388 protein-coding genes (1 of these 388 running past the window's edge) are annotated in these 461,373 nt (G+C 42.9%); 160 read left to right on the top strand and 228 right to left on the bottom strand.

Translation table 11 applies throughout. The annotated features are described in order from the left end of the window. Positions 1-388: the final stretch of a hypothetical protein gene (locus J0L83_07415; protein MBN8664381.1), read on the top strand. Its footprint begins 422 nt before the window's first position; 388 of the gene's 810 nt are visible here — the last part of the coding sequence; the start codon falls outside the window, past its left edge; the stop codon is at positions 386-388. A 48-nt stretch (positions 389-436) separates the two neighbouring features. Here the strand turns inward: J0L83_07415 and J0L83_07420 are convergent, their stop codons facing one another. From J0L83_07420 to J0L83_07430, 3 genes are all read right to left on the bottom strand, one after another. Further along, complete coding sequence (locus tag J0L83_07420; protein MBN8664382.1) at positions 437-733, bottom strand: cell division protein ZapA; 297 nt, start codon at positions 731-733, stop codon at positions 437-439. Between the two features lies 1 nt (position 734). Then, positions 735-1,025 (bottom strand): hypothetical protein, encoded by a 291-nt coding sequence (locus tag J0L83_07425; GenBank protein ID MBN8664383.1) that lies wholly within the window; start codon positions 1,023-1,025, stop codon positions 735-737. A gap of 62 nt (positions 1,026-1,087) precedes the next feature. Beyond that, positions 1,088-3,508, bottom strand: a complete 2,421-nt coding sequence (locus tag J0L83_07430; GenBank protein MBN8664384.1) for a phenylalanine--tRNA ligase subunit beta — start codon at positions 3,506-3,508, stop codon at positions 1,088-1,090. A 344-nt stretch (positions 3,509-3,852) separates the two neighbouring features. Between J0L83_07430 and dnaB the strand changes: the two genes are divergently transcribed. The 7 genes from dnaB (at position 3,853) to J0L83_07465 (ending at position 12,672) form a co-directional block, all read left to right on the top strand. Next, positions 3,853-5,421: a replicative DNA helicase gene (gene dnaB, locus J0L83_07435; GenBank protein MBN8664385.1), complete on the top strand. Its 1,569-nt coding sequence runs from the start codon at positions 3,853-3,855 to the stop codon at positions 5,419-5,421. A gap of 50 nt (positions 5,422-5,471) precedes the next feature. Beyond that, entirely contained in the window at positions 5,472-6,788 is a 1,317-nt protein-coding gene (locus J0L83_07440) for an alpha/beta fold hydrolase (protein ID MBN8664386.1), read from the top strand. A gap of 16 nt (positions 6,789-6,804) precedes the next feature. Beyond that, positions 6,805-7,503, top strand: coding sequence for a 16S rRNA (uracil(1498)-N(3))-methyltransferase (locus J0L83_07445; GenBank protein ID MBN8664387.1), 699 nt, complete (start codon positions 6,805-6,807; stop codon positions 7,501-7,503). 27 nt (positions 7,504-7,530) lie between these two features. After that, positions 7,531-9,135 (top strand): L,D-transpeptidase family protein, encoded by a 1,605-nt coding sequence (locus J0L83_07450; GenBank protein ID MBN8664388.1) that lies wholly within the window; start codon positions 7,531-7,533, stop codon positions 9,133-9,135. A 21-nt stretch (positions 9,136-9,156) separates the two neighbouring features. Further along, positions 9,157-10,332, top strand: a complete 1,176-nt coding sequence (locus J0L83_07455; GenBank protein MBN8664389.1) for a hypothetical protein — start codon at positions 9,157-9,159, stop codon at positions 10,330-10,332. Positions 10,333-10,409: 77 nt separating this feature from the next. Further along, positions 10,410-12,236: a DNA polymerase III subunit gamma/tau gene (locus J0L83_07460; protein ID MBN8664390.1), complete on the top strand. Its 1,827-nt coding sequence runs from the start codon at positions 10,410-10,412 to the stop codon at positions 12,234-12,236. Position 12,237: 1 nt separating this feature from the next. Further along, positions 12,238-12,672, top strand: coding sequence for a (4Fe-4S)-binding protein (locus J0L83_07465; GenBank protein ID MBN8664391.1), 435 nt, complete (start codon positions 12,238-12,240; stop codon positions 12,670-12,672). A gap of 1 nt (position 12,673) precedes the next feature. Here J0L83_07465 and J0L83_07470 read toward each other — a convergent pair whose 3' ends face one another. From J0L83_07470 to J0L83_07480, 3 genes are all read right to left on the bottom strand, one after another. Continuing rightward, the gene (locus J0L83_07470) at positions 12,674-13,024 is read right to left on the bottom strand and encodes a translation initiation factor (protein ID MBN8664392.1); all 351 of its coding nucleotides are present in this window, start codon (positions 13,022-13,024) and stop codon (positions 12,674-12,676) included. 9 nt (positions 13,025-13,033) lie between these two features. Beyond that, positions 13,034-13,897 (bottom strand): carboxylating nicotinate-nucleotide diphosphorylase, encoded by an 864-nt coding sequence (gene nadC / locus J0L83_07475; protein ID MBN8664393.1) that lies wholly within the window; start codon positions 13,895-13,897, stop codon positions 13,034-13,036. A 70-nt stretch (positions 13,898-13,967) separates the two neighbouring features. Then, complete coding sequence (locus J0L83_07480) at positions 13,968-14,351, bottom strand: DUF4783 domain-containing protein (GenBank protein MBN8664394.1); 384 nt, start codon at positions 14,349-14,351, stop codon at positions 13,968-13,970. Between the two features lie 110 nt (positions 14,352-14,461). Here J0L83_07480 and J0L83_07485 point away from each other — a divergent pair, with 110 nt between their 5' ends. The 6 genes from J0L83_07485 (at position 14,462) to J0L83_07510 (ending at position 20,468) form a co-directional block, all read left to right on the top strand. Continuing rightward, positions 14,462-15,976, top strand: coding sequence for a 2,3-bisphosphoglycerate-independent phosphoglycerate mutase (locus J0L83_07485; protein ID MBN8664395.1), 1,515 nt, complete (start codon positions 14,462-14,464; stop codon positions 15,974-15,976). Continuing rightward, complete coding sequence (locus J0L83_07490) at positions 15,973-16,515, top strand: DinB family protein (GenBank protein MBN8664396.1); 543 nt, start codon at positions 15,973-15,975, stop codon at positions 16,513-16,515. The genes J0L83_07485 and J0L83_07490 overlap by 4 nt, the downstream gene beginning before the upstream one ends. Continuing rightward, positions 16,512-17,009: a heme-binding domain-containing protein gene (locus J0L83_07495; GenBank protein ID MBN8664397.1), complete on the top strand. Its 498-nt coding sequence runs from the start codon at positions 16,512-16,514 to the stop codon at positions 17,007-17,009. Before J0L83_07490 ends, J0L83_07495 begins: the two co-directional genes overlap by 4 nt. A gap of 63 nt (positions 17,010-17,072) precedes the next feature. After that, positions 17,073-17,519 carry a hypothetical protein gene (locus J0L83_07500; protein MBN8664398.1) on the top strand — a complete coding sequence of 149 codons (447 nt, stop codon included), beginning with the start codon at positions 17,073-17,075 and terminating at the stop codon, positions 17,517-17,519. A 42-nt stretch (positions 17,520-17,561) separates the two neighbouring features. Then, on the top strand, positions 17,562-19,766 hold the full coding sequence (locus J0L83_07505) for a TonB-dependent receptor (GenBank protein ID MBN8664399.1): 2,205 nt from the start codon (positions 17,562-17,564) through the stop codon (positions 19,764-19,766). A 63-nt stretch (positions 19,767-19,829) separates the two neighbouring features. Then, on the top strand, positions 19,830-20,468 hold the full coding sequence (locus J0L83_07510) for a YihA family ribosome biogenesis GTP-binding protein (GenBank protein MBN8664400.1): 639 nt from the start codon (positions 19,830-19,832) through the stop codon (positions 20,466-20,468). Positions 20,469-20,510: 42 nt separating this feature from the next. Here the strand turns inward: J0L83_07510 and J0L83_07515 are convergent, their stop codons facing one another. From J0L83_07515 to ffh, 7 genes are all read right to left on the bottom strand, one after another. Continuing rightward, a complete protein-coding gene (locus J0L83_07515; GenBank protein MBN8664401.1) occupies positions 20,511-20,984 on the bottom strand; it encodes a ribonuclease H-like YkuK family protein in 474 nt (157 codons plus the stop codon). Positions 20,985-21,061: 77 nt separating this feature from the next. Then, positions 21,062-21,577 (bottom strand): 16S rRNA processing protein RimM, encoded by a 516-nt coding sequence (rimM, locus tag J0L83_07520; GenBank protein ID MBN8664402.1) that lies wholly within the window; start codon positions 21,575-21,577, stop codon positions 21,062-21,064. A 204-nt stretch (positions 21,578-21,781) separates the two neighbouring features. After that, positions 21,782-22,240 carry a 30S ribosomal protein S16 gene (gene rpsP / locus J0L83_07525; protein MBN8664403.1) on the bottom strand — a complete coding sequence of 153 codons (459 nt, stop codon included), beginning with the start codon at positions 22,238-22,240 and terminating at the stop codon, positions 21,782-21,784. Positions 22,241-22,406: 166 nt separating this feature from the next. Beyond that, positions 22,407-22,847, bottom strand: coding sequence for a hypothetical protein (locus tag J0L83_07530; protein MBN8664404.1), 441 nt, complete (start codon positions 22,845-22,847; stop codon positions 22,407-22,409). Between the two features lie 123 nt (positions 22,848-22,970). Further along, on the bottom strand, positions 22,971-23,375 hold the full coding sequence (locus J0L83_07535) for a hypothetical protein (protein MBN8664405.1): 405 nt from the start codon (positions 23,373-23,375) through the stop codon (positions 22,971-22,973). Between the two features lie 61 nt (positions 23,376-23,436). Then, entirely contained in the window at positions 23,437-23,913 is a 477-nt protein-coding gene (locus J0L83_07540) for a hypothetical protein (protein ID MBN8664406.1), read from the bottom strand. A gap of 81 nt (positions 23,914-23,994) precedes the next feature. Then, entirely contained in the window at positions 23,995-25,329 is a 1,335-nt protein-coding gene (ffh, locus tag J0L83_07545; protein ID MBN8664407.1) for a signal recognition particle protein, read from the bottom strand. A 515-nt stretch (positions 25,330-25,844) separates the two neighbouring features. Here ffh and J0L83_07550 point away from each other — a divergent pair. Beyond that, on the top strand, positions 25,845-26,228 hold the full coding sequence (locus J0L83_07550; GenBank protein MBN8664408.1) for an ATPase: 384 nt from the start codon (positions 25,845-25,847) through the stop codon (positions 26,226-26,228). Here J0L83_07550 and J0L83_07555 read toward each other — a convergent pair. Then, positions 26,217-26,801 (bottom strand): hypothetical protein, encoded by a 585-nt coding sequence (locus J0L83_07555; protein MBN8664409.1) that lies wholly within the window; start codon positions 26,799-26,801, stop codon positions 26,217-26,219. The two genes, J0L83_07550 and J0L83_07555, sit on opposite strands and share 12 nt — an antisense overlap. A 27-nt stretch (positions 26,802-26,828) precedes the next feature. Here J0L83_07555 and J0L83_07560 point away from each other — a divergent pair, with 27 nt between their 5' ends. From J0L83_07560 to J0L83_07610, 11 genes are all read left to right on the top strand, one after another. Then, positions 26,829-28,307: an LptF/LptG family permease gene (locus J0L83_07560; GenBank protein MBN8664410.1), complete on the top strand. Its 1,479-nt coding sequence runs from the start codon at positions 26,829-26,831 to the stop codon at positions 28,305-28,307. Further along, positions 28,291-29,016, top strand: coding sequence for a superoxide dismutase (locus J0L83_07565; protein MBN8664411.1), 726 nt, complete (start codon positions 28,291-28,293; stop codon positions 29,014-29,016). The genes J0L83_07560 and J0L83_07565 overlap by 17 nt, the downstream gene beginning before the upstream one ends. A 69-nt stretch (positions 29,017-29,085) precedes the next feature. Continuing rightward, complete coding sequence (locus J0L83_07570; protein MBN8664412.1) at positions 29,086-29,496, top strand: OsmC family protein; 411 nt, start codon at positions 29,086-29,088, stop codon at positions 29,494-29,496. Further along, positions 29,497-30,138, top strand: a complete 642-nt coding sequence (locus J0L83_07575) for a DsbA family protein (protein ID MBN8664413.1) — start codon at positions 29,497-29,499, stop codon at positions 30,136-30,138. Positions 30,139-30,174: 36 nt separating this feature from the next. After that, a complete protein-coding gene (locus J0L83_07580; GenBank protein MBN8664414.1) occupies positions 30,175-31,182 on the top strand; it encodes a cation transporter in 1,008 nt (335 codons plus the stop codon). Between the two features lie 58 nt (positions 31,183-31,240). Further along, the gene (locus J0L83_07585; protein ID MBN8664415.1) at positions 31,241-32,605 is read left to right on the top strand and encodes a dipeptidase; all 1,365 of its coding nucleotides are present in this window, start codon (positions 31,241-31,243) and stop codon (positions 32,603-32,605) included. Positions 32,606-32,607: 2 nt separating this feature from the next. Continuing rightward, positions 32,608-32,997: an RNA-binding S4 domain-containing protein gene (locus J0L83_07590; GenBank protein MBN8664416.1), complete on the top strand. Its 390-nt coding sequence runs from the start codon at positions 32,608-32,610 to the stop codon at positions 32,995-32,997. A 6-nt stretch (positions 32,998-33,003) separates the two neighbouring features. Continuing rightward, the gene (locus J0L83_07595; GenBank protein ID MBN8664417.1) at positions 33,004-33,411 is read left to right on the top strand and encodes a hypothetical protein; all 408 of its coding nucleotides are present in this window, start codon (positions 33,004-33,006) and stop codon (positions 33,409-33,411) included. Between the two features lie 9 nt (positions 33,412-33,420). Continuing rightward, on the top strand, positions 33,421-34,104 hold the full coding sequence (gene trmD / locus J0L83_07600; protein ID MBN8664418.1) for a tRNA (guanosine(37)-N1)-methyltransferase TrmD: 684 nt from the start codon (positions 33,421-33,423) through the stop codon (positions 34,102-34,104). Positions 34,105-34,167: 63 nt separating this feature from the next. Beyond that, positions 34,168-36,387 (top strand): carbohydrate binding family 9 domain-containing protein, encoded by a 2,220-nt coding sequence (locus J0L83_07605; protein MBN8664419.1) that lies wholly within the window; start codon positions 34,168-34,170, stop codon positions 36,385-36,387. Positions 36,388-36,429: 42 nt separating this feature from the next. Continuing rightward, entirely contained in the window at positions 36,430-37,026 is a 597-nt protein-coding gene (locus tag J0L83_07610) for a hypothetical protein (GenBank protein ID MBN8664420.1), read from the top strand. A 60-nt stretch (positions 37,027-37,086) separates the two neighbouring features. Here the strand turns inward: J0L83_07610 and J0L83_07615 are convergent, their stop codons facing one another. Beyond that, complete coding sequence (locus J0L83_07615) at positions 37,087-40,242, bottom strand: hypothetical protein (protein ID MBN8664421.1); 3,156 nt, start codon at positions 40,240-40,242, stop codon at positions 37,087-37,089. A gap of 71 nt (positions 40,243-40,313) precedes the next feature. Then, the gene (locus tag J0L83_07620) at positions 40,314-42,758 is read right to left on the bottom strand and encodes a glycoside hydrolase family 31 protein (GenBank protein MBN8664422.1); all 2,445 of its coding nucleotides are present in this window, start codon (positions 42,756-42,758) and stop codon (positions 40,314-40,316) included. Here J0L83_07620 and ade point away from each other — a divergent pair. Beyond that, positions 42,739-44,382 (top strand): adenine deaminase, encoded by a 1,644-nt coding sequence (ade, locus tag J0L83_07625; GenBank protein MBN8664423.1) that lies wholly within the window; start codon positions 42,739-42,741, stop codon positions 44,380-44,382. The genes J0L83_07620 and ade overlap by 20 nt on opposite strands. A gap of 103 nt (positions 44,383-44,485) precedes the next feature. Here the strand turns inward: ade and J0L83_07630 are convergent, their stop codons facing one another. Beyond that, positions 44,486-45,574, bottom strand: a complete 1,089-nt coding sequence (locus J0L83_07630; GenBank protein MBN8664424.1) for an anhydro-N-acetylmuramic acid kinase — start codon at positions 45,572-45,574, stop codon at positions 44,486-44,488. A gap of 68 nt (positions 45,575-45,642) precedes the next feature. Here J0L83_07630 and upp point away from each other — a divergent pair, with 68 nt between their 5' ends. Both upp and J0L83_07640 read left to right on the top strand, forming a co-directional pair. Continuing rightward, positions 45,643-46,296 carry a uracil phosphoribosyltransferase gene (upp, locus tag J0L83_07635; protein ID MBN8664425.1) on the top strand — a complete coding sequence of 218 codons (654 nt, stop codon included), beginning with the start codon at positions 45,643-45,645 and terminating at the stop codon, positions 46,294-46,296. Between the two features lie 76 nt (positions 46,297-46,372). Further along, positions 46,373-47,383: a PorP/SprF family type IX secretion system membrane protein gene (locus J0L83_07640; GenBank protein ID MBN8664426.1), complete on the top strand. Its 1,011-nt coding sequence runs from the start codon at positions 46,373-46,375 to the stop codon at positions 47,381-47,383. Here the strand turns inward: J0L83_07640 and J0L83_07645 are convergent. Further along, positions 47,373-48,008 carry a DNA-3-methyladenine glycosylase gene (locus tag J0L83_07645; protein ID MBN8664427.1) on the bottom strand — a complete coding sequence of 212 codons (636 nt, stop codon included), beginning with the start codon at positions 48,006-48,008 and terminating at the stop codon, positions 47,373-47,375. The two genes, J0L83_07640 and J0L83_07645, sit on opposite strands and share 11 nt — an antisense overlap. A 46-nt stretch (positions 48,009-48,054) precedes the next feature. Here J0L83_07645 and J0L83_07650 point away from each other — a divergent pair, with 46 nt between their 5' ends. After that, complete coding sequence (locus tag J0L83_07650) at positions 48,055-48,822, top strand: EI24 domain-containing protein (protein MBN8664428.1); 768 nt, start codon at positions 48,055-48,057, stop codon at positions 48,820-48,822. After that, the gene (locus J0L83_07655) at positions 48,815-49,519 is read left to right on the top strand and encodes an SAM-dependent methyltransferase (protein MBN8664429.1); all 705 of its coding nucleotides are present in this window, start codon (positions 48,815-48,817) and stop codon (positions 49,517-49,519) included. The genes J0L83_07650 and J0L83_07655 overlap by 8 nt, the downstream gene beginning before the upstream one ends. Here the strand turns inward: J0L83_07655 and J0L83_07660 are convergent, their stop codons facing one another. Further along, positions 49,520-49,912 carry a hypothetical protein gene (locus J0L83_07660; GenBank protein ID MBN8664430.1) on the bottom strand — a complete coding sequence of 131 codons (393 nt, stop codon included), beginning with the start codon at positions 49,910-49,912 and terminating at the stop codon, positions 49,520-49,522. Beyond that, positions 49,912-51,273, bottom strand: a complete 1,362-nt coding sequence (locus J0L83_07665) for a M20/M25/M40 family metallo-hydrolase (GenBank protein ID MBN8664431.1) — start codon at positions 51,271-51,273, stop codon at positions 49,912-49,914. The genes J0L83_07660 and J0L83_07665 overlap by 1 nt, the downstream gene beginning before the upstream one ends. A gap of 103 nt (positions 51,274-51,376) precedes the next feature. On the opposite strand from J0L83_07665, the gene bshA reads away from it, so the two are divergent. Next, positions 51,377-52,516 (top strand): N-acetyl-alpha-D-glucosaminyl L-malate synthase BshA, encoded by a 1,140-nt coding sequence (gene bshA, locus J0L83_07670; protein MBN8664432.1) that lies wholly within the window; start codon positions 51,377-51,379, stop codon positions 52,514-52,516. On the opposite strand, the gene J0L83_07675 is transcribed toward bshA, so the two are convergent. Beyond that, complete coding sequence (locus J0L83_07675; GenBank protein MBN8664433.1) at positions 52,513-53,694, bottom strand: aspartate aminotransferase family protein; 1,182 nt, start codon at positions 53,692-53,694, stop codon at positions 52,513-52,515. The two genes, bshA and J0L83_07675, sit on opposite strands and share 4 nt — an antisense overlap. Positions 53,695-53,754: 60 nt before the next feature. On the opposite strand from J0L83_07675, the gene J0L83_07680 reads away from it, so the two are divergent. After that, positions 53,755-54,297: a gamma carbonic anhydrase family protein gene (locus J0L83_07680; protein MBN8664434.1), complete on the top strand. Its 543-nt coding sequence runs from the start codon at positions 53,755-53,757 to the stop codon at positions 54,295-54,297. Continuing rightward, positions 54,294-54,491 (top strand): hypothetical protein, encoded by a 198-nt coding sequence (locus J0L83_07685; protein ID MBN8664435.1) that lies wholly within the window; start codon positions 54,294-54,296, stop codon positions 54,489-54,491. The genes J0L83_07680 and J0L83_07685 overlap by 4 nt, the downstream gene beginning before the upstream one ends. On the opposite strand, the gene rsgA is transcribed toward J0L83_07685, so the two are convergent. Further along, positions 54,492-55,418, bottom strand: coding sequence for a ribosome small subunit-dependent GTPase A (gene rsgA / locus J0L83_07690; protein ID MBN8664436.1), 927 nt, complete (start codon positions 55,416-55,418; stop codon positions 54,492-54,494). An 89-nt stretch (positions 55,419-55,507) separates the two neighbouring features. Between rsgA and ubiE the strand changes: the two genes are divergently transcribed. Continuing rightward, the gene (ubiE, locus tag J0L83_07695; GenBank protein ID MBN8664437.1) at positions 55,508-56,269 is read left to right on the top strand and encodes a bifunctional demethylmenaquinone methyltransferase/2-methoxy-6-polyprenyl-1,4-benzoquinol methylase UbiE; all 762 of its coding nucleotides are present in this window, start codon (positions 55,508-55,510) and stop codon (positions 56,267-56,269) included. After that, positions 56,224-56,958: an outer membrane beta-barrel protein gene (locus J0L83_07700; protein MBN8664438.1), complete on the top strand. Its 735-nt coding sequence runs from the start codon at positions 56,224-56,226 to the stop codon at positions 56,956-56,958. Before ubiE ends, J0L83_07700 begins: the two co-directional genes overlap by 46 nt. Here the strand turns inward: J0L83_07700 and J0L83_07705 are convergent, their stop codons facing one another. Then, positions 56,959-58,635, bottom strand: a complete 1,677-nt coding sequence (locus tag J0L83_07705; GenBank protein MBN8664439.1) for a hypothetical protein — start codon at positions 58,633-58,635, stop codon at positions 56,959-56,961. 40 nt (positions 58,636-58,675) lie between these two features. Here J0L83_07705 and J0L83_07710 point away from each other — a divergent pair, with 40 nt between their 5' ends. From J0L83_07710 to J0L83_07725, 4 genes are all read left to right on the top strand, one after another. Beyond that, positions 58,676-60,016, top strand: a complete 1,341-nt coding sequence (locus J0L83_07710; GenBank protein MBN8664440.1) for a dihydroorotase — start codon at positions 58,676-58,678, stop codon at positions 60,014-60,016. Between the two features lie 48 nt (positions 60,017-60,064). Next, positions 60,065-61,381: a DNA mismatch repair protein MutS gene (locus J0L83_07715; protein MBN8664441.1), complete on the top strand. Its 1,317-nt coding sequence runs from the start codon at positions 60,065-60,067 to the stop codon at positions 61,379-61,381. 91 nt (positions 61,382-61,472) lie between these two features. Then, on the top strand, positions 61,473-63,014 hold the full coding sequence (locus J0L83_07720) for a YifB family Mg chelatase-like AAA ATPase (GenBank protein ID MBN8664442.1): 1,542 nt from the start codon (positions 61,473-61,475) through the stop codon (positions 63,012-63,014). A 95-nt stretch (positions 63,015-63,109) separates the two neighbouring features. Next, positions 63,110-63,808: a response regulator transcription factor gene (locus tag J0L83_07725; protein MBN8664443.1), complete on the top strand. Its 699-nt coding sequence runs from the start codon at positions 63,110-63,112 to the stop codon at positions 63,806-63,808. 65 nt (positions 63,809-63,873) lie between these two features. On the opposite strand, the gene ruvB is transcribed toward J0L83_07725, so the two are convergent. The 3 genes from ruvB to J0L83_07740 all read right to left on the bottom strand — a co-directional run bounded on the left by ruvB (position 63,874) and on the right by J0L83_07740 (position 65,932). Next, positions 63,874-64,905, bottom strand: coding sequence for a Holliday junction branch migration DNA helicase RuvB (gene ruvB, locus J0L83_07730; protein MBN8664444.1), 1,032 nt, complete (start codon positions 64,903-64,905; stop codon positions 63,874-63,876). Positions 64,906-65,006: 101 nt separating this feature from the next. Next, positions 65,007-65,198: a hypothetical protein gene (locus J0L83_07735; GenBank protein MBN8664445.1), complete on the bottom strand. Its 192-nt coding sequence runs from the start codon at positions 65,196-65,198 to the stop codon at positions 65,007-65,009. Positions 65,199-65,230: 32 nt separating this feature from the next. Further along, on the bottom strand, positions 65,231-65,932 hold the full coding sequence (locus J0L83_07740; GenBank protein MBN8664446.1) for a peptidoglycan DD-metalloendopeptidase family protein: 702 nt from the start codon (positions 65,930-65,932) through the stop codon (positions 65,231-65,233). Between the two features lie 45 nt (positions 65,933-65,977). Between J0L83_07740 and J0L83_07745 the strand changes: the two genes are divergently transcribed. Continuing rightward, positions 65,978-69,196, top strand: a complete 3,219-nt coding sequence (locus J0L83_07745) for a PD40 domain-containing protein (protein MBN8664447.1) — start codon at positions 65,978-65,980, stop codon at positions 69,194-69,196. 110 nt (positions 69,197-69,306) lie between these two features. Next, entirely contained in the window at positions 69,307-69,906 is a 600-nt protein-coding gene (locus tag J0L83_07750) for a PorT family protein (GenBank protein MBN8664448.1), read from the top strand. Between the two features lie 51 nt (positions 69,907-69,957). Here J0L83_07750 and J0L83_07755 read toward each other — a convergent pair whose 3' ends face one another. The 4 genes from J0L83_07755 to J0L83_07770 form a co-directional block, all read right to left on the bottom strand. After that, positions 69,958-72,120, bottom strand: a complete 2,163-nt coding sequence (locus J0L83_07755; protein MBN8664449.1) for a S9 family peptidase — start codon at positions 72,118-72,120, stop codon at positions 69,958-69,960. A 72-nt stretch (positions 72,121-72,192) separates the two neighbouring features. After that, on the bottom strand, positions 72,193-74,349 hold the full coding sequence (locus J0L83_07760; GenBank protein MBN8664450.1) for a TonB-dependent receptor: 2,157 nt from the start codon (positions 74,347-74,349) through the stop codon (positions 72,193-72,195). A 129-nt stretch (positions 74,350-74,478) separates the two neighbouring features. Further along, on the bottom strand, positions 74,479-75,675 hold the full coding sequence (locus J0L83_07765; protein MBN8664451.1) for a helix-turn-helix transcriptional regulator: 1,197 nt from the start codon (positions 75,673-75,675) through the stop codon (positions 74,479-74,481). Positions 75,676-75,728: 53 nt separating this feature from the next. After that, positions 75,729-78,500 (bottom strand): leucine--tRNA ligase, encoded by a 2,772-nt coding sequence (locus J0L83_07770; GenBank protein ID MBN8664452.1) that lies wholly within the window; start codon positions 78,498-78,500, stop codon positions 75,729-75,731. A gap of 267 nt (positions 78,501-78,767) precedes the next feature. Here J0L83_07770 and J0L83_07775 point away from each other — a divergent pair, with 267 nt between their 5' ends. From J0L83_07775 to J0L83_07795, 5 genes are all read left to right on the top strand, one after another. Continuing rightward, the gene (locus J0L83_07775; protein ID MBN8664453.1) at positions 78,768-79,643 is read left to right on the top strand and encodes a hypothetical protein; all 876 of its coding nucleotides are present in this window, start codon (positions 78,768-78,770) and stop codon (positions 79,641-79,643) included. A gap of 79 nt (positions 79,644-79,722) precedes the next feature. After that, positions 79,723-79,959, top strand: coding sequence for a DUF3098 domain-containing protein (locus J0L83_07780; protein MBN8664454.1), 237 nt, complete (start codon positions 79,723-79,725; stop codon positions 79,957-79,959). 59 nt (positions 79,960-80,018) lie between these two features. After that, positions 80,019-80,816 carry an undecaprenyl-diphosphate phosphatase gene (locus J0L83_07785; protein MBN8664455.1) on the top strand — a complete coding sequence of 266 codons (798 nt, stop codon included), beginning with the start codon at positions 80,019-80,021 and terminating at the stop codon, positions 80,814-80,816. Positions 80,817-80,856: 40 nt separating this feature from the next. Further along, entirely contained in the window at positions 80,857-82,173 is a 1,317-nt protein-coding gene (locus J0L83_07790; GenBank protein MBN8664456.1) for an MFS transporter, read from the top strand. 10 nt (positions 82,174-82,183) lie between these two features. Next, positions 82,184-83,038, top strand: coding sequence for an MBL fold metallo-hydrolase (locus tag J0L83_07795; GenBank protein MBN8664457.1), 855 nt, complete (start codon positions 82,184-82,186; stop codon positions 83,036-83,038). On the opposite strand, the gene J0L83_07800 is transcribed toward J0L83_07795, so the two are convergent. Together J0L83_07800 and J0L83_07805 are read right to left on the bottom strand one after the other, a co-directional pair. Further along, on the bottom strand, positions 83,039-83,830 hold the full coding sequence (locus J0L83_07800; GenBank protein MBN8664458.1) for a DUF3108 domain-containing protein: 792 nt from the start codon (positions 83,828-83,830) through the stop codon (positions 83,039-83,041). A 1-nt stretch (position 83,831) separates the two neighbouring features. After that, positions 83,832-84,797, bottom strand: a complete 966-nt coding sequence (locus J0L83_07805; GenBank protein ID MBN8664459.1) for a flippase-like domain-containing protein — start codon at positions 84,795-84,797, stop codon at positions 83,832-83,834. A gap of 103 nt (positions 84,798-84,900) precedes the next feature. On the opposite strand from J0L83_07805, the gene ruvC reads away from it, so the two are divergent. Together ruvC and J0L83_07815 are read left to right on the top strand one after the other, a co-directional pair. Continuing rightward, on the top strand, positions 84,901-85,461 hold the full coding sequence (gene ruvC / locus J0L83_07810; protein MBN8664460.1) for a crossover junction endodeoxyribonuclease RuvC: 561 nt from the start codon (positions 84,901-84,903) through the stop codon (positions 85,459-85,461). Positions 85,462-85,500: 39 nt separating this feature from the next. Next, positions 85,501-87,009, top strand: a complete 1,509-nt coding sequence (locus tag J0L83_07815; protein ID MBN8664461.1) for a glutamate--tRNA ligase — start codon at positions 85,501-85,503, stop codon at positions 87,007-87,009. A 1-nt stretch (position 87,010) separates the two neighbouring features. On the opposite strand, the gene J0L83_07820 is transcribed toward J0L83_07815, so the two are convergent. Next, positions 87,011-88,006, bottom strand: a complete 996-nt coding sequence (locus J0L83_07820) for an aldo/keto reductase (protein MBN8664462.1) — start codon at positions 88,004-88,006, stop codon at positions 87,011-87,013. An 87-nt stretch (positions 88,007-88,093) separates the two neighbouring features. Between J0L83_07820 and J0L83_07825 the strand changes: the two genes are divergently transcribed. Next, positions 88,094-88,510 (top strand): cobalamin B12-binding domain-containing protein, encoded by a 417-nt coding sequence (locus J0L83_07825; GenBank protein MBN8664463.1) that lies wholly within the window; start codon positions 88,094-88,096, stop codon positions 88,508-88,510. Here the strand turns inward: J0L83_07825 and J0L83_07830 are convergent. Beyond that, the gene (locus J0L83_07830; GenBank protein MBN8664464.1) at positions 88,507-89,109 is read right to left on the bottom strand and encodes a trimeric intracellular cation channel family protein; all 603 of its coding nucleotides are present in this window, start codon (positions 89,107-89,109) and stop codon (positions 88,507-88,509) included. The genes J0L83_07825 and J0L83_07830 overlap by 4 nt on opposite strands. A gap of 49 nt (positions 89,110-89,158) precedes the next feature. Here J0L83_07830 and J0L83_07835 point away from each other — a divergent pair, with 49 nt between their 5' ends. Further along, positions 89,159-89,938, top strand: a complete 780-nt coding sequence (locus J0L83_07835) for an enoyl-CoA hydratase/isomerase family protein (protein ID MBN8664465.1) — start codon at positions 89,159-89,161, stop codon at positions 89,936-89,938. Between the two features lie 43 nt (positions 89,939-89,981). Here the strand turns inward: J0L83_07835 and J0L83_07840 are convergent, their stop codons facing one another. Continuing rightward, positions 89,982-92,915 carry an insulinase family protein gene (locus tag J0L83_07840; protein MBN8664466.1) on the bottom strand — a complete coding sequence of 978 codons (2,934 nt, stop codon included), beginning with the start codon at positions 92,913-92,915 and terminating at the stop codon, positions 89,982-89,984. A gap of 85 nt (positions 92,916-93,000) precedes the next feature. Between J0L83_07840 and fumC the strand changes: the two genes are divergently transcribed. The 3 genes from fumC (at position 93,001) to J0L83_07855 (ending at position 96,566) form a co-directional block, all read left to right on the top strand. Further along, positions 93,001-94,404 (top strand): class II fumarate hydratase, encoded by a 1,404-nt coding sequence (fumC, locus tag J0L83_07845; GenBank protein ID MBN8664467.1) that lies wholly within the window; start codon positions 93,001-93,003, stop codon positions 94,402-94,404. A 70-nt stretch (positions 94,405-94,474) separates the two neighbouring features. Further along, a complete protein-coding gene (locus J0L83_07850; GenBank protein ID MBN8664468.1) occupies positions 94,475-95,479 on the top strand; it encodes a 2-hydroxyacid dehydrogenase in 1,005 nt (334 codons plus the stop codon). Positions 95,480-95,507: 28 nt separating this feature from the next. Beyond that, entirely contained in the window at positions 95,508-96,566 is a 1,059-nt protein-coding gene (locus J0L83_07855; protein MBN8664469.1) for a hypothetical protein, read from the top strand. On the opposite strand, the gene J0L83_07860 is transcribed toward J0L83_07855, so the two are convergent. The 8 genes from J0L83_07860 to J0L83_07895 form a co-directional block, all read right to left on the bottom strand. Continuing rightward, positions 96,563-97,240 carry a lipoprotein signal peptidase gene (locus J0L83_07860; protein ID MBN8664470.1) on the bottom strand — a complete coding sequence of 226 codons (678 nt, stop codon included), beginning with the start codon at positions 97,238-97,240 and terminating at the stop codon, positions 96,563-96,565. The genes J0L83_07855 and J0L83_07860 overlap by 4 nt on opposite strands. A 53-nt stretch (positions 97,241-97,293) precedes the next feature. Continuing rightward, on the bottom strand, positions 97,294-99,765 hold the full coding sequence (locus J0L83_07865) for a bifunctional UDP-N-acetylmuramoyl-tripeptide:D-alanyl-D-alanine ligase/alanine racemase (protein ID MBN8664471.1): 2,472 nt from the start codon (positions 99,763-99,765) through the stop codon (positions 97,294-97,296). After that, entirely contained in the window at positions 99,766-100,737 is a 972-nt protein-coding gene (locus tag J0L83_07870; protein ID MBN8664472.1) for a TerC/Alx family metal homeostasis membrane protein, read from the bottom strand. It abuts the gene before it with no gap. Between the two features lie 12 nt (positions 100,738-100,749). Then, positions 100,750-102,504 carry a gliding motility-associated ABC transporter substrate-binding protein GldG gene (gldG, locus tag J0L83_07875; protein MBN8664473.1) on the bottom strand — a complete coding sequence of 585 codons (1,755 nt, stop codon included), beginning with the start codon at positions 102,502-102,504 and terminating at the stop codon, positions 100,750-100,752. Then, positions 102,504-103,226: an ABC transporter permease gene (locus J0L83_07880; GenBank protein ID MBN8664474.1), complete on the bottom strand. Its 723-nt coding sequence runs from the start codon at positions 103,224-103,226 to the stop codon at positions 102,504-102,506. The genes gldG and J0L83_07880 overlap by 1 nt, the downstream gene beginning before the upstream one ends. A 130-nt stretch (positions 103,227-103,356) precedes the next feature. Beyond that, a complete protein-coding gene (locus tag J0L83_07885; GenBank protein ID MBN8664475.1) occupies positions 103,357-103,713 on the bottom strand; it encodes an iron-sulfur cluster assembly accessory protein in 357 nt (118 codons plus the stop codon). Next, entirely contained in the window at positions 103,713-104,132 is a 420-nt protein-coding gene (gene iscU / locus J0L83_07890; GenBank protein MBN8664476.1) for a Fe-S cluster assembly scaffold IscU, read from the bottom strand. The genes J0L83_07885 and iscU overlap by 1 nt, the downstream gene beginning before the upstream one ends. A 45-nt stretch (positions 104,133-104,177) precedes the next feature. Beyond that, positions 104,178-105,395 (bottom strand): IscS subfamily cysteine desulfurase, encoded by a 1,218-nt coding sequence (locus J0L83_07895; GenBank protein ID MBN8664477.1) that lies wholly within the window; start codon positions 105,393-105,395, stop codon positions 104,178-104,180. A gap of 119 nt (positions 105,396-105,514) precedes the next feature. On the opposite strand from J0L83_07895, the gene mce reads away from it, so the two are divergent. Beyond that, entirely contained in the window at positions 105,515-105,916 is a 402-nt protein-coding gene (mce, locus tag J0L83_07900) for a methylmalonyl-CoA epimerase (GenBank protein ID MBN8664478.1), read from the top strand. A gap of 9 nt (positions 105,917-105,925) precedes the next feature. Next, positions 105,926-107,056, top strand: coding sequence for a sorbosone dehydrogenase family protein (locus J0L83_07905; GenBank protein MBN8664479.1), 1,131 nt, complete (start codon positions 105,926-105,928; stop codon positions 107,054-107,056). A 3-nt stretch (positions 107,057-107,059) separates the two neighbouring features. Here J0L83_07905 and rnc read toward each other — a convergent pair whose 3' ends face one another. From rnc to J0L83_07920, 3 genes are all read right to left on the bottom strand, one after another. After that, complete coding sequence (rnc, locus tag J0L83_07910; GenBank protein ID MBN8664480.1) at positions 107,060-107,764, bottom strand: ribonuclease III; 705 nt, start codon at positions 107,762-107,764, stop codon at positions 107,060-107,062. A 4-nt stretch (positions 107,765-107,768) separates the two neighbouring features. After that, positions 107,769-109,016 carry a beta-ketoacyl-ACP synthase II gene (gene fabF / locus J0L83_07915; protein MBN8664481.1) on the bottom strand — a complete coding sequence of 416 codons (1,248 nt, stop codon included), beginning with the start codon at positions 109,014-109,016 and terminating at the stop codon, positions 107,769-107,771. A gap of 101 nt (positions 109,017-109,117) precedes the next feature. Next, positions 109,118-109,354, bottom strand: a complete 237-nt coding sequence (locus J0L83_07920; protein ID MBN8664482.1) for an acyl carrier protein — start codon at positions 109,352-109,354, stop codon at positions 109,118-109,120. A gap of 169 nt (positions 109,355-109,523) precedes the next feature. On the opposite strand from J0L83_07920, the gene J0L83_07925 reads away from it, so the two are divergent. After that, a complete protein-coding gene (locus J0L83_07925) occupies positions 109,524-109,952 on the top strand; it encodes a GNAT family N-acetyltransferase (protein MBN8664483.1) in 429 nt (142 codons plus the stop codon). Here the strand turns inward: J0L83_07925 and J0L83_07930 are convergent. The 5 genes from J0L83_07930 to J0L83_07950 are packed head-to-tail and all read right to left on the bottom strand — an operon-like array spanning position 109,949 to position 114,754. Further along, positions 109,949-110,428: a YcxB family protein gene (locus tag J0L83_07930; protein ID MBN8664484.1), complete on the bottom strand. Its 480-nt coding sequence runs from the start codon at positions 110,426-110,428 to the stop codon at positions 109,949-109,951. The genes J0L83_07925 and J0L83_07930 overlap by 4 nt on opposite strands. A gap of 12 nt (positions 110,429-110,440) precedes the next feature. Continuing rightward, complete coding sequence (locus J0L83_07935) at positions 110,441-111,799, bottom strand: alkaline phosphatase D family protein (protein ID MBN8664485.1); 1,359 nt, start codon at positions 111,797-111,799, stop codon at positions 110,441-110,443. 43 nt (positions 111,800-111,842) lie between these two features. Beyond that, positions 111,843-112,769, bottom strand: a complete 927-nt coding sequence (locus J0L83_07940; protein MBN8664486.1) for a hypothetical protein — start codon at positions 112,767-112,769, stop codon at positions 111,843-111,845. After that, complete coding sequence (locus tag J0L83_07945; GenBank protein ID MBN8664487.1) at positions 112,766-113,983, bottom strand: hypothetical protein; 1,218 nt, start codon at positions 113,981-113,983, stop codon at positions 112,766-112,768. The genes J0L83_07940 and J0L83_07945 overlap by 4 nt, the downstream gene beginning before the upstream one ends. Before the next feature lie 18 nt (positions 113,984-114,001). After that, positions 114,002-114,754, bottom strand: coding sequence for a response regulator transcription factor (locus J0L83_07950; GenBank protein MBN8664488.1), 753 nt, complete (start codon positions 114,752-114,754; stop codon positions 114,002-114,004). Positions 114,755-114,975: 221 nt separating this feature from the next. Between J0L83_07950 and J0L83_07955 the strand changes: the two genes are divergently transcribed. Together J0L83_07955 and J0L83_07960 are read left to right on the top strand one after the other, a co-directional pair. After that, the gene (locus J0L83_07955; GenBank protein MBN8664489.1) at positions 114,976-115,875 is read left to right on the top strand and encodes a hypothetical protein; all 900 of its coding nucleotides are present in this window, start codon (positions 114,976-114,978) and stop codon (positions 115,873-115,875) included. Positions 115,876-115,878: 3 nt separating this feature from the next. Continuing rightward, a complete protein-coding gene (locus tag J0L83_07960; protein ID MBN8664490.1) occupies positions 115,879-116,826 on the top strand; it encodes a hypothetical protein in 948 nt (315 codons plus the stop codon). 54 nt (positions 116,827-116,880) lie between these two features. Here J0L83_07960 and J0L83_07965 read toward each other — a convergent pair whose 3' ends face one another. From J0L83_07965 to J0L83_07995, 7 genes are all read right to left on the bottom strand, one after another. Continuing rightward, positions 116,881-118,371: a glycoside hydrolase family 32 protein gene (locus J0L83_07965; protein MBN8664491.1), complete on the bottom strand. Its 1,491-nt coding sequence runs from the start codon at positions 118,369-118,371 to the stop codon at positions 116,881-116,883. 7 nt (positions 118,372-118,378) lie between these two features. Then, positions 118,379-119,752 (bottom strand): tRNA uridine-5-carboxymethylaminomethyl(34) synthesis GTPase MnmE, encoded by a 1,374-nt coding sequence (gene mnmE, locus J0L83_07970; protein ID MBN8664492.1) that lies wholly within the window; start codon positions 119,750-119,752, stop codon positions 118,379-118,381. 83 nt (positions 119,753-119,835) lie between these two features. After that, positions 119,836-120,669, bottom strand: a complete 834-nt coding sequence (locus J0L83_07975; GenBank protein MBN8664493.1) for an energy transducer TonB — start codon at positions 120,667-120,669, stop codon at positions 119,836-119,838. A gap of 161 nt (positions 120,670-120,830) precedes the next feature. Beyond that, on the bottom strand, positions 120,831-121,661 hold the full coding sequence (locus tag J0L83_07980; protein MBN8664494.1) for an energy transducer TonB: 831 nt from the start codon (positions 121,659-121,661) through the stop codon (positions 120,831-120,833). A gap of 49 nt (positions 121,662-121,710) precedes the next feature. Continuing rightward, positions 121,711-122,259: a biopolymer transporter ExbD gene (locus tag J0L83_07985; GenBank protein MBN8664495.1), complete on the bottom strand. Its 549-nt coding sequence runs from the start codon at positions 122,257-122,259 to the stop codon at positions 121,711-121,713. A 34-nt stretch (positions 122,260-122,293) separates the two neighbouring features. Further along, positions 122,294-122,941, bottom strand: coding sequence for a biopolymer transporter ExbD (locus J0L83_07990; protein ID MBN8664496.1), 648 nt, complete (start codon positions 122,939-122,941; stop codon positions 122,294-122,296). 65 nt (positions 122,942-123,006) lie between these two features. After that, a complete protein-coding gene (locus J0L83_07995; protein MBN8664497.1) occupies positions 123,007-123,879 on the bottom strand; it encodes a MotA/TolQ/ExbB proton channel family protein in 873 nt (290 codons plus the stop codon). A 346-nt stretch (positions 123,880-124,225) separates the two neighbouring features. Between J0L83_07995 and J0L83_08000 the strand changes: the two genes are divergently transcribed. Continuing rightward, positions 124,226-126,814 carry a zinc-dependent metalloprotease gene (locus J0L83_08000; protein ID MBN8664498.1) on the top strand — a complete coding sequence of 863 codons (2,589 nt, stop codon included), beginning with the start codon at positions 124,226-124,228 and terminating at the stop codon, positions 126,812-126,814. A gap of 81 nt (positions 126,815-126,895) precedes the next feature. Continuing rightward, entirely contained in the window at positions 126,896-127,609 is a 714-nt protein-coding gene (locus J0L83_08005) for a hypothetical protein (protein ID MBN8664499.1), read from the top strand. On the opposite strand, the gene J0L83_08010 is transcribed toward J0L83_08005, so the two are convergent. The 19 genes from J0L83_08010 to J0L83_08100 form a co-directional block, all read right to left on the bottom strand. After that, positions 127,610-128,881, bottom strand: coding sequence for an ABC transporter permease (locus J0L83_08010; GenBank protein ID MBN8664500.1), 1,272 nt, complete (start codon positions 128,879-128,881; stop codon positions 127,610-127,612). It abuts the gene before it with no gap. 99 nt (positions 128,882-128,980) lie between these two features. Then, entirely contained in the window at positions 128,981-130,360 is a 1,380-nt protein-coding gene (locus J0L83_08015) for an NADH-quinone oxidoreductase subunit N (protein ID MBN8664501.1), read from the bottom strand. Positions 130,361-130,378: 18 nt separating this feature from the next. Then, a complete protein-coding gene (locus J0L83_08020) occupies positions 130,379-131,809 on the bottom strand; it encodes an NADH-quinone oxidoreductase subunit M (protein MBN8664502.1) in 1,431 nt (476 codons plus the stop codon). Positions 131,810-131,829: 20 nt separating this feature from the next. After that, positions 131,830-133,749, bottom strand: a complete 1,920-nt coding sequence (gene nuoL / locus J0L83_08025) for an NADH-quinone oxidoreductase subunit L (protein MBN8664503.1) — start codon at positions 133,747-133,749, stop codon at positions 131,830-131,832. Positions 133,750-133,777: 28 nt separating this feature from the next. Then, positions 133,778-134,113: an NADH-quinone oxidoreductase subunit NuoK gene (gene nuoK / locus J0L83_08030; GenBank protein MBN8664504.1), complete on the bottom strand. Its 336-nt coding sequence runs from the start codon at positions 134,111-134,113 to the stop codon at positions 133,778-133,780. Between the two features lie 28 nt (positions 134,114-134,141). Continuing rightward, positions 134,142-134,645 carry an NADH-quinone oxidoreductase subunit J gene (locus tag J0L83_08035; GenBank protein ID MBN8664505.1) on the bottom strand — a complete coding sequence of 168 codons (504 nt, stop codon included), beginning with the start codon at positions 134,643-134,645 and terminating at the stop codon, positions 134,142-134,144. Positions 134,646-134,667: 22 nt separating this feature from the next. Beyond that, positions 134,668-135,207: an NADH-quinone oxidoreductase subunit NuoI gene (nuoI, locus tag J0L83_08040; GenBank protein ID MBN8664506.1), complete on the bottom strand. Its 540-nt coding sequence runs from the start codon at positions 135,205-135,207 to the stop codon at positions 134,668-134,670. Between the two features lie 130 nt (positions 135,208-135,337). Beyond that, positions 135,338-136,381: an NADH-quinone oxidoreductase subunit NuoH gene (gene nuoH / locus J0L83_08045; GenBank protein MBN8664507.1), complete on the bottom strand. Its 1,044-nt coding sequence runs from the start codon at positions 136,379-136,381 to the stop codon at positions 135,338-135,340. Between the two features lie 19 nt (positions 136,382-136,400). Then, positions 136,401-137,498, bottom strand: coding sequence for a (2Fe-2S)-binding protein (locus J0L83_08050; GenBank protein ID MBN8664508.1), 1,098 nt, complete (start codon positions 137,496-137,498; stop codon positions 136,401-136,403). 43 nt (positions 137,499-137,541) lie between these two features. Next, complete coding sequence (gene nuoF / locus J0L83_08055) at positions 137,542-138,894, bottom strand: NADH-quinone oxidoreductase subunit NuoF (GenBank protein MBN8664509.1); 1,353 nt, start codon at positions 138,892-138,894, stop codon at positions 137,542-137,544. A gap of 31 nt (positions 138,895-138,925) precedes the next feature. Next, positions 138,926-139,426, bottom strand: coding sequence for an NAD(P)H-dependent oxidoreductase subunit E (locus J0L83_08060; protein MBN8664510.1), 501 nt, complete (start codon positions 139,424-139,426; stop codon positions 138,926-138,928). A gap of 47 nt (positions 139,427-139,473) precedes the next feature. Then, complete coding sequence (locus J0L83_08065) at positions 139,474-140,703, bottom strand: NADH-quinone oxidoreductase subunit D (GenBank protein ID MBN8664511.1); 1,230 nt, start codon at positions 140,701-140,703, stop codon at positions 139,474-139,476. 48 nt (positions 140,704-140,751) lie between these two features. Continuing rightward, positions 140,752-141,270: an NADH-quinone oxidoreductase subunit C gene (locus J0L83_08070; GenBank protein MBN8664512.1), complete on the bottom strand. Its 519-nt coding sequence runs from the start codon at positions 141,268-141,270 to the stop codon at positions 140,752-140,754. Positions 141,271-141,294: 24 nt separating this feature from the next. Next, complete coding sequence (locus tag J0L83_08075) at positions 141,295-141,897, bottom strand: NADH-quinone oxidoreductase subunit B (protein MBN8664513.1); 603 nt, start codon at positions 141,895-141,897, stop codon at positions 141,295-141,297. A 77-nt stretch (positions 141,898-141,974) separates the two neighbouring features. Continuing rightward, positions 141,975-142,376 carry an NADH-quinone oxidoreductase subunit A gene (locus tag J0L83_08080; protein ID MBN8664514.1) on the bottom strand — a complete coding sequence of 134 codons (402 nt, stop codon included), beginning with the start codon at positions 142,374-142,376 and terminating at the stop codon, positions 141,975-141,977. Between the two features lie 86 nt (positions 142,377-142,462). Next, a complete protein-coding gene (locus J0L83_08085) occupies positions 142,463-144,262 on the bottom strand; it encodes a tetratricopeptide repeat protein (protein MBN8664515.1) in 1,800 nt (599 codons plus the stop codon). Positions 144,263-144,285: 23 nt separating this feature from the next. After that, on the bottom strand, positions 144,286-145,209 hold the full coding sequence (locus tag J0L83_08090) for a substrate-binding domain-containing protein (GenBank protein ID MBN8664516.1): 924 nt from the start codon (positions 145,207-145,209) through the stop codon (positions 144,286-144,288). A 1-nt stretch (position 145,210) separates the two neighbouring features. Further along, positions 145,211-145,444, bottom strand: coding sequence for a hypothetical protein (locus J0L83_08095; protein MBN8664517.1), 234 nt, complete (start codon positions 145,442-145,444; stop codon positions 145,211-145,213). Between the two features lie 42 nt (positions 145,445-145,486). After that, complete coding sequence (locus J0L83_08100; protein ID MBN8664518.1) at positions 145,487-146,296, bottom strand: energy transducer TonB; 810 nt, start codon at positions 146,294-146,296, stop codon at positions 145,487-145,489. Positions 146,297-146,420: 124 nt separating this feature from the next. Between J0L83_08100 and J0L83_08105 the strand changes: the two genes are divergently transcribed. Then, positions 146,421-146,876, top strand: coding sequence for a low molecular weight phosphotyrosine protein phosphatase (locus J0L83_08105; GenBank protein ID MBN8664519.1), 456 nt, complete (start codon positions 146,421-146,423; stop codon positions 146,874-146,876). A 5-nt stretch (positions 146,877-146,881) separates the two neighbouring features. Here the strand turns inward: J0L83_08105 and J0L83_08110 are convergent, their stop codons facing one another. After that, positions 146,882-147,073 (bottom strand): hypothetical protein, encoded by a 192-nt coding sequence (locus J0L83_08110; GenBank protein MBN8664520.1) that lies wholly within the window; start codon positions 147,071-147,073, stop codon positions 146,882-146,884. Here J0L83_08110 and J0L83_08115 point away from each other — a divergent pair. Both J0L83_08115 and J0L83_08120 read left to right on the top strand, forming a co-directional pair. Further along, entirely contained in the window at positions 147,050-148,411 is a 1,362-nt protein-coding gene (locus J0L83_08115; protein ID MBN8664521.1) for a histidine--tRNA ligase, read from the top strand. The two genes, J0L83_08110 and J0L83_08115, sit on opposite strands and share 24 nt — an antisense overlap. A gap of 58 nt (positions 148,412-148,469) precedes the next feature. After that, entirely contained in the window at positions 148,470-149,555 is a 1,086-nt protein-coding gene (locus tag J0L83_08120; GenBank protein MBN8664522.1) for an acyloxyacyl hydrolase, read from the top strand. Here J0L83_08120 and J0L83_08125 read toward each other — a convergent pair. From J0L83_08125 to J0L83_08140, 4 genes are all read right to left on the bottom strand, one after another. Then, on the bottom strand, positions 149,552-150,493 hold the full coding sequence (locus tag J0L83_08125) for a DMT family transporter (GenBank protein ID MBN8664523.1): 942 nt from the start codon (positions 150,491-150,493) through the stop codon (positions 149,552-149,554). The genes J0L83_08120 and J0L83_08125 overlap by 4 nt on opposite strands. 76 nt (positions 150,494-150,569) lie before the next feature. After that, positions 150,570-150,947 (bottom strand): hypothetical protein, encoded by a 378-nt coding sequence (locus J0L83_08130; GenBank protein MBN8664524.1) that lies wholly within the window; start codon positions 150,945-150,947, stop codon positions 150,570-150,572. Positions 150,948-151,087: 140 nt separating this feature from the next. Then, complete coding sequence (locus J0L83_08135; GenBank protein ID MBN8664525.1) at positions 151,088-152,146, bottom strand: hypothetical protein; 1,059 nt, start codon at positions 152,144-152,146, stop codon at positions 151,088-151,090. A 376-nt stretch (positions 152,147-152,522) separates the two neighbouring features. Then, positions 152,523-153,719, bottom strand: coding sequence for an acetyl-CoA C-acyltransferase (locus J0L83_08140; protein ID MBN8664526.1), 1,197 nt, complete (start codon positions 153,717-153,719; stop codon positions 152,523-152,525). A gap of 76 nt (positions 153,720-153,795) precedes the next feature. On the opposite strand from J0L83_08140, the gene rlmN reads away from it, so the two are divergent. The 6 genes from rlmN to J0L83_08170 all read left to right on the top strand — a co-directional run bounded on the left by rlmN (position 153,796) and on the right by J0L83_08170 (position 160,117). Next, positions 153,796-154,839 (top strand): 23S rRNA (adenine(2503)-C(2))-methyltransferase RlmN, encoded by a 1,044-nt coding sequence (gene rlmN / locus J0L83_08145; protein MBN8664527.1) that lies wholly within the window; start codon positions 153,796-153,798, stop codon positions 154,837-154,839. A 68-nt stretch (positions 154,840-154,907) separates the two neighbouring features. Then, positions 154,908-155,540: a hypothetical protein gene (locus J0L83_08150; protein MBN8664528.1), complete on the top strand. Its 633-nt coding sequence runs from the start codon at positions 154,908-154,910 to the stop codon at positions 155,538-155,540. A gap of 103 nt (positions 155,541-155,643) precedes the next feature. Continuing rightward, entirely contained in the window at positions 155,644-156,675 is a 1,032-nt protein-coding gene (locus J0L83_08155; GenBank protein ID MBN8664529.1) for an rRNA pseudouridine synthase, read from the top strand. A gap of 1 nt (position 156,676) precedes the next feature. Continuing rightward, positions 156,677-157,399, top strand: coding sequence for an RluA family pseudouridine synthase (locus J0L83_08160; protein ID MBN8664530.1), 723 nt, complete (start codon positions 156,677-156,679; stop codon positions 157,397-157,399). Positions 157,400-157,451: 52 nt separating this feature from the next. Further along, complete coding sequence (locus J0L83_08165; GenBank protein ID MBN8664531.1) at positions 157,452-158,588, top strand: FIST C-terminal domain-containing protein; 1,137 nt, start codon at positions 157,452-157,454, stop codon at positions 158,586-158,588. Beyond that, positions 158,588-160,117, top strand: a complete 1,530-nt coding sequence (locus tag J0L83_08170) for a response regulator (GenBank protein ID MBN8664532.1) — start codon at positions 158,588-158,590, stop codon at positions 160,115-160,117. Before J0L83_08165 ends, J0L83_08170 begins: the two co-directional genes overlap by 1 nt. On the opposite strand, the gene J0L83_08175 is transcribed toward J0L83_08170, so the two are convergent. Both J0L83_08175 and J0L83_08180 read right to left on the bottom strand, forming a co-directional pair. After that, a complete protein-coding gene (locus J0L83_08175) occupies positions 160,114-161,385 on the bottom strand; it encodes an amidohydrolase family protein (protein ID MBN8664533.1) in 1,272 nt (423 codons plus the stop codon). The two genes, J0L83_08170 and J0L83_08175, sit on opposite strands and share 4 nt — an antisense overlap. 89 nt (positions 161,386-161,474) lie before the next feature. Further along, positions 161,475-162,113, bottom strand: a complete 639-nt coding sequence (locus tag J0L83_08180; protein MBN8664534.1) for a peroxiredoxin — start codon at positions 162,111-162,113, stop codon at positions 161,475-161,477. Between the two features lie 116 nt (positions 162,114-162,229). On the opposite strand from J0L83_08180, the gene J0L83_08185 reads away from it, so the two are divergent. Beyond that, on the top strand, positions 162,230-162,643 hold the full coding sequence (locus tag J0L83_08185) for an Rrf2 family transcriptional regulator (protein MBN8664535.1): 414 nt from the start codon (positions 162,230-162,232) through the stop codon (positions 162,641-162,643). Positions 162,644-162,647: 4 nt separating this feature from the next. Here the strand turns inward: J0L83_08185 and dinB are convergent, their stop codons facing one another. Together dinB and J0L83_08195 are read right to left on the bottom strand one after the other, a co-directional pair. After that, positions 162,648-163,793, bottom strand: a complete 1,146-nt coding sequence (gene dinB, locus J0L83_08190) for a DNA polymerase IV (protein MBN8664536.1) — start codon at positions 163,791-163,793, stop codon at positions 162,648-162,650. Between the two features lie 9 nt (positions 163,794-163,802). Further along, positions 163,803-164,168: a CoA-binding protein gene (locus J0L83_08195; protein MBN8664537.1), complete on the bottom strand. Its 366-nt coding sequence runs from the start codon at positions 164,166-164,168 to the stop codon at positions 163,803-163,805. A gap of 144 nt (positions 164,169-164,312) precedes the next feature. Between J0L83_08195 and J0L83_08200 the strand changes: the two genes are divergently transcribed. From J0L83_08200 to J0L83_08215, 4 genes are all read left to right on the top strand, one after another. Further along, entirely contained in the window at positions 164,313-164,759 is a 447-nt protein-coding gene (locus J0L83_08200; GenBank protein MBN8664538.1) for a hypothetical protein, read from the top strand. A gap of 84 nt (positions 164,760-164,843) precedes the next feature. Then, on the top strand, positions 164,844-167,246 hold the full coding sequence (locus tag J0L83_08205) for a zinc-dependent metalloprotease (protein ID MBN8664539.1): 2,403 nt from the start codon (positions 164,844-164,846) through the stop codon (positions 167,244-167,246). A 99-nt stretch (positions 167,247-167,345) separates the two neighbouring features. Next, entirely contained in the window at positions 167,346-171,245 is a 3,900-nt protein-coding gene (locus tag J0L83_08210; GenBank protein MBN8664540.1) for a PAS domain S-box protein, read from the top strand. A gap of 10 nt (positions 171,246-171,255) precedes the next feature. After that, positions 171,256-171,813: a DUF4136 domain-containing protein gene (locus tag J0L83_08215; GenBank protein MBN8664541.1), complete on the top strand. Its 558-nt coding sequence runs from the start codon at positions 171,256-171,258 to the stop codon at positions 171,811-171,813. A 49-nt stretch (positions 171,814-171,862) separates the two neighbouring features. On the opposite strand, the gene J0L83_08220 is transcribed toward J0L83_08215, so the two are convergent. Both J0L83_08220 and J0L83_08225 read right to left on the bottom strand, forming a co-directional pair. Next, positions 171,863-173,506 carry a pyruvate dehydrogenase complex dihydrolipoamide acetyltransferase gene (locus J0L83_08220; protein MBN8664542.1) on the bottom strand — a complete coding sequence of 548 codons (1,644 nt, stop codon included), beginning with the start codon at positions 173,504-173,506 and terminating at the stop codon, positions 171,863-171,865. A gap of 159 nt (positions 173,507-173,665) precedes the next feature. Beyond that, positions 173,666-175,120 (bottom strand): NADP-dependent isocitrate dehydrogenase, encoded by a 1,455-nt coding sequence (locus J0L83_08225; protein ID MBN8664543.1) that lies wholly within the window; start codon positions 175,118-175,120, stop codon positions 173,666-173,668. Positions 175,121-175,305: 185 nt separating this feature from the next. On the opposite strand from J0L83_08225, the gene apaG reads away from it, so the two are divergent. Then, positions 175,306-175,692, top strand: coding sequence for a Co2+/Mg2+ efflux protein ApaG (apaG, locus tag J0L83_08230; protein MBN8664544.1), 387 nt, complete (start codon positions 175,306-175,308; stop codon positions 175,690-175,692). Here apaG and J0L83_08235 read toward each other — a convergent pair. Then, positions 175,689-176,696: a hypothetical protein gene (locus J0L83_08235; GenBank protein ID MBN8664545.1), complete on the bottom strand. Its 1,008-nt coding sequence runs from the start codon at positions 176,694-176,696 to the stop codon at positions 175,689-175,691. The two genes, apaG and J0L83_08235, sit on opposite strands and share 4 nt — an antisense overlap. A 76-nt stretch (positions 176,697-176,772) precedes the next feature. Here J0L83_08235 and J0L83_08240 point away from each other — a divergent pair, with 76 nt between their 5' ends. After that, positions 176,773-178,455: an NAD+ synthase gene (locus tag J0L83_08240; protein MBN8664546.1), complete on the top strand. Its 1,683-nt coding sequence runs from the start codon at positions 176,773-176,775 to the stop codon at positions 178,453-178,455. A gap of 107 nt (positions 178,456-178,562) precedes the next feature. Continuing rightward, positions 178,563-178,802, top strand: a complete 240-nt coding sequence (locus tag J0L83_08245; GenBank protein ID MBN8664547.1) for a hypothetical protein — start codon at positions 178,563-178,565, stop codon at positions 178,800-178,802. 34 nt (positions 178,803-178,836) lie between these two features. Here J0L83_08245 and J0L83_08250 read toward each other — a convergent pair whose 3' ends face one another. Next, complete coding sequence (locus J0L83_08250; GenBank protein ID MBN8664548.1) at positions 178,837-179,667, bottom strand: universal stress protein; 831 nt, start codon at positions 179,665-179,667, stop codon at positions 178,837-178,839. A 65-nt stretch (positions 179,668-179,732) separates the two neighbouring features. After that, the gene (locus J0L83_08255) at positions 179,733-180,734 is read right to left on the bottom strand and encodes a zinc-binding dehydrogenase (GenBank protein ID MBN8664549.1); all 1,002 of its coding nucleotides are present in this window, start codon (positions 180,732-180,734) and stop codon (positions 179,733-179,735) included. Between the two features lie 63 nt (positions 180,735-180,797). Between J0L83_08255 and J0L83_08260 the strand changes: the two genes are divergently transcribed. Next, positions 180,798-181,466, top strand: coding sequence for a hypothetical protein (locus tag J0L83_08260; protein MBN8664550.1), 669 nt, complete (start codon positions 180,798-180,800; stop codon positions 181,464-181,466). A 164-nt stretch (positions 181,467-181,630) separates the two neighbouring features. Here J0L83_08260 and J0L83_08265 read toward each other — a convergent pair whose 3' ends face one another. The 4 genes from J0L83_08265 to J0L83_08280 form a co-directional block, all read right to left on the bottom strand. Further along, positions 181,631-181,942, bottom strand: a complete 312-nt coding sequence (locus J0L83_08265) for a hypothetical protein (GenBank protein MBN8664551.1) — start codon at positions 181,940-181,942, stop codon at positions 181,631-181,633. After that, entirely contained in the window at positions 181,939-182,862 is a 924-nt protein-coding gene (locus tag J0L83_08270) for a zeta toxin family protein (protein ID MBN8664552.1), read from the bottom strand. The genes J0L83_08265 and J0L83_08270 overlap by 4 nt, the downstream gene beginning before the upstream one ends. Before the next feature lie 206 nt (positions 182,863-183,068). After that, positions 183,069-183,701: a hypothetical protein gene (locus tag J0L83_08275; GenBank protein ID MBN8664553.1), complete on the bottom strand. Its 633-nt coding sequence runs from the start codon at positions 183,699-183,701 to the stop codon at positions 183,069-183,071. 90 nt (positions 183,702-183,791) lie between these two features. Further along, positions 183,792-184,967 carry an acetyl-CoA C-acyltransferase gene (locus J0L83_08280; protein ID MBN8664554.1) on the bottom strand — a complete coding sequence of 392 codons (1,176 nt, stop codon included), beginning with the start codon at positions 184,965-184,967 and terminating at the stop codon, positions 183,792-183,794. Positions 184,968-185,064: 97 nt separating this feature from the next. Here J0L83_08280 and J0L83_08285 point away from each other — a divergent pair, with 97 nt between their 5' ends. Continuing rightward, positions 185,065-186,102, top strand: coding sequence for a quinone-dependent dihydroorotate dehydrogenase (locus tag J0L83_08285; GenBank protein ID MBN8664555.1), 1,038 nt, complete (start codon positions 185,065-185,067; stop codon positions 186,100-186,102). Positions 186,103-186,143: 41 nt separating this feature from the next. Further along, positions 186,144-186,926 carry a TerC family protein gene (locus J0L83_08290; GenBank protein ID MBN8664556.1) on the top strand — a complete coding sequence of 261 codons (783 nt, stop codon included), beginning with the start codon at positions 186,144-186,146 and terminating at the stop codon, positions 186,924-186,926. Here J0L83_08290 and J0L83_08295 read toward each other — a convergent pair whose 3' ends face one another. Both J0L83_08295 and J0L83_08300 read right to left on the bottom strand, forming a co-directional pair. Next, positions 186,927-189,416, bottom strand: a complete 2,490-nt coding sequence (locus J0L83_08295) for a carboxypeptidase-like regulatory domain-containing protein (GenBank protein ID MBN8664557.1) — start codon at positions 189,414-189,416, stop codon at positions 186,927-186,929. It lies immediately after the preceding gene. Positions 189,417-189,509: 93 nt separating this feature from the next. Next, a complete protein-coding gene (locus J0L83_08300) occupies positions 189,510-192,896 on the bottom strand; it encodes a hypothetical protein (protein ID MBN8664558.1) in 3,387 nt (1,128 codons plus the stop codon). A 126-nt stretch (positions 192,897-193,022) separates the two neighbouring features. Between J0L83_08300 and J0L83_08305 the strand changes: the two genes are divergently transcribed. Then, positions 193,023-193,664, top strand: coding sequence for an MBL fold metallo-hydrolase (locus J0L83_08305; GenBank protein ID MBN8664559.1), 642 nt, complete (start codon positions 193,023-193,025; stop codon positions 193,662-193,664). Here J0L83_08305 and J0L83_08310 read toward each other — a convergent pair. Then, positions 193,655-195,847 carry a hypothetical protein gene (locus tag J0L83_08310; protein MBN8664560.1) on the bottom strand — a complete coding sequence of 731 codons (2,193 nt, stop codon included), beginning with the start codon at positions 195,845-195,847 and terminating at the stop codon, positions 193,655-193,657. The genes J0L83_08305 and J0L83_08310 overlap by 10 nt on opposite strands. A 103-nt stretch (positions 195,848-195,950) precedes the next feature. On the opposite strand from J0L83_08310, the gene J0L83_08315 reads away from it, so the two are divergent. Continuing rightward, a complete protein-coding gene (locus tag J0L83_08315) occupies positions 195,951-196,637 on the top strand; it encodes a response regulator transcription factor (protein MBN8664561.1) in 687 nt (228 codons plus the stop codon). 47 nt (positions 196,638-196,684) lie between these two features. Continuing rightward, complete coding sequence (locus tag J0L83_08320; GenBank protein ID MBN8664562.1) at positions 196,685-197,740, top strand: sensor histidine kinase; 1,056 nt, start codon at positions 196,685-196,687, stop codon at positions 197,738-197,740. A 224-nt stretch (positions 197,741-197,964) separates the two neighbouring features. On the opposite strand, the gene J0L83_08325 is transcribed toward J0L83_08320, so the two are convergent. The 3 genes from J0L83_08325 to J0L83_08335 all read right to left on the bottom strand — a co-directional run bounded on the left by J0L83_08325 (position 197,965) and on the right by J0L83_08335 (position 202,753). Next, complete coding sequence (locus tag J0L83_08325; GenBank protein ID MBN8664563.1) at positions 197,965-198,423, bottom strand: hypothetical protein; 459 nt, start codon at positions 198,421-198,423, stop codon at positions 197,965-197,967. Between the two features lie 70 nt (positions 198,424-198,493). Then, positions 198,494-199,858, bottom strand: a complete 1,365-nt coding sequence (locus tag J0L83_08330; GenBank protein MBN8664564.1) for a hypothetical protein — start codon at positions 199,856-199,858, stop codon at positions 198,494-198,496. 78 nt (positions 199,859-199,936) lie between these two features. Continuing rightward, positions 199,937-202,753 (bottom strand): TonB-dependent receptor, encoded by a 2,817-nt coding sequence (locus J0L83_08335; GenBank protein ID MBN8664565.1) that lies wholly within the window; start codon positions 202,751-202,753, stop codon positions 199,937-199,939. A 188-nt stretch (positions 202,754-202,941) separates the two neighbouring features. Here J0L83_08335 and J0L83_08340 point away from each other — a divergent pair, with 188 nt between their 5' ends. Genes J0L83_08340 through galE form a run of 3 tightly spaced genes read left to right on the top strand, consistent with a single transcriptional unit; the run spans position 202,942 to position 205,751 of the window. Further along, a complete protein-coding gene (locus J0L83_08340; GenBank protein MBN8664566.1) occupies positions 202,942-203,589 on the top strand; it encodes a DUF47 domain-containing protein in 648 nt (215 codons plus the stop codon). A 25-nt stretch (positions 203,590-203,614) separates the two neighbouring features. Then, a complete protein-coding gene (locus tag J0L83_08345; GenBank protein ID MBN8664567.1) occupies positions 203,615-204,679 on the top strand; it encodes an inorganic phosphate transporter in 1,065 nt (354 codons plus the stop codon). Between the two features lie 46 nt (positions 204,680-204,725). Beyond that, positions 204,726-205,751 carry a UDP-glucose 4-epimerase GalE gene (gene galE, locus J0L83_08350; GenBank protein ID MBN8664568.1) on the top strand — a complete coding sequence of 342 codons (1,026 nt, stop codon included), beginning with the start codon at positions 204,726-204,728 and terminating at the stop codon, positions 205,749-205,751. Here galE and J0L83_08355 read toward each other — a convergent pair. Beyond that, complete coding sequence (locus J0L83_08355; protein MBN8664569.1) at positions 205,748-206,398, bottom strand: hypothetical protein; 651 nt, start codon at positions 206,396-206,398, stop codon at positions 205,748-205,750. The genes galE and J0L83_08355 overlap by 4 nt on opposite strands. 12 nt (positions 206,399-206,410) lie before the next feature. After that, positions 206,411-207,472 carry a peptide chain release factor 1 gene (gene prfA, locus J0L83_08360; GenBank protein MBN8664570.1) on the bottom strand — a complete coding sequence of 354 codons (1,062 nt, stop codon included), beginning with the start codon at positions 207,470-207,472 and terminating at the stop codon, positions 206,411-206,413. A gap of 114 nt (positions 207,473-207,586) precedes the next feature. Between prfA and J0L83_08365 the strand changes: the two genes are divergently transcribed. Together J0L83_08365 and J0L83_08370 are read left to right on the top strand one after the other, a co-directional pair. Beyond that, positions 207,587-209,137, top strand: coding sequence for a D-aminoacylase (locus tag J0L83_08365; protein ID MBN8664571.1), 1,551 nt, complete (start codon positions 207,587-207,589; stop codon positions 209,135-209,137). A gap of 17 nt (positions 209,138-209,154) precedes the next feature. Next, positions 209,155-210,264 (top strand): beta-lactamase family protein, encoded by a 1,110-nt coding sequence (locus J0L83_08370; GenBank protein ID MBN8664572.1) that lies wholly within the window; start codon positions 209,155-209,157, stop codon positions 210,262-210,264. Here J0L83_08370 and J0L83_08375 read toward each other — a convergent pair. Together J0L83_08375 and J0L83_08380 are read right to left on the bottom strand one after the other, a co-directional pair. Then, positions 210,243-212,459: a xanthine dehydrogenase family protein molybdopterin-binding subunit gene (locus J0L83_08375; protein MBN8664573.1), complete on the bottom strand. Its 2,217-nt coding sequence runs from the start codon at positions 212,457-212,459 to the stop codon at positions 210,243-210,245. The genes J0L83_08370 and J0L83_08375 overlap by 22 nt on opposite strands. A 9-nt stretch (positions 212,460-212,468) precedes the next feature. After that, positions 212,469-212,936, bottom strand: coding sequence for a (2Fe-2S)-binding protein (locus J0L83_08380; GenBank protein MBN8664574.1), 468 nt, complete (start codon positions 212,934-212,936; stop codon positions 212,469-212,471). A 74-nt stretch (positions 212,937-213,010) separates the two neighbouring features. Between J0L83_08380 and J0L83_08385 the strand changes: the two genes are divergently transcribed. The 4 genes from J0L83_08385 (at position 213,011) to J0L83_08400 (ending at position 218,230) form a co-directional block, all read left to right on the top strand. Continuing rightward, positions 213,011-214,180 (top strand): dipeptidase, encoded by a 1,170-nt coding sequence (locus J0L83_08385; GenBank protein MBN8664575.1) that lies wholly within the window; start codon positions 213,011-213,013, stop codon positions 214,178-214,180. Continuing rightward, entirely contained in the window at positions 214,177-216,348 is a 2,172-nt protein-coding gene (locus J0L83_08390) for a penicillin acylase family protein (protein ID MBN8664576.1), read from the top strand. Before J0L83_08385 ends, J0L83_08390 begins: the two co-directional genes overlap by 4 nt. A gap of 115 nt (positions 216,349-216,463) precedes the next feature. Then, the gene (locus J0L83_08395) at positions 216,464-217,285 is read left to right on the top strand and encodes a hypothetical protein (GenBank protein ID MBN8664577.1); all 822 of its coding nucleotides are present in this window, start codon (positions 216,464-216,466) and stop codon (positions 217,283-217,285) included. 123 nt (positions 217,286-217,408) lie between these two features. After that, complete coding sequence (locus J0L83_08400) at positions 217,409-218,230, top strand: hypothetical protein (GenBank protein ID MBN8664578.1); 822 nt, start codon at positions 217,409-217,411, stop codon at positions 218,228-218,230. A gap of 67 nt (positions 218,231-218,297) precedes the next feature. Here the strand turns inward: J0L83_08400 and J0L83_08405 are convergent, their stop codons facing one another. From J0L83_08405 to J0L83_08420, 4 genes are all read right to left on the bottom strand, one after another. Next, positions 218,298-218,687: an acyl-CoA thioesterase gene (locus tag J0L83_08405; GenBank protein MBN8664579.1), complete on the bottom strand. Its 390-nt coding sequence runs from the start codon at positions 218,685-218,687 to the stop codon at positions 218,298-218,300. Next, positions 218,688-220,673 (bottom strand): dehydrogenase E1 component subunit alpha/beta, encoded by a 1,986-nt coding sequence (locus J0L83_08410; GenBank protein MBN8664580.1) that lies wholly within the window; start codon positions 220,671-220,673, stop codon positions 218,688-218,690. Between the two features lie 273 nt (positions 220,674-220,946). Next, positions 220,947-221,393, bottom strand: a complete 447-nt coding sequence (tnpA, locus tag J0L83_08415; GenBank protein ID MBN8664581.1) for an IS200/IS605 family transposase — start codon at positions 221,391-221,393, stop codon at positions 220,947-220,949. Between the two features lie 359 nt (positions 221,394-221,752). Then, on the bottom strand, positions 221,753-222,526 hold the full coding sequence (locus J0L83_08420) for a Bax inhibitor-1/YccA family protein (GenBank protein MBN8664582.1): 774 nt from the start codon (positions 222,524-222,526) through the stop codon (positions 221,753-221,755). 274 nt (positions 222,527-222,800) lie between these two features. On the opposite strand from J0L83_08420, the gene J0L83_08425 reads away from it, so the two are divergent. Beyond that, a complete protein-coding gene (locus tag J0L83_08425) occupies positions 222,801-224,648 on the top strand; it encodes a 2-oxoacid:acceptor oxidoreductase subunit alpha (protein MBN8664583.1) in 1,848 nt (615 codons plus the stop codon). Positions 224,649-224,718: 70 nt separating this feature from the next. Then, complete coding sequence (locus J0L83_08430; protein ID MBN8664584.1) at positions 224,719-225,057, top strand: MmcQ/YjbR family DNA-binding protein; 339 nt, start codon at positions 224,719-224,721, stop codon at positions 225,055-225,057. Positions 225,058-225,088: 31 nt separating this feature from the next. Here J0L83_08430 and J0L83_08435 read toward each other — a convergent pair whose 3' ends face one another. The 13 genes from J0L83_08435 to J0L83_08495 form a co-directional block, all read right to left on the bottom strand. Further along, positions 225,089-225,535, bottom strand: coding sequence for a pyridoxamine 5'-phosphate oxidase family protein (locus J0L83_08435; protein ID MBN8664585.1), 447 nt, complete (start codon positions 225,533-225,535; stop codon positions 225,089-225,091). 68 nt (positions 225,536-225,603) lie between these two features. Further along, positions 225,604-226,251: an endonuclease III gene (gene nth, locus J0L83_08440; protein MBN8664586.1), complete on the bottom strand. Its 648-nt coding sequence runs from the start codon at positions 226,249-226,251 to the stop codon at positions 225,604-225,606. 24 nt (positions 226,252-226,275) lie between these two features. Continuing rightward, entirely contained in the window at positions 226,276-226,518 is a 243-nt protein-coding gene (locus J0L83_08445) for a hypothetical protein (protein ID MBN8664587.1), read from the bottom strand. 64 nt (positions 226,519-226,582) lie between these two features. Then, the gene (locus tag J0L83_08450; GenBank protein MBN8664588.1) at positions 226,583-226,882 is read right to left on the bottom strand and encodes a septum formation initiator family protein; all 300 of its coding nucleotides are present in this window, start codon (positions 226,880-226,882) and stop codon (positions 226,583-226,585) included. 98 nt (positions 226,883-226,980) lie between these two features. Next, positions 226,981-228,270 (bottom strand): phosphopyruvate hydratase, encoded by a 1,290-nt coding sequence (eno, locus tag J0L83_08455; protein MBN8664589.1) that lies wholly within the window; start codon positions 228,268-228,270, stop codon positions 226,981-226,983. Between the two features lie 87 nt (positions 228,271-228,357). After that, positions 228,358-229,263, bottom strand: coding sequence for a gliding motility-associated ABC transporter ATP-binding subunit GldA (gldA, locus tag J0L83_08460; GenBank protein MBN8664590.1), 906 nt, complete (start codon positions 229,261-229,263; stop codon positions 228,358-228,360). Between the two features lie 68 nt (positions 229,264-229,331). Further along, on the bottom strand, positions 229,332-231,635 hold the full coding sequence (locus J0L83_08465) for an acetate--CoA ligase (GenBank protein MBN8664591.1): 2,304 nt from the start codon (positions 231,633-231,635) through the stop codon (positions 229,332-229,334). 10 nt (positions 231,636-231,645) lie between these two features. Further along, a complete protein-coding gene (locus J0L83_08470) occupies positions 231,646-234,345 on the bottom strand; it encodes a hypothetical protein (GenBank protein ID MBN8664592.1) in 2,700 nt (899 codons plus the stop codon). Then, the gene (locus J0L83_08475; protein ID MBN8664593.1) at positions 234,338-234,550 is read right to left on the bottom strand and encodes a hypothetical protein; all 213 of its coding nucleotides are present in this window, start codon (positions 234,548-234,550) and stop codon (positions 234,338-234,340) included. Before J0L83_08475 ends, J0L83_08470 begins: the two co-directional genes overlap by 8 nt. A gap of 81 nt (positions 234,551-234,631) precedes the next feature. Then, positions 234,632-234,868, bottom strand: a complete 237-nt coding sequence (locus J0L83_08480; protein ID MBN8664594.1) for a hypothetical protein — start codon at positions 234,866-234,868, stop codon at positions 234,632-234,634. Between the two features lie 26 nt (positions 234,869-234,894). Beyond that, positions 234,895-236,517, bottom strand: a complete 1,623-nt coding sequence (locus tag J0L83_08485; GenBank protein ID MBN8664595.1) for an MHS family MFS transporter — start codon at positions 236,515-236,517, stop codon at positions 234,895-234,897. Between the two features lie 32 nt (positions 236,518-236,549). After that, on the bottom strand, positions 236,550-237,947 hold the full coding sequence (locus J0L83_08490; GenBank protein MBN8664596.1) for a hypothetical protein: 1,398 nt from the start codon (positions 237,945-237,947) through the stop codon (positions 236,550-236,552). 114 nt (positions 237,948-238,061) lie between these two features. Then, positions 238,062-238,484, bottom strand: a complete 423-nt coding sequence (locus J0L83_08495; GenBank protein MBN8664597.1) for an IS1 family transposase — start codon at positions 238,482-238,484, stop codon at positions 238,062-238,064. 126 nt (positions 238,485-238,610) lie between these two features. On the opposite strand from J0L83_08495, the gene acs reads away from it, so the two are divergent. Continuing rightward, a complete protein-coding gene (gene acs / locus J0L83_08500; GenBank protein MBN8664598.1) occupies positions 238,611-240,548 on the top strand; it encodes an acetate--CoA ligase in 1,938 nt (645 codons plus the stop codon). 63 nt (positions 240,549-240,611) lie between these two features. On the opposite strand, the gene J0L83_08505 is transcribed toward acs, so the two are convergent. From J0L83_08505 to J0L83_08515, 3 genes are all read right to left on the bottom strand, one after another. Further along, on the bottom strand, positions 240,612-241,433 hold the full coding sequence (locus J0L83_08505) for a hypothetical protein (GenBank protein MBN8664599.1): 822 nt from the start codon (positions 241,431-241,433) through the stop codon (positions 240,612-240,614). Between the two features lie 37 nt (positions 241,434-241,470). Then, positions 241,471-242,514 carry a hypothetical protein gene (locus J0L83_08510; protein ID MBN8664600.1) on the bottom strand — a complete coding sequence of 348 codons (1,044 nt, stop codon included), beginning with the start codon at positions 242,512-242,514 and terminating at the stop codon, positions 241,471-241,473. 65 nt (positions 242,515-242,579) lie between these two features. Then, complete coding sequence (locus tag J0L83_08515) at positions 242,580-243,245, bottom strand: response regulator transcription factor (GenBank protein MBN8664601.1); 666 nt, start codon at positions 243,243-243,245, stop codon at positions 242,580-242,582. A gap of 92 nt (positions 243,246-243,337) precedes the next feature. Between J0L83_08515 and J0L83_08520 the strand changes: the two genes are divergently transcribed. Continuing rightward, positions 243,338-246,259 carry a hypothetical protein gene (locus J0L83_08520; GenBank protein MBN8664602.1) on the top strand — a complete coding sequence of 974 codons (2,922 nt, stop codon included), beginning with the start codon at positions 243,338-243,340 and terminating at the stop codon, positions 246,257-246,259. On the opposite strand, the gene J0L83_08525 is transcribed toward J0L83_08520, so the two are convergent. The 3 genes from J0L83_08525 to J0L83_08535 form a co-directional block, all read right to left on the bottom strand. Beyond that, complete coding sequence (locus tag J0L83_08525) at positions 246,260-247,312, bottom strand: alkane 1-monooxygenase (GenBank protein MBN8664603.1); 1,053 nt, start codon at positions 247,310-247,312, stop codon at positions 246,260-246,262. Positions 247,313-247,322: 10 nt separating this feature from the next. Then, positions 247,323-249,365: an OPT/YSL family transporter gene (locus tag J0L83_08530; protein MBN8664604.1), complete on the bottom strand. Its 2,043-nt coding sequence runs from the start codon at positions 249,363-249,365 to the stop codon at positions 247,323-247,325. 86 nt (positions 249,366-249,451) lie between these two features. Then, a complete protein-coding gene (locus J0L83_08535; protein ID MBN8664605.1) occupies positions 249,452-250,951 on the bottom strand; it encodes a peptide MFS transporter in 1,500 nt (499 codons plus the stop codon). 107 nt (positions 250,952-251,058) lie between these two features. Between J0L83_08535 and purD the strand changes: the two genes are divergently transcribed. The 7 genes from purD (at position 251,059) to J0L83_08570 (ending at position 259,282) form a co-directional block, all read left to right on the top strand. Beyond that, positions 251,059-252,336, top strand: coding sequence for a phosphoribosylamine--glycine ligase (gene purD / locus J0L83_08540; GenBank protein MBN8664606.1), 1,278 nt, complete (start codon positions 251,059-251,061; stop codon positions 252,334-252,336). Between the two features lie 184 nt (positions 252,337-252,520). Next, on the top strand, positions 252,521-253,546 hold the full coding sequence (locus tag J0L83_08545; GenBank protein ID MBN8664607.1) for a rod shape-determining protein: 1,026 nt from the start codon (positions 252,521-252,523) through the stop codon (positions 253,544-253,546). Positions 253,547-253,589: 43 nt separating this feature from the next. Continuing rightward, positions 253,590-254,441, top strand: coding sequence for a rod shape-determining protein MreC (gene mreC, locus J0L83_08550; GenBank protein MBN8664608.1), 852 nt, complete (start codon positions 253,590-253,592; stop codon positions 254,439-254,441). Beyond that, on the top strand, positions 254,438-254,971 hold the full coding sequence (locus tag J0L83_08555) for a rod shape-determining protein MreD (protein ID MBN8664609.1): 534 nt from the start codon (positions 254,438-254,440) through the stop codon (positions 254,969-254,971). The genes mreC and J0L83_08555 overlap by 4 nt, the downstream gene beginning before the upstream one ends. Before the next feature lie 106 nt (positions 254,972-255,077). After that, a complete protein-coding gene (gene mrdA, locus J0L83_08560) occupies positions 255,078-257,174 on the top strand; it encodes a penicillin-binding protein 2 (GenBank protein MBN8664610.1) in 2,097 nt (698 codons plus the stop codon). Beyond that, positions 257,171-258,508 (top strand): rod shape-determining protein RodA, encoded by a 1,338-nt coding sequence (locus tag J0L83_08565; protein MBN8664611.1) that lies wholly within the window; start codon positions 257,171-257,173, stop codon positions 258,506-258,508. The genes mrdA and J0L83_08565 overlap by 4 nt, the downstream gene beginning before the upstream one ends. 27 nt (positions 258,509-258,535) lie before the next feature. Then, complete coding sequence (locus J0L83_08570) at positions 258,536-259,282, top strand: MBL fold metallo-hydrolase (protein MBN8664612.1); 747 nt, start codon at positions 258,536-258,538, stop codon at positions 259,280-259,282. 56 nt (positions 259,283-259,338) lie between these two features. On the opposite strand, the gene J0L83_08575 is transcribed toward J0L83_08570, so the two are convergent. From J0L83_08575 to J0L83_08595, 5 genes are read right to left on the bottom strand one after another with little or no spacing between them, the layout of a single operon-like run. After that, positions 259,339-259,791 (bottom strand): hypothetical protein, encoded by a 453-nt coding sequence (locus tag J0L83_08575; protein ID MBN8664613.1) that lies wholly within the window; start codon positions 259,789-259,791, stop codon positions 259,339-259,341. A 10-nt stretch (positions 259,792-259,801) separates the two neighbouring features. Next, a complete protein-coding gene (locus tag J0L83_08580) occupies positions 259,802-260,488 on the bottom strand; it encodes a hypothetical protein (protein ID MBN8664614.1) in 687 nt (228 codons plus the stop codon). Between the two features lie 40 nt (positions 260,489-260,528). Beyond that, positions 260,529-261,074 (bottom strand): RNA polymerase sigma factor, encoded by a 546-nt coding sequence (locus J0L83_08585; protein MBN8664615.1) that lies wholly within the window; start codon positions 261,072-261,074, stop codon positions 260,529-260,531. Between the two features lie 50 nt (positions 261,075-261,124). After that, entirely contained in the window at positions 261,125-261,442 is a 318-nt protein-coding gene (locus J0L83_08590; GenBank protein ID MBN8664616.1) for a heavy metal-binding domain-containing protein, read from the bottom strand. Between the two features lie 10 nt (positions 261,443-261,452). Further along, positions 261,453-262,514: a glycoside hydrolase family 18 protein gene (locus tag J0L83_08595; protein ID MBN8664617.1), complete on the bottom strand. Its 1,062-nt coding sequence runs from the start codon at positions 262,512-262,514 to the stop codon at positions 261,453-261,455. A 117-nt stretch (positions 262,515-262,631) separates the two neighbouring features. Between J0L83_08595 and J0L83_08600 the strand changes: the two genes are divergently transcribed. Together J0L83_08600 and J0L83_08605 are read left to right on the top strand one after the other, a co-directional pair. Then, a complete protein-coding gene (locus J0L83_08600) occupies positions 262,632-264,794 on the top strand; it encodes a S46 family peptidase (GenBank protein ID MBN8664618.1) in 2,163 nt (720 codons plus the stop codon). 173 nt (positions 264,795-264,967) lie between these two features. Beyond that, complete coding sequence (locus J0L83_08605; protein ID MBN8664619.1) at positions 264,968-265,504, top strand: response regulator transcription factor; 537 nt, start codon at positions 264,968-264,970, stop codon at positions 265,502-265,504. 5 nt (positions 265,505-265,509) lie between these two features. On the opposite strand, the gene J0L83_08610 is transcribed toward J0L83_08605, so the two are convergent. Then, on the bottom strand, positions 265,510-266,106 hold the full coding sequence (locus tag J0L83_08610) for a DNA-3-methyladenine glycosylase 2 family protein (GenBank protein ID MBN8664620.1): 597 nt from the start codon (positions 266,104-266,106) through the stop codon (positions 265,510-265,512). 26 nt (positions 266,107-266,132) lie between these two features. On the opposite strand from J0L83_08610, the gene mnmD reads away from it, so the two are divergent. Genes mnmD through J0L83_08625 form a run of 3 tightly spaced genes read left to right on the top strand, consistent with a single transcriptional unit; the run spans position 266,133 to position 268,193 of the window. Then, positions 266,133-266,786 (top strand): tRNA (5-methylaminomethyl-2-thiouridine)(34)-methyltransferase MnmD, encoded by a 654-nt coding sequence (gene mnmD / locus J0L83_08615; protein ID MBN8664621.1) that lies wholly within the window; start codon positions 266,133-266,135, stop codon positions 266,784-266,786. Positions 266,787-266,803: 17 nt separating this feature from the next. Then, positions 266,804-267,229, top strand: a complete 426-nt coding sequence (locus J0L83_08620) for a DUF4440 domain-containing protein (protein ID MBN8664622.1) — start codon at positions 266,804-266,806, stop codon at positions 267,227-267,229. 52 nt (positions 267,230-267,281) lie between these two features. After that, positions 267,282-268,193 carry a prohibitin family protein gene (locus J0L83_08625; GenBank protein MBN8664623.1) on the top strand — a complete coding sequence of 304 codons (912 nt, stop codon included), beginning with the start codon at positions 267,282-267,284 and terminating at the stop codon, positions 268,191-268,193. A 49-nt stretch (positions 268,194-268,242) separates the two neighbouring features. Here the strand turns inward: J0L83_08625 and J0L83_08630 are convergent, their stop codons facing one another. The 3 genes from J0L83_08630 to J0L83_08640 form a co-directional block, all read right to left on the bottom strand. Beyond that, positions 268,243-268,638, bottom strand: a complete 396-nt coding sequence (locus J0L83_08630) for a hypothetical protein (protein ID MBN8664624.1) — start codon at positions 268,636-268,638, stop codon at positions 268,243-268,245. Between the two features lie 95 nt (positions 268,639-268,733). Continuing rightward, positions 268,734-268,922, bottom strand: coding sequence for a hypothetical protein (locus J0L83_08635; GenBank protein MBN8664625.1), 189 nt, complete (start codon positions 268,920-268,922; stop codon positions 268,734-268,736). Positions 268,923-269,010: 88 nt separating this feature from the next. Continuing rightward, the gene (locus tag J0L83_08640; protein ID MBN8664626.1) at positions 269,011-269,982 is read right to left on the bottom strand and encodes a peptidoglycan DD-metalloendopeptidase family protein; all 972 of its coding nucleotides are present in this window, start codon (positions 269,980-269,982) and stop codon (positions 269,011-269,013) included. Between the two features lie 121 nt (positions 269,983-270,103). Here J0L83_08640 and alaS point away from each other — a divergent pair, with 121 nt between their 5' ends. From alaS to J0L83_08660, 4 genes are all read left to right on the top strand, one after another. Next, on the top strand, positions 270,104-272,797 hold the full coding sequence (gene alaS / locus J0L83_08645) for an alanine--tRNA ligase (GenBank protein MBN8664627.1): 2,694 nt from the start codon (positions 270,104-270,106) through the stop codon (positions 272,795-272,797). Between the two features lie 126 nt (positions 272,798-272,923). Beyond that, entirely contained in the window at positions 272,924-273,856 is a 933-nt protein-coding gene (locus J0L83_08650) for a PDZ domain-containing protein (GenBank protein ID MBN8664628.1), read from the top strand. A 104-nt stretch (positions 273,857-273,960) separates the two neighbouring features. Beyond that, positions 273,961-275,385 carry an Asp-tRNA(Asn)/Glu-tRNA(Gln) amidotransferase subunit GatB gene (gatB, locus tag J0L83_08655; GenBank protein ID MBN8664629.1) on the top strand — a complete coding sequence of 475 codons (1,425 nt, stop codon included), beginning with the start codon at positions 273,961-273,963 and terminating at the stop codon, positions 275,383-275,385. Positions 275,386-275,707: 322 nt separating this feature from the next. Continuing rightward, on the top strand, positions 275,708-276,532 hold the full coding sequence (locus J0L83_08660; GenBank protein MBN8664630.1) for a TlpA family protein disulfide reductase: 825 nt from the start codon (positions 275,708-275,710) through the stop codon (positions 276,530-276,532). Positions 276,533-276,602: 70 nt separating this feature from the next. Here J0L83_08660 and J0L83_08665 read toward each other — a convergent pair whose 3' ends face one another. From J0L83_08665 to J0L83_08715, 11 genes are all read right to left on the bottom strand, one after another. Beyond that, entirely contained in the window at positions 276,603-277,052 is a 450-nt protein-coding gene (locus J0L83_08665) for a hypothetical protein (GenBank protein MBN8664631.1), read from the bottom strand. A 17-nt stretch (positions 277,053-277,069) separates the two neighbouring features. Continuing rightward, positions 277,070-278,512, bottom strand: a complete 1,443-nt coding sequence (locus tag J0L83_08670) for a RagB/SusD family nutrient uptake outer membrane protein (protein MBN8664632.1) — start codon at positions 278,510-278,512, stop codon at positions 277,070-277,072. Between the two features lie 18 nt (positions 278,513-278,530). Next, positions 278,531-281,554, bottom strand: a complete 3,024-nt coding sequence (locus J0L83_08675) for a TonB-dependent receptor (protein ID MBN8664633.1) — start codon at positions 281,552-281,554, stop codon at positions 278,531-278,533. A 179-nt stretch (positions 281,555-281,733) separates the two neighbouring features. Beyond that, positions 281,734-283,173 (bottom strand): RagB/SusD family nutrient uptake outer membrane protein, encoded by a 1,440-nt coding sequence (locus tag J0L83_08680; GenBank protein MBN8664634.1) that lies wholly within the window; start codon positions 283,171-283,173, stop codon positions 281,734-281,736. Positions 283,174-283,194: 21 nt separating this feature from the next. Continuing rightward, entirely contained in the window at positions 283,195-286,326 is a 3,132-nt protein-coding gene (locus J0L83_08685) for a SusC/RagA family TonB-linked outer membrane protein (GenBank protein ID MBN8664635.1), read from the bottom strand. Between the two features lie 344 nt (positions 286,327-286,670). Continuing rightward, complete coding sequence (locus J0L83_08690; GenBank protein ID MBN8664636.1) at positions 286,671-287,411, bottom strand: DUF4397 domain-containing protein; 741 nt, start codon at positions 287,409-287,411, stop codon at positions 286,671-286,673. Positions 287,412-287,428: 17 nt separating this feature from the next. Continuing rightward, complete coding sequence (locus J0L83_08695) at positions 287,429-288,850, bottom strand: RagB/SusD family nutrient uptake outer membrane protein (GenBank protein MBN8664637.1); 1,422 nt, start codon at positions 288,848-288,850, stop codon at positions 287,429-287,431. A 9-nt stretch (positions 288,851-288,859) separates the two neighbouring features. After that, positions 288,860-291,901: a SusC/RagA family TonB-linked outer membrane protein gene (locus J0L83_08700; protein ID MBN8664638.1), complete on the bottom strand. Its 3,042-nt coding sequence runs from the start codon at positions 291,899-291,901 to the stop codon at positions 288,860-288,862. A gap of 181 nt (positions 291,902-292,082) precedes the next feature. After that, positions 292,083-293,561 carry a RagB/SusD family nutrient uptake outer membrane protein gene (locus tag J0L83_08705; GenBank protein MBN8664639.1) on the bottom strand — a complete coding sequence of 493 codons (1,479 nt, stop codon included), beginning with the start codon at positions 293,559-293,561 and terminating at the stop codon, positions 292,083-292,085. Positions 293,562-293,586: 25 nt separating this feature from the next. Continuing rightward, a complete protein-coding gene (locus J0L83_08710) occupies positions 293,587-296,718 on the bottom strand; it encodes a SusC/RagA family TonB-linked outer membrane protein (protein MBN8664640.1) in 3,132 nt (1,043 codons plus the stop codon). A gap of 82 nt (positions 296,719-296,800) precedes the next feature. Further along, positions 296,801-299,122 (bottom strand): MMPL family transporter, encoded by a 2,322-nt coding sequence (locus tag J0L83_08715; protein ID MBN8664641.1) that lies wholly within the window; start codon positions 299,120-299,122, stop codon positions 296,801-296,803. 134 nt (positions 299,123-299,256) lie between these two features. Here J0L83_08715 and J0L83_08720 point away from each other — a divergent pair, with 134 nt between their 5' ends. Genes J0L83_08720 through J0L83_08730 form a run of 3 tightly spaced genes read left to right on the top strand, consistent with a single transcriptional unit; the run spans position 299,257 to position 309,032 of the window. Beyond that, positions 299,257-306,933: a PKD domain-containing protein gene (locus J0L83_08720; protein ID MBN8664642.1), complete on the top strand. Its 7,677-nt coding sequence runs from the start codon at positions 299,257-299,259 to the stop codon at positions 306,931-306,933. Continuing rightward, positions 306,933-307,961 (top strand): PorP/SprF family type IX secretion system membrane protein, encoded by a 1,029-nt coding sequence (locus J0L83_08725; GenBank protein ID MBN8664643.1) that lies wholly within the window; start codon positions 306,933-306,935, stop codon positions 307,959-307,961. Before J0L83_08720 ends, J0L83_08725 begins: the two co-directional genes overlap by 1 nt. Before the next feature lie 21 nt (positions 307,962-307,982). Then, positions 307,983-309,032: an AI-2E family transporter gene (locus tag J0L83_08730; GenBank protein MBN8664644.1), complete on the top strand. Its 1,050-nt coding sequence runs from the start codon at positions 307,983-307,985 to the stop codon at positions 309,030-309,032. On the opposite strand, the gene J0L83_08735 is transcribed toward J0L83_08730, so the two are convergent. Further along, positions 309,006-309,653: a hypothetical protein gene (locus tag J0L83_08735; GenBank protein ID MBN8664645.1), complete on the bottom strand. Its 648-nt coding sequence runs from the start codon at positions 309,651-309,653 to the stop codon at positions 309,006-309,008. The two genes, J0L83_08730 and J0L83_08735, sit on opposite strands and share 27 nt — an antisense overlap. After that, positions 309,653-311,137, bottom strand: a complete 1,485-nt coding sequence (gene rpoN / locus J0L83_08740; protein ID MBN8664646.1) for an RNA polymerase factor sigma-54 — start codon at positions 311,135-311,137, stop codon at positions 309,653-309,655. Before rpoN ends, J0L83_08735 begins: the two co-directional genes overlap by 1 nt. 40 nt (positions 311,138-311,177) lie before the next feature. Here rpoN and J0L83_08745 point away from each other — a divergent pair, with 40 nt between their 5' ends. Beyond that, positions 311,178-311,471, top strand: coding sequence for a hypothetical protein (locus tag J0L83_08745; protein MBN8664647.1), 294 nt, complete (start codon positions 311,178-311,180; stop codon positions 311,469-311,471). Positions 311,472-311,475: 4 nt separating this feature from the next. Here J0L83_08745 and J0L83_08750 read toward each other — a convergent pair whose 3' ends face one another. Then, positions 311,476-312,675: a DegT/DnrJ/EryC1/StrS family aminotransferase gene (locus J0L83_08750; GenBank protein MBN8664648.1), complete on the bottom strand. Its 1,200-nt coding sequence runs from the start codon at positions 312,673-312,675 to the stop codon at positions 311,476-311,478. A 149-nt stretch (positions 312,676-312,824) separates the two neighbouring features. Here J0L83_08750 and J0L83_08755 point away from each other — a divergent pair, with 149 nt between their 5' ends. The 7 genes from J0L83_08755 (at position 312,825) to J0L83_08785 (ending at position 323,318) form a co-directional block, all read left to right on the top strand. Further along, complete coding sequence (locus tag J0L83_08755) at positions 312,825-313,235, top strand: DUF5606 domain-containing protein (protein ID MBN8664649.1); 411 nt, start codon at positions 312,825-312,827, stop codon at positions 313,233-313,235. 81 nt (positions 313,236-313,316) lie between these two features. Next, positions 313,317-316,232 (top strand): serine hydrolase, encoded by a 2,916-nt coding sequence (locus J0L83_08760; GenBank protein MBN8664650.1) that lies wholly within the window; start codon positions 313,317-313,319, stop codon positions 316,230-316,232. Positions 316,233-316,237: 5 nt separating this feature from the next. Further along, complete coding sequence (locus tag J0L83_08765; protein ID MBN8664651.1) at positions 316,238-317,920, top strand: DUF4836 family protein; 1,683 nt, start codon at positions 316,238-316,240, stop codon at positions 317,918-317,920. A 23-nt stretch (positions 317,921-317,943) separates the two neighbouring features. Further along, on the top strand, positions 317,944-318,564 hold the full coding sequence (locus J0L83_08770) for an ATP-binding cassette domain-containing protein (GenBank protein MBN8664652.1): 621 nt from the start codon (positions 317,944-317,946) through the stop codon (positions 318,562-318,564). Next, the gene (locus J0L83_08775) at positions 318,564-319,754 is read left to right on the top strand and encodes a hypothetical protein (protein ID MBN8664653.1); all 1,191 of its coding nucleotides are present in this window, start codon (positions 318,564-318,566) and stop codon (positions 319,752-319,754) included. The genes J0L83_08770 and J0L83_08775 overlap by 1 nt, the downstream gene beginning before the upstream one ends. A gap of 21 nt (positions 319,755-319,775) precedes the next feature. Next, on the top strand, positions 319,776-322,073 hold the full coding sequence (locus J0L83_08780; GenBank protein ID MBN8664654.1) for a hypothetical protein: 2,298 nt from the start codon (positions 319,776-319,778) through the stop codon (positions 322,071-322,073). Between the two features lie 54 nt (positions 322,074-322,127). Then, complete coding sequence (locus tag J0L83_08785) at positions 322,128-323,318, top strand: ATP-grasp domain-containing protein (GenBank protein MBN8664655.1); 1,191 nt, start codon at positions 322,128-322,130, stop codon at positions 323,316-323,318. A gap of 34 nt (positions 323,319-323,352) precedes the next feature. Here J0L83_08785 and J0L83_08790 read toward each other — a convergent pair whose 3' ends face one another. The 3 genes from J0L83_08790 to J0L83_08800 form a co-directional block, all read right to left on the bottom strand. After that, complete coding sequence (locus J0L83_08790; protein ID MBN8664656.1) at positions 323,353-324,024, bottom strand: response regulator transcription factor; 672 nt, start codon at positions 324,022-324,024, stop codon at positions 323,353-323,355. 9 nt (positions 324,025-324,033) lie between these two features. After that, positions 324,034-324,837, bottom strand: coding sequence for a sensor histidine kinase (locus J0L83_08795; GenBank protein ID MBN8664657.1), 804 nt, complete (start codon positions 324,835-324,837; stop codon positions 324,034-324,036). 704 nt (positions 324,838-325,541) lie between these two features. Then, positions 325,542-326,024: a hypothetical protein gene (locus J0L83_08800; GenBank protein MBN8664658.1), complete on the bottom strand. Its 483-nt coding sequence runs from the start codon at positions 326,022-326,024 to the stop codon at positions 325,542-325,544. A gap of 471 nt (positions 326,025-326,495) precedes the next feature. On the opposite strand from J0L83_08800, the gene J0L83_08805 reads away from it, so the two are divergent. Genes J0L83_08805 through J0L83_08815 form a run of 3 tightly spaced genes read left to right on the top strand, consistent with a single transcriptional unit; the run spans position 326,496 to position 331,022 of the window. Next, positions 326,496-328,571 (top strand): ComEC family competence protein, encoded by a 2,076-nt coding sequence (locus J0L83_08805; GenBank protein MBN8664659.1) that lies wholly within the window; start codon positions 326,496-326,498, stop codon positions 328,569-328,571. 25 nt (positions 328,572-328,596) lie between these two features. Continuing rightward, positions 328,597-330,117, top strand: a complete 1,521-nt coding sequence (gene purH / locus J0L83_08810) for a bifunctional phosphoribosylaminoimidazolecarboxamide formyltransferase/IMP cyclohydrolase (GenBank protein MBN8664660.1) — start codon at positions 328,597-328,599, stop codon at positions 330,115-330,117. A gap of 5 nt (positions 330,118-330,122) precedes the next feature. Then, positions 330,123-331,022, top strand: a complete 900-nt coding sequence (locus J0L83_08815; protein ID MBN8664661.1) for an EamA family transporter — start codon at positions 330,123-330,125, stop codon at positions 331,020-331,022. Here J0L83_08815 and J0L83_08820 read toward each other — a convergent pair. The 7 genes from J0L83_08820 to mutY all read right to left on the bottom strand — a co-directional run bounded on the left by J0L83_08820 (position 331,009) and on the right by mutY (position 338,005). After that, positions 331,009-332,238 carry a hypothetical protein gene (locus tag J0L83_08820; GenBank protein ID MBN8664662.1) on the bottom strand — a complete coding sequence of 410 codons (1,230 nt, stop codon included), beginning with the start codon at positions 332,236-332,238 and terminating at the stop codon, positions 331,009-331,011. The two genes, J0L83_08815 and J0L83_08820, sit on opposite strands and share 14 nt — an antisense overlap. A gap of 43 nt (positions 332,239-332,281) precedes the next feature. After that, positions 332,282-333,661 carry an iron-sulfur cluster-binding protein gene (locus tag J0L83_08825; protein ID MBN8664663.1) on the bottom strand — a complete coding sequence of 460 codons (1,380 nt, stop codon included), beginning with the start codon at positions 333,659-333,661 and terminating at the stop codon, positions 332,282-332,284. Between the two features lie 4 nt (positions 333,662-333,665). Further along, on the bottom strand, positions 333,666-334,247 hold the full coding sequence (locus J0L83_08830; protein MBN8664664.1) for a DUF3109 family protein: 582 nt from the start codon (positions 334,245-334,247) through the stop codon (positions 333,666-333,668). Positions 334,248-334,422: 175 nt separating this feature from the next. Continuing rightward, positions 334,423-335,016, bottom strand: coding sequence for a hypothetical protein (locus tag J0L83_08835; protein ID MBN8664665.1), 594 nt, complete (start codon positions 335,014-335,016; stop codon positions 334,423-334,425). Continuing rightward, positions 335,013-336,281: a gliding motility-associated protein GldE gene (gldE, locus tag J0L83_08840; protein ID MBN8664666.1), complete on the bottom strand. Its 1,269-nt coding sequence runs from the start codon at positions 336,279-336,281 to the stop codon at positions 335,013-335,015. The genes J0L83_08835 and gldE overlap by 4 nt, the downstream gene beginning before the upstream one ends. Positions 336,282-336,412: 131 nt before the next feature. After that, complete coding sequence (gene ssb, locus J0L83_08845) at positions 336,413-336,844, bottom strand: single-stranded DNA-binding protein (GenBank protein MBN8664667.1); 432 nt, start codon at positions 336,842-336,844, stop codon at positions 336,413-336,415. 90 nt (positions 336,845-336,934) lie between these two features. After that, positions 336,935-338,005, bottom strand: coding sequence for an A/G-specific adenine glycosylase (mutY, locus tag J0L83_08850; GenBank protein MBN8664668.1), 1,071 nt, complete (start codon positions 338,003-338,005; stop codon positions 336,935-336,937). A gap of 228 nt (positions 338,006-338,233) precedes the next feature. On the opposite strand from mutY, the gene J0L83_08855 reads away from it, so the two are divergent. The 3 genes from J0L83_08855 to J0L83_08865 all read left to right on the top strand — a co-directional run bounded on the left by J0L83_08855 (position 338,234) and on the right by J0L83_08865 (position 341,277). Next, on the top strand, positions 338,234-338,524 hold the full coding sequence (locus J0L83_08855) for an integration host factor subunit beta (protein MBN8664669.1): 291 nt from the start codon (positions 338,234-338,236) through the stop codon (positions 338,522-338,524). Positions 338,525-338,564: 40 nt separating this feature from the next. Then, a complete protein-coding gene (locus J0L83_08860) occupies positions 338,565-339,395 on the top strand; it encodes a hypothetical protein (protein ID MBN8664670.1) in 831 nt (276 codons plus the stop codon). 331 nt (positions 339,396-339,726) lie between these two features. Continuing rightward, entirely contained in the window at positions 339,727-341,277 is a 1,551-nt protein-coding gene (locus tag J0L83_08865; GenBank protein MBN8664671.1) for an Rne/Rng family ribonuclease, read from the top strand. A 65-nt stretch (positions 341,278-341,342) separates the two neighbouring features. Here J0L83_08865 and J0L83_08870 read toward each other — a convergent pair whose 3' ends face one another. The 6 genes from J0L83_08870 to J0L83_08895 all read right to left on the bottom strand — a co-directional run bounded on the left by J0L83_08870 (position 341,343) and on the right by J0L83_08895 (position 352,868). Next, on the bottom strand, positions 341,343-342,818 hold the full coding sequence (locus J0L83_08870) for a RagB/SusD family nutrient uptake outer membrane protein (protein ID MBN8664672.1): 1,476 nt from the start codon (positions 342,816-342,818) through the stop codon (positions 341,343-341,345). A gap of 33 nt (positions 342,819-342,851) precedes the next feature. Further along, complete coding sequence (locus J0L83_08875; protein MBN8664673.1) at positions 342,852-345,851, bottom strand: SusC/RagA family TonB-linked outer membrane protein; 3,000 nt, start codon at positions 345,849-345,851, stop codon at positions 342,852-342,854. A 268-nt stretch (positions 345,852-346,119) separates the two neighbouring features. After that, entirely contained in the window at positions 346,120-347,004 is an 885-nt protein-coding gene (locus tag J0L83_08880) for a hypothetical protein (protein MBN8664674.1), read from the bottom strand. A 27-nt stretch (positions 347,005-347,031) separates the two neighbouring features. Further along, complete coding sequence (locus tag J0L83_08885) at positions 347,032-348,714, bottom strand: SusD/RagB family nutrient-binding outer membrane lipoprotein (protein MBN8664675.1); 1,683 nt, start codon at positions 348,712-348,714, stop codon at positions 347,032-347,034. Between the two features lie 20 nt (positions 348,715-348,734). Next, positions 348,735-351,902: a SusC/RagA family TonB-linked outer membrane protein gene (locus J0L83_08890; GenBank protein ID MBN8664676.1), complete on the bottom strand. Its 3,168-nt coding sequence runs from the start codon at positions 351,900-351,902 to the stop codon at positions 348,735-348,737. A 279-nt stretch (positions 351,903-352,181) separates the two neighbouring features. Then, positions 352,182-352,868, bottom strand: a complete 687-nt coding sequence (locus tag J0L83_08895; GenBank protein ID MBN8664677.1) for a zinc metallopeptidase — start codon at positions 352,866-352,868, stop codon at positions 352,182-352,184. A gap of 338 nt (positions 352,869-353,206) precedes the next feature. On the opposite strand from J0L83_08895, the gene radA reads away from it, so the two are divergent. The 8 genes from radA (at position 353,207) to J0L83_08935 (ending at position 361,981) form a co-directional block, all read left to right on the top strand. Then, positions 353,207-354,577 carry a DNA repair protein RadA gene (gene radA / locus J0L83_08900; GenBank protein MBN8664678.1) on the top strand — a complete coding sequence of 457 codons (1,371 nt, stop codon included), beginning with the start codon at positions 353,207-353,209 and terminating at the stop codon, positions 354,575-354,577. 40 nt (positions 354,578-354,617) lie between these two features. Continuing rightward, a complete protein-coding gene (locus J0L83_08905; GenBank protein ID MBN8664679.1) occupies positions 354,618-355,310 on the top strand; it encodes a ComF family protein in 693 nt (230 codons plus the stop codon). 59 nt (positions 355,311-355,369) lie between these two features. After that, the gene (locus tag J0L83_08910; protein ID MBN8664680.1) at positions 355,370-355,912 is read left to right on the top strand and encodes a glutathione peroxidase; all 543 of its coding nucleotides are present in this window, start codon (positions 355,370-355,372) and stop codon (positions 355,910-355,912) included. Between the two features lie 185 nt (positions 355,913-356,097). Next, positions 356,098-357,273, top strand: a complete 1,176-nt coding sequence (locus J0L83_08915; protein ID MBN8664681.1) for a DUF2029 domain-containing protein — start codon at positions 356,098-356,100, stop codon at positions 357,271-357,273. Then, positions 357,266-358,189, top strand: a complete 924-nt coding sequence (locus tag J0L83_08920) for a glycosyltransferase family 2 protein (protein MBN8664682.1) — start codon at positions 357,266-357,268, stop codon at positions 358,187-358,189. The genes J0L83_08915 and J0L83_08920 overlap by 8 nt, the downstream gene beginning before the upstream one ends. Beyond that, positions 358,186-358,965 carry a DUF3473 domain-containing protein gene (locus tag J0L83_08925; protein MBN8664683.1) on the top strand — a complete coding sequence of 260 codons (780 nt, stop codon included), beginning with the start codon at positions 358,186-358,188 and terminating at the stop codon, positions 358,963-358,965. The genes J0L83_08920 and J0L83_08925 overlap by 4 nt, the downstream gene beginning before the upstream one ends. Before the next feature lie 227 nt (positions 358,966-359,192). Continuing rightward, positions 359,193-360,410 carry a hypothetical protein gene (locus J0L83_08930; protein MBN8664684.1) on the top strand — a complete coding sequence of 406 codons (1,218 nt, stop codon included), beginning with the start codon at positions 359,193-359,195 and terminating at the stop codon, positions 360,408-360,410. A gap of 215 nt (positions 360,411-360,625) precedes the next feature. After that, positions 360,626-361,981, top strand: a complete 1,356-nt coding sequence (locus J0L83_08935; GenBank protein ID MBN8664685.1) for a hypothetical protein — start codon at positions 360,626-360,628, stop codon at positions 361,979-361,981. Positions 361,982-362,014: 33 nt separating this feature from the next. Here the strand turns inward: J0L83_08935 and J0L83_08940 are convergent, their stop codons facing one another. Together J0L83_08940 and J0L83_08945 are read right to left on the bottom strand one after the other, a co-directional pair. Continuing rightward, positions 362,015-363,733, bottom strand: a complete 1,719-nt coding sequence (locus J0L83_08940; GenBank protein MBN8664686.1) for a M3 family oligoendopeptidase — start codon at positions 363,731-363,733, stop codon at positions 362,015-362,017. An 84-nt stretch (positions 363,734-363,817) separates the two neighbouring features. Then, the gene (locus tag J0L83_08945; protein MBN8664687.1) at positions 363,818-364,390 is read right to left on the bottom strand and encodes a hypothetical protein; all 573 of its coding nucleotides are present in this window, start codon (positions 364,388-364,390) and stop codon (positions 363,818-363,820) included. A gap of 97 nt (positions 364,391-364,487) precedes the next feature. On the opposite strand from J0L83_08945, the gene mutL reads away from it, so the two are divergent. Continuing rightward, positions 364,488-366,326, top strand: a complete 1,839-nt coding sequence (gene mutL / locus J0L83_08950; GenBank protein ID MBN8664688.1) for a DNA mismatch repair endonuclease MutL — start codon at positions 364,488-364,490, stop codon at positions 366,324-366,326. Here the strand turns inward: mutL and J0L83_08955 are convergent, their stop codons facing one another. From J0L83_08955 to J0L83_09005, 11 genes are all read right to left on the bottom strand, one after another. Next, positions 366,327-367,637, bottom strand: coding sequence for a D-alanyl-D-alanine carboxypeptidase (locus J0L83_08955; protein MBN8664689.1), 1,311 nt, complete (start codon positions 367,635-367,637; stop codon positions 366,327-366,329). A 23-nt stretch (positions 367,638-367,660) separates the two neighbouring features. Continuing rightward, positions 367,661-368,794, bottom strand: coding sequence for an arginase family protein (locus J0L83_08960; GenBank protein ID MBN8664690.1), 1,134 nt, complete (start codon positions 368,792-368,794; stop codon positions 367,661-367,663). A 60-nt stretch (positions 368,795-368,854) separates the two neighbouring features. Continuing rightward, entirely contained in the window at positions 368,855-369,559 is a 705-nt protein-coding gene (locus J0L83_08965) for a response regulator transcription factor (GenBank protein MBN8664691.1), read from the bottom strand. Beyond that, a complete protein-coding gene (locus tag J0L83_08970; protein MBN8664692.1) occupies positions 369,556-370,530 on the bottom strand; it encodes a two-component sensor histidine kinase in 975 nt (324 codons plus the stop codon). The genes J0L83_08965 and J0L83_08970 overlap by 4 nt, the downstream gene beginning before the upstream one ends. After that, positions 370,527-370,994 (bottom strand): gliding motility lipoprotein GldH, encoded by a 468-nt coding sequence (locus J0L83_08975; protein MBN8664693.1) that lies wholly within the window; start codon positions 370,992-370,994, stop codon positions 370,527-370,529. The genes J0L83_08970 and J0L83_08975 overlap by 4 nt, the downstream gene beginning before the upstream one ends. Positions 370,995-370,998: 4 nt before the next feature. Then, the gene (locus J0L83_08980) at positions 370,999-371,874 is read right to left on the bottom strand and encodes a YicC family protein (GenBank protein MBN8664694.1); all 876 of its coding nucleotides are present in this window, start codon (positions 371,872-371,874) and stop codon (positions 370,999-371,001) included. 107 nt (positions 371,875-371,981) lie between these two features. Next, entirely contained in the window at positions 371,982-373,160 is a 1,179-nt protein-coding gene (locus J0L83_08985) for a SusE domain-containing protein (protein MBN8664695.1), read from the bottom strand. An 18-nt stretch (positions 373,161-373,178) separates the two neighbouring features. Beyond that, complete coding sequence (locus J0L83_08990; GenBank protein ID MBN8664696.1) at positions 373,179-374,021, bottom strand: SusE domain-containing protein; 843 nt, start codon at positions 374,019-374,021, stop codon at positions 373,179-373,181. 18 nt (positions 374,022-374,039) lie between these two features. Continuing rightward, the gene (locus J0L83_08995) at positions 374,040-375,635 is read right to left on the bottom strand and encodes a RagB/SusD family nutrient uptake outer membrane protein (GenBank protein ID MBN8664697.1); all 1,596 of its coding nucleotides are present in this window, start codon (positions 375,633-375,635) and stop codon (positions 374,040-374,042) included. A gap of 21 nt (positions 375,636-375,656) precedes the next feature. Then, on the bottom strand, positions 375,657-378,620 hold the full coding sequence (locus J0L83_09000) for a SusC/RagA family TonB-linked outer membrane protein (GenBank protein ID MBN8664698.1): 2,964 nt from the start codon (positions 378,618-378,620) through the stop codon (positions 375,657-375,659). An 89-nt stretch (positions 378,621-378,709) separates the two neighbouring features. Next, entirely contained in the window at positions 378,710-381,601 is a 2,892-nt protein-coding gene (locus J0L83_09005) for a T9SS type A sorting domain-containing protein (protein MBN8664699.1), read from the bottom strand. 233 nt (positions 381,602-381,834) lie between these two features. Between J0L83_09005 and J0L83_09010 the strand changes: the two genes are divergently transcribed. Genes J0L83_09010 through J0L83_09020 form a run of 3 tightly spaced genes read left to right on the top strand, consistent with a single transcriptional unit; the run spans position 381,835 to position 386,059 of the window. Continuing rightward, positions 381,835-383,169 carry an MFS transporter gene (locus tag J0L83_09010; GenBank protein ID MBN8664700.1) on the top strand — a complete coding sequence of 445 codons (1,335 nt, stop codon included), beginning with the start codon at positions 381,835-381,837 and terminating at the stop codon, positions 383,167-383,169. A gap of 10 nt (positions 383,170-383,179) precedes the next feature. Beyond that, a complete protein-coding gene (locus J0L83_09015) occupies positions 383,180-384,133 on the top strand; it encodes a carbohydrate kinase (GenBank protein ID MBN8664701.1) in 954 nt (317 codons plus the stop codon). Positions 384,134-384,139: 6 nt separating this feature from the next. Next, positions 384,140-386,059, top strand: coding sequence for a hypothetical protein (locus tag J0L83_09020; GenBank protein MBN8664702.1), 1,920 nt, complete (start codon positions 384,140-384,142; stop codon positions 386,057-386,059). On the opposite strand, the gene treA is transcribed toward J0L83_09020, so the two are convergent. From treA to J0L83_09055, 7 genes are all read right to left on the bottom strand, one after another. Next, positions 386,056-387,630, bottom strand: a complete 1,575-nt coding sequence (treA, locus tag J0L83_09025; protein MBN8664703.1) for an alpha,alpha-trehalase TreA — start codon at positions 387,628-387,630, stop codon at positions 386,056-386,058. The genes J0L83_09020 and treA overlap by 4 nt on opposite strands. Before the next feature lie 68 nt (positions 387,631-387,698). Then, positions 387,699-389,255, bottom strand: coding sequence for a phosphatase PAP2 family protein (locus tag J0L83_09030; protein ID MBN8664704.1), 1,557 nt, complete (start codon positions 389,253-389,255; stop codon positions 387,699-387,701). Positions 389,256-389,257: 2 nt separating this feature from the next. After that, positions 389,258-390,247 (bottom strand): hypothetical protein, encoded by a 990-nt coding sequence (locus J0L83_09035; protein MBN8664705.1) that lies wholly within the window; start codon positions 390,245-390,247, stop codon positions 389,258-389,260. Positions 390,248-390,271: 24 nt separating this feature from the next. Next, positions 390,272-391,597, bottom strand: a complete 1,326-nt coding sequence (locus J0L83_09040) for a vanadium-dependent haloperoxidase (GenBank protein MBN8664706.1) — start codon at positions 391,595-391,597, stop codon at positions 390,272-390,274. A gap of 99 nt (positions 391,598-391,696) precedes the next feature. Continuing rightward, positions 391,697-392,260, bottom strand: coding sequence for a hypothetical protein (locus tag J0L83_09045; protein MBN8664707.1), 564 nt, complete (start codon positions 392,258-392,260; stop codon positions 391,697-391,699). A gap of 20 nt (positions 392,261-392,280) precedes the next feature. Continuing rightward, positions 392,281-394,179: a glycoside hydrolase family 65 protein gene (locus J0L83_09050; GenBank protein MBN8664708.1), complete on the bottom strand. Its 1,899-nt coding sequence runs from the start codon at positions 394,177-394,179 to the stop codon at positions 392,281-392,283. 162 nt (positions 394,180-394,341) lie between these two features. Next, positions 394,342-397,653 (bottom strand): VCBS repeat-containing protein, encoded by a 3,312-nt coding sequence (locus tag J0L83_09055; GenBank protein ID MBN8664709.1) that lies wholly within the window; start codon positions 397,651-397,653, stop codon positions 394,342-394,344. 110 nt (positions 397,654-397,763) lie between these two features. Between J0L83_09055 and J0L83_09060 the strand changes: the two genes are divergently transcribed. Next, positions 397,764-398,684, top strand: coding sequence for a hypothetical protein (locus J0L83_09060; protein MBN8664710.1), 921 nt, complete (start codon positions 397,764-397,766; stop codon positions 398,682-398,684). Positions 398,685-398,690: 6 nt separating this feature from the next. On the opposite strand, the gene J0L83_09065 is transcribed toward J0L83_09060, so the two are convergent. The 4 genes from J0L83_09065 to J0L83_09080 form a co-directional block, all read right to left on the bottom strand. Further along, on the bottom strand, positions 398,691-402,047 hold the full coding sequence (locus J0L83_09065) for a VCBS repeat-containing protein (protein ID MBN8664711.1): 3,357 nt from the start codon (positions 402,045-402,047) through the stop codon (positions 398,691-398,693). Further along, positions 402,044-405,352, bottom strand: coding sequence for a VCBS repeat-containing protein (locus J0L83_09070; protein MBN8664712.1), 3,309 nt, complete (start codon positions 405,350-405,352; stop codon positions 402,044-402,046). The genes J0L83_09065 and J0L83_09070 overlap by 4 nt, the downstream gene beginning before the upstream one ends. A gap of 109 nt (positions 405,353-405,461) precedes the next feature. Next, entirely contained in the window at positions 405,462-407,069 is a 1,608-nt protein-coding gene (locus J0L83_09075; protein MBN8664713.1) for a RagB/SusD family nutrient uptake outer membrane protein, read from the bottom strand. Positions 407,070-407,093: 24 nt separating this feature from the next. Further along, the gene (locus J0L83_09080) at positions 407,094-410,165 is read right to left on the bottom strand and encodes a SusC/RagA family TonB-linked outer membrane protein (protein ID MBN8664714.1); all 3,072 of its coding nucleotides are present in this window, start codon (positions 410,163-410,165) and stop codon (positions 407,094-407,096) included. Positions 410,166-410,492: 327 nt separating this feature from the next. Between J0L83_09080 and J0L83_09085 the strand changes: the two genes are divergently transcribed. After that, entirely contained in the window at positions 410,493-411,485 is a 993-nt protein-coding gene (locus J0L83_09085; GenBank protein MBN8664715.1) for a LacI family DNA-binding transcriptional regulator, read from the top strand. Between the two features lie 2 nt (positions 411,486-411,487). Here J0L83_09085 and J0L83_09090 read toward each other — a convergent pair whose 3' ends face one another. Then, positions 411,488-412,198: an NUDIX hydrolase gene (locus J0L83_09090; protein MBN8664716.1), complete on the bottom strand. Its 711-nt coding sequence runs from the start codon at positions 412,196-412,198 to the stop codon at positions 411,488-411,490. 133 nt (positions 412,199-412,331) lie between these two features. Here J0L83_09090 and ligA point away from each other — a divergent pair, with 133 nt between their 5' ends. Further along, positions 412,332-414,425, top strand: coding sequence for an NAD-dependent DNA ligase LigA (gene ligA, locus J0L83_09095; protein ID MBN8664717.1), 2,094 nt, complete (start codon positions 412,332-412,334; stop codon positions 414,423-414,425). Position 414,426: 1 nt separating this feature from the next. Continuing rightward, positions 414,427-415,095, top strand: coding sequence for a DUF2461 domain-containing protein (locus J0L83_09100; GenBank protein MBN8664718.1), 669 nt, complete (start codon positions 414,427-414,429; stop codon positions 415,093-415,095). Between the two features lie 49 nt (positions 415,096-415,144). On the opposite strand, the gene J0L83_09105 is transcribed toward J0L83_09100, so the two are convergent. Both J0L83_09105 and J0L83_09110 read right to left on the bottom strand, forming a co-directional pair. Beyond that, positions 415,145-416,134 carry an aspartate-semialdehyde dehydrogenase gene (locus J0L83_09105; GenBank protein MBN8664719.1) on the bottom strand — a complete coding sequence of 330 codons (990 nt, stop codon included), beginning with the start codon at positions 416,132-416,134 and terminating at the stop codon, positions 415,145-415,147. A 182-nt stretch (positions 416,135-416,316) separates the two neighbouring features. Next, entirely contained in the window at positions 416,317-417,240 is a 924-nt protein-coding gene (locus tag J0L83_09110) for a bifunctional hydroxymethylpyrimidine kinase/phosphomethylpyrimidine kinase (protein MBN8664720.1), read from the bottom strand. A gap of 135 nt (positions 417,241-417,375) precedes the next feature. On the opposite strand from J0L83_09110, the gene J0L83_09115 reads away from it, so the two are divergent. Further along, positions 417,376-417,984: a threonylcarbamoyl-AMP synthase gene (locus tag J0L83_09115; GenBank protein ID MBN8664721.1), complete on the top strand. Its 609-nt coding sequence runs from the start codon at positions 417,376-417,378 to the stop codon at positions 417,982-417,984. Here J0L83_09115 and J0L83_09120 read toward each other — a convergent pair. After that, positions 417,976-418,572, bottom strand: coding sequence for a ribonuclease HII (locus J0L83_09120; protein ID MBN8664722.1), 597 nt, complete (start codon positions 418,570-418,572; stop codon positions 417,976-417,978). The genes J0L83_09115 and J0L83_09120 overlap by 9 nt on opposite strands. A gap of 85 nt (positions 418,573-418,657) precedes the next feature. On the opposite strand from J0L83_09120, the gene J0L83_09125 reads away from it, so the two are divergent. Further along, entirely contained in the window at positions 418,658-419,710 is a 1,053-nt protein-coding gene (locus J0L83_09125; GenBank protein ID MBN8664723.1) for a COX15/CtaA family protein, read from the top strand. Positions 419,711-419,758: 48 nt separating this feature from the next. Next, positions 419,759-422,008, top strand: coding sequence for a patatin-like phospholipase family protein (locus tag J0L83_09130; GenBank protein ID MBN8664724.1), 2,250 nt, complete (start codon positions 419,759-419,761; stop codon positions 422,006-422,008). Here J0L83_09130 and J0L83_09135 read toward each other — a convergent pair. The 7 genes from J0L83_09135 to J0L83_09165 all read right to left on the bottom strand — a co-directional run bounded on the left by J0L83_09135 (position 421,997) and on the right by J0L83_09165 (position 427,987). Continuing rightward, positions 421,997-422,470, bottom strand: a complete 474-nt coding sequence (locus J0L83_09135) for a RidA family protein (protein MBN8664725.1) — start codon at positions 422,468-422,470, stop codon at positions 421,997-421,999. The two genes, J0L83_09130 and J0L83_09135, sit on opposite strands and share 12 nt — an antisense overlap. A 19-nt stretch (positions 422,471-422,489) precedes the next feature. Then, positions 422,490-423,539, bottom strand: coding sequence for a ketoacyl-ACP synthase III (locus J0L83_09140; protein MBN8664726.1), 1,050 nt, complete (start codon positions 423,537-423,539; stop codon positions 422,490-422,492). A gap of 33 nt (positions 423,540-423,572) precedes the next feature. Further along, positions 423,573-424,586: an alpha/beta hydrolase gene (locus tag J0L83_09145; GenBank protein ID MBN8664727.1), complete on the bottom strand. Its 1,014-nt coding sequence runs from the start codon at positions 424,584-424,586 to the stop codon at positions 423,573-423,575. Positions 424,587-424,625: 39 nt separating this feature from the next. Continuing rightward, entirely contained in the window at positions 424,626-426,395 is a 1,770-nt protein-coding gene (locus J0L83_09150) for a histidine kinase (protein MBN8664728.1), read from the bottom strand. A 103-nt stretch (positions 426,396-426,498) separates the two neighbouring features. Then, positions 426,499-426,864, bottom strand: coding sequence for a hypothetical protein (locus J0L83_09155; protein MBN8664729.1), 366 nt, complete (start codon positions 426,862-426,864; stop codon positions 426,499-426,501). 1 nt (position 426,865) lies between these two features. Continuing rightward, positions 426,866-427,267: a hypothetical protein gene (locus J0L83_09160; protein MBN8664730.1), complete on the bottom strand. Its 402-nt coding sequence runs from the start codon at positions 427,265-427,267 to the stop codon at positions 426,866-426,868. Positions 427,268-427,294: 27 nt separating this feature from the next. Further along, a complete protein-coding gene (locus J0L83_09165) occupies positions 427,295-427,987 on the bottom strand; it encodes a phosphatase PAP2 family protein (GenBank protein MBN8664731.1) in 693 nt (230 codons plus the stop codon). A 194-nt stretch (positions 427,988-428,181) separates the two neighbouring features. On the opposite strand from J0L83_09165, the gene typA reads away from it, so the two are divergent. Then, positions 428,182-429,993, top strand: a complete 1,812-nt coding sequence (gene typA / locus J0L83_09170; protein MBN8664732.1) for a translational GTPase TypA — start codon at positions 428,182-428,184, stop codon at positions 429,991-429,993. A 33-nt stretch (positions 429,994-430,026) separates the two neighbouring features. On the opposite strand, the gene J0L83_09175 is transcribed toward typA, so the two are convergent. Next, positions 430,027-430,419 carry a hypothetical protein gene (locus J0L83_09175; protein MBN8664733.1) on the bottom strand — a complete coding sequence of 131 codons (393 nt, stop codon included), beginning with the start codon at positions 430,417-430,419 and terminating at the stop codon, positions 430,027-430,029. Between the two features lie 86 nt (positions 430,420-430,505). Here J0L83_09175 and J0L83_09180 point away from each other — a divergent pair, with 86 nt between their 5' ends. Beyond that, a complete protein-coding gene (locus J0L83_09180) occupies positions 430,506-432,476 on the top strand; it encodes a hypothetical protein (protein MBN8664734.1) in 1,971 nt (656 codons plus the stop codon). Positions 432,477-432,478: 2 nt separating this feature from the next. On the opposite strand, the gene J0L83_09185 is transcribed toward J0L83_09180, so the two are convergent. From J0L83_09185 to J0L83_09205, 5 genes are read right to left on the bottom strand one after another with little or no spacing between them, the layout of a single operon-like run. Then, on the bottom strand, positions 432,479-432,934 hold the full coding sequence (locus J0L83_09185; protein MBN8664735.1) for a DUF1801 domain-containing protein: 456 nt from the start codon (positions 432,932-432,934) through the stop codon (positions 432,479-432,481). 14 nt (positions 432,935-432,948) lie between these two features. After that, a complete protein-coding gene (locus J0L83_09190) occupies positions 432,949-433,377 on the bottom strand; it encodes a hypothetical protein (protein MBN8664736.1) in 429 nt (142 codons plus the stop codon). A gap of 33 nt (positions 433,378-433,410) precedes the next feature. After that, a complete protein-coding gene (locus tag J0L83_09195) occupies positions 433,411-434,022 on the bottom strand; it encodes a hypothetical protein (protein MBN8664737.1) in 612 nt (203 codons plus the stop codon). Positions 434,023-434,045: 23 nt separating this feature from the next. Further along, positions 434,046-435,296, bottom strand: a complete 1,251-nt coding sequence (locus J0L83_09200; GenBank protein MBN8664738.1) for a hypothetical protein — start codon at positions 435,294-435,296, stop codon at positions 434,046-434,048. 53 nt (positions 435,297-435,349) lie between these two features. Then, positions 435,350-435,577, bottom strand: a complete 228-nt coding sequence (locus J0L83_09205; protein ID MBN8664739.1) for a hypothetical protein — start codon at positions 435,575-435,577, stop codon at positions 435,350-435,352. A 79-nt stretch (positions 435,578-435,656) separates the two neighbouring features. Between J0L83_09205 and J0L83_09210 the strand changes: the two genes are divergently transcribed. Further along, entirely contained in the window at positions 435,657-436,190 is a 534-nt protein-coding gene (locus J0L83_09210) for a hypothetical protein (protein MBN8664740.1), read from the top strand. 18 nt (positions 436,191-436,208) lie between these two features. Here J0L83_09210 and J0L83_09215 read toward each other — a convergent pair whose 3' ends face one another. From J0L83_09215 to J0L83_09225, 3 genes are all read right to left on the bottom strand, one after another. Further along, positions 436,209-436,610 (bottom strand): hypothetical protein, encoded by a 402-nt coding sequence (locus tag J0L83_09215; protein MBN8664741.1) that lies wholly within the window; start codon positions 436,608-436,610, stop codon positions 436,209-436,211. 187 nt (positions 436,611-436,797) lie between these two features. Beyond that, positions 436,798-437,802: a GTPase ObgE gene (obgE, locus tag J0L83_09220; protein ID MBN8664742.1), complete on the bottom strand. Its 1,005-nt coding sequence runs from the start codon at positions 437,800-437,802 to the stop codon at positions 436,798-436,800. A 92-nt stretch (positions 437,803-437,894) separates the two neighbouring features. Continuing rightward, entirely contained in the window at positions 437,895-438,494 is a 600-nt protein-coding gene (locus J0L83_09225; GenBank protein MBN8664743.1) for a transferase hexapeptide repeat family protein, read from the bottom strand. Between the two features lie 89 nt (positions 438,495-438,583). On the opposite strand from J0L83_09225, the gene J0L83_09230 reads away from it, so the two are divergent. After that, complete coding sequence (locus J0L83_09230; protein ID MBN8664744.1) at positions 438,584-438,913, top strand: antibiotic biosynthesis monooxygenase; 330 nt, start codon at positions 438,584-438,586, stop codon at positions 438,911-438,913. 122 nt (positions 438,914-439,035) lie between these two features. On the opposite strand, the gene J0L83_09235 is transcribed toward J0L83_09230, so the two are convergent. Both J0L83_09235 and J0L83_09240 read right to left on the bottom strand, forming a co-directional pair. After that, positions 439,036-439,455, bottom strand: a complete 420-nt coding sequence (locus J0L83_09235) for a hotdog fold thioesterase (GenBank protein ID MBN8664745.1) — start codon at positions 439,453-439,455, stop codon at positions 439,036-439,038. 5 nt (positions 439,456-439,460) lie between these two features. After that, complete coding sequence (locus J0L83_09240; protein MBN8664746.1) at positions 439,461-440,237, bottom strand: enoyl-CoA hydratase/isomerase family protein; 777 nt, start codon at positions 440,235-440,237, stop codon at positions 439,461-439,463. An 87-nt stretch (positions 440,238-440,324) separates the two neighbouring features. On the opposite strand from J0L83_09240, the gene J0L83_09245 reads away from it, so the two are divergent. Further along, a complete protein-coding gene (locus J0L83_09245) occupies positions 440,325-441,353 on the top strand; it encodes a DUF4421 family protein (GenBank protein ID MBN8664747.1) in 1,029 nt (342 codons plus the stop codon). On the opposite strand, the gene paaJ is transcribed toward J0L83_09245, so the two are convergent. The 6 genes from paaJ to J0L83_09275 form a co-directional block, all read right to left on the bottom strand. Beyond that, positions 441,354-441,842, bottom strand: coding sequence for a phenylacetate-CoA oxygenase subunit PaaJ (paaJ, locus tag J0L83_09250; GenBank protein MBN8664748.1), 489 nt, complete (start codon positions 441,840-441,842; stop codon positions 441,354-441,356). Then, positions 441,836-442,612, bottom strand: a complete 777-nt coding sequence (paaC, locus tag J0L83_09255) for a phenylacetate-CoA oxygenase subunit PaaC (protein MBN8664749.1) — start codon at positions 442,610-442,612, stop codon at positions 441,836-441,838. Before paaC ends, paaJ begins: the two co-directional genes overlap by 7 nt. A gap of 118 nt (positions 442,613-442,730) precedes the next feature. Then, a complete protein-coding gene (gene paaB / locus J0L83_09260) occupies positions 442,731-443,096 on the bottom strand; it encodes a 1,2-phenylacetyl-CoA epoxidase subunit B (protein ID MBN8664750.1) in 366 nt (121 codons plus the stop codon). Positions 443,097-443,108: 12 nt separating this feature from the next. Continuing rightward, a complete protein-coding gene (paaA, locus tag J0L83_09265) occupies positions 443,109-444,056 on the bottom strand; it encodes a 1,2-phenylacetyl-CoA epoxidase subunit A (protein MBN8664751.1) in 948 nt (315 codons plus the stop codon). A gap of 50 nt (positions 444,057-444,106) precedes the next feature. After that, complete coding sequence (paaK, locus tag J0L83_09270) at positions 444,107-445,186, bottom strand: phenylacetate-CoA oxygenase/reductase subunit PaaK (protein ID MBN8664752.1); 1,080 nt, start codon at positions 445,184-445,186, stop codon at positions 444,107-444,109. Between the two features lie 5 nt (positions 445,187-445,191). Continuing rightward, entirely contained in the window at positions 445,192-445,782 is a 591-nt protein-coding gene (locus tag J0L83_09275; GenBank protein ID MBN8664753.1) for a TetR family transcriptional regulator, read from the bottom strand. Positions 445,783-446,093: 311 nt separating this feature from the next. On the opposite strand from J0L83_09275, the gene J0L83_09280 reads away from it, so the two are divergent. Beyond that, positions 446,094-446,804, top strand: coding sequence for a hypothetical protein (locus J0L83_09280; GenBank protein MBN8664754.1), 711 nt, complete (start codon positions 446,094-446,096; stop codon positions 446,802-446,804). Continuing rightward, positions 446,801-447,454 (top strand): response regulator transcription factor, encoded by a 654-nt coding sequence (locus J0L83_09285; protein MBN8664755.1) that lies wholly within the window; start codon positions 446,801-446,803, stop codon positions 447,452-447,454. The genes J0L83_09280 and J0L83_09285 overlap by 4 nt, the downstream gene beginning before the upstream one ends. Here J0L83_09285 and J0L83_09290 read toward each other — a convergent pair whose 3' ends face one another. Together J0L83_09290 and J0L83_09295 are read right to left on the bottom strand one after the other, a co-directional pair. After that, positions 447,455-448,492 carry a 2-oxoacid:ferredoxin oxidoreductase subunit beta gene (locus J0L83_09290; protein ID MBN8664756.1) on the bottom strand — a complete coding sequence of 346 codons (1,038 nt, stop codon included), beginning with the start codon at positions 448,490-448,492 and terminating at the stop codon, positions 447,455-447,457. Between the two features lie 87 nt (positions 448,493-448,579). Beyond that, positions 448,580-448,924 (bottom strand): carboxymuconolactone decarboxylase family protein, encoded by a 345-nt coding sequence (locus J0L83_09295; GenBank protein ID MBN8664757.1) that lies wholly within the window; start codon positions 448,922-448,924, stop codon positions 448,580-448,582. Between the two features lie 83 nt (positions 448,925-449,007). On the opposite strand from J0L83_09295, the gene J0L83_09300 reads away from it, so the two are divergent. Next, complete coding sequence (locus J0L83_09300; GenBank protein MBN8664758.1) at positions 449,008-451,146, top strand: S9 family peptidase; 2,139 nt, start codon at positions 449,008-449,010, stop codon at positions 451,144-451,146. A gap of 41 nt (positions 451,147-451,187) precedes the next feature. Here J0L83_09300 and J0L83_09305 read toward each other — a convergent pair whose 3' ends face one another. The 4 genes from J0L83_09305 to J0L83_09320 form a co-directional block, all read right to left on the bottom strand. Continuing rightward, positions 451,188-451,472, bottom strand: coding sequence for a hypothetical protein (locus J0L83_09305; protein MBN8664759.1), 285 nt, complete (start codon positions 451,470-451,472; stop codon positions 451,188-451,190). 42 nt (positions 451,473-451,514) lie between these two features. After that, entirely contained in the window at positions 451,515-452,690 is a 1,176-nt protein-coding gene (locus J0L83_09310) for an N-acetylmuramoyl-L-alanine amidase (protein MBN8664760.1), read from the bottom strand. A gap of 85 nt (positions 452,691-452,775) precedes the next feature. After that, positions 452,776-454,566 (bottom strand): acyl-CoA dehydrogenase family protein, encoded by a 1,791-nt coding sequence (locus J0L83_09315; GenBank protein MBN8664761.1) that lies wholly within the window; start codon positions 454,564-454,566, stop codon positions 452,776-452,778. A gap of 21 nt (positions 454,567-454,587) precedes the next feature. Then, a complete protein-coding gene (locus J0L83_09320; GenBank protein ID MBN8664762.1) occupies positions 454,588-455,028 on the bottom strand; it encodes a MarR family transcriptional regulator in 441 nt (146 codons plus the stop codon). 90 nt (positions 455,029-455,118) lie between these two features. Between J0L83_09320 and J0L83_09325 the strand changes: the two genes are divergently transcribed. The 3 genes from J0L83_09325 to J0L83_09335 are packed head-to-tail and all read left to right on the top strand — an operon-like array spanning position 455,119 to position 458,194. After that, positions 455,119-455,925 carry an alpha/beta hydrolase gene (locus tag J0L83_09325; GenBank protein MBN8664763.1) on the top strand — a complete coding sequence of 269 codons (807 nt, stop codon included), beginning with the start codon at positions 455,119-455,121 and terminating at the stop codon, positions 455,923-455,925. A gap of 15 nt (positions 455,926-455,940) precedes the next feature. Continuing rightward, a complete protein-coding gene (locus tag J0L83_09330; protein ID MBN8664764.1) occupies positions 455,941-457,089 on the top strand; it encodes a glycosyltransferase in 1,149 nt (382 codons plus the stop codon). Between the two features lie 31 nt (positions 457,090-457,120). Beyond that, positions 457,121-458,194, top strand: coding sequence for an ABC transporter permease (locus J0L83_09335; GenBank protein MBN8664765.1), 1,074 nt, complete (start codon positions 457,121-457,123; stop codon positions 458,192-458,194). On the opposite strand, the gene J0L83_09340 is transcribed toward J0L83_09335, so the two are convergent. Genes J0L83_09340 through J0L83_09350 form a run of 3 tightly spaced genes read right to left on the bottom strand, consistent with a single transcriptional unit; the run spans position 458,191 to position 460,992 of the window. Beyond that, positions 458,191-459,630, bottom strand: coding sequence for an O-antigen ligase family protein (locus J0L83_09340; protein ID MBN8664766.1), 1,440 nt, complete (start codon positions 459,628-459,630; stop codon positions 458,191-458,193). The genes J0L83_09335 and J0L83_09340 overlap by 4 nt on opposite strands. After that, a complete protein-coding gene (locus tag J0L83_09345) occupies positions 459,627-460,490 on the bottom strand; it encodes a hypothetical protein (protein ID MBN8664767.1) in 864 nt (287 codons plus the stop codon). The genes J0L83_09340 and J0L83_09345 overlap by 4 nt, the downstream gene beginning before the upstream one ends. Before the next feature lie 22 nt (positions 460,491-460,512). Then, positions 460,513-460,992 (bottom strand): Lrp/AsnC ligand binding domain-containing protein, encoded by a 480-nt coding sequence (locus J0L83_09350; protein ID MBN8664768.1) that lies wholly within the window; start codon positions 460,990-460,992, stop codon positions 460,513-460,515. Positions 460,993-461,373: the final 381 nt, after the last annotated feature.

Here is a 461,373-nt window from a genome sequence, read left to right on the forward strand (position 1 = left end):
GGCTGGTGATGTTGCAAAAGGTGAAGCCATGCCAGGCTTTATTGCAATACCCGCTGGCATAAAAGCTGGCGATAGTTTTTCTATAACAGGAGCCGATGGCGATAATAAAACAATTGCAAACTATACAGTTGTTTCTGTTAACGGAAAAGAAGTAGCACTAAAAATGAACATCACTGCTAATAAAACAAATACGGTGAATCAAATGGGTATGGATATGTTGATGACCTTGAAGATGACCACTACTGGTAACGCAACTGTTGATGTTGCATCGGGCTTCATGTTAAGCGCTTCCACTGAGACAACAACAGATGGAACAATTAACGTAATGGGACAGTCAGTGCCTATGACCATTAAGACAACCAGCACCATTACTGGTAAGAAATTATAAGTTGAACTTTTCCCAATAAATAATCCCGCAGTTGCGGGATTATTTTGTTTATGCTTGTAATGCTTTTGTAAGCAATCCGTCTAGTTTGGATAAGCCTTCCAGAATTTCTTGTCGCTCTAACTCAGGCATCACACCACCGGAACTGTGTTGCTCTGTGGCAAACCACAGCAAAACCATTGACACATAATCCTGCATATCCTTGCCTGCGAAATTGGTTTTGAATTCGAGGATTTTATCGTTGATGAGCTTCACTGTTTTACGCACCATTTCCTCGTCTGCAGGTTCAATACGCAGGCGGTAGTTTCTATCTGCAATCACCACATTTACAGGTATCAGTTCTGCCATATCAATGTTGGTTGAGTAATGATAAACATTGATCAATTTCTTTCAGGTAAGCATCAATGCGTTTCTGCATGGCCTGCTTGTCTTCCTGTGTCCAGGAAACCTGCCCCATGCGCAAAGCATCAGATTGCTGTTGCATGGCTTGCAGTGCTGCGGACTTGCTGCTCAATTGTTCCTGCGCAGCAGTCAGTTCTTTCTGGAGTCGCTGATTATCCTTCTCCAATTGCTGTTGCTTGCGCAATAACTCTTGCAGCTTCTCTTGTATCTCCTGTATTTTCGACTGGATCAACTCCATACTTAAAAATAACTATTCAAGGCGGCCAGACTATTTTAACGGGTGTATACTTATGCACATCCCTATTTACGGATTTCTGCACCCAGCTCTTTTTCAAAAGCCTGAATCAGTTTGCCTACCATTGTATCAATCTCTTTATCGGTCATGGTTTTTTCTTCATCTAAGAAAGTAAAACTAATGGCCATAGATTTTTTATCTGCACCCAGCTTATCGCTTTCAAACACATCAAATAAACGCATGTCGGTCAGACGGCTAATCTTGGTTTGCTTCACTACCTGCTCCAATGCAGCATAGGTCGTTGAACGATTCACCACCATGGCTAAATCGCGCTGTACCGCTGGGAATTTGGATACTTCTGCATAAGTGATTTTGTGCTTAGCAGCCAGCTTGAACAGCAGGGCCAAATCAATATCCAGGAAATACACTTGCTGACGAATATCAAAGCCCTTCAATACAGCACCAGAAACAATGGATAGTTTACCCAACACTTGCTTACCTGCACACAAATCAAAATCATGACCCTGCTCGGCTGCTTTCACTGCAACATCGCTGATGCCCGCTAAAGCAGGAATAGCAGCTGCCAAACCTTTCAAACGATAGAAATCATGGGCTGCCGCTTTCTCATGCCAATTGTCTTCGTGATTATTACCAGTGATGTAAACAGCCAGATGCGCTGTTTCACTGTAGTCGCCGGGACCATTGGTAGCATAGGTCTTACCAAACTCAAACAATTGCAGATTGGTATTCTTACGATTGATATTATATGCAATACACTCCAACCCACTTTGCAACATGGATGGTCTCAATACATCCAGATCAGCACTGAGGTTATTGAGCATCTTCACGGTTGTACCCAATGTGGCTTCATCAAAATACTTGCTATTGGTAATGGAGTTGGTGAGTATCTCATGAAAACCCTGACCAGTTAAATAACCGGCAATCTTTTCTTTCAGGCTTTCTTTCCAGCCATGTGCTTCCACTGATGGTGAAATAGTGATGCTGACAGGAATGTCAATGCTATCTAAACCATCTATACGCAGAATCTCTTCTACGATATCAGCAGGCAAACTAATGTCTGGTTTATGATACGGCACGGTGAGGCGAATCTCATCCATACCCTCTTTCGCAATCTCAAAACCTAAGCTGGTAAGAATACGCTTTACTGCATCTGGGTGATAATTCTTACCACTCAGCTTTTTCAGAAAATGATATTTCAGTGCAACTTCTGTTTTTTCTTTTGGCGTAGGATATACATCCACTACATCTGAACTGATATTACCACCCGCTACCTCTTTGATCAATAAAGCAGCGCGCTTCAACACATTCACTGTATTAGAAATATCCACGCCTTTTTCAAAACGTGTGGCAGCATCTGTACGTAATCCATGTCTCATGGAACTCTTACGAATACTTACCGGATGAAACCATGCACTCTCTAAGAAGATTGCTGTAGTGGTATCCTGCACACCGCTCTTAGCACCACCAAATACACCACCGATACACATGGGTGTGTTGTTACCATCGCAAATCATCAAATCCTCTGCACTCAGCTTTCTTTCTTTATCATCTAAAGTGATGAAAGCCGTACATTCTTCCAAACAACGCACGATAACCTGATTACCGGTGATAGCTGCAGCATCAAAAGCATGCAAGGGCTGTCCAGTTTCATGCAGGATATAATTCGTAACGTCTACTATATTGTTGATTGGTCTTACACCAATAGCTTGCAATTTGTTTTTCAACCAAGCTGGTGAAGGTTGTACAGTAACGCCAGAAATACTTACACCCGCATAACGAGCACAAGCTTCCGGATTATCAATACGCACTGCAATGGGCAAATCGGTTGTATCTGCCTTGAAACCATTCGCATAAGTTTGCTTAGGTCTGGTCTCCTGTTTGTTATGGTGTGTAAGATAAGCGCATACATCGCGTGCCACTCCCAAATGACTCATGGCATCCATACGGTTAGGTGTGAGGCCGATTTCATATACCCAATCCTGATAGACTTCAAAATACTCCGCAGCTGGTGTACCGGGCACCAAAGTATCCGGTAAGACCATAATACCTGCGTGACTGCTACCCAAACCCAATTCATCTTCGGCGCAGATCATACCATGACTTTCTACTCCTCGAATCTTGGCCACTTTCATCGTGAGTGGTTCGCCTTCTGTTGGATAAATCGTGGTGCCAACAGTTGCTACCGCCACTTTTTGTCCGGCAGCCACATTTGCTGCGCCACAAACAACCTGCAATGGCGCATCAGCACCAATATTTACAGTGGTAATTTTGAGCTTATCTGCATTGGGATGTTGCTCGCAGGTGAGCACTTCACCAATCACTACACCCTTTAGTCCGCCACGGATGCTCTCATAAGCTTCCATACTTTCCACTTCCAATCCAATGGATGTTAGGATGCGGGATAACCGCTCCGGCTCTATCTGCTCGGGCAAAAATTCACTTAACCAATGATAGCTGATCGTCATTTCGGTTGCGCTTAAATGGCGCCAAAGATAACCAAATGCACCCGTTGAAATGCATGTAGAATCTTTCAAAAAGCAGGATTCAACAGTTTCCTCGTCCAAAAAGGACATGTGCATTACTCTGTGTAGAAAAGCTGCATAAAAAGTGTAGCTTGTGGATAAGCACCATTCCTCCTGTTCATAAGCCTTAGCGAAAAATGTGCATTACGTTGTGAAGAGCTGGCTATTAAGTTTCCAGCACAAATGCCACAGGTGAGTGGTCTGCCCTTTATATTCGCATCCCTTTCGCCGTAACATTGGCTTAACATCGGTGGAAGATTGTGCTAAACCCCTAAAGGCTGAAGAAGATGGATCTTACCGGACTCAATAAAGACAGAAAGACGAGAAGAAAAGCAGGCGTTGATCTTAGTACCATGGTGTATGGTAAAGTACCGCCCCAGGCAAAGGAATTGGAAGAAGCCGTACTGGGTGCCATCATGCTGGAGAAAAGTGCTTTTGATACAGTTACTGAAATCCTGAAGCCGGAATGTTTTTACGTTGAAGCCAACCAACTTATTTACCGAGCCATGCAGGGCCTGCAGCAAAAAAGCATGCCCATCGATATCCTTACTGTTGTTGAGGAACTGAAAATGCGTGAGCAACTGGATATGGTGGGCGGCCCTTACTATGTTACCAAGCTCACCAATGCGGTTGTATCTACTGCCAATATTGATGCCCACGCACGTATTGTGTTGCAGAAATTCATACAGCGTGAACTGATCCGTATCAGCGGTGAAATCATTGGCGATGCATATGAAGACAGCACCGATGTATTCGATTTGCTGGATGAAAGTGAGGGTAAGATGTTCAATATCACCAACAATTACCTGAAGAAGAACTTTGAGGATATTGGTAATGTATTGGCAAAAACCATTAACCGTATTGATGAACTGCGTAACCGCAAGGAAGACATCTCCGGTGTTACCAGTGGTTTTGCTTCTATGGATCGTGTGACTTATGGCTGGCAGCGTACCGACTTAATCATTCTCGCTGCACGTCCTGCCGTGGGTAAAACTGCATTTGCGCTGAACCTCGCACGTAACGCGGCATTAAATCCGATAAAGCCTACACCTGTTGGTTTCTTCTCTTTGGAAATGAGTGCTGCACAGTTGGTACAACGTATCCTGAGTGCAGAGAGTGAGATACTAATGGAAAAAATTTCGCGTGGTAAACTGGAAGATTACGAATACCAGCAATTGCATACCAAGGGTATCAAACGCTTGGAACAAGCCCCACTCTATATTGATGATACTGCGGCTTTGAACATTTTTGAATTCCGTGCCAAAGCCAGGCGATTGGTGAACAAACACAATGTAGGTTTAATCATCATCGACTATCTGCAATTAATGAGTGGCTCTGGCGAACGTAATATGAACCGTGAACAGGAAATCAGTAATATCTCTCGTTCACTAAAAGCCTTGGCCAAAGAATTGAATATCCCCATCATAGCATTGAGCCAGTTGAGCCGTGCAGTAGAAACCAGAAAGGAAAGCAAGATGCCGCAATTGAGTGACCTCCGTGAATCGGGTGCCATTGAACAGGATGCGGATATGGTGATGTTCATTTATCGTCCTGAATACTACGAAATTGGTACCAATGAAATGGGCGAAAGTACCAAGGGCGAAACCCACGTACGTATTGCCAAGCACCGTAATGGTGGCTTGGAAACCATTAAGTTCAAAGCCAATCTGGCCATTCAAAAATTCGATGAATGGGATGAAGGTCCGGGTAATCTCGGTCCCGGTAGCTGGAAACCCGTTGGTCCATCAGCCACACCCGGTGCAGGTAATGAAGGCGGTCGCTTCTTCATTCAGAGCAGTAAGATGAATGGTGGCGAGTTCGACGATGGCATGGATAACGAAGTACCACCCTTCTAATCGTACAAATAACAATAACTTTGAGCGCCCCACATTGGGGCGTTTTTCTTATGCGTACACTCTTCATCATTTTAGGCTTAGCTTTTTTTGTGCAGACAAGTCATGCGCAACAATTCCCATGTAATAACAAAAACCTGCCGGTGATTTTCATCCATGGCTTTTTGGGCGGTGGTGATAACTGGACTTCTCTTTATCAGGATTTTCTGGCCAATGGTTATTGTCACCAGCAATTGGAAGTCTTTGATTGGAACTCCATTGGTGGTGATGCACAGAAAAATATCCAGCGCCTTGACAGCACTATTGATGCAGTGATGAAACGCAACAACAGTAGCAAAGTCCATTTAATTGCTCACTCAGCAGGTGGTGGTTTGAGCTATCAATATTGTAGCGATAAAGAGCGCGCCAAAAAAGTAGCTAAGTATGTACACATTGGTAGTAGCAAACAAAAAAATACCATCGGCAGAAGAATTGATATGCTGAACATTTATTCATCTGCAGATTTGATTGCCCGACAAGCGGGTGATATTGATGGTGCTATCAATATCGCGTTTACGCATGCAGATCATTTTCAACTAGTCACCGATGGCAATACAGCACGCGCAGTCATTCATTTCATCATGGATGAAAGCATCGAGCCGCAACAACTCAAACCCATCAAGACTTTACAATACCATGAAAATCTTGTCATCAGTGGTAAAGCCTGTACGTTTGGCGACAATCAACCAATAGAAAAAGCAAAGATTGAAATCTACGCCATCAATCACCTTACTGGTCAGCGTTTGAAGAAAAAAGCAGACACTGTTTTTGTGAGTGATGTGAACGGACGCTGGGGACCATTCAAAGCGAAAGCATTTACCAGTTATGAAATGGTGTTAAAGCCTGCAGATACTGCCATGCGTACCGTGTATTATTTCCGCGATATTTTTATTGCACAGAACCCACTTGTGTACTTGCGTGCAATACCCAAGAGTGGCATGACGGCCTTTCTGCTGGGCGGTGTTCCCAAAGACGAACAGCAAGCAGCGGTAGCTATTTTCTCTGCTAGCCGAGGGGTGGTTGCAGGAAGAGACAGTGTCACCGTGAATGGTGTTTCAATCGCCACAAATGCTTTCGCGCCTGCCAAGAAAAATGCCATTGCTTTTTTCTTGTATGATGATGGAGATCAACAAACCAGTGGCAATGGATTGCCTGCTTTTGGTGCTACCCCTTTCCTTTCAGGTATAGACATGTTCATCAACGCAAAGGAAACCAAGGTGAAAAAGAAAGTAACACCACCCGCACCCATTGCTTTATACTACAACACACGCAAGCTGGTGCTTCCAGCACGCAGGAGTAAAGAAGGTGTATTGGTAGCCGTATTTGAATGATGCGTAAATTTCCACCATGGCAGCACCTTATTTCTATGAACCCCTGATCAGCAGCAATCACACCAGTTTTGAACTGAGTGAGGAAAGCAGCAAACATGCTGTTCAGGTCTTGCGCATGGAAGCAGGTGAAACAATTCAACTTACGAACGGACAAGGTGGCTTGTTTACTGCAACAATCACACTTGCACATAAAAAACATTGCCAGGTAAGCGTTGCAACGGCAACACAAATACCAATGCCTGAAAAGCAACATGCAATTGCAGTCTCACCCTTAAAAAATAATAGCCGGATTGAATGGTTTCTGGAAAAAGCAACTGAACTGGGTATTCATCGCATCATACCATTGATCTGCCAGCGTACCGAAAAACAAGTGGTAAAGCAGGAAAGATGGCAACAGATATTGATCGCTGCCATGCTGCAAAGTCAGCAAGCCTGGTTACCCATACTAGACGCACCTACAAAATTTGCTGATACCATTCAAGCTTCTTATACAGGCAACAAGTTGATTGCACATTGCTTACCAAATGAAAAAAAACCACTCAATGCATTTGCTGCAGAAAACAGCCTGATCCTGATTGGCCCTGAGGGCGATTTTACCGAGTCAGAAATTGAGCTTGCACTTTCAGCCGGATTTCAACCCGTAAGTTTGGGCAGTACCCGCTTACGCACGGAGACCGCAGCTTTAACCGCCGCTGTGGTTTTACAGCAATTCTGATGTATATTCCATATCAGATTTCAACCTATGCACCCTACAAGAATCATCCTACTTGCAGGTATTTGCTTTTTGGCAGCCTGTAGTTATCTGGAAGAAGAGAAAAAAATCATCCGAGATACCAGTATCAACGAACGCACTTCTTTCAACAATATCTTTTTCGATAGCATTGCTATTGATAATTTTCTAAGCAGAGAAACTGAACTAAAAACTTTTGCAGACCAGTTTCAGGATTTTTATCTCGCCAGAAACTACACCTATGCTTGGTTCGACAGCAGTGGGCTTGCTGAACAAGCACATAATTTCATGAACCTGCTAAGCAACAGCATTACTCAGTTAAACGACAGCTCACTATATGATCCAACTTTATTCAAAGATTATGAACGCATGTTGATTGATAGTGGTAAAAGCCTGACACCTGCACAGAAGCTACAGACAGAACTGCGTTTCACCGGACAGTTTTTTCAATATGCTGCCAAGACTTATAAAGGCAGTGATATTGATGTGGCAGAGCTAGGTTGGTTTATCCCTAGAAAAAAAATTGATCTGACAGCTTTGCTGGATTCCAGTCTGCGCAATAAAGCCATCGAGCCGGAACGTTTTGCCCCACTGAATTCGCAGTACAAAAAACTAGAGCAGGCTCTGCAACAGTTTGTGCAATTGCAAGCTGCAATAGATAGCACAGATACCATTGCACATGTACAACAGCCCCTTAAAAAGGGCATGGAAGATGCACGCATTTATGCCATCAAATCCAGACTAATCGCTTATGGTGATTTGGAAATGCATGACAGTAGTGAGCTGTATAACGACAGCTGTGTTGCAGCTGTCAAACGCTTTCAGCGCAGAACAGGTTTGGCTGCAGACGGACAAATCGGTAACCGACTCATTGAAGAACTCAATACACCCATCGCAAAACGTATCCAGCAATTATTGGTGAATATGGAGAGAGCAAGATGGTTGCCTCCAGAGAGTGATTCCAATTATGTAGTGGTGAATATTCCTGAGTTCAAATTACATGTATATGATAGTGGCAAACTGCAATACGACATGAATGTAATTGTGGGTTCAGCCACCAACAACACGGTTATCTTCAACGGCAACCTGAAGTATGTAGTGTTTAGTCCATACTGGAATGTGCCTTCCAGCATTGTGCAGAAAGAGATTTTGCCTGCTATGAACCGCAACCCTGCCTATCTTGATAAAAACCACATGGAGATTACAGGAGGTAGCAAGAATAGTCCGAGCATACGACAGAAACCGGGCCCGTGGAATTCATTGGGTTTGGTGAAATTTCTCTTTCCCAATAGTTACAGTATTTATTTCCATGATACACCCAACCGCAGCCTGTTCTCAGCCAATAACAGAAGCCTGAGCCATGGTTGTATCCGCCTTGGCGAACCCAAGAAATTTGCCCAATATCTTTTGCGGAATGATACTACTTACTGGACTAGCAAGCGCATTGATAGTTGTATGAATTTGCCCAAGGAAAAATGGGTAACGCTGAATAAACCACTACCAGTGTTTATTTTGTACATGACGGCATGGGTAGATAAAAATGGCTTGTTAAATTTCCGCAGGGATATTTATGGTCACGACCGTAAAATGACCGACAAGTTATTCGTGAAAAACTAAACCCTACTTTCGCAGCAGGTTATGAACATCAGGTTAGTACAGACAGCAGCAGATATTCGAGCATTTCTGGAGATAGCACCGGAACTGAACAGGCATAACAAAGCCTATATCCGTCCGCTTAACAAAGACATAGAAGAAATTTTCAATAAACAGAAGAACAAAGCATTTCGTTTCGGCGAAGCGAGAAGATGGATTTTGCTGAATGATAGCGGCAAGACCATTGGTCGTATTGCTGCCTTCACCAATAGTAAATATGTAAACAAGGGAACGGATTATCCTGTAGGCTGTTGCGGCTTCTTTGAATGCATTAATGATCAGGAAGCAGCCAAGCTACTTTTTGATACTGCTAAAAAATGGTTGCAATCCATGGGCATGGAAGCCATGGATGGTCCTGTAAATTTTGGGGATAGAGATAAATGGTGGGGATTGATGGTAGAAGGTTTTCATGATGAGCCTGTGTATGGCATGCCTTTTACACCAGATTATTACCCTGCTTTGTTTGAAGCATACGGTTTTCAGAATTATTACAACCAGTACTGGTATCGCATGAGTGTAGATGACGACTTACCACCTCGTTTTCAGGAGCGTTATAACAAGTTTGCCAATAAGCCCGGCTATAGTGCAAGGCATATGGATGTAAAACATATGGAACGCTATGCGCAGGATTTTGCTACAGTTTACAATGCAGCATGGGCGCAACATGGCGAGGCCAAAGAGATTACCAAGGAGCAGGTGATGAAAATATTCAACACCATGAAGCCTATCATGGATCCCCGTGTAATCTGGTTTGCTTACTACAAGGAAGAGCCCATTGCCATGTTCATCAATATTCCGGATGTTAACCAGTATTTCAAGCATTTCAATGGAAAGCTTGGTCTGCTGGAAAAACTCCGATTGGTATGGATGAAATACACTGGTCAGTGTAAAAAACTCACCGGCTTGGCATTTGGCGTAGTACCAAAATATCAATCGCTGGGCATCGACAGTTATCTCATTCAATCATGCGGCTACCTAATTCAGAACAAAGGTTGGTACCGCAACTATGAAATGGGTTGGGCGGGCGACTGGAACCCGCGTATGGTGAATATTTACAAGAGTTTAGGCGGTAGTCAGAACAGACGCATGGTAACCTATCGCTATATCTTCGACAATAAGCATCCTTTCGAGCGCCATCCAGTAATGGAATACGGCAGCTAACCACTGTATTTTGTTGAAAACTAAGCCGGGACCCTGTTACGGAAATAGGGCTCAAATCCTATCTTGCAGCTACGTATATGGATAAGTTTATTGTTTCGGCACGTAAGTACAGACCACAGAATTTCAATACCGTGGTTGGGCAGGCGCATATTACCACCACCCTGAAGAATGCAATCCGCAATAACCAATTGGCCCATGCATTTTTGTTTTGCGGTCCGCGTGGTGTAGGTAAAACTACCTGTGCACGTATTTTGGCCAAAACCATCAACTGTGAAAACCTGCAACCTGACGGCGAAGCTTGCAATACCTGTAACAGTTGCAAATCTTTCAACGATGGTGCTTCACTCAATATCCATGAACTGGATGCGGCCAGTAACAACTCTGTGGATGATATCCGTTCACTCGTAGAACAGGTTCGTTTTGCACCACAGGCTGGTAAGTACAAAGTGTATATCGTGGATGAGGTACACATGCTGAGTACCAGTGCCTTCAACGCATTTTTGAAAACACTGGAAGAGCCCCCCTCCTACGCTATTTTCATTCTCGCAACAACTGAGAAACACAAAATTCTGCCAACCATTTTGTCGCGTTGCCAGATTTTCGATTTCAAACGTATTACTACTAACGATACGGTTGAACATATTCAGGAGATTGTAGACAAGGAATCTATACAGGCAGAAAAAGCTGCACTACAATTGATTGCGCAGAAGAGCGAAGGCTGTATGCGTGATGCGCTGAGTATTCTGGATAAGATTGTGAGCTTTACCAATGGTGAAGTTTCCTATCAGAATACATTGGAGCATCTGAATATTCTTGACCACGATTATTATTTCCGCATACTCGAAGCATTACAACAACAGGATCTGGCAACAGCCATGTTACTGTATGATGAAATCAACCGCAAAGGTTTTGAAGGTGACTTGGTACTGAATGGCTTTGCTGAATTTATCCGTAACCTGCTGGTATGTAAAGATGAAAGAGCAGCAGCACTCCTAGATGTAGTGGAAGGCATGCAAGGTAAATATGTACAGACTGCCAAAGCAGCAGACACTGCTTATCTGGTGAGCGCACTCAATATTCTGAATGAAGCCGAGATCAATTTCAAAATGGCGCGTAACAAGCGTTTGCATGTTGAACTCACATTGATCAAGCTGAACTTTCTGCAACAAGCCATTGAACTGAGTGCCGGAGAAAACGGTAGCCTGGTTAAAAAAAAACGACTTGACGGACCGATAGCCATACGGCAGAAACCCATTCCAGCTTTACAAATCAAAGCAGCACCGTCAAGTGCTACAGTGCCTGAAGCCAAGTTGTATATTGAACAACCTGCACCTGCGCCAACCCAAACCAGTGCACCATCGCCAAAACCAACTGCTCCCCTAGCTGCACAGCCAGCTACTGCAAAACCTGCTGCAACCAGACCTACAAGCGCAGCTGGTCAAAGCGGTCCAAAGAAAAATTTACTAGAAGCTTTACGGGATAAGTATGGCAATCAATACATGATTCAGGAAGTGAAAGAAGCACAGAACCTGAACATAGAAGCATTGCAAGCCTGTTGGAATGTTTACGCAGAGACGCTCAACCAACAGCAAAAACATTCATCTGCTGCTACATTTAAAATTGCCCGCCTGGAGATCATCGATGAAATTCATTTCATTGTTAAAGTAGGCGCTTTAACAGCACAGAAATTTATTGAGCAGGAGCGCATGGTGCTGATTGATCATATTCAGCAACACTTCAACAACAGGGCCATCACTTTCAAGATATTGGTAGAAGCCGGCGAAAAAGAGGATGTGCCTTTGCACATGCGTTTGAACAGTAAGGAGAAATTTGAACACCTGGCCCAGCAATACCCCCAATTGCGTGAGCTGAAGGATAAACTCAAACTGGAAATAGATTTCTGATATGCCCAAACAAACACATCGCTACACCAATGGAGAGGTTACCGTAATCTGGAAACCCGAGCAATGTATTCATAGCAAGATATGTTGGACACAACTGCGTGATGTGTTTGATCCTGCCAAGAGACCCTGGGTGAATATGTCCGGTGCTGATACCCAAGCGATCATTGATCAGGTAAAGAAATGCCCCAGCGGTGCATTGAGTTTTGAAATGAATGAAACTAAGGAAGCTGCTGTTCAGTCGGCCAGCGCCAGTATAACCAATATTGAAATTCTACCCAACGGCCCGATTCTCATCAAGACCAATTGCCAGATTAGTTTTGGTAATGGAGAAACAACGGTGAAGGAGGGCGTTACTGCTTTATGCCGCTGTGGTGCATCCAATAACAAACCTTATTGTGATGGCAGCCACAATCGTATTGGCTTTGCTGCTGATTGATTTAACCGCCTGCTTTTTTGGTATTGTTATAGCCCTTCTTTAAAAGCCATTGCAAAACTTTATCACGCTGATCGCCCTGTACCAAAATTTCACCATCCTTGGCTGAACCGCCGGTACCGCAAAAGTTCTTTAACTGCTTGCCTAAATCTTGCAGATCATCTTCAGTACCAATAAAACCAGTTATCAGTGTTACTGTTTTACCACCACGCATTTTATTATCTAGTCTAACACGCAACTGTTGTTGACCCGGTGAGAGGGTTTGTTGTTCCTCGGTATGCTCAGGTTCAAACTGAAAATTAGGATCAGTGCTGAAAACAAAGCCGTTTTTATCAGAACGATTTTTCTTGCTCATAGACAGTTATTAAATGGTCACAGCTTTCAGGCTAAGATCGAGACTCTGCGCCTGATGAATCAATCCGCCCACACTCACATAATCCACCCCAGCAGCAGCATAGGCTTGAATATTTTCTTTGTTGATACCACCACTGGCTTCTGTTTCCATACGGCCATTAATCAGCACAACTGCTGCTTTCACTTGCTCGGGTGTGAAATTGTCCAGCATAATACGGAAGACTTTACCAGCGCCATGTTCCAGCACCAAAGCCACATCCTCTAAAGAGCGGGTTTCTACTTCAATCTTGAGGTTTGGCTGCACACGTTGCACATAATCACTTGCAGCGGAAATGGCTTGCGGAATACCACCTGCATAATCAATATGGTTATCCTTCAGCATGATCATATCATACAAACCAAAACGATGATTCACGCCTCCGCCAATACGCACCGCTTCTTTCTCTAACAAACGAAAATTAGGTGTGGTCTTTCTTGTATCCAACAATTTGGTGCGATACCCTTTCAATAAATCTGTATATGATTTGGTGAGTGTAGCAATACCACTCATGCGTTGCATACAGTTCAACACCAGTCTTTCACATTGTAAAATGGTATGCACTTTCGCCTTCACCTCAAAAGCCACTTCACCCACTTGCATGGCATCGCCATCTTGTTTGATTGCAGTGAAGACAGCATCTGGTTCTACAAGCTGAAAAATTGTAGCTGCCACTTCCATACCGGCGAGAACACCTGCTTGCTTAATGCGCAATACTGCTTTACCCTGTTGCTGGCTAGGAATACTGCTAAGGGTGGAATGATCACCTTCACCAATATCTTCTTGTAAGGCAGATCGTATGAGTTGATGGAGTGCTTGCTGCTGTGTGTCCAACATGGCGCAAAGCTACAGTTTGCGCATAAAAAATCCCCCACGATATCGTGAGGGATCAAAATATTGGCATTGTTTAGGAAATCCTTATTGTAATGATCTGGTGTTTGTTGTTCTTCACCTTAAGCATGAGCGTAATATTATACCCCTTACCACTGTTGCGCAGTTTACCAGTCATATACATGGTACTGCCTATTTCCCGATCAGATACTTTATCAAAACCTTTGATACCCTGCTCGCTGAAAAAAGCTTTTAGGGCAAGGCCTGCCTGATTCTTACCCATATTCTTCACTTCGTCTTTATCCAAGAGTTTCAGATCGAGAAAATCATCAAAATGCTCTGTCAGCGCACTTACATCTGCTGCTTTCAGCGACTGTACAATAGCGTCTACATCTGACTGTGCACTGGCCGAAAACTGTACTGTAAATAAAGCCACCAACAAGACCAATAATTGCTTCATACTCCGTTGTTTCATGTATTCTACCGCTAAAAATATGCCAAACACAGCTTACCTGCTGCAGGATAAAGTTAAAGCCTGTGTCTCAATGAGAAATGCGCTAATTTCAGGCCATGAAAAAACGTGCAATTCTGATCATTATGGATGGCTGGGGACTGGGTAAAGTGGCTTCAGCCGATGCCATTCAACATGCGAAAACGCCTTTTGTGAGTGGTTTATATAACCAATACCCCCATACCACTTTGGTTACATGCGGCGAAGCAGTTGGTTTGCCGGATGGACAGATGGGCAATAGCGAAGTAGGTCACTTGAATCTGGGCGCAGGCCGCATTGTGTACCAGGAATTACAACGCATCAATGTAGCCATACGCAGTGGTGAGTTAGCTGCCAATCCGCAATTACTTGCTGCTATTCAATATGCCAAGGATAATCAAAAACCTTTGCACCTGATTGGCTTGGTAAGTGATGGCGGCGTGCACTCGCATATCAATCACCTGAAAGCTATTACCGATATCTGTAAAGCTCAGGGTTTATCCAATGTATTCATTCATGCCTTTACAGATGGACGTGATACTGATCCCAAAAGCGGATTGGGCTTCTTACAAGAATTAACACAACACCTGACACAAAGTGTGGGCGTGATTGCCAGTGTAACCGGCAGATATTATGCAATGGACCGCGACAAACGCTGGGAAAGAGTGAAGTTGGCTTATGACGGATTGGTCAATGGTATCGGTCTTGCTACGGATGATGTCTTGGCAGCAGTGCGTGCATCCTATGCAGCAGATGTTACAGATGAATTCATCAAGCCTATCATCAATACAAAAGCCGGTAATGCAAGCATCCAAAATGGCGATGCTGTGCTTTGCTTCAATTTCCGCACAGACCGTTGCAGAGAAATTACACAAGTGCTGAGCCAGACAGATATGCCTGATCATGGCATGCACAAGTTACAACTACACTATACCACCATCACAGAGTATGACAATACTTTCCAAAACGTGCATGTGGTATTTGAGAACGATAATTTGAACAATACTTTAGGCGAAGTTTTGGAAGCCAACGGTAAGAAACAAATTCGCATTGCAGAGACGGAAAAATATCCGCACGTTACTTTCTTCTTCAGCGGTGGCCGCGAACAACCTTTTGAAGGCGAACAACGCATCATGGTGCCTTCACCCAAAGTAGCTACCTATGATTTACAACCTGAGATGAGTGCTGTTGGTATTACCGATCAACTCATCCCCGAGATTGAAAACGAAACAGCTGATTTTATTTGCTTGAATTATGCCAATGCAGATATGGTTGGCCATACTGGTGTATTCAGCGCAGCCATCAAAGCAGTAGAAACTGTGGATGCCTGTGTGCAACGCGTAGTAACTGCTGCATTGCAACATGGCTATACCATTTTCTTAACTGCTGATCATGGCAATGCAGATTTCATGATCAATGAAGATGGCTCGCCCAATACCGCACATACGTTGAATCTGGTTCCTTTCTTTGTGATTGATCAACAATGGAAGGGCACTGTTAAGCCAGGTAAACTCGGAGATATGGCGCCAACTATTCTGCATATGATGGATTTACCCATTCCTAAAGAAATGACCGGATCAATCCTAACTGCATGAATAAAGCCGAACTGATACAATTACTGGAGACCAACCACCAAGCATTCATTCAATTGATGGAAAGCTTGTCTGCAGCTGATTTTGAGAAACAGGTTGCAGGCAAATGGACACCCGGTCAGCAGTTGGAACATATTCTCAGAAGTGTTTCGCCTGTGAGCCTGGCTTTGAGCCTACCCGGATTCTTTTTGAGACTAGTATTCGGGAAGGCCAACAGACCATCACGTAGCTATGAAGAACTGGTAGCCAAGTACCATGCAGCACTCAGTAAGGGTGGGCGCGCAAGCGGCAGGTTTGATGTAAAAAAACAGGTACCTGTTGCGCACAGAAATAGTTTGTTGACTGCTTTGCGAAGAACCGTCTTGCAGTTAACCAGACTCAGCACACAGCTATCAGATGCCGAGCTGGACAAATACATCTTACCACATCCGCTCCTTGGTAAACTAACGCTGCGTGAAATGTTGTATTTTACGGCATACCATGTACTGCATCATCAGTGTTCAGTACAAGAAATTGTCTCAACCCAAACCGAAACAGCATGAAACCATTCTTAAAAAAAGCTGGTATTGCATTATTGATCGTATTGGCCATTATACAGTTTTTCCGTCCTGAAAAAAATGTATCTGCTCAACCCAGTGACCAGCATATCAGCAAAGTACAACCTGTACCTGCTGACGTGGATGCCATTCTGAAAAAAGCCTGTAACGATTGTCATAGTAACAATACGGTTTATCCATGGTATAATAATATTCAACCTGTAGCTTGGTGGTTGAATGATCATGTGCAGGATGGTAAAAAGCATTTGAACTTTGATGTGTACAGCAGCTATAACCTGCGCAGACAATTCCACAAAATGGAGGAAATTGAAGAACAAGTAAAAGAGGGTGAAATGCCGATGCAATCCTATACCTGGATACATAGTGATGCCAAGCTCACAGAAGCCGAAAAGAATACCCTCATCAACTGGAGTATTGCTTTTCGTGATACCATGAAAGCACACTACCCTATTGATAGTCTGATCAGACCAAAGAAATAATCAACCGCACTGAAGCAAATAGTTAAATACCTGGTTCTATGCATTGCTGCCATACCAGCAACAATGTCTGTTCTATTTCTACTGGCGCAGTGGCAATACAAGCACGAGCGATGGGAGAAACTGGAGCATGCAGCAGCCATCCGAATTGAAATACCTATACATGAACTGCATTGGGTAAAAGCTAAGAAGGAGATTCGTATAAACGGGCAGTACTTTGATGTTTTTTCTTATCGATACACAAATGCACAAACAGTCGTACTAACAGGCATCTACGACGATACAGAACATGCATTGGAAAAACAATTTCACCAGCAAACCAACCAAGAGTCACAAAAAAGAAGCGGGCAGGTTACACAATTTTTACAACAGCTTTTTTTCATTGATCAACAAACGATATGGAGAACGAATCTTTCCTGCAGCTTAATATCCACAGAAAATAATACAATTCATTCTATTTTACCGAGTATATTTCTTGCAGTTTCAACGCCGCCTCCGGATAAGATGATCTGATTCTATAAGCATTGATTTTTTGATCATCTAATACAAGAAACTATGAATCGACTATGGTTCTATGGTTTCCTGTTCAGCTTTGGCATATCAGCTGCACGTGCGCAAAAAGATACCATGCCTCAGCAGGAACTGGAAGCTGTAACCGTTTATTATAATCGTTGGGAAAGACAAGTCAATGAAGTACCCAACAGAATTGCTAAGATTAACCTGAAACAATTAAGGCTGCAAAATCCACAGACCATGGCGGATGCATTGGCAGCATCGGGTGAAGTATTCATTCAAAAAAGTCAGATGGGCGGTGGAAGCCCTATGATTCGCGGCTTTGCTACCAACAGAGTATTGATGGTAGTAGATGGTGTTCGTATGAATAATGCCATCTACAGAAGTGGCAATATTCAGAATGTGATTTCTTTTGATCCACTCGCCTTGGAAGATGCTGAAGTAATCTTCGGACCAGGTTCGCTCATGTATGGTAGTGATGCGATTGGTGGTGTCATGGATTTTCATACACTTAGTCCAAACTTGGCCAATAAAGGCACGCTGGTTCGAGGAAATGCTTTTGCACGTTACGCTTCTGCCAATGGCGAAAGAACCATTCATACAGATGCGAATCTTGGTGGAGAAAACCTCTCTTGGCTGATAAGCTTTACCAATAGTCGTTTTGGTGATTTACGCATGGGTCGCTTTGGTGGACCAGATAGTTACTTACGCAGACAATACATAGAGCGTATCAATGGTGTTGATCAGGTCATTAACAATGGAGACCCTTTAATCCAAAAGCAGAGTGGTTATCAACAACAAAACTTCATGACAAAGTTTCGCTGGAAACCCGGCACCAATTGGGATATTGAATACGGGTTCCATTATTCTGGTACAGGCAATGTGCCACGCTATGATCGTTTGATAGAATACGCAGGCAATAATCTTCGCTTTGCTGAATGGTACTATGGTCCGCAGCTCTGGAAAATGCATAACCTGCAAATCAGACACAAACAAGCAAAGGGCTGGTACAACGAAGCCAGGCTCATCATTGCGCGTCAGGATTATGAGGAAAGTCGCAACGACCGCAGAAGGGGCAGTAACAATTTGCGTAATCAAACAGAAAATGTTGGGGCTTGGTCGGCAAACCTCGATTTTACTAAAGCGTTTTCTGAAAAAGCTGAACTCTACTATGGTGCCGAATGGGTAGATAACCAAGTGGGCTCTTACGCACGATCCACCAATATTGTAAACGGTGCTAGTGTGCCTACAGCCACACGTTATCCCAATGGTTCCAGTTGGCGTTCACTTGCTGCTTATATCAGCTATCATGCTGAGCTGAGTTCCAAACTCAATTTTACAGGCGGACTTCGGTATAACCACAATAACCTGCTGGCAAATTTTGATACCAGCTTTTTCAAATTCCCTTTTACCAGCACAAGTTTGAAGAAAGGTAATCTTACCGGCAATCTCGGTATTGTGTATAAAGCATCCAACAGATGGCAGTTCAGTGCGCTTGCATCAAGTGGTTTCCGTATGCCCAATATTGATGATATCGGTAAAGTATTTGAATCAGCACCCGGCTTTGTGGTGGTTCCTAACCCTACATTGCAATCAGAATATGCGTGGAATCTGGAACTGGGTACCAAATATGCGATTGATCAACAATTCAACGCATTCGCGAATGTGTTTTATACTTTACTCGACAATGCACTTTCGCGCAGGCCATTTCAATTTAATGGACAAGACTCCATTGTATTTGATGGTGTCAAGAGCAAAGTAGAAGCCATCCAGAACGTAGCACAGGCAAGGGTTTGGGGGCTACAACTAGGTTGGGAATGGTGGTTGAGTAAAACAGTTCGCTGGCAGACAAGACTCAACTGGATTAAAGGGAATGAAACTGATGATACAAAAGATGTACAGGTTCCATTACGCCATGCACCACCATTCTATGGCAGCACGGCTTTACAGTACCAGCATAGTAAATGGCTGATTGAACTGAATGCACAATACAATAGTGAAATCAGCAATGCAAATCTTGCACCAAGCGAGCAGGCCAAACCGGCCATCTATGCTGTAGATGCCAATGGCAAACCTTACTGCCCTGCCTGGTACACCTTAAACTTGAAAGCAGGTTATCAGGTAAGTGAAAAAATCACTGCCAATATTGGTTGGGAAAACATTACCGATCAGCGTTACCGCCCTTACTCAAGCGGTATTGTTGCACCCGGCAGCAATGTGATCCTAAGTTTGCGCGTGCAGTTTTAAGCAACAATCAATACTATCATAAAAGACAGGCTGAATGCGGCCTGTCTTTTGTTTCTTTGCACTATGCGTATTCATGAAGCAACATACCTGGTATCCAGTCCTAGTTTCGACAAATGTCCCAAAGCCGAGCTACCGGAATATGCATTTATCGGCAGAAGTAATGTAGGCAAGTCTTCATTGATCAATATGCTGTGTAACCAGCAGCATCTTGCTAAGACATCAGCCAATCCTGGTAAGACGCAGCTCATCAACCATTTTGTGGTAACCGGTGCCAATGCCAAAAACGTAAAGACCAAATGGTACTTGGTGGATTTACCGGGTTATGGTTATGCGAAGATTGCACAGAGCACGCGCAGAAGATGGGAGCAGATGATTGAGAACTATCTGCGCAAGCGCGAAAACCTGGTGAATGTTTTTGTACTGATTGATGTGCGCCACAAGCCACAAAAAATTGATCTGGCGTTCATCAATCAATTAGGCGATTGGCAGATTCCCTTTACCCTCATCTTTACCAAAGCAGATAAAGAGAAACCCGGTGCAGTGAAAAATAATGTGCAAGCATTTTTAGATGCTATGCGCGAGACCTGGCAATTCTTACCCAGACATTTTGTAAGCAGTGCTGTTGAAAAAATGGGCAGAGAAGAAATCCTCTCTTTTATTGAAACCTGTAATCAGGAAATTTTAGGGGAGACAAAGCCTTGAGCCGTATCAACCAGCTGTTAGCAAATTAATCGGCTTAGCAAATCAGTTCACTACCTTATCCGCGCAGCAACTGCTGGCAAAAGCTTCCGGCTTGGCTTTGAAAGCAAAGCCCATACCCAGAATATAGCCCATGGCTTCCTTGAGCGCATCATTGCTTTTGAAATGCGGATTGGTGTTGATGTCTGCATGCACTTCCATATCCACTTTGTGCGCAATAAAAAGGTCGCATAGTTCATATGCAACCTCAATACTTTTCGCCACTTCAACCAGCATCCTTTCTTTGATGTGGTATTGTTGCCGTGTTTTGTCGTTGTGGATGTACATGAATCCGCCGTTGTGTTCGCGCAGAAAAACAATCACTGTGGCAAATTCTGTTTCCGCGCCTTTTACCTGGCTGTCGGTACCGATGCAGACTTTCAGCTTAACGCCTTTTTCTGTTTCTCTTTTGATGGCTTCTTCCACTGCTTGCTTAATGGGCAATTGAATGGTTTCGCCATTGAATTTTCTCCAACGCATACATGATTGGGTTTACTGAATGTACACCCGAAACCATATATACCCCATTATCTTATTATTAACAGGGGTGGAAAAACCTAGCGATAGAGATCGAGTAAACCCTCGGGTAATTGCACGTGTACTTCTTTGCGCTTTTGATCAATCTTGAGCAGACTTTCTTCGTGCAGGGGAATCAGGGCCTCGTTGCCATTCAAATCAACCTCCAATAAAATCTGGTGTGGCTGTTCGTTTACGCCGGTGATGGGACCGATATTCTCACCATCGGCAATCACACTGAACCCAATCAGGGCCAGGGGCGATTGCGCGGCAGCCAGCTTGCGGAAATCGGCTTCCAGCAGCCATACTTTTTTCTGCACCAGGGTATGTGCAGCTTCTCTGGAATGAAGGCCTTCCAACTTTACTACAATCTCATCCACGGTGCGGCCCTTACTCTGTTCTACAAAATAAGGCAGGTAAGAACCTTTGAGGTTTTCAACGAAAATGGCTTCCACATTTTTCAAAGGGGTTTTCTTACCCAATACATGTTGCAGGATGAGTTCACCTTGCACACCAAATGTGGCTACTAGTTTACCGATATGGATGTATTCGTTCATGTGTTTACCCAAATTTTGCTTTGCAAAATTTGCCTCCGGCTGACGCAAAATGTCTGTACATTTTGGTCAGGGTTAACCCCGATAAAGCCATTTGGCTTTCGTCGGCCCTGCGGGCAGGTTTTGCAGCTTTACAGCAAAACCTGGGTTAAAAGAAAAATCCCATCCCGGTTGATCGGGACGGGATTTACAGGGAATTTGTATGCATTAAGCTTCAGCTTCGCCTTCTGCAGGTGCAGCTTCAGCAGGTGCTTCAACTTTCTTCACAACAGGCGTTGCCTTGCGAGCAGTTCTTGCCTTTCTGTGGTCATCTGTTCTGCGCTTGATATTGGCTTCATGCTCTTCGTGCCACTTCTGGAATTTCACCATAGCAGTTGCTTCGTCGAACAGACCCAATTTTACACCGCGCAACAGGTGCTTGAGGAACAATACTCCCTTGAAAGAGAGAATACGGCGAACTGTATCCGTGGGTTGCGCACCCTTGTGCAGCCAATCGAGGGCCTTCTGGCGATCGAGTTGAATGGTTGCAGGAACAGTCAGCGGGTTGTAAGTACCAATCTTTTGGATGAACTTACCATCTCTTGGTGCACGTGCGTCTGCTACTACGATAAAGTAGAAGGGGCGCTTTTTACTGCCGTGCCTTTGCAGTCTCATTTTTACGGCCATTGTAAATAGAAATTTTAACGGCGTTAGGAAATAGGGTTTTAAAAATATGGACGGCAAATGTAAACCGATACCCCCAATTTTCCAAAGCCGGCCGGGACGAAAGGTTTAAAACCCTGATTTTCAGCAGAAAATTAACATTCGAAGCCAAGTTTGCCCAAATAAGCAATTATTGGACTACCCTTTTATGATTTTTTTTCTTGTTGCTGGTCAAATTCTTCCTTTTGAAAACAGCCGGCTCTGGCATCATATATTCTGTTATGCTTAGGGTTGTTTTATTGACTCCATTAATCTCATAGCAGGTAATTTCTCTTGTTTCAAGGTCTTTTAACTCTAAGAAACTAATCAGCTGATTCTTCATATTCACCTTTGTAAGCTTGCCGCAATAGGAGTCAGCAGGGGTGATTTTATACAAATACTTCGCTTGAATTTGCTTGGCATAGTATTCTTTACAGATAGAATCGTTTTCAAACACCAGCGTTAAATCATTGTCAGCGGATATCCATGTTCCGATGATCAACTTTTTTTCAAGTTGAGTTGTCTGACCAAATCCTTTAATACAAAATGAGGTTAAATAAACGAGACAAAGAATTACAATACTGTTTTTCATTCAACGGATTTTACGCTAAAATAATGCCTTTCTCTTCCAAACAAATCCGGCCAAGTCTGGGATATTCTGAAAACCATAGTGTCTACTCAAAATAGAAATAAGCTGCTGGGAATTAAAAGGGCTTTATCTTTTTTTTAGGGTTGTATGACTTGGAATATAAAACACTCCCTTGGGTTTAGTTATGATCTCCCACTCAATAGTTGAATCATTCATCTTAGTGATTTTGGCACTTCCCTTCTTTTGGGAAAACTGACTTGTAAAAGTTACAGTAACTGTGGATGAATTTCCGACAATACCAGTTATAGAAATGTCTGTATCATCTAAAACACAGTCGGTTTTATTACCCCCATTTTGCACTGAACAATGCGATCCACGCAAGGCATTTTTGTTTTGCGTAAGATCCAGATCGAATGATGCATTTGCTGATTCAGTATGCCATTTACCGGTAAAGTTGGGCACTGTGTTGCCCGATTTAAAAGCCAATAGAAAAGCAACAAGACAGAAATAAGCTACTGATTTCAGTTTCACATTGAAAGATTTTAGAACCGTAGCATCTTCTTATAATCAAAAATGCTACGGAAAAAAATCATTAATTAATGATAGGTTCTTTTAAATAAGAAACAATAATACAATCAACCATAACCCCCTTGCTTCTTAAACTAGTACGCAGTCTATCTGCATCAAAGTAAGATTTAACAGGGTTACCAAAATCACTTTCCCCTGTAAACAAAATAAGCATGGGGATGATCACTACCTGTCCGGCATGATATTCAAACCATGCTTTATCCAGCTTGTAAAAAGCCTGCTTGATATCCTTGAAATTACACCACAATGGATTATTCCAACTCTCTACTTTTACAAGCTTAGCAGCACTATCAATATGTAGTTCAAAGAAAAGTAAAGTACTCTCGTTAGGCCTAATTGAGTCTTCGGGACAGGTCCAGCGTACATGCTTGAAAAAGAGCTTAAGATGCTTGCTATCAATATCATCTTGCTTTTGTGAAAAAGCGATTGTTGATACCAATATCAATAGTACGCTTGTGTAAAATCTTTTATCAATACGCACTTAAGATGAGTTTAAATTTTTATCAGGCTCCTCACATGAACATGCTGATCAGCGATGGCTTATCAAGCTTCGACGACAAATCTATCGCTTCCCCATCAATCCACCCATACCGGGCATACCGCGCATGGGCATATTGTTCATCATCTTCATCATCTGCTTCATCTGCTCAAACTGCTTCATAAACGCATTCACTTCCTGCAGATCCTTACCACTGCCTTTGGCAATACGCACACGACGCTGTGGTGTAATGATATCGGGATTGGCACGCTCTTCAGGTGTCATGGATTTGATCATGGCTTCAATGCCTTTGAATGCATCATCACTGATGTCTACATCCTTAATGGCTTTGCCCACACCGGGTATCATACCCATCAAATCTTTCAGGTTACCCATTTTCTTGATCTGTTGCAACTGATCCAGAAAATCCTGAAAATCGAACTGGTTCTTGCGAATTTTTTTCTCCAGCTTCTTGGCCTGCTCTTCATCAAACTGCGCCTGCGCTTTCTCCACGAGTGAAGCAATATCACCCATACCCAAAATACGCTGAGCCATACGATCCGGATGGAAAACATCCAGTGTATCCATCTTCTCGCCACTGCTCACAAACTTAATCGGTTTGTTTACCGTGTACTGAATCGAGAGTGCCGCACCACCACGGGTATCACCATCTAATTTGGTTAAAACAACGCCGTTGAAATCGAGTCGGTCATTGAAAGCTTTCGCTGTGTTCACCGCATCCTGACCCGTCATGGAATCCACCACAAACAAAATCTCGGTAGGGTTAACTGCTGCTTTGATATTGGCCACTTCCGTCATCATCACTTCATCTACTGCCAAACGACCGGCTGTATCGATGATGACTACATTTTTATTTTTTGCTTTGGCTTCTTTGATCGCATTCTGCGCGATCGCTACTGCATCTTTGTTCTCGCGCTCTGCGTAAATATCTACGCCTATTTGTCCGGCCAAAACCGTTAACTGATCAATGGCCGCAGGACGATAAATGTCCGCTGCTACTACCAAGGGCGACTTACCCTTTTGTGTTTTCAAGTAATTGGCCAGCTTGCCTGTGAAAGTCGTTTTACCACTACCCTGCAAACCTGCAATCAAAATCACCGCAGGATTACCGCTGATGCTAAAATCAGCCGCAGTACCACCCATGAGTTCCGTTAACTCATCCTGCACAATCTTCACCATCAACTGGCCGGGACTCACAGAAGTAAGCACTTTCTCACCCAGTGCTTTGTCTTTCACTTTATCGGTGAATTCCTTGGCGATTTTATAGTTTACGTCGGCATCCACCAATGCGCGGCGGATATCTTTAATGGTATTGGCAATATTGAGGTCAGAAATTCGGGCTTCTCCCTTCAGGTGCTTAAACGCCGATTCGAGCCTTTCAGACAGATTTTGAAACATAGTTATTGCAGTTTTCCGCGAAAAAAAAGTGAACCTGAGGTTCACTTAAGCGAGGCAAATATAGTTGATGGAGTTCGATCAAAAGAAAACCCGAAGGGGATAAAGACCAGCTGGGGTAGCTTCCACAGGATATTATTGGACCTTCGGGGATGTAGCAGTGGTTTTTCCAGGATATGCTGCCACTCTTTTCATTGGATATTGGACAATGAAACTACAACAGAATCTGCAGGGGTATGCCGAGTTTATTGTGCTTTAATGGAAATTTAAGGTCGTTTACAGTGCATACCCTGCAAAAAGCTGCAATTAGCTTGATCAAAGCCAATCAGTATTCAATCCAGCGCAGATAGCGAATGGTCATATCTACATAAAACTTAATTCACTGATTATCAGTGGATGATTCCTTTAAATTCTAACACTTACAACCAGTAGTCATTACCCGCCCAAAAAACATTTGGCGGCTATGGATTAATTCATATAATTGCAGCCCCTGCAATGCAGGAAAATCAAATTTTCGAATGAGTAAGAGGCAGTTATTTACACTAGAGTTTCCGGTACGTTGTTCACCAGCTATCTTATACGAATTCCTGAGCACACCAGCTGGGCTGCAGGAATGGTTTGCAGATAAGGTTGATGAGTGGGAAGGCGTGTATAGTTTTTCATGGAACGGCGGCAAGCCCGATAAGGCTGAATTGCTGGATCTTGAGCAGGATAAGTTTGTTCGCTTCCGTTGGTTACATACCGATAAGCATGAATATTTTGAATTCCGTATTGAGAAGACGGAAATCTCTAATCAGACCATCCTGATCGTAAAGGATTTTGCAGAAAAGAATGAAATCAAGGATCAGAGCCAATTGTGGGAATACCAAATTAAGGAACTCTTCCACCGCTTAGGTAGTTAAGACCTGATTGAAGTATTGATACTGATTCATCAAAAATGATTCGATACGATCCCACTCGCTGAGTGGGATTTTTGTTGCAATACGAAAATAACTCCGTTCCTGCCATACACTTGCAGGAACCTGCTGAATTGGCTGAAAGTCTGCATGCCCTAGATCATTATTCCATTCGTCTTGTCCTGCATCAAAAAGCATTGCTTCGCCCCAAGGATTGGCAGCCAATCTTACCCGATGTTTATCCAAATAGTCACCTTTCAGATGCAAGACCAGGCTAACGTAGTTCCCCCACCAGAAAAAACAGCGGATGGCCAGCACATGCTGATTGCTAAACAATCTTGGATAGTCCAGCATCACCCAAGGCAATTCCTGGTATTGCTCTCCTTTGGAAATCTTTGGGCCTATGGCCTGCACATCCGGCAAATCTTTTAATAGGCCTACTGAGAGCGTGTCCTGAGCAGCGGCACTAACCTGACCAAACAGCTCCATGACTTTTTGAATGATCCGGTTCTTTGTTAAAATCAGTTCCGCATTGGTGACCATTTCCAGTTCGGTATGGGAAAGCATTACATTTGCCATGCATCAAATATCCGCACAAGCAGGCAGGTGGTCAAAAAACTGGACATACTCATTATTCGCGCATTCCTCGGCCCCTTTGTGGCCACATTTATTATCTCGCTGTTTGTGCTCATCATGCAGTTCTTCTGGCTCTATATTGATGACCTGGTGGGCAAGGGTCTGGATATGGTAACACTGGCTAAACTGACTGGCCTTGTTGCCATCGGATGGATTCCACTGGCATTGCCGCTAGCACTGCTGCTCTCATCCATCATGACTTTTGGCAATCTGGGTGAAACATTTGAAATCGTTGCCATCAAATCTGCTGGTATTTCGCTGGCGCGATTCATGCGCCCACTTTTGTTGGTTACCATCTTATTGAGCGGATTGGCTTTTCTGTTTTCGAATAATATCATTCCCGTTGCGCAGTTAAAACTGGCTTCACTCAAATATGACATCATCGTTTCCAAGCCTGCTTTCGAAATCAAAGAAGGCGTTTTCTTCGATAAGATTGAAGGCTTTGTGATTAAAATTGGCAAGAAAGAGAAAAACGATAGTATCATCCACAATGTGGTGATTTATGAACGCAACTATCAGCTGCAGGATAATATGATTGTAGCCAATGATGGCGTGATGCGTGTAACACCAGATAAAAAATTCTTAGAGTTTACTTTGAAGAATGGCTGGCGCTACGAAGAAAGAGGTCCACGCATCAGCACGAATACGGAGTATATCCGTATGGGCTTTAAAGAGTATAAAAAAGTACTCGACCTGCGGAGCTTTAAGATGAGTAAGACTGAAGACAGTGCTTTCCGGTATGATCCAAAAATGCTGAGTATACGACAGCTGAATCATTCTATCGATTCTTTGGTAAAAGGCGATTCTGTTTACAAGAAAAGAGCATTAGCAGACATCATGCCTTATCTGGTTTTCATTCGCTACAGAGACTCCATCTGGACTTCAGCAGATTCATTAAAATCATTCAAAGCCATCGGTAAACAAGGTTTTGCAGGATCTATACCAGACTCCATCAAAGTGCGCGTTATAGAAAGGGCACACAGTCAATTGGTAAGTGCACAAAATGCTGCGAAAAACCTGGCTACCGATTATAAATTCAAATCAGCCGGTGTGCGCTTGCATGAAATTGAATGGCATAGAAAATTCACTTTATCTGCAGCTTGTATTGTCCTGTTCTTGATTGGCGCACCATTGGGAGCCATCATTCGTAAAGGTGGATTAGGTACTCCACTAGTTTTTGCCATTATCTTCTTCGTGCTCTTTCACCTAATGAATACAGTTGGAGAGAAAATTGTGAAAGAATCTGTAACCACTGCTTTTGCAGGCATGTGGTTATCTACTGCTGTATTGATACCAATTGGTTTCTTCCTGACGTACAAGGCTATGCGCGACTCACAGCTCTTCAACAAAGAGTTTTACTATCGCTCCTACGTTCAGTTGAAAAAGATATTTACTAACTTGAATAAGACAGGCAAACAAAAGCCTGATGATTATGGCCAACCCGCTTAGCAGAAGAGCATTCATCAGTAACACCGGTAAAGCTGCAGCAGCTATTGGTTTAAGCGCAACTGTATTGCCCGCCTTTGCAACAACACCTCCTGCATTTGGATATGCACAAGCACCCCTGCCTTATGGCTATAATGCGTTAGAGCCGGTGATTGATGCCATGACCATGGAAATTCACTATACCAAACATGCAGCTACCTATACCAAAAATTTAGTTGATGCCTGTGCTGCAGAGAAAGTGAATACCAATGCTGTTTCGCTGGAACAACTGCTGGGCAGCATATCGAAATATTCTGCCAAAATGCGTAACAACGGTGGTGGTCATTATAACCACGAATTATTCTGGCAATGCATGCAGCCGGGTGCCAATGGCAAACCTTCTGGCAAACTAGCTGCAGCCATCGATAGTAGTTTTGGTTCTTTCGAAGCGTTCAAAACACAATTCAGTGATGCAGCCAAAAACCGTTTTGGTAGTGGCTGGGCATGGCTGGTACTCAACAACGATAAGAAACTCATCATTGGTTCTACACCCAATCAGGATAACCCCTTAATGGATGTGAGTGAAATCAAAGGCTTGCCCTTGCTGGGATTGGATGTATGGGAACATGCTTATTACCTCAAATACCAAAATAAGCGTGCAGATTATGTCACCAACTGGTGGAATGTGGTGAACTGGAACTATGTACAGCAGCGTTTTGAGGCAGCTATATAATTTCCGGAATCGATAATCTTTACCGCTTTCACGGCAAAGTGGTTTACTACCTTTGCACAAATTCTTTCTATGCATACAACTGTAAAATGGGTGGAAGCCCTGGCTTTTGATGCTGTTGCAGACAGCGGCCATATTGCCCGATTAGATACAACAGTAGAAGGTGGAGGACTTAATAGTGGCATGAGCCCCAAACGCATGCTGTTAGCATCCGTATGTGGCTGTACTGGTATTGATGTAGTTGAGATGCTGCAGAAAATGCGGGTGATTTTCAGCAAGCTGGAAATCCATGCTGAGGCAGAACAAACAGAAGAAATACCAAAGGTTTTTACACATATCAATCTTACTTATCGCATCAATGCTGCACCGGAAGATTTGGATAAAGTAAAACGTGCTGTAGATCTTTCACAGGAGAAGTATTGTGGTGTCAGCATCATGATTAAAAAGCATTGCCCGGTTAACTATACCATTGAACTAATCTAAATGAAAGGCAAACTACTCTACGTGTATGATGCACTCTGTGGCTGGTGCTATGGTTTTGGTCCGGTCATGCATCAAATAGCGGATACTTATAAAGATCAGTTCACCGTAGAAGTGATCAGTGGTGGCATGGTGGTGGGCGCCAGAGAAGGCATAATGGATGAACAGATGGCCAACTATATTCTGCAAGCCATTCCGCGCTTAGAGGAGTATACAGGAGTTACCATTGGCAAAGCATACAAAGCAAAACTGCGCAGCGGTGGATTGTATCAATCGTCTGTAAAACCATCCATTGCCCTCAGTTTATTCAAAGCACATTATCCAGAACAGTCATTAGCATTTGCTTCTGCCATTCAGCGGGCCCAATTTGCAGCAGCCAAAGACTTACAGGATGATGCAACGTATGCTGAAATCTTGCAAGCTTATCCCTCGCTGGATGCGGCAGATTTTCTGCAACAAATGTCCACAGATGAGCAACGTTATGCGGCAGAACAAGATTTTCAATATGCAGCAGCCATGGGCATCACAGGCTACCCTGCACTGGTTGCCTTGGTTGATGAAAAATACTATCTCCTAAGCAAGGGCTATCAACCTTTTGATTCGTTGAACCAAACCATGCAACAATTTCTGCAGTCATTGGCCTAGGGATAACAAAGCCGTACATTTACAGAAACAAGACCCTTGGAAACTGCCAAACAAAATTTTCGTGTACAGCTTTGGATATCAATCCTGAGTGTAGTACTGCTGGCAGGCAAACTCATCGCTTATTTCTTCACGCATTCTTTATCTATTCTTACCGATGCGTTAGAAAGCATCGTAAATGTATTAGCCGGTGTAATTGGTTTATATAGTTTGTATATCGCTGCAAAGCCGCGCGATAAAGAACATCCTTATGGGCATGGCAAAGCGGAATTCATTTCTGCAGCTGTTGAAGGTACATTGATTGTGTTGGCCGGTGTACTCATCATGTACGAAACCGTACGCAGCGTATTGGATGATGCGCAAGTACACAAACTCGATACCGGCTTAATATTGGTAGGCATCACTGCATTATTGAATTATATCGCAGGAACTGTATGTATCCGTATTGGGAAGAAAAATCAATCGCTTGCTTTACAAGCCAGTGGTAAACATTTGCAAACAGATACCTACTCTACCCTTGCCATTATTCTTGGCTTGTTGCTAATGTTGTTTACAGGTTTAGCATGGATTGATAAAGCACTTGCTGCTGTGATGAGCATCTATATTATGTACAATGGTTATCAGATTGTACGTGCTTCACTAGCCGGCATTATGGATGAAGCGGATATGGCTTTGTTACAAAGATTTGTGGATGTACTAAATGCCAATCGACAGGAAAACTGGATCGACCTCCATAATCTGCGCGTCATCAAATATGGTATTACCCTGCATATAGATTGTCATTTAACCGTGCCCTGGTACCTCAATATCCATGAAGCACATCAGGAAATTGATCAGCTGGGGGCCATTATTCGCCAGGAATTTGGGGATGCCATCGAATTATTCGTACATACAGACGGCTGCCTTCCGTTCAGTTGCCGTATTTGCAGTAAAACCCAGTGTGAGAAGCGATTGCATCCCAAAGAGGAAACGCTTAGCTGGAACCTTAACAACCTGCTGTCCAATGCCAAACACCAGAGCAGCAGAGAATCAGCAGCCAAAGCATAAATATGCTGCTGTAAGGCAATAACTGACTAATTTCGTAGCCCATTTTAAAATACCGATTATGGAAGCTTGGAAGCAATATCAGGAAGCCAATAAAGACCGTTTTCTAGAAGAACTGCTGGACCTGTTGAGAATACCCAGTGTGAGTGCAAGAAGTGAGCATAAAGCAGATATGATTCGTTGTGCGGAAGCGGTGGAAGCTCACCTGAAAAAAGCAGGTGCAGATACCACAAAAATTTATGCTACACCAGGCCATCCAATTGTCTATGGCGAGAAAAATGTAGATCCTTCCAAACCAACAGTGTTGGTCTATGGCCACTACGATGTACAGCCACCTGATCCATTGGAGCTCTGGCATAGCGGTCCGTTTGAGCCGGTAATCAAAGACGGAAAAATCTATGCACGAGGTGCATGTGATGATAAAGGCCAATTCTTCATGCATGTGAAAGCATTGGAGGTAATGAACAATAGCGGCAGCTTCCCATGTAATATCAAATTCCTGATTGAAGGCGAGGAAGAAGTGGGCAGTCCTAACCTGGCCACATTCGTACAAGAGAATAAAGATTTATTGAAAGCCGATGTAATCCTAATCAGTGATACTTCTATGCTGAGTATGGATACACCTTCTATTGATGTGGGTGTACGCGGACTAAGTTATATTGAAGTAGAAGTAACCGGACCAAACCGTGATTTACACAGCGGCGTTTACGGTGGTGCTGTTGCCAACCCCATCACCATGCTGGCTAAAATGATTGCTTCTTGTCATGATGAAAACAACCATATCACCATACCCGGTTTCTATGATGATGTGGTAGAAGCTACGCCAGAAGAAAGAGCCAAAATGGCCAAAGCACCTTTCAATGAAGCTGCTTATAAACAAGACCTTGGCGTTACAGAACTCTGGGGTGAAAAAGGATATGCTACTAATGAAAGAACAGGTATCCGTCCAACACTGGAGTTGAATGGTATCTGGGGCGGTTATACCGGTGAAGGTGCAAAGACCGTTCTGCCTTCCAAAGCCTATGCAAAGATTTCTGCACGCTTGGTGCCTAATCAGTCTTCTGCGAAAATTACTGAGAAGCTCCTGAATTATTTTCAAAGCATCGCACCTGCTGGTGTAACTGTAAAAGCATCAGAGCATCATGGTGGTGAACCCTATATGACGCCGATTGATTCAAAAGAATATCAGGCAGCTGCCAAAGCCATTCAGACCACTTTTGGTAAGGAGCCTATTCCTGTGCGTGGTGGCGGTAGTATTCCCATCTGTGCTTTGTTTGAAAAAGAACTGGGCCTGAAGATTGTATTCATGGGCTTTGGTTTGGATAGCGATAACCTGCATAGTCCGAATGAGAAATACGATCTGTTCAATTTCTACAAGGGCATTGAAACCATTCCTTATTTCCATCAGTACTATGCGAACAAGTAATCATGGCTGAGGCGAAAGAGAAACTGAGACTGGATAAATACTTATGGTCGATACGCCTGTTTAAAACCCGCTCACAGGCGGCCGAAGCCTGTGAAAAAGGAAAAGTAAAGTTTCAGGGTGCTGCAGCCAAAGCTGCCAAAACAGTGCATGTTGGTGATGAATATGAAGTGAAGACTGAAGCCAAACGCTGGGTGATTAAAGTAACAGGCTTATTGGATCATCGTGTACAATACAGCGAAGCAATACAGCATTACTTAGACCTTACACCCGCTGAAGAGATTGAACGGATGAAAGTGGTTGCAGCTTCTTTTCATACCGGTAAACGTTTGAGTAAGATTGGCCGACCAACCAAGCGTGAGCGAAGAGACTTAGATGACTTCATGGAAAACTAATTCGATATGAAACAAGCATTCTTGTTACTTGCATTCTTTAGCCTATTATCAATAGCGAGAGCACAAGAGCCAGTTGATACGGCGAATATCTATTATGGTAAACCCACAGAATTTGCTGAGTTCAAGGGTAAGTTGAATGGCTGGCTTAGATTTCTTGAAAACAATTTAGACAGAGACGTTCTCGACCGAAACAGTGCGCCGGCAGGATCTTACACCGTAATAGTAGATTTTGTACTTTCTGAAAAGGGTGAAGTCTTGTTTGTGAAATCTGATACAGATCCAGGTTATGGCGCTAAAGAAGCTGCCATGCAGGTAATTTGGAAATCCAGCAAAAACTGGATTCCTGCAAAACTAAATGGCACCCCTGTGCGCATTTGGAGCAGACAAACCATCACTTTGCATCAGCATGATTAATTGAATACAATGACCATCGACATCATCAGTGTATTACCCGAACTATTAGAAAGTCCACTTTCGCACAGCATCATGAAACGTGCGCAGGATAAGGGCCTGCTGGAAGTGAGGGTGCATCATTTGCGTAAATGGGCAGTGAATGCCTATGGACAGATTGATGATTACCAATACGGAGGCGGCGCAGGTATGGTGATGATGTGCGAACCTTTGGCCAAAGCTATAGACGAGTTGCAAGAACAGTATGGCAAGTACGATGCCATCATCTATATGACACCTGATGGTGAACGGTTTGAACAAAAGATAGCCAATCGCTTATCCCTAAAAGAGAAACTGCTCATCATCTGCGGCCATTATAAGGGCATTGATGAGCGTATTCGCCAGCAGTATGTCACCATGGAAATTTCCATTGGTGATTATGTACTCAGCGGCGGAGAGTTGGCAGCAGCGGTGGTGGTAGATGCCATAGGGCGTTTATTGCCGGGCGTGCTGAATGATGAAACCTCTGCCCTATTTGATTCTTTTCAGGATCAATTACTGGCCCCACCAGTATATACAAGGCCCGTAGATTTCCGGGGCATGCTGGTACCGGATGTTTTGCTGAGTGGTGATCCCAAAAAAGTGGCTGATTGGCGACACGAACATGCACTCGAAAGAACCAAAACAAGGAGACCCGACTTGCTGAATGGAGAGTGACGAAATAAAGCTATCTTTAGCGCCTGTGCAGCTTTCAAGCTGTTGTTAATGTCATAACCCGCCGTGTACAACCAACGTTGTTTCTTAATAACCCTGCTGCTGCTATTTTCGCAGGCCTTTGCCCAGCAAAGAGATGGTATCACGTTTCAGAAAGATTACCAATTACCTATACGTAAAGCGCAGACTACCATCAAGATTGATGGAGAATTTGCCGAACAGGATTGGCAGCTTGCCAAAACCACCAGCCCATTCTGGATGAAATTTCCAACAGATGAAGGCAAGCCCAAACGTAAAACAGAAGTGAAAGCATTGTACGATGAACGCTTTATCTACTTTTCTGTAACCGCTTACGATTCAGGCAAAGCATTCATCACCAGCCTAAAAAGAGATGTAGGTCATGATGGCAATGATGGATTTGGGATTGTACTTGATCCAGTGAATCAAAGAACCAATGGTTATTTCTTTGTGGTGAATGCATTCAATGCACAATCTGAATCACTCATCAATACAAGCAGTGATTTAGACCCCAGCTGGGATAATAAATGGTATTCAGCCACCAAGCAATATGCAGATAAGTGGACTGCTGAAATAGCTATCCCATTTAAATCGCTGCGCTACAGTGCAGATAAAACTACGTGGGGCATCAATTTTGTGCGGATTGATACGAAGAGCAATGAATATTCAGTCTGGACGCATGTGCCGGTGAATTTTCGCTCTTATGATATTGGTTATACCGGTGCACTGGTCTGGGATCAACTTCCGCCACAATCCAAAAGCAATGTGGTATTTATCCCATACTCCACAGGCGGCATTAACAGCGATAAAGAAAACAACCAACCTGGCAAAGGCGAGTTCAATGCGGGCTTTGATGCCAAAGTAGCACTGAACTCATCATTGAATCTGGATATTACAGTTAATCCAGACTTTTCACAAATTGAGGTTGACAGACAGGTAACCAATCTTACTCGCTTCAATATCTTTTTTCCAGAGCGCAGAAACTTCTTTTTAGAAAACGCTGATCTCTATTCTGAATATGGTATCCCATTAATCAGACCTTTCTATTCAAGAAGAATTGGCTTGGATAAGTTTGCCAACAGGATTCCTATCCTTGGTGGTGTTCGTTTAACAGGCAATCTGGATAAACGAACCAGAATTGGTGTGATGAACATGCAGACTGGCAGAAAGGATGATTATGCTCCTGAAAACTATTCTGCTGTATCCGTAAAGCACCAAGTGTTTAAACGCTCCAGCTTTAATACTTACTTCCTCAATCGTCAGGCATTCATGACTGCTGATGAACTGAAGCAGCAGCCCTTGGATGAATATGGTAGAAACCTGGGAGGCGAATTCAACTATTCAGATATTCAAGGCAAGTGGAATGCATGGTCGGCTTACCACAAAAGCTATAAGCCGGGTATAAAGGGTGAAGACATGTTTACGGATTTTGGAGGCTTATACAATGGCAGAAATCTCAATGTGTTGATCGATTATGCAACTGTGGGCACGAACTACTACGCCGACATGGGTTTTATCCAGAGAATTGAAAACTATGATGCCGATAAAGACTCCATTATCAGGCTTGGCTTCAAACAATTCTACTCAGAAGCAGGCTATCGCATCTTTCCGAAGAAAAGTATTTTCAACCAGCACTATATTGTGCTCAGTCATTTGCTCATCAACAACCCTAATAATAGTTTCAACGAAAGAAATATCAACCTGCGCTACAACATGCAGTTCAGGAATACGTCGAACCTGTTTATGCGTGGAGGTTTGAATGAGGTGGATTTACTTTTCCCAACAAGTTTTACAGGAGCCACCCCAATACCCAAAGGCTATTATCGCTACAAAGACTTCTTTGTAGAATATGAATCTGATTTCAGAAAAACATTCAGTTACCGAATTGGTGCAGGTGGTGGTGAATTCTACAATGGTACCAGTAAGCAAGTGAGTGCCATGATTAATTACCGTAATCAGCCGCACCTGAATATTGCCTTACAAGCAGATTATTATGATTTGCGATTCCCGGGTATTTATGGCAAAACAGAACTGCTACTGATTGCTCCCCGTGTAGAAATTAATTTCAATACCAGCATGTTCTGGACTACTTTTCTACAATACAATACCCAGAACAATAATTTCAATATCAACAGCCGTTTTCAGTGGCGTTACAAGCCTATGAGCGACTTGTTCCTGGTTTACACAGACAATTACCTCACCACTCCTGTGCTCAAAAACAGAAACCGGGCCATTGTTTTCAAGCTGAATTACTGGCTGAATTTATAGATGAACAACAGATTTCCGTAAATTCAGTTCAAATAACTTGCCATGCGTATCTGCTTATCAGGATTAGGTATCCTACTTTTTTCCTTTGTTGGAACAGCACAACAAACCAGTATCAGCTTTGATGTTTTGATGAAAGGCAAAGACATCGGAGACGTGATAGCAACTGAACAAAAGACCAATACTAGGTCGATAAAAGACATCAAAACCAATTGTGACAATAAAGTCCTTATGGTTTCAGTGCACGTAGAGTCTGAATTAACCACCACCCATGAAAACGGTAGCCTTATCAAAGGAACAGCCTATCGCCATGCCAACCGTGGCTCCTCCGATGTGCATGCAGAAACAATCCGTACAGCTCCAAAGCAATACAGCATTGAAAGAAATGGAACAAAAACAAGTATTGCTAATCAAGAAATACAATTCTGTGTTGCGGATCTATACTTCAAAGAACCCAAAGGCCTGAGTAGTATTTTTTCGAATATGTGGGGCGCTAATGTAACGGTTGCCGCTCTTGGTGGAGGAAAGTATAAAATAACCAACCCAGATGGAAAATCCAGTACATATACTTACCAGAATGGTAGCTTAATACAAATGGAAGTAGACACACCAATTGGTACGGTTATTACGAAAAGAAAATAAAAAATCCCCGCTGTCCGAAAATTCGGTATGCGGGGATTTTTATGTCATGTAGTCTTATCATCAGTTTCTCAAACCAATCACCGGTAACTGCTTTTCCCGGATCAACTGATTGAGCTTAGGTAGTTCTTCTCGTTTAATTTTTTCGAACTTTTCAAACTCTTTTGAACACTGACGAGCCAATTCTCCAAAAACCTCAAAGGCTTGTCTACTTGGACGCATATTACCACTGGATACTACGTCAAACAAACCACTTATTTTATCATTCAAGCGAATGGGGAAATTTAATGGATCCTGACCGCTCTTTGATTTAGTCTGATACAAGGTTTCTTCAATGACAGTCAACTGTTTATTGATGGCATCGGCCTGATCCTTGAACTCTTGAGGTGTTTCCTTACCCCATCGGCTAGAGAGCTCATTGATCTGTGTACGTAGGGTTCTGATATCTTTTATATGACTTTGAACTTTGTTAAACAACTCTGTTGTATTTAGCAAGAAATCTCTTTGCTCCTCATAATCAGCATTCGTCATCTTATAAACAGGATCTGCAACAACATCAAACTCTACCCTAACAGAGTCTTTACCTACTTTTATCTTGGCGTAATATTTACCTGGTGCTGCTAGAATTGGACCAGGTGTACCATTCCATAAAATCATACCCTCTGCCCTATCAGCAGGTGGGTATAACAAATCCCAAACAAACTGATTCATACCTTGAGTGATCTCTATTTTATACCCAGGATCTTTTGCATCAGTGCTAAATGTTTTAATAGGTCCCGAATCCTTACCGTACACGGTAATGCTGGCTTTTGTTGAATCAGTAACATTTTTTGCATAAAAATTAATGACCGCACCTATGGGTGGATTGGTACCCATGTTTTGAGCAGTGCCACCCATCATACGCTCAAAGCGGCCACCGGCACGCTGCATACGCAAAGCAGGCTTTACTTCAAATACATAGAGTCTATTTTGTAAAATTTCTTGTTTAGCCTCCTGAAACAAAGTAAGATCATCCATGATCCATACTGAACGACCCTGGGTAGCCACGATCAAATCATTGTCCTTAATCGTTAAATCAGTAATGGGCACTACAGGCAGATTCAATTGGAAGGGCTTCCAAATGGCACCATCATCATAACTGATATACATACCATATTCTGTACCTGCATACAATAAACCCGGACGTTTTCTATCTGCACGCATGGCTCTGGTAAAATGCATTTTATCAATACCGGTCGTAATCAACTTCCAGGTCTTACCATAATCTTCCGTCTTGTAGATATATGGCGTGTAATCATCTACTTTATAACGGGTACCTACAAAATATGCTGCACCTTTTTTGAAAGGATCCACTTCTACACTATTCCACATCATCCACTTAGGTGCATCTTTAGGTGTAACATTCTCCCAATTCTTACCACCATCGCGGCTCACGCTTATAATACCATCATCGCTACCCGTCCACAACAAATCTTTCTCTACCCAGCTTTCTGTTGCAGTGAAAATGGTGCAATAGTATTCAACGGAAGTATTGTCCTTCGTAATCGGACCACCACTTGGACCTTGCTTAGTTTTATCATTTGTTGTTAAGTCGGGAGAGAGTGCAGTCCAGCTAGCACCTTCATTCTCTGTTGCAAACAACACATTCGCTGCGCAATACAGTTTCTTAGGATTGTGTGGCGAGAAGAAGATGGGGAAATTCCATTGGAAGCGATACTTCAACACATCTGCACCAGCACCCATCGGATTATCAGGCCAAACATTGATGGCACGGTTCTCTCCCGTTCTGTGATCCAAGCGAGATAAATAACCACCATAATTACCACCGTAGACAATTTCAGGATTCAATGGATCTGCAACCACATAACCACTTTCACTACCTGCTGTTACATCCCAATCGCGCTCAGTAATACCTGCTCCTGCTGTTCTATGACGAATACGCAATGTGCTGTTATCTTGCTGCGCTACGAGGATGCGATAAGGAAATGCGTTATCAGTTGACACACGATAGAGCTGCGCAGTAGGTTGGTTCATCATAGTGCTCCAGTTATTGGCACCATCAAAAGACACTTGTGCACCACCATCATCAGCCACAATCATACGGTTGCCATCTTCAGGATCGATCCACAAATCGTGGTGATCACCATGTGGTGTAGGCACACTCTGGAATGTTCTGCCACCATCGCGGCTACGCATAAAGCCTACGTTGGGGCAATACACCAAGTTCTCATTCTTAGGATCGACAAATACTTTGGTATAATACCATGCACGCTGACGAATATTGTTATCACTGCTGGCCAATGACCAAGACTCACCGGCATCATTGCTGTAATACAATCCGCCATTGGCATTTTCAACAATCGCATACAACTTATCAGGATTAGATGGCGCAACTGCAACGCCTACAATACCCCAAACACCTTTGGGTAAACCTTTCTTAGCCGAGATATTTGTCCAAGTATCACCACCATCAGTGCTCTTCCACAAACCGCTGCCTTCACCTCCACTTTCTAATGAATATGGTGTACGAATCACGCGCCACAATCCTGCATACAATACAGATGGATTTCCCGGCTCCATCACCAGATCACTCGCACCAGTTTGATTATTGACATAGAGTACACGCTTCCATGATTTACCACCATCTGTGGTTTTATAGACACCACGCTCTTCGTTAGGGCCAAACAAGTGACCTACAACAGCAGCCCATACCGTATTGGGATCGCGCGGATGAATCACCAAACGAATGATGTGGCGACCATCTTTCAAACCAATATTCTTCCAAGTGCGGCCTGCATCATCACTACGCCATACGCCACCAAGGCCTTCACTTACGTTACCACGCATGGTGTTTTCGCCTTCACCTACATACACGATATTATCATCGCTAGGGGCTACCGCAACAGCACCGATGGAGCTACCAAAATATTTGTCAGAAACATTCTTCCAGTTATTACCGCCGTCAGTTGTTTTCCAAACACCACCACCGGTACCACCAAAGTAAAAAGTGTTCTTACTCTTGTAAGCACCTGCAACAGCTGCACTTCTGCCACCTCGGAAGGGGCCTACCAAACGATACTTTTTCTTCGCAGTAATTTCTGATTCCGCATTCACCGTTACTTCAGGAACGGGTGCAGCGCCAGATGTGTTGACTCTCTTTTTTTGGGCAAATGTTGTTAAAGCTGTACAAGCAGCGAACAACAGCAATAGTTTTCTCATATGCGTTGAATTGGGCAAGTAATTTACAACTCAGCGCACGGAGAAAAAAATAGATTATACCAGTGGTGGCACTAACGAACCGATACTTGCAACGCCGATTTTGTCTTTAGCTGTGTAACCACTGTCAACATTCGGGTATCTGGATAATATACGGCATAGCCTTTCTGTAAGATTGTCTTCCTGCCTTTGGTATAGACTTGCAGCTTGTATGCTTGTCCGTTTACCATTACTGATTGCGGCTTCTTAGCCAGATCAGCTACATAGAGACGCAGATTACGTACTTCGGGCTGGCCTTTGAAATTTCCACCCGTTGAGGCAATACTGATTTTTGTACTTGCAGCCAATTGCTGGCCATTGAATTCAATGAGTTCAAAAGCGCCTTTTTCCCAACTCTTATTGGTTAATCCATCGTCGTCATACATGGTATAACTAGTTGCTTTTGCTGATGGGAAATAGACCACATTTAAGTCCTTTGTATGATAGTCTTCTAAATTCGTGAAACCCCAGACTGTTGGCACAAAACTGCCTTCTCTGGCAAATACAGCAAGCTCGTTTAGGGCAACTGAATCAGTAATCCAAGCACCACCTGTGTAGGATTTGTTGCGCATCCAATCATACCACTTGCCTTCGGGGAAATAAATCTGTTTGGTGACTGCTCCTTTTTCAATCACAGGTGCCACCAGTATAGCATCGCCCCACATAAATTGTTGCTCGGCCTTGTATGCATTACTGTCAGTTGGGTTACTATAGAACATCGGACGGATCAAAGGTTTTCCATTAACAGCCTGCTCGTATGCGAGGGTATAATTGTATGGCGTTAAATCGTAACGGAAACGAATTACGTTTCTGGCTGCTTTTTTATAAGGCTCGGGATAGAAAGTGGGCTCTGATGGAACAGATTTAGTGTTCGGAGGTGTAATGTCTTCCAATGCTGTACCATGCGGCCGAAACACAGGTGTAAATGCAGCAAACTGCAACCAACGCAAGTACAATTCAGGATCATCCTGATTCACCATCGCAAAGCCACCGGCATCTGAGTGGATATAGGGTACACCACTCAAACTCATACCCAACAGGATGGGCATTTGTGCTTTAAAGCCTTCCCAGGTTCGGGAGATATCACCTGTCCAAGGGAAAATACTGTAGCGCTGTGATCCTGCATAACCAGATCGATTCAAATGGAACAAACGTGTATCAGGAAAATGCTTCGCGTACTGTTCAAACAACATCTTATTCCAATAATGACCATACATATTGTGTACCTCATCAGCACCAAAAAGTCGGTTGAATCCAAGATCACGCAAATCATGCTGCACACCTGACGGATGTTTCTCCGGCTCGCCCAAATCTGTCCACCAGGCTTTGGCCCCATTGCCAATCTGCTTGGCATAATGCTGCCACATCCATTCCTGAGCGTCCTTACGGAAAACATCCAGTAAACCGCCATAGCCAAAATAAAAATCGGTGAGCATGAAAGGCTTACCGGAGCTGTCTTTTGCGAGATACGGCAATGCACTGTTGAAATTGCGTGTGTCTTTCAAAATGAAAGGCTCGGTGATTAGAATCGGATTGATTTTTTGTGCTGACAAATCAGTGAGCAAACGTTTAGGATCAGGCCAGGCTTTGCGATTCACCCAATCCAGATTACCCAATGTATGTTGAATGCTATCACCAAACCAGAACAAATCAAAGACCAATGCATCCATAGGGAATTTGTCTTTTTTCATACGTGCTACCACATCGCGCACTTGCGCATCACTTCTATAGCCAAACCTGCTCACGAAATTGCCAAAAGCCCATCTGGGCGGGATAGGTTGCGTACCTGTGAGTTGATGATATTGCTGTAAGATGGAAGGGTAGGTTTTACCAAGGATGACATAACAGTTTACTTCTCCTGACGATGCACCATACTCCAATACATCCGTATTGGTTTTTCCAATATCCAAATAACCGCGTGCAGGATTATCAAACAATACTGCATAGCCTTCTGAAGAAAGTATAAAAGGTACAGAGAAGTTGAGGTTCTCTGCACCAAAAGCGTATCCATACCAAGGATTGTTATTCAGATCTAAGCGATAGCCTCTTCGGTTTTGTGGAATAGCTCTCTCGCCTGCGCCAAATATGCGCTCTTCCTTACCTAATCGCAAACGCAAACCACGCTGCTGATTGGTATTGATCAATCCGCTTAATCTAAAAGCACCAATCGCAATATGATCTGCATTACGCACCACATCAGACATCCCGTATGGCTTGGGTGTAGCAATCACTGCATTGCTGATATTCTCCTGATGTGTGAGTCCGTGCAACTGCACACGTACATGATAAACAGATTCATTAAACTGATATACACGAACAACACCTTCGGGCAATTCCTGCGTTAAAACAAGTTTCTCCGTATTGACAGGTTGGGCAAAAACAGAAAAACAAGAGAAAATACTGCAAAGCAGTCCTAAACGAATCAACATATTGGTAATTTGGTGCTTTAAAATTACAACAATGGCTGCGGAGAAAAGCATACAGGGACAATTTGTAGACATCTGGAAAGAGCAGGTTTATCCTGCAAGTATTACCATTGCCGATGGTAAGATTCTTCGTGTTGAGGCTTTGTCGAGCTTAGCACCCGATGCGCCCTATATCATTCCCGGCTTTATCGACAGCCATGTGCATGTGGAAAGCAGTATGCTGGTACCCAGCGAATTTGCGCGTTTGGCAGTCGTGCATGGCACGGTAGGTACGGTAAGCGATCCACACGAGATTGCCAATGTCTGTGGTATGGAAGGTGTGCGCTTCATGATTAATAATGGTAAGCAAACCCCTTTCAAATTTTTCTTTGGCGCACCCAGTTGTGTACCGGCCACTGTATTTGAAACAGCAGGCGCCAGCTTGAATAGCACTGAAGTAGCTACGCTGTTAAATGAGCCGGATATTCTCTACCTGAGTGAGATGATGAATTTCCCCGGCGTACTCTTCAAAGACCCCGAAGTAATGGAAAAAATTGCTGCAGCACATGCAGCAGGAAAACCTGTGGACGGACATGCACCGGGCTTGCGCGGTGAACAGGCCAAACAATATATTGACGCAGGCATCTCTACCGATCATGAATGCTTTACCAAAGAAGAAGCTTTGGATAAACTGCAATACGGCATGAAGATCATCATCCGTGAAGGCAGTGCGGCCAAGAATTTTGAAGCATTGATTGATTTGCTGCATGAATATCCTGATCATATTCTTTTCTGTAGTGATGATAAACATCCGGATAGTTTGGCTGTATCACACATCAATGCACTTTGCGCACGCGCAGTTACGAAAGGAATTGATATATTCAAAGTATTGAAAGCAGCTTGCGTGAATCCGGTACTGCATTACAAATTACCAGTTGGCTTATTGCGGGAAGGCGATGCGGCAGATCTGGTATTGGTGAAAGATCTTCAATCATTTGAAGTGACTGCCACTTACATCAATGGCCAGTTGGTTGCTGAAAAGGGACAAAGCTTTATTCCCTCCGTTCCCGTTACGCCCATCAATCAGTTTGATTGCATGCCGATCACGGATGAAGACTTAGTATTACCTGCGGATCAATATCCGCAACAAGATGGATTGATACCGGTGATGGAAGCATTAGACGGACAGCTCATCACCAATAAGCTTTGGTTAGCATCAAAAGCGCAAGACGGCATATTATTAGCACAACCGGAAAAAGATATCCTTAAAATGGTGGTGGTGAACAGATACAAGCAAGCACCGGTGGCCAAATGCTTTATTAAAAACTTTGGTTTAACACAAGGCGCACTCGCATCTTCTGTAGCGCACGACAGCCATAATATTGTGGCTGTTGGCGTGGATGATGCGAGTCTGGCCAAAGCCATTAATGCAGTGATTGCAGCCAAAGGCGGCGTAAGCGCTGTTGATGCTACCCATACACATTGTGTAGCATTACCTGTTGCAGGATTGATGAGTGATGATGATGGCTATGCTATTGCTGCTGCTTATTCCAATATTGATGCATTTAGTAAAAATGCACTGGGCAGTACTTTACAATCGCCCTTCATGACATTAAGCTTTATGGCTTTATTGGTAATCCCACATTTAAAACTGAGTGATCTGGGTTTGTTTGATGGAGATAGCTTCAGTTTTCTGTAGAGCAGTAAGCTAAAGGCATAACAACCAGTTTTACCTTTTTGCTTTCCCCTGCCTACGCCGAGGCTTCGGCAGGCAGGCTTTTGAATTTTGCCTTTTCACTTACCTACGCTTCTTGCCCCATCCACACCGCACCGCCAATACTGCTGCGCGTTGCTCCGGTTACAGTATGCAGCACAGTATTTTCTTCGCGCCAGCGTAAGACTGCCAGTAAACCCATCACCAATGCTTCTTTGTAATTGATGAGTTTGACATCAGGCACCACCACTTCTATCTGCAACGGTGATAATGCTGCTTGAATTCTTTGAATGAGGAAATGATTATGTGCACCGCCACCTGTTGCCAATAATTGTGCTGGTTGATTACCCGCATGCAAACCTGCTATGCTATAACCTAATTGTAAAGCGATATGCTCCGTATACGTACGCAAAGCATCAGGTATGGACAATCCTGCTGATTGTATCAACGGAAAAACAATATCTGTTCCATAATCATTGGCCAAAGATTTGGGGAAGGGCTGCTGATAATAATCCAATGCATTCAGCTTTGTAAGTAATGCTGTATTCAATTGTCCGGATGCTGCAATTGTACCACCATCATCATACGCATGGCCCAATTGATTCACCAACATGTTCAATACGCGGTTGGCGGGACAAACATCAAAAGCCACATAATTTTCGCCCTGGCGGGAAATATTCGCGATACCGCCTAGGTTCAGCAGAAATGGATATTGCGCAAGTAATAATTTCTCACCCATGGGTACTATCGGCGCTCCTTGTCCGCCCAAAGCCACATCCATTGCGCGCAAATCACTCACCACATTGATACCGGTTACAGCAGCAATTGTGGCACCATCACCAATCTGACCTGTCATGCCCAAATGCGGTACATGAAAAGTGGTATGTCCGTGCGAGCCGATCAACTGCACTTTATGTTCCAACTGATGCGCTTGAATAAATTGATTGACCTGCTCACCAACATATCGGCCAAAATCAGTGTGCAAGAGCATATAATCATAAGCATTCAGGTGAATGGCTGCTTGTAATCGGTTCATCCACTGCTCACTATACGCATAACAATCAGCAGCAAGAATATTGTACTGCCATTTGCCGCCATATTCTTCATATTCAGCGAATACGATGTCTAATCCGTCTAAACTGCTGCCACTCATGAGTCCGATAGCCCTGTAGAACATAAATTTCTGATTGCAGGTAAGAGATTTTAGCTTTGCCCTCCAAAGCTAACTGAATCCACCCATTCATCATGATCATCAACCTGAGTGAACAGCACAGCCTGGTTAGCAACTGGGTAGCTGAATTGAGAGACATCGACGTGCAGAAAGACAGAATGCGTTTTCGCCGCAATCTGGAACGCATTGGCGAGATTGCTGCGTATGAGATCAGCAAACTGCTGCCCAATCAGGTAAAAGAAACCCAGACGCCTTTGGGTATTCATGAAAGCAAGGTATTGGCTGAACAACCCATTCTGGCAACGATTCTACGTGCAGGTTTGCCATTGCATCAGGGCATGTTGAATTATCTGGACAAAGCAGACAATGCATTCATTTCTGCTTATAGAAAACACCATCGAGACGGTTCTTTTGAAATTAGCTTAGAATACATGAGCTGTCCGTCTTTAGAGAATCGTATCGTCATCATTAGTGATCCTATGTTGGCAACTGGTGCTTCTTTGGTGAAGACAGTACAATACATGCAGGAAGAAGGCACACCTAAAGAAATTCATCTGGTATGTGCTATTGCGGCTACCAGCGGACTGGAATATGTACAACGCGAACTGGGTACAGGCATCCGCATCTGGTGTGGTGATATTGATGAGGAACTGACAGCAAAGGGCTATATCGTACCAGGTTTGGGTGATGCTGGTGATCTGGCTTTTGGCACCAAGAACCAATCATAAGCCGTTTTTAACAGTCATTCATCCCCTTTTTTCAGGCAGGAGGCAACGAAAACGGTATATTTATCGTCCTCCTCTTATGTGGATATTGCGAAATAGGCTGATCGCGACAATACTGCTGCTGCACTGCTGTTACTTTCTGACAGCACAGGATCCGCATTTCTCACAGTTCTTCGCTTCTCCACTCACATTAAATCCTGCTTTTACAGGTAAGTTTCATGGCACTTATCGCATTGCCCTCAACAACAGAGATCAATGGCCCACCATTAATCAAGCTTTCCGCACATCAACCCTTGCTGCTGATTTCAAACCTTTGGGAGAGGATAGAAACAATATCTGGGGTGTTGGCGTGATGGGTTTGGCAGATCAAAGCGCAGCCGGCGCATTGAAGTTTAACTATGTGTCATTATCAACAGCGTATCACATCACTTTGGACGATAACGGATATCATCAACTTGGTTTGGGTTTTCAAGGCACTTTTGCCAACATGATCTTGAATACCGCTTTACTGAGTTTCGAAGATCAATTAACTGTTGATGGCTTTACTGGTGTTAGTGGAGAAACATTCAATAATGCCACCCTGAAATCAAGATACTTTGATTTAAATAGCGGTATACTCTACACAGGCAGCACCAATGGTAGCAATTTCTTTTATGCGGGTGTAAGCATGTATCATGTAAACCGACCTAAACAAAGTTTTACAGGTGTTGCTACAGAATTAAAGCCCAGAACAACCGTACAAGCAGGTGGATTTTTCCCATTTAGCGATCATGCGAGTTTGCACTTAAGTGCATTACAAAGTTTTCAGGCAGGTGTACGCGAAACTGTTGCTGGTGGTGCTGTGCAGCTCATTGCAAATCCACTGGATGAAAAGCCAACCAGTTTGTATGTAGGTGCATGGACAAGATTCAAAGATGCATTGATACCTTATCTCGGTGTTGAATTTGGCGATTTGCGTTTGGGTGCCAGTTATGATGTAAATACTTCTGCACTCCGAACAGCTTCCAGTGGTGCAGGTGGTATTGAAATATCACTCATTTATACTAGAAGACCTTCTACAGACAGGCCAGTGCTTTGTCCTAAATTTTAACTGTTTTTTTCCCACTTACAGCGGGATGCCCTGCAACAATAAACCGATACGGTAGTAACGCATCAGCACCGGCATAATCAACACCTATGCGTGGTGTTGCAATGACTTGTTTTCTGGGTATCCGATGTCCATCATCAGCGATAAATAAATTATCTGTTTGTAATGAAGTGCCGGTGAGTGTGGTGGTAATGCCCAATGCTTTACTCAGATTACCCGGCCCCTTACCGAAACGATGCTCCATCTTAATAGCTTGATAACGATGCTGCACAACAGATTCGCCCAATACAATTTCGCCAGCCCTGATCAATACGGCATGAGGTATATCCTCTTGATTGGTAACAACATTGAAGAGATGGTGCATTCCATAACAGAGATACACATAAGCTTGCCCGCCCTTTCCAAACATCACTTCTGTTCTGGTGGTTCTTCTATTATTGTAAGCGTGAGAAGCCTTATCTACAGCGCCTGCATATGCTTCTGTTTCAATAATTCGCGCAGCAACCAACTGCCCCTCTTGTACAGAAACTAACAGCTTACCTATTAAGTCTTGCGCAATCTGTAACACATTTTTGCGCAGGTAAAAAGCTTCCGGCAATTTTTGCTGAAAAAGGGCGTTTTCATCCATACAGCCAAGGTAATATGAAAGCTTTAACTTCGTCAAAAATCCCCCATTGTTCAAAGAGATACTGATAGCATTACAAGCTTATGGCAAAGCACATCAATTCATCAAGCAGCACAAACTGCTGAAATGGATTCTGATTCCCGGCTTGCTCTACCTGATCTTGTTCATGATCAGTATGTACTACTTTGGCAAGACATCCAATTTGTTTATCGAATGGCTGAGCCTGAAAACAGGTTTAAAAGCTTGGCTGGACGGCATGAATGATGGTTTTCTTGGCTTTCTCTTCACTATTGGTGGTTTCTTTTTGTGGATCATTCAAATGCTGTTTTACTTCTCGCTGTTCAAATATGTTTGGTTGATTCTTGGCTCACCTGTATTTGCTTACCTCAGCGAGAAAACTGCAGCCATTATAGAAGGCAAAGATTATCCCTTCAGTTTTCAACAACTTGGGAAAGACATCATCCGAGGTATCAAATTGGCCTTGCGTAATTCACTCTGGCAAACAGTATACGCTTTGTCTATCTTGTTTTTAAGTGTAATTCCTGTGATTGGTTGGATGACACCCATTCTTGCCATTTTAGTGGAATGTTATTACTATGGCTTCTCTATGCTGGATTACAGTATGGAAAGACACAAGAAGTCAGCAGCAGAAAGTATTTACTATATCGGCCAGCATAAAGGCCTCGCGATTGGCAATGGCTTGGTTTTCTATATCATGCACATGGTGCCTTTTATTGGCTGGGTCTTTGCACCTGCTTATGCTGTAGTAGCAGCAACTTTGAGTATCTATCCGCTGAAACAAAGCACCAATGAATAAGGCAGGTCAAGTTGTATTGATTCCTACTTTTCTGGATGAAGCGCATCTGGAACCGATTCCCGCATACGTAACCGCAGCAGTCAAAACTTGCACGGTCTTTTTTGTAGAGAATGAGAAATCAGCCAGAAGATACCTGAAGCAATTATGGCGTGAGATGGTGATTGATGATTACAAGTGGTATGCCATACACAAAGCAGAAGACCAAATGAAGCAAGCATTGCTGCAACATTTGCGCAACGGAGATACCATCGGCATTATCAGCGAAGCAGGATGCCCGGGCATTGCTGATCCCGGACAAATACTCATAGCCGCTGCACAAGAAAATGGCTTTGCGGTAAAACCTTTGACTGGTCCCAGTTCTATTCTATTGGCTTTAATGGCCAGTGGCATGAATGGACAACGATTTCAGTTTCATGGCTATTTACCTATTGATGCCATCGAAAGAAAAAAAGTATTGAAAGAGCTGGAAGCAGATTCACGCAAAAGAAACTGCACACAGATTTTTATTGAAACACCTTATCGCAACAATCAATTGATTGCTGATGTGCTACAGGCTTGTCAGCCCAACACCTTGTTCTGCATTGCAGTTGATATTACTGGTGATGCAGAATCTATTCGCACACAACCCATCAAAGCATGGGCACAAAAAAAGCCGGACATCCATAAATGTCCGGCCATATTCTTGCTACAAGGGTAATTATTTCGGGCTGATAATCGTTTCTCCAACTGTTCCTCTAATCGCATACACACTGTCTACAATATAGCTCTGCGCACCACGCCAAGGCAAAGCGCCCAGATAACGTTTGTAATGCAGCTCCATTTCCCTACCAGCATTCTCCATCAGAATCCTGGCAACACGTTCTTTGGTTACACTGAACTCAAATTCATTACTCTGTACATTGGCTTTAAAACCACTTTGGATAATCTTACCCTCGTATGTTTTAAATAAAAATCCTTTTTTCTGGAAAGTATTCAGCGCACCCGCTTTGGTACCTTCTGAGTACACAAAAAAGAATTTCCAGTATACAACAATACCGAGTATGATTAATAAGATACCGAGAAACCAACTGAAGATTTTTCCTTTTTTCATCAGAGACCGTATTTATCTACAAGATAAATTAATGCTGCCATATTCAGCGCACCCAAGTGTAATTCGCGCTTGTTCACATTTTCGAACACGTCATTGTGGGTGTGGTGTACATCAAAATAGCGCTGACTATCGGGCTGAAGACCAGCGAGTACAGTACCCAAGCTTCTGAGTGGACCAATATCCGCACCGCCGCCACCAGCTTCCAGATCACCAATACCGTATGGCTTCAACAAGGGTAACCAAGCTTTGATTTTTGCCAATTGCTCTGGTGAAGCAGTAAAGCCAAAACCCCTTGGTGTAAAACCACCTGCATCGCTTTCCAAAGCAAACAAATGCTTCTCACCTTTCGCCTTCGCTTCTTCTGCGTATTTCTGTCCGCCCCTTAAACCATTCTCCTCATTTGCAAACAAAACAAAGCGAATGCTATAGCGAGGTTGATAACCCAACTGCTTGAATGCGCGCAGAATTTCCATAGTCTGCACAATACCTGCACCGTCATCATGGGCACCTTCACCTACATCCCAGCTGTCTAAGTGACCACCGATGGTGATATAAGTGTCTGGAAATTGACTACCGCGTAATTCAGCAATCACGTTATGGTTAATCGTATCAGGATTGAATTTTCCACTAGTCGTTAAAGACACGGTAACATCCGTATGTCTTGTCATATCCCACAAAAAATCTGCATCGCGCAGACCAATAGCTGCAGCCGGAATCTTAGGCAGCGAATCATTATATGCCATGCTACCTGTGTGCGCAAAATTATCTGTGCCACCACCGAGTGAACGAATCAAAGTACCTACCGCACCATATTTAGCAGCCCTGCTGGCGCCATTTCTGCGGTACTGACCCATTTCGCCATAAGCACGGAAAGTTTGTACATGACGCTGATCGAATGCAGCATTGTAATAGACAATCTTACCTTTTACTTCATCCTTTCTTTTCTCCAACTCATTGAAATCCTGTACAGCCAACACTTTGGCAACAACAGGTTTACCGCTGCCCAAAGAATTACCCAGTCCAAGCGCATTGAGTTTACGCTTTTGCTTGCGTCCATCCATCTCAGCGATAAACACTTCTTCGCCACCTCGCTTCCAGTTAGGCACCAGACATTCCTGCAACCAAGCTTTATCTGCACCCATTTTCTCCATTTCAGTTTTGCCCCAAACAGCAGCTTTGTTGTACTGAGGCGAGCCTGATAGACGATGACCAATATTCTTGGTTAAATCGCGCAGTAAATCATGTGCTTTACCATTCACCAGCACTTCATCTGCCAGTTTGCGGATGAATGCTGCATCTTCTTCTGTTTGAGCTGCTACACAAAATGGCAGTGCAGCCAGCAAAAAGAGTAATTTTTTCATGTGGCTAAAGATAAATGAAGAATTGGTCAAATTTTTGACGCTTTGACCATCGGTAATAACCATTTGAATTATTAGTTGTTATTTAGATACGCAAAACAACTTCATGAAAATAGGCATTGTGTGCTATCCCACCTATGGCGGTAGCGGTGTATTGGCAACGGAATTAGGTAAGGCGCTGGCCGATAAGGGCCATCAGGTACATTTTATCACCTACCAACAGCCGGTGAGACTAAATGAGTTCAATACCAATATCTTTTACCATGAAGTAAGGGTAAACTCTTATCCATTATTTGATTATCCCCCTTATGAGTTGGCATTGGCCAGTATGATGGTGGATGTGATCATCAACCACGATCTGGATCTCTTACACGTGCATTATGCCATTCCGCACGCATCAGCAGCTTATTTAGCCAAACAAATCGTGAAACAGAAGAAAGGTAGAGATGTACCTGTGATTACCACTTTACATGGAACAGATATCACGCTTGTAGGTAAGGACAAAACTTATGAGCCTGTGGTTACTTTTTCTATCAATGAAAGTGATGCCATCACGGCTGTATCACAAAATCTGAAAGAAGAAACCTATAAATATTTTCAGATCACCAAGGACATTGAAGTGATCTACAATTTTGTGGACCTTACCCGCTTTAGTAAAAAGCCAATCGATGCTTTTCGTCAGGTAATAGCACCCAAGGGTGAAAAAATTCTGATGCATGCATCTAATTTCAGAAAAGTGAAGCGCGTGGGCGATGTGTTGAAAGTCTTTGCAGCGGTTCGTTTACGTATGCCTGCTAAATTATTGATGGTGGGCGACGGACCAGAACGTTTTGCGATGGAAGAATTGGCCCGTGAATTACACATTGATGAGGATGTGCGCTTTGTAGGTAAGCAAGAACAGATGGAGGATATTCTTGCTGTAAGTGATGTCTTCTTATTGCCTTCTGAATATGAAAGTTTTGGTTTAGCAGCATTGGAAGCAATGGCTGCGCGATCAGTCGTGATTAGCACAAACGCTGGTGGATTGAGTGAAATCAATATTCAAGGTGAAACAGGCTTTATGGCTGATGTAGGCGATGTGGCAGCCATGAGTGAATATGCAATTGGTTTATTGAGTGATGATGCCAAACTGGAAGCCATGAAAGAAAAAGCTTACGAACAAGCCAAGCGTTTCGATATTCACAATATCATTCCTGTGTACGAAAAACTCTATAGTCGGTTCTGCAGATTAGAGTGCGAAGCTTAAGCGTTCAATACTTCCAATAGTTTTTTGGTAATTGTTTGTATCTCTTCGCTGGTGATGCAGAGCGGTGGTGCAATACGCATGCAATTCGGTGCGAATAAAAACCAGTCTGTAATTAAGCCGTGTTTTACCGCACGATGAATGATGGATTGTGCAGTTGCATCGTCTGCAAACTCCACAGCCATCCAAGCACCAAAAAGATGCACACGCTGCACCAAAGGATGTTGCAATAATGCTTCTCCAAGCTCAGTTACTAAATTCGGTGCAGTCGCCATCCAATCGCTAGCTAATAAGACTTCAAAAGCCGCTTTACCGGCAGCACAAGAAACTGGGTGACCGCCAAACGTAGTGATATGTCCCAGCACGGGATCATGTGTGAGCGTGGATAACAATCGTTGATCTGCAATAAAAGCACCCAGCGGCATACCTCCACCTAATGCTTTTCCTAACAACAAGATATCAGGTACAATACCAAAATGTTCAAAAGCCCAGAGCTTACCTGTTCTACCAAAGCCAGATTGAATTTCATCCAGTATCAATAACACACAGTGCTCATCACATTTTTTCCTGACTGATTGTATCCATGCTGCATCAGGTGCGTTCACACCGGCCTCTGCCTGCACGGTTTCCATAATCACACAAGCAACCGTATGATCAATTGCCTCCAATGCTTCCGCACTACCATAGTTCAGATGTAACACATCCGGCAATAGAGGCCTGAATGCATTGCGCCAGTATTCACCACCCATCACACTCAACGCACCCTGGGTACTACCATGATAACTATTGTTGAAACTAATGATGCGTGTTCTGCCTGTTACACGTTTGGCCAGCTTCATCGCTCCTTCTGTTGCCTCAGTGCCACTGTTGGTGAAATAGACACAGTTAAGTGACGCAGGTAAATGCTCCGTTAACAACTTCGCATAAGCTACTTGTGGCTGTTGAATAAACTCACCATACACAATGAGGTGCATGTATTCAGCAGCCTGTGTTTGCACAGCTTTCACAACAGCAGGATGAGAATGACCAATGTTCGCAACGCTAAAACCTGCAATCAAATCGATATACTGTTGTCCATCCGCTCCATACAAATAGACACCCTCCGCCTTCACCATCTCAATACCGATTGGTGCTTGTGAAGTTTGCGCCACATGCCTGAGAAAAAGTTCCTTATGAGAAATTGCTGCCATTTGTATCAATTCTTCTGTCAAACTGCGACATTTGAACAGAAATTCGAAGTTATGGCACTAATCCTTCCTGTAGAAAACAAACATCCACAATTCGGGCAGGACTGTTTTGTTGCGCCGAATGCTACAATTGTAGGTGATGTAACCATGGGTGATCAATGCAGCGTTTGGTTCAATGCAGTGGTGCGGGGAGATGTACACTATATCCGCATGGGTAATAAAGTGAATGTACAGGACGGCGCGGTCATTCATTGTACTTACCAGAAACATCCCACCAATATCGGCAACCATGTGTCCATTGGCCACAATGCCATCGTACATGGCTGCACCATTCATGATCATGTGTTGATTGGCATGGGCGCTATTGTAATGGACCGCTGCGAAGTGCATAGCAATTCTATCATCGCTGCAGGTGCAGTTGTATTAGAAGGCACTATCGTTGAAGCCGGAACCATTTACGCAGGTGTGCCCGCTAAAAAGGTAAAGAATATTCCACCGGAACTCATCAGCGGAGAAATAGAACGTATTGCCAATAACTATACCCACTATGCATCCTGGTTTGATGCACACAACCAAGCACCAACATCCAACTTATGAAAAAACAACTCTTTCTGCTCGTTTTCATCAGCTGCATGCTGAGCTCCTGCGGATTATACTATCGCGTTTTCGGGTCAAGAGAGCCTAAAAAGGGTTGTCCAACCAATGGCAAAAACATTGGCGCAGAAAAGCTTGCCGCAGGCGATCCTCAGGCCATGAAAGCAGCACGAAAAGCCAAGAAGTTTAAAGTGTAATTAGTACTGATTCTCTTCAATAGAATCGTATAAACCAAGATAACTGATATACCTGTTCTCATGAATTAGCCCTTCAGCAACGGCATTTTTTACAGCACATCCTGGCTCATTGATGTGTGAGCAATTGTTGAACTGACAATCATTGATATACTGCCGCATTTCCGGATAATAATGCGATAGCTCCTGCTTACTGATATCCACCAAACCCAACTCGCGAATACCGGGCGTATCAATAATACTGCCGCCTCCGGGTATATCAAACATTTCAGCAAAAGTGGTGGTATGCATCCCCTTTCCACTCCAGCCACTCACTTCCTGCGTACGCAAACCCATTTCAGGAAATACTGCATTGATAAAGCTGGATTTACCTACGCCACTATGTCCACTTAAGAGCGTCGTCTTATGCTGTAACAAACTACGCACTTCATCCATACCCATGCTTTCCAGTACACTGGTAAGCAGAACGGTATAGCCAATAGCAGTGTACATCTCCTTCCATTCTTCAAACAAAGCCAATTCTTTTTTGCGGTAGATATCTGCTTTGTTGACGATGAGGATAGCCGGTATATGATAGGCTTCACAAGAGATTAAGAATCGATCTACAAAACCCTGTGAAGTGCGTGGTTCTTTCAAGGTAATAAAAAGCAAACTCTGATCCAGATTGGAAGCAATAATATGGTGCTGCCAGCGGGTATGTGGAGAAGCGCGGATCACATAGTTTTTACGATCATGAATCTCAGTGATGACAGCCGATTGCTCCGTCTCCAGCTCCTCCTCAATTTCCACTTCATCGCCTACAGCAATGGGGTTGGTAGAGGAGATATCTTCTGTCTTGAAAACACCCTTCAGGCGTGCATTATAGCGGCTACCGGCATCACTTTTTACCTGATACCAGCTACCTGTTGATTTATACACCCGTGCACGCATGCAGCGAAGATAGGCGCAAAAGCCTGATTTGCTGGTTTGTGCAGTTCCACAAAAAGACAGTAGGCAGGGAAATTCAATATCTTCGCGCCATGGGTCAATTTGCACACGACGAAGTAGTTCCTTTTGGCGATAGTCAACTGGAGAAAAAGGCGCAAGTAGCACAGATGTTCGATAAGATCGCTTTTCGCTACGATTTTCTGAATCGTTTCCTGAGCGGTGGTTCAGATATTGTATGGCGTAAAAAAGCGATTAAAGAATTGGGTAAAACCAACCCTAAGCTGATTCTCGATGTAGCCACCGGTACAGGTGATGTGGCCATCATGACTTGGAAGCAATTGCGACCCGAAAAAATCATCGGCGTAGATATTTCTAAAGGCATGTTAGATCTGGGCCGCAAAAAGATCAAAGACCTGGGTTTAAGTCATGCGATTGAGCTCCAACAGGGCGATAGCGAGCACTTACAGTTTGCAGATGGTCATTTTGATGCGATTTCTGTGGCTTTTGGGGTAAGAAACTTCGAAAACCTTGTTAAAGGACTCAAAGAAATGCATCGTGTATTGAAGCCGGGCGGTAATTTAGTGGTGTTGGAATTTTCTAAACCCAGACAAATTGGCTTCAAAGGGATTTATGATTTGTACATGACCCATATTGCCCCTGTGTTGGTTCAGTTGTTTTCCAGCAATAAACAAGCTTATCAATACCTGAATAAAAGCGTTCAGGCCTTTCCAGAGGGACAGGATTTCTTAAACATTATGCATGAAGCAGGATTTACCCAAACGTATTTGAAAAAACTGAGCCTGGGCATATGCACCATCTACTGTGGTACAAAGTCTGCTTCCGCAAACCATTGATCCTGCTAATTGCAGGTATCTTGTTATGTGCTTCACTCAAAGCACAACAAATCTATCGTGCTGATCATGATGACTGGACCTATTACTTCGGTCTAACTTTAGGCTATAACAGCGCTTACTTGCATCATACAAAATCAACCAGGTTTATGCAGAATGATTCTGTACTAACGGTTGAACCAGGATCAAGCGGTGGTATTGTCATGGGCTTATTGGCAACAGCACGCATCAGCGATCGTTTACAAATTCGCACCAACCCACAACTGATTATCGGTGGAGCTAAATACTTCAATTATACATTAGGCAGCCGACAGGCTTTTGAACAACCCACGGTGAAACAAACTTTGCCTGCTACTTTGGTGAGCTTTCCTGTGCACATGAAATTGAATTCTGACCGCATTGGTAATTTCAGAATGTATTTGTTGGGCGGACTTCGATACGATATGGATTTAAGCAGCAATTCTTCTGCACGAAATGCAGAAGACCTGATTAAACTCAAACGAAACGATTACCTGATTGAAACCGGATTGGGTTTTAATTTCTATTTACCGTTTGTAACTATCTCCCCTGAAATAAAGTTCAGCAGAGGTATCACCAATATGCATCAAACAGATCCTGCACTGAAATATTCCAGTGTCATTGATAAAATACAATCGCGCATGATTGTATTCTCCCTGCATTTTGAAGATTAGTTAGAAATCGAAATCACGCCGGCCGATATTCCATCGCACACCTGCTGAAAAAACAGTTGTATTGCTTGCGCCTTTTAGTTGGGTGGAATAATTTCTTTGCAGATAATTGACATCAATGAAAAGATTCTCAAACAATTCATAAGATGCCAGCAAATTGACCATCAATCCTTCTGCTTTATCGCCACTGCCTACATACCAGGCATATTCACGTGGCCTTGATTTATTATTGATTAACGGATTGGCTCCCATATTGATGCCCAAAGAATCAATTCCTTGTGTGAATACAATTGCCTTGGCTTGAAGATATAACCGCTTGGTAGGCTGGGCTTTCAACACTGCAATGTATTCCTGAAAATTTGAACCCAATGGATGTGCAAATGGTTGATTATAATGCGTCCAATTGGCAGCAGTATCAAAATGCGAATACATATATGGACGCACGCGATTCATTTCCAATTGCAGATCCACGTTCTTCACACCCAGCACATCCACATACTTCATCCCAAGCTGATAGCCATATTTGTTGCCCCACCAATCTTTACGTGAAAACAATTGCTCTGTCCAGAATTCATCAAAATTGATCTTACCATAGACTTGAATTCTTTTGAGCAGGTTCATCTTCATATCAATACCCACCATCGAGTTATCTGCACTGCCAATTTGTTGTTGCTGTGGTAGTACAAACATCACCGGAATCATGTACATAAAATCAAAATGATTCACACGGCCAAACATCGCGGCATCAAACAAGCCCACATTCAACCACTTGGTCACATTCACGCTCAGGTGATTCATGCGGAAATACTTGCGTGGATAATTCTGATTGCCTGTATTGAATACTGCCTGCTGCGGAATCAATTCCATAAACAGGTTCTCGTAATTGAATTTCCAGATGCGTGTATTGATTTTAAGAAACAGATTATTGTTACTGAAATCACTGAGATACAAGCTACGCAAACCGTTACCTATGAAATTTTTATCGTAACCAAATTGCATTTCAATTGCCTTAGCCACCTGCCAACTGATAGATCCTCTTACATCAAAATAATCATATCCTTCGGGTATTGATAAAGCTTTATAAAATCCGGCCCCAGGCACACCCCTTCCATTACGCACCCATTGCTGCACATAGCGAGGTGTGCGTTCTTGATTTTCGGTGAAGTATATATGAAAGCCCAGCCTCTTGCCAATCAATCCTCGGGCAACCGCTCCGCGTGTGTTTTGGAAAATAGGTCTGTCGTAACCGGTTTCTTGTCCTTGATGATAACTGATAATGGGGTTCACCGCCAGAAAAAAATCCTTATCCTGCACTTCCAGCAGATTACCCTTGGTGGTATAAAATGTTTTCAAAATCGGCTTCTGAGAAAAATAGCTTGCACGTGGTGCAGACCACTCACTGTTATTCATCAGAAAACGCTGCATATTGTATTGATCGATCTTGGATAAGCGATCAGCTTGATAATCCTTGATCTGAACCAGGCTGTCAATAGCTTCCACTTCCTTGGTTACCCATTTTCTGTTATAGGGCTTGATGATGGAGAAATTCAGTCCGGGCCGCTGCATTTTAATCTCCAGCCTGTCGAGCATTTGCTGATCCTTCATCCCCATCTGGAGATAGCTAGATTGGGCCGATAACAAAAAAGGCAGGAAAAGGGATAGACACCCGATGTATTTGATAAATTGCGTGCGATACCTGTTCAATTCAAACTGATTCATCATGTCAAAATACGTCATTAAAGATACATGCATTGTTAACGAGGGACAAAGAATTTACGGTGATCTGCTGATTGCAGATGGTCGTATAGAAAAAATCGGCGGAACCATCAGCGATAGCAATGCTAAAGAGATACCTGCTAATGGTCAGCTGTTGCTTCCCGGCGTCATTGATGATCAGGTTCATTTCAGAGAACCCGGCCTAACCCATAAAGCCACCATTGGCACAGAAGCCAAAGCAGCAGTTGCTGGGGGCGTTACCAGCTTTATGGAAATGCCCAATACCATGCCACCGGCATTTACTTTGGACTTACTTGAGAACAAATACAAAATCGCTGCGCAATCTTCACTGGCCAACTATTCTTTTTTCATGGGCACTTCTAACAATAACCTGGAAGAAGTAGTGAAAGTAAATCAGCACAAAAATGATATCTGTGGCGTAAAAATTTTCATGGGTGCATCTACAGGAAACTTACTGGTAGATGATCCTCTGCAATTAAACGGCTTATTTGAGCGCGTAGAAGTATTGATAGCAACGCATTGCGAAGACGAAGCCATGATTCGCCATAATCTGGAGCAAGCAAAAGCATCCGGTAGAACCTTGACAGCAAAAGACCATCCTATCATCCGAGATGTGGATGCCTGCTTTGAATGTTCACTGCGTGCGGTACAGCTGGCTAAGAAACATGGTACACGTTTGCACATACTGCATATCACAACAGAAAAAGAATTGCAGCTCTTCAGCAATATGCTGCCATTAGAAGAAAAGCGCATTACTAGTGAGGTTTGTGTGCATCACCTCCATTTTACTGATCAGGATTATGAACGATTAGGCAATCAGATCAAATGCAATCCTGCTATCAAAGCGCCGCACAATAGAGAAGCATTGTGGAAAGCGCTGAATGATGATGTGATTGATGTGATTGCCACCGACCATGCCCCACATACCTGGGCCGAGAAGGATGAAGATTATTTACATGCCCACGCCGGACTACCACTCGTGCAGCATCCGTTACTGATGATGTTGCATTATGTGCAGGAAGGACGCATCACATTGGAGAAAGTGGTGGAGAAAATGAGCCATGCAGTAGCCAGATGCTTTCAGATCAAAGACAGGGGTTTTATCCGCGAAGGGTATTTTGCCGATCTGGTATTGGTTGACATGCAGCAACCATATACGGTTACCAAAGAGAATATTCTGTACAAATGTGGCTGGAGTCCGCTGGAAGGTTTCCAGTTTCCGGCAACAGTTACCCATACTTTCGTAAACGGACATCTGGTTTATGGAAATGGGGTGTGGGATGCATCACAATATGGCCAGCGTTTACAGTTTAATCGCGATTAAGTCAGGTTCAACTGTTTTTGCTATTTTACTGATCAAACCAAGACCCGCATGCAGGCAGACAAGACTACCCTGTCAGACTTATCCATATTCAGCTCAGAAGAAGACCACTCGGTCTTTCACGCATTGAACTTTACTGAAACCAATGGAGGCAGGGACTATCTGCGACAAATACTGGCGCGCCCACTGAGTTCTACCAAAGAAATCAGGGATACGCAGAAAACCATTCAGCATTTATTGCAAATACTGCCCAGATGGAATAGCCGTATTTCCAATGGCACCATCATGGTGGCTGAAAAGTTTTATGAAACGCAGATCACCAGCATGCCCAAAGGCGCGAATATCTATTCTGCGTATATCTATAAATGGCTAAATGCTTCCGATTTTAGTATCTGCCGGTATTCAGTGGAACATTTTGTACACCTACTGCAGGGCATGCAGGAAATACATGATCTCTTATACGGTACCGATAGCAGTATTCAAATCAGCTTATGGTTGCAGCGTATCAGCATGCTACTGAATAAACCAGGCGTGCATGATATCCTGCGTATAGACAATCCTAAAAAGATCAGCATCATCCAGATATTGGATATCGCATCCTTCATGCATGGGCATTACAAACAAGCCGCTTTTGAACTGATTGATATCTTCAGCAAGATAGATGCTTACCTCAGCTTAGCCAAAGCTTGCCAGCATTTCCAGCTTTGTTTTCCTGAAGTAACAGATGCTGAAGAACCTTCCATTATTGCTGAACAACTCTATCACTTGTTGTTACCAACACCGGTGTCGTATGATGTTCAATTGAACAGAGCCAGCAACTTCCTATTTCTTACTGGCGCCAATATGGCGGGTAAGAGCACTTTTATCAAAGCTGTGGGTGTAGGTGTGTATCTGGCACAATTGGGTATGGGTGTGCCCGCTAAAAGCATGCGCATTAGTTTCTTTGATGGACTGCTCAGCAATATCCATGTGATGGATAATATTGTTAAGGGAGAGAGTTATTTCTTCAATGAAGTGCAACGCATTCGCAAGACCATTGAAAAAATCAGTGATGGCAAAAAATGGCTGATCCTGATTGATGAATTGTTCAAAGGAACCAATGTGCAAGATGCCATGAAGTGCAGCACAACCGTGATTGAAGGCTTGCGCAGGATGCAAAATGCTGTATTCATTCTTTCGACACACTTATACGAAATAGGCGAACCACTGCAACAATACCCCAATATCCAATTCCGCTATTTTGAAACCCATGTACAGGACGACCAGCTGGCTTTTAGCTATCAACTGAAAGAGGGTATCAGTAATGACCGATTGGGCTACCTGATTCTGAAAAGAGAAGGTGTAGTAGAGCTGCTGAACAAACTCTAGGAAAGCATTTTATTTTCTCCCTATCTTTATAGCATCCTCAATGAAACCCGGCATTCGCCGGTGTCATTACATCAATTATAAATGAATTTGTATGCTGGTGAAAACCTTTGGCAGCGCCGTGTATGGCGTGGAAGCCATCACCATTACCATTGAGGTGAGTGTGTCTAACGGACAAAATTATTTCATCGTTGGGCTACCGGATAGTGCCGTCAAAGAAAGTATTCAACGCATTGAAAGCGCCATCAAGAGTAACGAATACCACATGCCGCGCACCAAGATTATTGTGAATCTCGCACCAGCTGATATTCGCAAATCTGGCTCTGCATTTGATTTACCCATAGCTGTTGCAGTGTTAGGCGCCAGTGAGCAAATTGAAGAACCTGAAAGACTCAAGGATTATGTGATCATGGGTGAGTTGAGTCTGGACGGCACTGTGCAACCGATCAAAGGCGCCCTACCTATTGCCATACAAGCCAGAAAAGAAGGCTACAAAGGCTTGATTGTACCCAAAGAAAATGTGCGTGAAGCGGGTATGGTAAATCAATTAGATGTGTATGGTGTATCTCATCTAACAGAAGTCATCGATTTCTTTCGCGATGAACAAAGTATGCAGCCGGAGATCGTTCATACACGGGATGAATTCTTTGCATCACAATATGATTTTGATACCGACTTCACCGATGTAAAAGGACAAGAACATATCAAACGCGCATTAGAGATCGCCGCAGCAGGCGGACACAATGCCATCTTAATCGGCCCACCGGGCGCCGGTAAAACCATGCTAGCGAAAAGATTGCCGACCATTCTACCACCACTCAGTTTACAAGAAGCACTAGAGACCACCAAGATTCATAGCGTGGCGGGTAAACTGCAAGGTGGAACGGCTCTCATCAGCAAAAGACCTTTTCGTTCGCCGCATCATACTATTTCAGATGTGGCATTGGTGGGTGGTGGTGGTATTCCCCAGCCCGGTGAAATTTCACTCGCACACAACGGTGTTTTATTCTTAGATGAATTACCTGAATTCAAGAGAACGGTATTGGAAGTGATGCGCCAACCCATGGAAGAAAGAAGAGTGACGATTTCACGAGCGAAAGTGGCTTTGGATTTTCCTGCCAATTTCATGCTCATTGCTTCTATGAACCCCTGTCCTTGTGGCTTTTACAATCATCCCGAGAAAGAATGCACTTGCGCCCCCGGTGTAGTACAGAAATACCTCAACAAAGTGTCCGGGCCCTTGCTCGACAGAATAGACTTGCATGTAGAAGTAACACCTGTTCCTTTCAGCGAACTCAGCAATCAGCAAAACGGCGAATCATCGGCACATATCCGCGAACGCGTGATACAAGCCAGGGAGATTCAAGCAGAACGATATCAAGCATACCCGGGCATTTATGCCAATGCACAAATGAGCAGCAAACAGCTCCGTGAGATTTGTGTGATTGATGGCGTAGGTGAAGCATTGCTGAAAAAAGCCATGGAAAGATTGAACCTGAGTGCGCGGGCTTATGACCGAATTCTGAAAGTGAGCAGGACCATTGCAGACCTTGCCAATAGCACCCATATCAGACCAGAACACCTGGCAGAAGCCATACAATACCGAAGCCTGGACAGAGAGGGCTGGGCAGGGTAATGCCGTGCTGAAAATTCATTTTAACAAAAGATTGCGCGGGCTTGGCGCAGTTTTGGTATTCATTTAACTTTATTTGACTCAACAAACGCCACAACATGGAAGACAAAAAGAAATACCGCATTCTTCTTTGCGAAGACGACCAGAATCTGGGCATGGTATTGAAGAACTATTTAGAGCTGAACGATTACGACGTAACACTGGAAAGAGACGGTCGTTTGGGCTTGGCTGCTTTTCAGCGCGAGAAGCCGGATATCTGTTTGTTAGATGTGATGATGCCAAATATGGATGGCTTTACATTGGCTGAAGAAATTCGTGATGTAGATCCAGATATTCCTTTGTTTTTCCTGAGTGCCAAGACCATGAAGGATGATATCATTCAAGGTTATAAACTTGGTGCCGATGATTATATCACCAAGCCTTTTGACAGCGAAGTATTGCTGCTGAAGATCAAAGCTATTCTGAAGCGTAATGAAGAGCAGAATGTGGTGAATGAAAATATTGAGTTTGATCTTGGCGGTTACCATTTCAACCCCAAACTGCGCGAATTAAGCTTTGCTGGTAAGATGCAAACCTTATCGCCCAAAGAAAATGAACTGCTGAAAATGCTGGCAGAACATAAAAATGATTTGCTGCCACGCGAACGTGCACTGAAAAAGATTTGGGGTAGCGATACCTATTTCAACGGCCGCAGCATGGATGTATACATTGCTAAGCTGCGTAAATACCTGAAGGAAGACAGCAATATCGAAATCGTGAATATTCACGGTAACGGTTTCCGTCTGGTAGCACCATAATAGATTTGATTGAGATGACGATAAACCCTCGCAGTCCCGAGCATTCGGGATGCGGGGGTTTTGTTTTAGAATAAACCCGGCTGCAATCCGCCCCTGTTGGGCTGTTTGCCTAAATGCTCGTAAGCTTTTGCAGTTACTTCTCTGCCTCTTGGCGTACGCTGAATAAATCCTTCTTGAATTAAGAAAGGTTCATACACTTCTTCCAAAGTGCCCGGCTCTTCTCCTACTGCTGTAGCAATGGTGGTAATACCTACCGGACCACCTTTGAATTTTTCAATGATGGTGGCGAGTATCCGGTTATCCATTTCATCCAATCCATGCTCATCCACATTCAATGCTTTGAGTGCATGTTTGGTGATACCAATATCAATTTGTCCATCATTCAATACCTGTGCAAAATCGCGTACTCGACGTAACAAACCATTGGCAATACGCGGCGTGCCTCTGCTGCGCCCTGCAATTTCTGCTGCAGCATCAATGGTAATCGGCGTTGTGAGAATACCTGCACTTCTTTCAATAATACGTTGCAAAGTGCCGGCATTGTAATATTCCAATCTTGACTTGATACCAAAACGTGACAACAAAGGCGCCGTAAGCAAACCACTACGTGTGGTGGCACCAATCAAGGTGAAGGGATTCAGATTTATCTGAATGCTTCGCGCACTAGGGCCGCTATCGATCATGATATCAATACGGAAATCTTCCATCGCTGCATAGAGATATTCTTCTACGACGGTACTTAGGCGATGGATCTCATCAATAAACAACACATCATTGGGTTCCAGATTGGTAAGCAAACCTGCGAGATCTCCCGGCTTTTCAATCACCGGACCGGAGGTTTCTTTGATGTTCACCCCTAACTCATTCGCTACGATTCTGGAAAGTGTGGTTTTACCCAATCCCGGAGGGCCATGAAACAAAATATGATCCAGTGCATCGCCACGCATTTTGGCTGCACGGATAAAGATGGTAAGGTTTTCGATGATTTGTGCTTGGCCCGAAAACTCATCCATCCCTTTCGGGCGAATACTGTTCTCGAACTCTTTGTCACCGCTGTTCAGCAATTCCTTATCACTGTTCAGATTGGGATTGGCCATGGCGTAAATTTAGTTCACCCAATGCAGGGAGCTGAAAATATTTTTAAGCGCCTACATCCTGTAAACAAAATCCCCCCACAAAAATGTGAGGGGAAAATGTATTAATGTTTTGCATCGTGCCCGCCGCCAGCTTTATGCTGCTCAGTAGTGGCATGTGCTTCTCCACCGGGATGGAAAGGTCCATGACAGGTAGACATCAGAAACAGCAATGAACCAACTAAAACGAAAGCCAGCAAAGCTGTACCAGTATAATTTTTTGTGACACCGTTTTCGTGCGGATGATCGTGTGACATGGGTTTGGTTTTTGTGCCGCTAAAGTAAGTAATCAACTACGAATTGCCAATGGCATCCAATGAAAGAGCAAATCAGGGTCAGGACAATTCTGCAAGTATTTTTCCCGCTCAGAAAATTTACAAACACCCGGATAATCGCCCCTCTTTCCCTCCATGTCTAAGATCAATTGAAAATGCAGGTGTGGCGGCCAATGACCATTTTCATGCGCCTCACCAAAATGAGCCAATAGTTGACCTGCTGCAATAGGCGCACCCTCTTGCAAGGAGGCGATATCTTTCAAGGCTAGATGTCCATACAAACTATAAAACTTTCCACCTTCTACTTGATGCTCCAGAATAATAGTGGCACCGTAATCTCCAAATGCATCATTGAAAGCAAAGCTGTGCACAGTACCATCGAGCGGCGCATAAACAGGCGTGTCGGCCGGCCCCCAGATATCCAGTCCTAAATGCAATCTTCGGGGCTCTTCACCACCAAACAAATCGCTACGACCATACATGGTGCGCAATTCATTATACCCACCAATACCATAATCTGCGCCATTTTTTGCAAGAAATTGCTGCATATAGGCAGAAAAAGCAGCTGTATCAGCCATCAGGGCTTCAGATAAGTCTGAGTTGGAAGCCGTAAGATTCACCACAGCAAAAACGGTACTTGCCGCATTGAAAGGCACTACAGCCTGAAAACTATTCACCCCTGATTGTATCCACTCTTCAAATTCTGCTGCTTGCATGCGCATACATGATTAACTTTAAAGACATTGTTTAAACCGCAACTTATGAAGAAAATTGGCTTAAGCCTGCTGGGCAGTTTGATTGCACTGATCAGCATAGCGCAAACCGACGCACTCTGGATGCGCTACCCTGCCATCTCACCTGATGGTAAAGAGATAGTTTTCAGCTACAAGGGTGATCTGTACAAAGTAAGTAGTAATGGCGGACAAGCAACGCCTTTAACCATGCATGAAGCGCATGACTATATGCCTGTATGGAGCCACGATGGCAAACAAATTGCTTTTGCCAGTGATCGCTTTGGCAATTTCGATGTATTTGTGATGGATGCCAATGGTGGTGAACCCAAAAGACTCACTTATCACTCCGCACCGGATTATCCTTTTGATTTTACCAAAGACAACCAACAAGTATTATTCGGCTCTGCCCGACACACAGTTAACACCAATGTGCGCTTCCCAAGAGGCGGTTTGTTTCTGCAAACCTATCTGGTACCAGCCAAAGGGGGACGAAGTGTACTCATCTCTGCAACAGGCATGGAACACGCACAATACAATAGTAAGGGCGATGTCTTGGTCTATCAAGATAGAAAAGGAACAGAAGATGCCTGGCGCAAACACCATACTTCTTCCCTCACAAGAGATATCTGGTTGCACGATACCAAGTCTGGTAGCTATACCAAGATCAGTGATTATGAAGGGGAAGATCGTGAGCCTGTATTCAGTGCAGATGATCAATCGGTTTATTACCTGAGTGAAAAACCAGGTACACAAAATTTATTCAAGCGCGAACTCAATAGCCAGAAAGAAACACAACTCACGAAATTCAAAGATCATCCTGTAAGACATCTTACGCGTGCAGCAGATAATACACTTTGCTTTAGCTGGAATGGAGAAATCTATCTGGTAAAGAATGATGGCAATCCCAAAAAAATTGCTGTTACTGTTACAACTGATATGAAAGCCAATAATGAAAGGGTTGTTCCGGTAAGTGGTGGGAATGGCAATGATGTAGCTATTTCACCTAACGGAAAAGAACTGGCTTTCATCTTCAGAGGAGAAGTGTTCGTGACCTCTGTAGAAGGCGGTATTACCAAGCGCATTACCAATACGCCTGAGCAAGAAAGAGACCTGAGCTTTAGCAAGGATGGCAGAACATTGTTCTATTCTACTGAAAGAAATGATAGCTGGGATATTTATCAAACCAGTATCAGCAGAAAAGAAGAACCTTATTTCTATGCTGCCACTATTCTGAAAGAAGAAGCTGTTATCGCAACACCCAAAGAAGAATTTCAACCTGCAGTTTCGCCGGATGGCAAATCCATTGCTTATCTGGAAGAGCGCAATAGTTTACGTGTGTTCAACTTAGAAAAGAAAACAAGCACCACCATTATCCCTTTAGGCGTAAACTTTTCTTATCGTGATGGTGATCAGGAATATGATTGGAGTCCCGACAGCAAATGGCTGGCAGTAAGAAGTAACCAGGGGCGCTACGGTTCCAGCGATGTGGTCTTACACAAAGCAGATGGTTCTACGCCAAAGGGTTATGATATTACCCAGAGTGGTTTTCAGGATGGCGGCATTGAATGGGCATTTGAGGGAAAAGCCGTGCTATGGGTGACAGATAAACTGGGTAGAAAATCTTTGGCTTTACAAGGTTCAAGAGAGACCGATGTATTCATTGCTTTCTTTGATCAGGAAGCTTATGATAAATTCAGACTGAGTAAAGAAGATTATGCCTTGCTCAAAGAGAGAGAAGATAAAATCAAGAAAGACAGTGCCTGGAAGAAAAAAGACTCACTGGCTAAACTCAACTGGGTACCTGATCTAAACAGAACAGATCAGCGGAAAATCAGGTTAACACCAGCTTCCATGACGCTCGGTAGTTATGTACTGGCACCTGCTGGAGATAAACTTTGGTACACTGCTTTTAATGAACGTACAACAGAACTCTGGCAACTGGATTTGCGTACACGAGAAACAAAAGTGATCACCAAACTAAGCGGCAGCGATATCCGCCTCTCACCAGATGGCAAATGGCTGTTGCTGCAAGCAGGTGGCGGCTTCGCCAAATTAGAACCGGAAAGTGGCAGAATAACACCTATTGGTGTGCGTAGTGAAATGACGCTGAACCCTGCGGGTGAACGCAATTATATCTTCCATCATGCATGGCGTCAAGTGAAGAAGAAATTCTATGACCCCAAACTGCATGGTGTGAATTGGGAATTGTATAAAACAGCTTATGCGAAGTTCTTACCGCATATCAACAATAATTATGATTTTCAGGAATTGCTGAGTGAGATGTTGGGTGAACTCAATGCCTCACATACTGGTGGTCGTTACTCGCCGCAAAATCCCAATGGTGATCAGACTGCATCACTAGGCTTATTCTATGATGAATTCAGTGGTGGTAATGGATTAGTCATCACAGAAGTAATTGAAGGCGGACCCGTTGACATTGCAGTCAGCAGAATCAGGGACGGACATATTATTGAACAGATTGATGGTACAGCCATCACCGCTGATGCAGATTGGGCAAAACTGCTGAACAGAAAAGCGGGAGCCAATGTACTGCTCACCGTTTTTGATCCGGTGAAGAAAGAACGTTATGAAGAAAGTATCAAGCCAATTGCAAACGAACAAGGACTGCTGTATGATCGATGGGTAAACACCATGCGCAAAATGGTAGAAAAACTTAGTGATGGAAAAGTGGGCTATGTACATGTTCAGGGGATGAATGATGGTAGCTATAGAACAGTGTATGAAGAAGTGCTGGGGCGTAATGCCGGCAAACAAGCATTGATTGTAGATACCCGCTTCAATGGCGGCGGTTGGCTGCATGAGGATTTGTCTAATTTCCTTGCAGGCAAAAACTATATCACTTTCAAACCTTATGGCTTTAATGCAGAAGGCGGAGAACCACAGGGCAAATGGTATAAACCAAGTTGTGTGGTAATGAGTGAAGCCAACTATAGTGATGCACATACATTCCCTTATGCTTATCGTGCGAAAGGTATTGGTAAACTGATTGGCATGCCTGTTCCGGGAACCAGTACATCTGTGTGGTGGGAAACCCAGATTGATCCTACGATGGTATTTGGTATTCCCATGATTGGCAACTATGGCGTAAAAGAGCAGAGACTGTTAGAAAACTTCCAACTTGAACCAGATATTCGTGTAACACTACCTTATGATGCGTTCATCAAAGGCAAGGACACACAAATAGAAGCAGCAGTAGCAGAAATGCTGAAGAGCATCAAACAATAAAACAAGCTGTTGATCCTCAGTTGATAAAGCCCGTCAAACCACTGACGGGCTTTATCATGCCCACATATTCACAAAAGCAGCTATTTTAGCAGTACATAAAAACTATCTGCATGAAAAAAATGCTCATCCTGATCAGCGCAACGCTTATCGGCTTTGGTGCTCAGGCGCAAAAGAAAAAAGGAGAAATTGGCCTGTTGGCCGGTCTTGTTACCAATAATGTAAACACATCCGGTACACTCGCACCCAATTTTGATAAAAGCAATGCCGTTGGTGGTGCTTTCTACTTTAACTCACGCCTTGTAGGCAATTTCATCTCCTTGAGAACAGAGTTGGGTTATTATCCCAAGGGTGGAACACGTTATAACGGTACAACTGCAATTGAGCAAGACCTGCAATACATTGCTGCTCCCGCATTGATGCTACAGGTGAAACTGGCTATGCTGAAAGCCTATGCTGGTCCTCAACTGAGCTGGATGATTTCTGCAAAAGAAAAAACAGGCAATACTGTTACAGATGTTCAAAACTCATTTAAGAAATCTGAATGGAGCGGCGTAATGGGTGCTGAACTGAATCTGCCACTGCGCTTATTAGCTGGTATTCGCTACAGCTTTGGTATCACCAATATTCAGGATGCAAGCACCATTGCAAATAACTATGAGGCTAAGAACGGTACTTTTATGTTGTATGCCGGTATTCGCCTGAGAAAATAATTGCACAATAGCACGCATAAAAAACCCCGCACATAGTGCGGGGTTTTCTTTTTATCGAAGTATGCCTTGTGGCACCGGCTTAGTCAATAAGTGTTTGTAAATAAACTTTGTCTTCAGGTTATTGAAGTGAACGCCCTTGGCACCCCCCCATCCATGACGACCATTAGGATATAACATAAATTCAAACTCTTTGCCTTTATCCTGTAAAGCACTGATCAACTGAATACTATTCTGCATGTGCACATTATCATCCATGGTACCATGTACAATCTGCAACATGCCTTTGTACTTATCAACGTAGTTGAGCACATTACCTTGCTTATAGCCCTCGGGATTTTCCTGCGGTGTATCCATGAATTTCTCTGTGTAATGGCTATCGTACAATTCCCATCTGATCACAGAACCACCGGCCATACCGTGTGTGAATACATCTGCTCCCATGGTTAATGCGAGGCTACTCATATAACCACCATAGCTGAAGCCGGTAATACAAATCTTAGAAGCATCAGCATAACCTTTCTCAATAAACCATTTCGCCATGGTCATATAATCTTTCATTTCCCACTTGCCTAAGTTGCGGTGCATATAAGCTACACCTTGCTTACCAAATTGTCCGCTAGCACGGTGATCGAATGCCACCTGAATCAATCCTTCTTTTGCATACCACTGGCGATTCATATTCCAGTTCCAACGATCCCATACCGTACCTGCATTGGGGCCACCATAAATACTGATCAGCATTGGATATTTTTTATTGGGATCCATATTCATCGGCCAGGTAACTACCGCAGGCAGCTCAAACAAACCATCTTCACTCTTGATGCGAATCACTTCTGTCTTAGCCATATTATAGCTATCCATCTCAGCACCTTTAGCACTGCCCAGCTGGCGAATTTGCTTGCCCTTATTGTCTAACAGACTCATGGCTGCAGGTGTAGCTACATTGCTGTAAGTAGTGATGAAATATTTCGCGGTTGGAGATACGTTCACATTGTGATCGAATTCACCAAAGCTCAAACGCTTGAGCTCAGTTCCATTCAACTTTGCACTGTAATAATCAATACGTGCAGAGTTCTCTTTACAACGTGCAGTGAAATACACTTGTCCACTCTTCTCATCGATATATTTCACATCCAGGACAGTGAAAGCACCATTGGTGATGGCGTTCTTCAAACTACCATCTGCATTATGCAGATAGAGATGATTCCAACCTGTTTTATCACTGCTCAGAATAAAATCCTTTCCATTGGATAAGAAAGTAATTCTTCCGCCGGCACCATCTTCTAAATCAACCCAGCTGTTTTGCTTTTCTTCATACATCAATTTTTTGCTACCACTAGCAGGTGCTACATCAAATATCTTCAAGTGATCTTGTCCGCGGTTAATCCACTGCACCAACAAAGTACTTCCATCAGGACGCCAGATAGGCCAACCGAAATACTGATCTTCCTTATCGTTGAAATCTGCCCAAACAGTTGCACCACCATCAGGCTGAACAAAGCCCAGCTTTACTTCCGGATTCTTGTCACCCGCTTTTGGATAACGTGTTTCTTCTATAAAGCCATGTTGTCCTTCACTGCTATAGATGGGGAACATAGGCACCATGCTTTCATCAAAACGCATGTAAGCAATCTGCTTGCTATCAGGACTCCACCAGAATGCACGAAAACGTGTTGGTCTGCCAAAAATCTCTTCCCAATACACCCAGCTGGCATAACCATTCAGGATTACATTGCTGCCATCTTTGGTTAACTGCACTTCTTTACCTGCAGCGATATTGTAGCAATACAAATTGTTGTCCTTGGTATAAGCGATATAATTACTGTCGGGAGAGAACATGGGGTTCTTCTCTTCAGCCTTATCATTCGTGATGCGCTTTTCTTCACTACCATTCCTATAGTACAAATCACCATTACGCACGGCTACCTGTTTGGTAGGTGGTGTTGTGCCTTTCAGCATATCTGCTGTTGGCTCACTCATTTTACCACTCTTTACATCCATCAACCAATTTTTAGCAGCTGAATCTGGATGCGCTTTGGTAAACAGAATCACACGCTCATCATCTACCCATTTTACCACATTAGGTAGTTGATTGTAGAAGTTCTTTGGGGTGCGACCTGCCATTAGGTCTTTGTCGTCAAAATCCTTTTTCTGGGCAATGACAGCCGTGCTATATAAACAGGCAACAGCAATCAGCACACGGTATTGTTTCATGGTCAGTTTTTTACTGACGGAAAGATACAGGCTGACAAACATTTTTCCCGATTTTTTACAGGAACATTGGCTTTACTTGCTCTTGATCCTATTGAGTTCATCTTCGGCACCTGTTTCACGGTTTCTTGCTTCACGAATTTTATTATTGCCAAAGCGATAGCTAAAGCTGAGGGTGAGGTTACGGCTCTCCCATTTACGATAGGTGCGCATTTGCAAATAATCGGTTTCCACACGCTGCAACCAGCGTTGCGTATTGAACACATCATTCACCACCAGCTTCACTGTGGCCTGCTTTTTTAAGAAACTTTTCTGCACACCGATATTCATACTACCCAGTGGCTGAGAACGATAAATAGTTGTCGCATTCTGATAATTAAACCAAGCACTGATTTCTGCACGCCAGTTATTTTTCAAAGTAAACCAGTTACCCAAATACCCATTAAAACCCCAGCTCTGTTGTCTGGTTTGACCGCTAAAGCCGAATCCATTCAGCGTTGTTGCATACTGCTGCCAAAATGGTTCTGCATAAAAATATCCTTCCCACCATTTATTAATTGGCAAGGGACTGCTGATATTAATATTAACCGTTTTTCGCGTACCTGCATTCTGTGGTATCAGGATGGTATTATTGCCTGACTGATACGTCAATTGTTCAATATAGTTGCTGGTAAATGCATAACGAATTTTAATAGAAGCTGCTTCTTTGTATACATAGCCCAGTTCAGCACCATTACTCATTTGCGGAAAGAGATAAGGATTACCTACTTCACTATTGAATGCATCCAACACATAAATAAACGGATTCTGATCCTGATAGCCGGGGCGATCGATGCGTCTGCCGTAATTGAATGTAATGGCATGATCTTTTGCCAATTGATATTTGACAAACACCGTAGGAAACAGATTGAGATACGCCGTATCCGGCTTGCGTTGCTGCAGCCCTTTCAAATCTGTAGAAACACCATACACACTGGTGTGCTCTGCACGCAGTCCCAATTGCCAGCTCCACTTTTTGTGCTGCTTGGCATAGTTGGCATAAGCAGCGGTAATCTGTTCATCAAATACAAAGCGGTTGGTCTTGCCCGTATCTGCCACCCAAGCGGTTGTTCCATTGTACACCGACAATTGATTATTGGTAGCTGTTTGCACCCATTTTGCACCGGCTTCTAATTTACCGCCACCTAGCTTCAAACTATAATCAGCACGAACACTGGCAATCCGAATAGCCACTTCTGTATTGTTGCGAATACCCTGTGCAACTGCATTGCCTGATAGCTGTGGGAATTTATTCTCTACCACATTATCTACACCCGCATTGAACCAGCTTTGATCAAGATCAATATTTAGCGTTTGTTGATCACTGTTATAAGCATAGTTCAAATTCAATTGATTGCGCTTTGTGGTAAAAGGAGAAACACTTCTGGTATCAATGAGTGTGTCTGTTAAACCCTTTCCGGAAACTAATGTAAAGCCGCGATTGTCCATACCTGTGTATCTGGTGCTGGGCATCCACAATACACCAACAGTCTTTTGTTTGCTCAATTGATAATCGATTCCTGTTCTGATATTGTAACTATGAAATGCATCGCCTTCCAGCATGCGTTGCGTGAACTGTTTGGTGCCTGTAGTTCTGTCGTTATCTGCAATCGTTACCTGATACCCATTGTTACCACCCGCATTCAAAAACCAATTGAACTTTCTGTTGCGATAATTCAATGCAGCACTGGCATTCTGTCGCGCATGGGTACTTTGCTGCCTGCTGGCAGATGCATTGCCATTCCAGCCGCGCACCATACTCTTTTTTAATTTGATATTGATGATGCCCGCATTGCCTGCTGCATCGAAGCGCGAAGATGGATTGGTGATCAGCTCAATCTCTTTCACATTATCTGCTTCAATACTCTTGAGCAATTGCGCCAGATCATTTCCAGTAACACCGGCTGGTCTGCCATCCAGTAATACCTGTACGCCGTTCTTACCCCCCATTTGAATATTCTCATTTGCATCTACCACAACACCCGGCGCTTGTTTCAGAGCTTCCAAAGCATTATTGCCCGCAACAGAAGGGCGGTTCTCCAGATTCATCACCACCTTATCAGCCAGGGTTTGAATGAATGGTTTTTTACTGGTAACGGTAACACTATCTGTCTTTTTGGAATAGAGGGTATCTGTTTGTGCAAAGGCAAGACTGCATACACAAGTGAAGATGGCGAGAAGGCTTTTGTACATGGCGATTGATTTTGTACCGGCAAATTGCTGCGGGTACAACGGCCTGCCGCCTCAAAGGATGATTTGAAACCATTGAGTCTGGTTTCAAATCTTGTAAAGGAAGTTGCAAATCATCTAAGCTGCTGATAATCAACCTTGCATATAATCGCTGGGATTCTTACCGGTGAACTTTCTGAACGCTCGGTTGAAAGTGGCTTTGGAGTTAAAGCCGGCATCATAAGCCATACTCATGATGGTAAATTGTGCTTGATCACCCTTCTCGAGTCGGGCAACCACTTCTGCTACTCGCTGTTGGTTGATATAATCATTGAAATTCATCCCAAAGCCCTGATTGATGATGCGGGACAAAAAGGAGGGATTGGTATTGAGTTCTCGCGCTAATTGAGACAAGCTCAATTCAGGATCCTGATAGAGGTATTGATCTGCCACAAGCGCAGCAACTTTAGAACGCCATTCCTTCAGTTCATCCGATGCTTTCACGGTTGATTCCACCACCTCATGCGTGGCATCCTCCACCGGTGCTAGCGGTGCCATCAACTGAGGCTGATAACGCAAAAAATCCAATTCAAATACTTTGCGGGTTTCTACCGAATTGCTGTAGGCATTGATGGCGATATAATAAAAGGTTAAAGCAAAAAGCAAGAAATACCACCATGAACCGGTATAATTTAAACCGTCGTAGAAAATATTGAGTATTTCCATCCCAATAGTCATCAGAAAATATGCAAGACAGGCTAATAGAAAATTACGTACCCACTGAAAACTGATGGCATCAGCAAAGGACAATTCCTGCACAATGAATTGTCGGTATTGATTATAAAAACGCAAACTCATAAAGAGATATACCATGAAACTAATCAGTCCTGCTGCCTGATACCAAGTTTGAAAATCCGGATCATTCTGGCCATCCATGAGAAAATAGGTTTTCAGCACCACCCTGTCTGTTACTGCCACAATGATGCTCCACAACACATAGAGTATTCCGGGCAACAGATGCAAGAATGATTTCCGCGTGAATACAAATTTTGGCTCCAGCCTGGTACGTACATAGAAATACACCACAGGCCCCATCAACAAAGTATGCTGCGTAGGCATGTAGAACAAAAAGTTTCTGCATTCTAAACAATACCTGCCATCATACCAACCGGCAAAGCCCAGCATCCACGGACAGATATACAAGATGCACAAAACTAGATATAGCCCTATCCAGCCATCGCTTGCCGACTGGTTCTGCCAAGCTTTTCTGAAGAATAAAAAAGCATAGACAAAACCATGCACAAAAAAGATGAGCAGCAGCGAGGAATAGAAATTGAATTCAAAAGGCATGATAGTAAAATACAAAAATCCTCCGGTAAACGGAGGATTCGGTTATTTGTTCATCAGATCACCACATTAATCATTTTGCCTTTCACATAAATGATCTTTTTCGGCGGCTTACCCTCTAACCATTTCTGCACTACATCATTGGCCAGCACACCTGCTTCAACCGTTGCCTGATCAGCATCCAGGGCAAATGACAAACTGGTTCTCACTTTACCATTGATACTTACCGGATACTCTTTGGAAGATTCCACCAGATATTTCGGTTCAAATACCGGGAATGCAGCATCCAATACTGAACCCGCATTACCCAATGCATGCCAAAGCTCTTCTGCAATATGTGGCGCATAAGGTGTCATCAAAATACACAATGGTTCCAGTATCGCACGCTTGTTGCATTTCAAATCGCTGAGTTCATTCACACAAATCATGAAAGCACTCACAGCAGTATTGAAACTAAAACGCTCAGTATCTTCTTCAATCTTCTTAATGGCTTTGTGCAATGATTTATACTCTGCATCTGTTGGTGCATCATTGTTCCAAACTGCACCTTTCTGCTCGTCAAAGAACAAACGCCAGAACTTTTTCAGGAAACGGTGTACGCCTTCAATACCCTTGGTATCCCATGGTTTACTTTGTTCAATTGGGCCAAGGAACATTTCATACATACGGAAAGTATCAGCGCCGTATTTGTCCACCAACATATCCGGATTCACCGTATTGAATTTGGACTTGGACATTTTCTCTACTTCTGCACCGCAGAGGTATTTACCATCTTCCAAAATAAACTCCGCATTGGCATACTCACCATTGCGCCATTTTTTGAAAGCTTCAATGTCCAACTCATAGCCATCCACAAAATTCACATCGGCATGCAATGCATCTGTTTCATATTGATCTTTCAAGCCAGCAGAAACAAACACATTGGTTCCACGCTTTCTATACACAAACCGACTACTCCCCTGAATCATTCCCTGATTCACGAGCTTCTTGAAAGGTTCATCAAAACTCAGGTGACCCAAATCATACAGCGCTTTGGTCCACATACGCGAATAGAGCAAATGTCCCACTGCATGTTCCGTTCCACCAATGTATACATCAACCTGATTCCAATAATCAGTGGCTTGTCGGCTCGCAAACGCAGCATCATTTCCCGGATCCATGTAACGCAGGAAATACCAACTACTACCTGCATAACCGGGCATGGTATTGGTTTCTAATTGTCGGTCTGTCCACTCAGGAATATTCGCCAAAGGCCCCTGTCCTTCCGGACCGGGAGAATAACTCTCTACTTCAGGTAATAACAAAGGCAGTTCAGACTCAGGCAAAGCATAAGCAGTATTGCCTACCCAAACAATTGGGAAGGGTTCACCCCAATAACGCTGTCTGCTGAAAGCAGCATCGCGCATTCTGTAATTGGTCTTTCGCGTACCAATACCCAGCGCTTCCAGTTTATCAATCACTTCATCAATGGCTTTGCGCATCACCATGCCATTCAGGAAATCACTGTTTTCCAAAACAGCATCCTTGGTTGGGTTGGCTTCTTGTCCATTGTATGCATCACCAATGATATTGGTAATTGGAATATTAAAATGCTGCGCAAACTTATGATCACGTTCATCGCCGCAAGGCACAGCCATAATCGCACCTGTACCATAACCAGCCAACACATATTCAGAAATCCAAATAGGAATGGCACGACCGCTAAACGGATTAATAGCATAAGCACCGGTAAAACAACCGGTGATTTTTTTCTCTGCCATACGCTCACGCTCGCTTCTGCTGTTCACATAATCGAGGTATTGTTCAACAGCAGTTTTTTGTTCAGCAGTTGTAATCTTCGCTACCACTTCATGCTCTGGTGCAACTACCATAAAGTCGACACCAAAAATGGTATCAGGGCGAGTGGTGTAGACGCGCAATTTCTCATCAGCAACTGCATCGTTTACTTGAATCTGGAAATCAATCTCCGCACCGGAACTCTTACCAATCCAGTTGGTTTGCATTTCCTTCATCGCATCACTCCACTCCAGTTTCTGCAAATCATTTTGCAAACGATCTGCATATTCTGTTATGCGCAGGTACCACTGACGCAGTTTCTTCTTCACCACAGGATGACCACCACGCTCACTCACACCATTCACCACTTCATCATTGGCCAATACCGTACCCAATGCTTCGCACCAATTCACTTCACCCTCACCACAATACGCCAAACGATATTCCATCAGAATAGCCTGCTTGGTGGTTTCATCAAAACCAGCCCATTCATCAGCATTGAATGATGCAGTATGAAAACTGCTGTCGGGCATTGGATGTGCTGCATTGCCTGCTATTTCAAAAGCAGCAATCAACTCACTGATGGGTTGTGCTTTTTGCAGGGTTCTGTTGTAAAAACTATTGAAGAGTTGCAGAAAAATCCATTGCGTCCATTTATAATAATTTGGCTCGCACGTACGCACTTCTCTATCCCAATCGTAACAAAAACCAATATTGTCTAACTGCTTGCGAAAATTATCAATGTTCTGTTTGGTAGAGACTGCAGGATGCACGCCATGCTCAATTGCATACTGCTCTGCAGGCAAACCAAATGCATCATAGCCCATCGGGTGCAATACATTAAAACCCTTCAATCTTTTAAATCGACTATAAATATCACTAGCGATATACCCCAAAGGATGGCCTACATGCAAACCCGCACCACTTGGGTAAGGAAACATATCCAACACATAACACTTCGGTTTATCGCTGATATTCGATACACGATACGCATGGTTCTCCTGCCAATGCTTTTGCCATTTTTTTTCAATACTTCTGAACTGATATTCCATGTTCTCCAATCTTTTTTGGTTACCGGCCATTGTATAAAGCCCGGCACCGGTTGTGTCACTCACTGCAGCGCCTGTACAAGGCCCTGCAATGATTAATTTTTTCTACTGGCTGATGCCCTTTCAAGACTAACAAATCTTTAACCCGATAAATTATCCGGCTGCTATACTTTCAGGGCAGGTTTCGTCGTTAGAGTGGTTGCAAATGTACAGATTCAGGGCCTGAAAACCCTACATTTGCGGCCTTCAAGAACTGCAAAAAAGGATCCAATGGCAACAGTAGGAAAAGCATCCCTGAAACGTGGCAAACCCAATTATATCTACAGCATTGTAGGCGTGGCACTCGTGTTGCTGATTATGGGTATTATGGGATGGTTCTTCCTGAATATCCGTCAGGTGGGTAATGCATTCAAAGAAGACATCCGCATCAGTGCCTATCTGCGTACGATGAATAAGGATACCATCGGTCAAATTCAGCAATTCATTGCCACCCAGCCTTATGCCAAGAATGTGCAGTATATCGATAAGGAAACAGCCAAAGCCATCTGGAACAAGGAAAACAGCGAAGACTGGGCCAAGATCCTGAGCGTAAACCCACTGCCCGAGAGCATTGATTTCTATGCCAAGGCTGATTATGTAAATCCTGACAGCCTGAACAAGATATCCAGCACCATCATGGGTGCATATGGTAATCAGATTACCGATGTACAATACCCCAAAATGCTGGTGAGCAGCCTGAATGAAAGAGCATCCAAAATTGGCTTGATCTTCCTGGTTGTGGCCATTATCCTTTGTTTACTGGTTATCGTGAGCATCGATAATACCATTCGCTTGGCTATGTATAGCAACCGCTTCCTCATCAAAACAATGCAGATGGTGGGTGCTACACGATGGTTTATTGCCAAACCCATGGACTTAAAAGCCGTAATCAACGGCCTAGTGAGTGCGTTAATTGCTATTGCACTCTTGTTTACCATGATTCAATGGGCAGAAAGCCAGTTTCCGCAGCTCAAAGCCATCCGCGATACCTCACTTACCATCAGTCTCTTTGGCGGGTTAATCCTGGTAGGTGTGGGCATTTCTCTCTTCAGTACCCACCGCAGTGTGCTCAAGTACCTGAAGATGAAGCTGGACGACCTATATTAATCAGGACCCATTCTGGCCAAACCAATTAACAAAAGGAATTCGCTGAATCCCCTATATTGCAGGCGCTAAAAAGCAGATTATGAGCGAAAACAAGCAGACCCTGTTTGGAAAACAAAACTATACCTGGATGCTGATTGGTGCAGCCATTATTGCACTCGGTATGTTCCTGATGGCAGGTGGCAAAAGTGCTGATCCTAAAGTGTTTGATTACAAAGAAGTGTATAGCACTACTCGTGTAACCATTGCACCTATTTTGATTGTGTTGGGACTACTGGTGGAGATTTATGCCATCTTCAAGAAACCCAATGCAGCCTGATAAGATTAACTAAATGATAGCGGTGCTTGTTCACCGCTTTTTTATTGAAGCAAGTAACCATGACCATCACCGAAGCCATTATCATCGCCATTGTAGAAGGCATTACTGAGTTTCTGCCTATCTCTTCTACCGGCCACATGATCATTGCAGAAAGTCTGCTCAAAGTACCCAAGGACGATTTCACCAAACTCTTTACAGTAGCCATTCAATTGGGTGCTATTCTTTCGGTCTTAGTACTGTATTGGAAAAGATTCTTCCCACTCAATAGATGGAATTTCTATCTCAAACTGCTCATCGCAGTAATACCCGCACTGGCATTGGGCGCCTTGTTCTCTGATAAAATTGATGCATTGCTGGAAAGCCCGCTCACCGTTGCCATTACCATGCTGGCCGGTGGTTTTGTATTGCTATTTATCGATCAACTCTTTAAAACGCATACCATTCAAGAAGAGCAAGAAATCAGCTTCACGCGTGCATTCCTGATTGGTTGCTGGCAATGTGTGGCCATGATTCCCGGTGTTAGCAGAAGTGCTGCCAGCATCATTGGAGGTATGCAGCAAAAACTTACCAGAAATTTGGCTGCAGAGTTTTCTTTTTTCTTGGCCATCCCCACCATGGCAGCGGCTACCGGTTATAAACTGCTAAAGGCATTCAAAGAAACACCTGAAGTAATGCAGAACAGCGATAATATCACCGCTTTGGTGGTAGGCAATATTGTTGCATTTATTGTTGCTATGCTGGCCATCAAATTCTTCATCGGTTATTTACAAAAACACGGATTCCGTTTGTTTGGCTGGTACCGCATCATTATGGGTATCATTTTGCTGATTTTGATTCAGTTCGGCATACTGGCATAATGGGCAAATTGCCTATCTTACCACTACCGAAACCAAGCTTATGCAAACTGCCCCTAAGAAAGTCTTGCGCGGCTGGGCCATGTACGATTGGGCCAACAGCGTGTACAACCTGGTCATCACCACTACTTTTTTTCCAGTTTATTATGCTGGCGTAACCAAAGCTGCATATGGAGAAGACAGTGTACCATTTATCGGACGCATCTTCAAAAACTCTGCACTCTATAATTACACAGTAGCCGTAGCTTATTTGCTTATTGCTATCCTGCTCCCCATCTTATCTTCTATTGCCGATAGTAGAGGTAATAAGAAAAGATTCATGCAGTTCTTCTGCTACTTGGGCGGCCTAGGCTGCAGCGGTTTGTTCTTCTTTAAAGGCGAACAACCCAATATGTGGATTGGCTTGGGTTGCTTTATGCTGGCAGCCATTGGTTATATCGGCAGTCTGGTTTTTTACAATTCTTACTTGCCTGAAATTGCCGCACCTCAAGACCGCGACCGCATCAGTGCGCGTGGTTATGCTATGGGCTATATCGGTAGTGTGATTATGCAAATGGTGGGCTTTGCACTAGTGGTCTATTTCTCTGGTAAGGGCGATAATACCAGCGGACCGCTCTACACATTTTTATTGGTGGGCTTATGGTGGATTGGTTTTGCACAAATCACCTTCAGAAGATTGCCTCCATCACAACCAAGCGTAAGAGTACAGCACAATATTTTCACGGATGGTTTTAAAGAACTGAACAAGGTTTGGAATCAGCTCAAACATATGCCGGTGATGCGTAGCTATCTGGGTAGTTTCTTTTTCTATAGCATGGGCGTACAAACAGTGATGCTGGCTGCCACTATTTTTGGCGATCGTGTATTGGGCCTGCCTGCTGACAAACTGATTATTACTGTTGTACTGATTCAGCTAGTAGCCATTGCCGGTGCCTTCCTGATGTCTAAACTCTCTGAGAAAATGGGCAATATACAAGTACTGCTCGGTGTGGTTGTTTTCTGGATTCTGGTCTGCATCAGCGCATGGTATGTAGCCGGGGTAAAAGAAAGTGGTGCCAATGTAGAATACCATTTTTACGGACTAGCCTGCGCAGTAGGTTTGGTGATGGGTGGTATTCAATCGCTCAGCAGAAGTACTTACAGTAAGCTGATGCCAGAAACAAAGGACACTGCTTCCTTCTTTAGCTTTTATGATGTAACAGAAAAGATAGCCATCGTGATTGGCATGTTCACTTTTGCTTACATAGATGAGATACTGGATATGAAGCATTCTATCTTATCATTAATCGTTTTCTTTGCACTCGGCTTTGCTGGTCTGCTCGTAACACTTAACAGACAGCAAAAAGCCCGAACTGCTTAAACTGCTTGTCATGCAACTCTACTCAATTGATACCGGCTTTTTTAAACTGGATGGTGGTGCGATGTTTGGTGTGGTACCCAAAACCATGTGGAACAAATTGGTACCATCAGACGAAAATAATCTTTGCACCTGGGCCATGCGTTGCCTATTGGTGCAAGATGGCAACAGACTGATATTAATTGATAACGGTATCGGCGATAAGCAAGACGCCAAATTCTTTGGCCATTACCATTTGCATGGCGATGCAACTTTAGCAACTTCGCTAGCCAAACATGGCTTTCATAAAGATGATATTACTGATGTGTGGTTAACACATTTGCATTTCGATCATTGCGGTGGTAGCATCCAACGCGAGGGCGATAAACTGGTACCTGCATTCAAGAATGCCCGCTACTGGAGTAATGAGCGACACTGGCATTGGGCAACAAAACCCAACGACCGAGAGAAAGCATCCTTCTTAAAAGAAAATATTCTGCCCATTCAGGAAAGCGGACAATTACAATTCATTCCTGTGGAAGATGGCACACATGCACAGGCGTCTGGCATTACGCCCAACCTGAAAGTGCGCTTCATGCATGGCCACACAGATGCGATGATGTTACCACAAATGGATTACAAAGGCAGAACCATTGTGTATATGGCAGACTTATTGCCTTCTGTTGCACACTTGCCTATACCCTATGTAATGGCCTATGATACCAGACCATTGCAAACGATGGTAGAGAAAAAAGCTTTCTTACAAGAAGCTGCTGAAAAAGACCTCGTCTTCTTCTTTGAACATGATGCTGTGAATGAATGCTGCAGTCTGCAGTTAACAGAGAAAGGAGTAAGACAGAAAGAATGTTTCCCGTTGAGTGCTTTGTAATCAGCGCTTGCTGATCAATGCAGTCATTGGGTAACGCAGTCCTTTGTAGCCCATCATATCTACTTTCACACTGCCTACTACAATTGGGCTTTCAATACGAATGGGTATTTTATTGGCATCATCTGTAACCCATACGGTCATCTTTTCGCCGCCTTCAAAAATGGTTCCTTTGATCAACAGGGGTTTGAATTTGATGGCATTGAATCTGCCGTATTTGGTTTTGATAACTTCTCTGCCCTCGTATTTAATGTAGAGATTATGCACTTCATTATCCAAGACCATTGTAAATGGAATTTTATCTCCTGGCTTGGTTTTAGAGAAGTCGATATTTCTGGCGTAATAGATAGAACTCAATACATCCTGCGTACAATCAGGTATTTTCAACGTACTCTTTGGTGTGGTTGCTGTATTGTTCTGCTGGTTAAAATTGATTGTCTCGACAATTTTGTATCCACCCTCATCTACGTTACGATAAAACTTATAGGGCTGAAGACTACCTGTGTCTATATAGCTTTCATAACGATCGCGCACTTTAAAAATCCAGTCGTAGTTGGGATTAGATGAACCCAATCCAACTACATGGTAAGCCGGCTTATTATTGAAACTGGTTTGTTCAACTGTAAAGCTTGCAGAACCAGCGTTAACAAATAATCCGATCACAGAATAATAGACAGTGTAACTGATATTCTCACCATCCTGAAAAGCTCTGTTTTTGATCAAACATTGCTCAGTACCGGCGGGATAGGTCCAGGCAGTAGCAAGTATGATTAGTACTACAAGAAATTTCTTCACATCAAACCTTTTTAAATAATCGAATGCCCAGTATAAAGATACTACCTGCCAGCGCAGGAATTACCAGATTAATTAACCAGATACCTGCAGCTGTTGCAATTATCCCTACCTGATTTACACTTAAGAGCCCAATTAACTGCAAACTAACCTTACCACGTAAGCCCAGTTCAGCCAAAGCAATCGTTGGTACGATTGCCAATACCAAAAACATAACCCCAATCACCGCAGCCCCATCCAACATACGCACATCTACTTCAAACACATGCAGCATGATTAAGTATTGAACGATAAAGACCATGTAACGGCTAAGCGAGATGCTTAAAATTCTTGTTAATTCCTTCCAGTGCAGGTCTTCCAGCTTATCTATGAAAAAACTGTACTTCGCCACCAATGGAATTTTCTCTACAAGTTTGGTAATCAGGGAAAGCTTGTAATACAATATGAGACAAACCATTACACCTGTACTCAATGCATACATGAGTCCATCCAACCAGAACACACTCAAACCCTGCAAATGGTGCGTATCATCCAAAATTGATACACGTAAGTACACCAAAGACAATAGACCCATCAACATGGTAACAATGAGCTGACTAAAACTACCTGCCACAGATAAAGCAATCGATCTTAAACGATTACCTTCCTGCAGATAGACCATGCGGCCCAAATACTCACCAACTCGATTTACCGTGTTTAAAGCAAATGACTGACCAGTGAAAATCGCGCGATACGCGCGCCAGAAACTAATTGACTCAATACCCTGCATCAGTAATTGCCATTTTCTGGCTTCCAAACCCCAATTCACGAACATGAGGGCGAAAACCAGCAAAAGCCATTTCCATTGCCCTTGCACCACCGTATCTACAATATGCTGCCAGGAGGTTTGTAAATCCTGTTGCTCGCTAACCTGCTTATAGATAGAGAAAGCCAGCCAAACAAATAAAACCGGCCCAATAAACCAGTTCAAAAATATTTTCAGTTGTTTGTTCAGGTACTTGTGATTTGGCTACAAAGAACGGTCATCAAGTGCATTTAGAAAAGTGAGGCTTGAAAAACCTAATTTCACGGCATTGAAACAGGCAGATATCATACTCGGTATTGACCCCGGAACACAGCTAATGGGTTATGCCCTGCTCAAACGTCAGGGTAACGATTGTACTGTCTTATTAATGGATACACTCAAACTCACCAGCGAGAAAGATATCTATCAGCGACTAGAGAAAATCCATACCAAGGTTTGCGAACTCATCAAGCTCTACAGACCCAACTCATTTGCCATTGAAGCCCCTTTCTTCGGTAAGAACGTACAAAGTATGCTGAAACTGGGGCGGGCCCAGGGCGTGGCCATTGCTGCTGCCATGCAGGCCGGATTATCGGTTACAGAATACTCACCCAAAAAAGTGAAACAATCCATTACCGGTAATGGCAATGCGGATAAGGATCAAGTGTGGAAGATGCTGCAACGCATTCTGCAAATTGATGAGCAACCTAAATACTATGATGCTACCGATGCTTTAGCGGTAGCCCTATGCCATCACTATCAAACCAGTCGCGCTGTAACCACTTCCGGCAAAGCCGTGAAATCCTGGGATGATTTCATCAAAAAGAACCCCGGCAGGGTAAAGTCCTGACGATTTTACCGAAGGCTATACAGCCTGTATCTTTGCGCCATGACTGATCAACGTGTACGAGTAAGATTTGCCCCCTCACCTACGGGTGGATTGCATTTGGGCGGTGTAAGAACGGTGCTGTTCAATTACCTCTTTGCCAAAAAACATGGCGGTGATTTTATTCTGCGTATTGAGGATACCGACCAAACCCGATTTGTACCCGGTGCAGAAGAATATATTTTCCAATGCTTAGAATGGTGTGGTTTGGTACCAGATGAGAGCCCAAAACATGGCGGCCCCTTTGGCCCTTACAGACAGAGCGAAAGAAAATCTTTGTACAAGCAATATGCAGACAAACTGGTGGCTGCCGGACAAGCCTATTATGCATTCGATACGCCACAAGAATTGGAAGCCAAGCGTGCTGCTATACCCAATTTTCAATACAATCAGCAGAGCAGACAATCCATGCGTAACTCCTTAACGCTGGATGAAGCTACTGTTGCACAATTGCTCAGCGAAGGTCAGCCACATGTAGTGCGCATCAAAATGCCGGAGCAGGAAACCATCACGTTTACGGATATGATCCGCGGTGAAGTGAGTTTCGATACCACGCAGGTGGATGATAAAGTTTTGTTGAAAGCAGATGGCATGCCTACCTATCACCTTGCTGTGGTAGTGGATGATCACTTGATGCAGATATCTCATGCTTTCCGTGGTGAAGAATGGCTACCAAGTGCACCAGTACATATTCTGTTATGGAAATATTTGTTCGGACTGGAGCAAATGCCGCAATGGGCACACCTGCCATTGATCCTGAAACCTGATGGCAATGGTAAGCTGAGTAAGCGTGATGGAGATCGGCTGGGCTTTCCGGTATTTGCTATGGACTGGACAGATCCCAAAACCAATGAAACCACAGTTGGTTTCCGTGAAAGAGGTTTTTTACCACAAGCATTTGTGAACCTGCTAGCCATGCTGGGCTGGAATGATGGTACAGATAAGGAAATCTTCACCATCGAAGAATTGATCGCAGCATTCAGTATGGACCGTGTGCACAAAGGCGGCGCCAAATTTGATTTTGAAAAAGCAAAGTGGTTCAATCAGGAGTGGATTAAACAAACAGATGCGAAAACATTATTACCTGAAGTGAAAAAAGTTTTGGGTGATAGCGCTACAGATGAAACTTTCACTACGCAAGTGATCAACTTAGTAAAAGATCGTTGTGTGTTGCTCAGTGATTTTGCACAACAAGCTGGTTACTTCTTCAATCATCCAACTATCATTGATATTGCTGCTATCAAACCCAAATGGGAAGATAAGAAAACTTTATTTTTCACAGAACTGATGCGCACATACGAAACAGAACAATTCTGGCAAGTAGCTGATTTAGAAAAAGCCTTTAAAGAAATTGCTGCCGTGAACGAATTGAAACCGGGCGAACTTATGCTTCCCTTCCGCATCATGTTGGTTGGCGGCAAATTCGGTCCGGGTGTATTTGATATTGCTGCACTCATTGGCAAAGACGCAACCATTGCGCGCATCAAACACACATTGAGTCTGCTGCAATAGATTAACCTCTTTGCTGCATCATATCCAGCACGGGCAACCAATCCGACTCGTAAAGCGATTGCAGATAGATTTTATCAGCATCGTCCAATTGCACCAGATGCTGGGTATTCCATGCTACATGATGTGGCACACGAATACCCGGAATTACCGTAGAGATTTCCGGATAACTGAGTATATAACTCAATGCCAGCGCTGCAGGATTGGTATCATATTTCTTACATAGATGCCAAACCTTGGTATCCAATACTTGCAGTGTAGCCTCAATGATATCATCTGTTAAACGGAAACTGCGGTGATCATCCTTATCAAAGCTCGCACCTTTTAGAATCTTCCCACTCAATAAGCCGAACTGTAATGGCATTCTGGCAATCACACCATAACCGGCAGCGGCCGCTTGCTGTATGATGGGTAAGGCTTTTTGATTGATGAGATTAAACACAAGTTGAAACCCATCACCCAAATGATTGCTAAAAAAGAAATCTGCTTCAGGAAAAGGATTGAATGTGAGTAATGAAATACCCCAATAACGAATCTTACCCTCCTTTTGCAGTTGTTGCATCGCTTCTATACATGCGCCATGCTGCAAGTGCTCCAGGCGTGCCACATGCAGGTGATGAAAATCGATACAATCGCGCTTCAATCTTTTCAAACTCAGCTCGCAAGCATTCAACACATGTTCCTTGGAATAATCAATCGCGATTTTCCCATCAGTACCTACTTTTTGGCCCACTTTACTGGCTATGACCACATCTTTTCTGTTACCAAGCGTTTGTCCCAGCAAGGTTTCAGCATGGCCTAATCCGTAAAAATCAGCCGTATCAAAGAAATTGATACCAGCATCCAATGCTGTATGAATCGCTTGAATGGATTCTGCATCATCTGTTGGTCCCCAACCAATAGGCATACCGCCTACATTGGCAGCGCCGCCAATAGCCCAAGTACCAAAACCAATTTCAGAAACCCGCAAATCTGTACGTCCAAACTGCCTGTATTGCATAGCTGATGATTGTCATGGGGAAAGAATCGCACAAAACCTACCTTCACAGTGCACAAGTTATTATTTTTACCATCTAAAAGATCTGGTATGGTAAATGCTGCAAGACCAATACGTGTGTTGGTTGCAAAAGTTGGGCTGGATGGGCACGACAGAGGCGCTAAAGTTATTGCCACTGCATTGCGTGATGCTGGCATGGAAGTGATATACACCGGTCTCAGACAAACACCAGAAATGGTGGTGAATGCTGCATTGCAGGAAGATGTGGATGCTATTGGCATTAGCATTCTTTCAGGCGCACACATGACAGTCTTTCCAAAGGTTAAGCAACTGATGAATGAAAAAGGCCTCACCGACGTATTACTCACCGGTGGTGGTATTATTCCTGATGAAGATATTCATGCATTGAACGAATTGGGCGTAGGCAAACTATTCCACCCCGGCACCAATACACACGAGATTGCCGATTATATCAATAACTGGGTAAAAGAAAACAGAAGTTTCTAAATATCCGGTAAGCGCAAGCGCTTCCATTTTGATACTACGCGAATGGTAACAACTACCAACACGCATATTAGCAGACTAATACCTGCATCAATCGGGGTATGTCTGAGTCCGATATAACAGAAAGCCCCAATCAAACAAGCTGTGGCATACAATTCGCCGCGCTTTAATAATGCGGGTACTTCATTGCTGAGAATATCTGCCAACAATCCTCCGAATGTGGCACTGATCACACCCATAATGATGGCATAGACTTCATTTACACCAGCCTGCAAACTAATTTGAATACCACCTGCCGTAAACAGTCCGATACCAACTGCATCTGTATAAAATATGAAGCGCCTGAATTCGCGCAGATTACTTTTGAATAAAAATGTAATGATTACCGCACTTAGTACAAGCATCAAAGCCAGGTAATCATTGACCCAGTTTACGGGCCTGATGCCAATCAGCAGATCACGAATGGTACCTCCACCATAAGCCGTGGCAAATGCCAATACTGCGCCACCAAAAATATCCATCTGGTGGGTACGGGCTTTTAATGCCCCGGTAACGGCAAAGACAAACGTTCCTAAATAGATGACAGCTTGAACCCATTGCATGGTATGAAGATAAAACCTTCACCTATCTTCGCTGCGAAAAATCATTGCCATGTCATACGAAACTTTATTAACCAGCCTCGATAATGGAATTTTCACCATTACTATCAACCGCCCCGATAAACTAAATGCGCTCAATAAAACAGTGATGCAGGAACTGGATCAGGTGATGGATGAAGTCTACAGCAATGCAGCTATTCAATCGGTGATTTTAACTGGTGCTGGCCCCAAAAGTTTTGTAGCAGGAGCCGATATTAGTGAATTTGTGGGCTTATCTACCGAGCAGGGACAAGCGCTTGCAAAAAAAGGACAGGATATTTTCTTCAAAATAGAGCGCAGTCCCAAACCAGTGGTAGCCTGTGTGAACGGTTTTGCACTGGGTGGCGGATGCGAATTAGCCATGAGCTGTCATTTCCGTATCGCCAGTGAGAATGCCAAATTCGGCCAGCCAGAAGTAAATCTTGGCTTGATACCCGGCTACGGTGGTACGCAGCGTCTGGTGCAATTGATTGGCAAGGGCCGCGCATTAGAACTGCTGATGAGTGCAGGTATGATTGATGCCAACACTGCTTTACAATACGGCTTAGTGAATTATGTAGTACCTCAGGAAGAATTATTGAATAAAGCTGTGGGCATTCTGCAAGTCATCAACAGCAAAGCACCTTTAGCCGTTGCCGGTTGTATTGCTGCTGCCAATGCTGTTTGGGACGAATCCAAAGATGGTTATGCTACTGAAGTAAGCGCTTTCGGCACTTGCTTTGGCACAGAAGATATGAAAGAAGGCACCAGTGCTTTTCTGGAAAAAAGAAAAGCTGTCTTTACAGGAAAATAAACGCATGAAAAAAGGGAACCAATTGGTTCCCTTTTTTTTAGTACTAGTATCCAAACAATTCTTCAAGACTTACCCGCTTCACTTCGCCAAACTTGGCCAACTCATTCATATCAATCTTCTTATCAGAAGCCAATACATAATAAGACCATGGCTTATTACTCAGATTAGTTCCATGATATTGTACCAGATCCTGCGGTTGTAATTGTTGATAGCGTGCATAGAAAGCTTTGCGTGGATCTTCCTGCCAACCTTTTTTTCGTGCAGCCCAAAAACTGAACAGAATATTGTCTTTGTCAATTCGCTCAGTCTCCATATCCTTCATCAGGCTACTCATGGTATTATTGAAGTTCTGCTGATTCATTGGCAGTACATTCAATAACTCATTCATACTTGTCAGACTTTCCTTCATCTTATCTGCTTGCGTACCCACATAAGCTATGGCCATAAACTGATCATCTTTCTTCTGTGGTGCTTGTACACTTGCATAAGTTGAATAAGCCAATGCCTTTGATTCACGTATAGTTTGGAATACAATGGCGCCCATACCTGTGCCAAAATAGGTATTGAAAGCATTCATCACCGCCTCATTATTTGGGTCGTATGTATCCAAGTTTCTCAGCCAATACAATTCGGCCTGAACCATATCGTATTGTGCAAAATATACCTCATTCTTATCCTGTTTTGTTCTAGCAAACTGCTGTGCTGCAGGAATGGATTTATTGACAGCGGATACATCATGCAGTTTGGCCAGACTTGCTTTACACTGATCCAATGTTTCCGGACCATAATACATGATTGAATGCGTGTAATTGAACAGGTCATGTAATACCTGCACCAGATCACTTGCTTTCAATGCAGCCAGCTCAGCATCGCTCAATGTATAATTGAAAGGATTCTTGGCTCCATACTGCGCATAGCTTCTCAGCGCACTTGTAATAACCTGTCTGTTCAATTTATTGTTTGAACGCTGACGTGCAAGTCGGTTTTTAAAAGCAGCCAGTGCCTGCTCATCTGCCTGACCGTTTCTGATCAGGTTTTCCAATAAGCCGAGTGCAGCACCAAAGTTCTGTTGCAAACCAGTAAGTGATACAGTTGTTTCATCTCCACCTGCTTGCGCGCTGAAAGAGCAAGCAAGTTGATAAAACTGCTGGCTGATTTGCTCTGCACTCATTTTATCAGTACCAATAAACTGCAGGTATTGCAAAGCAATCGGCAACAACTTGTTATTCCACGAACCCATTGGGAAACGGAAATACAAGCGGAAAATACTGTTGGTGGAATTAGGCGTATACAACAACTCCTGGTTACCCAATTTCGACTGCTGCATGTCCTTACTAAAATCAAGCCATACAGGTGCAATTTTGCCTTGTGGCTTCGCCATAAATGCTTGTACAAATGGCGATTGCTTACCTGCATTGGTTTCTACCGGTGTAATAGCAGGCTTCTCTACTTTCACAATATTCTTGTCCTCTCCTTTGCGCTTGTAGACGATAACATAATTATTGTCAGTGAAAAATGCCTTTGCAAAAGCAATCAATTCCTGCTTAGTAACCGAAGCCAACATATCCGTTTGTGCTACATCCAGGTTCCATTTTTCACCTTTGTGCTTAATGAAGCCATCTACCAATGCAGCTACGCGGTTATAGTTGTTTTCCAGACCTTGTTGTTCTGCCAGTTTTTCATTTGCTGCAATGGCTGCAATCAATCCATCATCAAACTTTCCTTCCTTCAATAAGGCAATTTGCTCTAATAATAATTGTTTGGCATCATCCAATGTTTGTCCTTGTTTAGGTGTGGCATTCATCACAAACATGCCATAATCCTTAAACTGATTCACAAAAGCAACAGCAGCTTGTAATTTTTGCTGCTTATTCAAATTCAGATCAAGCAAACCTGCTTTACCATTGTACAGAATCTTAGATGCCAGTAAAGCCAGCATGGCTTCACGACTATGATTCGCAGGAATACGCCAGCCCATTCTTAAAAGTTCCGCACTTGGCCCAAAGACTTCTTTGACAACCGGCCCGCTAATTGGTGATTCCTTTGGACCAGCATATTCCTGTACCGGTTTAGGCTTCATGTAGGCGAATTTTGTTTCGATAAGTTTTACCACTTTATCGAAATCAAAATCACCACTCATTACAATAGCGATATTATTAGGTACATAATATTTGTTGTAGTAATTCCTGATGGCAACCAAAGAGGGATTTTTCAAGTGCTCGATGGTACCGATCGTTGTTTGCTGTCCATAATTATGGGTTGGGAAGATGGCAGCCATAGCCGCCTCCTGCACTTTCCAACCGTCGTTATCGAGGCTTCTGTTTTTCTCCTCATACACCGCTTCTAATTCTGTATGGAAGATGCGTAGAATAGGATTGCGAAAACGCTCTGCCTGCACATCCATAAATTTTTCCAGTGCATTTGCAGGAATATCTTCTTCATAAACAGTTTCTTCCACATAAGTATGCGCATTGGTTCCCTGAGAACCGATTGCCGCCATCATTTTATCATACTCATTGGCAATAGAGAACTTGGCAGCAGCACCGGATACACGGTCAATTTCCTTGTAGATTTCCTTTCTCATTGCAGCATCAATAGTGGTATTGTATCGCTCATATAAGGCATCAATACTATCAAGGCGCTTTTTTTCCTCTGCCCAGTTGAGGGTGCCGAATTTATCCGTACCCTTAAACAGCATATGCTCCAGATAGTGAGCCAAACCCGTATGTGTAGCAGGATCTGTATTACTACCCGCCCTTACTGCAATTTGTACAGCAATGCGCGGCTCTTTTTTGTTCACGGTTAGAATCAGGCTAAGCCCATTTTTCAGCTTGTAAAACCGGGTTTTGGTGGGGTCGTTGGCGACTGTTTTGTAGCTGTATCCCCCAGAACTGGCTGTTTGCCAGTTATACTTGGTTTGTGCAATTGCAAATACCAACCAGAATGTGGTTATTACCAGCAGCAGGATTTTTTTCATATGTAAAATTTTCAGTAGATGAAAGTATGATTTTTACACTTTCCCTGAAAGAAAGCGGGTAACTTTGCGGCACAAAATAAGCCGTATGGAGTATCGTATAGAAAAAGACACGATGGGTGAGGTACAGGTACCTGCTCATGTTTACTGGGGCGCACAGACGCAACGCAGTATCGACAATTTTCGCATTGCGCAGGACATCAATAAAATGCCTAAAGAAATCATTGCAGCATTTGCTTATCTGAAAAAAGCAGCAGCAATGGCCAACAATGAACTGGGTGTTTTGCCTGATGAAAAGAAAGCGGCTATTGCCACAGTGTGTGATGAAATTCTGGAAGGCAAATTGAATGATCAATTTCCACTTGTGGTTTGGCAAACCGGTAGTGGTACACAAAGCAATATGAACGTGAATGAAGTAGTTGCTTACCGCGCACACGTATTGCATGGTGGTGTGTTAACAGATAAGGATAAGTTTTTGCATCCGAATGATGACGTGAACAAATCACAATCATCTAACGATACCTTCCCTACAGCCATGCACATTGCTGCATACAAGATTCTGGTGGAAACAACCATTCCGGGTATCGAGAAGTTGCGTGATACACTTGCCGCTAAAAGCAAGGAATTTATGAACGTGGTGAAGATTGGTCGTACCCACTTCATGGATGCTACACCACTCACACTGGGACAGGAATTTAGTGGTTATGTTTCTCAATTAGACCATGGTCTGCGTGCGATTAAAAATACATTGGCACACCTGAGCGAATTAGCGCTGGGTGGTACTGCCGTTGGTACAGGTATCAACACACCAAAAGGATACGACGTTGTTGTTGCCAAGCACATTGCTGCATTAACCGGTTTACCATTTGTTACTGCAGAAAACAAATTTGAAGCATTGGCAGCACATGATGCGATTGTGGAAGCACATGGTGCACTCAAGACAGTTGCTGTTAGCTTGATGAAGATTGCGAATGATATCCGCATGTTATCATCCGGACCAAGAAGCGGTATTGGTGAAATATTCATCCCAGATAATGAGCCTGGTTCTTCTATCATGCCGGGTAAAGTAAACCCCACACAGTGTGAAGCATTAACGATGATTGCTGCACAGGTGATGGGTAATGATGTTGCCATCAATATTGGCGGTGCTACTGGTCATTTTGAGTTGAACGTGTTCAAGCCGGTGATGATTTATAACTTCTTACACAGTGCTCGCTTGATTGGGGATGGTTGTGTCAGCTTCAATGATAAGTGTGCCGTAGGTATTGAACCTTTACATGACAATATCAACAAGCATGTCAACAATTCACTGATGCTAGTAACCGCTTTGAATACCAAGATTGGTTATTACAAAGCAGCTGAGATTGCGCAGAAAGCACACAAGGAAGGCACTACCCTGAAAGAAATGGCTGTAAAACTTGGCTATCTCACACCTGAAGAGTTTGATCAGTGGGTGATTCCAGCCAACATGGTAGGTGAATTGCCGAAATAATCTCTACAAATGATTCCACAACAGCCCCGAGTTATTCGGGGCTGTTTTATTTTTACCCAAAATGAGCAAGATGCCGAATAAGCTGACTTTTTTCTCAAGCAAACCATACGATAAAACGGCCTTCCAACAAACCAATGCAGCTTATGGATTGGAACTGGAATTTTTTGAAACACATCTGGGGCCACATATTGTGAATGCAATCGATCATACCGATGCAGTTTGTGTTTTTGTGAATGATAAGGTGAATGCAGAAGTGATTGCTGCATTAGCAGCCAAGCAAGTGAAAGTGATTGCGCTTCGTTGCGCAGGTTTCAACAACGTGGATCTTGAAGCTGCAAAGCAACAAGGCATCAAGGTTTGTCGGGTACCGGCTTATTCTCCTGAAGCCGTTGCAGAACATGCGGTAGCCATGATCATGACACTGAACAGAAAAACACACAAAGCCTATAACCGCGTACGTGAGCAAAATTTTTCACTCAACGGTTTGATGGGTTTTGATCTGCATGGTAAAACAGTAGGCTTAATTGGTACAGGTAATATTGGTAAAGCTTTTGCCAAGATCATGATCGGTTTTGGCTGTCGGGTTCTGGCGTTTGACCTAATTGCCAATAAAGAATTAGAAGCCTTAGGCGTGGAATACTTACCCTTACTAGAAATATTGCAACAAGCCGATATTGTTTCATTGCATTGTCCTTTGAATGAACAAACACATCACCTCATCAATGCAGACACCTTATCAATCATGAAGCAAGGTGTGATGCTCATCAATACCAGCCGAGGTGGATTGATTGACACCAAATCAGTGATTCAAGCATTGAAAACAGGCAAACTGGGTTATCTGGGTATTGACGTTTACGAGCAGGAGGATAAACTCTTTTTCAAAGACTTATCAGATACCATTATTCAAGATGATTTAATTCAAAGATTAATGGGCTTTCCCAATGTACTGGTAACAGCACATCAGGCATTTTTCACGGCCGAAGCCATGAGCCAGATCGCCAACACAACGTTAAACAACGTAAAGACCCTGCTGGAAGGCGGAAATATTCCCCCGCAGGCAGCATTGAATCTCTGATAAATATCTGATATTCGTAAAGCCTTGTATGAAGCAGTTTAGCAACAAATCATTACTATCAACCCTACTGGCCATCATTTTATTTGTTGCCTGTAGCAAGGAACTCAGTTTTGAAACAGGTGCTGCGGGCGCTGTAGCGGCCGGCACACTGAAAGATACGCTTGGCGCTTGCCAAGAAATTGAAGTAAAAGGCCGCTATGTGGTTGATTCTGCTCTCACTGACAGCAACTACCTGCTTGTAAAAGTAAATTTCACCTCTGCAGGAAGATATAAAATCAAGTCGGACACGATTAATGGTATGTGGTTCACTGATTCCGGTTTTGCAGCTACAACAGGCTTACAGGTTTTAAAAGTAAAAGGCCAGGGGAAACCCATCCTACCTGTAGAAGTAACCGGCTTTTTGACTATGGCCAATTCATTTTGCTCATTCAGCATCAAAACCTCCGTACCTGGTGGTTCAGGGGGTGGCGGTGGCAACTTGCTTGACAGCACTTACTTCCCAATGACTGCAGGTTCATTCTGGGCATATGATTTCTTCTTCAATACCAACTCAACCCGTACGATTGATTCCCTGACAGTGAATAGTTATGGCGATAGCGCTATTATCAACGGCACTACTTTCCAGATTTTTGAGACAAGTGATGGCTTTGAGTACTATTTCCGTAAAGACAAAAGGGGTAATTATTTTACCTACAGCACAGTTGATTTCGACTATGTAACCATCTTTGATTCTGTTAAGGACTTTATTGAATACCGCTTCCTTACTGACACAGCAAAAGCGGGCTATACCTGGGAATCTCCTGAAATGGATGTGAAGATTGATGCAGACTGGGGTAAGACAAAAGCAGTTTTCACCATCATGCAGAGAGATGGTTCCTATGTGGCGGCCAACCAGCTATTTTCCAAAGTGATTACCATAAAACGTACTATCTACTTCAAACCAAATACCCCTTCCAATATTGACTACTTCAAGATTCTGGAAGGCAATAGTTACTACGCCAAAGATTATGGCTTATTAGATCAGGACATCATTTTCAGCGCATCAGACAACCTGAAGACAACACTGAAACGGTTTAAAGTCAATTAATTTATCTGCGTATCATCACTCACTTCAGCCTTCGTCTCTACCAATGGATGACGAACGGGTTCTTCTTTGTCGAAGAATTTATTTTGAAAGATGAGTATGGTGATCACACCAATGGAGATTGATGCATCAGCAATATTGAATACCGGGCGAAAGAATTCAAATGGCTCACCTGCCCAGAATGGAAACCAGGATGGATAATGCGCATCTCTGATGATAGGGAAATAGAGCATATCCACCACTTTCCCATGGAGGAAGCCTGCATAACCCTTGCCCAACTGCGCAAAGCCTGCCACATTCTGTACAAAAGGATCGCTGGCATCGAAAATGATACCGTAGAACATGCTATCGATCAGATTACCTAATGCACCTGCATAGATCAAAGAAGCGCAAATAATAAAGCCCTTATGATAGTTTTTCTGGATAAAGCCTTTGATAAGGAATGTACCCCAGATAACAGCAACCAGTCTGAACAGGGTCAGGGCTATCTTACCAAAATCACCACCAAATTTCCAACCCCAGGCCATACCCTCATTCTCTACAAAATGGAGACGGAACCATTGGCCAAGAACCAGGTGCTCTTCACCCGCATAATAGTTGAGCTTGATGTATAGTTTAAGGGCCTGGTCGCCTAATATAATCAGTGCAATCAAAAAGATAACTTGTCTGGCTTTCACAACACCTGTTTTGCCGCAAAGATAGGGGGATGGATAGGAGAAATCCGTTAAAACTACTCAGCGATGTAAATCCGCTTTACGCGCTGGCCAACACCGGTAAGTACTTCATATGCAATGGTATCTGCCCAGCGGGCAATTTGCTGAACTGGGAGATTGGGCCCAAAAACTTCTACCTCCTGCCCTTCTCTTACATTGGGAATACCGGTTATATCCAGCATGGTCATATCCATACAAACATTACCAACAACTGGCGCAGGATGCCCGTTTACCAACATATATGCCTTGCCATTACCGAGTTTTCTGGAATACCCATCTGCATAACCAATACGTACGGTTGCAATCAAACTATCTCGTTCCAACTTACCAGCACGACCATAACCAACCGTCTCTGTTGCAGCAACTTGTCTGATCTGGGCAATAGTGGTTTTAAGTGTAGCAACCGTCTGCAGCCCAATGGGATTGATCTCCTGATCCACTCCATATAAACCAATGCCTAAACGCACCAGCTCATACTGAAGTTGGGGGTAATGCGCGATAGCAGCTGTATTAGCCAGATGTCGGGAGAATGAATAGGGCAAGACCGAAGCAAGCGTAGCAGCAGCTTGCTCAAAGGAAGCAGCCTGTTGCAAAGTAAACTCTTTGAATGCCGGGTTCTCACTAGCTACCAGATGACTAAAGACTGTTCTCACCACAATTTCCTGATGCTGCAGCAGGTATTTTGCCAATTCTACAGCTTCAGCAGTTTCAAAACCTAGCCGATTCATCCCAGTATTGAACTTAATATGCACTGGGAACTGTTGTACAGCTTGATTTTGCAGATACTGCAGAAAGGATTGCAAAATGGAAAAGCTATAGAGCTCTGGCTCCAGATTGTAGTTTAGCAGGCTATCGAAATTACCCGGCTCTGGATTCATGACCATGATGGGTAAACCGATACCGGCTTTACGCAGTTCCACACCCTCATCAGCATAAGCTACTGCGAGATAATGCACTTTATGAAATTCTAAGACACGAGCAATTTCAGCACCACCGCTGCCATAGCCAAATGCTTTCACCATGGCCATCAGCTTTACATCCTTGCCAAGCTTGGATTGATACAATTTCAGGTTATGTGCTAAAGCTGACAAGTTAATCTCCATACTGGTCTGATGTAATTGCTGCTCTAACCAGTGACTTACCCTTTCAAACTCAAACACACGGGCACCTTTCAATAAAATATACTGATCGCGCAAAGGCATTTGCTGCAATTGCTTTAACAAGTCCTCTGTTGATGCACAATGCAGAATACTGCCTTGAAAGTATTGCTGAATCAAATGCTGATGACGCTGCATTTCCGGACCAACGGCAATCAACATACCAAAACCCCTGTGCTGCAATTCACTGGCGATCCGCTGATAATGCATGGCCGGTTCGTTCCCTACTTGCAAAAGATCAGACACAATAGCTGTCTTTGCTGCACCGCCTGCTTGTTGATCTAAATAATCCAGCGCTACTGATAATCCATTCAAATCATAACTGTAACTATCGTTCAGCAGAAAACAATTATTGATGGCCCTACGCAGCTGCATGCGCATATCTACAGCCTGAAGCAAGCGCATTCTATCCGCTATATAAGATTGCGAATATCCCATTACCAGACAAACAGCCCAACAAGTAATTGCATTGTCAATGGATGCATGATCGGTAAAAGGAATTGTGATTTGAATACTTGTATCCTGATAGCGTGCATGCACTGTAGTCATACCCGACTGCACAGACTCTTCAATAACCGTTAAATCTGCTTGCTGTTTTCTACTCCAACAAAACAATTGCTGATCAGCATGTATAAGCCGCAATTGAAACGAAGCTGGTAATTGATCCATCCCAACTACTATCTTACCTGCATAACCAAACAACAGTGCTTTTTCATTCGCTTTTGCAATATGATCAACAAAGCCTTCATTGTGCGCTTCGCCGATATTCGTCAACACAGCGATATCTGGTTGAATCATGTCTGATAAAGCCTGCATCTCACCTTTCTGAGAAATACCTGCTTCAAAAATACCCAGACTGTGTTGGGTATTCATCTGCCACAAACTAAGCGGCACACCAATCTGTGAATTATAACTACGCGGACTTCTAACAATGTTTTCCTTTTCCTGCAATAATTGATATAACCATTCTTTCACAATGGTTTTGCCGTTACTACCCGTAATACCAATAACAGGATAATGAAACTGTTTACGATGATAGGCAGCTAACCGCTGCAATGCTTGCTTAACATCTGCAACAAGCAGGATTATCGCGCCGGGATAATTGGTTTCATCAATAGCTTCTTCTACAACAAAACAACGAACACCTTTTGCATATAGCTCAGAAATAAAGCTATGCCCATGTCTTCTTGGGCCTGGTAATGCAAAAAACAATGTTCGCTCAGGAAACAAAAGTTTTCTGCTATCAGTAAGGAGGTATTCAATAGAAATATTTGCAGTGGTACTGGCTGCACCAATTATACGGGCAATATCTTGTACCAGATAGAGGGCCATTTATCCAATTTGTGAAGCATCGCCCTGATCTCTGGGCAATCCTTTTTTCTGCATGAAGATGGAATAGAAAATTGAACCACTGATGCACACCAGAATCATACCCAAAGATATCGCCACCATGATTGTCTTCGGAATCCATTGACTGATATAGTGTTCGCCAAGCATTTTTATACCAATAAACACCAATACAATGGCAATACCTTGTTGCAAATAATCAAATCTGGAAACTGCACCACGAAGTAGGAAAAACAGTGAGCGCAATCCCAGCACTGCAAAGATGTTTGAAGTATAGATAACTAAGTTATCTCTGGAAATACCCATTACAGCGGGAATAGAATCCAAGGCAAAGACAAGATCAATTGCAGCAAGCATCATCACTACTACAAATAAAGTGGTATATGCAGGTTTACCGTTCTCTCTGATCACATATTTACCGTCACCATCGTGAGGCACCAATGGCAGGAACTTCTGCATAAACCGATAAATCTTACTCTCACGGGGATTGAATGCCTCTTCATCATTCGCAGTAAACATTTTATAACCTGTATACACCAGAAATACACCAAAAATGTACAGGAGCCATTCAAATCTTTGCACCAAAGCAACTCCTACAGTAATAAAAATAACCCTGAAGATGATGGCCATCAGAATACCAATCAATAAAACCCTAGAGTAATGCTTTTCTTTAACCTGAAAAGAAGAGAAAATTAGAATGAATACAAAGATATTATCAATACTAAGACTCCATTCCATGAGGTAAGCACTCAGGTATTCTAATGCTAGTGCTTGCCCCTCTTCTATCCACATGAAAACAAAGAAAGCCAATGCAAGTGCTACCCAAAAAATAGTTTGGCGCAAAGCTGCTTTGATGCTGATAACCGTATTCTTTTTGCTTAAGATGCCAAGATCTACCGTTAATGCCAATACCAAGACAATACCAAAGACAGTATATACAATTTGATGGGGCGTCATGCTATTTCTTTATTATGCAAATAACTGCTTTCTTCTCCAGTTAATAAAAAGACCTATTAAAACAATCATCAGAACCGGAATGCCGATTCCGATAAACTGCCACATACCTCTGTCCCGAGCTACTTTCTCTTTATCCAGCAGGCGTAAGATGAAATCCTTATTTCTACTCTCATACAAAGCCCGATCACTAACTAAATAATCCACACAGTTTAACATGAACTCCCGATTGGCAAAACGGTAATTCTCCAATGGAATCATACCCATGGGCATTGTGCCCTGAGTTTGCGATACCATATTGGTTACAATATCCCCATCTGCTACCACAATTTGCTTACCCGGCTTTACAGACTGAGTTATGAATGGCTTTCCAGTACTGCGTTGCAATGAATCAAGTACTTCCTGACTCAACCTGTAAGCGAAGGGTGATTGAAAACGGCCTTCTAATAAAACTGCAATTGGGATATAGCTTTTTTGAAAGCTGGCAAAATCTTCATCCGTTCTAACACTATTCAAACTAACCATCGCTGGTGTTTGCAGTTTACGGCTATTGGTATCAGTTGCCAACAAAATCGTCTTGCTGATACCCGGTGCTTTAACCGTATCAATTGATGAGGGAAAAATAGGTAATACCCTGTCCAGATTTCTCGAAACAGGATTAGGCTGATGTCCGGAAAGAAAGGGATAGTATGGCCAAGGAATACGTTGCATGCGCGGACTACCATCTGCATTCTGCCCAATAACCATCGGAATCTTAGAGCAGTTCAGGTCTTGCACCAAATCACTATTAATGCGCACTCCATACTTGAATAAAAGATCATCAATGTTCAGTCCACGATCGTATGCAACAAAGTCTTGCTGACTACGCATCAGGCTATCCATCTCTGCGTACAGTTTATCAATCATCCAGATCACCTTACCACCATTGAGGATATATTGATCTATTTTCAGTTTGTCTTCATCTGTAAATGGCTTCGTGGGCTTTACCATGAGCAATGCATCAATCTGCGTGGGATCAGGATAGGATTGTTTTAAATCAAAAATACCCAGGCGATATTCATTCTTAAGTGTGTTCACCAAATCAGTTACACGTGGGTAGTCTGGCTGTCCATTGCCAATCACATATGCAACTACCGGTGCTTTTGATCTGGTTAATTTATCAATGGCATTAGCAAATTTGTATTCCAACAAAGCTTCAGCAGCGTTGCGTGTTGCTTCCACATCTTCCTGCGGCACATCATTAATCACATTAAACTGGCGAAAGATTTTCCTACTGCTTCTCAGATCAATTGCAATAGGTAGTTTATTTCCGTATTGCACTAATGCGCTTGGAATAATCAGTCTGGAAGTGGCTGCATCCTTATTCGTAGAAACTTCTTCTGCATTTTCAAATACAACACCCATTCGTGCCAGACTATCGTATAAAGCCAAGCGGGAAGTATCATCCAAAGATTCACCCGGCTTTTCAAATTTTACGGTAATCATACCGCCAGAACGCTGTTTGAAATTGCTGAGCAGCTCTTCCGTAGACGCGCGTAGTTTCCGGTAGTCAGCAGGTAAATCCCCATCCAGCATCACCGTGATATTAATACCTCCTTCCGACAAAGTATCCAGATCTTGTAACAACTGAACTGTAGAATTACTAAACGTATAACGCTTTTCAGCAGTTAAGTCGTAACGCAGATAGAGATTAGATAAGCCATAAGTTAATACGACCAGTAGCCCAATGCCCATCAACCAACGCATGTATTGTTGTTTCTTCATGGGCATTAACGTTGTTGGATATTTTGTTTTGTGAAATACATGAAGAGACTAACAAGGACAACAAAATAGAGTATGTCGCGCAAATCAATGACACCGCGGCTGATACTTCTGTAATGAAAATTAATACCAATCATTTCAATATAATAATCCAAGCCACCTGCAAACACTGGCAGTTTACTCAAGGCTTCGAAACCATTGTATAAAAGAAAAGCAGCAAATGCACCAATGATGAATGCCACAACCGTATTATTGGTGGCACTGCTGGCCAATATGCCTATCGCCGTGAATACGGCTCCCAGCAGAAAAAGACCAATATAACTACCAATAGTGGCACCCACATCAATACCGCCTGTGACACTCAGGCTTTGAATAGCAAATGCATAAGCGATTGTCGGCAAGAGAGCAATACAAACAATCAACCAGGCGCCGAGGAACTTACCCCATACAATTTGCGTTGCTTTTAAAGGCAGGGTTTTGAGTAATTCAAACGTGCCCGACTTGTACTCATCTGCCATGCTGCGCATGGTGACAACCGGAACAAGAAATAATAAAATGAAGGGACAACGATCAAAGAATGGAGCCAAAGAAGCATAGCCAAAATCCAAGATATTGGTTTCAGGAAACACGAATAAAAAGAGTCCGTTCAGTAGTAAGAAAACCACCACCGCGAGATAGCCGGTAAGACCACTGAAAAACTGATTCAATTCTTTCTTGCAGATCATCCACATGTGCTCAAAACTACTGGATATTGCGCAATCGCTTCTTGATTGCAGAAATTTTAGAAACGCTTTATGCTTTTCAAACAAAAAGGGATCGGTTGCCCGATCCCTGTTGTCTTATTTTGCAATTTTACTATGTCTAAACAGCGAAACTTTCACCACATCCGCAGCTACGGCTCGCATTGGGGTTATTAAAGTAAAAACCTTTTCCGTTCAGACCATCAGAGAAATCCAATTCAGTGTTCACGAGGTATAAGAAACTCTTGAGGTCAGTTACAATTTTCACGCCATTGTCTTCAAATACCTGATCCATTGGCTTCTGCTCATTGTCGAAATCCAGCTTATAGCTGAGACCAGAACAACCGCCGCCTACTACACTTACGCGCAGAAAATAGCTGGTATCATTGGCGATACCTGCATCTTCCATCAGCTGGGCCACTTTTTTCTTGGCCTTGTCACTCACATAAATGGCGTTATCTGTTGCAACAGTACTCATTAGTGCACACCTTTTTCTTCAAATACCAGTTCTTCCAAACCATTCTTCTTTCTGTAATCATTGATTGCTGCTTTGATGGCATCTTCAGCCAGTACAGAGCAGTGAATTTTTACAGGAGGCAGGTTCAGCTCTTCAACGATGTCCATGTTGTCGATTGCCAAAGCCTGATCAACAGTTTTACCTTTCAGCCACTCAGTTGCGAGTGAAGAAGAAGCAATAGCAGAGCCGCAACCGAAGGTCTTGAACTTTGCATCAGTGATGACACCATTGGCTTCGTCCACCTCAATTTGCAAACGCATTACGTCGCCGCACTCAGGTGCACCTACCAGGCCGGTACCAACATTTTTCTTACCCTTATCCAGTGTACCCACGTTCTTGGGGTTCTGATAATGATCGATTACTTTTTCTGAATATGCCATTGTGTATCAGTTTTGTGGTTATAAGTCTAAATTAGTGGAATTGAATTAATGGTGCGCCCATTCAATCGTGTTCAAATCGATACCCTCTTTGTACATTTCCCAAAGTGGGCTCATCTCGCGCAGCTTCAACACTGTTTTAGAAACATGCTCGATAGTATAATCGATTTGCTCTTCAGTAGTGAATCTACCCAGACCAAAACGCAATGAGCTGTGTGCGAGATCATCGCCCAGACCCAAAGCCTTCAGTACGTAAGAAGGTTCCAGCGAAGCAGAAGTACAAGCAGAACCTGAACTTACTGCGATGTTCTTATTAAAGCCCATCATCAAACCTTCACCTTCTACATATTTGAAAGAGATATTGCTCACATGCGGCAAACGGTGCTCAGGTGTTCCGTTTACATATGCTTCTTCGAGTTGCATTAAAGCATTCTCCAGCTTATCACGCAATTTGCTCAAACGCTCAGCATCCTGTGCCATTTCATTCATAGCCAGCTCAGCAGCTTTACCAAAGCCTACGATACCGGGTACGTTCAAAGTACCGCTACGCATACCGCGCTCATGACCACCACCGTCTAACTGGGCAGTAACTTTTACGCGTGGATTCTTACGACGCACATATAAAGCACCAATACCTTTTGGACCGTACATCTTGTGTGCAGTAAATGCCATCAGGTCTATACCATCTTTGTTTACATCTACTGGAATCTTACCTACTGCCTGTACCGCATCGCTGAAGAAAAGTACACCATGCTTTTTAGCAATAGCGCTGATTTCTTTCACGGGCTGAATCACACCAATCTCATTGTTGGCATACATGATGGCAATCAGGATAGTCGTTGGCTTGATAGCTGCTTCCAGCTCAGCCAGATCGATACGACCATCTGCTTTCACATCCAGGTAGGTAACTTCACCACCTGCTTTCTCAATATGCTTACAGGTATCCAATACAGCTTTGTGCTCAGTATTGGCAGTGATGATATGGTTACCCTTGCTGGCATACATATCAAACACACCCTTGATAGCGAGGTTATCGCCTTCAGTGGCACCTGAAGTAAAAATGATTTCCTTAGGATCAGCGCCTATCAGCTTGGCAACCTGCTCACGAGCATAGTCAACTGCTTCTTCTGCAGCCCAACCAAAAGGGTGGTTACGGCTGGCAGCATTACCAAAATTCTCTACAAAATAGGGCAACATGGCCTCCAGCACGCGGGGATCCATGGGTGTTGTGGCGTTATTGTCCAGATAAATAGGCAGCTTGAGCATACTTGTTTAATTTTTAATCTCTTGAAGAACACAAAAATAGTTGAATAGGTTCTCTAATTTTGAGGAGAAAGTCCCGCCAAACCTGATTTTCCTCTTTTCGTAAGCAAAAAAATTATTATATGAACAAGATTGAACACATTGGTATCGCCGTAAAAAGTTTTGAAACAGCCATACCCTTGTTTGAACAACTCCTCAATACCACTTGCTATAAACAAGAATCTGTTGATTCTGAACATGTTAATACGGCTTTTTTCCAGCAAGGCCCCAATAAGATTGAATTATTGGAAAGTTCCACACCCGATGGGGTAATAGCCAAGTATATTGAGAAGAAGGGCGAAGGCATTCACCACATAGCTTTTGATGTGGATGATATCCATGCGGAGATGGAGCGGCTCAAAGCAGCAGGTTTTCAACTCTTGAACGAAACACCAAAAAAAGGTGCGGATAATAAGCTGGTTTGCTTTCTGCATCCCAAAGGAACCAATGGCGTATTGATCGAACTCTGTCAGGAGATTCGCTAATTTCAACTTATGCAAAAGTTCCTCTTTCTGATTGCAGCAACTGCACTGCTTAGCTGCCAGCAAAACAAGTCTACCGACAATACATCGTTGAAACCTCCAACAGATAGTTTGGATTATGTTCAATTGCCCGAAGGCTTTCGCATGAGTGTGTTTGCAGAAGTGCCTGATGCGAGAAGTATGTGCTGGGGCGAGCAAGGCACTTTGTTCGTTGGTAACAGAAAAGAAGACAAAGTTTATGCGCTGCGCGATGAAGATGGTGATGGCTTTGCGGAAAAGCGTTATGTGATTGCAGAAAAGCTGAACACACCAAATGGTGTGGCATTTCGAAAAGGAAGTTTATACGTTGCGGAGATCAATCGCATTCTGCGCTTCGATGATATTGAAAACAAACTGAGTAATCCGCCCAAGTATACAGTGGTGAATGATTTGTTTCCGGATAAAACCTGGCATGGTTGGAAATTCATTGCATTCGGACCCGATGATAAACTCTATGTACCTGTTGGTGCACCATGCAATGTGTGTGATGAAAAGGATTCTGTCTTTGCCAGTATCTCCCGCATAAATCCTGATGGCAGTGGCGGCGAATTATATGCACGTGGCGTACGCAACTCTGTTGGTTTTACCTGGCATCCTCTAACCAAGGAAATGTGGTTTACCGATAATGGCCGAGATATGTTGGGTGATGATATCCCTTACTGCGAATTAAACCATGCACCTGCAAAAGGAATGCACTTTGGATTTCCATATATCCACCAAGGTGATATTCCTGATCCTGAATTTGGTAAAGGAAAAAAAGCAGCCGACTATACCGCTCCAGCATGGAAGATTGGTCCGCACGTAGCACCACTGGGACTTCGCTTTTACACCGGTAAACAGTTTCCCGATAGTTTCCGAAACAAACTCTTTATAGCTGAACATGGCAGCTGGAATAGAAGCAAGCCAATTGGTTATCGCGTAGGCATAGCCACATTTGACAATACCGCACAAAAAGTATTGCGTTACGAGTATTTTGCACATGGTTGGCTGGATGCAAACGGTAATGTGAAAGGAAGACCTGTTGATATTGAAATTGCACCCGATGGCGCATTATTGGTGAGTGATGATTATGCAGGAAAAATTTACCGCATCACTTACAAGTAATCATTACAACTGTAATTTTTCAACAGCCTGCTGCGCAGCTACCTGAGAAGCATCTTTTTTATTGTAGCCCTTACCGAGCGCAATTACTTCACCATCTAACACTGCATGGATGGTGAACACACGACGATTACCTTCGAGTTTTTCTTCTGCTAACTCAAAGCTGAGTGATTTACCATTTCTACTAGCCCAGCCAATGAGTTTGTTTTTGAGATTGATATCGATCTGTTCCAAATCATCTACAAACATGTGCGGGATGACAATCTGTTTCAACACCCACCGCTGTGTTTTGGTATAGCCCTTATCAATATATACAGCACCAACAACAGCTTCCAGTGTATTACCAAAAATCTGGCTGCCCTTTAATGAGTTATCAAACTTATTGAACAGGGTAATTTTTTTCAGGCCCATCTTCAGCGCAATATCATTCAGCTGCTGACGGTTCACCATCTTACTGCGCATCTCTGTAAGAAAGCCTTCGCCTTTGTAGGGATAACGTTTGAAGAGATAATCGGCAACAATGGCACTCAACACTGCATCACCAAGATATTCAAGACGCTCATTGTTCTCATTGGGTGTATCCTTTACGGAACGATGGCTTAGCGCTGTGGTGTACAGCGTTAAATTACCGGGACGAAGACCCAGCACATTCGTGATCTGCTTTTCGAAAGAAGTCTGCGCTGGTTTAAATAATTGCCTGATGATTTGCACAGACTCAAGCTACATATTTTTTCACAATCACGCAGGCATTGTGGCCACCAAAACCGAAAGTATTGCTAAGTGCAGCACGTACAGTTCTTTGTTGCGCTTTGTTGAAAGTGAAATTCAGTTTAGGGTCCAATTCAGGATCATCTGTAAAGTGGTTGATGGTTGGCGGACAAATATCATTGATCACAGCCTGAATGCTTGCAATGGCCTCTAATACACCGGCAGCACCAAGGCAGTGGCCTGTCATACTCTTGGTAGAAGAGATATTCAATTTATATGCATGCTCACCAAATACTTCTGTTATGGCTTTGGCTTCTGCACCATCGCCAAGCGGCGTTGAAGTACCATGTGTATTGATGTAATCAATATCGGTTGGTTGCATACCTGCATCTTTCAGTGCAGCCAACATTACATTGCGTGCACCCAATCCATCCGGATGCGGCGCAGTCATATGATAAGCATCAGCAGTAGCGCCACCGCCTGCAATCTCGCAGTAGATTTTTGCACCACGCTTGATGGCATGCTCATAATCTTCGAGGATCAACGCACCTGCACCTTCACCCATCACAAAACCATCACGGTCTTTGTCATAAGGGCGACTGGCAGTTGTTGGATCATCATTTCTTTCGCTCAGTGCTTTCATGGCATTAAAACCACCTACACCAGCTTCGCTGATCACTGCTTCAGAACCACCTGTTAGAACGATATCTGCTTTACCTAAACGAATGGTATCAAAAGCATCGATTATGGCATTGGTAGAAGAAGCACAAGCACTTACGACAGCATAGTTAGGTCCACGGAAACCATGGCGCATAGAGATATGCCCCGCAGCAATATCCAGAATCATCTTCGGAATGAAGAAGGGGTTGAAGCGTGGCGTACCATCGCCTCTTGCATAGTCTTTCACTTCTTCCTGAAAAGTGGTTAAGCCACCAATACCGCTGGCGAAGATCACACCCACACGGTCAACATCCACATTCTCTTTGCTGATACCCGCATCCGCTACAGCCGCATCGCTTACCGCAATGGCCAACTGTGCAAAACGATCCAGCTTACGCGCTTCCTTCCTATCCATGAAATTGGTAGGATCAAAGCCCTTGATCTCGCATGCAAAACGTGTCTTAAACTTGGTTGCATCAAATAAAGTGATGGGCCCAGCACCAGATACACCATTGATCAGGCCATTCCAGTAATCCTGAAGGTTATTACCCAAAGGAGTAATTGTGCCTATTCCGGTTACAACAACACGTTTCATATGGAAAATTTATGGACTTTTTTAATGAGAGAATCCGCCCTACTGTTGGCCAAAGCCGCAAGAAAGGCGGATTAAATTATTCCTTTTCAGGGAGTTAGATCTTACTTGGCATGCTCTTCCAGGTAAGCTACAGCCTGACCTACAGTAGTAATGGTTTCAGCTTGCTCATCAGGGATAGAGATATTGAATTCTTTTTCGAATTCCATGATCAGTTCAACGGTATCCAAAGAATCGGCACCGAGGTCGTTGGTGAAAGAAGCCTCATTGGTTACTTCAGCCTCATCAACACCTAACTTGTCGACAATGATTTTCTTAACTCTTGTTGCGATGTCTGACATTGTAAAAGGTTTTGTTACAGGCGCAAAAATATAGTTTTTGTTCAATTCGCAAGGGTTTACCCAATTTTTGTTTGCACACCTTGAACACTAACAAATATTAGCTTTTCTATGCCATTTTGGCCTGTTTTTTATAAATCATCATTATCTTACAAATCCCTAAACCCAAGCTATGGCCCTTAAGATCATCGAACACGGCAGTAAAGAATACCGCCAGATGGTTGACCTGCGTTTTCAGCTGCTCAGAAAGCCGCTGGGATTGGATTATACGGCCGAGGACCTGGAAAAAGAAAAAGAGGATATCCTGATTGGCATTTTTGATGAGGATTTGCTCGAAGGCTGCTGTATTTTAACCAAAATCGCTCCCCAAACCGTAAAACTCCGGCAAATGGCCGTTAGCTCTGGTTTGCAAGGAAAGGGCATTGGACGCGTACTCATGATGTTTGCTGAAAACGTTGCCCGGGATAGAGGCATGCGCCGGATGGTGATGCATGCACGTAAATCAGCTGTCGGGTTTTATGAAAAACTCGGGTACAATATCTGTAGTGAAGAATTCCAGGAAGTAACCATTCCGCACTACGAAATGGAGAAAGCCCTCTAATCTTTCTGATCTATTTTCTGTCTCAGCAGGGCCCGCAACTCATGGCGGAATGCCTCGCTCATGCCCTCTTTAGGTACCAAAAAGAAGGACTTGTCATCAAAATACAGGTGGAAGAAATGCGGACTTTCGAACCACTTGCTGAATTTACCCCAGCCCCAGTTGATATAGCCACGCTCATTTTCTAGTACCATTTCATGATCCCCAAAAAAAGCGATAAACCGATCCTGAAATGTAGATGAACGCCTGTAAATGGTATTGGGCAGGATAAACCAAAATGCAGCTACCATCAATAACCAAATAAGTGAGCCCAGCAAAAAAGGTTCCGGCCTGATCTTCTGCATGTAAAACAAGACTGCAGAAACAATGGCAAATACATTCACCAGAATAATCAGAACGCGTATCTCAGGTCTTTGTATAAAATGATAACGCAAAGCCTGTAAGACTTTGCGTTTATCGTATTGAAAGCTGTGTTGCATGATGCAACAAAATTAGTTGTTTGACAGCTCTTTCCAGCTCACTGACCATTGATTAATCAAATCGCCCTTCAAGCCAAGAAACTCCACTTTCAGGGTTCTGTTAATGCCAGTACCGGAAAAAGAAATACGGGCATAATTCTGCAACTTATCTACACCTACTACACGATACGGGTTATCTTTTTCCGGACCACCGAAACTATGCGTACCCGATGTGAGCGGCGAAGCCGTGATATCATACAGCGGATAACTACCGGGTCTGTTCACTTTGATGATCTCGCTATGGTGACGATCACCTGTCAGGAATACTACCCCATTGATTTTATTATCGGTTAAGAATTGAATGAACTCATTGTACTCGGCAGGAAATCTGCGGAAGCAGTCATAAGGACTAGCAGGGTTTAATACCTGTGAGCCCGTAGCAATGATGCGGAATCGGATATTGGCATTGGTTTTACTTTGCAACAAAGCATTTTTCAACCATGTGATTTGCTCTTTACCAAACATCTGCTTTTCTGGATTGGGTTTGCCATTCACACTATCAGCCATATCATCGTTGCTGCGGTATGAACGATCATCCAAGAGAAAAACATCCACATCATTCCAAGTGAACTTTGAATAAATGCCCTCGCCGTTATTCCCATAAGAAGGATTCAGCCAAAAACTCTTGAATACTTCTCTGCTTTGCTTTTTGAAAGGATAACTCATATCGCCGTCATTCCAGCCATAATCATGATCATCCCAGATGGCATAGTGTGGCATGGCTTTCCATAAATCCTGCAGCACAGGCATGCTTCTATCACGCGATGCACGTTTGTGTAAACCCCACTCGCTATAATAATCCACTTCACGCGTATACCAGTTATCACCCAGCCAGAGCATGAAAGCTGATTTTTCTTTCGCCATTGTTTGGAAGATGGAGGAGTCTCCACCATAAGGTCTGCCAGGTCTATCGTAAGGTGGTTCATTGAAATAAGCACAACTGCCTGCAAGGAATGAAAAATCAGGGGCCGGACCTCTCCACTGCCAAAGCGTTTGTGTCGTAACATCCCCTGTAGCGATGATCTGTCTGTCTTCAGATACCAGATCGTAGGTATAGGTAGTACCCGGCTTCAGGTCGTTGAGTTCATAATAAGCAATATTGAAGTATGGATTCTGACCAGGATACACAAAAGCCACTTCTTTTTCAGTACGTGTACCTTTCTCTCTGTAGAGTACCATCACATTTCTAACTTCTGGCTTAAACTCAACCCAGATTTTCGCTGAACGCAATTCTGTGTGCCCTACCATGGGGCCAGAAACAATGTATCGGTCGCGCTGCGCCAATAAACCTATATTCAGCAAGAGCAGCATCCAAAGCAATAGAACACGCATAAAAAAGTTTTAGAGACTAAAGTTAGCGACTAAACACGAGGGTCTACCTGCTTAATAAAAACATCATAGGAATATCCAGTCTTGCCGCCCATGCTTTTTCCGAATGATCGGTTCCCGGGAAAACACGGCTCATCCAGTTTCGCTTCGACCATCCCTTATTACGCATTAGCACATCTACCCTAACCTGATGAATCGCGTAGAGACTATCCAATGTAGTGGTACCATGATCAAAATAGAGCTTATGCTTGCGCTTATCCGGCAGATTTGTTTGCAGATAAGCTATAAATGCATCAGGAATGGGGTTCATATGGTTGTTAAATATGCCTGGCCAATGCGTAGATAAACAGGCTGCACCGCCAAACACATCAGGATATTCACAGATCGCATACATGGAAATCAATCCACCCATACTAGAACCTGCAATGAAGGTATTACTGATATCTTTTTTCGTCACATATTGCGCATCCACATAAGGCTTTAGTTCCTTCACCAAAAATTTGAGGTATTCATCAGAACGAATACGCATACCATTGAAAACAGACGCACCACTGGGTCTGTTCTTTCCATACAATGTATCCTGAATAGCTTGAGGCAAAGACTCAAATGGTTTTTGCGGAAAATAGTCCACATGTCTGCTTGCACCACCATTCCATACACCAACAACAATTGTATTACGAATTTTTCCTTCCTGCATCAACTGGTGTAATGTTTCATCTACACGCCAGTCTTGTTTATTCCAGGTAGCATTGGAATCAAACAACATTTGCCCGTCATGCATGTAGAGCACTGCATGCGGTGTTTTTCCATCATAAGTGCTCGGTAACCAGATATCAACTTTTCTGGCACCCATATACTGAGAAGGAAAACTATCTATGCGAATAAGTCTGCCGGCAACTACTTTTGGCAGTTGCGCTTCAGCAAAAAAATGCATGTACAGCAAACATGCGCTTATCCAAAAAAACTTCTTCATACTGATTTGCTTTCCACCTGTTTCAAGGCCAATGCAGCAATAGCCAGATACCAGAAAACTGGTGTATAATAAAGATAGAGATAAGGCACATCAACCAGCGTATAAAAAACCGTTATGGCCAGCGTGGCTATAGCCAACTCCATATTCGCGATTGTTTGTTTCCGGTAAAACCAATACATCTGCACTGAAAAAAGCAAGGGCATGCCAAAACCAAGTATCAGCAAAAGCTGGTGTTGCAGTACAATTTTATCCGGACCAAATACTGCGGCCATTCCTGGTGTATAACTGAAGTATTCCGGATGTTCCTGCCAAACACGCGCGGCATGCTGTATATAGGTGCCCGGTATGTGCAGCATTTGCTCAAATGGTGCAAGACCAAAACAACAAATGGTGAGCAAACAACAAATCAATACTGTTAATGCAGTTCGAATTAAAACTTGCCACTCTTTTTGCAGTACCCACCAAAGTAATACTGCGGGCACAGCTGTAATGAGGACGTACCTACTCAATAAACATGCACTAATAGCAAGACCTAACCAGACAGGTCTTCGATAAACGATAGCAAGAACAAGTAAAACATGGTATGCAATTACCACCCCTTCTTCTGTAAGTCGAAAAAGATTATTACGCTCCTCTGTGTGTAACCACCAGAGTAAAACAGAGAGTACTGCTAATACCAACCAGATACTGATGCTGCGAAAACGACCCGACTGCAAGACAATCACAATAACCCCAATCCAAACGCCACCAACAGTTACCCAACGCAAATCAAAATGAAAAATGTCTGCCAGTGTAAAGGGCAACCACATGGCGGGCAGATAAATTGGTTGAATGCCATTCCATATCTCGGCAATTGGCGTATACACTTCTTGCCAATGACCTGCCAGAAAGCGTTTACCCATTACATGAATAATGGGCAGCATATCTGCATGCTCAATAGAAAGCGGCGTCTTATTTAAAATAGTTCTAGCTAATTGATATGAATAAACCATTCCTGCGAACAAGAGCACCCATTTCCATGGATTCATCCAGACACGGGGATTGGTGTGTATACTCAATGCTGGTTGTTGTACCAATAGGGCGGTAAACAAAAGCCCATTGAGGCAGAATAACACTGGTATTCCTGCTGACCATGGTAACCAAAGTGCATAGGTAGTAAGGCAGATCTGTGTGGCTGCAATCAACAATAAAAGCCATGGTCGGAATTTCCCCATGGAGTGAAATTACAGCAATCAGGGCCTGCTTTCCAAAGTGTGCATGACAAAGTCTTTGCGCCGCTGGCTGATGGGAATACTAAAACCACCCTCCAGGATAAGGGCACCCCCATCTGTTTTATCGTACAACTGGATATGCAGTGGGTTTACGAGATAAGAATGATGGGTTCTGATAAAGCCCATAGGGGTAAGCATTTCTTCATACTCTTTCAGGTTCTTCGAAATCAGGATAGGATCATTCTGTTTTGAAAAGAATCTTGTGTATGGACCCTCGGCCTCACAAAATAAAATATCTGCAATACGCAGGAAATAAGTTGATTGCTTATCATTCAGCACCAGTCTTCTGTCTGCATCACGGTTACCCGAAATCATTTGCATCATTACACCAATCTGTGCCTGCAAATCTGCATGCTGTGCTTTTTCACTTGCTTTCTGTATGGCTGCGCGAAGTTCATCCAGATCAATAGGCTTTAATAAATAATCCAATGCACTGAACTTGATGGCCTGTAGCGCATACTGATCATGAGCAGTGGTAAAGATCAATTGAAAAGTAGGTGCTGCTATTTGCTTGAGTAAATCAAACCCGGTTCCATCATCCATTTCAATATCCAGCAAAACAATATCCGGCTGCGCTTGATGAATCACCTCTAACCCTGCCTGTACACCATCAGCTTCCAGAATTTTTGTTCCGGGTGTACACACGGTTTCAAGCATGGTTCTAAGTCCTTTTCGCAGAGCAGCTTCATTTTCAACAATTAGTACTGTAAGCATAGCATCAAATATGCCCTGAAAATACTGATTGTACCGGCTGAGCTTATAAATCTTTTCAATTACTACTTGCGCCTGAATAAGTGATGCAAAAAAGCCAATAACTGAAATTGATTTGCTGCAGTTATGGACGTAAAAGGGCTTAATGTTCAGGCAGCATAGCAAACCGTTAAAATACACATTCCAGCAAGTCATGAACCAATAATTTCATTAAAAACACCAGCATGCGCATGACATTATTGTTACTGGCAGGAATCATTGCCAGCGTTTCTTTATCTGCTCAATCAGGTGGCAGAAACGGAATGAGTAGAGAAACCTTGATGGACGGATCGAAAACAATTAGCGAGTTACTTGAGAAACCCATCTTATTCACCAAGGGTAAATTTCAATTAGCAGGAAATGATGCCAACAATGATAAAGCAGCTTTGGCAGCGCTTGCCCAAAGTGATGCAGTAATCAAGGAGTATCAAGGGAAAATGGATGTATTTCTTAAAGAAAAAGCACCCAGTATGCTTTTGAAGAATGCGTACAATAAAGTCATCAGCAATGTAAAGGGCGCTGCGTTTGCTATTAAAGATGCTGCATCTGGCATACAGACAGGACAAAACTATGCATACTTACTTTATGTACAGGATTTATACCTGTATCAAGCTTATATCAGCAATATGGTGAAAGTATTTCCAGAATCCATTGAATTGCAGGATCAACTGGAAAATATCAATAGCGCCGTGCAACAATATGGTAATAAGCAGGCTTTCATGGCGAAAATGCAACAGAACAAATTAGACTACCTCAAAAGTCTCAAACTGTCAAAAGCCGGCATGACTGATGCCAAACTGGAGAAAACCATTAAGGAGCAATACGAGAAATGGTTTGAGAATGCCAAACTCACTGTTACCAAAGTGGTGATTACTTCAACCGTGTGGACATTGGAAAAAAATGTACTGGATATTCCTTTACACAGAGAAATCACCGCCCAGTTGGCGATTAAAAATGCAGATGGAAGTTGCGGCATTGCCAGCACCTACGTTCGGGAAACTTATATGGGTGGCGGACAATACAGTGCGCCAACCGTAATCATGCCAAACAGTCCAACTGTAATTCCTTGTGAAAACCTCAAATAAGTAATGATGCTACTAAAATACTTTGCTCTACTGATTTTATTGCTAACCAGCCATATTGCAAGTGCGCAATTTGAAACGCGCGGCGGAAGCAATAAAAGCAGTCCTGATTTTAACCCTTACGCTAAAGCACTTGGCGAGGAAAATGTTACCAAGCGTACTTGGAATTTCATGCGCTTATTCACCAAACCTGAGCTCAACTTACAGCAATTTGAATTACCTCCTTGCGGTGATTATGTAACTTTATCGAATACTCGCATCGGCCAATTCAATGCCTTTGTAGATGAATTTATCAAAGGCCCAAAAGATGACAAGAAGATAAAAACGGACCAGCCCTTGGTATATAAGCTAGTCAGAAATTTTACCGATGAAATGCAGTACTCCATCAAAAGATTGGAGAGCATGGGTGCGCCAACAACAGGCATGGAAGCACCTTTGGAGCAGGATGTCTGCAGAGCTAAGGGACTTATTCAACAGATCAAATCTGTACAAGCCTACTTGGCAGCTGTACAAAAAGTTTACCCGGATTCCAAAGGCATAGACGAAGTACTGGCTTCAGCCGAACCTGTATTGCAACAGTTAAAAGATGATAAAGCAGTTCTGGCACATGTACGCAAAAACAGAAATGCTAATCTTGTTGATGTACTTATGCCAGCAGCAGTTGGTAACAATCCTGAATGGGAGAAGCTTTTCAAAGAACATTTTCAGAAAAAATATCCGGGTTATACCTATATCAAACAAGCATTAACCAGTGCTGATTGGTTTGTCAAGAAAAATGAAATCTCTAACCAACCGGAATATAGACAAACAGGTACCATTATCGCTGCTAAGGCACCGGATGGTAAATGCAAACTTATCACCATTGATCTCTATCAATACTTTCAGCAGGGAAAGTACGCGCATATCGACTTTGAACAGAAGGATGAAAAACCGATCCTATGTGAAAAGCTATAGTCGCAATCCCCCAAGCAGATGTGCGCATAGGAGTCCTTCTGGACTCCTTTTTAATTACTTGAAATAACGTACCTGCATTTTTTTAACTGCAGTTATCCCTTGCTGATGAATATGCAGTTTTTGTAATGGTTCATGCGGAAAAAATATTTGTGTCATACTGGTTAATCCATCATCAGCAAATAACTCCACTGAAGCCTGATCAAAGATGAGTTGAATCTCTGTTTGGCCTGTTTGCACAAACCGGGGCGCTATTGCTTTTATGGGAAAGTCCTGATGAAATGCTGTTTCACCGGTCTTTCCTCTGTCGAGATAAAATAGTTGCTTACCTGCATCATACCCTATTAACAGGGTATCATTTGCCGCAGAGCTCAGACTGATCTGCCAATCCTCTTTGGCTGATGCAGCAATATCCAACTGAAATGTATTTCTGTTAAGCATTATTGGCTTTCCCTTTTTAAAAGAAGGCAGCAGATCAACAGGCTTATCTGCGTATTGCAGCAAATTTTGAACAGGTGTATTCGCTACATACCAACGGCCCTGCACCTGTTTAAGTGCTAAGTTCCTCGGAATGGTCATGGCACTTCGCCAGGTAGTTGTAGGGACTATATTAGCATAAGACCAGTTACTCATCCAGCCGATGAAGATTCTTTCTTTTCCTGTGTTAGACCAGGTAACACCTGCATATTCATCGGGGCCATAATCCAGCCACCTGGTGATGGTATCATATGGCTGAAAATCTTGCCCGTTGAAACTGCCCACAAAATACTGTGTCGCTGACCCTTTGTTTGGCCCACCGGGGTTCAGGTTCACCAATAAGACCCAGTGTGTTCTTCCAGCGTGCTCCATCGGAAAAAGATCAGGACATTCCCATACCCCACCATGTGCACCCATTGTTTTCCCAAACTCAGACAGCTTATGCCACTCCTTCAAATTCTTTGATGCATAGAATCCAATATGATCTTGTACAGCCAAGGCCATGATCCATTGCTTTGTATGCCGGTGCCAAATAACTTTAGGATCGCGGAAATCACGGATGCCCGGACTCCTTAAAACTGGATTTCCGGAATACTTAGTCCACGTTATGCCATTATCCAAACTATAGGCCAAAGCCTGATGCTGAAAACTGGCGCTGCCGGCTTTTTCTGCTTGGTCATCATGATAAGTATAGATGGCAACAATTGGTATTTGTCCATGCTTACCAAAGCCGCTTGTATTCATGCTATCCACCACAGCACTGCCGGAGAAGATCATACCCAATGAATCCGGATACAAAGCAATGGGTTGATGTTGCCAGCGAATCAGGTCTTTGCTGGTTGCATGCCCCCAATGCATGGGGCCCCAGACAGCAGCTTCTGGATTATGTTGATAGAATAAGTGATAGACACCATTGGCATAAAACATACCGTTGGGGTCATTCATCCATTTGGCAGGAGGCGTAAAATGAAATTTTGGACGATAGTTAGTATCGCGCTGCGCGAACACATTTATTGACAATAACGCTGCACATAGAACCAGCAATGAAGCAAGTCTTTTTGTGTATTGCATAGTCCGATTATTTTCCGATACAAAACTTACTAAAGATATAATCCAACTGATCTTCGTGTGTAATCTCTCCGGTGATTTCACCCAGATAGTGAAGCGCCCTTCTGATATCCAAAGCCAGCAGATCGCCTGGCAGCTGATCGTCCAGCCCTTGCAACACTTCATTCAAAGCAGTGTATAGTTTTTTTAATGCATCTAGGTGTCGTGCATTGGTTACCACTGTATCATCCATGCTGACTGAGCCATCTAAAACTGTATCCACAAGGGCTTTCTTCAACGCAGTAATACCTTTACTGGTTTTTGCAGCAATAGACAAAACAGTTTGTTGATAGGCAGTTGCCTGAATATCAGTTTTATTGGCCACCAGTAAATACTGAATGGATTTTGCATCCAGATCGGCAACAACCGTATTTAATTCAGCTTGTGTTGTTTCAGCTGCATCAAACAAGTAGATTACCAAATCTGCCTGTTGCATTTTCTCCAGACTTCGCTCCACTCCAATGGTTTCAATCACATCGCTGGTATGTTGTCTGATACCTGCTGTATCAATCAGCCTGAAGAGAATACCATCTATATTCAATACTTCTTCAATCGTATCGCGAGTAGTGCCGGAAATATCACTCACAATGGCTCGCTGTTCATTCAGTAAAGCATTGAGTAAAGTAGATTTACCCGCATTGGGTTTACCAATGATGGCCACACTTACACCCTGCTTGATCACATTACCTAATTTAAATGAATCAATCAGCTGGGTAGTTGTTGTACTCAACTGCTGAATGAGTTGATATAATTGGCTACGATCAGCAAATGCCACATCTTCCTGAGAAAAATCCAGCTCTAATTCAATTAATGCTGAGAATTGAATTAACTGATCGCGCAACACTGCAAGTGTATTTGAGAAACCACCACGCATGTGTTTGATAGCATGTTGTCTGCTAGCTTCTGTATTACTAGCGATCAAATCAGCAACGGCTTCCGCCTGTGCCAAATCCATTTTCCCTTTCAAAAAAGCACGCTGCGTAAACTCACCGGGCTTGGCCATTCTGGCACCGCCATCAATAATAGCCTGCATCACTTGCTCCTGTACAAAAGGAGAACCGTGGCAACTGATTTCCACCACATCTTCACCCGTATAAGACTTTGGTGATTTGTATAATGACACCACCACCTCATCCAATAAAAGATTGTCCTTCTTCAGCAATCCTACATGTAAAGTATGCGATGCTTGTGCAGCAAGATTCTTAGATGGAAAAAGTGTATTGACAATATCAATGGCCTTTGCACCACTTACACGCAGTACACCAATAGCACCGATACCGGGAGGTGTTGCTAGTGCCACAATGGTATCATCCCATCCGCCGAGTTTATGTGCCAGGCTATTCATGGGCTCAAAAGTAAACAAAATGCCCGCCCAACGACGGGGCAGGCATGTTCTGCTTACATCTTACATCATCACTAAAAACTATTTTATTCCTGAACCACCATAAAGATGATGTTCTGCTTATTGCGGAAGATCACATTACGGCCGTTCTGGATAGCAGGCTTCCAATTGGGTCCTTTGGCAATGATGCGCACAGCTTCTTCAGCTGTACCATAGCCCGGATCATTTTCGGCTTTTACCTGACTAATATTGCCATGTTTATCTACGATAAATGATACAACAACTACATATTTACCGGGAGGTGCACCATTTTCAATAGGCAGGTCACGGTTTAGGTTACGTTCCAGATAACGATTCCATGCATCAAAACCACCAGGAAATTCAGCGGGAATCTGTACGGATGTAAACACCTGATCATAATCTTCTTCTTTCGCTTGGGGTGCTTCAACAATACCAGTTCCTTTTTCAATGGGTGGAGCAACAATACCGTCGTCTTTCGCACCTTCCTGATTAATGGTACCGATCTTGGTATCTTCCAGCTTCGCTACTTCTCTGATTTCGTCTTGCTCCTGCACTTCTTCATCTTTCACGATAACCGGTGGTGTAAACTTGGTGATTTCAACTTTAGGGGGCTCTTGCTTGGGTGGAGGCGGAGGTGGCAATTCCGGCTTTTTCTCTTCCTGCTTCAGGTCTTGCAATTCAACGTCCTGCACATACAGTTGGGCTTCATTCTTGATGAGCATATTTTTAGGTATACTGTTGATGCCCACAACCAGTAAGCAAACCATAACGGTTGATACCAAAGCGCGAGTAAGTCTTCTTTCGTAAGTGGCTCTTAGTTCGTAGGCGCCATACTCTTTATTCCTGCCATCAAAGATGATGTCCAGGAGATTGGCGTTCATAATTTTGTTGGCTTCCATGATGATGTAAGTTTAAAAATGCCGGAAGCCTGCGAAAACATGGTTTGTCGTGTTACGGCAAGCTTCCGTTAACGATGTTTCGCACTGTAAAATGACAAAATCCCTTCCTGTTATGGAAGGGATTTCATCATTGACAATTCAATTCTTTTTCCTTATATTTCTTAGTCTTCAGAAACTACGAAAGTGATACTTTGTTTGTGGCGGTAAATTACGTTACGACCATTCTGAACGGCTGGTTTCCAGGCTGGGCCTTTTTTCACCACACGAACAGCTTCTTCTGAAGTACCATAACCCGGATCATTATCAGCTTTTACATCACTGATACCACCGTTTTTATCAACGATGAATGATACGATTACAGTGTATTTGCCGGGAGGTGCACCGTTTTCAACAGGCAAATCGCGGTTCAGGTTACGCTCAAGGTATCTAGTCCAACCCTGCAGACCTCCGGGGAATTCAGCAGGAATCTGTACAACTGTAAATACCTTATCGTAATCTTCTTCCACTTTTGGTGCTTCAACTACACCGGTACCTGTTTCAACAGGAGGAGCAACAATACCTTCATCCTTAGTACCTTCCTGGTTGATGGTACCAATCTTGGTATCTTCCAGTTTCTCCACTTCCTTGATTTCTTCATCTTCCTTCACTTCCTCATCTTTTACGATTTTAGGAGGGGTGAATTTGGTGATTTCCACCTTAGGTGGTTCCTGCTTAGGCGGAGGAGGTGGTGGTGGTGGTTCAGGCTTTTTCTCGTCCTGCTTGATATCCTGCAACTCCATGTCTTGAACCAAAATCTCAGCTTTGCCTTTCTTGGCAGCACCAGAGATAAAGGAACTCAGCAGGAGCAACAGACAGATGATCACGGTACCGATCAGCGCATAAGTAATCCGCTTGTTGTAGGTTTTACGGAGCTGGTAAGCGCCATAATCCTTATGCTTGCCCTCGAAAATGATATCGAGGATGTCGGCGGTGAGGATCTTATTTGTTTCCATGTACTTTGTTGATTTTTACTAAGATGCGGGCTCGCAATAATTCCACAAATTAATTTGCTGCTATCCCCGCCGCTTGTGTTTTTTCGATCAAAACGCTTTCAATATCTGAGATATCCACCAATGCGTATTTTTTACATACGTTGATCGTCATCTCATCCAGTATATCCACCACATTTCTGTAGGTGCAATCCTTATTAGGCTTGATGATCACGACGAAATCCTTTTCGTTGGTACGGGATTTCTTATCCATGATCACAGAACGTATTTCCTTGAAATTGGAAGTCTTGAAGTTATTAGCATCTACTGCCAACTGACCTTCATAATAGAATACGTTATTATCTGCGCCCAATAAGAGGGTGAGTACTCCAGATTCTTTCGCTTTGTTCTGATCCTCGGGCTTATCAGCATCCTTTGGCAGGAAAAGCTTCATAGCCGTAGGCTGGCTCATCGTAGTGGTGAAGATGAAGAAAGTAATCAGCAGGAAACCCAGATCCACCATTGGGGTAAGGTCTACCCTGGTAGAGAGTTTTTTCGCTTTTTTGACCCCTGGTCCTTTCTTATGTCCACCCCCACTCGACGAGGTATCCATTTCTGCCATAGCGGTAAGTTTTTTTCGTGAATAATCAGTTTACTTATTCTTCTCTCTTTTCACCAGACATGCTGCGTTTCCACAGTTCAGAACCGGTTGGTACACTTTCAGGATTGGTAATCATCTGAAACTTCAGGAAGTCGTTCTTCTTGAATGCATCAATGACATTTTTGAAAGCAGGATACTTGGCCATGTTATCACCTTTCAATAACAGGTTCATTTTCTGACCCTGATAAGATGAATTCACCAGTTGCATCCATTCTACTAACTCATTCTGGGTGCTGTCTTTACAGGGGATACCTGGGAGGTTTCCGCCTTTACGCTGCTCTTCTGGAAGAGAGAGAAACTGTGCCAAACCGCTGAAAGGAGCACCGAAGAAACCAGCTTTCTTGAAAGCCTGTACATTCAGGTTAAGTCCTTTTGTTTGGTTCAGGGTGTTGGCGATAAATTCCTTTTTCTCTTCGTCGTCCATCGTCAGGAATACCTTACCATCTTTATCGATAGTGATCAACACGAGGTCCTTTTCAGGGGCTACTTTGGCCGCAACAGAGTTGGGCGTAGTAACCGCGATTGCTTCAGCCGGCTTGAACTTGGTTGTCAAGATAAAGAATGACAACAGCAGGAAAGCCACGTCGCACATCGCCGTCATGTCGATATTGGTACTCTTGCGAGGTAGTTGCGCTCTACCCATTATTGTTCGTTTTAGATTTCATTAATTAGATTCAGATTCTGCTTAATTCCACAAAAAGCCTTGGCTTATTTGTAGTTAGCAGCGAAGCTCTGAGTCAAAGTGAAACCTGATTCATCAATACCGTAAGTGATTTCGTCGATACGAGTAGTGAACACGTTGTACATGATGATCGCAACAGCAGAAGTACCGATACCCAAAGCTGTGTTATACAGGGCTTCAGAGATACCTTTTGATAATTCACGTGCTGCTTCACCACCGCCTTCGTCACCGAGTTTAGAGAATGAACGAATCATACCCAATACGGTACCGAACAGACCCAACAGGGTTGCTACTGAAGCGATAGTAGACAGGAACACCAGGTTCTTCTGCAGCATAGGCAGTTCAAGCGCTGTTGCTTCTTCTACTTCTTTTTGAATATTCAATACTTTTTGTTCTGTAGTCAGTTCTGTGTTAGAGATCATCTCTTTGTACTTACGCAGACCGCTCTTCATTACATTACCTACAGAGCCACGCTGCTTATCGCACTCAGCAATTGCTTTCTCTACATCCTTGTTAGCAAGGTGGAATTGTACTTTGCGGATGAACTCAGCATTGTTGCCTTTACCGGCAGCTTTTGAAATGGTGAGGATACGCTCAATTACGAAAGTTACTACTACCAGGAAGTTGGCAATCAATACAGGTACAACGATACCACCTTCATACATCTTGTTGAATGCACCTTTAGGACCCTGGTGGTTAGGCCAAAAACCGCCTTTAGGATCAGGATTCGTAAATTCAGCAGGATTACCCAGCACAAATCTCCAGATTACATAGCCTAATACGATACAGGCAATCGGGGCAATCGTAGCAATCAGGTTACTGCTCTTCTTAGGTTGAGCGTGTGCAGAAGAAGCACTCTTGGTTGCAGCTGCAGGAGCAGTTGGTTTTGTTTCAGCCATTTCAGTTGATTTTAGTTTTTAAAATTCTGAGTGTTTAAAAAATAAAGTCCGCAATTCTACTGAAAAAAACAATCTGGAAACACAGTCTGCCAAACGAATTTTTCCATCGAAAGGGGCTCCCAAATTAGGTATTTTCCTGAAAGCAGCAAATTTGATTTGATGATTTGATTGATATCAAATCGCTTTAGCGGAAATTTCAGGCAAACAGCTTAATTTCAAACGTTTGCAAGGTGGGATAGCCTTTAGCTATTTACCGTTTATCAAAAGATGGGATAAGCACAACCTTTAAGGGACTGACCTGTTTATCTTTATCCAATTCATCACATTCAAAAAAATAAAACTGCGTATGAAAAAGATGCTTGTAGCAGCTGCGATGGCCGTTTCTGCCTACGCTTTTGCTCAACAGCCTCCTAGAAACCCTCAGCCACAAACGCCAGCACCAGCTCCAGCCGGAGGTGCTAACGGCGCTCCAAACCTGAGCAATTTTGCCAATATGCTGGGCGGTCAAAGATCAGCAAGCCCAAGACCTTTCAAAGAGGTAATTACAGATAAGGCAAAGACACAAAAGGGACTTTTTACAGTCCATAAGGTTGACGATAAATTTTATTTTGAAATTGCTGACTCATTGCTCGGCAGAGAAGTACTTGCAGTAACACGTTTTGCCAAAGTACCAACTGGTGCAGGTTATGGCGGTGAACTGGCTAATCAGCAAACCATCACTTTCGAGAAAGGTCCAAGCAACAACATCTTCATGCGTGTGGTAACACTGGTGAATGTTGCAGAAGAAGATCAGCAAATTTTCAAAGCAGTTTCTAACTCTAACGTTAATGCAATTGCTGCTGCATTCCCTATTGCTGCTTTCGGTAAGGATTCAACAAGTACAGTTATTGATGTTACTGAATTTTTCAAAAGCGATAACCAGGCTGTCAGCATTAACCCTCGTGCCAAGCGTAACTATAGCTTGAACGCTATTGCACAAGACAGATCGTATATCTCCAAAATTTCTACCTACCCCATCAATACAGAAATCCGTACAGTGAAGACCTATACTTCTTCACCTTCTATCGGCGGCATCAGTATTCCTGGCTTACCTGGTGGCCCTGGTGGTGCCAGCTTGCCTGCAGCAAATGATGCAGGTGCTGTAACGATGGAAATCAATACTTCACTGTTATTATTGCCTAAGAAGCCAATGGAGCGCCGTATCTACGATCGTCGTGTTGGTTTCTTTGCTGATGATTTCACACGCTTCAGTGATGAGCAGCAGAAAGTTGAACGCGTTCAATTTGCTGTTCGTTGGAGACTAGAGCCTAAAGATGGTGAGTGGGACAAATGGACAAGAGGTGAATTGGTAGAACCTAAGAAGCCAATCATTTATTATATCGATCCTGCTACACCTAAGCAGTGGCGCAAGCACCTGATTGCTGGTATCAATGACTGGCAAGCAGCTTTCGAAAAAGCTGGTTTCAAAAATGCCATCATGGGTAAAGAGTGGCCAGAGAACGACAGCACCATGAGCATGGAAGATGCACGTTATTCTGTGGTTCGCTATTTCGCTTCTGATATTGAGAACGCTTACGGTCCTAACGTACACGATCCACGCAGTGGTGAAATTCTGGAAAGCCATATTGGTTGGTACCACAACGTTATGAAACTGGTACACGACTGGTATATGGTACAGACTGCAGCAGTTGACCCAGGTGCACGTAAAATGAAATATGATGATGAACTGATGGGCGATTTGATTCGCTTTGTATCCTCACATGAAGTTGGCCATACTTTAGGTTTGGCACACAACATGGGTAACAGCTCTAAGACACCTGTTGAAAAACTGCGTGACAAAGCTTGGGTTGAAGCCAATGGTCATACTGGTTCTATCATGGACTATGCACGTTTCAACTATGTAGCACAACCTGAAGATAATATCAGCCGTAAAGGTTTGTATCCACGCATTGGCGACTACGATAAGTGGGCCATTAAGTGGGGCTATGGTTATATCCCGGGTAGCAACGAAGAAGAGACTGAAAAGAACAGCAGCAAAATGGTGACTGCAGCACTGAAAGAAAATCCACGTCATTGGTTTGGTACTTATGAGCGTGGTAACAGAGCTGATCCACGTAGCCAGAGCGAAGACCTGTCTGATAATGCAGTAAAAGCTAGCGAGTATGGTATCAAGAACTTGCAGCGTATTATCAAAGGTTTACCTGAGTGGACTAAAGAAGAAGCTGATCAGTATGAGAACCTGGGTACTATGTATGTTCAGTTGCTCGGTCAGTTCCGTCGCTATGTTGGCCACGTAACTGCTAACGTAGGTGGTGTGTATGAAACATTCAAGACAGCTGATGAAAACGAAGCAGTATATGAAATCACACCTAAGAGCAGACAAAAAGAAGCTGTTGCATTCCTGAATAAGCAGGTGTTTGAAACACCAACTTGGTTGATTGATAAGAATATCTGGAATAAAATCAACAACCCAATTGCCAACGATCCTGTTGTTGGTTTGCAGGAAGGCGCAATGTCTGGCTTAGTAAGTGCAGACAGATTAAATCGTATGCAAATCAGTGCTGAGCGTTTCGGTCTTGACAAAGGTTATACACCAATGGAAATGCTGAACGATGTTGAGAAAGGTATCTTCAGTGAACTGAGCAGCAAGAAGCCAATCGACTTCTACCGCCGTTTAGTACAGAAGAGCTATGTAGACAAGCTGGTTAACATCCTTACTCCTGCTGCTGCTCAAACTGTTTCAGTACCTGGTTTTGGTACCTTAACAGTGGGCACAGATACCCGTAAGAGTGATGTACCTGCAATCGTACGTGCTCAACTGGTAGGCCTGCGCAACCAAATCAACGCAGCTGCTGCCGGCACAACAGATAAGATGAGCAAAGTGCATCTGCAAGACCTGTCTGAGAAAATCAAGCAGGCTTTGGATCCTAAATAAATTCATCGGTTGAATTGTTAAAAAGCTCCGGTTTCTTGCCGGAGCTTTTTTATTGATGCATCTTGCAATAGCAATTGTACTATGAGAAAATACCTACTTCTATCCCTTTTGATATTTGTCTGTATTACAGGCAATACACAAGCCAGAATTATTTACGGTTATCTGAAAGACAGCCTTAGTGGAAAGCCTGTTGCACTAGCCAGTATCACCAATACGGTAACCAAACAAACTGTGGTAAGTAATCAGGATGGTAAATTCCGCATCAATGCAAGTGCAGGACATATACTTTCATTCGCAGCGGTTGGCTATGGATTTGACACAACCTTACTGGGCTTAGATTTTAAAGACACGATTTATGTTCGGATGCAAACCTTGGGCAGACAATTGGCTGATGTAACTGTTGTAGCCAATAAAAAATGGAGCCGCTATCAATTAGACAGCATACAACGCAGGGCAGAATTTTTGCAAGCTGTAGGTGGTGATTATAAGATTCCCACTTTTGCTTTATCGAATTCCGGCGCAGGTCTGGGTTTTAATCTCGATCGATTTTCTAAACATGAAAAGCGGAAGCGAAAAGCATTTGAATTCTTTGAAGACCAAGAACAGGAAGCGTATATCAACTACTATTTCACAAAGGAAATTGTACAACAATACACGGGACTAACAGACGAGAAATTACATGCATTTATGCAAACACACAGACCCTCGTATAAGTGGTTAAGAAAATTTCATACAGAGGAAGATCTCAAGTATTACCTGAATGATCAGCTGAAAATATTCTTCGGCAGAAAATAATTATTCGTAACGCAGGGCTACAATCGGATTGAGCTTAGCCGCTTTCATTGCAGGATATAGACCAGCCAGCAAACCTACAACCGTACAGATGATAATACCAGTTACTACCCATCCCCAAGGGATAAGGAAGCCCGTACCTAATACTATACCAAAGAGATTGCCGACCAATACACCGAGAATGATACCAAAAATTGCACCCAGCAAACTAATGATCATACTCTCGAATAAGAATTGCTGACGCACATTACTGCGCTTGCCACCAATAGCTTTAATCAACCCTACTTCTTTGGTTCTTTCATTTACCGCTACAAGCATGATATTCATCAAACCGATAGCTGCACCAATCAAAGTAATCAAACCAATCGCACCTGCAGAACCCGTAATACTGCTTAAAAAGCCAATAAAGAGTTCAGCGAACTTATCACTCTTCTCTATTACGAAATTATCATCATCAATTGGTTGCAATTTGCGCACTGCTCTGAACGCCGCAGTAGCTTCACCAATAGCAGGCTCTAATTCATTCACATTCGCCACCATCACACCCATCATATAGCTTGGCGATGATCTGGCTAGTCTGTTTACATTTCTGTACGAAGTAATCACCACATCATCCTGACGCAACATCGCGCTAGATCCTTTAGCCTTCAATAAGCCTACTACGCGATAAGGAATGCTACCTATTCGAATGACTCTATCTAAACAACGTGACTTATCTGCCCCAAATAATTTACCGGCTACATTATCTCCCAATAAGCAGACGTTTCTACCACTATTCACATCCAGCTTATTCAAAGGACGACCTTCCTGAATACTGTAACCACTTACGGCTAGATAATTTTCATCGCCACCCCAAACTGTAATCTGAGGATTGGTTTTCTTGTCTTCATAACGCAATTCCTGCGCACCCGGACCTCTTCTGTAAATGCTGACTGTTGATGGAAAATTGTAATTCTCCTGAAACATTTCTGCTTCTTCCTGGCGAATGGGTTTGCCCAAATTAGACTTCTTCTCCTTTTTGCCTTTCTTCTGCTTCTGCACATCAGACCCATTACCACCAAAACGTACACGTGACTCCTTAAAACGAATATTAAAGGCATTAGCACCCATGGAGGAGAAACTCTCTTTCAGACTTTGGTTCATTGCCTCAATGGCTGTAATAATGCCAATTAGTGCCATGATACCAAAAGCAATAATCGCTACTGTAATACCTGTACGTAGCTTATTGCTGCGCACGGTACGCCATGCGAGCAGAAAAGAGTCACCAACACTCATCTGATTCTTTGCCATTGGCATAAAGATAGCAGAGATTAGCCGCCAAAAGGCGGAAGATTGTGAGGAGCGGTCTGAACCGCGGCAATTACGGTAAACAGCTTAGAAATAGAACCAGCCCAAAACGGTTGATGGCGCTACACCTACCAGTATTACCAATGCCGCCATAAGGCCCAACATGAATTTGAAACCGCCGCTGAGCGGGGCTGTTTCAGGCTGTCCTTCTTTGAAGTACATGGATTGGATAACACGGAAATAGTAGTAAACACTTACAGCCGCAAACAATACTGCTACCACCACCAGCCAGATAGCGCCGCCGGCTTTTACCACAGAAGCCAGCATAAAGTATTTCGCAAAGAAACCAGCTGTGAGGGGAATACCAGCTAAAGAAAGCAGGAATATGGTTGCTGCCAATGCTACCAGAGGTTCGGCTTTTGCAAGTCCGTTAAAGCCATCAAAAGTATAGTCTTTCATCTTGATGAGCACTGCAAAAATGCCAACTGTAGCAAGGCTATATGCAACTGCATATAGGATCAAGCCTTCTTTGGCCATATCGTTCATACTCCACAAAGCAAAGAGCATAAAACCTGCTTGCGCGATTGAAGAGTAAGCCAGCATACGCTTCACGCTTTGCTGGAATACAGCGGTGATATTTCCAATAAGTAAAGTAGCAATGATGACGATGGATAAAACAATCTTCCAGGTTGGGCCAAAAACATCAGCGCGTTCCAGGAAGATGCGCAAGAATGCAAAGAAGCCCGCAGCTTTTACAACAGTAGCCATAAAGGAGGTGAACACACTTGGTGCACCATCATACACATCTGGCGTCCAGAAATGGAAAGGTGCAGCAGATACTTTGAAAGCCATGGCCACAAAGATCAGGAGCATACCACCGATTTCAAGGAAGGATGCTTTACCGCCCAGATAAGAAGCCCTTACAGGTACAAGGTTGAAATTACCATTGGCACCATACACCAATGCAATACCCATCAATAAGATACCTGTTGAGAATGAACCCATCAGGAAATATTTCAGCGCGGCTTCATTACTTTTCAGGTTACGCTTATCAGAACCGGTAAGGATAAACAATGGAATTGTCATGATCTCTACACCAAGGAAGAGCATGAGCAATGAGTTGAAAGAAGTAAGGATAGATACACCGGTCAGTACAAAGAAAATCAACGCGTGGTAATCCGCAGTGTTATTACCTACTTGCTCCATATCTCTCGCGCTCAACAACACATACAACAAGGTTGCAACAAAACAGATGGTATTAAAGAACAAACCAAAACGCTCAAAGCTCAATAAACCCTTTACCTCTACAGGGATGGTGTAGAAGCCATAGGTCTGCATAAGGTTGGCTGTAATCAGTAGCAGCAGCCCTGCTATAGAAAGCAGGCGCAGGGTTGATTTATTCTGAAACAGGATGCCGCCAAACATCATGACTACACCCATTAAAGCTGAAACAATTATTGCATTCATATCAATCTGCGCTATTAATTATTTAATGGCCAATACAGCCTGAACAGAATCTTTTGTTAACTCAATCATTGGCTGTGGATATACACCAAAAGCAATGATCATAATCACCAACACTACCAACATCCATTGTGCATTGGCTGAAATATCAGTGGCCGCATCTGTTCTTTCGTTGCTGGCACCATACAGTACTTTCTGCACCATATTCAGTGTATACACAGCAGCAAGAATAATGCTAATACCAGCAACTGCCGCAATGATGACATTGTATCTGAACAGTCCGTTAAACATGAGGAATTCACCAATAAAGGCATTGGTTAATGGCAGGGCCACATTGGCTAAAGCCATTACAACCAGCAGAATCGCCATTACCGGTGCTTTCTTCGCCAGTCCACCCAATTCGCTGAACTTGCGCGTACCCAGTTGTTGCTCAATCACATCCGCTACAATCCACAAGCCCAACACGTTTACACCGTGGTTGAACATTTGGATCATTACCCCTTCCATTCCAGCTTGATTCTTGGTGAAGATGGCTGCACACATCAAACCAATGTGGGCAATAGAAGAGTAAGCAATCAAGCGCTTGATATCATCCTGACGAATCGCAATCAATGAAGCATACAACATACCTATCACGGCTGCGATGATGATGATTTGATCATACTGTGCAACTGCTGCAGGGAAGATGGGTACTAACCATCTGATTACTGCATAAATACCCATTTTCACCATCACACCACTTAAGATCATGGTAACAGCCGTTGGTGATTGTTCGTATGTATCAGGCTGCCAGGTATGGAATGGGAATACCGGCATCTTAATCGCAAATGCGATGAAGATGAGCCAGAAAGTCCAGCCCTGCTGAGCAGCAGATAATTTCAATTTGTAGAATGATTGGATGGCGAAGCTGTGATCCGGTGTTTGGAAATAGAGATACAACAATGCCACCAGCATCAACAGTGAACCAACAAATGTGTAGATGAAAAATTTAAACGTAACTGCAATTCTGCGTTCACCACCCCACTGCGAACAGAGGAAGTAAACAGGAATCAGCGCCAGTTCCCAGAAGAAGTAAAACAACAAACCATCGGCAGCTACAAACACACCCACTAAGCCAGCTTGTGTCAAAGACATCAACGCAAAAAACTGATTGGGTGATGCATAATTATTTTTCGCAGTAGATACATAGACTACCGGAAAAGCAATAGCAGTTAAGAGTACCAACATCTTGGCCATACCATCCATCTGCACATCAAAGCTGCTGCCCAATGAAGGCAACCAGGCAGCATGATGTTGCAACTGCGCCTGTGGTGCACTCAGTGCCCACAATGCCAGTGCCAAAGATGCCAATGCGCTCAGCGTTACCAATGTGCGGCTGCTGTTTCCTGCACGCAGGAAAAAACTGAGCAAGCCGGCGGCCAGTGGAATGGCTATGAGTAAAACAGGAATCATAATCGCTTTCTCCGAGTCTGTTATTTAACAATTTTATTCAGCAGGTTCATGATGGTACCATCATTGAACCATACCAACATAAATACCACAATCGATAATATCATCGCCAGGAGGTATGCACCTATCTGACCACTTTGCAACAAACGCAATTGTCTGGATCCGTAATGCACCAGCTTACCGGTACCATTCACCAGACCATCAATACCACTACGCTCAACTACATTCTTCAATACCACACTCAAACCATGCAGGGGCTTCACCACTACTGCATCATAGAGTTCATCTACATACCACTTATTCGCCAGCACATTGCCCAATCCGGCAGGTTCGCCCAATTCAGGCTTCTTGCTGAATTTGTTGATGGCAAAGAGAATCGCGATTGCAGCAATCGCAACTGAAATACCCATTAACATGTATTCAGTGCTGTGCTCCATCGTATGCGCCTGTTCTGTTACCAATACTGGCGACAAGAAATGGTGCAATGCATGTGCATCTTTTGCAAATACTTCAGGAATACCAATAAAGCCACCCACCACACTCAACAAAGCCAACACCATCAAAGGAATGGTCATCGCACTAGGGCTTTCATGTACATGGTGTTCCTGCTCATGTGTACCACGGAACTCACCGAGGAAAGTGGTGGCATACAAACGGAACATATAGAAAGCTGTCATAGCAGCACCTGCTACACCCAACCCCCAATAGATTGGATTGTGCGCATAGGCAGCAGCTAAAATTTCATCTTTAGAGAAGAAACCACTGAAAGGTGGCATACCAGCAATGGCAATACAACCTAACAAGAAAGTAAGATGCGTAATGGGGAGTTTCTTTTTGAGGCCGCCCATCTTACGAATATCCTGCTCATGGTGCATGGCATGAATCACCGAGCCTGCGCCAAGGAATAGCAAAGCTTTGAAGAAAGCGTGTGTCATTACGTGGAATACAGCGCCGGTGTAAGCACCCACACCCAAGCCTAAAAACATATAGCCCAGCTGACTCACCGTTGAATAAGCCAACACTTTCTTGATATCGTTTTGCTTAATGGCAATGGTTGCAGCAAACAAAGCTGTGGCCAAACCAACAATCGCTACTAAATGCTGTGCTACTTCGCTCAAGCTGTACAACACATTGCTACGTGCAATCATGTAGATACCAGCTGTTACCATCGTTGCTGCGTGGATCAGAGCTGATACTGGTGTTGGACCCGCCATCGCATCAGGCAACCAGGTGTACAAAGGAATTTGTGCACTCTTACCCATTGCACCTACGAAAAGTAGAATCGCTATGATTGTAGCATCGGCAGTTGTTAATTCAGCTGCCTGACTAAATACCGCACCATAAGAAACTGTACCCAGCTTGGCAAGCATCCAGAAAATCGCCAGCAGAAAACCCAGATCACCAATTCGGTTCATCACAAAAGCTTTCTTGGCTGCATAGTTATATGCATCATTACCAAACCAATATCCAATCAATAAATATGAACAAAGACCTACACCTTCCCAACCAATAAACATTACCACATAGTTGGCGCCCATTACGAGCAGCAACATAGAGAACACGAAGAGGTTAAGGTATGCAAAGAAGCGTGCGAAATGTGCACTGTTTTCTTCATGCATATAAGCAGTAGAATACAAATGAATCAGGAAACCAATACCGGTGATAATCAGCAAGAATAAGGAAGACAGCTGATCAATCTGAAAGGCAAAAGGAATCTTGAAATCAGCTGAGTTGATAAAAGGAAAATACTCAGCCACATAAGTATTGCCACCCTTCACCTGCAGGAATATCCAAACACTCACCAGAAAAGAGAGCAGTACAGCACCGCTACCCACAACACCTACTGCAGATTTAGACAGTTTGTTCCTACCCAACCCATTCACTAGAAAACCCAGCAAAGGGAAGAAAGGAACCAGCCATGCAAAATGTAATACGTTGTTCATATAATCTGTCCGGACAAGCCGGTATGCTTTAATTCTTCAATCGGTTCAGGAAATTGATATCTACTGAGTGTACATTTCTGTACATCATCACAATAATGGCCAGGCCCACACTCACTTCCGCTGCTGCCACTACCATGATGAAAAACACAAAGAGCTGTCCGTCTACACCCACCTGACTGGCCGCATCTGCTGCTACAGCAGCACCATGATGCATTTTAGAGAAAGCTACCAGCAAGAGGTTCACAGCATTCAACATCAACTCTATGCACATGAAAATGATGATCGCGTTTCTGCGGGTGAGTACACCTATCACCCCAATGCTGAACAGCGCCATCGCCAGAAATATGTAATAATTAATCGGCATAATCTATATTCTTAAGGCTTTGCCTTGTTTACGCTTTTTTACCAATCACTACTGCACCAACCATCGCACTCAGGAACAACACACTACTGATTTCAAACGGCACCACATAATCACTGAACAGGGCTTTACCCAGGTTCTTGATCAACCCAATATTGCCGTCTGTTACTTGTGCAGTCTTGGCCTGCATATCACCTGCCTGACGTACCAGTGATACAAACATCATCATGAAACAACCACCCGCTACCGCACCGGTTAATTTCAACCAAAGATTCTTCTGCGGCTCAGTGGTGGTATTCAAGTTCATTAACATAATCACGAAAAGGAACAACACCATGATGGCACCTGCATAAACAATCAGGTTCACAATGGCGAGGAACTGCGCATTCAATAAAATGTAATGACCAGAGATGGCAAAAAATACCATGATCAGCCACAATACACTATGCACAGGGTTCTTGCTCAGTAAGACCATGATGGCGCTAATCAGTGCAACTGCACTCAGCACCCAGAATAATATTTGTGTAATACCCATGTTGGTTAACGCTTCTTTTCTTTTATGCTTCTGCCAATCCTTTTGCTTTTGCGAAATCTGCCGGTGCCTGCTTTGGATCAGGAATCAACAAATCATCTTTACCATAGATAAATCCTTTTCTCGTATAGTTAGATGGTGCAAAAGTTTCACTTAAGTAAATGGCATCTTTCGGACAAGCTTCTTCACACAATCCGCAGAAAATGCAACGCAGCATATTGATCTCATACTTGGCTGCATATTTCTCTTCACGATACAAGTTCTCTTCTCCCGGCAGTCTTTCCGCAGCTTCCATGGTAATGGCTTCTGCCGGACAAGCAACAGCGCACAAACCACAAGCCGTACAACGCTCACGACCTTCTTCATCGCGGTTCAACACATGCAGTCCACGAAACACCGGACTGAATGGACGTTTCTGCTCAGGATAATTGATCGTTGGTTTCTTCTTGAAAATATGACTGAACGTAATGGCCATCCCCTTGATGATATTCCAGAGATAAATGCTCTCCAGCCATGTCATCGGGCGGCGTTCTACCGGTTTCGCTCTGTTCGTTAAAGCCTGCATATCTATTTCGTTTTAGCGTAAGCCTTGCTGGCTGCTGCTAAGGGTTTGCAAATATATTTTTTTCACCAAATGTTGTGCTCTGCTCAGCGTTCCTTGTGTCACTCACTGCAACGCCTGCAAATCACCCAGCTTATTTTCCCAACCACAGAATCACTGCGCCTGTCAGCAACATATTGGCCAAAGCCAATGGAATCATCTTCTTCCAGCCGAGATTCATCAGCTGATCATAACGGAAGCGCGGAATGGTCCAGCGAATCCACATGAATACAAAGAGGAAGATCACAATCTTGGTAAGCAAGGTTGCCACACCAATAATAGCTGCAATATTTACAGGTAAAGTTGATTCGTCTAAGAAAGGCAGATCATAACCACCAAAGAACAAGGTTGCCATTACCGCACTGCTGATGATCATGTTTACATACTCTGCGAAGAGATAGAAACCCATCTTCATAGAAGAGTATTCCTGGTGGTAACCAAAGTTCAATTCGTTTTCTGCTTCAGGTAAATCGAAAGGTGTTCTGTTACACTCAGCCAATGCACAAATGAAGAAAATCAAAAAGCCCAGTGGCTGATACACAATGTTCCACTGACCGCTCATTTGTTGCTTCACAATATCACCTAACTGCAATGTGCCTGTGATCATCAATACTGCAATCAATGATAAGCCCATCGCCAGTTCATAACTAATGGCCTGAGATGCACCACGCAGTGCTGCAATCAAAGAGAATTTGTTGTTGGATGCCCAACCACCAATCATGATACCGTACACACCCAAACTCACAACAGCAAATACATAGAGAATACCAATGTTGACATCAGCAATCTGCAGGGTAACTGTTCTGCCAAAAACTTCTGCCTTATCACCCCAGGGAACTACCGCGCAAGTCATCAATGCAGCTGTCATCGCCAAAGCCGGACCAAGAATGAACAGAAACTTATTCGAGTTATTGGGAATCAGGTCTTCTTTGAAAAACAATTTCAAACCATCTGCCAACGGCTGTAGCAAACCAAAAGGACCAGCACGGTTAGGACCGCGTCTGTCCTGCAGAATCGCTGCCACTTTACGCTCAGCAAAAGTGGTATAGAGGGCAATACCCAGACTGGCGAGAATGATTACTGCAATCAGTATCAGTTTCTCTACAGCCAGCATCCAGTCAAAACTTAACAATATCATCTTCAGTGATTATCGGGTCTTATTGATTGAAATCAGTTGAATGCGCAGGCCTGTCGAGCTTGCTCAATTCAATATTGGGTTTGTTCACTTCACTTACTGAATGGATATCCATCAGCAATTTCGGTGAACGACCATCCATTACTTTCGACATGGTTTCTTCAGGCTTTTGCAAACCCACATAATGTCCTTGAGAAATCACGGAGTGGCGATTCACTTTGGTTGGGCCTTCAATTACCCAATCGCTCACTTGCTTTTTCTCAAAGCGACAAGTATTACAAATCCAGCCGGTACCACCTTTTGTACTCTCCTTCACTTCACCCCACTCATCTTTACGCGCAGTAACGCGGAACACTTCATCACCACGCATCCACAGTTGTACTTCACCACAGCAAGTATCGCAATCACGATGTGCATCTACCGGCTTGGTAAACCATACACGATTCTTGAAACGGAAAGTCTTATCAGTTAAAGCACCTACAGGGCACACATCGATCACGTTACCGATGAAATCGTTCTGCAAGTTCTTCTCAATAAATGTTGCAATCTCTGCGTGATCGCCTCTGTCTAATACACCATGCTCACGTGTCTTCGTCAGCTGATCAGCAGTAAACACACAACGGTAGCAAAGAATGCAACGCGTCATGTGCAGTTGAATATAATCACCCAGATCATGCTTCTTGAAAGTTCTGCGCTGGAATTCATAACGTGTGCCTGCTGCTCCATGCTCATAGCTCAGATCCTGCAAGTGACATTCACCAGCCTGGTCGCACACTGGGCAATCCAATGGGTGGTTGATCAACAGAAATTCAACCACACCTTTTCTCGCATCCAATACGCGATCGCTGGTAATATTCTTCACTTCCATACCATCCATAATCGTGGTACGACAAGAAGCCACCAACTTAGGCATGGGACGTGGATCTTTTTCACTACCCTTGGATACTTCTACCAGACAGGTACGGCACTTACCACCACTACCCTGCAGTTTGCTGTAGTAGCACATGGCAGGAGGTGCCACATCGCCACCAATCTTACGGGCAGCCTGTAGAATGGTTGTTCCAGCAGGTACTTCTACCGTAATGTTGTCGATGGTAACTTTCAAAAGCTGTTCAGACATAGAATGTCAAATATTATAAGTTCAAGCCTAGGCTTTCAATCAATTAAGCAGGTACGTAAATCGGATCCGCATAATGCGCCAAACCATAATTGCGCTTGGTACATTCATCCGGATTATTCACGTGCCATTCAAACTCATCTCTGAAGTGACGAATTGCAGCAGCAACAGGCCATGCAGCAGCATCGCCCAAAGGACAAATCGTATTGCCCTCAATCTTGCGCTGAATATCCCACAACAAATCAATATCACTCATCTTACCTCTGCCCTGTTCAATGTTCAAAAGAATCTTCTCCATCCAACCAGTTCCCTCACGGCAAGGTGAACACTGACCGCAACTTTCGTGGCGATAGAAACGAGCGAGTGTATAGGTATTCTTCACTACGCACTGGTCTTCATCCAATACAATGAAACCACCACTACCCATCATAGAACCTGTAGCAAAACCACCATCACTCAAACTTTCATAGTTCATGTAACGGGTTTCACCTTTTGCTGTCTTCAACAACAAGTTAGCCGGTAAAATAGGCACTGATGATCCACCAGGAATACAAGCTTTCAGACGTTTGCCATTCGCAATACCACCACAATATTCATCGCTATAGATAAACTCTTCAACAGAGATGGTCATATCAATTTCATAAACACCTGGCTTATTGATATTACCACAAGCTGAAATCAATTTTGTACCTGTTGATTTACCTACACCAATCTTGGCATACTCCTCACCACCATCATTCACAATAGGCACTACTGCTGCAATGGTTTCTACGTTGTTCACCACTGTTGGGCAATCCCATAAACCTTTGATCGCAGGGAATGGTGGTTTGATACGTGGGTTACCACGCTTACCTTCCAAGCTTTCAATCAAAGCAGTTTCTTCACCGCAGATATACGCACCAGCACCGCGCTGTACATACAATTCCAAATCGTAGCCACTACCCAGGATATTCTTACCTAACCAACCATTGGCTTTAGCTTCTTCAATAGCCTGCTCCAGAATATCAGTAATCCACGCATACTCGCCACGGATATAGATATAGGAACGGTTAGAACCCAATGCGAAAGATGATACAATCATCCCTTCGATCAACAGGTGTGGAATAAACTCCATCAGATAGCGGTCTTTGAAAGTACCGGGCTCTGATTCATCTGCATTACAAACGAGGTAACGGGGAACACCTTCCGGCTTGGCCAGAAAGCTCCACTTCATACCTGTGGGAAAGCCCGCACCACCACGACCACGGAGGCCACTCTTCTTCACTTCTTCTACGATGGCATCGGGACTCATGCTTTTGAGTGCTTTCTCTACACTACGATAACCACCTTCACGGCGATACACTTCGTAGGTACGAATGCCTTCCACATGTGCTTTTTCTAATAATAATTTTCTGCCCATAGTTCAGATCCCTCTCGGGAAATCTTGTTCATCAATTATTTGCTGCAGCGTTTCTTCTGCATTCTTCAATGATCTGGTCTACTTTCTCTTTCGTCAGGTGTTCACGATAGAACTTACCCAACTGCATCATCGGCGCATAACCACAAGCACCTAAACATTCTACTGTCTTCAAAGTAAACATGCCATCTTCTGTTGTCTGGCCCGGCTTGATGCCCAACTTCTCACCAATGTATGCGATGATATCATCACTGCCGCGCAACATACAAGGACCTGTCTGGCAAACTTCAAACAAATATTTACCAATCGGCTTCAGGTTGTACATGGTGTAGAAAGTAGCTACTTCATACACTTCAATGGGTTTGATGCTGAGGCGGTCTGCCACATAATCCATCACTTCACTACTCAGCCAGCCACCAAAACTATCCTGTGCCAGATGCAATACAGGCAGGAGTGCACTTTTCTGTTTGCCCTCCGGATAGCGGCTCACCAGTCGCTGAAACTCGGCTTCCTGTTTGTCGTTAAATCTGATCATAGTCGTCAATATCATTTCGTCTGTGCTTGCACAGACAGTCACGTTAATTAAGCATCCATTTCTCCTGCAATCAGGTTCAAGCTACTCATGGTGATGATGGCATCACTCAGCATGGCACCCTTCACAATCTCTTCATACGCCTGATAGTACACGAAACATGGTCTTCTGAAATGTAGTCTGTATGGGGTTCTGCCGCCATCGCTGATGAGGTAGAAACCCAATTCACCATTGGCACCTTCCACTGCATGATAAACTTCACCCGCAGGGATAGCTGTTTCACCCATGATGATTTTGAAATGCCAGATCAAAGCTTCCATCTTGGTATACACATCTTCCTTCTTAGGCAGATAGTATTCAGGTACTTCAGCATGATACACTTCTGCTGCTTCGCCTTTGAGCGATTGAATTTTGCGATAAGCTTGTTCAATAATGCTCAAGCTCTCCCACATTTCTGCGTTGCGCACCAAGAATCGATCGTAGTTATCTCCAGTTGTACCAGTAGGTACAGTGAAATCAAATTCTTCGTAGCTGCAGTAAGGACTATGTACACGTACATCATAATCCACACCCGCAGCACGTAGGTTAGGACCGGTAAAGCCGTAATTCAATGCACGTTCTGCACTGATGGCACCGGTAGCGATGGTACGGTCCATAAAGATTCTGTTGCGTGTAAAAAGGTTTTCAAACTCTTTCAACACTTCAGGATATTCTTTCAGGAATTTTTCGAGTTTCTCAAATGCTGTATTTGAGAAATTCCTTTCAAAACCGCCAATACGCCCAATATTAGTAGTAAGGCGGGACCCACATACTTCTTCATAAATCTCATAGATTAATTCGCGATACTGCATCACATACAAGAAGCCTGTATACGCACCACTATCCACACCCACGATGGAGTTACAGATCAGGTGGTCTGCAATACGTGCCAATTCCATGATGATGATGCGCAGGTAATCAACACGCTTTGGTGTTTGAACGCCCAACAATTTCTCACAGGTCATGTGCCAACCCATATTATTGATGGGTGAAGAACAATAGTTCAATCGATCTGTGATAGGCGTGATCTGGTACAGTGGTCTGCGTTCAGCCAGCTTTTCAAAAGCTCGGTGAATATAACCCACAGTAGATTCTGCACTCACGATGCGTTCACCATCCAGCTCAACAATATTCTGGAACACACCATGCGTAGCCGGGTGTGTTGGACCCAGGTTCAGCGTGGTTGTCTGCTTGGCGATACTGCCTTCCTGCAGGGTGATGTGATGATGTTGCTCTGTCATATGATCTTCTCCTTGCGGAGCGGATTTTTGCTTTTACAATTAAGTACACTAGATGATGCTGCCACCGCGGCCAAACATTTCATCGTCTTTGTCCACACGTGTCTGATCTTCCAGCGGAAACTCCTTACGCATGGGGAAATAATCCATCTCGTCTACGTTCAGGATGCGCTTAAGATTAGGATGACCTACGAAGTTGATACCAAAGAAGTCATAGGTCTCGCGCTCCATCCAGTTGGCGGAAGAAAATATTTTGGTGGCAGTAAACACATCTGTGTTTGCTACTGAAGTAAATACTTTGAAACGGATGCGGTGATTCTCACGCAGATTGTGGAGATGATACACCACAGCCAGTTCGCGGCCAACTTGCTCAGGATAATGCACAGCCGTGATATCGGTGAGAAACTGATAACTCAGTGCAGGCTCATCATACAGGAACTGCAACACTTTCAGGTTCATTTCCTTGGGTGCTTCAAAACTGAGCATACCATAGGGCGTTTCGAAACCAGTTAACTGGTCGCCGAATTTTTCCTGCAGTTTCTGTTGTACTATTTCGTTTGTCAGACTCATATGCTTACCGCTTTCGCGGGAAATTTATTCAATGCCATAGGCATTCATCAATGCCTTATACTGTTCGCTGTTTCTTCTGCGCAGGCTTTCGTTGTGAATCAGATCCTGCACTTTCAATACACCATCAATGATGGCTTCCGGTCTTGGCGGACAACCGGGCACGTACACGTCTACCGGAATTACCTGATCAATACCTTGTAATACGCTGTAAGTATCGAAAATACCGCCAGAGGATGCGCAGGCACCAACGGCAATCACCCAGCGTGGCTCTGCCATCTGGAGATACACCTGACGCAATACCGGACCCATTTTCTTGGCGATGGTACCCATCACCATCAGCAAATCGCACTGACGGGGTGAGAAACCTACACGCTCACTACCAAAACGTGCTAGATCATAGTGAGAGGCCATGGTTGCCATAAACTCGATACCACAGCAAGAAGTGGCAAAAGGCAGTGGCCAAATAGAGTTTTTACGAGCCAAGCCCACCACTTTCTCGAAAGAAGTGGCAAAATAGCCTTCGCCCTGAAGTCCTTCAGGCATTTCAGCCACCTGTTGGGGTGCTGCAAGCAGACTATCAGTAATCTTAGCCTCTTTTGGATGAATATTGAATCTTACCGGACGCATATTTTTATAATTTCTTCTTAATCAGTATCAATAACAGCACATTGTGGTAAGGGTTCGGGTCCTAGCCGAATCTTCCTTTAATCTTCCCAGGTTAAAGCACCTTTCTTGATGATGTAGATAAATCCAGCCAGGAAAAAACCTACAAACATCACGACAGCCGTGAAGCCAGCCCAACCTAAGTCTCTGAAATTCACCGCATAAGGATAGAAGAAGATCACTTCCACATCGAATAACACGAAGAGGATGGCTACCAGAAAGTATTTCACCGACATCGGCTGTCGGGCATTACCAACGGCATCAATACCACTCTCGAAGTTTTCCAGCTTATCGGAAGTATTCCGCTTGGGACCAATAAAACTGGACAGGAAAATCATGGTTGCCACAAAGCCGGCAGCAAAGATCAGCTGCAACGCAATAGGGAAATAATTGGTGGCATTATTGGAAGTCGTACTGTCTAATAAGAAATGTAGCCAGTCCATGGGGTAAATTTAGTGGGGGCAAAAATAAGCCGTGGAATGGATATACAATAAAAACTCCCCATAGCGGGGAGTTTTTATTTTCAGATTTATTTGGGGTTACCGCTTTGTTTTGCGGCAGGCGCCCCTCCTTTGCCCTGAGGCTTGGAGTAATATTCGATGTTTTTCATGATCGCCGCCTTGTTCTCATTGGCGAATTTATTGTTGTCATCGTTTGGATCAGGGTAGAGCTGGATCATCTTATCCGCTACTTCTACCGCTTTCTGACAGGTAGCCAGGAATTCGTCCACTACCGCAGTACGTGTACCATCAGATTTTACCTTGAAATCAGGGCTTTTCTTCAGGTTGTTAAACTTAGACACATAGTAGTTAAGCTTGAAATAGCTGTTCAGGAAGATATCTTTCTTGTATTTCTCCAGATTAACCGCTGCATACACGGAATCCAGATAGTTCAGCTGCTCAACAATTACAGAAGAGTCTGTGCTGATTTGCATCGCAGCACGCTTGTAGAAGCTGTATGGCTGGGGCTTATCAGGGAAGGCAGCCATATAACCCTTGGCCAAATCCAATGTCTGTGCGAAATCTTTGGCAGAAAGGGCAGCGTTGGTCATACCGAAATACTCACCTTCAGAAGGCGAACCACCTCTCATTTTTACGACGGTTTGCAACCACTTCAACTGCTCAGTGTATTTCTTGGCCTTACGGAAACTTTCAGCAGCTTTTGAAGCAATAGCCAACTTGGCAGCAGGCAAAGTCTCCATTTCCATTGCTTTTTCAACAAAAGCAGAAGCTTCTTTTTCTTCACCGGCAATCTTACCGAAAACTGAAGCTGCAAATTCATATTGCTGTGCAGACAGTTTATCTACAGGCGCTGCAGCAAAAAAGCTTTTCAGGTAATCTCTTGCTGCGATAGAATCTCCCAGACGATCTGAGTTATATGCAAAGAGCAGATCTGTTGCATAGAAATCTTTACAAGCGCCAGACTTCATTTCCTTTGCCTTATCTAAACTCTCTTGGTATTTACCGGCACGGAAAAGATATTCAGCATAGAAATAATCATTGCTGCAATCCTTATCTGAATTGGCCAGGTATTTTTCAATGTATTCTTTGGCAATGTTTACATTCTTGTCAGAATAGTAGTTATAAAACTTCAGGTAAACAGGTGCATAGCCGGGATCAGCCATGATTGCATCACCAAACCATTTTTCATACAGTTCTTTGTTTTGCTGACTGTAATAAATGCTACCGATACGGTACATCGCACGTGCATTCTTAGGATCGCGGGTAAGCGCTTCTGTAAATGCTTTTACAGCTTCACCACCATATTCACCACCCATACGCAGGTAGCAAATACCCATATTGATGTAGATATCCGGATTGGTTAAATCGAAACCTGCAGCCTGCTTCAGTTTTTCGATACCATACAATGGATCAGACTGCTTTGCAGGAAATTCAGATACTGCATGACCGATGGCATTCAGGATTTCTGGATTGATACGGCCTTTGTTCTTACCCTTGGCTTCAGTGCTGAGCGTAATTGCTTGCTCGAAAGCCTGCTTGGCAGCATTGAAATCGCCACCATTGGCAACATCCACATGCGCTTTCAGCACCATAAACAATGGATCGTTTGGTGCAGCCTGTAATGCTTTTTCAGCGATGGATTTTGCCTCTGCGTTTTTCTTGTCTTCCATCAGTGCCTGAGCATACCAGTATACTGCTTTAGGATCAGAAGGATTGCTGTTGTACGCTTTTTGTAAAGTTTCCATTGCACTCTTCTGACGAGTAGATTCATAACTGAGGAACTTCACACCATCTGCAACAGATTGTGCCGAAACACCCTGTGCAAACGACCCTGCCATCAGCATCACTAAGAAAACGATCTTCTTCATTGTTCGGTTTTTATAGTTGTTGTTTATTCAGACTCTTTTATTTTTCCTGATCTGCGGGAAAGATTCATTTTAGCTGGCGCTAAAAATGATCTCCTGAAAATCAGCTGACCTCTTTCCAGACTCATGAAATTCATAAAGCCTGTTCCAAGACCAGTGGCATTCTCCTTTAGTATATAACACAAGGGGCGTGCCAAAGGGTATTGACCGTAGGTAATGGTAGACTGACTTGGCTTCGCAAACACTTCTTTCTCAGGGCATAACACACATTCTACCAGTGCCAGCCTGATACTTTTACGATAGACCGCCTGCTTGGGATCGTAATTGTCACCAATCCAGCCCAAGCCAACAAAACCAACCACATCTGCTCTTTTGGAAACAATGTCTACAACTTCCTGACTATTGGCAGCTGCCACTACGTTTTTACCAAAATTGGCGCCACGTAGTACACTGTCTTTCAAAAAGCGAACAGTACCGGTTGCATTCTTCCCATCCATTACCGCAGTTTTATCCTGCTTACCGCTCAATATGTCTTTTATCGACTGCATGGTGAAGACACTATCTGGTGCAGCTTTATTCACTATCACTGCCACGGCATCATACGCCAAAATCCCATACACTGGTTTGTAAGAGAGTTGCTGCTGGTAGTATTCAGCCTCCTGTTGATTCAGCCCTCTGGCAACAATAACCATGCGAGTGCTGTCTTTCTGGAGATCGCGCATACAATCCACTTCAGGCTTATATGCCGCAACAATATGCGTTCCGGGATAAGAAGCTTCATACACTTTAATCTGCTCCTCTATCACGGGACGGAAACTCTCTTCCACACTAATGTAGATGGTACCCTTATTGGGCGTATCTCTTGTGTCTTCTGCCTGTTCCTGCTGTCCGCAAGCAACAATCAGCATCGATAAATAAAGAACTTTGATCAATCTGTTCATCTGCTTCATCTCATATCTCCTTCTTCACACCCCGGTAAAACCGAAAGCCACCATACAGCAAACACAAAGCGCCGAAAAGATACCGAAACGATACATCAGCATCAGCGATTTGCGCAAGATTTAATGTTTCCGCAAAGAACATGACCCCACCCATGGCTAAAATCAACAAGCCCATTGAGATATTGTAAATCATCTTCAAATTGGCAAAACTCCGCTGCTCTTTCTCTCTGAAATCCTGTTGCATAGCTCATAGTTTTATGCGGGACGGGCAATTTAGAAAATAATTTTATTCGTTTGATACAAATGTTACTGGCAAACGGAAATACACAGGCACAGAACGACCATTTTGCATGCCCGGTTTCCATCTGGGCATTTTTCCGATGGCACTAATCACCGCTTGATCTAAATCCTTCCTTCCGGAGTTTTCTATTTCAATATTTATAATATGTCCGTCTGCGTCCACCACAAACCTGGCCAATACAGCCAGCTTCTCACCTTCTGCAATATCATCCGGCTGGGGCAGATTCCGCATCAGAAAGCGGATCATGGCCTCTTTACCTCCAGGAAACTCGGGCATTTGCGCTGCTTTCTCCAAAATCATGGGTATGTCCTCTACAGGTGCAGCCGAATTAACTATAGTACCTCCATCTCCTTCAACAGGTGGCATGATTAGGTTTTCATCGACGGTATCTCCGGCCACAGTTTTTGTGCTGATGATGGCATTTTCCAACAGGCTGATGTCTGGCACTGTCTCTTTCACCTGATTATCTGGTGTGATTACAGGTGTAACATGTTGTTGCTGGGCTAATTGCTTTGGCTTAACCAAATCTGTTTTCTTGATTTCCTTTTCCAATGGAACTGTTACCAATCGGATGGTATCTGCCCACAACGCTCCCGCTTGTACATGCCCGATTCTTTTGGGCACTTTCCAACTTTGAACAAGGGCAAACAAACACACAAGGAGTGTAGTACTGAGCACAGCACGGCTTAATCGTTGATGATAGGCTTTACGTAAAACATAAGCCCCATAAGCTTTGTGGCGATTTTCGAAAAGGATGTCCAAGACATCACTCTTCAGGATTTCTTCGGGTTTCATAACAGAGTTTTTAGTGATGATGAATGAAAACCCAGCGCGCTGTATGGTTAAGATGCATAGCCTGTATTTTTCCATAATATGTGTAGTGTTAAGCCGCTGTTATCTTTGCCGCATGAAGATTTTAATGGTTTGTCTAGGGAATATTTGTCGCAGCCCACTTGCAGAGGGCATTATGCAAACTGTTGCTGCAGAAGCAGGATTGGATTGGACTGTAGACAGTGCCGGCACAGCGAATTATCATGTAGGCGAACCGCCGCATCGACTTTCCCAAAAGGTTTCCAAAATAAACGGTATTGACATCAGTCAGCAGCGATGCAGACAGTTTCGTGCCAAGGACATGTTGGAGTACGATCGCATTTATGTGATGGACACCAACAACTATGCAGACGTACAACGCATGAGCGGACAATACTGGGCACCCGAAAAAACATCCTTATTACTCGATGCACTCTGGCCCGGACAAAACAAATCAGTTCCAGACCCATGGTATGGCGAGGAAGATGGCTATCATGATGTTTTTGCCTTGATTAAGCGGGCATGCGGAAAAATTGTAGCAGATTATCAGGCTAGTACCCTGTAATTGATTCAATGGCCTTTCTGGCGCAATGAATTGTACTTTTGCACGCCAGACCATAGACCATAGACCATAGACCATAGACCATAGACCATAGACCATAGACCATAGACCATAGACCATAGACCATAGACCATAGACCATAGACCATAGACCATAGACCATAGACCATAGACCATATGTCCAAACCTTCTATACCACAAGGCACCAGAGATTTTAGCGCAGCAGTTGTACGCAAGCGTCAATATATTTTTCAAACCATCCGCACCGTGTTTGAAACCTATGGCTTTCAGCCATTGGAAACACCAGCCATGGAAAACCTGGATACCCTCATGGGTAAATATGGCGAGGAAGGTGATAAACTGATTTTCAAAATCCTCAATAACGGACTTGACAATCCCGCCAAGTTGGAACAAATCAAAGCCGACTTTGATAAAGTACTGGAAGGAAAGAACACCAAAGGAATTACAGAACGTGCTCTGCGTTATGACCTCACCATTCCATTTGCCCGTTATGTAGCAATGAATTTAGGTCAGCTTACGCTACCATTCAAACGTTATCAAATACAGCCTGTATGGCGTGCCGACAGACCACAGAAGGGTCGTTACCGCGAATTCTATCAGTGTGATGCAGATGTAGTAGGCAGCAATAGTTTATTGAATGAAGTAGAGCTGACGCATATCTATCAAACAGTTTTCAATCAACTGAAAGTACCTGTTGAGATTCGTATCAACAGCAGAAAAATCTTAGCTGCATTAGCAGAAGTTTGTGGCGGTGCGGATAAACTTACAGACATTACGGTTGCTATTGATAAGCTGGATAAGATTGGCCTAGAAAAAGTAAAAGAAGAACTTACACAACGTGGTTTAAGTGATCAACAGATTGGCACGATTCAACAATACTTACAAATCAGCGGCAGCAATAAGGAAAAACTAGCCACACTCACACAACTGATTGGTCATACTACGATTGGTGCACAAGGCATTGCTGAAGTACAACACCTGCTGAATTATGCTACCAATATTGATGCATTGGTTGCTGATTTTACACTGGCCCGCGGACTTAATTATTACACCGGCATCATCTTCGAAGTAAAAGCTACTACGGTACAAATGGGCAGCATTGGAGGCGGTGGCCGATATGATGATTTAACTGGATTGTTTGGCGTACCTAATGTACCGGGCGTAGGTATTTCCTTTGGCGTAGACCGCATCTACGATGTGATGGAAGAACTGCAGGTATTTCCTGATGAAGTACAAACAGGTACACAAGTATTGTTTTTCAATCTCGGTGAAGCAGAGAGCCGTAATGCCTTTACATTAATGCAACAATTACGCGAAGTAGGTATCCGCTGTGAACTCTTCCATGAGCAAGCTAAGTTTGACAAGCAATTCAAATATGCAGAGAAGAAAGCCATTCCTTATGTAGTCATTATCGGCACTCAGGAAATGGAACAAGCCACTTGCACTTTAAAAAATATTGCCACTGGTGAGCAACAGACATTGGCACAAGCTGCCTTGCGCGCAGCAATTCAATCCTGACAACTGCAGGTGATAAGCACTAGCTTATTCTTCTGTTTTTAGCAGCTAACTTTCTGCAATGATTCGTCAAGTCATTTGGCTGTTACTCTTTTGTCCTTTGCTCACGCTGGCACAGGAAAAAGAGCTTGCATATGATCTTGCCCTGACACAAGGCAGTATCTATGCCCACACCAAGGATGTGGAGAATACAAAAGGTGCACGACCAATTGGCATTGAATGGAGCTTTGTCTGGCGCAAGACAGATAGCACCACCTACCGTAAGTTCTATGGATTTCCTTCTCAGGGCATTAGTGTGCAGTGGACGAATTTTGATAATGCTATTCTGGGCCGTGGATTCACTGCTGCTTATTTCATTGAGCCGGATATACATTTTGGTCAAGATGCCGGAATGGGCATCCGTGCTGCTGCCGGCATGGCCTTTCTGAATAACCCACATGACCCACAAAAGAATCCAACCAACAGCTCTTACAGTACCCGATTAAACAGCTATCTGGCATTGGGACTTAGGCCCTATTGGCAAATCAGTTCGCAATGGCAAGCCTTTGGCATGCTTTCTTACCGGCATACTTCCAATGGTGGAGTTTCCTTACCCAATAAAGGCGTGAACTGGATAACCATGGATGCAGGCCTTCGCTATTATCCCAACAAAAAACAAGATCTACGCGAACGCATTCAACGATGGAAGCAACTGGGCTATCAAAAAACAACTCGCTGGGACATTGGTATGTTCTATGCATCCAGAAGTATCGATAATACTTCAGCAGAAAGATTTGGTGTACTGGGCCTTTCGCTATTGGTATCCAAACAAACCGGACGCACGCATGCTTTCACGCTTGGTGCAGAACTGTATCAGGACAATGCGCTTCGCGAACAATTAAAAGCAGATACACTTCAGGCTTCAGCAATCAAATCAGGCTTACTACTGGGCCATGAATTTCTGTGGGGCAGATTTATTTTTAGTCAGCAAATAGGTATGTATCTCTTTGATCAAAGTCCCTACTACCCAGTCTGGTATCATCGTTGGGGATTATTGTATCGCGTTCGGGAAAGATGGCTATTAGGCTTTCAGCTGAAAGCACACAAGCATATAGCCTTATTCCCTGATCTCCGGATTCAGTATAGTTTCAAAAAGCGCAGCAATTAATTGGCTGCTTCTGTTGGTGCAGTGCGCTGAATTTTTCTGCCAATCAATAAAACACCGGTAATCACGAATGCAGTGCCAATACCCTGCATCCAGCCAAAAGACTCACCCAAAAAATAAGATGCCATAAAGATGGTAGCCAGTGGCCCAACAGCAGAAACAATGGCCACATTACTGCTACCAATCCGCTTCAAACCAGATGCAATCAACAGTACTGGAATCACCGTTGTGAATATGGCCATGATCAACATATAACCATACACTTTCCATGGCAGGCGGAAGAATTCAGTAAGATCGTTTCCTGCCACAATAAAATGCAGTATCACCAATACGGTTGCACTTTGCATGGCCAGTCCCGAAAAATAAGCAGAGCCCACTTTTGGTATGATGCGTGCACTCCAGATTACATAAAATGCATAGGTGAATGCACAACCAAAAATCAATAGACTGCCAATAGTTGTCGCGCGCGCATCGCCTGTTTGAATATCACTGAAATAAGCAACACCGACACCCAAATAAGTAAGTACAAGCGCTAAAAGTTGCGTGCCATTTACATGCGCTTTATAGATCCATGCAGAGACCAGCACCACAATAGCTGGATAGGTAAATAATATGATTCGCTCCAGACCGGCGCTGATGTATTGCAAACCCCAGAAATCGAAATAGCTACTGATATAATAACCTAACACGCCGATACCGAGTATCCGCCATTTTACCGACCAAGGCTCGGGTACTTGTTTCTTCGCGGTTTCTCTAAACAATAAATAGAGAAAGAAAGGCAGAGAGAAGCCCATGCGCATCACCAATAAGGCAGATACACTGAGCGGATATTCCAGGTAAACAAGCTTGGCCAAAATGGCTTTGCCAGAAAAAGCAATTGCACCCAAGAGTACAAAGAACACACCTTGCAATTGATAAGAAACTCTGGGCGCTTGCTTCATGAAATGCAAAGGTAATTGAATAGCACAGCAAGCAATACAAACAAAAATCCCCCGCTGAAAGCGAGGGATATAACACTTATTTGCGGAATAATCTTTTTTGATCGCTCAACCTAACCCAAACTGCGGCTGCTTGTTCCTTAGTGCCTTCCAGATGATAGCCCATAGCATCAATCACTACACCAATCACTTTTTTGGCATCATTGCGCTTAAACGCTGCTGTGCCCTGAAAAGCTACAATAGTGTACACATCTTCATTTTGCTTCACCAATTCAGATGAGCCCGCAGAAGTATTCATGATAATGGCACCGTTCTCATTGCTAACAGTTGCATCAGGTACGATGCTGCCTTCAGGAAATTTGTATTTACCCAGGATAGCGCTAGCAGTGGTGTCTTGTTGCGCCGAAGCCGCAAATGCAAAAAGCATACAAAAAGCCAGAAAAAGAATTTGTTTCATAAACAGGTTTTGAGGTAGACGAATATGGAGCAAAAAAGTTACGAAACAAACTAAATATTTCTACAATCCATTTCTTCTAACACTTGAACCTGAATAATGGCATCCGCTACAGACAAGACTATCACTAGCATTTTGGGCTACTATTTTATCACAAGCCTGTACGCATAGCCACTGTAGCCGCTTGTCATAGGTAGTTCCACAAGGATGCCATTTTTCCAGTAAACAGATTTTGCACTGTTTTGTGTTGCATCAGGCATACTACCAATCACATATACATCATTACCATCTACACCAACACCAAATACACTCACGGTACCTTGTGTAGTCCGATTACTCAAAACAGTCTGGCTACCATTCTTCCAAATGGATGCGTTATAGACATTCGCGCCAGTAGATACCGAACCGGCTGTGAAAACATCTGTACCATTTACCGCGAGCCCATAAGACCAGCCGTTGGCTGTACTCAAATTGGTGGATGAACCATTTTTCCAATAATTAGGTTTACCCTCAGATTCACCGGAACAGTGAACATCACTACCAGCTACCACAATACGGTGTACTGCTGAGTTTATACCTGCTGTTGCACTTAAAGTAACCGCCTGTCCATTTTTCCAATACTTCGGTAAACGGTTAAAAGGACTGGTTGACATTGTCTCATATCCGGCTAAATACACATCGCTACCTGAAACAACCATATCATAGACACGGGCTTCTGTGGCATTTGCACCGGTATTAGATGTTAGCTCAGTGACTGTACCATTTTTCCATAGAATTACTTTTGGTACACCACTTGAAGGAAAATCCACACCGGCCAGATAAATATCAGTACCGCTCACTGCCAAACAATTGTAATAGATGTTACCGGCGACTGAAAAAGACTGGAATTCAGTGCCATTCTTATAAATCACCACACTATAAGCGCCTCCTGAACTGGGCTGTCTCAAAGCCAGTACATACACATCTGTTCCTGATACTTCCAGATCTTCACCATATATCTTGTGAGTATTGGGATCGCCCAAAGTCGTTGCTACATCATTCACAAAATATTTGGCAAATGCCGCATTGGTAACGCTATTATACTCATTAGAAAGTATGTAGCGTTTTTTTGCATTGGTCGTAGTTCCATTTTCTTTTTTACAGGAACTAAAGAGCAGACCAGCCATCAATACAAGGATCAAATTCAGGGTTAATTTTTTCATGTTGTTATTTTTACTGTTGTGTCGTTGAACAAGGTCTGATCATGATACCGCTTCACTTCTGCAAAAAATGATTGGTAATGATTTCTGTCAATACAACAGACAGCTGATATAGCTTCAGCTCAGGTCTTTATCAGACGATCGTTACAGTAAAAATATCTTCATGCATTACGGCGTAGTTCAATGCTTAACCATTGCATGATCATAATTACCAAATACCGTATTTGGTTTAATAAATGATTAGCAGCAAACTTGGAATCTAATAAATGGAAACATACAATTGCGAACAAAGCGCATTGTGCATTGATATACACAACAATCGTATACTTCAGGCTATACTCCTGAACTTGGTTGATGCTTTTTATTGTACAGTAAAAGCTTACGACAATCCTTCATACACAATAGCAGCACCCTGCCCCACCCCTACACACATAGTAGCCAATCCGTAGCGGGATTTGCTTCTGCGCATTTCATGGAGTAAAGTAGCAGTGATTCTACTACCACTGCATCCCAAAGGATGACCCAGTGCAATAGCACCACCATTCACATTCACTTTGGATGGATCTAATTGCAGATCACGCATACAAGCCAAAGCCTGTGCAGCAAAAGCCTCATTCAATTCTACTTGATCTAGCTGATTAACGTTTAAGCCAGCACGTTGTAATGCTTTCTGCGATGCAGGTACCGGACCAATACCCATTATCGAAGGGTCAACTCCGGCAATACCCATGCCCGCTACTCTCGCAAGGGGTTTAAGGTTAAATAATTTAACGGCTTCTTCACTGGCTAATAAAACAGCCGCAGCACCATCATTGATACCACTTGAATTACCAGCCGTTACAGAACCATCTTTTGCGAATGCAGGTTTTAATGCTGCCAGCTTTTCCAGACTGGTCTGGCGCGGATGCTCATCTATATCTATAATGGTTGGCTCCTTGTTTTCGGTAATCTCTACAGGAATCAGTTCATCCGCCCACTTACCAGCAGCTAAGGCAGCAGCATATTTTTCCTGTGATTGCATGGCAAACATATCCTGATCAGCCCGACTAATATTCCACTGACGAGCAACATTCTCTGCTGTTTCACCCATACTATAAGGATGGTACAACTCAGCTAATTTCTTATTGGTAAAACGCCAGCCAATTGTGGTATCATAGGTCTCGACCTTTCGGCTCCAGGCACCATCACTTTTGGCCGTTACGAAAGGTGCACGCGTCATACTTTCCACGCCACCTGCTATATAAAACATGCCTTCTCCGCATTGAATGGCTCTTGCTGCATCCATAATGGCCTGCAGTCCACTAGCGCACAAACGATTCACCGTATTACCACCCACTGTTACCGGTAAGCCGGCCAATAAAGCGGCCATACGCGCCACATCACGGTTATCCTCACCAGCCTGGTTGGCTGCGCCGGCAATCACATCTTCAATCTGATGCACATCAACATTGGGATTACGCTTCACCAAAGCACTGATCATCAAGGCTAACATATCATCGGGACGAACAGAGTTTAAACGGCCACCATAGCGACCAATTGGTGTTCTTACGGCATCAATGATGTAGGCAGTTTTCATACGCAAATCTTGAGCGCGCAAGATAGTTCTTGCCAAGCAAATAGGCTGCCCAGCCCACTAAGCTTATCTTTGCCCCATGGCAAAGCAGAATATTCGACATTTAAGTTATGATGATATTGAAACCTATTTTCTAGAACAAGGCGAGCCAAAGTTCCGTGCAAAGCAGGTTTATGAGTGGTTATGGCAGAAAAAAGCCGGCAGTTTTGAGGATATGTCGAACCTGAGCAAAGTACTGCGTGCCAAGCTGCAGGAAGAATTTGATTTACCGGCCCTGAAAGTGGATGCCACCCAATACAGCAGCGATGGCACAATTAAAAGTCGATTTATCACGCATGATGGTCATAAAGTTGAGGGTGTGCTCATTCCAACTGAAGAAAGAAAGACCGCTTGTGTGTCTTCCCAAATTGGTTGCAGCCTCAGCTGTAAGTTCTGCGCAACAGGTTATATGGAGCGCAAGCGTAACCTCAGCTTTGATGAAATCTACGATGAAGTCGTGCTCATCAACCAGCAGAGTGAACGTGTGTATGAAAAGAAACTAAGCAATATCGTATTCATGGGTATGGGTGAACCCCTGCTCAACTATAGCAATGTATTAAGAGCCATTGAACGCATTACTGCTGAAGATGGATTGGGTATGAGCCCAAGAAGAATTACGGTTTCCACTGCAGGTGTTGCCAAGCAAATCAAAAAGCTGGGCGATGATGGTGTAAGATTTAAGTTGGCGCTTTCTTTACACGCTGCCAATGATGTGAAGCGAAATGAGATCATGCCCATCAATGAAACCAATAATATCCGGGTACTAATTGATGCCTTGAATTATTTCTATAAAAAGACCGGTAACGAAATCACTTTTGAATACATCCTCTTTAAAGATTTCAATGATTCACTGAAAGACGCTGAAGAGTTGGTGAAGATTTATCGCCAAGTGCCTGCAGATTTGGTGAATATCATTGAATACAATCCCATCGACTTCTTCAACTATACCAAACCAGATGAAGAAGGTATTGAACGCTTTATGAGCTACTTGGAAAAGAATCGAGTGAATGCCAGATTGCGCAGAAGCAGGGGTAAAGACATTGACGCAGCCTGCGGACAGTTAGCCAATAAGGACCGACTTTAAGTTTCTCCTAACATGTTGCATTAAACTACTTAGGCCAAAGCAGGTCTATCTAGTATTAAACACGCAACATGAAAAAGTTACTCTCATTCGTAAGCATGATAGCTTTGGGTAGTTCACTATTGATTGCCCAACCACCTGCTGGTGCCGGTCGTATGCAACATGGTCAAATGCATGGCAAGCAAATGATGGCAGGTAAAATGGCGAAAGACCTTAACCTGACTGAAGATCAAAAAGCGCAATTAAAGAAAGTGCATCAGGAATATGGTGCAAAGATTAAAGCCATCAAAGACAACGATCAGCTAACACAAGGTGATGCACGTAAGCAAATAGCCGCATTACATGAGGCGCAAAAAGCTGCATCAGAAAAAGTATTTACCGAAGCGCAGAAAGCAAAGTTGAAAGACATGCAGGAGCAGCGTCGCGGAAGGATGAAAGAAGAAGCCGCAGCCAATGTTGCAAGAATGCAGGTAAGGCTTGGGCTAACAGAAGCACAGGTAGCCAAGGTAAAAGCAGAACAAGCCGGTATGCAAAGTAAAATGCAAGCATTACGCAACAACAAAGACCTAAGTAAAGAACAGAAAAAAGAGCAAATTCAGGCTTTAATGAAAGCCCATAAAACAAATATGGCGAGCATACTCACCCCTGAACAGCAGCAGAAAATGCAGCAAGGCAGACGCTGGGGTAAAGGTGAAGCCAGATAATAGTTAATTGATTGAGCAGCAACAGAAACGAGGCCTTGAAAAGGGCTTCGTTTTTTTATGCCTACCTTCGCACGACCTGTTGAAAAACAGCAAATACAATTTTATGGGACAACAAGGATTCCGCAAGTTCATGAAAGAAGAACTGAGCGGCGCAAAAAAGAAAGAAGCATTCCGTCAGGAAAAGCGTAAAGTAAAAGCAGAAAGAAAGGCGGCAGGCGATGAAGCCAGAAAACGCAAGTTTGAACAACAAACCGGCCAAGCTGCACCAAAACCTACTTGGAATAAGAACCCAAAATCTGCGGCACCTAAGAAAGGACCAGCCAAATACGCGAAAGCCAAACCACAACAACAAGAACAACCCACCAAGTTCACCATCGTCAAGAAAGCAGATGCATCTATGATGCCGCTGAACAAGTTTATTGCACATGCTGGTGTTTGTGGCAGACGTGAAGCCGCTGAGTTGGTGAAATTGGGTCATGTAACCGTAAACGGTGATAAAGTATTTGAGCCCGGATTTAAAGTGTCTGAAAAAGATACTGTGACCATGAAGGGTAAGAAAATATTCTTGCAACAGAACCTGGTATACATCCTCCTCAATAAACCAAAAGATTATATCACAACGGCCAATGATCCACAGGGCAGAAAAACTGTACTGGATTTGATCAAAGGTGTAACTGCTGAGCGGGTATATCCGGTAGGCAGGCTCGATAGAAACACCACCGGGGTTTTGTTACTCACCAATGATGGTGAACTGGCACAGAAGCTCACCCACCCTTCATTCGAAATCAAGAAGATTTATGAAGTGAAGCTGGATAAGCCAGTGGTGAAAAAAGACATGGAAGCCATTGCTGCAGGTGTTACACTGGAAGATGGCTTTGTAGCTGCTGATGCTGTAGGTTATGTGGACAGTAAAGACAAATCAGTGATTGGTATTGAATTGCATAGCGGCCGAAACCGAATTGTACGCAGGATATTTGAACACCTCGGTTATGATGTGAAGAATCTGGATCGTGTAATGTTTGCCAACCTCACCAAGAAGAATGTAGAGAGAGGCAAATGGCGTTACCTGAATGAAAAAGAAGTACGCTTACTGAAATACATGAACCAATCATTCGTCAAAAAACAGCAGTCCTGATATGGTATTGCCGAAGCCTGAAATCATTTTTTCCAACGAGGATTTTATTGCTGTCAACAAACCTTCTGGTCTTTTATCCATTCCGGATCGATTAGGACAAGAGGTTTCGCTGAAAATATTGCTGGAAGCCAGCTATGGCAAAATCTATACCGTTCATAGACTGGATAAGGATACCAGCGGACTGATTTTATTTGCTTTAAACGAGCAAGCGCATAAAACACTTTCAGCATTATTTGAAGGAAGAACCATCAATAAACAATATCTAGGCTTGGTTACCGGACGCCTGATGCATACTTCCGGCAGTATTGATGCACCCATTATGGAGCATCCTGCACAGAACGGCACCATGATCACACATCAGAAAGGCAAGCCATCCTTAACAGATTATACGCTGCTAGAGCAATTCCAACAGTATGCATGGGTACAGTTTCGCATCCATACTGGAAGAACCCATCAGATCCGTGTGCATATGAAGCATATCGGTCATAGTATTGTTGGTGATGCCTTGTACGGCGACGGTAAGTTCTTATACTTATCACAACTCAAAAAGAATTTCAAGCTTTCCAAAAAGGAATTGGATGAGCGTCCCATTTTAGGAAGACTTGGCTTACATGCATTTAGTATCAGCTTCACATACAAAGATCAATTGCTACAATTAGAGGCACCTTTGCCGAAAGATTTACATGCATCGCTTCAGCAATTGCGTAAGTTGCAGAAGAAGTAACGAACAACATAAAGTACTGAAGCTTTTTGTGTAACTTCATGATGCCTGTTATATGAAGCTGAGAAAACAACTATTCACAGATCATTGGGAAACCTTAACTGAACAAGCAGGTTTCGATTCACAAAAAGCTCAATTGGTATTGGCATTTGGTGACACAGCTAAAATTGTGCTTCCTGAACAATTGGCATACTTACGCGAATCCTACCCAAATGCAGCCATTGCATTTGCCTCTACTTCCGGTGAAATTGCATCAAACAATGTGTACGATCACTCGATTGTTGCATTAGCCATCTGGTTAGAAAAATCCAATGTGGTTACTGTTGAAACAGATGTACGCGAACATGAGAGCAGTTTTGAAGCAGGTATTTTCCTAAGAAATGCCTTTCCTGAAAAAAACCTGAAGAACATCTTTGTACTGAGTGATGGTACATTAGTGAATGGAAGCGAGCTGGTCCAGGGACTCAATCATCCCGGAGCAAATGAAGTACTGATTACTGGCGGACTAGCGGGCGATGCAGACAGATTTGAACAAACATTTACAGGCTTAAACGCCATTCCACAGGCAGGAAAGATTGTCGCCATTGGATTTTATGGCGATGCACTGGAAGTTAGCAGCGGCTCTTTGGGTGGCTGGGATGAATTTGGACCAGAACGCATCATTACTGGCTCAGATAAAAACGTACTGCATTCTATCGATCATAAAAATGCATTAGAGTTATACAAAGAATATCTGGGCCCATTCAAAAATGAACTACCTGGTTCAGCCTTATTGTTTCCCCTGAGCATCTCGGGAGAAAATCAGGAGCAAAAACTCGTCAGAACCATACTAAGCATTGATGAAGTATTGGGCACAATGACTTTCGCAGGCAATATGCCTGTAGGCAGTAAAGTGCGTTTGATGAAAGCCAACTTCGATAAAATCATTGATGCATCTGCCAGTGTTGCTAAACGAATTTTAGACAAAAAAAGCTCCCCAGAGCTAGCTATACTCATCAGTTGTGTAGGCAGAAAACTCATCCTGCGCGACAGAGCTTACGAGGAAATTGTTGCGGCCAAACATATATTGGGTGAAAATGTACTGATTACAGGCTTCTATTCCTACGGAGAGATATCTCCCGCCACGGACATTACACTTGCCTGTGAATTGCATAATCAAACCATGACCATTACCACATTCAGAGAAGTATAGTGGGTAAGCCAGCCAACATATTACATGCGTTATTAGAGCGACAAATCAAGAAACATTTTCCGGCCGGCATTCCTGATGCACGATTAGAAAAGCTGCTAGCAGAAATCAGCGAAACATATCGATGGTATGAAAGAGATAAAGCATTATCAGATCATGCTTATGCTATTTCTGAAAAAGAGTACCAAGTTGTTCTAAAGAATCTGCAGTCAAAAAATGAATTGATTACACAGTCAATTCAGCAATTAAAAGAACACATCTTACAGATTGACCCACATGCCGCTATCAACTCTTTTTCTGAAAGCGATTCTATTCTAGCTACTATTGAATACTTGGGCGCGCTGATTGATCAACAGAAACAACTGGAAGAAGAAAATCGTCTGGCCAAAGAAGCTGCAGAAAGTGCAGCGAAAGTGAAGAGTGAGTTCTTATCCGTGATGAGTCATGAAATCAAGACGCCACTCAATGCCATCATTGGCTTATCACATTTATTGATGCAGCAAAGCTTTACACCTGAACAAGCTAAAAACATTCAAACACTTCATACAGCAGCAGAAAACCTACTGAATTTAATCAACGATATCCTCGATTACGGGAAAATAGAGAGTGGTAAAATCAACCTCAACTTTAAGCCAACTGATATCAGAAACCTGCTTACCCATGTGCGCAATACGCATTTGTTCAAAGCACAAGAAAAGCAGAACAATATTAAATTACTGATTGATCAGGACTTACCAGAATGGGTATTGTGCGATGAAGTTCGCTTGAATCAAATCATGCACAACCTTGTTTCAAATGCGGTGAAATTTACTTCACAAGGCAATATCACCATTAGCGCTACTGTTGAACGTGAAACAGATACCTCTGTGTGCATTGCCTTCTCCGTGAAAGATACCGGCATTGGTATTCCTGAAGATAAGCAAGGCATCATCTTTGAGCGCTTTACACAAGCAGAAGCCGATACAACCAGAAGATTTGGCGGATCAGGATTGGGGTTATCTATCGTAAGAAGTATACTAGAACTCTTCAATAGTAACATTCACCTGAAAAGCACAGCTGATAAAGGTTCTGAATTTTATTTCTCCCTCAATTTGGAAAAAGATCTTGCCAGCACACCCAAGCAAGCCACAGGGTTTAGTGCACAGAACACGTTAGACCTTACTGGCGTACATGTGTTAATCGTAGATGATATTGCTTTCAACACGATGGTTGCTGAACAAATGCTGGCGAATGCCAATGCCACAAGCGATAGCGCCATAAACGGCGCTGAAGCAATTGAAAAAATTAAGCAAGAACAGTATGATTTGGTATTGATGGATATCCAAATGCCCATAATGGATGGACTGGAAGCCACACAACAGATCAGACAATTCAATCAAACCATACCCATCATTGCACTAACAGCCTCATCCGAACCGGAAGTTGTGACTGAAACCAAAGACAGTGGGATGAATGATTTCCTGATGAAACCATTCAATCCTAATGATTTTTATGCGTTGATTTATGAGTATACGAAAGGCAGCAAGAATTAACGTTTATACACCTGCCCTTCTTTCATCACAAACTTCATATTTGCCATTGCTTTAGGGTCATTGATCGGATCGCCTTCAACAGCTACGATATCTGCCAACTTCCCTTTTTCAATCACGCCAATCTGATCAGCACCTAATAAATCTGCTGCAGACAAAGTTGCCGCACGAATCGCCTCTATCATCGGCATACCTGCTTCATGCATATACACAAACTCCATCCAGTTCTTTCCATGAGAGAATACACCCGCATCCGTACCGAAGGCAATCTTCACGCCCGCTTTATACGCTTTCGAAAAAGTGCCCTGAATGAAATTGCCCACCACCAATGCCTTAGCAGCAACAATCTCCGGATAATAACCGGGCTTTTTTGCTGAGTCAGCTGTGGATTTTCCTGCAGTAATAGTAGGAACCAGATAAGTGCCTTTCTGCTTCATCAAGCCCATCACTTCTTCAGTCATGTAAGTACCATGCTCAATAGAGTTTACACCACCCAATACCGCACGCTTCATGGCTTCAGCTCCATGGCAATGCGCAGCTACTTTAAATCCATAATCCTTTGCTGTAGCCACAATTGCCTCAATTTCTTCCTGCGTGAATTGTGGGTTTTCTCCGCTCTTCGCCATACTCAATACGCCGCCACTTGCAGTAATCTTGATACAATCGCTACCATCTTTATATCGCTGGCGCACTGCTTTTCTACAATCATCCACACCATTCACTACCCCATTGGCCGGACCAGGATCACCCATCAAATCTTTGCGATAATTATTCGTAGGATCTGCATGACCACCCGTTGTACCAATAGCTTTACCTGCAGTAAAAACCCTTGGGCCTTTGATCATGCCTTTGGCAATGGCATTACGTAAGGAGATATTCACGCCACTACCACCCAGATCACGTACAGAAGTAAAGCCTGCCATTAAGGTGCGTTCTGCAAAGACTACCGATTTGAATGCGTAATCAGCAGGGTTCAAGGTAAATCCATCAATGTATTTGGTAGGACTGGTTTCATCTTCCATATGCACATGCATATCAATCAAACCGGGCATTACAGTTCTTTGTTTCAGGTCTATCACCTGATCGCCCTGCTGAGCAGCAGTAAATCCTTTCTGCACATCCACAATCTGTTTGCCTTGCACTACAATGGTCATTTCTTTTAACACTGACAATTGCTTTACATCCACGAGCTGACCACAGTGAATGAGTGTACGCTGGGCATAATTGTAGCTAACCATGAGGAGCATCAGCCCCAAAAGGAGTTTTTTCATGTGCGGTTGTTTGCTGTAAGATACAGATTCAAAAGAAAAAGTCCCCACAGTACTGTGGGGACTATCGGCTCACTTGCTTGCTCATAGCACTAGCCTTTATTTGGCTGTGGTGTATACCGCAAATAGGGTTTCACCACCTTCACCCCCTTCGGAAATTTTTGAATCGCATCTTCGGTACTTACAGCTGGTACAACAATCACATCTTCGCCATCTTTCCAATCGGCTGGCGTAGCCACACTGTAATTCGCCGTCAGTTGTAAAGAATCAATCACGCGCAGCACTTCATAAAAGTTTCTGCCGGTAGATGCCGGATAAGTGATGATCAACTTTACTTTCTTATCGGGACCGATGATAAATAAGGAACGAACAGTGAAAGTTTCAGAAGCATTGGGATGGATCATATCATACAAACCAGCCACAATGCGGTTTTCATCTGCGATGATGGGAAAATCAACAGACACATGCTGTGTTTCGTTGATATCATGAATCCAGCCATGGTGCTTATCCAAACCATCCACACTTACAGCCAGCACTTTTACATTTCTTCTGGCAAACTCTTCCTGCAGCAGCGCCGTTTTACCCAATTCTGTAGTACACACAGGCGTATAGTCGGCAGGATGCGAAAACAACACACCCCAACCATTACCGAGGTATTCATAAAAATCAATGGGACCAGCTGTTGTCTGCGCCTGAAAATTCGGCGCGATATCGCCTAATCGTAAACTCATGATTGCTTTTGCAACAAAAAAAGAGATAAAATATTAGTCTACCAAATAAGTAGACTGAAAATTAACATTTACTCACCTCCTTCAGGAATATCCATCTTTGTTATCTTGCTGCTGCAATGCTTTCCAAGAAAACACAATACGCCCTCAAAGCACTAAGCTATCTGGCTGAGCATTACGCCGAGGGGCCTGTCCTGATTGCAGATATTGCTGCACACAAACAAATTCCATTAAAGTTTTTAGAAAGCATTCTCCTCAACCTGAAACACCATGATTTGCTGGATAGCAAAAAGGGTAAGGGTGGTGGATACTTTTTAAAGCAAGCACCCAAGAAGATCAGTGTGGCCAAAGCCATTCGTGCGGTGGAAGGTCCGATAGCCCTACTACCCTGCGTGAGTCTGAACTTTTATGAAAAATGTGCCGACTGTGATGAGAAAACCTGTGGAGTCAATAAAGTAATGGCGCTTACGCGCGATGCAACATTAGCGGTGTTGGAAAAAAAGACACTTGCGGATTTAATGGACAGGCATTAAATAATCAATCAGCAGAACCTCTCTTCAGGGCTGATTTCCCAAATTTATTCTTCACCTCATCGATGGCTTTGTATAAGCCTTTCTTCTTACCCGAATCCTGAAACAGATTGCCCTGTGTAGCTTGGGTTGAGAAATCGCTGAGTCTAACCCCCAGCAAACGAACCGGTTGTCCTTTGCGGTACAAATCATGAAACAATTGTTTCGCTATAGGAATCAACTCGTCATCACTAAACGTATGCGGAATGGATAACTGCTTGGAAGTGGTTTCAAAATCCGGATAACGGATTTTAACTGCAATACAACCGGCCATCTGCCCATCCTGCCTCAATTCAAAAGCAACTTTCTCCGTCATCTTCACCAAGTGTTTCAGCAATTGGGTTGTGTCTTTGATATTCTCAGAAAAAGTCTGTTCAGTTGAAACTGATTTGGCCTCATGGTAGGGATGTACTTCACTATGGTGTATGCCCTGCGCTTTCTGCCAAAGCTCTGTGCCCCATTTACCCAATTGCTTTTCTAATAGCGTTTGAGGCTGCAAAAGAATATCACCAATCGCACGAATACCCATTTGCTGAAGCTTGATATGGGTGTGTTCGCCTACACCGGGTATTTTATTCACCGGCAAGGGGGCTAGAAAAGCCTGTTCCATGCCGGGCTGCACAAAGAGATAACCATTGGGCTTGGCTTCATCGGTAGCAATTTTCGCCACGAGTTTGTTGGCTGCCAGTCCGAATGAAATGGGTAAACCGGTTTGATCAATAATTTCCTGACGCAGGTCAATGGTCCACCGATAAGGATCATGGAATTTATCCATTCCCGTGAGATCAATATAAAACTCATCGATGGATGCTTTCTCGAATAACGGTGCTTTGGCTGCAATGATATCGGTAACCCAGCGGCTGTACCGACCGTACTCGCCTCGTGTACCTTTGAGCACAATCACTTGCGGGCATAGCTTCAGCACCTGCTTCATCGGCATCGCACTGCGCACACCATATTTTCTGGCTTCATAACTGGCTGCAGATACCACACCTCGCTCTCGACTACCCCCAACTACCACCGGCTTTCCTTTCAAAGAAGGATCATTCAGTAATTCCACACTCACAAAAAAGGAGTCCAGATCCAGATGGGCAATATAGCGTTGCGGTTGCATCATGCGCTATCAATACTGACCTGTATTCAGCAGCACCAGTGTACAAGCTTCCACGGGTTGAATGCCATTGGTCAGTGCCAGATCTTCTAATGCTTCGTTTTCTGTACCGGGATTGAAAATGATGCGTTTGGGTTTCAAAGCAATCAAATAATCGTAGTAAGCTTTTTGATGATCCGGGTTCAGGTATAAGGTAATGGTATCAATATCCTGCAATTCCGGTCTTCCGGTATCAATGATGGTATCGCCTACTTGTCCGGCTTTCTTTCCAAGCGCAACAACGGGATGTCCTTTGGCGCGCAGCAACTGAACCGCCATATGACTGTAGCGACCCGGATTTTCTGATGCACCCAGCACCAGGGTTTTCTTTTGTTCCATACTGCAAATTAGTTCTATTCTTTTTGAAGCTTGTGCACACTTGCAGCAAAATGATTTGAATAATTTTTTAAAAAAATTTGTAGTGTACAAAAGATAATCTCTAACTTAACAGGCAACAATTTCACACCTCAAACTAATACCATCATGGCAAAAGCAAAGAAGAAGGCTGCCAAGAAAGTTGTAAAGAAAGCAGCCCCAAAGAAAAAAGCTCCGGCTAAGAAAAAAGTAGCAAAGAAAGCTGCGAAAAAAGCTGCTCCAAAGAAAAAGGCGCCTGCTAAAAAAGCTGCCAAAAAAGCTGTGAAAAAAGCAGCTCCAAAGAAGAAAGTAGCAAAGAAAGCTGCGAAGAAAGCCGCACCAAAAAAGAAAGCACCAGCTAAGAAAAAAGTAGCGAAAAAAGCTGCTGCTAAGAAGCCAGCCGCTAAAAAACCTGCAGCCAAAAAGCCTGCGGCAAAAAAACCAGCTGCTAAAGCAAAAAAGCCTGCTGCGAAAAAAGCGCCTAAACCCGCACCAGCACCCGCTCCTGCTCCTGCACCAGTTGAAGCACCTGCGGCACCAGTAGCTGAAAGCACTGATACACCTGCTGCTTCTTAAGCGCAAAAAACTATATGATTAAAGCCAGCCATGCGCTGGCTTTTTTATGCAGTCTCCAACCAATTCAACCCATAACCTCTCCACATGAAAAAATTTATGCTGCTGCTCAGTTTTATCTGTAGCATACTGCTTACGCAGGCACAATCACCTATTCAAAACAAAACCAAAGACTGGAAACGGTATGATGGCTATTTTACTTTCTGGTGGGATGCCACTAATGGTAAAATATGGATGCAGGTTGATCAGTGGAATAAGGAGTTTCTCTATGTAAACTCACTCCCGGCAGGTTTGGGTTCTAATGATATTGGTTTGGACAGAGGCCAGCTCGATGAAACACGCATCGTCTATTTCACCAAAGTGGGTAAGAAAGTCTTGTTGATTCAACCCAATTATGCCTATCGCGCCAGCAGCAAAGACCCCAGAGAGCAAAAAGCAGTAAGAGAATCCTTTGCGCAATCTGCCATATTCAGTTTCACGGCAGATACTGAAGAGGGAGATAAAGTATTGGTGGATGCCACAGCATTTTTCTTGCGTGATGCACATGGTGTAGCCGATAAAATCAGGATGATGCGTCAAGGCACTTATGCTTTCAATGAAGCTAGATCGGCTATGTATTTACCCAATACCCGCAACTTTCCATTGAACAGTGAGTTTGAAGCAACCATCACTTTCACAGGTGGTAGTGATGCAGGCAGGTTTGTAACCAGTGTAACGCCTTCGGCTGATGCTATTACATTACGCATGCACCACTCTTTTGTGCAATTACCCGATGAAGCATACAGCCCACGCGCTTATGATATCCGCAGTGGGTATTTCGGCATCAGCTATTTTGATTATAGTTCTGATTTCACCATGCCGATTGAACAGTTGCTTATTGCCAGACACCGATTAAAGAAAAAAGATCCTACAGCTGCCAAAAGCGAACCCGTAAAACCCATCATTTATTATTTGGATAACGGTACACCCGAGCCAATTCGTTCTGCATTACTGGATGGTGCCCGTTGGTGGAACCAGGCTTTTGAAGCAGCAGGATACATCAATGCATTCAGGGTAGAAGTATTACCAGACTCTGCTGATCCGATGGATATCCGCTATAACATGATTAACTGGGTACACCGTTCTACCCGTGGTTGGAGCTATGGCGCTTCCGTTACTGACCCCAGAACAGGAGAAATTATTAAAGGACAGGTAACTCTGGGTTCTTTAAGGGTGAGACAAGACTACCTGATCTTTACCGGACTATTATCACCCTATGAAACTGGTAAGCCTGTGCCCGAGACCATGCGTCAGGCAGCTTTGCAACGTTTGCGTCAGCTCTCTGCACATGAAGTAGGCCATACACTTGGCTTAATGCACAATTATGCATCCAGCTATAATAACCGGGCATCCGTTATGGATTACCCGCATCCGAATGTAACATTGAATGCAAAAGGCGAAATCGATTTCAGTGAAGTCTATACCAATGAAATAGGTGAATGGGATAAACGCGCCATTATCTATGGCTATCAAGATTTCCCTCCTGGTACCAATGAGTCAGCCGCTTTGCGCAACCTGCTGGAAGAAAACACCAAAATGGGGCTACGCTATATTGCAGATGCAGATGCGAGAGCAGCAAGTGGTTTTCATCCCTATGCGCATCTATGGGATAATGGCAAAGACCCTGTTGTGGAATTGAACAATGTTTTGCAGGTGAGAAAAAAGGCTTTGGCACAATTCTCAGAAAAAGCCATCAGACCCAATACCCCTGAAAGCAGACTGGAAGAAGTTTTGGTACCTGTGTATAATTATCATCGCTATCAGGTAGAAGCTGTTACCAAATTGATTGGTGGTATGTACTATGATTACAGTGTGCGCGGAGGTAATCAGGAAAAACCCAAACCACTCGAAACAGCTTTACAACAAAGAGCCCTAGATGCAGCATTGTATTGTCTTTCACCAGATGTGCTCACCATACCGCCTCAAATTGCAGCGATGATTCCACCAAGACCGCCTATGTATTACAATGTGGGGGAACTCTTTCCAAAAAGAACCGGTATGAGCTTCGATGGACTTGCTGCCGCGGAAGCATTAACAGATTATACCTTAAGATTCTTGTTTAATACTGAAAGAGCTAACCGACTGGTACAATTGAAAGCCCAATACAATACGCCGGGCTGGGATGATGTATTGGATGCAATTATTGCACAAACCTGGCAAAGACCTTGGCAAAAAGGAATTCAGGGAGAAGTGCAGATGCAGACAGCGCAGATGGTTCTGACATGGACACTGGGTTTAAGTCAGGCAGAAAACAGCAATTATGCTGTTAAAGCAATCTGCTTTGATCGTCTGGAAAAATTGAAAGCACTCTGTAACAAGCAGTTAAACAGCGATCCAAGCAGGAAACACTTGTATCGCTATGCAATTGAAAGAATCGAAAAACCAAAGGAGATACAATTACCACAACATAGAGAATTGCCCCCTGGTGCACCTATTGGCTGCGAGTTTTAAGCCCTGGTACACTACATGGCATAGTTATCTGACTACATTGAAAACCCTGAAATAAGTCATATTTTCAGTAGGACAATTTGTGCAACTTAGACTTTCATTATGAAGGCTCCCTACTTCAAATGGATAACGTTTGCCATATTCTGTGTGGTAGTGATGTCGTTTCTGTTTATTTACGTTACAGCCAGCAACAAACTCAAGAAGAACTACGAGAAAAGTCTCACGCATCAGAATCTCTTATTGATCATGCGCGACTTATCAGATATCAAAGAATCTGTGCATGCTAATGACATCGTTATCCGTAAAGCTCTACTACCTGATACTAAAAGCGATAGCTTAATTCTGGAGGTAGCGAGCTTACAAAATAAGAACAGGGTTAGCGTCATAAAAATTGATTCCCTCCTACTAACAATACCAATAGCACTTGAATTATCTGGTATTGACAGCTTAGCAAACGATCTGCACAAACAAGCCATTCGCATAATACAAATTCGAAAGGCTAAGCAACCCGAAACAAACGCTTTAGAAAATTGGCTAAACACGGAATTAGCACTTAACAATCATGTAATGTCGATTGAGAACACGATACGCAACTTACTCTACGAAAATCATGACTCAGAGAGTAGCTTGTACAACAATACCGTTCGTGAAGTCAGGAATATTGGTATTTTCTCATTAGCCATTCTATTAATTCTGCTCGTTTATCTCTTCTTTAATATCAGAAGCTTACAAGACAATATTGGAAGAAATAAATACCTCGCTACTGTTACCAGTAATAGCAATGAAGCCATTTTTGGAGCGGATCCATCATTTAAAATCAACTTATGGAATAAAACCGCCGAAGAATGGTATGGCCCATCAGAACTGGAAATGCTGGGCACAAATATCTTTGAACTGATCAGCAGATTTACAGTAGATGCGGGAGGACTAAAAGAGTATTTATTAGAGGAGAATAAAACAAAAAATAAAATCAGCTTTCAAACAACTGATTATAAAAAAGATGGTACCATTTTCTATACCCTGAACACAATTACTAAGCTATTTAACGCTGATGGGCAATTAGAGAATTATGTATGTACTTCGAAAGACATAACAGATATTGTTAAGCTGCAACACCAGTTAGAGCAGGCCAATGAGCAACTGATGACAGAACTATTGCTCAGAAAGAAAGAACTGCTGGAATACAATGAGCGCATCACAGATGGTATTATCTCCCTCGATAATAATTTTGAAATCACCTATGCGAATCAATATGCAAAGAATTTATTGGGCGGGGATGATGTAATCGGCAAGAAGCCTTGGTATAGATCGAATGACGAAGGACTTATAGAAAGATTAGAGTCCTTAGTAAAACGAGTTTTTGATCAAAAACGGAATATCACTTTCGATTACTACCTGAATGGTTTTGATAAATGGATGCAATTCAATGCTTATCCTTCCGAAAACGGTATATCGTTTTTCTTCAAAGACACAACCAAACAAAAAGAAGCAGAACTCGCGCTAAAGCAAAGCGAAGAAAAATACAGATCACTGATTGAAAATAGTCCGGACATCATTGCCGTAACAGATGAAAATGGCTATATCTGGGATTGTAATGGTGCTGTTGAAAAATCAACCGGCTATACGCCTCAGCAAGCCATCGGAAAACATCTGTACGATTTCATGTTGCCAGAGGACGTACAATATTATCCACTGCAATATCATGAAGTACCTGAGACTGGCTTTTTATTTTCACAAAGAAGGGGCGTAAGAAAAGACGGTACAGTAGTTCACTTTGAAATCAGGGTATCGAGAATGGCTGATAAAAAATTATTAGCCATCTTGACAGATATCTCCTACAGGGAAATGCTGCAGAAGAACTTAACTGAAAATAATGCACGACTGGATTTCTTATACATGAATACACCTTCCTATATCGTTTCGCTGGATAAAGAAGGCAACATATTGGATCTGAATAAGAATATTGATGTATTCCAAAGAGAGCATGTAATCGGCAAAAACCTCTTAGGCATTCTGCCCGAAAATATGCAGCAGGAAACAAAAGAAACGCTTCAAGAAGTAATTGAAACCAGGGCAACTGTTTATAGACAATTTAGTTATATCAGCAGTACCGGTCAGAAATTCTGGTTCAGCAGTATTCTGAAACCAATTATTAAGGATGATACTGTTACCGGTATCATTACCAATACATCTGATATCACTACCATCAAGGAACAAGAAAAAGAATTGTCTAAAACCAAACAAAGACTGGAGAAAATTCTCGAAAGTGTTCCTGCGTTTATTGCTGAGCTGGATGAATTTGGCAATATCATTACCATTAACAAGAGCAGAACAGGCAAAACACCTGAAAGCCTGATAGGCCACCCACTGGCAGAATGTGTAGAATTTGCAGACGATGGCAAAATCAATATAGCAGTTAAACAATGTTTGGAAAAGCAGGAAACAATAGAGCTTGAACTGACAGTTAATTTATCTGACAGCGAATTACCAATCATCTATCTCTGTAATTTTCTACCGCTGGTAAACAATGGGAAAAACAACCATCAGACTGTTTTGCTTACCGCATTTGATATATCGGAAAGTCGCCGTAAAGAAGCTGAAGTAAGAAGGTTGGATGACATCATCAAAGCCAGTCCGGCATGGGCGGCTATTGCAGATGTATCCGGGAAACTTGTTTTCATGAACAACGCCATGCGCAATGCATTAGAAATCCCTCTTGACGAAGACATCAGCAATATGACTATTGGAGATGCGCATGATTCGGTAGAGTACGAGAAAATAAAAAAATATATCGCCTCTATAACAAATAACACTACTATTCAATTTGAAACTGTACATACAAGTAGGTCTGGAAAACAAATTCCTACTATGGCGGTAGTCATGAAACACTATGATAATACCAGTGGTGAGATTCACTACTCCATGAAAGCACTTGACCTAACTGAAATCAATAAAAAAACTGAAGAAGTTAAAAGATTGGCAGATATCATCGACAACACTGAAGCCATTGTTGGCATTGGTGATCTTGAAGGTGGTATCATCTTTTTAAACAGATCAGGAAGAAGGATTCTTGGATTTGGCGAAAATGAAGACCTCACAAAAATGAATATCAGAGATCTTCACTCAGATGTGATGAAGGAAAGATTAGAAGCTATTGCCTTACAAGAAGCCATGAAGCATGGTAGCTGGACAGGCGAAAGTGTTATCGTTGACAAATCAGGCGTTGAAATACCCATCAAACAGGTAATAGTTTTACACAAGGATAAGCATGGCAAACCCACCTATCTGTCAACAACAGCTATTGATATCCGGGAAGAAAAAGAAGCAGCCGCAAAACTGGCTACAGCAAATGAGGATCTGCGCAATCTGGCAACACACTTACAGGAAATCAGGGAAGAAGAAAGAGTGGAAATAGCCAAGGAAATACATGATGAACTGGGCCAGAAACTGGCAGTGCTCAAAATGGAATCAGCATTCACCGAGAAGAAATTGGTTAAAGAACACCAGATTCAAAAACACGCTTTTCAAAGTATCAATACATTAATTGACGACACAATTCAAATATCCAGAGAATTATACAATAACCTTCGCCCAACTATGTTGAATGAGCTTGGCCTGGTTGCAACAATTACCTGGATGAAAAACACTTTGCTTAAACGCAGCGGTATCAACATAGAACTTGATCTGGCCATACCAGACGATCGTCAGTTTTCTGAAAACATTACGATTGGCTTATTCCGTATCATTCAGGAATCAACCAATAATATCTCCAAACACGCACAAGCCAAGAATATTTATATAGCCTTGCATGAAACAGATAATACCATCCGACTTTCTATACAAGATGATGGTATCGGTTTTGTTCCTGACACCATTGATACCAAAATGCACCATGGTGTTTTAGGTATGCGCGAAAGATCGCTTGCTATGGGTGGAAGCTTTTTACTGGATACCGCACCGGGCAAGGGCACACATATTGAAGTAGTTGTACCTTTATCTTAAATCGTTTACCATGTTCAAGAAGCTTTTGCTGGGATTAATTTCCGGACTACTCGTGTATAGTTGCACACCCGTTATTAAAGTGGTGGCTGAAACCAGCCCCGGCGCTAACCTTAGTCAATACAAAAGTTTTGCTTTCTACCAACTCTCTGCTCAAGGTGATACCATCAGCAAGGGTTTTACAGAAAGGGTAGAATTGTTTAAACAAGCGATCACAAAAGAACTCAATAACAGGGGTCTGACAGTAAAACAATCGCAGGCCGATTTATTGGTGAACATTGGTATTGCCATTGAAGAAAAAATACAAACCAGACAAACCAATTTCATGCAAGATGGCGCACCCTATTATGTTGGTCAGCGCAACTACAAATGGAAAAGCCAGAATATTGAAGTAGGCAGGTATCGGGATGGTACAGTAACCATACACCTGGTTGATGCCAAAGCCAATGAAATGGTTTGGCAGTCTACTGCCGAAGGTGTGCTGCCAGGTAATAATGCAAAATTGCCGGAAGCCATTCAAAAAGCCGCTACTGCCCTATTCAGTAAATATCCCGTTGCACCTAAATCATAAAAAAATCCCCCTGCGATACCGTAGGGGGATTTTTCTTTCAGTGTATTCTTTACACCAGCATACGCAGTGGCTCTTCCAGCAAAGACTTTAAAGTCTGCAGGAAAGCAGCGCCTGTTGCACCATCCACTACACGATGGTCGCAGCTCAGTGTTACTTTCATAATATTACCCGGTACAACAGCACCGTTCTTCACTACAGGTACTTGTGCAATACCACCTACCGCCAGAATACATGCATCTGGTGGATTGATGATCGCAGTAAACTGATCAATACCAAACATACCCAGATTAGAAATGGTGAATGTGCTTCCTTCCCAATCTGCCGGTTGTAATTTCTTATCCTTTGTACGCTGTGCATAGTCTTTCACCTGTGTGGCAATCTGACTCAGGCTCAATGAATCTGCAAAACGAACCACAGGCACCAAAAGCCCTTCATCAACAGCAACTGCTACACCGATATTCACGTGATGGTTAATGCGAATGGTATCGCCCAACCAACTGCTGTTAACTTTAGGATGTTGCTTCAACGCAACTGCTGTTGCTTTCAGCACCATATCATTAAAGCTGATCTTGGTCTTACTGGTTTCATTGATACGTGTTCTTGCAGCAACGCAAGCATCCATATCAATGGTCATGGTGAGGTAGAAATGTGGCGCCGTAAACAGACTCTCACTCAGTCGACGCGCAATCGTCTTACGCATCTGACTTACAGGAACATCTTCAAATGATACCTGACCAACTGCAGTTACTACTGGTGCTGCACTTACTGCAGGAGCCGTAGCAGTTGCAGGCGCAGCAGCTGGAGTATACTGTTCAATATCGGAACGCACAATACGACCATGATCGCCTGTGCCTTTTACATAACGTAAGTCAATACCTTTTTCAGCAGCTAATTTTTTTGCTAATGGAGAAGCAAAGATTCTACCATCATTCACCACTACTGGGGCAGCAGCAGGTGCAGGTGCTGGTGCTGCTGCAGGCGCACTTGCAGGAGCCGCACTTGGTGCAGGCGTTGCAGCAGGTGCAGCGCTACCACCAGATTTAGCGGCAGCTACAATAGCCGTAATATCCATACCTGCTTTACCAATGATGCACAACAAATCATTCACCTGAATTTTTTCACCAGGCCTAGCACCCTGATATAACAAGACACCATCCTTATAGCTTTCCAGCTCCATGGTGGCTTTATCAGTTTCAATTTCAGCCAACACTTCACCCTTCTTCACTGCATCACCCACTTGCTTTTGCCATGAAGCAATGACACCTTCTGTCATAGTATCGCTCAGGCGTGGCATCAACACCACTTCTTCCAAAGCGGAGATATCCAAACCATTGCTTGCAGCTGGTGCTGCAACACGTTCAGCTGCAGGTGCAGCAGGCATGGTTACAGTAACTGCAGGAGCAGCTGCTGCCGCACCACCACTATGCTGTGCAACCAATGCGGATACATCTTCTCCGGCCTTTCCCAAAATAGCGAGCAGGTCATTCACCTGCAGTTTGCCATTCTTTTGGGTACCAATATGCAAGAGCACACCTTCCTGGTAGCTTTCCAGCTCCATGGTGGCTTTATCTGTTTCGATTTCTGCTAACAAATCTCCTTTCTTCACAGTATCGCCCACTTGTTTGTGCCAGGCAGCAATGACCCCTTCGGTCATCGTGTCGCTCAAACGGGGCATGAGAATCACTTCAGCCATAACGATTGCTTCTTTGCTTTAAAATTGAGCCGTGAAATTAAGGTAAAATGGCATAGCGGGCAATGCAGGTGCTGATTTTGTGGATGATACGGCTAAAACCTTGAACATCAAACAAAAAGGGATGTCTGAGACACCCCTTTTCCAGCATTATTTTCAGTCTTACTGACCCTGTGCCAAACTATAGGCTTTTTTACCACCCCACATATTCAGTACTTCTGTAGAACAGATCTTGAAATCGGCCATGGTACGCTTATAGAGTTCCAGAATATCTACTTGGGTCAGCGGGGCATCACCCACACTCTCAAAACGGCAACGGTATTGGTTCACCAGATTGGTGAAAACAGAACCCTTGGGCCATACCTGGGTACCACGGTTACTGATGGTCACCAGCTTGAACAGATCACCACAATGTGCCAGCAGTTTTTCTGCTACGGCAGTAGGCTGCTCAAAGCTTTCGATGAATAAATCCACACCCACAATTACTTCATCCTCGGTTTCCTTGGTCATGATCAATGGGTTCTCTTCCAGTTTGAACACGGTTGGTGTAACCGGTGCATCTGGCAATTCAGGTCTTGGATTGTGCGCAGGCTTTTTGCCAAAATTATCGATGATGGCCTGTGCAAATTCTGTTGTATTCAAAGCGGGTTTCGACTTATCACCGAAATCACCTGTTCTGTAACCCTGCTCCAATGTGTACAACAAAGCATTCTCAATCATCGCAGCGCTCTGGCGTAAACCCAGGTGACGCAGCATACCGAAACCACTCAGCAACAAAGCTGTTGGGTTGGCAATATTTTTTCCGGCGATATCCGGTGCGGTACCGTGTACTGCTTCAAAGATGGAGATATGATCACCAATATTGGCTGAAGGCGCAAAACCCAATCCACCAACCAATCCGGCACACAAATCACTCACGATATCACCCTGCAAATTCGTCAACACCACCACATCAAATTCATTGGGGCGGCTCACCAATTTCATACAGAGATCATCCACAATCACATCATCTGCTTTCAGCTCGGGATAATCCTTGGCCACTTCATAAAACACTTCTAGGAAAAGGCCATCGGTAATCTTCATGATATTGGCCTTGTGCCCGCAGGTAATGCGCTTGGCACCTTTTTTCTTGGCCATTTCAAATGCATACTTAATCACCTGCATGCTGCCGGGACGGGTAATGAAACGACGGCTCAGTGCCACATCATGCGTGAGCATGTGCTCAATACCACCATAAGTATCTTCAATGTTCTCACGAACAATGGTTACATCAATAGGAATACCTGCTTTGCTAAATACTGTGTCAACACCATGCAGGGTCTGGAAGCTGCGCTTATTGGCATAAGTATTCCAGGTTTTACGAGCGGTTACATTCACGCTCTTCACACCCTTACCCTTAGGTGTTTCCATGGGCCCCTTGAACAAGATGCCAAGGCTCTCGATGGTCTGCTGCGCTTCAGGCGTCATACCATTGCTGTAGCCTTTGTCGAACACCCATTTACCCATTTCAACAAATTCATATTCGAGGGGCACTTTGGCCGCATCAAATATGTGCAACACAGCGTCCATGATTTCGGGACCGATTCCATCTCCTTTAGCAACAGCAATCTTCGTCATACAGCTTTATTTGAAGTGGTGCAAAATTAAGCCCGGACAGCACACGGCACCGTTAATTTGCCGGAAAATATCCAAACAGGCGGTTGTAATTTCGGCCAAAGCCCCCTGCTTTTACAACTTTCCTCGCCAAAGCTTGTTATAGACTTGTAGACGGCAACCCTTAATTTTAGCCTGCAATCAATTTCATGGTATCCAAAATCTCCTCAGGTGTGGAAATAACGGTAGAGACTTTCTACCAGAGCGATTATAGCAATCCGCTCAACCATGAATTCATGTTTGCCTACCGCATTACCATCGAAAACCACAACGGATTTGCTGTAAAACTGCTGCGCAGACATTGGTTTATTTTCGATTCCAATGGCGATAAACGCGAAGTAGAAGGCGAAGGCGTGGTTGGTGTGCAGCCAGTGCTGGAACCAAATGAACGCTATCAATATGTAAGCGGCTGCAATCTTCGCTCAGAAATGGGTAAGATGTTTGGTAATTACCTGATGGAAAATCTGAACAACAAAACCACTTTTCAGGTAAAGATCCCCGCGTTTCAAATGATTGTTCCCTTCAAGGGCAATTAAGGCTTGTACTTACTCTCCCGGAAAATTTTAGTGGCATCTGTCTGCATCATGTCTTGCAAACTTGTTTCAGGATGTTTTTTCATCCACGTTTCTACGATACGCTTACCACAAAACAAACCAATGAAGCCCGGAGAATCCGGACCTAAAGCCGGTGTATTGGGCCCATCATTCATGTATGGGTTTACCAGATTGGGATCTGTTGCATACAACAAATCACTATTCATAAAGAAGGACCAGATATTGGCCTCATTTTTCAAACAACCCTTCCACTGTTTTTCAGTATAGCCCAACTTCAACGTATCTGCTGTTTCCGGCAAAAGATAATCCAGCAATACAGCACGTTTACCCGCTTCCACCATTTGTTCTACCAGTGGCCTGCCAATACTGTTATTGGGATACAAATCATCCACCATATTGCGTACACAATTCACCGCCAGATAAGCTTTATCAAATTTTCTGGAAATGAAATAAGGATACAAGACCTGCCCTTCTTCTGTGAGGTAAGCAGGATAATCCTTGCCCATGTACAATTGTAAACCCGCTGCTAACCCATCCGCCGTAATAATATTACCGAAGCTATTGATCGGCCCCATGAAAACATACAATCGCGATGGCATACTATACTTCGGAAAATAATGCTTGAGGTATTTCATGGCTTGCGACAAGTCGGTTAACTGTGGTTCCAAACTTGTCCATTGTTTGCGGCTATCGCGATACAGCGAAGCATAGGTGCGGATAAAACTGGTCAGGATTTTCTTGGTGCTATCAGGATGTGGCGGCGCACCAACAATATTGTAGAGATAATCTTTGGTGAAACCGGGATGCTGGCGATTCAACTGCTCCAGTCCCTGATCAAGTTGATTGGTATCCAGACTGAAGACCGCATCATCAAAACGCACAACCTGTATAGCTGCCTTGATCTTGGAAACATCGGGCCGCTTGGGTTTTGATTCACCACAAGCCATCAGCAATAAGAACAATCCAGGAATCCAACTGTATTTCATACTGCGAAAAAAGTGCATTGCCCGCAAGCATTTTGTTAAAGCAGGCAAATTCGCAATTAATCATGAAATTTGCCGCATGAAGATTTTCCTTGCCCAGCAGAACTACCACATCGGCAATTTTGCCTATAACACAGATAAGATCATTGCAGCCATTGAATCTGCCAAAGCAGCCGGCGGCGATTTGATTGTATTCAGTGAGATGAGTGTGTGCGGTTATCCGGCAAGAGACTTTGTAGAATTCAAAGATTTTATTGATCAATGCTATGCAGCTATCGACAAGATTCGTTTGCATGCAGATACCATTGGTGTGGTGATTGGTTCACCTGCGAGAAACCCGCGCAAAGAAGGCAAGGATTTATTCAACGCAGCTTTCTTTCTGTATGAACAACAAATCATTGCAGAAATTCATAAGACACTCTTACCTACTTACGATGTGTTTGATGAGTATCGCTATTTTGAACCAGCCGATACTTGGCAAGTAGTGCCCTTCAAAGGCAAGAAAATTGCCGTGTCCATTTGTGAAGACATTTGGAACCTGGGTGATAATCCATTGTACAAGATTTGTCCCATGGATCAGTTGATGCAACAATCGCCCGACTTTATGGTGAACCTAAGTGCATCCCCTTTTGATTATACGCATGATGAAGACCGCAAAGCAACCATCAAAGCCAATGTGGTGAAATACAAACTGCCCATGTTCTATTGCAACGCTGTGGGCAGTCAGACAGAGATTGTATTCGATGGTGCTTCTTATGCTTTTGATAAAGCTGCCAATCTTTGTGGTGCTTTGCCAATGTTTACCGAATCAGTTCAAGGATTTGATTTGCATGAAGACGGCAGTATTGCACAAGCTATTTTGGAACCCGCTAGTCGCGTACCGGATAAAGAACTGAACCCAGTAACACTAGAAGCTGAATTGAATATTGCACAGGTCTATGATGCACTGGTGCTGGGCATTCGCGATTATTTCGGTAAGATGGGTTTTACCAAAGCCATACTCGGTTCTTCCGGTGGAATAGATTCAGCAGTAACATTGGCGATTGCCTGTGATGCATTAGGTGCAGCCAATGTGCGTGCTGTATTGATGCCTTCGCCTTATTCAACAGAACATTCTGTGGATGATGCAGTAGCCTTGAGCAAGAACCTGAACAATCCTTATGATATCATCCGCATCAATGATATCTATCAAGCTTTTCTGCAAACATTGGATCCACTGTTTCAAGGTTTACCTTTCTCATTGGCAGAGGAAAATATTCAAAGCAGAAGCAGAGGAAATTTATTGATGGCCATTGCCAATAAGTTTGGTTATGTATTGCTGAACACGAGTAATAAGAGTGAACTCTCAACCGGTTATGGCACTTTGTATGGTGATATGGCTGGCGGACTTGGTGTGCTAGGCGATTGCTACAAACTGCAGGTCTATGCGCTGGCGCGATACATCAACCGTGAAAAAGAAATCATCCCCAACAATATCATCACCAAAGCACCGAGTGCAGAATTGAGACCCAACCAAAAGGATAGCGATAGCTTACCTGATTACGATATCCTTGATAAGATTCTCTTCCAATATATAGAGCGCAGACAGAGTCCGGCAGAAATCAAAGCCATGGGTTTTGATGCTGCATTGGTTGACCGCATCCTCAAATTGGTGAACACGAATGAATACAAGCGTAACCAGTTCTGCCCCATCATTCGCGTTAGCCCCAAAGCTTTTGGTGTGGGCCGTCGTGTACCCATTGTAGGCAAATACCTAAGCTGATTGTTTTTGAATTAGTTAAGTATAGTAGAAATAATTGTTTGTGTTTTGCCGCTTGTGTGGCCAAACAATCTATTACGCACATGGTTATTGCATGAAAAGCGACGTTCATGCGCAATTACCGTATCGCCACTATTCTTGTTACACTTTATCTGTTGGTCTATGTGATTTTACACCAATCAGGTGCTGAATTACGCGTGTTGGCCTGGATGTTTGTTTTCTCTCCTGCTCTGGTGATTTGGATGGTCTACACCATTTTGAAATATGGCATTTATGGCGGACCTGAATTAGCCGAACAAGAAGAGTTTGGCTATCAGGACAAACAAAAAGAGGACCTTGGCACTTTTTAGACCAGATCCTCTTACAAGATTCAATTCAACAAAACTATCCGTGCATCACCACTACTGGCACTTCAGAATGAAAAGCCAATTCCTTGGTATGACTAGGATGCAATAAAGCATCAAACCAACCATGCTTTTTAGGGAAGGTGATGACCATATCTACTTCATGTTCTACTGCAAATTCATTGATGGCATCAGAAAAATCTTCACGCAGTGAGAATACATATTCATGCGGATAATCGCGCATGATATTATCCAACAACATGCTTTCTACTTTACCCTCATCGGTATTGCGCCTGAACTCCGGATCGAAATTCATTACATACACTTTTGGCTGAATATCATCCAGCAGTTTACGTAAAGGCACTTCAGGTGTAGTAGTAGCGATGTCTTTCAGATCACTCATCATCATCACTTCATGAATGTTCTGATACTTCGCGTTAGCAGGTACAATAATCAATGGCACTTTGGTATGTTTTGATACAGCCAAAGTATTGCTACCAATCAGTGTTTCTTCTAATGCGCCACCACCGGTAATACCCATAACAATGTAGTTAGCACCTACACGCTGACAGATTTCATCAATCTCCTGAACCAAGAAATGCATTTCGCAAACCAAGTCAACAGCAATATTGGCTGATGTAAGCGACAATAATCTGTCTCTTTCTGCAGCCAAGCCGTCTTCACCGGCTTTCTTCATGGTTTCAAAATCGGTAATGGTTACTGCCAGCAGCGGATCGCCAACTGCAGATGGTTGGTATGCGTGGTAGAGGACAATTTTATCTGCGCTGATCTGACGGGCAAAGCCCAAAGCATATTCTGCCGCATTCTTCGCCACGGGCGAGAAGTCGGTAGGAACGAGTATGGTTTTCATGACAAGCTATTTTAGCACATTAAAGCTACCAATAGCCCTGCCTCCTGCCTATGACGAATGTCATATCAATCTGCTATCTGTAACACAATTTTGCCAAACTGCGCGGCTGTATCCATTTTACGAATCGCTTGCTCTGCCTGATCCATCGGATAGACACCGTCAATCACCGGCTGAATTTTGTGTTGCTCGAATAAGTGCACCATGGCGGCAAACTCATCTGGCGTACCCATCGTAGTACCGAGAATCTGTAAATGTTTCCAGAAAATCTTTTGCGGGTTTAAAGTAGTAATTGGCCCCTGTGTACCACCGAAGAAAACAATGCGCCCACCCAATTTGGCGAGGTCGATAAAATGCTTGAATCCATCACCTGCCGCACTATCGATGATCACATCAAAACCATCAGTAGCACTTTGAAACAATTTATGCCAACCACTGATGGTATAGTTGATGCCCATCTTGGCACCCAACTGTATGGCTTTGTTGATTTTCTCATCGCTGGAACTGGTGACATATACTTCTGCACCAATAGCCACCGCCATTTGTAAGACCATCAAAGCCACACCACCACCAATACCGGTGATCAAAACCTTACTTCCCTTTTTCACCTGGCCTTTTGTAAACAAAGCACGATAACCGGTTAATCCCGCAAGCGGGATGGCTGCCGCAGCAGTATGCGATAGATACGCCGGTTTGGGATACAAGGCACTCGAAGGCACTTTCACATATTCTGCAAACGTGCCATCATCGGGTAAACCCAGGATCTTGAATGTGGATGCATGAAAAGCAGGATCATTACCCCAGTGCATACCTGGATTGATGATGACTTCTTTACCCACCCAAAAACTATCTGCATGATCATGCACAGCGTGCACTACACCACTACCATCACTACCGAGAATGATGGGATAGCGCAAGCCGGCATACATGCCTTTTTGTATCCACCAATCGCGGTGATTGAAAGCTGCTGCTTTGATTTTTACCACTACTTCACCCGGACCAGCCTGAGGCATAGGCGCTTCTTGTACCGATAGTGCCTGCTCTTTATCCACGCATATAACCGCACGCATAAACCAAATTTTATTGGTGTAAAGCTAGGCGCTTTCTACTTAGCTGCGGCGTAGTTTTATGGTATGAAAGGGATGAAACTGATTTTGATGACGATGCTCTGTGTGGCAGGCAGCTACAGTTGCAAATCTGTGCAAGTGGTGATGGAGAAAAAACCACCTGAAATACAATTATCGCTGAATACTGAAAAGATTGTACTAGTTGATCTCGCCAAAATACAAGCAAGAGGTTTGGTGATGACCAAACAGCGGGAAGAAGTGTTGCAGGAAATCAAGCAATTCTATTTCAAAGAAGGCAGTAAATACTTAGCAGATGCTTTGTCCATTTCTGTTGTAGTAGATACCACAACACATGCGGTGAAAACACCGGAAACTGTTGTGCAAGAAGTGCAGCAAACTTATGGACCTGCATTGGTGATACTCGTGAACAGTTTTGATGGGGGCTTTAATCAGGAAACGGTGAACCGCGAAAGAAATAATGATGGTTCTGTAAGTAAAACAGCTCAGTACTCTGTGTATTGCACAACGGATGTCAGCATCTGGCACAATAACCAATTTTACCCCAAAAGAATAGAAGCTAGCAGACCACACTCTGAACGATCTGTCATGAGTGGTTTATTGGCAAGAGGCCCGGGCTATAGAGCCAATAAGCGCGATATTGAAGAAGCTGCCAAAGCGAATATGGTGATGATTGCAGACATATTCAGAGAAACAAGAAGACCAGTAATTAGATAAAGAAAAACATCTTGGGCTTGCGTGCACGATTACCACAGCGTCTAAGGATTTGCGTGGGCTGAAAGAGCTCTGCTGATACTGGGAAGTCTAGTCAAAAAAACCTACAGTAGTAGCCCAAGTACAAAACTTGACATTTGTCTGTGTAATATTATATGTAGTTTTCACTAAGCTTTTTTAGGTGCCACTTTCTTTAGCGCCGCTTTTTTAGGTGCCACTTTCTTTAGCGCCGCTTTCTTAGGTGCCGCTTTTGGTTTGATATTTTTATATACAGGAACAGGAATCCCATTTTCTATTTTGTAACCTGTTATAACTCTAGATTTTATTACAATCTTTTTTTGGGGTAATATGTCTTTAAACTTTTCGTACAGTCTTTTAATATCTTGTGGCTCTCTTTCGTAAATGTAAGAATACATTATAGGGTATTCAGTTGATTTTACTTCTATATTCTTAGTTGATGACATTATTAATTTTTTCATGCTTTAAATAAATTTGCTGGATTATTAGTGTTGCTTTTCAAAATACATTTAGGCTCTTCACCTTCCTTAACGTCTGTACTAATGATGCCGTAACTTTCTATCAGATCTGCCCTATGTGTTATGGCTTTGTAGAAGGCGATTGTAGGATTATTTGCATATGTATCAAAAATTAAGCCTAAAGGAACATATCTGTCTGTTTTATCAAATCTAGTCAATGCCCTTTTTGTTGCTTTAACCCTATCTAATTCAACTAATGTCAAGTGGACTTTATAATTACTTTTCTTCAAAATTTCGATAAGCCCTAGTAAGCCATCAAAATTAGACCCAATCTTGGGTAGAATTATATTAGCACCCACTTCCTTACAATAATCGAATAAAGACTTAAATCTAGCAGGATTGTTTTCACCGAAAACTATTCGATCTGATTCTTCGTGAACTAGCGTTGCACCAAATGGCAATGCAGTGAATTCAGGCAACTTCCTTTTCGCATAATCTGAGTCGAGTATATAACCACCATATTTATCTGCAACTATATTGGATATTCCAGATTTACCAGAGGCAGGTAGCCCAGTAATTATATATGCGTTGAATTGAGTTTGCACTGTTGTTAAAGGAAAAGCTCCTCCTTTTCCAAGCTCAATATCCTCATCCTTTTCTAACCGCTTTTGAGTTAATAATTCTAAAACAATTGTTTCCCGAAGCTTTCGTCTGCTTTTTGCGCTACGGTATTTTGCTATTCTATAAGATTTACTACTTACACTTATTAATGTTTCATCGAAATTTTCAATATTAAGTTCAGTTGAAACAATCTTTGGAACAATTCCATACTTTTCATCTATATCAAAATCATAATTTAAGGCATTTTCCAAAAAATGTTCGACAAGTTCGAAATTGTTAAGTGGTCTGCTTGTTTTAGCCATATCTAAAGTTAAATAAATTTAGACTATTTTAAGTTTGCGCATAAAATTCTGGGCTTTGCAAAGGTCAGCAATAAATATTCCATAGCCTTATTCTAAACTATGGCTTTATTGGTTAAAGTAAGAATAAAAATATTGATTAACCTATCAAAGCTGGATTGTTCATTACTTAAAAACCAAATTGAACAAAGCCGTTTGCTAACAGTATTTTAAAGGTAGCTTTTTTTCTGATCGACCCAACCATTCGTTAAAATGATGATACCTTCTGTTATTTTATTCATCCAAAATACAGAACCATGTTTTTCACTATCTGAGATAAAATTATCGTGTAAGCCAATTGTAAAATTTACATGCATTTCAGTTTGCTGTGGCTTCATAGAAGCAAATATAGTTTGATCACTAAAATGAATGAATGCGTTTCCTGTATCATAAACTTTTTGAACCCAGTCAAACCCACTTACTTGATTTAGTTTACTTACTAGATATGTATCAGTTAAGTTTTTATTTGATATATCTTTTATATTTCTAACAGGTGTGCCAGAAAAAACGAGTTTAGCAAATTCATCGACATTGAAATTAATCAACTGCGGTGCATACAATCTTAATAATGTATCAACATGAACTCTTACTAATGGCGCCGCTGCTATAAAATTTTTACTGCGTATTAAATCTGAAAATCCTTTGATAATGTTTACAGATCGATTTAAGATTCCTATTGTATAGATATCAAACATGTAAAACCCTGGAGGTATTTCCAAGCATTCTTTTCCTAATTGGGTAATTAGTTTTATTTGCAAATCAAGATTTTCCAATAACTCCTCAATACTACTGTTTGTTTCCATAAAATAGTGACTAACTCTAAAATATAGGAAAGTTATGAGATGAAAAAAGCAGGCTCTTGGCCTGCTTTTTAAATAACTATCTTAAGTCTATTACAAGTTCTCAATAATTCCGGCAATGCCTTGTCCGCCGCCAACGCATGCTGTAACCATGCCGTATTTTTTGTTCAGTCGCTTCATATCATTCAGTATCTGAATGGTGAGCTTGGCACCGGTACAACCCAATGGATGGCCTAAGGCTATCGCCCCACCATTGATGTTCACAATATCCGGGTTCAATCCCGCTTCGCGGATGACTGCCAATGACTGAGAAGCAAATGCTTCGTTCAATTCAATCAAATCAATATCACCCAGGTTCATATTGGCTTGCTTCAATACTTTGGGTATCGCCGCCACAGGACCAATACCCATGATGCGCGGGTGCACACCGGCAGAAGCGCAATTCACCAATCGGCCAATCGGCTTCAGTCCCAACTCATTCACCATACGCTCACTCATCACCAACACAAATGCAGAACCATCACTTGTTTGAGAACTATTGCCTGCAGTCACGCAGCCACCCACAGCAAATGCCGGCTTCAACTTGGCCAATGCTTCTACCGTGGTATCTGCACGTACCCCTTCATCCGTATCTACCACATAAGAACGTGTGGCTTTCTTACCCTTTTCGTTCAAGTAAGTTTCTTCTACGGTAATGGGGAGAATACCAGATTTAAAATGGCCGGCTTCAATAGCAGCTTTGGCTTTCTGGTGACTCTGATACGCAAACTGATCCTGGTCTTCTCTGTTTACATTGTATTCCTTGGCAACTGCTTCAGCCGTTAAGCCCATGCTCAAATAATAATCGGGTTCATCTTTGGCAATGCTATAAGCAGGTACGGTTTTCCAACCTGCGGTTGGTACCAGACTCATGCTTTCTGTACCACCGGCAATGATACAATCTGCCATACCGGTACGAATGCGTGCAGTGGCCATGGCAATGGTTTCCAAACCACTGGCGCAATAACGGTTTACGGTTACACCCGGTGCATCAAAACCTACCGCACGTGCAGCAATGATTCTTGCCACCTGCAAACCTTGTTCTGCTTCGGGCACGGCATTACCCACAATCACATCATCCACACGCTTGGGATCTAGCTGTGGCACAGATGCCAACAAACCTTTGATCACATCAATGGCCAGATCATCGGGGCGTACAAAACGAAAACCGCCGCGCTTGCTCTTGGCTACTGCGGTTCTGAAACCAGCTACGATATATGCTTCCTGCATGGCAAACAGATTTTCTCCAAATGTAGGGGAATTCACCAATAAAAGTTGTTTATGCAACCAATTTTCACAAACCGGGCTGTTGTACCTTCGCGCCATGTTGTACCCCTTAATCCGCAACCTGCTGTTCCGCTTTGATCCTGAAGCAGTTCACCATTTTTCTATGAACCTGCTGCGCGGGGTCTGCGATTTTGGCCCGGGCAAAAGCCTGATCAGCGGGCTCTATCAATACCGCAAACAAAACCTGGCCAAAGAAGTGTTTGGGCTCAAGTTTACCAATCCCGTTGGTTTGGGTGCCGGCTTTGATAAGAACGCCCTCTACCTGAGCGAACTGGAAGCTTTGGGTTTTGGCTTTGTGGAAATTGGTACGGTTACACCCAAACCTCAGCCGGGTAATGAGCAACCCAGGTTGTTTCGCCTGCCGGCGGATAAGGCCCTGATTAACCGCATGGGCTTTAACAACAATGGTGTGGAAGCAGTGAAAGCCCGATTAGAAGCTTGGCGCAGACAACACCCCAATAGCCAAATGATTGTTGGCGGTAATATTGGCAAGAATAAAGTAACCGAGAACGAAGATGCCTGGAAGGATTATGTGATTTGCTTCGACCGCTTGTTTGACACCGCCGATTATTTTGTGGTGAATGTGAGCAGTCCCAACACACCCGGCCTGCGCGCCTTGCAAGAAAAACCGGCTTTGGAAAAAATCTTCGGTGAACTGCAGCAAATCAATCAGGGTAAACCCAAACCAAAACCTTTGCTGCTGAAAATTGCTCCTGATTTAACCAATGAACAATTGGATGATATCATTGCCTTAACCAAAGACATGCAACTCGCTGGTTTGGTGGCTACCAATACCACCATCAGCAGAGCCGGATTGCGCACAGCACCCGTAGCAGTGGAAGCCATTGGTATGGGCGGACTCAGCGGTAAGCCCGTACAACAAAAGAGCAATGAAGTTTTGCAATACTTGGTGAAAGGATTGGAGGGCAACACCCCTGTTATAGCGAGTGGTGGAATTTTCACCGGCGCAGATGCACAGGAAAAAATGGATCTTGGCGCATCATTGATTCAGGTTTGGACAGGCTTTGTGTACCAAGGCCCGGCCATCGCCAAAAATATTTGTAAGGAACTACGCTAAACAACTACTCATAATCGCATCACTGAAACAATAAGAAATTTATGGAGCACCTGCTTACATTAGACGCATTCGTTAGCTTACTCACCCTGGCTATTCTGGAAATTGTACTCGGCATTGATAATGTCATCTTCGTGTCCATCATCATGGGCAAACTCAAAGATGCCAAAGACAAGGCCAAGGCCCGCCGCATCTGGATGTTTGCAGGTATTGCTGTGCGTATTGCTTTATTGATGGCATTAAGCTGGTTGGTACAGAATGGCAATAAGGAATTGTTTGGTTTCGATTGGAAAGATGCTCACTATGCATTCAACCTGCGCAACTGTATCATGTTGGCCGGTGGTCTGTTCCTGCTCTATAAAACCGTAAAAGAAATTCACCACAAGTTAGAAGGCGATGATCCTGGTTTTGAATCCAAGAGCAAAGCCGCATCCTTTGGTGCAGTGATGGCACAGATCATCATTGTGGACATGGTCTTCTCATTCGATAGCATCATCACCGCTGTGGGTTTGGCCAATCATGTAGAGATCATGATGATTGCCGTGAGCATTGCCATGGTGATCATGTTCTTGTTTGCAGAACGGATTTCGAATTTCATCCATAAGCATCCTACTTTAAAAATGTTGGCCCTCTCCTTCTTATTGATGGTGGGTTTCAGCTTATTCTTTGAAGGTGTTGAGCCCCTGCATGGCAGCCATATTGATAAGGGTTATATCTATTTTGCCATGGCCTTCTCCTTTGGTGTGGAACTGCTGAATATGCGCATGCGCAAGAAGCAAACCAAAGTGGTGGAACTGATGGGCCCAAAAGTGGAAGAGACCAAGTAATCAAAACGCTACACGGAAACCAAAGAAGATACCAAATTTCTCCTGATTGATTTTGGGTTGCAAGCCTGTGTTCAATCGCCACACAAAATCTACACGGAAGAATTTGAAGATATTGTCTACACCCGTACCAATCTCCGTGTACATTTTTCCATCCAGTGTTTTGAAAGGATGATTGCCCACGAAATTGAGTTGCTGATTGGCGGGCGACAAATCACCAATCACAGATTTCAATGTCCAGAACTGACGGAGTTTTAATTTTCTTGTGGGCGATAGCAAACGGAAAATACCACTGCCAATATTGTGCTCTATCATAAAGCCGGCATAACGATCGGTGAGGTATTCAAAACGATTCATGAGGTTGAAAGAGTAGCGACTGTAATAACGCCATTCATTACCCGGTTGTAAATCCAATAGCTGATACGGTAATGTGCCATAGGTTTTGCCCGCAAAGAGTACGGTGTACAAACTGCCATAGGGCGCCAGCTTGGTATACTCCGTTAAGGAGAAATCCAGCTTATGGTAATCGTAGCTGCTATTGAGTACACCTGCAATACCCTTGGTGAGTTTCAGTTGCACAATGGGCAATTCACTGCCGAGACTAATGCGCTCAAAATTGTCTTCAATTGTATGTTCCTGATAAGCGTAGCGCAAACGGAGACTTGCTTCAAATGTATTCAGTGGTTCACCATTGGCAACAGGGAATAATTGCTTCTCCGGTAAATTGAGCAAGGGCTTGAAGAACTTACTGTTGAAATCAAGGCCGAAAGAAAATCCCTTATTGGTCTCCGCAAAAAAGCTGAGTTTCTTTTCTGTGATCTGCTGAAACTTGAAAGGCACGCCCGGCTTTCTCGCAAACAAAGCAAAAAGGTTATCGCTGCCAAGCTGATCATAATAGACTTGTCCGTTATCCAGATCAGACTTATATGATAGTGATACATAGGTCCAGGGTTGTCTGCTAAACAAGTATTTCAGTTCAGCTCTACCCTTCCACATGGCATCGCGAAAACCATAAGCTGCATACCCTTTGATATGCCAGTGATGACTAAAGCCTCTGTTGGTAGCCAGATCAAAACGAAGCCTTGTTCCTTCCCACACATTACCTGTGAGCCAGTAATACCAGGGACCAATGCGGATATTGCCCACATCTTTAGTGCCGGTTGTAAGCACTTCTGTGATGGTTCTATAGCGTACATAAGTGGGGTTGTGGATGAGGGTATCCAACAATTGATAGACTGCCTGCTCTGTTTTGTTCAGTGGTTCATGTCTGGTTTGCTGCCAGAAAGAATCCGGTTTATTGTCAACCGGTCTTACCAATACAATGTCTTCTGAGAGCTTACTCTTCGCAAGTTCTTGATCAATCAAACTATCGTTGAGTATCACATTGCGGTAAGTGCTTGTTTTTCTACCCTTGAAGCTCAGTCTTTGTTCGCCGAGTGGGGCCAGATCGGCTACAAACTTGTCTTTATACAGAAACCACACAGAATCTTGCACCAAACGAAATTCCTGAATCATGCTCAGGCCGGTAACGAAATTGATATTCGCATCCAACTGCGGACGAAGCGTTATTTTTTGTACGGCGAAGCTGGTATCGTTTATCCATGCATCACCTTCAAATGTGTCTTCACCTTTGCGCTTGGGCCTGAATGAAAGATGCACCAACCGTTTTTTATTTAGGTATTGCGTATCTAATAATTTAAAATGATAATAATTATCAGCGTTTACATGAAACGGACTGATAAAGGTTTTATCAAACACAGGAACGGTGTTATCGTAGATATTGATGTTTTGATAAGTGCCGCCTAATTGTTTGATAAAACTTTCATTTTCCAATCCATTGGTTTGGGTGGCTTTGATGACTTCTCGTGTTCTTCTGGGTTTGTTCTGCCAGTAATAATCGCTCAATGTCTCCGTGATATACACGGGCAGGATTGGCTTGGTATCTGAAGTGGAATCAATAAAGTTGAAAACGAAATTGAGTGGTTTGAGCAGTGGATTTTTACTCAGCTTGTCTTTGTTCACATTATCAATATCGAGTTCCAGCTTATTGTAAATTTCATAACTCAGGTTATCCCATCGCTTTTTATCATGCTTGTATTTATTCGCCATGATTTTACGCCAAAACCACAAAGCCCTGTTGTATTTCACTTTCACCACGGCTTCGGTTGATGGTGGCAGCACTTCAATTAAAACAGTAAAGGGAATAGAATCTTTGATTAACGAAAAGGGAATACGTGCTGGTTGATAGCCGATGGCCCTGATCTCAACAGTATCCAATACTTTGATGGATGCAACCTGAAAAGCAAATTTGCCTGAAGAATCTGTCAGGGCACCAATGCCCTGCCTGATGCAGACAGCAGAGGCAAAGGGTATGGGTTCATCGCTCTGCTTGTCTTTGACTATGCCTTTAATCCATGCGGTTTGTGCTTTTGCGCTTAGGATGGATAAAAGCATAACCAGTAAGACAATCAGTCTTCTGTTGGTTGCTTGCACGTTACAAAGATAACCCCGGGCAGCACAGTGCTGCTTCCTTTCATCACAAGCAGTGATAAAATTTGGTGAAACTTTTCGGAAACTGCCAGCGACTTAGAAATCAAGTCCCAAAGCAAAATACCAAACAGGTGATCCTTTGAAAACACCCTTCATTGGCCAGGCTGCATCCACTTTCATGAAATAACCGAGGAGTGTGCTACGCAAACCAAAACCATAACCACCGGCAAAAGGACCGAGTCCGCCCGCATCCAAGCGTACCACAATTGGTGAACCTGGTGTAGACACCACTTCACCCGGACGCTTAATGCCATTGTATTTACCGTTCCATGCAGTACCAAGATCAATGAACTGAATCAATTGCAGGTTACGCAGGAAGGCATTATTGATGGGTCTGTTGAAGAAAGTAGTAATAATAGGCAGTCTGAATTCGCTGTTGATCACAAATGCATTGTTACCATTGGCAACGTTCTGCTGATAGCCACGCATGTTCACTGCTAATGATTGGAATGCATATTCCTGATCAGGTGCTGGTCTGTTTTGATTATTGAACTTAGGGCCTAACCAACCATCCACACCGCCGAGGTAATAGATGATTTTTCTGCCGCCCCAGGAGATATCAGCAGCAGCACGACCTGCCCAGATAAAATTGCGATAGATCTTGTGGTAGTATCTGCCATCAAATCCTAAGTTGAACGTACTTCTTCCCTTGGCAGAGGTTTTCTCACCTACCGGCATATTTACATCCAAATACACTTTCCAGCGCAATCCGTTCCAGATATTCATGGTTGGGTTGATGCTGTTATCATGTACATATTCAATTCTTGCCAAGCCGTATTTAGAAACACTATCTTTTGTGGAAAGACCAAATTGATCAGGTGCGCCAATGGCATTATTCATTGGCCTGATTACACCACGATCTGTTCTTAAACCTGCTGTTACACGAAGACTCTTTGTTTCATTGAAAGGATAGCTGATATTACCCTGATAAATATTGGTAAACAGCATGGAGCTGTACTGTGATAATGCACCTTGGAAGAAACCGGCGAAATTGGTCACATTACTGCGGTAATAAGTAAAGCCCCAATCCAAACGCTTGCGGTAATTCTGATAAGAAAGGAACACATCTTTATCGCGCAGATCAAAACCAAAGCGCAGACCACCAACAAACTTGACGTCTTCCATCAAATCGCTAACACCAACGCGGAATGTCCAGTTGAAGTCATTACCATTATTCAATTGTATTGGGCCGGAGCCGCCGCCATAAGCCTGATAACGGTTGATCAGCACATTATTCGTAAATCCACTCAGAATATAGTCTGCGCTAAATTTCATTCGGTAGTTGAACAACTTTGTCTTGGTTAAGACCGAAGCCAGTTTTTGTTCCGGGTTCACGCGATTGGCTGCAGCAAGACTGTCTTCATTTTCTTCTTCAAACTCTGATTGAAACACGGCATCCTTCTTCGTGTCTTTATTTGTATTGTTTAATGCGTTTGCATTATAGTTTATCGCCTTGCCCTCAGCAGCTCTTTTCGCATCCATCTGACGCTTCATAAAATCTGTTGGTCTGGCATTCACATTTCTTCTGTCCAACACTTGCTCATCCACTCTCAGCTTGTAGAGAAACTTCAGGTCGCCTTCTCTGCGCAATTCACTCACTTGACCATTATTACCTGCTATACGTGTTTCCAGCAAAGAGCTTTGATAATTGGTTAGTGGGAATGTATAAGTAGAATCCTTGAACACCTGTACATAGCCAATACTATCCGGCTCTTGCTTCTGCCAGGCATTCAATGTTGAGTCCAGTTCCTTAATACCCGGATTACGCAGCATATCTTCTCCAACAAAGAAGAGGGTATCTACTCCATTACGTTTGGTAGAGAAAAATCCGGCCCATCTGTTGCCAATACCATTTTCATCCGACACAAAAGTGAAGTGTGTGGTATTGTATTGCATGGGATAGCGTGCATTACCCAGTTTGGCATCCGTAAGCTTGGTGATTTGTCTTTGCTTACTTGTATTAAGTGCATCTACCAGAAAAATATTGAAACGATTTCTGCTTGGCAAAACCGTATCACTGTTCACAGCATCTGATGATGGTCTGTTTGAAGCGTAAATAATGCCTGAGCGATCTGCGAAAGAAACAAATGTTGGGTCCAGATCATCGTACACATCATCTGTAATCTGGGTAAGCTTTTGCTCTTCAATTTTATAGGTGAAGATATCTGTGTGTCCATTCTTCACGGCACTCATCACGATGGTATTCGCATCAAGCATAAAGCTTGCATCGGTAATCTGATCCAACTCTTCCGGCAAATCCTGCTTGTAGCGTTTGTACTTGGCAATCACATCGTACACAAACATCTTCAGGCGCTTGCCCTCTTTGTAAATCACCAAGAGTCTTTGTCCTTTTCCATCCCATGCCATGATGGGGTAATTGGGATTGATATCGCCCAAGTTGGTTCTTACACCATACTTGTACAATACTTTGGCATCGTAACTATTATAGTAGAGGTTGATACGATAAATGCCTTTCTTGAATTCTACCACAGCATAAGAGCCATTGCGTGGGTTGGGATTTACCTGGAAACGTACGTATTCATTCTTGCTCACATCTTCAGACACCACTACCTGCCCCTTTGGTTGATTACGTCTTTGGCGAATATCTCTTGAATACTTCTCGCTCTGATATTCCATAAACTCAGCCAATACTTCTTTGAAACGCTTTTTGGTAATACGCTGAGATGCTGCATTGAGGTTCTTATACATTCTGGCGAGATACAGAAAATACGATACGCTTTCAGGCTTGTAGCGCTCTGCCATGAAATGCCAGAAAGAATGACCAGCCAGCAAAGGCTTTTCAAATGCAAACTGATAGAACGTATTGTAACTGCCACCGAGAATCGCACTCTTGAGTTCATCATCCTTGGCTGTGCTCCAGTTTTCTGCATTATAGGCTACATAGCCATCCGTTAACCATTTGGGCAGATCAAGCAAAGCCTGGTTACTGGCAAACTCACCAATATCATCACCAAAGAGCATATTATCGGTTAAGACACGTGCAATACCCTCTCTGATCTGACGCTTTAAATTACTGTGGTTACCATCGAAATAAATCACCAGTTTGTTGTTCACCAATTTGGTGAGTCCGCCTGCACTTTGCCAATCAACACCCAAGCCAACATTGCTGGCTTTATAATCATTGTAATCGTTATAAATGATGATATTGGCTCTTCGCTGAAGTGAGTATTCAATCGTATTTTCCAGTGAGCTCAATTCTTCTTCTGCTACTTGTGCAGCAAACTTGCCCAGCTCGGTTCCATTTTGTGCTACATAAGTGTTAAAGTTGGGAGATTGATAAAATTTCCACTTTAGTTTTTTATGCTGCACCCTGCTTTTGCCAAACTCCACTGTATTTACCTGAGCTTCCACACCTGCACCCAAGCCTACCAGTACAACAAACAACAACAATATTCTTTTGATCAAATCCATATCCCGGTTACATTGTATTACTTCATGATGATACCGGCAGATAAATCGCTGCCTAAGGCATCATATGGTTGATTTTAAAGTTAGGTATTTACCTTTAAAGCCTGTAAAATTAACATTATGCTGCAAGTGAAGGTGTTTGTGTTCAGTCCGATTCAGGAGAATACTTACGTAGTGTATAATGAAACCGGTGAGGCGCTGATTATTGACCCGGGCTGCTATTTTGGTGCCGAGCAAGAGCAATTACAGCAGTTTTGTACAGACAAATCACTCACCCCGGTACAACTGCTCAATACACATTGTCATTTAGACCATGTTTTTGGCAATAAATGGGTAGCCAAAACCTTTGGGTTGGAATTGCACATACACCCCAATGAGCAAAAAGTGCTGGAGTACGCCCCTACGTCTGGCCAGAAATGGGGGTTACCTTTTGAGAACTACCAAGGGCCGCTGCATTTTCTGCGCGAAGGCGATACCATCAAACTTGGTCAGGATGTATTACAGGTACTGGAAGCGCCGGGCCACTCTCCGGGCAGTATCTGCTTTTATTGTGCCGAACAAAACTTCATTATCTGCGGCGATGTACTCTTCAGGGAAAGTATTGGAAGAACAGATTTGCCCGGAGGTGATTATGAAACTTTGCTGAACAGCATCCGCAAAAAATTATATACCCTGCCAGATGAAACCATCGTCTATAACGGACATGGAATGCCAACCCGCATCGGGCATGAGAAAACACATAACCCTTTTATTCAGGGCTGAAGCAAAGCTTTCTGATAAGCCATGATAAAGATGGCACCAAGGTTTTTCTGAGGAGGGATATAATCTTCAAAACGCTCTCTGGTCTGACCCACAAATCGTTTCTCTAACTGTGCCCATAATTGTGGCCAATAGAGATCTTTATCCTGACGTATTTGCTCAGCAATAGCAGTGATCAGCATCTGATTCACTACGCCTGCACCAATTTGTTTTGATGCGATGATATGCGCGTTGGGACAGATATCCAGCACTTCACTTAAACGCTGGTAGCCACCACAACTACCCAATAAAACCACTTTGGAGCTGGGCATTAAATTTTCAATGGTGGCAGAAACATTGTAACTATGTCCACGATGTATGGTTACTGCAGGTTGCAGATCATTGTACTCTAAAAAAGCAATCAGGTTTTGCTGAGCTTGTGCATCTAAGTCTTGCAACTCATCTAATGGCCGGTTTGCATAAATGATCACCGGAACACCTTTTACACTGGATACTTCCACCCACTCAGGCTTCAGCTCAATACGCCAATTAGGATTTCGGAAACTATTGAGGAAGGCATTGAAGATAACCGGACCATCCTTATCGCCATAAAAGAACTGATGCATCACCACTCTGCCTGCAGTGTCTTTCAAATTATCAACCGGCATATTAAAAACCGGCGGTATACCCAAAGCAGCAGTAAGATCAATATGCTTGGTGGTATCCAGCGAGAGAAATATGTTTTCGAGCAAACGATAAATGGTAGCACCACGCTGTTGTCTTTTCTTTTCAGCAAAAGCCCTGTTGGCTCCCACTTGCGCCAATACTAGATTCCGGATTTCAGCATCTTTAATACTTGCATAAGCATCCGCTACATCTACGGCATCTTCCAAAGAGCGGCTCTTCTCTAATCCTGTTGCAAAACTGCGCATCAAATCACGGGCATAGGATCTATCCATTCTTCGTAAGAAATCATCCAGTGTATTGTATGCTGCACAAATGCGAATAAAACGTCTGTAAAAATCAAATGCAACATTGCTTAACAAACTATCTGCTCTTGGTATCAGCATTCGTTGAAAGATGCGCGGATAAATACCTTCTACAAATGAGGATGTGTACATCTCTTTCTCGCCTGCAACTGCGAGATAGTACAACTCGGTATGATTGAGTTTATCCAGTTTGCGAAAACGAATAGCTGGATTTCTTTCATCATGCAAGGCGTTGATGTCTGCAATAAAGTCTTCGGTAGCTTTTCGCTCCAGCCAGGTATCCAAAGCTTGCACAGCCAGTGGTGTATCTGCACGGCGCATTCTCTCCGCATAATCAATCTTGGTTTGCACCAATAATTTGTAATAAGCGATACTGTCTTTTACAGCAGCTTCAATGCGCTCGATTGACAATTTGCCATTCATCACCTGATCCAGAAAAGGGAAAAAGAGTCTGCCGCTTTTCATTGCAGAGAATGCCGAAATTGTTTTAATCAATGGCTCCTTACTCGTTTGAATTCTTTTACCCAAAAGATCTGATGCTGCTGCATAATTGTATAAATCTTCCGGTGATCTTTTAGCTGCTTCCATCAGTAAGCTATCTGCCATACTGGCTTCGGGCGTCCTGCTTAAAAATTTCAATATTCTGTCTGGATAGCGCTCACAACTTTTCAAAAGCAATCGTTCATTCAGTAATGCTTTATCCTCCAATGATTGCAATGCAAAGTTTTGCATGATAAGATTACCTACTTCCACATCATAGGCATCAATCACTGGTGCAATTGATTTTTGCTGAAGTGTGAGCAACATGGCCTGCTCATATCCTTCTAATGTTTCCTGCAAGAGGCTGCCCATGATAGCTCCAGACTTGTATGCTGTGGTGAAGCGTTCCAGCAAATCCCGGATGCCTCTCAGCCACATAAACCGCTGATTGTCTGTTATACTGGTATCTGTTTCTACAATAGCTCTAAGGTTATGCAAATACCTGCTCAAGGAATAATTCAACTGCGCATTCAGCTCTTCATTTCTTGTTGGGGAAAAGAGGGAATCATTTCGTTTGTCTGCTTTCAACAAGGCCAATCGGGCATCTTCGATATACTGATGAAATGTGGCACGTTGTATGGGGATTGTGGGTAGCTGGCGCCACAATTGCGCCGAAACACTTGTATGAAACAAGATGAAAGCCAGTAGAATAGCACCATATCGAACAATGACAGACACTTTGCAAATGTAATGGCAATCCCTTTCTTCTTAACAATTAGATAATCCATTTATGATGGCAGATTGCGCCATCAAATTAAATTTGTGCTAAGATTGTGTTAACATGGCACCAAAAAGGAAGAAGATATTAATTGCAGACGACGAGCCGGATATTCTTGAGATCATCAGTTACAATCTTGCCAACACAGCTGTGGAAGATTATGAGGTGATCACGGCTAAGAATGGAAGTGAGGCGATTGACAAAGCAAAGGAGCACAATCCGGATCTGATTATCCTGGATGTTATGATGCCGGGTAAAACAGGTGTGGAAGTTTGCCAAATTCTTCGCAGCCAGGAAGCTTTCAAAAAAACCTTGATCATTTTTCTAACCGCCCTGAATGATGAAAGTTCGCACATCAAGGGTTTAGAAACAGGTGCTGATGATTATATCAGCAAGCCCATCAGTCCGAGAGTACTGATCAGCCGCGTTAACGCACTCTTCAGAAGAGTAGACAAGGAAGAAGGAAAAAGTATCGTTATCGGCGGATTTACAATTGACCCTGCAAGATTCTTAGTGAATACAGCAACTGAAGAAATTATACTAGCTAAGAAAGAATTCGAACTATTGTACTTACTGGCTTCCAAACCAGGCAGGGTTTTTCTTCGCAATGAAATTTTATCTCAGGTTTGGGGCACTGATGTAATCGTTGGCGACAGAACCATCGATGTACACATCCGCAAGATTCGCCAGAAAATGGGCGTTGACTGCATTACCACTGTTAAAGGTGTTGGCTACAAGTTTGAGCTGTAAATCTTCTATGGGTTTCTGCCTTTAGCTGTGTAGATTTGTCTAACACCATGTTTAAAAACAAAAACCTTTCTCCGCAGCAACTTTCAGCCTTAACTGCTTTGATCATATCATTGCCCGTAGGCTTTGCGCTGGCAATTGTAGAACAGAAATGGTGGTATGGACTTATTGCACTTTTGCTAAACTTTATTGGCAGCTATTACCTGATTCATTTTGTACTGGAATCTTTCATTTACAGAAAGATTAAGCTCATTTATAAGTTCATTTATCAAACCAAAGCCAGTAAAAGAGAAGAGACTTATTATAAGTATATCTTACCACAGAAAGGTATTGATGAGGTAAGAGAAGATGTAGAGAAATGGGCCGAACAAAAAAGCGCAGAGATAGAAGTGCTCAGAAACAATGAACAGTACAGAAGAGAGTTCTTACAAAATCTGGCGCATGAATTTAAAACACCCATTTTCGCTATTCAGAGCTATATAGACACCCTGCTGGAAGGCGCCATGCACAATCCTGAAATACAAAAGCGCTTTCTGGAAAAAGCTTCCAGTAATGTGGTACGCATGGTGAACTTAGTGAAAGACCTGGATGAAATTACCCGACTGGAAAGTGGAGAACAACCACTGAACAAAGAGAAATTCGTTATTCAGGATTTAGTTAAAGATGTTTTCGAAAGCTTATCCATTAAAACGGAAAGAAAAAAGATTCGCTGCGAGATTAAGAAAGGTTGTGAGTTGCCTGCAATTCATGTATTCGCAGATAAGGAAAAGATCAGACAGGTTGTGATCAATCTTGTTCAAAATGCAACCAAGTATGGTAAAGAAGGCGGAAGCATTGTGGCCAGTATCTACCAAACAGATGGCAGACATGTACTGATTGAGATCAGTGATGATGGCATTGGTATTGCCGATGAACATATTACCAGGGTATTCGAGCGTTTCTATAGAACCGACAGAGGCCGCAGCCGTGATGTAGGCGGTACGGGACTTGGTCTGGCTATCTGTAAGCACATCATTGAAGCGCACGGACAAACCATTCATATTCGCAGTAAGCTGGATGTAGGCACTACCGTTGGATTTACCCTAGAAACCAAGCGAGAGGTTTGAGCATGAATGGCTAATCATCCTCAATTACAACTTGCTGCTTCTCACTTTTTGCTTTTGACTTAACTTTTTGCTTTTGACTTTTCACTTTTACCTTAAAAAAAAGCCCTCATGAAAATGAAGGCCGGTGTGTTGAGAAAATAAACTGCTATGAATGCACTACTTGCTAACCATGCAAATATGTTGGTCGTTTATTACCCGCATGTGAGCATATCATTAAGTTTATATTAATCCAGTTTAAAGCTTTTTTGCGACTGACGAATAAAGGCTAAAGTGGCTTCACTGATTGGATAATAATAATTAACTCCGCCATTTCCTGTAAAAGCAATGAAATTGCAATCTCCTTTTGTAGCTGCGTAAACAGTTTTAATCAGGTTACCATCTTTATCAAAACAGAACAATCTGGTATCCATCTGGCAAGCCGCGTCTGTACTGGCTCCTGTGCGAAAATTGCTGGTGAGTTCCCGAATGAAAGCGGTATCAGTAATGGCGAGGTCTCTGTTATATTTTTGATTTCCAGGCTCTGGATAATAGACCAGCTGTATGCTATCTGTTTCCTGCAGTTTCTCCGGCACCAGCACTGTATCAGCTACCGTCTTTTTAATCTCTTGCACAGTTGGTTGCTCTGCAGGTGCGTTTTGGCAAGCTATTGCAATGATTGTCAACAAAAGAAAAATTACGCGCATAACTCTTGAATTTTTGAACATAAAAAAGCCACTGCAAGTTAAGCAGTGGCTGAATAGTATTGCGGTAAAATTAGTTACCCTTAGTATAGAATCTTGTCCAACCCTGCATCCAGTTAGTAGTACCGAAAGCACCACGGAATGTAGTTGAAGTAAAGAAGCTATTACCTGACAGGTCAGTGAAATTAGCACCAGTCAAAGCAGGTGAACCTGTGTTAGGCAGCAGATTAGGCGCTGTAAGGTTGAAAGGTGCAGTCAGATTGATATCATTTGCACTTGCATACTTTACGTTAGCGTTTGTAGTATTAGTCAACAGTGTTTCTACATCAGCGTTAGCAGCAAAAGCGGCTGTAGCATCAGAACCACGACGGAATGGATCCGCAACAGCATGTACCAGGTTGTATCTGAAACGAGTGCTACCAGACTTCAGTGAGTCAGCAGTACCCATACTTTCTACAGAGAAACCACCTTTCTGCCAACCCATCATGATAGAGTTGAATACGCGGAACTTAGTTGCTCTTCTCCAACGCATACCGAAGTTGTGGTTTGCAGCTGTACCTGAAGCGTTGTTTGGACCAACCCAAGTGAAGTTAGAGATAACTGGCTCTGTGAAAGGAGATGCAGTAGTACCAGTACCATCGTTATCACACTCAACACCATTACCTGCATCACCAGCATCAACAAAAGCTGGGTCTCTCAAAGCAACACCATATTGCAGGTTACCTCTGTAACCAAAGTCGAAATCGAAATCATCATCGGCTGTATAAGCAGCAACCAGGTATTTAGCATTTACTGTACCACCGAAAAATTCAAATGCATCATCGTTACCATAAGAAACCTGTACATACTCGATAGTAGTACCACTACCTACACCACCCAGTGTAAGACCATTGATCTCAGAACCAGGGAAAGCCGCGATACCAGCATACTCAATACGTACATATCTCAGTGTGCCAGAATTATCCGCATCGTTTGTACCGCCGTATACACGGTCAACACCACCTTCAATTACCGGAGGCGTAGAACGGTTGGTACGCGCATTACCCAACAGGATAATACCACCCCAGTCGCCAGGCTCTCTTGAACCAGCTGCTTTACCAGAAGTAAATACAATTGGACGATCTACAGTACCCGCAGCTTCAAGCTTACCACCACGCTCAACAATCAATGCACCTTTCTGGCTAATGTCACTCTTAATGGTTGTACCAGGCTGAATTGTCAGGGTAATACCATTTGGCACATATACATAACCTTTCAAGATCCAGGTTCTGTCAGAAGTCAAAGTTTTGTTTGCAGACAATGTACCTGTAACCACCGTATCTACTGAAGGTGGAACAACCACAGTATCATCTTCATTCTTGCTGGAACAGCTGCTCATCACGATAACCGTTGAAGCAACTAAGGTGAAAAGCTGAAATGCTTTTTTCTGGAAATTCATAACAGTAATTTTAGTGATGCAAAAAAAGCCATCAGATATGATGGCTTTGTTAAGCGAAGATTATTGAATTGTTAAGCCCTAGCGGCCGAAATTGTAGTTGAAAGAAAGACCGAAAGTTGTACCAAAAACATTCGACCATTGAATACGGTCTGTGCTTGCATTGTAAGCGCGCTTAGTCTGCTGACCTTGCACGTTGTTATAGAAAATCTGCTTGGCGTTCAGGATATTACCAATATTCAGTTTTATTTCACCCTGCTTGCGTAATACTTTCTTAGACAATTGGAAATCCAGAATGCTTCTGCCATTCTCATACACGTCTGGAATATCATTCTTACCTACTGTCTCAATTCTGTGTCCAATTCTGTTGAATAAGATTGTTCCACCCCAGTCTGTAACTGGATCAGCATAAGTGAAGCCGAAGTTTATGAGGTAAGGCGACTGTCCTTGCATGGGTCTGTCTTTATCCCAGCTGCCAGCCTCATTCAAATCAACTCGTGATTGCATCAGTGCGGCGTTGGCGCTGAATACAGTGTTCTCTAAGAATCTACCTTCACCCAGGAATGATAATTTCTTGCGCAAATCCAACTCCAGACCATAGGTGTATGCAAATGCAGGATTAAAGAAGGTGATTACCTGATATTCAAAAGTTGATTCACCAGACATCTGCTGTTCGATAGGATTCTGGAAATGCTTGAAGAATGCAGATACAGAGAAGATTTCACCTGAAGAAGGATAAGTTTCGAAACGTAAATCGACGTTGGTGTTCTGACTACGTTCCAGTTTTGAGTTACCGCGAATGATTGCTGCACGCACAAAATCGAAGTAAGAGAAATTCGCTACTTCTCTGAAATCAGGACGAGATACAGTTCTCGAAGCTGAGAAACGAATATTGTTTTTCTGGTTCAGGCTGTAAATCAAGTTCAGTGAAGGAAGGATATCCAGATAATCTTTTTTAATCACTTCACGTGTACCGCTTACGTTGCCAGTATTCACTTCATAGTTAAATGTTTCTACACGAACACCCCAGATCATTTTCAATTGATTCCATTTATTCTCCAGCATGGCATAAGAACCAGTCAGCATAGAGTTGGCATCGTAACGGTCTGTGTTGTTGGTAATTTCATTCAAGTAGAAGCCTTCGTTGTACATATAGGCATCACTGAATACTTTCTCGGGTTTAGCAGATAATAATGATGTATTGAATACAGGACCTGCTTGTTCGTAACGAAAAGCTCTTGCATCAAATTCACGTGTTTTGTACTGCGCCAAAGTACCCGCTTTAAACTGCGCTTTAGGACTAAGGAAATTCAGCTGGGTATTGTAATCGAGCTTACCTCCAAAAGTGTGCTCATTCAAGGTACTCCAGAATCTGTATGTATTTCTTAAGGCCACTGTAGGTAATACAGACTTATCATTGATTTGTGATAAACTTTTCTGATAAGGTAATGATTTATAATCAGGCTGATCTTTCTGCGTAAATGTGTAGTTAAGGTTCCACTTCAACTTACTATTCTTAGCACCTACACTATGTTCGCCCTCTAGCTGAGAACTGATGATGGACTTCTGCATCACGATGCTGATCTGTCCCTTATTAATGTACTGAAGGTCATTAAAGTTGCTTCCCTCACGCAGTGTGTTCGTATTTTCAAACACGCGGTTAAAGAGGTTCTTGAAAACTATTTTAGACTTCCCTTTTTTATATCCCAGGTTCAGTAAACCACCAATACTGCTGGTAAAAGCGTAGGATGAGTCGTTATAATCAAATAAGTAGTTATTGGTGCTGGTAATATCGTTGTACTGATTACGCTTTGTGTACTGAATCGTCTGGCTATTGCGATAAGTAACAGAAGCCAGAATTCCGAAAGTGGCACCATTATCCGTATTGAATTTCTGTGCCCAGTTCAATTGTAAATTACTTGCAGGAAAAGCTGCTCCATCATAACGATCGCCATAAGTATTGTTCATCAGCCTTGAATAACCAATCTGCTGATCCCTGCTGGAAACACGCCATCTTGATGTTGAAGGGAACTTAGTAGGAAACTTTCTGGAACCATCATCAAACCCCAGGAAATCCATGGAACCCATATAACCGATATTGAAATCCTTACCTGTTGAAATGGTATTATAGGATAAACCCATACCAATACCAAAACTGTTCTTGAAAGGGATATCTTTTGTTGTTACCTGTATAATACCACCGGAAAATTCACCAGGCATATCAGGCGTAGCCGTTTTATTGATCAGCACATTGTCGATCATATTTGAAGGAACCACATCAAAAGAAAACGTTCTTCTATCAGGCTCAGTGCTGGGCATTACCGCACCATTGATGGTAGCAACATTGTAACGGTCGTTCAAGCCACGTACAATAACATATTTATCATCCTGCACACTGGTGCCTGTTACACGCTTTAATACTTCACCCACATTATTATCAGGAGACTTTTTGATGATCTCTGAAGAAATACCATCAGAAACGCTGATATTGCTTTTCTGAATACTCAGCAATGAAGCCGCTGTTTCTCTGCGAGCTGAATTGGCAGATACCACTACTTCAGTCAAATTAGAAGCTGCTTCCTCCAATACAATATTGAGTTCGGTCGTTTTACCGGCCTCAATCACCACATCTGAGATATTCTTTGTCTTAAAACCAGTATAGGCAAAACGAAGTTTGTAAGTGCCGGGAGCCAGCTTGGCAGAAAACCTACCTTCAACATCTGAAGTACGGAAATTGCCTTTTTCACCGCTGATGACCACGCCTACCAGAACTTCATTGTTGGCAGCATTGGTGATTTTACCGGTTAGCGTTCCAACTGACTGTCCGAAAATGACCGTTGGAAGAGTTAAGCATATGATAATCAAATACTTAATAGGTGCTTGTATTTTCCTCAACATGAGCGGGGCGTTTTGATTCGGCAAAACTATCCGGCATGTATTACTGTAATGTTACCATAGTGTTACGGGAATATTAAGCAGAGAAAAACAAGTTCTTCCGGTTAACTTATTATTATCAAATTATTAATTGTCTGTACAATGCCCCCACAGACAGGCATAATGCTATTTTTGCGGCAAATTATTGATGCATGGGAATCAACACATTCGGCCGTTTATTTATGCCTAAGAATAAGGTATTCTATGAGCTTTTCGAAACAGTTGCCGACAGAGTATACGATATGGGTATCAAGCTGAAAGAGCTGGTACATGAGCATGATTACGACAAACGCAGCGGCATCATTGCCCAGATTGAAGACCTGGAGCATAAGAATGATGACACCACGCATCAGATTTTTACAGAATTAGGCAGAAACTTTATTACCCCATTCGACCGCGAAGACATCCACTATTTGGCCAGTGCCCTGGATGATATTGCCGACTATATTTTCGCCTCTGCCAAAAAAATTAATTTTTACAAGGTTAACCCAAACGATAGCGGTATTCAGAAGATGACAGAACTCATCTTACAAGGTTCTATCGAAATCCGCAAAGCGGTGAAGGGCTTGCGCGATATGAAAAACCTGCGTGAAATGACAGAGTCCATGGTTAAAGTAAATAGCATTGAAAACCAGGCTGACGATGTGTTCGACATGAGTATTGAAATGCTTTTCCAGCAGGAAAACGATTTCAAGGAAGTGATTAAGAAGCGAGAAATTTATCAGGTATTGGAAATTGCTACTGATAAATGTGAGGATGCAGCCAACGTGATTGAATCAATCATCATTAAGTACGCTTAAGTTCTTTCTGCCCAAACTCAACCGCATGTTTACGATTCTGGTTATCATTATCATTCTGGCATTTGTTTTCGACTATATCAATGGCTTCCATGATGCCGCCAACTCCATTGCCACCATTGTATCTACCAAGGTATTAACCCCTTTCCAGGCTGTACTTTGGGCAGCTGTGTTCAACTTCGCTGCATTCTTTATCTCGAAGTTTATCATTGGTGAATTTAAGATTGGTAATACCGTATCAAAGTGGGTAAACGCTGAGTTTATTACACTCGAAGTAATATTGGCAGGTATCATCGCAGCCATTAGCTGGAACCTTTTAACCTGGTGGTTTGGTATTCCATCCAGTTCATCGCACACCCTGATGGGTGGTTTTGTTGGTGCCGCACTGGCGCATGCAGGCGGTTTGAATAATGGTGAGATTGATGTAATTAACTACGCCAAAGTAATCCCTACTTTCCTGTTTATCTTTTTTGCACCAATGATCGGTATGTTCATTGCGTTCTTTATTACCATACTGATTGTGCACTTGTGCAAGCGATCGAATCCATACAAAGCGGAAAACTGGTTTAAGAAATTACAGCTTGTATCATCAGCAGCTTTCAGTTTAGGACACGGTGGTAACGACGCGCAGAAGGTAATGGGCATTATTGGTGCTGCTGTGATCTTTTACGAAGTACAAACCGGCAATTCAGCATATCTCTCCTTAGACTCAAAAGAACGCTTCTCACATTTCGTAGTTGATTATTGGTGGGTACCATTCACCAGCTTCTTAGCAATTGGCCTGGGTACATTGAGCGGCGGTTGGAAGATCGTTAAAACAATGGGTACACGTATTACCAAAGTAACCCCATTAGAAGGCGTAAGTGCTGAAACAGCAGGTGCAATTACCTTATACCTCACTGAACACTTTGGTATTCCTGTGAGTACTACCCATACCATTACCGGTTCAATCATTGGTGTAGGCGCCACCAAGCGACTCTCTGCAGTTCGCTGGGGTGTTACAGTTAACCTGCTCTGGGCTTGGATTCTGACCATCCCCGTTTCTGCAGCACTCGCAGCCATTATCTACTTTTTACTGAAACTGATCTTGTAAAAAATTCAGCATCATACCCTATCTTGCCTGAAATAGTTACAGGTAAATGGCAAAGATTCTGGTTACTGGTGGATGCGGTTATATTGGTACACATACCATCGTTGATCTTATTGAAAACGGATTTGAAGTTGTTTCTATCGACAACCTCAGCCGCTCAGATATTCGTGCATTAAAAGCTGTTGAAACACTTACCGGAAAAAGCATCAAAAACTACCAAGTAGACCTGTGCAACTTTGATGATACCTATGCGGTGTTTCAGGAGCATACTGATATCACAGGTATCATACACTTTGCAGCCTATAAAGCAGTGGGCGAGTCTTGCGAAAAGCCTTTGCTATACTACGAAAACAACCTCAACTCATTGGTCAACTTACTCAAGTGTGCTGATGAATTTGGTATTCCACATATTGTTTTCTCATCTTCCTGCACTGTTTATGGCAATCCTGACAGCACACCTGTTACAGAAGATTTTCCCATTAAACAGGCCGAATCTCCTTATGGTGCTACTAAGCAGATGGGAGAAGTGATCGTACGCGACTTCACCAAGAGTACTGCAGCATCAGCCATTCTCTTGCGCTATTTTAATCCGGTTGGTGCACACCCTAGCGCAACAATTGGCGAATTGCCCATCGGCCGCCCAATGAATCTGGTGCCAGCTATTACACAAACTGCTATCGGTAAACTGCCACAGATGACAGTGCATGGTACTGACTATCCAACCAGGGATGGTTCCTGCATTCGTGACTATATCCATGTATGTGATATTGCCAGCGCACACACATTAGCATTGCAATACTTACTGGGAAACAAGAACACTGCTGATTGCGAAGTATTTAATCTGGGTACAGGCAATGGTATTTCTGTGTTAGAAGCAATTCATACGTTTGAAAAAGTAAGCGGCGTGAAACTAAACTATACGACAGGACCAAGAAGATCTGGTGATGTTGTTGCCACATATGCCAATAACACCGCTGCAGTAGAAAAACTTGGCTGGAAAATCAAATACAATCTGGAAGATATGATGCGCACAGCCTGGGCATGGGAGCAGAAACTCAAAGAAACGACTCTTTAGTTCAGGCTGTTGTAAAACACAACTACCGCACGAAAGTCTTTCTCTTTCCTAAAACGCAATTCATTCTGTGCAATAAACTTACTGATTGCCTGCTGCTGATCATCCATGGCTGCAATCACTGAGGCTTCATTGGTTAATACTTGCATCGAATCTTGCTTTCTTAATACAAATGTTTCCCTTGCAGCAAACTTTCTGGTTACAGTATTACTGGAATAGCCTTTTGAATCAACGTAGGTAATCTCAGCATATTTAAGCAAAGACGCTTTACCATGTTCGAGTACTTCGTAATAAGCAGTTGCTGGTATTTTACCCAATGCAGGATAGCCGGTTTCAAATACCACACTATCTTCAAATAAAATCTTTTTAACAGGCAGGATCATCAGGAATTCATTTTCCTCTTCACGAAACAGCAATCGCCGCTGCAAAAGATCTATTCGAACTTGCAAATTGAGGATAAACCTACCATCAGGCAGATACACGGTAGCCTTCTTATATGCTGACGCTGGATAATAAGGGGAGCCCTCTGATTCAAATGTCTCAGTGGTAATATTTAGTTTTCGTCCGGTACCATCCGATAAATAAAACTGTTGTGCCTGAGCAATACTCAAAGAGAAACAACAAAGCAGCAATAAGAATGATAGCTTCATACCAGTAAGTTACTACTGATTCGCCATCTTCTCCGTATTTTCTGCAACCTGTAAGGCTTCAATGAATTCATCTATTTCACCATTCACCACTGCATCCAGATTATAAGAAGTTAATCCAATACGATGATCTGTTACCCTACCCTGTGGCCAGTTATAGGTTCTGATCTTGGCACTTCTATCACCCGTACTCACCAAGGTCTTACGCTGACGAGAAATCTCTTCTTCCTGCTTACGTACCTGCTCTTCATATAATTTGGTACGCAACATATGCATAGCTTTCTCGCGGTTACCCAACTGCGTACGTTCAGTCTGACAAATCACCACAGTACCGGTTGGAATATGCGTCAGCATCACTTTGGTTTCTACCTTGTTTACGTTCTGTCCGCCCGCACCACCGCTTCGTGCTGTTTCCATCTTCACATCGCTATCCTTCAACTCAAAATCAATTTCTTCGGCCTCTGGCATCACCGCAATAGTTGCCGCTGAAGTATGCACACGACCCTGAGTTTCAGTTGCTGGTACACGCTGTACACGATGCACCCCACTTTCAAACTTCAAAGTGCCATACACATCTTCGCCAGTAACTTCCAGAAATACTTCTTTGTAACCACCAACTGTTCCTTCACTTTCACTCAACACGGCTGTCTTCCAACCTTTCTTAGAACAATAGCGCAAGTACATATTCAACAAATCACCTGCAAACAAACTGGCTTCATCACCACCAGTACCTGCACGAATTTCCAGAATCGCATTACGATCATCCTGCGGATCTTTCGGAATCAGTAATTGAGTGAGTTGCTTTTCCAACATTTCTTTCTGCTCTTCCAGTCCGGGCAACTCCATCTTAGCCAGCTCACGCATATCCTCATCATTGCCGTGCAGACTTTCCTTGGCAAAAGCATGATCTGCCAAAACCCGCTTATACTGCTCAAATGGCTGTACAATCTTCTCCAACTGGCGGTATTCCTTACTCAGCCTACCAAACTCCTTCTGATTATTAATAATCTCCGGATTGGTAAGGGCTACCCCAATCTGCTCAAATCTTGCTTTAATGGCTTCCAGTTTATCAATCATGCTTGTCTACTTAAAGAGCGCAAATTTAAGGTTTGGGGCCGGACTATCCCGAAGCTTCAGAAATCTGTCAGGAATGGCTAACTTTCTGCTATGATGAAACCCTTTCTAGGCCTAATGGCCCTATGCTTGGGCAGCTTGGCCCTGAATGCACAACAGGCAGATGTCCTGATCAGGAACGGTAAGATTCTCGATGGCACGGGTAATTCCTGGTATTACGGAGACATTGCGGTAAAACAAGGCCGCATTTTGGCTATTGGCAAGTTGGGCAACTATACAGCAGCCAAAACCATTGATGCAAAAAACCTGATTGTCGCGCCAGGCTTTATCGACGTACATACCCATATTGAGGATGATGAACGCCGCAATCCTGCAGCTACCAATTTCATCTACGATGGTGTTACCACCGTGATAACAGGTAACTGTGGTTTATCCAGACCAGATATTGGTGCTTACCTGAAGATGATTGATTCACTGAAACCTTCAGTGAACGTAGCGAGTTTAATTGGCCATAACGATGTACGCAAAGCTGTGATGGGTAGTGCGCGCAGAGATCCTGATCCAACAGAAATGCAGCGTATGGAAGCCATTGTGGCTAAAGCCATGCAGGATGGTGCAGTGGGATTGTCAACCGGATTGATTTATATACCTGGCACTTATTCCAAAACAGAAGAGGTAGTCAGACTCGCGAAAGTAGTTGGCCAATACAATGGTGTTTATGCCACGCATATGCGCGATGAGGGCGATAGTGTAACACAAGCGATTGAAGAAGCATTAACGATTGGCAAAGAAGCCGGCATGCCAGTAGAGATTTCACACTTCAAATTAAGCGGACAACAAAACTGGGGCAGAAGTAAGCAAACCATTCAGATGATCATTGATGCCCGCAAAGCGGGGATGGATGTAACCATTGACCAGTATCCCTACACTGCTAGCAGTACTTCGCTGAGCACATTGATTCCTGATTGGATTTTAGCTGATGGAAGTGATTCTGTAAAAGCAAGACTATCGAGACCCGAAGTACAAAAAGAAGTAGAAAAATACATGCTAAACCGACTAAGGAAAAGAGGGCTCAAGCATTTCACCTATCCTGTTGTAGCCAGCTTTCGTGCAGACAGCAGCTATAATGGTAAAAGCATTGAAGCCGTAAACCTGATGAAGGGCAGAAAGCACAAAGCCAGCGAAGAAGTAAAGACGGTGATTGATATGATGATGGAAGGCGGTGCCAGCATGGTCTTTCATGGCATGGGCGATGAGGATGTAGAACGCATCATGCGTTATCCATTCAATATGTTTGCCTCGGATGCCAGTATTCGTGTGTACAATCAAGGCGTGCCACATCCACGTGGCTACGGCACCAATGCAAGGGTATTGGGTAGATATGTGCGTGAAAAACAAGTGATCAGTTTAGAAGAAGCCATTCGCAGAATGACTTCCTTACCTGCAGCAAAATTTCAACTGAAAGATCGCGGCTTATTGAAAGAAGGGTTAGCAGCTGACATTGTAATCTTCGATCCTGAAACGGTGATGGATGCTTCCACCTATGAGCAACCGCACCAGTTTTCGAGAGGTTTTCAATATGTACTCGTTAACGGACAAGTGACGATAGACAATGGCGTACATATCGGTACCAGAGCTGGTATGGCTATCAGAAAAAATGTGCAATAACTATTCAACCACTGATGATGAAAAAAATACTCCTGCTGTTTGTACTGATTAGCTTGGGCAATCTTGCAGATGCGCAAAATAAGTTTCAGGAATCTGTCACGCAAATCATCCAAACAGCTGATGAACAAATCCCTTTCAGTGGTACAGTCCTGATTGCAGAGAAAGGTCGGATACGCTATCATCAGGCTTTTGGTTATCGGCTTTTTGCAGACAGTGTTGCAATGGAAGCGAATGATGTATTTGAACTGGCTTCTGTATCCAAACAGTTTACAGCCATGATCATTATCATGCTCAAAGAAAAAGGATTGTTACAGTTTGATGATGCCATTGATAAATATGTATCCGTTCCCTACAAAGGAATTACTATTCGCCATTTGCTCACACATACTTCCGGCTTACCGGATTATCAGGCCATCATGGATAAATATTGGGACAAATCCAAAGTAGCTGGCAATCAGGATATCATCGCTTACCTCAATCAATATGCACCGCCTGCTAAGTTTACTCCTGGTGAAAAATATGATTACAGCAATACAGGCTATGTACTACTCGCTAGTATTGCAGAAAAAGCATCCGGCAAAGATTTTATTCAACTCAGTAGAGAATGGATTTTTCAGCCACTCAAAATGCGCGAAACCAATATTCGCACTGCAGCAGAAAAAGCCGTACTCAGCAATTTTGCCTTAGGCCATATTTATGTGCCTTTCAGAAAAGCATTTATTCGTGCTGATTCATTTCCATCCAGCAACTATACCATTTGGCTGGGTAATCGAAAAGGTCCTGGCCGTATCAGTTCAACAGCTACAGATTTATTAAAGTGGGATCAGGCATTGTACAGTAATAAGCTCATTAGCGCAGCATCCCTGGCAGAAGCATTTCAACCCATGCGTTTGAATAATGGGCAACTATCACAATATGGTTTTGGCTGGGATCTTGATGCAGATAGCACACTGGGCAAAATTGTTGCACACAATGGCGACAACCCGGGTTATAAAACAATGATCGTCCGTTTTATAGATACACAACAGACGATCATTGTACTTTGCAATAATGCACATCCTCAATTCAACAATATCATTGCTCAATTACAGCGCTTATTGGCATCTTATAAACTCGCAAAGCTATAGCCCAAGCGCTTCAGCGGCATTTCTCTAACACGCACATTTGTTGCAGCAGCAATGGCATTCATCATTGCAGGCATGGCAGATGGCACACTGGTTTCACCAGCACCACCAGGTTCTTCCGTACTCTGCACAATGGTAATATCAATCGGTGGCAGGTCATTCATACGCACCACTTCAAAATCGAAGAAACTACTTTGCTGCACTGCACCATTCAACACCGTGATTTCACTTTTCATCAAAGCACTCATGGCCCATACATAACTACCCTGTACCTGATTGGTTAATCCATCCGGATCAATCACCGTACCGATATCTGTTACCACAATCGCTTTGTGAATCTTCACCTGTTTCTCTTTGTTCACGCTTACTTCAAACGCATGTGCGGTATAGGCTTTGGCATGATTGTAAAAACAACAAGCAATACCCACTCCTCTTCCAACCGCACGCTTTTTATTCCAACCAATCTTCTCTGCACATTGCTTCAATACATTTTCCATTCTGCGCGGATCATACACAGAACCTCCCTTGATTGGCCCTTTCTGTAATCCAGCCAGCAGATTGAGTCTGTAAGAAAGGCCATCCATTCCTGCTTTCTTAGCCAGCTCATCCACAAAACATTCTATCACCACATTGTTATAGGTGAAGTTGACTGAACGCCACCAGCCCAAAGACACAGGCGGCATCGTACGCGTCATGGGTGCCCGCAATTGTGGGATATCATAATACATATCACCATAAGCACCACCTCCAGCTTCTGCACTAAACCAACCAGGATTGCCTTTATTCCCCTGGAAGAAATCCATCACCGGTGAAATCACAATATGGTGTTGCCATTGATCTGGTTTTTTACTGGCGCTGATCTTAGCACTCAGCTGGTGTGTAGAACAAGGTCTGTACACATCAAAACGAATATCATCTGCGCGTGTAAAAATCAACTGTACAGATTTGCCTTCCATCACTTTGGCAATCTGCATGGCTTCCGCACCATAATCTGCACTGAGCTTTCTGCCAAAACCACCACCCATTGGTTGCAGGTTGATGAATACATCAGCAGCTTTCAGGTTAAAATATTTTGCACCTGCACTCGCTACTTTGCCGGGATTCTGAAAACCACCCCAGAGTTCAAACTTACCATCCTTGAACTGGGCAGTACAGTTGGGCGGCTCCATTGTAGCATGCGCCACAAAAGGAATGCGATACACCGCTTTCACTATACCGGCTGCATTCGCATCATAGCTATCTGTAACAACATCACCCTTCTCGTTATAAATAAGATCAGCTTTTTCTTTCAGCTTTGATTCCTGCAGTTTGTAATAAGAAGCCGTAGAAACCGTAGCATCTGCTTTGGACAAATCCCATTCTACTTTTAATCTTTGTTGTGCTTTCAATGCGCTCCAGCGATTGTTGGCTACAATAGCCACACCACTTCTGTTTTCAATCTGATCACCCATTTCCTTCATCTCAAACAGCTGTACAATACCATCTACTTTGCTGATAGAGGCAGGATCCCAACTCTTCACTTTACCATTTAAAACAGGGCAACGTACAATCACCGCATACAACATGCCCGGCAGTTTGAGATCGATGCCATATTTCATCTTACCGCTCACAATCTCTTTAAGATTGGTTTTCTTCTGCCCTTGCTTACCAATCACACGGAAGTCTTTGTAATTCTTCAGTGCAGGATCTTTGGGCACAGGCATTTTGCTGGCCTTCTCGATCAAGTCTTTATAAGCAAATTCTTGTCCTGTTACAGAGTTAACAACCTTACTTCTTTCTGCTTTGCAAGTCTCAATAGACACATTCCATTCCTTGGCCGCAGCAGCAATCAGCATCTCACGCGCCGTAGCACCTGCTTTGCGCAATGGCTGATATTGTCGGATGGTACTGGTACTACCGCCTGTTGAATAATCCCCACTCTTGGCTGCATCATATGGCATGGCTTCCACCACAATATCTTTCAGATCGGCTTCCAACTCTTCTGCCATAATCATGGGCAAAGAAGTTTGTACACCCTGACCTGATTCCTGCTTCACCACATAGACAATGATTTTTCCATCGGGGCATAAACGCACCAAGGGACTAGGCTGCCAACATTCAAGTGCATTGGCTGCAAGACCTTTTACAGGTAAAAGTTGTGCGAGTGTCCACCCGCCAACTGTCATAGAGCTGATTTTGATAAAATCTCTTCTGCGCATAGCAAGTGTTTATGATTTGGCGGATAATTCTGCTGCTTTATGAATGGCTTTACGGATACGCTCATACGTACCACATCTGCATACCACCTGACTCATCACTTCGTTGATTTGTGCATCGGTGGGTTTGGGATATTGCTTCAGTAAAGCAACAGTGCTCATGATTTGTCCCGACTGACAATAACCGCACTGTGGCACATTCATGTCGATCCATGCCTGTTGTACAGGATGTGTTGCATCTGCTGACAAACCTTCGATGGTGGTAACCTGTTTTCCCACGCAGGCTGATGCAGGATACTGGCAGGATTTTACTGCCTTACCATCAATCAACACAGTGCAGGAACCGCAGGAACCCACACCGCAACCATATTTGGTACCGGTAAGGTCCAGCACATCGCGCAGCGCCCATAATAACGGCATATCGGCAGGCACGTCAACAGTTTGTGGTTGTCCGTTTACCTGAAGCGAATACTGAGGCATAATCAGAAAGGTATTTGGTGTAAAAAAGCGTTGTCGAACTTACAATTTATTTAGCTTCGGTTCAAAGCAAATACATGAAACAGCTGCTTTGGACGATTGTTTGTTGTACCGCACTACAGGTATCTGCACAAAAATACCAGCGCATTCACCGCAAAGCGGTGATGGTAGATACCCACAATGATTTGCTGACAGCTGTGATTGAGAAAAAATTGCAATTAGATAGCGATCTAAAAGGTAAGACCCACTCCGACCTGAATCGCTTTTTACAAGCTGGTGTTGATCTGCAATTGTTTTCTGTTTGGTGTGATGGTGAAAAACAAAACCCATTTGCTTGGGCTAATCGCGAAATGGATACACTATTGGCTGTTGCACAGCGCAATCCGGATAAACTAATCATCACAGATAATCTTGCTTCGATGGAGACTGCATGGAAGCAAGGTAAACTGGTGGGACTATTTGGCGTGGAAGGCGGACACATGATCGAGAATGACTTGACTAAGTTGGATCAACTCTATGCTAAGGGTGCACGCTATATGACACTCACATGGAACAATTCTACATCCTGGGCTAGTTCAGCTTGGGATGAAACCATGCAGCCGGAAAAGTTGACACAAAAGGGATTAACTGCTTTTGGTAAGCAGGTGATACAACGCATGAATCAATTGGGGATGTTGGTGGATTTATCGCATGTGGGTGTACAAACATTTTGGGATGCGATGAATACAACGACCAAACCAGTTTTAGTGTCGCATAGTAATTGCCATGCCATTTGTCCGGTACCACGCAACCTCACCGACGAACAGATTAAAGCCATTGGTAAAAATGGTGGCGTGATACACTTGAATTTTTATTCTGGCTTTGTAGATAGCAGCTTCAAACAAAAAGAAACTGCATTTCTGCAGGCGCATGCGCGTGAATTGGACTCGTTGAAGCAGACAGGTATGCAGCAAGAATATGCGATGAGCATCTTAACCAACAAGTATGCTGATGAAGTCTATAACATCAGACCAACATTGGATCAGCTGCTCAATCACCTCGATCATATTGTTCGCCTCATTGGCGTAGACTATGTGGGCATGGGTTCTGATTTCGACGGCATCACATCTGCACCCAAAGAGTTGAATGATGTCACCGACTACCCTTTGATCACCAAAGCCCTACTCGAAAGAGGTTATTCCAAGAAAGACATTGAAAAAATATTAGGTAAAAATTTCCTTCGCATTCTCAAAGCCAATCAGCTATGAAAGTATTTTTCGCTTCGCTACTGCTATTGCCATTATTCCTGCAAGCCCAATTCTCTTCAGCCGATAAAGCACGTTGGCAACAGCACGCCAAGAACACCACCATTATTCGCGACAATTGGGGTGTACCGCATATCTATGGCAAGACAGACGCAGATGCAGTCTTTGGTTTAATCTACGCACAATGCGAAGACGATTTTGCTCGAGTAGAGATGAACTATATCAATATTCTTGGGAGAAGCAGTGAAGTAAAAGGTGCGCAAAATATTTATGAAGACCTCTATACCCGTATGGTGATTGATTCTGCAGCAGCTGTGAAGGATTATCAACAAGCACCACAATGGTTGAAGAAATTGTTACAAGCTTGGTCGGATGGGATTCATTATTATCTCTCCAAAAATCCCAACGTGAAACCACTGCGCATACAAACATTCAAACCTTGGTATCCATTGATGTGGACCGACGGCAGTATCTCTGCTATCAGCACGGGCTTTCTCGCATCAAGAGATGTGAAGAATTTCTATGAACAAAAAGATGCGGTGGCGCAGGTAGAAAGTCGCCATTTCAATGAAGCACAAACCGGCTCAAACGGTTTTGCCATAGCACCAGCTAAATCAGCTACAGGTAATGCTATGCTGTACATCAATCCGCACACTAGTTTTTATTTCCGTCCGGAAGTGCATATGGTGAGTGAAGAAGGATTGAATGCCTATGGTGCAGTTACTTGGGGACAGTTTTTCATCTATCAAGGCTTCAATGAATACTGCGGCTGGATGCACACCAGTAGCAATGCAGATGTAAGTGATGTATATAAAGAGACCATCCAGCAAGTGAATGGCAAATATGTCTATCGCTATGATGGCAAGGACTTACCCGTTCAAACAAAACAAGAAAGCATCACTTACGTGAAGGATGGCCAATACGCACACCAAAACTTTACTGTGTACAGCACAGGACATGGACCGGTAATGGGCAAGCAAGGACAGCATTGGTTGAGTGTGAAAAGTTTTAATCGCTCTATAGACGGACTCATGCAATCATGGTTACGCACCAAAGCAAAAGGCTTGGCCGACATGCGCAAAGTGATGGAGTATCGCGCCAATACTTCAAACAATACGGTGTATGCAGATGCGCAGGGAAATATTGGCTATTGGCATGGCAATTTCATGCCCATACGTGATACTGCTTATGATTGGGGCAAAGCAGTAGATGGCACCACTTCCAAAACTGAATGGAAAGGATTGCATCCTGCAACGGCAACTATTCAAGTCATCAACCCCAACAATGGTTGGTTACAAAACTGTAACTCTACACCATTTACAGTTGCAGGCAGCAATAGTCCCAAGCGCAATGCTTATCCGCCCTATATGGCGCCTGATGGAGAGAATTTCCGCGGACTGAATGCCGTGCGCGTATTAAGCAAACAAGACAAGTTTCATCTGGAAGAAATGATTGCAGCCGGTTACGACACTTACTTAACAGCCTTTGAAATATTGGTTCCTGCACTGGCAAAAGCATATGATGATGCAGATGAAGCCACCAAACAAGCCTTGGCAGAACCGATGAAAGTAATGCGTACATGGGATTATCGCAGCAATGAAAATTCTGTAGCCACCACATTAGCTGTCGAGTGGGCGCAGTTTCAATTATCTCGTGCCATACAACAAGTGTACATTGAGCAGGGTGATGATGATCAAGTAGCGAGAACCAGAAAATTTGCTGCAACAGTTGCACCACAAGAATTGCTCAAGACTTTTCAGAATACGATTAATCAATTGGTAAAGCAGCATGGTACGTGGAATATGCCATGGGGCGAACTCAATCGCTTTCAACGTTTGAATGGTGCTATTGATTTACAGTACGATGATAACGCAGCTAGCTTACCTGTAGGCTTTGTTTCATCTACTTGGGGTTCGCTGCCTTCGTTTAATAGTCGCTACGCCAACAATACGAAAAAACGTTATGGCTTTAATGGCAATAGCTTTATTGCTGCTGTAGAGTTTGGTAAAAAAGTTCGTGCAAAGTCCGTTTTAGCAGGTGGCAATAGTAGCGATCCTGCATCGCCTTATTTTACCAATCAGGCAGCTATGTATACGAAGGGACAATTCAAAGATGTGTTGTTCTACAAGGCAGATGTATTGAAAAATGCGGTGAAGACCTATCATCCATAGAGAAATACTTCTCTATAAAGCTTTATATTATTATTCATTATTTAGATAATGAGTAATGATTTTAGTCATCTTATGACCACAAAAATTAAATCAATTTTGTAGTTGAAAGAGTTTTATGCTTTATCAACAAATCAAGAAAAAAAATAAATTCAAACTTTATTATTCTTTCTTACTTCTTCTTATAGCAGTATCAAGCAGTTGTAGAAAAAATATCCCGCCAAAACCTGTAGATGCTTCTTTCGTGATATCTGAAGTGATTTCATACGGTCCTTATGCAGATAAATTTGAGCCCTACGATACCGATAGCGCAACATCATGTGTGGTGAGATTTACAGCTAATCAAGTACAAGAAACAGGCATTGAATACGAATGGAATATAGGTACTGATCCAACCTCCTTTAATAAAAACTCATTTGTTGTTGATTTCTGTGGCACACCAGCCAGAACTATCAACATCAAACTTTTGGTAAGAAAACGAAACCAAACTGATGGATCAATAAAGGAAGAAATAAGCACAACTAGAAAACTATATCTTAAAAAGAATACGACTATATACGGTAGCTACATCGGAAAATATGAAGGTGATAACAACAATTATGTCCTAAAAATAGAGCCCAATATCAATATTCCAGTGGAAAATGAAATGGGTATTCAAAACTATACCGGTATACTCATCTCTTCAAATTCGCCAAAAAACGATACCGTTTATCTTCCTAATGATTGGGGCAGTTCAGCAATTGTTTTATTATCTAGAAGTCTTTACTTATATCATTTCGAACCTATTCCAACAATACCTCAGGTTAATAAAACGATTACACCTAGAAAAATAACATCTGTTTTAAATAAAAATAATAAAGACATTGATCTACTGGTCGAAGGGTGGGACCCTAAAACACATTTATCCAAGAACGTTCACTTTAAAGGGAACAGAATATAAAAACGAGATCAATAACTTATCATGCATCACAATGAAATAAAGTGGCAAAAGGAGTCTGATAAAGGAACAATTACTTTCTATGCATAAGACAATTTTCAAAATAATGAATTATATATTCCGCAAATGAAAGGATTTATAGTAAAGAAAAAACAAAATTACTACCGGCTTATGTACTGGGCACTTTACATAGCATTAATTATTGCTTTTTTTAGCTGTAAAAAGAATACCCAAACAAGACCACTAGATGCATCCTTTATTGTTTCTGAGGTAATTGAATATGCTCCTTATGCAGCAAAGTTTGAAGAATATGACACAGATAGTATTACATCATGTATAGTAAGATTCAAGGCTAAAGAGATTGAGAACTCAAATATAAAATACGAATGGGCTATAGGATCAGATCCAAATGTTTTTACTACCCAAAGCTTTCTGATAAATTTTTGTAACTCACCTGCAAGAGTTATTGAAGTAGCATTAAAAGTAAAAAAGACAAGCTCTATTGATGGCACTATTATAGAAGAAGCGATCTGTAGACGAAAGATTTTTTTAAAAAAGACAACAACTATTTATGGAGAGTATATTGGCAATTTTAATAACGAGATAAATAAAAGTACTTTATCCATTCAACCTAATATTAATTTGAGTAGACAAAGCGTCATGGGAATTCAAAATTATACAGGAATATTAATTGTATCTGATAATAGAAATTACGACACACTCTATTTACCAAATCATTGGGGTGCTTCAATTGCAACATTATCAAGAAGTTTATATCTATACCATTTCGAACCAATTCCAAATAATCCAATAAACAAACAAATCTTACCAATAAAGCTTACTGCCCTTGTTGATAAAACAAATAAAGAAATTAAACTGTCTGTAGAAGGTTTTGAATCTAACTCCTACACTAAAAAATTTTATTCATTTACTGGCACTAGACAATAAAATAGAGACTGAAAAATTGAAAAGCTATTAATAAGCACCTAAGTTAATATGCGCACGTTTTTATTAACTATACCAACACATTGAGGATAGCTTCATCAATCCGCTTGGGCTTGCCTGTTTGTTGATCAATCAATATCCATACGCTGGTTGCAGTCAGTATGGTTTGATTATCCGCCACGCGTGTGATGGTAAAATGTCTGTCCCAAGTAACAGCACTATGCGCACCCGTCCAAGTATCGATGCGCAATGCATCACCAGGAAAAGCCTGTGCTTTGTATTCGATTTCCCACTTACGCAACATCCACACAACAGATGCATTAATATCAGCAGGCACTTTGCTGTTCCAATGCGCTGCAGCAATATCCTGCAACCATTGCACATAGACCACATTGTTCACGTGCTGCAAGGCATCGCAATGTGCTTCTGTAACAGTGATCAATTGTTCAAAGCGGCCCATCTAATATTGCATCAATTGCTGCACGGTTGCGTGCAAGCGTGATTTAGCCAAGAAGTTTTTCTCCAAATCCATATTAAATGGAATAGGCGTATCCAAAGAAGCGCAACGCAACACAGGTGCATCCAATAATTCAAAACAATGCTCACTAATCCATGCACTGATTTCTCCGCCAATGCCACCAAACAAATTGTCTTCATGCAGAATCAGCACCTTACCAGTTGATTGCACGGCAGTGCGGATTGCGTCATAATCCAATGGTACCAAACTGCGCAGATCGAGAATTGTTGCACTGATTTCCGGATGAGTAGCCACATATTCTTTCGCCCAATGCACAGCTGCACCATAGGTAATGATGGTAATATCAGATCCTGTTTGTATAGTCGCTGCTTTGCCGATGGGTACTTCATAGTATTGCTCGGGCACCAATCCGCTCACACTTCTGTACAAAGCTTTGTGCTCGAAGTAGAGCACGGGATTGGGATCATTGAATGCAGCAATCAGTAAACCTTTTGCATCATGCGGATTGGAAGGATACACAATCTTTAGACCAGGCACATGTGCAAACCATGCTTCATTGCTTTGTGAATGAAATGGACCCGCACCAACGCCTGCGCCTGTTGGCATACGCACAACAACATCTGCGTTTTGTCCCCAGCGGTAATGAATCTTCGCCAGATTATTCACGATCTGGTTAAAGCCTACGCTCACAAAATCAGCAAACTGCATTTCCACCATACTCTTGAATCCTTTCAGGCTCAGTCCTAATGCGGATCCAATAATGGCACTCTCACACAAGGGTGTATTGCGTACACGCGCTTTACCAAATTCTTGCACAAAGCCTTCGGTGATTTTGAATGCACCACCGTACTCAGCAATGTCTTGTCCCATCAACACCAATTCAGGATGTTGCTGCATGCTTTGTCGCATCGCTTCTTGAATCGCATCAACAAAACGCAATTCTCTTCCTTCGCTATTTGCTTGATCACGCAGCATGGCTGCGGTATTCGGCACCACAGGTGCAAACACATCAGCTACTTCTTCTGCAGTATCAGGTGTTAATGCTTGTGCTTGATAAGCAGTCTCCAATTCAGTTTCAATGTAGATACGCAGTTCATTGCGGATATCGGCAATCTGCATTTCAGTGAGTACACCACCGGTGACAAGTTCTTGTTCATAGTTTTTCACCGGATCTCTTCTACCCCATTCTTCAAACAATTCTTTGGGTACATATTTCGTACCACTGGCTTCTTCATGTCCGCGCATGCGGAAAGTCATGCACTCAATCAAGTAAGGCTTTTGTTCGCGTATGCAATAATCGCGTACACCGCGAATCGTATCAAACACAGTCAGCAAATCATTCCCATCAATGCGAATACCATCCATGCCATAACCCTTTGCTCTCTCCACCAGGCTTTCGCATTTGTATTGTTCATTCACGGGCGTACTCAAACCATAGCCATTATTCTCAATGATGAAGATCACCGGCAAGCCCCAGACAGCAGCCACATTCAGCGCTTCATGAAAATCGCCTTCGCTGGTGCCGCCATCGCCTGTAAAGGCCAAGGATACTTTTTGTTCTTGTCTTAGTTGATGTGCCAATGCAACACCATCGGCAATCGCCAACTGAGGACCTAGATGCGAAATCATGCCACAGATATGATGCGCTTTCGTACCGAAGTGAAAACTTCTTTCGCGGCCCTTGCTATAACCGTCTTTATTACCCTGCCATTGCATGAAGAGTTTGTGCAGCGGCATTTGACGAGATGTAAACACCCCAAGGTTTCTGTGCAGCGGCATGATCCATTCATCGGGCTCAAGTGCGAGTGTAGCGCCAACAGCAATCGCTTCCTGACCAATACCGCTGAACCATTTACTAATCTTTCCTTGACGCAGTAATACGAGCATTTTCTCCTCAATCATGCGAGGCAGCAAAATGGCTTTGTACAAATTGATGAGTTCTGCGTTGCTAAGTCCCTTCCTGTCCATACCCTTGAATTGAATGTGTCTAAGATAGTATGTTTTGCGGGGAGGATGTGCTGAACCACCCGTACAACTCCTGAATACATATGGTTCAACCCCTTCGGGGTTGGTCACCACCCTCTCATACAGCCGCAAGTTGCACTAGCGGTTATATTTATTGAAGCCCTTCAGGCTTGTAAAAGAGACAAAAAACTACAACGTGTGACGAACCCCGAAGGGGTTCAATATGAATAGCAGATAGAAATAAAGGTAGCTTCACAACCACGAAGTGGTTGAACCTTATATCAGATACTGCTCCTCAAATGCAATACCTTGCTCATTGAGTAGATCGAGATATTCTTCCCGAAATGATTTTGTATGATGATGTATTTCTTGTTGCTGAACATAATCGATTAATCGATCCCGCTCTTTTATGCTATACGTGAATGCACCATATCCGTCCTGCCAACCTTCAAAATTTTTAAATAATTGTTGCTCCTTAATGTAAGCGGAGCTAGCCACTTTGATATCCTTCACCAAAGAAGCCAAAGCAATGGATGGATGTAAATGCGTTACGATATGCAGATGATCTTCCACCCCATTAATCTTATAAACATGACATTGTTTATTCTTCAGCAAACCACCAATGTATTGAAACAAGATTGGTCTGCCTGCCTTTGTTAATGTACATGCTCGGTACTTTGTGCTGAAAATAATCTGATACAGTATTTGCGTATAGGTGCTCATAACAAATGATTTTTTCACCTATTGGGGGGATAGGATTTGAAATTAAGTATGATCTATTTATTGAATTTAATGGTTATTCATACTGGTTTTTCGTTAAAACAGATTTGTATTTTTTGTTCAACCCCTTCAGGGTTGGTTGCCACCTATCAATATAGCCGCAAGTTGCACTTGCGGCTACGCCTGTTCAAGCCCTTCGGGCTTGTGAAAAGTCTTATTCGATCAGAACCCCAAAGGGGTTCAATATGAATAGAAAAGCAAGTTTAATAAGACACACAACCACGAAATGGTTTAATACTGGAAAAAACCAAGGCCACCCCCGTAGAGATGGCCTTATTTGATCCTTCAGTGGGGTGAAGTATTTAATCCCTGCTGGCCAGACGGCTCAACAGTTTCAGAATTTCTACATACAACCAAACAATGGTTACCAGCAAACCAAACGCACCATACCATTCCATGAACTTAGGTGCACCGGCTTCAGCACCACGCTCAATCATGTCAAAGTCCAGAATAAGGTTCAGCGCAGCAATCGCTACAACGAACAAGCTGATACCAATGCCCAGCATACCACCATTGGTTATGCTCATGAAAGGCATGTTCACGCCAAACAGGCTAACAATCCATGTAATCAAATAAAACAGGGCAATACCCAAAGTAGCAGTCATTACCACAGCTTTGAACTTCTGCGTAGCCTGAATAACACGGAAATTATAGAGCAGGAACATCGCAATCGCTACACCAAAAGTGAGGCCTACGGCCTGCATCACGATACCGGGATACTTTTCTGCAAACATGCTATTGATCACCACAGAAATGGCACCAATAAACAAACCTTGCAGAATGCCATAAGCAGGTGCCAGATAGCCAGCCCAATTGGGTTTAAAGCTGATGATCAAACCCGTGATCAATCCGCCAATTGCACCTACAATCATCAGGGTCATAGCCGTTTGAGGCTTCTCCTGCATGTAGAGGTTCCAGGTATACGCTGCACCAGCTACCACCATCAGCATCAGAAAACCGAACTTATTGATGGTACCGCGGATGCTCATCACACCGGCATTGTCAGCACTTGCCTGCTGTGCACGGTCAAACATTTTCTCTGTTAAAGTGGGGTTGCCCGACTTAAATAATGCCATACAATCGAATTTTGCACTCAAATGTAAGGAAACCGAGTATTCAAAGATGTTAAAGGCGGGTCTTTGGACTTTGGATGCTGGTTTTAATGGATTGAACAATGAATTAGCACCGTTTTGCCCAATTCGAGCCCGAACAAATCGGCAAACTGCAACCCCAAACAAGCAACTATGCACCATAAACCAAAAACCAAAAGCCACCTGAGAAAAATCATCTTTTACACGGCAAAACTTATATTAAATTCGTTCGATTCTAGTACAGAAAACAGTAAGTCACATGGCCATTAAGGAAGAAGTTCTACAGAATGTCGTGATCAAGTTCGCCGGCGATAGCGGCGATGGTATGCAGTTGACAGGACAACAGTTCACCAACAATACAGCCCTCCTGGGTATTGATCTGGCTACTTTCCCCGATTTCCCCGCAGAAATTCGTGCCCCACAGGGAACATTACCCGGTGTATCGGGATTTCAGATCCATTTCTCCAGCGAAAAAGTATTTACCCCCGGTGATCTTTGCGATGTGCTGGTGGCTATGAATGCTGCTGCGCTGAAAGTAAACCTGAAAAGCCTGAAAGCAGGTGGTAAAATCATTGCCAACACCGATGGCTTTGATGGCAAGAACCTACGACTGGCCAACTACCCTGAAGGCGTAAATCCTTTGGAAGATGGCAGCCTCGATGGCTATCTGGTTACCAAGATTGATGTGACCAAACTTACCCGCGAAGCACTAAAGGATTTTCCTGAGCTGGGCGTGAAAGAACGCGATCGTGCGAAGAACATGTTTGTTCTGGGTTTCATCTATTGGATGTACAATAGAAATCTGGACAATACCATCGACTTCCTGAAAGAGAAATTCGGTAAGAAGGATGTGATTTTGCAGAGCAATATCAAAGTATTGCAAGCCGGATATTTTTACGGCGATACGACAGAAACATTTACCACTCGTTATAAAGTTGAACGCGCCAAATTACCTCCCGGTACTTATCGTAGTATCATGGGTAACCAAGCTTTGGCTTATGGTTTGATTGCAGCTAGCGAGAAAAGTGGCTTACCGCTATTCTTAGGAACTTATCCTATCACACCCGCTTCAGACATTCTGCACGAACTGAGTAAATACAAGACTTTTAATATCCGCACTTTCCAGGCGGAGGATGAAATTGCCGGCGTAACATCTGCTATCGGCGCTAGCTATGGCGGTTACTTAGGTGTTACCACAACATCTGGTCCGGGTATTGCCTTGAAGGGCGAAGCCATGGGCTTGGCGATGATGCTGGAAATTCCTTTGCTCATTATCAATATCCAGCGTGGTGGACCATCTACCGGTTTGCCTACCAAGACTGAGCAAAGTGATTTGATGCAAGCGTATTACGGCCGTAATGGTGAAGCACCCATGCCCATCGTTTCTGCATCTACCCCAAGCGATTGTTTTGATGCGGTGTATGAAGCAGTTCGCATTGCTGTGCAACACATGACACCTGTGATTTTCTTAAGTGATGGTTATATCGCCAACGGCGCCGAGCCATGGAAATTCCCTCAGTCGAAAGACTTGCAGCAAATTGAAGTGACATTCAAAAAAGCATTGGCTGAAGGCGAAGAAAAATTCCAACCCTATAAGCGTGATGAAAAACTCGCACGTCCATGGGCTATTCCTGGAACACCGGGCTTGGAACACCGCATCGGTGGTTTGGAAAAACAAGATGTAACTGGTAATGTTAGCTATGATGCAGACAACCACCAACACATGGTGAAAACACGTCAGGCTAAAGTGGACAAGATTGCTGATTATATTCCTTTGCAGACCATTGAGTGCGGACCAGAAAAAGGAAAAGTACTCGTACTCGGCTGGGGTTCTACTTTCGGTGCTATCAAGAGTGCTGTAATGGAACTGAATGCACAAGGTCATGCAGTGGCACATGCGCATCTGCGTTACCTACGTCCATTCCCTAAAAACTTAGGCGAGATCTTGAAGAACTACGATCATGTATTGGTACCTGAAATCAATAATGGTCAGCTAGTACGCATCATACGCGATCAATACCTGGTTGATGCAAAAGCATACAATAAAATTATGGGCGTACCCATTACGAAGAGTGAGCTGGTGGATACCATCAGCAAAATGCTGTAACCCCAATAGTGAGACTCCCAATGTACACGCGCAGTCAGCAATGGCTGCGCTTTTTTGTGTAGTTTAGAATATGACCATCGACCAACTCCGAGAATATGCTTTGTCTAAGCCAGACACCGAAGAGACCCTGCCCTTTGGGCCGGATGTATTGGTGATGAAGGTTTCAGGTAAAGTGTTTTTACTGATTTCTTTGGATACAGTCCCGGTACAATTCAATGCCAAATGCGATCCTGAACGTGCCATTGAATTAAGAGAACAATATGCATCCATCCTGCCCGGCTATCACATGAATAAGCAACATTGGAATACCATCATTCTTGATGGCAGTGTACCAATGAAACTGGTAAGAGAATTAATCGATCATTCATACGAACTGGTTGCCAAAAAGAAGACAACAAAAAAGCGGTGAAAATTTCACCGCTTTGTATCATCAGAAAGGGTTAGCGTTCCCAGAGTATCTTCTTTCCTACAATTGGCGTATTGTCGGTATACTTAATCTTGTGCACTTCTACTATCCAGATATCGCCGCGGAAAATAGTAGCTATCGGATATTTCTTTAGGTAAACAGATTTCGCTAAATCCAAAGTGCCCGAATCAGGCTGCATGAATGTGCCGGTAAACTGAATACCTTTTACCACCAGCTTGTCAATCTTATCAGGCAGGATAGTTCCTGCAACAGCTGTATTTTGCAAAGCCTGTTCAATGTGCTTGGTATCAGGATCTGATTTGAAAATAAACCAATGATGGGTTGGTTCATAAGCAAAGTACACAGAAGCGCAATAAGGTGCATCCTTAACAGATGTAGCAAAATTGAGTACACTGGCCGCATCAATGAATTTTACAATTCGCTCATCAATAGCAGGACCATCAGCAGCTGTATAAGCCATAAAACTTAGTTTAATTGATCAATATCTAAGATAGTGAAAAGCCGTGCGCAGAAAATGATATTACTCAGTTATTGTTTGGCTTGTTTACTGAAGTATCTGCAGGCTTGCTGTAAACCACAGGAAGCACATTTTGGCGAGCGTGCCAGACAGGTATAGCGACCATGCAGAATCAACCAATGGTGTGCTTTGTGCACCAAGTCTTCCGGAATCTCTTTGATCAGCGCTTTCTCTACCGCCAAAGGCGTAGTGGCACTTGTAGGCACCAGACCTATGCGGTGACTCACACGAAACACATGCGTATCCACAGCCATATTGGGCTGTTGATCAATGACGCTGGTAATGACGTTTGCTGTCTTTCTACCAACACCGGGTAGTTTTACCAATTCATCCACCGTCATCGGTACTTCTCCGCCAAATTGCTCCAGCAACATATTGGCCATACCAATCAGGTGCTTGGTTTTATTATTGGGATAAGAAATGCTTTTGATGAGTGGAAACAAATCATCAAAACTGGCTTTGGCTAATTTCTGTGGTGTAGGATATCTGCGAAAGATAGCAGGTGTGGTCATGTTCACGCGCACATCCGTACACTGTGCAGAGAGAATGACTGCTACCAATAATTCAAAAGGATTGTCGTACAACAACTCCGTTTCCGCATTGGGTGCGTGTTGCTGGAAATAATCAATGACAAATTGATAACGTTGCTTTCTGGTCATGCTGCGCAAAGATACAGCAGGCAATTATCCGTGCGGCTTCTTACCCGTTTGGGCATAATCCAGTATGGCCTTGATGGATTTTTTGGAGGGACTTTTCAGCTTTAGCTTATCCAGCTGTTTGATGGTTCTTTCCAAAACCCGCATCCTGTCTTTGAGCACAATATCTTCTTCAATAGCAGCATCAATTGCTCTCGTTAATGCGGCAGCAGCGTCTTTATAGATATACAAAATCAGTTCCTCGTCCGTAAACTTTTTCATCATCTTCATCTTTTCAGGTGAGGGAATACGGACGCAGATATAAAACGATGGCTATTGTTAGAATATTGCAGGTTTATTGTTTTTGGGTGGAATCTTCTATAATGTAGATGTCTTCTCCCTGTTTCTTCATGAGATAGCGTTCCCGGGCATATTTCTCCAGTGCAGCGGGATTATTTTGTAAATCTTGTAACTCCTTTCTGGCTTTCTCAATCTCCGTTTCGTAGTACTTCTTTTTAGCTTCCAGCTTTTCCAGTTTTTGGCGCTCATCGCGCTGATCGAAGTAATTGCGTTCATCGAAAAACAACATCCACACCACAAAGAATGTGATGGCCAGGAAATACTTATTGGCAATGATGGGTATGATCTTTTTCATGAACAGTGGGCAAATTAGTGATTCGCCGTAAAATAAACATGGTTCACAGCGGAAGGGATATCCACCATGAACCATGTATGAACGAAATCGGCCCTAACTTATTTGCCGAACTTCAATTTTTTACCAGGATAAGTACCGGTATGGCCCAGCATTTCTTCAATACGGAGCAATTGGTTGTACTTAGCCATACGGTCTGTACGTGATGCAGAACCAGTCTTGATCTGACCGCAATTCAGGGCAACCGCCAAATCAGCGATGGTTACATCTTCTGTTTCACCGCTTCGGTGGCTCATAATGGTGTTATAACCATTGTGTTGTGCCAGTGTAACCGCGTTGATGGTTTCAGTAACAGAACCGATTTGGTTCACTTTTACCAACAGACCATTACCAATACCCTTGTCGATACCGGTTTGCAGACGGTTTACATTGGTTACAAACAGATCATCACCCACCAGCTGGCACTTGCTGCCGATGGCTTGCGTGAGGGCTTTCCAACCATTCCAGTCGTCTTCAGCCATACCATCTTCGATAGACACGATCGGATATTCCTTCACCCATTTTTCCCAATACTTCACCAGCTGTTCGCTGCTCATTTCTTTACCGCTGCTCTTATGGAACACATATTTTTTCTTCTTCGCATCCCAGAGTTCTGAGTTAGCCGCATCCATGGCAATCACTATCTGCGTGCCGGGCTTGTAACCTGCGGCAGTAATGGCTTGCAATACAGTTTCAATCGCTTCCTCATTGCTTTGGATATTCGGTGCAAAACCACCTTCATCACCTACGTTGGTGCTATAACCCTTCTTTTTCAATACACTCTTCAGTGCGTGAAATACTTCCACACCCCAGCGCAGACCTTCGCTAAAGCTTGGCGCGCCTACTGGCATCACCATGAATTCCTGAAAATCGATTTTGTTATCTGCGTGCGCGCCACCATTCAGGATATTCATCATAGGCACAGGCAGTGTTCTTGCATTGGTACCACCGATATAGCGGAACAAAGGCATGCCGGCTTCTTCAGCAGCAGCTTTGGCAACAGCCATACTTACCGCCAGAATAGCATTTGCGCCCAGCTTACCTTTATTTGGTGTACCATCCAGATCAATCATCACCTGATCGATGGCAGCCTGCTGTGTAACATCATAACCAACGATCGCATCAGCGATGATATCGTTGACGTTCTTAACGGCTTTCAATACACCTTTACCAACATATTTTTTCTTATCGTTATCGCGCAGCTCTACAGCTTCGTGAATACCAGTGCTGGCGCCACTTGGAACCGCAGCACGGCCCAATGCACCATCATCGGTTAATACATCTACTTCAACGGTTGGATTACCACGGCTGTCGAGAATCTGACGCGCATGTACTTCAATAATGTAGCTCATAATTGCTTGCTTTTTGATTCTTGGATACATCCCGCAGGACGGCTCTTTCGCAGAGCACGGCAATTTACAACATATTCACGGAAAGCCCTATGCCTGAGTAGTGAGTTGACGGAAGACTTCTTCCAAATTTAACCCGGCCGTTTGGAGGGAAGTGATGTTGAACTGCTGGGCCAATGCCAGTTCCAGCAATTCTTTGCGCAATTGATCAGGCGCATCTGTCTCAATCTGCCAGCGATGGGTATCCAGCTTATGTACATTGCGGCTATGCACCAAACGCTGCAGCCACTCTGCTTCCAGCGCTTCAGCAAAACCTACTTGCACCACTTGTTGCTGCTGTTGTTGCAGATTGGTGAGGTAATCATCCGCAACGATTTTGCCTTTGTTGATGATGATGATGCGGTCGCAGATCGCTTGCACTTCTTGCAGAATATGCGAAGAGAATAAGACGGTTTTATCAGCACCCTGCGTTTTGATGACCTGACGAATTTCCTGAATCTGATTGGGGTCTAATCCGGTAGTAGGCTCATCCAGAATCAATACTTCCGGCTGATGAATCAGTGCAGCGGCCAATCCGGCTCTTTGTTTATAGCCTTTGGATAATTGTCCTAATTTTTTGTGCTGTTCTACCTGCAAACCGGTTAAAGCAATGACATCAGCGATGCGTTGTTTGGCTTGTGCCAATTGATGTACCCCTGCAATAAAAGCGAGATACTCTTTCACATACATATCGTAGTACAAGGGATTCGATTCCGGCAGATAGCCAATCTTTTTCTTGACAGCCAATGCATCCTGCACCACATCAATACCACAAACCGTTGCTGTACCAGCATCAGGTTGCAGATAGCCTGTAATCATTTTCATGGTGGTACTCTTACCTGCACCATTGGGACCCAAAAAACCAACGATCTCACCTTTTTTTAGTGAGAAGCTGATATTGTCCACTGCTTTCTGTGTACCGTAAACCTTGCTTAGCGACTGTACTGATACCGACATGCGTCAAAAATAGCGGAAAGCCTTGGTTTGGCTATCCGCTATACTGTAAAAGCTTTGGTAAGAAACGATCAAGCCGGTTGCGGGTCTTGAAATGCAAGACCTTGTTTACGTGCAATCATGCAAGCTTTGATCTCATCTAGTATGGAAGGATCATCAATAGTGGAAGGTACGGTATAAGGATTGCCATCAGCCATCATGCGCATGGTTTTACGTAAAATTTTCCCGCTGCGTGTTTTGGGTAATCGCTTTACGAGTAAAGCATTGCGGAAATAAGCCACAGCACCAATCTTATCACGCACCAATTGCACCAATGCAGCTTCCAAAGATGCTTCATCAATTGACCTACCATCTTTCAACACCACGAGGCCAATGGGTCTTTGTCCGCGCAACTCATCTGCAATACCAATAACTGCGCATTCAGCTACATCCGGATGTTGCGCAATGATCTCTTCCATTTCGCCCGTGCTTAGTCTATGACCAGATACATTGATGACATCATCGATTCTGCCCATGATATAGAAATATCCATCGCTATCGCGATAGCCACCATCACCGGTGAGATAATAGCCTGGGAACTGACTGAGATATGCTTGGTGATAGCCCGCAGCATTTTGCCACAATGTGGGCAGACAACCCGGCGGCAAAGGCAGTTTCACTGCCACTGCACCTTCCTGATTATCCGGTACGGGCTGACCATCTTCACCCAAAATTTGTACATCAAAACCGCAGATGGGTTTACCTGCAGCACCTGCTTTAGGTGGCATCGGTTCTAATCCCATCATGATACCCAGCATGGGCCAGCCACTTTCTGTCTGCCACCAGTGATCAATTACTGGAATTTGCAAGAGATCACTGATCCAGTGGTAAGTAGCTGGATCGCATCGCTCACCAGCAAGGAATAAATGTTTCAATGAACGCAGATCTTTCTGCTGTAGCAATACACCATCAGGATCTTCTTTCTTGATGGCACGAATGGCTGTTGGTGCCGTGAACATCACTTTCACTTGATGATCTTGCACCACACGCCAGAACTCGCCTGCATCTGGTGTGCGCACCGGTTTGCCTTCAAACAAGACTGTGGTGCAACCGTGTAACAGCGGACCATACACGATATAACTATGCCCTACAACCCAACCCACATCACTCGCAGCCCAAAACACATCGCCGGGTTGCACATTGTATACTTCTTGCATGCTATACTTAAGTGCTACTGCATAACTGCCATCACGTACAATTCCTTTTGGTTTACCCGTTGTTCCGGAAGTATATAACACATACAATGGATCAGTAGATAAAACAGGTACAGGACTAACCGGATTGGCTGTTTCCATCAACTCCAGTAAATCAATATCCCTGCCCTGTTGCATGTCTGCACGCAGGCCTTCTCTTTGATACACCACTACATGCTTAGGCTGATAGGTAGATTCCTGCATAGCCTGATCTACCAATGGCTTATACGGAATCTTTTTATCGAACTCAATACCATAGGAAGCAGTGATGATGATTTTCGGTGCAGCATCTTCGATTCGGACAGCCAGTTCATGTGGCGCAAATCCGCCGAATACAACGGAATGAATGGCACCAATGCGCGCACAAGCCAGCATCGCAAATACTGCTTGCGGAATCATGGGCATATAGATCACCACCCGATCACCTTTACCAACACCAAGTTGTTGCAAACCACCCGCGAGTTTGGCTACTTCATCGCGTAGTTCTGCATAATTATATTTACGAATGGTTTTGGTAACAGGCGAATCATAGATGAGTGCCGTTTGTTGTGCAAGTCCGTTTACAACATGCACATCCAGACAGAGATGAGAGAGGTTCAATACGCCATCTGTATACCAGCGATACAAACCGGTTTCATCCTCATCAAGAATGGTTTGTGGAAAACGAAACCAATCAATTGCCGCAGCTTGTTCTTTCCAAAATGCTGTGCTAGCGCTGATACTTTCTTGATAAGCCAGCTGATATGGTGAAGAAAGTTTGGGCGGTGTTTTCTTCAATAAATCCTGCACCTGTTGCATGAGTACACGGGTACTAAATGGCTTGGTGATGAAAAGCTCTGCACCTGCCTCATAACCTCTGCGGATATCTGCTTCCTTTGTCTTGGCTGAAAGAAATACCACACGCGCATGTTCCAATGAAGGTGTGGTCTTGATATGCTCACAAATTGCATAGCCATCCACATCAGGCATCATGATATCCAATAAGACCAGATCAGGGTTGTATGCATGAATGGTATTCAATGCTTCTGTACCATTGCGCGCCACCAGCACATCATACCCGCTTTTCTTCATCAGAAATTCCAGCGACATCAGGATGTAGGGATCATCATCCACTACCAATACCTTGTGTTGTACAGCAGTCATAACACTTGTTTTAATCGTTCAGCAATACCGGCAACTGCACATGAAAACTGGCGCCTTTGCCGGGTTCACTATCCACCCAAATTTTTCCACGATGCATTTCAGTAATGCGTCGCGAAATGGCCAATCCTAACCCGCTGCCCTCCGGCTTTTTGAGGGTTTGATTTTTGGCCTGAAAGAATTTATCGAAAATCAATTCGTGCACTTCAGGATCAATACCTGCGCCATCATCCGTCACAACAATATGCAGCCAATCTGCTTCCTGCTTTGCGATTACATGAATATTTGTTTTGGCAAACTTGACGGCATTACTCAGCAGATTGGTGAATACCTGTGCGAGCAAATCTCGATCGCCTTGTATCAATGCCAAAGGCGCAAGTTTTGTTTGGATCTGTATTTGTTTTTCCTGCGCAATGGGTTCGATACCAGCTATAGCATCTTGCAGCATGGTTTCAACAGAGAGCTCAGCGATATTGAGTCTAGCCCGACCACTCTCATAGCGTTCCAGATTCAAGACCTGTGTAATCAAATGACTGAGCCTGACTGTTTCCTTCACCACAGCTTCGAGGTATTGCTGTTGATCAGCTAAGGGCAAATCAGGATTATCGTATAAAATCTCACTCAAAGCACGAATGGAGGTCAAAGGTGTTCTCAACTCATGCGTTACAGTATAGAGAAATTCATCCTTGATCGCATCCATCTGTTTCATCTGTTCATTCGCCTGTTGTAATTCATCAGTCACTTTACGCAAAGCTTCCTGCTGCTTCTTCAATTCCTTGTTACTCTCCTTCATGACTTGTGTCTCGCGCAGAATCTTCATCACTTCATCCACACTCAGGTCTGCTTCTTTCACCACACTTCGTATCATGATGCGTGCTGAAGCAGAGCCAATAGCACCAGCCAATATCTTTTCACAAAAACCTACCAGGTGGGCATCAGCTTTGCCAGTTAACAACATTCGATGCTTACTCGCATAAGATTGTAGTATCTGTTCTGTACGTTCTGTGCCAATGAAATTATTCAACAGGTTACGCAAGTCTTTGATCTCTGCACTACCCTTCCAGAATTGTTGTGTTTCATCAAGTGGCAATGCATATTTGTATACATCCACAAAAGTTTCTGCTGCATACACTTCCTGCGGGCGTGGTTGTGTGAACAAGGATAGCCCAATAAAAAATCCGGTATTGAAAAACAAACTCCAGAATGTACCATGACTAATCGTATCCCAGCCCACTAAGCCAAATAAAGCTTGTGGTTTCAGGAATGACCAACCGAATAAACCCTCTTCCATTAAACCGGGCTGCAATAATCCAGCACCTGCCATAGAAGGAATCACCATAGTATAGAACCAAACGGCAAAACCAATCAACATACCGGTGATGGCAGCAGTTTTGTTGGCCTGCTTCCAATAAATACCACCAATGACGGCCGGCGCAAATTGTGCCACTGCCGCAAAAGAGACCAAGCCAACAGAAACAAGAGAGAAACTACCTGCAATCAGTTTGTCGTATACAAGCGCTAATGCAATGATGAGCAGAATACTGATGCGTCTTGTATACAAAATGAATTTGCGGATACTTTGATCCAGCCCTTCTTTGAATGCATCAATAGAAAACAAGCCGGGCAGAAGAATATTGTTACTCACCATGGTACTCAATGCAATGGTTTCAACAATTACCATAGAGCTGGCTGCAGAAAAACCACCAATAAAGACCAGCATCGTGAGCCAGTCTTTACCCGCTTCTTTGGGAATTGCTAAAACATAGGTATCAGGATGAAAGGATTGTCCGTCTAACAACAATGTACCACCAAATGAAACAGGCAAAACAAATACATTGATGAGCAATAAATACAAAGGAAATAACCACATGGCTTTCTTCAAATGTTGCTCTTTGGTATTCTCCAATACAGCTACCTGAAATTGACGTGGTAGTAGAAAAATTGCCAGCATACTGAGCAGCATCACCATGAATAATTGCACATACGTATTGCCCGACTGAATCGTAAAGAGCTTATTCAGTTTTGGATGCACAGCCGCTTTGGAGAAAATATCTCCGAAGCCATTGAAGAGTGTATAGGTAACAAATAAACCAACTGCAGTAAATGCGATGATTTTAATAATGCTTTCAAACGCAATAGCGGCCACCATACCCTCATGCTTCTCCGAAGCATCAACTGATCTGGTACCGAATAAAATCACAAACACCGCCAAGACAAGTGCGATGTAAACAGTGCTATCCTTCCATAAAGGCAATCCTTGTTGCGGAACTGTATCCAATAAGATGTCTAGTCCGCTACTGATGGCTTTGATCTGAATCGCGATATAGGGAATAATACCGATGATACACAAAAGTGTCACGATCATACCCAGTGTGATATTCTTTCCGTATCGTGTAGAGATAAAATCAGCAATACTATTGATGCGCTGCATTTTAACAATGCGAATCAATTTGCGGAATACCACCCAGAATAGCGGCGCCATAATGGTGGGACCGATATAGATATACAGAAACTCAATTCCATGTGTTGTAGCCCTGCCTACGCTGCCGAAGAAAGTCCAGGCAGTACAATACACAGCCAGACTCAATGCATATACATAGGGATTATTGATCAGGCTCTTACCGATGGCTGAACGCCATTCAGCATAATAGGCTACTGAAAACAGCAAAGCCAAGTAGAGTAAAGAAGACAATATGATGAGCCAGTTATTCATATTCCTTCTTTCGTTTATGACTGCGCATCACAAAAGCGATGGCGAGTATCAGCAATATCCACACCACAAAGAGATAGGCAAATAATTTTGGGATGCCCAGAATTAAGTCGGGGGCACTGGCCATCTGCAAAAAAGGATAGCCTGCCAGTAGCGTAAATAAAACAGCGATAAAAACCAGTTTTGGTTCCCGCTTGCGCTCTTTCATGTGGTGAAGGGTTATACAGTTAATATACGCAAAAAGCACGGAGTTCAAGACTCCGCGCTTTAGCATGTTCACCCAAATTGTTTATTCATACAATTCACCATGATCCATATCGTACTCTCCCTTCATGGCATAGTAACCGAAGATTACAAAGCCAATGGCGATGGGTGTGAAAATGGTGATGATGATAACCCAAGGCAGGTACACATCCTGCGTGGGTTTTTCTGCAATCTTCTTGGCAGCTTCATAAATCAGGAATACAATAGCAGCAGGGCCAAGCAGCATCCAGAAAGGGCCTAATAATCTCTTAATCGCATTCATATCTTTTTATTGAGTGGTGAAGGAATTTATTCGTGTACGTAAACGTTTTGCTCATCGCTTACATCGGTATCAATCTTATTACTCAAGTAGAGTGTACCAATAACCAGACAAACTGCTGCAATTGCAATCGGATACCAGAGACCAGCCAATGGATCACCGGTTGGATTGCTTGTTGTCTTGGAATATTCGTAGATAAGTGTACCAATAAAAGGCACCAAACCGCCAAACACACCATTACCAATATGATAAGGTAAACTCATGGATGTATAGCGAATCTTGGTGGGGAACAATTCAACTAAGAAAGCAGCAATAGGGCCATAGACCATGGTTACAAATAATACCAGGATAAACATATAACCAATAATCTTCCACTTATAGCTTTCAGCTAAAGTGATGGTTTTCTTGGTATCAGATTTAATAGCTTTTGCAGGATCGCTTACTGCAAAAGTCTCCGTCTTTATTTCCTTATACGTAGAACCATCTGTGAATGATTTATTGGTGGTAGTTACTTTCTTCAGCTTGGTTGCATCTTTGGCATCAGGTGTTTCTGTAGTTGCCACTTGTGTATTCGCAACGATCTCTGTTTTTTGTTTCACATCAGCCATATCATACATGGCGTTGAAAATAGGTCTGTAAGAAACAATAGCTACCAACATACCTACCATCATGATGATCTTACGACCAATACGATCACTCAACGCACCAAAGACTACAAAGAAAGGTGTTGCCAGCAACAGGCCGATACCAATCCAGGTATTTACCTGCACATCATTGATGTTACAAGTCTTGAGCAGGAAGGTCTGCGCATAGAATTGTCCGGTATACCAAACCACACCCTGACCCATGGTAGCACCAAACAATGCCAGCAATACCATACGCAAATTGGTTTTATGACCGAAGCTTTCCTTGATGGGGTTTACAGAAGTTTTTCCTTCTTTCTTCAGTTTACTGAACATAGGTGATTCTTTCATCTTCATGCGAATCACGATAGAGACAATCACCAACAGAATGCTCAACAAGAAAGGCAGTCTCCAGCCCCAATCGCTGAATGCTTCAGACGACATAGACTGACGAGTAATCAGGATAACACCCAGCGAGACAAACAAACCCAGTGTAGCAGTAGTTTGGATCCAGCTGGTGAAATAACCTCTTCTGTGTTCAGGCGCATGTTCTGCCACATAGGTTGCAGCACCACCATATTCACCACCCAATGCAAGGCCTTGCACCAATCTGAGTAAGAGAATCACCACCGGTGCCCAGGCAAAATTTTCATAACTGGGTATTAAGCCAATCAGGAATGTGGAACCACCCATCAAAACTAGTGTAAGCAGGAAAGTGTATTTACGACCGATGATATCACCTAATCTACCAAACACCAATGCGCCAAAAGGTCTTACGATAAAACCTGCAGCGAATGTGGCCAAGGTGGAAAGAAAAGCTGCTGTTGGATTGGTTTGTGGGAAGAATTTTTCAGAAATGATAATTGCGAGAGAACCGAAGATGTAAAAATCGTACCACTCAATCAGGGTACCTACAGAGGATGCGCCTATCACGCTCCAGATGCCTTTTTCCACCGGCTTATCCGGTTTGGCACCATTACCTGCCGGTACAAAAGTGGCAGAGAAGCTATTGGTTGTTTCAGTTGGCATAATCGTTATTTTATGAATGAAAGGATGAGGGTTTATAGATAAACTTGGAATTGCAGAATCAGCTCGCCCTTGTTGGGGAGTAGTTTTTTGTTGTTGTCGTGCGTTGGTCTACTTGAATACTGGAAAGTCATTTTTGAATGATGTCCATCTAAGTAAAAATTACAACCGGCATCGAAATAGTGACAGCTATGGTCGAATGCTTCCAACTTTTTTAAAGCATAAGCTGCAAATGGTTGTACACGCACTTTATTGGTTTTGCCTTTGGGCAAGAGTAATCCGGCTTGTGTGTACCAGATATTTCCTGTACCCATAAAAACCCTTGCATCGCCCGGACCTTCAATGGCTTTTGCAGAAGCAGGAATAGAAGGATCATCCGTACCAAGATTCATGATACCCACACTGCGCCAGTAATTAGGCCCGAAATTGTAGTTATACAAAACTGAGTATACCGTTACGGCCATGTGCTTTTGCTTATCACCAATGGGCAAGTCTGCAAATACATCTGCACTGAGGATACTGATGTCGTGCGATTTGGTAACACCTGCTGCAGGAGAACTTTTGGTACCACGTGCATTGTGGTAAAAACCTGCACCAATATTGAATACTTTTTTGGTACCGATATAACTACCTACACGGAAAGGCAGCACATTGGATTCCTGATCAAAGAATTGATAATCCAGATAAGCACCCGGTGCCAGTGCCGGATCACCATTGTTATCGACTGCACGATTCGCACCTGCTGTTGGCGTAAGATTGGTAGCAAATGGTTTATTCAAATGAGCCTGATAATGCAGTTTACCGATAACACCTTTTACATATAGACCATACTGACGTGCAAACTGATCACTGTTTTCAATCAATGGCCAGTTGAAAATAGGGGCATCTACGGTAAGAAAATTCAACGTACTAGCAGAAGTCATGCGAGAGATCCCATGCCAGTAATGCAATCCTGCACCCACATACAATGTACGCTTGTTTCCTTTGCCCGTTAATGGGTCATTTGCAGGAATGACTGCATATTCATTCCAAACATCATGGAAAAACATTTGTGGCTTTTTACCAGCGCCATAAGCACCGGTACCTGTTGTACCCGAACCACCACCATTCAGTATGGTTTGGTTATTGATACCCCAATGTGCAAGAATGAGGTAACGCGGAGAAATTTGTGCCAAAGCCAATGCACGAATACGGCGTGCACCAACATCGAATGTGGATGATTTGGCTTCACCGTTAATTAAAGTACCTGGATTGTTTTGAACGTTGCGGGCCCACATCTGGCTCCAGAAAATGAAGCGGAGTGATTTCTGCCCGTCTTTGTCGAAGTTGATCTTCATACCACTGCCATAGTCAGTACCTCCCTGCGCAGCAGCCTGTTCAACAAGGCTTGTTACGAGGAAAAGCATGACTACTGCAGTCAGACTTTTTTTCATGGTAAGCAATTTGGTTGTTAGAAGGGTTAAGGGTTTGCTTTCGCTTATCGAACTTACCAAGTTGCTTTCCGAAATCTTGCTTTACCGGTATAGTTTTGGTAAACAGATAGTTTTTTAGACTGATTTCAGTCGCTGCCATTTAATCACCATGTATTTATCGCCCAGCTCTGTAATCATCATGCCAGCGTTTTTCAAATTGGCAGCAACAGACAAAAAATCAGTGAGTTCGGTATGATTGAGCACTTTATAAGTAGGTCGGTAATCATGGTTCTCAGGGGCTTTGATTCGGTATTTCTTTACCCAGTTCATCACACTCACATGACTCACACCCAGGATGCGTTCAATCTCCCGATAACTCACCCCTTCAATATGTAATTGTAATGCCTTTATCACATAGTAAGGATCAATACTCTTACCTTCTTTGGCAACTGTGAAATAGTAATGACAATCCTTGCAAACATAACGCTGTCGGTCTTTTACAATACCACTTCGTGTGATGGCATTGCTATTGCATTTGGGACAATTGGGTATTTTCATTTGGCTGTTCTAAGGCGTATATACTAAAATAGCATTAATATACTTATTTAGCAAAATATAGTTTTCATGGCTTGTTCTTACGATTTTTCTATCCGTACTTAGACCTGCCTTAAAACAACGATTGTTATGTCATACCCTTATCAGATCAAGAGTCTGGATGATTACCGCCAGCAATACCAACAAAGCATTGATGACCCCGTGGGCTTCTGGGCCGGCATTGCCGAACACTTTCAGTGGAAGCAAAAATGGGAGAATGTGCTGGATTGGAATTTCAAGGAACCCAAAGTAGAATGGTTCAAAGGTGCCAAGCTGAATATCACAGAGAACTGTTTAGACAGACACCTGGAGAAATACGGAGACTATCCAGCTATTATCTGGGAACCCAATGATCCGGAAGAACATCACCGCATTCTTACGTATAAAAAACTGTACGAGAAAGTTTGTCAGTTTGCCCATGTGCTTAAGAACAATGGTGTGCAAAAGGGCGATCGCGTTTGCATCTATATGGGTATGATTCCTGAATTGGCCATTGCTGTATTGGCTTGCGCGAGAATTGGCGCCATACATTCTGTGATCTTCGGAGGCTTTAGTGCGCAAAGCATTGCTGATCGCTTGTACGATGCACAAGCAGAATATATTGTTACCTGTGATGGTGCTTATCGCGGACAAAAAGATATTCCACTCAAGAGTGTGATCGATGATGCATTGATTGGCAACAGAACTGTGAAACGCGTAATCGTTTGTACCAGAACACGCACGCCTGTTTCCATGATCAAAGGACGCGATGTGTGGTGGGAAGATGAACTGAAAAAAATAGAAACCCTAGGTCTGCACGATTTTGAAGCAGAACCCATGGATGCAGAAGACCCGCTCTTCATTCTATACACTTCGGGTTCAACTGGCAAACCAAAAGGTGTGGTGCATGCATGCGCTGGATACATGATCTATACCAACTACACATTTGTAAACGTATTTCAATACCAGCCGGGTGATATTCATTTCTGCACGGCGGATATCGGTTGGATTACAGGACACAGCTATATTTTGTACGGACCGCTTAGTGCAGGTGCTACCACTTTAATGTTTGAAGGTGTACCTACTTGGCCTGATGCGGGCAGGTTCTGGAATATTGTTGACAAATACAAAGTGAATATTCTCTACACAGCACCCACAGCCATCAGAAGTTTGATGGGTTTTGGCTTGGGCCCCGTGCATGGCCACGACCTCAGCAGTTTGAAAGTATTGGGTACGGTTGGTGAACCCATCAACGAAGAAGCCTGGCATTGGTATCATGAACATATTGGCAAGGGCAAATGCCCAATCGTTGATACCTGGTGGCAAACAGAAACAGGTGGTGTGTTGATTTCGAATCTTGCAGGTATTACACCGGATAAAGCCAGTTGGGCAACCTTGCCCTTACCGGGTGTTCAACCCATTCTCGTAGATGAAAATGGCAAAGAAGTAACTGAAATGACGGATGGTGTCATTAAGGGAAACCTCTGTATTAAACATCCCTGGCCATCAACTATCAGAACCACTTATGGTGATCATGAAAGATGTAGAACCAATTATTTCGCAACTTATGAAGACCTATACTTCACAGGTGATGGCGCTTTAAAAGATGCCGATGGTAATTACCGCATTACTGGTCGCGTTGATGATGTATTGAACGTGAGTGGCCACCGCATCGGCACTGCAGAAGTGGAAAATGCCATCAATATGCACTCAGGTGTGGTGGAAAGTGCTGTAGTGGGCTATCCGCATGAAGTAAAAGGACAAGGCATTTATGCTTATGTGATTTATCAAGGCTCGCATGGCGCAGATACACATGGAACAGGCGACTTAGTAAGAAAAGATATCCTACAAACAGTAACACGTATCATCGGCCCAATCGCTAAGCCGGATAAGATTCAGTTTGTCAGTGGACTGCCAAAAACAAGGAGCGGTAAAATCATGCGTCGAATTCTGCGCAAGATTGCTGAAGGTGAAACAGAAAATCTCGGCGATATCACTACCCTGTTGGATCCAGGTGTGGTGGATGAAATCAAACGTGGCAAACTATAAATACAGAAAAGGGGCTTTCGCCCCTTTTTGATTCATCCTAACTAAAAAACAGACACTACTGTATTAAAATCGGTACCCAAGCACTAGATCTAAACGAGTAGTCTTGTTATTATTGGTACCCATATCAATTACTCGCGTATAATCTATACCAACATTAAAGCCTTGTGAAGTCAATAATTCCAGAGATAAATGTGCCAAATGCGGTTTCTGGTATTGATCATTCTTAACAGCATCACTAACACTCACCAGCCTGTATACACCAACTGTATAGGTCGTCAGTGTCTGCAGCACTAGCTTATCTGAAATAGCGTAATCATAGAAGAAAGAGGGGCCAACACCATAGTATAAGCCTTGTGGCTCAATCGTTTTACCATTAATCAATTGTCCCAGATTATTACGCTCAAAATTGTGCGACCCAATCACGAAATCGTTCACATTAAAACCTATTGCTGCACTACTTCTTGTTGGCTTTTTAATATTCCAACCCCAACTGCCAAAACCAAGCAAATGAGATAGGGTTGATTCTTCTTTTCGCTGCACATTTGAGGCATCTTTCAAAACTGCACCCAATAGCGAAAACATATCCCCAACACTTTTATTTTGCCAATAGAATCTTTTCCTACCCTTTTCAAGATTATATCGCTTTGAGGATATTTTAAATGAAATAGCTGTTTTCTGATGACTTGCAGGATAGGGCGCTCCAGGGTTTGATAAATTGGTAACCAATAAGCCAATATCGAAATGACTACCCCCATAAAAGTCTTTCTTCTTTTTTGTACCGTATTTAAAGTCGGCCAATTGCTGGGCACTTGACTCTTGCACTAAAAAGAACAAGCTAAATAAAACACAAATTGCGATTGGGTATGTTATAGCGATTTTCCTCATGAAATATTGATTTAATCTATCCTTGCTACGATACCAACTATTTCAAATTGCTGGCAATCTCTGCCCAAACTGCATCCATGTATTTCTTCGCTGCTGCCACAACGGCTGCCTTATACTTAGAAGAATTCACTTCAACTGCATGCACTTTACTCATAAAGCGATTGTCTACATCATAGACGCGGAAGAAACCTGCGTCTGTACCCCAATCTACTTTTGCTGTTTCTTCTGATTTGAATTTCTGCTTTGGAATGACATCTCCAATCTCAATTGGCTTTTTCAGCATCCAGTTACCCACATTGATATTGGCCATGCTCTGCTTGGCATTCAAAGCAATTAATGTTGCACCACTACTCTCAAAGCCAACAGTGCCCGATGTATTTAACCAATCATTGCCAATCTGTAACCCTGTTTCAGCCACCACTTTGGCACCACCACCCAAACGGCCCAATAATTTACTACCGCCCGATTCTGCCTCGTGAGCAAAAGGCACAGCAATATTCACCGCCAATACGATAGCCCCCCCGAGCTGTTTGGACAGCGGCTGCGCCTTGCTCAAAAAGCCACCTTTTTCCTTGCCATCATCCCTTGTAGCTTTTACCAAATATTCATATCCGGCAGGTGATACCGTTACATATCCATCGAACTGCGATTGGTTCAATGCACCACCGGCTTTACGCTGCCAGCCCTGCATTTCATCTGTTGCAGCTGCAGCATCTACAGACACCAATTCATACCCCGCAGCTTTAACCTTTTCTGTCAAATCTTTGTAGGCCTCATTCACGATATCTACCAAATCCTGCTCTTGCAAACCTTTCAATCCTATTGACAAATTAGCTTCCACATCACTCTTATAGCTTCTGGTATATTCACTACCACCACGGAATCCGCCCACTTTACGCTCCTTATCCAGATACAGTGTTTGAAAATTGAAACGGAACTGACTGATATAAATCTTCTTAGGCGCATCGTCTAGCTTTTTCAAGCCATAATTATTGACCGTTTTTAAGTCAACTTCTCCTATTGATTGTGCATTTGCAGCAAAGAATGAGAGCGAAATGAATAGTGCAAATATTCTACGCATAATTTTGGTTTTAAACGTGAAACTATTATGCGAGTGGAACCTGAACAATACAGCAAATGCTGTATTTACACCCATTTGTACTTATGGGCCAATAAGATTGCCTGTGCTTTGGAATTGATATGCAACTTCTCGTAGATTCTACTAATATGTGTGCGTACGGTTTGCGGACTTATAAATAATTGTGTGGCGATGGCTTTATAGTCCTTACCCTCGACTAACAGCTTTAAGAGCTCCTGCTCTCGATCAGTAAGCGTATCCATCACAGAAGATTCTTTAGCAACTGCAGTGGGTTTTTGGCTGTCTTTCAGCCACTGTAAAGTTTTCCGGGCTATAGCCGGACTCATTGGCGCGCCATTAAGACTGTAGGCGTTCACAATAGCATCATGCAGCATACTGGCAGCATCATCTTTCAGTAAATAGCCACAAGCACCTGCTTTGATGGCTTCGAAAATTTTCTCATCATCATCAAATACAGTCAACACCAAAAACTTGGTAGAAGAAAAGCGAATACTCGCTACAGCAATGGTTTCAATGCCATTCATCACGGGCATATCAATATCCATTAATACCAAATCCGGATATTGCTCCTCAGCCAACCCCTGCATCTGTGCCAGAAAATCTTCGCCATGCACAGCTTCCAGCACAATCTGTATATCAGACTCCTGCTCCAGGCTTTGCCGGATTGTCTTTCTATTGACCAATCTGTCATCTACTATTGCAACACGAATCATCTGATATAAAATTCACGAAAGATGTATGGTACCGCAATACAGCAAATGCTGTATTTATACGGTCATGATGATAAATGTATTAATTTAAAGCCATGCGTTTGTCGTGTTTATTGATTTATCTAATACTTGTTCAATGGGCTGATGCTAAGGATGCGCTGCGCGTGCTTAATACACGAAACGGGCTTTCTCAAAATGCGGTAACCTGCATTTATCAAGACAAAAAAGGGTTTCTATGGGTGGGTACACAAGATGGATTAAACAGGTACGATGGATATCAATTCAAATACTATAAATACAATCCAGAAGATAGCAGTTCTATTAGCGACCAATTCATTACGGCTATTGCTGAAGACGGTAAGGGTGAATTATGGATAGGTACACGCCACGGGCTCAATCGCTTTAATAGCAACACAGAAAAGTTTACACGCTATTTCCCTGACACTTCGCTAAAGCAGGCTTTTCAGTACGCATTCACTAGTCTGATAAGACTGCCTAATGGTAACCTGATTATGTCAAGCCAAAACGACATTCTCTGCTGGGACATACAACGTCAGTCATTGTACCCAATCATGAGACCAAAAGACTTGCCTACCAACTTTACTGTACATCGTAACAAACTAATATACGGGCATCAAAATGCGGTTGCTCAGCTACCAATTCAGCATGCCAAAGACACCAATATCTTGTTTCAGAAAAATGCTGATCTCACTACTATGTATTCAGATGGTCGTCGCATTTGGATGATAATGAAAACACCTGCAGGTAGTTACCAAGTAAAGCTTGCTGATGGCGAAGAAACTGATCGTACAATCAACAGTATTCAACTCAATCGCAGAATCAACCATATCGGTTTTGATTTGCAAAAAAATGCGTGGATTGCTACTACAAAAGGACTAATCGTTGCAGATAGTAATGGCGTGCTATTGAAAAATCAACCAGCTATTCCTGCCAATGATGAAGTGCTCTACACCTATGCATCAAAAGAGGGTATTATCTGGATTGGCTTTGCCAACAAAGGTCTTGGGCAGTACAACACCAGCTCAGGTTTGTTTGAAGTGATCAAACCCAATGGTAATGACCCTGTACTTTGTGCCCATACAGATCAGGAAGGAAATACTTGGATTGGCTCCAGCAGCGGATTGTATGTACAACAGAAAACAAGCAAGCTGTTGAAGAAAATATCTGGAGAGAGTTATTCCGCTATCACCAGAGATCGTAATGGTTTTCTTTGGCTGGGCTCAAAGGAATGGGGGCTTGTAAAAATGACTAAACAAGGAAATGTTCTTCAAAAATTCACACAGCAAAACAGTCCACTCACCGCTAACACCATCTTCCATTTATATTATGATCAAAACAGCAATAGGCTTTTTATTTCAACGATAGCTGGGTTAAATATACTTGAGCTTACAAGCAACAAATGGACAAAACTTCTCGGTAAGTCAATTTTAATACCTAACGGCCTCCTTACTGGCAACTATTTTCTGCATTGCTTCACCGACAGTAGAAAATTCACTTGGGTAAGTAATAATAGCGGATTAAATGGTTTGGATAGCAATCTACAAGTACGCTACAGTTTTCCCAGTAATACAGATAATGAATCTTTTATTAAAAGAACCATTGTTACCGGCACGGCTGAAGATAAACGAGGCAATATATGGATTGCCACACTGAGTAGCGGTGTGTATCGGTTCAATAATGGAAAACACACGCAATACAATATTCAGAATGGTTTACTGAGTAATGTAGTCTATGGCGTGATGAGTGATACCATGGACAATGTCTGGATTGCCACTAGTGCAGGCCTGCATTTACTCAACAGCAAAACTGGCCATATCAGACAGTTCAATGAGGATAATGATTTAAGCGCCAGAGATTTTGTGCTAGGTAGCATGCAAAAAGAACCTAATGGTAATATTCTAATTGCTAGTCCGGAAGGACTGATTCGTATTAAGCCAAATGCCTACAAAGAACAGAAAGCCATTTACCAACCCTATCTTACTTCAGCAAGCATCAATTATTCCCCTGCCGGTATTTATGATCGTTACACATTGAGCGAGCAGGACAAATCAATTTCCTTCGAATTTGCTGCACCTGCATTTTTACATGCGGCCCAAATAATATACCAGTACCGATTCTCGGGTGTATCTGATCAATGGATTACTGTTACAGCTGATCAACGACAAATCAGTTTTACCAATCTGCCTTACCAAGTATCTGTGCTTGAATTAAGGTGCGCAAGCGACCCTGCTCAACTAAATAGCGCCCCTGTTACACGAATTAGTATTGAACGTATTCCTCCATTCTGGAGAAGACCTGTCTTCATTTTACTGTGCATCGCTTTAACCATTATTGGTATTGTGTACTTTGTACGATTCATCACCAAACAAAAACTGGCACAGGAACTGAAGAAGGCAGAACTGAAACAAACTATTTTAAAAGAGCGGGAAAGAATCTCTCGCGATTTGCACGATCATTTGGGTGCTTATGCTGCTGCCATCAAAAACAATGTGGTACAACTACAGAAACAGCATGGCGATGAGCCTTCTTTATTACAATTGAAAGAAAATGCCGACGAGATGGTGCAATCACTCAGAGAAACCATCTGGGCTTTACAGCATGAACAGATTTCTATTACATCGCTAAGCGATCGCTTTAAACAATTGATCAATAAGATTGCGCCTAATTATCCCGATAAACAAATAGCGTTGAGCGAAAAGATTGAAACAGCAAGATTATTAAGTCCGAACGAAGGCATTCAATTGTTGCGCATCATGCAGGAAGCTTTAACCAATGCGCTTCGGCATGCAGCAGCCACCGAAATCAATATCGTTATTGAGTCTGACAGCAAATTAACTGTAACTGTTACAGATAACGGACAAGGATTTGATTTACATACCCAAACATCAGGCTATGGCCTGCACAATATGCGGGAGCGTGCAGCTGAAGCTGGATTTCAACTACTAATTAAGAGTACACCTAAACAAGGTGGCACCAGTATTCAAATCAGTAGATAATTATTGTACAACGATTCCGTATTTCTTCATCTGCTTTTCCATGATATAGAAAAACAAAGGTGGAAAATGTGCCAGAATCATCATACCCGGATAGCCTGTTGGCATCTGTGGTGCATCATCATGGTGACGAAGAATTTGGTATTTTCTACTGGCCAAATAATGATGATCGCTGTGTCTGCTCAGTTCAAAAAGCATCAGTCGGCCAATCAGGTGATTACTATTCCAGCTATGTTCAGGCATGGCCCTTTCAAACTTGCCTGGTTCTATTTCCTTTCTGCGCAGTCCATAATGCTCGATATAATTCACCGTTTCCAGTAAGCCAATACCCAGCATAGCAGCAGCCAGATAGTAGAGCATAATTGTGGTACCAAATAACCAAGCAATCATGGCGATTAGGCCAATCTGAATGATGAGAAACCAAATCATTTCATTGTAGATACTGATCACAGGCTTACCTGCTTTACGTAAATCATTGTTTTCAATATGCCAGGCACTGAGATAAGACATACCAATAGTTCTAGGATAGAATGCAAACAGGCTTTCACGCAAACGTGCAGAACTAGGATCATCATGTGTAGCCACCCGTTTATGATGACCTTTATTATGTTCAATAATGAAATGCATGTACTGAGAAGTGAGTAAAAGCATTTTTGCCATAGTTTGCTCTATTTTATTCACTCGATGTCCTAACTCATGTGCCACATTGATACCAAAAGCGCCGCACAACAAACCCATAGAAAAAATTCTTCCTGTAATATCTACCCAACTCAGTTCCTCCTGCTGAAATGAAAACAGGAATAAACCAAGGGCTGCATACTGAAGAGGCACTACCGCATAGAGTATCCAATCATAGACTGCATCCTGTTTGGCAACTTCTTCTTCAGCAGCACTCATATTTTTGGAATCTGGCTGAATAAATAATTCCAACAGCGGAATAAACACATATGCATAAAGTACAGGTGCAAAACATACCCAGCCTTTGCCTGTAAAAGCAAACCATGCCAATACAAACATTAGCAGAGGCGATAAATATTTAATGGCTCTAATGGGCATATCAATTAATTTATGCTTCCTGCTTCTTCATTGCAATACGGTACAATACTGTACCCATGATTGCAAAAAATCCTACCCCTAATAAGTAATAACCGTTCTCACCTAATGAATCAACCAATCCATGTTCCAGATTTACTTTCTTTAATAAATTGGTGATGGTATCATTGGCAGATAAGAAAGCGACTATCACACCGGCAACTGCACCACCTGCCACTAAACCGGTGGCGAACAAGTTACCCTTACCCAGATCTTCTTCCTCTTCACTCATAACTTTACCAGATTTCTTTTTCTTACCATCTACAATACCTCTAATGGCACCACCAATAAAGATGGGGAGTGTGGTACTTAAAGGAAGATAGGTACCCACTGCAAAACTCAATGCTTTGATACCGCAGAGTTCCATAGTGATGGCAATGGCAGCGCCTACCAATACAAATTGCCAATCGAGGTTAAAAGAAAGAATTCCTTTTACCAAAGTAGCCATCAAGGTTCCTTGTGGTGCAGGATATTTATCTGTACCAATCGCATGTTGAATACCCTGTGCTAATAATTCTTGTGATGGCGTATCCAGAATTTTCACGGTTGCACCAATAGCTATAGAAGAAACAATGGCACCAATAAATAAAGCAATCTGCTGATACTTAGGTGTTGCTCCTACGATATAACCCGTTTTCAAATCTTGTGATGTAGCACCTGCGTTGGCAGCAGCAATACAAATCATACCACCTACTACGAGTGCCATGGGTTCATATACTTTACCCGTCCAGCCCACTGCAATAAAGATCAAACAAGTACCCATCAAAGTAGCGATGGTCATACCGCTGATAGGATTATTAGAGGAACCAATCAAACCAACAATGCGTGAAGAAACCGTAACGAAGAATGCACCAAATACCACTACGAGTATGCCCAACACCAATTTGCTGAGAATACTATCGCCTGGCACTTGTGGCAACACAGTCATCAATAAAATCAACACCAAACTACCGATACCCACAATCTTCACAGATAAATCTCTTTCTGTTCTGGCTACACTTGCTGAACCACTACCTTCTTTTAAAGAACCAATACTGCCTTTGAAAGAAGAGATGATGGTGGGTATTGTTTTAAACAAAGTGATGAAACCACCGGCCGCTACTGCACCTGCACCAATTTGTCTGATATAGGCACGATAAATCGCAGTAGAGTAATCACTGAATGTATGTGTTACCGGATCCCATCCACCAGGGCCACCCTGTTTATCCAATCCACCCAAATAACCCAGTTTGATTAATTGCAAAGCAATCACATCTGCCGGCACCAATGATGCTAATAATGGAATGAACACAAACCAAGCCAATACACCACCCGCTACGAGTACGCCAGAAATTTTCGGACCAATGATATAACCCACACCCATATACTCAGGTGTAATCTCACCACTGATTTTGGCTGAAGGATAAAATTTCTGCGCCTGCTTGGTCATGAATGCAGGTGTTTCTGCAATCAGGTGAAATATCTTTTGCAGAAACGCATATACAAATGCAAAACCCAAGCCTTGAAAAGCAGTCTTGGCAAAATCACCGCCCTTCTCACCGGCTTTCAATACTGAGCCACAAGCTGTTCCTTCAGGATAGGGCAATACACCATGTTCTTTTACAATCAAGGATCTTCTCAAAGGAATCATCATCAGTGTACCCAGAATACCACCAAAAATGGCCAGGGTTAGGATGGTCATGTAATTGAAGAAATTCGCACTGCTGGGTTCAGTAAGGAATAAGAATCCCGGCAGGGTGAACACCACACCTGCTGCAATACTCTCGCCTGCAGAACCTGTAGTTTGAATGATATTATTCTCAAGAATTGTTGTACCTAAAAATTTTCTACCCAGCGTAATCGCAATCACCGCAATGGGAATAGATGCCGATACGGTTAAGCCGGCTTTCAAAGCCAGATACACGGTTGCAGCACCAAAGATGATACCGAAGATGCCACCCATCACGATGGCTTTTACTGTAAACTCTTTTACGTTGGCATTATCCGGTACAAAGGGCTGAAATTGCTGATCACTCATATGGCGGGTTTTGGTATTGTCTAAATTAAGGAAAAACAAAAGGCAATGCTGTTGCATTGCCTTTATTCAAATTATTATTTGGATGATTAATGCATCATTTTCTGCAACCGCTTCGTCAGGAAGAATAAAATAGCCGCTGCAACACCTGCCATACCTACAAACAACATGAAGAAATCGTATAGATTATTCATCTCATATCCCATGAAATTGGTTGTCTTACCATCAGGGTATAAAGAACTCAACACGCCGGCCAGTTTATTCGCAGCAGCATTGGCCAAGAACCATACCGCCATCAATAAAGAAGCAAACTTGATTGGTGCGAGTTTATTCACTAAAGACAAACCGATGGGCGATAAACACAGTTCACCCCAAGTGTGCAGCGCATACATACCCAACAACCAAATCATGCTCACTTTCACACCACTCTGTACATCTTTCACACCAAATGCAATCCACAAATAACCTAATGCCAATAAGAATAAACCCAAAGCCATTTTGGTGGGTGATGATGGTTCGCGCTTACCGAGCTTAATCCACAACCAGGCAAATACCGGCGCGAAGCTTACCACATAAATAGAGTTGAGTGACTGAAAGAAACTCGCAGGCACTACGTAGAAACCAAGATCACGATTTGTTTGTTCTTCAGCAAAGAAAGTCAGCGAAGCACCAGCTTGCTCAAATGCACTCCAGAAAAACACCACAAAGAATGATACAATGAAGATTACCCACACACGCTGCTTTTCTATTGCACTCAAAGCTTTATCTGAGAAGATGATGAATGCAATCAAGACTGGTGCAGCAATCAGCACATAAGTAAGAAAGCCTACCACTTTTGCATCCATGTAGAGTGCACCAATCATGATGCCAGACAATACCAACATACCTAAAACAATATTCACAGGCTTTGTCCAGGCTGGCGCAACACCTGCAGGCGTTAAGCCCAAGACTTGTTGATTGGGATCTAATACATATTTATGGTGATACAATTTTTGAATCACCACACTTAACAACATAGCGATACCGCCTGCTAAGAACGCCCACTTAAAATCTTCAGGATTACCGGTATCACCAACAAAGCCACACACCAATGGACCTAATGCTCCACCCACATTGATACCCATGTAGAAGATGGTATAAGCTGAGTCGATTCTTCTATCGCCTTGTGGATACATTTGTCCTACCAAGGAAGAGATGTTCGGTTTGAAGAAACCATTACCGGTAATCATCAAACCTAAACCGGAGAAGAACAATACAGCAGAAAGATCAGGAGAAGATTGATAAGTAGATGCACAAAAGAATAATAAGAATTCACCAAGTGCCATCACAATACCACCTACAATGATGGATCGCTGGTTACCCCAGTAACGGTCTGCAATATAACCACCGAGTAATGGTGTTAAATATACTAAACCAGTATAGCTGCCATAAAGATTAGAAGCGAATGCTTTATCAAATAATAAAGCTTTTGTCATGAACAAAACCAGAATAGCACGCATGCCATAGTAGTTAAAACGCTCCCACATTTCAGTAGCAAATAAAACCGCTAATCCTTTAGGATGCCCTTTTTGAGCAGTGGTTGAAGTCATATGGTATTTTTTCGTTGAGGGTAAAACTGGCTCAAAATAAAGATTAATCCCATACGAGCAATTCCAATGCTGCGTTTTACTTTCGCGCAGCAATCAATCCCAATCACATGAACATCCTTTTACTTGGTTCCGGCGGAAGAGAACATGCACTGGCATGGAAAATGACACAAAGCCATCATTGTGATGAATTGTACATCGCACCCGGCAACCCCGGCACTGCAACATTGGGCACCAATATTGCTTTGAACATGCTCGACTTTGCAGCAGTAAAAGCTTTTTGCATAGAGAAACAAATTTCCATAGTGGTTGTAGGACCTGAAGAACCACTGGTAAAAGGCATTACAGATTATTTGATGGATGTAGCAACTGGTACATGGAATGGTTTTGTGGTTGGTCCATCAGCGAATGCAGCACAACTAGAAGGCAGTAAGGCTTTCAGCAAACAATTCATGCAAAGACATGGCATTCCTACTGCAGCATATGCAGAGTTTACTGCTGCTAATTATGAAGAAGGCAAAAGGTATATCGCACAACATAGTTTACCCGTTGTATTAAAAGCAGATGGTTTAGCTGCAGGTAAAGGTGTGGTGATTGCAGAAACACATGATGCAGCATTGCAATGTTTCGAAGACATGATATTGCATCAACAATTTGGTGTAGCAAGTAGCAAAGTGGTGATTGAGCAATTCCTTACTGGCATTGAGGTGAGTGTGTTTGTGTTAACGAATGGTGTAGATTATCAAATCATCGGTCACGCAAAAGATTACAAACGCATTGGTGAAGGCGATACAGGATTGAATACAGGTGGCATGGGTTGTGTAACACCTGTACCATTCATGGATCATGTGTTCATGCAAAAAGTAGAAGCGCGTATCATTCAGCCAACCATCAATGGTATTGCAAAAGAAGGTTTGGTCTACAATGGTTTTGTGTTTTTTGGATTGATGAATGTGCAAGGCGAACCATTTGTGATTGAATACAATTGTCGCATGGGCGATCCTGAAACAGAAGTAGTAATGCCGCGTTTACAAACAGATTTGGTCAGCATGTTTGCAGCGATGGATAATGGCACATTGGCTGATGTAAACATCAATTATCATGAAGGTGCATTCGCAACAGTGATGGCCGTAAGTGGTGGTTATCCCGGCGATTATGCAAAAGGCAAAACCATGCAGATTGGTGATACAGGCAGCAGTATTTTATTTCATGCAGGCACTGCATTAAAAGAAAATACATTAGTTACAAATGGTGGCAGAGTAATTGCCGTTACCAGCAAAGGAAACAGCATTTCTGATGCAGTAAATAGATCCGCAAAAGCACTGGAAAATATCCAATTTGAAGGCATGTATTACCGAAAAGACATCGGTTATGAATTTGCCGACTAGCGATACCAGTCTGCTGTTTTTATACAATCGGGACTGAATCGCCAAAAAAAGTATTCCCAAAGCCGAAAGTCCGGCTGTTAATTTCGCCTCAAAGCCTGAAAAATCAATAGTTTCGGCTTTGTAATTATCATTTATTTCTCACACCTTTGCTGGCAACAGTTGAGAACTATCTAATTAAACATACATGGGCTTATTTAATTTTTTCACTCAGGAGATCGCGATTGATCTCGGCACCGCTAACACCCTAATCATCCACAACGAAGAGGTGGTGGTGAACGAGCCTTCCATCGTGGCCCTGAACCGTAACAATCCTAAAGAAGTGCTGGCCGTGGGTAAAAAGGCCTTGATGATGCACGAAAAGACCCACGAAAGCATTCGCACCATCCGCCCCCTGAAAGACGGGGTAATTGCTGATTTCAACGCCGCCGAACTAATGCTGCGTGAAATGATCAAGATGGTTTACCCCAAGAAACCCCTTTTCCCGCCCAGCTGGAGAATGGTGATTTGTATCCCCTCTTCAATTACAGAAGTAGAAAAACGTGCCGTTCGCGACAGTGCTGAACAGGCTGGCGCCAAGGAAGTATACATGATTCACGAGCCTATGGCAGCTGCCTTGGGTATCGGTATCGACGTAGAAGAACCCGTGGGCAACATGATCATCGATATCGGTGGTGGTACTACCGGTATTACGGTAATTGCCCTGGCAGGTATTGTGTGCGACCAGAGTATCCGTATTGCCGGTGACGAGTTTACTGCTGATATCATGGAAGCCCTCCGCCGCTATCACAGCTTGCTGATTGGTGAAAGAACTGCCGAGCAGATCAAGATCCACGTAGGTGCTGCCATGAAGGATCTGGACAATCCGCCGGATGATATCCCTGTAAATGGCCGCGACTTGGTTACTGGTATTCCTAAGCAGATCATGGTTTCTTACCAGGAAATCGCCGAAGCACTGGATAAGAGCATCTTCAAAATTGAAGAAGCCATCCTGAAAGCTTTGGAAACTACGCCACCTGAACTGGCTGCCGATATTTACCGCAGAGGTTTATACCTTACCGGTGGTGGTGCACTGCTGCGTGGTTTGGATAAGCGTCTGAGCGCCAAGATCAAATTGCCTGTTCATGTAGCAGACGATCCGCTGAAAAGCGTGGTGCGTGGTACCGGTATTGCCCTGAAAAACTATCAGCGATTCCCCTTCATCATGAAATAATCATACAGGCTGCATTACGCAGCCTGTTGAATAAAGGCTCTCTGTGAAGAACATATTTCTGTTCATACGTCGCTACTTCATCTTCCTCAGCTTTTTAGTGCTGCAGGTAATCTGCATCGTTACACTGAGCACCTATAGCCGTACACACGAAGCCTTTTTCTCTACGGCTGCCAATGAGGTAACCGGCAGAATCAATAGCCAGTATAGCGGCGTTAGCACTTACTTCAACCTCAAAGAAACCAATCGCCAGCTGTCGGAAGAGAACGCCCGCCTGCGCAATATGCTGGCACAGAATTTTCAGGCGCCAGATAGTAGCATTGCACAGGTAACTGACTCCAGCTACCGCGACAGTACCACACGTTACCGCAAATTCACTTATCTGCCTGCCCATGTAGTGGGTAATTCGGTTAGCCTGCCTGCCAACTACCTTACTTTGGAAAGGGGCAGCAAACAAGGTGTAGAAAAAGGAATGGCCGTTACCGGACCACAAGGAATTGTTGGTGTGGTGGTAGCCGTAAGCGATAACTATTCCAAAGTGATGAGCTTACTGAACCGCAATAGCAAAGTGAGCTCCATGCTTAAAAAAGACAATGTAACCGGCAGTGTGGAATGGGATGGCAACGATCCATCTTACCTCACCCTGAAAGGCATACCCAGAAGCGCGAAAGTGGTGAAGGGTGATACGGTGTTAACGAGTAACTACTCGGCCAACTATCCATCACACCTGATGGTGGGTACTGTAGCAGCAGTAAACTCTGACCCGGCTACCAATTTTTATACAATCAAGGTAAAAACGGCGACAAACTTCTTCAGCATCCAGTACGTGAATATCATTGCCAACAAACGTTACAATGAGCAAACAGAACTGGAAAACCAACAACTAAAGAATCAATGAGCAGTCTGCTGAAAAATATCATCCGTTTCATCCTGTTCATCTTCCTGCAGGTATATGTACTCAACGAAGTACCGCCCCTGCATCAGTTCATTGTTCCCTACCTCTATTTCCTATTTATTCTCTGGTTACCTTATTCCTTGGGCAGATTCGGACTACTCCTTTTGAGTTTCGCCTTTGGCATGACACTGGATTATTTTACCGGTACTCCGGGATTGCATGCCGCGCCCTGCACCTTGATTGCCTATCTCCGCCCCTTCTTGCTGAACCTGTTAATTCCACAGGAAGGCAAGGAACAGAGCTATGCCGAACCTAGCCCTAAAAGTATGGGATGGGCACCCTATGCATTGTATGCAGGCTTGCTCACTTTCATTCACCACTTCTACCTAGTGCTGATAGAGTGGTTACAGTTTGGCGACTTCCTGTATTTCCTCGGAAAAGTAACCGGCACTACCCTGATCAGCTTACTGCTGATTCTACTGTCTGAGCTGATCTTTTTCAGAAAAGCCAAGTACCGCACCAACGCCGCTTAGGTTTTACACATTTTTAGAAAAAACATTTCTGCAATACCACACTACATGCAACATCTTTGCGTTAGTAGACTAATCTCCGCATTCGTACCGTTTTTTTACTCCAGTTATGCCGGCATTTAATCAAAGCAGAAGTATGGTGATCCGACTCATCTTCGGATCTGTTTTCGTGATCATTGTGCTGCAGCTGATCAACCTGCAGATTTTTTCAACCAAGTACAAACTGGCTGCTGACAACAATGCCTTCTATCGAAAGGTTATCTACCCTGATCGAGGTATCATTTTCGATCGCAAGAAAAAAGCCATACTGGAAAATACCATCAGCTATGATCTGGTAGTTACTCCTTCTGAAGCGAAGGGAACAGATACACTCGGCCTTTGTCAGATTCTGGGTATCGATACCGCAGAATTCAAAAAGCGCATGCGCGATGTGATCTTCAAAAACTCTTATGTAAGACCTAGCGTATTCGAAGCATTACTCTCTCCCGAGCTCTACTACAAGCTTTCAGAAAATATGTACCGTTTTCCAGGCTTTGTACTGAATGAGCGCTCAATTCGCTCTTACCCATACAGAACTGCAGCACACGTACTGGGCTATATTGGTGAAGTAGATACCAATTTCCTGAAAAAGCATCGCGATGAAGGTTATGAAATGGGTGATTATGCCGGCTTGGCGGGATTAGAACGCACGTATGAATCAGTGCTGATGGGACAAAGAGGTATCAAACGTTTCATCCGCGATAACAAAGGCCGTATTCAAGGCTCATGGGAGAACGGCTTATTCGATACTGCTGCAATTGCTGGCCGTAACCTCTACACAGCTATGGATGTAGAGATACAGCAGATGGCAGAGAAAATGCTCACCAATAAAATTGGTAGTGCTGTTGCCATCAACCCAAAAACAGGTGGCATTATTGCGATGGCATCCGGGCCATCTTATGACCCCAATCTCTTAACCGGTAGTACGCGCAGAAGAAATTTCAGCCGTATGTTCCTGGATACTGCCAAGCCATTGTATAACCGTGCTATTAAAGGACAGTATCCGCCCGGCTCCACATTCAAACCCATGGGTGCCATCATTGCATTAGATGAAGGCATTATTGGCCCATCTTTCGGTGTGGGTTGTGGCGGTGCCTATTTTGGTTGTGGTAGTGTGCGTGTTGGCTGTACACACAAAAATGCTGGTCACGCATCTAACCTGCGTGATGCATTGGCCAATTCCTGCAACTCTTACTTCTCGCATATCTATCGCATGGCTATTGACAATCCAAGATTGCAAGGCAAACATGCTGGCTACTTAAAATGGAAAGAGTATGTAAACTCCTTTGGTCTTGGTGTTAAACTGGGTATTGACCTGCCTTCTGAAGACAGAGGTAGTATTCCTGATACTGGCAGATATAATCGTGATTTTGGTAATGACAGATGGGGAAGCTGTTTCAACCTCACACTGGGTATTGGTCAGGACCGTATGACGGCCACACCATTACAATTAGCCAATATGATGTGCGTGATCGCAAACAAAGGTTATTTCTACACACCGCATCTGGTTGACTCTATTGAACGCGAAACCGCGGAAGACAAAGCCATGATGCAGAAGTATCGCGATAAACATGAAGTAACACATATACCCGATACCACATTCCAGATTATCCATCGCGCCATGCAGGATGTAACCGAACGTGGTACTGCTACCAATGCCAGAATTGATGGCATTAATATGTGTGCGAAAACCGGTACTGCTCAGAACCCACATGGTAAGGATCACTCCATCTTTGTTGCCTTCGCGCCTAGAGAGAATCCTCAGATTGCTGTTGCAGTGGTGGTGGAGAATGCAGGTTTCGGTTCTACGTGGGCTGCACCCATTGCTTCGCTAATGATTGAAAAATACCTGCGCGATACTTTATCACAAAGAAGATTAGCAGAAGTAGACCGTATCAGCAATGCAGATCTTTTACCGGTGGCTATTAAAAGATGGTATCAACGCAAAGATTCCATTCGACTGGCTAAACAACAAGCAGCAATTGATGAGAGTGCCCAGATAGAAAGCAAACAGGAAGACCGTAAAGTAACCTTCGATCCAGAAACAGGCACCAGAACAGACGGACCAACAAAAGATACTGCCAAGCCCAAACAGCAGACGCCTATGCTAAGGCCTGATGATAAAAAGAATGCCATTAAAAAAGCGACGACCAATACCAGAAGATGAGCAAACAACAACGCAGCATATCACAAGGCATTGATTTTACAGTTGTATGGCTGTATGCAATTCTAGTAGTTATTGGTATCCTTTCCATTTTTATGGTAGATTATCGGCAGGGTACAGATTGGATACAAGATTTTATCGGAGGCAAAACCAATTATAGCAAGCAGCTCATTTTTGCCGGCTTTTGTGCCTTAGTGGCAACATTTATCATTCTCACAGATAGTAAACTCTTTACTGCTTTTGCCAACCTCATGTATGCATTTGGCATCCTCCTGATGCTCGCCACATTTGTCATTGGTAAAAACATCAACGGTTCCAAAAGTTGGATTCCACTCTTTGGTGGCTTTAACCTACAGCCTGCAGAAATGTGTAAGATCTTTGCAGCATTAGCATTGGCCAAGTTTTTATCAAGACAGGAAACGGATTTTTCCAAGCTACGTTCTCAACTCATTGGCGGCGCGATTGCTTTGGCACCCGCAGCCCTATCCATTCTGCAGAATGAAACAGGCCAGGCATTGGTGTACTTTTGCTTTTTTATTGTAATGTACAGGGAAGGTCTGCCACCCGCACTACTGGTTATTGGTTTTTCTTTCGGTGCATTGGTGGTGGCAACACTGATACTAGAACCCAACACATTGGCAATCATCCTTACCTGTATTGCAGTCTTGTCGTGGTATGGTTTAAGAAAACAAATTCGCAGAAACAAACGCATACTCGCATTAATTGTGGCCTTGTGGTTTGTATGCGTAGGCGTACAAAGGTTTGCTGTACCCTATATCTTCAACAATGTATTACAATGCTATCAGAGCACACGTATCTACAGCATGGTAGGTAAAGATTACGATTGTACACAAAATGCGCATGCAGCTAAACGAACCGATAAACCGGCTAAGAAACCAGATGACTATAACGTTCGGCAAAGTAAGATTGCCATTGGCTCAGGTGGATTTTTGGGCAGAGGCTTTTTAAAAGGTACCCAAACCAGAGGCAAATATGTGCCAGCTCAGGATACGGATTTTATCTTCACCTCCTTGGGCGAAGCCTTTGGCTTCGTAGGTAGTTTTGTTTTCCTAGGCATTTATTTTTTTCTCCTTTGGCGCATTATTACCATAGCCGAAAGACAGCGAAGTACATTCAGCCGTGTATATGCCTATAGTGTTGCCAGTATTCTTTTCTTTCATATTGCAGTGAATGTCTGCATGACCATCGGTCTATTCCCCATCATCGGTATTCCATTGCCTTTGATTAGTTATGGCGGTAGTTCATTGCTCACTTTCACCATCCTCATCTTTATTTTGTTAAGATTGGATGCCGACAGGCAAATGGTTTTGCGTTGATTCCGGATTTCTGCTGAAATTCGCGCCATGCAAATCATTCCCCTGTCTGAAGGTTCATTTACGATTGATAAAACCAAGGTCTTCGTTCCCTTTGATACCAGCAGGGAGCAACTGAATGATCGGCCTATTGGCAGTTTGCTTGTAGAGATTCAGCCCTTTCTAGTTATCACCAAAAGAGATGTGATTTTATTGGATACAGGATTGGGCTATAATTTATCTGATGGCCGCCCACAGATTTACCACAATTTGGAAAAAGTAGGTATCAATCCCGCACAGGTAACAAAAGTATTGATGAGTCATCTACACAAAGACCATGCAGGTGGTATCACTTACACAGATGCACAAACAGGCGAACACTTCATTAGCTTTCCTTACGCTACCTACTTTGTACAACGAAGAGAATTTGATTATGCCATGGGAATTGGCAGCGCTTCTTATATCACCAAAGATTTTGAACTACTGGATGAGTTCAGCAAAGTGATCTGGTTACACGAAGACGCCGGTACAATTGATGGATATATTCGTTACGAATTAACACAAGCGCATAGCCAATATCATCAGGTATTCTGGATTGAAGAAGATGGCGCAACTATTTTCTTTGGTGGTGATGATGCCCCACAATTGCAGCAAATGAAAAGCAGGTTTGTTGCTAAATACGATTTCAATGGCAAGAAATGTATGGAGCTAAGACAAGAATGGTGGGAAAAAGGCAACCAACAGCATTGGACATTTCTGTTCTATCACGATATCCAATCGCCAGTATACCACAAATAAAAACCTTCCCGAAGGAAGGTCCTATACATGTGCATATAGTTTTCTGTGAATAGCGATTAGTTACCGCCTTGTCTGCCACCACCACGCAATGGTCTGCCTCCATTAGGACCACCCATGGCATCGCGCATTTGGCGACGTTTCTGCCACTCTTCGCGCATCATCATACCAAAGTTTTTATCGCACTGAAAAACTTTGTTGGCTCTGGCTTCATCATTGAACACTTTACCAAACTCACCACGGTATTGTTTTCTTACGTTCAACACTTTTTCTTCGAAAGCCAATTCATCTGTTCTGTTTTCTCTGCGTACTCGCTTCACTTCATCCATATACTTGTTGTATACGGGCCAGAATCTTTGTGCTTCTTCTGTGCTCAGACCAAGTTGCTTGGTCATGTATGCAATCTTAATGGCTTCTATGGAATGGCCTGCACCGGGTGGGTTAGCATCCTGTGCTGTTGAAAGGGTAATACCCATCGCCCATACCATCCACACTAGGAGTATCTTTTTCATATTATGGGTTTTAGGATTTCTTTTTATCAATAACGGGGTTGTCGTTCACAAAATTACTAAGTTCCTCATCAGAAATCAGCTGTAAATCATTGCTTTCAGCGTTTCCAGTTTCTTCTACCACATCAGAACCACTCAAAGAAGCATGGGCTTCCAGGTAATTAATCAGGGTTTCATCGGGTATATCTTTTACAGCAGCTTGAGCATCAATGGATTGATACTGCTCGTAATCCAAAATTTGCTGGTTTTGATCAGTGAACAAGAAAGCACCAGTTACCAATACGCCCATGGTTACGGCCGCAACCGCTAACTGCATCCAGCGTCTAGAGCTACCCATTTTCACCACTTTCGCTGCTGGAACAGGGGCTGAAAGCTGGTTGAAATAGCCTTCAGGAACTGTATATACCGGTGCTTTACTGATGGTATTCAACAATGGCGCAATTTCATTCAGCTCAGCACTTACTTCATGCTGACCAGCTTTGATTTTGGCCATCACCAGGTTTGGCAGGTTGTTGAAATACCCTTCAGGAACTGCATAAGTATTTGATTGAGCAGCATTTATGCGAATTTTAGCCAGAACAGCTTCGGGCAATGTATCGAAATAACCCTGAGGCAGGGCATAAGGCATATCGCCTCTTACCTCAATCAAGCTTGGGGCTATTTCCTGTAACTCTTTCAATATCGTCGCATTAATCTGCATCTTGCTCGTGTATTCTAAGACTCTACTTGGGTTTCAACGTTTAATGGTTCTTGATAAAGTCCTCTATTTTCTTGGCCGCGTGGTGGTAACTGGCTTTTAAAGCCCCCTCACTAGTTTCTAATACCCGGCTCATTTCTTCGTAAGGCATTTCATCATAATACCTTAGTGTAAACACAACTCTCTGTTTTTCAGGCAATTGCTGAATGGCCAGCTGTAGTTTCCATTCCAGTTTATTGGCATCAAAATTCTCTGCAGCCTTTACCTGCTCACTTAATCCTTCCTGAATATCCTCAAAACTGATGGCACTTCTCTTTTTCTGTTGCTCCAGAAAACTCAAGCACTCATTGGTGGCAATCCGGTACAACCAAGTATATAACTGGCTGTCCTCCCTGAAATTCTCCAGACCATTCCAGACCTTGATGAACATATTCTGCAACACGTCATTGGCATCTTCATGCTCCACTACCAATCGGCGGATATGCCAGTATAACCTTTCCTGATATTTTTTCATCAGGTCGGTAAAAGCCCGCTCCTTGGTTTGAGCCACTTTGAATTGTTGCAATAATGCACGGTCTTCCGTATGCATGCAGGGTATTTGTATCGCTTAGATGTAAATCTGTTAGAATAGTTTAATCATCAAAGTGAAACTGCTGTACCTGTTGCAACAACCATCAGCATACTTCCATTGGCACCAATGGTTTCAAAATCCAGATCGATACCAACTACGGCATTCGCACCTAAAGCAGCTGCTTTTTGTTGCAATTCATTCATCGCATGCTGACGAGCTTCTTCAATCACTCTCTCATAAGTGCCGCTTCTGCCACCAACAATATCGCGTATGCCGGCAAACAAATCTTTAAACAGATTGGCACCAATGATGGCTTCAGCTGTAACAATTCCCTTGTAAGATTGAATGGGTCTTCCTTCGATGGTATTCGTTGTAGATAAGATCATATGACTGATTTTAATAAGTTCTTCCTAAGGTATCACAAATTGCTTTCAAAACAGACGAAGCATCGTGCACATCCTGTCCTTTTTCCCATAACATCACACCGCTAGCCTGTGTTTTGGCCAGCATGGCTTTGCGTTTAGCCGTAACTGTACCGTTATAATAGATCATGTAATTACTGAAACCTGTAACACTCACCCTTGCTGAATCAGACAAGGGGCTACCACCCTGCGCCAGTATGGCTGAATAAGACAATACCGTTCCTGTTTGCGTAATACCACTAGGTCTGCCATAGGCAGGAATACCCAAAACAGCTTTATTAGCCGGCATACCCCTTGTTGTAACCCAGTAATTGATAGAAGTCTGCGCCAAAGCAAGATCACTATGATGTTTGTATGCAAGCGTTGTACTGAAATCATCATAGGCCATGATATTGAAGAAGTCAACATAACTACCTGTCCACAATTCATTACGAATAGCATCCCTTACCGCACCGGCATACTTACCGGATGTGATGGCTGTGCTCAGGTAGTAACGTGCATTGGTATGACAACTATCACTGAGTTCTTTCATGAAAGCAGTGTAGGTTAGATCTGTACCATCATCGGTTCTGGGATATTCCCAATCAATATCCACTCCATCTAATTGATACGTCCTTAATGCCTGCATAATCTCACGCACAAAACTGTTACGCCCGGATGCACCGGAAGCCATGTTTTTAAAATCGGCTGCATTACCGGATATACTTAAGAAAATCTTTACTGCATTGGCCTTAGCTTTTGAAATAACGGAACTGAATGTTCCCGGTGATGCTATGGACAGCGATCCACTCAGCGTAATATTCCCAAACGCGTAGTTGATCACATTGCACATCCGGAATTTCTGATCAGGTACTGCAGCAGGATCTCTGTATGAAGGAAAATACCCCACCACATAAAATCCCAAAGAGGGAGGTGCGCTTATGGTGGTATTACCACCACCACTGGGTGGCGTAGGCTGGTTATTGCTTTTTTTACAGGCAGATGCCAATAGCAGCATGGCAGTCAGCAACCATGCACTAGTCAATCGGAGACTCATAGTTTAAATGTAAGCCATAAGCCCTGAACAGCTATAAAAAGTGGCTATTTTTCATGACTTTGGTTGGCTTTTTGTAGAAGCTTAATCTGTAGGTTTGTTCCTCATAAAATTTGCGATATGAAAAAACTATTGGTTTCGTTTGTATTCGTGCTAACGCTTTTCCGCAGCTATGCTGATGAAGGTATGTGGCTGCCCCTCTTGCTGGGCGATCAAGTGTATAAAGACATGCTGAAGAGAGGTCTGAAGCTGAAGCCTGAGCAATTGTACAGTATCAACAAAGCTTCTATCAAGGATGCCATCGTTATTTTCGGTGGTGGTTGTACCGGTGAAATTGTGAGTGACCAAGGTTTACTCTTTACCAATCACCACTGCGGTTATGGTGCTATTGCAGCTGCATCAACTGTTGAAGCCAATTACCTGCGTGATGGTTTCTGGGCCAGCGATAAAACCAAAGAGATTGCTTCTAAGAATCTGAGTGTAAGCTTCCTGAATAGAATTGAAGACGTTACCGATAAAGTACTTCCTGCTTTGGGTAATGCAAATGGTGCTGAACGCGGACAAAAACTGCAGGCCATCACTGCTGAACTGGTGAAAGCCGCAACCGGTGGTGACGAATTTAAGAATGCTGTTGTAGCAAGCATGTTCAAGGGCAATCAGTACTTCCTGTTTGTGTATGATGTTTATAAGGATGTTCGTCTAGTTGGCACACCTCCAGAAAGCATTGGTAAGTTTGGCGGTGATACCGACAACTGGGAATGGCCCAGACATACAGGCGATTTCTCTGTATTCCGCGTGTACATGAGTAAGGATGGTAAACCTGCTAACTATAACGCAGACAATGTGCCCTTCAAGCCCAAGCATTTTCTTCCAGTCAGCATCAAGGGGTTCAAGGATGGTGATTACTCAATGATCTTTGGTTACCCCGGTAGCACCAACCGTTATGAAACCTCTTTTGGTGTAAAGCTGAGTACAGATATCAACAACCCTACTTTGGTGAAGCTCCGCGATATGCGCCTCAAATACATGTTTGAGGAAATGAAGAAAAGTGAAGCTACCAAACTGCAACTCGCTTCTGAATATGCCAGCATTGCTAACTATTGGAAGTTTTATGATGGTGAAACCAAGCAGTTGCTAAAGTTTGACACTTATGGTGAGAAACAAAAAGCAGAAGCTGCATTCATCAGCTGGGCCAAGGGCAAACCTGAATATGAAAATATTTTCGCTGATTATGAAAAGAACTATCAGGAATGGCGCCCTTATGCTGCCCACAGACAATACATGATTGAAGGTATTACCGGATGCAGACTCATTGGTGCTGCTGCAGCATGGCAAAATCTTGAAGCATTACTGAAACGCAAAGATTATAAGCCAGAAGAAGTAGAGCGTATGGTAAAAGCTGCCGATGCCGGCAGAAAGAATTATCTGGCGAATAACAACCTGAAAGCTGACCAAAATATCCTTGCAGCAGCGGTGATGATGTTCTACAGTGATATCGACAAGAGCCAACATCCTGAAGGGTTCTATGATAATCTATTCAAACAGTTTAACAGCATTGAAGCAAGCCCTTATAAAGCTTTTGCTGCCGATGTATTCAGCAATAGCATGATGACAGATAACAGCAAATGGGCAGCCTTCATGGCCAAACCCAATTTGGATGCTTTGATGAATGACCCTGCATATAAAGTAGTAAGTGCATTTATCAAAAATTTCAACAACAAGTATGCTGCAAAATTTGCTACTTTCTCAGCCAAGAACAACGATCTGGGCAGATTGTATATGAAGGGCATCATGGAAATGAATCCAGACAAAGTAAAAATGATGTATCCCGATGCCAATTTCACCATGCGTATTTCTTATGGTAATATCAAGAGCTACCAGCCAAGAGATGCTGTGAAGTATGATTTTGTCTGCACCATGAATGGCGTAATGGCGAAGTACAAGCCAGGCGACTATGAATTTGATCTACCTGCAAAATTCATTGATCTCTGGAAGAACAAAGACTATGGCCAGTATGCTGATCCAGTATACAAAGACGTAGTCGTAAGCTTTATAACCACCAATGATATTACCGGCGGTAACTCTGGTAGCCCTGTTATAGACGCTAACGGTAACCTCTTAGGTTTGGCATTTGATGGCAATTATGAAGCACTGAGCCATAAACTGGCTTTCGACAAAGACCTAAACCGTACCATTTGTGTGGACGTTCGTTATGTGCTCTGGTGTATTGAAAAACTGGGTGGCGCTAAACACATTGTAGACGAACTGAAGCTCGTTAAATAAAGCAACATCCTTCTATTTGTTAAAACCCGATGTGAAAGCATCGGGTTTTTTATTAAAAAGCGCATGTTTTAACGCCTTTGCTAGAATAATTATACATATTCTATAAATCATCTCATTAAAATAATAGTAAATTTGAATTACCCCAATGTTCGCCTGCACACAAACCAATGTGTATGATAAACCTGATAATTGCAGACGACCATCAAAAATTTCGATCCTCGTTAGCCGACTACTTAAGTAGTATTCCGGGTTATAGGGTTATTGCTGAAGCGTCTAATGGTAAACAATTGATTGAAGCTGTTGAAGCGCAAAAAGAGTATGCTCCTTTTGTAATCATGGATGTACATATGCCAGAAATGGATGGTGTAGCCACAACATCTTACTTATCACAAAAGATTGCCAACGCCAAAGTAATCGGCATGTCTGTCTCCAATGATTTTAACCATGTGGTCAGAATGATGCGTGCCGGAGCAAAAGGATTTATCTGGAAAAGCTCGCTGAGCGAATGTATCACAGAAGCCATCCAGACAATTGAATCCAATGAAATCTATACTGACCCCTGCTTTGCTGGAGAAATGGAACAGTATGTAAAAGAAAACGGTGCACCTGCGCAGTGGAAAAAAATAGACATACTAGAACAAGAGCAACAATCCGTAGCGTCAAAAACCGAAACAGGTATTATAGGTCTTTTCAAGAAACTCTTTAAATAAGGCGATCAAGCATCGTCTTTCCATGCCCATAAATGCAGGCATGCATATGTTCGGTAAGGCGACCACTTACGCGCGATTTTCTGCATTGCTAACTTAAGCTGCTTTTTGTCCTCTGTTTGCAATTTATAACACTTGATCATCGCCTGCTGAATACCGAGATCATCTACAGCAAACACATCTTCTCTGCCCAAGCTAAACATCAGTAGCATCTCTACCGTCCACCTACCCACACCCTTGATCTGCGAAAGCAGCGCAATAACAGCTTCATCATCCAGTTTCATCAGTTTACTGTCTGTAATAGTATGCTCCAAACAAAATGCTGCCACGTTTTTTACGTACTGCACTTTTGCATTGCTTAAACCGATGCTACGCAATGTAGCATCTGGCGTTGCTAACACTGCTTCCGCCTTTGGTTCCTTACCATTATACAAAGCCAGAAAACGCTGATAAATTACCGCAGCCACTTTGGTACTTAGCTGCTGACTCATAATACTGGCCATTAGTCGAACAGGAATATTTTTTCTACGCTTCAATGAAAACACTTGCTCACCCAAAACTTTGGCGAGCTTTTTATCTTTTTGCAGATGCAATACATAACTCATTGGGTTAAGGTAAGTAATTTGCACAAGTGGAAAGACAAGTACAAATAACTGCTGATGGCTCATCCACCATTGCCATCCCTGCCATGCAGGTAACCTATCACAGCAAACACGGTGCTGTACAAGAAAGCAATCATGTATTCATTCAGGCAGGATTAGAATGGAAAATAAAACAGAAGCACAAGCATATCCGCATTTTTGAAATGGGTTTTGGCACCGGTTTAAATGCATTGCTAACTGCAGAATATATTCAGACAAAGGATATCAGCATTGATTACTATAGCGCAGAAGCTTATCCACTCAGTATTGCAGAGTACACAAGCTTAAACTATCCTAATCAAGTTATACTACAGCAATTGCATCAAGCACCTTGGAATCAACCAACAGCTATCACAAAGAATTTTACTTTGTGTAAACTACTCACTGGATTAGAAAACTGCAGCATCAATGAGCAGGTAGAACTGATCTACTATGATGCATTTGCACCTAGTGCACAGCCTGAGTTATGGACTGAATCCGTTTTCGCAAAACTCTATCATCTGACTGCACCGGGTGGCATACTCGTTACCTATTGCAGCAAAGGGGATGTACGCCGCGCTATGCAAGCAGCCGGCTGGACAGTAAAAAAAATTCCCGGTCCTCCCGGTAAAAGAGAAATGGTGCGTGCCCATAAAACGACTTGATTGCAGTACATTGGGGAATGAAATCAGCCATACTCTATGCATCGCTGCTGATCTGCACTACAGCTTTTGCACAAAAAGACTCTGACGAAACCACCATCAGAAACCTGCTGAATGCTCAAACCAAAGCCTGGAATCAGGGCGACCTAACCAATTTCATGAAAGGCTATTGGGAAAGCGATAGTCTCATGTTTATTGGTAAGTCGGGACTTACCTATGGCTGGCAACAGACCCTGAATAATTATAAAAAAGGCTATCCCGATACTGCAGCCATGGGCAAGCTCAGCTTTGACATCAAAAAAGTGCAGCGCCTGTCGGCTGATCATTTTTTTGTGGTGGGCAAATGGATGCTCACAAGAAGTATCGGTAACCTGAGTGGACACTATACCCTTATTCTGAAAAAGATAAAAGGACAGTGGTTTATTGTGGCAGACCACAGCAGTTGATGTAATGTTTTCATGAAATCAACTACCAATCTTGTACAAAATTGACTGAACTATGATACTCATGATTTTGGGCATTCTGTTGCTGGTTGTAGCAGGCGCCATTTCAAAGACAAGGGAAGAATTTCGCAAGCTGGCTAATGGGTTGCGGATTGGCTCTTTTATCATCATTATACTTGGCGTACTTACTTCTTGTATCAAACAAATTGATGCAGGTGAAATAGGCGTACAGTCAATGTTTGGTAAAGTAAAAGATGAGATCCTCACCAGCGGCTTAAATCTTGTAAACCCGCTCGTTACAGTGCGTTCTGTTGACATCAGAACACAGAATTATACAATGAGTGGTGTACATGATGAAGGCAATCAGTCTGGGGATGACGCTATTCGTGTACTCACTTCTGATGGTTTGGAAGTAGTGATAGACCTAACGGTTCTTTATCGTGTTACCGGCTCCGAAGCACCAAGAATTGTACGTGAAACAGGTCTTGATTATAAAGACAAAATTGTACGCCCCCTAACGAGAACCAAAATTCGCGATAACGCAGTGTACTATACCGCCATTGATTTGTATTCAAACAAGCGCGACCAGTTTCAAACACGTATTTTCAAAAGTATTGAAGAAGACTTCAAAAAACGTGGCTTAATTCTGGAGCAATTGCTGGTAAGAAATATTACCCTTCCAGAAAACGTGAAGAAGTCCATCGAAGAAAAAATCAAGGCAGAACAAGAAGCACAGAAAATGGAATTCGTTCTGCAAAAAGAGAAGCAGGAAGCAGAACGTAAGCGCGTGGAAGCGCAAGGTATTGCCGACTATCAGCGCATCATCAATACCGGCTTAACCGATAAGCAGATTGAATATGAACAAATCAAGGCTTTAAAAGAAATCGCAACTTCTCAAAACGCAAAAGTTTTGATCATGGGCAATAGCAAAACACCTGTGATTATTGACAGTAAGTCAAATAAATAAACCTGATTCAAACTTCTGTGAATAGTCCGCTTTTGGCGGACTATTTTATTTATGGGTAGGTCTTGAACACATAGCGGCGCATCAGGTAATTAAAATAAACATGCCCGAAGAAAACACCTACTACTGAAAACAAAATATCGAGATAATCAAATGTTCTACCAAAGATGGGTATCAATTGCAAGTACTCATTAATGATGACCAGCAGCAATCCAAAACTGCAAGTAAAATTTAAATCATGTTTAGTCTCTAAACGAAAGAAGCGCTGAAAAAACCAGCAGGCACCAAAGGGGAGCAAAAATGAACCCAGTAAGTTGGGTGCAATTCCAAAAACCGGTTTCCAAAATGTAGGAATATGCACAAATGGCCTGATGATGAACTTCACAGTCCAGATCAGTAACGTACCTAAAACAACAATATTTCTGGCTTTAAATTTCAATGGATGCATGCAGCCGGCTTTACTTGATGAAAATAGGCCTTTCGATTGGTTTGCACCTACCGCGAGGCGGGTATTTTCGGTTAAACGGGCTGGAAATAAAAATGTTACTCCATATCTCGGTTCAGCGGTTTGCTCCACAAACGGATCACAAACCAGAGATAAGCTCCTAGTGAAAGCAGGAAGAAAACATAGAACCCTATGTGGCCGAGACCAATCTTGCTTTCAGGAAAAGCATACCCAAACATGATACCCCATGTAGAGTTAATGGCCATCCACAAAAGGCCTAATGACATCGTATTGATGATGCGAATAAAATATTGACGTACCCAGGGTTCCAGAAAAAGTATTTAAAGCATTACAATACACCGTACGGAATGTTCATTAATCCATGCTTTGGTTGCTGGCTTTAGCCAATTTCACCAATCTATCGAACTGCGCCGGTGTGAGGTCATTGTAGAAATAATAGACAGGATCAACTGGTACACCATTTCTATGCACTTCATAATGGCAATGCGGGCCCGTACTCTTACCACTATTGCCCACATACCCTATTACCTCGCCTCTTTTCACCCGCTGCCCTACTTTGGCCTTGGTACGCACCATGTGCGCATACAATGTTTCATAGCCATAGCCATGATAAATGACTACGTTAATGCCATAACCACCCGTATTGAAACCAGATTCACGCACTACGCCATCTGCGGTGGCATATATAGGTGTACCAATAGGCGCGGTAAAATCCAAGCCCTTGTGCATTCTGGTATCCTTATACACCGGATCAACACGATAACCGAAGCCGGAAGCAATTCTATTCAGATCACGATTGCTTACTGGTTGAATAGCAGGGATGGCAGCTAAGAGTTTTTCCTTGTTGCGCACCATATCCTCTATCTCTACATAACTCTTGGTTTGGTAAGACACACGCATACTCAGCTCATTCAGCTGTGCAGTCATGCTCTTGACCAATTCTGTTTCACCCATAGACTGCACCAACTTCACCTCTTTCTTCTTCTCAATTTCCTTAACGCGGGCGCTATCAGGTATGGGGTCTGCTTCAAAAATGGAGCGATAGACACTGTTATCACGATTCTCCAACTCATCCATTTGCAATTCCAGTTGTTTGGCACGCTCCATTAAAACCGCATAATTTTCCTTCAGGTCTTCATTTTCCTGCCTCAGCAATTTTTCCTTGGGAGAATCTATGTAGCGGAAAGCAATTAGTACGATGATAATACCTGTAACAATGGAAGCGGCAATAAACCCAAACAACTGCAGCAGGCGCACCCGAAGCGGGGTTTCCAGCTTCTCGAAGCGCATGGAGTGTGGGTTATAATAATATTTGATTCGCCGCATAAGATTCGAGCCAGGTTTACCCCTTGGCCGTAGCTGATTCCTTACCTTTGCGCCACTTTACAGGGGAGGTTCAAAGATAACTGATCCGCCTGCAAAGCATGGATAAAATTGACGCATTACTATGACCAGCAGTGAGATACGCCAGCAGTTTCTGGATTTTTTTGCTTCGAAAGCACACCAGATTGTTCCTTCAGCACCCATCGTGGTAAAGAACGACCCCACCCTGCTTTTTACCAATGCAGGGATGAACCAGTTCAAGGATTATTTTCTTGGCAATAAAGAACCCCAGAGCCGTCGCATTGCCGATACCCAAAAATGTTTGCGGGTAAGTGGTAAGCACAATGATCTGGAAGAAGTAGGTGTAGATACTTACCACCACACCATGTTTGAAATGCTGGGTAACTGGAGCTTTGGCGATTATTTTAAAACAGAAGCGATTGCCTGGAGCTGGGAACTGCTGACTGAAGTATACAAATTGGATAAAGACCGTTTGTACGTAACCATTTTTGAAGGCGATGAGAAAGAAGGTTTGCCCCGTGATACAGAAGCCTTTAATGAATGGAAAAAAGTAATTGCTGAAGACCGCATTCTCTTAGGCAATAAGAAAGATAATTTCTGGGAAATGGGCGATACCGGACCATGCGGACCATGTACAGAAATTCATGTGGATTGTCGCTCCAACGAAGAGCGCGCAGCTGTAGATGGCAAAACACTGGTGAACAATGACCATCCTCAAGTAATTGAAATCTGGAACAATGTATTCATCCAGTTTAACAGATTGAAAGATGGCAGCCTGGAACAATTGCCTGCAAAGCACGTGGATACGGGTATGGGCTTTGAGCGTTTGGCACGTGTGATTCAAGGTAAGCAGAGTAATTACGATACAGATGTGTTTAGCGGCACGATTCACGAAACAGAAAAAATCAGCGGACTCAAATACGAGAATACAGACAGCAAGCGCGATGTAGCTTTCCGCGTAATTGCCGATCATATTCGCGCGATTGCGTTTACGATTGCAGACGGACAGCTGCCTTCCAATACCGGTGCCGGTTATGTGATCAGAAGAATTCTGCGCAGAGCCGTGCGTTACTATTTCTCTTACTTAGATTATAAGCAACCGCTGCTGCACCAGCTCATGCCTTTATTGGCAGAGCAGTTTGCGCAAGTATTCCCTGAGTTGAAACATCAACTGGATTTTGTTAGCAAAGTAGTGAAGGAAGAAGAAGAAGCTTTTCTACGTACGCTTGGTAAAGGCATTGAAAAATTCAACGCATACGCATCGAAACTTAATGCGTTTGTAACTGAAGCAAAAGACTCAAAGGAGAACGAAGGTGTTGCGAAAGAATTGATTGACATGCGTGATAAGTACACAAATGCAATCAATAAGAAAATCATTGCAGGTGATTTCGCATTTGAATTAAATGATACATATGGCTTTCCAATTGACTTGACCAATTTGATGGCCCAGGAAATTGGATGGACAGTTGATATGGCTGGTTATGAAGTAGCATTAAAGCAACAGAAAGACCGTTCACGCGCAGCTACAGCCATTGATACAGACGACTGGGTTGTGGTGAATGATGCAGCAGGTAAGGGTTTTGTAGGATATGAAGATATTTTGGTGCACACCCATGTACAGCGTTACAGAAAAGTAACCGCCAAGGGCAAACAACAATTCCAATTGGTATTGGCAACAACACCATTCTATCCGGAAGGTGGTGGTCAGCAGGGTGATACAGGTATGCTGGATTTTGGTGGCGAGCAGATTGCAGTTACCGATACACGAAAAGAGAACGACCTCATCATTCATTTCGTGAATCAACTGCCTTCCAATATTGATACACCTGTGAAAGCTCAGGTGAATACAGAACAGCGCCTCAACACCATGTATAACCATACGGCTACCCACCTAATGCATGCTGCATTAAGACAGGTATTGGGAAAGCATGTGGCGCAAAAAGGTTCATTGGTGAATGATGCTTACCTGCGTTTCGATTTCTCTCACTTTGCAAAGATGACAGACGAAGAAATTCGCGAAGTTGAAGTGATCGTGAACAACAAGATTCGTGAGAATATTCCGGTTGTGATCAAACAAATGCCGAAGGAAGAAGCCATCAATATGGGCGCTATGGCTTTGTTTGGAGAGAAATATGCAGACACCGTTCGTGTGGTCATCATCGACCCCAATTATTCTATTGAATTGTGTGGTGGAACCCACGTTGGTCATACAGGTATGATTGGATTATTCATCATCCAATCAGAAGCTGCTGTTGCTGCAGGCGTAAGGCGTATTGAAGCTGTAACCGGACCCGCTGCATTCAATTTCCTGCTCACCCAGTTTACGCATGTGAAGGAAATCGGTTCATTACTAAAAGCCAAAGAACCGCTGAAAGCAGTAGAAAAACTTTTGCAGGAGAAAACAGCATTAGAGAAAAAAGTAGAGAAATTAGAAGCACTCCAACTACAAGCAGTACAAAAAGAACTACTGGCCAATATTCAAACCATCAATGGCAAACAATTCTTAGGAGCACAGGTGGAAGTGAGTAGTGCAGACGCATTGAAGAAACTAGCCTATGATCTGAGACTTCAAGCTGATGTGGTGGTGGTGGTAGCCAATATTGCTGAAAAAGCTTCTGTAGCCATCAGCGTATCAGATGCTGCTAGCGCCAATATTGATGCTGGCAAACTCATTAAGGAGAAAGTAGCACCCCTGATAAAGGGTGGCGGTGGCGGACAGAAAACCCTGGCCACAGCAGGCGGACAAGACGGTTCTCAGCTTGCAGCCGTTATCCAAGCCATTCAGGAAACACTTTAAAATATGACCCCGAATCCTCGGGGTTTTATTTTGCCCATTAACCATATTTAACATTTCCGAAGTCTTTCGTATTTGATGAACTCCTTACATTTGATCTACTAAACTCTTCGTATTAAAACCTAGTGTATGAAAAAATATTTGTTTGCAGCCCTCCTCCTAACTGGCTTCAGCGCTATCGCACAAGAAGCAAAAGAGGAAAAGATGAAAGAGAAACCTCTGGTAAAGAAGGAGAAAAAGGTAGTGGTAGAAGTAGATGGAGATAAAGTTACCATCAATGGCAAACCAGCAGAAGAATGGGATGAAAAGGAAATTCGTATCATGAAAGAACGTATTCCCATGATCCGCATGGGCAAGGGCTTTCCTTTTGAAGCTGAGTTGTTGAACGATAAAGTAAATAAAGCTGTGCTAGGTGTGATGAGTGAGAAAGCAGAGAAAGGTGCACGCATTGTAGAAGTAAGTAAGGAAAGTGCAGCTGAGAAAGCAGGCTTGAAGAATGGAGATATCATCACCAAAGTGGGTGATAAAACTGTTGCAGACAGTGATGCTTTGTACGAAGCCATTGGCAAATACAACCCAGGAGATAAAGTAAGCATCAGCTATTTGCGTGATGGCAAAGAGCAAACTGCCAATGCAGTACTTGGCAAACGCAGTCCGGTAATGGAACGCAGATTTAACTTCAACGGAAAAGACTTTGACCTGGATATGGACGGTATCATGGAAAACTTCCGCATGCCGAACGGGATTCCTGAGCCGCGTGTAATCATGGAAGGCAGAATGAATCGCCCAAAAGCTGGTATTCAGATTGAAGACCTAGAAAGTGGAAAGGGTGTTAAAGTATTGGAAGTACAACCGGAAACACCTGCCGCAAAAGCGGGATTAAAAAAGGATGATATCATCACCAAAGTAGGTGATACCGATATCAATTCGGTGGATGATCTGCGCGAAATTCTCCTCAAGACCAAGGAAGGAGACAACCTGAAACTCAGTCTGCAACGTGATGGTAAAAACCAGTCTGCAGAACTGCGCTTCCCGAAAAAATTGAAGAAAGCGACTCTATAAACACATCGTTCTCATGACCAGAAACCCCCGCAGTATTGCGGGGGTTTTGTTTTGTTAGACTAAAATCACGCAGGGTTTGGCCGTTTCGCAATACTTTTGAAAACATGTCCGACACCACTCAGCAATACGAGGCCGTCATAGGTCTGGAAGTGCATGCACAACTAAGCACGCAGACAAAATTGTTTTGTGGTGATACCACCTTATTTGGACAGGAGCCAAATACACAAGTAAGCGCCATCAGTCTCGGACATCCAGGCACACTACCCAAAACCAACGAAGCCGCAGTTCGTTATGCCATCATGATGGGATTGGCTTGCGGATGCAGTATCACAAAGGATAATTATTTCGCCAGAAAGAACTACTTCTACCCCGACCTTCCAAAAGGTTATCAGATATCACAGCACACCACCCCTATTTGCACTGGTGGTACAGTGCAGATTACAACAAGCTTAGGGCAAAGGAGCATTCAGTTAAACCGCATACACTTAGAAGAAGATGCAGGTAAAAGCATTCATGATATTGATCCGGACAATACGCTGATTGATTTAAACCGAGCCGGCACACCACTAATTGAGATAGTAACAGAACCAGATTTGCATACCAGCGAAGAAGCCTATGAATATGTAACAGCTATTCGCAAGTTGGTTAGATGGCTAAACATCTGCGACGGCAATATGGAAGAAGGGAGTTTACGCTGTGATGCGAATATTTCTGTTCGCCCTGCTGGCAGCACAACACTTGGCACCAAGGTGGAAGTAAAAAACCTGAATTCAATTCGCAACCTGAAAAAAGCCATTGATGTTGAAATTGCACGATTGACTGCACTTGTACAAGCAGATGAGCCTGTGATCCAGCAAACACGCAGCTTTGATGCAGATACGGATACCACTTTTGCCATTCGCGATAAGGAAGATGCAAATGATTACCGCTATTTTCCTGATCCGGATCTGGCGCCATTCCAACTCACAGATACATTATTGAATGATATCAAGGCAGCGATGCCTGTATTGCCAAATGACTTACTGCAGCAATTACAAACAAACTATGGCCTAAGTGCTTATGATGCCGCACAAGTAAGTGAGGAGAAAACAGATGCAGATTATTTTCTTGCCGTTGCCGCACACACCAAAGCGTACAAAGCCATTGCCAATTGGATGATGGGGCCTTTAAAGCAATTGCCCAATCAACAAGCACTTACACCGGAAAGATTGGCTGCATTGATTGAATTAGTAGAATCCGGAAAAGTCAATTTCTCTATTGCCGCACAAAAACTATTGCCGCTGCTCTTACAAACAGATGGGCATCCGGAAACGCTTGCTCAAGCGCACCAGCTTATTCAGGTGCAAGACAACCAGCAATTAGATCTTTGGGTGAATCTTGTATTGGAGAAAATGCCGGATAAGGTTACAGAATATAAAAAAGGGAAGAAAGGATTGATTGGTTTATTTGTTGGCGAAGTTAAGAAGCTGAGCAAAGGGCAAGCGGATCCCAAAATGGTGACACAATTATTGGAAGAAAAACTATCCTAATTAATACAAACATCGATACATGAAAAAAACAATGCTGATTGCAGCCGCGGTTCTGGCCATAGCTGGTTGTAAGCAAAGAGAACATGGTTCTTTTGTGGTACAGGGGAAAGTGAGCCACGCACCTGAAGCCTCAAAAGTAATCTTGCAAGAAATCCCTTATGGTGGTGAAAATCCATTGAATATTGATTCTACAACGCTAAAGAAAGATGGCAGTTTTACCCTGCGTGGAATGGCATTGGAAGAGAAAATTTATCGCGTTATCATTGGCAATAGCTCTTTGTTTGTGGTGAATGATGACAATGACATCCGTATTACGCTGGATATGGATCAGTTCAGACAGTACAAAGTAGAAGGGTCTCCTGCATCTGCTGAAATGCATGACTTATTGGACACCTATTCCAGAAAGGACTCTGCACTGTATGTTACCTTTATGCAGCTGGATTCACTGCAGAAGAACAAAGCCAGCGATAGTGTATTGAACATTGTTCGTCAGCAACGCGATCAGCAGATTAATGAGATGAATACGTATGTAAAGGGCTTTATCAATAAATCAAATAGTCCTGCCAACCGCTTTTTCGCTATTGGCAATTTTGCTTTACGCAGCATGCCCATGAACGAATCCAAAGAATTGGCTGAAACTTCTGCTGCAAAATTCAAAGAGCATAGTGGTTTAGCGAAATTGAAAAGCTTATTTGCCGTACAGGCAGCACAACAACCAGCTGCTCATCCGCTGTTGAACAAACAAGCACCTGAAATCAGTATGCCGGATATCACTGGTAACACATTTAACCTAAGCAGTCTTCGTGGTAAATATGTATTAGTAGATTTCTGGGCAAGTTGGTGTAAACCATGTAGAGAGGAAAACCCGAATGTAGTAGCTGCTTACAATCAATTCAAGGATAAGAACTTCACTATTCTGGGTGTATCATTGGATAGTGATAAAGGTTCTTGGGTAAAAGCCATTCAGAAAGACGGACTAACCTGGACGCATATCAGTGATCTGAAGATGTGGGAAACCAGTGTGGTGAATACCTATCAATTTGAGGGCATTCCTTTTAATGTGTTGATTGATCCACAAGGCAAGGTGATTGCAACCAACTTAAGGGGACCAGCTTTAACACAGCAGTTAAGTCAAATTCTGAAGTAATCGAACATCGTACATAAAAAATCCCCCCACAAGCCTGTGGGGGGATTTTTTATTATGCGCTAAATAAGAATTAGCGTACTGTGTACACAAAGGTTTTCCAGTTTTCGCTAACACCAACTTTGTCACCGCCAGTCAAAGTAACACGAAGTGTTCTTGATGCAGGGGGCTTATTAAAGCGGAATTTAACCCATGTTGAGCTACTATTAGCCGCAATTGTAACAGGTGATGGTGAAGTGATTGTATACTCTGAAGACAAAATAGTAGATGCTGCATCCACTGCAAAAGTTACCGTTGTGGCTGTTGTACGCTGAGGTCCTACCAATTGCACCAGAATACTATCTGCCAGTGATCCACCTGTTGGTACAGTTAATGTTCTTGTTAAGGAACCAGTTGCAGGATTTGCAAACTCTACAACATCCGGACCACTGTAAATTGTTTTGGTTAGGTCTTTGGTACAAGCAGTCATAGAGATGACGCCGATAGCCAGCATAACCAGAAAACTATATGAAGATTTTTTCATGATCAATTTTTTTGAAATTAATAACCAGGGTTTTGAGCCATGTTTCTGTTAACATCGATCTCAGCGATAGGGATGTTACAAATCAAACGGAAATCTGTTGTCAGGATAGTAGAACCACCAGACTTTACCACATCTCTGTTTGTTCTCAGCAGATCCCACAAACGATGACCCTCGAAAGCTAGCTCAATTCTTCTTTCTTTCAGAATCTCGTTAATCAAAGCTGCGCCAGTTGGAGCGCCTGCACCAGAAGTTGGGAAAGCGGTAAGCCCTGCTCTCACTCTTGTTTGGTTCAAGTCGCCAATAGCTAAAGCTTCTTTACCTTGTCTTGCACGTGCTTCTGCACGATTCAACAATACTTCTGAAGTACGGAGCAGCATGATATCATCCTGGCCAAGTTGTCTTCCAGAAGATAAAGGCCATTTCATACAATAGAACACGTTCTGACCTGATTTTACCTGAGCAGAGATTAGGCGCTGATAACGAAGATCAGCAGTACCCATATCTGTACGCAGAGAAGCTGTTGCAGTTACGTCTGCATAACCTGGAATAGCAGGCAGGTTTCTGTAATAGATGTACTGAAGACCATCTGTACCAGGGTTACCTTCACCAGTTTGATACTGCAAACCAAAAATGGTTTCAGCGTGATTACTACCCCATGAAGTAAAGTAGGTTGTTGCAGGCGCAATTGAAGCCGCACCACCAAGTAAAACGGAGTCAGCCCAACGTTCTGCCTGAGCCCAGTTGCCACGATATAATTCTGCTCTGCTCAATAAAGCCTGAGCAGCAACACGTCTTACTCGAAATGCAGAACCCGTGTTGGTAAGCAATCCATTGGCATCGGTAAGGTCTTTAACGATAGCATCGTAAGTCTCACCTACTTTAGGTCTTGCAGGATAAGTAATTTGTGTTGCATCAGCCACACCTGCTGTAAGCACAGGCACACCAAGATCGAAACTGGTAGCACCGGTAGCACCTGTTACATTCAGATTGAGGGGATTTCTAGCGAAAATTTTCGCAGCATCAAATAAGCTCAATGCGCGAAGGAATGTTGCTTCACCCTTCCACTGTCTTTTCTCTGCAGCAGTTGCAGTAGAATTATCAACGTTATTGATAACCAAGTTAGCTCTGTTGATCACACCATACAAGGTTGCCCAGATATTGATGTGTGAACCTGGAGCATTATTGGCTTGGTTCAAGAATCTATTGGTGTTATTTGAAGTGATCTCACCATTATCTGCCAATAACTCAGGAATCACAATAATATCACGGCCGTAGTATGCACTACCCTGATAGGTATTGTAGATAGAAGTAAGTGTCGCATTCAATCCCTCACGGGTGGTAAGTGTAGTACCCAGATCCAGCGAGTTTTTAGGTGCAGTATCTAGGGCTTTGCTACAAGCACCGAGACTTAAGATAACAACACCCAGCAGACCTGATACGAATATGTTTTTCTTATTCATATAATTAGCTGTTAAGAATTAGAAAGTAAGGTTTAAGCCCATTGTCATTTGCTTGGCTTGAGGATAAGTACCAAAGTCGTTACCCTGCAATTCAGGATCAAACATGGAGTAATTTGACCATGTTGCCAGATTAAATCCGCTCACATAGAATGAGGCATTTGTTAAGCCAAGTCTATTCAACGTCTTCTTATCCAGATGCATAGTAATGGTTACTTCTTTCAGACGAAGGAAATCACCTCTCTCCCAGAAACGATCAGAGAAGAATGTATAAGAAGAAGAACCAGGCTGTGCAGCACCTGCCCAAGGTCTTGGTACATAAGTCATATCACCAGGTTTCTGCCAACGAAGCATTTGAGAACTCAGCTGATTACGATCGAATGTTGAACCTGCGCGCTGAACAAATGTTGCATCAGAATTCTGAATATAGTTACCACCCTGATACTGGAACTGGAATCTAAGTTCGAAATTCTTGAAAGTAAGTGTATTCGTAAAAGCACCAAACCACAAAGGATCAGAACTCTTATCTAAGTAGTATCTATCACGCAACTGCGGAGTGTAGGTAATATTACCCAATGTATCGTAATACATGGTTCTACCATCAGCAGGGTTTACACCAGCAAACTTATAGGTGAAGATTGAGTTCAATTGACGACCTACAACAATACCGGTACCGATATTATTTTGTCCTTCATTCAACTTAACCACTTTGTTTTTCACGTAAGTAAAGTTGAAGTTGGTTGTCCAACGGAAATTCTTTGTACTGAAGTTTACCGTATTCAAACCAAGTTCAATACCACGGTTTTGCAGTACACCGGTATTTCTGGTGATAGAAGAGAAACCACTACTAGGTGGCAGTGGAAACGCCAACAACAACGATCTTCTGTTAGCTGAGAAATAGTCAATCTCAGCAGTAACTCTTCTATTCAAAATACTGAAATCAATACCGTAGTTGAATGTTTCGTTTTCTTCCCAACCCAAGGCAGCATTACCTAGTTGAGATGGTGCACCACCAGCTAAACCTAGGTATTCACCACTAAGGCCAAATAAAGCACGGCTGGCATAGTTGCCAATACCGGCTTGGTTACCAGTAACACCATAAGAGAAGCGGAGCTTTACATCATTGTTCTCACCAAACTTACCCATGAATTTTTCACGGCTGATTCTCCATGCGGTAGAGATAGAAGGGAAAAGACCAAACTTAGTGTCTTCACCAAAACGAGAAGAACCATCACGACGTACAGTCATATTCACGATATACTTATCATCATAAGTGTATCCTGCTTTAGCGAAAAAGCCCAATAACTTAAAATCACCAAAACCTTCGCTAGGTGACAAAGGTGTAGCCGTTGAACTCAAAGTTTGGAACTGAGGCAAAGGCAGGCCCTGACCAAATGCTGCAAATGAAGTTTGAAGATTATAACGATACTCTGCACCCAATAAACCACTCACAGCATGCTTGGCACCAAAAGTGCGTGCATAATTCAATGTATGGTTTGTTTGGAAATCACGAATCTGTGTAGATGCTTTAGATACACTACCGTTTACGGAAGCACCGGAACCGCGTGGATCAGAGAATTGCTTTTCTTCTGTGTAGTTATAGTTCAGGTTAAAAGTACTTCTCCAACGGAGGTATTTATTGATACTATATGTTGCATTAATACCTCCAACTAAGTTCTTCACGTTTGAGAAGTTCACGTTCAGTGAAGTATAGGTTAAAAAGTTATCCAAGCCACCAAACCACTGACCATTAGCTGCCTGACGGAATGATCCATCAGCATTATAAGGTTTGTTTGTTGGGAAACTCATGAAACCATTACGTACTGGGTTACCGAAACTACCACCATCAAATACACCATTTGATGAATATGATGATAAAGTAAGGCTAGTACCAATAGAGAGTTTATCATTCACTTTGTGGTCCAAGTTAATTCTCAGTGAACCTCGCTGGAAGTCAGAAGCCAATACATGGCCATTCAAGCGGTTGTAACCACCTGAAAGGAAGAAGGTAGTTTTATCGTTACCACCAGAAACAGATAAATCATAATTCTGTACGAAGCCACTGCGGAAAGCAAGGTCTTGCCAATCTGTATTTTCAAGTGGATCAACAATACCATTCTTTACTGTGGCACCAACACCATTCAGGAAAGTAGTAACGTTTGCAGAACCAGCACCAAATCTATTGGCATTGGCCTCATATCCTAGCTGAACAGCTTCTGTTGCAGTTAATACATCCAGCTTCTTAATTACACGGCTAACACCGAAATAAGAGTTGAAGTTGATCTTGCTTTTACCTGCTCTGCCTTTTTTTGTAGTGATGATGACTACACCATTCGCAGCCTGAGCACCATAGATAGATGCAGATGCCGGATCTTTCAATACATCAATTGTTTCAATATCATCTGGATTGATTGCATTTAACAGGTTTGAAGAAACCAAACCTTCAGGACCGTTACCATTACCTAAAGAGTTAGAGTTACCGGTAACAATCTGCACACCATCTACAATATATAATGGTGTGCTACTTGCATTAATAGAACCAACACCACGTACACGTACTGTTACGTTACCACCAGGTACACCGTTGTTGGATACTACTTGCACACCGGCCATTGCACCTTGCATGGCACGTGCAAAGCTACCAACAGGTCTGGCAGCAATTTCTTTACCCTTTACACTTGCTGTTGCTCCAGCGATATCTTTCTTCTTTTTGGTTTCATAACCAACAACAACCACCTCTTCCAGGCTATTGTCAATTGGCTTTAAAGAAATATTGATTACCGGATTTGCACCAATGGCAACATCTTTTGTTTCCATACCAACAGAAGAAATCTGTAGCACTTTGGCAGTTGCTTGAACAACAATTTTGAAATTACCGTCACCGTCGGAAATAGTGCCTGCTTCTGCACCCTTTACTTTAACGGAAGCACCAGAAAGTGGCTTCCCATCGGCATCTGTTACTTTCCCCGTAACAGTCCGATTCTGTGCAAATACCTGTATTGAGGCCAATACAAAGCACAAGAAAATCATTAGGAGTTTTCTCATAAACAGTTTTGTTTTGGTTCTAAATGTAATTAACGAAGACTTAACTAGACAAGAATTGTGACAAAAATGCTTCATGCTATCATATATATTTTATTTTTATTTGTAATCGTTTCAATTTTATTAAAAAAATAAGCCTCTCAGATACTGAGAGGCTTATTTCAGCTAATAGATTATTTCGCTTATTGATAACCAGGATTTTGCTTCATGGCTGGGTTGGCAACCATTTCAGGCAAAGGAATAGGCAGTACAAAGCGGAAGTTGTTAGCATCCAGTGTAGTACCAGCTGAGCTTGGTGCATCAGCAGACAAACGACTAACAGGTAAGCCTCTGCGCTTCAGGTCGAAGAAACGATGACCTTCATAGCACAGTTCTTTGTAACGCTCACTCAGTACTTCATTGATAGCCTGAGCTGCAGAAGTAAAGGTAACATTGGTATAACCATTGATACGGTTGCTACGCAAAGTGTTGATATCAGCATCAGCACCAGTAGCACCGCTGAATCTACCTTGCTCTGCTCTTGCTTCAGCACGAATCAGATACATTTCAGCAGTTCTGAAAACTTTTGCGTTTGCAACGTTTTCATTTGGCGTTGCATATGCAGAACCAGCATATTTCTGTACCAGTCTTGAACCTCTACCGGCAGATGTCAGCAATGGCTCATCTTTGAAATAAGCAGCAAAGCGTACATCATTAGCTTGGTCATAAGTATCCCACAGCTTCTGTGCTGGTCTCCAAGTTACCTGACCAATATTGGTTGTGCTTGCTGAAGTAGCACGGAAGAAAGAACCGATACGGCCACCCAGTGTATTGGTACGAACCAGACGGAAAGACTGCTCAGCAGTATTCACATCAGTCCAGATACCGGGGAACTGAGCACGAGTTGCCAAAGGAACAGCGTTGATGTACTCTGTTGCAAAAGCTTCAGCATTAGCCCACTCACGCAGGTACAATGCTACACGAGCTTGTAAAGCAGCTACAGAAGCTACGTTTGCTCTGTTTACATCTGTTAGGTTGTTTGGAACCAGTGCTTTTGCAGCTACCAGATCTGCTTTCAACTTGGTGAAATATTCTCCCATGTTGATTCTTGGAGCTGGATCAATCGATGGCTTTTCCATATACACCATACCTAAACCAGCTGCATCATAGTTACCGCAATAGTAGCGGAACAATTCAAAATGTGCATAAGCACGCAGGAAGAGGGCTTCACCCTGCAGGCGAAGTTTCTTCGCATCATCACCGGCTACTGTGCTCAAAGCCTTAGGTAAAGCTTGCAATACAGTGTTTGCTCTGTTGATGATTGTGTAGTTTGGACCAATTCCAGTATAGCTGTCGCGAAGACCCACATCAGCCGGACCATACTGCCACTCGTGTGTAGTAACAGCATTATAGAATTCAGCCTTTGTTACTTCATCCGCAAACACTGCGTTTAACTGCATAGTCATTTCTGTACCCAGTGCTGCATAAGTACCAATTACAGCTTGCTCAGCAAATGTAACCGTACTCAATGCGATATCACCGGCGATCAGATCCGTTTCTGCTACATCAATCACTTTCTTACAGGAAATAGCACCTGCTGCAAGAAGCATTGATGATGCAAGAAGAATATTCTTAAGTTTCATCTTATCTAATTTGAGTGTTGATTAAAAATTGATATCCAGACCAACTACGAAAGCTCTTGGGTTGGGGAATTCTGCAAGACTGATGTTGTTATCATCTTCAGGATCCAAACCACTCCATGGGCTCCAGATAATCAGGTTCTGAGCCTGCATGTAGAAACGTCCGCTCTTCATCAGCTTCACATTGCCTACACTCAAAGCACCCAGGCTATAAGAAACATTCAGGTTTCTGAAACGCAGGAACTTAGCATCAGAGATATCATATGAAGTAAACTGACGGCTGAAAGCTGGTGATTGAATTTCCTTCACATCGCCTGGCTTCTGCCACTGCTCAGTCAACAGTCTGCGACTCTGCGTTACAGCACCTGTATAAGTTGCATCACCCTGTGTTACCCAGTTTTGTACGTTGTTATAACGTCTAACATCAAACTGATAAGAGAACAAAGCACTTACCGATACCTTCTTGTAACGGAAGTCTAAAGAAAAACCACCGGTATGCTTAGGCAACCATGTACCAAACTCGTGGAACTGTCCAGCTTCGTTGATATTGGTTGTAGCAGTACCATCTGGCTTCTTATATCTTGGACGACCTGTTGCAGGATCAGCACCCAGGTAATAGTAAGAATAGTGTGTACCAATTGGCAAACCTTTCTTGATGATACCTGTACCGGCAGCATATTCCGTAACTGAACCCAGATCTTCAATCTTGTTGATATTGATGGCGTGGTTAGCACTCAAAGTCAGATCCATATCCTTCTTACGGATGATGTCTACAGCTAATGAGAATTCAAGCCCCTTGTTAGACATAGAACCTGCATTCACGTTCAAGCTTGAACCATAGAAACCTGAAGTAGCCACCAGACGCTGACTCACAAACAAGTCTCTTGTCAGGTTTTTGTACGCATCAACACCGAGTCTAACTCTGTTCTTGAAGACAGCGATATCAACACCAATATTGGTTTTCTCTACTGTTTCAATTTTCAAGTTAGGGTTAGCAACACCAGGAACCAAACCTGTAATGGTAGAACCAGCATAAGCAGTTGTACTGAAAGAAGGTAACTGCGCATTCAGGTAACCTGGGATACTATAGAAGTTACTGGAGATACCAAAAGAACCACCAGAGATAGAACCAATGTTTGGCACTTTACCATAAGTAGCTCTGAATTTCAAATCAGACAACCAGCTGGCGTTTCTCAGGAAGTTTTCTTTAATCACATCCCAAGTAAAACCTGCAGCCCAAGTTGTGATTTCTTTGTTATCTGCATTCAAGATTCTGGAAGTACCATCACGACGGATGCTACCAGATAAAGTGTACTTATCATTGTAAGTATAACGACCGTTTGCAAAGAATGAACGGATACCAAAACCAGACTTGGCACTGTTTCCGTTCTGTGCAACTGTAGCTGCACCACCGGTAGTTAATGTACCAGCGCCCTGACCAGAGAGGTCAAGACGTGGATCCAGGTTCCATAAACTCATACCGAAACCTTTGTTCCACTGACGAACCACCTCGAAATAACCACCAACTTCAACATCATGACGCTCATTAAAGCGCTCATTGTACACAATGCCTGAAGTATTGATCATCTGGATTCTGCTTGTCATAGACTCATTCAAATAACCAGCCTGGAATGACTGTAAAGAACCTACATAAGAAGCAGCTTTGATATAACCTGTACCGAAGTTAGCAGAAGCATCCACACCAGTAGTGTTCTTCAGGGTAACAGTTGGGAATAACTTGTAAGACAGCGTTAAACCTGTTACAGTTTTCACCTGCTTATCAATCCATTGAGAATTGTTTGAACGCTCAATCAGGTTACCAATTGCTCTTGGAACCAAGGCAGAAGAAGTTCCGAAGATGAGTGAACCATCCTGACGGAAAGGATTCTCATAAGGCTTGGCTCTCCAAGCCATTGCAAATGGGTTAGCAGTACCGTTACCGGCATAGAAAGCACCTTCATTGTAATCAACAATTGAATAACCCACAGTTGTATTGAACTTGATGTTCAATTTACCTACAGTGTTATCCAGGTTGAAACGCGTAGTATAACGCTTGATTCTTGATTTTCTATCTGTACCATCCTGCTGGAAATAGTTAATAGACAGGAAATACTTGGTTGCAGCATTACCACCACTCATATTCAGTTCATGTGTTTGAGATACACCTGTTCTGAAGAGCAGATCAAAATAATTTACATTGTTATTACCCAATGAATCTCTAATAAAATCATATCTGGCTTTAGAAGCTGCAAAAGGGTTATTGGCAGGAGAAGTTGCAGGTAAGCCAGCATAGTTGGGGTGTTTTCTAGAATATACCCAACCTGGAGCAGTAAGACCAGGTGCAAAACCACCTACAAATTCTTCATAATCCAACATTTCTCTTGAGTTCATTTGCTCGAACTGAGAAGGATTAGGTCTCTGCGTAAAACCTGTTTGCGTTCTGTATGAAAAATTAGTTTGGCCAGCTTTACCAGACTTAGTAGTAATTACGATAACACCAGTACCACCACGAGCACCATACAAGGCTGCAGCACTTGCATCCTTCAATACTGTGATAGATTCGAAATCGTTAGGGTTCAATGTCTGGAAATCACCTGTTGCAATGGGAATACCATCAACAACATACAAGGGCTGGCTAGAACCGGAGATAGAAGATGTACCACGGATTCTTACGCTAGCGTTGGTACCAGGCTGACCTGAACCAGAGTTAGCCAACAAACCAGGAACACGACCTTGGAAGTTCTGATCGAAAGAAGAAACAGGAACGTCCTGAATTTTCTTTGATGTAACTACAGTAGCAGCACCAGTAAACTGACTTTTCTTTTCCTTACCATAACCAGTTACCACCACTTCTTCCAAAGCTTTGCTCTCTGAGCTCATCAGCACATTCACTGTACCTGATTTAGGTACTGCAATTTCGCTACGCTCAAAACCAACATAAGTGAATACGATGTTCTTCACACTCTGATCAACAGAGATCTTGAAGCTACCATCCGTATTAGAGAGCGCGCTAGCCTTGCCTGCAACAATTGTTACACCTGCAAGAGGCTGCCCATTCGACTGATCAGTTACCTTACCAGTAACTGTCTTGCTCTGTGCGAAAGCATGTAGTGTCATCATGCTAAGGCACATCATAAGAAATAGGAGTTTTCTCATAACACAGTTTTAAATTTTAGTGACGCAAACTATTTAATATTCTTTTAACAGACAAGACAATATCACTAAATGTTGTACCGCTCATGTATTTGACAACTCTATAATTAATTGATTATCAATATTATGATGTTTAAAAACAATATGAATAAGCCTGTAAGCTATAGCTTTTAAAGCCGTAGAAAAGGACTGTAAAACAAATCTTACAACTAGTTAACTTTAAATAAATGATTTTTAATTATTTATGAATTAATTAAATATATACTATTTACAACATTAAATTATATCAGGTAAAAAAAAGGGGGGAGCTTTTCGCTCCCCCTCAACTATACAACCAATCGTTGAGATCAATAGTGTCTGGCATTACCTAAAGCCAGCGCAGTACCTCTGGTAGTACCCGTTGCAAAAAGCGTAACAATACGCTGAGCACCAAGAATCGGGTTGGCAGTAGTACCAACAGTGAAAGTAGTAATCACGTTCTGTGTACCCGGAACTTTCAGCTTGGCAGTATACAAGCCGCCTGGAATTGGCGTGAAAGCCTGCAAAGCTTCAGGGTTAGGGCTTTCGCCGATAAATGATCTGCTAGTGAGTGTTACACTATCATTGGGTGTAACACTGGTACGCAACAGCGTAACATCAACAGTTGGCGCATTTCTGGCCAAGTGCAGGAAACGTACATGCACACGACCTGTGGCCGGCGGGGTGAGATCATCCTTTAAACGCAACACCGGAGTTCTGTTAGTAGTAGGATTGATCGTATCGTACAATACATACGTATACATGTCCTTCAAATTGAAATTGTCTGTACGATCCACAATAAATGTTGTGGGTGCAGTTGTTTGCCATACCCTGAAACGTCTGCTACCTACTGGCACACCTAGATAAGTACTGTTTGCACCATAACCAACCGATGATAGCGTAAATGGCGCAGAAGTAATGGTATCACGTGTTACCTGCAATGCACCTGTACCAGGGGATGCATGGATAAATACCGCACTACCCAACTGCTCGAAGGGCGCTGGATCTTTGGCACATGAAACAAACATGGCAGAGATCGCGAAAATGCTTAGATATTGTAATGCTTTCATTGTTTGAATAATTAAGATTAATAACCAGGATTCTGAACCATATTCGGATTTGCCTGAAGTTCTGCAACTGGAATTGGCAAGATGAAGCGGAAATTATCTGCCGGCAGTGTTAACCAGTTTGTACCATCCACATCGCTGGCCTGGCGCTGAACCGGTAAGCCTCTGCGCTTCAAATCAAAGAAGCGGAAGCCCTCGAAGCACAACTCTTTGTAACGCTCTTCCAATACTGCATTAATGATATCAGCAGCGCTTGCAAAAGTTTGGTTGGTATACCCTGTTATACGACGGCCTCTTAAGAAATTAATATCTGCAGTAGCCTGAGCAAGATTAGCTGTACCACCAACTTCAGCCAAAGCCTCAGCACGAATCAGGTACATCTCTGCTGTACGGAAAACCTTGGTATCATTGATTCTACCACCCAGTGCAGAACCAAGGTATTTACGAATGGCCCAACGGTTCGCTCCACCAAACGTTGTAAAGAAATTGGCAAAGCGTACATCATTAGCAGCATCAAAAGTGGCGCGAAGTTTATCAGTAGGACTGAAATGAATCAAGTTACCTGTTGTAAACCAGGTTGCACCAATACCAGCACCATTACGCTTAATACGGAAGAGCACTTCAATGTTCAGGTTGCTATCATCCCAAATACTTGCATACTGCGTACTAGCAACAAGCGGGCGAACATTTGCATTGATAATTGTTGACGCAAAGTTTGCTGCTGCCTGCCAATCACGCTTATACAAAGCTACCCTAGCTCTGAGTGCGTTGATGTTAATAGAGTTAAACACCACATCAGAGAAATTCGCATTGGTAGTAGCCGGCAATGCAGCAACAGCTTGGTTCAGATCAGTTTCAATCTGATTCATCACTTCACCTGCTGTATTACGGGCTGGTGTTCTGAAAATATTGGATGTTGTAACAATGGGTACACCTGGAGCAGATGGGTTATACGTACCGCTGAAACGCTGCAACAATTCAAAATGTGCAGCAGCTCTCAATGCAAGCAGCTGACCACGAATAGCAGGCTTTTGCGCTTCCTCCGCAGTAGTACCTCTGATCTCATCGATTTTAGCAAGTGTTCTGTTACAAAAATCAAGCATGGAATAGAATGCACCCCAGCCTGCAATAACATCACCACCTGTAGTAGGATCAGAATTATACTGGTACCTGATTACAAACTGACCTTGTCCGCCATTGTCCGGACCAAACTTAGCCTCATCAGCCAAAGTAGAAGCCAGGAACATAGAATTTTCATAGTTCGCGTAGCGTGCATACACAGTATTCAAACCACGCTGCAAATCTGCTACTGATTGAAAAGCATTGGCTTCTACAATCGTATCTGTTGGCAGCAGATCCAACTGCTTTTTACATCCCACTGCACCAAGCATCAGGGCAGCAGAGAAAGCATATATTTTAATGGTTGATTTCATCATCTTCATTTTAATGGTTTAGAAACGAATGTCTACACCCATGGTAATAGTTCTTGGATTCGGGAATTCTGACAGAGAGATGTTATTGTTATCCTCTGGATCATATCCCTTCCACTTTGCCCATGTAGCCAGGTTCTGACCTGCGAGGTAGAAACGAAGGCTGCTGATAAACTTCATTTGCTTCAATGAACGCTCAGGAATATTATAACCAATGGTTACAGTTCTCAAACGCAGGAAAGATGCATCCTGAATGTATTTTGAAGAGAACTGATTCTGATAAAGTGGGCTCTGAACAGTAGCTTCTGTATCGCCGGGACCTCTCCAGAAACGACCAGCTACAGCTGAGTTCAAACCACCTGCAAGAAAGCCTGGGTTTTCCATAAAGAACTCCAGGTTATTTACACGGAAAGAACCATCCTGGTAATTCATCAATACCTGCATATCCAGGTTCCTGTAGCGCAATGTATATCCGAAGCCACCAATCCATGGTGCGAAAGAAGTACCCCAACGCTGGGTTCTGTTTGCAGCACTATACAGATTCGTTACATTACCAAAAGCATCATAATACAGTGGTCTTCCTGAAGCCGGGTCAACTCCAGCCCAACCAACTTCCCAATGCGTTCCTAAAGGAAGGCCAACACTGATCAATGAAGTACCCTGTTGGAAATTCGCTACCTGACCCAAGCTTACCACTTCGTTATGGTTGTAAGAGCCGTTCGCATTTAATGTTAAAACAAGGTTCTTGTTTCTTACCAGATCGTAGTTGATAGAGTATTCAACACCACGGTTGCGCACTTTTGCAGCGTTGGCACTGATGGCACCAAAACCACCGGTCAAAGACAATGACTGGTTAGCAAAAGCTTGTTCAGTGAGTTTATTGTAGAACTCAACTGTACCATTCAAACGAGAGTTGAAAAAGGCAAAGTCAACACCCACGTTCAGCATCTTGGTAAATTCCCAAGTAGCAGCAGGGTTACCCAATGCACTTACACCCAAAGTTTGGTTACCCGCACCGTCTGCACCAATGCTGAACTGAGGCAGGTAGCCGAAGTCGCCAAACGGGAAGTTATCAGCGTTAGCTGAAGTACCATAGCTGGCGCGCATACGCAGTGTGTTCACCTTTGAGAAATTACGCATGAAATTTTCTTTCAGCACATCCCAGGTTACACCTGCTGAATAGAATGTAGTGTATCTGTTTTGTTGAGGCAGCTGAGATGAACCATCATATCTGTATGAAAGGTTAACTGTATACTTCTTATCAAAAGTATATTTAGCCAAACCCATGGCAGAAGCCAGTGCACGTACAGAACGACCACCACTAATAATGGGCACCAACTGATTCTGAACACTACCCGGTGTAATACCAGCGAGTGTGTTCGGACGACGTGGGTCAATACCGAAACCTTGCAGGTTCATATTTTTCACTCGGTATTCGAGATATTCCCCAACGGCACTTACATCTAGCTCATGCTTAGAAGCAAAAGTCTTATTGTAGTTCAAAGATGCTCTTGTATTGTATTGGAGGAATCTGCCCAAACCTTCAGAGATAGAACCAGATCTAGTTCTGATATCTGTTGATGTTGTATTATCAAATGTTCTGGGATCGTTATAGAAAGTATTCTGCGTTTCTCTGAAGTCAGCACCAATAATGGCATTGGCGGTCAGATTCTTTGTAATCTTATATGCAAAGTTAGCAGAAGCAACAATCTTCAACTGATCGTTGTAACTTCTATTCAACAAAATAGTACGTTCATAAGTATTTGGGCCGGCGAAATTATTACCCACACCAGTAGCCACGCTGCCATCAGGTCTGAAAAGACGCTGGTAAGGCGGTGTTAATCTTGTAGCAAAGAATGGGTTTCTTGTACTATTGGCTACATCACTCTCCTGAAAATTACGTTGTGTCAAACCCAGGTTGGTTGACAACTGCATGCTGAACTTATCGTCTGCATAATCGATGTTGTTTCTCCAGGTAAGACGACGCATGTCAGTACGATAGGTAATACCTTCTTCACCATAGTAACTAAGGTTAGAATAAAACAAGGTTTTACCAGTACCACCACTGAGGGTAATTTCATGACGATTGAAACGACCCTGACGGAAGAAGATATCATCCCAGTCAATATTGATACCCTTAACGCTATCCATCAATCTTGCGAATGTTGCCTGCTGTGCAGGTGAAGCGGCTTGTACAGCAGGGTTGTTGGGAGACCATGCCCAACCTGGCAATGTAGATGATGGCACGAGTCTGCCATATTCTTCCTGAGCTTTCAACAATTGCTCTGTATCCATCATTGGATAATTAAACTGTGGACGCAGGGTATAACCTACCTGACCGCTGTATGTAGTGCGCAGCTTACCTGCTTTACCACGCTTAGTGGTTACGACAATTACACCGGCAGCACCGCGAGAACCATACAATGCGGCAGCAGATGCATCTTTTAACACATCTACAGACTCAATGTCGTTTGCGTTGATACCCTGGAATACAGCTGCTTCTACAGGAATACCATCCACAATGTAGAGTGGTGTACTACCACCGGTAATTGAAGTGGGACCACGCAGAATAATGGTTGCAGCAGTACCAGGCTGACCACTACCAGAAAGTACACTCAAACCGGGCGCACGACCTTGCAGAAGCTGATCGAAAGAGGCCACAGGCAAGTTGGTGATTTCCTTAGCAGTTACGCGGCTGGATGCACCAGAGTATTCACTCTTTTTCTGGCGGTTGTAACCAGTTACCACCACTTCATCCAAATCGTCTACAGAAAGCTTCAACGTAACATTATACGTTGTTGCTGAACCTAACCTGATTTCTTGTTTGCTGTAGTTAACAGAAGAAATCACCAGATCTTTTGCAGTAGCAGGAACATTGATTGTGTACGTACCATCAGATTTTGTGGTAGTACCGATGGTTGTTCCTTTCACCAGAACGGATGCATTAGCGATAGGCGCACCGCTTTCATCCACGACCTTACCAGAGATGGCTTTTGTCTGTGCAAATAGTGCAGTTACAGACAATAGAAGCCCCATGATAAGCATTGGGAGTTTTCTCATCATACAGTTTAATTTTTGAGTCTCGCAAATTACCCAAGTGAAAAATCAATACCTGTTAACACAAACAACCTGTAGTTGAGAAAACATGTTCCTGAGACCTCAAAATAAAACTTCGATGTTTAAAAGTATCCGAACAAAAAAAGGCACTGCAATTGCAGTGCCTTTTTACTAAGCTCAATAAAGATTAGTTATCCTTACAAAGTGGGTTCAACAACAATTCATTGGCTGAGATAGGCCAAATATATTGCTGACCACTGGATGGCATCGCGGCTACACCCGGCTTAGCAGGCAGGTCGCGACCCAAACGAGTAAGATCTGCTCCTGCTAATCCTTCTGCAAGCAATTCAATTCTGCGCTCGGTAAGAATCAGGTCAATCAAAGCAGCATTACTTGCAGGTGCAAATAAAGGAGCGCCGGCATCAGAACGCTGACGAATCGCATTCAGAATAGCCAAAGCTCTTGTATCAACAGCACCAGTACCAGCTTTTCTTGCCAAAGCTTCTGCCAAATTCAACAATACTTCAGCATAACGAATTACTGGTGCGAAGTCTGTATAAGGAGCAGCACCTGGATATTTAATTACCCAGCTGCGTGCAGTTCCTGCGGCATTACCAGCGGCATTGGTTGTTCTGATCTGAGATTTACGCGCATCTGAAGCACGCCAGTCAGGATTACCCAAAATACCATTGGGATTCAAAGAATATTCACCACTACCGCCATTTACAAATGGAGGACCGTAGTAAAAACCAAGCTGGTTCTGTGTACCGGGTGTTTCGTTAGAAGCAAAAGGCATAGACAGAATTGACTCAGTTGAAGTGTAAGCCGTAAAAATATTGGTGAAGCTTGGATTGAGTGCATGCGCTACACCGCTACTTGCAGTAAATGGTGCATTAGTGCTCACGATTTTATTGGCTTCCTCAATTACTTTATCATTGTTACCCATGCTAAGGTAAACCCTGGTTTTCAAAGCAATGGCTGTGTTACGGTGCGCTCTGGTTGTATTTGCTGTAGCATTACCATTGGTAAGTGGCAGGTTGGCTTCAGCAAAATTTAAGTCTTCCAGAATCTGATTATATACTTCAGCCACAGTAGCTCTTGCCAAAGCATAATCACCTGAACCGGTGTTACCCTTTAAGCGAAGGGGTACACCAGGCTTGCTACCATTACCATCCCAATAAGGACGAGCATATAATTGCAGCAAAGAATAATAACTCATGGCACGAAGCAATCTTGCTTCACCACGGAAATTATTCGCAACAGCAGCACCAACCACACCGGCACCTTTTGCATCCATACCATCCAGGAATACGTTTGCCAGGTTGATAACATAGTATGCCTGAGCCCAATGGTTCAGGATACTGTTGGTAGAGCTACCTACAGTAGTATAACTCCAAACATCAAAACCTGTTACAACGTTGGTACGCTCATTGAGGAAATCTCCACCGCGGATATCGTTGAAAATCTGATAGCGACCACCATACATACCACTGTTTTTGATGGATGCATAGATAGCTCTTACCTGACCTTCAATACGCACTCGTGTGTCAAATGCAGAGAGATCTGAGATCACCGTCTGCGGTACTGGCGAAAGCTGACGCTTGTCACAAGAAGTTGTGAACAAAACAGCTGCGCCAATCAAGGTATATAAAACTTTCTTTCTCATTTCATTTGTTTGACTGGTTAATGAATTAGAAACCAACATTCAGACCAAAAGTGATGGTACGTTGGTTAGCAACTGTATTTCTGTCAATACCAAAGTTGGATGAACCATTACCGTTGGAAGAAACCTCAGGATCAGGACCAGGATATGGAGTAATGATCAGCAGGTTGTTTCCATTGATATAGAAACGCGCACTAGAGATTTTTACTTTATCCAGAATTGACTTTGGCAGGTAATATGAAATACCCAGGGTTCTCATTTTTACGAAATCTCCTTTGAACACGTTAACATCCATAGGGAATGCAGAACCATTGGAAACGTTATCACCAAATACTGATTTTGGTACATCTGTTACATCACCAGGCTTAGTCCAGGCACGCAACACATCAACAGAGTTATTCCAGAAACGCTGATCACGTAAACCGGCATTGGTACCGAAATAAATCCAAGAACCAAACTGGTAAGTCATCAGGATATTCAATTCAAAGTTTCTGTAACGGAAATTGTTATCCCAACCACCAGTCCATCTTGGGTTAGTGTTTCTGTATACAACCGCATCAGCAGAGCTTACAGTTGGTGCTGCAGTACCATCAGCATAAGACCACTGGAACTGACCAGGAGGCGGTACACGCTGATAGAATACCTGACGACCGGCACCATTGATGTAAATTCTTCTACCAGTAGCAGGATCAACACCAGCTGAACGTGTTACGAACAGCATACCGATAGGATAACCAGGCAATGTGATGCTTGGGTTCTCCAAACCACCAGTTGATGAGATGATGTTGTTAAGACCAGGAGCCAGAGAAGTTACTTTGTTATCGTTGTAAGCAGCGTTGAATGAAGTTCTCCAAGTGAAGTTCTTCTTATTAACAACAGCGGCGTCAACTGAGAATTCAATACCCTCATTGTACATCTTACCTACGTTACGTGGGATAGTACTTGGCAAACCTGCAGATGGCGGCTGAGGTACAAATAAAAGCAAGCCATCAATATCGTTCTTATAATAAGCTACTTCAGCTGTGATTCTGTCGTTCAGGATACCAAAGTTGATACCGATATCTGTTTTACGGCTGGTTTCCCAAGTCAGATCAGCGTTACCTGCCTGATTGTATACAACGGTACCATTACCGCCATACAGACCTGAACCAAATGTAGACAGTGAAGTGAAGTTACCGAGACCACCGATATTACCAACTTTACCATAGCTTGCGCGAAGCTTGAAGCTGCTGAATACTTTATCCATTCTCATGCTGCTCCAGAAAGCTTCTCTGGCAATTTCCCAACCAGCAGAAACACCCCAGAAAGTACCATACTTATTATTAGAACCAAGCTGAGAAGCACCATCGCGACGGATATTACCACTCAGGTAATACTTTCTGTCGTAGTTATACTGCAAACGGCTGAAATCAGATATCAGGTAGTTTTCACCGATACCCAAACCTGCAGTGTTAGGCGTCTGCCAACCAGCCTGAATAACAGTGAAGTTTGGATCGTTTACACCAATACGGTTGATACCATAACCATTGCTGTTAGTTTTCTGCTGCTCATTACCAATCAACAAGCTAACATTATGCTTATCAGCAAATGTTTTGTCTAATTGCATGGTATTGGTCCAAACCCAACGCTCATTTTTATTGAAGTTGGCTGTAGCTGAACCATTGGTAGAAAAACCTTCTCCAGAGAGCGGGCTGAAATAAGAGTCATTATCAACATTGAGGTTATCAATGCTGTAAGTAGATCTCAGCGTCATCCAAGAGAAAGGCTTTGCTTGTACATACACATTGCTTAAGAGTCTGTATGCATAGCTGTTTTGTCTGTTCAGGTCTAATTGAACAACCGGGTTGTTGAAACCAACCTGACCCTGCTTGTTATTCTGAGAACCAATCAAGGCACCAGAAATATTGTAAGTTCCATCATTGTTATATGGTGAAACGTTTGGTGCAGTAATCAATGGCACACGACCCAAACCTGCAGTTGCAAAAGCATCACCCAGAGAACCTGAGCTTACTGCAGCAAGGTTATCTTCTTTAGAATACTGAATCTTACCACCAATGCTCAGGATCTTGCTGATTTTGTGGTCAACATTCATCATCAAACTCATTCTGTTGAAATCATTGCGTCTGATGATACCCTGCTGCTTAGTAATACCAGCAGAGAAATAATAACTGGTTGCATCATTAGCACCAGAAACGTTTACGGTATGGCTGTGCTGAATACCAGTACGGTAAACAAAATCATACCAATTGGTATTAATGGGTCTGCCATCAGGACCATTTGTTAATGCAAAAGCGTTGGTATTCGCATTGAATGTACCCGCGTTAACCAATGCCTTGTTTTTGAAATCTGTGTATTGGAAAGCATCCAGGAGTTGTGGTAAGCGCTGCACCTGGCTGATACCAAACCAACCATCATAAGTTACTTTGGCTTTACCTGCTTTACCTTTCTTAGTTGTTACAAATACAACACCGTTAGCAGCACGGCTACCGTAGATGGCAGTAGCTGCAGCATCTTTAGCAACGTCGATACTCTCGATATCGTTAGGGTTGATGCTGGCCAGTGCGTTACCTGCAGCAGCAGTTGAACTTGCATCACCAGTAAAAGTTGGGATACCATCAATTACAATCAACGGATATGAAGAAAGAGAGATAGAGTTTGTACCACGGATACGAATAACAGGAGGCGCGTTCAAGACACCACTTGGAATGGTAATCTGCACACCTGCAGCTCTACCACCAAGTGCCTGCTCAAAACTCTGTACAGGCTTATTGGCAATGGCATCACCTTTTACTGAAGCCAGAGAACCAGTTGCTTCTTTTTTCTTCTGTGTACCATAACCAACCACCACCACCTCATTCAGGGCTTTGTTTTCTTCCAAAAGGTTGATACTCAAAGGACCAGAACCAATAGACTGGTCTACATCTTCGTAACCCACAAAACTGAAGCGAAGTGTTTTTGCTTTTTCCGGTGCATTGATACTGAAAGCACCGTTCTGATCTGTAATCGCGTTTCTGCCGAATCCAACAACAGAAACTGAAACCCCTGACATAGGGACACCTTTTTCATTTGTAACCTTTCCTGTTACCGTACGTCCGGTCTGCGCAAAAGCAGACAAAGACAGGAACAGAGAAAACGCTACAAAAGCGAGTAGTTTTCTCATGTGCAAAGTTTTAGTTTAACGTTTAAGACCGTGAATATCTAAAATCTGCTGCAAAAAGGGTAAAAAAAGTTAAACAAACTGACTATTCTGTAACACCCTGAGTTTTATGGAGTTGGCCCAATAGTACCGGCAGTAAAACCAAGTTTGTTATGGTGCCTATCAACAGTGTTAAGGAAGTGAGCCAGCCCAAAGACTGGGTACCACCAAAGCCACTAAAGCAAAAAATGATGAATCCAGCAATGAGAACCAATGAAGTATATATTATACTTATTCCTGTATGATGAATCGTTTGTACCAAAGTGAGCCTGACATTGTTGTGGTGGTCTGGCAGCTCTTGCTTGTAATTAATTAAGAATCTGATCGTTACGTCAATTACTATGCCCAAAGCCACACTAAAGACCAGTACAGTTGAAGGTTTCAGCGGAATGCCCACCCAACCCATAACACCAGCCGTGAAAATCAAGGGAACAATATTGGGTATGATAGAACAAAGCAGTATTCGGAAAGAACGAAACAGGTAAAGCATACAAAGCGTGATCAGCACAAAAGCCCAGATGATGGAGTCTTTCAACCCATTGATAATGAAGCGAGAACCTTCAAGAAAGGTTACACTACTACCTGTAAATGTGACTTTATATGTTGCAGTGTCGAAAATACGGGCAGACGCAGCAGCAAAAGTGTCTAACAATAATGGAAGTTGCTTGCTGCCAATATCTTTCATGTTCACACTGATTCTGGCCATTTGCCGGGTACTATCCATAAAACTGCTGACCAACTTCTGCAAATTACCCTTGGTATTTCCCTGACCTCTCAGATATGGGCCTAAAAACAACATATCACCATCATAAGGCACATCATAACTCAGTGTATCACCATCATAATAGGCCTGCTTGGCAAATTTCAAAGCTTCTACAAAAGACAATGGGCGCGCAGTTTCCGCACGTTGATCGATATAATCCGAAAACTCAGCAATCTTATTCATGGCAGCGGTAGACCTCACCAAACCATTTTTCTTTTTCGTATCCACTACTATTTCCAAAGGCATCACACCACCAAAAGACTGTTCAAACCATTTCAGGTCTGTATAAATTTTATCTGTCTTAGGTAAATCATCTACGATAAAACCTTCACTCTTTAGTCTGAATACACCTACTAATGCAAAAATCATCGCAGCAGCCGTGATAAGATATACCATGCGCTTGTGGTGAAATGTCCAACGCTCTACAGCAGCCAGCAACCTTTGGAGGAAAGGATTATCAAGATAGCGCACATGCTTTTTCTGTGGAGGTGAAAGAAAACTGAGCACTGCCGGAATAAAGACAAGAGAAATAAGAAACAATGCCATGATATTCAAGCCAGCTACATAACCAAACTCTTTCAGTAATGCACTTTCTGTAAGCCCAAACACCGCAAATCCAATAGCAGCGGCAATATTGCAGAATAGCGTAACGATACCCATTCTACCCACCATTGTTACAATGGCTTTTTCTTTTTGTCCTATTTCCTTGTAAGCTGTATGATACTTATTTAGGAAATAGATACAGTTGGGTACGCCTATCACTACCACCAAAGGTGGGATTAGGGCATTCAATATGGTAATCTTATAGCCAAACAACACCATCGTACCAATACTCCACACAACACCCATCAATACTACACCTAAACTCATGAGGGTTGCGCTGAGTGAACGGAAGAATAAGAATAGTGTGATGGCAGATAATACAATTGAGCCAATTAGAAAGAAATTCATTTCACTGGCAATCCGATTAGCTACCGTAGTTCTGATATAAGGTAATCCGCTTACATGCGCTTTGATGCCTGTGTTCGATTCAAACAGCTGAACAGCATGTAAAATTCGATTTACCAAGCCAGTTCTGGCTTTGCTGTTGATGGTATCTTTATTTACACTAATCGCAAATAAATAAGCATTTGACTCAGGGGAATACAATAATGTCTTATAAAAAGGCAGCCCTTGAAAAACAGTTGCTGCACTATCCAGTTTGTCCTGTTGCTGATAGGTTTCGGCGAATATTTTTGAGGCGATCAGTTGCTCACCAGCACTGTCCTTAACCAGACTTACTGCACCCGGTACACTCAACACTTCCGTAACCGCACTGATTTGCTTCAAAGACCGATGCAATTCAGCTGCCGCATTAAACACATTAGGTGTAAAGAACTTGTCGGTGTTAATGCCTACAACCAGCAGATTGCCATCTTCCCCAAATTTTTGGCGAAATGCCTGATAATCCTGGTATTTCTCATTATTGGTAGGAATGGCTCTTGTGAAATCATAACTCATCTGCACTTTGGCCGCATGCCAACCAAAAAAAATTGTTAAACAGGCTAATACAGATAAAAAGAAAATTCTATACTGAAGTATTACCCTACCAATACGGTACCACATGTATGACTATTCAAGATGAATTGCAAAGAAAAGCTTTATTCTGCAAGGGTCTTGCCGAAATTTTCGTAGCAAAAAATCGTTAAACCCTACAACAAAATCGCTACATTTAACATACCTGTAAGGGTATCCAAACTATGAAAATCACCATTCCCCCTTCAAGACAATGGTTGATCTTTCTTTGTACCTGCTTATGCTATGTACAAAGCATAGTTGCGCAACCCGGAATTTGTAGTAATACTGCAGTGCAGCCGGTTTTCAGTCAAACCTTCGGACAATCCCCAAATTCAACAACCTCAACTACTGCACCCGCAGGATCTACCAATTACAATTTTGGTAATGTTGGTACAGATGGTAATTATATCGTTACCCCCAGAGTAGAAAATGCCAATAAGGGTGATTGGGCTAAAGGAGGTGACCATACGGGCAATACCAATGGCAATATGTTTCTGGTAAATGCCGGTGGCAATAATTCTCTTTTCTTCAAGCAGGATGTTACCGGCTTGTGCACAGGCACTATTTACAATTTCACTGCATGGATCGCCAATGTGAATAGTCCGAATACACAAGGTGTATGTGGCAGCAATCTTGTATATGCGCGAGTGATTTTCCGCATCAAAGATTTATCAGGCAATATCTTAGCCTCTTACACTACAAACACCTTACCGCTTTCTCCGGTAAACGGTCCATTGAATTGGATACAATATGGATTTCAATTTACGCTGCCGGTTGGTATATCGGGGCTTACATTGGAAATGGTTGATTTTTATGGAGGCGGTGCGCAATGTGGCAATGATCTGGCACTCGATGATATTCTATTTACTGCATGCACACCTGCCTTGAACGTAAGCATCAATAGCACCGGTAACATTTGTGCTGGAGCAACAGCCACCATCACTTCTAATATTCAAAACAGCCCTTACGCCAACCCAGCTTATCAATGGCAAAGAAGTACGAACAATGGCAGTACTTGGGTCAATGTAGGTGGAGCAGGTACAAACAACAACAATCTTGTTATCAACAACACTGCCAATGGCGACAGTGGTTTATACAGAGTTGTAGTAGGGCCCGATGTGAATAGTCTTGCAACTGCAACATGTATCGCTACTTCCAACAGTGTTCGTTTACGCGTTATTAGTTCACCACAACTCAGCATTACCGGCGCAAACAATATTTGCGACAGTACCACCTTGCAACTATCTCCTCAGGTTAGTGGTGGCAACGCACCTTATAGTTATGCTTGGACAGGACCATCCGGATTCAATAGTACAAACGATACTGCGCGAATCACTCCTGCAAGGCCTGCTCAGGCGGGAAGCTACCAGCTTATTGTTAATGATGTGAACGGTTGCACTGATACAGCTTCTACAATTGTTTCCATCTTAGCTAATCCGGTGATTGATAGTATAACAGGAGATAGTGCAGGTTGTATCAACAATACACTGCACCTTTCCAATACAGTTACAGGCGGAATTTGGAGCAGCAATAACACTTTGTTTCCTGTGAACCAAGCAGGCCGAGTTACCATACGCGGTGCAGGTTCAGCAATCATTAGCTATACTACAAGCAATGCAAACTGTAGCCTTAGTGCACAAAAAACTGTTTATAGCAATACTGTACAATTGCCCCCTGATTTTGTAGAGTGTAATAATTCGGCTGTTGTTGTGAACACCAATACAGATTATACACCTGTATACAGTAATAATCTTCCATCTGATAAATATAGCTGGCAAATAAGCGGAGGACCATATACCTATATCGGCGGTACCGACTCTACAGAAAGATATCCCAAGTTTAAGTTAGAAGGCGGTAATATATACCGCATCATACTTGGTTATACATCCAACTACACATATTGCACAGATACCATGTTTGTATACCGGGATGTGCCGGTAACAACTGTTATTAATTCTGGAAATGACACAACAATATGCATTGCAACTAACGCAATTGATCTGAATGCAGTTGCTTCAGGTCCGGTTACAGGCTATACTTGGACAAGCTCAGGTAGCGGCAGCTTCAGCAACAACAATACTGCTCAAACTACCTATACATTCTCCAATGCTGATAAAACCAATGGTAGTGTACAGTTCTATCTGCAGGCCAATCTTCGTGTCAATGGCATCTGTGCAAATGATAATAGAGATACTATTCAAGTTTTTATTAACCAGCCACCAAGTAGTGCAAATGCAGGTGCGGATAGAACAATATGCCTTCAGGACAGTATTCAACTCAATGGCAATATACCTGCTTATGGTAATGGAGTCTGGACGATGCTAAGCGGACCGAACACGCCCACAATACAGCAAACCAATCAGGCAAATACAAGCGTCAGCAATCTTACTGCAGGCACATATGCATTTGCATGGACGATTAGCAATATATGCGGTATCACAGCAGACACAGTTTATATCACACTTATCAATCCCCCTAATCAGGCTAAAGCTGGAAATGATACCAGTTTATGTGCTGCAAATAGTTTTGTCTTAAATGCGAATCAACCAAGCAGTGGTCATACAGGTACATGGTCATTACTCAGCGGACCAAACTCACCGCAGATTCTAGATCCCAACAATTATCAGACAAGTATCAGCAATCTTACAACAGGGCAATATCAATTTGTCTGGACTATCTCGAATGGCGTTTGTACCGATACCAAAGATACCATCACAGTGAATATTGTTGCAGCACCAACAACGCCTTATGCTGGCAACGATACAACTGTTTGCGTTCAAAATACTTTACAACTGAACGCCAATCCCGCGGTTGGAGGTATCGGTTACTGGCAATGGATTAACGGGCCAACAAGACCCGTTTTTAATGACAGCCTATTACACAATGCGATGGTAAGTAATCTCACATCAGGACAATATCAATTCAGCTGGACTGTTACCAATGGTATTTGTCCCATACTCAGCGATACTGTTTCCATTACTTTTATATCACCCGCATCACAGGCTAACGCAGGTAATGATACCATACTATGCCTTACACCAAGCTTCCAATTGAATGCATCAGCAGTAAGCAATGGTACAGGTTTCTGGCATTTGATCAGCGGGCCTAGTGTTCTAACCTTTAGTGACACCAGTAATCCGAATGCGATTATCAGCAATCTTGTTGCAGGGCTTTATCAATTGAGCTGGACTAGTACAAACGGCATTTGCATGTCAACAACAGATACCGTATCTATTCGTATCACTGCTGCTCCAACATCAGCAATTGCTGGCAATGACCAATTGTTATGCTTAACCAATACCGCCAAACTGAATGCACAAGCTCCTGTAACAGGTAATGGTGTATGGCGTATCATCAGTAGTCCCGGCAGTGCAAGTTTACAAGACAGCACAAATGCAGGAACGAATATCAATAATCTACAAGCAGGTGCATATACCTTAAGCTGGACAGTTAGCAATGGTGTCTGTACTAGTTCCAGCGATACAGCTGTAATTGTTATTAGACCTATCACAACAACAGCAAATGCAGGAGCTGATACCAGTATTTGTGGATGGATCAGCGGCACAACAAAATCAATACCTCTAAACGCCAATAAACCAAGTCAAACTTTCGAACAAGGACAATGGCGCATCATTAGTCAGCCAGGAAATGCAATATTGCAGCAAGCCGATAGTAACAGTACTCTACTAACCATTCAGCAAGCTGGTAATTATTTACTGGAATGGCGTATCCAGAATGATGCAGGTTGTAATTCAACTGATACAGTATCCATCAGCGTTACACCTGAATTGCATACCAATATTCAGTTATTGAAGGATACGACAATTTGCTATAGTGGAAATACATTACTGAGCACCACACTGAGTACTGGTAATATTACCCACTGGCAGTACAGATTCCTTGGTACAATTGCTTGGACTGATACTGCATTTACCGGCAGTTCCCTTCAGCTTGCACAGTTACGACAGTCTGTAGAATGGCGCGTGATTGCAAGCACACAAGTAAATAACTGCATTACTACTGACACGAGTAATATTATTCGTGTAACAGTACTAGATACAAGCAATGCAGGCATTCTATCACATGCAGATACGGTATGCTATGCTAATAACAATGGCATACTACAGCTCAATAATTATACGGGCAATATTCTTTATTGGCAGTATTCAGAAAATGGCGGACAGACTTGGCAACAGATCAGTCATACAGCAAGCAGCCTTAACTATACCAACCTTACTGCTACCAGATGGTATCGAGCAATTGTTCAAAACAGTATTTGTGATGCAGATACTTCCAACACCATTATATTAACAGTACTACCCGGCATCAGTAATAATATCATCAGCAGTAACCAGCAGATTTGTGCAGGCCAGTTGTATGATTCACTGCGAGGATCTGCCCTGCCAACATATGCAACAGCCTACTGGCAATACAATACTGGTAGCGGATGGCTCAATAGCAATCAGCTGAATACACTTAGCCTATTGCCCGACAGCAGTTTGTTCTATGCACAATTCAGAAGAATTGCAACAATCAATCATTGCTTAAGCGATACCAGCAATATCATTACCCTGCAGAAAAGAAGTGCAGCCAAAGTGCGTACACAAATAAGCAATGCATTATTCTGCGCACCTGCTGACCTTGACGCGCAAGTACAAATTCTGCCCGATAGCAATATTCAAACCTATCAGTGGTGGGTAAACAATCAGCTTATCCATAGCGGTTCCAATACACCTAATATTCGCATCGATCAACCGGGCGATTCACTCAAGCTCACCATCATTGGTATCCATCGCTTCGGATGCATAAATGATACCCTTACACAATGGTTCTATACTACACCCGCCATAAAAGCCGGCTTCAGCATAAGCGATACCACCATCTGTGGACCTAACAGCATTCAGATAATCAACGAAACCACAGATAGTACACTACGTGTTGAATGGGATTTTGGCAATGGTAAAAAATCAACCATTTTCAATCCGCCAGCACAAACCTATGCACCCGCGTGGAGCAGAATGGACACCACCTATCGAATTACCCTAACAGTGTTTGGCACATGTGATACTGTTCAGCTCTCAAAACTGATTACAGTAAAAGCACTGCCTATTGCAAGTATGATTGCCACACCATCTTTTGGTTGCTCACCATTGGATGTACAGTTTACCAATCAAACCAAGGGCCTTGCCCTGGGATACAAACTCATCTTTGATGATGGGAAGGATACCTCTATGAACAGCTTTACGCAGTTAGTTCATACGTATCATACTGGTAGCGATAGAACTTATTTTGCAAAACTTATTGCATTCAATAGCTGCGGAACAGATACCAATAATATTGCCGTGCCTGTTCGAGTAACACCTAATCCAACTGTACTGCGTGTTGCAGCCAGGGATACAGCTGCCTGTGGTGTACTCAATGCAGTTTTCATCAACAACACAGTACGTGGTGGTACTTTCACTTGGGAATTTGGTGATGGCACAACAATTACAACCAGAAAAAATAAAGATACCATTCGCCATAGCTATACCAGACCAGGCGTATATACCCTTAAAGTAACAGCGGATAATGGCTGTTCTGATACCAGCTTGTATAAGAACGTTTATGTACATGCTTTGCCGGAAGTGGCTTTCATCAATACGCCAGCTGGCTGTATTGGTGATAGTATTCGCTTTACCAATAACAGTAATCCTGCATTGCAATTCAGCTGGAATTTTGGTAACCAACAGTTATCCAATCAGTATCAAACAGCCACTACTTACCAGCAAGCAGGCAATTATCAGATTCAATTAATTGGTAAACAATATTTTGCTACGGGTATCAGTTGCGCTGATACTGCTTTTGGTGATGTATCTATTGTAGCTTCCTTACCAGGTAAATTACTGATCTCAGATACACTCGGTAATTGTACACCTTTCAATATCAGTCTGCACAATCTTTCTGGCGATACCAGCAACACAAGATGGCAGATTGCTGACAGTGTACGGACAGGCGCCAATATCGTTTATACCTTCTTCAAGAATGGGCAGTACAAAATCACTATGCAATCAACCACAGTAGGTGGTTGCACCTATACAGACAGTACACAAATCAACATTCTTGCGCCAACAGGATCGCTGCAGTATAGCAGTCCCGACAGGTGTAATACTGGTGATCCGGTGGTATTCAGAGCCAGCACTCAGCATACACGTCAGATTCGTTGGGATTTTGGCGATGGCACTATACTCACAACAACGGATAGTATTGTAACATATACCTATAACAGACCCGGTGCATTTGTACCAAGAGCATTCTTGATTGGTGATAACAATTGCGCAGTCAGCATCAGCGGCAAAGACACTATTCGGATTGAAAAACTAGCACCTAAATTCACCTGGCATATTGAGAATAATTGTGGATTCCCTCAATATCACTTCGCAAACAGAAGCAGCAGCATATTTGGTATCCGCAATACCACATGGTTTATCAATGACAGCTTGATTGGACAAACAGATACACCTTTCCATACTTTCCGCGATGCAGGTATCTATCAAATCAAGATGCGTATTCTGAGCAACACAGGCTGCCTTGATAGCATTGTTACCCCTTTACAAGTGAAAGTGAATGAAAAACCAGCTGCTCAAATCATTGCAAGCTCTAATGCTTGTGAAGCAGCTAAAGTAAGTATCAATGCAAATGTTATTTCAAAAGATAGTGTTGTTCAGTATAGCTGGAATCTTGGCAATGGCAATATTGTACGCACGCCATCACCCACAACTTCTACAGCATATCAAAGACCGGGTGTATATAAGCTGCAGCTGATAGTAGAGACTGACAAAAACTGTACAGATACTGCTTTTATGCAAATCACTGTACGGGCATTACCAACGGTGAGCGTGAACGCACCAGTTAGTATTTGTCTTGGACAAAGCACCGTGTTGAGTGCAAGTAGTAGTGCCAATATCAGCTGGCGAACTCAAAGCAATACCGTACTATGCACAAATTGTAATACCATACAAGTACAGCCCAATGTAAATTCTAGATACACTGTGGTTGCAACAGACAGTTTAGGCTGTTCAACAGCAACTACAACTTCAGTAAATGTGATACAACCATTGCGCATGCAAGTTTCTGGAAACGATTCTATCTGTATCGGAGAATCCAGACAGCTGTTTGCTTCTGGCGCTGCTGCATATCAATGGTTCCCTTCAACAGGCTTGAATAGTACCGTAGTGGCAGCACCAATTGCGAAGCCGCAAGTCACCACCACCTATCAGGTTATTGGTAAAGATGCACAAAACTGCTTTACAGATACCAGCAGCATTACCATCAGTGTAGGCAGACCGTTCCCGGTGAATGCAGGTAAAGACACCATAGTGCAGGTTGGCAGCCAGATTACACTGCAACCAAACGTAGGCAATCAGCTCATCAGAGAGTGGAAATGGATCAACCTGAACAATGCATCCTGCACCAACTGCCCTAATCCAACAGTTGTTGTAAATGCCGATCAATGTGCATTGCTACGGGTGCGTAACAATTTCAACTGCTACAGTCAAGACACCATCTGCATCAAAGCCATTTGCGCAAATACACAAGTATATGTAGCCAATACATTCACGCCGGATGGCGATGGTGTGAATGATAAACTCTTTGTACAGGGAACTGGTATCCGGACTGTACGCTATTTCCGTATCTATAATCGTTGGGGCGAACTGGTATTTGAGAAAAATAATTTCAATGCCAATGATCCTTCTACCGGATGGGATGGAAAAGTAAAAGGCAAGGATGTGAATCCTGAAGTGTTTGTCTGGTTATGCGAAGTAGTCTGCGATAAAGGCACAGGCACATTATTCAAAGGAAATGTAGCTGTTTTAAGATAATGCGTAAGCAACTGACGATATTAACGCTCTTCCTGATAAGCTGTATCATAAGTACAGCACAGGATCTTAACTTCTCTCAGTTCTACGAACAACCACTATTACGTAACCCTGCCCTCAGTGGTTTATTCAAAGGTGATTTGCGTGTATCGGGTGCATTCCGCGATCAGTGGGGCAGCATCACAGTGCCGTTCAGAACTACATCTATGAGCATGGAATACAAGATGCAGGCGAATAGTGCTGAGGATGTAATCACCATTGGCACACAGCTGGCAGTAGATGCAGCAGGTGATATCCGGTTAAAACGTACATCTTTCCTACCCTCCTTGAATTTCCATAAATCCTTAAGTGGTGAAAGGAATGAATATTTATCACTTGCTTTCATGGGCGGCTTGGTGAGCAGCCAGTTCGATGCATCTAAAATGAAGTTGGGCGATCAGTTCCGTAATGGCAGCTATGATCCATCTAACCCAACAGCACAACAAGTTGTGGCAAGTGGTTATCAGTACTGGGATGCAGCTGCAGGTCTTTGTTACAGCAACAGCTTAAATAATGGTGGTAATTTTTATGTTGCTGCAGGTATCCATCATTTCACCAGACCCAAGATCAGTAGTACTACTACCAATAATGAAGTCAGTTTCCTCTATCCAAGACTTACAGCCAATATCGGTATCAATACCCCAATCAGTGATCAGGCAAGAATCACCTTGTTTGCTGACTACTACAAACAAGGGGCAAATCAACAAATACTGGGGGGCGCCATGTTTGGATTAGATCTTAGTCGCGAAGGCGATGAACCCTATGCCATCTATGCCGGCAGTTTTCTGCGCGTTGGCGATGCGTTGATTCCGATGCTGAAAATGGATATGCAAGCTGTCAGTATCGGCCTGAGTTATGATGTCAATATCTCCCGACTCAAAGTAGCTTCTAACTGGAGAGGTGGTTTTGAATTAAGCATGGTCTACAAGGGATTTCTGAAGATTCGAAATTCCACCATTGATATGACACGTTGTGTCAGCTTCGGTAAATAAGCTTTTATCTTAACTTGTGGTATGAGTCAGATTAATCAGACAAGCATTCGCCAGCTGAGCTTCTATGTGTTGCTGGTAGCGATGGGTATTTTCTTGTTCAACCAATTCAGCAGTTTTATCCCGGCGCTGTTAGGGGCAATTACCTTATATGTAATGATGCGAGGCAGTATGCATCAACTCATTACTAAAAAGAAAATGCGCAGAACCTGGGCTGCTTCATTGCTGATGCTGGCATCCTTTCTGATTTTCCTGGTACCGGCGGTGTTTACCATAAATATGATTACGAGCAAGATTGGGTATGCAATTGAACACTCAACAGACACCATCAATACGATAACAGCTTATATAGATACGTTTGAGAAAAAATATGGTATTGAGCTCATGAGTGATGAAAACATTCGTACCCTGAGTAATCTGATCGCCGATAAGCTACCCAATATTCTTGGCGCCACATTCAATTCACTCACCACTGTTTTCATGATGTATTTTATTCTCTTCTTCATGTTAACAAGTACCAGAGATTTAGAATACTGGCTATACAGAAACATTCCTTTAAAAGATGAGAATCTGCTCCTAATTGGCAGCGAGTTGAGAAAACTCGTCGTGTCAAACGCTTTGGGCATTCCTTTGACAGCCATATTGCAAGGCATTGTAGCATTTTTTGGCTATTGGCTTCTTGGAACTGACGACTTGGGCTTCTGGTTTGTATTTACCTGCATTGCAGCCATGATTCCATTTGTAGGTGCCGCATTAGCTTATGTACCGGTAGCAATTTTATTTTTTGCATCAGGTAATAACACAAATGGCATCATTATGCTGATCTATGGATTTGGCATCGTTGGTGCCGTAGACAATATCTTTCGTTTTGCACTGCAGAAGAGAATGGGTGATGTGCATCCACTCATTACTGTCTTTGGGGTAATTGCCGGTTTAAACCTGTTTGGGTTTATTGGATTAATCTTCGGACCAATACTGATTGCGATGTTTATACTCTTGATCCGGATTTATATCAATGAATTCAGCGAGCCGAAAACTATTGAACCATCAGAGAATGAACCAGTAAGCGAGTAATTGGCAAACAAGGCCTGTTATCAATCCTGCATAAACTTCAACTGGCTTGTGATCGTCTAAAGCAAGCCGACAACTGGATACTAAACCAGCGAGCAATGTAGTTACACTAATCGCCAGTCCAAGATTGATTTGGTAATGGAATGCGAATAAGATCATGGCTGCAACTGCACCACCTGCACCAATACCATGCAGGCTAATCTTCATATAATTATTCAGGAATACCCCAACAGCGGTAGAGATGAAAATGCCGAAATAGAAAAACTTAAGCACAATAGGCTGATCAGTAAAGTTTCTGCTGAGGTAATACATCCACCAGTAGAAAAACATACTAACAAAAAAAGGGATGATACGATCTTTCTGTGTACGAAGCAGCATGCTTTCAATCAACTTCAATCTCGACATCAGAAAAACAGCAAAGGCGGGAAAGAAAGCCGTCATCCAGAAAACTGCAAACAAGCGTAGCTTCAACTGCCAAACTGTAATGCCAGCAAATTCATAAGGAAATTGCCAGGTAAGAAACCAAAAAATATAAGTAGGAATAAATAATGGATGCAATACATAGGAAACCAATGTAGCAAGGCTACGTATGATTCTTTCAGGTATAGAATAAGTTGTTTCCATTATAACTCTTTACGTAAACGCGCTACCGGTATATCTAATTGCTCACGATATTTAGCCACCGTTCTTCTTGCGATCTTATACCCTTTCTCCTGTAACAAATCCGTCAGCTCCTCATCACTCAAGGGCTTTCGTTTGTCTTCTCCGCCAATCAGGTCAGACAGAATTTTCTTTACCTCACGTGTGCTCACTTCTTCGCCACTTTCGGTAGCCAGACTTTCACTGAAGAAAAACTTCAATCGAAAAGTACCAAACTCTGTTTGTACAAATTTGCTATTGGCAACACGACTTACAGTAGAAATATCCAAACCTGTTTTCTCCGAAATATCTTTCAGAATCATGGGCTTGAGCGTTGTCTCATCACCTGTCAAGAAAAACTCATGCTGATATTGCATGATAGAACCCATTGTACCCAATAAGGTTTCCTGACGCTGACGAATCATATCAATAAACCACTTGGCGGAATCAATCTTCTGCTTAATGAAGAGTACCGCTTCTTTCTGCCGCTTGTCTTTCTTCGCACTCTTCTCATAATCCTTCATCATATCACGATAATCACTGCTGATACGCAGATCTGGCGCATTGCGGCCATTGAGTGTTAACTCCAGTTTACCGTTATTATTAATGATGAAGAAATCAGGTACTACATAGGTTTCTGCATTGCTGGATTCGCCAACATGTCCACCCGGTTTGGGGTTCAGACGGACAATCTGATTAATCACTTCCTTAAGGGCTTCATCAGACAGGTTTAGACCACGCTGTATCTTTTCGTAATGCTTTCGGGTAAACTCATCGAAATATTTCGACAATACCTGCATAGCCAACTCGACCGATTGTCCTTCACTCATTTTGCGTTGCAATTGCAACATGAGGCATTCTTTCAAATCTCTGGCACAAACACCCGGTGGATCAAACTGTTGAATTTGCTGAATGATGGATTCAATCTCTTTTTCATCCGTCATCACGTTCTGTCTGAAAGCAAGATCATCCGCAATTGCCGGTACTTCCCTGCGCAAATAGCCATCATCATCCAGGCTGCCTACAATATGCTCAGCAATCTTATAACGGTGTTCATCTAATTCAAGCATACCTAGCTGATCTACTAGCAACTCGTGAAAACTTCTTTCTACACGATAAGGTGTCGTCTTCTGATCGCCCGCTTCGGGATAATTATCATCACGCAGTTTGTAATCTGCCACATCATCATCTCCATCACTTACATATTCACTCAGATTCAAATCTTCAAACTCATCTTCACTGCCGTCCTTTTCATATTCTTCTTCCTGGGCATACTCATCTTTGATATCTTCTTCATAGATATCGTCGTGTGTTTCCTCCCCCAATTCCAATGCAGGGTTTTCTTCTAATTCTTCCTTGATGCGTTCTTCAAGATTGGCAGTAGGCACCTGCAGCAGTTTCATCAGCTGAATCTGCTGTGGAGAAAGCTTTTGCAAAAGCTTTTGCTGTAAGGATTGTCCGAGTGCCATATTTGGCCGTAAATTTACATACTATTCAATCGGGTACTGCATGAAACAGATTTGTTTCTTTCTTATTTTCTCCTTAATAACCGGCCTTGCAAATGCGCAGCAGGACAGCATTGCAAGAAAATCTTTGTTAAAAAAAGACAGTACAGTTTATCAACCCATCCGATTGATTAGTGCAGATTATTATACGAAGCAACTGGGGTTCTTCTGCAAAAAAGAATTGCAGGTAGAGAAAACCACTAAGCTGCCACTACGTTTCAGATTAGGTAATATTGAATATACAGACATGCTGGAAGGCAAACGTCGCTACCAACCAAGCTCAGTACCTAAGCAATAATGTTTTAAGCAAGCGCTTTCAGGATGGCTGCTTTCATCGCCTCACCCTTTTCCTGAATCTGCGCTTCACTCCACAGTAAACTGATGGCAGTAGACACACAGCGTCCCATCACTGCGTCACTAACAGAGAAATCTTGTCTTGCCAATTTTTGCAATGCAGCATGTTGTGCATCAGACAAACGGAATAAGCTGGCAGGCTGTTTCAGGTGATCCCATTTGCGGATATAATGCCAGTTATTATCAAACCAGTAAAAATTACCAGCCAATACACCTGCTTCCTTCATATTGGCAACAGCAGCACGGGTTTGTGCTTCTGTTGGTAAGAACCAGCTCAAGAAAGTACAACTGTCACCGGCAGGATCAGGTACTTGTCTGAAACTGATACCGGGCACTTCAGCCAATATAGCTTTGAGTTGTGCATGATTTTTTCTTTGAATAGCCAGAAACTGATCCAGCTTTCTAATCTGCGCCAAACCAACTGCAGCGTGCAGTTCAGAGATACGGAAATTATAGCCGATAAAAGGATGCAAGTCCGCGCCGCGGTCTACACCTTTGTGGTCATGGCCATGATCTGTGTATCCATCACTCTTGATATATACATCTTCACTATTCGTCATCACCACACCACCTTCAGCACAAGTGATGGTCTTTACAAAATCAAAGGAAAAAGTACCTGCATGACCAATCGTGCCCAGCTTCTTTCCCTTATAGGTACCGCCAATACTCTGGCAGGCATCTTCTAACAAAATCAGGTTATGCTCATCACAAATTGCTTTCAACGCATCCAGATCAGCCATACTGCCACACATATGCACTGGCATGATACACTTGGTAGCTGGTGTGATGGCTTTACGTACTGCATCAGGATTTAATGTCAATGTTTCATCCACATCAACCAGTACAGGTATGGCACCTACGCTAAGTACTGCTTCGAAACTGGCTACAAAAGTGAACGCAGGCATGATGACTTCATGACCCGCACCAACACCCAACGCAGCCATTGCTGTGGTTAATGCAGCTGTACCACTTGAGGTTAACTGTGCATACTGACAACCAAAGGTTTGTGTAACTGCTTTTTCCAATTCCTGGGCTTTCCAGATGCCTTTGCGCGGACCATCAAATCCATAGCGCATGAGAATACCTGTTTCCAGTACATCATTCACTTCTTTTCTTTCTTCAGCTCCAAATAATTCAAAACCTGGCATAATGATTCAGTTTTACACAGCTTGGCTGCGCGGCAAAGGTAGAAAAAGAATGCAAGGATGCCTACCCACGCTTGGATAAACGGCAATTAACAAATCGGGTATGATTTATTGACGGGCAGCACCTATTTTTGCCGCCTTAACCAAAGGGTATGGAATACAGCAAACTAATCGCTATCAGCGGTTTCAGCGGATTGTTCGAGTTAATGGGCAGCAAGGCCGATGGCGCTATCGTGCGCAGTCTGGACGACAATAAAACACGCTTTGTCAGCAGCAGACAACACAATTTCTCTCATCTGGAGAGTATAGAAGTATATACCATTCGTGAGAATGTAAACCTTGTAGAGATTTTCCAGGCCATGGAGAAGAGTGGTGAAGCATTACCATCAGAAAAAGATCCCGCTGCAGTTAAAAACTATCTGGGTAAAGTTTACCCTGATCTGGATTTTGAAAGAGTCTACGCCAGCGATATGAAAAAGATGGTAAAATGGTATGGCATTCTGAAGGCAAACAATATTGAACCCAAGCTTCGCGAACTCAGCGAGGACGAAGCTGAAGGATAAACGGATGATAAGTGTATTACCGTGATGGTTGGCAAATGCCAACCATTTTTTATTGCTAACTTGCCTGAACTTAAATATGCCATGATGTTTCGTCGCTTAGTCTTATTGCTGCTGGTTTTGAGCACTGTTTGTAATCTTGGTGCGCAAAGTTTTTTTGAAGACACCAAAGCCTCCCGCAAATGGGTGAATAAGCAATTCAAAAAACTGAGCGAAGAAGAAAAAATCGCCCAACTCATGGTGATTCGCGCACACAGCAATCTGGGCGCAGATCATGTGCAACAGGTAACTGATTTAATCAAAAAATACAATGTTGGTGGCCTCTGTTTTTTCCAGGGCGGACCGGTTCGTCAGGCCAACCTGACCAATTTCTATCAATCTATTGCCAAAACGCCCTTGATGATTGCCATTGATGGCGAGTGGGGCCTGGGTATGCGCTTGGATAGTGTACTTAATTTTCCACGCCAATTAATGATGGGCGCTGTAAATGATCCTGCACAGATCTATGCTTTTGGTAAAGCAGTAGGTGAACAATGCAAAAGACTCGGTATTCAGGTAAACTACGCACCGGATATTGATGTGAATAATAATCCCAACAACCCTGTTATAAACGACAGAAGTTTTGGCGAAGACAAATACAAAGTAGCCCGCTTTGGCATCGAATACATGAAGGGCATGCAGGATGTGGGCGTAATGGCTTGCGCCAAACACTTTCCCGGCCATGGAGATGTGGCAGTTGACTCACATTATGATTTGCCCATCATCAATAAAACACGTGCGCAACTCGATGAGTTAGAACTCTACCCTTTTCGAGAATTGCTTAAAGCAGGTGTTGGTAGCGTGATGGTGGCGCACTTGTACATTCCATCCATTGATACAACAGCTAACCTTGCAACATCTTTGTCAAGAAATAATGTCACTGCTCTGCTGCGCGATGAATTAGGCTTCAAGGGCATCACATTTACCGATGCACTGGAAATGAAAGGTGTTGCCAAATATTTCCCCGCAGGTGATGCAGCGGTACAATCTCTGATTGCAGGTAATGATATGCTTTGCCTGCCCGGCGATATTCCCGGTAGTATTGAAAAAGTAAAACAAGCCATACGTGATGGCAAACTGAGTTGGGATGATTTGAACGCGCGTGTAAAAAAAGTATTACTGGCTAAATACCATTTAGGACTTCATAAGAAAACAACCATCAATACGCAGAATCTTGTCGAGGACCTGAATCAATACACAAAGTCTATCACAACTGAGCTTGCTAAGCAAGCCATTACTTTATTGAAACTCAATAATCCTAAACTCTTGCCTTTACCTGCCAAGAATAAGATAGCCTATGTTGGTATTGGCAATGGAAAAGAACATGTGTTTGCTAAAAGAATGCTGGCAGAATGGAATGCAGATATTTATCTCTTCGATAATAAATCAGACAGCGCAGCAGCTGTTGAGTTACTCAATAAAGTGAGCACCTATGATGCAGTAGTATTAGGACTGCACCAATATAGTAGAAGACCTGCCAATAATTTTGACCTGAGCAAAGCCAGTGTACAACTCGCGAAAGATATTCAACGCTACCACAATAGCATCAGTTTTGTATTTGGTAACCCCTATGCCATCAACAATTTTGTGGACGCACCGAATCTACTTGCTTGCTATGAGAATGATAGTATCACGCAACATACTGCTGCAGATATCTTACAAGGAAAAATCGCTGCACAAGGTAGTTTACCAGTAACCGTACATCAGCGTTTTCATTATGGTGCGGGCTTACGCAACACCAATGCATTGAGCATGGCAACGCCAGAATCTGTTGGAATGAATAGTGCAGCGCTGAATAAAATTGACCAGATTGCCAACGAAGCCATCAGCAAAGGTGCTGCGCCCGGCTGTGTGGTATTGGTGGCACGAAAAGGCAAACTGGTCTACAATAAAGCATTTGGCACTTACAATTATGACCTGACAGAACCCGTACAAACCGGCTCAGTATATGACCTCGCTTCTGTAACCAAAATCTCTGCTACGACAGTTTCAGTGATGAAGCTGTACGAAGAAGGCAAACTGGATTTGAATAAAACCATTGGCGATTACCTCAACTGGACGAAAGGTTCTGATAAAGCGTCTTTAAAAATCCGCGATATTTTGTTGCATCAGGCAGGATTGAATCCTTTTATTCCATTCTACAGAGAAACCATTGATACAGCAACAGGCAAACGTCTTGACAATTTATATGCAGCAAATCCGCAATCAGGATTTACCACACGCGTAGCAGAAAATGTTTACCTCAAGAATGCGTGGGTAGATACCATGTATCAACGCATCCTAAAGAGTAAACTCACGCCTGCCAACAAATATGTGTATAGCGATAATGATTTTATTTTTCTTGGTAAGATTGTTGAATCCATCAGTGGAAAAACACTGGATGTGTATGCCAGCGAAAACTTCTATCAGCCGCTAGATATGCAGACCACCACATTCAAGCCCAGAGAGAAAATGGCATTGGGACAAATTGTACCAACTGAATACGAACCACATTTTCGTGCCCAGCTGATTCGTGGCGATGTGCATGATGAAGGCGCTTCTATGTTTGGTGGTGTATCTGGCCATGCAGGCTTATTCAGCAATGCCTATGATTTGGCCAAACTGTATCAGATGCTGCTGAATGGTGGTGAACTGGATGGTAAGCGCTATCTGCAGCAATCAACGGTTAATTTATTTACCGCATATAACAGTGATATCAGCAGAAGAGGCCTTGGTTTCGATAAACCTGAAAAAGACAATGCCACCAGAAAAGAAGCTTACCCCAGCAAAAGTGTGAGCCCATCAACATATGGACATACAGGCTTTACAGGCACTTGCGTTTGGGTAGATCCTGCAGAAGAACTGATTTATATCTTCTTATCCAATCGCGTTACTCCAACTCGAAATAACAACAAACTCGGTCAGTTAAATGTGCGCCCTAATATTCAGGAAGCAATTTATCAGGCCATCATTAAACCATAGCAAGTATGAAACCGATCAAACAATTTCTTTTCTTCAGCCTGCTGCTGATACTTGCTTCCTGCGGTACAAAATCAGAGGAAGCCAAGTATATTCCAAAGAGCGCCAGCACCGTGCTGATCATGAATGCACAAACGCTTCGTGAGAAAATGAAAAAAGCCAATGTACAGCTGGACACAGTGTTGGCAAAAATTTTCGTGAACGACAGCAGTGATGCAAAAGCCAAGGCTGTATTGAAGCGCGTATTTGACAGTGCTGGTATCAATTGGGACAAAAATCTCTTTGCTTATGTACAGCAAAAAAGCTCAATGCTCAATGGTGTAACCACACAAATTGCGTTTTCACTTGGATTAAGTGATGCAGAAAAATTCAAACAAGTATTGACAGCTGAAGGCAAAGACAGTATTGCAAAAGCCATTCAGCAGAAAGACAAATACAGTGCACTTTATCTCAATGATAATACCGTACTGAGCTGGAATAAAGAACGTGCATTCATTTCTTATTACAGAAACGACAGACCCGTACAGTTTGATTCTGTCAATATGAAGTTTACCCTTCCTGATCCAAAGAAAGAAGCAGAAGCAGTTGCCGCATCAGTGGAAGCTATTTATACGCTCGACAAATCAGCTTCTATGCAGGAACTGGATGCATTTAATGATATGATGAAAGACCCAGCAGACGCATGGCTCTTCAGCAGTAGTAATGGTGCATTGGCATCCCTGAGTGCAACACCACTCAATCTGCCCGGCATTGAAAATCTGTTGAAGGACAATTACAGTACCAATACCATTCATTTCACTGAAGGCAAGATTGAAGGTATTTCTCGCTTGTATCCCAGTCCGCAAATGAAGAGCATCTTCAAAAAATACGCCGGACCAGTCGTGAACACAGACATGATCAAGCGTTTCCCCGGAAAGATTCAAGGTTTTTCCGCAGCTTCTTTTAACCCGGAATTGATTGGAGCAATACTGGATGAATTACAAGTAGAAGAATTAGTGGGTGGTTTTATTCGTGAAACCGGTTTTACGCTGCAGGATTTCTATCAGTGCATCAAGGGTGATATCACGGTTGCTTTTGGTGATATTGCGATGAAGCCAATAAGCAGTGATACAACTGTTTTCAATTTCTCTTTACCAACCGGCAAACTGGTTATGTATGCGCCTGTTGGCAATAAGCAATCTTTTACCAAATTGATGGACAGTGCTGTGAACAGAAAATGGCTACAGAAAAAAGGCAATGATTATGTTCCAAATGAACTCATGGAAAAAATTGGCCTCTACATCAAGGCTAATCAGGATGGAATTTTAATGGCAAGCGATAGTGCTACTGCTGTTGCATTCATGCAAGCGAGTGCTAAAGCAACTATTGACCCTGCCATTCTTGATCAAGCCAAGGGTAAGTCAGTTGCTTTCTACATGGACATATCCGGCATTATTGGTGCGCTGCGTGCTAATGCTACAACCCCTGCCTACTATGATGGATTATTCAGCCACGTAATTGCTACCACAGATAATTTCAATGGCAAAGCCGTTGAGGGCAAGTTTGAAGTGGTGATGAATAACAAAAATGAAAACAGCTTAGTTGCTATCATCAAACTCATGACAGGTTTTGCAGCAGATATGCGCAAAAGCAACAAACTGGTACTACGCGAATCTGATTCTATCCGCAACTTAGACCTGATGACACAATAATGCAAATTGCATTACAACATATCATGCCCAAACCCCTGCTCGATCGTCTATCCGGCAGGGGTTCTGATATCTGGAATCAAGAACTGATCTTCCAACAAGGCGAATCTATCCGTATCAAAGCACCGAGTGGTTCAGGCAAAACCACATTGATACATTATCTCTATCTATTGCGAAAGGATTATACCGGCAGCATACTATGGGATAATCAAAAAATATTTTCCGGCGATGCAATCGCAAAACTGCGAGCATCACAAATCAGTATTGTTTTCCAGGACCTGCGTTTGTTTCCACAGCTAAGTGCCAGAGAAAATATCCAGTTGAAAAAAGCCATCAGCAGCAATAATGCCATTACTGATGCACAGATTGACACTATGGCCCAACAATTACAAATCACCCACATACTGGATCAACCGGCTGGTATCTGCAGTTATGGTGAGCAGCAACGTGTGGCCATCATACGTGCACTGGTACAACCCTTTAACTGGCTTTTGTTGGATGAACCCTTCAGCCATCTGGATGAAGCCAACACTGCACGTGCAGCTGCATTGATTCAAGAGGTTTGTAGAAACAATCATGCAGGCTTACTGGTTACAGATCTGGATGATGACAACCATTTCAATTACACCAAACGCTATACACTTTAGTGCTGCACGCATTATTACATAGTATTATCAGAAGTGCAACAGGCAGGTTTAGTCGGGTATTGGCTACTATTGCTATGGGCGTAGCCATGTTGTTGATTGTATTAGCTGTTCAGTTACAAGCTAATTTTCAGTCGCTGCTGAATAGTCCGGCCAATAAAGACAGTATAGCTAACTTTTTGGTGATTCATCAATCCAGTGATCTCCTGCAAAAAAGCAGCAAAGGGCTGTCCCCTGAAACGATTGCAGATTTACGTAAACAGGACTTTACTGAATCTGTAGGTATTATTGAAAGCAGCAGATTCAAAGCAGGTATTGAATCACCTAGCGAACTATTTCCTTTTTATACAGACATTGCGTTTGAAGCTGTAGCCGATAGTTTTTTGGACATACGCCCAGAACAATGGCAATGGACAGAGGAAAGCCGTTTTATTCCCTTGATTGTACCGAATCTTTTTCTTGATATCTATAATTTTCAGTTTGCACTCTCTCAGGGATTACCTCAACTAAGCACAAGCGCTATTCAACAAGTGCCACTGGTAGTTAAAATTGAAACTCCGGCAGGTGCCATCAAATATACCGGCAGGATTGTGGGCTTCAGTGATAGAATTGCTTCTGTATTAGTGCCACAGTCCTTTATGCAATGGGCCAATCATGCTTTTGGCAATGGCAATAACAATCAGGTTTCACGTGTTGTACTACGCACCAAAGACCCTGGCAATCCAGCACTTAGTAATTACCTGAAAGAACACGGCCTAAAAACAGATGCAGATAAAACCCGATTCAGTAAATACAGAAAAATTGTAGACATCGTTGCAGGTACTGCCGGTGCCATCGGATTGATTCTATTACTCTTTGCTTTATTGGTTTTCAGCCTGTTTATCAGAATTACTATTGCCACAGCCAAATCAGATATTGAACTACTACTCACGCTGGGCTTATCACCCAAAGCACTGAGTCGCTTCCTCATGCGTAAATTCTTCCCAGTTCAGCTGATCTTAATGTGTTTAATTATCCTACTACTAACTGCAGGACAATATTCGCTGAGCCAATGGTTGGCTAGCCAGCAAATTAATCTTCCTGCTTACCCCGCACCAATGACGCTACTTTGCGCGGCGGCTGTATTGCTTGTGATATTTTTCACCAACAGGCAATCTATCCAAAACTATGTGCACAAGCATGTGCAGCAGTAGCTATCTTAGAGGCCTCTAACCATGGTGCGATACCTGATCATCATATGCTGCTTTTGTACACAATTGTCTTTGTTGGCGCAACAGCAACAAAGCCTACAGCCTATTGGCCAATGGCGAGAACATTTCCCCTACCAGCAAACAACTGGTGTTGTACAGGGTGATCGTATTTATGCAACAACACCTTATGCAGTATTTGCCATTGATGCAGATCAATCAGTGGAAAGATTCACCAAGGTAAATGGACTTAACAGTGTTGATATCACCACCGCTGCATGGGATGCCACAACCAATCAACTCGTTATTGCTTATGCCAGTGGCAGCATTGATATCCTCAAAGAAACGACCATCAGGAATTTGGATGATATCCGCCGCAGCAATATCAGTGGCGACAAAACAATTCAGCGTATTATCTGCAATAACGGACTCGCTTATATCTGTACTGGCTTAGGTATTGTAGTAGCAGACTTAAACAGATATGAAATCCGTGATACCTGGATTATTGGAAATAATGGCATTCAAACAAAAGTCAATGGCTTTGCAGCAGATAATCAATTCTGGTATGCAGCAACCGATGAAGGGATAAAACGCACCCCACGTAACAACACTAATCCTGCTGATTTCAGAACCTGGCAATTGATCAATTCAGGCATAGGTCGTGGTATTGTTCGTCAGACTATATCTGTCAACAACAATATCTATGCATTAAGAAGAGACTCCATCTATTTACTGAATAACAATAGTTTTCAATTTTTCTATACAGACAATAGCTGGCCTATTGTTTCAATGAATACCAGCAATGGCAAATTATTGATCTGCCAGCGTACTGGCAATGGAGCATCCCGGGTTATTCAACTCAGTACAACAGGTAGTATTGAAAGAACACTCACACAAGCTGGCGTGATCTCTTTCCCACAACAAGCGATTGCTGATAACAATACTATCTGGGTTGCAGATCTGTTTGGCGGACTGTCCAGATTCAGCAATACTGTTGAGCGATTCATACCCGACGGCCCTTTGGGTACTGCAAGTGGTACCATGGTATTTGCGCGTGACAGTTTGTTTGTAGCAGCAGGTTCAATCAATGATTCCTGGAATTATCTCTACAATAGAAACGGAGTCTATTGGTATGGCAATAATCAATGGTCGTTCAAAAGTACTTTCAACAATAGCATTCTTGATAGCACTTTAGATTTTATCACTGCTGTTGCTGATCCTGTTGAGAAAGCTTGGTGGGCAGGCAGTTACGGCGGAGGGTTAGTACGCTTCAGCGGTAACAATATACGCATCTTCAAACAAGGCAATTCCACCTTACAAGCTGCCAATGGCGATCCAGGTAGTTATCGTGTTGGCGGACTAGCTTTTGACACTGATGGCAATCTTTGGGTGAGTAATTATGGGGCGCTGCAAAACCTACATGTGCGCAAGCCAGATGGCAACTGGCGTGCATTCAGTATTCCTTTCTCTTTATTAGAAAACGCAGCTGGGCAAATTGTAGTGGATGACGATAGACAATTGTGGATTGTGTCGCCCAAGGGCAATGGGTTGATTTGCTATAGTCCGGGTAACAATATTGACAATACAGCTGATGATAAATGGAAAAGATATCTGGCAGGCAGGGGTAGTGGAAATTTGTCCAGCAGCAATGTGCTTTGTATTGCAAAAGATAAAAATGGGCTACTATGGATTGGCACCGACAGAGGTGTTAATGTTATCCAATGCACTAATCAGGTTTTTGCACAAGGCTGCGAAGCCATACAACCTGTGGTTCAAACAGATCAGTTTGCGGGCTTATTGTTTCAGGACGAAATGATTCAAAGTATTGCAATTGACGGTGCTAACAGAAAATGGGTTGCTACCAGAAATGGTGTTTGGCTTGTCAGTGCTGATGGTGATAAAGTCATTCATCATTTCAATGCGGCCAATAGTCCTCTGCCAGATGATGATGTTCGCCAGTTAACTATCAATCCTGCAACAGGTGAGGTATTCATGGCTACATTCAAAGGGATTGTCAGTTACAGAAGCACCGCAACCGAAGGCGGTACTACCAATGAAAATGTATTGGTCTTCCCCAATCCTGTTCCACCAGACTATCAAGGCAGCATCGCTATTCGCGGCTTGGTCAATAATGCCCTGGTAAAAATTGCTGAACCCAATGGTAGACTGGTCTTTCAGACCCGAGCCTTGGGCGGACAAGCGATTTGGAATGGTAAAAATTACAACGGACAAGCTGTTGCTTCCGGTATCTATTTGGTGCTTGTTCGGGACGAAAACGGACAGGAGAAAATTGTGACCAAAATCGTGATTACAAAGGGCCGCTAATTTTTTCGGCCGAAAAATGGCACAAACCTTAATTTCGCGAAATCTTTCTCTGCAATGCGCACCCTTACAGGCAACGAATCCGTACGATCTAACAAAAAGAAAATCATTGTTTTAGGTAGTGGCCCCAACCGTATCGGACAAGGTATTGAGTTCGATTATTGTTGCGTGCATGGTCTACTGGCCATAAAGGAATGTGGTTACGAAGCCATTATGGTGAACTGTAACCCAGAAACCGTTTCTACCGACTTTGATATGGCTGATAAGCTCTATTTCGAGCCTGTTTATTGGGAACATTTGTGGGAAATCATTGAATTGGAGCAACCGGAAGGTGTAATTGTTCAGTTAGGCGGACAAACTGCCTTGAAACTGGCAAAGCGCTTGCAGGCAAAAGGCATCAAGATTATCGGTACTTCTTTCGATAGTATGGATATCGCGGAAGATCGTGGTCGTTTCAGTGATTTGCTGAAGGACCTCAATATTCCTTATCCTGAATACGGTACAGCATACACGGCTGATGAAGCCATTGAAGTAGCCAATCGTGTTGGTTATCCGGTTTTGGTACGCCCAAGTTATGTTTTGGGTGGTCAGCGCATGCGTATTGTGATTAATGACGATGAAGTAGAAAAAGCGGTGGTAAGTCTGCTGAAGCATATCCCCAACAATAAAATCCTAATTGACCATTTCTTAGATCGTTGTCAGGAAGCAGAAGTAGATGCCATCTTCGATGGTGAGAACTTCCACGTAATGGGCGTGATGGAACATATTGAACCAGCTGGTATTCATAGTGGTGATAGTAATGCCGTATTACCGGCATTCAATCTTACTCCATTGGTGGTAGAAACCATGGAATACTACAGTGAGAAAATTGCCCGCGCATTGGATATCCGTGGATTGATTAATATCCAGTTTGCCATCAAGGACGGTAAAGTGTATGTGATTGAAGCCAACCCACGTGCTTCCAGAACAACACCGTTCATCGCAAAAGCATATGGCATTCCATATTTGAACATTGCTACTAAAGTGATGTTAGGTGCAGCAAAGCTTACAGAGTTTAATCTGGAGAAAAAACTGGATGGTTATGCCATTAAAGAGCCTGTATTCAGTTTCAATAAATTTCCAGGTGTAAACAAAGAATTAGGCCCAGAGATGAAGAGCACTGGTGAAGCCATTCGCTTCATTAAGGATTTGAGAGATCCTTATTTCAGACAATTGTACAAGGAACGCAGCATGCACTTGAGTAAATAAGTAAAAATCCCCTGCAACATTGCAGGGGATTTTTTTATAAAGGTTCTTCTAATGTAACCAGTTTGTTCTTGATGGCATAGATTACCAAGCCCATCCTTGTGTGCACACCAAATTTTTCGAAAAGACTATTGCGATAGTCTTCTACTGTTCGCGGACTGATATACATTTTATCAGCAATGTCTTTATAAGATAATTCGGTACAAACCCAATGAATAAACTCTCTTTCCTTTTCAGAAAGTGAAGCAGCTTCAACAGGCAAATCAGCTTCACGATTTAAGCCGCTGATAACTTTGGCTGAAATATCTGCAGAAAGGTAAAAGTTCTGATTCATCACAGAGTCGAGCGCCTTCAGTAATTCATCCGGTTCTACATTTTTAAGCAGATATCCTTTAGCACCACTCTTAATCATTTTAATGATGGAGTTCTCATCACTGTTCATAGAAAGTCCCAAGACTTTTACCTGAGGAAAATTCTTGACAATCCACTTGCAGGATTCATACCCATTCATACCGGGCATATTCACATCCAGCAAGACAACATCAGGAATCTTATGATTTTCTAATTGCTCTTTTAACTGCAAACCATTCTCTACATCAAACAGAACAGAATATCTGTCGAATGAAGCTACTAATCCTGCAAGAGCTTTTCGAAACAGCGTATGATCATCGGCCAGTGCTACAAAAATTCTTTTATTCGATAGCGGCATTGCTTGGGGTTAACGCGATAAAGGTAAGGTAATTGTGACTTTAGTACCTGATCCGGGTTTGCTTTGCAAATCAAATTTAGCACCAATGAGTGCTGCTCTGTTTGTCATGCTACGCAAGCCTACCCCTGTAGAGGAATTACCTTTCGATCTTATCTCCTGTACATTAAATCCGATACCATTGTCAATGATCGACAGCACAAAAGTATTGCCGTCAGGATTATTGATAGCAACATTTATTTGAGTGGCTTTTGCATGCTTCAATGCATTGTTTATCATTTCCTGAAACATGCGGAATATTACCACAGAGTTTTGCTCTCCCAGATAATAGTTGCCTTTTTCAAAAGAACTCTCCATGTTCACCAAACCACTTTTGCGAATACTATCTACTTCATACTGAATAGCCTCAACTATTCCAACATGTGCAATTCTGTCTGAATGCAGGCTTTTGGTCAGGTGCGACAAATCCATAATGGCTTTGTTCAATACCTGCCTTGAGTTCATCAGCTTATCATGATGTGGAATATTTTGATCAACGGTAACAGCAGCCAAAGTAAGTTTCACCATAGAAAGCATCTGACCAATATTATCATGCAAATCCTGTGCGATATTCTTGAAAGTCTCTTCCTGCATTTCCAACTGAGCTTTCATGATTTGCTGGTCATAAATATCTTTCATTCTGCTTAACTCAGCCTGATGCTGGAACTGCCTTCGCTGATACAAAAACACAATAGCTACTATAAAGCTCAGCAGTACGATACCCAAGCCGAGTCCGACTATCGTAACGTAATAGGCTTGTTGTACCGGATCTGACATAGCAGTGCTAAATTGATGAGAAGATACACCACGAAATTGAGGGAATCAATAATTAGAAGATAATTCTCAATTATAAACCTTGGTGGGTCTACAAATTGTGACCACACTCCATAAATAGGAATACCTAAAGTGTAATAAAACATCAGCGCCGTAACCAACCAAAAGCTTGGCTCTTGAAGAATAAAAATAGCATACTGATATTCGAACAGCTCGTAGAAATAGAAAATACAGCTACAACAAAGCACAAAACAGCCTATGGCATATGTTAAGGTATCATACACCTCGAATCCGCCGAAAAAAAACAGCCTCACTAAAGCTATTGGATTAAAAACAGCACCGAAATAGAGTACAATTTTCCTGAAAGTTTTCCCGGATAAAAGGTTTCTAACAATAAAGAGATAAATATTGATCTCAACCAACGTATACAGGTTATACAAAAGCGTATTTGGCTGACCAGCCCGAGCCATTTTATTTGCATATAATTCTACTATTAAGCTTACTCCAGCTATAACAACTAGTAAATAGTTATTAGTACTACCTTTTTTTTTACCAATAACGTAGAACGAAATAAGTAAAGCAGAAGTGATTAAATAGAAGTAATAGCGTTGGTAAACACTTAGCATATTGGCTTTTCTACTATGAAAATAACAAAAACCCCCTGAAAAGGGGGTTAGTGTATTTGGTATTTATATCAACGGCCTTTTTTAAACGATGGCAAGGCCTCCATCTTTACGTTCTACGATGGTAATACCCAGTTCATCAAAGTCTGCTTCTTGTCCAGGCTTACCACAATAAGGAGGACAAAGAGATCCTCTGTTATAAGCCAGAATAGATGTACCATTCTTAGTTTGGGTATACACATTTTTATTTTCAATGCCTTCAGCACTTGTACGCTGCTTGGTGGCAACCATTACCAATGTTTGTCTGCCGCGGTATTCAGCTACTTCATAGTCCTGGCCATATACGCCAAAGAACATGCGACAACCATCTGCACCATGATCTTTTGCTTTCTGCAGAAAGTCTTCCAGTTCTTCAATGCTATACCATACGCTCAGGGAATCTTCTTTACCAAGCTTTTCTGAATTGGCAGCCCAACGCTCCTGCTTGTAGTTGCGGATTACGGTGTCTACATGCTTGGTGTCTACGAACTTTCCGGCTCTTACAGATTTTTTTTCGATTGTCAACATAGTTATTGGTTTTTGAGTGGGGATGAATTATTTGACACTGTGAAAGTAAGTGGCAGGGAAACACGAATTCATCCGTAACCAATTGTTGATCAATTAATTACAAATAATCTTTATTTATAAATAGAAAAATATCAGCTCAGAAGCTTAAAATTAGCTTAAATAATCCGTTTAACAACGGATTATTTTCCGTTAAGTACCGAAAAATTACCCGTTAAACAACGGGGTAAAAAACCGGGTATTTAACGGGGTAATTCCACCGCTAATGGATACATCAAAAAACCGTTAATAAAAGGTTGCCCATTTTTTCGCATTTCGTGCCGAGTCTTTGATATTAGCAGTGGTATTTATAATCAGCCTTTTTTAAAATCCAATGTCCGAGGGCAAATCAAGCCTCCCACGAAATTCCCCAATCTTTATTGGGGAATTTTTATTTTAGTACCAGCTCCCAATGAATGGCTCAAAAAAGACATTATGCCATTCACTAACCATGCTTTCTGGCCCAGATACCCATTATTACGTGTATTGCTGCCCTTAATTACCGGGATAGTAGTAGCCGAATTTTTACCGCTCTACCCTGCTGCCCTTACCTGGGTAATTGCCATGACTATACTTACACTCGCAGCGTGCCTGCCATGGAGTAAAATGCATAGGGTAGCAAGACTAAAATCATGGTTACTATTATGTATTTGGTTGCTTTCGGGAAGCATCATTCATCACTTGCAATACAAGTTACCTGCAGCAAAAGCATCCACAGCAGCCCAAGTTTCTTCAGACTTTTACATCGGCACTATTACAGAGGCAAGCCAAAAAAGAAAGAATAGCTATAGAGCAGTAGCCGAGCTCGGCTGGATGCGTCAGCATGCTAAATGGATTCCTATTTCGGGCAAAACATGGCTATACGCACCTAAGCAGGAAAAACATGTACTCAAGCCAGGTACTAAAATTCTCATTACTAAAAAACCAGCACTAATACCAAACAACGCAAATCCAGGGAGCTTCAATTTCAAAACATATAGTGAGCGACAACAGATTTATTACAGCATTTATCTAACAGATAAAGACTATCGCATTCTGCAAGAACCAAGTTCTAATTCATTTTCATTTTTACTGTATCAATGTCAACAATATGTGCTTCAACAATTGAATCATTACATCTCTTGTAAAGAATCACTTGGTATTGCACAAGCATTATTGATAGGCTACAGAGCTGAGCTTGATAGAGAAGTTTTGCAGGCCTATAGTGATACTGGCCTTGTACACATCATCGCTATCAGCGGCATGCACCTGGGCATGATTTATGGATTATGCGTCATACTCTTTGCATGGATGGATAAACTATACCTGCGATGGCTTAAAACAATGCTGATACTCTGCATTATTTGGGGATTCACCTTGATTACCGGTGCTGGGCCTTCGATAACAAGAGCCGCAGTCATGTTCTCATGTTTGCAACTAGGAAATTTACTCCAACGCAACACAGAACCATTCAACAATCTTGCAGCTGCAGCTCTCTTGCTATTGCTATACGATCCTGCGATGCTTTATGATATTGGCTTTCAACTTTCATTTGCTGCCGTATTAAGCATCATGCTCTTTTATCCGCGCATCTTTCGTTGGTTCTGGTGTAGGAACCATTTGATCAAATACCTGTGGTCGCTTATCGCTGTAACAATTTCAGCACAAATACTCACTACTCCGATTGCTATCTATCATTTTCATCAGTTCCCAAACTATTTCCTGTTTGCCAACTTGATGGCTATTCCGGTTTCAGGTATCATTCTATATGCTGAAATAGCACTAATCATGCTGGCAAAATGGCCAATCATTGCAACACCACTGGGCAACATGATTGATGTATCCATTCAATGGATGAACAGAATAACTGAACAAATTGCAATTTTACCTGGAGCACTTACAGAAAATATACAGCTATCCCTACCCATGCTTGTACTGATATACGGCGGAATTGCCTTCACTACAGTCTGGCTAATAGTTAAACAAGCTCGTTTCTTTGTTATGGCAATAGTCTGCTTTGGCAGTTTATCCATCAAGCAATCCATATCAACACATAATCGGAAGAAACAATTCCAATTGATTGTTTGTAATCTGCCTAAAACCGGCGTAGCCATTGTGACGGAGGGGACATATTTCGGACTAATCGGTGATAGCACAGTTTGGAAAGACCCTTTTTTGTATCAACAATATATCAAGCCTATTCGTACACATTTCCAAGTAATACCGGGTAAGCTCACATATACCAGATGGGAGCATAACCTATTGTCTTCCAGTAGGAAATCAGTTCTTTTCTTACATCAGGGTAAGCTGCAAAAGCCACCTGCCTCACCCAAACAGGTAGACGCTCTGATCATTACTGGTAACCCTAAACTCTATATCAAGGATATTGTACAGGTTTTCAATCCTGAAGTCATCGTCTTTGATAGTAGTAACCCACAATGGAAAATTAACTACTGGAAAAAAGACTGCGACAAACTACATTTGCGCCACCATTCGGTACCTGAAAAAGGTGCTTTTGTGATGGATCTCTAGCGTAGCAAGCCTCAAACACCCAGTCATGCAAAAAAAAATTCAGTCGGCCCTGATTTCTGTCTTCTATAAAGATGGATTGGCGCCCCTAGCCCAGGCATTACACAAACAGAACATTACCATTTATTCTACCGGTGGCACTCAGCAGTTTTTGGAACAGAATGGTATTCCTTGCGTGCCTGTGGAAAGTCTGACTACCTATCCATCCATTTTAGGTGGTCGTGTAAAGACACTGCACCCTGCCGTGTTTGGTGGCATTCTGGGCAGAAGATATGAAGCACAGGACCTGGCTGAGATGGCTCAATACAAGATACCTGAAATTGATTTGGTGATTGTTGACCTCTACCCCTTTGAAGAAACAGTCAAAAACACTTCTGAAGAAAAAGCCATCATCGAAAAAATAGATATTGGCGGTCCATCCATGATTCGCGCAGCAGCTAAAAACTTCAGAGATGTTGTTGTAGTTGCAGCGAAGGATGATTACGCGGCATTACAATCCTTGGTAGAAACGCAAAACGGTACCACTACAATTGAACAGCGCAAGCAATTTGCAGCCAAAGCTTTTGAAGTGGTGATGAATTATGATATCGCCATCAGTAATTACTTCAATCCACAAACTACCGTGCAACAAACCAGCGCACACAAGCAAGTATTGCGTTATGGCGAAAACCCACATCAGCAAGCGAGTTTCCACGGTAATTTGACAGAATTGTTTGCACAATTGAATGGCAAAGAACTCTCTTACAATAACCTGGTAGATGTAGATGCAGCTTTGCAGTTGATACAGGAATTTCCATCCACCAATGATGGCTTTGTATTTGCGATAATCAAGCACACTAATGTTTGTGGTACTGCTCAACGCAGCAGCGTAAAAGATAGCTGGGATGCTGCTTTAGCAGGTGATCCGGAAAGTGCATTTGGTGGTGTATTGGTTACAAATGGCACTGTTGATCTTGCTACTGCAGAAGCCATCAATGAAATCTTCTTTGAAGTATTGATTGCACCTGCATTTGAAGATGCTGCCTTACAAACATTGAAGAGCAAAAAGAACCGTATTCTCTTACAAACAACTGGTGCCAGCCATATTGCTAGCGTGCAAAGCAAGTCTTTGTTGAATGGCACCCTGGTACAGGATACCGATCAAGGTAATTTTACAGAATGGAAGGAAGTTGGTGGCAGAACCTGTACAGAAGCTGAAAAAGCTGATCTAAGCTTTGCCAACTTAATCTGTAAGCACCTTAAGAGTAATGCAATTGCCTTAATTAAGGATAAGCAACTGGTGGGTAAGGGATGCGGACAAACCAGCCGTATTGATTCGCTGCGCCAATCAATAGAAAAAGCAAAGCAATTCAATTTTGATTTGAACGGTGCTGTATTGGCATCTGATGCATTCTTCCCATTTGATGATTGCGTACGCATTGCACATAGTGCTGGTATTACCGCATTCATACAGCCGGGAGGATCTATCAGAGACAAAGACAGCATCGATTATTGTGTGAACAACGAACTGGCTATGGTGATTACTGGCATGCGTCATTTCAAACACTAAATAGATTGACCCAACCCAATACTACCAACCGACTCGCTTATTTCGCACTTGCAGCTACCAGCTTGCTCTGGGGCACCACTTGGGTGGCGATGAAATTTGGTGTATCTACTTTACCGCCTTTAGAACTGGCTAGCATTCGTCAATTCATTGGTGGCAGTTTATTTCTGGGTTTTTTCTTGTTGAAAGGGGAAGCTATTCCTGGCAAAAAGCAGTTAGTACAACTTTTCGTGCTTAGTATTTTCACTTTTGTACTTGCCAATGGGCTTAGCACCTGGAGTTTACAATACATTTCAAGCGGACTCGCAGCTTTGATTGGCGCATTGTACCCTCTATGCGTTGTATTGATCGAACATTTCTACTTCAAATCAAAGCAACTTAATCTGCTCTCTTTAGTAGGTATTGTTCTCGGTATTGCTGGTATCACATTGGTTTTCTATGAAAATGCATTTTCGAAACATCCGGAAGGTTATCTATTTGGCATCTGTCTTGCCTTGATTGCAATGTTGTCCTGGAGTATCAGCACCATCATGATTTCCAGACAAACCGTAAAAATCAATCCCTACTTCGGTATGGGCTGGCAGATGTTCTTTAGCTCATTCATGATTTTCGGATTATCGTTTATTCCTGGCGGACATATCCCACTGCTGGATATACCGGCTGTGTCATGGGCTGTCATAGCTTACCTGATTGGCGCTGGATCCATCTTCGCCATTATTGCCTTTATCTATACGATGAAACATCTGCATCCAGGTGTAGCTGCGCTCTATGCATATATTAATCCGATTGTAGCGATTGTGATTGGCAGCATCCTGCTTGATGAACATATCAGCTTGCAACTCATCATAGGTTCTTTGATAACCTTATTTGGCGTATATCTGGTAAATCGAAACCTCAAGAAATCTTAGCAGCTTCCATCAACAATTTTGCATAAGCCTGCCGATATCCTTCGAACAAAGGCGTTTTACATAAATAGTGCGGGTGAGTAACTATCGCATAATATCCATCCACAGCATATATCGCTTTTAGATAATGACAATATTCCTTGGCTGTTGCTACCGCTGATAATTGTAAATGAAAAATACAAGTCGTATCCATGCATGCAAAAGGAAAAATCTGCAAACTGGTGATCTGCTCATTTGCAATATCGTACCAATAAAAAGGCATGGCATAAGAAGCCCTGAAACCATTTGCCGTAGAATAACCCATGGAATAGTCAGCAATAATACCCAGCTCAATTAAACTTCGATAGGTTTCCGGGAAAGATAGCATGAGATAATGCTGGCGACTATGCTGAATAGTGCTGTTGAATGCAGTTGATAGAAATTGATATTCTTCAGTCAGAATACTTTTGCTATGATAAGCTTTAACTGAAGGATGAATACCTACTTGTGTTGCATCCAGTTTACTAAAATATTCAGCTAAAGCAATTCTGTTCACTTGCTTATCCAGCTTCGATCTTTGTCTCGAGGCCAAAATAAAATAATTTGGTTGCCATTTCTCTTGATGCATTTGCTTCAACCATTCTGTTTGATCAAATGGATCAGATGCATTTCCATTCCAAACCTGCCATTGCGCAGTGGATCTAGCCCAATCTGCACTGATCAAAGATTTGAATAGATTCAAGATTTGAATAGAAAAAGGCTTACCCTTATAGGCATAAGCAATATCTACATCATAAGTAGGCTGAAACTGAAACCGGCTTTGCTTAAGCGTTAATGCTGGAAAAGCTTGCTTCCACTGCAATAACCATTCATTGATCAATGGTCTTTGCAAAAAACCATTTTGACTTGCAATACTTGTATTGTGGGGAAAGCGTCCCAATGCATCCGGTGCAAATGGTAAATACTCTTCATATCTGCTCAACAAATAAAATGCTGCAGCGAAAATATCGAAGGGTAGATCACCATTTGTTTGAAAAAAAACAGGAAGCGCTTGCCAATTAGCAATCTTGATAGTCTGTGTGCGAATACCAGGTTCATGCAGTAAACCATGTGGTACTATTCGACAATCATCCACATCAAATAACTGATCAGAATAATTGATATGAAAACCTGAGTGCTGCTGATAAACAGCGACAGCATCTGTTATCACACATGCTTCACCCAGCAGAGTTTGCACCATGTAGCGCAACCGCTCGCTGATATGTGTGGCAAAGAGTATCAAGCTATTGTGACTGCTTTCTATTTCGCCAAAGCTGATTGAAAGTTTGCTGACTGAAATCTAATTCAGCACGATGGGTTGTCCAACCCTTGAATACCTTGTTCACTACCCAATTCTTTAACTGTCCATTACCCATATTCATCATCATCCTGTTCATGCTGGCAGCTTTCCATGCTTTCCATGCCACACGTTCAGCAATAGAACTATTTCCTTCTTGTACTGCCTCATATCTGTTATCAAGCAGAATCTCATGCAGGTTAATACGAACCGGGCAAACTTCTGTACAGTTACCGCAAAGACTAGATGCATAGCTCAAGTGCTGATAATCACTCATTGGCTTGAGATGCGGCGTAATCACTTTACCAATTGGACCACTATACGTAGTCTCATAACTATGCCCACCAATATTCTTGTAAACGGGACAAGCATTCAAGCATGCACCACAACGAATACAATAAAGCGCTTCTCTGGCCTGCGGCTTGGCCAATAAATTGGTTCTGCCATTGTCCAATAAAATCACATACATCTCTTCCGGACCATCTGTTTCGTTAGGTTGTCGAGGTCCAGCAACAATGGTATTGTACACCGTAACTTTTTGCCCGGTACCAAAAGTGGAAAGCAATGGCCAGAATAGTGATAAGTCCTGCAAGGAAGGAATCATCTTTTCAATACCAACCACCACGATATGTGTCTTTGGCCATGCACAACTTAAGCGAGCATTGCCTTCGTTCTCAGTGATTGCAATAGCGCCAATATCTGCAATCATGAAATTAGCGCCGGTAACACCAACTTCTGCCTGTACATATTTCTCACGTAATTTCTTTCTGGCTACTAAAGTCAGTTGCTCAGGCGTTGCCGCAGGATCAGTACCCAACTTTTGTGCAAACAAGCGAGCTACATCTTCCTTGCTTTTATGCATGGCAGGCGTTACAATATGATAGGGAGGTTCTCCATCTAATTGCTGAATATATTCGCCCAAATCAGTTTCAACACTTTCAATACCTGCAGCTTCCAAATAATCGTTGAGGTGAATTTCCTCAGTCACCATGCTCTTGCTCTTCACCAGGGTCTTGCATTGCTTTTCTGCGCAGATTCTGCCGATATGCTCTTGGGCTTCTTCAGCTGTTTCAGCCCAAAGCACTTTTGCGCCACGCTTTGTGATTTGTTCTTCAAACTGCAAGAGGTATTTATCCAGATGCTCTATTGCTTCCCACTTAATATTTTTAGCCTGCTCGCGTGCCGCCATTACATCTGTAAACTGTTGTTTACCCAAAGGCACGGTAGCATTGTACTTACCGATATTAAAATTGATCTTTCGGCGATGCTCCAGACCTGGTGCTTTGATAGTACTCTTGGCAATGAATGATGCTGCTGTGGATCGCATGGATTTATTTTTTCATGTGCGCTGCAGTAGCGGATAAAGTATCGTAAAACTCCTGACCATATTTTCTGATCAGGGCATCTTTCAAAAACTGATATACGGGTACTTTCAATTTAGTGCCCAGTTTACATGCTGCCTTACACAAATCTTCCCGGGGCTCATAGTTCACATACTCCATATCGGGATCAAGCTCGCTTTTCGAAATCTTTATTGGAAACAAATGACAGCTGATGGGTTTTTTCCAATCAAGCTTACCCTCATTGTATGCCTGTTCTACTGCGCACAAAATGGTACCAGAAGCGTCTTTTTTTCCATATACACAAATCCCGCCATTAATGGTTGGTGTTACCCAGCCAAAATCACTATCATATACATATTTACCCTGCTTGGCTACTTCTGCAATCCCTGCTTTGGTCATGTATGGCTGAATAGTGGCGTAAAATTCATCCAACTTTTTCTTCTCCCAATCTTCCAATGGCGCACCGGCATCGCCGTCTTCGCAGCAACCGCCTTTACACTTGGCAAGGTCGCAGACAAACTGCTCTTCTACCACTTCATCACTGATCAGTTTATTATCAATTGCTATCATATTACCGGATTCTCACGAAGATACAAGCAAAGCAGGCGCTGAGCGCAGTCTGTGCAAACAAAAGATTAACAACTGGCCTTGTAACATACACAGGCATTTTGCGTACAACTATTGACTGAATGCCCCTTGGGGTTGATCAGTGTTTGCCTTAGCCATCCTGTGTTTACAGGGTGGCTTATTGTTTCCAGCGAAAGGTTTGGATCAGGTGTTTCATCTCAGCCTGCAGAAATGCATTGACCGGCTTTAAAGAATCTTCGTTGGGTGTGGCATCAAAATAGAGTGCTCCTCTTAAGAAATGACGTGTAGAGTCTGTCAGAAAAAATTGATGCGCAGTAGCTACATCGCCACTAACTTTAAAATAGACACCGGGTACACCTGCCGGATTACGCATCAGTGAATCCTCAATAGAATAGGCTTTAAGGTTATGCTTATTCGTCATCACAAAAGCATCATTCACCAGTTTATTGAGTTGGTTATTGCCAATGGCTTTGTAGCTAATGTGGATCTTACCACCAAACTGCGGAAAATCAATATTGATCCACCAAGGATTTTCTGTGGCTTCGCCGAAAAATGAAGTGTCGCGCACTACTCTAGCATATACAGGATACTCAAAGCTGTATGGGAATCCTGCTTCATTAAAAACCTGATAAGATCGTTTTGGAAAATCAATTGCATAATAACCTCTTGGCCTGGGTGTGTAACTGCTGTTACAAGCCATTAAGAAAAGGATACCAATCATCAGTACGCGCATGCGCAAATCTATGCTCATGATTCGGCTTGACGTTGTATAGAAACCTTAATTTTTTGGATGCGGTTTTTCTCCACCTCCAATACAGTAAACTCAAAATCGCCACTCGGTATAATGGCCCCTTGCACAGGTATCTCACCGGCAAGTTCCAGTACCAGTCCGGCAATGGAATCACTTTCACCTTTCACGCCATCAAAAGTATCCAGCGGCAATTCCATGATTTTGCAAACATCATAGATCATGCAACGGCCTTCAAAAATGAAATTGGTTTCATCTATTTTTTTATAGCCCAACTCTTCCTCATCGAATTCATCGCGGATATCGCCAATGATTTCTTCCAAAATATCTTCAAGTGTAACAATACCACTTGTGCCACCAAATTCATCCACAACAACAGCAAAATGGATACGCTTCAACTGGAAATCTTTGAGCAGATCTTCAATCATTTTCTGTTCATGTACAAAATAAGGCTGACGCATGAGTTGGTGCCAATCGAAGTCGGCGGACTCTTCCAGAAAGGGCAGGAGATCTTTTGTATGAATAATACCAACTACTTCATCCAGGTCTTCCTTGTAAACAGGTAGTCTGCTGTAGTTCAGCTCTGCTACAGCTTTCACAAGTTGCTCAAAAGAACAATCGTATTCTACTCCATGCACATCCAGTCTGGCGCGCATAATTTGTTTTACGGTGATATTCCCAAACTTTACAATGCCTTTAAGGATATTCTTTTCCTTTTCAGATGCCGCATTCTCACTGGTAATGTCTATCGCATGATCAAGCTCTTCCAAACTATAGCTTGCACTACGTTTGTCTGCCAGTTTTTTCTCAATGATATCTGAATATTTTACCAGCCATCTGCTCATGCCTGCTGTTGCATAAGCGATTACCTGTACAATACCGCCGAAGTCTTTAGCAAAGCGAATATTGTTTTGTGTTGCAAGCACTTTGGGCATTACTTCACCAAACAGTACCAACATAAAAGTTACTGAGAGTACTTTGATCAGAAACTCTACCCAGGCGGCGTTGAATTGTTCAAACTCAATAACATTATCAATCAAGACATTGGAAATAATGATGATGCCTACATTCACAAAACTGTTCGCAATCAGCAGTGATGCGAGCAGGGTTTTAGGTGCTTCCAGCAAATCCACAATTCTGCGCAGCGCAGGCTGTTCTTTTGTTTTCAGCAGGTTAATGTCTTTATACGTGAGCGAGAAGAAAGCTACTTCAGACCCAGACAAAACAAAGGAGAGAAATAACAGCACAAATAGCAAGAGTACCAGCATGGTGGTACCCTGTGTATCGATAGCTACATACAGCAGCTGTGACAAATAATTTGATGTAATAACCGAGTGATCGTCCAAAGTCCAGGTGTTAGATGAAAAATCCGGATACAAAAATACAGATGTACCCTATTCTAGAAAGGCAGGCTTTCTCCTGCATCACCTAAAGGTGGTGCATCATCTCCGGTATAGCCGTCCATACCTTCGCCGCCAGCACCGTGATGACCGCCATCGCCTCTTTTATCAAGCATAATCAGGTTATCCCCTACCACTTCAGTGGCAAATTTTTTATTGCCTTCCTTATCATCCCAGCTTCTGGTGCGTAAACGTCCCTCCACATAAATCAGGCTGCCTTTGTGCAGGTATTTTTGTGCCAGTTCTGCCAGGCCTCTCCAAAGGACTACAGTATGCCATTCTGTTTGTGAAACAAGTTTACCGGAACGATCCTTGTAGGTTTCTGTTGTAGCCAGGGGAAATTTGGCTACAGCAATATTACCCTCCAGGTGTTGTACATCAGGATCTTTACCCAGATTGCCAATCAACATAACTCGGTTAACGCCTCTCATAAAATTGGTTTTTAGACCACAGATGAATTTGTCGTTCTTAAAATTAGCCTTTTTTAATCATCTGTACAATCTGCCTGAAAACTTCCTGTTTTAAGGAAAAAGCAGCTTTTCGCGATTGTCGAGATACTGTGTAATGAATTTGGGGAAACTGAGTTTACGAAGGTTTTTTACCGTATGCCAGGCATGCTGTTCCAGTTTTTTGGGAATATGCTTCAAGCAAAGATGAATAAACTGACCCCTGATTTCCTGATGCGTTAATAATTGGCGCTGTTCGGCTGAAATGCTGACTATCTCAGCCTTCTGAATACTGAGTTGTTCTTTCAGCAAAGATTGAATGGCTTCGTCAGACAATGTCTGGGCCGACTCACTTTCAATCAACATAAACTCATACAAGTTTTCCCAAATATCACCAGCACCGCGTTTATTCACCATCCATTTACCATCGGCTTCCAAAATGAAGTAATAAAACCACCTGCGCTTCTTCTGTAATTTTTTCTCTTTTACGGGTAATTGGTTTACAGTACCTGTTGCATAAGCACTGCAGTGTTTATGTAAAGGACAGCTTTGGCAAACCGGCAAAAAGGGTTTGCAAACTGTAGCTCCAAGATCCATAATGGCCTGGTTATAGAGTCCGGGCTGCTTGCGGTCTAATTGCAGGTTAGCCAATTCTGTGAATGCCTGCTTACCTGCTGTACTATCGATAGGTGTATTAATGCCGAAGACTCTGGACAAAACCCTGAATACATTACCATCCACTACCGCATGTGGCTGATTGAATACAAATGAAGCAATGGCTGCGGCTGTATAGGGACCAACCCCTTTCAAGCGTAGTAAATCGTCGTAATTGTCTGGGAATCTGCCCTTTAACTCATTTTGAATAAATCTAGCCGTAAAAAGTAGGTTTTTGCATCGGCTGTAATAGCCCAAACCCTCCCAAAGTTTAAACACATCTTCGTCTTTGGCTTTGGCTAATTTGGCAAGGGTTGGATACTTTTTAATAAACCGGAGGTAATAATCCAGCCCCTGCTCTACCCTGGTTTGCTGAAGGATTACCTCGCTGAGCCAGACTTTATAAGGGTCTGTTTCTCCTTTCCAGGGCATTTCACGCCGATTTTCGTTTTGATGCCAGTCCAATAAAGCGGGGGCGATTCTTTTCTTCATGGGGTAAGATAGACCTGCAATTAACAACTACCGGCTTAAAGCTTGTTGAAATATGTGGTAAATTTTTTACACAAAAAAGGGGGGATTGAGCGGAAATACTTTCTGAAGGGGCTAACAATCAACCACTAACATTTAAAATAATTTGCCCATTTTATTTGCTTTTTTCAAACTATTTGTTTTATTTTAAGTTGTATCCTGATCAGATACAGTAAACAAAAAAACCCTACTATGCGCAAGTCGGATCTCATCAATCAAATCTCTGACAAAACGGGTATTCCGAAAGTTGATGTGCTTGTGACGCTGGAAACCATGTTCAAAGAGGTAAAGGAAAGTCTCGCAAACGGCCAGAATATCTACATCAGGGGCTTTGGCAGCTTTATAACCAAGAAGCGCGCAGCCAAAATCGGTCGTAATATCAAGAAGAATATTGCGGTTGAAATTCCAGAACATTTCATTCCTGCTTTCAAGCCTGCAAAAGAATTTGTCAGCGAAGTGAAAAACAAACGCCGTAGCGAATAATTTTGCGCAAACGGCAAAAGTGAAAAAACAACAATACTTTCTGGTTGGTGGCGGATTCTTATTATTAATCCTGCTCTATTTCTTTGGCAATACTGTACCGCCCGCCAAAAGAGGTAAAACACCGGCTCAATCAGCACAACATACTGATAATCACAACTTAACTGATGAAACAATCCTTGCTGAATACAAGAAAGGGTTGAGTCCATCTCAGTCAATCGCTATTACCCAGCTGGAGAATGAAGTGAAGCGGGGCGATGTAAAAGACCAGCAAATACATACTTATCATCAATTAGCGCGCTTTTGGTCTGATTCCGTAAAAGCATTTGAGCCCTATGCCATCTATACTGGATCTGCTGCTAAGTTGGAAAATTCTGAAAAAAGCCTCACCTTTGCCGCCCGTCTGTATTTAGATAGGCTAATGACAGCGGGTAATCCGGCACTTCAGCAATGGCTTGCCGGCAATGCCAAAGAGTTATTTGAAAAAGCACTAAGCATCAATCCTGCGAATGATTCCAGCAAGATTGGATTGGGTGCCTGCTATATTCTGGGCAATATTTCTTCCAACCCGATGGAGGGAATTTTACCAATCAGACAGATAGTAGAGAAGAACCCAAATAATGCTTACGGACAGATGATTCTTGGTCTGGGTGGTAAGATCAGCGGACAGTACGATAAAGCTATCGAGCGTTTTTTGATAGTTACCAAACTGGAACCCAATAATCTGGATGCCATTTTCAATCTTGCCGAAGTTTATGAACTGAAGGGAGAAAAGAAAACAGCAGCCGATTGGTATGAAAAAGCCAAGCAAAAGATTGATTATGCGGAAATCAGACAAGAGCTGGATAAACGCATCATCGAACTGAGAAAATAAACCTTATTGTTTAACTGATTAAAAGCACAGCGTATGCCTTGCGGTAAAAAGAGAAAGCGTCATAAGATCGCTACGCACAAGCGTAAAAAGCGTCTGAGAAAGAATCGCCATAAGAAGAAGAATAAGTAATTCACTACTTATCTGAACCTTATATAAGTCTTGCCCCTGCGCTTGCAGGGGCATCACCATTATCTGACGGTTGGCCACACTCCTCTTCCTTTCTGTAACTTCCTTTCCCTTCCTCGTGGCTACTGTAAAACGGTAATAGTGTTGTGTGCGAGCTCCTGCGTTAGCGGGCTCTGTGTTTTATATTAAAAAGTTACAGAACTCTGTGAATAAAGAATTAATCATCAATGCTGCTCCAGGCGGAGTGGAAATAGCATTGCTAGAAGAAAAAAAGCTCATGGAGCTGCATCATGAAAAAGCTGATGCAAGTTTTGCTGTGGGCGATCTTTACCTGGGTAAGGTGAAGAAACTCATTCCCGGTCTGAATGCCGCATTTGTAGATGTTGGTTTTGAAAAAGATGCATTCCTGCATTATACAGACTTGAGTCCGTTTGCTAGATCTATCATCAAATTCACACAGCATGCCATGAATGACCATGATGGCAGCTTTGATTTTGCGAAGTTTCAATCTGAACCCGAAATCGTTAAAACAGGTAAGATCAACGAAGTACTGAATGGCAAACCCAATATTCTCGTTCAAATTTTAAAGGAACCAATTGCAGCAAAAGGACCAAGGCTTAGTTGCGAATTGTCTTTGCCTGGAAGATTTGTGGTACTTACACCATTCAATGAGGTGGTAGCAGTTTCTAAGAAGATACATTCTTCAGAAGAAAGAAAGCGTTTGCATAAGATTGTAGAAGCCATCAGGCCTAAGAATTTTGGTGTAATTGTTCGTACTGCAGCAGAAGGCAAGAGTACTGCTGAGCTCCATCAGGATTTACTGACGCTGGCTGAAACCTGGAAGAATATTCAGGCAAATCTTTCCGGTGCAGAAGCACCTGCTAAGATTATGAGCGAGCAGGATAAGACAACCAGCATTCTGCGCGATTTACTGAATGATGATTTCAACCGCATTGTTGTAAACGACAAGAATCTCTACAACGATACGCGCAGTTACGTACAAAAGATATTCCCTGATAAAACAGATATCGTTACCCTGCACAACAATGCACAGCCATTGTTTGATCAATATGGTATTACCAAGCAGGTAAAATCTTCTTTCGGAAAAACGGTGAATCTGCCCAGTGGTGCTTACTTAATTATTGAGCATACGGAAGCTTTGCACGTTATTGATGTAAACAGCGGGTATAAAAGTATCAGTAATAATCAGGAAGAGAATGCGCTGGAAACCAATATGGAAGCGGCTGCGGAGATTGCACGTCAGTTGAGACTCAGAGATATTGGCGGTATCATCGTAGTTGATTTCATTGATATGAAGCTACCTGAGAACAAGCGTAAGCTGCAGGAAGCGATGGAAGGTTTTATGCGTGGCGATCGTGCTAAACATGCGGTACTACCGGTATCAAAGTTTGGTTTGATGCAAATCACAAGACAGCGCATGAAGCCGGAAATGAATATCAATACGGCTGAAGTATGTCCGGTTTGTAATGGCACTGGTAAAATAAGCTCTACTTTGCTGCTGGAAGACGAAATTGAAAAGCGACTGCATTATCTGCTCACGCATTCACATAAGAAATTGACATTAGCTGTCAACCCAATTGTGTATTCGCATCTAACAAAAGGTATTTTCACCTCTATTCTGAAAAAGTGGAAGCGCAAGTATGGTGCTAAACAATTGAAAGCAGTAGCGAACAATAATTATCACCTCATTGAATTTCATTTCTTTGATGAGCATGAGGAAGAAATTAAGTTCTAAAAAGATCACCCAACTAAAAAGCCATCCTTTTCAGGATGGCTTTTTCATTTGCAGTGTATACTCAATTAGTAGTTAGGGTTCTGTGCAATATTAGGATTGGCTCTAACCTCTACTTCAGGAATAGGCCATACCCAACGGTGGCTGCTACTTGGCAGAGAAGTTTGTACTTGCGCGTTAGGGTTACCAGTACCTGTAAGTGGTCTGTTCACCACACGTGTTGTACGCTTCAGATCGAACCAACGCTGACCTTCAAAGCACATCTCTCTTCTACGCTCAGCAGCAATCTCATTTACCAATGCTGCGCCAGTTAATGTTTGGTTTACCCAGCCACTGATACGAGCAGCTTTCAATGCATTCAGGTCTGCATTAGCAGCAGTTTCCTGACTTGGACTTGACAGAGCTTGTGCTTCTGCACGAATCAGGTACATTTCAGCAACGCGGAAAACTTTGAAGTTTACCAAGTTGTCTGCAGAAGTACCCTTACCGCGCCATTTGCTAATAGCCCAGTTATTAGCACCACCCAATGTATTTCTCAGGTAGAAATAGCTGGTGAAGCGAATATCACGACCAGTACCAGTAGCACCAAATCCTGTTGTATCATAAGTAGCAATCAATGCAGGCAATACACCAAATGTATTTCTGTTAAAGCGGAAGCTCATCAGTTCAGCACTTGGAAATGGACTACCTGGATCACCACTGTTATTGTTGATTGCCCAGATTACTTCAGCACTGTTAGCATCGTTCCAAATACCGGGGAACTGCGCTCTAGTTGCTAAAGGAAACTGATTAATCACTGCTGTAGCAGCTGTGATAGCAGTAGGATAATCTTTAGCATACAAAGCTACTCTTGCCAGTGCAGCTCTTGCACCCCAGATATCCAATCCACCTTTATTGGTAGCAGAGTTAATGCTAACGTCTGTATTACCCAATAAAGTAATTGCCTGATTCAGGTCGTTATAGATAGCATCATACACTTCTTTCACTGTATTTCTTGCAGGGAAAGTAATCTTGGTATCTGTTTTCACGGGAATACCAGGAGCTGTGCTATTACGATCGATGTTACCAGCATAAGCTTTCAGCAGATCGAAGTGAGCAATCGCTCTTGCAGCCAAAGCCTGTCCGAGGATTCTGTTGTGGTAACGCTCGTTGTCATTCTTGAAAGCACCAATACCATTGATGATATAGTTAGCCTGCAGAATGGTATTGTATGGCTGACGCCACATACTGGTGAAGAATGTGCGCTGACGGTCAGCTGCATCATACTGCCAGTTGTGTACCTGGTTGAAGTTCACCAGTGACTCTGTTGTTTCATAACAGTCGTCAGTAAGGATATCCGTTACCATGGTATAACCATTGTGGTAATCGGCAGAAGCAAATGCGCCGTAAACACCTGATAACTGACGCTCGAAAGAAGCGAGATCAGTAAACGCGTTGGTAGGTGTAAGTCCGAATGGGTTCTTTAACTCCAGGTTTTTTGAGCAAGCGCCCAGACCTAAAGCAGTTGCCAGAACTACTACCAGTTTGAAACTATTGTATTTCATAATCAATTTCTTTATTAATGCTACTGTGATGAATTAGAAACCAAGTCTTACACCTGCCTGAACAGTTCTCAATGCAGGATACTGCGCACCAGTTAATGAAGCTGAGTTGAACTCAGGATCACGACCACGGAACTTGGTGAAGGTCAGCAGGTTGGTACCTGAAGCATACACCATGAGAGAGCGCATCTTGGCTTTGTTCAAAATTTTAGCTGGGATATTGTATGAGAGGGTTACAGATCTCAATCTTACGAATGAGTTGTTCTCAACAAATCTTGTAGTGTTGGCTACAAATGGGTTTCCTGGGCGAGGAATTCTGGTGATATCACCAGGCTTCTGCCATTCAGTCAACATATCTGTAATCATGTTATCGTAATAGTAGTCTGGATTCTCCAGGTTGTTACGCTCGTTGTTGTAAGCGCTCTGACCACCGAAGTAGCTGAACTGTGCAGAAAAAGCAATACCCTTATAGTTTGCATCTACGCCAAAGCCACCAAAGTAAACAGGGTCACCATTACCAACAATCTTTCTATCGTTAATGCTGTAAGTTTCAGTGATTGTACCATCCAACTTACGATACTGCGCATTACCATTTTGTGGGTTAACACCAGCATACTCAACCAGGAATAATGATTGAATTGGCTGACCCTTGATACGTGCAACAATACCTGATACGATTGTATCACGATCTGTCAGACGTACAACAGCATTCTTGTTGTAAGTAAAGTTGGCGTTAACACCGATACGCAAATCCTTATTTCTTACGATATCATAGTTTACTGCAAGTTCCACACCACTGTTTCTAACAGCACCGATATTTCTTGTCAGGGTGTTGAAACCAGTTGTACGAGACAATTCTGCAGGCAGGAAGAGATTATCAGTTAATTCGCTATACACTTCCAAAGAACCGCTCAGTCTGTTGTTAAACATACCGAATTCGAAACCAGTGTTGAATTTTTTACGAGATTCCCACTGCAGATCTGTGTTCTCCAATTCAGTAACAGTAGAACCTTGAGTAGCGTTATACAAACGACCACCAACTGCACCTTGAGACTGGTAAGCGCCAATACCTTCCTGGTTACCTACAGTACCATAACTGATCTTGAACTTCAACTGATTTAACCAGCCTGAAACACCATCCATGAATTTCTCATCACTGATTAACCATGCAGCACCTACACCACCGAATGTAGCGTAACGCTTATCAGCACCAAAACGAGAAGAACCATCACGACGGACATTACCAGTGATGAAATATCTGTTCTTGAAACCGTAGTTTACTAATCCGAAATAAGATTCCAAAGAAGCTTCAGAACCACCTGCACCAACACGTGGTAACAGATCTGAATTGATTGTAGCACCAGCTTCATTTTGGAATGGAGATTCCAGCAAGAATACAGTTCTGCTATTGTTATTCGCTTTCAGATCAACTGTTTCATAGTACAAACCACCATCAATTGAGTGTTCACCAAATGTTCTGGAGTAGTTAATTGAGTTGGTGTTCGTAATACGAGAGCTCTTTGAGAAAGAACGGCCGAAAGAGCTTGTTCTGAAGTTAGCAAAAGTACCAGAAGTAGGTCTTGGGTTAGAACCAGCACTGTACGTTCTTCTATCTACAAATGCATTTGCATCAAACTGACGATAGTCGATACCGTAAACAGTTTTGATTGACAAACCTTTTACAAAAGGAATCTTGTATTCAGCGTTGATGTTCGCAACTGCTCTCAGATCAACACTCTTATTATTGTTCCAGAAAAGATCTGTTGTGGGAATAGGCTGGAAACTTTCTGCCAATCTTGGGCGAGTTAAAGTTGTTCCACCAGCAACAAAGTTACCGGCAGCATTATAGCGACCAGGCACAAATGGTTGCTCATATGGGTTTGTCCACAAACCAGCATTCAGCGGCGTACCGATACCGGTATTGGCTTCTGAAGTATTCGTGAAATTAGAAACAGTACCAGTTGTATTGATACCGAAAGTGAAATTACCAGCTTCCTGAGTCAGGTTCATACGACCAGTAATTCTGTCGAAACCAGTATTACGTACTGTACCTTCCTGTGTGAAGTAGTTTACTGAAGCGAAATACTTTGTTTTATCGCTACCACCTGAAGCACTTGCGTTAACACTGTGTGTACGACCAGTGCGTGTAATTTCATTGAACCAATTGGTATTGATTCCACGCAGAGAGTCGATCATTCTTGGTGAATAGAAAGAAAGTGAAGTACCACCTCTTCTCAATTCGAAATCGATTTTCTGATTGGTATTCATCAATTCCATATCGTTGAAATCAGGCAGTGTAGACCAACCAGTGTACACATCTACTTCCAACTTAGGTTTACCGGTTGAACCACGCTTAGTTGATACAACGATAACACCGTTACCACCTCTAGAACCATACAGTGATGTTGCAACGGCATCTTTCAGTACTGAAATGTTCTCAATATCGTTAGGGTTTAACTGACTGAAGTCTGCAGCAGCAATTTGAATTCCATCTACAATATAGATTGGTTCAGTACTACCGTTGATAGAACCTCTACCTCTGATAATGGCACTACCGCTTGCACCTGGCTGACCAGAGTTGGCACGCAGAATCAAACCTGGTGTACGACCCTGCATAGCCTGATCAAAAGAGGCAATGGGCACGTTTGCCACTTCCTCACCCTTGATCGTACCAGCAGAACCAGCAAAGCTCCGTTTCTGAGCAGACTTATAACCTGTAACCACCACTTCTTCCAGGTTCTTGTCAGATACCAGCATTTTGATCATCATTGTTCCGGAGATGATATCAGCAGATACATTGTCGTAACCCACTGATTTGAAAAGGAGCTTCTTTGCATCCTGAGGAACACTGGCAGTGAAAGCACCATCTTCACCTGTTAATGCCACATTGTTTCCATTAACACTTACAGCTACCCCGGCAATAGGCGTTCCCGACTTGCCATCGGTTACTTTACCGGTAACTGTTTTGGTCTGAGCAAATAACTCAAACGAAGCCAAAGCAGCTAACATGGTTAGCACTACAGTTAGTTTTCTCATTTGAAGTTTAATTTAAAGGATGGCAATTTTATAAAAAACAAGTCAAATATTTAGCATTTCGATAACCAATGACGAATAAATGACACATCAAATTATTCATCATATGTTGACCGTAATTTTATAAAATGCTGATTTATAATGCGGTAAACAGACAAAATGCAGTAAACAATAGCTGCAGCGAAACATTCCGGATTTAAAACCTATAGCTATAAAGCAAAAAAGGGGTCGACTTTCGCCGACCCCTTTGAGATATTTCGCTTTAAAAAGTTTACAACTTTCTCAAACGCAGTGTTAATGTACCCTGAGGTGTACCACCATATACGTGCGCAAGGCGCAATGTAATAGTTCCGGTACAAGAGAATACAAAACCTGAACCGGAAGCGCTTGCGATAACGTTACCAAAAGCAGTATAGTTACCGTAAGTAACGTTTGGTACAGTAGCTGCACCAGTTGCAGCGTTTACATTTACTACCATTGGGTTAACCACTACACCATAGAATGGAGCAGGGTAAACGTTACGCAGGTTCAATTGGTTAGCACCAGGGCCATCCAATACCTGAACAACATCACCTACACCCCAATCCGCCCAATCATCTTGTAATACTTCATAGTTACCTGCCATAGGCGCTACGAAAGGACAAACGATAGTGGCAGTCCAGCGGAAAGCGTGGTTATAGTTCACGTTACTTTCATAATCTGCAAATGTGTTAGCGATAGAGAACTTACGGCCATCTTCAGTAATTACCTGATTGTACAGGTTGTACTGAGTACCAGGCTGTAAAGCACTAGTTGCAATACCTAATGCAGTTGCCATTTCAGTAGCACTTACAGTTAAGGTTGCTTTATCGTTCACAAGATTTACTTCCTTAATCTTTCTCCAGGTAGTTGTATCAGTGTTGTTACGTGTACTGGCGTAGATAGCTACTTTGGCAGCTTTCAATACACCATAAGAATACACTTTACAAGAAACAGAACTACCTGCAAGATTGGAATAATCCAGGTTGCCATTAATTATGGCATTGGGCGTATCAAATTTTAATACTTCACCCTGGCCAAGGTTCTCATACTTCCATACATCCTGACCTTCTTTTTTACAAGCGATCACGAAGAGGAAGAGACCCAGCGCTACGATGAATGATAATTTATTTTTCATTTTACTCATAGTTTAGTGATGATTCATTTAGAACAGCGCATCAGGGTTAGTATCCCAGAATACTTTCACGCCAGGACCAGCTTTCTGAGAACCATTGGTATTCAGGTTAGCAAAGTCTGCAGGATAGTAGAATGAGCGGATAAATGCACCAGGGCTAGCCACCAGCATCGGCTGTAATGCTCGAGGACGGCTGGTTCTACGATACATATTCCAAGACTCAATACCATTACCCCATGTAGTAAGGTAGTATTCTTTTAAACCAAGATCCAGTTTAGCTGCATCAGTTGCTGCTGCATCCCAAAGATTTGACATACCATTTACATAAGTAGTCTGTCTGCTTGCTGCAGTTGTTAAAGCAGAGGAAGGTATTGCCATGCCTACTGTTGCACCATAACCAAATACGCGCGCCATGTTTTTATTGATACCACTCACGAAGTAAGCTTTCTCCTGTGCTGGAGTAAGGTTAACACCAGAAAGTGTGATACCTGCTTCCATCAGGGTAAAATCAGTAAACCATGACATCCAGATTGGATGGATACCTGCACCTTTTGCACCATCATTGATACCAACAGCAGTTATAGAAACATCATCAAACTTACCACCGGCTGGGTAAATTCCCCATACAGTACGCTGAGCACCATCAGGAGGAATACCACTGTTATCACCATGATCACGACCCCAGTGGCCAGACAGTGTGTAACAGAATGGATCATCAGGACCATAATGACCAGGTGCAGCATTGTATGCACAAGGCTGCTGAGCTTGTGAACCTGGCGCAAAAGCCTGGCGATAGAAATAGAACTCACGACGAGGATCTCTTGGTTGACCCAGGAGGATTTTTTCTACTGCAATTGCATGCATGAAGTAAGTACCGATATAACCACCAGCACCACCGGAAGCACGGTAACCATCATTGTAGCGAGGGTGACGTGTGTTAGGGTTAGCCAGCTGAGTACCATAACGGAAAGTAAAATCTTCAGCATCTGTATCAATCAAATCACCACCAGTAATCAACGCATTGATACCAGCAGTAGCGGCAGCTGCATCTGATAAACGCAGATTCAGGTAAGCACGCAGCTTCAAAGTTTTAGCCAGTGTTGCCCAAGCAGCTCTGCGTGTTGCAGTTGAGCTGAGGTGACCATAATACATATCATTTGCAACATTGGTAGATGGTGTACGACCCATATTGGCGATACCAGAATCCAATAATGCAATAGCAGCATTATAGACATTCTTACCTGGATCTAACTTAGGGTTCGTATTTGCATTACCCTTATTGGCTTCTGTATAAGGCACATCACCGAAGCAATCTACCATGGTCATCATTGTATAACCTTTCAGGATATACGCAATACCCACATGGTAAGTCTGTCTTCTTGGAGCAGCCAGTTCAATCAAGGCATCTGCGTTCTTAACAATACTTGTATAAGCAGATGACCAAGTGCCTGAATAACTCTGAGGTGAGTAACCATTGGTGTAGTTAGCACCAGTAAAAGCTGACTGTCTTGTGAATTCAGCACCGAATGACTGAACCGCATCAAAATAGCCAGGGAAAGACAGCTGAATCTGGTTTACATACAAATCAGCATCTGCTTGCGCAGGCAGTGGTTGGTTGGGGTTCTCCAGCATGGAGTCGAACTTCTTGTTACATGACGTTGCAACAAGACCTGCAACCCCGGCAACCATAATTATCTTCTTAAATATTTTCATTGTTTCGAGATTTTAGGTGATTAAAAGGTTACTCTGATGCTGGCACCAACTCTTCTTGAAGAAGGACCAGTAATGAATTCCAAACCTCTGTAAGAACCTACACCCAAACCGGATGTTTCTGGATCGAAATTGCTGTACTTAGGGAAGTTAGGCGCTAAGTACCACAGGTTTTGACCAGATATTGTGAAAGAAATTCCACCGAATGGCAGCTTCTTCAAAGCACTCTCAGGAATTGCATATGACAATGACATTTCTCTCAAACGAATTACAGAGCCATCCCAAATACTCATATCATTTGCACCAAAACCGAAGTTGGCAAAATAGGCGTTGGTAGCAGATGTCTGGATATTGTTAGGCTGACCATTTTCCAATACACCTGGCAGAATAACCGGTGCATATCTGTCGAACTCTGTATCCTTTGTAACACCACGAGCCAACAAAGCACGTGTAGTAGTTGAGTAAATATCACCACCATGTGTGTAATCCCACTGCATACGGAAGCTCAGACCCTTGTATGTTAAGGTATTGATCAAAGCACCTTTCCACAAAGGCAGCGGGTTACCGATGATACCGATTTCGTTTGAAGAAATATAGTTACCAGCACTGTTTACTACACGCTGACCAGATTTTGCATCACGCTGAACATAATAACCTTGGATAACACCCAAAGGCTGACCATTCATCGCAAATGCACCCAGATCAGTATAACCTGCTACAGGAATCTGCTTGATAGAAGATGGCAGATTACTTACCATGCTGCGGTTACGTGTATAGTTCATATCAATCTGCCAGCTGAAGTTTCTGTTCTTGATAGCAGTAACACCCAGTTGCAGTTCAATACCCTTGTTAGATACGTCACCACCGTTTACTTCTTTACTTGTATAACCGGTTGCTGGATCCAGTGCCTGAGTCAGGATCTGATCCTTAGAAACACGATTGTAGTAAGTGAAGTCAACGCTTAAACGGTTATTGATGAAACGACCTTCCAAACCAATTTCAAACTCTTGCAGCAACTCTGGCTTCAAATCAGGGTTAGGCAAGCGGTTAGGAATTGAGTTCGTGTTTAATGCAGTACCATTTCTATCTACGAAAGCATTAGCGTTTACACTCAGGGCCTGACGAGTTCTGTAAGGCGCTGGGAAACGAGCACTGGTTGAATAACCAGCACGAACTTTTGCGTAGTTAATGATTTTATTATTCTGCAAAGAAGCAATAGCAGAAGTAGGAATAAATGAAACGCTGGCAGAAGGATAGAACAATGAACGGTTTTGAGCTTCAAGTGTAGAAACCCAATCGTTACGTCCACCCAGTGTTACGTACATATAATCCTTATAACCGAATGAACCTTGTGTGAACACACCAATTTGTTGCTCACTAGATCTGCCATTCAGGTTACTACCATCTTCACCACGGAAAGCCTGGTTGATGAAGTTACCATGGTTAAACAGACCGAAGATGATCTGTTGCTGACTGGCAACACCTGTTTGGTCATCGCTACGCTGACGAGAGTTAACACCAGCTTCAACTGTAACGTTCCAGTTTTCATTGATATCTGTTTGGTAGTTACCAATCAGGTAATGATCCCAGATAGTTGTTTGCGCATTAACTGTACGCATGAAACCCAGTGGACTTTGTACACCACCTTTGTTCTGGTAATAATAATCGAATGTGTTGAAATTATCCCAACCCAGACGATAGGTTACGTTCAGATTCTTCAGCACATCATACTTTGTTGAAATCTGACCATAAGTACGATTCACCTTCTGACCAGTGAGCACATTCTCAACTGTCCAACGAGGGTTCTGAATATCGTTAGCAGGACGGTAATAGATAGAACCACCAGTTAATGGGTTTTTGTATGGCAGGTTCATCAAATCTACTGCAGGAGGCGTATACATCAAATCAGCAAATACACCAGATCCATTAGCAGCAGAGCTACCAAAGCTCACTGAGTTAGGAGGTGATTTGAAATCTGTGTTTACAAAGTTGAATGTAGCATTCAAAGTAATGTTGTTGCTCAACTTCGCGTTACCACCAATACCGAAAGTATTTCTGTTTACGCTGTTACCAGGTGTGAAACCCTTATCATCTAAGTAAGAGTAGTTAGCACTCAGGTTAACACCGCCAACACTACCCTTCATGTTGATAGAAGTTGTGCTTACAGCACCCTGACGGAAGAAATTCTTTACGTTATCCTTATAAGGTTTGAACTCATATGTCTGACCCTGGAACTCAGGAAACGCACCAGCAAGACCTGGTTGGTTATAGGGGTGGTTTACACGAACCGGAGGCGTACGGAAAGGCGCACCCCAGTTACTGAAAAATGTTAAACCAGTAGACATATCGAAACCACCACCAAACTTATCTGTATACTCAGGCAGGTTTGCCACAGTGTTAGAGAAGTAAGATTGGTTAACTGTAACTTCTGTTTTCTTGTTTACGCGTGTATTGGCACCGTTCTTGGTTGTGATCAACACCACACCATTACGACCTTGAGCACCATACAGTGTTGTTGCACTCAAACCCTTCAGTACGTTAACGCTTTCAATGTTGTTTGGATCCAGATCCAAGAAACGGCTTGAAGACTGGTTACCATAACGGAAGTCAGACTGCGCATTGGTAGAACCATCAAACTGTACACCATCTACAATGAACAATGGAGTGGCGTCACCAGAAATAGAAGATACACCACGAATGATGATGTTGGTACCTGAACCAGACAAACCGCTGGTTGCACCAATATCCACACCAGGTGCTTTACCGTTTAACAAACGAACCACGTCACCATCGGGACGCTGCTCTAATTGCTTTTTGTCAACGGTAGCAACCGCATAACCCAAAGCTTTCTTTTCACGCTTCACGCCCAAAGCGGTTACAACCACTTCGGTCAGGTTTTTTGTATCCACTACAAGTGATACATCATTACCTGCACCGGCTTTGGCCGAAATCTCTCTGTTTGCGTAGCCTTCCACGCTGATTACCAGTTTTGTACCGGGTTTCACTTTGATGGAGTAGGAACCATCAGCACCCGCACTGGTCGCATTGTTGGTGTTCTTTTCCCTGACTGTAGCGCCAGCGAGAGCGGCACCCTTCTCGTCAGTAACCTTACCGGTTACCACGACTGTTTGTGCAAACATGGCAATAGACAAAACCATGGCACAAAAGCCGAGCAGTAGCTTTTTTCTCATGTGCATTTTGTTTAGAATGGAGCCAAATATAGCCCTTAAGAATAATTTAACAAAAAAAAGACAGGCATTTATAAACAAATGCTGCATGAGCTTACATTAAAAAATATTTTACATAAATATTTGATTATCAATTAATAATTATCAAAATAAGCAACTAGTCGAAATAAAAGATCCCAAAAAAGTGGGTACATATAAAAAATTATTACATGTATGCTTACCATTCATAAATCAAAAAAGGAGGCACTCGCCTCCTCATTTTGATAAAATTTGTTAAAAAAATTAATCCCGTTCTCTATTCCCTAAAAAAATCAGGAGATACTGTACCAAGGTGGCAATCGATGCTACTGCAGCTACCACATATGTCATGGCTGCCCATTTTAATGCATCCTTTGCTCCGCTTGACTCCCTGCTATTGGTAATATTGGCATTTCCTAACCATGCCAAGGCCCTGTTACTGGCATCAAACTCAACGGGGAGTGTAATGATCGAAAACAAGGTTGTTAGCGCAAACAATACAATACCAATTAGCAATAGAGATGGAAATACATTGATAGCCAATATGCCTGCCAAGAGTACCCATTGCACTATACTACTACTGAACTGCACCACAGGTACCAGTTTGCTGCGCATATTCAGCCAGGTATAGGCTGTGGCGTGCTGTACAGCATGGCCACATTCATGGGCGGCTACAGCAGCAGCAGCTATACTGGTTCCGCTATAGACTTCTGGACTGAGATTAACGGTTTTATTTGCCGGATTGTAGTGGTCGCTCAAGAACCCATCTACCGATACAACTTGTACATCATAAATACCATTGTCGCGCAGCATTTTTTCCGCAACTTCTCTTCCACTCAGCCCGATAGACAAAGGCTGCTGACTGTACTTCGTGAACTTGGATTTCAGCTGCATGGAAACCAGCATACTGATGCCTACAAAAATCAGCGAGACCAACATGATCGAATTCATAACACAATGATTTATAATTGATCTTATCAAATTTACGACCAGTTCATTTTCTGCTGCCAAAATACAGAAGACTATCAAATAACAACAACCTAACTTATTGATTATCTAATACTTACAGAAAATCTGCCATTTTGCCCTCCTCCAGCAAAGACAGGTTTTACTGATTGTAAAAAGATGCCCGCTTGACAAAAATTTATTTTGAAAACTGCTCCAGAATTGTAATTTAGTGGCAGAATTTAATGGGTTAGTAAGTAAGGGGGTCAGCAGTTTTGCTGGCCCTTTTGCTTTTGTCTGATTCAGCATTTTCAGCCCTTCCTGATCTGTATCTTTAATGCCTTATGAGTAAAGTGAAATCTGCTTTTTTCTGTAGCAATTGTGGTTATGAAAGCACGAAGTGGTTAGGTAAATGTCCTTCTTGTTCACAATGGAATACATTCATTGAAGAAATCATCGATAAAGGGCAACAAAACAAACAAGGTTGGGATGATTATCGTGAAGAAAAAAAACAAGGCAGAACTGTTGCGTTAAGAGATGTAGACTCCTCAGAAGAAAAAAGAATCATTACTGCAGATTCTGAACTCAATCGTGTACTTGGTGGTGGTATTGTTCCAGGAAGTATCATTTTGGTTGCCGGTGAACCGGGAATTGGTAAAAGCACTTTGTTTTTACAAAACGGTTTACAACTAGCACAACTGAAAACTTTATACATCAGCGGAGAAGAAAGCGAGCAACAAATCAAAATGCGGGCAGATAGAATTCAACATCAACATGCACATTTTTATTTGCTTACTGAAACATCCACACAAACCATTTTCCAGGAGATCAAAAAACTAAAACCTGATCTGGTGATTGTGGACTCAATTCAAACGCTTCAGTCGAACCTGATTGATTCGCCCGCAGGCAGTGTATCACAAATCAGAGAATGTACCGCAGAACTGCAGCGCTTTGCAAAAGAAACTTCCACTCCAGTATTCTTAATTGGTCATATTACCAAAGATGGTTCTATCGCAGGTCCAAAGATTCTGGAACATATGGTGGATACTGTTTTACAGTTTGAAGGTGATAGACATTATGCTTACCGCATTCTACGTACACTCAAGAATCGCTTTGGCAGCACAGCAGAACTGGGCATTTATGAAATGACAGGAGCAGGCATGCGCATTGTAAGCAATCCTTCTGAAATATTGATCACACAGCGTGAAGAACAACTCAGCGGCTCTGCCATTGCAGCTACTGTTGAAGGTATGCGGCCATTACTGATAGAAATACAAGCATTGGTTACACAAAGTGTCTATGGCACGCCACAAAGAACAGTAAGTGGTTTAGACTTGCGCAGATTACAACTCTTACTTGCTGTGCTGGAAAAACGCGGTGGTTTTCAGTTTGGCATGAAGGATGTATTTGTAAACATCGCTGGTGGCTTAAAAGTAGAAGATCCATCAACGGATCTTGCAATTATTTGTGCGTTGCTATCCTCTTACGAAGACATTCCACTACCACAACAAATCTGCTTTGCTGGTGAAGTTGGTTTGAATGGAGAAATACGCGCTGTAAATAGAATTGAACAACGTATTGCAGAAGCAGAAAAACTGGGCTTCGAAAAAATCATCATCTCCCGTTACAACAAAAAATCATTTGATCCTAAAAACTTCAGGATAGAAATTGTAGCACTGGGTCGCGTAGATGAAGTGTATAGACAATTGTTTTAGACAATAGCTTACAGGAAAATGAGGCAATGTAATTTGATACATGCCTTTATCGCTACTTCAGGATTTACGCACTTTGTTATTCCCGCATTATTGTTTTGGCTGCGGCACAGATGCGCTGCCTTACAACACAACATTGTGCGCCAGATGCAAATTGAGTTTACCAGAAACAGGTTTCTTCGCACAAAGTGATAACCCTGTTGCTGCTAGTTTTATTGGAAGAATTCCTATCCAGCAAGCAGGTGCAGGTTATTACTTTACCAAGGATAGTCTCTTACAAGAACTACTGGAACAGCTTAAATACAAACGACAGCCGGCTATAGGCCGACTATTAGGCAGATATATTGGTCATTTTCTCGCCAATGCCCCCTTATACGCAGACATTGATGTGTTGCTGCCATTGCCACTGAACGCAAAAAAATTGCATTTACGTGGTTATAATCAGGCTGATGAAATATGCAATGGCATTAGGGAGGTTTGGCCCAAACCCGTCCTCACACATGTGCTGGAACGTACCATGCACACCGAAACACAAACCAATAAGAACAGGCTAAACAGGTGGCAAAATATGCAGGGAAGTTTTCGTGTTTGGGATAAAGCAGCCATTCAAGGCAAACATGTTTTGCTGGTAGACGACGTAATGACGACTGGCGCTACGCTTGAAGCATGCGGCCAGGCCATTCTAGCTATCACAGGCACCAAACTCAGCATTGCTACGGTTGCTTGGACCATTTAGTTCATCAAAAAGACCAGAACCATTTGCTTTTTTCCCTGTTATTTGTAAAAAATCGGCATATGAAAAGAGTATTTATGGCATCATGCCTCACCTTATTTGCAGCAGCTATGCTTTCATTCATTGCACCTCCCGGTACTATCCATGCTTTCAAGATCAAGTCCATTGATGGCAAGGAAATCGACTTTTCAAAATTCAAAGGCAAAAAAATTCTAGTCGTAAACACTGCCTCTATGTGCGGTTATACGCCTCAGTATAAATCACTGGAAGCTTTGTACAAAGCGCATAAAGACAAACTGGTAATTGTTGGTTTCCCCTCTGACAATTTTGGCGGACAGGAATACCAAGATGACAAAGAGATCGCCAGCTTCTGCGAAAAGAATTTTGGCGTAACCTTTCCTTTAACGACACGCGTAGATGTGAAGGGTGACAAAGCTATCCCCATTTACAAATGGTTGTGCAACAAATCCGAGAATGGCGTTTTAGATGCTGACATCAAGTGGAATTTTAATAAGTTCTTGTTAGATGAAAATGGTAAAATGATTGCCTATTTCCCAAGCAGAACCGCTCCCGATAGTGAAGAAATCATGAAGTTTTTAAAATAATTTGAGCCATATTCTCAATTAAAAAAGCCTCTTTCATAGAGGCTTTTTTATTAACTAATTCATCCAGAGATAAACGCATCTATCCGCAATCAAGGTCTATTGCCAACTAATCGATAGCACTTTCAATATTGCTCAACATTGAAAATCACCATTGCTTTTTGTACTTTCGTGGCAGAACCCCTGCAATGCTCGCTTTTACTAAAACCCTGCTCAAGCCTGGTTATATCAGGCTATTGTGGTTTTGCGTTCCCGCAATTGCCGCAGTCATTGGTATTACCCAAGGGGCTGATTTCTACAACAACTTTCTCATTTTCAAACAGGTATTCTGGCACACCATTGATCAAAAAAATTTATACCTGGCTTACCCAAATGAGTATCTCGACAAAAACCATTACGGTCCGTTTTTCTCTTTAATCATCGCACCTTTTGCCATACTACCTGTTCCAGTGGGCGTTTTCCTATGGATAATGGCAAACATTGCTATTCTGTTTTTTGCAATCCATCAGCTACCACTTAGCACATGGAGTAAAAACGCCATCTTACTCATTGCACTAATTGAAGCATTAACAGCTATTCAAAATGTACAGTTCAACCCCATGCTTACTGCATGGATTGTATTGGCATATGTTTTTACCAAACGAAATCATACACTGCTTGCAACTGCATTTATTGTTGCCGGTATGCTTGTAAAAATCTATGGCATTGTTGGATTTGCCTTCATCTTCTTTAGTAATGACTATAAAAAGTTCATCACCTACAGTTTAATGTGGAGTGTGGTATTTTTTGTAGCACCCATGATTTTAGCCGATCCTGAATTTATAGTTCAGTCTTATGTAGACTGGTATAACTCTCTGGTAGAAAAAAATGAAGAAAACCTGAGCACATATCTCTTCACAGGTATGCAGGATATTTCATTCATGGGGTTTGTAAGAAGGGTGAGTGGACTTTATACTTTGCCCAATTGGTATTTTCTCATACCTGCTGCTATACTAAGCTTAATACCCCTCCTGCGATTTTCACAGCATGCCGAAACGAGCTTTCAGTTAACATATCTGGCACAACTACTGATAGGTCTGGTGATATTCAGCTCATCAGCAGAATCACCCACCTATGTGATTGCTGTAACAGGTTTTGCTATCTGGTATGTGTTACAAGGTCCTACTCCGCCATTACATATATACTTGTTGCTTTTCCTACTATTAATTCTGACTGTTTTCTCACCAACAGATCTGTTCCCCAGATATATCAGAGAAAACTATGTCATCAAATATTCGCTAAAAGCGTTGCCCTGTATGATTGCCTGGCTGATAATCAGCTGGCAGTTGATTACTACAAATCATCGTACTAAAGCTTATGGATAAGTCTTTATACCTGATATTACCAGCGCATAATGAATCAGGAAATATATTCCCGATTTATGAAGAGATCTGTAATGCACTTACCGAAACAAACTATGACTTCCATATTCTTTTTGTGAATGACGGCAGTACAGATGATACCCTGGAGAAAATCAAATCGCTTGCAAACAACGACACCAGGGTTCGATACATTAGTTTATCCAGAAACTTCGGTCATCAGAATGCCATCAAAGCCGGGTTGGATCATGCAGATACCAGTATTGTTATTATGATGGATTGCGATTTACAACATCCGCCCCATCTGATCAATGAAATGCTCGCCTGCTATGAACAAGGATATGATATTGTAAGAACCAAAAGAAAGGAACAACAACACGAGGGCTATCTGAAAAGGAAATTATCTAAACAATTTTACCGATTACTGAGCAGCATATCGGATATACATGTTGAAGAAGGCTCAGCTGATTTCAGGTTGGTGTCTGGTAAAGCGCTGGAGCAACTCCGTATGTTTGATGAGTTTGATCTTTTCTACAGAGGCATTATTAAATGGATCGGATTTAAACAGATTTCAATTGAATACACACCCAGCCCTAGAAGATTCGGAGAAACCAAATACACCTTCCAACGCATGGTGAGCTTTGGCCTGAAAGGGTTTACTTCTTTTAGCACAAGACCTTTGTATTTTGCTGCTTATGCTGGTGTATTCTTTGCATGCCTTTCTATTTTATACATACCTTATATCCTGTATTCCATGTATCATGGGCATGTAGTTGAAGGCTGGACCTCTGTACTGGCAAGTATTGTGTTTTTTGGTGGATTAAACCTGATGATTTTGGGATTGATAGGCGTATACCTCTCTAAGGTTTTCCTGCAGATTAAAAACAGACCACACTATATTGTGAAAGAGACAAACATATGAGGCCTGTTGTTTTACTGAGTTTTGATGTAGAAGAATTTGATATGCCGATAGAATACGGCAACAATATTCCTTTAACGCTTCAAATGGAATTGGGTAAAAAAGGATTGGATGCTTTACAACCAATTTTACAAAAACCCAATATTACCACTACACTTTTCACCACAGCAAACTTTGCAGATCATTATCCGGAAAGTATCCAAGCTTTATCGGTACAGCATGAGATTGCTTCGCATACCTATTATCATAGCAAATTTGAAACTGCAGACTTAGCTGCTTCTAAGCATCGACTGGAAGCTATCACCGGCAAACCAGTAACCGGACTGAGAATGCCGCGCATGAAGCAGGTACCCGTTCAAGACATGATTGATGCAGGCTATCAATATGATGCATCTATTCACCCTACTTGGTTGCCAGGCAGGTATAATAACCTGCATTTACCAAGAACCATCTTCCAGGATCAGGGACTTTTGCGTGTTCCTGCATCTGTAAGTCCTTTCTTAAGACTACCCTTATTCTGGCTGAGCTTTAAAAACTTTCCTTTTGCCTTTTACCAAAAACTGGCTGTTCAAACACTACGTAAAGATGGCTATCTGAGCCTCTACTACCACCCTTGGGAGTTTACCGATGTCCGTAATCTGGGTTTACCCACTTATACAATACGCCATTGTTCAGGTTTGTTACTTGAAAGACTATACAAGCTGATAGAACTACTTGAAAAGGAAGCCGTATTCATGACCATGCAGGATTACGTTCATCATAATTTTTCTGCGCATTAAACCTTTTGGCGGAACTTCTATCTCAGAAAAAAAAGAGATGATCGCAATCTTATTAGCCATCTACCTGGTGTATTGCTTGTATGCATGCAGAGAAGACGCAGCGCATGAAGCCGTGATTACACAACTGTAATACCTGTTTTTATTCCGATATCCTTTACCCAAGAAGCAGCGCACAACTGTGCTAAAAAAAATCAGCAGAAAATATTGCAGCCTTTAACTTCGTCGCCATGCTTTTCAGCGAAGTCATAGGCCATGAGGAAGTAAAGCAACACCTCACCGAAATGGTGCAGCACAATCGCCTAAGCCATGCCTTGCTCTTTTTGGGTAAGGAAGGTAATGGCACCCTGCCCCTGGCGCTGGCTTTTGCTCAATATGTGGTAAGTCTGCCCGCTGTTAAAGAGAAAGTGATGGCCGCTGATTTGTTTGGTGGTTTTTCTGCTATTGAAACAGAAGAGCCTACAACAGATACGGTACTCTTACCAGATCAGATTGCAGAACTGCCTGCTTACCTGAGGGCAACACAACTCATTCACCCCGATTTACATTTTTCCTATCCCGTAGTTACGAAGAAGCCGGGCGATAAACCTACCAGTGCAGATTATCTAAGTGAGTGGAGAGAGTTCATTAAACTCTACCCTTATGGCAATGTGTACGATTGGCTGCAATTCATTGGTGCAGAGAACAGACAGGGTAATATCACCGCTGAAGAGTGTAACGATATCATCCGCAAACTCAACCTGAAGAGCTTCGAAAGTGCTTACAAGGTTTTGGTGATGTGGATGCCCGAATACTTGGGCAAAGAAGGCAATAAGCTCTTGAAATTGATCGAAGAACCACCGGCAAACACCTTATTTATTCTGGTAGCAGAAAACGAAGAACAGATATTGCCTACGATTTTGAGTAGATGCCAATTGGTGAAAGTACCTGCCTTGGAGCAAGATGTCATTGCCGGCGCACTGGTTGCACGAGCACAAGTTGAGCCGGCCAGAGCTAGCCAAATTGCTGCCATAGCTGATGGCAATTATCGCGAAGCCCTACAATTGATGCAGCATGCTGAGGAAGACTGGCAGAGTCTGCTACGCGAATGGCTGAATGCCACTTTGCGCAATGGCCCCGTAGCTCAGATCAAGTTTACCGAGGAAATCAGCAAGCTGGGCAGGGAAAAGCAAAAGCAGTTCCTTAAATATTTTGTGCACCTGATTGAACAGAGCATTCGCATCCGTATCATGGGACCAGAAAGGGTGCAAATGGCTGATCATGAGAAGGATTTTGCCCAACGTATCAATAAAATTGCCTCTGTAAGCCAACAAGAAGCCATGGCCACGGCACTGGACAAAGCCGCTTACTACGTGGAACGCAATGCCAACGCCAAAATGCTGTTTCAGGCCCTGACCATCCGGCTTTACCACATCATTCAACACAAAACCTTAATTTTGGCTCAGTGACGCCGGTTTGGCCGGCAAAATGGCAAGGTGCGTTTGGAACAACACAGGCAACTGTGTGGCAGAAAGCGAATCATCCTCGTTACATCATATATCTCTCGATTGCCTGCCGGGCTTTGTACCGAACGGTGCAGTGAGTGACACAACAACAGATGATGGCTATTCAAAAGCCGGTACCACCACCTGCCCTATAACTTTAACCATTGTAACCTGATAATATGGGCTGTGGATCTTGTGGAACGGGGAAACCCAATGGATGTAAAAGCAACGGAGGTTGCAGCACGGGCGGTTGTAACCGCTTGAATGTGCATGACTGGCTAATGAACCTGCCTTTCAGCGACCCCGAAAGTTCCTGCAAAGTAGTAGAGATTAGTTTTAACCAGGGCAGCAGGAAGGAATTCTATCGCAATCCAACTTTACAATATTTTGAAAAAGGCGAGCTCGTTACCGTAGAAGGTGCGGGTGGTTTTGATGTGGGTGAAGTGAGCCTGAGTGGCGAACTGGTGCGCCTGCAATTGAAAAAGCGGGGTGTAGATGAGTTCAATCCTGAGATGAAGAAAATCCTGCGCAAAGCTTCTGAGAGAGATATTGAAATTTATCGCACATCAAAAGGTCGTGAAAAGGAAATGCTGGCACGCAGTCGCGCAATTGCCCGCAGCCTGAACCTACAGATGAAACTCAGCGAAGTGGAATTGCAGGCCGATGGCAAAAAAGCTACTTTCTTCTATACCGCTGATGATCGTGTGGATTTTCGTGAACTGATTAAGCAATACGCATCCGACTTTAAAGTGAAGGTGGAAATGCGTCAGATCGGTATCCGCCAGGAAGCTGCCAAAGTAGGCGGTATTGGCTCTTGCGGACGTGAACTCTGTTGCAGTACCTGGTTACATGATTTCAAGAGTGTAAACACTACGGCTGCGCGTTATCAGAACCTGAGCATTAACCAAACTAAGTTGAGCGGACAATGTGGCCGTTTGAAATGTTGTTTGAATTACGAGCTGGACACATATCTGGATGCTTTGCAACATTTCCCGGATAATGCAGACTATATTGAAACAGCCCGTGGCCGCGCCAACCTGATCAAGAAAGATATTTTCAAGAACTTGATGTGGTATGTGTTGCCTGATAGCAATAAGCAATACCCACTCACCATTCAGCGTGTGAAAGAAATCAAGCGTTTGAATGCGCAAGGCATCAGACCTGAAGAATTACAACCTGTAGAAGTGGTGAGCAGCAAACCACGTGAAGCAGAACCTGCTTTTGTAGATGTGGTAGGACAAATCAGCTTACGCAGTTTGGAACGCAATAGCAAAAAGCGCCGCGACCGTGATCGTGAACAACGCAGTGGTGGTGGTGATCGCAGACCAGACAACAGACCGCCGCAACAAGGTGGCGGACAAGCTCCTCGCGGACCACAACAGCAAAGGCCTAATCAACCACAACGTCCGCAACAACCTAGCAATAAGCCACAACAAGGCGGACCTAACAGACCGCCACAGCAAAGACCACCACAACAAGGTAATAGACCAGGCGGTAATCGTGGCCCACAAAGACCAAACGAACCGAAAGCATAAAACAATCCCCGCTAAATAGCGGGGATTTTCATTTTATAGTTTCTCCATTTCTGCTGCGGTAAACTCCATCAATGTTTTGATATAGTCTGGAGAGAGATTGAATTCCACACCTGCAGCGGCATACAGTTCAGGTAATGTTTTCGTACCACCTAATGATAAAGCTTGCACATAGTTTTGAATGGCTTGATCAGGATTTTGTTGATACTGCATCCACAAACCAATTGCACCCAATTGTGCAATACCATATTCGATATAATAGAATGGCACTTCAAACAAATGCAACTGACGCTGCCAGCCTATTTCTCGGAAAGCTTCTAAGCCGGTGTAATCAATACTATTGGTAGAAAACTCATTTAGGATGCCCATCCAAGCTGCCGTTCTTTCTTCAACAGTATGTGTAGGATGTTCATATGCCCAATGCTGGAATTTATCGATGATGGCAATCCATGGGAAGATGGTGATGGTGCGCTCTAACTGATGTTCTTTGGCACGTTGCAAATCTGCTTCATTATTGAAGAAAGCCTGCCAATGATTCATGCTAAACAATTCCATCGCCATACTGGCAACTTCTGCAATCTCAGTTGGGTACTCTTTGAAAGCACTCAATTCCAGGTTATGCGATAAGAAAGAATGAATGGCATGACCACCTTCGTGTACCATGGTGGTAACATCACTCATTTGTCCCGCTGCATTCATGAAAATGAATGGCGCACCACTTTCAGCAAGTGGACAGTTGTAACCGCCGGGGGCTTTGCCTTTGCGGCTTTCCAAATCAAAATGTTTGAGTTCATCCATCTTGCGAAGGCAATTGGCGAAGAATGGATGCAATGATTCGAAGCAGGTGATGGATTTATTCAGCAAATCTTTACCATCTGTAAAAGGCTTGAGTGGCTGAATGCCTTCAGGCTCAGCTTCTGTATCCCAAGGACGCAGTGTATCAAGGCCAAGCTTGGCTTTTTTCTTCTGATAAATTTTTTCAATCAGTGGAAGCACATGCAGTTTTACTGCTTCGTGAAACTGGAAGCAATCTTCCTTGGTATAATCGAAGCGACCCATTTCTGCAAACTTGTAATCTCGATAGTTTGCAAAGCCTGCGTTCACTGCCACTTGATGTCTTTTCTCAATGAGCTGAGAATAGAGTTGGTGCATGGCGTCTTTATCCTGCAGTCTGCGTTCCTGAATTTTGCGATAGACTGTTTCGCGCAGGTTTCGGTCATGACTCTCTAAAAACTTACCTGCTTGTTGTAAAGTATACTCTTGTCCGTTTACCTCAATTGTCATCTTACCCGCAATGGCACCATATTGCTGCTGCATTACATTCAATTCGGCCTGCAATGGAATATTAGCCTCACGATAGAGTTCAATATTCTTCTTCACGTTACGTAAGTAGGTGAAATATTTATCCTGCGGCAATTCAGCGGTATAGGGTGAAGCTATCAGCTTTTTGTTCAGCGCATCGGCATAAGGTTGCAGCTTAGGCTGAATTTCCATGAAGAAGAAATTAAATGCTTCTTCCAGAGCTTTATCAGTAGTATCGCAAGTCATGCGGATTTGACGCCAGCAGGCATCCTCACTCACCACAGCTTCCAGCTCACTCATATCGCGCAGCCATTGCTCTAATTCATCTACACTACTGATAGGACGCTCCAACAGGTTTTTAAACCAGGGTTCCAAAGCTTCCCAAGTAGTAACAGTAAAATCTTTCGGCAAGAAATGGCGGGGCAGTTTTTCAATTGCAGCACTGAGTTCCATAGTACGAATTTGAAGCGCAAAAATACGCGCTGTTAGCGAGGACTGGGCAAGAAAAAGCCCTTCTTCAGAAGGGCTGGTCAATATTTACAGTTCTTTAATCTTGATGGTGATCAGCTGGGGAGCATTTTCAGTGCCACCAAAGAAGGGAAAGAGTTTATATCCCTCTGCTTTGGTTGTGGTAGCTGCCCTGGGCATGCTAACGGTTACCCCATTCACATTGAAGATATACTGATTACCGGAAACCTTGATAGAGCAAGGAATTTCCGCATTCAAAGGTACAGCAGTGATAAAACGCCAATCATTCACAGAATTGTTGTAGTTATAGCCTAAGAGCTCAAGTTGGTTATTGTACCAACGCCAGCCAATGCGCGCACTAAACTCATGGTGCTGCTTATTATTGTCAGAGAAACCATAGAGTTTGTTGATATCCGATTGGTTAGAAGGACTGGCAGTAGTGTATTTAGCCGAATTATCGAATTGCACTATAAACCGCAATGAATCAAGTGTAACGGGCTGTGTTTTGGCCTGATCGGAGCTTTGTGCCCCTTTCTGGATGGTATAACTCACCCACACACCCTTCAAATCGTTCTTAAATAAGTCCTCTTTCGTACATGCAGCCAGCAGAAAGAGGGGTAAATACAATAGGATTCGCTTCATTGGAGGTTATTGTTTGCATAAAGGTACGGATTAAGGCAAGTCTTGGTTTACTTGTACAAGGAACTGCCTATTTTTACGCCCTTTAAGCAGAACAAGCGTGCCGGATATTATTCAACTATTACCTGACAATTTAGCCAACCAGATAGCCGCTGGTGAAGTGATTCAAAGACCTGCCAGTGCAGTGAAGGAATTACTGGAAAATGCCATTGATGCAGGTGCTACAGAAATTAAACTCATTGTTGCAGATGCGGGTAAGGCATTGGTACAGGTGATAGATAATGGCAAGGGCATGAGTATGACGGATGCACGTATGGCATTTGAACGCCATGCAACCAGCAAGATCAGGGCGATTGAAGATTTGTTCCATATACGTACCATGGGTTTTCGCGGAGAAGCATTGGCTTCTATTGCGGCGGTGGCTCAGGTGGAAATGAAAACCAGACAGGAGCATGAGCAATTAGGCACTTATCTGGAAATTGAAAATAGTAAGGTTACCAAGCAAGAACCTTGTGCAGCGCCAACAGGTACCAGCATTAGTATGAAGAACTTGTTCTTCAATGTACCTGCCAGAAGAAATTTTCTGAAAAGTAATGCAGCTGAGATGCGCCATATCATGGATGAATTCATTCGCGTGGCGATGGCTTTTCCGAAGATTATCTTTTCGCTTACTGCAAACGGCCAACAAGTTTATTATCTGGAAAGCGGTAGTTTAAAACAACGCATCCTTCAATTGCTCGGCAATCAGTACAACACCAAACTGGTACATGTTGCTGAGCAAACAGATTATATGAATATTCAGGGTTTTGTGGGCAAGCCCGATACGGCTCGCAAAACCAGGGGTGAACAGTATTTCTTCGTGAACAACCGTTTCATCCGAAGCGCTTATCTCAACCATGCAGTAAACAGCGCTTTTGAAGGTTTGATTGCCAAAGACAGTTTTCCAACTTATGTATTATTTATTGAGTTAGATCCTGCACAGGTGGACATCAATGTACATCCAACCAAACAGGAAATCAAGTTTGAGGATGAGAAGATTGTCTATGCGTTTGTACAAGCAGCCGTGAAACATGCATTGGCACAATTTTCTGTTGCGCCTTCTTTAGATTTTTCGCTGAATGCTGATATTCAGCAATTGGATGCAGTTAGTAAACCATTTACAGAAACTGCGCAGTCACAGGCTTCTAGCTCAGACTTGTATCAAACCTTTACGCAAAAAAATCAGGCGCATAAAATTGCACCCAGCAGAGAAAAAGGATTGGGCCATTGGAGTTCTATGCTGGACCAATTCAAACAACCTGAAGAACAATGGCAACAAAGTTCAACGGAAGATTTGTTGTATGGCAAAACCAAAAAGCAATCCATTGCCTTAAAGCAGGATGCGCCCTTATTACAATTGCATAATACCTATATCATTGCCTCAGCGATGAATGGATTTGTGTTGGTTCATCAGCAATTGGCACATGAACGTATTTTATACGAACGCTATGGAACTGCACATCAGCAGCTTATGCCTACACAGAAAACCCTGTTTCCTGTTACGCTGGAATTAAGCACACCTGATGCGGTTTTACTGGAAGATTTATTGCCGGAAGTCAATAGCCTTGGATATCAAATTGAATACTTTGGTAAGGACAGTTTCATTATTCATGGTACACCAGCAGATATTTTGGCAGGCAATGAGAAACATTCGATTGAACTATTGCTAGAACAATACAAGCATTTCAGCAGTGATGTGAAATTCAGTAAACGTGAGCAATTGATTCGCTGTATGGCGCGGCAACAAGCCATTAAAGCCGGACAAAGCCTAAGCCAACAAGAAATGTTGCAATTGGTGGAAGATTTATTGCAATGTCAAACACCGAATATCACGCCTAGTGGCAGCCCAACATACCTGGAGTATAAGGAAGATTATCTGGATAATATGTTCCGCAAATAATTACTGCGTTTGATACACCTGTAATAGAAACTGCTCTACCGCACGTCTTACTATTGTAGCAGATGTTTGGTGGTTATTCACGAGTACAGAGAAGATCAAATGTTTTCCCTTAGCTGTTTCTAAGAACCCGCTTAAAGCTACTTGTCCGCTTAAAGTACCAGTCTTCGCATACAGTTTCCCATTTAAGTCTTTATAATAGCCGCTCAAAGTACCACTGCCACCTGTTGGGAAGATTGAACTGATACGCTTCCAGCTGAAATCCTGTTTCATCTTAGCAAGTATCTGTACAAAGTCTTGCGGTGTAAAGAGATTGTATCTGCTGAGTCCGCTACCATCTGCCCAGCGGGGTGCTTGTGGCAGATTGGCGAAATCTGTTTTCAATAAACTATCAATCACTTTATTGTCGCTCATATAACCCAGCATCTGCTGACTAATCATCAACAAGGTTTGTTCTGCATAGAAATTATCGCTTCTGTGCATCATGGGTTTGAGTAAAGAATCTGTATGTTGTGAGTAGACTTTCTTCCAAACAGTGTCTGCAATACTTTCTGAATCCAAAAACTGAATAGTCTTACCCAAACTGTCTTCCAGCAATGCTACTGACAAAGCGTCGTTGGTTACAAATGGTATATCTGTACTGGTAAAACGGCTACTACCCTTTTCTACTTGAAAACTATTGGAAGCCTGTGGGCGATTGATGCGAATATTATCGCTGCGCAAATCAGCAAAGATGCTGACAGAGTCTTTGAATAGTTTAGGTGTCGTGATTAAGTTATTTCCACGTTTGCTAAAACGCACCACATTGCCATAGACTGGTGCAGCAGATCGTTCTGGCATATAAGCTGCATCGTAATCATTCCATGCCCAGCCACTGCCGTACTTCTCTGACTTCCATTCCGGTAAAGTGACGATAAGCTCATCTGCATGTTGCTTAATGAAATCCGCAACGGGATGTTTCTTGTAATCAGGATGCAATAAAGTTGGATCGCCAGTGAACTTTGCAGTAATACCCGTTTCTGTTGGAATGTATTGCAAGCCAACAATGCTATCACCTAAATGCTTCATCGCAGCATAACAGGTAACGATTTTGGTATTGCTAGCGGGAACAAAATATTTATCGCCCTGGTAGTTGTAGAGATATGCGCCTTTTTCAGGATCATACAAGCTAATACCAATATGTGCTTTGGCTAATTCGGGCTGATTAAAGATGCTTTTATCGGCAGTCTGCTGTAATTTTTTAGTCGTGTTACAGGCAAACAATACAACTATTGCAATCAGCAAAAAGCAGCGATACAGATGCTTAAATAACATGGTGAAAAGGTACAGAAACCTATTTACATACGCTCCATAGCACGCAGCCATCTTTCCGGAATATCATTGCCGGCGGCAATCATATAATCGCGCTGGTTGCTGGCGATATATGCACCATCGGGCATACGCATCCACCAACGGCCAGTCTTTTTACTTTGTATAAATGTGGTTTCCACTTCGGCAAATGCCATGGTGAATTCGTTAAAGCTGCTTTTATCTTCCATATCTGCTTCATGTTTGAGGCGGAAGATGCCATCCATCAGGTACCAGATCATGTGTGCCAATTGCTTGGCTGTAAGTTCATGTTCATCCCATTCTGCTATATAACCATACAGACCAATGGTGCTGATGTGGTTACTCATACCTGCAAATTGCATCAGCGTACAAGCTTCTTCTCCATTGAATCCATTGGGCGTGAGACGGTTTGCAGGTGCATGTGCATGTTGTATCGCCGCAATATCGAAAGTGAGCATATGGCTGTTGCGAATACAAGGCTCCATTTCCTGAATATCTTCCTTCACCTTGCCTACGCGATAGCAATCGAAGCGCAGTTTATCAATGGTTTCCAGCATACCTGGATGTACATAATAACTCTGAAAACCGATATGGTTATAATGACGCAGGAAATTGGGTTCTGAAGTAAATAACTCCATCAGGAAATTATCCGCAGGCAGCAAGCTGTCTGTATCCATATCCATGCGCGCATCCACACAGCTGACTTCAATGATACGCTTCAATGATGCATAGGCACCATACTGCGCCATGGTTACATCATGTGAGCCGCCAAGAATCAATACTTTTTTATTGAGTAAGATTAATTCAGTCAGTACTTCACGGAGTGCAGCGTATGTATCTAATAAGGTTGCACCGGTTTTAATATTCCCAATATCGGCCACTTTTACATCCTTGTGCCAATGGAAGAGTTGGTAGAATTCACAGCGTACTTTATCGGGACTATTCGACTGTGATACTTCTGATGCACCGCCACGCATTTCTGTACAGCCAATCAGGATCAAGTCTGCATCTTGTAAATCTGGGAATTCCTCTTCATATACAATTATGTGCTGACCTATCTGCGTAGGCTTATAGGCTTCATCTAAACTAATATGGGCAATACTGATAGGATCTAAAAAATCGATAATGGTTTGCAGCGACATGAAGACATTTTTCTCCCTACAGAGACGCTCAAAGCACTGCTTTTATTGTGCCAAACCAGCTTAATCTGTGTACTTATAGCCAACACCACGTACAGAGTGGAAATGACGTGGATTGCGGCTATCGGTTTCAAAATATTTCCGGAAACTCAAGATGAAGTTATCAATAGTACGGGTAGAAGGATAGACATTATAGCCCCAAACAATCTGCAGAATCTTCTCACGTGTTACAACCTCTCCTTTATTTTCAATCAGCAGTTTAAGTAACTGTGCTTCTTTCTTGCTCAGTGTAATGGTTTCACCGGTGATACCGATGGCTTCCTGTGCTTTGAAATCAATTGTATTGTTACCGAACTGATAAGTATCACCGATACTCTCTTTTTCCTGTAGTTTCTTATTCTTATCAATCAGTTTTTCTACGCGCAGCAAAAGTTCTTCCAGGTTGAAAGGCTTGGTGAGGTAATCATCCGCACCTTTTTTCAGTCCGAGCACACGATCTGAGCTATTGCTTTTTGCACTGAGTATGAGAATAGGCAGTTCACTGTTTTTAACCCGGATGGTTTCTGTAACACTAATACCATCTAATTCGGGCAGCATCACATCCAGAATGATGAGGTCAAAATATTCGCCGGCAACAGCCTGTAGGGCTGCAGCACCATCATAAGCGGAGGTAACGGTATATCCTTCCAGCTCCAAATTGAGTTTGAGGGCTTCATGCAGGTTTTCCTCATCTTCCACCAACAGAATATTGCCTTTTTCACTGCTCATACTGCTGTAAATATGGTTGTAAAAATAGCACCCTGCGGATAATTGTTTGTCACAGTAATGTTTGCCCCGAAATGATGTACAATTTTACTGCAGAGATACAAGCCCAGGCCCGTACCCTTGGTAGTTCGGGTATTTTCATCGCCAGAGCGGTAGAATTTTTCGAAAATGCGTTTTTTGTCTGCATCAGGAATGCCTTTGCCATAATCTGTGACCATGAGGCTGGCTTTACCCTGACGTTGTTCCAGCTTAAGCGATACAGGTTTGTCTTTGGGTGAGTACTTGATTGCATTATCAATCAGGTTATTGATCAGCAATTGCATCATTAACTCATCTGCAAAAATGTATATCCCATCTTCAATATCAGACTCAATGGTTCGGGCACTGTAGTGTATTCTTGCTTCCTGCACACAGTTGATGGCTACCTCACTCAGGTTTACTTCATGGGCAGTCATAGATAAAGCATCATCTCCCTCTAATCTTGATGCCAGCAAAATATTGTTACAAAGATTATCGAGACGACCAGCTTCCTGAAGTGTATTGGTGATCAGCTTTTGCTGTCTGGCCTCATCTAGTTTTCTTTTCTGCAGGGTTTCCAGATTGAGTTTGGTAACAGCAATAGGTGTTTTCAATTCATGCGTTATCGCCATCATGAAATTCTGTTGCTGGGCAGCCAAACGAATTTGTCTCCGAACAGCACGATAAACAAACACTGCACCTACCATGATCAGGGCTAAGAATGTTACACCTTCACCAATATACTGCGCTGTTTTCCTATTACCCTCAGCAATCGCATCCAGCATGGCTTTGATATCATGCTGCTTTTCAGCTGCATCAATTCTAATTTCTGTAATACGTCTGTTTTGCCTTTCCAGTGCAATAAACCACCAGATCAGCGCAGCAATAATATATAACAGTAAGAACCAATAGACTACTGTTACCAGCCTGAGTTTGCTTTTAGGAAAGATTGTCATTCCGTTGCTTTTTCAACACGAATACCCGCATTCAATACATACTGCAATGGGTCTTCGCGCATAGCCTGTTTCAAACGAAATATATACTGGCCCTTACGCAGGCGGATGGGTTTGGGTGTTAAGCTGATGCGGTGATCATAAATATCGTCCATGCCCGTGCCCAGCCATCCTTTAGCAGGATCAGCCAATTTCAAATCCAACAATTGATATTTCATGGCTTCTACAGGCGTTTGGGTTCCGATATTCACCCAGATATTGTTATAGCCATAGGCATCTTCATGTCTGAGAACGAGATAGATTCTATAAGACACTGTGGTATCCTGCACATCAAATTTGAACTCCAGCGAATCTTTGCTGCTCCATTGATGATCCGGAAAGAAATGTTGTTGTTCTTTCAGTTCAATAGCTGTACAGCTGTACAAACTCAAACCAATCAATATTGAAAAAAGAAGTTTCTGCAGCATATACTTATAAAATATTCAAGACTTGTTCTTTCGCTTTTTCCAATTCATCCTTCATCAGAATTACGCATTTCTGAATAGTGGCATCATAAGCTTTTGAGCCGGTAGTATTGATTTCCCTGCCGAATTCTTGTAAAACGAAAGACAGTTTTTTACCCTTGCTACGCTCCTTGCCTTTCAGCACTTCGCGGAAATAATCGCAGTGATTCTTCAAGCGAACTTGCTCTTCACTGATATCAATTTTTTCGATATAGTAAATCAGTTCTTGTTCCAGTCTGTTGGGATCATAGTTTTCCTTACCTACATTCTCTTCCAAAGTTTTCTTCAATCCCTCACGAATCTTTTCTCTGCGCAAGGGTTCTAAAGTGGCTATTTCAGCTTGCAATTGCTCAATCTGTTGCACACGATCCAACAAATCGGCTTCCAATACTTTGCCTTCTTCTGTTCTGTGTGTATTGATTTGTGTGATAGCATCCTGAAACACACGCTGAGCCGCAGCCCATTCCTCATCATTGAGTAACTCAGACTGGTTAGTAACCACTTCCGGTAAACGAAGGATAGCAGCGAGGAGCTGGCTATCATCGGCCTGCATTTCTTCAGCCACCTGCTTCACTGAAGTATAATAAGATTTCAGTAAGTCGGTATTAATAGCCACTGGTTTGGATGCGCCATTGTTCTTGATGGTAGCAATACATTCCACGCTACCCCTTTCCAATGATTCGCTCAGCATCTGTCTGATATCGAATTCAAAAGGCTTGAGCTGTGCGGGTATATTGAGTCGCAAATCAAACTGTTTGCCGTTGAGTGAACGAAGTTCCACCAGCAATACCTTATCGCCAATAGATTGTTCACTGCGGCCATAGCCAGTCATGGAGTAGAGCATAAATAATTCTTAGGCAGTAAAAGTAAATGAAAATGCGGGAAGCTCCCTAAAACAAAGCTGCCCCGTATGAACGGGGCAGCAGCAGTAAAACTGTGAAAATCCGAATCTTACAACCTGGTTAGTGTGTAAGTATTGTTGGCCAGCTCTACGACAATCTTATAGTTGCCGCTAGTTGATGGAGCAGGCATATCTTCTCCTTCTGGTTTCAATGGACCGCCCAAACCAATATTGGCTGCACTACCATTCACTGCACCGTATTTCTTACCCCAGTTACCATTCTCAGGCAGGAAGAGGTATTTCTCACCGGCAGTTAATGCGATAGATGCAATTTCAAAGCGGGTAGCTGTAACGCGGGTAAATTGCTGTGATGGCACAGGAACAGGATTGCTCCAGCCACCAGGTGTAGCACCACCTACCAGGAAGAGACTGCTAGGCAAACCATGCTGCTGGGTAAATGGTGTTACAGTGAACTTACCAGCCTGAAAATCTACAACGATCTTATACAGACCTGGAGCAGCTGCTGGGCTGGGGAAATTATCACCACCACCAACACCTGGAGCGTAGTAAACGAAGTTGCCACCGTTAGCAATACCAGGAACACTGTTATTGGTTAATGCATATTTCTGGTCCCAGCTACCATTGATAGGTAACATCAGGTAGCTACCTGGCTTCAGGTTAAATACTCCAGCAAATGTGGTTTCATCCAATCTGCTGAACTCCTGTGAAGGCACTGGAACAGGGTTGTTCCAGCCACCATCAGATGCATCACCTACCAGGAAGAGACGGCCAGAAGTTGGCAAAGCCACTTTAGGCGGAATCTTATATGGTGTAACACGCAGCTTCAGTGTATTAGATACCAGACGCTCGTTGTTGTTTGGGAAAGATGAGATCACACGCACATCAATATCGTATGCCGTATTGAAAGCAAAACCAAAGCCCAGCAGGATGCTGTTCAGTTCTTTTGCCAACATACTCAGTCTGCGTGTACCAGTTACTGTACGGGTAACTGATTTTGAGAAGTTACGATTGGTAGAATCGATCTCAACAACATACTTCACCGTACTTGAGTCAATAGAATACTCAGGGTTAGTCCAGCTCAACGTTAATGCAACGTTGTTGGAATCTGCAGCGGCAGGAGCAATTGTAGCAGCTGAAGCTGAGATCACTGGCTGCTTACCATTACTGAAGACAGCAATCTCGCCACCGCCTTCGATGTTTTTCTCACAAGCTGTAAAGAGCATTCCGGCAGCCAGCAGGAAAAACCATAATTTTTGAATGTGTTTCATATCAAATAGTTTTTACAGTTAAAGCTTCACACCGGAATATTCTCCAGTCTGGAAATTATAGGTCATGCGATAATTACCCGCACCTGGTGAAGGGAAGGCAGGATCAGCATCACGCTTTTCAAATGTGCCGCTCAATGCTGTACCACCGGTAATCATGTGGTACTGCGTACCCCATACACCCTGTGTTTGAATCAGCTTATATGCACCACTTGCGTTGAACGTAACATCAATACGATATTCTGTATCGGTTACTTTGGTACATCTTTGAGTAGCATCAAATGGTGCTGGTAACGGATTGCTCCAGCCAGATGCCAATGCATCACCTACCAACCATAAAGTACCGTCTGTAGGTGGTTCTACTTTAGGTGGTGGCGCAAATGGGCGTGCTGTGAAAGAGAACACATTTGATGTTAATACAGCAGCACTTGCACCTTGTGCCAGGCTAGCTGTTACGCGCGCTTGCATGGTGTACAATCTGCCGAAAGTGAGACGCATATCATTACCCAGGATAGCATTCAGTTCTTTCTCTGTAAAAGTCTTAGTCAGATCTGAAGCAATAGTGGTAACATATCTTCTACCGCTAGTGAAATTAGCACCAGTAGTATCAATCTCTAATGTGTAGGTTACGTTAGCTGAACTAACACCAGAAGTAAATTTATACTCAGGGTTGGTCCAACGTAAAGTAATCGCTGTTTCATTTTCTGTCAATGCAGTCAGGCGAACAGCATTGGTGCTGCCGGTGAGCACTGGAGCCGTACCTCCTTCGAAGTACAGTTTATTCTCATACTTCTCGCAGCTGGTGCCGGCCAGAAGCAAAAGCCCAAGCACTGCTGACTGGAGTATTTTGATGTATTGTTTCATAATAGTCAGTTTACTTGATTAGTAGTTAGGGTTCTGTACCAGATTCGGGTTAGCTACGATATCTGAAGAAGGCAATGGATACAGCTTTCTGAAATCTGCTACTGCAGTACCTGCAGCTACACCACCTTTCCAAGGCCAGAGATAAGTACCTTCTGTGAAACGACCATAACGAATCAGGTCTGTTCTGCGGTGACCTTCCCAGTACAACTCACGAGCTCTTTCATCAAGGATGAAATTGATGTTAAGTTGATTTGCACCAGGACCAGCGGTAACATTACCAGTTGCATTGCCATAAGCACGCTGACGCAGATTGTTTACATAAGTCAGCGCTAAGTTAGCATCGCCACCAGCACCGCCTCTTAAAACAGCTTCTGCATAAATCAGGTACATTTCAGCCAAACGGAACAGTGGGAAATCAATATCTACCCAGTTTACGAAATTGGCAGGTCTTGCACCAGCTCTGTTTACGTTTCTGTATTTGTTGATTGCAAAGCCATCTTTGAAATTGGCAATATCTGCAATCTCCAGATTGTGCTGGAAGAATTGTGCACGCTTATCTGCAGCACCAGTGTAATCAGGGAACAACGCAGGAATATTCTTGGTTGTACGAATACCACCCCAACCACCATTGATACCAGAAGATGCAGCGTTCATGTCGCCACCAACTGAAGCATGGGTTAAGAAAGTAGTACCACCCCAGTTCTGTGTGCGCTGACCATCATAGTTGAGTGTTAAGATAAACTCGTTGGCGTTTAACTGATTGTCGGCTAACATCAGGTGACGATAATCAGCCACCAGTGTATAACCAGCATCAATGACACGCTTAGCATATACAATCGCATTATTGTAATCAGGCGTACCAGTGTACACACCGGCATTCAGATACAATCTTGCCAACAAAGCCCAGGCGGCAGCTTTATCTGCACGGCCATATTCGTTACTTCTGGCAGCTGGCAAATCAGCTTCAACAGCTTTCAGTTCTGTAACAATGTAATTGTACAGATCAGCACGCTTGATTTGCTTTGGAGGCGTAGCACCAATTGGAGAAGCATCATCAATGAATGGTACATTACCAAACAGATCTAATGCTGCCCAATAAGCATAAGCGCGCATGAAGCGAGCTTCCGCCTTAAAGGTTTTAACTGCAGTAGCATCTGCACCTGTAATACCTCTACGAGCTAAACGATCATCAGCAGCTTCGCGAATAAATTCGTTCGCAACTGTAATGCTGTAGAAAAGACGGTTATACAGACCTTCCAACATGGGGTTGCTTGAACTCCAGTTCATGTTGTGGAAGTCGCGGATACCGGGGTCACCCCAGGCTACTACTGCTTCGTCTGTGCTCAGTTCCTGAGCCTTCCAGAACAAACGCAGATAGTCTGATGTACCCTCATCAATATTGGCAAGGTCACCTGCACCGGCAGGGCCTGCGTTACCTGTTGTAGCGAAAGAGCCATACACTTTAGCGAGTACAGTTTTGTATCCATTTGCATTGGCGTAAACTGTCTCAGAGGTCTGGTCAACTTCCGGCTTGATATCCCACTTCTTACAGGAGCTTACTGTAAGCGCAAGCACCGCAAGCAGGGAAAATAGCTGAATGGAAATCTTTTTCATATTCATCTGAATTTATCAGGATTAAAAATCAAGGTTCACACCCAATACAAACATTCTTGGACGAGGGTAAAGATTGTTATCAATACCACCCGCGATCTCAGGATCGATACCACTGTACTTGGTGATGATGAATGCATTCTGTACGTTCAGAGAAGCACGCATGTTGATGCCTTTGGCAATCTTACCAACATTGTAACCAATATTGATATTATCCATACGCAGGAATGATGCGTTCTCTACATGGTAGTCAGACAACAACTGTTCTACACTATTGGTAGCAAAGTTGGTTGTCAGCACTTTTCTGGAAGCGTTAGCCAGGAAGCCGTTTGGATCCAGAATACCGAAGTAAGTGCCACGAACAGAATTAAAGTTATTGTACATGTAGTTGCCGAAAGAACCACGCAGTACAAAACCGGCTGTCCACTTCTTATAAGACAAAGAAGAGTTTACACCCAGCAATACATCTGGTTCAGGCGACATATAACGATAACGATCTTTCTCGTTGATCACACCATCGCGGTTGCGATCTTCAAACAGGTTCTCGATAGGGTTATTGTTCTTATCATATACCTGCTTGTACACGTAGAAAGAACCTGGTCTGTAACCAACACTGTTGATCTGCACAAAGTTACCAGTACCACCGGCGATGAAGCCACGAGGTGCACCAGGATAGTTTGGATCAAATACGCGTGTCAGATTCTTGATTTCGTTATCCAGGAAAGTCAGGTTGAAACCAAAATCCCAGTTCAGGTCTTTTGTACGCTTCAGGTTGGTATTCAAAGTGAATTCCAAACCTCGGGTATTCAGTGTACCAACGTTTGTTGTTAACACGTTGCTGAAGTTTGTACCAACAGGAATAGGAATGGTGTTCAACAGATCTTCGTTATCCTTATTGAAGTAGTCGATGCTACCATTGATCTTATTATTGAACATGCTGAAGTCGATACCAATGTTGTAAGACTTCAACTGCTCCCACTTCAGCAATGGATCATAAGCTGAAGGACGCTGCATCTGGTAGAAAGTATTACCAAACTGATAAGAAGCAGTCAGGTTACTCTGAGAGTAGATAGGCAGGAATGGGAAACTACCACCAACTGATTGGTTACCGTTTACACCATACGCTGCACGCAGTTTCAAGTCATTGAACACTTTGCTGTTCTTCATGAAGTCTTCTTCGCTGATACGCCATGCAGCAGCCAGGGCTGGGAATGTACCCCAACGAGCAGGATCTCCTTTCAGACCAAAACGAGTAGAACCATCACGTCTAACTGTTGCTGTCAGGATATACTTACCATTATAAGTGTACACCAAACGAGCGTAATAAGACATGAGTGAGTTTTGGAAAGGCTCATTCAAACGACCGGCATAGTTAATGACTGTACCGTTTGCACGTCTGTTAGGGAAGGTATCAGAAACCACACGGAAAGACTGGAATGAATAACCAGCAGTCAGATCGATGCGGCTATTGATAGAACGCAAATCCTTCGCATAATTCAAATAAAATTCAGCTACAGTATTGGTATTATTCTGATTGTACTGATTGTTTACACCACCCTGGAAATAAGCTTGTGCAGCACTATCCGGAACATAGATGGTTCCTTTACCACGAGCTACATCATAACCCAGATTCAGGTTAGCACGCAGTTCTGGCAGGAAATGGAATTTATAATCAACCTGCATATTACCAATGCTTCTTACGGCATCACTCTGATCGCTACGCAGATTCAGCAAGCCAACAGGGTTACGCTGTGAAAGCTGGTTAGGCTGGTTGCTGGCATTCAGCCATTCCCAATAACCACCGAAACGGTTGTTACCAGATAATACTGGCTGAGTAGGATCAAAAGAAACGGCGTTACCAATAGCACCTTGGTTAGCGAACTTATTCTTCGTAGAAGTTCCTTTTACATTCAAGTTCACTTTCAGGTGATCGTTCATGAATGAAGGGCTCAGGTTAACAGCTGCAGTGATACGCTGCATGTTATCTGTCTTCAGGATACCATCTTGATTCAGGTAACCAACTGATAAGCGATAAGGCATTTTACCTGCAGAACCAGTCACGCTCAGGTTATTATCTGTCATGATTGCTGTTCTGTAGATTTCATCCTGCCAATTGGTACTTGCATTACCCAGACGGGCTTTTTGTTGTGCAGTACCTCTCGCATTTACTACGGCGCGGAATTCATCAGCCGACAGTACATCTACTTTTTTACCTACTGTAGAAATAGACAGATTGGTATTGAAGCTGAACTGAGGCTTACCTTTCTTACCCTTCTTCGTAGTAATGATGATAACACCATTAGATGCTCTTGAACCGTAGATAGCGGCCGCAGATGCATCTTTCAGTACGTTAAAAGTTTCAATGTCATTTGGGTTAATCATGTTCAGCGGGTTGGCAGAACCGGCAATGCCAGATTCGTCAACAGGCACACCATCGATCACGATCAATGGGTTGTTAGAAGCCGCCAAAGAAGAACCACCACGGATCAGGATACGAGATCCTGCACCAGGAGCACCGCCACCAGGTGTAATTTGTACACCGGCAACTTTACCATTGATGAGCTGTTCTGGAGAAACGATCGGACCTTTTACAAAGTCTTTCGCTGAAACCGAAACAGCAGCACCGGTTACGTCTTTTTTACGCTGGGTACCATAACCAATTACTACTACATCTGTAAGGGCAGTATTGGTTTCTACTAGTTGTACCTCGATGATTCCTGTTCCTACAGCAACTTCTTGTGCAGCATAACCCACAGAAGAAATTACCAATGTAGTAGCAGAAGCAGGAACGCGCAGGGTGAATGAACCATCCTGTCCGGCAGCTGTACCGGATTTTGTTCCTTTGATTGTAATGGTGGCACCTATGACAGGGCTACCATCTTTCGCGCTGGTGATCTTACCGGTCACCAACTTGTCCTGTGCCAGTGCAGGCATGCAAAGCATCACCAGCGGCAAGACCAACGCAATGAGCAGTCGTTTAAGATTCATAATTCAGGTTTTACTGGTTTGCAAGAAAATTTTCATTTGATTGAAGGGTTGTTTGCTTTTGTAGAGTCATATATATCAAAAGGGTTTGTTTACTGGATAATGAGTTTGGTTGTTTTGCTTTGTCCGTTCACACGCATCTCAATAACATAGAATCCATTTGTAGGCTTCTTAGAAAGCGCTTGCAGGTTAAGAGATTGCTGATACACACCTTTATTTCTTCTACCGTTGAATAATTGCGCAATTCTGTTGCCTTGCATATCAGTGAGGTATAAACCTACCTGTGCATTCAGTGGCAGTGTATAAGTAATCGTACCTGTTTGACGCAATGGGTTGGGACCAAGTTCCAGTTTTACTTCATTCATCCAAACAGGCTGAGTTGGTGTAATGGCGGTTGTAACTGCACCGCGCACATCTTTATTGGTATAAATATGGTATTCGGCTGGCGCTAATGAAACGTTTTGTGCACCACCTGCAGCTGTAATCGTAGTGCCTGTTAAATAACTATACCAAGTGCCTGCTGTGGGGAAGTTTACAGAACTGGTAGTAGCTGTTACACCAAAATTGCCCACTACGACAATCACTAATGAATCGCTGTTGATGGTCATGGTCTTAAATGCACCACTGAAATTCTGGCTTACACTATTGCTCGTGAATGTGGTAAAGTAATTAGGTGTTCTACGCAAGCGGAATAACTCTCTGTACACATTATACAATGCTGCGCGATTGGTTTCCGTACGATAGTTCCACAAGACAGGCTTGGGTGCAGTGCGGCAATCATTGTTGATGCTGCCATTCTCGCAACGGTTGATGGATTGATCATAACCCAGCTCACCAAATTGCCACATCAATTTCGGACCAGGCATCATAGCCCAGAATGCAGCAGCCATTTCTGCACGCTTCAATGCAACTGGTAAGGTATTTACTAAATGGCCGGTATTGCTGGTAGATCCATTTTGCAATGCATCGAAGATGATCCGTTCTTCATCATGACTCTCCATATAGGTCATCAAGTGTGGTTGCGACCAACCTCTGCGTGTATGCAAGCCCCAATCGAAATTGCTATTACCAAGATTGGTTGCTTTCACGGCTTCGCGGAAAGCAAAATTGCTATTACCCCAAAGCAACATACCGTAATTCGCTAGTTGCGTTTCTTCGTCGTTATTAGCAAAATGCTCTAGTATGCAATAGCTGCCGGGCAGAACTGCTTGCATAGAATCGTAGATACGCTTCCATGTATTGATGCGCGTGATATCTGTATTACCCCATGCATTTACATCATTAGGGTTATTCGTCTGTGTAAAGCCTTTTGACAAATCCCACCGGAAACCATCAATCTTATAATTCACCAGCCAGTGACGCACCACACGTGCGACAAAATCTTTCGTGGCTTGTGAATCGTGGTTCATATCATAGCCAACATTGAATGGGTGTTTGGCGTCTGGATTAAACCATGGATTATTAGTAGCAGGTTTATTGTTGGCACCATCCCAGTAGAGTTGCACCATGGGTGATTGACCAAAAGAATGATTCAATACCATATCCATGATCACTGCAATACCTTGTTTGTGGCACTCATCAATAAATTGACGCAAAGCATTCTCTGTACCATACATTTTATCCGGCGCGAAATAGAAACTTGGATTATAGCCCCAGCTATTATTGCCTTCAAACTCATTGAAAGGCATTACATGGATAGCGTTGATACCAAGGCGTTTCAGATAAGTAAGTGTATCGCGCAGCACATTCCAGTTTTGCGCAGCAATAAAGTCGCGCACCAATAATTCGTATACCAATAAGTTACGTTTATCGGGTCTGGTGAAATTAGGCACCTGCCAGTTGTATGCAGGCTTGGCTGTTTGCAGCACACTTACAATACCGGTTGTTTTGCCGGTTGGATAGGCTTTGAGTGATGGATAATTGCTGGAAGGGATGAAAGGATCGTTGAATGGATCCAATACTTTTTCTGTGTTATAATCTGCTACACGCAGCGTTCCATCCACCAAATATTGGTAAGCATATTCTGTACCGGGTGTAAGACCTGTAATGCGCAGCCAATGGCGATTACCGTCTTCTGTTCTGTTCATCTGATAATTCAATCCGGCAGTCCAGTTATTAAAATCGCCCAGCACCATCACACTTGATTTACCTGGTGCATAGAGTACAAGCACTGCAGAAGTATCTCCTGGCTGATAATTAATTCCATCCTTCACACCGGCAGGCAATGGCGCTACATTCACTGCAGCAGATACAAAAAAGTTAAGTGTATCGCGCACTGTTGTACTGCCGGCAACTGCTTCTGCAATAATTTGCTGATTACCTGCTGCAGTAATATTTGTGCTGGCTGTAATGGTTGTTGCTGCATTCTGTGTTGCTACCTGTGTACCATTGAAGAGAATGCGCAAATTCGCAGATTCACTTGCTTTAGCATTGATATTAATGCTTTCACCAATGGTCTTTGTAATGGGCTCTGGTGTTGGTGTAAATAAAGGTTGTCTGAATGGTTCATCAATGCGTACTGCAGCTGATGAAGTGTACACAGGCACATACATGTCTGAACCATCTGTATTTCTTTGCACCTTATTGCCATCTCCGCTGCGGAAGAGAATAGAGATTTTAGTGATGCGCTCTGTAGCATCTGTAATGCCAAAAAACGTACGTAAACCACCTGTAATCGTGTACTTCCATTGATTATTACCCAATGAACTACACTGCGCTTGCGTATTGGTTGTACCCCAAGTGAATTTTACATATTTCCAATCAGAAGCACTCGTGCTTTTTGTGGTGATAACACCAATATGCACATAGACATCTGTAAGTGGTGAATGCCCGCGAAGACCTTGATTACCTTTAGTTGCATCACAAGTGATCTCAACTGTGTTTGACGATTCTGTTATAAAAGATGGCGACCAGGTCAATAGCTGAGTATTGCCCCTGAGCACTGCAAAAAGCAGTGTGCTTAACAAGATAATTCGGATGGCCACTACAATCGTTTTACTGCAATCGTTTGCGAACAATGTGTAATTTTAACACATTACCATACAAATATGTGTATTTTTTACACATCACCAAAAAAACTTTCAACCTTTCCGACACATATCTTAAACAAAGCCTCAACAGATTGCAATCGTTTGCAAAAAGAAAGCGGGTAAACCTGCTCCCCAATTGAGTTTTGGCAGCTAATTTTAAACCATACCCTCTTAAACGATTGATTGCTATGCAGTTTCAGAAACCAAAGCTGAGCTTTCTCCAGATCATCAACATGAATGTGGGCTTTTTCGGTATTCAGTACAGCTTCGGTTTACAACAAAGTGCGGTAAATCCTATTTATGATATGTTAGGCGCCAGACCGGATGAGATCCCCCTGCTCAATCTGGCTGGCCCCGTTACGGGACTCCTCATCCAACCCATTATTGGTGCCATGAGTGATAAGACATGGCATCCCCGTTGGGGAAGGCGCAAGCCCTATTTCTTTATCGGTGCACTCTTATGCAGCCTCTGTTTGTTTATCTACCCCTTTAGCAGCAGCTTATGGATGGCAGTAGGCTTACTCTGGGTTTTGGATGCGGCGAACAACACTGCTATGGAGCCTTATCGAGCATTTATTGCAGATAAACTTCCGCCAGAACAAATGGCCACGGGCTTTTTATCACAAAGTTTTTTTACAGGACTCGGTATCACACTAGCTAATGTGTCTTTATTCATCTTCCAGAAAAATATCACTGGTAGCCTGGGCGCTATTCCTTATTGGGTATTCGGCTCCTTTTTCCTTGGTTCTGTTTGTTCCATCGCATCGGTTAGTTGGAGCATGGCCAAAACGCCGGAAATACCACCCACGTCAGAAGAACTGGCTGAATTGCAAAAAGAAAAGCTCAGCATTCTTACACCCTTTAAAGAAATTCCGTCAGCTATTATGGATATGCCAAAAGTGATGTGGCAATTGGCTTTGGTATATCTTTTTCAGTGGTATGCACTCTTTTGCTATTGGCAGAATGCTGCTAAGAGTATTGCACAATCTGCCTGGAAGACCAATAATTATCAGCAAAACCCTTTGTACGATGAAGCTGTGGGCTGGACAGGCCTCGTAAATGGCTGGTACAATATTGTTACTTTTCTCTCCGCATTTGCGCTTGTAGGACTTGCGAAAAAATACAGCCCTAAATCAGTACACATCATTTGCCTGATCTTGGCTGGTGCTGGCTTATTAATCTTTCCGCATATTGAAGACAAATATCTTTTCTTCATTCCTATGACGGGCTTTGGTATTGCTTGGGCAAGTATGATGGGTATTCCTTACTTAATGGTTGTAGGCAATATTCCTAAAGAACGCTATGGCGTATACATGGGTATCATCAACATGATGATTGTGATTCCGATGATTTTGCAAAACATCAGCTTTGGCTATATACTCAAACATTTTCTAAACAATGATCCGGGCAAAGCCATTTCCTTTGCTGGTGTTTTCTTACTGCTGGCAGCAATGGCAACTACCCTGATTAAATCAGCAAAGCCAACTGACAGCGTTCAAATGCCGATGGGTGGCGGACATTAAACTGAATCTGATGGAACAGATACTTTGCATTGGTGAAGCATTAATCGATATGATTTGCACAGACAAGGGCAGCACTTTGTCTGCAGGACAACATTTTCTCAAAAAAACAGGCGGTGCTCCAACCAATGTTGCTGCAGCTATTGCCGCACTGGGCGGAAAAGTATCGCTAAGTGCAAAAGTGGGCAAAGATCCTTTCGGTACACAGTTGATTGAAGTCATGGAAGAATTTGGTGTAGACACACAATGGATGCTCCGCGATGAGCATCACTTCACCACACTTGCATTTGTATCCTTGATGGAAAATGGTGAGAGAGATTTTGTTTTTAGCCGCGGTGCTGATGGACAACTGAGTGTACAAGACATCAAAGCTATTGATGTACATAATTACGGCATTGTTCATTTTGGTTCTGCTACCGGATTCTTACCCGGACCTCTACAAGATGCATACAGTGCTTTATTAAAGCAATCATTGAAAGCGGGCAGATTCATCAGTTTTGATCCTAATTATCGACATCTCTTATTCAAAGACAATATAGATGCATTCGTACAGCATTCCTGGTATTTTCTGGAAGCATGTGATTTCTTCAAAGTAAGTGATGAAGAAGCTTTGTTACTAACGAAAGCGAAAACTGTTGATGAAGCCGCTGCAATTTTTTTACAGCGTACCAATGCAGTATTTGCAATTACACTGGGAAAAGATGGTACTATGATGGGCTACCAAAATCAAACAGTACAAATTCCCAGTATCCCTGTCAAGCCGGTTGATACAACAGGCGCTGGCGATGCATTTGTTGGTGCACTGCTTTATCAGCTGAGCCAACACAATATTGCTGAAATGAAATCACTCAGTAAGGAACAATGGGCAAGCTATATGCAACAGGGCAATAAAGCTGGCGCGCGTACTTGTGAGTATATGGGCGCAATGGAAGCATTTAAATTTTTAAGCAACGATATTTTCAAATAGTTCATCATGTCTTTGCAAAAGGTTTCTTCACTGCTGGCAGAAAGCAAAACTGAAAAAGCATTTGCTGACAGATTATATGCAGCTGCATTAACACTGGAAAGATTGTTCCAGCAATTGTATCAGGGGCATCCTGCAGCAGAAGCTGCTTATGAAGGGCTGCTGAAAACAATCATACAAGCACATCAACAACGATCCAAAAAATTACAGGCTTACGATCAGGAGAAAGCTGCCAAAACGCATTGGTATCTCTCCAATGAAATTGCAGGTATGAGCTTGTATGTAGATCGCTTTGCAGGTTCATTAAAACAGATGCCTGAGAAGTTAGATTATCTGGAAGAGCTCGGCATTAATTTTCTGCACTTGATGCCCATCTTTGAGAGCCCTGCCAACGAAAGTGATGGCGGCTATGCTGTTTCTGATTTCAGAAAAGTAGATGCACGCTTCGGTAATCTGAAAGACCTTGAATCGTTGGTAAGTAAAATGCACCAGCGTAAGATGTACCTCATGCTGGATATTGTGCTGAACCACACTTCGCATAAACACGCATGGGCGGAAAAAGCCAAAGCCGGTGATCCTTTCTACAAAGACTTTTTCTATTTCTATCAAGACCGCAGATTGCCCGATCAGTTTGAACAAACCATGCCGGAGATTTTTCCGGAATCAGCGCCCGGCAGTTTCACCTATGTACCTCAATTGCAGGAATGGGTAATGACAGTCTTCCACAATTATCAGTGGGATTTAAACTATACCAATCCGCATGTGCTTGTAGCCATGCTGGATACAATTTTTTTCTACGCCAATCTGGGTGTAGATATTCTGCGCATTGATGCACCCGCATTTATCTGGAAGCGTTTGGGCACTACCTGTCAGAACCTTCCTGAAGCACATATCTTATTACGCATCATCAAATGCTGTGTGGCAATTGCAACACCGGGTATGGCTTTATTAGGAGAAGCCATCGTTGCACCTGCTGAAATCATGAGGTACTTTGGTACTGATGAGTTTGTTGCAAAAGAATGTGACTTTGCTTATAATGCAACACATATGGCCCTCCAATGGGATATGCTAGCCACAAAAGATACGCGCGTGATGTTGGCAGCACAAGAGCAGATATTGCGCAAACCATACGGCACCAGCTGGATTACCTATACACGTTGTCATGATGATATTGGTTTAGGCTACGACGATAGTATGATTGCTGTTGCGGGCTTTAATGCTTTTGAACACAGAAGATTTCTGAAAGACTATTTTTCCGGTAGCTATCAAGGTTCACCTGCATCAGGTGCTTTGTTCTCTGTAAATCCCAAAACCAATGATGCACGTATCAGCGGTACACTGGCTTCTTTGTGCGGTTTAGAGAAAGCGCTTGCATCGAATGATGCTGCGGCGATTGAAGATGCCATCAATAAGATTTTATTGATGCAGGCACACAGTTTTTTCCTGGGCGGCATTCCGATGCTGTTCTACGGAGATGAAGTAGGCTACACCAATGACTACAGTTATTTGGAAGATGTGGGTAAGAGTTATGATAATCGTTGGATGCATCGCCCCATTATTGACTGGGAGAAAAATGCACGTAGACAACAAGCAGATACGATTGAAGCGCGCATTTTCAATGGCACAAAAAAGTTGTTACAAATCAGAAAGCAGTTAGCCATTATTGCTGACAGCAGTAATCTTACCTGGGTAACACCACACAATATTCATGTGGCTACTTATGTGCGGAAATATGGAGATGAAAGGTTTTTTGGTGCCTTTAATTTCAATGATGCACCAGCCTACCTAACTTGGTATGCATTCAAGGAGCATCAAGTACAGAGTAATAAACTCTTTGATCATTGGTCCGGACAAACCTATACCGTTGGTGATGACCGGGAACACCTCATCATTCCGTCACATGGTTTTTGTTTGCTGACGCCGGCTTAATGTTTACCGTATAGACTGATGAGTTTGAGTAAAACGCCATTGGTCCAGCCAAAACCATCCTGACCGGGATACTCGCCGCCACCGGCTTCCAATGTGGTATTCTCTACATTGTACTTCTCCATCATTTTTCCGGTACGTGCATATACATCAGTGTTTACCTGAATCCATCGCTTGGCAATGGTTTCAGCCAATTGGTTTTGCTGGTAATTCCGTAAGCCCTGTATGGTCATCCATTGCAATGGCGCCCAGCCATTGGGTGCATCCCATTGCTGTCCGCTATTGACCAAAGTGGTAACAACCCCACCAGATTTTAAAAATTCCTGCTCAATCACATGCGCAATTTTCGGTGCTTGTACATCTGTTGCAATCTGAAAGAAAAGTGGAGAAGCTCCGGCAATGGTTTTTCGTTCTGTTTGTTTTTTCTGACTAATACTATAATCATAATACCAACCCATTGACTCATTCCAGCAATAAAAGCGAATAGCAGTTTTTCTTCTTAATGCTTTCTTATAATACACTTTTGCTTTATCTATTTGCTTAGCCTGTGCCGCAGCTTTAGCGAGCACAATTTCCAATTGATACAGTAGTCCGTTTAAATCAACAGGTATAATATCCGTAGTTGCAATAGTACCAATCGTCTTGTTATCATTAAACCAGCGTGTGCTGAAATCCCAACCGCTTTCTGCACCACTGCGCAAATCTCGACAAACACGCTTGTATGTAGCTGTTTGATTGACAGCACCAACAAGTTTTGCCTGTGCTGTAGCTAACTCATGGTCTTCACGATAACTTTCTTGTCTTGGCTCATCTACTGCATCATAATACCGGTTCAGGATACTGCCATTGGGCATACGCACCACATGCTTGGTTGGTGCTGTCTGATCCATCCAGTAAGCATATTCTTTTTCAAGCGCATGCTGGTATTTTGTATACACTTTTTCACCCTTATGTTTCGCCAATAAATCAACCATTAACGCAAAAAAAGGTGGCTGAGAGCGGGATAAATAATAAGATCGATTACCATTAGGCACATGCCCGTATGCTTTGATGAGATAAGCAAAATTGTCGACCATACTTTCAATAGTTGCAAGCTCCCCACTTTCTTCCAAGCCCAGCATGGTAAAGTAAGAATCCCAATAGTAAATCTCTCTGAAGCGACCGCCGGGTACAATATACGCACCGGGTAATGGCAGCAAACTACTACCTACAACAGGCTTGTCGGCCTCTCTTTTAAGACTAGCCCAAAGATTTTTAATGTGCGTGGCCACATCTTTCTCAGGTTGCACATATTGTACTGTTTCAGGTGCAGCTGGAAGTGTGAAATTATCCGCTACAAATTGCTTGAGTGAGAATCCTGGCTTGCTTTTTTGCTTCTTATACGCTGCAACAATAGTTTCCGGTTTGCCCTTGGGTACACAATCCACAAAGGTTTTTCCATCGGGAAAAATGCGCTGTAGCTGAATATCTTTGAACAAAACACCATATAACTGATCTGGTGTTTTCACCGGCTGCTGTGTCATAAAAGCAAAAGCAGTTATGATGGCTATCACAAGCAAAATATACTTTTTCATATGCGAGTCTTGGCATACTAAAGTACAACATCATAACTGCTTTGCAGTAGAGTTCAATACCGAACTATTTAATTTCCTGCGCCATCGGCTTGCGCTCTCAGTATGGCATAACCACCTACAGCATTACCACATTTCAATCCTTCTTCACAATCACTTCTGTAATGAATAGCGCCATACAACCTGGAAAGCGAGGCTTCCTTCGCCATTTCAGTAAATGCATTGGCTTTAGCTGGTATCAGATATCCTAGTATCGTAGCTGCAGCCCCACTAAATGTAGAGTGACCTGAAGTATATGAAGGAAAGTTGGGTAAACCCGTCAATGTTTTAATGGCGGGGTTCACTTGTGAGGGACGCGGATTATAATAGGTGTATTTCGCATCCCAACAAGCAATAGCCGCATCCATCAAAGACATGTTGAGGAGGGCCATGTTTCTTGCCCAACGTACTTCGCTCAAATTCAGTTTCACCATTTCTTCAGCAGCAATCGCATTCCAATGGCCCGGAGGAGTATAAGTACCTACGCCATCGGCCCAGAAATGCACGATACGAATACGCTCGCGTGTTGGATTCTGACTATAGAACAACACTTCTTCTGTTTCTTTTCTGAACTGTTCAGATTTGGTTGAAGGTGGCGGACCTGGTCTTACTTTAGTAACCAGCGTAACAGAATCAAACAGGAATGGCCGTACTCTTCCGAAATAAGGCAGCATTGGCGGACGCTTGGGAGCTTCCTGACTGATCCATGGGGTTTCTCCTTGATTGGTGACAGCAGTCTCAAACTCGCGCCAGAGATCTACACCATTCACAATACCGACTGCAGCACCTGCTCTGTCGGTTCTTGCTCTTGCCACAAATCTTTGTGCAACAGCTTTACCCAAAGCTTCGCCAGCTTCTAAATCATTTCTCGTATTCGCACCGGAAAGCAATCTGGCTCTTCTGTGTTCTTCAGCTTTTTGCTGAACAAATGCCTGCTCACCGGGAAACAAGAGTTTCATCATTTCCACTGTAACACCATAAACCACCGCATCTTCTGATGGATAAGCAGGTGTAGCGTTTTGCGGAACCATGGCCTGAATACCATTATCCAATTGATATGGCGCTGCGCGATTGTATTGTTGCTTATAAAAATACGCTGCTACTAATGCATCGTACTGTGCGGCACTGATATAGGCATACGCACGTGCGGCATATGGCGGATTCGCAAATGGGAATAATGGATAGGCCAATGGGTTATTCGCACTAGGAATTGGATAGGTACCATCGGGATTCTGGTATGGCGGCAGATTATATTTAGCCACCAATTCACGCATAATTTCGTTCCAACGAAGCACTGCACCTGCGCTCCAGTATTTAAGTGATGCTTTATCTGCTTCCGTGGCATTCTTTTGCCATGATTTGATTTCACTCAGCTGCGCGATAAAATCAGGCGTTCCTGTTGCCATAGGTGCAGGCACAGCAATCTCGTTAGCTGTGTTGAGTAATATGGGTTTCCAGGTACCTGCATTTACATCTGTTCTTGCCGGATTTAATGCAGGAAAATCTTGACTAATATCTTCTATTTGTTTGTTGCAGGCTGTGATCAACAATACCATGCAACTGCTGAGGATGATGCTAATTTTTTTCATGGTTATTGTTTTTCAGTTGACACTTCTTTTGTTTTCTTTTTCTTAGCAGGAAAATCAATGATGTAGAATACGCCTGCTGCAAAAGCATTGGCTTGTCCCATATTTCTTCCGGCTACTGTTGTAAATGCATTACCGGTAAGTGATAACCCATCCAGGAAAACATCCTCATACTTGAGGTTAATACCCAAACGTGTTGCGTTCATTCTATTGGAAGGGAAGGGCATATTGTTTCGGGTAATATCAAAACCGCCAAGGGTGGTCCACTGATCGGCTACTGCTTCTACAATCCATCCCTTATCACGGAAACCTGCCCGCCAGTTGAATTGCAAAGCATCGGGCATGTACACTTCATTGGTGTAATGCATTTCGGTGGTATAATATGCCATCCTATCGATAGTGATATTACTTCTATGCACATAAGTACCACTGAATGTGGTAAACCAGCTTCCATACTGATAGTCTACCATACCACGTAAAGACAATGTCTTACTACGCAGCCCTAATGACAATGGCAGATAATCAGCCACATAATTGGTTAATGGTGCAGATGCACCACCTAAAGCATATACAGAGAAAGTGTGTTTACCCCATTCTTTTTCAATAGGCATCCATTTTACCCAAAGAGATAAATCCTGAATACCATTATGGCCTTTTAGTTGCCCTGCAGAAGCTTTGGTTTGAATATAAGGAATACCAAATAGCAGGTTGAGTCTTCTGTTCACACCATAGTTGCCCATGATGCTGACAGACTGAGTAGATACAATACCCAGATTTTCATTATTTCTTTTCAGCGTGCCTTCCCAGTAATTGGTCCAGCTGCTGTTACCATACATGATACCTGTACAAAAATTACGCTTGCTCATCATGATGGCGTCAATATCGGTCTGCGCCTGTGTGGCGCCTGCCGACAAACATACCATAAGCACGAGCACAATACGACGGATGGAAACATAAGATACCCTTCCGTCTTTACACAAAGACTGATGATTCATAGCAGTGTTTGAAAATGAAAGAACTTATTTCTTCATCTTCAGTTTCTGCACCAGGTAACCGCCAACTTTTCTACCCATATCTGTACTCTCGATACAAGATGGGTGAAAATGGATACCACCATAGAAACGTGCCCAGTTGTTCTCATCCGCAGCATGACGGAAAGATTTGAAAGAACGATTGGGAATACCAAAATCTAACTCTGTAGAATCAGTGAAAGCAAAATTATCTCCAAACACACTGGTTAAAGCCTCAGCAGCAGCTGAAGAAATAGTAGAGTGTCCGCAAGTGTATTCAGGGAAAGCCGGTGTTTGCAAATAAGGCGCCCAGTTTGGATCAATATATTTGTTGATTACTGTTTCAGGACGAACTGTATTGTATTTGTATTTCACATCCCAGCATTGAATGAATGCATCAAACAGGGCGATACCTGTTTTAGCGATGGCATACACTGTTTCCGGAAAATCGGCTTTAGCTGTTTTAGCTGCAATACCTGCAACACTCATCCAGTGACCTGGAGGAGAGAATTTCTTGGTACTAAACATCACGTGTCCAACCACATTCATTTTAAAAGGATTGTCATCCCAGAATGCAGCAATATGCTTCTGTTCGTCTGTTAAACTATCCACCGCATTTTTCACTGCCATTACTTGCTTGTAATAGGCGCTGTTCTTATTGGTAATATCAAAAGGAATGGGTGGTGGCGGCATAAACTGATCGGAAGAATCCAGCACCATTGGTCTGATCGTCTTCCAAGCAGGTTCTACAGCAGAAGCATACATGGGTGGGGTAGGTACCCAACGGCCCGGTACATCCATGACTGTGTATTTTTCTGCACTTCTTGTTTGCGCATAATTGTCTTTCTTACTCCAGCGAATAATTATTGCTGCTACACTGTCTGCAAAAACCTTGCTGGCTTTCTCCACTTTGGAAGGCAGACCTTTTTCACGTGCCAGCGCTAAGATGCTGTCGCGATAATCGCCCATACTTCCTTCAGGGAAAGTTACCGCTTCACCAACTTTAATAAAAGCCAATAAAGCAGCCAGCTCAACAGATACATTTTCTTTATCTGCTATTTGCAGACTTTGCTGTAAACCATTCAACTGGCCAGCCAGTGTTTGATATTTATCGGGATAACCTGCTGCAATAGCTTCATATGCAGCAACTGAAGCATAACCATAGTTACGCGAAGCAATCATCGGCGGGAAATTATTCCCCATCACCACATTATTCAATTCGTACACCGTGTTACAAAATAATTGCGGGTCTTTCAAGTAAGACTGATACGCATTATTCTGTTTACACGCACTGATACCGATGATCACAGCGATCATCCAAACAATTTTCTTCATGACTGGATATTATACGCTCAAGAAATACAACCGGTACTACACCGGTTACACAATGGAACTGAAGGCAACGTACAAAGCGTACGTATGCTGTACAATGATTTATATCAGGTTTATTTCCGGCGGTTGCGCAGGGAGATTGAAATGCCCGGCAGCACAGGCTTCAGCTGCATGAACCCACAGCAAGCCAGATCTGATAGTGACCATCCTAAACGGATCTGTCTCGATCTGTTGCTCATAATCGCTGAGGACTTTCTTAAAAGCCGGCGCATTGTTTACAGGCTGCTTACTATCAGAAGCGCGCTGCATATCGTAGGCCAGTTGGAAAAACGCATCTCTGGCATTTTGTAATCTTGCTTTATCGCTGTTGGGGATGCATTTGTAAATCATGCGTCCCTGCGCATACTTGCGCTCAACGTACTTATAGTGAGTACCATCAATCACTACATCACCGTCTACACGTTCAAAGTTTTCCCAATCAGTTGTATACGGGAGATCAAGAGCTACACTTAATTCAATCAATTGCTGCTGATCATATTCACCAGCATCCAGTCTCGCTTCTAATTGCCTGTCCGAACGCTGCTGCAAATGGTTAACCAGCAGTTCGTATCCATACCAGTTAAACGCCAGCATGGCAATGAGTAATATGGCGAGCAGTTTCTTCAAGCAATCCGAAAATAATGAAATTATTTCACCACAAAAGTTTTCTTTTCAGGTCCTACCCCTGTGATCTTCAACGATTTCCACTTGGCCGGCAGCACAGATTTCAGCTGGGTAATTCCCTGAGGGGTGATCTCTAATCCGCCAAAACCCATCAGCATGGCCTGAATAATACCACCGGCCCCTGTTGCGAAATACGGATTGGTACCCCCCTTGGTTTCTGCAATCACTCGGAAGGGTGGATTTAGGTTAGGAATGTAGGCATCACGGAACCAATGATGTGCTTTATCTGCATCACCCAACCGGGCATAGAGCAAAGAAAATACGGCCTGTGTCATGGCAGGTGTGCCTTCATTGGGTACACGGGTTTCATAATAATTCAGGTCTTTTTTAATGGCTTTGGGGTCTGTGACTTCTTTCAAAGGATAAGCGAGCAAGTTTACATCGGCCTGCTTAATACCTTCTCCATTATAGCTAGCATGCTCTCTGGTAACACCATCTGCAAATTTGAGGATGGGAATATTACTCGCTACATGCGCCCAATCCGGATCAGCAGTAACACCCAAAAGTTTTGCTGCTTCTGTTGCAAACTGCAAATTGGCTTTGGCCGCAGCATTGGTGAATGCATTGTTGTTGACGTTCTCGGCCCATTCATCTGCTGCTACTACATTATTGATATCGTATTTACCCGAACCATTGCGCTCTACCCTGCTGGCCCAGAAATCAGCTGTAGCTTGTAAGATAGGCCAACCCTTCTCGCGTAGCCATTGCTTATCCTGTGTTACACAATAGTAATTCCAGGCAGCAATACCCACGCAGGCAGTGATATGATGCTCAAACGGACCACTGAGCGCCCATACAGGTGTTTCTTCCACACCTGTTTCTGCACTCTCCCATGGATACATCGCACCTTTATACCCTTTGCTGAAAGCATTGCGCTTAGCAGCTTCCAATCTTTTGAAACGATATTCAATCATGCTCTTGGCCATGCCGGGCTGCAACACCAATAAAGATGGATACATCCACAATTCTGTATCCCAGAACACGTGGCCGTTATAGCCCAATCCACTCAAACCCATTGGCGAAGGTGAATAAGCATTACCGTCACGTACGAATGAGTACAAATGATAGAGCATACTGTGTACATCCTGCTGTGCTTCTGCATCGCCTTCAATTTGAATATCACTTTCCCAAAGTTTATCCCAGGCCTGATGATGAAACTGCAGCAAACGATCTCTTCCTTCCAGCTTGGCGAATATGGTGAGACGTTCTGCTTCATTCAGCGGATCATCATGATGCGCAGATGTAATAGATGAACCAGCAATAGAAAAACGATAGGTCTCTCCTGCTTTCAGTTGTTTGCTGAACTTAAGCAGGTGCATATTATTGTCCCACATTTCATGAATCACACGCGGTTCTTTGCCATGCGCTTCGCCGAAAAGAAAAGTATTGGAAGCACACATGAGTAATTTACCGGTAGGACTTTTTGCGGAAGATGTCAGCAGACTGATGGTTACATGCGGACGATCGATTTCATTGTAGTAGTTCTGTACATCACGCAATGCATCCGGTGCTTCCATCACACTGGCACCACCGATAGTGATGTCTTTCTTAGGCGTGATGGTTACATCCATCAACACCGTATAAGGCAGATGACGCAAAGAGTAGTATGTGTATTGCACACTGGCTTTATCGCCTACATCAAACTTAGTGGTGAAAGCAGCTTTGCGCATATCTAACTCCTGCACCATATTTTTTGCAGTGGAAGCATCCACGCGCCTGCCATCAATATCCAAATTCATATTGAGCAGATTGAAGCTGCGCAGGAAATTGCTAACCCTGCCACGGCCATACTGATCATAGGCACCAGCAAGTACCACATCTTTCACCTTGAAAGGTTCAGGTGATGATACAATGCCAATCATACCATTGGCTACCGTGATACCATAATAATTTCTTGGATCAAAATTGCTGGCACTGATCTTCCATGGATCTTGTGCAACAGTAATTGCTACCAATAATATTGCCAATAGGGAGCAGAACAATCGTTTCATACGTATGCATTAAGTGAGTACAATTTATCAAATCTATTGCTGATTCCGAAGCCTGAAAACCAATACGGGTGCATGGTTGCGAACAGCTATTAAGGCCCGCTCACCCTTAATGGTGATGGGCTGCAATTGCCTTATTTGTCCTTTAATAGCCAAGCCCGGTAAAACAGACGCCACCCATTGTTGATTACGCCAATGTAGTAAGGTACCAAAGTCTGCATCATAGCGCCCCATCTCTACATTATTTTCATAGAAATTTCCAGCTAACATGATTTGTCCCTTGCCTGCATAAGCAGACCTGAAAGGTGATAACTGCGCTTCCCATGGCATCAACTGAACCGTGAAGTTGCCTTTGCCATCATTGATGAGCAGGCTATTGGCCATCCAGTTGGCCTCATATACAGTCGCATTACCCAATTTATCTGCAGGCAATAATTGCGCTAAGCTGGCTTTAGCAAAATCTTCTGCGAAGAGAAATTGCTTTTTTAGAGAAGGCAGCTTTTTATCGAATTCCGCTTTATTGGCAAAGGGTATTTCTTTTCCGCCAAGATAGTAAGTGAGTATTTGCTCTTTCTTTCCGTTACCATCAAAATCATTGTAGTACATCCGTACCGGCTGAGCTTCACTAGCTTTCAAACGAGTGTTCCAACCAAGATTACCTGCAATCAAGTCCTGATCACCATCTCCATCAATATCTGCAGCAGAAACAAATTGCCACCAACCTTTTTGTTTGATGAGTGATTGCTTTTGATACGATTGGCCCTTTTTAACATATGCATCAATACCTCCCCATTCGGTAGACACAATTAATTCATTTTGCTTGTCGCCATTGATATCTGTCCAAACAGCACCCGTTACAAAGCCGGCATCACTCAATGCTGGAGCAAGACTTGCTGTCGCATTTGTAAATCTTCCTTTTCCATCGTTGAGTAATAAATAGGAAGTTGGTCTTGCACCGTATTCCCAGGGCACAGCTCTTGCACCAATAAACAGATCAGGAAAGCCGTCTTTGTTGATATCTTCCACTGCAATACAAGAAGCAGTGAGGTAAATATTGTTGAATGCATCGGCCTGTACATGAAGATTGCCTTTACCATCATTCAGATAACACCTTGGTTGCTGATGCGGATCATTACCAAAAAACTCATTACCACCTGAGGCTGTGATTAAGTCGGGATAACTGTCTCCGTTCACATCGACCCATACCGCCGCTACTTCTTCGTAAGCGGAATCAGCAACCAATGCGGGTTGTTTCATTTGAGTAAACTGTCCCGCACCATTTTGCAAAAAGACCGCCGGAATACTGGTTTTAGATGAGCCGATGAATACATCTTCTAATCCATCCTGATTGATATCTGCCACCGCTAGCGCCGGACCTTCACGAGAAACCATATGTGGCATCAATGGCTCGCGGTCGAATTCTACAAAATCATTCTCAGTATGCTTATATACTAATTTGGTAGCTGCAGTAATATCTTCTGCGAGCGCTACAGTCTTGGCTTGTAATCTTGTAAAATCAAACTTGGGTAACCCTTTCTGCCAGCTAAGTGACAGTTGCTTTTCTCCCTTCCACTGAATACGCTGATAGGTTTGATCAGGCCATACAAGTAAAATTGAATCAGGCTTTGCACCTTGCATACCGATCAGCATGGGCACCTGCATGCTTGATTGAAATCCCTTCACCGCATAATTCAGATAGGTACGTGTTTCATTTTGCTGATACACCAACACCTGCGCACCAATAGCATTGCTATTATTCTTGCTTCCTTTTAATGTAAGGGACAAATAAGCTGCTGGTTGCTGATCATTGAGCTTATTCTGATATATCATTACGGGATCAGCGATATTATTCACCACAATATCCAAATCACCATCATTGTCTAAATCTGCATAGACAGCCCCGTTGGAGAAAGTAGGTTTGTCATTCTTGATACGCGGTGCAATATCATCAAAAGCTACATCGCCTTTATTCAAGTAAAACTTATTCGGAATCTTAATTTCCGGATAGCGATTGATGAGTGAAAAGTCTTTTTCAGTAACGGAGCTAGTTCTAATGCGCGACTGCAATTCCTCGTTGGACACAAAATTTACATAGTCAATATCATTCAACCTTTTGGGAATACCGTTTGAAATGAAGAGATCTTTCTTACCATCATTATCAAAGTCTATGAAGAGTGTGGACCAGCTCCAGTCGGTTGCAAACACATTGCTATATCTACCTACCTCACTAAATAGTCCATTCTTTCGGTTTAGTTGCAAGTTATTTCTTGTGTACTGATGCTGATAGCCGATACGAATCTTCATGTTAAACAAATCATATGCATCTTCACCCAATGAACGTTTCAGGATATAAGGATCCTGAGGCAGCATGTCTGCAGAAATGATCTCAGGATAAGCATCATTATTGATATCCGCTACATCTACACCCATGGAATACTGACTGGTATGCATCAGCATATCACCTGAAGCATCGTGAAACCGACCATTTCGATCATTGATATAGAGATAATCATTCTCGTGAAAATCATTCCCTACATAGATATCCGGCCAGCCGTCCAAATTAATGTCCGCAACAGCCACACCTAATCCATAGCTAATCGCAGAGCTTTCAATGCCGCATTGCTTGGTAACATCGGTAAACTTCTTTCCATCGTTTCGGAATAATCTGTCACCAGAGAGCAGATGATACTTACCAAGAAACTGACTTCGCGGACCAAATGTGCCATTCTGATGAACCGAATGATTCAGTAAAAACATATCCAAGTCGCCATCCAAATCATAATCCAAAAAAGCAGCCTGTGTGCTGAAACCTGAAAAATCTAATCCATATTCAGTCGACTTCTCCTCAAACCGCGGAATACCATTTTGAATACCAGTACAAACCAATAGCTGGTTATGACTCTTTAAGATTTCATAGTTACCAACGCGACAAACATAGATATCGAGCAGGCCATCATTATTGATATCAACGACTGACACACCAGTTGACCAAGCACTGTCTCTAGGTATACCCGTTTGAGCAGAAACATCTTCAAATTGAAGCTTGCCCTTATTTAGGTAAAGTGCATTGGGCTGCTGATTGGCCGCAAAAAAAAGATCCGTTAACCCATCTTGATTGAAATCACCAGCACCTACGCCGGCACCATTATAAAAATACATGTAGGTAAACATGTTGAAATCGGGCTTTGGCGTAAGCATATTGCTAAAGCGAATTCCGGTTCGCTCAGATTCCAATAGCTCAAACAAAGCTGTATCCTGCTGCTTAGGATTATCAGTGCAAGCACTGAAAAAAAAAGCAGCAAAAAGAACGCAAACGATTGCAAAGCAGTACTGCGGCTTCTTACACATGAACGAACAATATAGTGACGAATTTAACCAAGCTGTTTTGACACACCTAATTTTCGCAAAAACCTTTTGAAATAAGTATTTTGCAAGCCTAATCAGTTGAATGAACGGCTATGAAAAAAACTTCTTTGTACACAGTATCTACCTTGCTGATTGTTACGCTGGTGCTCTTGATCATTCCTTTCAAACGACAAAAAAAATATGAAGCCACTATAGACTGTTCTACGGATGCAGTAACCCGTTTGATGGTAAATACCAAAGAATGGAAAAAATGGTGGCCAGATCAAATTCTGAGTGATAGTGTTGTCCTGTTTAACGATACAAGATTTTATGTACAATCAGTTTTACTGAATGGCTTTTATGCAGTTTCAGACAACAAGAAAACAGCAATAGAAGTACAGTTTTTACCAGACCTTAAGAACCAAACCAAGTTTGTTGTAATTGGCACTCAAGTATATTCCAGTAATCCACTGAAAAGAATTGCCCAACTATTTGGCAGCTATGCCCAACAAAATGCCAAGCAGTTATTGTCAAGCCTGCAGCACTTTTTTAGTCGCACAGAGAATGTCTATGGCTTCAAAATAGAAAAGACCAAAGTGAGTTTACTTAATTGGATGTCTGCCAAAAAGCTTTTTGCGCAACAACCAACCACGCAGGAAATCTATGCAGTGATTGAAGGATTGGAAAAATATATACTGGCGCATAACGGTGAGATTATTGGAGCCCCCATCATGCATATCCGCGAGTTAGCTCCCAACCAGTTAGAACTGATGACTGCTTTACCCGTTACCGAAACTGTTCAGCCCAATGAACAGTATTCAGTAAAACAAATGGTTCCTGGATTTATGATTATCGGGAAAGTAAAGGGCGGCCCAACTACTGTAGAAAATGCTGAAGCATCTCTAGAAAATTATATCAGGGATTACCGTAAGCAATCACCTGCCATACCTTTTCAAACCTTGATTACAGACAGAAGAAAAGAGGCTGACAGCAGCCAATGGATCACACAGGTGAACTATCCTGTATTTGATTAATATTGCTTATTGCTGCAGCAACTGCCAGCTGCCATTATTCTTTGCAAGCAGATATGCTTTTTTACCATTAATTGTAATCGGTAGTATTTTTCTGATCTGTCCGCTTAAACTGATGCCGGAAATAGCAGAGACATTTGCATCTCCCTGTTTTCCTATTTGCATGATCAAACCCTGATCAGCATCCATTCTGCCAATCTCCACATTGTACTCATAAAAATTACCAGCCAGCAGAAAACTAGGTTTAACTGATGCCAAAGGTATTACAGCACGCAAGCTGGAGTACTGAGCTTCATCAGGTAAACCAACTGGTTTGAATTGCATCTTACCCTGATTGATGAAAACTGTATTGGCAAAATGATCTGCATACAGTTGTTGCGCATCGGCTAATTTCTTACTGCCGAATATGTCCTTAATAGAAGCTTTGGCAAAATCAGCTGCATACAAGAATTTCTTCTTTAGAACAGGCATGCGTTTCTCCAATTGGGTTTTACTGGAGAAACATATTTCGTTACCCTTCAGAAAATATGTCATGATCTGCTCTGCACTGCCATTATCATCAAAATCATTCACATACAATTTCACTGGCTCTTTGGCAGAGGCTTTCAGCCTACTGTTCAAACCAAAATTACCAGCAACAATATCCAGGTCACCATCTGAATCTAAATCTACCGGCACACAGGTTTGCCACCATCCATGCAGATTTGTGAGTGATTGCTTTTTATAGGTTTTACCCTCATTCAGAAAAACATCGATGCCACCCCACTCTGCGCTGAGCAATAAATCTTTTTGTCCATTCTGATCAATATCTACCCAATGCGCATCAGTGATCATGCCCGGGTACAATAAGTCTTTACTATAAGTAGCAGTTACATCTCTAAATCCATTCTGCTGATTATTCAACAACAAATAAGATCTCGGTGTAACACCATATTTCCATGGCTCTACCCTACCCGCAAGAAATATATCCGGATAGCCATCCTGATTCACATCATGCACAGCCAGCTTAGCAAATGTGCCATAGACATTTGGGAAAGCATTGATGGCTTTTGTCAGCTTACCCTTGCCATCATTCATATACAACAATGGCTGCTGGTGTTCATCATTTCCATAAAACTCATTACCGCCTGTTGCTATCAAGAGATCAGGATGTGTGTCTTTGTTGATATCCACCCATACTGCATCTACATGCTCCCACATCGAATCCTGTTGTAAAGCAGGCTGCGATAAACGCTGAAAACTACCGGGAATAGTCTGCAAAAAAACAGCAGCCGGAAAGCCTTTGGATGCGCCAGCAAATACATCCTCTAATCCATCATGATTAATATCTGCAACTGCTACTGCAGGACCTTCCGTTGATACCATAGTTGGCATAAGCGGTTCCCGGTTGAACTCATTGAAAATATTTTCTTCATGGCGGTAATTCAATCCCGTTGCTGTAGTAATATCTTTCAAGACGGATAAACTGGTTGCAGACTTCGTATGTAACCGGCTATAATCAAATTTTGGCAACCCGGCTTGATATACGATGGTATCTCGCTTATTGGAGTGTAGTGTAATTTTTTGATAACGTTGATCAGGCCAGATCAATATGGCTGAGTCAACCGGTTCATGTGCAAGACCAATGTGCATTGCCGTGAGCATACTGGATTGAAAGCCGTGAACTGGCTGCTGTTCATACGAGCGAACTTTATCCTTACTAAACAATACCACTCTTGCACCAATGGCAAAATGATTTGCAGGTGCATTTTGTATCACCAAACTTGTAAACTTGTTTTGTTGTTGAACCTCATTGGTATTGTTCTGATAAATCATCGCGGGATCGCCAATATTGTTCACCACAATATCCAGGTCGCCATCATTGTCCAGATCAGCGTAAATAGCACCGTTTGAAAATGTTGGTGTATTCTGCTGAATACTATCCGTAAGGTTATTAAAATGCAGATTGCCTTTATTCAGGAAAAACTGGTTGGGAATTTTAATCTCAGGGAATTTATTTGTCAGAGACAAGTCCTGATCTCGAATGGCATTGGTGCGGAGTTTTTGTTGAATATCATCGCCTGATACAAAATTGATATAATCAATATCATTCATGCGCTTGGGAATACCATTGGATACAAACAAGTCTTTATCTCCGTCATTATTGAAATCCATCCACAGTGCAGCCCAGCTCCAGTCGGTTGCATGAATACCTGAGAACTGGCCTACCTCACTGAAAGAACCGTTTCGTCTATTCAGCTGAAGATTGTTGCGTGCATACTGATAAGTATATCCGTAAAAGATTTTCTGCTGAAAAATAGTATAATCATCTTCTGCCAATGATCTGCGCAGCATATAAGGATCATCAGGAAGCATATCCATAGAGACGATTTCCGGGAAAGCATCATTGTTCACATCAGCCACATCCACGCCCATACTGAACTGACTGGTATGGTTGAGCTGTTTGGTATTCTCTTCCTGAAAGCGACCATTTCGTTGATTGATATAGAGATAATCATTCTCGTGGAAATCATTACCTACATAGATATCGGGCCAGCCATCGTTATTAATATCAGCAACCGCCACACCCAAACCATAACCAATCTTGCTGCCATTAATACCAGAGACTTTGGTTACATCAGTAAAATAAGGCTGTGTAGAACCTGCAACTATTTTTTGATCATTTCGGTATAAACGCTGTCCGGCGAGCGAATCATAAGTATTGCTAAAGATATCTCTTGGCGCATAGTTGCCATCATGATTCACAGAATGGTTTAGCAAAAACATATCCAGATCATTATCGCCGTCATAATCCAGAAAAGCTGCATGCGTACTAAATCCTGAAAAGTCGAGACCAAATTCTTTGGCACGCTCGCGGTAATGAGGAATACCTTGCTGATCAATACTATCACAAACCAATAACTGATTGCTTCCCTTCAAGACCTTATATCGACCAACTTTGCAAACATATATATCAAGTAGACCATCATTATTGATATCCACTACAGAAACACCTGTACTCCAGCTGCTATCTTGCGGTATACCCGCTTTTAGAGAAACATCCTCAAATTGTAGTTTGCCCTTATTTAAGTAAAGCGCGTTAGCATGCTGACTGGCAGCGAAAAAAAGATCAGTTAATCCATCCTGATTAAAATCACCGGCGCCTACACCTGCCCCGTTGTAGTAATACATATAGGAAAACAAGTTGAACTCCGGTGTAGGTTGAAGTCGGTTAGCAAATGCAATACCCGTTTTACTGCTATCAAGAACAGAGAACAAAGAACTACCCGACTCTTTGGAAGAACATGCCTGTAATGCAGCTGTGCCAATACAAAAGAGCACAAAGAGATAAATAATATTAAAACGCTTTTTGAGCATGCAATTTATTTGCGCAATGAATAGGCCAAGGGGACATCATTATTTTGCAGAAAAACATACAGCTCTTGTTGATGCTGCTGTAATACTGCAATATCTCTGACAGCACCCTGTATACGTAAGCCTGTTTGTGTTACTGGCATAGCTGTGAAACCGCCTTTCTGATTATTCACCAATACTTGTCCATACCCGCCATCAATTCTGCAGAACTGCGGTAACAGATCAAAGAAATTGCCTGCACAAACTATATCCAGATAACGATCTCCATTGATATCAGTAAGCTGTATGGCATTCATGGAAGTTAGTTGCACCGCCAAAGGAAGTTTCTGCATCGTGAATTGTCCTTTCCCATTATTGATAGCCACATAAGATGCCGCATCATTCACTTCTAGTTTCTGTGCTGATTTTATCGCATCACCGAATAAGTCTTGCACAGTCTTCTTGGCAAAATCTGTATGTTTCAGATTACCTTTTTTCAAGGAAGGTAACTGATCGGTGATTTCACGTTTAGTAAACACCGGCATATCTTTTCCATTGATCGTTTGTGTGAGGATTTTATCCGCAATACCATTGCCATCAAAATCCTTGATCCACATCCGCACAGGCTGATTAACAGCAGGCTTGAGATAGAAGTTCTCTCCAAGATTACCCAAGACAAAATCAGTATCCCCATCCAAATCAATATCTGCAGCTTTGATATTTTGCCACCAACCCAGATAATTTTTCAATCCATTATCAAGCTCAATGCATTTGCCATTATTGAACTGAAAAGATCTTGGTGCCATCCATTCACCTACAATCGTGAGTACTTGGGCTTGGCCATTTGCTAATGGCTGCCACACTGCGCAGGTGATCATGCCAAGCTGCTGCAGTATAGGCGCTTTTGTGCTGGTAACATCTGTGAAATTTCCTTTGCCATCATTCTCTAATAAATATGATGCAGGTGTAGTTCCATAATCCTGGGGCTGGCTTCTGCTGCCTGAGAAAATATCCAAATCACCGTCGCCATCAAAATCTAATGAAAGTAAAACGCCAGTATTGGTTGCATTGAGCGGTGTTGCACCAGCTTTAAGTGTGAAATTAGCTTTACCATCATTCAAGAAAAGCTGTTGCTGATATACGTTTGCACTGGCCGCAGCAAAATTACCTCCACCACCCGTGTACAGATCCAAATCACCATCTTTATCTGCATCAAGAAAGATTGCAGCATTGATATCACTGAAATGAAACTTACTAAAATCAGGAACATTGTGTTGCTGAAAACCTGTATTGGTTTGGAGGTATAATTTACCGGGCACATCCTTTGTACCACCAATATAGATATCTGCTTTCCCGTCGCCATTTACATCGCCGGTAGCAGCTTTTGGCCCAACACGCGAGAGCATAAAAGGGATATTGCGCTCATAGTAGAAGTCTACATATTCATCTTCCTTGCTTTGCGCAAATGGTGTATTTACTCGCGCAAAAATTCCGGATTCAGCAGTTGCAGTTTTCTTTACTGGCTTACGCTTACTAACTGCAGCATAATTAATTGTGTGTAAGGAGTCTGTTGCCAGCGCACCCAGCACAGTTTCTTGCTGATCTGGCCAGATTATGATAACCGAATCAGGTTTCCATTTACCCAAACCAATTGTTTGCTTGTATTCTACAGATGATTGAAAGCCACGCGCAGGCAGGATGGTTCTACTGATCAGCTGATCTTTACAATATAATTTAATCTGTGCACCTATTGCCTGCAAGTTGGGAGTTTGATACTGTAAGCTGAATGCGATATAACCAGTTTTATCTTTTTCTCTGGTATTGTTTCGATAAACCATGGCTTCCTGATTCACATTGCTGATGACCAAATCAAGATCACCATCATTATCTAAATCTGCGTAAGCAGCGCCGTTGGAAAAACTGGGTTGATCAAAGCCCCAATCGTTTCCCTGATCCTGAAACCTTAATCCGCCAGAGTTGCGAAACAATTTATTTGCTACAGGAACGGAAGGCATTTTATTGATAATGGTGCTGACTTCTTCCTTCTTACCGGTCACTACCATTTGCCGCACCACATCGTTGGCGAAGAAATCGATAAAGTCCTGGTCTGTCACATCACGATAAATTCCATTGCAGACAAGGATATCCGATAATCCGTCATTATCTGCGTCAAACATTAATGCACCCCAGCTCCAATCACTAGCAGCAACCCCGCTGAAAAATCCTGTTTCCAGAAAATGGCCCGTACCATCATTTACCTGCAATGCATTTTGCGTGTATTGATTATAGAAACCTTGTTGCTGTTTTAATCTGAATACATCATATCCTTCAAAGGAAGTGTTTGTCTTTAAACGATAATCGTCACCAGGCAACATATCTGTGGTGAAAATATCCGGCTTGCCGTCGTTATTGATATCCTGAATATCTGCACCCATTGATGATAAACTGATGTGCTGCATACGTTGCTCCAGTTCATCTTTGAACGTGCCGTTTTGTTGATTGATGTAGAGATAATCTTTTTCAAAAAAATCATTAGATACATAAATATCCGGCCAGCCATCTGCATTCACATCACCGATAGTGACGCCTAAACCAAAACTGATAATACTTCCATAAATGCCGGCTTCATGCGTTACTTCTTTAAAACGACCATTATCATTACGATAGAGATGATCCCCGCCACCGCGCAGAAACTCAGCTACATTGGCCTTTTCAGCTGGTATTTGCCGGGTATTTCCATAATTAAGCGTGTTCACGGGAATAGGACTGTTATTCGCTATAAAGCAATCCAAATCGCCATCCATGTCATAATCAAAAAAGGATGCATGTGTAGTATAGCCACTATCGTCCAAACCATAAGCAGCAGCACTATCTGTAAACGTGAGATTATGATTATTGATGAATAATTGATTCTTGCGCAAAGCAGGCTCCATCATATTACCAGCATTACACACATAGATATCTAACCAGCCATCGTTGTTGATATCAACAAAAACCACACCTGTACTCCATTGTGGTTTATCACCAAATCCCGCTTGCTGCGAAACATCTTCAAACTGTAGGTTACCCTTATTGAGGTATAACTTATTAGCCCCTTGATTGGCTGTAAAAAAAACTTCCGGCAGCCCATCATTGTTTAAATCACCGGTTGCTACTCCTCCACCATTATAAAAATTTCTGTACTTGAATACATTGAACTCTTTGGTTTCCTTCAAGGTATTCGTGAAACGGATATTTGAATTGGTAACCAGTGTAAAACGAGCATCTTTTCGCCGCTGTTCTTTACAAGCAAACAGTCCAACAAGCAATAAGGCAAACAAAAAAAATCTGCACTGCATCATTCGCTAAAAATAAGCATTCAGTGTTTGTAGATAAAATGAAATCAATCGAACATAAGTTAAAAAAGGCTGCCTTGAGGGCAGCCTTTTTACTGAATATGAGAGAAACTTAGTAACCGAAGTTTTGCTTCAGGTTAGGGTTAGACGACAGAGAGATGGTTGGGATTGGATATACCACTTTATAACCATCAGACTTGTTTGGTCTTTCTTGAACAGGATTGTTGAATGCACCGAAACGAATCATGTCATTTCTTCTCCAACCTTCAATGTACAGTTCACGACCTCTTTCAGCTAACAACGTAGTCAGTGTTACTGCAGACAACGCAGAAGCTTTTCTTGAAGTACGCACTGCATTCACCAAGCTCAAAGCAGTCTGACCGCCGGTAGCTGTACCACCACGCAGGATAGCTTCAGCTTTCATCAGCATTACATCTGCTAAACGGAAGAAGGTGAATTCGTTTGAGCTACCCCAACCACCATCGTTGATAGAGTTAGGATCCAACAGGAATTTATTTACACGGATACCACTTGCTTCACCATTGAAGAAGATACTTGCATTACGTGTAAAGACCAGCGGGTTACCAGAACGATCGTAAAGAGGACCTACAGGATCACCTACAGAACCAGGCTGCTTATTGTTAGATCTGCTAACAGGACCGTAAGCCTGACCAACAAGGAAACCTGCAGTAGAACCTACACGATTGGTAAAGCCAGCAACGGTATCGCGCTTACGCTGATCACCATCTTCGAAGCTATCGTAGAAATCAGACAGTGTAGTGAAACCATTCCAGCCAGAAGGACGCTGGTTATAGTGCCAACCCATACAAGTTGCCCATACCATATTGGTACCGTTACCTGCTCTTGAATCACCGCCATTCTTACGGATGAAGATATTCTCTGTAGAAGCGGTACCATTATCCCACTTGAAGTTATCCCAGTAGTAAGTATCCAACTGCAACAGTGAATTCGCCATGATATTATCGCAGTACTGAATCACTTTATTCATATCAGCAGAGCTGAATGTATAAGGTCCTTCAGGTTTAGTAGGATCTTGCTTATAAACACCTTTGTTCAAATAAGCTTTAGCCAGCAATGCCCAAGCAGCTTCCTTAGTAGCCTGTGCTCTGTTTGTACCATTGAATGCAGGCAGTGTAGTAACAGCAGTTTCAACTTCAGTGATAATACTGTCAATCACATTTGCTCTTGAAATTACAGATGGAATTGCTGCTGCTGGTGAGCTTGCAGGACGGCTTTGAACCTGACCATACAGATCACATACGAGGAAACGGAAGAAACCACGCAGGAACTGACCCTCAGCCTTGGTAAGACCAGTAGCAGTTTCAGCAACGAGTGTTGTTTGGAACAATGCACCATTCAAGCCATTCCATACATCGTTAACCTGGTTGTGGTCAGGACCCCAAGTGTGGAGGTGCAGACGACGCCATGTACCGAAGTCATCCCAGTCTGTACCGCGGGTAGGTCCCATCAGTTCATCTGTAGAATGTTCTTGTAATGCCTGATAACCATACTGACCAACCAACTGGTTCAACTGCTCATAAACAGCAGCGATAGATGGAGGTGTTGGCGCACCGCTTGATGTAGCGGGTGCAATAGAGTTAGGGCCGCCCAACTCAGGTTCCAGTTTACTACAGGAGGTTACACCCAGCACACCTGCAGCCAGAACCGGTAGGATATATTTTTTCATATTCGTTTTCATATTATCTAGTTTGTTAGTTCAGAATTAGAAACCGATGTTAGCACCAATAGTGAACACTCTTGGCTTAGGATACTGCGTATAATCGAAACCTCTTGAAGGAATACCGTTGATGTTTTTGTCAACGTTTACTTCAGGATCGATACCGCTGTAGTTGGTGATCAAAGCCAGGTTCTGACCAGATGCGAAAACAGAGAGTGACTTGATCACTTTGCTGTTCTTGATGTCGAACACATAGCTCAGGTTCACGTTCGCCAGACGGATGAAATCACCCTTCTCCAAGAATCGTGTAGAAACTGAACCTGGGTTGAAAGGATTCTCTGGACCCTTACCAACTTCATTGGTTACGTTACGGCCGTTACGCAAGCTACCTTTCAGGAAGAGGGCGTTGGCTGTATTATTATATACGTAGAAACCTGTTACTGCGTTAGCAAAAACGCTCAGATTCCATCTGCCGTAGCTGAAATTATTGGTTAAACCAGCAAAGAAGTTAGGCAATGCTGTACCAACCAATTGGTTAGCAGCACCTTTTGCATAACGTGCGTTACCGTTACCATCGAAGCCTTGGAACACAGGCATAGACCAAGTAAAGATTGGGTTGCCATTGGTCAGTGTCTGGGCAAATGCACCAGTCAGACCCTGTCCGCTTACAGCACCAGTATTAATTGGTGTTGGTAAACCTTCGATATTGTTGTTTACGGTAGTCATGTTGTAGTTAACATCCCACTTGAATTTCTTACCATCAACGATCTTGTAGTTAACACTTACTTCCCAACCTTTGTTGATTACCTTACCATCTAAGTTGATCCACCAGAAAGCTGTTGGTGCAAAACCACCAGGTGTTGGTGCAAAGAACAACATGTTGGTACGTTGCGTATTGTAATAATCAACTGTTACAGACAATCTTCTGTTCTTGGTTGTGAAATCAACACCGAAACCAGTTGTTGCTACTTGCTCCCACTTCAGATCAGGATTACCCTGCTGAATGAAACGAGTAGTTGCAGCTGGACCATCAACAGTACCAGCAACTGGATCAAACTTCTGCTGCAGGTTCAGGGCTGCGTAAGAACCGAGGTTATCCTGGCTACCCAGTACACCATAGTTGGCTCTTACACTCAGGTCGCTGAAGATACCACCCAAGGCATTTTGTGCCCATTCTTCCTGCATAACGCGCCACTTGAAGGCGAAGGCAGGGAATACACCATAACGGTTGTTGGTACCAAACTTAGATGAACCATCCGCACGCAATGTTGCAGTCAGGAAATACTTATCAGCGTAAGAATAGTTTACACGAGTAAAGAATGACTGAAGTGAGTTTTTATCAAAACCTGGAACAAAGTTTGCATAGTTCTTAAAGGCGCTCACATCTTTATTAAATACATCATTCGGATTCACAACTGGTGAATTGATACCCCAACCAACACGGCCTGAATATTCAGACTGGAAACTTTGATTAGAGAAACCCAATACAGCATTCAGATTGCTCTTACCGAAATCTTTGTCATAAGTCAGATACTGCTCCAACAAAGTTGAAGTATTCTGCAAAGTCTGCTCAGTCATACGACCATTACCCTGAATGGGGTTACCCAAATCACGGCCAAAGATGTTGGTAGTACCACCATAAGCGTTAGCACCCAAACGAGGGTCAGCAAATGAAGTACGAACAGACTTACTTCTATCATAACCAAATACAATCTTGTAAGAAAGGTCTTTAGTGATTTGGTATGAAGCAGACAAGTTATTCAGGAAACGGTTGATATAATCGCGATCATCGAAATATGACAGCATCTGAACAGGGTTACGCTGATCACCAGGCTGGAAGAATGAACCATCTGCATTATATACAGGGTTTGTAGGATTCAGCTGTAAAGCAGCACCCAGCAAGCTACCCTGATAGCCGGCATTGTTAGACAATGGAGGATACTGGTTCTTTGTATTAGAATAGGTTGTTGTTAATTCTAATTTCAGCTTATTGTTCATCAGCATCTGTGTAACGTTAGCACGAGCAGTTAAACGCTTCAATGCACTGTTACGAATGATACCCTGCTGATCATCGTATGAACCACTCAAACGAGCAGTAGTACCGCCTACATTATAACCCCAGCTAAGGTTGTAGTTCTGAGAAATAGCAGTACGGAAGATTTCATCCTGCCAATCAGTAGAAGCACCATTATCAATCAGTCTAACCGCTTCAGCAGCAGCTGTGGGGTCTGCACCACCATCGATATTGGCTTTCTTAGCTGCCTGCAGGAAGTCTGAAGGATTCATCAGATCGTAACGCTTAGCAGTAGTAGCAATGTTGGTAGTTGCACTGAAATTGAAAGAACCGTTACGGCCACCCTTACCACTCTTAGTAGTAATCAGGATTACACCGTTTGCACCTCTTGAACCATAGATAGCGGCAGCAGAAGCGTCTTTCAGTACAGTGATGCTTTCAATATCGTTAGGGTTTAAGAAGATCAATGGGTTTCTGGCAGTAGTACCACCTTCAACACCACTAGCAGAACCCAGGGTTCCGCCCTGACCGAGGGGCACTCCATCCACTACGTACAATGGCTCTTGCGCACCGCTGATAGAACCAGTACCGCGAATGTTGATGGTTGCAGCAGCACCAGGTTCACCAGTTGCAGGCGTTACCAACACACCGGCTGTACGACCCTGGAGCAATTGATCAGGAGAAGCAATCTGACCCTTGTTAAAGTCTTTTGTTGTTACATTGGCTACAGAACCGGTAAGGTCTTTAACCTTACGGCTACCATAACCTACCACCACTACTTCACCCAACTGTTCGTTGGTAGCAGCAAGTGATACATTAATAGTGGTATTACTTCCAACAGCTACTTCTTTCTTTTCATAGCCAATAATGGAGAATACCAAAGTTGCATTGGAGGAAACATTGATACGGAAACTACCGTCGGCACCTGTTTGGGTACCTGCTTTCTCTCCTTTAACTGTCACGGAAACTGAAGGAAGGGCAGAGCCGTCCTTTGCATCGGTGACCTTTCCGGTTACTTGTTTGTTCTGTGCCAGCGCTGAGACAGAAACACACAGCGCTACAATGGCCCCAAGGGCCAGTCTGGCGAGCTTTGTTAGAGTCATATTCAGTTGTTTAGGATGGTCATGTAAAATACACACATTTTTGGTTTATGAAAGAATTGTTAAATAAAATTTTGCTTTGGGGGATTTTCAAATAGACAAAACTGTAAGGAGCACAGTAAGGTATGCATAGCAGCTTTCGTTAGTTTTCTCATGAATGATGGCAATTCTGGCAAGCCAATAGCAGGCTTATTAACGCCATTTGACACCTGAAATTATTTTTCTGCTGCATTTTAACGTGCTGATTTTTAAATAAATACACCGCAAACGTTTGCGAAAATGTTTGTTGTGGAAAATTATCTTACCTTGACCGGGCCATAGAGAAAAGCCATGTCTAACATTACCCTGAAGAAAATTTCACAAAGCCTTGGGCTAAGTATTTCTACCGTTTCAAGAGCACTCAAAAACCACCCCGACATCTCTGAGCAGACCAAGAAACGTGTAAGAGAACTGGCAGAATCCCTTGAGTATGAACCAAATGCGTTTGCTATTCAACTTCGGACCAAGGATAGCCGCATATTCGGTTTGCTGGTACCTACCGTATCGAACCACTTTTATGAATCCTGCATACAAGCTATCGAAGAAGAGAGTCGTAAAAATGGTTATACCGTTATCATCCTTCAATCAGGTGATAATCCGGAAACAGAATTAAGCAATCTTCGATTATGTAAGCAAAACCGGGTAAGCGGCGTTTTTGCCTGCATCACCCCCAATACTAAAGATGTACAACCATTTTTAAAACTGGAAGATGCAGGCATACCTGTTATCTTTTTTGATAAGGTTCCGGATTTTGAAGCTTGTAATAAGGTTTGCACAGGCGATATTGAAGCAGCCGGTATTGCAGCAGAGCGCATCATTAGTAAGCAAAAGAAACAAGTGCTGGCAATCTTAGGCAACCCCAACCTCTCTATCACCAAGAAAAGAATGGCTGCTTTCAAAGCCGCTTTTGAAAAAAATATCGCTACAGCCAAGCTTCAAGTTGTTCATGCGAACAGCACCAAAGAGGCATTTGACCTTACGCACGATCAATACCAGCAAGAGACAAAGCCGGATGTCGTGTTTTGCATGAGTGATGAAATTCTAGCCGGCACCATGAAAGCCTTACAATTATTGCGAGTGAAAATACCCAAGGAAACAGGGATCATTTCCATCAGCAATGGGGTATTACCCAAGCTCTACTATCCCGAGATTACTTATGTAGAGACAAGCGGCAGCAAACTTGGGAAAACAGCTTTCAACAGAATGATGAGCCGCTTAAATGGCAGCACTTTTGTACAAGAGATTACAGTTGAATCTATTTTGGTGGAAGGCGGCTCTTTATAAGATTAGAAATCAATTCCAATCCATTTGCGCTTGCGCAACTCGTATTTCTCGAAGTTGAACTTATACAGCTTGCCTGGACGATGTGGCACATCCTGCTCCATCTCATTCAGGTCAATCAATAAATCCATTGACGCAAATTTCTTTCGGAAATTCCTTCTGTCGAGACGCATACCCAGAATCGCTTCATACAGATTCTGCAATTCGCGCAGCGAAAATTTATCTGGCAAAAGATTAAAGCCTACCGGATGTTCCTGAATATTTTTTTGCAGCCATGCATAGCAAGTATCCAGAATCTCTTTATGATCAAAAGCCATTTCTGTGAGCGAATTCACACTATGCCAGTGTAAATCATTGTCTGTAATCTTTAACTGATGGTGCTGTATGTTCAACAAGGAACAATACGCCGCTGTAACTACACGACCACCCGGATGTCTTCTCGGATGACTGAATGTTCTTACCTGTTCTAGAAATACATCCGTCATACCTGTACGCTCTTTCAGCACACGATACGCCGCATCATCCAGTTCTTCATCACTTTTTACAATATCACCTAATAGCGAGTATTTATCCTTGAATTGCTCCAGATCACTCTTGATCACAAGCACTTTCAGCTCATTCTCATCGAAACCAAAAATCGCACAATCCACCGTTAAAGGCACGCTGGGGTATTTGCGCACCAACTGAACAGGGTCTTTAATCAATTGTTGTATCACAGTCGGTTCTGCATTTTCATGATGGCAATCAACGGGTAAGGGTAACCCGTTTAAAGTTAGGCAAAAATAAGATGTGTACTTTTTACACCACGATAAACTTGCCTGCTTTATGGCAAAATTTACCTTTACAGCTATGTACACAAAAGAAGTAAGCAGTCAACTCCAAGCTCAAACCGAAGCTTTTCTGTTGATTGATCACATTTCCAGCCTTGAACAAACCAATACACTTCGCCAAATACTTCGATTTCATGAGTATCGATACTACGTGTTGTTTGATACATTGATCACTGATCATGCGTACGACCAGCTTTTCAAACTGTTACAACACACAGAAGCAGCCCATCCTGAATGGATGACGCCAGATTCACCCACACAGCGTGTAGGCAGTAGTTTGAATGATGGCTTTACCACTGTACAGCACTTGGTGCCCATGCTGAGTCTGGATAATAGCTACAATGCAGACGACCTGAATGATTTTGATCGCAAGGCCAGAGAAGCCAGCGGACTGGAACAAATCACCTATTGCGTAGAACCCAAGTTTGACGGAGCCAGCATTAGCCTGATTTATGAAAATGATCAATTGGTGCGTGCCGCTACCCGCGGCGATGGTGTGGCCGGAGAAGACATAACCAACAACGTAAAACAAATCCGATCGATTCCTTTATCTGCACCTTTTAGCCAGTATGGTATTCAGCAAATTGAAATCCGTGGTGAAATCATCATGACCAAACAGGCATTTGATGCTTATAACGAAAGACTGAAAGCAGAAGGATTACCCACTGTTGCCAATCCGCGCAATACCGCCAGCGGCAGCTTACGCATCAAAGACCCTAAAGAAGTAGCCCGTAGAAACCTCGATGCATTTCTCTACCATATCAGCTATTATCAATTACTACCAGATGCACCAACAGATACACTGCAATCGCATGCAGCACAACTAGCACTACTGTGGAACTGTGGTTTCCGCTCTCCAGAAAGAGAAAAGAAAGTGATGCGTAATATCCAAGGCGTAATTGATTACTGTCTCGAGTTTGAAAGCAAACGCGATGACCTGCCTTATGAGATTGATGGCATGGTGGTGAAAGTGAATGATATCGCTTTGCAAGAGCAATTGGGCATGACCAGCCACCACCCTCGCTGGGCCATTGCGTATAAGTTCAAAGCCCGACAAGCCACCACCATTTTAAGAGGCGTAGAATTTCAAGTAGGTAGAACAGGAGCTGTAACACCAGTTGCCAAACTAGAGCCAGTATATCTTGGTGGTGTAACTGTTAGCAGCATTTCGATTCACAACGAAGATTATATCCGTGAGAAGGATTTGATGATTGGAGACACTGTATTGATTGAACGTGCAGGAGATGTGATTCCGCAAATTGTAAAGAGCATTGCGGAACAAAGAAAAGGGGATGAAACAACGATTCAATTTCCAACAAACTGTCCGGTTTGCAGCAGCGAACTCTACAAGGAAGAAGGCGAAGCAGTTTGGCGTTGCATCAATATTGAATGTCCGGCACAAGTAGTAGAAAAAATGATCCACTTCGTGAGCAAGGATGCGATGGACATCAAAAGCTTCGGCGAAGCCAATGTGCGCAAATTCTATGAGCTGGGCTTATTACAAGATATACCCGGCATCTACACTTTAGATTTTGATGCCATCAGCAAGCTGGAAGGTTTTGGTAAAAAATCTATTGATAACCTACGCGCAGCTATTGATGCATCCAAGCAACAACCACTGAACCGACTCATCTATGGTTTAGGTATTCGTTATGTAGGGGAAACAACTGCTAAAACATTGGCCAATGCTGTCAATCATCTTTTGGACTTCCAGCAATACAGTGAAGAAGTATTACAACAACTGGAAGATGTGGGTGTGAAAGTGGCAAAGAGTATTCATCAGTTCTTCAGCAATGCACAGAATATTCATATGCTGCAACAATTAGAAGCGTTGGGGCTACAATTGAAGAACGAAAAGAAACAACAGGCTGGCACAGGTGGGTTAAGCGGACAAACATTTCTCTTCACCGGTACCTTACCTACACTCAAACGTAGCGAAGCAGAAGCCATGGCAGAAGCCAAAGGCGGTATCATTCTCAGTGGTGTGAGTAGTAAACTGAATTATTTGGTGGTTGGAGAAGATGCTGGGAGTAAACTAGAGAAAGCAAAAAAAATCAACACCATTCACATCATCAGCGAAGCGGAATTTCTGCAACTGATTGAAACCAATTAAGATGTTACAAAGCAGCACCATTCAGTTTCTGAAGAAGTTAGAGAAGAACAATTCCAAGCCTTGGTTTGATGCTAACCGACATTTGTATGAATCTGCTAAAGCAGATTTTTTGGTACTTACTGCAGCAGTGCTGAAAGAAACAGCCAAGTTTGATGCCAGCATTGCACACCTGCAACACAAGGAATGTGTGTTTCGTATCAACAGAGATGTGCGTTTCAGTAAAGACAAATCGCCCTATAAAACCAATATGGGTATGAGTATTGCACGCGGTGGCAAGAAAGGCATTTTTGCCGGCTACTATTTTCACTTAGAGCCGGGTAAAAGTTTTGTTGGAGGTGGCTTATACATGCCTATGCCGGATGATTTGAAAAAACTGCGTCAGGAGATTGATTATAATTTTGCCGATTTCCAAAAAATCGTTCAGCACAAAAATTTTCGAGCTGCTTATGGTGATCTAGATTTTGATGCAGCACTCAGCCTCAGCCGTGCACCCAAGGGTTATGAAGAAGACAATCCGGCCATCAAATACATCAAGCTGAAATCATTTATTGCTACACATACCATTGCTGATAGTACACTAACTGACAAATCACTGGTAAAACAAATCACGCAATCATTCAAAGCGTTGCATCCATTATTGAACTTCATCAATGCAGCATTGGAAATATAAAAAACGGGAGCAGTGCTCCCGTTTTCACTAACCATTATTGCATACTTATTTACAACAATCCGTTCTGCATCATGTATTCAGCAATCTGAATTGCATTGGTAGCAGCACCCTTACGCAGGTTATCGCTCACAATCCACATGTTCAGTGTATTGGCTTGGGTTTCATCGCGACGCAAGCGACCTACAAACACTTCATCCTTATCATGCGCCCACAAAGGCATTGGATACAATTGCTGTGCAGGATCATCCTGTACCACTACACCCGGTGCAGCAGCCAAAATAGATTTCACTTCATCTAGTGTAAAATCATTGGCGAACTCCACATTCACACTTTCGCTGTGGCCACCAATTACTGGAATACGTACAGTTGTAGCAGTTACTCGAATGCTCTCATCACCCATAATCTTGTTGGTCTCTTTCACCATCTTCATCTCTTCCTTGGTATACCCATTCTCCAGAAAAACATCAATCTGTGGGATCACATTCAGGTCGATGGGATATTTATACGCCATCTCACCTTCTACACCTTTTCTTTCATTGAACAACTGATCCACCGCTTTTTTACCAGTACCGGTTACACTTTGGTAAGTAGATACCACCACACGCTTGATGCCATAACGCTGGTGCAATGGTTGCAATGCCACCACCATCTGAATCGTAGAACAGTTGGGATTAGCAATGATATAATCTTCAGCAGTCAATACATGCGCATTCACTTCCGGTACCACCAGTTTCTTGGTAGGATCCATTCTCCATGCAGAGGAATTGTCGATCACGCGAATACCCGCTTCAGCAAATTTTGGTGCCCACTCCAAAGATGTACCACCACCTGCAGAAAAAATAGCTACAGCAGGTTTGGCCTTGATACCATCCATCATGCTCACGACTGTATACGATTTGCCTTTGAACACCACTTCCTTACCTACTGATCTTTCAGAGGCAACAGGAATCAATTCTGTAACGGGGAAGTTTCTTTCTTCCAGTACCTGTAACATTTTTGAGCCTACCAGCCCAGTGGCTCCAACAACGGCTACTTTCATTTTCGGTTTGCTTTGTTTATTAAAAAAAAGACCCTCCTGTACAGGAAGGTCTGGTATTATGTTCTACATAGACAAGCGACTACCAACCTTCCTTTCGAAGCGGTTTCTTAGTGCGTTTGCTATGTTTATTATTCATCATTCGACTACGAAAATAAGGAATCGATCAATTGACTCCAGATTTTTTATGCAATGGTGATATCAAAATTCACCAGCTGCACAAACTCCTGCAGACGTTCATCAATCTCTGCTTTGGTTAAGCTGCGCAGACGCTCAGGACCAAATTTCTCTACGCAGAAGCTGGCCATTGCACTACCTACAATGATAGCAGTCTTCATGTTCTCGAAAGAAATATCCTTGGTCTTAGCCAAGTGACCCATAAAGCCACCAGCGAATGTATCGCCCGCACCTGTTGGATCGAATACTTCTTCCAGAGGCAATGCTGGTGCAAAGAATACCTGATTCTCGTGGAAGAGTAAAGCACCATGCTCGCCCTTCTTGATGATGAGGTATTTCGGACCCATGGTCAGAATCTTCTTCGCTGCTTTTACAATAGAATATTCGTTGGTCAGCTGTCTGGCTTCACTATCATTCACCAGCAATACATCTACCATCGTCAACACTTCTTTCAGGTCGTCCATTGCAGACTCCATCCAGAAATTCATGGTATCCATTACGATGAGCTTTGGACGCTTAGTCATTTGCTCAATCACTGATTTCTGCAGCTTAGGCATCAGGTTACCCAGCATCAGAAATTCAGTCTCCTTATAGCTCTCAGGCAATACAGGATTGAAATCTGCCAATACGTTCAGGTCAGTTACCAGCGTATCGCGAGAGTTCATATCCATATGATACTTACCTGCCCAGAAGAAAGACTTCTTATCAGGCACAATCTCCACGCCATCCAGCACAACGCCGCGGCTTTTCAGGTAATTCATTTCCTCTTCAGGAAAATCATAACCCACAATTGATACTTGCTGAACGGGCTGCACGAAATTACTTGCTGCGTAGGCGACGTAAGTTCCAGAACCTCCAACGATTTTGTCCGACTTACCAAAGGGTGTTTCAATAGCATCGAAAGCCATTGTACCCACAACGATTAATGACATAGTTCACGGTTTGGTTACCGGGGTGCAAACCTATAGCATTTAGGGCAGAATGCCCGAATAAGCTTTGAAAAGCTTGTGTGGACTGCATTTCACGCAGTAAGTATTTGCTGAACAAGCATTTAGTATATTCGAACCATGTTGCTGGAAGTACACCCATTGAACCCCAATCCCAGACATATTCGTATGATTACGGAGTGCCTGATGGATGGCGGGCTCATCATCTACCCCACTGATACCATTTATGGTTTGGGTTGTGATATTTTCCAGCACAAAGCCATTGAAAAGGTTTGTCGCATCAAACAGGTTGATCCACACAAAGCACAGCTGAGTTTTATCTGCCACGACCTCAGTGATCTGAGCCAATACACCAAAGGCATTTCAACGCCACTCTATAGAATCCTGAAAAGTTACTTGCCAGGTCCGTTTACCTTCATTCTACCGGCAAGCAAAGAAGTACCCAAAATTTTGCAGAGCAAGAAAAACACGATTGGCTTACGTATCCCTGATAACAATATTGCCCTTACTATCGTAGAGCAGTTGGGACATCCGATCTTATCTGCTTCCCTGCCGGGTGATATGGTAGAAGAATACACAGACCCTGCTACCATGTATGAGAAATTCGGTAATCAGGTAGATATCGTAATTGATGGCGGTGCCGGTGGCATGACTCCCTCTACGATTATTGATTGCACCAAAGACAGCTATGAAGTGATTCGCGAAGGTGCGGGTGAATGGTTAGAATAAACTGGCCTGCACCGGATTGATTGCAAAACTTTTTCTGTGTTCATCGCATAAGCCAAACTCTGCAATGGCTTTTCTGTGTGTTGCTGTACCATAGCCTTTGTTACTGGCCCAATCGTACTGCGGGTATTGTTCATGCAGCTGCAGCATGTAATCATCGCGATAGGTTTTGGCTAGAATACTAGCCGCAGCAATACTGGCAAATTTGCCATCGCCTTTAATGATGCAATGATGTGGCATGTTTGGATAAGGCTTGAAGCGATTGCCATCAATCAATAAAACATCAGGTTGGGTTTTCAATTGTGCGATTGCCAAATGCATGGCTTTGTAAGATGCTTGCAAAATATTGATCTGATCAATTTCTGCTGGAGACACACTGGCCACTGCCCAGGCAATTGCCTTTTCTTGAATGATTTCGCGCAAAGAATATCGCTGAGTAGGTTTTACCTGCTTGCTATCGTTCAACAAAGGATGCTGAAAATCCCTGGGTAGTATGACAGCTGCTGCAAAAACTGGTCCTGCATAACAACCCCTGCCAGCTTCATCACAACCGGCTTCAAGACCCTTTTCCTGGAAAAATGGGGATAGCATCCTGCAATTTGCGCGATTCTGGCAGAAAAATAAAACCAATCCCTTATGCGCTTGTTCTACTTTTGCAACGCACAAACAAGCAACCATGGAAGAGGCAAAAGCGCGCAGGATTGTTGGTAATTGGATTTTCATCGGAGTGGCCATGCTCATTATTCAGGTATTGCTGGGAGGCATTACCCGCTTAACCGGTTCAGGTTTATCGATTACTGAATGGAAGCCCATCATGGGTGCTTTACCGCCTATGACTGAAGGCCAATGGCAGAAAGCATTTGACCAATACCAGCAAATTGCACAATACAAATACTTAAACAATCATTTCTCGCTGGGCGATTTCAAATTCATTTTCTTTTGGGAATGGTTCCATCGTTTATGGGCCAGATTCATTGGTTTTGTTTTCCTGATTCCCTTTATCTGGTTTTTGGTAAAGAAATACTTTCAGGCTTGGATGATTGGTCCGCTTGTAAGTCTGTTTCTCTTAGGTGCTTTACAAGGCGCATTGGGCTGGATCATGGTGAAAAGCGGTTTGAATGATGCCGATCTCTACGTGAATCATATCCGTCTGGCGATACATTTTCTTGCCGCCATGTTACTGATTGGCTATGCGCTGATTTTTGGCATGAGTATTCGTACTGAAAGGCATGATCTGGTTGCCAATAGCAGCCTGAAACAACAACTAATTTGGCTGATTCTTTTACTCTGCTTGCAATTGATGTATGGCGCGTTTATGGCCGGACTAAAAGCTGCTAACATAGCACCCACCTGGCCGGATATCAACGGAAGCTTATATCCTGCGAATAGTATCACTGATTTGAGCAGCATATTCCATAACAAATTTGCTATTCATTTTATCCATCGCACATTGGCCTATATCCTGGGCATTTGGATAATCATCTGGTGGTGGAAGGCAAAACAAGTGCATGGCTCTCCTTTATTCAATCGCATCAAGAGTTGGCCATTGTATTTGGTGTTGTTACAAATCGCATTAGGCATTGCATCTGTACTTACCAGTCCTAATATCGTACTGGGTAGTTTTGGTGCTTTTGAATGGATGGCACAGCTGCATCAGTTAACCGGTATGCTCTTATTAATGGCCTTACTGGCACTTAGTTATATCCTGCGTAGAAAGCCTGTTTTTTAACAGAAAGTTTCCGAATAACGGCGCGGATTATGCACTAACTTACCAAAGATGATGGTGCATAATCAGTCGCCCAGCTGGAAACAACGATTCACAGGTTTTTGGTATAGCCTGCCCATACAACTCTTGTTCTTACACCTGAGAAAGCATCAGGTATTGCTACTGCCCTGGCTGATTTTGTTTGCCACCATTACAGGACATTTCATGCAGACTTTTGGGGCATTCTCCTTATTTCTGACGCCGGAGTATTTCGATAAAACCGATTTTTTCAGCACTGCAATCGTAGGCTTTGCAACCGGTGTTTTTATCATGAGCTGGAATATCACCACTTTCATCCTGCATGGAAAATTGGTTCGTTTTCTGGCCACTACTGCACAACCCTTTCTCAAGTATTGTATTAACAATAGTCTGCTGCCATTAATTTACCTCATTGTATATCTGTTTCAGGCTGCACAATACAATAGCGAAAGAGAATTGCTGCAATTCACAGATATCTTTTTGCTGGCATCGGGTTTTACGATTGGCTTACTGATATCCATTAGTATTTCTTTCGCATATTTCTTTGGTGCAGACAAAACCATTTATCGTTTTATTGGTCAGCAGATAGATACAGCCAACCTGCATTACGCGTTGGCGCAGAAAGAACCTTTATTGCCGGAAGAAAAAAAATCATTCCGCTGCGATTGGTTTCTGAGTGCAGGTTTACGCTTACGCAAACCACGCGATGTGCGCCACTACAGCGAATCATTCCTGAGCTCAGTATTCAATCAGCACCACGCAGCTGCGGTGATTGCAATTGTATTGGCATTTGTTTTTCTTACCCTGATTGGATTCACACACGATAATAGACTTTTCCAATTACCCGCTGCTGCAAGCATTACCATACTCTTTGCCATCTTGATTGCACTCATCGGTGCTATCAGTACTTTTCTACGCACCTGGAGTATCCCCGTAGTACTATTGGTTTACCTGCTGCTGAACTGGCTCTATCAAAAAGAAATACTCGATCCACGCAACAAAGCATACGGTCTTATTTATACCAATAAACAAGATCGCCCTGTGTATGACAGAAACAGCATAATTGCTTTAGCGCATCCGGATAGTATTGCTGCAGATAAAGCAAGAATGATTCGTCAGCTCAATAACTGGAAGGCCAGACAAGGCAAAGAAAAGCCCGTGATGTACCTGATTAATGTAAGCGGTGGCGGAACCAGAAGTGCTGCATTCACGATGCAAGTGTTACAGCATATCGACAGCCTGATGGGTGGCACACTGATGCAACAAACAGCTTTGATTACAGGTGCATCGGGTGGTATGCTTGGTGCGGCCTATTACCGAGAACTCTATCATCAAAAAATTCAGGGAAGTGCTGTTGATCCAACCAATCCTGCTTACACAGAAGCCATTGCAAAAGATTTACTCAACCCCTTATTCTCATCCTTTGTAGCACGTGAATTACTGGCGCCTGCACAAGGTTTTACTGTAAACGGACAATCCTATAACAAAGACAGAGGTTATGCTTTTGAACGAAAACTAAATACCAATACCGAAGGTATTCTAGATAAAACACTCAGCAGTTATGCAGCGCCTGAATATGCAGGACTCTTACCTGCAGCATTTTTCAATGGCGTTATCAGCAGAGACGGTAGAAAACTGATTATGGCAGCTCAGCCGGTACGTTTTATGATGAAAGCAACATCTGATACCAGTGCCCTGATGCCACAAGATCCTGATGCAGTTGACTTCCAAAGTTTTTTTGCCAAGCAGGATGCCAAAGCATTGCCTTTATTATCTGCCATGCGCATCAATGCAACCTTTCCTTATGTATTACCCAATGTATGGTTACCATCAACACCCATTATTGATGTCATGGATGCCGGGCTGCGCGATAACTATGGTCAGGAAACAGCACTGCGCTTTGTAGAAGTATTTCAGGATTGGCTGAAAGAAAACTGCAGTAAAGTAGTATTGTTACAAATACGGGACAGGGCCTTAGGCGATTGGGAAAAACCATTGGAATCAAAAAGCCTCTTTAGCTATTTCACCAAACCATTTCTGATTCTACAAACCAATTGGTTTAAGCTGCAGGATTATTATCAGCAGGATCAGCTGGAATATAGTTTTGAAAAGTTCGGCGCTGGCTTTCACCGCGTTTGTTTTCAATACATTCCTTCCAGAAAAGATGCGCCTGCCAGTTTAAATTTTCACTTAACAGCTGCAGAGAAAAAAGATATTGCCAATGCGATTGATCAACCTGTGAACCAAGAAGCACTAAACCGACTCAAGAAATTAATGCCTTGACTTTTTTGCGGGGACAACCGCAATCGCCTCTATTTCTATCAAAACGTCAGGATGAAACAAAGCTTGTACACCGGCCAATGTACTAGCAGGTAGATGATCTTTCACCAAGAAGTCTGATCTTACTTCTCTGATGATTTTCACCTGATCAGGCGAATAATTCACTACAAAATAATTCAGCTTCACCACATCTTTGAAGCTAGCGCCGGCAGCAGCCAATATTTTCTGAAGGTTCTCAAAGACGATTCTTGTTTGCATACGCAAATCACCTTTGCCAAGAATATTCCCCAACGTATCCTGTGCTACAACACCTGAAGTAAAAATAGTGGCGCCCTGCTTCACCATCACCAACTGTGAATAGCTGGGTGGCTTATAGACACCATCCGGATTGAGGTGAATTTTCTTTTGGGCAAACAACAAAGAACTTGTTCCCATCAACCAGAACAAAAGGAGATAACGCATCATGTTAGAAGTTGAAAATTGTTTACCACTTCAACAAAGCACTGGCCCAGGTAAATCCGCTACCGAAAGCAGCCAGACAAACCAAATCACCGTCCTTTACTTTACCCGCTTCCCATGCTTCGCAAAGCGCAATAGGAATAGATGCGGCAGTGGTATTGCCGTATTTCTGAATATTGTTATACACCTGATCATCGCGCAAGCCCATTTTCTGCTGCACAAACTGTGAGATGCGCAGATTGGCCTGATGCGGGATCAGCATATTGATATCTGAAGGCTGGTAGCCGTTCTGGTGCAATGCTTCCATAATTACTTCAGGAAACTTCACAACAGCTTTCTTAAATACTGAAGGACCATCCATGAAGGGAAAGTTCTGTGCATTGTCAATCATTTGATGACTCATGAACATCTGACCCATTTCCGCTTCATCGAAATCAGCAAATTTTTGCTCTACCCAATGATTGGCATGTGTACCGGGATTGTACATCGCCAGAATTTCCGCTGCTTCACCATCACTATGCAAATGCGTACTTAAAATACCTTGATTGGCATCTTCTGTTGGTTGCAATACTACAGCACCCGCGCCATCGCCAAAAATGACTGAAACGTTTCGGCCTCGTGTAGTGAAATCAAGACCAAAAGAATGCTTCTCACTACCAATCACCAGAATGTTCTTATACATACCGCTGCGGATGAACTGATCACCCACACTCAATGCATATACAAAACCACTACATTGATTGCGCACATCCAATGCACCTATTTCTTTCATCTTCATGGCACGCTGTACCAATACACCACAACCAGGGAAATAATAATCAGGTGAAAGTGTAGCAAATATGATGAAGTCGATATCCTGTGGGGTGATGCCTGCTCTTTCAATAGCAATTGTAGCAGCTTCCACACCCATCGTAGTGGTGGTTTCTCCTGTACGATCTGCAAAACGACGCTCTTTAATGCCGGTTCTTTCCTGGATCCATTCATCGCTGGTCTCCATAAAGCGTGTCATATCCTGATTCGTGAACACATTCTTCGGCACATACATTCCGATGCCGGCGATTTTACTGCGGGGCATAAGCAATCATTTTAGCGGGCAATATACGAGAATTTAGTTCAAAGCTGCTGCGGGACTGATTTTCAGCACATTGCTCATATATTCAACAATTGCTTTACGTACACCATCCACATCTTTAGATACCAGTGGAGAGGCTTGCACATGATTGCCTGTATTCGGCATTTCAATCAACGCTTTTTTATCAGCAGGTGTAGCAATGGCCTGCATCATAGTACGCATGGCAGATACTTTTACAACTGGGTCTTGTTCTTTTTCATTCTTATAGTAAGCCAGTGTTAATACCGGTTGCTGAATTTTTTTGAAATTTTCTTGCGTCATGGTTGTTTCCAACAACTCCTGTAATGCAACAATTGCTTCCAATCGGTAATTACAATTCCAATACTTCGCATAATCCGGAACTGTTTCACAGGAAGCAATCTTATTATACTTTCCCTTCTGCACCATTCGCGCAATCTGTAAACCCCAATGATTATTCGCGAAACCTGCTGCAGGATTATTGATTTCAATATTGGGTGAGATCAACAAAAGGCCCGCAATCTCTGGATAAGTAGCAGCCAACTGCAATGCCAAGGTACCGCCTGTGGATGTACCCATCAGCAATACTTTTTTACCGAGTTGTTTGGCAACCGCATAAGCTTCTTTTGCACTTTCCCAATAATTATCCGGCGTCAAGTTCATCAACTGTTCTGTAGTGTCAATACCATGTTGCGATAATCTGGCGAGATACAAATTGCAACCAAACTGCTTGGCAATCTCCCGGTGTACAGGATCTCCTTCCATCTGCGATGCAGAGAAACCATGTAAATACACAATCGCATATTCTGTAGGCTGCTTCAACGAATCATTGTACCAAACAATACGTGCTTCATTACCCGGCTTGATCTTGTGCGCTTGCTGATCTTTTGCCACATAGGCTTCTAACCCTGATGCATCTGCTGGAACAGATGGCAGACTGGTATCATATTTGGGTGCATCCGGAGCAGGGCCAAGCACGTAAACGATCGCCAGAATGGCGATGAGGTAGATCAGGTATTTTAACCAACGCATGACAAGCAATTTTGTGGAAGATAAAGAATATCTGTACAACTATGATTGTGTAATGATGGGCAGACTAATCACAGCAGTAACACCTTTTCCATCTTCCCCGGAATCAATTCGATAGTTTGCTTTGGAGCGATATTGCTTGGCCAGCAAATACAAGCGGTCTTCGATGATCTGACTGGCCCTGGATACATGTGTCTTATCTGTTTGCGCAGTAAAGCCTTTTCCGTTATCACTGATCTTTACAGAGAGCTGTGCCGCTTCTTGGGAAAAACGAATCAAGAGTTTGCCGGGATAATCAATACCACTGAAACCATGCAGGATGCTATTCTCAATAAACGGTTGAATCAGCATGGAAGGAATCATAACGGCAGAAGCATCTATCGCCTTGTCCAGCACTATCTGGTATTGCACATTCGCAGGTAAGTGGAGTTGCAGATAGTTTTCCAGAAAAACAATCTCTTCCTCAATACTGTTGAATTCACGATAAGTGCTTTCCAGCGTGGCGCGCATTATCCGGGAAAGTTTGGCAATTTTTCCGGCTACGTTGATCCCACCTTCTTCCAAGGCTGCAGTTTGTAAACCAGCCAGAGTATTAAAGAAAAAATGCGGATTCATTCGGGCACGATTCAAACGTTGTTCGGCCGCTGCTGCTTTTTGCTGCTGCTTCAGGGATTGTTGTCTCAGAAATAAAACCACTGCTGCACCCAGTAATAACACCACAACTAAAACCAGGATATATACCTGCTTTTGCAGCGCCAATTCCTGAATGGTTTTTTCATTTTTTTCCTGGTTGTATTTTTTCTCCAGCTCATTGATAACCTTGTTGCGATCTGCATTCTGCAAACTGTCTGTGATCTGCTTCTCCGCAGTCATTGCTCCAAGGGCTTCTTTATAATTGCCCGACTGTACTGCAATTTCATACAGGAGACTATAGGCATTTGCGATCATTGGAGGAAAAGCAATCTTTTTGCAATACCATAAACAGGAATCAGCATACTGCTTAGCAGCAGTATAATCTTTCAGCTGCAGATAAATATTTCCTTTGTCTCCATACAAAGTGGTGTACTGATTATCATTCTGCCCCGGCTTACATAAAGCCAATGCCTGATTGATATACCCCAGCGCTTGCTGCAAGGCATTCCGACTTTCCGCTATAGCCCCCATACGGGTAAGTGCGATGATCTGCTCATTGTTGTCTCCAAGTTTTTCTGCTACAGACAAGGCCTTTTCTACATACTGCTGAGCGGTATCTGCATAAGCAGCTTCCCGGTGGTCTTGATAATAATAGAAATAACGTGCAGTTAGTTTATTCAACAGATTGGCTTTTTGTGCTGATGCAGGCAATTGCTCAATCAATACTGCAGCACGCCGTGCATAGCGGATACCATTGGCAGATTGCTTTTGTCTATTGAAAACCTGAGCCATACCCAATAAAATACCCGCCGCTTCAGCATCATTCTTTTCGGCTTCTGCGATGCGAAGCAGTTTCAACTGATAACTAAATGACTGATCGAAAGCAGCCTGATGATCTGACAGTGCAACCCATCTTCTGTAGAATGCTTTTCGCTCTGACTCGGGACATTTCAGTGCATCGAATAACTGACCGGCTTTTTCTAAAGCTTTTACCGCTCCAGCGAAATCAGTTGTTTCCACAAGACTATCTGCAACCAACTGCCAACCTTCTGCCTGGCATGCGGGCTGATTGGATTTCAGTAGGGTTTGTATAAACTGCTGCTGCTGCGATGCTTCCGCTTGTGTGCGTTTACAGGCACAATTATTTTGAGCAAGAACAGTAAGGCTGAAACAAGACAAAAAAAGTATTGCTGCTATTCGCAAAAAAATCATGAAAGCACTTTCACGGAAGTTACGTGTTTTATATGATCAAGACGAGTAAGCAGTAGATACATTAAGTCTGTTATCGAACCCACCAGGCCCAGAGTATCAAAAGCGGATGAATCACCAGTAATCTTACCCAGGCAATCAATGGTGTGATCTTAATCTTGCCGAGTTTAAAATTGCCTTGCTGAATCATCCAAACATGAGCAGGTATAAAAGCAATCAGCATAATGATAATGGCATAGACCGACCATAAACGGGTTGCTTCAAAAAGCAACCCTATAGCGAGCAGCATCTCTGCAATGCCGGAAACTATATTGATCAGATTACGCCAATTCGACAAATAAGCCGGTATCAATGGCATATAGAACCTTGCATTCAGAAAGTGATTGAGCCCGGCAACAAAGTAAAAAGCCGCCATCGTATATAAAGCAATCAGCTGCATATTATTTCTTTTCGTTTTGATAAGCCTGATAAAGGATCATGCCGAAAGGTACCCACCAAATCAGGTCATTGGTGATCAGCATAAATCCAAAAGAGGCCGGCACATTACCTAACCAATAATGATAGATAAATCCCACAGGTCCGAATATTTTACCCAGAAAACCAACTGCCACAATAGGCCAATGCCGCATGGGATCATCACCAGCCCACCAATAACCAAGGCCATATACACCAATTACCATACCCATGCCCTGCCATATCATTGGGTGATTGATAGGTGCTAATCCGGTAAGCTCAAAAAAATGCATGGGAAATAATACTACCCATGCGCCCCAAAGCAAATTGTAAATACCCGCTACTTTTAAAATGAGTCGGAATGTCTCAGGTTGCTTGTCTGCTTTCATTAAGCACCAAGCTACTAAAAACTTTGCCTAGTGCATAATATCAAAAAACGCACGAATATCAGAGAACATCTCGCAAAACTGATAGGTAACTAAAAACATGAACGGATAAAAAAACTGCTGATATCGCTCTGTAATAAAGAAGTAACGATCAATTTGTTGATAGACCCACTGACTCTTCGTTACAAAATATCCTATAGCGGCACCAACCATTGCCCCTACAATCAGGTCTGTAGCAAAATGGTAACCGAGATAAACTCTGGGGAATAGAATTAGGATGACAGATGAAAACATGAAAAACAAACCAACCCGCTTCGAAACAACAAATAAAGAAACGGATAGCGCATAAAATAAGACCGCATGATCACTTGGGAAAGAGCTCAAAGCATCCCAAGCATACATATTTACCTCTTCGGGAATATGTAAACCCAATGAAGGGTCATTAATTGGACGCATTCTGTGCGGAAATACCATTACCAGAAAACGACCAACGGCAATTGCCAACAAACTAGCGAGGATAGTCATACTTAACCGAATTCTTCTTTCGCGGGTTTGTGCGTCCTGTATAAACCACAAGCCCCAAATAGTCAGCATGATAAGGCCGGCTTTAAGTACATTATTGTTAGATTGAAAAAAGACGATAGCGTCGAAGGAAATATGCTTACCAACAAAGCCATTAAAAAACAGACTGATTTGCCTGTCTAATTGAATAATTTGTTCCATGAACTTGCTTTAAAACGAATGGCCACAAAGCTTTTTAAGTAGTGTAAGAAATGAGATAACAATTCATTCGCTTTGTATGACCAAATAGTCAAATTATCCCAAGCATTTCGGCAGCCCGTAGCAAAAGCCTACCTTTGCAAACTATTTCTGGAATCTACAGCGTTAACCTGTTGATCCTCAATGAAAATTTTTATATGCAAATTAGAAACATCGCCATTATTGCCCACGTAGACCACGGTAAAACCACCTTGGTAGACCGTATTCTGCACACCACCAAGGTCTTCCGTGAAAATCAGGAGACTGGTGAACTGATCATGGACAATAATGACCTGGAAAGAGAACGTGGTATCACGATCTTTTCCAAAAACGCCGCTGTAGAGTATAAAGGCGTAAAAATCAACGTAATTGACACACCAGGCCACGCCGATTTTGGTGGTGAGGTAGAGCGTGTATTGAAAATGGCAGATGGGGTAATTCTCCTTGTAGATGCTTTTGAAGGCCCAATGCCTCAGACTCGCTTTGTACTGCAAAAAGCATTACAACTGAACCTGCGCCCAATCGTGGTGATCAATAAGGTAGATAAGCCTAACTGTCGCCCTGATGAAGTGCATGATGCCGTATTTGAATTGTTCTTTAACCTAGATGCAACAGAAGAGCAGCTGAACTTCCCTACTTATTATGGTAGCGGTAAGAATGGCTGGTTCAATGATAAGAATGAAGCTTGTGAAGATATTACCCCACTAATGGATGGTATCATCAAATATGTACCAGAACCCAAAGTGAGTGAAGGCAACCTGCAGTTACAGATTACTTCATTGGATTATTCTTCTTTCCTTGGCCGTATTGCTATCGGTAAAGTAAGCCGTGGTAGTATCAAAGAAGGTCAGCAGATTGTATTGATGCAAGCTGATGGTACACAGAAGAAGCAACGTGTGCGTGAACTCTATGTATTTGAAGGCATGGGCAAGAAGAAAATTGGAGAAGTTTTCGCCGGTGATCTTTGTGCCGTTGTAGGTATCGAAGATTTCAATATCGGCGATACCATTGCTGATGCAGAAAATCCGGAAGCATTACCAGTCATTAGCGTAGACGAACCTACAATGAACATGCTGTTCAGCATCAACAACTCTCCTTTCTTTGGTAAGGATGGTAAGTTCGTTACCTCACGTCACTTGCGTGACCGACTGATGAAAGAAACAGAAAAGAACCTGGCACTACGCGTACAGGATACGGATAGTGGTGATAGTTTCATGGTATACGGTCGCGGTATCCTTCACTTGGGTATCCTGATCGAAACCATGCGCAGAGAAGGCTATGAATTAACGGTTGGTCAGCCGCAGGTAATCTTGAAAGAAGTCAATGGCGTGAAGTGTGAGCCATACGAAACCCTCGTGGTAGATGTACCTCAGGAATTTGCTTCTAAAGTAATTGACCTGGTAACACGCCGCAAAGGTGAAATGCATGTGATGGAAACCAAGGGTGAAATGCAACACCTGGAATTTGAAATTCCTTCACGCGGATTGATAGGTATGCGTACACAAATGCTAACCCAAACTGCCGGTGAAGCTGTCATGGCGCACCGCTTCTTAGAATACAAGCCTTGGAAAGGACCAATCCCCGGCCGTAACAATGGTGTACTAATTGCAAAAGAAGCCGGCGTAACTACTGCATACTCTTTGGATAAATTACAAGACAGAGGTACCTTCTTTGTAGATCCAGGTGAAGATGTATACGCAGGTATGATTGTAGGTGAAAACAATAAGCCTGGCGATCTGGTAATTAACAGTAACGAAGGCAAGAAGCTCACCAACCACCGCGCCAGCGGTAGTGATGCAGCTACCAATATTGCACCAAAAACCTTGTTGACTTTGGAAGAGTGTATGGAATATATTCAGTTTGATGAGTGTATCGAGGTTACGCCAAACTACATTCGTATGCGTAAAACCATACTCGATGAAGAGGATCGCAAGAAGCAGCAAAAGAAAATGCAGCTGGAAGCGATTTAAGAATATAAGTCCCGCAACTGCGGGACTTTTTATTTAGTAGAACAAATGCGCAGCATTTGTATTCCTGGCAGAGGATTGCAACTTTTGAAACAGGGCAAACTTATCAGGCCCTAGTACGCCCCGCAGCTGATCAAACAGCGCAGTTTGCAAGGACTTGAATTTAGCCTGATATTCCTCCTTATTAGTTGTTGCCAATGAATTGATCAAAGATTTCTGCTGCAGGTATCGCTGCAAAAGCGGTATCAATTGTGGCATTTTTGATGGATTCAACCCAAGCCTTCCCGTTAATTCACCTGCAATACTATTGGCAGTCTGTTGCACATTGCTAATCGCAGGCGGCAGCATGGGTTTTGTTGAAGCAGATTTTTGCGCGATAGCCGAAAATAAAATGCTCAGCATAATAACAAGCATCATGATTCGCTTCATGTAGACAGTTTTGATCAAAAATACCACAACTGCGGTATTTTCTATTTGTGTAAATTCATAGAGATTGACCACCCAAACAACCTTCTATGAGAAAGTTATACAGCCTGTTTATTCTTTACATGCTCTTTACCACAAATGCAAGCGCACAAAAATGCCTTAGTGGCGATTGCTCCAATGGCTTTGGCAAGTATCAATATAAAAATGGGGATACGTATGAAGGTTATTTCAAAGGAGGGTATACCAATGGAAAAGGGAAAATGACCTATAGCAACGGAGAGGTGCTCGAATCAGATTGGATAAATGGCTATGCAACTGGGCAATGCACTTTTTACTATAAGGATGGGCGAAAATATATAGGGGGAATCAAAGATGGTTACTGGGAAGGGAAAGGTAGCATTTACTCGCCCGACAGCAGCAGTTTTGAAGGTAACTGGTCTGTTGGAAAACGTACAGGTTTTGGCAAGCAAGTTTATAAGGACAAAAGAGTTTATGAAGGTAACTGGATGAATAGTGAGAAAAATGGAAAAGGAAAAATGACCTGGCCCGATGGACACCTCTATGAAGGTGAGTTTAAAAATGATTTCAGAAATGGCTATGGCATCATGTACTACCCAAATAAGCGGCGCTATGAAGGTTATTGGCAGGATGATAAAAGACACGGAAAAGGAAAAAGCATTCTTGCAGATGGCGAAATATATGATGGTGAATTTGTACGGGACACACTACGCGGATATGGAAAACTCGTCAAAGCGAATAAGGATAGCTCAGTAGGTTATTTCGATAATGGTTATCTGAATGGCTTTGCAAAAGCCTGGTTTACTTCCTTAGGCTATCGTTATGAAGGCGATTTTGTAAATGGTGTAGAAAATGGTAAAGGAATACAAATAAAATCAAATGGCGACTCGTCAGCAGGCATATTTAAAGGTCGCAACTTAAACGGAGAAGGTTATTATAAATACAAAAGCGGACACATATATACCGGTAATTTTAGGAATGGTTTTCTTGATGGAAAAGGTAAAAAAGTCTTTGCCAATGGCACATGGGAAGAAGGTAGCTATTTGTTAGGAACATTAAGCGGAAACGGCAAAAGGTACTTTAGTCAAACAGATTGGTACGAGGGCAACTTTGTAGCAGGTTCTGCAAGTGGGTCTGGTAAATACTATCGGTCAGGTAAAATATACTATGAAGGAAATTTTGATGGGAAACTCAACACTCAAGGTAAATACTGGCTTTTAGATGATGGTGTTTTCATCATAGCAGAGAAATTTTCTGATGGATATTTTATGGAAATACAGTATCCTGATAAACGCATCTTCCTTGGCTCAACAAAAACTATTTATTACTCAAGCTCAGCTGATAACATAGTACCCGCTCAAGGCTATTTGATCAAACCTGATGGTAATGTCATTGGAGCGAAATGGGCCAATACCTTCACTGGTGCCCAGTGGAAAGACAGTGCTTATACAGATGTCTTTTATAAGACTAAGATCAAAATAACAGAACAGGATATTCAATATATCAGGGGGGTTGCTTTTACATCTTTTAAAAAATATCCAAATGCTATTCAACAACTCACAAAAGCCATAGAGGGTAAAACCAAAAACGATAGTGTGTATCTCTATCGTGGTGTTGCTTATGCTAATTTAAATAAGTTAGATAGCGCCATGTTCGATATCAATAAAATGCTGAAACAAGACGCCAAAAATAAAGATGCGCTCATTTGGCATGCTACGATTAGTCTGAAACAAAAGGATACTGCTACTGCATTAAAAGATTATGGAAGCCAAATTAAACTCTATCCAACTGAGTATAACGGATATTGGAATAGAGCACTTTTATTGCATCAGATGAAACAATATGACCAAGCTATTGCTGATTACACAAAAGTGATTTCCTTATTAACTACGGGTAATGATAATGTATACCTAAACAGGGGTAAGTGTTATGAAGCCTTGAATAAGAAAGAAGAAGCCTGTAGCGATTATACCTTTGCTAAGAGTAAGAACAATAGAGATGCCAATGCAAGATTACTAGCACTCAAATGTGGAACGCAATAACCCTATTTTTTAAAAGCACTTTCATATAGGGTAATCCAATCTGCCGGGCTCATTTTGGCTGCCAGTTCGCCAATTAGGTCAACAGGAATTTGTTCAGGCTTTTTAAAGCGAATGCAGCTCTTGCCCATATCCAGCTTACCCTTGGCGCGTTTGCCATACTCAGTAGTAAACCATTTAAGCAAGGCCGGGTTGGCATAAATACCCATATGGTAGACTGCAATAAAATTCTTCTGTGAAGCAATATTCATGAAAGGCAAAGGATCAGTTGGGTTACAATGATACCCTTTGGGATAAAGCTTGTGTGGTACCACATAACCGATCATCCCATAGTTCATCTGCTCCTGAAAACCTTTGGGCATATTCTTCTTAATCGCTTTGCGTAGGGCTTCCATAGCAGGAAGCCTATCAGCAGGCAATTCCTGCAGATAGGCTTCAACTGTTGTTGCTTTTGATTGCATAATGAGTAGTGTGCTTAGAAAAATAAATTACTCAATGCACTTCCGGCTCCAGAAGGTTTCAACTTCAGGAAGTCGGCAAATTTTGCTGCACCGAGTATCCCCTTCAGTTTTCCAAACAAACCTTGCTGCAGCGGATTGAACTTAGCCAGGTAATCCTTAGGATTGGTACCAGCTAAACTGAGGATACCACTTTTGTCCTTCAGAAAAGAACCAATTGCATCAGTAAGTTGTGGCTTTTGTGCCGCGCCTAAACCAAGTTTACTCGTCAATTCATTTACAATAGAACCGGTAGTTTTCCCAACATCACCAATAGCAGGTGGCTTTACGAAATTCTTCACTGCAGAGGAAGCAGCATCCTGAACAGACTTAGGCAGGGACAACTGGGCTTCAGCTGCGGTAAGTCCGCAAATTGTGATTACAAATGCACAGATAATTTTTTTCATGTGGTTGCTTTATTGTGATTGATGAATGAATACTTATTTCAAAAAGCCTTCTTTTTTCATTTTGTCAAAAACAACAGTAGTAACTTCTGCTACCATTTTGTCTAGTTTGGAAGGATTGCTCGTTGTTGTAAGACCTGTCCAGATGAGCTTATCAGAGCGGAAACTATAGACGTTTGTTTCGATGGAATAATTCTGTGTTGTATTATAACTGCCAGGCGTATAATAAGAGTTCCAACCTACACGCCAGTATCCATGAAATCCGCGGTAATAAACAGGATAAGTGCTGATATTGCCGGGTGTATAATTAACTTCCTTATCAACATCTACCAATCGCATGACAAGCGCACCATCAAATCCGTCATTTTTCAGCTTTGCTTTCCAAACCTCATCACTCTCTTTAATGGAGTTCTGCGTAAGCAGATTATAAGAAACAACGCCCTTGCCATTCATTAGGGAAGCCATCTTGTCCTCTGCACTTCTTCTATTGGCTTCATCCTTCAGCAAAGCAACTACTAACACTTTTTTCAAAGAAGCAGTATCAACTGATACATCAGGATCTCTCCAGCTTTTATCAATACGGGTTGAAGCACAGGAAAAAAACAGCGTTGCACAAAAAAGCAACAGGCATTTAGATAAGATTCTCATGACAAATTTTTAGGAGCTTTAAGTTAGAAAAATTCCTGAAGATTGATAAATATTCCGGAAGAACCTTTTTGGCCAAACCCCATATCTACTGTTACATTGGTTCGCGTTTTCTTACTCATCTTAACGCGAAGCCCTGCGCCATAACCAAGTGCTACAGCACGCAGGAGTGACTGCCCGGAAAGCTTAGCAGAAGCAGTAGTACCATTTAAGAATACCACACCGCCTAAAAGTCGGTTTCTGGTGAGGGGGAAACGATATTCGGCTTCAGAATACAACATACTCTCACCACGAAATCTTCCTTGTATGTATCCCCTGCCGGAACGATTATAGGTATCCCATGCAATTGAAGGCATAGCCAAATAAGGCAGTTTTCCACTAGTCAAGATTTGACCCCAGTTCCATAATGCAAATACATGCTCTTTGCTTGATGGTTTTGGATGCAGATAGAAGCGCAGGTCATAAGAAAACACTTGACTGGGAACATTACTGCCCAGAAATCTAGTGTTCATTCGATAACCCAATTGTGCATACCAACCTTCATAGGTATTGATGGGATTATCCCAAAGTACATTAAGACTTAGCCCATTGGCTGTAGTACGTGTAAGGGGAATATTGTTGCGAATATTGTTCAGGTAATGTGCTGTATAATTAGGCTGTGCATTATTCAAATCCAATGTCTGATCATCAATATTAAAATGATGATCAACTGATAATCCGATACCTGCATACAAAGAGCCTTGTATGCGCCTAAAAACTGACTGATAAAACCGGACATAATTAAACTCCATATCCTGTTCATCTCTACGAAGGGTAACTGGATTACCATTCAGACTTAGCTGATCTGTACCTCCAAAATAAATACCAGTACCATAAGTAGGTTGTGTAAAAAACAATAAGCGCCAGTCGCCCTGTAAAATCCAGTCTCCGCCAGGCAAGTACACATTGCTGCGGGCTATGAAAATGGTTTGATTTTTAGTTGTGACACTTACGTTCACCAGGGCTGAGGAAACCAAAGGGGTGCCTGTACTACCCAGAATTCTACCGAGGCTTACACCAGCCCCAGCTAAAAAACCATAAGGTGGAGAGTAACCAACAACAGGAAGAATATTCAGATAAGTTCTGTTACGCTCCAAAGTATCCACTTCTACAGTGGTAAGATTATTTTTGGTGATCGCTCTTAGAATATCTTTTACGTCTTTCTGTGGAACAGACTGAGCATTACTGAAATGCACAATACATCCTGTCAGGATAAGCAGCAGCAATCTTTTCATCATGAATGAAGTCATTAAATGACTCGCCTAAAATTACATAGATAAGTCCGGATTGTTTACTTAGTCTGTACTTCAACTGCTTGTTCAGTAATTTCAGGTAGGCTGCTTGGCATCTCACCCGGATTAATCGCTGTGTCAGAACTAATTCTCAGTATAATATTGGTATCACAATTGTCCCCATCGCAACAAGGCATGGCGTTGGTTCCACAAACAGGACACTGATAATGCCCATGCACATGAATCAGCTTTACTGCATGTCCACAAAAAAAGCATTGCTGTTGCATCAAACTAAGTTAATACGACTGCTCAGCACATTAAGAAGAAATTCCACACAACTGTGCAAAAGAAAAAATATCTTCATATATGCGCAAACACATCTTAACCCTTTTCTTTCTGTGCCTGAGTTTGCTCAGTCAGGCGCAGCAGGATTCAGCCAGCATCGCCCCAATCATTATCAATAAAGCAGACAGCATGATGCAGATGTTTCTGCAGCGCAACTGGGTTCAATTTGCCCGATTCAACCACAAGGGCGTTAAAGACCTGATGGGTGGCGACGAAGCTTTTATTGCAGCCATCGAAACACAGATGAAAGCTTTACCAGATACCGCTGTGAAAAAAGCCAGCGCAGGTAAACTGCTTCAGATCGTATTCACCAAAACAGATATACAGTGCGTAATTGAACAAATTGTAGAGATTGATTTCTCTGGCATTGTTATGCACTCCATCACACCACTCATTGGCGAATCGCGTGATGGCGGAAAAAACTGGACATTCTTCGACGGATCAGGTTCTACACCACTGATTCAGAACAAGGATATTAAACCCGATCTGAGTGATCAGCTTGTGCTACCTGCTGTAAAAAGAAATATGATACAAAAGAAAGGCACACTGCCATAGCAGTGCGCCTATGTATGATTACTTCTTAATTACCACTACTTCTTCTTCGCTACGTTGCTTAAATTGCACATCGAAACGCTCTTTGTAATTGCTCTTCGAAGATTCAATTACAAACGAAATAGTCTTATAACCCTCGAAACGTGGTAAAGAAAAACGCTTGGTAAAAGTTTTATCAGAAAACTTACCACTGTAAATTTCTTCGCCGCTTTCATCCAGCACAGTCAGGAAGAAATTACTGCCAGAAGGGTTGTTGTACTGCACATGGAACCAGAAATTATCCGCATCAGTACCCAAAAATTTAACGGTAGATTTTGCTGAATTAATCTCAGCTGTTGTGTTACTTACTTTCTCTGCAAATGCAGTGGTGCCGGTCATTACGGCGGTTGCGAGCATACTGCCCATCAGAATCGTTCTTGTCATCTTGCTCCAGTTTGATTGATACATGTTTGTCCGGTTTTTAGTTAAAAATCCGGCAAGGCTAGTCAGAGGTCTTCTTCAATGGAAACAATCGGGAGTAAAGCAGTGTGCGATCGCAATAAATACTGCTGTATACCCTTAATACCTGCAGGTAAGAAAAGGTAACCCAAAATAAAAGCGGAAAATTGAATTAGTCTGTTACAGGCTTGTTAAGTATCTGCCAGAGTGCATCTTTCAATTCCATCAATCCTTGTTGTGTCATGGAAGAGATAAACAAATGCGGCACTTCTTTCGGTAGTTCTTTACTGATGGCTTCTTTCAATTCATCATCCAGCATATCCGACTTACTAATGGCAATCAGAAAATCTTTTTGTAGCATTTCAGGATTATACATTTCCAATTCATTCCTGAGAATATCAAATTCTTTTTTGTGATCATTGCTATCTGCTGGTATCAAAAACAACAACACAGCATTACGCTCAATATGACGCAAGAAACGATGTCCCAAACCCTTTCCTTCAGATGCTCCTTCAATAATACCCGGTAAATCAGCAATACAAAATGATCTGCCCTCGCGGTATTCCACCATACCCAATTGCGGTACCAATGTAGTGAATGCGTAATTCGCAATCTTCGGCTTTGCCGCAGTAATCACTGATAACAAAGTTGATTTACCTGCATTGGGGAAACCCACCAAACCCACATCGGCCAATACTTTCAACTCCAAGGTTTTCCAACCTTCAATACCAGGAATACCCGGTTGCGCATATTCAGGTGCCTGGTTGGTAGCTGTTGCAAAATTGGCATTACCCAATCCGCCCTTACCACCCTTCATCCAAATCACTTCTTGGCCATCTTCTAAAATCTCCGCTTCAATCTCACCTGTTTCTTCATCACGTGCAACAGTACCCAATGGCACTTCAATAATGATGTCCTTACCATCGCGGCCCGTCATATTGTTCTTATTACCAGGCTCACCATGTTCTGCTAATACATTCTTGTAATAACGCAAATGCAGTAAGGTCCACAACTGTGTATTGCCGCGCAGAATAATATGTCCGCCACGACCACCATCACCCCCATCAGGCCCTGCCTGCGGGTTATACTTAGTACGTGCAAAATGCTTGCTGCCCGGACCGCCATTACCGGAGCGACAAAAAATACGGATATAGTCTATGAAGTTTCTTTCAGACACAGTTGTGAATTGCTGCGAAGATAGGCATTATGGAGCGAGCAGCAGTACATACAGCAACACCGCTTGTGTCACTCACTGCATCGCCAACAATCCTACTCAGCTTTTTGCTGCTGATTCCATGTGGTATACACTGCTGCCTGATCAGCATAATGCGCAGGAACTTCTCGAAGTGGCTCACATGGTATTGCTGTTCCATACATCTCAGCCGGCAACTGCTGATACAATTTTGTGCCTTCCGTTTTCCATTCAATCATTTCATCACTCACTTCCTTGATGCGCTTGGCAGGATTACCTACAATCAAACTACGCGCTGGAAATATTTCATCTGCTTTGATAAAACTCAAAGCACCAACAATACATTCATCACCTAAAACCACATTATCCATCACCACTGCATTCATACCTACCAGGCAATTCTTACCAATCGTTGCGCCATGTATCACTGCACCATGGCCAATATGTGCACCAGCATGCAGTGTAACAGTAACACCGGGAAACATATGAATGGTACAATTCTCCTGCACATTACAGCCGTCTTCAATCACAATCTTACCCCAATCGCCACGAATAGCTGCGCCAGGACCAATATATACATCCTTACCAATAATGATATGGCCGGTAACCACTGCTTGTGGATGTACATAAGCACTGGGATGCACTACCGGCTGATATCCTTTGAATGCGTAAAACATAGAATTACTGATTTCGTAAAATGCTTTTCCCGAAACGGCATCACCTGCACTTTTCGGAAGAATAGTTTCGCTGACAACAAATTAAAAGTATGGAGAAAAATTTTGTTGCTGTCAACTACATCCGTTGTACACCTGAATACAGAGAAAGATTTGAATACCTATTTGGTACCAGAAAAAAAGCCATCGATACATTACCCGGCTTTGTAGACATGTATGTGCTAAAACCTAATCAGGATGATGACAACTATTTGGTTGTGAGTTTCTGGACATCAGAACAGGCCTTTCAGGACTGGACTAAGAGCGAAGCCTTTATACAAGGCCATGCGCGCGGTTTTGAAGATATCAGAAAAGCCAAAGCGGCCGGACAGCCATCACCCATGACAAGTGATTTTAAAACCTATCAAGTTATTAGCAGATGAGGCAACTACTCAAAAAAGAGAAACTGCGGAACGCATTGAAGAAACTAGGCCTCTGGGGGTTTCTGTTCTTTCTGGGCAAAGGGATCATCTGGCTGATTCTTGCTTATGTGGTATTCAAGTAATCAGGTAGTCAACCACTCTTTTTCACTTCTGTAATACACACCTTTGAAAAGTGCTACTTTCTCTCCGCGCTGATTGGTAACCGTAGCAGAGTAAATGCAGAAACGATTGGTAAAACTCTCTTCCGTACTTTCGGCAGTAATAACATCACCAATCTTTACTGGTGCAATATGGGCAATGGAGGTTTCCACAGAAACAGCCTGCCTGCCCCGGCTGTTAGAAGCAAAAGCCAGACAGCTGTCGCACAATGCATAAGTTATGCTACCATGTGCAATTTCAAAGCCATTGCACATTTCAGCACGCACCGTCATGCGCAGTTTGCAGTAGCCTTCTCTTTCCTCCACACGCTCAATACCCAGCCAGCTGCTGTAAGCATCTGTCTGCATCATGGTATCGATTATTTTTTTAGCTACTGTTGACATACTGCTTATTTACCTGTAAAAACTGGTTTTCTCTTTTCTACAAATGCTTGTACACCTTCCTTGAAATCTGCTGTTGAAGCCGCTCGCTGCTGCAGCTTGTCTTCATTCATCAACTGCTCATCCAATGTATGCGAAAAAGCCCATTGCAAGGCTTTCTTGGTATACGCCAATCCCTTGGTAGGCATTAGTGCAAGCTGCTGAGCCAATTGCTTAGAAGCATCTGCAAATTGTTCATCTGCATATACTTTATATAACATACCCAATCTTTCTGCTTCCGCGGCATCCACCTTATCGCCCAGCATCATCAACGCACTGGCTTTCTGCCAACCAATCAATCTTGGTAAAAAGAAGGTACCGCCTGTATCGGGTATCAATCCAATTTTGGAGAACGCTTGTATAAAAGACGCAGATGCAGTTGCCACCACAATATCACAACACAAAGCGAGATTGGCACCGGCACCGGCAGCAACACCATTCACAGCGGCAACCACAGGCTTTTCCAAAGCCTGGATTTTGCGTACGATCGGATTGTAATGCTCAGACAAAATTCTGTTCATGCCCGGCCCTTCCGGATCCAATACTTCCTGTAAATCCTGTCCGGCGCAGAATGCTTTTCCATTACCGGTAAGATATACGGCACGGATATTTTCATCTGCAGCACACAAATCCAATACTTCTTGCAAGCGCATAGCCATCGGCCTGTTAAATGCATTGAATTTATCTGGCCTGTTGAGCGTGATATACGCCACATTATCCTGTACGGTAAAAAGAATGGAGTCCATTGGCAAGATTGAGTTACAAACATACAAAAGCCTGCTGAGCTCGCACAATGAAAGAGGATTACTACATTTGAATAGTAACCACTCAGTTTGAGGTATATCATCGTCATACTTGCCTGCTCCATATCTTTTGCATTTGCACAAGACAGCACAAAACGAGTTTCCAAAAAACGGACGGATTATATACTCAGCTACGACTCATTACTCCACATTGATACTTGGTATAGTACCAAACAAACAGAATTGCGCTTATTCTATCCTGACAGATTCAGGATTTTTCTTGCACCCAGCGAAATCAACAATATGCATTTAGGCATTAGTTATCGTTTCGTTGATGCGGGCATCAGCTTTACACCAGGCCTGATCAATCCGGGTAATCCTGCAAAAGGTGAAACCAGCCGCTTTAGTTTGGGCGCAGGTGTTAATTTGAAACGCTGGTATTTGTCCGGAGAACACACGCGTATGAAGGGTTTTTATATGCGTAACAGCAATGATTATCGCACACAACTCGGCAATATCAAATACATCACTTTCCCGGATCTTGAATCTACCACCACACAGTTACTGATACGATACAATGTCAATAGAAATTTCTCTACTGCTGCATTGAAGGGCGGCACGGAAGTACAAAAAAAATCAGCCATTAGTTTTCTGCCTTCCTTGCTATTTGCCAATTATCGCTTACGCAATGCAGTAGCTGATTCTAGCATCAGCAATTCAATAACAAGAAGTACAGATATCAATCTACTCTTACCAATAAGCGCCACCTGGGTGATTACGCCAAAATGGTACTTGAGTGGTTCAGCGGGACCAAGTATTGGCGCCGACTTTTTTAAATCAGACAGTTATAATACCAATAACCAATTGGTTTTACTCAAAGGCACCCGACTAACTACCGGCTATTTGGTACAGACCTCATTAGGTTATAATGGCCAGTACTATTACTATGGTATTGATGCCATGATTCGCTCCTATGCACACCAGATTGAAGAAATAGATAAGATGGAGAAGTATTTCTACAGCATACAAGTGTATCTGGGTATACGTATCCGTGCGCCCAAGTTTTTACGTAAATCGGTTGATTGGGTGAGCAAAACCTCGCCGGTAGCACTGGAATAATCAATGACACTTAAAGTAGTCAAATGGCTCTTTGCAATCGCTGCATTGATACAAAGCTTTGCAGGCAGTAGAGCCAAAAGCACTCACTAATCGGGTATTTGTTGAGTGGCACTGTGGACAAGTAACGCCATCTTCAGGAATAGCAAATTTTTTCTCAGGAGGCGCAATTCCATACGCCTGCAATTTTTGTTTCCCTGCTTCTGTCATCCAATCGGTTGTCCAGGCCGGAGATAGGCGATGTTCGATTTGAAAATGCTGAATACCATTTTCGAGCAATGCCATTCGAATCTGCAGTTGAATCATTTCTGTTGCAGGACAACCAGAATAGGTAGGTGTAATAATAATATGAAAACCATCGTCCTTGAGTTGCACATCACGTACAATACCCAGATCCAGAATACTCAAAACCGGCACTTCGGGATCAGCAACGGTTTCCAGAATGGCATAAATAAATTCAACGGTATGTTGAGTAGTGCTTGTCATTACCATTCGCAACCGGGATAAGCTCGCTGCAGGTATTGCATTTCAGCAAGTATATAACCCAAATGTTCTGTATGAATGCCTTTGCGACCATTGCCCATCCAAGCAGCAGTTTTCGCAGGTGCAGGAACTGCAATAGTGGCTTCTTCAAATACCTTCTCCACAGTTGTTCTCCAATGCGTATACACGAGTTGCAAATCTGCCGCAATGTTTTCCTGAATGAGTTGCGCATCATGATCATCACTTGCAAATAATTCTCCCGTATGCAACCACACTTCATCTAATGCTTTCAGCAATCGATCTTTACTTTCTTCAGTTCCATCACCCAAACGAACCACCCACTCACTACTCCAACGCACATGGTAATCGATTTCTTTCAACCCTTTTTCTGCAACAGCGGCAATCTGTGCATCACTGCTATACATGAGCTGACGATACACACCTTGTTGGTATACACTAAAGAAAAACTCTTTCAATGTTGTCTGTGCCCAGTCGCCATTGGGTAATTCAGCAATATGGTTGTTGTAAAAATCACCTGCATCACGCAAATAAGCCAGACTATCTTCTGTGGCTTGTTGTACAGGATCAGCTGCATTAATCATTTCAGCAGCATGCTGATAAAAATTTCTAGCAGTGCCTACATAATCCAAAGCAAGATTCGCTAAAGCGATATCCTGCTCCAGCACTGGCCCATGTCCACACCATTCACTGCAACGATGCCCCATGATGAGGGCATTATCAGCGAGGTGTAATGTGTATCGTATTAACGGAGAATACATGTTCATTTTTTGTGCAGGTGCTTCTTGACCTGCTTGTCACTTTTGCCTGTTTACCAAAGCTTTAGCGTAACTAAAACTTGTCACTTTTGGATTTTGGCTTTTCACTTTTGCCTTATCCTCACATATGCTTCACCGCATCCGGCAAATCATAGAATGTTGGATGGCGATAAACCTTATCATTTGCAGGATCGTAAAAACTTGCTGCTTCATCCGGATTAGATGCATGAATATGCTTGCTCTCCACCACCCAAATGCTCACGCCTTCCATTCTACGGGTATAGACATCACGGGCATTTTCAATAGCCATCTGTGCATCAGCTGCATGCAAGCTACCCACATGCTTGTGGTCTAAGCCTTGCCTGCTGCGGATAAACACTTCCCACAATGGCCATTCTTGTTTCGCCTGTCCGGTACTGATATCAGCAGCACCATTGCGGCCTTCGCCATAATCGCCGTAGAAATATTTGCAGATATATTGTTTCATAGTATTACTGTTTTATGCAGCATGCTGTTGTGTGCGTGCTGCTTTTTTGGCTGCATGTGCTGCAGCAGCTTCTCTTACCCAAGCGCCATCTTCCCATGCTTTGCGTCGTGTGTCCAGTCTTTGTTTATTGCACGGACCATTACCACTAATCACCTGCCAAAACTCTTCCCAATTGATGGCACCAAAATCATAATGCCCACGCGCTTCATTCCATTTCAAATCCGGATCTGGTAAAGTCATGCCCAAGATTTTCACCTGCTCAGCAATCATGTCTACAAATTTCTGCCGCAGTTCATCATTGCTGAAGCGCTTGATCTTCCAGCGCATGCTTTGCTCGCTGTTGGGGCTGGCATCATCTGTTGGACCAAACATCATGATACTGGGCCACCACCAACGATTGATGGCATCCTGACACATTTTGCGCTGTGCTTCGCTGCCCTTGCTCAGGCTGAGCAATAATTCAAAACCCTGACGTTGGTGAAAGCTTTCTTCCTTGCAGATACGCACCATGGCTCTGGCATAAGGACCATAACTGGCTCTGCACAAAGGCACTTGGTTCATGATGGCTGCGCCATCTACCAGCCAACCAATGGCACCCATATCAGCCCAAGTGAGCGTTGGATAATTGAAGATGGAAGAATATTTGGCTTTGCCGGAGTGCAATTGCTCATACATCTGATCACGGGTAATGCCCAGTGTTTCTGCTGCACTGTAGAGATAGAGACCATGACCGCCTTCATCCTGTACTTTGGCTAGCAAAATGGCTTTGCGGCGAAGCGATGGGGCGCGGGTAATCCAGTTACCTTCAGGCAACATGCCAACGATTTCGCTGTGGGCGTGCTGACTAATCTGACGAATCAGGGTCTGGCGGTATTTCTCCGGCATCCAATCGCGCGGCTCAATGCGGATCTCACGATCAATTTTGTCTTGAAATTGCTTCTCCAGATCAATGGTATTCATATCAAATGATTGGTATTCAAAATTAACAAGAAAAGCTACCAATTGTTAGCTTAACGATAGTCGTAGTCTACAACCACTTGTTCTGTGCGTGGGTGACTCTGACAGGTTAGGATAAAACCTTGCTCAATCTCCTCTGGTTCCAGTCCGTAGTTTACATCCATATCCACTTCGCCTTCAATCAGCTTAGCCTTGCAGGTACAGCAAACCCCACCCTTACAGGCAAAGGGAAGATCAGCGCCCTGTTTCAAAGCCGCATCCAAAATACTCTCACCTTCAAAAGGCAATTTGAAATCGAAGCTCCGGCCGTCAAGTTTCACGATGATCTTGCTGGCTGGGGCATTATCCGATTGCACTTTTTTCACCTGTTGCTTTCTAGCAAGTACTCCTGCTGTTGTAAACAGTTCTACATGAATTTTCTTAGGATCGACCGACTGGGCTTTCAAATAATCGCGCACTGCGAGTGTCATTTCTTCCGGACCACAAATGAAAAATGCATCTGCTTTATCCAATTTGATTAGGCTTGAGGAAAGCGCGGCACATTTATCTGCCGTAATCCTGCCAGATTGAATAGGCGCATCCATTTTTTCCCTGCTCAATACATGAATGAGACTAAATCTTTCCATGTATTTATTCTTCAAAGCTTCTAACTGTTCTTTGAAAATGATAGACGCTTTGCTACGATTACCATAGACGAGAATCACCTGACTATGTGGTTCAGCAACCAACACTGTTTTGATAATAGACAAGATGGGTGTAATACCACTACCAGCCGCAAAGCATACATATTGTCTAGCTTGATCAGGTTGAATAGCAGTATAAAACTTTCCCATGGGTGGCATCACATCCAATGTATCACCGGGTTTCAATGACTCGTTCGCATAAGTGCTGAAAACACCGCCCTCTACTTTTTTGATAGCAATGCGCCATTCTTTATCCAATGGAGAGCTGCACAAAGAATAAGATCTTCTAACTTCTTCTCCGTTGATCTGTGTTTTCACTGTCAGGTATTGACCTTGCGTGTATGCAAAGCTCTCTTTCAATGCTGCAGGCACATCTAGTGCAACAGATACACAATCATTGGTTTCTTTTCTAACCGATTTTACCCTGATGGGTTGAAAATGCAGAGACATGAGCGTTATTTTCTGAGACCATCCACCATGATGGTGACCATGTTTTCTTCCAATTCTATTCCACTGATCTTTGCTGTTGAACGATGCCAGCTTTCGATACCACTAACAGCATGCAGCATAATCAATACAGCAGTAGGCGCATCAATTGATTTGATTTCACCAGCAACAATGCCTTTTTCTATGATGGCTGCAAAGCGCTTGCGATAAGTGCGTCGCTGATTTTGAAAATTGGATAGATATGGATCCGTGAGGTGCTTCCACTCGCGATCGCTCACATACACTTCCTCATATTGATGCAGCATTTCATTGATATGAAAACGCAACAGCTTTTCAACCTTAATGATGGCTGAAACATTTTCCAGTTCAATTGATTCCATATGGCTCATGAAACGATTGGCCACATTGAAGCATATTACATGGAGTATCTCTGTCTTGGAGTGAATATGGTTATACAAACTGGCCGCTTCTACTCCAACGGCATCTGCGAGTTCGCGCATGCTGGTGGCTTTATAGCCCTTCTCCCGGAACAGCGAAGCTGCTTTACTGACAATGATGTCTTTGCGGGAGGAATGTTCATCAACCTTGATTCTTGCCATAAGGCAAATATAAAACTAACAGTCGTTAGCGGAAAAGAAAGTTTCTGTTAGTTCCCAAAAAAACAACAGCTGCTAGAAAGCAGCCAGTTGTTATGTTTAACCCCCAATGAAATTTTGCGCCTTCACTGTTTAAACACGGATACAAACATAACAGCCTGGTTTTTCTTCCACAATGGGAAATTTCCCGTTTTTTCAGGGGGGTGTTTTTCTGCAAAATACCCGTTAAATAACGGGGTAAAGTACCGTTACTTACCCCTCCCTGCCTTAAAATCAAGCCATTAAATTGCAGCTTAACAGAAGTATCCAATCCTATGACAAATCTGATACTGGCAGGTATGCTGGGCGCAGGAATGACCATTCTTGTATACTGGCTGTATGGGAAGTGGCGACCCAAGCAATCGGGCGCTGTGCATCTTGCAGGTGTTGATCTGGCCAAGGCTGTCTTGTGTACTTACTATTGTAGAAGAATCAGCAGGCAGTTGCATGATGGTTTGTCGCAAGACATGAGTTTAATGAAACTCAATTTGCATTTGTTTCATAATAATCAGCAGGAAGCGCATTTGAAACAAATGCAGGAATTGGTGGAAAAGGGGATAATAGAACTGAGGCGTATCAGCAGGAAAATGCAACCAGAGGAAATTGATGGAGCGGGCATCCTGCATGCATTAGAAATGGAATTACAGTTTATCCATAAAAACTTTCAGATCAGCTGTAGCATTGATGATCCGGAAGAACTGCTTCAAAAAGCGAGATCTGGCAATCTGATAATCTATAGTCTGCTGGAAGAAATGATTCTAAATGCAGCTATCCATTCGAAAGCTTCGCAAATTCAGCTAGTAGCTGAAACCCTGAACAACCGACAAAGTTTCTTGGTAAGAGATAATGGTATAGGATTCGATACCCAAAAAACACCGATGGGTATGGGTATCACTTATATGATGGAACAGGCAAAAAATCTAGGGGCCAATCTAACCATTAAGACCAGCCCTGGTGAAGGAACTTGTATTGAACTAGTTTTATGAACAATGAAAAAATTAAATTGGCTTTAGTAGATGATCATGCGTTAATGCGTAAGGGTTTGGCCAATCTGATTGAAGCTTTTGGAAATTGTACTATTGTACTTGAAGCAAACAACGGCGAAGACTTATTTCAGAAATTAGCTACCCAGCCTGCTCCTGATATTGTGTTGATGGATATACATATGCCGGGAATGAATGGCTATGATGCAACAGAAAAACTAACCAAAGCATACCCGAAAATCAAAGTGCTTGTTTTAACTGTAATTGATCACGAATCTGCTGTTATCAGAATCATGCGAAAAGGAGCAAGAGGGTATCTGCTCAAAGACACAAGTCCGAATGAATTAAAACGCGCCATCACAGAAATACACCAGAAGGGCTACTTTCTGAACGATATTGTTGGCAATAAGCTCATCAATAATCTTCGAGAACTCTCGGAACCGGAAGAAGGTTATGCACTACTAACTGAAAGAGAAATTGAATTTCTTCAGCATTGTTGCACAGATTTATCCTATCGGGAAATAGCTGAAAAAATGTGCGTGAGCTTTCGCACGGTAGATGGCTACCGCGAAAGTTGCAGTGAGAAATTACAGGTAAAATCCAGAATAGGTTTTGTTACCTACGCCATTAAAGAAGGTCTGGTTAGGCTTTGATTAAGCAATCTCCCAAACTTCGCGGCCACGCAGTAATTTGTCCAGATCACCCTTGCCTTTTGCAGCAATGATGTCCTGAATTTGTAACTGCATCATCTCTTCATAGCATGGGCGTTCTGTTTCATAGAACACACCAAATGGTCTTGGGAAATGATCTGGCTTGGAAGGATCATCAAACATGCGGATCAGGATTTGTGCTTTGTGGTAATCATGCTCATCATGCACCCAGCAATCATCCGCACTATACTCGCCACCCAATTCCACCACAACAGGTTTGAAACCGTCTAAGCGAATGCCTTTGTTTTGTGTAGCACCAAATACCAGTGGTTTACCCTGCTCCAGGAATAATGTTTCTTCCGGCTTGGTGGCTTTCTCTGTGAATACTTCAAAAGCACCATCATTAAAGATGTTGCAGTTTTGATAGATCTCTAAGAAAGATGCACCCTTGTGCTTTTGCGCACGTGTAAGCATATACTGCAGGTGCTTGGGATCACGATCCATACTGCGGCCAATAAATGTAGCATCTGCACCCATGGCCAGCGCCAGTGGATTGAATGGATGATCAATACTACCGAAAGGTGTACTCTTGGTAATCTTATGCTCTTCAGAAGTAGGAGAATACTGTCCCTTGGTTAAACCGTAGATCTGGTTATTGAAGAGCAGGATATTGATATCGAAATTTCTTCTGAGCAAATGAATGGTATGGTTACCACCAATACTTAAGCTATCACCATCACCGGTTACTACCCACACACTCAATTCAGGGCGACAAGCTTTCAAACCACTCGCGATGGCTGTTGCGCGACCATGGATAGAGTGCATACCATATACATTCATATAGTATGGGAAACGGCTACTGCAACCAATACCACTGATGATTACGATATCTTCCTTAGGAATGCCCAGTGTAGGCATTACTTTCTGTACTTGTGCCAGAATAGAATAATCTCCACAACCCGGGCACCAGCGCACTTCCTGATCTGTTGCGAAATCTTTAGCGGTTAATACCGGTGTATTGGCAGTAGCAGTTGCACTCATGATAATAACATTAAGGTTCTTAAAGTTAGGCCTTAGGGCTTATTCCTGCAATAAAATACAAAAACCCTTTCCCGAACATGATTTTTCTCATCCCTGCTGCAGGGCTTCCCAATATTCAGCAGCACGGCGGGTATGCGGAATTACAATGGTTCCACCCACAATATTCGCCACAGCAAATATTTCATACACGACATCCGTATTTACGCCTAATTCGTGGCATTTACCCAGGTGGTATTTGATACAATCATCACAACGCAGCACCATACTGGCAACCAAGCCCAGCATTTCTTTGGTCTTTTTATCCAAAGCACCCTCATCATAGGTATTGGTGTCCAGGTTCCACAAGCGCTTCATCACCAGATTATTCTTGGAGAGAATCACTTCGTTCATCCGCGTTCTGTAGTCGTTAAACTCTTGTACTAATTGAGACATCGCTGAATTTTTAGTGTGTAAATGTACAAAAGGCAAGGTGCCCGCACAGAATATTTGTACATTGAATGCCTAAATAACAACGCATGAAAAAGCTTGTTCTCATTTTTTTCCTGATTCCGCTAAGTCTGTTTGCGCAAAGCGGAAAAACACCCATGAAAGTGACCGATCTGCTGAAAGTAAAGCAGGTGAGCGGGGGCAGCATTCATCCTGATGGTCAAAAAATTTTGTACTCCGTCAACAGCATCGAACCTGAAGCTACCAGCAAGTGGGAATACCGATATAATAACCAACTCTGGCTCTATGCCAATGGCAGCAGCCGACAGCTTACCAGTGGTGGTGGCGGACAGGCAGCTTGGTCGCCCGATGGCAAACAACTGGCTTTTGTGCGTGCTGCTGAAGGTAGGCCACAAATCTTTCTGCTGAATTTAGATGGGGGCGAACCCGTACAGCTTACGCAATCCAAATATGGAGCCGGCCAGCCTAAATGGTCGCCCGATGGTAGCAAGATTGTATTCAGTGTCAATATTCCGCTCGCAGAACTCATCTCAGACCCTACTTTCAACCCCGGTGGCAAAATGCCAGAATGGCCTTATGAAAAGCCGGGCTTTACCAATAATAGCAACCTGCAGCCCAATAAAGCCATCCCAAATCCTGATGGTAATACAGAAGAAATTCGTGCTTATCTGGCACAGAATGAAAAAGACAGAAAGGCGAAAGTCATCACCAAGCTGAATCTGCAGGAAGAAGCGACTGTATCGAATGAGATGAGTTTCAGTCACCTCATGATTATGGATGCCAAACCGGGTAGTAAAGCGACTGCACTGACAAATGGCTTCTACAGTTTCAATGGCGCTGCATTTACAGGCAATGGTGCGCAAGTAGTAGTGAGTACAGATATTGATGCTACAGAACATCCCGATCGTTCTTTGGAATCAGAGATTTATCTGTTGAATGCAGATGGCAGTGGCATGAAAAAGTTGCTGGGCAAAAAAGACATGAGTTATAACAGCCCCACACCTTCACCATCCGGTAAGTGGTTGGCTTTCCAGTACGGACCAACAGGTTTTGTAAGTGTGCCAGCTTTAGCCATTATGCCGCTTGGTGGTACTGAAAAGGATATAGTGACGATTCCATTCGACAGAAATAAGGGAAATCTAGTATGGAGCGCAGATGAACAAGCCATTTGGTTTACTGCTCAATCCAACGGCGGAACAGTTTTATGCAAGGCCAACCTGAGCAATAAGAAAGTAGAAGTACTCACTGATTACAACAGTGGTATCAGTAGTTATGATATCAAGGGTAATCTGGTTGCCTTCAGCAAAATCATGGTAGAGAATCCATCAGAACTCTACACCAGTGATTTGAGTTTGAAAAATCATCAGCGCATCAGCAATTTCAATCATGACTGGGTAAGCGAGCGCATCCTCAGTATGCCGGAGAAAAGAACATTCAAGAATGAGAAAGGCATGACGGTGGAGTACTGGGTAATGAAGCCGGCCAATTATCAGGCAGGAAAAAAATATCCGGCCATTTTAGAAATCCATGGTGGGCCTTCGGCGATGTGGGGCCCGGGTGAAGCCAGCATGTGGCATGAATTTCAATACTATGCTGCGCAAGGTTATGCAGTGGTATATAGCAACCCACGCGGTTCAGGTGGTTATGGATTGGATTTTCTACGCGGTAATATCAATGATTGGGGTGCGGGGCCTACCAGTGATGTACTCACTGCTTTGGATAAAGCTGTGGGCGAAGGATTTATAGACACAGCAAGACTGGCTGTTACTGGTGGTTCTTATGCTGGCTATTTAACTGCTTGGATCATCAGTCATGACCAACGCTTCAAAGCAGCTTGCGCACAGCGCGGCGTGTATGATCTGCGCACTTTCTTTGGAGAGGGCAATGCATGGCGATTGGTACCTAATTATTTTGGCGGCTATCCTTGGAATGCGGCTACTAAAACGATACTGGAGCGCGAATCGCCCATTAACTATGTAGAAAATATCAAAACACCTTTCATCATTTTCCATGGTGAAAACGATTTACGTACCGGTGTGATACAAAGTGAAATGCTCTACAAGAGTCTGAAAGTTTTAGGTAGAACAGTAGAGTATGTGCGCCACCCGGGTGCTACGCATGAAATCACGCGCAGCGGTAATAACCGCCAACGCATTGATCAAATGCTTAGGACGATGGAATTCTTTAATCGATTCATACAACAGTAACTAATCAAATAAAAATCCCCCACAAAACTGCGGGGGATTTTTTATATCAGTTGTTCTACTTGCTTTCGGAAATATTCAAATTCCAAGTTACCCTTGAGGTAAACATCATTCATGACTTGTTTTAGCAGTTCAGTGAACGATTGTCCGCTGTTTCGTTCATAACGCACTACATCATTGTGGTCAGTGAGTCTTTCGTCAGCAATATCATCACGATATTCACGCCACATATGTAGTAAAGTAGTGGGTGCATGCTTATATACCTGCTGAAAATACTGATGACATTTCTGGTAGTCCTGCCAGAAACCGGGTTGAGCATATTGTTCCATTGGTGACAGATTTAATTTGTCTTCAATGGATATTGGAATGGATTATTTCAATTGCTTCAGCCAATCACGAACACCACGGTACACTTTATCTGCAACTGCCTTGTGAAACTTAGGATCACGAATACGTTGTTCATCTTCCGGATTACTCAGAAAAGCAACTTCCACTAAGGTATTGGGAAAGTCGGTTGGTGCATTCAACATGAAATTGAAATTACCCACATTGGCAAACTCATTCAATTCCAGTTCCAGCATACGATTTAAAACAGCTGTGCTGAGTGGTCTAAAACCAATATGCTTGTAATATGTACTTACGCCTTTTACTTCAGGCTTACCGGATGAATTCAAATGGAAGCTGATTAGGATATGCGGCTTTTGTTCCTGCAGCCACAATACCCTATCTACATTGTTGATGCTGGTATCATTGCTGCGCACCATGATGGTGCTAACACCTTTGCGCTTAAGCTGCTTTTCGAAAGCTTTTGCAAACAACAGTGTGTATTCTTTTTCAAGAATACCTGTATTAATACCTTTTGCGCCGGTATTGGTACCACCGTGACCAGCATCAATAGCAATCACCAAATCGCTGATGTGTTTTGGATTAGGTTGTCTGCGTACACGTACTTGTAAAGACTTACCTCTGTAGCCAATGCTGTATCCCCAATGCTGTTGATGTACTAACTCAATCGTTATGCGCACCACATCATCTTCTACCTGATTGAAATACACATTCTTCACTTCTTTCAGTGAACGAAACTGCGTAATCCAGTTACTATTACTCTGTACCCCATATACATCCAACATGATTTTTGCTGGTGCAATTTCCATCCAGCTTTTGTAAGGGAGTTTCTCATCCATACTCAGTGCAAGCAAATCCACCATTTCAGTTTCGTTACCGCGTGTACTCCAGGAATTGAGCAAGTAAAATGGCTTTTGCTTAAGTGCCGTATCCTTACTGATGTATTGCTTTTCAAGATAAGCACTATGGTATTGTGATAATTGTACTTTATACAAATCATCTGCTGAGTCAACCACTTTCAACAGAATGCCTGTATCGATATAGCCCATCTTAGCGCCTCCCAAACGATCATCCCCCAAGCCATAGGCCAGCATGGGTAGTTTGCCAACAGATTTACCCAGCCAATAAGCAGGTTTATTTCCGTTTTGTGCTGTTGCAAGCGTCGTCATCAACAACAGCAATGCTGTACAGCAATGCTTCATGTAGGGGGTTTTAGGATTACTAAATATAAAAAGACCACCTCGTTTCACAAAACAAGGTGGTCTATAATTTATCTTAATGGTTGCTTTAGAAGCAATAGCTGTTCTTCGCAATCATTTCTTCAGCAATACGTCTGCGGGCTGCAATGGCATTGAAAGGCTCCACTTTGGTGAAACGCTTCAGACCAATATGCATCATGCGCAGCTCATCGCCTTCTGCAAATCTGTTCAATGCATCCTTACCTGCTTTGTTGATACGGTCGGCAGCATCATAGAGATAAGTACGCATCATATCTGCTTGAAGGCTGTTGGTATTACCTGTAGCATCCGCCATTTTCATCACACGCAGTAAGGCGCTTTCTGCATTAAAAGTTTGAATAGCCATATCCGCAATCGCCATCAATACTTCCTGTTCTTTCTCTAATTGCATCATCAGCTTTTGAACAGCAGCACCGGCAACCATCAGGATGGCTTTCTTAAAATTGTTGATGTATTTCACTTCTTTAGCGAATGCACCTTCCTCTTCTGCGCCGAAATCTGGAATGCTCATCAGCTCTTTCTGAACATTCATGGCAGGTGTCATCAGATCCAACTTACCCTTCATGGCACGCTTTAATACCATATCCACGGTCAACAAACGGTTGATCTCATTGGTACCTTCATAGATACGATTGATACGGCTGTCGCGATATGCTTTAGAGATGATGTATTCATCGCTGAAGCCATTACCACCATGAATTTGTACGCCTTCATCCACCACATAATCCAACACTTCACTGCCATCAACTTTCAGCATAGCGCACTCAATGGCATACTCTTCCGCTGCACCTAACAAAGCATCAGCGAAAGCTTTGCCTGATTGCATCAATTCATGTTCTTTATCATCGATCAATTTAGCAGAACGGTAGAGTGCGCTTTCACACACCCAGATACGGATAGCCATTTCAGCAAGCTTATGCTTGATAGCGCCAAACTTGGCAATTGGCATCTTAAACTGCTCTCTGGTAACTGCGTACTGAACAGAAGTAGTTGCTGCATGCTTGGAACCACCAAGGGCTGCTGCACACAGTTTCAAACGACCAATATTCAGGATATTGAAAGCGATTACATGGCCTTTACCGATTTCACCTAGTACATTTTCAACAGGCACTTTACAATCCTGGAAGTACAACTGCACAGTGGAAGAACCTTTGATACCCATTTTGTGCTCTTCTGCACCTTGGGTAAAGCCTTCCATACCACGCTCTACAATGAAGCCGGTGAATTTATCACCGTCAATCTTTGCGAATACGGTGTACACATCTGCAAAACCACCGTTGGTGATCCAGCATTTTTGTCCATTCAGGATATAGTACTTACCATCTTCACTTAATTTGGCTGTAGTCTTGGCACCCAATGCATCAGAACCACTGTTGGGCTCTGTTAAGCCATAAGCACCCTTCCACTCACCACTGGCAAGCTTGGGAATATATTTTTGCTTCTGCGCTTCTGTACCAAAGTAGAGAATAGGCAGTGTACCGATACCGGTATGTGCGGCAATAGCAACAGAGAAAGAATGTCCGCCACCCAAACCTTCATTCACAATGGTGGAAGTAATAAAGTCCTTGTTGAGTCCGCCGTATTCTTCCGGAAAAGAGGTAGAGAGCAAACCCTGCTCACCCGCTTTTTCCAGCAGCGATGGCATCAGGCCCGGCTCCAGTTTGTCGATACGCTCAACGATGGGCAATACTTCTGTCTGCAGAAATTGCTGACACATGTCCATCACCATGCGTTGTTCCTCATTGAAATCCTCCGGTGTGAAGGTGTTGAACGGATTACTTTCCTTGATCAGCCACTCCCCACCTTTCAGGGCAGCAGCCTGCTGTGTTGTGGTACTCATGGTACTTACTATTTAAAAGTTTTATATCAGGTTATCGTATACACGTTGTAATACCTGCCTAACCGTTTCTATCTCTGTCTTGGTAACACCAACCAATGCTTCATCCATGGTTTGGTTAGCGAGATCAATGGTAATCTGTTGCAAGCCTCTTGCAGCTTCTGTTAAACAAACCAGGTTAATGCGTCTGTCTGTTTTTGAAGGCATGCGCTTCACGAGGTTTTGTTTCTCCAGATTATCAATGAGTCTGGTGATGCTGGGCTTATCGCGGAAAGTGCGGTTGCACAATTCCTGCTGGCTCAAGCAATCTTCCTTCCACAAGTGATAGAGTACACTCCACTGCTCAATCGTTATTTCCAATCCTGCCTGACGAAAATTCTTCTGCAAGCGTCGTGCCACAGCTGTAGCAGCCATACCGTTGATGACGCTGTAGAGTTCGCCCCGCTTAAATTGGTTGTTTGGCATATAGTTAGTTATGCAACTATTTCCAAAATAAATCCGTTTCTTTGAATCCGCCAAGGTTCAGACCTTAAAATTTCCGGCAGAATTTTAACAGTGTCAGGACAAATCATCCATTATCGCCAATCACAGATTCACTACCATCGCTATGGCAGCGGATCCCGCGTCTTGCTTTGCTTCCATGGATTTGGTGAATCTGGTAAACATTTCGCTTTTCTGGAAAAAGCACTGGGTGCCGATTTTACGCTATATGCGATTGATATGCCTTTGCATGGACAAACCCAATGGCAGGAAGGCTTACTAATAGAACCCGAAATGCTTTGGGAATGGCTGCACTTGATGGGTATTGCTGCATCAGCGCCGCTTTATTTACTCGGTTATAGCATGGGTGGAAGGATTGCCCTGCATTTACTCACCATGCAACCCCAACGTATTGCAGGAATTGTTTTAGTTGCACCCGATGGTATTTATGTAAATCCCTGGTATTGGATAGCCACACAAACGAGTTGGGGTAATCGATTATTCAAGGCAACCATGGAAAATCCATCCTGGTTTCTGGGTTTATTGCGCTTTGCAGAAAAGAGGGGCTTACTGAATAAAAGCGTTACCAAATTTATACATCATTACCTCCACGATGGTGCGATACGAACAGCACTGTATCATCGTTGGACCACTATGCGACGCTTTAAACCAAGCAAAACAAAAGTGCTACAGACATTGAAGCATAAGGATCAAAGGCTTCAGATTCTTTATGGCAAATATGATCGCATCATTACACCTAAATATGGAAAACGCTGGCAATCAGCTGCGCCGAATCAGATACAGATTACACTGATAGATGGGGGCCATGTACTCCTGCAGGAAAAATATGCTGCACAGATTGCCGCTGCTTTGAACTGCTAATTGTTTCTTTGCAAGATGTGGTTCGCTTTTGTCAGTTTATCAATTGGTATTGTTTGCATCGTGTATGCAGCAGCTATCCTGATTTACCGATACTGGTATCTGCAGTTGAAACCTTTCCAGATTTCTGCCACCTATCAACCAAAAACACGTTTTAGTATAATTGTACCTGCAAGAAATGAAGCAGCACATATTACACATTGTGTAAAGTGCATCTTACAGCAAAACTATCCTGCTGATTTATTTGAGCTCATTGTGATTGATGATCACTCAGAGGACAATACCGCAAAGCTTGTGCAAGCTTTGCAGCAAGTACATCCAAACCTGAAGCTCATTTCACTGCAAGAAGAATTGGGTGGTGTATACCTCAACTCTTATAAAAAGAAAGCAATTGAAATTGCTATTGGATATGCTACCGGCGATTGGATTATTACCACAGATGCAGACTGCCAAATGGGTACACAATGGCTACAGCACTATGATGCAATGATTCAGGCAAAGAATCCTGTTTTCATTGCTGCGCCTGTTGATTTCATTACCGATGGCTCTACCCTTGCTAATTTTCAGAAGATTGATTTCATGGGACTGCAAGGTGTAACTGCTGGTGCTGTCTATGCAGGCTTTCACAGCATGTGTAATGGCGCTAACCTTGGCTATCTGAAAACGGCGTTTCATGAAGCAGGAGGATATATTGATATTGACCGCATTGCCAGTGGAGATGATATGCTGCTGATGCATAAAATAAAAAAGCTATACCCCAAACGAATGGCTTTTCTGTTTGCACAGGAAGCCATCGTACGTACACATCCAATGCCAGACTGGAAAAGTTTTATCAATCAACGTATCCGTTGGGCAAGCAAGGCAGATAAGTACACAGATAAAAGCATATTCTATGTATTGGCTGTGGTGTATTTATTTAATCTCTCACTGCTTGTAATGCCTTTGATCAGTATCTGGCAGCCCGATTTATTCTGGTTATGGCTCTCCTGTATGCTCATCAAAAGTTTAGCTGAATATTCATTTGCAGTTCACCTTTGCCAATTTTTCGGTTATCGCATCAGCATCAAACTTTGGTATTTTCCTTTCCAACATATTGCCTATACTGTTATTGCTGGGTGGTTAGGCAAGTTCGGTACTTACCAATGGAAGGGCAGAAAAGTAAAATGAGTTCGCATTACTGAACTTTGTATTTTCAGGCATGCAGCAAGCTGTTGAACCAAAACGTTTTCAACGAAAACTATGGAGAAATAAGGGTGCAGTAATGGGTACTTGCATCATTGCTGTATCCATATTCATTGCACTCACCTGCTATCAATTAGCGCCTGATGCCTCACCGTTTGGCAATAGAATGATTCCTGCAATTGGCAGTAAATCTCCTGGCTTCACTATGCAATTCTTATTGATCAAACAAAGTGGTAACCAAGAAACTGGGGTATTAACGAAGTGGGTATCGGGACAAAAAGATACCGTTCAATATTTACCGATACAAGCCTATCAACTAAAAGGCGACAGTATTATTTACGAACAATACATTGATGAAGGGCTGAGCAAATCAGGTAGCATTCCGCTTAAGCAACTAGCAACACCCAATTCAATCACCCAAAAATTTTACCTAGGCACTGATAAGTTTGGCAGAGACATGCTGAGTCGTTTACTCATTGGCACCAGGGTAAGTTTGAGTGTAGGTTTGATTGCTGTACTTATCTCCCTCACCATTGGCATCAGTCTTGGTGCGATGGCAGGTTATTTCCGCGGCTGGGTAGACGAGCTGATCATGTGGCTCATTAATGTGATTTGGAGTATTCCAACACTGTTGCTTGTATTCGCTATGACTTTGCTATTGGGTAAAGGCTTTTGGCAGGTGTTTATGGCTGTTGGTTTAAGTATGTGGGTGAATGTAGCCAGATTGGTGCGCGGACAAGTAATGGCTGTTCGCGAACTGGAATATATTGAAGCAACGCGGGTGCTGGGATTTAGTCATACCAGAACAATCATCAAACATATTCTGCCGAATATTATGGGACCTGTGTTAGTGATTGCTGCCAGCAATTTTGCATCTGCGATTGTATTGGAAGCAGGTCTCAGTTTTCTTGGTGTTGGCGTTCAACCACCGCAACCGAGCTGGGGACTAATGATTAAAGAGAATTACAATTTCATCATCACCAATAATCCGGCACTGGCTTTAGCGCCAGGTATTGCTATTATGTTATTGGTATTAGCATTTAATTTATTGGGCAATGGTCTGCGCGATGCGTTTGCAGTAAAGGACTAAGCAATAGCTGCTTGTTCTTCTTTCAGTTTTCCTTCCAGTGCAATTAATACACCGATACATAGCCAGAAGAGTCCGCCAATTTTATCTGTTTCAATTAAGTCGCTCATGGTATTGAGCAATGCAATCATACTGAGCATCACACCAGCAATCATCGCTGCATAACTATAGAGCCTGGTTTGCAGTCGGTGGAATAAATATTGTGCACGATATAGCGCAGCAAACAGGATCAATAAGAAAAAACACAGACCCGGTAAACCCTGCTCTAATGCCAAAAGCAGGTAATAATTGTGTACAGAAGAATGATCCGGATTATTACTTACCCAGGTACGAAACAATTGTGCTGCATAGGGCTTGTAATGCAGGTAAAAACTATTGGGACCAAAACCCGTAACTGGCTCTTCTGCAGTCATGGCCACACCTGCAGTCCAACGGTAAAAACGTTCTGCATTAGAGACGTCTTTCAACGCCAGCGTCGCCGTCATATGATCAGTGAAATCAGTATGAAAAATCGTAGTCGTAAAATCTGGTCGGTATTGCAAGAAACGATTCCCCTGTAATAACCACGCTAAAGCCATGGTGACAACAATAGCACTCATCACCAATGCTTGCATCAGCCATTTCTTTTTGATGAGCCAATACACAAAAAGGCCAGCAATCGCCACAATCCATGCCCCACGTGAATAAGCGAGTATCAAGCCCAACATGGCAATTACCAAAGCAATACCCACTTTTCGTTTTCTGCTATGCTCATCCGTAAGCCGATACACTGCTATACCTATCGGCAATAAACAGACCAGCATACCCGAGTAATTTACGTGATTGCGAAAAAAAGGATCTAGTGTATCCTTGATTCCTTCAAAGCTGAAGCCATGTGCAGCATGACGAAGGATACTTTGTACTACCACAAAAAACATAGGTATGATAAGTGCCAAAGCCATTTTCTCCCAATCCTGATAACCTTGCAATACAATACCCGGTAGTAACACCAAGGGCAATACATACCAGGTTTTCGCGAATAGGTATTTTACTGATAAAACAGGTTCGTATGAAAACAGAACTGTGATGGCAATCCAAAACAAGTGCAATAGTACGAGTATCGGTAAACCACTCTGATATACAGCATGCGGCAAGCTGAATCTGCGTGTGATCAGCAAGAGCGAGATGGCTCCGGTAAGTAAAATCAATAAAGGTTCTCCTGGAAAATCCAGCGATAGGCTATCAGTAAACATCAACTCAGTAGACAAAGGCAATAACCATAACCACCACCAAAAGAGTTGGGTTGTCTGGTGCAGATAAATATCAGCGAAACGCCATAGCAAGAGCAGACAAGATGGTAATACCAGCCACCACCATTGTTGTAGTAACAATGCGGGTATTACGCTGACACATTGGAGTGCCACAAACCCCCACGTATATCGCTGCAAAATTAAACTCATGCGCGCTTTTGATCAATCAGGGCTGTAAGCAATAAGCCAAAGGCCAAACTGGAAGCAGCTACAGCAAGTAAACTAACCAGCACTTGCGGTCTGGCAGGTTTATGATTGGGTGAAGCATTTTGCTGTATATATAATGCAGGCGGATTGGCCTTGATGGCAGCATCCATCTCAGCAATATTTTTAGTGAGTTGTGCTGACTGTTCTTCCAAAGCTTTGAGCTGACCCAACAGCAATGCCTCTTTCAATAATCCTTGGCCCAGTTTGATTGAATCTGTCAGACTTGTGTACTGCTGCGCGGTTTCCTGTAAAGAAGCTTGCAAGGCAGTTTTCTCTTTGGAATATCTGTCAGCTGCTACTTCTCGATAGCGCTGATCAATATGCTGCACAATTGCATTAGCAATATCAGCCGCCAGTTGCGGCTCTTTCATATATACGTCGATCTTTAGTTGTTGCTCTTCCGTTCTGATTAGTTGTACATCCTTTTTGAATCGCTTCAATACTGCATGACGTACATAAGCGGAATCGGTTTCTCCAACCCGATATTGCTGCATAAGATCAAACTTGTCAATGAGTGCATAATAGTTGCTATCCAGGTTGGCCCAGCCATACAATCTGTCCAGATCATCTGCACTGCCATACACAGCATATAATAATTGAATCTCTTTATTAAAGAGCCTGCCTTTATCCTGTAACTGAGGGTTAGCAGCAATAATAACTGCAGTTGATTTGTATTGTTTTGGCATCCACCACAACACAATACCTGCAATTACAACGGTGCTTAATACTAAGGTCATGATTGCATATCTTCTGCGTTGCCACACTTCTAATATGCCTGAAAGATTAAAATCGTTTGTTTGCATAACATGAAAATACGGTGAATAATCATGACTTATCAGCTGCTGTTACAACTACAGGTCTGCTGAAACTTTCTTCAAGTGAAATAAATGTTTCTGTTCTTTCAATGCCTTTAATCTTCTGTAATGCATCGTGCAATACGTAACGCAGTTGCATGATGTCTTTGCAAACGATCTCTGCAAACATGCTGTAGTTACCGGTTGTATAATTCAAACGCACAATCTGCGGTATACGTTGCAGCTCTTTAGCAACAGAATCATACAAAGAGCTTTTCTCGAGGTAAATTCCAATGAAAGCAATCACATCATAGCCCAGTGCTTTCATATCTACAAAGAGCCTTTTGCCCTTGACGATACCCATTTCTTCCAATTTCTTGATACGTACATGGATGGTTCCCCCGGAAACAAAGAGTTTTTTGCCCAAATCAGCATAAGAAATCTCAGCATCCTCAATCATGGCCTGAATAATCTGCAAATCCAATTTGTCTAAATTCAATTTTGACGGCATTTTTGGCACCTATTTTTTATGATTTAGCTAAAATAGATTCTATTTTTAGATAATTTCAATACTTTTAAAATAATCATTGAATTATTTTGAACGAATATGGCATTTGGCCTAACATTGTATTGTCAATGACGACAAGCTCTTTACACTGTGGGGTGATGAAATTTTTGGCAGACATGCCCTCTCGTCTCGAGGGTGGGGATAACAGGATAAACGTAACATAGAGCCGACGTTACTTTTGGTAAGGCCGACCAGGGTTGACCACTAATCTTTGTGTTACAGCTAACTGCCTCGTGGAGGTTCGACCCCTCCCCCTACAGCAAATTAATCCGCATAATTAATTGTATTGCAATTTTTTATGCGGATTATTATTTTATATGAGTT

The sequence above is a fragment of the Chitinophagales bacterium genome (genome assembly GCA_017303835.1).
GTDB lineage: Bacteria > Bacteroidota > Bacteroidia > Chitinophagales > Chitinophagaceae > JAFLBI01.

Excerpts from the sequence above, each read along its gene's own strand:
- J0L83_07420 (MBN8664382.1), bottom strand. The coding sequence starts at position 733 with ATGGCAGAACTGATACCTGTAAATGTGGTGATTGCAGATAGAAACTAC.
- J0L83_07425 (MBN8664383.1), bottom strand. The coding sequence starts at position 1,025 with ATGGAGTTGATCCAGTCGAAAATACAGGAGATACAAGAGAAGCTGCAA.
- J0L83_07430 (MBN8664384.1), bottom strand. The coding sequence starts at position 3,508 with ATGACGATCAGCTATCATTGGTTAAGTGAATTTTTGCCCGAGCAGATA.
- dnaB (MBN8664385.1), top strand. The coding sequence starts at position 3,853 with ATGGATCTTACCGGACTCAATAAAGACAGAAAGACGAGAAGAAAAGCA.
- J0L83_07440 (MBN8664386.1), top strand. The coding sequence starts at position 5,472 with ATGCGTACACTCTTCATCATTTTAGGCTTAGCTTTTTTTGTGCAGACA.
- J0L83_07445 (MBN8664387.1), top strand. The coding sequence starts at position 6,805 with ATGGCAGCACCTTATTTCTATGAACCCCTGATCAGCAGCAATCACACC.
- J0L83_07450 (MBN8664388.1), top strand. The coding sequence starts at position 7,531 with ATGCACCCTACAAGAATCATCCTACTTGCAGGTATTTGCTTTTTGGCA.
- J0L83_07455 (MBN8664389.1), top strand. The coding sequence starts at position 9,157 with ATGAACATCAGGTTAGTACAGACAGCAGCAGATATTCGAGCATTTCTG.
- J0L83_07460 (MBN8664390.1), top strand. The coding sequence starts at position 10,410 with ATGGATAAGTTTATTGTTTCGGCACGTAAGTACAGACCACAGAATTTC.
- J0L83_07465 (MBN8664391.1), top strand. The coding sequence starts at position 12,238 with ATGCCCAAACAAACACATCGCTACACCAATGGAGAGGTTACCGTAATC.
- J0L83_07470 (MBN8664392.1), bottom strand. The coding sequence starts at position 13,024 with ATGAGCAAGAAAAATCGTTCTGATAAAAACGGCTTTGTTTTCAGCACT.
- nadC (MBN8664393.1), bottom strand. The coding sequence starts at position 13,897 with ATGTTGGACACACAGCAGCAAGCACTCCATCAACTCATACGATCTGCC.
- J0L83_07480 (MBN8664394.1), bottom strand. The coding sequence starts at position 14,351 with ATGAAGCAATTATTGGTCTTGTTGGTGGCTTTATTTACAGTACAGTTT.
- J0L83_07485 (MBN8664395.1), top strand. The coding sequence starts at position 14,462 with ATGAAAAAACGTGCAATTCTGATCATTATGGATGGCTGGGGACTGGGT.
- J0L83_07490 (MBN8664396.1), top strand. The coding sequence starts at position 15,973 with ATGAATAAAGCCGAACTGATACAATTACTGGAGACCAACCACCAAGCA.
- J0L83_07495 (MBN8664397.1), top strand. The coding sequence starts at position 16,512 with ATGAAACCATTCTTAAAAAAAGCTGGTATTGCATTATTGATCGTATTG.
- J0L83_07500 (MBN8664398.1), top strand. The coding sequence starts at position 17,073 with ATGTCTGTTCTATTTCTACTGGCGCAGTGGCAATACAAGCACGAGCGA.
- J0L83_07505 (MBN8664399.1), top strand. The coding sequence starts at position 17,562 with ATGAATCGACTATGGTTCTATGGTTTCCTGTTCAGCTTTGGCATATCA.
- J0L83_07510 (MBN8664400.1), top strand. The coding sequence starts at position 19,830 with ATGCGTATTCATGAAGCAACATACCTGGTATCCAGTCCTAGTTTCGAC.
- J0L83_07515 (MBN8664401.1), bottom strand. The coding sequence starts at position 20,984 with ATGCGTTGGAGAAAATTCAATGGCGAAACCATTCAATTGCCCATTAAG.
- rimM (MBN8664402.1), bottom strand. The coding sequence starts at position 21,577 with ATGAACGAATACATCCATATCGGTAAACTAGTAGCCACATTTGGTGTG.
- rpsP (MBN8664403.1), bottom strand. The coding sequence starts at position 22,240 with ATGGCCGTAAAAATGAGACTGCAAAGGCACGGCAGTAAAAAGCGCCCC.
- J0L83_07530 (MBN8664404.1), bottom strand. The coding sequence starts at position 22,847 with ATGAAAAACAGTATTGTAATTCTTTGTCTCGTTTATTTAACCTCATTT.
- ffh (MBN8664407.1), bottom strand. The coding sequence starts at position 25,329 with ATGTTTCAAAATCTGTCTGAAAGGCTCGAATCGGCGTTTAAGCACCTG.
- J0L83_07550 (MBN8664408.1), top strand. The coding sequence starts at position 25,845 with ATGAGTAAGAGGCAGTTATTTACACTAGAGTTTCCGGTACGTTGTTCA.
- J0L83_07555 (MBN8664409.1), bottom strand. The coding sequence starts at position 26,801 with ATGGCAAATGTAATGCTTTCCCATACCGAACTGGAAATGGTCACCAAT.
- J0L83_07565 (MBN8664411.1), top strand. The coding sequence starts at position 28,291 with ATGGCCAACCCGCTTAGCAGAAGAGCATTCATCAGTAACACCGGTAAA.
- J0L83_07570 (MBN8664412.1), top strand. The coding sequence starts at position 29,086 with ATGCATACAACTGTAAAATGGGTGGAAGCCCTGGCTTTTGATGCTGTT.
- J0L83_07575 (MBN8664413.1), top strand. The coding sequence starts at position 29,497 with ATGAAAGGCAAACTACTCTACGTGTATGATGCACTCTGTGGCTGGTGC.
- J0L83_07585 (MBN8664415.1), top strand. The coding sequence starts at position 31,241 with ATGGAAGCTTGGAAGCAATATCAGGAAGCCAATAAAGACCGTTTTCTA.
- J0L83_07590 (MBN8664416.1), top strand. The coding sequence starts at position 32,608 with ATGGCTGAGGCGAAAGAGAAACTGAGACTGGATAAATACTTATGGTCG.
- J0L83_07595 (MBN8664417.1), top strand. The coding sequence starts at position 33,004 with ATGAAACAAGCATTCTTGTTACTTGCATTCTTTAGCCTATTATCAATA.
- trmD (MBN8664418.1), top strand. The coding sequence starts at position 33,421 with ATGACCATCGACATCATCAGTGTATTACCCGAACTATTAGAAAGTCCA.
- J0L83_07610 (MBN8664420.1), top strand. The coding sequence starts at position 36,430 with ATGCGTATCTGCTTATCAGGATTAGGTATCCTACTTTTTTCCTTTGTT.
- J0L83_07615 (MBN8664421.1), bottom strand. The coding sequence starts at position 40,242 with ATGAGAAAACTATTGCTGTTGTTCGCTGCTTGTACAGCTTTAACAACA.
- ade (MBN8664423.1), top strand. The coding sequence starts at position 42,739 with ATGGCTGCGGAGAAAAGCATACAGGGACAATTTGTAGACATCTGGAAA.
- J0L83_07620 (MBN8664422.1), bottom strand. The coding sequence starts at position 42,758 with ATGCTTTTCTCCGCAGCCATTGTTGTAATTTTAAAGCACCAAATTACC.
- J0L83_07630 (MBN8664424.1), bottom strand. The coding sequence starts at position 45,574 with ATGTTCTACAGGGCTATCGGACTCATGAGTGGCAGCAGTTTAGACGGA.
- upp (MBN8664425.1), top strand. The coding sequence starts at position 45,643 with ATGATCATCAACCTGAGTGAACAGCACAGCCTGGTTAGCAACTGGGTA.
- J0L83_07640 (MBN8664426.1), top strand. The coding sequence starts at position 46,373 with ATGTGGATATTGCGAAATAGGCTGATCGCGACAATACTGCTGCTGCAC.
- J0L83_07645 (MBN8664427.1), bottom strand. The coding sequence starts at position 48,008 with ATGGATGAAAACGCCCTTTTTCAGCAAAAATTGCCGGAAGCTTTTTAC.
- J0L83_07655 (MBN8664429.1), top strand. The coding sequence starts at position 48,815 with ATGAATAAGGCAGGTCAAGTTGTATTGATTCCTACTTTTCTGGATGAA.
- J0L83_07660 (MBN8664430.1), bottom strand. The coding sequence starts at position 49,912 with ATGAAAAAAGGAAAAATCTTCAGTTGGTTTCTCGGTATCTTATTAATC.
- J0L83_07665 (MBN8664431.1), bottom strand. The coding sequence starts at position 51,273 with ATGAAAAAATTACTCTTTTTGCTGGCTGCACTGCCATTTTGTGTAGCA.
- bshA (MBN8664432.1), top strand. The coding sequence starts at position 51,377 with ATGAAAATAGGCATTGTGTGCTATCCCACCTATGGCGGTAGCGGTGTA.
- J0L83_07680 (MBN8664434.1), top strand. The coding sequence starts at position 53,755 with ATGGCACTAATCCTTCCTGTAGAAAACAAACATCCACAATTCGGGCAG.
- J0L83_07685 (MBN8664435.1), top strand. The coding sequence starts at position 54,294 with ATGAAAAAACAACTCTTTCTGCTCGTTTTCATCAGCTGCATGCTGAGC.
- rsgA (MBN8664436.1), bottom strand. The coding sequence starts at position 55,418 with ATGCGTGCACGGGTGTATAAATCAACAGGTAGCTGGTATCAGGTAAAA.
- ubiE (MBN8664437.1), top strand. The coding sequence starts at position 55,508 with ATGGGTCAATTTGCACACGACGAAGTAGTTCCTTTTGGCGATAGTCAA.
- J0L83_07700 (MBN8664438.1), top strand. The coding sequence starts at position 56,224 with ATGCACCATCTACTGTGGTACAAAGTCTGCTTCCGCAAACCATTGATC.
- J0L83_07710 (MBN8664440.1), top strand. The coding sequence starts at position 58,676 with ATGTCAAAATACGTCATTAAAGATACATGCATTGTTAACGAGGGACAA.
- J0L83_07715 (MBN8664441.1), top strand. The coding sequence starts at position 60,065 with ATGCAGGCAGACAAGACTACCCTGTCAGACTTATCCATATTCAGCTCA.
- J0L83_07720 (MBN8664442.1), top strand. The coding sequence starts at position 61,473 with ATGCTGGTGAAAACCTTTGGCAGCGCCGTGTATGGCGTGGAAGCCATC.
- J0L83_07725 (MBN8664443.1), top strand. The coding sequence starts at position 63,110 with ATGGAAGACAAAAAGAAATACCGCATTCTTCTTTGCGAAGACGACCAG.
- ruvB (MBN8664444.1), bottom strand. The coding sequence starts at position 64,905 with ATGGCCAATCCCAATCTGAACAGTGATAAGGAATTGCTGAACAGCGGT.
- J0L83_07735 (MBN8664445.1), bottom strand. The coding sequence starts at position 65,198 with ATGTCACACGATCATCCGCACGAAAACGGTGTCACAAAAAATTATACT.
- J0L83_07740 (MBN8664446.1), bottom strand. The coding sequence starts at position 65,932 with ATGCAAGCAGCAGAATTTGAAGAGTGGATACAATCAGGGGTGAATAGT.
- J0L83_07745 (MBN8664447.1), top strand. The coding sequence starts at position 65,978 with ATGAAGAAAATTGGCTTAAGCCTGCTGGGCAGTTTGATTGCACTGATC.
- J0L83_07750 (MBN8664448.1), top strand. The coding sequence starts at position 69,307 with ATGAAAAAAATGCTCATCCTGATCAGCGCAACGCTTATCGGCTTTGGT.
- J0L83_07755 (MBN8664449.1), bottom strand. The coding sequence starts at position 72,120 with ATGAAACAATACCGTGTGCTGATTGCTGTTGCCTGTTTATATAGCACG.
- J0L83_07760 (MBN8664450.1), bottom strand. The coding sequence starts at position 74,349 with ATGTACAAAAGCCTTCTCGCCATCTTCACTTGTGTATGCAGTCTTGCC.
- J0L83_07765 (MBN8664451.1), bottom strand. The coding sequence starts at position 75,675 with ATGCCTTTTGAATTCAATTTCTATTCCTCGCTGCTGCTCATCTTTTTT.
- J0L83_07770 (MBN8664452.1), bottom strand. The coding sequence starts at position 78,500 with ATGGAATATCAGTTCAGAAGTATTGAAAAAAAATGGCAAAAGCATTGG.
- J0L83_07775 (MBN8664453.1), top strand. The coding sequence starts at position 78,768 with ATGGCAACAGTAGGAAAAGCATCCCTGAAACGTGGCAAACCCAATTAT.
- J0L83_07780 (MBN8664454.1), top strand. The coding sequence starts at position 79,723 with ATGAGCGAAAACAAGCAGACCCTGTTTGGAAAACAAAACTATACCTGG.
- J0L83_07785 (MBN8664455.1), top strand. The coding sequence starts at position 80,019 with ATGACCATCACCGAAGCCATTATCATCGCCATTGTAGAAGGCATTACT.
- J0L83_07790 (MBN8664456.1), top strand. The coding sequence starts at position 80,857 with ATGCAAACTGCCCCTAAGAAAGTCTTGCGCGGCTGGGCCATGTACGAT.
- J0L83_07795 (MBN8664457.1), top strand. The coding sequence starts at position 82,184 with ATGCAACTCTACTCAATTGATACCGGCTTTTTTAAACTGGATGGTGGT.
- J0L83_07815 (MBN8664461.1), top strand. The coding sequence starts at position 85,501 with ATGACTGATCAACGTGTACGAGTAAGATTTGCCCCCTCACCTACGGGT.
- J0L83_07820 (MBN8664462.1), bottom strand. The coding sequence starts at position 88,006 with ATGCAATACAGGCAGTTTGGACGTACAGATTTGCGGGTTTCTGAAATT.
- J0L83_07825 (MBN8664463.1), top strand. The coding sequence starts at position 88,094 with ATGGTAAATGCTGCAAGACCAATACGTGTGTTGGTTGCAAAAGTTGGG.
- J0L83_07830 (MBN8664464.1), bottom strand. The coding sequence starts at position 89,109 with ATGCAATGGGTTCAAGCTGTCATCTATTTAGGAACGTTTGTCTTTGCC.
- J0L83_07835 (MBN8664465.1), top strand. The coding sequence starts at position 89,159 with ATGTCATACGAAACTTTATTAACCAGCCTCGATAATGGAATTTTCACC.
- J0L83_07840 (MBN8664466.1), bottom strand. The coding sequence starts at position 92,915 with ATGAAAAAAATCCTGCTGCTGGTAATAACCACATTCTGGTTGGTATTT.
- fumC (MBN8664467.1), top strand. The coding sequence starts at position 93,001 with ATGGAGTATCGTATAGAAAAAGACACGATGGGTGAGGTACAGGTACCT.
- J0L83_07850 (MBN8664468.1), top strand. The coding sequence starts at position 94,475 with ATGCCGAATAAGCTGACTTTTTTCTCAAGCAAACCATACGATAAAACG.
- J0L83_07855 (MBN8664469.1), top strand. The coding sequence starts at position 95,508 with ATGAAGCAGTTTAGCAACAAATCATTACTATCAACCCTACTGGCCATC.
- J0L83_07865 (MBN8664471.1), bottom strand. The coding sequence starts at position 99,765 with ATGGCCCTCTATCTGGTACAAGATATTGCCCGTATAATTGGTGCAGCC.
- J0L83_07870 (MBN8664472.1), bottom strand. The coding sequence starts at position 100,737 with ATGACGCCCCATCAAATTGTATATACTGTCTTTGGTATTGTCTTGGTA.
- gldG (MBN8664473.1), bottom strand. The coding sequence starts at position 102,504 with ATGCCCATGAAGAAACAACAATACATGCGTTGGTTGATGGGCATTGGG.
- J0L83_07880 (MBN8664474.1), bottom strand. The coding sequence starts at position 103,226 with ATGTGGATGATCTGCAAGAAAGAATTGAATCAGTTTTTCAGTGGTCTT.
- J0L83_07885 (MBN8664475.1), bottom strand. The coding sequence starts at position 103,713 with ATGAGTACTGTTGCAACAGATAACGCCATTTATGTGAGTGACAAGGCC.
- iscU (MBN8664476.1), bottom strand. The coding sequence starts at position 104,132 with ATGGCATATTCAGAAAAAGTAATCGATCATTATCAGAACCCCAAGAAC.
- J0L83_07895 (MBN8664477.1), bottom strand. The coding sequence starts at position 105,395 with ATGCTCAAGCTGCCTATTTATCTGGACAATAACGCCACAACACCCATG.
- mce (MBN8664478.1), top strand. The coding sequence starts at position 105,515 with ATGAACAAGATTGAACACATTGGTATCGCCGTAAAAAGTTTTGAAACA.
- J0L83_07905 (MBN8664479.1), top strand. The coding sequence starts at position 105,926 with ATGCAAAAGTTCCTCTTTCTGATTGCAGCAACTGCACTGCTTAGCTGC.
- fabF (MBN8664481.1), bottom strand. The coding sequence starts at position 109,016 with ATGAAACGTGTTGTTGTAACCGGAATAGGCACAATTACTCCTTTGGGT.
- J0L83_07920 (MBN8664482.1), bottom strand. The coding sequence starts at position 109,354 with ATGTCAGACATCGCAACAAGAGTTAAGAAAATCATTGTCGACAAGTTA.
- J0L83_07925 (MBN8664483.1), top strand. The coding sequence starts at position 109,524 with ATGGCCCTTAAGATCATCGAACACGGCAGTAAAGAATACCGCCAGATG.
- J0L83_07930 (MBN8664484.1), bottom strand. The coding sequence starts at position 110,428 with ATGCAACACAGCTTTCAATACGATAAACGCAAAGTCTTACAGGCTTTG.
- J0L83_07935 (MBN8664485.1), bottom strand. The coding sequence starts at position 111,799 with ATGCGTGTTCTATTGCTTTGGATGCTGCTCTTGCTGAATATAGGTTTA.
- J0L83_07940 (MBN8664486.1), bottom strand. The coding sequence starts at position 112,769 with ATGAAGAAGTTTTTTTGGATAAGCGCATGTTTGCTGTACATGCATTTT.
- J0L83_07945 (MBN8664487.1), bottom strand. The coding sequence starts at position 113,983 with ATGGGGAAATTCCGACCATGGCTTTTATTGTTGATTGCAGCCACACAG.
- J0L83_07950 (MBN8664488.1), bottom strand. The coding sequence starts at position 114,754 with ATGCTTACAGTACTAATTGTTGAAAATGAAGCTGCTCTGCGAAAAGGA.
- J0L83_07955 (MBN8664489.1), top strand. The coding sequence starts at position 114,976 with ATGCGCATGACATTATTGTTACTGGCAGGAATCATTGCCAGCGTTTCT.
- J0L83_07960 (MBN8664490.1), top strand. The coding sequence starts at position 115,879 with ATGATGCTACTAAAATACTTTGCTCTACTGATTTTATTGCTAACCAGC.
- J0L83_07965 (MBN8664491.1), bottom strand. The coding sequence starts at position 118,371 with ATGCAATACACAAAAAGACTTGCTTCATTGCTGGTTCTATGTGCAGCG.
- mnmE (MBN8664492.1), bottom strand. The coding sequence starts at position 119,752 with ATGAATAGCCTGGCACATAAACTCGGCGGATGGGATGATACCATTGTG.
- J0L83_07975 (MBN8664493.1), bottom strand. The coding sequence starts at position 120,669 with ATGGAAGCCAACAAAATTATGAACGCCAATCTCCTGGACATCATCTTT.
- J0L83_07980 (MBN8664494.1), bottom strand. The coding sequence starts at position 121,661 with ATGGAAACAAATAAGATCCTCACCGCCGACATCCTCGATATCATTTTC.
- J0L83_07985 (MBN8664495.1), bottom strand. The coding sequence starts at position 122,259 with ATGGCAGAAATGGATACCTCGTCGAGTGGGGGTGGACATAAGAAAGGA.
- J0L83_07990 (MBN8664496.1), bottom strand. The coding sequence starts at position 122,941 with ATGGGTAGAGCGCAACTACCTCGCAAGAGTACCAATATCGACATGACG.
- J0L83_07995 (MBN8664497.1), bottom strand. The coding sequence starts at position 123,879 with ATGGCTGAAACAAAACCAACTGCTCCTGCAGCTGCAACCAAGAGTGCT.
- J0L83_08000 (MBN8664498.1), top strand. The coding sequence starts at position 124,226 with ATGAAAAAGATGCTTGTAGCAGCTGCGATGGCCGTTTCTGCCTACGCT.
- J0L83_08005 (MBN8664499.1), top strand. The coding sequence starts at position 126,896 with ATGAGAAAATACCTACTTCTATCCCTTTTGATATTTGTCTGTATTACA.
- J0L83_08010 (MBN8664500.1), bottom strand. The coding sequence starts at position 128,881 with ATGAGTGTTGGTGACTCTTTTCTGCTCGCATGGCGTACCGTGCGCAGC.
- J0L83_08015 (MBN8664501.1), bottom strand. The coding sequence starts at position 130,360 with ATGAATGCAATAATTGTTTCAGCTTTAATGGGTGTAGTCATGATGTTT.
- J0L83_08020 (MBN8664502.1), bottom strand. The coding sequence starts at position 131,809 with ATGATTCCTGTTTTACTCATAGCCATTCCACTGGCCGCCGGCTTGCTC.
- nuoL (MBN8664503.1), bottom strand. The coding sequence starts at position 133,749 with ATGAACAACGTATTACATTTTGCATGGCTGGTTCCTTTCTTCCCTTTG.
- nuoK (MBN8664504.1), bottom strand. The coding sequence starts at position 134,113 with ATGCCGATTAATTATTACATATTTCTGGCGATGGCGCTGTTCAGCATT.
- J0L83_08035 (MBN8664505.1), bottom strand. The coding sequence starts at position 134,645 with ATGGGTATTACACAAATATTATTCTGGGTGCTGAGTGCAGTTGCACTG.
- nuoI (MBN8664506.1), bottom strand. The coding sequence starts at position 135,207 with ATGCAGGCTTTAACGAACAGAGCGAAACCGGTAGAACGCCGCCCGATG.
- nuoH (MBN8664507.1), bottom strand. The coding sequence starts at position 136,381 with ATGATATTGTTAAGTTTTGACTGGATGCTGGCTGTAGAGAAACTGATA.
- J0L83_08050 (MBN8664508.1), bottom strand. The coding sequence starts at position 137,498 with ATGTCTGAACAGCTTTTGAAAGTTACCATCGACAACATTACGGTAGAA.
- nuoF (MBN8664509.1), bottom strand. The coding sequence starts at position 138,894 with ATGGGCAGAAAATTATTATTAGAAAAAGCACATGTGGAAGGCATTCGT.
- J0L83_08060 (MBN8664510.1), bottom strand. The coding sequence starts at position 139,426 with ATGATCAGATTTAACGACAAACAGGAAGCCGAGTTTCAGCGACTGGTG.
- J0L83_08065 (MBN8664511.1), bottom strand. The coding sequence starts at position 140,703 with ATGACAGAGCAACATCATCACATCACCCTGCAGGAAGGCAGTATCGCC.
- J0L83_08070 (MBN8664512.1), bottom strand. The coding sequence starts at position 141,270 with ATGAGTCTGACAAACGAAATAGTACAACAGAAACTGCAGGAAAAATTC.
- J0L83_08075 (MBN8664513.1), bottom strand. The coding sequence starts at position 141,897 with ATGCGTCCGGTAAGATTCAATATTCATCCAAAAGAGGCTAAGATTACT.
- J0L83_08080 (MBN8664514.1), bottom strand. The coding sequence starts at position 142,376 with ATGGACTGGCTACATTTCTTATTAGACAGTACGACTTCCAATAATGCC.
- J0L83_08085 (MBN8664515.1), bottom strand. The coding sequence starts at position 144,262 with ATGAAGAAGATCGTTTTCTTAGTGATGCTGATGGCAGGGTCGTTTGCA.
- J0L83_08090 (MBN8664516.1), bottom strand. The coding sequence starts at position 145,209 with ATGAAGCAGATGAACAGATTGATCAAAGTTCTTTATTTATCGATGCTG.
- J0L83_08095 (MBN8664517.1), bottom strand. The coding sequence starts at position 145,444 with ATGCAACAGGATTTCAGAGAGAAAGAGCAGCGGAGTTTTGCCAATTTG.
- J0L83_08100 (MBN8664518.1), bottom strand. The coding sequence starts at position 146,296 with ATGAAACCCGAAGAAATCCTGAAGAGTGATGTCTTGGACATCCTTTTC.
- J0L83_08105 (MBN8664519.1), top strand. The coding sequence starts at position 146,421 with ATGGTTTGTCTAGGGAATATTTGTCGCAGCCCACTTGCAGAGGGCATT.
- J0L83_08115 (MBN8664521.1), top strand. The coding sequence starts at position 147,050 with ATGTCCAAACCTTCTATACCACAAGGCACCAGAGATTTTAGCGCAGCA.
- J0L83_08120 (MBN8664522.1), top strand. The coding sequence starts at position 148,470 with ATGATTCGTCAAGTCATTTGGCTGTTACTCTTTTGTCCTTTGCTCACG.
- J0L83_08125 (MBN8664523.1), bottom strand. The coding sequence starts at position 150,493 with ATGAAGCAAGCGCCCAGAGTTTCTTATCAATTGCAAGGTGTGTTCTTT.
- J0L83_08130 (MBN8664524.1), bottom strand. The coding sequence starts at position 150,947 with ATGAAACAAATTCTTTTTCTGGCTTTTTGTATGCTTTTTGCATTTGCG.
- J0L83_08135 (MBN8664525.1), bottom strand. The coding sequence starts at position 152,146 with ATGAAAAAATTAACCCTGAATTTGATCCTTGTATTGATGGCTGGTCTG.
- J0L83_08140 (MBN8664526.1), bottom strand. The coding sequence starts at position 153,719 with ATGAAAACTGCCTACATCATTGATGCCGTAAGAACACCAATTGGTCGC.
- rlmN (MBN8664527.1), top strand. The coding sequence starts at position 153,796 with ATGGCAAAGCAGAATATTCGACATTTAAGTTATGATGATATTGAAACC.
- J0L83_08150 (MBN8664528.1), top strand. The coding sequence starts at position 154,908 with ATGAAAAAGTTACTCTCATTCGTAAGCATGATAGCTTTGGGTAGTTCA.
- J0L83_08155 (MBN8664529.1), top strand. The coding sequence starts at position 155,644 with ATGGGACAACAAGGATTCCGCAAGTTCATGAAAGAAGAACTGAGCGGC.
- J0L83_08160 (MBN8664530.1), top strand. The coding sequence starts at position 156,677 with ATGGTATTGCCGAAGCCTGAAATCATTTTTTCCAACGAGGATTTTATT.
- J0L83_08165 (MBN8664531.1), top strand. The coding sequence starts at position 157,452 with ATGAAGCTGAGAAAACAACTATTCACAGATCATTGGGAAACCTTAACT.
- J0L83_08175 (MBN8664533.1), bottom strand. The coding sequence starts at position 161,385 with ATGAAAAAACTCCTTTTGGGGCTGATGCTCCTCATGGTTAGCTACAAT.
- J0L83_08180 (MBN8664534.1), bottom strand. The coding sequence starts at position 162,113 with ATGAGTTTACGATTAGGCGATATCGCGCCGAATTTTCAGGCGCAGACA.
- J0L83_08185 (MBN8664535.1), top strand. The coding sequence starts at position 162,230 with ATGCTTTCCAAGAAAACACAATACGCCCTCAAAGCACTAAGCTATCTG.
- dinB (MBN8664536.1), bottom strand. The coding sequence starts at position 163,793 with ATGCAACCGCAACGCTATATTGCCCATCTGGATCTGGACTCCTTTTTT.
- J0L83_08195 (MBN8664537.1), bottom strand. The coding sequence starts at position 164,168 with ATGGAACAAAAGAAAACCCTGGTGCTGGGTGCATCAGAAAATCCGGGT.
- J0L83_08200 (MBN8664538.1), top strand. The coding sequence starts at position 164,313 with ATGGCAAAAGCAAAGAAGAAGGCTGCCAAGAAAGTTGTAAAGAAAGCA.
- J0L83_08205 (MBN8664539.1), top strand. The coding sequence starts at position 164,844 with ATGAAAAAATTTATGCTGCTGCTCAGTTTTATCTGTAGCATACTGCTT.
- J0L83_08210 (MBN8664540.1), top strand. The coding sequence starts at position 167,346 with ATGAAGGCTCCCTACTTCAAATGGATAACGTTTGCCATATTCTGTGTG.
- J0L83_08215 (MBN8664541.1), top strand. The coding sequence starts at position 171,256 with ATGTTCAAGAAGCTTTTGCTGGGATTAATTTCCGGACTACTCGTGTAT.
- J0L83_08220 (MBN8664542.1), bottom strand. The coding sequence starts at position 173,506 with ATGGCTGAAGTGATTCTCATGCCCCGTTTGAGCGACACGATGACCGAA.
- J0L83_08225 (MBN8664543.1), bottom strand. The coding sequence starts at position 175,120 with ATGACGAAGATTGCTGTTGCTAAAGGAGATGGAATCGGTCCCGAAATC.
- apaG (MBN8664544.1), top strand. The coding sequence starts at position 175,306 with ATGGTATCCAAAATCTCCTCAGGTGTGGAAATAACGGTAGAGACTTTC.
- J0L83_08235 (MBN8664545.1), bottom strand. The coding sequence starts at position 176,696 with ATGAAATACAGTTGGATTCCTGGATTGTTCTTATTGCTGATGGCTTGT.
- J0L83_08240 (MBN8664546.1), top strand. The coding sequence starts at position 176,773 with ATGAAGATTTTCCTTGCCCAGCAGAACTACCACATCGGCAATTTTGCC.
- J0L83_08245 (MBN8664547.1), top strand. The coding sequence starts at position 178,563 with ATGCGCAATTACCGTATCGCCACTATTCTTGTTACACTTTATCTGTTG.
- J0L83_08250 (MBN8664548.1), bottom strand. The coding sequence starts at position 179,667 with ATGAAAACCATACTCGTTCCTACCGACTTCTCGCCCGTGGCGAAGAAT.
- J0L83_08255 (MBN8664549.1), bottom strand. The coding sequence starts at position 180,734 with ATGCGTGCGGTTATATGCGTGGATAAAGAGCAGGCACTATCGGTACAA.
- J0L83_08260 (MBN8664550.1), top strand. The coding sequence starts at position 180,798 with ATGAAAGGGATGAAACTGATTTTGATGACGATGCTCTGTGTGGCAGGC.
- J0L83_08265 (MBN8664551.1), bottom strand. The coding sequence starts at position 181,942 with ATGAAAAAATTAATAATGTCATCAACTAAGAATATAGAAGTAAAATCA.
- J0L83_08270 (MBN8664552.1), bottom strand. The coding sequence starts at position 182,862 with ATGGCTAAAACAAGCAGACCACTTAACAATTTCGAACTTGTCGAACAT.
- J0L83_08275 (MBN8664553.1), bottom strand. The coding sequence starts at position 183,701 with ATGGAAACAAACAGTAGTATTGAGGAGTTATTGGAAAATCTTGATTTG.
- J0L83_08280 (MBN8664554.1), bottom strand. The coding sequence starts at position 184,967 with ATGCAGGAAGCATATATCGTAGCTGGTTTCAGAACCGCAGTAGCCAAG.
- J0L83_08290 (MBN8664556.1), top strand. The coding sequence starts at position 186,144 with ATGGAGCACCTGCTTACATTAGACGCATTCGTTAGCTTACTCACCCTG.
- J0L83_08305 (MBN8664559.1), top strand. The coding sequence starts at position 193,023 with ATGCTGCAAGTGAAGGTGTTTGTGTTCAGTCCGATTCAGGAGAATACT.
- J0L83_08315 (MBN8664561.1), top strand. The coding sequence starts at position 195,951 with ATGGCACCAAAAAGGAAGAAGATATTAATTGCAGACGACGAGCCGGAT.
- J0L83_08320 (MBN8664562.1), top strand. The coding sequence starts at position 196,685 with ATGTTTAAAAACAAAAACCTTTCTCCGCAGCAACTTTCAGCCTTAACT.
- J0L83_08325 (MBN8664563.1), bottom strand. The coding sequence starts at position 198,423 with ATGCGCGTAATTTTTCTTTTGTTGACAATCATTGCAATAGCTTGCCAA.
- J0L83_08330 (MBN8664564.1), bottom strand. The coding sequence starts at position 199,858 with ATGAATTTCCAGAAAAAAGCATTTCAGCTTTTCACCTTAGTTGCTTCA.
- J0L83_08335 (MBN8664565.1), bottom strand. The coding sequence starts at position 202,753 with ATGTTGAGGAAAATACAAGCACCTATTAAGTATTTGATTATCATATGC.
- J0L83_08340 (MBN8664566.1), top strand. The coding sequence starts at position 202,942 with ATGGGAATCAACACATTCGGCCGTTTATTTATGCCTAAGAATAAGGTA.
- J0L83_08345 (MBN8664567.1), top strand. The coding sequence starts at position 203,615 with ATGTTTACGATTCTGGTTATCATTATCATTCTGGCATTTGTTTTCGAC.
- galE (MBN8664568.1), top strand. The coding sequence starts at position 204,726 with ATGGCAAAGATTCTGGTTACTGGTGGATGCGGTTATATTGGTACACAT.
- J0L83_08355 (MBN8664569.1), bottom strand. The coding sequence starts at position 206,398 with ATGAAGCTATCATTCTTATTGCTGCTTTGTTGTTTCTCTTTGAGTATT.
- prfA (MBN8664570.1), bottom strand. The coding sequence starts at position 207,472 with ATGATTGATAAACTGGAAGCCATTAAAGCAAGATTTGAGCAGATTGGG.
- J0L83_08365 (MBN8664571.1), top strand. The coding sequence starts at position 207,587 with ATGGCCCTATGCTTGGGCAGCTTGGCCCTGAATGCACAACAGGCAGAT.
- J0L83_08370 (MBN8664572.1), top strand. The coding sequence starts at position 209,155 with ATGAAAAAAATACTCCTGCTGTTTGTACTGATTAGCTTGGGCAATCTT.
- J0L83_08375 (MBN8664573.1), bottom strand. The coding sequence starts at position 212,459 with ATGCGCAGAAGAGATTTTATCAAAATCAGCTCTATGACAGTTGGCGGG.
- J0L83_08380 (MBN8664574.1), bottom strand. The coding sequence starts at position 212,936 with ATGCCTCAGTATTCGCTTCAGGTAAACGGACAACCACAAACTGTTGAC.
- J0L83_08385 (MBN8664575.1), top strand. The coding sequence starts at position 213,011 with ATGAAACAGCTGCTTTGGACGATTGTTTGTTGTACCGCACTACAGGTA.
- J0L83_08390 (MBN8664576.1), top strand. The coding sequence starts at position 214,177 with ATGAAAGTATTTTTCGCTTCGCTACTGCTATTGCCATTATTCCTGCAA.
- J0L83_08395 (MBN8664577.1), top strand. The coding sequence starts at position 216,464 with ATGCTTTATCAACAAATCAAGAAAAAAAATAAATTCAAACTTTATTAT.
- J0L83_08400 (MBN8664578.1), top strand. The coding sequence starts at position 217,409 with ATGAAAGGATTTATAGTAAAGAAAAAACAAAATTACTACCGGCTTATG.
- J0L83_08405 (MBN8664579.1), bottom strand. The coding sequence starts at position 218,687 with ATGGGCCGCTTTGAACAATTGATCACTGTTACAGAAGCACATTGCGAT.
- J0L83_08410 (MBN8664580.1), bottom strand. The coding sequence starts at position 220,673 with ATGGACAGGAAGGGACTTAGCAACGCAGAACTCATCAATTTGTACAAA.
- tnpA (MBN8664581.1), bottom strand. The coding sequence starts at position 221,393 with ATGAGCACCTATACGCAAATACTGTATCAGATTATTTTCAGCACAAAG.
- J0L83_08420 (MBN8664582.1), bottom strand. The coding sequence starts at position 222,526 with ATGGCATTATTTAAGTCGGGCAACCCCACTTTAACAGAGAAAATGTTT.
- J0L83_08425 (MBN8664583.1), top strand. The coding sequence starts at position 222,801 with ATGGCCATTAAGGAAGAAGTTCTACAGAATGTCGTGATCAAGTTCGCC.
- J0L83_08430 (MBN8664584.1), top strand. The coding sequence starts at position 224,719 with ATGACCATCGACCAACTCCGAGAATATGCTTTGTCTAAGCCAGACACC.
- J0L83_08435 (MBN8664585.1), bottom strand. The coding sequence starts at position 225,535 with ATGGCTTATACAGCTGCTGATGGTCCTGCTATTGATGAGCGAATTGTA.
- nth (MBN8664586.1), bottom strand. The coding sequence starts at position 226,251 with ATGACCAGAAAGCAACGTTATCAATTTGTCATTGATTATTTCCAGCAA.
- J0L83_08445 (MBN8664587.1), bottom strand. The coding sequence starts at position 226,518 with ATGAAGATGATGAAAAAGTTTACGGACGAGGAACTGATTTTGTATATC.
- J0L83_08450 (MBN8664588.1), bottom strand. The coding sequence starts at position 226,882 with ATGAAAAAGATCATACCCATCATTGCCAATAAGTATTTCCTGGCCATC.
- eno (MBN8664589.1), bottom strand. The coding sequence starts at position 228,270 with ATGAGCTACATTATTGAAGTACATGCGCGTCAGATTCTCGACAGCCGT.
- gldA (MBN8664590.1), bottom strand. The coding sequence starts at position 229,263 with ATGTCGGTATCAGTACAGTCGCTAAGCAAGGTTTACGGTACACAGAAA.
- J0L83_08465 (MBN8664591.1), bottom strand. The coding sequence starts at position 231,635 with ATGACTGCTGTACAACACAAGGTATTGGTAGTGGATGATGATCCCTAC.
- J0L83_08470 (MBN8664592.1), bottom strand. The coding sequence starts at position 234,345 with ATGAATAACTGGCTCATCATATTGTCTTCTTTACTCTACTTGGCTTTG.
- J0L83_08475 (MBN8664593.1), bottom strand. The coding sequence starts at position 234,550 with ATGAAAGAGCGCAAGCGGGAACCAAAACTGGTTTTTATCGCTGTTTTA.
- J0L83_08480 (MBN8664594.1), bottom strand. The coding sequence starts at position 234,868 with ATGAATGCGATTAAGAGATTATTAGGCCCTTTCTGGATGCTGCTTGGC.
- J0L83_08485 (MBN8664595.1), bottom strand. The coding sequence starts at position 236,517 with ATGCCAACTGAAACAACCAATAGCTTCTCTGCCACTTTTGTACCGGCA.
- J0L83_08490 (MBN8664596.1), bottom strand. The coding sequence starts at position 237,947 with ATGAAAAAAAGTCTGACTGCAGTAGTCATGCTTTTCCTCGTAACAAGC.
- J0L83_08495 (MBN8664597.1), bottom strand. The coding sequence starts at position 238,484 with ATGAAAATACCCAATTGTCCCAAATGCAATAGCAATGCCATCACACGA.
- acs (MBN8664598.1), top strand. The coding sequence starts at position 238,611 with ATGTCATACCCTTATCAGATCAAGAGTCTGGATGATTACCGCCAGCAA.
- J0L83_08505 (MBN8664599.1), bottom strand. The coding sequence starts at position 241,433 with ATGAGGAAAATCGCTATAACATACCCAATCGCAATTTGTGTTTTATTT.
- J0L83_08510 (MBN8664600.1), bottom strand. The coding sequence starts at position 242,514 with ATGCGTAGAATATTTGCACTATTCATTTCGCTCTCATTCTTTGCTGCA.
- J0L83_08515 (MBN8664601.1), bottom strand. The coding sequence starts at position 243,245 with ATGATTCGTGTTGCAATAGTAGATGACAGATTGGTCAATAGAAAGACA.
- J0L83_08520 (MBN8664602.1), top strand. The coding sequence starts at position 243,338 with ATGCGTTTGTCGTGTTTATTGATTTATCTAATACTTGTTCAATGGGCT.
- J0L83_08525 (MBN8664603.1), bottom strand. The coding sequence starts at position 247,312 with ATGCCCATTAGAGCCATTAAATATTTATCGCCTCTGCTAATGTTTGTA.
- J0L83_08530 (MBN8664604.1), bottom strand. The coding sequence starts at position 249,365 with ATGAGTGATCAGCAATTTCAGCCCTTTGTACCGGATAATGCCAACGTA.
- J0L83_08535 (MBN8664605.1), bottom strand. The coding sequence starts at position 250,951 with ATGACTTCAACCACTGCTCAAAAAGGGCATCCTAAAGGATTAGCGGTT.
- purD (MBN8664606.1), top strand. The coding sequence starts at position 251,059 with ATGAACATCCTTTTACTTGGTTCCGGCGGAAGAGAACATGCACTGGCA.
- J0L83_08545 (MBN8664607.1), top strand. The coding sequence starts at position 252,521 with ATGGGCTTATTTAATTTTTTCACTCAGGAGATCGCGATTGATCTCGGC.
- J0L83_08555 (MBN8664609.1), top strand. The coding sequence starts at position 254,438 with ATGAGCAGTCTGCTGAAAAATATCATCCGTTTCATCCTGTTCATCTTC.
- mrdA (MBN8664610.1), top strand. The coding sequence starts at position 255,078 with ATGCCGGCATTTAATCAAAGCAGAAGTATGGTGATCCGACTCATCTTC.
- J0L83_08565 (MBN8664611.1), top strand. The coding sequence starts at position 257,171 with ATGAGCAAACAACAACGCAGCATATCACAAGGCATTGATTTTACAGTT.
- J0L83_08570 (MBN8664612.1), top strand. The coding sequence starts at position 258,536 with ATGCAAATCATTCCCCTGTCTGAAGGTTCATTTACGATTGATAAAACC.
- J0L83_08575 (MBN8664613.1), bottom strand. The coding sequence starts at position 259,791 with ATGAAAAAGATACTCCTAGTGTGGATGGTATGGGCGATGGGTATTACC.
- J0L83_08580 (MBN8664614.1), bottom strand. The coding sequence starts at position 260,488 with ATGCAGATTAATGCGACGATATTGAAAGAGTTACAGGAAATAGCCCCA.
- J0L83_08585 (MBN8664615.1), bottom strand. The coding sequence starts at position 261,074 with ATGCATACGGAAGACCGTGCATTATTGCAACAATTCAAAGTGGCTCAA.
- J0L83_08590 (MBN8664616.1), bottom strand. The coding sequence starts at position 261,442 with ATGATCTTATCTACAACGAATACCATCGAAGGAAGACCCATTCAATCT.
- J0L83_08595 (MBN8664617.1), bottom strand. The coding sequence starts at position 262,514 with ATGAGTCTCCGATTGACTAGTGCATGGTTGCTGACTGCCATGCTGCTA.
- J0L83_08600 (MBN8664618.1), top strand. The coding sequence starts at position 262,632 with ATGAAAAAACTATTGGTTTCGTTTGTATTCGTGCTAACGCTTTTCCGC.
- J0L83_08605 (MBN8664619.1), top strand. The coding sequence starts at position 264,968 with ATGATAAACCTGATAATTGCAGACGACCATCAAAAATTTCGATCCTCG.
- J0L83_08610 (MBN8664620.1), bottom strand. The coding sequence starts at position 266,106 with ATGAGTTATGTATTGCATCTGCAAAAAGATAAAAAGCTCGCCAAAGTT.
- J0L83_08620 (MBN8664622.1), top strand. The coding sequence starts at position 266,804 with ATGAAATCAGCCATACTCTATGCATCGCTGCTGATCTGCACTACAGCT.
- J0L83_08625 (MBN8664623.1), top strand. The coding sequence starts at position 267,282 with ATGATACTCATGATTTTGGGCATTCTGTTGCTGGTTGTAGCAGGCGCC.
- J0L83_08630 (MBN8664624.1), bottom strand. The coding sequence starts at position 268,638 with ATGCATCCATTGAAATTTAAAGCCAGAAATATTGTTGTTTTAGGTACG.
- J0L83_08635 (MBN8664625.1), bottom strand. The coding sequence starts at position 268,922 with ATGTCATTAGGCCTTTTGTGGATGGCCATTAACTCTACATGGGGTATC.
- J0L83_08640 (MBN8664626.1), bottom strand. The coding sequence starts at position 269,982 with ATGCGGCGAATCAAATATTATTATAACCCACACTCCATGCGCTTCGAG.
- alaS (MBN8664627.1), top strand. The coding sequence starts at position 270,104 with ATGACCAGCAGTGAGATACGCCAGCAGTTTCTGGATTTTTTTGCTTCG.
- J0L83_08650 (MBN8664628.1), top strand. The coding sequence starts at position 272,924 with ATGAAAAAATATTTGTTTGCAGCCCTCCTCCTAACTGGCTTCAGCGCT.
- gatB (MBN8664629.1), top strand. The coding sequence starts at position 273,961 with ATGTCCGACACCACTCAGCAATACGAGGCCGTCATAGGTCTGGAAGTG.
- J0L83_08660 (MBN8664630.1), top strand. The coding sequence starts at position 275,708 with ATGGATCAGTTCAGACAGTACAAAGTAGAAGGGTCTCCTGCATCTGCT.
- J0L83_08665 (MBN8664631.1), bottom strand. The coding sequence starts at position 277,052 with ATGAAAAAATCTTCATATAGTTTTCTGGTTATGCTGGCTATCGGCGTC.
- J0L83_08670 (MBN8664632.1), bottom strand. The coding sequence starts at position 278,512 with ATGAATAAGAAAAACATATTCGTATCAGGTCTGCTGGGTGTTGTTATC.
- J0L83_08675 (MBN8664633.1), bottom strand. The coding sequence starts at position 281,554 with ATGAGAAAACTCCTAATGATTTTCTTGTGCTTTGTATTGGCCTCAATA.
- J0L83_08680 (MBN8664634.1), bottom strand. The coding sequence starts at position 283,173 with ATGAAACTTAAGAATATTCTTCTTGCATCATCAATGCTTCTTGCAGCA.
- J0L83_08685 (MBN8664635.1), bottom strand. The coding sequence starts at position 286,326 with ATGAGAAAACTCCTATTTCTTATGATGTGCCTTAGCATGATGACACTA.
- J0L83_08690 (MBN8664636.1), bottom strand. The coding sequence starts at position 287,411 with ATGAAAGCATTACAATATCTAAGCATTTTCGCGATCTCTGCCATGTTT.
- J0L83_08695 (MBN8664637.1), bottom strand. The coding sequence starts at position 288,850 with ATGAAGATGATGAAATCAACCATTAAAATATATGCTTTCTCTGCTGCC.
- J0L83_08700 (MBN8664638.1), bottom strand. The coding sequence starts at position 291,901 with ATGATGAGAAAACTCCCAATGCTTATCATGGGGCTTCTATTGTCTGTA.
- J0L83_08705 (MBN8664639.1), bottom strand. The coding sequence starts at position 293,561 with ATGAGAAAGAAAGTTTTATATACCTTGATTGGCGCAGCTGTTTTGTTC.
- J0L83_08710 (MBN8664640.1), bottom strand. The coding sequence starts at position 296,718 with ATGAGAAAACTACTCGCTTTTGTAGCGTTTTCTCTGTTCCTGTCTTTG.
- J0L83_08715 (MBN8664641.1), bottom strand. The coding sequence starts at position 299,122 with ATGTGGTACCGTATTGGTAGGGTAATACTTCAGTATAGAATTTTCTTT.
- J0L83_08720 (MBN8664642.1), top strand. The coding sequence starts at position 299,257 with ATGAAAATCACCATTCCCCCTTCAAGACAATGGTTGATCTTTCTTTGT.
- J0L83_08725 (MBN8664643.1), top strand. The coding sequence starts at position 306,933 with ATGCGTAAGCAACTGACGATATTAACGCTCTTCCTGATAAGCTGTATC.
- J0L83_08730 (MBN8664644.1), top strand. The coding sequence starts at position 307,983 with ATGAGTCAGATTAATCAGACAAGCATTCGCCAGCTGAGCTTCTATGTG.
- J0L83_08735 (MBN8664645.1), bottom strand. The coding sequence starts at position 309,653 with ATGGAAACAACTTATTCTATACCTGAAAGAATCATACGTAGCCTTGCT.
- rpoN (MBN8664646.1), bottom strand. The coding sequence starts at position 311,137 with ATGGCACTCGGACAATCCTTACAGCAAAAGCTTTTGCAAAAGCTTTCT.
- J0L83_08745 (MBN8664647.1), top strand. The coding sequence starts at position 311,178 with ATGAAACAGATTTGTTTCTTTCTTATTTTCTCCTTAATAACCGGCCTT.
- J0L83_08750 (MBN8664648.1), bottom strand. The coding sequence starts at position 312,675 with ATGCCAGGTTTTGAATTATTTGGAGCTGAAGAAAGAAAAGAAGTGAAT.
- J0L83_08755 (MBN8664649.1), top strand. The coding sequence starts at position 312,825 with ATGGAATACAGCAAACTAATCGCTATCAGCGGTTTCAGCGGATTGTTC.
- J0L83_08760 (MBN8664650.1), top strand. The coding sequence starts at position 313,317 with ATGATGTTTCGTCGCTTAGTCTTATTGCTGCTGGTTTTGAGCACTGTT.
- J0L83_08765 (MBN8664651.1), top strand. The coding sequence starts at position 316,238 with ATGAAACCGATCAAACAATTTCTTTTCTTCAGCCTGCTGCTGATACTT.
- J0L83_08770 (MBN8664652.1), top strand. The coding sequence starts at position 317,944 with ATGCCCAAACCCCTGCTCGATCGTCTATCCGGCAGGGGTTCTGATATC.
- J0L83_08780 (MBN8664654.1), top strand. The coding sequence starts at position 319,776 with ATGGTGCGATACCTGATCATCATATGCTGCTTTTGTACACAATTGTCT.
- J0L83_08785 (MBN8664655.1), top strand. The coding sequence starts at position 322,128 with ATGCGCACCCTTACAGGCAACGAATCCGTACGATCTAACAAAAAGAAA.
- J0L83_08790 (MBN8664656.1), bottom strand. The coding sequence starts at position 324,024 with ATGCCGCTATCGAATAAAAGAATTTTTGTAGCACTGGCCGATGATCAT.
- J0L83_08795 (MBN8664657.1), bottom strand. The coding sequence starts at position 324,837 with ATGTCAGATCCGGTACAACAAGCCTATTACGTTACGATAGTCGGACTC.
- J0L83_08800 (MBN8664658.1), bottom strand. The coding sequence starts at position 326,024 with ATGTTGACAATCGAAAAAAAATCTGTAAGAGCCGGAAAGTTCGTAGAC.
- J0L83_08805 (MBN8664659.1), top strand. The coding sequence starts at position 326,496 with ATGCCATTCACTAACCATGCTTTCTGGCCCAGATACCCATTATTACGT.
- purH (MBN8664660.1), top strand. The coding sequence starts at position 328,597 with ATGCAAAAAAAAATTCAGTCGGCCCTGATTTCTGTCTTCTATAAAGAT.
- J0L83_08820 (MBN8664662.1), bottom strand. The coding sequence starts at position 332,238 with ATGGTGCAAACTCTGCTGGGTGAAGCATGTGTGATAACAGATGCTGTC.
- J0L83_08825 (MBN8664663.1), bottom strand. The coding sequence starts at position 333,661 with ATGCGATCCACAGCAGCATCATTCATTGCCAAGAGTACTATCAAAGCA.
- J0L83_08830 (MBN8664664.1), bottom strand. The coding sequence starts at position 334,247 with ATGATAGCAATTGATAATAAACTGATCAGTGATGAAGTGGTAGAAGAG.
- J0L83_08835 (MBN8664665.1), bottom strand. The coding sequence starts at position 335,016 with ATGAGCATAGATTTGCGCATGCGCGTACTGATGATTGGTATCCTTTTC.
- gldE (MBN8664666.1), bottom strand. The coding sequence starts at position 336,281 with ATGCTGGTACTCTTGCTATTTGTGCTGTTATTTCTCTCCTTTGTTTTG.
- ssb (MBN8664667.1), bottom strand. The coding sequence starts at position 336,844 with ATGAGAGGCGTTAACCGAGTTATGTTGATTGGCAATCTGGGTAAAGAT.
- mutY (MBN8664668.1), bottom strand. The coding sequence starts at position 338,005 with ATGAAGAAAAGAATCGCCCCCGCTTTATTGGACTGGCATCAAAACGAA.
- J0L83_08855 (MBN8664669.1), top strand. The coding sequence starts at position 338,234 with ATGCGCAAGTCGGATCTCATCAATCAAATCTCTGACAAAACGGGTATT.
- J0L83_08870 (MBN8664672.1), bottom strand. The coding sequence starts at position 342,818 with ATGAAATACAATAGTTTCAAACTGGTAGTAGTTCTGGCAACTGCTTTA.
- J0L83_08875 (MBN8664673.1), bottom strand. The coding sequence starts at position 345,851 with ATGAGAAAACTAACTGTAGTGCTAACCATGTTAGCTGCTTTGGCTTCG.
- J0L83_08880 (MBN8664674.1), bottom strand. The coding sequence starts at position 347,004 with ATGAAAAATAAATTATCATTCATCGTAGCGCTGGGTCTCTTCCTCTTC.
- J0L83_08885 (MBN8664675.1), bottom strand. The coding sequence starts at position 348,714 with ATGAAAATATTTAAGAAGATAATTATGGTTGCCGGGGTTGCAGGTCTT.
- J0L83_08890 (MBN8664676.1), bottom strand. The coding sequence starts at position 351,902 with ATGAGAAAAAAGCTACTGCTCGGCTTTTGTGCCATGGTTTTGTCTATT.
- J0L83_08895 (MBN8664677.1), bottom strand. The coding sequence starts at position 352,868 with ATGAATTCGATCATGTTGGTCTCGCTGATTTTTGTAGGCATCAGTATG.
- radA (MBN8664678.1), top strand. The coding sequence starts at position 353,207 with ATGAGTAAAGTGAAATCTGCTTTTTTCTGTAGCAATTGTGGTTATGAA.
- J0L83_08905 (MBN8664679.1), top strand. The coding sequence starts at position 354,618 with ATGCCTTTATCGCTACTTCAGGATTTACGCACTTTGTTATTCCCGCAT.
- J0L83_08910 (MBN8664680.1), top strand. The coding sequence starts at position 355,370 with ATGAAAAGAGTATTTATGGCATCATGCCTCACCTTATTTGCAGCAGCT.
- J0L83_08915 (MBN8664681.1), top strand. The coding sequence starts at position 356,098 with ATGCTCGCTTTTACTAAAACCCTGCTCAAGCCTGGTTATATCAGGCTA.
- J0L83_08920 (MBN8664682.1), top strand. The coding sequence starts at position 357,266 with ATGGATAAGTCTTTATACCTGATATTACCAGCGCATAATGAATCAGGA.
- J0L83_08925 (MBN8664683.1), top strand. The coding sequence starts at position 358,186 with ATGAGGCCTGTTGTTTTACTGAGTTTTGATGTAGAAGAATTTGATATG.
- J0L83_08930 (MBN8664684.1), top strand. The coding sequence starts at position 359,193 with ATGCTTTTCAGCGAAGTCATAGGCCATGAGGAAGTAAAGCAACACCTC.
- J0L83_08935 (MBN8664685.1), top strand. The coding sequence starts at position 360,626 with ATGGGCTGTGGATCTTGTGGAACGGGGAAACCCAATGGATGTAAAAGC.
- J0L83_08940 (MBN8664686.1), bottom strand. The coding sequence starts at position 363,733 with ATGGAACTCAGTGCTGCAATTGAAAAACTGCCCCGCCATTTCTTGCCG.
- J0L83_08945 (MBN8664687.1), bottom strand. The coding sequence starts at position 364,390 with ATGAAGCGAATCCTATTGTATTTACCCCTCTTTCTGCTGGCTGCATGT.
- J0L83_08955 (MBN8664689.1), bottom strand. The coding sequence starts at position 367,637 with ATGTTATTTAAGCATCTGTATCGCTGCTTTTTGCTGATTGCAATAGTT.
- J0L83_08960 (MBN8664690.1), bottom strand. The coding sequence starts at position 368,794 with ATGTCGCTGCAAACCATTATCGATTTTTTAGATCCTATCAGTATTGCC.
- J0L83_08965 (MBN8664691.1), bottom strand. The coding sequence starts at position 369,559 with ATGAGCAGTGAAAAAGGCAATATTCTGTTGGTGGAAGATGAGGAAAAC.
- J0L83_08970 (MBN8664692.1), bottom strand. The coding sequence starts at position 370,530 with ATGACAATCTTTCCTAAAAGCAAACTCAGGCTGGTAACAGTAGTCTAT.
- J0L83_08975 (MBN8664693.1), bottom strand. The coding sequence starts at position 370,994 with ATGCTGCAGAAACTTCTTTTTTCAATATTGATTGGTTTGAGTTTGTAC.
- J0L83_08980 (MBN8664694.1), bottom strand. The coding sequence starts at position 371,874 with ATGCTCTACTCCATGACTGGCTATGGCCGCAGTGAACAATCTATTGGC.
- J0L83_08985 (MBN8664695.1), bottom strand. The coding sequence starts at position 373,160 with ATGAAACACATTCAAAAATTATGGTTTTTCCTGCTGGCTGCCGGAATG.
- J0L83_08990 (MBN8664696.1), bottom strand. The coding sequence starts at position 374,021 with ATGAAACAATACATCAAAATACTCCAGTCAGCAGTGCTTGGGCTTTTG.
- J0L83_08995 (MBN8664697.1), bottom strand. The coding sequence starts at position 375,635 with ATGAAAAAGATTTCCATTCAGCTATTTTCCCTGCTTGCGGTGCTTGCG.
- J0L83_09000 (MBN8664698.1), bottom strand. The coding sequence starts at position 378,620 with ATGAATCTTAAACGACTGCTCATTGCGTTGGTCTTGCCGCTGGTGATG.
- J0L83_09010 (MBN8664700.1), top strand. The coding sequence starts at position 381,835 with ATGCAGTTTCAGAAACCAAAGCTGAGCTTTCTCCAGATCATCAACATG.
- J0L83_09015 (MBN8664701.1), top strand. The coding sequence starts at position 383,180 with ATGGAACAGATACTTTGCATTGGTGAAGCATTAATCGATATGATTTGC.
- J0L83_09020 (MBN8664702.1), top strand. The coding sequence starts at position 384,140 with ATGTCTTTGCAAAAGGTTTCTTCACTGCTGGCAGAAAGCAAAACTGAA.
- treA (MBN8664703.1), bottom strand. The coding sequence starts at position 387,630 with ATGAAAAAGTATATTTTGCTTGTGATAGCCATCATAACTGCTTTTGCT.
- J0L83_09030 (MBN8664704.1), bottom strand. The coding sequence starts at position 389,255 with ATGAAAAAAATTAGCATCATCCTCAGCAGTTGCATGGTATTGTTGATC.
- J0L83_09035 (MBN8664705.1), bottom strand. The coding sequence starts at position 390,247 with ATGAATCATCAGTCTTTGTGTAAAGACGGAAGGGTATCTTATGTTTCC.
- J0L83_09040 (MBN8664706.1), bottom strand. The coding sequence starts at position 391,597 with ATGAAGAAAATTGTTTGGATGATCGCTGTGATCATCGGTATCAGTGCG.
- J0L83_09050 (MBN8664708.1), bottom strand. The coding sequence starts at position 394,179 with ATGATTGGCATTGTATCATCACCTGAACCTTTCAAGGTGAAAGATGTG.
- J0L83_09055 (MBN8664709.1), bottom strand. The coding sequence starts at position 397,653 with ATGTGTAAGAAGCCGCAGTACTGCTTTGCAATCGTTTGCGTTCTTTTT.
- J0L83_09060 (MBN8664710.1), top strand. The coding sequence starts at position 397,764 with ATGAAAAAAACTTCTTTGTACACAGTATCTACCTTGCTGATTGTTACG.
- J0L83_09070 (MBN8664712.1), bottom strand. The coding sequence starts at position 405,352 with ATGCAGTGCAGATTTTTTTTGTTTGCCTTATTGCTTGTTGGACTGTTT.
- J0L83_09075 (MBN8664713.1), bottom strand. The coding sequence starts at position 407,069 with ATGAAAACGAATATGAAAAAATATATCCTACCGGTTCTGGCTGCAGGT.
- J0L83_09080 (MBN8664714.1), bottom strand. The coding sequence starts at position 410,165 with ATGACTCTAACAAAGCTCGCCAGACTGGCCCTTGGGGCCATTGTAGCG.
- J0L83_09085 (MBN8664715.1), top strand. The coding sequence starts at position 410,493 with ATGTCTAACATTACCCTGAAGAAAATTTCACAAAGCCTTGGGCTAAGT.
- ligA (MBN8664717.1), top strand. The coding sequence starts at position 412,332 with ATGTACACAAAAGAAGTAAGCAGTCAACTCCAAGCTCAAACCGAAGCT.
- J0L83_09100 (MBN8664718.1), top strand. The coding sequence starts at position 414,427 with ATGTTACAAAGCAGCACCATTCAGTTTCTGAAGAAGTTAGAGAAGAAC.
- J0L83_09105 (MBN8664719.1), bottom strand. The coding sequence starts at position 416,134 with ATGAAAGTAGCCGTTGTTGGAGCCACTGGGCTGGTAGGCTCAAAAATG.
- J0L83_09110 (MBN8664720.1), bottom strand. The coding sequence starts at position 417,240 with ATGTCATTAATCGTTGTGGGTACAATGGCTTTCGATGCTATTGAAACA.
- J0L83_09115 (MBN8664721.1), top strand. The coding sequence starts at position 417,376 with ATGTTGCTGGAAGTACACCCATTGAACCCCAATCCCAGACATATTCGT.
- J0L83_09120 (MBN8664722.1), bottom strand. The coding sequence starts at position 418,572 with ATGCTATCCCCATTTTTCCAGGAAAAGGGTCTTGAAGCCGGTTGTGAT.
- J0L83_09125 (MBN8664723.1), top strand. The coding sequence starts at position 418,658 with ATGGAAGAGGCAAAAGCGCGCAGGATTGTTGGTAATTGGATTTTCATC.
- J0L83_09130 (MBN8664724.1), top strand. The coding sequence starts at position 419,759 with ATGATGGTGCATAATCAGTCGCCCAGCTGGAAACAACGATTCACAGGT.
- J0L83_09135 (MBN8664725.1), bottom strand. The coding sequence starts at position 422,470 with ATGATGCGTTATCTCCTTTTGTTCTGGTTGATGGGAACAAGTTCTTTG.
- J0L83_09140 (MBN8664726.1), bottom strand. The coding sequence starts at position 423,539 with ATGCCCCGCAGTAAAATCGCCGGCATCGGAATGTATGTGCCGAAGAAT.
- J0L83_09145 (MBN8664727.1), bottom strand. The coding sequence starts at position 424,586 with ATGCGTTGGTTAAAATACCTGATCTACCTCATCGCCATTCTGGCGATC.
- J0L83_09155 (MBN8664729.1), bottom strand. The coding sequence starts at position 426,864 with ATGCAGCTGATTGCTTTATATACGATGGCGGCTTTTTACTTTGTTGCC.
- J0L83_09160 (MBN8664730.1), bottom strand. The coding sequence starts at position 427,267 with ATGAAAGCAGACAAGCAACCTGAGACATTCCGACTCATTTTAAAAGTA.
- J0L83_09165 (MBN8664731.1), bottom strand. The coding sequence starts at position 427,987 with ATGGAACAAATTATTCAATTAGACAGGCAAATCAGTCTGTTTTTTAAT.
- typA (MBN8664732.1), top strand. The coding sequence starts at position 428,182 with ATGCAAATTAGAAACATCGCCATTATTGCCCACGTAGACCACGGTAAA.
- J0L83_09175 (MBN8664733.1), bottom strand. The coding sequence starts at position 430,419 with ATGAAGCGAATCATGATGCTTGTTATTATGCTGAGCATTTTATTTTCG.
- J0L83_09180 (MBN8664734.1), top strand. The coding sequence starts at position 430,506 with ATGAGAAAGTTATACAGCCTGTTTATTCTTTACATGCTCTTTACCACA.
- J0L83_09185 (MBN8664735.1), bottom strand. The coding sequence starts at position 432,934 with ATGCAATCAAAAGCAACAACAGTTGAAGCCTATCTGCAGGAATTGCCT.
- J0L83_09190 (MBN8664736.1), bottom strand. The coding sequence starts at position 433,377 with ATGAAAAAAATTATCTGTGCATTTGTAATCACAATTTGCGGACTTACC.
- J0L83_09195 (MBN8664737.1), bottom strand. The coding sequence starts at position 434,022 with ATGAGAATCTTATCTAAATGCCTGTTGCTTTTTTGTGCAACGCTGTTT.
- J0L83_09200 (MBN8664738.1), bottom strand. The coding sequence starts at position 435,296 with ATGATGAAAAGATTGCTGCTGCTTATCCTGACAGGATGTATTGTGCAT.
- J0L83_09205 (MBN8664739.1), bottom strand. The coding sequence starts at position 435,577 with ATGCAACAGCAATGCTTTTTTTGTGGACATGCAGTAAAGCTGATTCAT.
- J0L83_09210 (MBN8664740.1), top strand. The coding sequence starts at position 435,657 with ATGCGCAAACACATCTTAACCCTTTTCTTTCTGTGCCTGAGTTTGCTC.
- J0L83_09215 (MBN8664741.1), bottom strand. The coding sequence starts at position 436,610 with ATGACAAGAACGATTCTGATGGGCAGTATGCTCGCAACCGCCGTAATG.
- J0L83_09225 (MBN8664743.1), bottom strand. The coding sequence starts at position 438,494 with ATGTTTTACGCATTCAAAGGATATCAGCCGGTAGTGCATCCCAGTGCT.
- J0L83_09230 (MBN8664744.1), top strand. The coding sequence starts at position 438,584 with ATGGAGAAAAATTTTGTTGCTGTCAACTACATCCGTTGTACACCTGAA.
- J0L83_09235 (MBN8664745.1), bottom strand. The coding sequence starts at position 439,455 with ATGTCAACAGTAGCTAAAAAAATAATCGATACCATGATGCAGACAGAT.
- J0L83_09240 (MBN8664746.1), bottom strand. The coding sequence starts at position 440,237 with ATGGACTCCATTCTTTTTACCGTACAGGATAATGTGGCGTATATCACG.
- paaJ (MBN8664748.1), bottom strand. The coding sequence starts at position 441,842 with ATGGTAATGACAAGCACTACTCAACATACCGTTGAATTTATTTATGCC.
- paaC (MBN8664749.1), bottom strand. The coding sequence starts at position 442,612 with ATGTATTCTCCGTTAATACGATACACATTACACCTCGCTGATAATGCC.
- paaB (MBN8664750.1), bottom strand. The coding sequence starts at position 443,096 with ATGAAACAATATATCTGCAAATATTTCTACGGCGATTATGGCGAAGGC.
- paaA (MBN8664751.1), bottom strand. The coding sequence starts at position 444,056 with ATGAATACCATTGATCTGGAGAAGCAATTTCAAGACAAAATTGATCGT.
- paaK (MBN8664752.1), bottom strand. The coding sequence starts at position 445,186 with ATGTCTCTGCATTTTCAACCCATCAGGGTAAAATCGGTTAGAAAAGAA.
- J0L83_09275 (MBN8664753.1), bottom strand. The coding sequence starts at position 445,782 with ATGGCAAGAATCAAGGTTGATGAACATTCCTCCCGCAAAGACATCATT.
- J0L83_09280 (MBN8664754.1), top strand. The coding sequence starts at position 446,094 with ATGACAAATCTGATACTGGCAGGTATGCTGGGCGCAGGAATGACCATT.
- J0L83_09285 (MBN8664755.1), top strand. The coding sequence starts at position 446,801 with ATGAACAATGAAAAAATTAAATTGGCTTTAGTAGATGATCATGCGTTA.
- J0L83_09290 (MBN8664756.1), bottom strand. The coding sequence starts at position 448,492 with ATGAGTGCAACTGCTACTGCCAATACACCGGTATTAACCGCTAAAGAT.
- J0L83_09295 (MBN8664757.1), bottom strand. The coding sequence starts at position 448,924 with ATGTCTCAATTAGTACAAGAGTTTAACGACTACAGAACGCGGATGAAC.
- J0L83_09300 (MBN8664758.1), top strand. The coding sequence starts at position 449,008 with ATGAAAAAGCTTGTTCTCATTTTTTTCCTGATTCCGCTAAGTCTGTTT.
- J0L83_09305 (MBN8664759.1), bottom strand. The coding sequence starts at position 451,472 with ATGGAACAATATGCTCAACCCGGTTTCTGGCAGGACTACCAGAAATGT.
- J0L83_09310 (MBN8664760.1), bottom strand. The coding sequence starts at position 452,690 with ATGAAGCATTGCTGTACAGCATTGCTGTTGTTGATGACGACGCTTGCA.
- J0L83_09315 (MBN8664761.1), bottom strand. The coding sequence starts at position 454,566 with ATGAGTACCACAACACAGCAGGCTGCTGCCCTGAAAGGTGGGGAGTGG.
- J0L83_09320 (MBN8664762.1), bottom strand. The coding sequence starts at position 455,028 with ATGCCAAACAACCAATTTAAGCGGGGCGAACTCTACAGCGTCATCAAC.
- J0L83_09330 (MBN8664764.1), top strand. The coding sequence starts at position 455,941 with ATGTGGTTCGCTTTTGTCAGTTTATCAATTGGTATTGTTTGCATCGTG.
- J0L83_09335 (MBN8664765.1), top strand. The coding sequence starts at position 457,121 with ATGCAGCAAGCTGTTGAACCAAAACGTTTTCAACGAAAACTATGGAGA.
- J0L83_09340 (MBN8664766.1), bottom strand. The coding sequence starts at position 459,630 with ATGAGTTTAATTTTGCAGCGATATACGTGGGGGTTTGTGGCACTCCAA.
- J0L83_09345 (MBN8664767.1), bottom strand. The coding sequence starts at position 460,490 with ATGCAAACAAACGATTTTAATCTTTCAGGCATATTAGAAGTGTGGCAA.
- J0L83_09350 (MBN8664768.1), bottom strand. The coding sequence starts at position 460,992 with ATGCCGTCAAAATTGAATTTAGACAAATTGGATTTGCAGATTATTCAG.